The sequence below is a fragment of the Hyphomonas neptunium ATCC 15444 genome, assembly GCF_000013025.1.
Lineage (GTDB): Bacteria > Pseudomonadota > Alphaproteobacteria > Caulobacterales > Hyphomonadaceae > Hyphomonas > Hyphomonas neptunia.
Genome location: NC_008358.1, coordinates 163747 through 613702 on the forward strand (window position 1 = coordinate 163747; position 449956 = coordinate 613702).

At 62.7% G+C, this 449956-nt stretch carries 440 protein-coding genes, 4 tRNA genes, 1 other RNA gene and 1 other annotated feature (2 of these 446 running past the window's edge); of the genes, 243 read left to right on the forward strand and 202 right to left on the reverse strand.

Annotated elements, in window-relative coordinates:
* Positions 1–15, forward strand: the 3' end of a protein-coding gene (locus tag HNE_RS00865; protein ID WP_011645208.1) for an iron-containing alcohol dehydrogenase. It extends 1119 nt beyond the left edge of the window; 15 of the gene's 1134 nt are visible here — the last part of the coding sequence; its start codon lies beyond the left edge, outside the window; its stop codon occupies positions 13–15.
* Between the two features lie 9 nt (positions 16–24).
* Complete coding sequence (locus tag HNE_RS00870) at positions 25–699, forward strand: DNA-3-methyladenine glycosylase I (protein ID WP_011645209.1); 675 nt, start codon at positions 25–27, stop codon at positions 697–699.
* A 6-nt stretch (positions 700–705) separates the two neighbouring features.
* On the opposite strand, the gene HNE_RS00875 is transcribed toward HNE_RS00870, so the two are convergent.
* Together HNE_RS00875 and HNE_RS00880 are read right to left on the reverse strand one after the other, a co-directional pair.
* On the reverse strand, positions 706–1764 hold the full coding sequence (locus HNE_RS00875) for a phytase (RefSeq protein ID WP_011645210.1): 1059 nt from the start codon (positions 1762–1764) through the stop codon (positions 706–708).
* Between the two features lie 81 nt (positions 1765–1845).
* Positions 1846–2724 (reverse strand): CHAD domain-containing protein, encoded by an 879-nt coding sequence (locus HNE_RS00880; protein WP_011645211.1) that lies wholly within the window; start codon positions 2722–2724, stop codon positions 1846–1848.
* 155 nt (positions 2725–2879) lie between these two features.
* Between HNE_RS00880 and HNE_RS17695 the strand changes: the two genes are divergently transcribed.
* On the forward strand, positions 2880–3302 hold the full coding sequence (locus HNE_RS17695; RefSeq protein WP_011645212.1) for a hypothetical protein: 423 nt from the start codon (positions 2880–2882) through the stop codon (positions 3300–3302).
* On the opposite strand, the gene HNE_RS00890 is transcribed toward HNE_RS17695, so the two are convergent.
* Complete coding sequence (locus tag HNE_RS00890) at positions 3299–3640, reverse strand: hypothetical protein (RefSeq protein ID WP_148205772.1); 342 nt, start codon at positions 3638–3640, stop codon at positions 3299–3301. The two genes, HNE_RS17695 and HNE_RS00890, sit on opposite strands and share 4 nt — an antisense overlap.
* A 255-nt stretch (positions 3641–3895) precedes the next feature.
* Here HNE_RS00890 and HNE_RS00895 point away from each other — a divergent pair, with 255 nt between their 5' ends.
* On the forward strand, positions 3896–5194 hold the full coding sequence (locus HNE_RS00895; protein ID WP_011645214.1) for a polyhydroxyalkanoate depolymerase: 1299 nt from the start codon (positions 3896–3898) through the stop codon (positions 5192–5194).
* Between the two features lie 6 nt (positions 5195–5200).
* Here HNE_RS00895 and HNE_RS00900 read toward each other — a convergent pair whose 3' ends face one another.
* Entirely contained in the window at positions 5201–6274 is a 1074-nt protein-coding gene (locus HNE_RS00900) for a PLP-dependent cysteine synthase family protein (RefSeq protein WP_011645215.1), read from the reverse strand.
* Between the two features lie 96 nt (positions 6275–6370).
* Here HNE_RS00900 and HNE_RS00905 point away from each other — a divergent pair, with 96 nt between their 5' ends.
* On the forward strand, positions 6371–6829 hold the full coding sequence (locus HNE_RS00905; RefSeq protein WP_035592324.1) for an Lrp/AsnC family transcriptional regulator: 459 nt from the start codon (positions 6371–6373) through the stop codon (positions 6827–6829).
* Here the strand turns inward: HNE_RS00905 and HNE_RS00910 are convergent.
* Complete coding sequence (locus HNE_RS00910; RefSeq protein ID WP_035592322.1) at positions 6826–7584, reverse strand: hypothetical protein; 759 nt, start codon at positions 7582–7584, stop codon at positions 6826–6828. The two genes, HNE_RS00905 and HNE_RS00910, sit on opposite strands and share 4 nt — an antisense overlap.
* 162 nt (positions 7585–7746) lie before the next feature.
* On the reverse strand, positions 7747–8556 hold the full coding sequence (locus HNE_RS00915) for a ZIP family metal transporter (protein ID WP_011645218.1): 810 nt from the start codon (positions 8554–8556) through the stop codon (positions 7747–7749).
* A gap of 191 nt (positions 8557–8747) precedes the next feature.
* Between HNE_RS00915 and HNE_RS00920 the strand changes: the two genes are divergently transcribed.
* From HNE_RS00920 to HNE_RS00940, 5 genes are read left to right on the forward strand one after another with little or no spacing between them, the layout of a single operon-like run.
* Positions 8748–9392, forward strand: a complete 645-nt coding sequence (locus tag HNE_RS00920; protein WP_011645219.1) for a ZrgA family zinc uptake protein — start codon at positions 8748–8750, stop codon at positions 9390–9392.
* 8 nt (positions 9393–9400) lie between these two features.
* Positions 9401–10096, forward strand: a complete 696-nt coding sequence (locus HNE_RS00925) for an ABC transporter ATP-binding protein (protein WP_011645220.1) — start codon at positions 9401–9403, stop codon at positions 10094–10096.
* Positions 10093–11361 (forward strand): ABC transporter permease, encoded by a 1269-nt coding sequence (locus HNE_RS00930; RefSeq protein WP_011645221.1) that lies wholly within the window; start codon positions 10093–10095, stop codon positions 11359–11361. The genes HNE_RS00925 and HNE_RS00930 overlap by 4 nt, the downstream gene beginning before the upstream one ends.
* A 48-nt stretch (positions 11362–11409) precedes the next feature.
* The gene (locus HNE_RS00935) at positions 11410–12135 is read left to right on the forward strand and encodes a DUF3299 domain-containing protein (RefSeq protein WP_011645222.1); all 726 of its coding nucleotides are present in this window, start codon (positions 11410–11412) and stop codon (positions 12133–12135) included.
* Positions 12135–12770 carry an HAD-IA family hydrolase gene (locus HNE_RS00940; protein ID WP_011645223.1) on the forward strand — a complete coding sequence of 212 codons (636 nt, stop codon included), beginning with the start codon at positions 12135–12137 and terminating at the stop codon, positions 12768–12770. The genes HNE_RS00935 and HNE_RS00940 overlap by 1 nt, the downstream gene beginning before the upstream one ends.
* Before the next feature lie 144 nt (positions 12771–12914).
* Here the strand turns inward: HNE_RS00940 and mscL are convergent, their stop codons facing one another.
* From mscL to aroA, 6 genes are all read right to left on the reverse strand, one after another.
* Positions 12915–13328 carry a large conductance mechanosensitive channel protein MscL gene (mscL, locus tag HNE_RS00945; RefSeq protein ID WP_011645224.1) on the reverse strand — a complete coding sequence of 138 codons (414 nt, stop codon included), beginning with the start codon at positions 13326–13328 and terminating at the stop codon, positions 12915–12917.
* 108 nt (positions 13329–13436) lie between these two features.
* Positions 13437–13736: an integration host factor subunit beta gene (locus tag HNE_RS00950; RefSeq protein WP_011645225.1), complete on the reverse strand. Its 300-nt coding sequence runs from the start codon at positions 13734–13736 to the stop codon at positions 13437–13439.
* 115 nt (positions 13737–13851) lie between these two features.
* Positions 13852–15831 carry a 30S ribosomal protein S1 gene (gene rpsA / locus HNE_RS00955; RefSeq protein WP_011645226.1) on the reverse strand — a complete coding sequence of 660 codons (1980 nt, stop codon included), beginning with the start codon at positions 15829–15831 and terminating at the stop codon, positions 13852–13854.
* A 141-nt stretch (positions 15832–15972) separates the two neighbouring features.
* The gene (cmk, locus tag HNE_RS00960; RefSeq protein ID WP_011645227.1) at positions 15973–16611 is read right to left on the reverse strand and encodes a (d)CMP kinase; all 639 of its coding nucleotides are present in this window, start codon (positions 16609–16611) and stop codon (positions 15973–15975) included.
* Positions 16612–16671: 60 nt separating this feature from the next.
* A complete protein-coding gene (locus tag HNE_RS00965) occupies positions 16672–17763 on the reverse strand; it encodes an NADH:flavin oxidoreductase (protein ID WP_011645228.1) in 1092 nt (363 codons plus the stop codon).
* A gap of 53 nt (positions 17764–17816) precedes the next feature.
* Complete coding sequence (gene aroA, locus HNE_RS00970) at positions 17817–19136, reverse strand: 3-phosphoshikimate 1-carboxyvinyltransferase (RefSeq protein ID WP_011645229.1); 1320 nt, start codon at positions 19134–19136, stop codon at positions 17817–17819.
* Positions 19137–19265: 129 nt separating this feature from the next.
* Here aroA and HNE_RS00975 point away from each other — a divergent pair, with 129 nt between their 5' ends.
* The 11 genes from HNE_RS00975 (at position 19266) to rpoN (ending at position 27661) form a co-directional block, all read left to right on the forward strand.
* Positions 19266–19784, forward strand: a complete 519-nt coding sequence (locus HNE_RS00975) for a TIGR02300 family protein (RefSeq protein ID WP_011645230.1) — start codon at positions 19266–19268, stop codon at positions 19782–19784.
* A gap of 54 nt (positions 19785–19838) precedes the next feature.
* Positions 19839–19914: transfer RNA gene (locus HNE_RS00980), tRNA-Ala, on the forward strand.
* 340 nt (positions 19915–20254) lie between these two features.
* Positions 20255–20494 (forward strand): DUF1150 family protein, encoded by a 240-nt coding sequence (locus HNE_RS00985; protein ID WP_011645231.1) that lies wholly within the window; start codon positions 20255–20257, stop codon positions 20492–20494.
* Between the two features lie 102 nt (positions 20495–20596).
* Complete coding sequence (locus HNE_RS00990) at positions 20597–21844, forward strand: parallel beta-helix domain-containing protein (protein ID WP_011645232.1); 1248 nt, start codon at positions 20597–20599, stop codon at positions 21842–21844.
* Between the two features lie 12 nt (positions 21845–21856).
* Complete coding sequence (locus HNE_RS00995; RefSeq protein ID WP_011645233.1) at positions 21857–22891, forward strand: SO2930 family diheme c-type cytochrome; 1035 nt, start codon at positions 21857–21859, stop codon at positions 22889–22891.
* Entirely contained in the window at positions 22888–23352 is a 465-nt protein-coding gene (locus HNE_RS01000) for a YaiI/YqxD family protein (RefSeq protein WP_011645234.1), read from the forward strand. Before HNE_RS00995 ends, HNE_RS01000 begins: the two co-directional genes overlap by 4 nt.
* A 46-nt stretch (positions 23353–23398) precedes the next feature.
* Entirely contained in the window at positions 23399–24013 is a 615-nt protein-coding gene (locus HNE_RS01005) for a ribonuclease D (protein WP_011645235.1), read from the forward strand.
* A 101-nt stretch (positions 24014–24114) separates the two neighbouring features.
* Positions 24115–24792 carry an LPS export ABC transporter periplasmic protein LptC gene (gene lptC / locus HNE_RS01010; protein WP_011645236.1) on the forward strand — a complete coding sequence of 226 codons (678 nt, stop codon included), beginning with the start codon at positions 24115–24117 and terminating at the stop codon, positions 24790–24792.
* Positions 24779–25315, forward strand: a complete 537-nt coding sequence (locus tag HNE_RS01015) for an LptA/OstA family protein (protein ID WP_011645237.1) — start codon at positions 24779–24781, stop codon at positions 25313–25315. The genes lptC and HNE_RS01015 overlap by 14 nt, the downstream gene beginning before the upstream one ends.
* 93 nt (positions 25316–25408) lie before the next feature.
* Positions 25409–26143, forward strand: a complete 735-nt coding sequence (gene lptB, locus HNE_RS01020; protein WP_011645238.1) for an LPS export ABC transporter ATP-binding protein — start codon at positions 25409–25411, stop codon at positions 26141–26143.
* 18 nt (positions 26144–26161) lie between these two features.
* Positions 26162–27661 carry an RNA polymerase factor sigma-54 gene (gene rpoN, locus HNE_RS01025; RefSeq protein WP_011645239.1) on the forward strand — a complete coding sequence of 500 codons (1500 nt, stop codon included), beginning with the start codon at positions 26162–26164 and terminating at the stop codon, positions 27659–27661.
* Between the two features lie 838 nt (positions 27662–28499).
* Here rpoN and HNE_RS01030 read toward each other — a convergent pair.
* From HNE_RS01030 to HNE_RS01055, 6 genes are all read right to left on the reverse strand, one after another.
* A complete protein-coding gene (locus HNE_RS01030) occupies positions 28500–29342 on the reverse strand; it encodes a ribokinase (protein ID WP_011645240.1) in 843 nt (280 codons plus the stop codon).
* Positions 29339–30271 (reverse strand): nucleoside hydrolase, encoded by a 933-nt coding sequence (locus HNE_RS01035; RefSeq protein ID WP_011645241.1) that lies wholly within the window; start codon positions 30269–30271, stop codon positions 29339–29341. The genes HNE_RS01030 and HNE_RS01035 overlap by 4 nt, the downstream gene beginning before the upstream one ends.
* Positions 30268–30738 carry a thioesterase family protein gene (locus HNE_RS17700; protein WP_233351966.1) on the reverse strand — a complete coding sequence of 157 codons (471 nt, stop codon included), beginning with the start codon at positions 30736–30738 and terminating at the stop codon, positions 30268–30270. Before HNE_RS17700 ends, HNE_RS01035 begins: the two co-directional genes overlap by 4 nt.
* Before the next feature lie 190 nt (positions 30739–30928).
* Entirely contained in the window at positions 30929–34057 is a 3129-nt protein-coding gene (locus HNE_RS01045) for an efflux RND transporter permease subunit (RefSeq protein ID WP_011645244.1), read from the reverse strand.
* 4 nt (positions 34058–34061) lie between these two features.
* Positions 34062–35207 carry an efflux RND transporter periplasmic adaptor subunit gene (locus HNE_RS01050; protein WP_011645245.1) on the reverse strand — a complete coding sequence of 382 codons (1146 nt, stop codon included), beginning with the start codon at positions 35205–35207 and terminating at the stop codon, positions 34062–34064.
* A gap of 9 nt (positions 35208–35216) precedes the next feature.
* Positions 35217–36656, reverse strand: a complete 1440-nt coding sequence (locus HNE_RS01055; protein WP_011645246.1) for an efflux transporter outer membrane subunit — start codon at positions 36654–36656, stop codon at positions 35217–35219.
* A gap of 280 nt (positions 36657–36936) precedes the next feature.
* On the opposite strand from HNE_RS01055, the gene HNE_RS01060 reads away from it, so the two are divergent.
* The 3 genes from HNE_RS01060 (at position 36937) to HNE_RS01070 (ending at position 43223) form a co-directional block, all read left to right on the forward strand.
* Entirely contained in the window at positions 36937–38793 is a 1857-nt protein-coding gene (locus HNE_RS01060) for a potassium/proton antiporter (protein ID WP_035590744.1), read from the forward strand.
* Positions 38794–39001: 208 nt separating this feature from the next.
* A complete protein-coding gene (locus HNE_RS01065; RefSeq protein WP_011645248.1) occupies positions 39002–41869 on the forward strand; it encodes a TonB-dependent receptor in 2868 nt (955 codons plus the stop codon).
* 79 nt (positions 41870–41948) lie between these two features.
* Positions 41949–43223, forward strand: a complete 1275-nt coding sequence (locus tag HNE_RS01070; RefSeq protein ID WP_035590746.1) for a metallophosphoesterase — start codon at positions 41949–41951, stop codon at positions 43221–43223.
* A gap of 69 nt (positions 43224–43292) precedes the next feature.
* Here the strand turns inward: HNE_RS01070 and HNE_RS01075 are convergent, their stop codons facing one another.
* Positions 43293–44063, reverse strand: a complete 771-nt coding sequence (locus HNE_RS01075) for an SDR family NAD(P)-dependent oxidoreductase (protein ID WP_011645250.1) — start codon at positions 44061–44063, stop codon at positions 43293–43295.
* Positions 44064–44296: 233 nt separating this feature from the next.
* Between HNE_RS01075 and HNE_RS01080 the strand changes: the two genes are divergently transcribed.
* The 5 genes from HNE_RS01080 (at position 44297) to HNE_RS01100 (ending at position 52854) form a co-directional block, all read left to right on the forward strand.
* Positions 44297–44872 carry an RNA polymerase sigma factor gene (locus tag HNE_RS01080; protein ID WP_160162593.1) on the forward strand — a complete coding sequence of 192 codons (576 nt, stop codon included), beginning with the start codon at positions 44297–44299 and terminating at the stop codon, positions 44870–44872.
* Positions 44873–44906: 34 nt separating this feature from the next.
* The gene (locus HNE_RS01085) at positions 44907–45941 is read left to right on the forward strand and encodes a FecR family protein (RefSeq protein ID WP_011645252.1); all 1035 of its coding nucleotides are present in this window, start codon (positions 44907–44909) and stop codon (positions 45939–45941) included.
* 298 nt (positions 45942–46239) lie between these two features.
* Complete coding sequence (locus HNE_RS01090) at positions 46240–49044, forward strand: TonB-dependent receptor (RefSeq protein ID WP_011645253.1); 2805 nt, start codon at positions 46240–46242, stop codon at positions 49042–49044.
* Positions 49045–49131: 87 nt separating this feature from the next.
* Positions 49132–51276 (forward strand): acylase, encoded by a 2145-nt coding sequence (locus HNE_RS01095; protein ID WP_011645254.1) that lies wholly within the window; start codon positions 49132–49134, stop codon positions 51274–51276.
* A 21-nt stretch (positions 51277–51297) separates the two neighbouring features.
* Positions 51298–52854 (forward strand): CRTAC1 family protein, encoded by a 1557-nt coding sequence (locus HNE_RS01100; RefSeq protein ID WP_011645255.1) that lies wholly within the window; start codon positions 51298–51300, stop codon positions 52852–52854.
* A 53-nt stretch (positions 52855–52907) separates the two neighbouring features.
* Here the strand turns inward: HNE_RS01100 and HNE_RS01105 are convergent, their stop codons facing one another.
* Entirely contained in the window at positions 52908–53279 is a 372-nt protein-coding gene (locus tag HNE_RS01105) for a hypothetical protein (RefSeq protein WP_011645256.1), read from the reverse strand.
* Positions 53280–53417: 138 nt separating this feature from the next.
* Positions 53418–53494 (reverse strand) — tRNA-Arg (locus tag HNE_RS01110).
* 137 nt (positions 53495–53631) lie between these two features.
* On the opposite strand from HNE_RS01110, the gene HNE_RS01115 reads away from it, so the two are divergent.
* The gene (locus tag HNE_RS01115) at positions 53632–54654 is read left to right on the forward strand and encodes a TraB/GumN family protein (protein WP_049754982.1); all 1023 of its coding nucleotides are present in this window, start codon (positions 53632–53634) and stop codon (positions 54652–54654) included.
* A 6-nt stretch (positions 54655–54660) separates the two neighbouring features.
* On the opposite strand, the gene HNE_RS01120 is transcribed toward HNE_RS01115, so the two are convergent.
* The 3 genes from HNE_RS01120 to HNE_RS01130 all read right to left on the reverse strand — a co-directional run bounded on the left by HNE_RS01120 (position 54661) and on the right by HNE_RS01130 (position 57079).
* Positions 54661–55473: an inositol monophosphatase family protein gene (locus tag HNE_RS01120; RefSeq protein ID WP_011645258.1), complete on the reverse strand. Its 813-nt coding sequence runs from the start codon at positions 55471–55473 to the stop codon at positions 54661–54663.
* 32 nt (positions 55474–55505) lie between these two features.
* Positions 55506–55904, reverse strand: a complete 399-nt coding sequence (locus HNE_RS01125; protein WP_011645259.1) for a helix-turn-helix domain-containing protein — start codon at positions 55902–55904, stop codon at positions 55506–55508.
* Positions 55905–56176: 272 nt separating this feature from the next.
* Positions 56177–57079 (reverse strand): N-formylglutamate amidohydrolase, encoded by a 903-nt coding sequence (locus HNE_RS01130; protein WP_148205775.1) that lies wholly within the window; start codon positions 57077–57079, stop codon positions 56177–56179.
* Between the two features lie 150 nt (positions 57080–57229).
* Here HNE_RS01130 and cpdR point away from each other — a divergent pair, with 150 nt between their 5' ends.
* A complete protein-coding gene (gene cpdR / locus HNE_RS01135; protein WP_011645261.1) occupies positions 57230–57589 on the forward strand; it encodes a cell cycle two-component system response regulator CpdR in 360 nt (119 codons plus the stop codon).
* A 1-nt stretch (position 57590) separates the two neighbouring features.
* Here cpdR and HNE_RS01140 read toward each other — a convergent pair whose 3' ends face one another.
* The gene (locus HNE_RS01140) at positions 57591–58823 is read right to left on the reverse strand and encodes a phytoene desaturase family protein (protein WP_011645262.1); all 1233 of its coding nucleotides are present in this window, start codon (positions 58821–58823) and stop codon (positions 57591–57593) included.
* Between the two features lie 86 nt (positions 58824–58909).
* On the opposite strand from HNE_RS01140, the gene HNE_RS01145 reads away from it, so the two are divergent.
* The 6 genes from HNE_RS01145 to HNE_RS01170 all read left to right on the forward strand — a co-directional run bounded on the left by HNE_RS01145 (position 58910) and on the right by HNE_RS01170 (position 64311).
* On the forward strand, positions 58910–59401 hold the full coding sequence (locus HNE_RS01145; RefSeq protein WP_011645263.1) for an RrF2 family transcriptional regulator: 492 nt from the start codon (positions 58910–58912) through the stop codon (positions 59399–59401).
* A gap of 98 nt (positions 59402–59499) precedes the next feature.
* Positions 59500–59574: transfer RNA gene (locus tag HNE_RS01150), tRNA-Val, on the forward strand.
* A 124-nt stretch (positions 59575–59698) separates the two neighbouring features.
* Positions 59699–60421 carry a carboxypeptidase-like regulatory domain-containing protein gene (locus HNE_RS01155; protein WP_011645264.1) on the forward strand — a complete coding sequence of 241 codons (723 nt, stop codon included), beginning with the start codon at positions 59699–59701 and terminating at the stop codon, positions 60419–60421.
* Positions 60422–60594: 173 nt separating this feature from the next.
* Entirely contained in the window at positions 60595–61794 is a 1200-nt protein-coding gene (locus HNE_RS01160) for a hypothetical protein (protein ID WP_011645265.1), read from the forward strand.
* Positions 61791–62741 carry a DUF6384 family protein gene (locus HNE_RS01165; RefSeq protein WP_011645266.1) on the forward strand — a complete coding sequence of 317 codons (951 nt, stop codon included), beginning with the start codon at positions 61791–61793 and terminating at the stop codon, positions 62739–62741. Before HNE_RS01160 ends, HNE_RS01165 begins: the two co-directional genes overlap by 4 nt.
* Before the next feature lie 4 nt (positions 62742–62745).
* On the forward strand, positions 62746–64311 hold the full coding sequence (locus HNE_RS01170; protein WP_011645267.1) for a hypothetical protein: 1566 nt from the start codon (positions 62746–62748) through the stop codon (positions 64309–64311).
* Positions 64312–64317: 6 nt separating this feature from the next.
* Here HNE_RS01170 and HNE_RS01175 read toward each other — a convergent pair whose 3' ends face one another.
* The 5 genes from HNE_RS01175 to fliL form a co-directional block, all read right to left on the reverse strand.
* The gene (locus HNE_RS01175; protein WP_011645268.1) at positions 64318–65538 is read right to left on the reverse strand and encodes an acyl-CoA dehydrogenase family protein; all 1221 of its coding nucleotides are present in this window, start codon (positions 65536–65538) and stop codon (positions 64318–64320) included.
* Entirely contained in the window at positions 65535–66458 is a 924-nt protein-coding gene (locus tag HNE_RS01180; protein ID WP_011645269.1) for an oxygenase MpaB family protein, read from the reverse strand. The genes HNE_RS01175 and HNE_RS01180 overlap by 4 nt, the downstream gene beginning before the upstream one ends.
* A gap of 144 nt (positions 66459–66602) precedes the next feature.
* The gene (locus HNE_RS17705) at positions 66603–67226 is read right to left on the reverse strand and encodes a MotE family protein (RefSeq protein ID WP_011645270.1); all 624 of its coding nucleotides are present in this window, start codon (positions 67224–67226) and stop codon (positions 66603–66605) included.
* A gap of 18 nt (positions 67227–67244) precedes the next feature.
* Positions 67245–67733: a hypothetical protein gene (locus tag HNE_RS01190; protein WP_011645271.1), complete on the reverse strand. Its 489-nt coding sequence runs from the start codon at positions 67731–67733 to the stop codon at positions 67245–67247.
* A gap of 4 nt (positions 67734–67737) precedes the next feature.
* Entirely contained in the window at positions 67738–68253 is a 516-nt protein-coding gene (gene fliL / locus HNE_RS01195) for a flagellar basal body-associated FliL family protein (protein WP_011645272.1), read from the reverse strand.
* 128 nt (positions 68254–68381) lie between these two features.
* Between fliL and fliF the strand changes: the two genes are divergently transcribed.
* From fliF to HNE_RS01220, 5 genes are read left to right on the forward strand one after another with little or no spacing between them, the layout of a single operon-like run.
* Complete coding sequence (gene fliF / locus HNE_RS01200; RefSeq protein WP_011645273.1) at positions 68382–69968, forward strand: flagellar basal-body MS-ring/collar protein FliF; 1587 nt, start codon at positions 68382–68384, stop codon at positions 69966–69968.
* Positions 69961–70572 (forward strand): hypothetical protein, encoded by a 612-nt coding sequence (locus HNE_RS01205; RefSeq protein ID WP_011645274.1) that lies wholly within the window; start codon positions 69961–69963, stop codon positions 70570–70572. Before fliF ends, HNE_RS01205 begins: the two co-directional genes overlap by 8 nt.
* A complete protein-coding gene (locus HNE_RS01210) occupies positions 70572–70892 on the forward strand; it encodes a FliM/FliN family flagellar motor switch protein (protein ID WP_148205776.1) in 321 nt (106 codons plus the stop codon). The genes HNE_RS01205 and HNE_RS01210 overlap by 1 nt, the downstream gene beginning before the upstream one ends.
* Complete coding sequence (locus HNE_RS01215; protein ID WP_011645276.1) at positions 70889–71647, forward strand: flagellar type III secretion system pore protein FliP; 759 nt, start codon at positions 70889–70891, stop codon at positions 71645–71647. Before HNE_RS01210 ends, HNE_RS01215 begins: the two co-directional genes overlap by 4 nt.
* Positions 71644–72738 (forward strand): FliG C-terminal domain-containing protein, encoded by a 1095-nt coding sequence (locus HNE_RS01220; protein WP_011645277.1) that lies wholly within the window; start codon positions 71644–71646, stop codon positions 72736–72738. Before HNE_RS01215 ends, HNE_RS01220 begins: the two co-directional genes overlap by 4 nt.
* A 71-nt stretch (positions 72739–72809) precedes the next feature.
* Here the strand turns inward: HNE_RS01220 and HNE_RS01225 are convergent, their stop codons facing one another.
* From HNE_RS01225 to HNE_RS01245, 5 genes are all read right to left on the reverse strand, one after another.
* Entirely contained in the window at positions 72810–73919 is a 1110-nt protein-coding gene (locus HNE_RS01225; protein WP_011645278.1) for a flagellar basal body P-ring protein FlgI, read from the reverse strand.
* A 4-nt stretch (positions 73920–73923) separates the two neighbouring features.
* Complete coding sequence (locus HNE_RS01230) at positions 73924–74901, reverse strand: flagellin (protein WP_011645279.1); 978 nt, start codon at positions 74899–74901, stop codon at positions 73924–73926.
* A gap of 5 nt (positions 74902–74906) precedes the next feature.
* Positions 74907–76358 (reverse strand): flagellar hook-associated protein FlgK, encoded by a 1452-nt coding sequence (gene flgK, locus HNE_RS01235; protein WP_011645280.1) that lies wholly within the window; start codon positions 76356–76358, stop codon positions 74907–74909.
* 26 nt (positions 76359–76384) lie between these two features.
* Positions 76385–77689: a flagellar hook protein FlgE gene (locus HNE_RS01240; RefSeq protein ID WP_011645281.1), complete on the reverse strand. Its 1305-nt coding sequence runs from the start codon at positions 77687–77689 to the stop codon at positions 76385–76387.
* Between the two features lie 118 nt (positions 77690–77807).
* On the reverse strand, positions 77808–78671 hold the full coding sequence (locus HNE_RS01245; protein ID WP_011645282.1) for a flagellar motor protein MotB: 864 nt from the start codon (positions 78669–78671) through the stop codon (positions 77808–77810).
* Between the two features lie 162 nt (positions 78672–78833).
* Between HNE_RS01245 and HNE_RS01250 the strand changes: the two genes are divergently transcribed.
* From HNE_RS01250 to HNE_RS01285, 8 genes are all read left to right on the forward strand, one after another.
* Positions 78834–79724, forward strand: a complete 891-nt coding sequence (locus HNE_RS01250; protein ID WP_035590751.1) for a FliM/FliN family flagellar motor switch protein — start codon at positions 78834–78836, stop codon at positions 79722–79724.
* Between the two features lie 70 nt (positions 79725–79794).
* Positions 79795–80661, forward strand: coding sequence for a flagellar motor stator protein MotA (motA, locus tag HNE_RS01255; protein ID WP_011645284.1), 867 nt, complete (start codon positions 79795–79797; stop codon positions 80659–80661).
* Entirely contained in the window at positions 80658–82421 is a 1764-nt protein-coding gene (locus tag HNE_RS01260) for a hypothetical protein (protein WP_011645285.1), read from the forward strand. Before motA ends, HNE_RS01260 begins: the two co-directional genes overlap by 4 nt.
* A complete protein-coding gene (locus tag HNE_RS01265; protein ID WP_011645286.1) occupies positions 82421–83137 on the forward strand; it encodes a flagellar hook-basal body complex protein in 717 nt (238 codons plus the stop codon). The genes HNE_RS01260 and HNE_RS01265 overlap by 1 nt, the downstream gene beginning before the upstream one ends.
* A gap of 28 nt (positions 83138–83165) precedes the next feature.
* Positions 83166–83951, forward strand: a complete 786-nt coding sequence (gene flgG / locus HNE_RS01270) for a flagellar basal-body rod protein FlgG (RefSeq protein WP_011645287.1) — start codon at positions 83166–83168, stop codon at positions 83949–83951.
* A gap of 4 nt (positions 83952–83955) precedes the next feature.
* On the forward strand, positions 83956–84363 hold the full coding sequence (flgA, locus tag HNE_RS01275; RefSeq protein ID WP_011645288.1) for a flagellar basal body P-ring formation chaperone FlgA: 408 nt from the start codon (positions 83956–83958) through the stop codon (positions 84361–84363).
* On the forward strand, positions 84360–85064 hold the full coding sequence (locus HNE_RS01280; protein WP_233351967.1) for a flagellar basal body L-ring protein FlgH: 705 nt from the start codon (positions 84360–84362) through the stop codon (positions 85062–85064). Before flgA ends, HNE_RS01280 begins: the two co-directional genes overlap by 4 nt.
* Before the next feature lie 9 nt (positions 85065–85073).
* Entirely contained in the window at positions 85074–85640 is a 567-nt protein-coding gene (locus HNE_RS01285; RefSeq protein ID WP_035590755.1) for a flagellar basal body-associated FliL family protein, read from the forward strand.
* A gap of 38 nt (positions 85641–85678) precedes the next feature.
* Here the strand turns inward: HNE_RS01285 and HNE_RS01290 are convergent, their stop codons facing one another.
* A complete protein-coding gene (locus HNE_RS01290; protein ID WP_011645291.1) occupies positions 85679–86329 on the reverse strand; it encodes a flagellar hook assembly protein FlgD in 651 nt (216 codons plus the stop codon).
* A 9-nt stretch (positions 86330–86338) separates the two neighbouring features.
* Positions 86339–87673, reverse strand: a complete 1335-nt coding sequence (locus HNE_RS01295; protein WP_011645292.1) for a flagellar hook-length control protein FliK — start codon at positions 87671–87673, stop codon at positions 86339–86341.
* 114 nt (positions 87674–87787) lie between these two features.
* Between HNE_RS01295 and HNE_RS01300 the strand changes: the two genes are divergently transcribed.
* The 6 genes from HNE_RS01300 to HNE_RS01325 all read left to right on the forward strand — a co-directional run bounded on the left by HNE_RS01300 (position 87788) and on the right by HNE_RS01325 (position 91661).
* Entirely contained in the window at positions 87788–88114 is a 327-nt protein-coding gene (locus HNE_RS01300) for a hypothetical protein (protein WP_011645293.1), read from the forward strand.
* Positions 88111–88494: a hypothetical protein gene (locus HNE_RS01305; RefSeq protein WP_011645294.1), complete on the forward strand. Its 384-nt coding sequence runs from the start codon at positions 88111–88113 to the stop codon at positions 88492–88494. The genes HNE_RS01300 and HNE_RS01305 overlap by 4 nt, the downstream gene beginning before the upstream one ends.
* Positions 88495–88640: 146 nt before the next feature.
* Complete coding sequence (locus tag HNE_RS19045) at positions 88641–89888, forward strand: flagellin (RefSeq protein ID WP_011645295.1); 1248 nt, start codon at positions 88641–88643, stop codon at positions 89886–89888.
* 111 nt (positions 89889–89999) lie between these two features.
* The gene (flaF, locus tag HNE_RS01315; protein WP_011645296.1) at positions 90000–90386 is read left to right on the forward strand and encodes a flagellar biosynthesis regulator FlaF; all 387 of its coding nucleotides are present in this window, start codon (positions 90000–90002) and stop codon (positions 90384–90386) included.
* On the forward strand, positions 90386–90811 hold the full coding sequence (flbT, locus tag HNE_RS01320; protein WP_011645297.1) for a flagellar biosynthesis repressor FlbT: 426 nt from the start codon (positions 90386–90388) through the stop codon (positions 90809–90811). Before flaF ends, flbT (HNE_RS01320) begins: the two co-directional genes overlap by 1 nt.
* A 1-nt stretch (position 90812) precedes the next feature.
* Positions 90813–91661, forward strand: coding sequence for a DUF1217 domain-containing protein (locus HNE_RS01325; protein WP_011645298.1), 849 nt, complete (start codon positions 90813–90815; stop codon positions 91659–91661).
* A gap of 6 nt (positions 91662–91667) precedes the next feature.
* Here HNE_RS01325 and HNE_RS01330 read toward each other — a convergent pair whose 3' ends face one another.
* On the reverse strand, positions 91668–93056 hold the full coding sequence (locus HNE_RS01330) for a FliI/YscN family ATPase (RefSeq protein ID WP_011645299.1): 1389 nt from the start codon (positions 93054–93056) through the stop codon (positions 91668–91670).
* A 96-nt stretch (positions 93057–93152) separates the two neighbouring features.
* Here HNE_RS01330 and HNE_RS01335 point away from each other — a divergent pair, with 96 nt between their 5' ends.
* The 8 genes from HNE_RS01335 to HNE_RS01370 are packed head-to-tail and all read left to right on the forward strand — an operon-like array spanning position 93153 to position 98765.
* Complete coding sequence (locus HNE_RS01335) at positions 93153–93512, forward strand: FlgB family protein (protein WP_035590758.1); 360 nt, start codon at positions 93153–93155, stop codon at positions 93510–93512.
* A 14-nt stretch (positions 93513–93526) separates the two neighbouring features.
* Positions 93527–93913, forward strand: coding sequence for a flagellar basal body rod C-terminal domain-containing protein (locus HNE_RS01340; RefSeq protein WP_011645301.1), 387 nt, complete (start codon positions 93527–93529; stop codon positions 93911–93913).
* 12 nt (positions 93914–93925) lie between these two features.
* On the forward strand, positions 93926–94225 hold the full coding sequence (locus tag HNE_RS01345; RefSeq protein ID WP_011645302.1) for a flagellar hook-basal body complex protein FliE: 300 nt from the start codon (positions 93926–93928) through the stop codon (positions 94223–94225).
* An 18-nt stretch (positions 94226–94243) separates the two neighbouring features.
* Positions 94244–94507 (forward strand): flagellar biosynthetic protein FliQ, encoded by a 264-nt coding sequence (locus HNE_RS01350; RefSeq protein ID WP_011645303.1) that lies wholly within the window; start codon positions 94244–94246, stop codon positions 94505–94507.
* A gap of 9 nt (positions 94508–94516) precedes the next feature.
* Positions 94517–96595 carry a flagellar biosynthesis protein FlhA gene (locus tag HNE_RS01355; protein ID WP_011645304.1) on the forward strand — a complete coding sequence of 693 codons (2079 nt, stop codon included), beginning with the start codon at positions 94517–94519 and terminating at the stop codon, positions 96593–96595.
* Positions 96595–97350 carry a flagellar biosynthetic protein FliR gene (locus tag HNE_RS01360; protein ID WP_035590761.1) on the forward strand — a complete coding sequence of 252 codons (756 nt, stop codon included), beginning with the start codon at positions 96595–96597 and terminating at the stop codon, positions 97348–97350. The genes HNE_RS01355 and HNE_RS01360 overlap by 1 nt, the downstream gene beginning before the upstream one ends.
* A 9-nt stretch (positions 97351–97359) precedes the next feature.
* Positions 97360–98433 (forward strand): EscU/YscU/HrcU family type III secretion system export apparatus switch protein, encoded by a 1074-nt coding sequence (locus HNE_RS01365; protein ID WP_011645306.1) that lies wholly within the window; start codon positions 97360–97362, stop codon positions 98431–98433.
* Entirely contained in the window at positions 98430–98765 is a 336-nt protein-coding gene (locus tag HNE_RS01370; RefSeq protein WP_011645307.1) for a hypothetical protein, read from the forward strand. Before HNE_RS01365 ends, HNE_RS01370 begins: the two co-directional genes overlap by 4 nt.
* 73 nt (positions 98766–98838) lie before the next feature.
* Here HNE_RS01370 and HNE_RS01375 read toward each other — a convergent pair whose 3' ends face one another.
* The gene (locus HNE_RS01375; protein ID WP_035590763.1) at positions 98839–99507 is read right to left on the reverse strand and encodes a hypothetical protein; all 669 of its coding nucleotides are present in this window, start codon (positions 99505–99507) and stop codon (positions 98839–98841) included.
* A gap of 204 nt (positions 99508–99711) precedes the next feature.
* Here HNE_RS01375 and HNE_RS01380 point away from each other — a divergent pair, with 204 nt between their 5' ends.
* The gene (locus HNE_RS01380; protein ID WP_011645309.1) at positions 99712–100884 is read left to right on the forward strand and encodes an acyl-CoA dehydrogenase family protein; all 1173 of its coding nucleotides are present in this window, start codon (positions 99712–99714) and stop codon (positions 100882–100884) included.
* A gap of 7 nt (positions 100885–100891) precedes the next feature.
* Here the strand turns inward: HNE_RS01380 and HNE_RS01385 are convergent, their stop codons facing one another.
* The 7 genes from HNE_RS01385 to HNE_RS01420 form a co-directional block, all read right to left on the reverse strand.
* Positions 100892–102667: an EAL domain-containing protein gene (locus HNE_RS01385; protein ID WP_011645310.1), complete on the reverse strand. Its 1776-nt coding sequence runs from the start codon at positions 102665–102667 to the stop codon at positions 100892–100894.
* The gene (locus HNE_RS01390) at positions 102664–103227 is read right to left on the reverse strand and encodes a GAF domain-containing protein (RefSeq protein WP_011645311.1); all 564 of its coding nucleotides are present in this window, start codon (positions 103225–103227) and stop codon (positions 102664–102666) included. Before HNE_RS01390 ends, HNE_RS01385 begins: the two co-directional genes overlap by 4 nt.
* A 474-nt stretch (positions 103228–103701) precedes the next feature.
* Positions 103702–104343 (reverse strand): RNA polymerase sigma factor, encoded by a 642-nt coding sequence (locus HNE_RS01400; protein ID WP_011645312.1) that lies wholly within the window; start codon positions 104341–104343, stop codon positions 103702–103704.
* Positions 104344–104765: 422 nt separating this feature from the next.
* The gene (locus HNE_RS18500) at positions 104766–105053 is read right to left on the reverse strand and encodes a hypothetical protein (RefSeq protein ID WP_148205777.1); all 288 of its coding nucleotides are present in this window, start codon (positions 105051–105053) and stop codon (positions 104766–104768) included.
* Between the two features lie 64 nt (positions 105054–105117).
* A complete protein-coding gene (locus tag HNE_RS01405) occupies positions 105118–105564 on the reverse strand; it encodes an AMP-binding protein (protein ID WP_035590767.1) in 447 nt (148 codons plus the stop codon).
* A 489-nt stretch (positions 105565–106053) separates the two neighbouring features.
* On the reverse strand, positions 106054–106353 hold the full coding sequence (locus HNE_RS19080; RefSeq protein WP_035590771.1) for an RNA polymerase sigma factor: 300 nt from the start codon (positions 106351–106353) through the stop codon (positions 106054–106056).
* Positions 106350–106859 (reverse strand): hypothetical protein, encoded by a 510-nt coding sequence (locus tag HNE_RS01420; protein WP_148205778.1) that lies wholly within the window; start codon positions 106857–106859, stop codon positions 106350–106352. The genes HNE_RS19080 and HNE_RS01420 overlap by 4 nt, the downstream gene beginning before the upstream one ends.
* A gap of 89 nt (positions 106860–106948) precedes the next feature.
* On the opposite strand from HNE_RS01420, the gene HNE_RS19085 reads away from it, so the two are divergent.
* Positions 106949–107224 carry a helix-turn-helix domain-containing protein gene (locus tag HNE_RS19085; protein WP_035590774.1) on the forward strand — a complete coding sequence of 92 codons (276 nt, stop codon included), beginning with the start codon at positions 106949–106951 and terminating at the stop codon, positions 107222–107224.
* A gap of 128 nt (positions 107225–107352) precedes the next feature.
* Here the strand turns inward: HNE_RS19085 and HNE_RS01430 are convergent, their stop codons facing one another.
* The 6 genes from HNE_RS01430 to HNE_RS01455 all read right to left on the reverse strand — a co-directional run bounded on the left by HNE_RS01430 (position 107353) and on the right by HNE_RS01455 (position 116348).
* The gene (locus HNE_RS01430) at positions 107353–109719 is read right to left on the reverse strand and encodes an AAA family ATPase (RefSeq protein WP_233351969.1); all 2367 of its coding nucleotides are present in this window, start codon (positions 109717–109719) and stop codon (positions 107353–107355) included.
* Positions 109691–111934 carry an AAA family ATPase gene (locus tag HNE_RS01435; protein WP_011645315.1) on the reverse strand — a complete coding sequence of 748 codons (2244 nt, stop codon included), beginning with the start codon at positions 111932–111934 and terminating at the stop codon, positions 109691–109693. Before HNE_RS01435 ends, HNE_RS01430 begins: the two co-directional genes overlap by 29 nt.
* A gap of 750 nt (positions 111935–112684) precedes the next feature.
* Positions 112685–113302 carry a hypothetical protein gene (locus tag HNE_RS17710; protein ID WP_049754985.1) on the reverse strand — a complete coding sequence of 206 codons (618 nt, stop codon included), beginning with the start codon at positions 113300–113302 and terminating at the stop codon, positions 112685–112687.
* Positions 113274–114428, reverse strand: a complete 1155-nt coding sequence (locus tag HNE_RS01445) for a helix-turn-helix domain-containing protein (protein ID WP_011645316.1) — start codon at positions 114426–114428, stop codon at positions 113274–113276. Before HNE_RS01445 ends, HNE_RS17710 begins: the two co-directional genes overlap by 29 nt.
* Complete coding sequence (locus tag HNE_RS17715) at positions 114425–115654, reverse strand: 7-cyano-7-deazaguanine synthase (protein ID WP_160162595.1); 1230 nt, start codon at positions 115652–115654, stop codon at positions 114425–114427. Before HNE_RS17715 ends, HNE_RS01445 begins: the two co-directional genes overlap by 4 nt.
* A gap of 133 nt (positions 115655–115787) precedes the next feature.
* Positions 115788–116348 (reverse strand): hypothetical protein, encoded by a 561-nt coding sequence (locus tag HNE_RS01455; protein WP_011645318.1) that lies wholly within the window; start codon positions 116346–116348, stop codon positions 115788–115790.
* A 421-nt stretch (positions 116349–116769) separates the two neighbouring features.
* On the opposite strand from HNE_RS01455, the gene HNE_RS01460 reads away from it, so the two are divergent.
* Genes HNE_RS01460 through HNE_RS01470 form a run of 3 tightly spaced genes read left to right on the forward strand, consistent with a single transcriptional unit; the run spans position 116770 to position 118826 of the window.
* Positions 116770–117795, forward strand: a complete 1026-nt coding sequence (locus HNE_RS01460; RefSeq protein ID WP_011645319.1) for a hypothetical protein — start codon at positions 116770–116772, stop codon at positions 117793–117795.
* A complete protein-coding gene (locus HNE_RS01465; RefSeq protein ID WP_011645320.1) occupies positions 117789–118541 on the forward strand; it encodes a hypothetical protein in 753 nt (250 codons plus the stop codon). The genes HNE_RS01460 and HNE_RS01465 overlap by 7 nt, the downstream gene beginning before the upstream one ends.
* Positions 118542–118550: 9 nt before the next feature.
* A complete protein-coding gene (locus tag HNE_RS01470; RefSeq protein WP_011645321.1) occupies positions 118551–118826 on the forward strand; it encodes a hypothetical protein in 276 nt (91 codons plus the stop codon).
* A gap of 10 nt (positions 118827–118836) precedes the next feature.
* On the opposite strand, the gene HNE_RS01475 is transcribed toward HNE_RS01470, so the two are convergent.
* Positions 118837–119898, reverse strand: coding sequence for a tyrosine-type recombinase/integrase (locus tag HNE_RS01475; RefSeq protein WP_011645322.1), 1062 nt, complete (start codon positions 119896–119898; stop codon positions 118837–118839).
* A gap of 110 nt (positions 119899–120008) precedes the next feature.
* Between HNE_RS01475 and dusA the strand changes: the two genes are divergently transcribed.
* The 3 genes from dusA (at position 120009) to HNE_RS01490 (ending at position 124405) form a co-directional block, all read left to right on the forward strand.
* On the forward strand, positions 120009–120995 hold the full coding sequence (gene dusA, locus HNE_RS01480) for a tRNA dihydrouridine(20/20a) synthase DusA (protein ID WP_011645323.1): 987 nt from the start codon (positions 120009–120011) through the stop codon (positions 120993–120995).
* A gap of 186 nt (positions 120996–121181) precedes the next feature.
* Complete coding sequence (locus HNE_RS01485; RefSeq protein WP_011645324.1) at positions 121182–122672, forward strand: ATP-binding protein; 1491 nt, start codon at positions 121182–121184, stop codon at positions 122670–122672.
* Positions 122669–124405: a muropeptide permease AmpG gene (locus HNE_RS01490; RefSeq protein WP_011645325.1), complete on the forward strand. Its 1737-nt coding sequence runs from the start codon at positions 122669–122671 to the stop codon at positions 124403–124405. The genes HNE_RS01485 and HNE_RS01490 overlap by 4 nt, the downstream gene beginning before the upstream one ends.
* An 18-nt stretch (positions 124406–124423) precedes the next feature.
* On the opposite strand, the gene HNE_RS01495 is transcribed toward HNE_RS01490, so the two are convergent.
* Positions 124424–126691 carry an NADP-dependent malic enzyme gene (locus HNE_RS01495; protein ID WP_011645326.1) on the reverse strand — a complete coding sequence of 756 codons (2268 nt, stop codon included), beginning with the start codon at positions 126689–126691 and terminating at the stop codon, positions 124424–124426.
* 148 nt (positions 126692–126839) lie between these two features.
* On the opposite strand from HNE_RS01495, the gene mutS reads away from it, so the two are divergent.
* Positions 126840–129512: a DNA mismatch repair protein MutS gene (mutS, locus tag HNE_RS01500; protein WP_011645327.1), complete on the forward strand. Its 2673-nt coding sequence runs from the start codon at positions 126840–126842 to the stop codon at positions 129510–129512.
* Here mutS and HNE_RS01505 read toward each other — a convergent pair.
* Positions 129509–130195 (reverse strand): VOC family protein, encoded by a 687-nt coding sequence (locus tag HNE_RS01505; RefSeq protein ID WP_011645328.1) that lies wholly within the window; start codon positions 130193–130195, stop codon positions 129509–129511. The two genes, mutS and HNE_RS01505, sit on opposite strands and share 4 nt — an antisense overlap.
* A 109-nt stretch (positions 130196–130304) precedes the next feature.
* On the opposite strand from HNE_RS01505, the gene HNE_RS01510 reads away from it, so the two are divergent.
* Complete coding sequence (locus HNE_RS01510; RefSeq protein WP_035590777.1) at positions 130305–131474, forward strand: alpha/beta hydrolase; 1170 nt, start codon at positions 130305–130307, stop codon at positions 131472–131474.
* 6 nt (positions 131475–131480) lie between these two features.
* On the opposite strand, the gene HNE_RS01515 is transcribed toward HNE_RS01510, so the two are convergent.
* The 3 genes from HNE_RS01515 to HNE_RS01525 form a co-directional block, all read right to left on the reverse strand.
* Positions 131481–131885: a hypothetical protein gene (locus tag HNE_RS01515; protein WP_011645330.1), complete on the reverse strand. Its 405-nt coding sequence runs from the start codon at positions 131883–131885 to the stop codon at positions 131481–131483.
* A 27-nt stretch (positions 131886–131912) separates the two neighbouring features.
* The gene (gshB, locus tag HNE_RS01520; protein ID WP_011645331.1) at positions 131913–132863 is read right to left on the reverse strand and encodes a glutathione synthase; all 951 of its coding nucleotides are present in this window, start codon (positions 132861–132863) and stop codon (positions 131913–131915) included.
* A gap of 67 nt (positions 132864–132930) precedes the next feature.
* Complete coding sequence (locus tag HNE_RS01525; protein ID WP_160162596.1) at positions 132931–133620, reverse strand: BON domain-containing protein; 690 nt, start codon at positions 133618–133620, stop codon at positions 132931–132933.
* Positions 133621–133661: 41 nt separating this feature from the next.
* Here HNE_RS01525 and HNE_RS19000 point away from each other — a divergent pair, with 41 nt between their 5' ends.
* From HNE_RS19000 to HNE_RS01540, 4 genes are all read left to right on the forward strand, one after another.
* Entirely contained in the window at positions 133662–133790 is a 129-nt protein-coding gene (locus HNE_RS19000; RefSeq protein ID WP_267878699.1) for a hypothetical protein, read from the forward strand.
* 97 nt (positions 133791–133887) lie between these two features.
* Entirely contained in the window at positions 133888–134241 is a 354-nt protein-coding gene (rsfS, locus tag HNE_RS01530; protein WP_049754987.1) for a ribosome silencing factor, read from the forward strand.
* A 4-nt stretch (positions 134242–134245) separates the two neighbouring features.
* On the forward strand, positions 134246–134710 hold the full coding sequence (rlmH, locus tag HNE_RS01535; RefSeq protein ID WP_011645334.1) for a 23S rRNA (pseudouridine(1915)-N(3))-methyltransferase RlmH: 465 nt from the start codon (positions 134246–134248) through the stop codon (positions 134708–134710).
* Between the two features lie 99 nt (positions 134711–134809).
* Positions 134810–136105 (forward strand): TAXI family TRAP transporter solute-binding subunit, encoded by a 1296-nt coding sequence (locus HNE_RS01540; protein ID WP_148205780.1) that lies wholly within the window; start codon positions 134810–134812, stop codon positions 136103–136105.
* Between the two features lie 17 nt (positions 136106–136122).
* Here the strand turns inward: HNE_RS01540 and HNE_RS01545 are convergent, their stop codons facing one another.
* On the reverse strand, positions 136123–136878 hold the full coding sequence (locus HNE_RS01545) for a LytTR family DNA-binding domain-containing protein (protein WP_049754988.1): 756 nt from the start codon (positions 136876–136878) through the stop codon (positions 136123–136125).
* A gap of 162 nt (positions 136879–137040) precedes the next feature.
* Here HNE_RS01545 and HNE_RS01550 point away from each other — a divergent pair, with 162 nt between their 5' ends.
* From HNE_RS01550 to odhB, 7 genes are all read left to right on the forward strand, one after another.
* Positions 137041–137604, forward strand: coding sequence for a DUF2306 domain-containing protein (locus tag HNE_RS01550; RefSeq protein WP_198022846.1), 564 nt, complete (start codon positions 137041–137043; stop codon positions 137602–137604).
* Positions 137605–137673: 69 nt separating this feature from the next.
* Entirely contained in the window at positions 137674–138900 is a 1227-nt protein-coding gene (locus HNE_RS01555; protein WP_011645338.1) for an alkaline phosphatase D family protein, read from the forward strand.
* 39 nt (positions 138901–138939) lie between these two features.
* Positions 138940–140184 carry an MFS transporter gene (locus HNE_RS01560; RefSeq protein WP_011645339.1) on the forward strand — a complete coding sequence of 415 codons (1245 nt, stop codon included), beginning with the start codon at positions 138940–138942 and terminating at the stop codon, positions 140182–140184.
* Between the two features lie 143 nt (positions 140185–140327).
* Positions 140328–141521, forward strand: coding sequence for an ADP-forming succinate--CoA ligase subunit beta (sucC, locus tag HNE_RS01565; RefSeq protein ID WP_011645340.1), 1194 nt, complete (start codon positions 140328–140330; stop codon positions 141519–141521).
* A gap of 4 nt (positions 141522–141525) precedes the next feature.
* Positions 141526–142428 (forward strand): succinate--CoA ligase subunit alpha, encoded by a 903-nt coding sequence (sucD, locus tag HNE_RS01570; RefSeq protein ID WP_011645341.1) that lies wholly within the window; start codon positions 141526–141528, stop codon positions 142426–142428.
* Positions 142429–142577: 149 nt separating this feature from the next.
* Entirely contained in the window at positions 142578–145586 is a 3009-nt protein-coding gene (locus tag HNE_RS01575) for a 2-oxoglutarate dehydrogenase E1 component (RefSeq protein ID WP_011645342.1), read from the forward strand.
* Positions 145587–145615: 29 nt separating this feature from the next.
* The gene (odhB, locus tag HNE_RS01580; RefSeq protein WP_011645343.1) at positions 145616–147166 is read left to right on the forward strand and encodes a 2-oxoglutarate dehydrogenase complex dihydrolipoyllysine-residue succinyltransferase; all 1551 of its coding nucleotides are present in this window, start codon (positions 145616–145618) and stop codon (positions 147164–147166) included.
* On the opposite strand, the gene HNE_RS01585 is transcribed toward odhB, so the two are convergent.
* The gene (locus HNE_RS01585; protein WP_011645344.1) at positions 147163–147876 is read right to left on the reverse strand and encodes a class I SAM-dependent methyltransferase; all 714 of its coding nucleotides are present in this window, start codon (positions 147874–147876) and stop codon (positions 147163–147165) included. The two genes, odhB and HNE_RS01585, sit on opposite strands and share 4 nt — an antisense overlap.
* A 158-nt stretch (positions 147877–148034) precedes the next feature.
* On the opposite strand from HNE_RS01585, the gene yghU reads away from it, so the two are divergent.
* The 3 genes from yghU to HNE_RS01600 all read left to right on the forward strand — a co-directional run bounded on the left by yghU (position 148035) and on the right by HNE_RS01600 (position 150324).
* A complete protein-coding gene (yghU, locus tag HNE_RS01590) occupies positions 148035–148907 on the forward strand; it encodes a glutathione-dependent disulfide-bond oxidoreductase (protein WP_011645345.1) in 873 nt (290 codons plus the stop codon).
* 3 nt (positions 148908–148910) lie between these two features.
* Positions 148911–149888 carry a hypothetical protein gene (locus HNE_RS01595; protein ID WP_011645346.1) on the forward strand — a complete coding sequence of 326 codons (978 nt, stop codon included), beginning with the start codon at positions 148911–148913 and terminating at the stop codon, positions 149886–149888.
* A 91-nt stretch (positions 149889–149979) separates the two neighbouring features.
* Positions 149980–150324: a chorismate mutase gene (locus HNE_RS01600; RefSeq protein WP_011645347.1), complete on the forward strand. Its 345-nt coding sequence runs from the start codon at positions 149980–149982 to the stop codon at positions 150322–150324.
* On the opposite strand, the gene HNE_RS01605 is transcribed toward HNE_RS01600, so the two are convergent.
* Entirely contained in the window at positions 150285–150671 is a 387-nt protein-coding gene (locus HNE_RS01605) for an Hpt domain-containing protein (protein WP_011645348.1), read from the reverse strand. The two genes, HNE_RS01600 and HNE_RS01605, sit on opposite strands and share 40 nt — an antisense overlap.
* Before the next feature lie 170 nt (positions 150672–150841).
* Here HNE_RS01605 and HNE_RS18655 point away from each other — a divergent pair, with 170 nt between their 5' ends.
* Both HNE_RS18655 and HNE_RS01610 read left to right on the forward strand, forming a co-directional pair.
* Positions 150842–150985, forward strand: coding sequence for a hypothetical protein (locus HNE_RS18655; RefSeq protein WP_011645349.1), 144 nt, complete (start codon positions 150842–150844; stop codon positions 150983–150985).
* Between the two features lie 82 nt (positions 150986–151067).
* The gene (locus HNE_RS01610) at positions 151068–153062 is read left to right on the forward strand and encodes a hypothetical protein (protein ID WP_011645350.1); all 1995 of its coding nucleotides are present in this window, start codon (positions 151068–151070) and stop codon (positions 153060–153062) included.
* Positions 153063–153071: 9 nt separating this feature from the next.
* Here HNE_RS01610 and gcvA read toward each other — a convergent pair whose 3' ends face one another.
* A complete protein-coding gene (gcvA, locus tag HNE_RS01615) occupies positions 153072–154004 on the reverse strand; it encodes a transcriptional regulator GcvA (RefSeq protein WP_011645351.1) in 933 nt (310 codons plus the stop codon).
* Between the two features lie 108 nt (positions 154005–154112).
* Between gcvA and cysG the strand changes: the two genes are divergently transcribed.
* The 6 genes from cysG to HNE_RS01645 are packed head-to-tail and all read left to right on the forward strand — an operon-like array spanning position 154113 to position 159386.
* The gene (cysG, locus tag HNE_RS01620; RefSeq protein WP_011645352.1) at positions 154113–155564 is read left to right on the forward strand and encodes a siroheme synthase CysG; all 1452 of its coding nucleotides are present in this window, start codon (positions 154113–154115) and stop codon (positions 155562–155564) included.
* Positions 155561–155884, forward strand: coding sequence for a DUF2849 domain-containing protein (locus HNE_RS01625; protein ID WP_011645353.1), 324 nt, complete (start codon positions 155561–155563; stop codon positions 155882–155884). Before cysG ends, HNE_RS01625 begins: the two co-directional genes overlap by 4 nt.
* Positions 155884–156507, forward strand: a complete 624-nt coding sequence (locus tag HNE_RS01630; RefSeq protein WP_011645354.1) for a glutathione S-transferase family protein — start codon at positions 155884–155886, stop codon at positions 156505–156507. Before HNE_RS01625 ends, HNE_RS01630 begins: the two co-directional genes overlap by 1 nt.
* Positions 156507–158165 carry a nitrite/sulfite reductase gene (locus tag HNE_RS01635; protein ID WP_011645355.1) on the forward strand — a complete coding sequence of 553 codons (1659 nt, stop codon included), beginning with the start codon at positions 156507–156509 and terminating at the stop codon, positions 158163–158165. Before HNE_RS01630 ends, HNE_RS01635 begins: the two co-directional genes overlap by 1 nt.
* Positions 158152–158634: a DUF934 domain-containing protein gene (locus HNE_RS01640; RefSeq protein WP_011645356.1), complete on the forward strand. Its 483-nt coding sequence runs from the start codon at positions 158152–158154 to the stop codon at positions 158632–158634. Before HNE_RS01635 ends, HNE_RS01640 begins: the two co-directional genes overlap by 14 nt.
* Before the next feature lie 17 nt (positions 158635–158651).
* Positions 158652–159386 (forward strand): phosphoadenylyl-sulfate reductase, encoded by a 735-nt coding sequence (locus HNE_RS01645; protein ID WP_011645357.1) that lies wholly within the window; start codon positions 158652–158654, stop codon positions 159384–159386.
* 106 nt (positions 159387–159492) lie between these two features.
* Here HNE_RS01645 and HNE_RS01650 read toward each other — a convergent pair whose 3' ends face one another.
* From HNE_RS01650 to HNE_RS01675, 6 genes are all read right to left on the reverse strand, one after another.
* Complete coding sequence (locus tag HNE_RS01650; RefSeq protein WP_011645358.1) at positions 159493–160302, reverse strand: TrmH family RNA methyltransferase; 810 nt, start codon at positions 160300–160302, stop codon at positions 159493–159495.
* Between the two features lie 30 nt (positions 160303–160332).
* Positions 160333–160665: an RcnB family protein gene (locus tag HNE_RS17720; RefSeq protein WP_011645359.1), complete on the reverse strand. Its 333-nt coding sequence runs from the start codon at positions 160663–160665 to the stop codon at positions 160333–160335.
* A gap of 79 nt (positions 160666–160744) precedes the next feature.
* Positions 160745–161641, reverse strand: a complete 897-nt coding sequence (gene rpoH, locus HNE_RS01660; RefSeq protein WP_011645360.1) for an RNA polymerase sigma factor RpoH — start codon at positions 161639–161641, stop codon at positions 160745–160747.
* A 391-nt stretch (positions 161642–162032) separates the two neighbouring features.
* The gene (gene zapE / locus HNE_RS01665) at positions 162033–163175 is read right to left on the reverse strand and encodes a cell division protein ZapE (protein WP_011645361.1); all 1143 of its coding nucleotides are present in this window, start codon (positions 163173–163175) and stop codon (positions 162033–162035) included.
* Between the two features lie 15 nt (positions 163176–163190).
* Entirely contained in the window at positions 163191–163805 is a 615-nt protein-coding gene (locus tag HNE_RS01670) for a rhomboid family intramembrane serine protease (RefSeq protein ID WP_011645362.1), read from the reverse strand.
* Between the two features lie 107 nt (positions 163806–163912).
* Entirely contained in the window at positions 163913–164353 is a 441-nt protein-coding gene (locus HNE_RS01675; protein WP_035590782.1) for a response regulator, read from the reverse strand.
* Positions 164354–164592: 239 nt separating this feature from the next.
* On the opposite strand from HNE_RS01675, the gene HNE_RS01680 reads away from it, so the two are divergent.
* The 3 genes from HNE_RS01680 to HNE_RS01690 all read left to right on the forward strand — a co-directional run bounded on the left by HNE_RS01680 (position 164593) and on the right by HNE_RS01690 (position 167531).
* Positions 164593–165498 carry a GNAT family N-acetyltransferase gene (locus HNE_RS01680; protein WP_011645365.1) on the forward strand — a complete coding sequence of 302 codons (906 nt, stop codon included), beginning with the start codon at positions 164593–164595 and terminating at the stop codon, positions 165496–165498.
* A gap of 71 nt (positions 165499–165569) precedes the next feature.
* Positions 165570–166061: a GNAT family N-acetyltransferase gene (locus tag HNE_RS01685; protein WP_011645366.1), complete on the forward strand. Its 492-nt coding sequence runs from the start codon at positions 165570–165572 to the stop codon at positions 166059–166061.
* A gap of 120 nt (positions 166062–166181) precedes the next feature.
* Positions 166182–167531, forward strand: coding sequence for an MFS transporter (locus HNE_RS01690; protein ID WP_011645367.1), 1350 nt, complete (start codon positions 166182–166184; stop codon positions 167529–167531).
* Positions 167532–167555: 24 nt separating this feature from the next.
* On the opposite strand, the gene HNE_RS01695 is transcribed toward HNE_RS01690, so the two are convergent.
* The 5 genes from HNE_RS01695 to HNE_RS01715 are packed head-to-tail and all read right to left on the reverse strand — an operon-like array spanning position 167556 to position 174748.
* On the reverse strand, positions 167556–169595 hold the full coding sequence (locus HNE_RS01695) for a hypothetical protein (protein ID WP_011645368.1): 2040 nt from the start codon (positions 169593–169595) through the stop codon (positions 167556–167558).
* A complete protein-coding gene (locus tag HNE_RS01700; RefSeq protein WP_011645369.1) occupies positions 169592–172468 on the reverse strand; it encodes a DUF4159 domain-containing protein in 2877 nt (958 codons plus the stop codon). The genes HNE_RS01695 and HNE_RS01700 overlap by 4 nt, the downstream gene beginning before the upstream one ends.
* Entirely contained in the window at positions 172465–173331 is an 867-nt protein-coding gene (locus HNE_RS01705; protein ID WP_011645370.1) for a DUF58 domain-containing protein, read from the reverse strand. Before HNE_RS01705 ends, HNE_RS01700 begins: the two co-directional genes overlap by 4 nt.
* Positions 173328–173717, reverse strand: a complete 390-nt coding sequence (locus HNE_RS01710) for a hypothetical protein (RefSeq protein WP_011645371.1) — start codon at positions 173715–173717, stop codon at positions 173328–173330. Before HNE_RS01710 ends, HNE_RS01705 begins: the two co-directional genes overlap by 4 nt.
* Positions 173714–174748 carry an AAA family ATPase gene (locus tag HNE_RS01715; protein WP_407637721.1) on the reverse strand — a complete coding sequence of 345 codons (1035 nt, stop codon included), beginning with the start codon at positions 174746–174748 and terminating at the stop codon, positions 173714–173716. The genes HNE_RS01710 and HNE_RS01715 overlap by 4 nt, the downstream gene beginning before the upstream one ends.
* Positions 174749–174787: 39 nt before the next feature.
* Between HNE_RS01715 and HNE_RS01720 the strand changes: the two genes are divergently transcribed.
* From HNE_RS01720 to HNE_RS01745, 6 genes are all read left to right on the forward strand, one after another.
* The gene (locus HNE_RS01720; protein WP_011645373.1) at positions 174788–175375 is read left to right on the forward strand and encodes a DUF1285 domain-containing protein; all 588 of its coding nucleotides are present in this window, start codon (positions 174788–174790) and stop codon (positions 175373–175375) included.
* 9 nt (positions 175376–175384) lie between these two features.
* Positions 175385–176008, forward strand: coding sequence for a CoA pyrophosphatase (locus tag HNE_RS01725; protein ID WP_011645374.1), 624 nt, complete (start codon positions 175385–175387; stop codon positions 176006–176008).
* Positions 176009–176092: 84 nt separating this feature from the next.
* A complete protein-coding gene (locus HNE_RS01730; RefSeq protein ID WP_011645375.1) occupies positions 176093–176443 on the forward strand; it encodes a DUF6111 family protein in 351 nt (116 codons plus the stop codon).
* Positions 176430–177635 (forward strand): CCA tRNA nucleotidyltransferase, encoded by a 1206-nt coding sequence (locus HNE_RS01735; protein WP_035590785.1) that lies wholly within the window; start codon positions 176430–176432, stop codon positions 177633–177635. The genes HNE_RS01730 and HNE_RS01735 overlap by 14 nt, the downstream gene beginning before the upstream one ends.
* 127 nt (positions 177636–177762) lie before the next feature.
* Complete coding sequence (locus HNE_RS01740) at positions 177763–177987, forward strand: AbrB/MazE/SpoVT family DNA-binding domain-containing protein (RefSeq protein ID WP_011645377.1); 225 nt, start codon at positions 177763–177765, stop codon at positions 177985–177987.
* Positions 177984–178370: a type II toxin-antitoxin system death-on-curing family toxin gene (locus tag HNE_RS01745; protein ID WP_011645378.1), complete on the forward strand. Its 387-nt coding sequence runs from the start codon at positions 177984–177986 to the stop codon at positions 178368–178370. The genes HNE_RS01740 and HNE_RS01745 overlap by 4 nt, the downstream gene beginning before the upstream one ends.
* A gap of 4 nt (positions 178371–178374) precedes the next feature.
* Here HNE_RS01745 and hemF read toward each other — a convergent pair whose 3' ends face one another.
* Positions 178375–179268, reverse strand: a complete 894-nt coding sequence (gene hemF, locus HNE_RS01750; RefSeq protein WP_011645379.1) for an oxygen-dependent coproporphyrinogen oxidase — start codon at positions 179266–179268, stop codon at positions 178375–178377.
* Positions 179269–179469: 201 nt separating this feature from the next.
* On the opposite strand from hemF, the gene petA reads away from it, so the two are divergent.
* The 7 genes from petA (at position 179470) to HNE_RS01785 (ending at position 185427) form a co-directional block, all read left to right on the forward strand.
* The gene (petA, locus tag HNE_RS01755; RefSeq protein WP_011645380.1) at positions 179470–180033 is read left to right on the forward strand and encodes a ubiquinol-cytochrome c reductase iron-sulfur subunit; all 564 of its coding nucleotides are present in this window, start codon (positions 179470–179472) and stop codon (positions 180031–180033) included.
* A 15-nt stretch (positions 180034–180048) separates the two neighbouring features.
* A complete protein-coding gene (locus HNE_RS01760; protein ID WP_011645381.1) occupies positions 180049–181509 on the forward strand; it encodes a cytochrome b in 1461 nt (486 codons plus the stop codon).
* A gap of 25 nt (positions 181510–181534) precedes the next feature.
* The gene (locus HNE_RS01765; protein ID WP_011645382.1) at positions 181535–182494 is read left to right on the forward strand and encodes a cytochrome c1; all 960 of its coding nucleotides are present in this window, start codon (positions 181535–181537) and stop codon (positions 182492–182494) included.
* Between the two features lie 15 nt (positions 182495–182509).
* Positions 182510–183028, forward strand: a complete 519-nt coding sequence (locus tag HNE_RS01770) for a GNAT family N-acetyltransferase (protein ID WP_011645383.1) — start codon at positions 182510–182512, stop codon at positions 183026–183028.
* Positions 183025–183903: an S-methyl-5'-thioadenosine phosphorylase gene (mtnP, locus tag HNE_RS01775; protein ID WP_011645384.1), complete on the forward strand. Its 879-nt coding sequence runs from the start codon at positions 183025–183027 to the stop codon at positions 183901–183903. Before HNE_RS01770 ends, mtnP begins: the two co-directional genes overlap by 4 nt.
* A gap of 71 nt (positions 183904–183974) precedes the next feature.
* A complete protein-coding gene (locus HNE_RS18660; RefSeq protein ID WP_011645385.1) occupies positions 183975–184973 on the forward strand; it encodes a hypothetical protein in 999 nt (332 codons plus the stop codon).
* Entirely contained in the window at positions 184942–185427 is a 486-nt protein-coding gene (locus HNE_RS01785; protein WP_160162597.1) for a YybH family protein, read from the forward strand. Before HNE_RS18660 ends, HNE_RS01785 begins: the two co-directional genes overlap by 32 nt.
* A gap of 81 nt (positions 185428–185508) precedes the next feature.
* Here HNE_RS01785 and HNE_RS01790 read toward each other — a convergent pair whose 3' ends face one another.
* From HNE_RS01790 to HNE_RS01800, 3 genes are all read right to left on the reverse strand, one after another.
* Positions 185509–186057, reverse strand: coding sequence for a fasciclin domain-containing protein (locus tag HNE_RS01790; protein WP_011645387.1), 549 nt, complete (start codon positions 186055–186057; stop codon positions 185509–185511).
* A gap of 126 nt (positions 186058–186183) precedes the next feature.
* Entirely contained in the window at positions 186184–186750 is a 567-nt protein-coding gene (locus HNE_RS01795) for a fasciclin domain-containing protein (RefSeq protein ID WP_049754989.1), read from the reverse strand.
* 215 nt (positions 186751–186965) lie between these two features.
* A complete protein-coding gene (locus tag HNE_RS01800; protein ID WP_011645389.1) occupies positions 186966–187499 on the reverse strand; it encodes a fasciclin domain-containing protein in 534 nt (177 codons plus the stop codon).
* Positions 187500–187714: 215 nt separating this feature from the next.
* Between HNE_RS01800 and HNE_RS01805 the strand changes: the two genes are divergently transcribed.
* Together HNE_RS01805 and HNE_RS01810 are read left to right on the forward strand one after the other, a co-directional pair.
* On the forward strand, positions 187715–188419 hold the full coding sequence (locus HNE_RS01805; RefSeq protein WP_035590788.1) for a molecular chaperone DjiA: 705 nt from the start codon (positions 187715–187717) through the stop codon (positions 188417–188419).
* A gap of 90 nt (positions 188420–188509) precedes the next feature.
* Positions 188510–188794, forward strand: coding sequence for a hypothetical protein (locus tag HNE_RS01810; RefSeq protein WP_011645391.1), 285 nt, complete (start codon positions 188510–188512; stop codon positions 188792–188794).
* 81 nt (positions 188795–188875) lie between these two features.
* Here the strand turns inward: HNE_RS01810 and HNE_RS01815 are convergent, their stop codons facing one another.
* Positions 188876–189814: a ribose-phosphate pyrophosphokinase gene (locus HNE_RS01815; protein WP_011645392.1), complete on the reverse strand. Its 939-nt coding sequence runs from the start codon at positions 189812–189814 to the stop codon at positions 188876–188878.
* 123 nt (positions 189815–189937) lie between these two features.
* Positions 189938–190702 carry a peptidoglycan editing factor PgeF gene (pgeF, locus tag HNE_RS01820; RefSeq protein WP_011645393.1) on the reverse strand — a complete coding sequence of 255 codons (765 nt, stop codon included), beginning with the start codon at positions 190700–190702 and terminating at the stop codon, positions 189938–189940.
* Positions 190703–190883: 181 nt separating this feature from the next.
* Between pgeF and typA the strand changes: the two genes are divergently transcribed.
* On the forward strand, positions 190884–192716 hold the full coding sequence (gene typA / locus HNE_RS01825; RefSeq protein ID WP_011645394.1) for a translational GTPase TypA: 1833 nt from the start codon (positions 190884–190886) through the stop codon (positions 192714–192716).
* A 26-nt stretch (positions 192717–192742) separates the two neighbouring features.
* On the opposite strand, the gene HNE_RS01830 is transcribed toward typA, so the two are convergent.
* Positions 192743–193117: an energy transducer TonB gene (locus HNE_RS01830; protein WP_011645395.1), complete on the reverse strand. Its 375-nt coding sequence runs from the start codon at positions 193115–193117 to the stop codon at positions 192743–192745.
* A gap of 166 nt (positions 193118–193283) precedes the next feature.
* On the opposite strand from HNE_RS01830, the gene HNE_RS01835 reads away from it, so the two are divergent.
* Positions 193284–193469: a hypothetical protein gene (locus HNE_RS01835; protein ID WP_011645396.1), complete on the forward strand. Its 186-nt coding sequence runs from the start codon at positions 193284–193286 to the stop codon at positions 193467–193469.
* A 70-nt stretch (positions 193470–193539) separates the two neighbouring features.
* Here HNE_RS01835 and HNE_RS01840 read toward each other — a convergent pair whose 3' ends face one another.
* Positions 193540–194736 carry a sel1 repeat family protein gene (locus HNE_RS01840; protein ID WP_011645397.1) on the reverse strand — a complete coding sequence of 399 codons (1197 nt, stop codon included), beginning with the start codon at positions 194734–194736 and terminating at the stop codon, positions 193540–193542.
* Between the two features lie 305 nt (positions 194737–195041).
* Positions 195042–195386, reverse strand: a complete 345-nt coding sequence (locus HNE_RS01845) for a UrcA family protein (RefSeq protein WP_011645398.1) — start codon at positions 195384–195386, stop codon at positions 195042–195044.
* Positions 195387–195958: 572 nt separating this feature from the next.
* Between HNE_RS01845 and HNE_RS01850 the strand changes: the two genes are divergently transcribed.
* Positions 195959–196636, forward strand: a complete 678-nt coding sequence (locus tag HNE_RS01850; protein ID WP_011645399.1) for a hypothetical protein — start codon at positions 195959–195961, stop codon at positions 196634–196636.
* Here HNE_RS01850 and recR read toward each other — a convergent pair.
* From recR to HNE_RS18665, 7 genes are all read right to left on the reverse strand, one after another.
* The gene (gene recR / locus HNE_RS01855) at positions 196633–197238 is read right to left on the reverse strand and encodes a recombination mediator RecR (RefSeq protein ID WP_011645400.1); all 606 of its coding nucleotides are present in this window, start codon (positions 197236–197238) and stop codon (positions 196633–196635) included. The genes HNE_RS01850 and recR overlap by 4 nt on opposite strands.
* 123 nt (positions 197239–197361) lie before the next feature.
* Positions 197362–197685 carry a YbaB/EbfC family nucleoid-associated protein gene (locus tag HNE_RS01860; RefSeq protein ID WP_011645401.1) on the reverse strand — a complete coding sequence of 108 codons (324 nt, stop codon included), beginning with the start codon at positions 197683–197685 and terminating at the stop codon, positions 197362–197364.
* Between the two features lie 16 nt (positions 197686–197701).
* Positions 197702–199438 (reverse strand): DNA polymerase III subunit gamma/tau, encoded by a 1737-nt coding sequence (locus HNE_RS01865; protein ID WP_011645402.1) that lies wholly within the window; start codon positions 199436–199438, stop codon positions 197702–197704.
* Between the two features lie 115 nt (positions 199439–199553).
* Complete coding sequence (locus tag HNE_RS01870) at positions 199554–200591, reverse strand: ribonucleotide-diphosphate reductase subunit beta (RefSeq protein ID WP_011645403.1); 1038 nt, start codon at positions 200589–200591, stop codon at positions 199554–199556.
* Positions 200592–200733: 142 nt separating this feature from the next.
* Positions 200734–202029: a macro domain-containing protein gene (locus HNE_RS17725; protein ID WP_011645404.1), complete on the reverse strand. Its 1296-nt coding sequence runs from the start codon at positions 202027–202029 to the stop codon at positions 200734–200736.
* 246 nt (positions 202030–202275) lie between these two features.
* Entirely contained in the window at positions 202276–203202 is a 927-nt protein-coding gene (locus tag HNE_RS01880) for a peptidylprolyl isomerase (RefSeq protein ID WP_011645405.1), read from the reverse strand.
* 276 nt (positions 203203–203478) lie between these two features.
* On the reverse strand, positions 203479–203637 hold the full coding sequence (locus tag HNE_RS18665) for a hypothetical protein (RefSeq protein WP_156950305.1): 159 nt from the start codon (positions 203635–203637) through the stop codon (positions 203479–203481).
* 165 nt (positions 203638–203802) lie between these two features.
* Here HNE_RS18665 and HNE_RS01885 point away from each other — a divergent pair, with 165 nt between their 5' ends.
* Positions 203803–206340, forward strand: a complete 2538-nt coding sequence (locus HNE_RS01885; protein ID WP_324602989.1) for a PKD domain-containing protein — start codon at positions 203803–203805, stop codon at positions 206338–206340.
* 73 nt (positions 206341–206413) lie between these two features.
* On the opposite strand, the gene HNE_RS01890 is transcribed toward HNE_RS01885, so the two are convergent.
* Together HNE_RS01890 and HNE_RS01895 are read right to left on the reverse strand one after the other, a co-directional pair.
* Entirely contained in the window at positions 206414–206707 is a 294-nt protein-coding gene (locus tag HNE_RS01890; RefSeq protein ID WP_049754992.1) for a TM2 domain-containing protein, read from the reverse strand.
* 175 nt (positions 206708–206882) lie between these two features.
* Positions 206883–207248: a PRC-barrel domain-containing protein gene (locus HNE_RS01895; RefSeq protein ID WP_011645408.1), complete on the reverse strand. Its 366-nt coding sequence runs from the start codon at positions 207246–207248 to the stop codon at positions 206883–206885.
* 151 nt (positions 207249–207399) lie between these two features.
* Between HNE_RS01895 and HNE_RS01900 the strand changes: the two genes are divergently transcribed.
* Positions 207400–208257, forward strand: a complete 858-nt coding sequence (locus HNE_RS01900; protein ID WP_011645409.1) for a 50S ribosomal protein L11 methyltransferase — start codon at positions 207400–207402, stop codon at positions 208255–208257.
* A 153-nt stretch (positions 208258–208410) separates the two neighbouring features.
* On the opposite strand, the gene HNE_RS01905 is transcribed toward HNE_RS01900, so the two are convergent.
* Positions 208411–208593, reverse strand: coding sequence for a hypothetical protein (locus tag HNE_RS01905; RefSeq protein ID WP_035590796.1), 183 nt, complete (start codon positions 208591–208593; stop codon positions 208411–208413).
* Between the two features lie 164 nt (positions 208594–208757).
* On the opposite strand from HNE_RS01905, the gene HNE_RS01910 reads away from it, so the two are divergent.
* Entirely contained in the window at positions 208758–210569 is a 1812-nt protein-coding gene (locus HNE_RS01910) for an aminopeptidase P family protein (protein ID WP_011645411.1), read from the forward strand.
* Between the two features lie 94 nt (positions 210570–210663).
* Complete coding sequence (locus tag HNE_RS01915; RefSeq protein ID WP_035590799.1) at positions 210664–211140, forward strand: hypothetical protein; 477 nt, start codon at positions 210664–210666, stop codon at positions 211138–211140.
* 83 nt (positions 211141–211223) lie between these two features.
* Here HNE_RS01915 and HNE_RS01920 read toward each other — a convergent pair whose 3' ends face one another.
* Positions 211224–212348, reverse strand: coding sequence for an alpha-L-fucosidase (locus HNE_RS01920; RefSeq protein WP_011645413.1), 1125 nt, complete (start codon positions 212346–212348; stop codon positions 211224–211226).
* A gap of 21 nt (positions 212349–212369) precedes the next feature.
* Positions 212370–213101, reverse strand: a complete 732-nt coding sequence (locus tag HNE_RS01925) for a DUF2459 domain-containing protein (RefSeq protein ID WP_011645414.1) — start codon at positions 213099–213101, stop codon at positions 212370–212372.
* A 131-nt stretch (positions 213102–213232) separates the two neighbouring features.
* Between HNE_RS01925 and HNE_RS01930 the strand changes: the two genes are divergently transcribed.
* Both HNE_RS01930 and ligA read left to right on the forward strand, forming a co-directional pair.
* Positions 213233–214918 (forward strand): DNA repair protein RecN, encoded by a 1686-nt coding sequence (locus HNE_RS01930; RefSeq protein ID WP_035590884.1) that lies wholly within the window; start codon positions 213233–213235, stop codon positions 214916–214918.
* A complete protein-coding gene (gene ligA / locus HNE_RS01935) occupies positions 214915–217020 on the forward strand; it encodes an NAD-dependent DNA ligase LigA (RefSeq protein WP_011645416.1) in 2106 nt (701 codons plus the stop codon). The genes HNE_RS01930 and ligA overlap by 4 nt, the downstream gene beginning before the upstream one ends.
* A 19-nt stretch (positions 217021–217039) precedes the next feature.
* On the opposite strand, the gene HNE_RS01940 is transcribed toward ligA, so the two are convergent.
* Positions 217040–217873 carry an outer membrane protein assembly factor BamD gene (locus HNE_RS01940; protein ID WP_011645417.1) on the reverse strand — a complete coding sequence of 278 codons (834 nt, stop codon included), beginning with the start codon at positions 217871–217873 and terminating at the stop codon, positions 217040–217042.
* Between the two features lie 223 nt (positions 217874–218096).
* Between HNE_RS01940 and HNE_RS01945 the strand changes: the two genes are divergently transcribed.
* Positions 218097–218528 (forward strand): helix-turn-helix domain-containing protein, encoded by a 432-nt coding sequence (locus tag HNE_RS01945; protein WP_011645418.1) that lies wholly within the window; start codon positions 218097–218099, stop codon positions 218526–218528.
* A gap of 19 nt (positions 218529–218547) precedes the next feature.
* On the opposite strand, the gene lpxC is transcribed toward HNE_RS01945, so the two are convergent.
* From lpxC to HNE_RS01970, 5 genes are all read right to left on the reverse strand, one after another.
* Positions 218548–219450 (reverse strand): UDP-3-O-acyl-N-acetylglucosamine deacetylase, encoded by a 903-nt coding sequence (gene lpxC / locus HNE_RS01950; protein WP_035590890.1) that lies wholly within the window; start codon positions 219448–219450, stop codon positions 218548–218550.
* A gap of 291 nt (positions 219451–219741) precedes the next feature.
* The gene (ftsZ, locus tag HNE_RS01955; RefSeq protein ID WP_011645420.1) at positions 219742–221226 is read right to left on the reverse strand and encodes a cell division protein FtsZ; all 1485 of its coding nucleotides are present in this window, start codon (positions 221224–221226) and stop codon (positions 219742–219744) included.
* A 123-nt stretch (positions 221227–221349) separates the two neighbouring features.
* Positions 221350–222645, reverse strand: coding sequence for a cell division protein FtsA (gene ftsA, locus HNE_RS01960; RefSeq protein ID WP_011645421.1), 1296 nt, complete (start codon positions 222643–222645; stop codon positions 221350–221352).
* A complete protein-coding gene (locus tag HNE_RS01965; protein ID WP_011645422.1) occupies positions 222645–223517 on the reverse strand; it encodes a cell division protein FtsQ/DivIB in 873 nt (290 codons plus the stop codon). The genes ftsA and HNE_RS01965 overlap by 1 nt, the downstream gene beginning before the upstream one ends.
* Positions 223505–224425, reverse strand: a complete 921-nt coding sequence (locus HNE_RS01970; protein WP_011645423.1) for a D-alanine--D-alanine ligase — start codon at positions 224423–224425, stop codon at positions 223505–223507. Before HNE_RS01970 ends, HNE_RS01965 begins: the two co-directional genes overlap by 13 nt.
* 276 nt (positions 224426–224701) lie before the next feature.
* Here HNE_RS01970 and HNE_RS01975 point away from each other — a divergent pair, with 276 nt between their 5' ends.
* The 3 genes from HNE_RS01975 (at position 224702) to HNE_RS01985 (ending at position 228034) form a co-directional block, all read left to right on the forward strand.
* Complete coding sequence (locus tag HNE_RS01975; RefSeq protein ID WP_011645424.1) at positions 224702–226744, forward strand: TonB-dependent receptor plug domain-containing protein; 2043 nt, start codon at positions 224702–224704, stop codon at positions 226742–226744.
* Positions 226745–226892: 148 nt separating this feature from the next.
* Positions 226893–227552, forward strand: a complete 660-nt coding sequence (locus tag HNE_RS01980; RefSeq protein WP_148205783.1) for a DUF5343 domain-containing protein — start codon at positions 226893–226895, stop codon at positions 227550–227552.
* Positions 227553–227560: 8 nt separating this feature from the next.
* Entirely contained in the window at positions 227561–228034 is a 474-nt protein-coding gene (locus HNE_RS01985) for a TIGR02391 family protein (protein WP_011645426.1), read from the forward strand.
* Positions 228035–228146: 112 nt separating this feature from the next.
* On the opposite strand, the gene murB is transcribed toward HNE_RS01985, so the two are convergent.
* Complete coding sequence (gene murB / locus HNE_RS01990) at positions 228147–229118, reverse strand: UDP-N-acetylmuramate dehydrogenase (RefSeq protein WP_011645427.1); 972 nt, start codon at positions 229116–229118, stop codon at positions 228147–228149.
* 84 nt (positions 229119–229202) lie between these two features.
* Positions 229203–229820: a hypothetical protein gene (locus HNE_RS01995; RefSeq protein WP_011645428.1), complete on the reverse strand. Its 618-nt coding sequence runs from the start codon at positions 229818–229820 to the stop codon at positions 229203–229205.
* Positions 229821–230073: 253 nt separating this feature from the next.
* Here HNE_RS01995 and HNE_RS02000 point away from each other — a divergent pair, with 253 nt between their 5' ends.
* A complete protein-coding gene (locus tag HNE_RS02000) occupies positions 230074–232521 on the forward strand; it encodes a sensor histidine kinase (protein ID WP_011645429.1) in 2448 nt (815 codons plus the stop codon).
* 197 nt (positions 232522–232718) lie between these two features.
* On the opposite strand, the gene HNE_RS02005 is transcribed toward HNE_RS02000, so the two are convergent.
* On the reverse strand, positions 232719–234032 hold the full coding sequence (locus tag HNE_RS02005) for a dicarboxylate/amino acid:cation symporter (RefSeq protein WP_011645430.1): 1314 nt from the start codon (positions 234030–234032) through the stop codon (positions 232719–232721).
* A 125-nt stretch (positions 234033–234157) separates the two neighbouring features.
* Between HNE_RS02005 and hrpB the strand changes: the two genes are divergently transcribed.
* Positions 234158–236596 (forward strand): ATP-dependent helicase HrpB, encoded by a 2439-nt coding sequence (gene hrpB, locus HNE_RS02010; protein ID WP_011645431.1) that lies wholly within the window; start codon positions 234158–234160, stop codon positions 236594–236596.
* A 21-nt stretch (positions 236597–236617) separates the two neighbouring features.
* Entirely contained in the window at positions 236618–238060 is a 1443-nt protein-coding gene (gene dacB / locus HNE_RS02015; protein WP_011645432.1) for a D-alanyl-D-alanine carboxypeptidase/D-alanyl-D-alanine endopeptidase, read from the forward strand.
* Between the two features lie 12 nt (positions 238061–238072).
* On the opposite strand, the gene HNE_RS02020 is transcribed toward dacB, so the two are convergent.
* The 9 genes from HNE_RS02020 to HNE_RS02060 form a co-directional block, all read right to left on the reverse strand.
* Positions 238073–238501, reverse strand: coding sequence for a hypothetical protein (locus tag HNE_RS02020; protein WP_011645433.1), 429 nt, complete (start codon positions 238499–238501; stop codon positions 238073–238075).
* Between the two features lie 169 nt (positions 238502–238670).
* On the reverse strand, positions 238671–240242 hold the full coding sequence (locus HNE_RS02025; protein ID WP_011645434.1) for an amidohydrolase family protein: 1572 nt from the start codon (positions 240240–240242) through the stop codon (positions 238671–238673).
* Between the two features lie 98 nt (positions 240243–240340).
* Positions 240341–241474, reverse strand: coding sequence for an AraC family transcriptional regulator (locus HNE_RS02030; RefSeq protein WP_011645435.1), 1134 nt, complete (start codon positions 241472–241474; stop codon positions 240341–240343).
* 112 nt (positions 241475–241586) lie between these two features.
* Positions 241587–242234: a pseudouridine synthase gene (locus tag HNE_RS02035; RefSeq protein ID WP_011645436.1), complete on the reverse strand. Its 648-nt coding sequence runs from the start codon at positions 242232–242234 to the stop codon at positions 241587–241589.
* Positions 242231–243655: a sensor histidine kinase gene (locus HNE_RS02040; RefSeq protein WP_011645437.1), complete on the reverse strand. Its 1425-nt coding sequence runs from the start codon at positions 243653–243655 to the stop codon at positions 242231–242233. Before HNE_RS02040 ends, HNE_RS02035 begins: the two co-directional genes overlap by 4 nt.
* 60 nt (positions 243656–243715) lie before the next feature.
* Positions 243716–245149 (reverse strand): dihydrolipoyl dehydrogenase family protein, encoded by a 1434-nt coding sequence (locus HNE_RS02045; RefSeq protein WP_011645438.1) that lies wholly within the window; start codon positions 245147–245149, stop codon positions 243716–243718.
* The gene (locus HNE_RS02050; RefSeq protein WP_011645439.1) at positions 245142–245894 is read right to left on the reverse strand and encodes a TVP38/TMEM64 family protein; all 753 of its coding nucleotides are present in this window, start codon (positions 245892–245894) and stop codon (positions 245142–245144) included. The genes HNE_RS02045 and HNE_RS02050 overlap by 8 nt, the downstream gene beginning before the upstream one ends.
* A 114-nt stretch (positions 245895–246008) precedes the next feature.
* The gene (locus tag HNE_RS02055) at positions 246009–246710 is read right to left on the reverse strand and encodes a DUF547 domain-containing protein (protein ID WP_148205784.1); all 702 of its coding nucleotides are present in this window, start codon (positions 246708–246710) and stop codon (positions 246009–246011) included.
* Between the two features lie 245 nt (positions 246711–246955).
* Complete coding sequence (locus tag HNE_RS02060) at positions 246956–248131, reverse strand: serine hydrolase domain-containing protein (RefSeq protein WP_011645441.1); 1176 nt, start codon at positions 248129–248131, stop codon at positions 246956–246958.
* A 193-nt stretch (positions 248132–248324) separates the two neighbouring features.
* On the opposite strand from HNE_RS02060, the gene rpmH reads away from it, so the two are divergent.
* From rpmH to HNE_RS02120, 12 genes are all read left to right on the forward strand, one after another.
* A complete protein-coding gene (rpmH, locus tag HNE_RS02065; protein WP_011645442.1) occupies positions 248325–248459 on the forward strand; it encodes a 50S ribosomal protein L34 in 135 nt (44 codons plus the stop codon).
* Between the two features lie 37 nt (positions 248460–248496).
* Positions 248497–248862 (forward strand): ribonuclease P protein component, encoded by a 366-nt coding sequence (gene rnpA / locus HNE_RS02070; protein WP_011645443.1) that lies wholly within the window; start codon positions 248497–248499, stop codon positions 248860–248862.
* A gap of 54 nt (positions 248863–248916) precedes the next feature.
* Positions 248917–250737, forward strand: coding sequence for a membrane protein insertase YidC (gene yidC / locus HNE_RS02075; RefSeq protein WP_011645444.1), 1821 nt, complete (start codon positions 248917–248919; stop codon positions 250735–250737).
* A gap of 3 nt (positions 250738–250740) precedes the next feature.
* The gene (gene yihA / locus HNE_RS02080; RefSeq protein ID WP_011645445.1) at positions 250741–251403 is read left to right on the forward strand and encodes a ribosome biogenesis GTP-binding protein YihA/YsxC; all 663 of its coding nucleotides are present in this window, start codon (positions 250741–250743) and stop codon (positions 251401–251403) included.
* Positions 251404–251439: 36 nt separating this feature from the next.
* The gene (locus HNE_RS02085; protein WP_011645446.1) at positions 251440–251901 is read left to right on the forward strand and encodes a GNAT family N-acetyltransferase; all 462 of its coding nucleotides are present in this window, start codon (positions 251440–251442) and stop codon (positions 251899–251901) included.
* 101 nt (positions 251902–252002) lie between these two features.
* Entirely contained in the window at positions 252003–252203 is a 201-nt protein-coding gene (locus HNE_RS02090) for a hypothetical protein (protein ID WP_035590804.1), read from the forward strand.
* Positions 252204–252265: 62 nt separating this feature from the next.
* Positions 252266–253159, forward strand: coding sequence for an acetylglutamate kinase (gene argB / locus HNE_RS02095; protein WP_011645448.1), 894 nt, complete (start codon positions 252266–252268; stop codon positions 253157–253159).
* Entirely contained in the window at positions 253134–254165 is a 1032-nt protein-coding gene (locus HNE_RS02100) for a DUF1036 domain-containing protein (RefSeq protein ID WP_011645449.1), read from the forward strand. The genes argB and HNE_RS02100 overlap by 26 nt, the downstream gene beginning before the upstream one ends.
* The gene (locus tag HNE_RS02105) at positions 254162–254905 is read left to right on the forward strand and encodes a pyrimidine 5'-nucleotidase (RefSeq protein WP_011645450.1); all 744 of its coding nucleotides are present in this window, start codon (positions 254162–254164) and stop codon (positions 254903–254905) included. The genes HNE_RS02100 and HNE_RS02105 overlap by 4 nt, the downstream gene beginning before the upstream one ends.
* 17 nt (positions 254906–254922) lie before the next feature.
* Complete coding sequence (gene dapD / locus HNE_RS02110; protein WP_011645451.1) at positions 254923–255750, forward strand: 2,3,4,5-tetrahydropyridine-2,6-dicarboxylate N-succinyltransferase; 828 nt, start codon at positions 254923–254925, stop codon at positions 255748–255750.
* 74 nt (positions 255751–255824) lie between these two features.
* Complete coding sequence (locus tag HNE_RS02115) at positions 255825–256052, forward strand: DUF4287 domain-containing protein (protein WP_011645452.1); 228 nt, start codon at positions 255825–255827, stop codon at positions 256050–256052.
* A gap of 189 nt (positions 256053–256241) precedes the next feature.
* A complete protein-coding gene (locus HNE_RS02120; protein WP_198022849.1) occupies positions 256242–257237 on the forward strand; it encodes an HWE histidine kinase domain-containing protein in 996 nt (331 codons plus the stop codon).
* Between the two features lie 25 nt (positions 257238–257262).
* On the opposite strand, the gene HNE_RS02125 is transcribed toward HNE_RS02120, so the two are convergent.
* The gene (locus tag HNE_RS02125) at positions 257263–258021 is read right to left on the reverse strand and encodes an alpha/beta fold hydrolase (RefSeq protein ID WP_011645454.1); all 759 of its coding nucleotides are present in this window, start codon (positions 258019–258021) and stop codon (positions 257263–257265) included.
* Positions 258022–258107: 86 nt separating this feature from the next.
* Here HNE_RS02125 and HNE_RS02130 point away from each other — a divergent pair, with 86 nt between their 5' ends.
* Both HNE_RS02130 and HNE_RS02135 read left to right on the forward strand, forming a co-directional pair.
* Positions 258108–259247: a glycosyltransferase family 4 protein gene (locus tag HNE_RS02130; protein ID WP_233351971.1), complete on the forward strand. Its 1140-nt coding sequence runs from the start codon at positions 258108–258110 to the stop codon at positions 259245–259247.
* A 4-nt stretch (positions 259248–259251) separates the two neighbouring features.
* On the forward strand, positions 259252–260289 hold the full coding sequence (locus HNE_RS02135) for a glycosyltransferase family 9 protein (RefSeq protein ID WP_233351972.1): 1038 nt from the start codon (positions 259252–259254) through the stop codon (positions 260287–260289).
* A 29-nt stretch (positions 260290–260318) separates the two neighbouring features.
* Here the strand turns inward: HNE_RS02135 and HNE_RS02140 are convergent, their stop codons facing one another.
* The gene (locus HNE_RS02140) at positions 260319–262835 is read right to left on the reverse strand and encodes a zinc-dependent metalloprotease (protein ID WP_011645457.1); all 2517 of its coding nucleotides are present in this window, start codon (positions 262833–262835) and stop codon (positions 260319–260321) included.
* 287 nt (positions 262836–263122) lie between these two features.
* Between HNE_RS02140 and infC the strand changes: the two genes are divergently transcribed.
* From infC to HNE_RS02195, 12 genes are all read left to right on the forward strand, one after another.
* On the forward strand, positions 263123–263665 hold the full coding sequence (gene infC, locus HNE_RS02145) for a translation initiation factor IF-3 (protein WP_011645458.1): 543 nt from the start codon (positions 263123–263125) through the stop codon (positions 263663–263665).
* Positions 263666–263826: 161 nt separating this feature from the next.
* Positions 263827–264828: a sensor histidine kinase gene (locus tag HNE_RS02150; protein WP_011645459.1), complete on the forward strand. Its 1002-nt coding sequence runs from the start codon at positions 263827–263829 to the stop codon at positions 264826–264828.
* A gap of 156 nt (positions 264829–264984) precedes the next feature.
* Entirely contained in the window at positions 264985–265185 is a 201-nt protein-coding gene (gene rpmI / locus HNE_RS02155) for a 50S ribosomal protein L35 (protein ID WP_011645460.1), read from the forward strand.
* Positions 265186–265243: 58 nt separating this feature from the next.
* A complete protein-coding gene (rplT, locus tag HNE_RS02160; RefSeq protein WP_011645461.1) occupies positions 265244–265606 on the forward strand; it encodes a 50S ribosomal protein L20 in 363 nt (120 codons plus the stop codon).
* A 21-nt stretch (positions 265607–265627) separates the two neighbouring features.
* Entirely contained in the window at positions 265628–265789 is a 162-nt protein-coding gene (locus tag HNE_RS18670; protein ID WP_011645462.1) for a hypothetical protein, read from the forward strand.
* A gap of 133 nt (positions 265790–265922) precedes the next feature.
* Positions 265923–266999: a phenylalanine--tRNA ligase subunit alpha gene (gene pheS, locus HNE_RS02165; protein ID WP_011645463.1), complete on the forward strand. Its 1077-nt coding sequence runs from the start codon at positions 265923–265925 to the stop codon at positions 266997–266999.
* Positions 266996–267475 carry an ASCH domain-containing protein gene (locus HNE_RS02170; protein WP_011645464.1) on the forward strand — a complete coding sequence of 160 codons (480 nt, stop codon included), beginning with the start codon at positions 266996–266998 and terminating at the stop codon, positions 267473–267475. The genes pheS and HNE_RS02170 overlap by 4 nt, the downstream gene beginning before the upstream one ends.
* Positions 267472–269865 carry a phenylalanine--tRNA ligase subunit beta gene (gene pheT / locus HNE_RS02175; protein WP_011645465.1) on the forward strand — a complete coding sequence of 798 codons (2394 nt, stop codon included), beginning with the start codon at positions 267472–267474 and terminating at the stop codon, positions 269863–269865. The genes HNE_RS02170 and pheT overlap by 4 nt, the downstream gene beginning before the upstream one ends.
* Before the next feature lie 24 nt (positions 269866–269889).
* Positions 269890–270711 (forward strand): potassium channel family protein, encoded by an 822-nt coding sequence (locus HNE_RS02180; RefSeq protein ID WP_011645466.1) that lies wholly within the window; start codon positions 269890–269892, stop codon positions 270709–270711.
* Positions 270704–271534 (forward strand): 4-hydroxy-tetrahydrodipicolinate reductase, encoded by an 831-nt coding sequence (gene dapB, locus HNE_RS02185; protein ID WP_011645467.1) that lies wholly within the window; start codon positions 270704–270706, stop codon positions 271532–271534. Before HNE_RS02180 ends, dapB begins: the two co-directional genes overlap by 8 nt.
* A 99-nt stretch (positions 271535–271633) precedes the next feature.
* Positions 271634–272038, forward strand: coding sequence for a PTS sugar transporter subunit IIA (locus HNE_RS02190; RefSeq protein WP_011645468.1), 405 nt, complete (start codon positions 271634–271636; stop codon positions 272036–272038).
* Positions 272038–272331 (forward strand): HPr family phosphocarrier protein, encoded by a 294-nt coding sequence (locus HNE_RS02195; protein WP_011645469.1) that lies wholly within the window; start codon positions 272038–272040, stop codon positions 272329–272331. Before HNE_RS02190 ends, HNE_RS02195 begins: the two co-directional genes overlap by 1 nt.
* Before the next feature lie 10 nt (positions 272332–272341).
* On the opposite strand, the gene HNE_RS02200 is transcribed toward HNE_RS02195, so the two are convergent.
* From HNE_RS02200 to HNE_RS02210, 3 genes are all read right to left on the reverse strand, one after another.
* Positions 272342–273901 carry a 2-isopropylmalate synthase gene (locus tag HNE_RS02200; protein ID WP_011645470.1) on the reverse strand — a complete coding sequence of 520 codons (1560 nt, stop codon included), beginning with the start codon at positions 273899–273901 and terminating at the stop codon, positions 272342–272344.
* A gap of 151 nt (positions 273902–274052) precedes the next feature.
* On the reverse strand, positions 274053–274802 hold the full coding sequence (locus HNE_RS02205) for a TVP38/TMEM64 family protein (RefSeq protein WP_011645471.1): 750 nt from the start codon (positions 274800–274802) through the stop codon (positions 274053–274055).
* Positions 274803–274855: 53 nt separating this feature from the next.
* Positions 274856–275824 carry an oxidoreductase gene (locus HNE_RS02210; protein ID WP_011645472.1) on the reverse strand — a complete coding sequence of 323 codons (969 nt, stop codon included), beginning with the start codon at positions 275822–275824 and terminating at the stop codon, positions 274856–274858.
* A gap of 146 nt (positions 275825–275970) precedes the next feature.
* Between HNE_RS02210 and HNE_RS02215 the strand changes: the two genes are divergently transcribed.
* Positions 275971–276576, forward strand: coding sequence for a tetratricopeptide repeat protein (locus HNE_RS02215; RefSeq protein ID WP_011645473.1), 606 nt, complete (start codon positions 275971–275973; stop codon positions 276574–276576).
* On the opposite strand, the gene HNE_RS02220 is transcribed toward HNE_RS02215, so the two are convergent.
* Positions 276573–277037: a bactofilin family protein gene (locus HNE_RS02220; RefSeq protein WP_011645474.1), complete on the reverse strand. Its 465-nt coding sequence runs from the start codon at positions 277035–277037 to the stop codon at positions 276573–276575. The two genes, HNE_RS02215 and HNE_RS02220, sit on opposite strands and share 4 nt — an antisense overlap.
* A gap of 115 nt (positions 277038–277152) precedes the next feature.
* Between HNE_RS02220 and HNE_RS02225 the strand changes: the two genes are divergently transcribed.
* On the forward strand, positions 277153–277800 hold the full coding sequence (locus tag HNE_RS02225) for a glycoside hydrolase family 25 protein (protein ID WP_233351974.1): 648 nt from the start codon (positions 277153–277155) through the stop codon (positions 277798–277800).
* A 7-nt stretch (positions 277801–277807) separates the two neighbouring features.
* Here HNE_RS02225 and HNE_RS02230 read toward each other — a convergent pair whose 3' ends face one another.
* The 7 genes from HNE_RS02230 to miaA all read right to left on the reverse strand — a co-directional run bounded on the left by HNE_RS02230 (position 277808) and on the right by miaA (position 284314).
* Positions 277808–278374 carry a GNAT family N-acetyltransferase gene (locus tag HNE_RS02230; protein ID WP_011645476.1) on the reverse strand — a complete coding sequence of 189 codons (567 nt, stop codon included), beginning with the start codon at positions 278372–278374 and terminating at the stop codon, positions 277808–277810.
* A gap of 14 nt (positions 278375–278388) precedes the next feature.
* Positions 278389–279408, reverse strand: coding sequence for a ketol-acid reductoisomerase (ilvC, locus tag HNE_RS02235; RefSeq protein ID WP_011645477.1), 1020 nt, complete (start codon positions 279406–279408; stop codon positions 278389–278391).
* Positions 279409–279458: 50 nt separating this feature from the next.
* Positions 279459–280085 carry a hypothetical protein gene (locus HNE_RS02240; protein WP_148205785.1) on the reverse strand — a complete coding sequence of 209 codons (627 nt, stop codon included), beginning with the start codon at positions 280083–280085 and terminating at the stop codon, positions 279459–279461.
* A complete protein-coding gene (gene ilvN, locus HNE_RS02245) occupies positions 280082–280648 on the reverse strand; it encodes an acetolactate synthase small subunit (protein ID WP_011645479.1) in 567 nt (188 codons plus the stop codon). The genes HNE_RS02240 and ilvN overlap by 4 nt, the downstream gene beginning before the upstream one ends.
* Positions 280645–281349 (reverse strand): hypothetical protein, encoded by a 705-nt coding sequence (locus HNE_RS02250; RefSeq protein ID WP_035590808.1) that lies wholly within the window; start codon positions 281347–281349, stop codon positions 280645–280647. The genes ilvN and HNE_RS02250 overlap by 4 nt, the downstream gene beginning before the upstream one ends.
* Positions 281350–281379: 30 nt before the next feature.
* Positions 281380–283176, reverse strand: coding sequence for an acetolactate synthase 3 large subunit (locus tag HNE_RS02255; RefSeq protein ID WP_049754995.1), 1797 nt, complete (start codon positions 283174–283176; stop codon positions 281380–281382).
* 187 nt (positions 283177–283363) lie between these two features.
* A complete protein-coding gene (miaA, locus tag HNE_RS02260; RefSeq protein ID WP_011645482.1) occupies positions 283364–284314 on the reverse strand; it encodes a tRNA (adenosine(37)-N6)-dimethylallyltransferase MiaA in 951 nt (316 codons plus the stop codon).
* Between the two features lie 80 nt (positions 284315–284394).
* On the opposite strand from miaA, the gene serB reads away from it, so the two are divergent.
* Positions 284395–285294 (forward strand): phosphoserine phosphatase SerB, encoded by a 900-nt coding sequence (serB, locus tag HNE_RS02265; RefSeq protein WP_011645483.1) that lies wholly within the window; start codon positions 284395–284397, stop codon positions 285292–285294.
* A 6-nt stretch (positions 285295–285300) separates the two neighbouring features.
* A complete protein-coding gene (locus HNE_RS02270) occupies positions 285301–285771 on the forward strand; it encodes an NUDIX domain-containing protein (protein WP_011645484.1) in 471 nt (156 codons plus the stop codon).
* On the opposite strand, the gene HNE_RS02275 is transcribed toward HNE_RS02270, so the two are convergent.
* The 4 genes from HNE_RS02275 to HNE_RS02290 form a co-directional block, all read right to left on the reverse strand.
* Positions 285759–286520 carry a L,D-transpeptidase family protein gene (locus HNE_RS02275; protein WP_011645485.1) on the reverse strand — a complete coding sequence of 254 codons (762 nt, stop codon included), beginning with the start codon at positions 286518–286520 and terminating at the stop codon, positions 285759–285761. The two genes, HNE_RS02270 and HNE_RS02275, sit on opposite strands and share 13 nt — an antisense overlap.
* A gap of 249 nt (positions 286521–286769) precedes the next feature.
* Complete coding sequence (pgsA, locus tag HNE_RS02280) at positions 286770–287423, reverse strand: CDP-diacylglycerol--glycerol-3-phosphate 3-phosphatidyltransferase (protein ID WP_011645486.1); 654 nt, start codon at positions 287421–287423, stop codon at positions 286770–286772.
* A gap of 45 nt (positions 287424–287468) precedes the next feature.
* Positions 287469–289004, reverse strand: a complete 1536-nt coding sequence (locus HNE_RS02285; RefSeq protein ID WP_035590810.1) for a TadE/TadG family type IV pilus assembly protein — start codon at positions 289002–289004, stop codon at positions 287469–287471.
* Between the two features lie 45 nt (positions 289005–289049).
* Positions 289050–290432: a TadE/TadG family type IV pilus assembly protein gene (locus HNE_RS02290; RefSeq protein WP_011645488.1), complete on the reverse strand. Its 1383-nt coding sequence runs from the start codon at positions 290430–290432 to the stop codon at positions 289050–289052.
* Between the two features lie 181 nt (positions 290433–290613).
* Here HNE_RS02290 and HNE_RS02295 point away from each other — a divergent pair, with 181 nt between their 5' ends.
* Entirely contained in the window at positions 290614–291408 is a 795-nt protein-coding gene (locus tag HNE_RS02295; RefSeq protein ID WP_011645489.1) for a thymidylate synthase, read from the forward strand.
* Positions 291409–291427: 19 nt separating this feature from the next.
* Here HNE_RS02295 and HNE_RS02300 read toward each other — a convergent pair whose 3' ends face one another.
* Positions 291428–291934, reverse strand: coding sequence for a hypothetical protein (locus HNE_RS02300; RefSeq protein ID WP_011645490.1), 507 nt, complete (start codon positions 291932–291934; stop codon positions 291428–291430).
* 162 nt (positions 291935–292096) lie between these two features.
* Between HNE_RS02300 and aqpZ the strand changes: the two genes are divergently transcribed.
* Complete coding sequence (gene aqpZ / locus HNE_RS02305) at positions 292097–292777, forward strand: aquaporin Z (RefSeq protein ID WP_011645491.1); 681 nt, start codon at positions 292097–292099, stop codon at positions 292775–292777.
* A 128-nt stretch (positions 292778–292905) separates the two neighbouring features.
* Here aqpZ and HNE_RS02310 read toward each other — a convergent pair whose 3' ends face one another.
* Positions 292906–293568 carry a VUT family protein gene (locus tag HNE_RS02310; protein ID WP_011645492.1) on the reverse strand — a complete coding sequence of 221 codons (663 nt, stop codon included), beginning with the start codon at positions 293566–293568 and terminating at the stop codon, positions 292906–292908.
* A 141-nt stretch (positions 293569–293709) separates the two neighbouring features.
* On the opposite strand from HNE_RS02310, the gene HNE_RS02315 reads away from it, so the two are divergent.
* Together HNE_RS02315 and HNE_RS02320 are read left to right on the forward strand one after the other, a co-directional pair.
* Entirely contained in the window at positions 293710–294240 is a 531-nt protein-coding gene (locus HNE_RS02315; RefSeq protein WP_011645493.1) for a dihydrofolate reductase, read from the forward strand.
* A 91-nt stretch (positions 294241–294331) separates the two neighbouring features.
* Positions 294332–295252, forward strand: a complete 921-nt coding sequence (locus tag HNE_RS02320) for an SMP-30/gluconolactonase/LRE family protein (RefSeq protein ID WP_011645494.1) — start codon at positions 294332–294334, stop codon at positions 295250–295252.
* A 48-nt stretch (positions 295253–295300) separates the two neighbouring features.
* Here the strand turns inward: HNE_RS02320 and HNE_RS02325 are convergent, their stop codons facing one another.
* The 4 genes from HNE_RS02325 to HNE_RS02335 all read right to left on the reverse strand — a co-directional run bounded on the left by HNE_RS02325 (position 295301) and on the right by HNE_RS02335 (position 298179).
* The gene (locus HNE_RS02325; RefSeq protein WP_011645495.1) at positions 295301–295738 is read right to left on the reverse strand and encodes a RidA family protein; all 438 of its coding nucleotides are present in this window, start codon (positions 295736–295738) and stop codon (positions 295301–295303) included.
* Positions 295739–295878: 140 nt separating this feature from the next.
* Positions 295879–296583: a hypothetical protein gene (locus tag HNE_RS02330; protein WP_011645496.1), complete on the reverse strand. Its 705-nt coding sequence runs from the start codon at positions 296581–296583 to the stop codon at positions 295879–295881.
* A gap of 61 nt (positions 296584–296644) precedes the next feature.
* Positions 296645–296779: a hypothetical protein gene (locus HNE_RS19005; protein WP_267878701.1), complete on the reverse strand. Its 135-nt coding sequence runs from the start codon at positions 296777–296779 to the stop codon at positions 296645–296647.
* A gap of 167 nt (positions 296780–296946) precedes the next feature.
* Positions 296947–298179, reverse strand: coding sequence for an Mrp/NBP35 family ATP-binding protein (locus HNE_RS02335; RefSeq protein WP_011645498.1), 1233 nt, complete (start codon positions 298177–298179; stop codon positions 296947–296949).
* A gap of 156 nt (positions 298180–298335) precedes the next feature.
* On the opposite strand from HNE_RS02335, the gene hflK reads away from it, so the two are divergent.
* The 7 genes from hflK (at position 298336) to HNE_RS02370 (ending at position 305213) form a co-directional block, all read left to right on the forward strand.
* Complete coding sequence (gene hflK / locus HNE_RS02340) at positions 298336–299502, forward strand: FtsH protease activity modulator HflK (protein ID WP_011645499.1); 1167 nt, start codon at positions 298336–298338, stop codon at positions 299500–299502.
* On the forward strand, positions 299502–300398 hold the full coding sequence (gene hflC / locus HNE_RS02345; protein ID WP_011645500.1) for a protease modulator HflC: 897 nt from the start codon (positions 299502–299504) through the stop codon (positions 300396–300398). Before hflK ends, hflC begins: the two co-directional genes overlap by 1 nt.
* Positions 300399–300416: 18 nt before the next feature.
* The gene (locus tag HNE_RS02350; RefSeq protein WP_011645501.1) at positions 300417–300617 is read left to right on the forward strand and encodes a DUF2065 domain-containing protein; all 201 of its coding nucleotides are present in this window, start codon (positions 300417–300419) and stop codon (positions 300615–300617) included.
* Positions 300618–300717: 100 nt separating this feature from the next.
* On the forward strand, positions 300718–302169 hold the full coding sequence (locus HNE_RS02355; protein WP_011645502.1) for a Do family serine endopeptidase: 1452 nt from the start codon (positions 300718–300720) through the stop codon (positions 302167–302169).
* 257 nt (positions 302170–302426) lie between these two features.
* Complete coding sequence (locus tag HNE_RS02360; RefSeq protein ID WP_011645503.1) at positions 302427–303416, forward strand: calcium/sodium antiporter; 990 nt, start codon at positions 302427–302429, stop codon at positions 303414–303416.
* Positions 303413–304165, forward strand: a complete 753-nt coding sequence (locus HNE_RS02365) for an SDR family oxidoreductase (RefSeq protein ID WP_011645504.1) — start codon at positions 303413–303415, stop codon at positions 304163–304165. The genes HNE_RS02360 and HNE_RS02365 overlap by 4 nt, the downstream gene beginning before the upstream one ends.
* Positions 304166–304175: 10 nt before the next feature.
* Positions 304176–305213, forward strand: coding sequence for a threonine aldolase family protein (locus HNE_RS02370; protein ID WP_011645505.1), 1038 nt, complete (start codon positions 304176–304178; stop codon positions 305211–305213).
* Here HNE_RS02370 and HNE_RS02375 read toward each other — a convergent pair.
* The 3 genes from HNE_RS02375 to rnpB form a co-directional block, all read right to left on the reverse strand.
* Positions 305210–306265, reverse strand: a complete 1056-nt coding sequence (locus HNE_RS02375) for an NAD(P)H-dependent flavin oxidoreductase (RefSeq protein WP_011645506.1) — start codon at positions 306263–306265, stop codon at positions 305210–305212. The two genes, HNE_RS02370 and HNE_RS02375, sit on opposite strands and share 4 nt — an antisense overlap.
* A gap of 45 nt (positions 306266–306310) precedes the next feature.
* A complete protein-coding gene (locus HNE_RS02380; RefSeq protein WP_011645507.1) occupies positions 306311–306928 on the reverse strand; it encodes a TetR/AcrR family transcriptional regulator in 618 nt (205 codons plus the stop codon).
* Positions 306929–307036: 108 nt separating this feature from the next.
* An RNA gene (gene rnpB, locus HNE_RS18275) (RNase P RNA component class A) lies at positions 307037–307412 on the reverse strand.
* Positions 307413–308482: 1070 nt separating this feature from the next.
* Here rnpB and HNE_RS02385 point away from each other — a divergent pair.
* On the forward strand, positions 308483–309358 hold the full coding sequence (locus tag HNE_RS02385; RefSeq protein ID WP_011645509.1) for a YihY/virulence factor BrkB family protein: 876 nt from the start codon (positions 308483–308485) through the stop codon (positions 309356–309358).
* Here HNE_RS02385 and HNE_RS02390 read toward each other — a convergent pair.
* From HNE_RS02390 to HNE_RS02405, 4 genes are all read right to left on the reverse strand, one after another.
* The gene (locus tag HNE_RS02390) at positions 309316–310050 is read right to left on the reverse strand and encodes an N-acetylmuramoyl-L-alanine amidase (RefSeq protein ID WP_011645510.1); all 735 of its coding nucleotides are present in this window, start codon (positions 310048–310050) and stop codon (positions 309316–309318) included. The two genes, HNE_RS02385 and HNE_RS02390, sit on opposite strands and share 43 nt — an antisense overlap.
* Positions 310050–310952, reverse strand: a complete 903-nt coding sequence (locus tag HNE_RS02395) for a DMT family transporter (protein WP_011645511.1) — start codon at positions 310950–310952, stop codon at positions 310050–310052. Before HNE_RS02395 ends, HNE_RS02390 begins: the two co-directional genes overlap by 1 nt.
* Positions 310953–311181: 229 nt before the next feature.
* On the reverse strand, positions 311182–312357 hold the full coding sequence (locus tag HNE_RS02400) for an IS481-like element ISHne2 family transposase (protein ID WP_011645512.1): 1176 nt from the start codon (positions 312355–312357) through the stop codon (positions 311182–311184).
* 158 nt (positions 312358–312515) lie between these two features.
* Positions 312516–313379, reverse strand: a complete 864-nt coding sequence (locus HNE_RS02405; RefSeq protein WP_011645513.1) for an MBL fold metallo-hydrolase — start codon at positions 313377–313379, stop codon at positions 312516–312518.
* 144 nt (positions 313380–313523) lie between these two features.
* On the opposite strand from HNE_RS02405, the gene HNE_RS02410 reads away from it, so the two are divergent.
* The 5 genes from HNE_RS02410 (at position 313524) to HNE_RS02430 (ending at position 317097) form a co-directional block, all read left to right on the forward strand.
* Positions 313524–314318: a sulfite exporter TauE/SafE family protein gene (locus tag HNE_RS02410; RefSeq protein WP_011645514.1), complete on the forward strand. Its 795-nt coding sequence runs from the start codon at positions 313524–313526 to the stop codon at positions 314316–314318.
* A 124-nt stretch (positions 314319–314442) separates the two neighbouring features.
* Positions 314443–315162, forward strand: a complete 720-nt coding sequence (locus HNE_RS02415; RefSeq protein WP_011645515.1) for a hypothetical protein — start codon at positions 314443–314445, stop codon at positions 315160–315162.
* Positions 315163–315227: 65 nt separating this feature from the next.
* Positions 315228–315788 (forward strand): class I SAM-dependent methyltransferase, encoded by a 561-nt coding sequence (locus HNE_RS02420; protein WP_233351975.1) that lies wholly within the window; start codon positions 315228–315230, stop codon positions 315786–315788.
* A gap of 52 nt (positions 315789–315840) precedes the next feature.
* A complete protein-coding gene (locus HNE_RS02425; RefSeq protein WP_148205786.1) occupies positions 315841–316629 on the forward strand; it encodes a heme-dependent oxidative N-demethylase subunit alpha family protein in 789 nt (262 codons plus the stop codon).
* Positions 316630–316659: 30 nt separating this feature from the next.
* The gene (locus HNE_RS02430; RefSeq protein ID WP_011645518.1) at positions 316660–317097 is read left to right on the forward strand and encodes an EVE domain-containing protein; all 438 of its coding nucleotides are present in this window, start codon (positions 316660–316662) and stop codon (positions 317095–317097) included.
* A 3-nt stretch (positions 317098–317100) separates the two neighbouring features.
* On the opposite strand, the gene HNE_RS02435 is transcribed toward HNE_RS02430, so the two are convergent.
* Both HNE_RS02435 and HNE_RS02440 read right to left on the reverse strand, forming a co-directional pair.
* Complete coding sequence (locus HNE_RS02435) at positions 317101–317841, reverse strand: class I SAM-dependent methyltransferase (RefSeq protein WP_011645519.1); 741 nt, start codon at positions 317839–317841, stop codon at positions 317101–317103.
* A gap of 82 nt (positions 317842–317923) precedes the next feature.
* Positions 317924–318454: a D-glycero-alpha-D-manno-heptose-1,7-bisphosphate 7-phosphatase gene (locus tag HNE_RS02440; RefSeq protein ID WP_011645520.1), complete on the reverse strand. Its 531-nt coding sequence runs from the start codon at positions 318452–318454 to the stop codon at positions 317924–317926.
* A 141-nt stretch (positions 318455–318595) separates the two neighbouring features.
* On the opposite strand from HNE_RS02440, the gene HNE_RS02445 reads away from it, so the two are divergent.
* Positions 318596–318865 carry a hypothetical protein gene (locus tag HNE_RS02445; protein WP_035592794.1) on the forward strand — a complete coding sequence of 90 codons (270 nt, stop codon included), beginning with the start codon at positions 318596–318598 and terminating at the stop codon, positions 318863–318865.
* Between the two features lie 174 nt (positions 318866–319039).
* Positions 319040–321217, forward strand: coding sequence for a putative bifunctional diguanylate cyclase/phosphodiesterase (locus HNE_RS02450; RefSeq protein ID WP_011645521.1), 2178 nt, complete (start codon positions 319040–319042; stop codon positions 321215–321217).
* Here the strand turns inward: HNE_RS02450 and HNE_RS02455 are convergent, their stop codons facing one another.
* Positions 321218–322471, reverse strand: coding sequence for a TCR/Tet family MFS transporter (locus tag HNE_RS02455; RefSeq protein ID WP_011645522.1), 1254 nt, complete (start codon positions 322469–322471; stop codon positions 321218–321220). It abuts the gene before it with no gap.
* Positions 322472–322628: 157 nt separating this feature from the next.
* On the opposite strand from HNE_RS02455, the gene HNE_RS02460 reads away from it, so the two are divergent.
* Complete coding sequence (locus HNE_RS02460; protein ID WP_233351977.1) at positions 322629–323009, forward strand: hypothetical protein; 381 nt, start codon at positions 322629–322631, stop codon at positions 323007–323009.
* 45 nt (positions 323010–323054) lie between these two features.
* Here the strand turns inward: HNE_RS02460 and HNE_RS02465 are convergent, their stop codons facing one another.
* Positions 323055–324236 carry a vWA domain-containing protein gene (locus HNE_RS02465; RefSeq protein ID WP_011645524.1) on the reverse strand — a complete coding sequence of 394 codons (1182 nt, stop codon included), beginning with the start codon at positions 324234–324236 and terminating at the stop codon, positions 323055–323057.
* A gap of 119 nt (positions 324237–324355) precedes the next feature.
* Between HNE_RS02465 and HNE_RS02470 the strand changes: the two genes are divergently transcribed.
* A complete protein-coding gene (locus HNE_RS02470; RefSeq protein ID WP_035590201.1) occupies positions 324356–325171 on the forward strand; it encodes a hypothetical protein in 816 nt (271 codons plus the stop codon).
* A 61-nt stretch (positions 325172–325232) separates the two neighbouring features.
* Positions 325233–325985, forward strand: a complete 753-nt coding sequence (locus HNE_RS02475; protein ID WP_011645526.1) for a DUF2270 domain-containing protein — start codon at positions 325233–325235, stop codon at positions 325983–325985.
* A 3-nt stretch (positions 325986–325988) separates the two neighbouring features.
* Here HNE_RS02475 and HNE_RS02480 read toward each other — a convergent pair whose 3' ends face one another.
* Together HNE_RS02480 and HNE_RS02485 are read right to left on the reverse strand one after the other, a co-directional pair.
* Positions 325989–326315 carry an antibiotic biosynthesis monooxygenase family protein gene (locus HNE_RS02480; RefSeq protein ID WP_011645527.1) on the reverse strand — a complete coding sequence of 109 codons (327 nt, stop codon included), beginning with the start codon at positions 326313–326315 and terminating at the stop codon, positions 325989–325991.
* A gap of 123 nt (positions 326316–326438) precedes the next feature.
* A complete protein-coding gene (locus tag HNE_RS02485) occupies positions 326439–327323 on the reverse strand; it encodes an AAA family ATPase (protein ID WP_011645528.1) in 885 nt (294 codons plus the stop codon).
* Between the two features lie 367 nt (positions 327324–327690).
* On the opposite strand from HNE_RS02485, the gene flbT (HNE_RS02490) reads away from it, so the two are divergent.
* Genes flbT (HNE_RS02490) through HNE_RS02500 form a run of 3 tightly spaced genes read left to right on the forward strand, consistent with a single transcriptional unit; the run spans position 327691 to position 329042 of the window.
* On the forward strand, positions 327691–328071 hold the full coding sequence (gene flbT, locus HNE_RS02490) for a flagellar biosynthesis repressor FlbT (protein WP_011645529.1): 381 nt from the start codon (positions 327691–327693) through the stop codon (positions 328069–328071).
* Positions 328071–328382, forward strand: a complete 312-nt coding sequence (locus tag HNE_RS02495; protein ID WP_011645530.1) for a hypothetical protein — start codon at positions 328071–328073, stop codon at positions 328380–328382. Before flbT (HNE_RS02490) ends, HNE_RS02495 begins: the two co-directional genes overlap by 1 nt.
* Positions 328383–328391: 9 nt before the next feature.
* The gene (locus HNE_RS02500) at positions 328392–329042 is read left to right on the forward strand and encodes a MarC family protein (RefSeq protein WP_011645531.1); all 651 of its coding nucleotides are present in this window, start codon (positions 328392–328394) and stop codon (positions 329040–329042) included.
* A 6-nt stretch (positions 329043–329048) separates the two neighbouring features.
* Here the strand turns inward: HNE_RS02500 and HNE_RS02505 are convergent, their stop codons facing one another.
* Positions 329049–330413 (reverse strand): hypothetical protein, encoded by a 1365-nt coding sequence (locus tag HNE_RS02505; RefSeq protein WP_148205787.1) that lies wholly within the window; start codon positions 330411–330413, stop codon positions 329049–329051.
* Between the two features lie 229 nt (positions 330414–330642).
* Here HNE_RS02505 and dksA point away from each other — a divergent pair, with 229 nt between their 5' ends.
* Positions 330643–331089 carry an RNA polymerase-binding protein DksA gene (gene dksA / locus HNE_RS02510; RefSeq protein ID WP_049754997.1) on the forward strand — a complete coding sequence of 149 codons (447 nt, stop codon included), beginning with the start codon at positions 330643–330645 and terminating at the stop codon, positions 331087–331089.
* A gap of 399 nt (positions 331090–331488) precedes the next feature.
* Positions 331489–332466 (forward strand): FliM/FliN family flagellar motor switch protein, encoded by a 978-nt coding sequence (locus HNE_RS02515; protein ID WP_011645534.1) that lies wholly within the window; start codon positions 331489–331491, stop codon positions 332464–332466.
* Here HNE_RS02515 and HNE_RS02520 read toward each other — a convergent pair.
* The gene (locus HNE_RS02520) at positions 332444–333112 is read right to left on the reverse strand and encodes a YceI family protein (protein WP_011645535.1); all 669 of its coding nucleotides are present in this window, start codon (positions 333110–333112) and stop codon (positions 332444–332446) included. The two genes, HNE_RS02515 and HNE_RS02520, sit on opposite strands and share 23 nt — an antisense overlap.
* On the reverse strand, positions 333085–334944 hold the full coding sequence (locus tag HNE_RS02525; RefSeq protein ID WP_011645536.1) for a DUF885 domain-containing protein: 1860 nt from the start codon (positions 334942–334944) through the stop codon (positions 333085–333087). The genes HNE_RS02520 and HNE_RS02525 overlap by 28 nt, the downstream gene beginning before the upstream one ends.
* A 192-nt stretch (positions 334945–335136) precedes the next feature.
* On the opposite strand from HNE_RS02525, the gene HNE_RS02530 reads away from it, so the two are divergent.
* A complete protein-coding gene (locus tag HNE_RS02530) occupies positions 335137–337740 on the forward strand; it encodes a response regulator (protein WP_011645537.1) in 2604 nt (867 codons plus the stop codon).
* A gap of 23 nt (positions 337741–337763) precedes the next feature.
* Here HNE_RS02530 and HNE_RS02535 read toward each other — a convergent pair whose 3' ends face one another.
* A complete protein-coding gene (locus tag HNE_RS02535) occupies positions 337764–338501 on the reverse strand; it encodes an alpha/beta fold hydrolase (protein ID WP_011645538.1) in 738 nt (245 codons plus the stop codon).
* Positions 338502–338505: 4 nt separating this feature from the next.
* Positions 338506–339402, reverse strand: a complete 897-nt coding sequence (locus tag HNE_RS02540; protein ID WP_011645539.1) for a 5'-nucleotidase, lipoprotein e(P4) family — start codon at positions 339400–339402, stop codon at positions 338506–338508.
* Positions 339403–339609: 207 nt separating this feature from the next.
* Here HNE_RS02540 and HNE_RS02545 point away from each other — a divergent pair, with 207 nt between their 5' ends.
* From HNE_RS02545 to tsaB, 15 genes are all read left to right on the forward strand, one after another.
* Positions 339610–340587: an NAD(P)H-dependent flavin oxidoreductase gene (locus tag HNE_RS02545; RefSeq protein ID WP_011645540.1), complete on the forward strand. Its 978-nt coding sequence runs from the start codon at positions 339610–339612 to the stop codon at positions 340585–340587.
* 130 nt (positions 340588–340717) lie between these two features.
* Positions 340718–342055, forward strand: coding sequence for a DNA recombination protein RmuC (rmuC, locus tag HNE_RS02550; RefSeq protein ID WP_011645541.1), 1338 nt, complete (start codon positions 340718–340720; stop codon positions 342053–342055).
* A 42-nt stretch (positions 342056–342097) separates the two neighbouring features.
* Entirely contained in the window at positions 342098–342628 is a 531-nt protein-coding gene (gene def / locus HNE_RS02555) for a peptide deformylase (RefSeq protein ID WP_011645542.1), read from the forward strand.
* Positions 342629–342680: 52 nt separating this feature from the next.
* Positions 342681–343640, forward strand: coding sequence for a methionyl-tRNA formyltransferase (fmt, locus tag HNE_RS02560; protein ID WP_011645543.1), 960 nt, complete (start codon positions 342681–342683; stop codon positions 343638–343640).
* Positions 343640–344128, forward strand: coding sequence for a GNAT family N-acetyltransferase (locus HNE_RS02565; RefSeq protein ID WP_011645544.1), 489 nt, complete (start codon positions 343640–343642; stop codon positions 344126–344128). The genes fmt and HNE_RS02565 overlap by 1 nt, the downstream gene beginning before the upstream one ends.
* Positions 344129–344172: 44 nt before the next feature.
* Positions 344173–344916, forward strand: a complete 744-nt coding sequence (gene truA, locus HNE_RS02570) for a tRNA pseudouridine(38-40) synthase TruA (protein WP_011645545.1) — start codon at positions 344173–344175, stop codon at positions 344914–344916.
* 72 nt (positions 344917–344988) lie between these two features.
* A complete protein-coding gene (locus HNE_RS02575; protein WP_011645546.1) occupies positions 344989–346224 on the forward strand; it encodes an acyl-CoA dehydrogenase family protein in 1236 nt (411 codons plus the stop codon).
* A 17-nt stretch (positions 346225–346241) separates the two neighbouring features.
* On the forward strand, positions 346242–346610 hold the full coding sequence (locus HNE_RS02580) for an EthD domain-containing protein (protein ID WP_011645547.1): 369 nt from the start codon (positions 346242–346244) through the stop codon (positions 346608–346610).
* A 48-nt stretch (positions 346611–346658) separates the two neighbouring features.
* Positions 346659–349502, forward strand: a complete 2844-nt coding sequence (locus tag HNE_RS02585; protein ID WP_011645548.1) for a [protein-PII] uridylyltransferase — start codon at positions 346659–346661, stop codon at positions 349500–349502.
* Positions 349503–349525: 23 nt separating this feature from the next.
* Complete coding sequence (gene murJ / locus HNE_RS02590) at positions 349526–351082, forward strand: murein biosynthesis integral membrane protein MurJ (RefSeq protein WP_011645549.1); 1557 nt, start codon at positions 349526–349528, stop codon at positions 351080–351082.
* Positions 351083–351107: 25 nt separating this feature from the next.
* Positions 351108–352142 carry a tryptophan--tRNA ligase gene (trpS, locus tag HNE_RS02595; protein WP_011645550.1) on the forward strand — a complete coding sequence of 345 codons (1035 nt, stop codon included), beginning with the start codon at positions 351108–351110 and terminating at the stop codon, positions 352140–352142.
* A 374-nt stretch (positions 352143–352516) separates the two neighbouring features.
* Positions 352517–353575: a hypothetical protein gene (locus HNE_RS02600; RefSeq protein ID WP_148205788.1), complete on the forward strand. Its 1059-nt coding sequence runs from the start codon at positions 352517–352519 to the stop codon at positions 353573–353575.
* A gap of 51 nt (positions 353576–353626) precedes the next feature.
* Complete coding sequence (locus HNE_RS19050) at positions 353627–354205, forward strand: NifU family protein (RefSeq protein ID WP_011645552.1); 579 nt, start codon at positions 353627–353629, stop codon at positions 354203–354205.
* 138 nt (positions 354206–354343) lie between these two features.
* The gene (locus HNE_RS02610; protein ID WP_011645553.1) at positions 354344–354943 is read left to right on the forward strand and encodes a malonic semialdehyde reductase; all 600 of its coding nucleotides are present in this window, start codon (positions 354344–354346) and stop codon (positions 354941–354943) included.
* A 9-nt stretch (positions 354944–354952) separates the two neighbouring features.
* Positions 354953–355597 (forward strand): tRNA (adenosine(37)-N6)-threonylcarbamoyltransferase complex dimerization subunit type 1 TsaB, encoded by a 645-nt coding sequence (gene tsaB / locus HNE_RS17730; RefSeq protein ID WP_011645554.1) that lies wholly within the window; start codon positions 354953–354955, stop codon positions 355595–355597.
* On the opposite strand, the gene HNE_RS02620 is transcribed toward tsaB, so the two are convergent.
* Complete coding sequence (locus HNE_RS02620) at positions 355594–356904, reverse strand: Hsp70 family protein (RefSeq protein ID WP_035590425.1); 1311 nt, start codon at positions 356902–356904, stop codon at positions 355594–355596. The two genes, tsaB and HNE_RS02620, sit on opposite strands and share 4 nt — an antisense overlap.
* Positions 356905–357017: 113 nt before the next feature.
* Between HNE_RS02620 and rimI the strand changes: the two genes are divergently transcribed.
* The 3 genes from rimI (at position 357018) to HNE_RS02635 (ending at position 358911) form a co-directional block, all read left to right on the forward strand.
* A complete protein-coding gene (gene rimI / locus HNE_RS02625) occupies positions 357018–357473 on the forward strand; it encodes a ribosomal protein S18-alanine N-acetyltransferase (RefSeq protein ID WP_011645556.1) in 456 nt (151 codons plus the stop codon).
* Between the two features lie 75 nt (positions 357474–357548).
* A complete protein-coding gene (locus HNE_RS02630) occupies positions 357549–358445 on the forward strand; it encodes a dienelactone hydrolase family protein (RefSeq protein WP_011645557.1) in 897 nt (298 codons plus the stop codon).
* 46 nt (positions 358446–358491) lie between these two features.
* Positions 358492–358911 carry a Fur family transcriptional regulator gene (locus HNE_RS02635; RefSeq protein WP_011645558.1) on the forward strand — a complete coding sequence of 140 codons (420 nt, stop codon included), beginning with the start codon at positions 358492–358494 and terminating at the stop codon, positions 358909–358911.
* Between the two features lie 92 nt (positions 358912–359003).
* Here HNE_RS02635 and HNE_RS02640 read toward each other — a convergent pair whose 3' ends face one another.
* Together HNE_RS02640 and HNE_RS02645 are read right to left on the reverse strand one after the other, a co-directional pair.
* Positions 359004–360164, reverse strand: coding sequence for a PQQ-dependent sugar dehydrogenase (locus HNE_RS02640; protein WP_011645559.1), 1161 nt, complete (start codon positions 360162–360164; stop codon positions 359004–359006).
* A 137-nt stretch (positions 360165–360301) separates the two neighbouring features.
* On the reverse strand, positions 360302–363286 hold the full coding sequence (locus tag HNE_RS02645) for a TonB-dependent receptor (RefSeq protein ID WP_011645560.1): 2985 nt from the start codon (positions 363284–363286) through the stop codon (positions 360302–360304).
* A 230-nt stretch (positions 363287–363516) separates the two neighbouring features.
* Here HNE_RS02645 and queC point away from each other — a divergent pair, with 230 nt between their 5' ends.
* The 4 genes from queC to HNE_RS17735 all read left to right on the forward strand — a co-directional run bounded on the left by queC (position 363517) and on the right by HNE_RS17735 (position 366787).
* Complete coding sequence (queC, locus tag HNE_RS02650; protein ID WP_011645561.1) at positions 363517–364236, forward strand: 7-cyano-7-deazaguanine synthase QueC; 720 nt, start codon at positions 363517–363519, stop codon at positions 364234–364236.
* A complete protein-coding gene (gene queE, locus HNE_RS02655) occupies positions 364233–364880 on the forward strand; it encodes a 7-carboxy-7-deazaguanine synthase (protein WP_011645562.1) in 648 nt (215 codons plus the stop codon). Before queC ends, queE begins: the two co-directional genes overlap by 4 nt.
* The gene (locus HNE_RS02660) at positions 364835–365275 is read left to right on the forward strand and encodes a 6-carboxytetrahydropterin synthase (RefSeq protein ID WP_011645563.1); all 441 of its coding nucleotides are present in this window, start codon (positions 364835–364837) and stop codon (positions 365273–365275) included. The genes queE and HNE_RS02660 overlap by 46 nt, the downstream gene beginning before the upstream one ends.
* Positions 365276–365359: 84 nt before the next feature.
* A complete protein-coding gene (locus HNE_RS17735) occupies positions 365360–366787 on the forward strand; it encodes a mechanosensitive ion channel family protein (RefSeq protein WP_160162600.1) in 1428 nt (475 codons plus the stop codon).
* Positions 366788–366845: 58 nt separating this feature from the next.
* On the opposite strand, the gene HNE_RS02670 is transcribed toward HNE_RS17735, so the two are convergent.
* Together HNE_RS02670 and HNE_RS02675 are read right to left on the reverse strand one after the other, a co-directional pair.
* Positions 366846–367331 (reverse strand): hypothetical protein, encoded by a 486-nt coding sequence (locus tag HNE_RS02670; RefSeq protein ID WP_233351980.1) that lies wholly within the window; start codon positions 367329–367331, stop codon positions 366846–366848.
* Positions 367332–367418: 87 nt separating this feature from the next.
* Positions 367419–368114, reverse strand: a complete 696-nt coding sequence (locus tag HNE_RS02675; RefSeq protein ID WP_011645566.1) for a pirin family protein — start codon at positions 368112–368114, stop codon at positions 367419–367421.
* A gap of 124 nt (positions 368115–368238) precedes the next feature.
* On the opposite strand from HNE_RS02675, the gene HNE_RS02680 reads away from it, so the two are divergent.
* Positions 368239–368997 (forward strand): hypothetical protein, encoded by a 759-nt coding sequence (locus HNE_RS02680; protein WP_011645567.1) that lies wholly within the window; start codon positions 368239–368241, stop codon positions 368995–368997.
* A 242-nt stretch (positions 368998–369239) separates the two neighbouring features.
* On the opposite strand, the gene HNE_RS02685 is transcribed toward HNE_RS02680, so the two are convergent.
* Together HNE_RS02685 and HNE_RS02695 are read right to left on the reverse strand one after the other, a co-directional pair.
* A protein-coding gene (locus tag HNE_RS02685; RefSeq protein WP_148205789.1) for an IS3 family transposase occupies positions 369240–370474 on the reverse strand; the annotation gives its coding sequence in 2 pieces (ribosomal slippage) (positions 369240–370180 and positions 370180–370474; 1236 coding nt in all).
* Positions 370071–370187, reverse strand: a sequence feature (AL1L pseudoknot). (Overlaps the previous gene by 117 nt.)
* Positions 370475–370486: 12 nt before the next feature.
* The gene (locus HNE_RS02695; RefSeq protein ID WP_198022814.1) at positions 370487–371176 is read right to left on the reverse strand and encodes an Abi family protein; all 690 of its coding nucleotides are present in this window, start codon (positions 371174–371176) and stop codon (positions 370487–370489) included.
* A gap of 404 nt (positions 371177–371580) precedes the next feature.
* On the opposite strand from HNE_RS02695, the gene recQ reads away from it, so the two are divergent.
* The 3 genes from recQ to HNE_RS02710 all read left to right on the forward strand — a co-directional run bounded on the left by recQ (position 371581) and on the right by HNE_RS02710 (position 375951).
* Entirely contained in the window at positions 371581–373428 is a 1848-nt protein-coding gene (recQ, locus tag HNE_RS02700) for a DNA helicase RecQ (protein WP_011645571.1), read from the forward strand.
* Between the two features lie 210 nt (positions 373429–373638).
* Positions 373639–374241 carry an ATP-dependent Clp protease proteolytic subunit gene (locus HNE_RS02705; protein ID WP_011645572.1) on the forward strand — a complete coding sequence of 201 codons (603 nt, stop codon included), beginning with the start codon at positions 373639–373641 and terminating at the stop codon, positions 374239–374241.
* A gap of 78 nt (positions 374242–374319) precedes the next feature.
* A complete protein-coding gene (locus HNE_RS02710; RefSeq protein WP_011645573.1) occupies positions 374320–375951 on the forward strand; it encodes an ATP-binding response regulator in 1632 nt (543 codons plus the stop codon).
* Between the two features lie 9 nt (positions 375952–375960).
* On the opposite strand, the gene HNE_RS02715 is transcribed toward HNE_RS02710, so the two are convergent.
* From HNE_RS02715 to HNE_RS02725, 3 genes are all read right to left on the reverse strand, one after another.
* On the reverse strand, positions 375961–378198 hold the full coding sequence (locus HNE_RS02715; protein WP_011645574.1) for a patatin-like phospholipase family protein: 2238 nt from the start codon (positions 378196–378198) through the stop codon (positions 375961–375963).
* A gap of 55 nt (positions 378199–378253) precedes the next feature.
* A tRNA-Met gene (locus HNE_RS02720) sits at positions 378254–378330 on the reverse strand.
* Positions 378331–378388: 58 nt separating this feature from the next.
* A complete protein-coding gene (locus tag HNE_RS02725) occupies positions 378389–379519 on the reverse strand; it encodes an NAD(P)/FAD-dependent oxidoreductase (RefSeq protein ID WP_011645575.1) in 1131 nt (376 codons plus the stop codon).
* 63 nt (positions 379520–379582) lie between these two features.
* On the opposite strand from HNE_RS02725, the gene HNE_RS02730 reads away from it, so the two are divergent.
* Entirely contained in the window at positions 379583–380332 is a 750-nt protein-coding gene (locus HNE_RS02730; protein ID WP_148205790.1) for a hypothetical protein, read from the forward strand.
* A 5-nt stretch (positions 380333–380337) separates the two neighbouring features.
* Here the strand turns inward: HNE_RS02730 and trxB are convergent, their stop codons facing one another.
* From trxB to HNE_RS18805, 3 genes are all read right to left on the reverse strand, one after another.
* Complete coding sequence (trxB, locus tag HNE_RS02735) at positions 380338–381309, reverse strand: thioredoxin-disulfide reductase (protein WP_011645577.1); 972 nt, start codon at positions 381307–381309, stop codon at positions 380338–380340.
* Between the two features lie 107 nt (positions 381310–381416).
* Complete coding sequence (locus tag HNE_RS02740; protein WP_233351981.1) at positions 381417–382268, reverse strand: cation diffusion facilitator family transporter; 852 nt, start codon at positions 382266–382268, stop codon at positions 381417–381419.
* Positions 382265–382453 carry a hypothetical protein gene (locus HNE_RS18805; protein ID WP_162467550.1) on the reverse strand — a complete coding sequence of 63 codons (189 nt, stop codon included), beginning with the start codon at positions 382451–382453 and terminating at the stop codon, positions 382265–382267. Before HNE_RS18805 ends, HNE_RS02740 begins: the two co-directional genes overlap by 4 nt.
* Before the next feature lie 200 nt (positions 382454–382653).
* On the opposite strand from HNE_RS18805, the gene HNE_RS17740 reads away from it, so the two are divergent.
* Entirely contained in the window at positions 382654–383379 is a 726-nt protein-coding gene (locus tag HNE_RS17740; RefSeq protein WP_049754998.1) for a VOC family protein, read from the forward strand.
* 417 nt (positions 383380–383796) lie between these two features.
* On the opposite strand, the gene HNE_RS02750 is transcribed toward HNE_RS17740, so the two are convergent.
* The 3 genes from HNE_RS02750 to HNE_RS02760 form a co-directional block, all read right to left on the reverse strand.
* The gene (locus HNE_RS02750; protein ID WP_011645580.1) at positions 383797–383979 is read right to left on the reverse strand and encodes a DUF3008 family protein; all 183 of its coding nucleotides are present in this window, start codon (positions 383977–383979) and stop codon (positions 383797–383799) included.
* Positions 383980–384112: 133 nt separating this feature from the next.
* Positions 384113–386557: a DNA topoisomerase (ATP-hydrolyzing) subunit B gene (gene gyrB / locus HNE_RS02755; RefSeq protein WP_011645581.1), complete on the reverse strand. Its 2445-nt coding sequence runs from the start codon at positions 386555–386557 to the stop codon at positions 384113–384115.
* Between the two features lie 174 nt (positions 386558–386731).
* Complete coding sequence (locus HNE_RS02760) at positions 386732–388858, reverse strand: DEAD/DEAH box helicase (protein ID WP_011645582.1); 2127 nt, start codon at positions 388856–388858, stop codon at positions 386732–386734.
* Between the two features lie 131 nt (positions 388859–388989).
* On the opposite strand from HNE_RS02760, the gene hemN reads away from it, so the two are divergent.
* A complete protein-coding gene (gene hemN, locus HNE_RS02765; protein WP_011645583.1) occupies positions 388990–390342 on the forward strand; it encodes an oxygen-independent coproporphyrinogen III oxidase in 1353 nt (450 codons plus the stop codon).
* On the opposite strand, the gene fghA is transcribed toward hemN, so the two are convergent.
* A complete protein-coding gene (fghA, locus tag HNE_RS02770) occupies positions 390339–391181 on the reverse strand; it encodes an S-formylglutathione hydrolase (protein ID WP_011645584.1) in 843 nt (280 codons plus the stop codon). The genes hemN and fghA overlap by 4 nt on opposite strands.
* A 147-nt stretch (positions 391182–391328) precedes the next feature.
* Here fghA and HNE_RS02775 point away from each other — a divergent pair, with 147 nt between their 5' ends.
* A complete protein-coding gene (locus HNE_RS02775) occupies positions 391329–392420 on the forward strand; it encodes a glutathione S-transferase N-terminal domain-containing protein (protein WP_035590194.1) in 1092 nt (363 codons plus the stop codon).
* Between the two features lie 9 nt (positions 392421–392429).
* Here the strand turns inward: HNE_RS02775 and HNE_RS02780 are convergent, their stop codons facing one another.
* The 10 genes from HNE_RS02780 to HNE_RS02825 form a co-directional block, all read right to left on the reverse strand.
* Positions 392430–392720, reverse strand: coding sequence for a hypothetical protein (locus HNE_RS02780; protein WP_011645586.1), 291 nt, complete (start codon positions 392718–392720; stop codon positions 392430–392432).
* A 22-nt stretch (positions 392721–392742) separates the two neighbouring features.
* Entirely contained in the window at positions 392743–393120 is a 378-nt protein-coding gene (locus HNE_RS02785) for a VOC family protein (protein WP_011645587.1), read from the reverse strand.
* A 31-nt stretch (positions 393121–393151) separates the two neighbouring features.
* The gene (locus tag HNE_RS02790; RefSeq protein WP_011645588.1) at positions 393152–393619 is read right to left on the reverse strand and encodes a GFA family protein; all 468 of its coding nucleotides are present in this window, start codon (positions 393617–393619) and stop codon (positions 393152–393154) included.
* Complete coding sequence (locus HNE_RS02795) at positions 393619–394725, reverse strand: S-(hydroxymethyl)glutathione dehydrogenase/class III alcohol dehydrogenase (protein WP_011645589.1); 1107 nt, start codon at positions 394723–394725, stop codon at positions 393619–393621. Before HNE_RS02795 ends, HNE_RS02790 begins: the two co-directional genes overlap by 1 nt.
* 68 nt (positions 394726–394793) lie before the next feature.
* Positions 394794–395906 (reverse strand): DNA replication/repair protein RecF, encoded by a 1113-nt coding sequence (recF, locus tag HNE_RS02800; RefSeq protein WP_011645590.1) that lies wholly within the window; start codon positions 395904–395906, stop codon positions 394794–394796.
* Positions 395907–395912: 6 nt separating this feature from the next.
* Entirely contained in the window at positions 395913–396308 is a 396-nt protein-coding gene (locus tag HNE_RS02805) for a putative quinol monooxygenase (RefSeq protein WP_035590192.1), read from the reverse strand.
* A gap of 3 nt (positions 396309–396311) precedes the next feature.
* Entirely contained in the window at positions 396312–397433 is a 1122-nt protein-coding gene (dnaN, locus tag HNE_RS02810; protein ID WP_011645592.1) for a DNA polymerase III subunit beta, read from the reverse strand.
* Positions 397434–397616: 183 nt separating this feature from the next.
* On the reverse strand, positions 397617–398990 hold the full coding sequence (locus HNE_RS02815) for a chromosomal replication initiator protein DnaA (protein ID WP_011645593.1): 1374 nt from the start codon (positions 398988–398990) through the stop codon (positions 397617–397619).
* 632 nt (positions 398991–399622) lie between these two features.
* A complete protein-coding gene (rpsT, locus tag HNE_RS02820; protein ID WP_011645594.1) occupies positions 399623–399886 on the reverse strand; it encodes a 30S ribosomal protein S20 in 264 nt (87 codons plus the stop codon).
* 117 nt (positions 399887–400003) lie between these two features.
* Positions 400004–400786: an enoyl-CoA hydratase-related protein gene (locus HNE_RS02825; RefSeq protein WP_011645595.1), complete on the reverse strand. Its 783-nt coding sequence runs from the start codon at positions 400784–400786 to the stop codon at positions 400004–400006.
* Positions 400787–401031: 245 nt separating this feature from the next.
* Between HNE_RS02825 and HNE_RS02830 the strand changes: the two genes are divergently transcribed.
* Both HNE_RS02830 and HNE_RS02835 read left to right on the forward strand, forming a co-directional pair.
* Positions 401032–402396: an ABC1 kinase family protein gene (locus HNE_RS02830; RefSeq protein WP_011645596.1), complete on the forward strand. Its 1365-nt coding sequence runs from the start codon at positions 401032–401034 to the stop codon at positions 402394–402396.
* The gene (locus HNE_RS02835; protein ID WP_011645597.1) at positions 402393–403085 is read left to right on the forward strand and encodes a phosphatase PAP2 family protein; all 693 of its coding nucleotides are present in this window, start codon (positions 402393–402395) and stop codon (positions 403083–403085) included. The genes HNE_RS02830 and HNE_RS02835 overlap by 4 nt, the downstream gene beginning before the upstream one ends.
* 7 nt (positions 403086–403092) lie before the next feature.
* On the opposite strand, the gene HNE_RS02840 is transcribed toward HNE_RS02835, so the two are convergent.
* Entirely contained in the window at positions 403093–404367 is a 1275-nt protein-coding gene (locus HNE_RS02840) for a cytochrome P450 (protein ID WP_011645598.1), read from the reverse strand.
* A gap of 108 nt (positions 404368–404475) precedes the next feature.
* Here HNE_RS02840 and HNE_RS02845 point away from each other — a divergent pair, with 108 nt between their 5' ends.
* Together HNE_RS02845 and HNE_RS02850 are read left to right on the forward strand one after the other, a co-directional pair.
* Positions 404476–405150 (forward strand): TetR/AcrR family transcriptional regulator, encoded by a 675-nt coding sequence (locus HNE_RS02845; protein ID WP_035590187.1) that lies wholly within the window; start codon positions 404476–404478, stop codon positions 405148–405150.
* The gene (locus tag HNE_RS02850; RefSeq protein ID WP_011645600.1) at positions 405147–405323 is read left to right on the forward strand and encodes a rubredoxin; all 177 of its coding nucleotides are present in this window, start codon (positions 405147–405149) and stop codon (positions 405321–405323) included. Before HNE_RS02845 ends, HNE_RS02850 begins: the two co-directional genes overlap by 4 nt.
* On the opposite strand, the gene HNE_RS02855 is transcribed toward HNE_RS02850, so the two are convergent.
* Complete coding sequence (locus HNE_RS02855; RefSeq protein ID WP_148205791.1) at positions 405320–406096, reverse strand: hypothetical protein; 777 nt, start codon at positions 406094–406096, stop codon at positions 405320–405322. The genes HNE_RS02850 and HNE_RS02855 overlap by 4 nt on opposite strands.
* An 82-nt stretch (positions 406097–406178) precedes the next feature.
* Here HNE_RS02855 and HNE_RS02860 point away from each other — a divergent pair, with 82 nt between their 5' ends.
* The gene (locus HNE_RS02860; RefSeq protein WP_011645602.1) at positions 406179–406649 is read left to right on the forward strand and encodes a PaaI family thioesterase; all 471 of its coding nucleotides are present in this window, start codon (positions 406179–406181) and stop codon (positions 406647–406649) included.
* Between the two features lie 26 nt (positions 406650–406675).
* On the opposite strand, the gene HNE_RS02865 is transcribed toward HNE_RS02860, so the two are convergent.
* The gene (locus tag HNE_RS02865) at positions 406676–407728 is read right to left on the reverse strand and encodes a TerC family protein (protein ID WP_011645603.1); all 1053 of its coding nucleotides are present in this window, start codon (positions 407726–407728) and stop codon (positions 406676–406678) included.
* A 149-nt stretch (positions 407729–407877) separates the two neighbouring features.
* Positions 407878–409170 carry a chromate efflux transporter gene (gene chrA / locus HNE_RS02870; protein WP_035590183.1) on the reverse strand — a complete coding sequence of 431 codons (1293 nt, stop codon included), beginning with the start codon at positions 409168–409170 and terminating at the stop codon, positions 407878–407880.
* 349 nt (positions 409171–409519) lie between these two features.
* Here chrA and hisS point away from each other — a divergent pair, with 349 nt between their 5' ends.
* The 6 genes from hisS (at position 409520) to HNE_RS02900 (ending at position 417990) form a co-directional block, all read left to right on the forward strand.
* Positions 409520–411013, forward strand: coding sequence for a histidine--tRNA ligase (gene hisS, locus HNE_RS02875; RefSeq protein ID WP_011645606.1), 1494 nt, complete (start codon positions 409520–409522; stop codon positions 411011–411013).
* Positions 411010–412131 carry an ATP phosphoribosyltransferase regulatory subunit gene (locus HNE_RS02880; RefSeq protein ID WP_011645607.1) on the forward strand — a complete coding sequence of 374 codons (1122 nt, stop codon included), beginning with the start codon at positions 411010–411012 and terminating at the stop codon, positions 412129–412131. Before hisS ends, HNE_RS02880 begins: the two co-directional genes overlap by 4 nt.
* Positions 412128–412838: an ATP phosphoribosyltransferase gene (gene hisG / locus HNE_RS02885; protein WP_011645608.1), complete on the forward strand. Its 711-nt coding sequence runs from the start codon at positions 412128–412130 to the stop codon at positions 412836–412838. Before HNE_RS02880 ends, hisG begins: the two co-directional genes overlap by 4 nt.
* A 407-nt stretch (positions 412839–413245) precedes the next feature.
* Positions 413246–414433 (forward strand): aspartate aminotransferase family protein, encoded by a 1188-nt coding sequence (locus tag HNE_RS02890; protein WP_011645609.1) that lies wholly within the window; start codon positions 413246–413248, stop codon positions 414431–414433.
* Positions 414434–414539: 106 nt separating this feature from the next.
* Complete coding sequence (locus tag HNE_RS02895; RefSeq protein WP_011645610.1) at positions 414540–415106, forward strand: AAA family ATPase; 567 nt, start codon at positions 414540–414542, stop codon at positions 415104–415106.
* A 253-nt stretch (positions 415107–415359) separates the two neighbouring features.
* Positions 415360–417990 carry an ATP-binding protein gene (locus HNE_RS02900; protein WP_011645611.1) on the forward strand — a complete coding sequence of 877 codons (2631 nt, stop codon included), beginning with the start codon at positions 415360–415362 and terminating at the stop codon, positions 417988–417990.
* On the opposite strand, the gene HNE_RS02905 is transcribed toward HNE_RS02900, so the two are convergent.
* Complete coding sequence (locus HNE_RS02905; RefSeq protein ID WP_160162601.1) at positions 417991–419067, reverse strand: lipase family protein; 1077 nt, start codon at positions 419065–419067, stop codon at positions 417991–417993.
* Between the two features lie 248 nt (positions 419068–419315).
* On the opposite strand from HNE_RS02905, the gene HNE_RS02910 reads away from it, so the two are divergent.
* The gene (locus HNE_RS02910) at positions 419316–420152 is read left to right on the forward strand and encodes a carbon-nitrogen hydrolase family protein (RefSeq protein ID WP_011645613.1); all 837 of its coding nucleotides are present in this window, start codon (positions 419316–419318) and stop codon (positions 420150–420152) included.
* 3 nt (positions 420153–420155) lie between these two features.
* On the opposite strand, the gene HNE_RS02915 is transcribed toward HNE_RS02910, so the two are convergent.
* From HNE_RS02915 to HNE_RS02925, 3 genes are all read right to left on the reverse strand, one after another.
* Positions 420156–421286 carry a carboxynorspermidine decarboxylase gene (locus tag HNE_RS02915; protein WP_011645614.1) on the reverse strand — a complete coding sequence of 377 codons (1131 nt, stop codon included), beginning with the start codon at positions 421284–421286 and terminating at the stop codon, positions 420156–420158.
* The gene (locus HNE_RS02920; RefSeq protein ID WP_148205792.1) at positions 421276–421470 is read right to left on the reverse strand and encodes a hypothetical protein; all 195 of its coding nucleotides are present in this window, start codon (positions 421468–421470) and stop codon (positions 421276–421278) included. The genes HNE_RS02915 and HNE_RS02920 overlap by 11 nt, the downstream gene beginning before the upstream one ends.
* Before the next feature lie 63 nt (positions 421471–421533).
* The gene (locus HNE_RS02925; protein ID WP_011645617.1) at positions 421534–422748 is read right to left on the reverse strand and encodes a saccharopine dehydrogenase family protein; all 1215 of its coding nucleotides are present in this window, start codon (positions 422746–422748) and stop codon (positions 421534–421536) included.
* 138 nt (positions 422749–422886) lie between these two features.
* Between HNE_RS02925 and HNE_RS02930 the strand changes: the two genes are divergently transcribed.
* Positions 422887–423207, forward strand: a complete 321-nt coding sequence (locus HNE_RS02930; protein WP_011645618.1) for an antibiotic biosynthesis monooxygenase family protein — start codon at positions 422887–422889, stop codon at positions 423205–423207.
* A 16-nt stretch (positions 423208–423223) separates the two neighbouring features.
* Here HNE_RS02930 and HNE_RS02935 read toward each other — a convergent pair whose 3' ends face one another.
* Positions 423224–423472, reverse strand: a complete 249-nt coding sequence (locus tag HNE_RS02935) for a hypothetical protein (protein WP_035590180.1) — start codon at positions 423470–423472, stop codon at positions 423224–423226.
* A gap of 465 nt (positions 423473–423937) precedes the next feature.
* On the opposite strand from HNE_RS02935, the gene HNE_RS02940 reads away from it, so the two are divergent.
* The 4 genes from HNE_RS02940 (at position 423938) to HNE_RS02955 (ending at position 427328) form a co-directional block, all read left to right on the forward strand.
* Complete coding sequence (locus HNE_RS02940; protein WP_011645620.1) at positions 423938–424192, forward strand: GlsB/YeaQ/YmgE family stress response membrane protein; 255 nt, start codon at positions 423938–423940, stop codon at positions 424190–424192.
* A 136-nt stretch (positions 424193–424328) separates the two neighbouring features.
* The gene (gene argF / locus HNE_RS02945) at positions 424329–425255 is read left to right on the forward strand and encodes an ornithine carbamoyltransferase (protein ID WP_011645621.1); all 927 of its coding nucleotides are present in this window, start codon (positions 424329–424331) and stop codon (positions 425253–425255) included.
* Between the two features lie 78 nt (positions 425256–425333).
* Positions 425334–426269 (forward strand): radical SAM protein, encoded by a 936-nt coding sequence (locus HNE_RS02950; RefSeq protein ID WP_011645622.1) that lies wholly within the window; start codon positions 425334–425336, stop codon positions 426267–426269.
* A 138-nt stretch (positions 426270–426407) separates the two neighbouring features.
* Positions 426408–427328, forward strand: coding sequence for an Hsp33 family molecular chaperone HslO (locus HNE_RS02955; protein ID WP_233351983.1), 921 nt, complete (start codon positions 426408–426410; stop codon positions 427326–427328).
* Between the two features lie 142 nt (positions 427329–427470).
* Here HNE_RS02955 and HNE_RS02960 read toward each other — a convergent pair whose 3' ends face one another.
* The 6 genes from HNE_RS02960 to HNE_RS17745 all read right to left on the reverse strand — a co-directional run bounded on the left by HNE_RS02960 (position 427471) and on the right by HNE_RS17745 (position 433065).
* Positions 427471–428373 carry an SDR family oxidoreductase gene (locus HNE_RS02960; protein ID WP_035590177.1) on the reverse strand — a complete coding sequence of 301 codons (903 nt, stop codon included), beginning with the start codon at positions 428371–428373 and terminating at the stop codon, positions 427471–427473.
* A gap of 82 nt (positions 428374–428455) precedes the next feature.
* The gene (locus HNE_RS18815) at positions 428456–428869 is read right to left on the reverse strand and encodes a hypothetical protein (RefSeq protein ID WP_011645625.1); all 414 of its coding nucleotides are present in this window, start codon (positions 428867–428869) and stop codon (positions 428456–428458) included.
* A 58-nt stretch (positions 428870–428927) separates the two neighbouring features.
* Positions 428928–429761, reverse strand: a complete 834-nt coding sequence (locus HNE_RS02970) for a mechanosensitive ion channel family protein (RefSeq protein ID WP_011645626.1) — start codon at positions 429759–429761, stop codon at positions 428928–428930.
* Between the two features lie 98 nt (positions 429762–429859).
* A complete protein-coding gene (locus HNE_RS02975) occupies positions 429860–431026 on the reverse strand; it encodes a mechanosensitive ion channel family protein (protein WP_011645627.1) in 1167 nt (388 codons plus the stop codon).
* The gene (locus HNE_RS02980; protein ID WP_011645628.1) at positions 431023–431781 is read right to left on the reverse strand and encodes a hypothetical protein; all 759 of its coding nucleotides are present in this window, start codon (positions 431779–431781) and stop codon (positions 431023–431025) included. Before HNE_RS02980 ends, HNE_RS02975 begins: the two co-directional genes overlap by 4 nt.
* 63 nt (positions 431782–431844) lie before the next feature.
* Positions 431845–433065: a S1 family peptidase gene (locus HNE_RS17745; protein WP_011645629.1), complete on the reverse strand. Its 1221-nt coding sequence runs from the start codon at positions 433063–433065 to the stop codon at positions 431845–431847.
* A gap of 169 nt (positions 433066–433234) precedes the next feature.
* Here HNE_RS17745 and HNE_RS02990 point away from each other — a divergent pair, with 169 nt between their 5' ends.
* Positions 433235–434719 carry a serine hydrolase domain-containing protein gene (locus HNE_RS02990; protein ID WP_011645630.1) on the forward strand — a complete coding sequence of 495 codons (1485 nt, stop codon included), beginning with the start codon at positions 433235–433237 and terminating at the stop codon, positions 434717–434719.
* Between the two features lie 56 nt (positions 434720–434775).
* Here HNE_RS02990 and HNE_RS02995 read toward each other — a convergent pair whose 3' ends face one another.
* A complete protein-coding gene (locus tag HNE_RS02995; RefSeq protein WP_035590174.1) occupies positions 434776–436629 on the reverse strand; it encodes a hypothetical protein in 1854 nt (617 codons plus the stop codon).
* Between the two features lie 85 nt (positions 436630–436714).
* A complete protein-coding gene (locus tag HNE_RS03000) occupies positions 436715–437392 on the reverse strand; it encodes a hypothetical protein (protein ID WP_011645632.1) in 678 nt (225 codons plus the stop codon).
* Between the two features lie 100 nt (positions 437393–437492).
* Here HNE_RS03000 and HNE_RS03005 point away from each other — a divergent pair, with 100 nt between their 5' ends.
* Positions 437493–440120 (forward strand): ligase-associated DNA damage response DEXH box helicase, encoded by a 2628-nt coding sequence (locus HNE_RS03005; protein WP_011645633.1) that lies wholly within the window; start codon positions 437493–437495, stop codon positions 440118–440120.
* Here HNE_RS03005 and HNE_RS03010 read toward each other — a convergent pair.
* On the reverse strand, positions 440117–441250 hold the full coding sequence (locus HNE_RS03010) for an acyltransferase family protein (protein WP_011645634.1): 1134 nt from the start codon (positions 441248–441250) through the stop codon (positions 440117–440119). The two genes, HNE_RS03005 and HNE_RS03010, sit on opposite strands and share 4 nt — an antisense overlap.
* Complete coding sequence (locus HNE_RS03015) at positions 441247–442272, reverse strand: sterol desaturase family protein (RefSeq protein WP_160162602.1); 1026 nt, start codon at positions 442270–442272, stop codon at positions 441247–441249. Before HNE_RS03015 ends, HNE_RS03010 begins: the two co-directional genes overlap by 4 nt.
* 220 nt (positions 442273–442492) lie before the next feature.
* On the opposite strand from HNE_RS03015, the gene HNE_RS03020 reads away from it, so the two are divergent.
* Both HNE_RS03020 and HNE_RS03025 read left to right on the forward strand, forming a co-directional pair.
* Positions 442493–443113 carry a phosphatase PAP2 family protein gene (locus tag HNE_RS03020; RefSeq protein ID WP_011645636.1) on the forward strand — a complete coding sequence of 207 codons (621 nt, stop codon included), beginning with the start codon at positions 442493–442495 and terminating at the stop codon, positions 443111–443113.
* Between the two features lie 81 nt (positions 443114–443194).
* Positions 443195–443911 carry a hypothetical protein gene (locus tag HNE_RS03025; protein ID WP_035590172.1) on the forward strand — a complete coding sequence of 239 codons (717 nt, stop codon included), beginning with the start codon at positions 443195–443197 and terminating at the stop codon, positions 443909–443911.
* A gap of 81 nt (positions 443912–443992) precedes the next feature.
* Here the strand turns inward: HNE_RS03025 and HNE_RS03030 are convergent, their stop codons facing one another.
* Positions 443993–444475 (reverse strand): hypothetical protein, encoded by a 483-nt coding sequence (locus HNE_RS03030; RefSeq protein WP_035590170.1) that lies wholly within the window; start codon positions 444473–444475, stop codon positions 443993–443995.
* Positions 444476–444616: 141 nt separating this feature from the next.
* Between HNE_RS03030 and pdeM the strand changes: the two genes are divergently transcribed.
* The 3 genes from pdeM (at position 444617) to HNE_RS03045 (ending at position 447394) form a co-directional block, all read left to right on the forward strand.
* Positions 444617–445351 carry a ligase-associated DNA damage response endonuclease PdeM gene (gene pdeM, locus HNE_RS03035; protein ID WP_049755001.1) on the forward strand — a complete coding sequence of 245 codons (735 nt, stop codon included), beginning with the start codon at positions 444617–444619 and terminating at the stop codon, positions 445349–445351.
* A 102-nt stretch (positions 445352–445453) separates the two neighbouring features.
* On the forward strand, positions 445454–446716 hold the full coding sequence (locus HNE_RS03040; protein WP_011645639.1) for a SulP family inorganic anion transporter: 1263 nt from the start codon (positions 445454–445456) through the stop codon (positions 446714–446716).
* Between the two features lie 60 nt (positions 446717–446776).
* A complete protein-coding gene (locus tag HNE_RS03045; RefSeq protein WP_011645640.1) occupies positions 446777–447394 on the forward strand; it encodes a S24 family peptidase in 618 nt (205 codons plus the stop codon).
* A 9-nt stretch (positions 447395–447403) separates the two neighbouring features.
* Here the strand turns inward: HNE_RS03045 and HNE_RS03050 are convergent, their stop codons facing one another.
* Positions 447404–447880, reverse strand: coding sequence for a hypothetical protein (locus HNE_RS03050; RefSeq protein ID WP_035590167.1), 477 nt, complete (start codon positions 447878–447880; stop codon positions 447404–447406).
* Positions 447881–448087: 207 nt separating this feature from the next.
* On the opposite strand from HNE_RS03050, the gene HNE_RS03055 reads away from it, so the two are divergent.
* Positions 448088–449572, forward strand: coding sequence for a pyridoxal phosphate-dependent decarboxylase family protein (locus tag HNE_RS03055; RefSeq protein ID WP_011645642.1), 1485 nt, complete (start codon positions 448088–448090; stop codon positions 449570–449572).
* Here HNE_RS03055 and HNE_RS03060 read toward each other — a convergent pair.
* A protein-coding gene (locus tag HNE_RS03060; RefSeq protein WP_011645643.1) for a M20 family peptidase crosses the window boundary here: on the reverse strand, positions 449553–449956 show its 3' end. 1090 nt of this gene lie beyond the right edge of the window; the window shows 404 of its 1494 coding nt (coding positions 1091–1494); the start codon falls outside the window, past its right edge; its stop codon occupies positions 449553–449555. The genes HNE_RS03055 and HNE_RS03060 overlap by 20 nt on opposite strands.

Sequence of the window (449956 nt, forward strand, 5' to 3'; positions counted from 1 at the left end):
ACCGCGCTCGGCTGAGGAAGAACCATGAAGCGCCGCTTCGCTCCCATACTCAAGATGGCCGCCAGCCATCATGGTGGGGAAGAGGCGGCGCTTGCAAAATCGGTGAACGCCCATTCGGTGAAGCGTCTCGAGAAAGTACCGGGAGACAGGCTGCTTTCTATCATGACCCGGTGTGTCTTCAATGCGGGCTTCAACTGGAAAGTCATCGAGGCTAAATGGGAAGGGTTCGAAACAGCCTTTGAGGGGTTTGACCCAGCCAAGCTTGCCTTTTTCGGCGACGAGATGATGGACCATCTTGTTACGGATGAACGCATTGTCCGCAATGGGCAGAAGATCAGAGCCACCCTTGAGAACGCAAAGTTTGTTGCGGAGTTCGAGAACAATCAGGGTGGTTTTGGTCGTTTTCTTGCCGGCTGGCCCGGTGAGGATCAGGCCGGACTTCTAGACGTCCTCAACAAGCGCGGCTCCCGGTTGGGCGGGGCAACGGGTCAATACTTCCTGCGCTTCGCAGGATGGGACGCCTGGATCGCATCGTCTCATGTGTGCGCGGCATTGGTGCGCGAAGGCGTGCTCGACAAACCCGTTGCCACAAGCAAACGTGATCTGGCGAGCCTTCAGTCGGCGATCAACGCTTACCATGACGACAGTGGGCTGCCTCGTGCCCAGATCAGCCGGTTGCTTGCGATGAGCGTTGGCTAACGGACCTTATTCGGCATTCAGCTCAGTAAGGCCAAGTGCCGCTTCAACATCCGCCCAGTTCACAATCTTGAAGTTCTGGTCCTGACCCGACCGCGGATTACCATCATCCTGCACAACAAGGACGCCGCGTGGAAAGCCGGGAAGCGCGCCCGAGAAAACATCAATACCATCCGTGTGGCTAACTTCGTCGATCCCTACGGTTTCATTGGCAATAATGGAGAAGCTGCCGCGCGGGGCATGCGGCGCCTGACGCTCATATACCACGAAGCGGTCGTCTTCCTGCGCGGACGCGACAACCCAGCCCGCACCATTGGCGCCTTTCCAGATGGAGACGCCTTCCACATCCGCAACAAGGCCATTGGGGCCATCAATGGTGTCGATCAGCGCGGGAGTGGGCGCGTCTTCTCTATAAGCAACCGTCCAAAGTCCACGGTTCTCTTCGCCTACGAACATCAGACCGTTTGCTTCATCAAACACGCACCCTTCAAGCTGGGTTTCAAGTTTGACAGTTTTCAGCAGGTCGCCGGCAACGCCCTCTGGGGCAGCGGACATCTCCCAGATCTGCAGAGTACCGTCCTTATAAGTCACACCCGCAAGATCGCGGCCATTCTCGCGGCCCTGGCAGATACCGTAAGGCTCTATCATGCCGGTCGGTATGTCGCCTGTATGGCTGACGGCCGCGGTTTGGCGGTCGATCATAAACACAGAAATGGCGTTCACCTGATCATTGCTGGCAATCGCGACATCGTATGAACGATCCGCTGACTGACGGACGTCTATATTGTTGACCAGACCGATCGGCAGGTTCTGCACTTCTGATCCATCCAGGGCATATACAACGAGGCCGACCTGTTTGTTCGTCCCGAGGATCAGGGACTTCTCGGGATCGGCCGGATGCAGCCAAACCGCTGGATCGTCAGCGGCGTCTCCCTGGGCACCGGCCGGGGTTGTTTCCACACTCGCCATCACGAATTGCTGACCGTCAATGATCGGAGCCGGCGCAGTGGCGCAGGCCGCAGCACTTAGGGTGAGGAGGGTTGCGAGCGTGGGCCGGAAGAAGGACATGATGGCTCCTGTAAGCAAGGAAAGGACGATTCGGCGCCTTCTTTATCGCTACTGCGTGACAGTATCGCGACGGCTCGAATCTCAGGCATCACTGAGTGACCAATATACGGCCCATCTGGCGATCAATGCCTTGGGTTTTTCGGCCGTCAGGAGGCCGGAAATGCGCTCAGCTTTCTTCAAGAGCCGTTTCTGGTCGCGAAGCGCGGCCCGCTTGACGTCTTTCAGAGCGTCCTTGTGCAGCGCGTCTGGCGGTAGCGCCTCCAGCGCCGCAATCAGCAGGCCACTGTCGCGCCAGTCGCCAAGGCATTCGGAAAGCCGGCTCGCCAGCTTGGCGTGTGCGTCCATGGCTTCCGGGCAGATCTGGCCGAGCAACAACGTTTGGTGCCAGTGAGACTTGGCGCTTTTCCGCCAATTGTGGGTCGCCTCTTCATCGCGTGTGCTGATTGCTGCAGCGAAGTCTTTGCGCAGCCTTTTATAGCTGCGCTGAACACCGGGACGGACGGCGTCGAAACCCTCTGAGGCAATGTTCCAAAAGGCAGCGCGTTTGGCCGCTGCACGGATGTCCCGCCCGAAGACCTTCAGCAGTTTTACCGACCCGGCTGCGCTGCCCGAAGCGGTTGGGTTGGCAACCAATGCAGCGTTCGTAGCCTCTCTTGTTTCCGCCGGGAGCTTCAGCCGCCCGAGGCTGTCGTGAATTGCGCCTGTGTCGCGGGCCGATGACAGGCTGCGGGCGCAATCCTTGAGGATTGTATTCTCTGCTTTGGCGGCGGGGAACACAGGCGCGACAAGCCGGATCACGGAGCGAATCCGCTTGGTGCTTTTGCGCACCTCATGAACCTGATTGGCGAGAGGGAGCTCTGAGTCGGCGAGAATGTCCGCTATGCGTGCAAATTCTTCGCCTGCGATCCTTCGGGTGCCGGCTTCAACGGTCTCACGGCCCGGTTTCAATCTGTAAGCCATCTTTGTTCGCCTGCTCTCCGTATACATCCGGTATCGGCCAAGCTGTCACATCCGGTGGCCTGCCGCCAACGTGATCGCGTTAGGGGCGAGTGGAGAGCTACAGGAAATTGTCAAAAATCTACATGTCATTCCTGCGAATCCCGCGATAAGGGAGCATGCTCCAGAACATCCAGATCCTATCCAATGGTATAGCCCTCATAACCTGCGCCATGGCGATCGGCGCGTCCTGGGTGGCTTCAATTGCATCACCCAATTGCAGCTTTGACAAACTGACCGGAGCGCGGGCGGATTCTCATGTCAGGGAACTGCTCTATCGCACCGCAACGCCAATCGCCGGATTGATGCTGACTTCGGGCGCGCTTTTTCTGGTGGCAACCAGTTGGGTGGCGGGCACTCTTGCGCTTATTTCGTCATTTGGGTTCTTCTCGACCCGCCTGATGCTCGCGCCCAAAGAAGGGAAAAACCCGCAAGGTGTGCGCACGCGCCGGAAAGAGCAGCGGGGCAGCTCGGTGATGTTATCTCTGATGTTCACGGTGGCGGCCGTTGCCGCCGCAGTGCTGGGGTTGTTCGGCCTTTAGGCCATAACCAGCCACAAGCAGCCCATCTCGTGCAGCTTCCGGAAGCTTTCGGAGGAGCGTTGCGCCGCTGATTTCGCAATCCGTCCCGCGGTCTTCCGGTTTACCGAAAGCATCATCACGCAGATTATCAGGCCTGCGCCTGCCATCCACCACCCAACGACCAGGGCAGCGATCACGCCAGCAAGGCAAACCAGATATGCCAGGGCGTCGAGAACGCGAAGACGGATGTGGAGCCATCGGCCAAATGGCTTAAGCAGTTCCGGGTTGCGGTGCAGCGTTTCGGCGTCAATGGCGAAGCGCGTGCCGGGCGTGTTCTCGAAAATCAGAGCCCGAGTCATGCGTCCTGCATCGTGCGGATTGGGCTGGCAGGTCAGAAACATCAGCATTGCTCCGGGCGGGTTTCTCCCCATGGGAGAATTGCTAACCGGAGGATATTAACTCTGTGCGGGTGAGGGCGCTGAAGTTTCAGGGGTTCTCAAGACTTTCGGTTAACCCTCAAGCTTCCCTGTGGCGTGCGCCCCGCTGGCGAAAACATTTGCCGGACCGATTATAGAGGGGTACGCTGCACTGCAACATAAAGGGTCTGAAAGACGATGCTCTATTCCCTTGTCGAACTGAACCGGGTTGCGATGGCGCCAATGCGGCTTGCCGCGCGCGCCGGGCTCGCCGCCCTGAATTCGCCGTTTAACCCGATGGGGCAGACCAGCTACGGCAAGTCGCTCGCGGCGATGGCGGACGTGTTCGAGAGCGCGACCCGCTATTACGGCAAACCCGAATGGCGGATCGGTTCGGTCCGTATAAACAGCATTGATGTGCCGGTAGAACCGCAGATCTCCTGGCGGTCACCCTGGTGTAGTCTGGTTCATTTCAAAAAAGACGCGGGTCGCCTTGCCGAAGCGCGCCGCAAGGGCGCAGCGCCGCTCCCGCGCATGCTGATTGTGGCGCCATTGTCGGGCCATTATGCAACGCTTCTGCGCGGAACCGTCGAGGGATTTCTCGAAACACACGATGTCTACATCACTGACTGGACGGACGCGCGTATGGCGCCGGTCTGGCTCGGCCGGTTCGATCTTGACGATTACATTGATCATATTCGCAAGGTGCTCACACATCTGGGCGGCGGTGTGCATGTGCTGGCCGTTTGCCAGCCCGGTCCGCCTGTGTTGGCGGCGATCGCGATGATGGCAGAAGATGATGATCCGGCGCGTCCGGCGACCATGACATTCATGGGCTCTCCGATTGATGCGCGCCGCTCGCCGACCATTCCAAACAAGCTGGCGGAAGAGCGCCCGTTTGAATGGTTCGAACAGAACATGATTTACACGGTGCCTGCGCCCTATCCGGGCATGCTGCGCCGCGTATACCCCGGATTTGTGCAGCTTTCCTCGTTCATGAACATGAACTGGGACCGGCATGTCGATGCCCACTGGAAGTTCTTCAACCACCTGGTTGGCGGCGACGGTGACAATGCCGGAAGACACCGCGAGTTCTATGATGAATATCTTTCCGTCCTTGATCTGACGGAGGAGTTTTATCTTCAGACCATTCAGCGGGTCTTCCAGGAGCACCATATCCCGCGGGGCATCTACAGCTACAGGGGCGCGCGGCTGGTGAAGCCGGAGGCAATTCGCGATGTAGCCCTGATGACCGTTGAGGGGGAAAAAGACGACATCTCCGGTATCGGCCAGACGCAAGCCGCGCACGATCTCTGTACGAATATTCCAGAAGATATGCGAACGGATTATATTCAGCCGGGCGTCGGCCACTACGGCGTCTTCAACGGCTCACGGTTCGAGACGGAAATTGCGCCGCGTGTGGCACAGTTCACCCGGCGCTTTACCGATCGTGAGAAGGAAGAAGCGGCTCACAGCGTGGCCGCGGCCCGCCGCTAAGCTGGTCTAGCCGCAGATCGTCGCCTCGAAGTCCAGCAACTCAATCTCTGGCGTGAGGTGGCCCTCCTTATGCGGCTCTTCGCATGCCAGTGCGCCGGAGAGATACTTCTTGTTATCGTCGCAGAAGACCGTCGCTACGCAAGCTGTGTCTCCCAGCCTCTCTGCGGCAATCAGCGCGCCGATCAGGTTGGCGCCTGAAGAAATGCCAACTCCCAGGCCGAGCTCACGAGCGAGCCTTTGCGCCATCCGGATGGCGTCCCCGTCTGAAACGGCAATAACCTCGTCGACTTGTTCCAGCTTTACGAGGGCCGGGATAAAGTCATCGGATATCCCCTGGATGCGATGTTGGCCCACCTTGTAGCCGGTCGACAAAGTGGGAGATTCCTGGGGCTCGAGGGGGTGAACCTTTACGTCCGGAAATGCCGATTTGAACGCACGTCCGACACCCATGACGGTGCCACCTGTTCCAACACCGGCTACAAAGGCATCCGGTCGGGCATCAAGCGTGGCCAGCTGATTGATCAGTTCACGTGCAGTGGTCTGGGCGTGCGCGGCGGAATTGTCGCCATTGGAAAACTGGCAGGGCAGAAATACATCCTTCCTGCTGGCAGCAAGGGTTTCGGTCGCGGCGATGGCGCCCAGAAATCCGCCCGCCTCTCTCGATAGAAGGTTCAGGTTCGCCCCAAGGCTGCGCAGAAGGTTCTTGCGTTCACCGCTCATCCAGTCTGGCATGAAAATCTCAACCGGATGGCCAAGCGCGCGGCCCAGCGCAGTGAGGGCAATACCGGCATTACCGCTGGTGGCTTCGGCAATCGTGTCTCCGGGCTGAAGGGCGCCCGAACGATAGGCGCACGCAAGGATCGAAAGCGCCATGCGATCCTTGATCGAGCCCGTCAGATTATAATGCTCCGCCTTTGCGTGGATAACACGCTCCCGGCCCCTGAAGCGTAACCGAATGGACAGCATCGGCGTGCGTCCGATGAGGGCAGAGAGCGCCTTCAGCCGCGCCTCCTGGCACTGGCGCGCCGAAGGGAGGGACGAAACGGCGGGCGGCGTTATAGCGGAAGCGGGCTGAGGCATACGAGTAATGTCTCACGCCATTTACGCAGTTTCATCTTAGAAAATTATCAAAAAGTACTATTGGAAGAGTATAATTTTCGGAATAAATATCTATTTATGGAAAACATTGATGATACGGATCGATTGATCCTTCGCGCACTGCAAGCGGACGGAAGCGCATCGCTCGAATCCATTTCGGCGGGCGCCAGCATTTCAGTGAACACCTGCTGGCGCCGGGTGAAGCGGCTGGAAGAGGCCGGGATTGTCTCTAAGCGAGTAGCTTTGATTGATCCGGAAAAGGTTGGCTTGGCCCAAACCGTCTTCGTTGCCATACGCACCCGAGATCATTCTGCCGCCTGGCTACAGCGCTTTTCGGCTGCAGTTAGCGCGGTCCCGGAAGTCATAGAGTTCTATCGGATGGCGGGCGACGTGGATTACCTGCTGAAAATTCAGGTGGGTAGCGTCGCTGACTATGACCGTGTTTACAAAGCGCTGATCGCGCGGGTCGACCTTGCCGATGTCAGCGCCACTTTTGCAATGGAGTGCCTGAAAAACACGACCGAACTACCGCTTTAGAAAGCAGGCGCGGGAGCGGGGAGCATAAGTTCCGGCATCAGGCAGCTGGCGAGGGGTTGGCCAGGGGTTGTTTTGGTCAGGCCTTCGGGCTCGCGCAGATAGCTACGCATCGCTTCACTCGCAACACGGTCAAAACTCTCGACTGCGGCGGGTTGAGCCGTTTCCTTGAGTATGCGGGCATCCTGGCAGGTTCTCTGCTCGAGAATCGTCAATGCGGCAGGCTCTCGCCCGGTTCGTAAGGCGCGCAGCGAGGCGCGCATGGGATCTGCGCGCAGAACCGCCGCAGCTGGCAGGCCGGGACCATCAGGCACCGCCAGCCAGAGAGCACGCACCCCTGCCTCGGGATCCTGTTGTGAGAAACTAACGGCCAGAATGACGCCGCCTCGGGATTTCCGGATGTCGAACTCCGACATGCCCTCCGCTGTCAGGGTCTCTAGCCATTCACTGATACCCAGATTGCGGACCTCCAGCGCCTCTCGCTGGTTGCCTGCCGCCAACAAGGCAACCGATTGATCAAGGCGCTGCGCCGGAGACAGCCGCGCACCCCGCGCAATGGCGCTGGCATAATGGGAAACAGCATCCGAAGCCTCTCCCGCGTCCAGCGCGCCGCGCGCGGCAATCAGGTGTGCTTCGCGCGCTTCGAACCTATCGGGACAATCGGAAATGAAGGTTTCAGCTGTGTTTTGCAGATACGCCGGTGTCGCTTCTTCGGTTGGCTGCAATATGGCTGTCTGGAAGCGCGAAACGTCGCTCAAGCCGCAACCTTCCTGCGCCATGGCGCCTAGGGGTGTAGCCAGGATAACCAGACATATCCCGGCCGATCTTATCCAACTTCCGAAGTTTACCATACCCAGCTCCCGCGTCCTGAAACGCTGTTTCAGGAGTAACGGTGCAAGGCGCGTGCCGGTTCCATAAACTCAGGGATGGATGCCCGAGGGGTCGTTCACTGGATGGAAATGCCCGTCATCCGCGCTGTGGCCGTGGTCTTCATGCCCATGACCATGGATTGGGAGGATCATCAGGATCAGGGCAATGAGGATGCCGCTCCCAAGGGCCGCAACCCCCCGGATTGGAGGCTCTTCCTTCAAGGGCTGCATCAGGGGGCCGGTGGCCACATAAATCAGGAGGCCGGCCGACAGCGCGTAAAGCGCGGCAACAATTTCCGGACCGAGACCGGTCAGGAAGAGACCGCTGACCAACGCGCCAAACGGGGTCGTCGCCCCGGCAGCGAGAAACGCCCAGAACAAGGCCTCCCGGACACGGAAGCCATGGCGGGCGAGGATAGCAAAGGCAATCACACCTTCGGCAAACTCATGCAGGATCAGTGAGGTGGACGCATAGACCCCGGATTCGAAGCTGGCGGCGAAGGTTACCGAGTAGATCACCCCATCAAGGAAAGAGTGCAGGCCAACTGCCAGGAGAGGCGTCAGTGCGCGTGCCCGGCCACCCGCCTTTTCCGGAAACAGGGCATTGATGCCGGACGTCAGCAGCAAGCCTCCAAAAAAACCTGTCAGCAGAAAGGCCGGTGCGCGCGCGCTCATCAGGATGGCTTCCGGCGCGATGTGCAGCAAGGTCAACGAGATCAGCATGCCCCCAGCGGCCAGCGAGAACAGCCCGGATTGGCGGGCGGTCCAATCGCTGCGGATCGCGACAGCTACGAGACCAGCCGACGTTACGAGGGCCGCGATCAGCCCGAACAGGATAGGCGCCTGAAGAGAAAGGGGCATTCGGCGGCGGATGTCCGTCTTGCTGCCGTCTTGAGGGGGCAGGGGTTGATGAAGGGCTGCGCCTTGTGCGCTCAGGCACCTTGCGAAAAGTGTTATAATGTTTCACTCTTGCGCTTGCCAGAAGTATTTTGCGGCACAGCTGGGTTTTCCCGGCATTCGTATGCCGCTTTCCCGTTACCAGGAGCTGACCCATGAGTTCATCCGCCCGCTTTCTGACCCCGCTGCTCACCGGAGCTGCAATTTCTGTTCTTGCCGCCTGCGGTCCGGGAGCGCCGCCGCCCGCCGAGACTGCGGCGGTCGAGACCGGAGAAGCACTGCCGGAAGACGGACCTTCTGGTGACGTTCAAACCCCGTCCGGTGATGACCATCCGGAAGGTGAGGCGGGCCACCACGAGGATGGAGAAGGCCATGATCATGAAGAAGAGCATGCTGGGGGCACAGCTCATGTTCACGGCATTGCGGATCTGGCCTTTGTCTTCGAAGGTGGGACGCTGACCGCCGACATGATGTCTCCGCTGGCCAATTTCGGGCTCTCAGAGGCCGACGGGGTGTTCACGGATGAAATCAAATCGGCGCTTCCGGGACTGATTACCGTGACGGGTGGCGATTGCACGCCAAACGCGCCGGTGGCGGAGATCGATACATCAAGCGGCCACACAGACGCGCATGTCGGGTTTTCCTGGACCTGCATCAATCCGGCCAATGTGTCCTCGGCCCGCTTTACCGGGTTTGCCGACTTTCCGGGTTTTGAAACGATCAATGCCGTCTTTGTTGGCGATACGGTTCAGAAAGCCGCAGAGCTGACGCCTTCCTCCCCAGAGCTTTCCCTGAAATAACGGCTGAGATGGCTGACCCGGTTATTGATATCGAAGGGCTGCGCTTTGCCTGGAAGAGCGGCCCGCAGGTGCTCGACATGGATACGTTTCGTGTCGATGCCGGAGAGCGCGTGTTCCTGCGGGGACCGTCGGGCTCTGGGAAATCCACGCTGCTCGGCCTGATCGCCGGCGTTCTTCAGCCCCAGGCGGGGCGCATCTGCGTGTTGGGCGAAGATATGAACGTGCTCAAAGCTGGCCGCCGCGACAGGCTGCGCGCTGACCGGATGGGCGTGATATTCCAGATGTTCAATCTGGTGCCGTATCTGTCGGTAACGGGAAACGTCCTGCTGCCGCTGCGCTTTTCCCCGGCGCGCCGGATGGCTGCCGGAAATGATCCGCAGGCGGAAGCCCGCAGGTTGTTGGCGCGGCTGGGTCTGGAAGATAAAGAGTTGCTGGAGCGCCGGGTATCAGACCTGTCTGTCGGGCAACAACAGCGCGTGGCGGCCGCGCGTGCCCTTATCGGCAGCCCGAGCCTCGTCATCGCCGACGAGCCGACTTCAGCCCTCGACGCCGACGCGCGGGACCGGTTCATCACCCTGCTCTCCGAAGAGGTAGAGCGGTCAGGCGCAACGCTTCTGTTCGTCAGTCATGACGCATCCCTCGCCGGATTGTTTACGCGCGCTGCCGATCTCACGGCAATAAACCGGGCAGGGGCGCCGGCATGACCGCCCTGTTTTCGCTGGCCTGGGCAAGCCTTCTGAACCGCAAGGGCTCAGTGATCCTTACGATTGTCGCCGTCGCGCTGTCGGTTGCGTTGTTTCTCGGCGTGGAGAAAGCCCGTAGCGGTGCGCGGGAAGGTTTTGAAAATACCATTTCCGGAACCGACCTGATCGTTGGGGCGCCGACCGGAACTGTGAACCTTCTTCTCTACTCTGTGTTCCGGATGGGGTCTGCGACAGCGGAAGTCTCCTGGCCAACCTATCGCCAGATTGCCGAACGCCCCGATGTGGCGTGGACCGTCCCGATTGCATTGGGCGACAGCCATCGCGGCTTTCGCGTGATGGGGACAGCCCCGGAATATTTTGCCCATTACAAGTATGGCGGCGGGCAGGCATTGGAGCTTGCCGAAGGCGCGGTCTTCGATGACCTGTTCGATGCCGTGATCGGCGCCGATGTTGCGCGCGATCTTGGGTACGCGCTGGATGCGCCATTGGTTCTGACCCACGGACTTGGCGCGGCGGATCTGGGCTCAGGCCATGAGAACCGGCCATTCCGCGTGTCGGGCATCCTCAAGCCCACGGGAACGCCTGTAGACCGCACCGTCCATGTCTCCCTCGAAGCGATCACGGCGATCCATGTCGGCTGGGAAACGGGGGCCAAGAACCCGCTTGCCGACTCGATCCCGACCGACATGATCAGGTCTTTTGATCTCACCCCCAAAACGGTCACAGCGATTTTCGTCGGGCTGGAGCGTAAGGGCACAATCCTGACAACGCGCCGCCAGATAAATACCAATCGCGGTGAGCCCCTCATGGCGATCATCCCCGGCGAGGCGCTGCGAGAGCTTTGGGGCGTGACCTCCATTGCCGAGCGCGCGCTGCTGGCCGTGTCCGGCTTTGTGATTGCCGTCGGCCTCGTCTCTATCCTCACATCGATCCTGACCAGCCTCAATGAGCGGCGTCGTGAAATGTCGATCCTGCGGGCAACGGGCGCGCGCCCTGGTCATATCTTTTCCCTGCTTGTGCTGGAGTCGGGCCTCATCGGCTTCATGGGCGCGTTGATTGGCATCGTCATTGTCCACAGCGCGTTTGCGGTGGTCGCGCCGCTGCTGCAGGCGCGGTACGGCGTGGCCTTTGGAACGGGCGGGCCGGGGTTGCTTGATCTCTACGTGCTTGGCGCCGTGACGCTTGCATCGCTTCTGATCGGCGCGGTTCCGGCAATTGCCGCCATGCGGCGGTCATTGGCCGATGGGCTCAGCGTCCGATTGTAACAGCATTGTGCTCTGGAACTGTGCGCGAGGGCGCCTTAAACAAGGGATATGAAAACGACATCCCTTCCGGGCTTTGCCCTCGCCAGCCTCGCCATTGGTCTTGCCGCTGCCTGTGGCGGCGCTTCAACAAACGGGACGGCAGAAGCCGCGCCTGCCAAGCCGGCAGAGGAAGCGCCTGCCAAGGCCAAGGCAGACGGTCCGAAAGTCGGGGACAAGATTGGTCAGAGCGCTGCCGAGCGTGCTGCAGCGCGTGCAGAGGCCGCCAAGAAGCGCGCGGCAGATCAGGCCCGCATCGATGCTGAACTGGCAGCCCGCGGCGTCGAGCGGATTGGCTGGGAAGACCTGATGCCGGAAGGGGAGGAAGAACGCCTCGCTCAGATGTATCAGGCACAGATGGCGATGCTTTATTCCGGCGCCGGTGTGGCCGAAGGTTCAGCGGCGGATACGGCCGTGCAGATCGGTACCTTCAACACTGTGAAGGAGCTCAACGGCAAGAAGATCCGCATCCCTGGCTATACCGTACCATTCGAGTATGGCGCCGATGCGCAGATCAAGGAATTCCTGCTCGTCCCGTATTTCGGCGCCTGTATCCACGCGCCGCCGCCACCGCCGAACCAGACCGTTTTCGTGATGTCTGACAAGGCAATCAAGATGCAGGACCTCGCGCAGGCCGTCTGGATTGAAGGCACCATCCATACCCAGACCCAAGAAAGCGATCTTGCGGACGCTGCCTATACGATCACGCTGACCGGGATCGAGGAATACACTTACTGATGCAGCATAATCTCGACCTGGATGCCGTGCAGGTCATTGCCTGGGATTTCGACGGTGTTCTCAATCGTAATATTGAGAAGGGCGTCTTCGCCTGGTCGCGCAATTTCGAACAGGATCTTGGGCTGCCGCTTCAATCCTTTTCCAGCTTTCTGTTTTCCGGTCGCTTTCAGAAGGCGATGGTGGGGCAGGCTTGCCTGGTCGAGTTGGTGACCGAATGGGCTGAATTGAATGATGCCCCCGGCCGCGCGCCCGAGATACTCGACTATTGGTTCAGACAGGACGCAATCCCCGACGACCGCACACTGGCGCTTTTCGAGCCCCTGAAGGCTCGCGGACTGCGACACGTGATGGCGACCAATAACGAAATTCACCGCACGGCTTTTATCGAAGACGCCATGGGGTTTGGCGGGCGGATGGAGCGCATTTTTGCGGCAGGGCGAATGGGCATCGCAAAACCCGATACCGCCTATTTCGCCCACATTGAAACAGAGCTTGGCGTGGCGCCTGAGGCGCTGCTGCTCGTCGATGACATGGAAGAGAATGTTGCGTCCGCCAGAACCCGCGGATGGCAGGCGTTCCATTTCGAGGAAGGCGCTCATGAGCTTCTGGAGCGGGCGCTCGGGCTTCAGCTGTAATTGATGCCCATTTCGGGCGAGCCCCGCTTAAAGCAAGAAGGGCGACCCGACAGGCCGCCCTTCCGCACTCTACGCGGTACTCTACTATCCACAAAGTAGCAGCGGACTGCTTAATACTTTGCGAACCCTGTGCCGCAGCTTTGCCTACTGGTTCTTGGCCAGAAGGTTGCGGATTTCTTCCAGAAGCACTTCCTGGCGCGGTGGGGCCGGAGGCGGCGCCGCTTCTTCCTTCTTCTTCAGCGTGTTCATGCCCTTGATCACGAAGAACAGGGCCAGCGCCATGATGACGAAGGAAATCACGGCATTGATGAACTTGCCATAGGCGATCACCGGGGCGCCGGCTTCCGTGGCGGCCACCAGGGAGACATACTCCGTGCCGTTCAACGAAATGAACAGATCGGCGAAATCTACCCCGCCCATCAGCATGCCCAGCGGCGGCATCATGATGTCGTTCACCAACGACGTTACGATCGTGCCGAAGGCGCCGCCGAGGATGAAGCCGACGGCGAGGTCGACAAGATTGCCCTTGAGGGCGAACTCTTTGAATTCTTTAAACATTATCTACCCCTTCCGATTGGCGGGATGCCGCCAGCGTATGCAACAGAAATCGCGGTGTTTGAGATCAGCGTCAAGGCGCTGCAACAAGGGCGCGAAAAGGGGAGAGGCCTATCTCGCCTCGGGATCGTTGCCGCCATTGACGCGGGCGCGCAGTTCCTTGCCCGCCTTGAAGAAGGGGACGGCTTTCGCCGGCACTTTCACAGGCTCGCCCGTGCGGGGATTACGGCCCTTGCGGGCATCCCGTTTGCGCACCGAGAATGCGCCGAAGCCGCGCAGTTCAACCCGGTCGCCGCGGGTAAGCGCGTCACCGATCTCGCCAAGGATGACGTTCACGACCTTTTCAACGTCTTCGTGACGCAGGTGCGCGTTTTCAGCCGCGAGCTTCTCTATGAGTTGGGACTTCAGCATCGCGTTGATAATAAACGCATTTGCGGCGGGAGCGCTAGGCCCCCGCCGCAAACATTTCGGGAAATTTAGGTTGCCGGTCCGCTTTCACGCAGACCGGCCCCCAATCGAACGGCCATCAGGCCAGTGAATCGGCCTGATCTTTCCAGCCATCGCGCTCGAAACGGCCCTGGATAGCCAGTTCCTCTTCGAGGTCTGCGATCTGCTCGTCGGAGAGCGCAGCGATCTGCCAGAAGTGGAAGACGCCGGCTTCGTTCAGCTTTTTCTCGAATGCCGGGCCGAGACCCTTGAGGGTCTTGAGGTCGTCAGCTTCGCCTTGCGGGGCGTCGAGACGGCCACGGTCGTCCAGCGAGTCGGTGTCAGCAGCGGCCTTTGGCTTGCCTTTCGACGATGCCAGGGCTGCGCCCAGGATGTCGCCAAGAGACGCGCCGGCATCTGCCGAACCATACTGTGCGACGGCTTCGGCTTCTTCTGCGATCTCAAGGGCCTTGATCGAGAGCGAAACGCGGCGTGTTGCGCGGTCCACCGTGATGATCTTGGCGTCGACCTTGTCACCGACTGCAAAGCGCTCTGGGCGTTGGTCTGCCCGGTCACGCGAAAGGTCGGAGCGGCGGATGAAGCTTTTCACAGCCGGAGTACCGAATTCGACTTCGATACCGCCGGAGGTGATTTCCGTCACGGTGCAGGTCACGGTCGCGCCGCGCTTGAGGCCACCGCCGCCACCACCAGCAGACTCGCCGCTGCTGCTGACTGCCGATTCAATCGGGTCACCGGAAAGCTGCTTGATGCCCAGCGAGATGCGCTCTTTGTCGACGTCGACATCAAGAACCTTCGCTTTGACACGGTCGCCCTTGGTGAAGGCTTCGATCGCCTGATCGCCGGATTTATCCCAGGCGATGTCGTTGATGTGCACCATACCGTCGAGATCCGGGCCAAGGCCAACGAACAGGCCGAACTCGGTGATCCCGCGGACTTCGCCTTCGATTTCCGTACCGACTGGATTTTCGGCAAGGAAAGCGCTCCATGGGTTGTCCATGGTCTGCTTGAGGCCGAGCGAGATGCGGCGCTTTTCGCTGTCCACGTCCAGCACTTCCACATCGACTTCCTGCGAGGTCGACAGAATCTTGCCGGGATGCACGTTTTTCTTGGTCCAGCTCATTTCGGAGACGTGGATCAGGCCTTCGACACCATCTTCCAGCTCCACGAAGGCGCCGTAATCGGTGATGTTGGTGACAGTGCCCTTGAGGCGCGCGCTGACCGGGTAGCGGGACGAAATGTTGTCCCACGGATCGGTGCCGAGCTGCTTCATGCCGAGCGAGATACGCTGGGTTTCCGGGTTGATCTTGATGATCTGAACTTCGACTTCCTGACCCACTTCGACCACCTGCGAGGGGTGGTTGATGCGCTTGTAGGACATGTCGGTAACGTGCAGCAGGCCATCGATGCCGCCGAGGTCAACGAACGCACCGTAATCGGTGATGTTCTTGACGATGCCCTTGCGGACGTCGCCTTCAGCCATGTCGGAGACGATCTCGGCACGCTGTTCGGCGCGGCTCTCTTCGAGGATCGCGCGGCGCGAGACAACGATGTTGCCGCGAACGCGGTCGAGCTTGAGGACAGCGAAAGGCTGCACTTCGCCCATGAGCGGACCGACGTCGCGCACGGGGCGGATGTCGACCTGGCTGCCGGGAAGGAAGGCATTGACGCCGCCGAGGTCGACGGTGAAGCCGCCTTTGACGCGGCCGGAGATGGCGCCTTTGACAGGCTCGCCTTTCGAGAAGGACTTCTCAAGCTTGATCCAGCGCTCTTCGCGGCGGGCCTTGTCGCGCGAGAGAACGGCTTCGCCCAGCGCGTTTTCGATCCGATCGAGGTAAACATCGATCAGGTCGCCAGGGGCGGGCTGCTTGTCTTCAAGCATGAATTCTTTGGTCGGGATGCGGCCTTCGGTCTTCAGGCCGATGTCGACGACGACGGCGTCGTTGTCGATGCGCAGGACGGTTGCCGGGATAACCTGGCCTTCCTGCATGGCAGATGCCGCAGCCGAGGACTCGAACATCGAGGCAAAATCGGCCGGGGAGGGGTTCATTTCGTTCGTCATGGGGTCTCCGGAGAGGGCCAAATGGTTCAAGGCAGGCCAGCACCATTGCCGCCTGCGCACATTCGACCCGTCATGTGGTCTTTCAGTATCTGAAGCGGGCACCGCCTGTTTGGATTGAGGCGTTCCCCTTGCAGGTGCCCCTCAGGCAGTCTTTCCCTTGGCAAGGGCAGCCTCAACAGCTGCCATCGCCCTTTCCACAGCCGCCTCTATAGTGAGATCAGTGGTATCGATCAAGATAGCATCGTCTGCCATCGCGGCCGGGGCATCCGTGCGCCCCTGATCACGTGCATCGCGGATTTTCAGCTGCTCAATCACCTGATCCAGCGTCACGTCCTCGCCATGCCCGATCAGCTCTTTCCAACGCCGCTCGCCGCGCTGGGGCACATCGGCATCCACCCACAGCTTCACGTCCGCGTCCGGGGCAATGACCGTGCCGATGTCGCGGCCATCCAGCAAGGCGCCGCCTTCGCGGGTCGCAAAGGCACGCTGCAGCTCGAACAGGGCCTGGCGCACGGAGGGGATGGCGGCAACAACGCTCGCGGCTTTGCCTGCTTCTGCTGAGCGCAGTTCATGCTCGATAAAGTCCGACAGATCGAGCATCCGGGCGATGTCAGACAGGGGCCCGGCCTCGTCCAAGGGAACGCCTTGTTTCATCGCGGCTACGCCTACGGCGCGGTAAAGCCGGCCGGTATCCATGTGGGGCAGGCCATAATGAGCCGCGAGGCGTTTCGCGATGGTGCCCTTGCCAGAAGCTGTCGTGCCGTCAATTGCGATGATCATGAGGCCGGGGAGTGATCCACCCCCCGCCTCAAGTCAAGTATGGCTCAAGTCAAGTATGGCTCAGGCCGTGGCCGCTTCTGCCACAAAGCCCTTCCAGGTCTTCATGTAATTCACGAACACCGGGCCAAGGCCCTCGGCCACCAGATGCGCTTCTGGAACAGGCAGGGCAATCGGCGTGAAACCCGCGTCTGTTTCGACCTTCTTCGGGAAGTCATGGTGCAGGATCGCGCCGCGCCCGATCACGACATAGTCGAGCCCGGCGTCCATGGCGCGCTGGCAGCTTTCGCCGGTGGTCAGCTTGCCGGCGGCGCCCAGGCGGCAATTGCCGCGCGGCAGGCCGGTGAACCACTCGACCAAGGGGCGGCCCTTGAAGCTCGGGTCTTCCGGTTCCTTGAACGTGTCCCACAGGGACATGTCGAGATAATCGATGTCCCCGCCCGTCATCAGGTCGCTGGAGAGGCGGCGGATTTCGCCGATGTCCATGCCGAAGCGTTCCGGTGAGAGGCGCACGCCGAGTGAGAAGTCTTTCCCGCATTCTGCCCGCACGCCCGCAATGATGTCGCGCAGCAGTCTGGTGCGGCCATCAAAGTCACCGCCATACTCGTCTTCGCGCTTGTTGATGTCCGCGCTGATGAACTGGCAGAGCAGGTATCCGTGTGCGCCGTGCAGCTCGACGCCGTGGAAGCCGGCCTTCTCGCTGCGCTTGGCTGCGGCGACGAAGTCGTCGGCCACCTGTTTGACTTCATCAAGCGTCATCGCCCGCGCGCCGGTTTCTTCGTCAGCAGAGGGGCACAGCGGCGCACGTCCGCTGATCAGTTCTCGGGGCGTGCGCATGCCCGCATGGTGAAGCTGCACGACCGAATGGGTGTCGTTGCTGTTCAGCGCCTTTGCCAGCCGCGTGAGGCCTGGGAGGTGCTTGTCATCAAACACGCCGAGCTGGCCGGGAAAGCCCTGGCCATCAGCTTGCACATGCGCCGCGCAGGTCATCGTCAAGCCAAAGCCGCCTTCGGCGCGCTTCGCCAGCCAGTGAAACTCGTCATCGCTGAGCGTGCCATCGGCATGGCTCTGCATGTTGGTGAGCGGCGCGAGCATGAAGCGGTTCTTCATGGCGGGGCCACGGGTGAGGGTCATTTGAGAATGAAGTGAGGTCATGCGCCAATCCTGTCGCGGGAATCGGGTTCGTCAATTTTTCCCTCGGGGCAGGGTCAGCTCCGAATATCCGCGCCCAGGGTCGCCATATGGCTCATGAACTCCGGATAGCTCGTGTCGATCATGGAGATGTCGTCGACGCTGACGGGCTTCTGCGCGGCTGTGCCCATCACCAGCGCGCTCATGGCGATGCGGTGGTCATGGCGGGTCTCGACGAGGCCGCCGCCCGGCACGCGGCCGCCACAGCCCTGCACGGTGAAGCCATCTTCGGTCTCTTCCACCTCCACGCCGTTGACGCGGAGCATCGCGACAACCGCGCCGATCCGGTCACTTTCCTTCACGCGCAATTCTTCGGCGCCGGTGACGCGGGTTTCCCCGGTCGCAAAGGCGGCCAGCACGGCCAGGATCGGGAATTCGTCGATCATGGAAGCAACCAGGCGTTCGGGTACATGGATGCCCTTGAGGCCGGCATAGCCCGAATGAATGTCGATCAGGCGCTCGCCGGCCGCTTCCCCGCGCTCGTCAGCGCCAAGGCTGGCGCCCATCAGGTCGGCCACATCATAGAAGCCGGAACGGGTGGGGTTGGACATGACGCCCTCCACCAGCACGTCGCCTTGCGGCGAGAGGAGCCCTGCGGCGATCAGGAAGGCGGCTGAAGACGGGTCGCCGGGGATCTCTGCATCCAGCCCGCGCAGGCGCTGGCCACCCTTCAGGGCGATCTCATGAACGCCGCCGGGTGCCATCCTGAACGAAAGTGTCGCGCCAAAGCCCTGCAACATCCGCTCGGTATGGTCGCGGGTGGCTTTGGCTTCGGCGACAACTGTTTCGCCCTCAGCATTAAGGCCGGCCAGCAGCACGGCCGATTTCACCTGCGCGCTCGCCTGGGGCGGGGCATAACGGATGGCCTTGAGACTTTTCGAGCCGGTGAGCGTGAAAGGCAGCTTGCCATCGGGGCCCGCTGTATCTTTGAGGCCCATCTGCCGCAGCGGGTTCAGCACGCGGTTCATCGGGCGCGAGCAGAGCGAGGCGTCTCCGGTCAGGGACGCTGTGAGGTCATATCCGGCCATGACGCCCATCAGCAGGCGCGAGCCGGTTCCGGAGTTTCCAAAGTCCAGCACGCCCTTGGGTGAGGAGAGCCCTTTGGCGCCGACCCCGGTTACGTCCCAGCTGCCCGGACCTGTACGGGTGACGGTTGCGCCCATCGCTTCCATGGCCTGTCCGGTGCGCAGAACATCGTCGCCTTCCAGCAGTCCGCTGAAGCGGCTTTCGCCCTCGGCGAGGCCACCAAAGATGAGCGCGCGGTGGCTGCAGGATTTGTCTCCGGGCGCGCGAATGGCGCCGGCGAGGCGTTTAACCGGGTGGCTGGTCCATACCATTGGGGAAAGGTCTCGTCGGGAAGGCGGGTTGCAGATGTCAATTGGGGCTTTGACAGCGCGGGGCGTTCATGGCAAGCGCGCCGCCAACTTCCAATCGGCTTTTTGCCCCAAGAGGAGCGCGCAAGCCCCATGTCCAAGGACAAGCTCGGAACCAAGCAGGTCTGTCCCTCCTGCGAGTCTCGATTTTACGATCTGAACAAACGCCCGGCCGTCTGCCCGAAGTGTGGCAACGAGTTCGATCCCGAAGATGAAGTGATCCGCACGACCATCACGAAAGTGAAGGCGAAAGCGGCCCGCGCAGCTGTGAAAGCGGCGGACGAAGACGAAGACGACAACGAGGAAGAGGAAGACGCCGTCATCCGGGATGACGACGAAGACGACGCTGTCGAAGCTGATGACGAAGTCGAAGAAGATGAAGAAGACGCCAAAGAACTGGGCGCAGAGGACGACGATATCGTTCTTGAAGGCGCCGATGACGAAGAAGAGGAAGGCAAAGTGCCTTCGGGCTTCTCCGAGGACGGCGTCGATGAGGACGATGATGATGATGTCATCATCGCAGATGACGACGAGGAAGAGTTCGAAATCGACGACGATGAAGACGGCGATGACGATCTTGAAATTGCCGACGACGAAGACGACGATCGGTGAAATAGGGGCTTGAAAGCGGCAGTGCGCTCGTCTAGTGCATCCGCTTCCCGGTCCGGGGCCATAGCTCAGTTGGGAGAGCGCTTGCATGGCATGCAAGAGGTCAGGGGTTCGACTCCCCTTGGCTCCACCAGGACCCCTCTTTTCCGGCACACGGAAACGTGAACGAAGAGGCCGCCCCCACAGGGCGGCCTTTTGTTTTTCGCCCCGCAAACCCAGACAGATCCCGGCAAATGCGGGCCACATCCGGACAAATCAGGACACCTCGGGACAAATCTGACCGTTTGGCGGGCAAGCTGGACACATTTCGGGCAACCGGCCGGATGGTAACGCTCCTTAAAGGCTTGCCGCTATGATGCCGCATCAAGGTGCTTGAACCGGCCACAATGCAGGCCCACCTTTCCTGCATGGCAAGGTGGCCAACGAGCCCTCTGCCAGCGACCCCCGGACGGGGCGCGGAAAGGAGTGGACTGATGACGACCGAAATCGAGACAGACCTGTTTGAGAAAGAAGCTCTCGTCTATATCCGCCAGATGGATGTCGGCGAGGTGAGCGGACTTCTCCCGCCCGACGCGCTTGCGGACATTGATGACCCTGATGACCTGTTCATGGTGTTTTCCGCTGACGGCCAGCGCCTCGCCATTGTGGAAGGGCGTGACGCGGCCTTTGCCGCCTGCCACGCCAACGACCTTAACCCGCTCAGCGTTCACTGACGCGGCATCAGACGGGCGCGGGCACCTAGCTCCGCGCCCGCTCTTGCTTTTCCCCGGATTGAAGTTGACACTCGCGTCATAACAATTCCGGGGAGGGAAGATATGTCCATTCGCCTGCGCGCCCTAGGCGCTGCCGTTTCTGTGCTGGCATTTGCCGCCTGTTCGCCATCCACAACCGAACCGCCGCCCCCCGCTGGCGAAGTGCCCGCGCCGCTTTCGGCCGAGGGCGATTTTGGCGCGACGCTTCAGGCGGCCCTGATCGCCGCCAAGCCGGGCGAGACGATCCTGTTGCCCGAAGGCGTTTTCCAGCTGACCGATGGCCTGTCTCTGGATGTCGATGGCGTAACATTGCGCGGGGCAGGGCAGGAGAAGACGATCCTCGACTTCACCGGCCAGGAAGGCGCGGGCGAAGGCCTGCTCGTAACCTCCGATGATGTGCTGCTGATGGACTTCGGCGTGCGCAACACCAAGGGCGATGGCATCAAGTCCAAAGGCGCCGATCAGATCATCTACCGCTATCTGACAGTTGAATGGACGGGTGGTCCGGACGAAGCCAATGGCGCCTACGGCGTTTATCCGGTGGAATCGAAAAATGTGCTGGTTGAGAATGTAACCGTGCGCGCGGCATCGGACGCCGGCATCTATGTTGGCCAGTCAGACAACATCATCGTGCGTAACTCCGTGGTCGAATATAACGTGGCGGGCATCGAGATCGAGAATTCGATGAATGCCGACGTCTATGGCAACATTGCCCGCAACAATACCGGGGGCATTCTGGTGTTTGACCTGCCAGACCTTCCGGTATCGGGCGGCAATTCCACCCGCATCTTCGACAATGAAATCATCGAGAACAACACTCGCAACTTTGCGCCGGCAGGCAATATCGTTGCCAGCGTGCCCTCGGGCACCGGGGTCATCGTGATGGCCAACCGGAATGTGCATGTGTTCGACAATAACTTTGACAACAACCGCTCGGCCCATGTGCTGATCATGTCGTATTCCGAGCCGTTCACGGACGAGACCTATAATCCACTGCCGCGTGATCTGGTGTTGCGGGACAATGATTACGGCGCGGGCGGAGACGACCCGCAGGGTGATCTTGCTCCGCTGGCGGCCGCGCTGGGCGGCCAGCTGCCCGCCATCGTGTGGGACGGGGTGGATCGCTGGGGCGAGGGCGAGCCGCAGGCTATGAACATTGCTGTCGAGGAGGCGTCCGAGGTTGGTTTCATCAGCTTTGGCCTCGGCAGGTATCCGATTGATCCGGCGGCCATGGCCCCTTCGCCGGAACGCCCGGTGGCCGTGGCAGCGGCCGAACCGGCAGCTGTGGTCCTGCCGCATGGCGACCGCTGAGGCAGGCCAGGCATGAAATGGCAGGGCTTCCTTGCGGCGCTTTTCCTGTTGGCGGGTTGTTCCGCCGGGGGGAAGGGCGCACGCGGACCAGACCTTGACGTCATCCTGGCGGCAGGCCCCGCGCCGGTGCTTTCCGATTACGGCTTGTTTTCGGATGTTGCCGGCGCGGTCCCTGCGCAAGGCGTTCTGCCGTATGAGCTGATCAATCCGCTGTTCACCGACCACGCCGCCAAGCACCGGCTTGTCTTCGTGCCTAAGGGAGCATCGGCCTCCTTTAACGCGGAAGATGTGTTCAGCTTTCCGGTCGGCACGGTCCTTGTGAAGACGTTTGCGTTTGCTCCGGACATGCGCGTCCCCGACGAAGGGGCATACCGCGTGGAGACGCGTCTTCTGATTCACAAGACTGAGGGCTGGGCGGCATATCCCTATGTCTGGAATGAAGATCAGACTGAGGCCGTTTATAGGCCTGCCGGAAAGCGGATCGACATCGAGACGGTGAGCCCGGCAGCAGAAACCCTGCAACTGCGCTACGCGGTGCCCAACCAGAACCAGTGCAAGACCTGCCATCAGGCGGGCGACGCCATTGAACCCATCGGGCCAAAGGCGCGCCACCTGGCGCATGAGGGGCAGCTCACTCGCTGGGTTGAGGCGGGCATTCTGGACGGCCTGCCCGAAGGCGTCGCCGGCGAACCCTATGCGTTCGATGTTTCCCAGCCGCTGGACGCGCGGGCGCGGGCCTGGCTCGATATCAACTGCGCGCATTGTCATAAGGCAGACGGGTCGGCGTCGAATTCCGGTCTCTGGCTGCCAGCCACCGAACAGACCGGGGCCCGGATTGGCCTCCTGAAACATCCTGTTGCCGCCGGGCGCGGGTCAGGCGGGTTGAAGCAGGTGATCGTACCAGGAGACCCGGACGCCTCGATCCTCCTCTACCGGATGGCCTCGACCGAGCCGGGCGTTGCGATGCCCGAACTGGGCCGCAGCGTGAGTGATCCCGAAAGCCTCGCCTTGATCCGCGAATGGATTGGCGCGATGGAGACGCCATGAGCGTACAAATCCTGGTCGATGGCGATGCGTGTCCGGTGAAGGACGAGATCTACATGGTGGCGCTGCGCCATCAGGTGCCGGTGAGCGTGGTGTCCAACTCATACTTCCGTATTCCGGAGCATCCGCTGATCTCCCGCAAGATCGTCAGTGACGGGTTTGACGCGGCCGATGACTGGATTGCGGAGCAGGCAAGCGCCGCCTCGATTGTCGTGACAGCGGATATTCCGCTGGCCGACCGTTGCCTGAAGGCCGGCGCGCGGGTGCTGGGGCCCTCCGGCAAGCCGTTTACAGACGACTCCATCGGCACGGCGCTGGCCACACGGTCGATCATGGCGGACCGGCGGGTCGGTGTTGCCGGTATCGGGGCAGGTGGGCCAGCCCCCTTCAGCAAGGCCGACCGCTCGCGCTTCCTGTCCGCGCTGGATGCGGCGATTGTGGCGGCCAAGCGAGCGGCGGGCTAGGCGCCTTTGACTTGTGCTTAATTCCGGTCGTGCTAAGGGCCGATCCATGAACCAGATCACCCTCCATAAGGGCGACCTTCCCGAAGGTCTGAGCCTTGGCCCCGTGATCGCCGTCGATACCGAGGCGATGGGCCTGAACGCCATGCGCGACAATCTCACGCTCGTGCAGGTTTCCTCCGGGGATGGCACAGCGCATCTCGTGCAGCTGACCCGCGACTATGACTGCCCCAATCTCAAGGCGCTGTTGACCGATCCCAAGGTGCTGAAGATTTTCCACTTCGCCCGGTTTGATGTGGTGATGATGAAGCGCTGGATGGGGATCACCTGCGCGCCGATCTGGTGCACCAAGATCGCCTCGCGCCTGGCGCGCACTTACACCGACCGGCACGGCCTGAAGGATGTGGCGCGCGAAGTGGCGGGCGTGGATATGTCCAAGGCGCAGCAGAGCTCTGACTGGGGCCAGGACAAGCTTACCGACGCCCAGATCCAGTATGCGGCCAGTGATGTACTGTATCTCCACCAGATCAAGGCGGGCCTGGAGGCCATGCTGGAGCGGGAAGGGCGCCTGGAACTTGCGCAGGCCTGCTTCGATTTCCTGCCGATCCGGGCCGATCTCGATCTGGCCGGCTGGCCGGACGAGGACATTTTTGCTCACAGTTGAGCAAAGCCTGTCCGATACCTGCCTTCTCGTGCTTTCGCAGGCGCAGCTTCACGGTTAAGACTGCTGGTTGATCGCAGTTTATCCGGATTCTCCCCGCCTCCATGGAAGCAGCCCGTCACAATGATCCGATTTCGCTCTGGGCGCCCCGGCGACAGCTGACGCTGGCGCAGGCGCGGCGGCGGTCGGAGCGGGTGAAGTATCTGCGCTACGCCCTGGTGGGGGCCGCAGCGGTCTCCATCGGGCTTTTTCTCGGTTACATTGTTCGCAGTGCCATTGGCCAGGAATCGCGCCCGCCTCCGGTGGATGACAGCCAGGCGGTCACGATGGTCAATCCACGCTTTACCGGGCGCGATGCGGCGGGCCAGATTTTCACGATTACGGCCGACACGGCCAAGCGCCGTCGGACCCGTGACGGGGCCGTTGACCTGACCGGGCCGATCCTGCGCGATTCCAAGGGCACCGAAGTTCAGGCGCCATCGGGCTTTTATGACCGGGATCTCGGAATTCTCGAGCTTTACGAGGATGTCCGGATTTCCGACGCGGCGGGTTATATGTTCAATTCGCAGGGCGCCCGCGTGCATGTCGCCGAGGACCGCGTCGAGGGGCTTTCGCCGCTTGAAGGGCAGGGGCCTCTTGGCGACATCAAGGCAGACTCGTATGAAATCCTTGATGGCGGCGACCGCATCGTCTTCAAGGGCAATGTCCAGACGGTGATCTATCCAAGCAATTCCGGGCAACCGGCAGGAACGCGTGAAGGTGATGAAGATGGCACTCCTTAAGGCAGCAGGCGCTGGTCTTGTCCTTGGCCTCCTGATGGGCGCGCCTGCCTTTGCGCAAATCTCGTCGGATGGCGGCCCGATCTATATCAATTCGGAACGCACCGAGAGCCTTGAGCGCGAGCGCAAGGTGTTGCTGGTGGGCAATGTCGACATCCGCCAGGGCACCGCGCGCCTGCGGGCGGACACGGTCACCATCCAGTTTGCCCCCCAGCAGGGCGAAACCGCCGCCCAGCCCGCCCAGGGCGTGGCGGGCAGTTTCGGGCAGGTGGAGAGCATCCTGGCCGAAGGCAACGTTTATTATGTGACACCGGAGCTGAAGGCGAAGGGCGACCGTGGCAATTATGAACTCGCCACCGACACGATCGTCATGACCGGCAATGTCGCCCTGATGCGCGACCGGGATGTGGCCGAGGGCCAGCGCCTCGTCATGGAGGTCACCAACCGCCGCACGCGGCTGGAAGGCGGCGGCGGGCGCACGCGGATGGTGATCGATCCGGAAGGCAAGTCTCAAGAGACTCCGTGAATTTCGACAGAATCCTGAAGCCGATCTTAAGCATGGTGGGGTAGGGTAAATCAGGGCGGCAATACCGCCTCGTGTAAAGGGAATGACCAGATCATGAGCGCACCGGCCGAAGGCCTCGTCGTCCACAACCTTGCCAAGGCTTTTGGCAAACGTCAGGTCGTGCGCGATGTTTCGCTCTCCCTTGCACGGGGAGAAGTTGTCGGCCTGCTTGGACCCAACGGGGCCGGCAAGACCACCTGTTTCTACATGATCATGGGGTTGATCGGTGCCGATTCCGGCTCGATTTCCATCGATGGCGAAGATGTCACGCGCCTGCCAATGTATCAGCGCGCCCGTCTGGGCGTGGGGTACCTGCCGCAGGAAGCCTCGATCTTCCGGGGGATGACTGTAGAGGAGAATGTGCTGGCGGTTGCCGAACTGGTCGAGAAAGACCGGGCGGCGCGCATGGCACAGGTCGATGGCCTGCTCAGCGAGTTGCATGTCGAACATCTGCGTAACCAGCCTGCCACCTCCCTTTCGGGCGGTGAACGGCGGCGCGTGGAGATCGCCCGCGCGCTCGCATCGCGTCCAAGCTTTATGCTACTGGACGAACCGTTCACCGGTATCGACCCGCTTGCCATCTCCGACATTTCCGAACTTGTCCGCTATCTGAAACAGCGCGGCCTGGGTGTTCTGATCACAGATCACCAGGTGCGCGAGACGCTTCAGATCGTCGACCGGGCCTATGTCATGTATGATGGGGAAGTTCTGTTTGCAGGCACGCCGGAAGACGTGCTGAAGAATGAGGACGTCCGCAGGGTCTATCTGGGTGAGCAGTTCGCCGCTTGATCTCAGGGGGCGCGGCTTATGGCCATGAAACAATCACTCGACATGCGCCAGGGCCAGTCCCTGGTAATGACGCCGCAGCTGCAGCAGGCGATCAAGCTTCTGCAGCTGTCGAACCAGGAACTGTCCGAATTCATCGAGGCTGAGCTTGAGCGCAATCCGCTGCTCGTGAAGGTCGAGGATGAGGGCGGGGCGTCGGGCACGGCCGAGGACGCCGACCCCAAGAAGCGCGAGCAGCTGACCCTCGACGACAATTCCGGCCTTGGCGAAGCGCGCGACCAGCTTGACGCGCCCGGTGAGGACGTCTTCGAGCCCGGCACAGGCTCTGATACCGGATCGGACGAGGCGCGCGGCCCCTCCGCCACCACTGACTGGTCAGGCGCGTCCGGGGGCGGTTCGTCCTCGGAGGAGTTTGACTATGCCGCCAATGTTTCCGGCGACATCACGCTGCACGAACATCTCCATACCCAGCTGAACTTTGCCGGCCTTTCGGCGGCTGACCGGTTGATCGCCGCCCGCCTGATCGACGAGATGGACGAGACCGGCTATCTGCGCGCGCCGCTGGACGATGTAGCCAAGGCGCTGGGCGCCGACATTGCCAATGTCGAGGCAGTCCTCGCCGTCTGCCAGGGCTTTGATCCGACCGGCGTGATGGCCCGCTCCGTGCCCGAATGCCTCGCGCTCCAGCTGAAGGATCGCGGCCGGCTTGATCCGGCCATGCAGGCGATGCTGGACAATCTGCATCTTGTGGCCCGCCACGACATGAAGGCGCTGATGGACGTGTGCGGTGTCGACAAGGCCGACATCCAGGACATGCTGCTGGAGCTGCGCCAGCTTTCGCCCAAGCCGGGGGCGGGTTTTTCCAGCGATACCACGGTTGCCGTGGCGCCGGATGTTTTCGTCCGTGAACTGCCCAATGGCATGTTTGCTGTGGAGCTCAACTCCGAGAACCTTCCGCGCGTGCTGATGGACAAGGCATATTATGCCGAGGTGACCGCTCTGCCGATGCGCGAGAAGGAGAAGGAATTCATCTCCGAATGCGCGGCGTCTGCCAGCTGGCTGGTCAAGTCTCTGGATCAGCGGGCGCGCACCATATTGAAGGTGGCGAGCGAGATTGTTCGCCAGCAGGACGGGTTTTACGCCCATGGCGTGGCGCACCTGCGCCCGCTGAACCTCAAACAGGTGGCTGATGCGATCGAGATGCATGAGTCCACCGTCAGCCGTGTGACGACCAACAAGTACATGGCCACGCCGCGCGGCCTGTTTGAGTTCAAATACTTCTTTTCGGCCTCCATTCCGGCCACCGGCGGCGGCGAGGCCCACTCGGCAGAAGCCGTCCGTCACCGGATCAAGCAGCTGATCGAGGACGAGGCACCTGAAGACGTGCTGTCGGACGACCAGATCGTGGACATCCTCACCGGTTTCGGCATCGAGATTGCCCGCCGCACGGTGGCAAAGTATCGCGAGAGCCTGAATATTCCCTCCAGCGTGCAACGCCGCCGCATGGGCCGGGCGGGGTAGGGTTTTTGTTTTTTGCTCGGCGGTGTTGCTGAGACCTTCGGTCTCAGCCCGCCTGCGCCTTCGCTTTGCTCGTGGGGGCATCAAGCCTTGAGTGTAGTAGAATCGGCGGTATCCGGACTGGCGGTTGCCATCCGGGGTCTGAGCAGTTCGGGTAGCTCCGCGAGGTGGAGCCTGTGCGCGGCGGGCGCCGCGGCGCCCTGAAAGGTGTTTCGTGTTGCGGTTTGGGCGCTATCGCCCGCCGCGCACTGCCGCCGGAGTTTCGGGCAGTAGGATTCGGGATGACTTCGGCGCTGCCAGGCCTTGACCACTTACCATCAACTCTCGTGACCTCTCAGATGAAAGGCGGGCCAGTGGGGATTCTCTACCGGCTTTTTGGTCCGGCTTGCCTGGATCAACGTCCCTGGAGAGAGGCTGGACCGTAAAACCCAGCCGCTCCCATCCTCCGGGGCGACCTCCTCACAAACCGAACGGTACCGGCGCGGCTCCTGTGAGGAGGATGCGCCTAATGTGACGGCGCGGGGGACCCCGGCGGATAAGTATTTCTTCTGCCGTGTCATCCCGGACGCCGCGCAGCGGTGATCCGGGACCCTCTCTCAGCTTGCGCGCACCCCCACGAAGGTCCCGGCTCTGCGGCCGCTGCGCGGCCTTGGCTGGGATGACACGGGGGGTAGGGGGAAGGGGGAGGCTGGGCTGGGATTTTATTTTGGAGGGGGCGGTGTGTGTTGGATAGCGCCGCGCTTATCCTCGTTGCCCGAGCCCTCACCTCCCATCGCTGCGCGATGGGCCCCTCCTCTCCCAGAGGGAGAGGGGTAAGTGATCTTAATCCCTGTGCGGATGATCAGGATTTCAGCAGCGCCTCGACTTCGGCGCGGCGGGGCAGGCTGGGTTGGGCGCCGGGTTTGGTGCAGGCGAGGGAGCCGGCGGTGACGGCGTAGGTGAGGGCGTCTTCGGGGGATTTGCCCTTGATGAGGCTGACCGTGAGGGCGGCGCTGAAGGTGTCGCCGGCGCCGGTCGTGTCGATGACCTTTACATCGGGGGGCGCGGCAGAGGCGATCATTTCGCCGTCTTTCCAGAGCTGGGCGCCGGCTGCGCCGAGGGAAATGGCGACGTAGCGGCCGGGGCCGTGCAGCGCGGGGCCATAGAAGGCGGCTTCGGTTTCATTGACGATGAGGAGGGAGGCGCGCGCGATCAGCGCTTCCGGGATTTTCATGGCCGGGGCGAGGTTCAGCGCGACAAAGCCGGTGGCGCGCTCGGCGGCGGCCAGCAGCGTGGCGGCAGGCACTTCGAGCACGCCCATCATATGTTCGATGGTGGCGCCTTCGACATCGCCCGGATCAAGCGCATCATTGGCGCCGGGACAGACGATGATCTGGTTTTCGCCTTCGGCGGAGACCGCAATCAGGGCGACGCCGGTTGTCTCTCCATTGATGTACTGCGTGGCCGAGAGGTCCACGCCGCCATGGCGCAGCAGCTTGAGCGCCTCTTCGGCCATGTCGTCATTGCCGACCGCCGCGACGAGGCGCACATCTGCGCCGAGGCGGCGGGCGGCGAGCGCCTGGTTGGCGCCCTTGCCGCCGGGATGGCGCGCGAGGCGGGCGCCGGTGACGGTTTCCCCCGCATGGGGGAGGGATTTTCCGCTGGCGACAAAATCGAGATTGACCGAGCCGACGACGGTGATCATGGCGCGATCCTCAATATGTCTTCGATCCGTGCAAAGAAGGCATCGGCATTCGCTTTTGTGACCCAGCGATGGGGGCCCGTCTTCATGGGGCGGACTTTCGTGCGGCCAAATTCCTTGCCGGGTCTTGTGGTGACCGTGACGCGGGCGTTGACCGTCTCGAACATTTCCGGGGCGAGCAGCCAGGCGATGGTGGAGGGATCATGCATCGGGACTTTGGTGCCGGGGCGGGCGCGGGTTTCGAGGTTGTTGGCGGCCGTCAGCAGCGAGGCCATCATCGCGGCGCGGGGGCCGGGGATCTGGGCGAGGCGATCGATGCGGGCCTGCGTCGCGCGGACCTGGTGGGTGGCGTCAAGGCTGAGGATGGTGGCGGGGAGGCCGGTTTCGAGCACGATGGCGGCCGCGTGGGGATCGGCGAAGATGTTGAACTCGGCGAAGGGGGTGATGTTGCCGCCTTCGGTATCGGCGCCGCCCATGATGACGATCTCGCGGATATGAGCGGCGATCTCCGGCGCCATGACGAGGGCGCAGGCGAGATTGGTCATCGGGCCGGTGACGACGAGGGTCATGCCCTTATGCGGGGCGGCTTTCAGCAGACGGATGAGGGCGTCGACGGCGTGGGATGGCTGGAGCGGGGCTTTTGGTTCGAACACGTCGATGCCGTAGATGCCGCTTTCGCCGTGGAAGTCCTCGGCCGTGACGGGCGGGCGCAGCATCGGGCGTGGGCAGCCGGCAAAGACGGGGATGTCGGGCCGGCCCATCAGCTCGCCCATCATGCGGGCATTGCGGCTGGTGAGGCGCAGGGGGACGTTGCCCGCCACGGTGGTAATTGCGCGGACATCAAAGCGGGGCGAGCCGAGCGCCATCATCAGCATGACGGCGTCGTCGATGCCGGGATCGCAATCGATGATGAGGGGCAGGGGGGCGGTCACGTGGCGGCGGATCTCAGATCTTCAAGGAGGGCCTGAACATGCGGCGCCAGCGGCGGGCTGTCCAGCGTGACGCCGAGCGCTTCCATCGCCATGTCTGCCGTTACGCGCAGCTTCTTGCGGCCGGTGAGGCGGGCGATCATCGTGCTTTCGGCATGGACGCGGCCGCCGGAGAGGAAGGTGTGCTGGAAGACGAGACGCGTATCTTCCCAGCCGATGAGGCGGGTGTGGACTTCGAATTTCTGCGGATAGCGCAGCATGCGCAGATAGGCGAAGGATTCGTACTGGATGACCGGCAGCCAGCCGCGCTTGCGGAAGGCCTTCAGGGCGCCGGTGCGGCCCATATAGTTCATGATCGCCAGATCGGTGAACGAGGAATAGCGCGAATTGGTCATGTGGCCCATCGGGTCCTGGTCGCCGAGCCAGACGGCGGAGCGGACGATGTGCAGGTCCATAAGACTCGTGTGCACGCGGCTGAAGAAAGCCGGCAGGAAGATTCGAAGGAACCGGAAGAAAAGGTTCATGGCAGACGCACTCTACGCAAGGCGATGTTCACAAGCCCCTAATGGCGCCGCGCGGCACATTCTGGACGGGCATGTCTATGCGAAGCCCGTGCCGGAAAGGCAAGGCGGGCGTGAGGCCGGGGCGGACAGGCGGTGTTTACTCTGCCGGATGCGGCGCGGGCGCGACTTGCGCGGTTTCTTCCTCGAGCCGGCGGGTGACATCCCCCGGTGAGCCGGTGCGGCGGGCCAGAAGGGTGTACGCCGTTGGCACAACGATCAGCGCGACGGTGACCGCGGCGAGCGAGCCAAAGAGGATCACCGCGCCGATGGCGATGCGGGTTTCGGCGCCCGCGCCGCTGGTGATGATCAGAGGCAGCGCGCCGGCCGCCGTGGTGAGGCCGGTCATCAGGATCGGGCGCAGACGGGCGAGGGCGGCTTCCTTGAGGGCGGTATCGAAATCCTTGCCCTCATCGCGGAGCTGGTTGGCAAATTCGACGATCAGGATGCCGTTCTTGGCCGCGATGCCGATCAGCATGATGAGGCCGATCTGGGTATAGATGTTGAGGGTCTGCCCGGTGAGCCAGAGGCCGAGGAGGCCGCCCGCCAGGGTGGCGGGCACCGACAGCATGATGACGAGCGGGTGTATCCAGCTTTCAAACTGCGCGGCGAGCACGAGGAAGACGATCAGCAGGCCGATCACGAAGACGAAGGCGATCGACGCCCCGGCGGAGCGGAATTCGAGGGACTGGCCCTTGAAGTCGATCGAGGCTTCGGTGGGCAGCACGTCGCGGGCGATGCGTTCCATGCCGTCGAGCGCGGTGCCCAGGGTCACGCCGGGGGCGAGGTCGGCATCGATGGTGATGGCGCGCACGCGGTTGTAGCGGTTGAGCGTCGGGCTGTCGGCGAAGGGCTGCAATGTGACGATGCTGGAGAGGGGGATCAGCTCACCCGACCGGGTGGAGCGGACATAGATGTTCTGCACATCGGTGGGGGTGTTCTGCTCGGAGCGGATACCTTCCAGGATGACATCATACTCTTCGCCATTGTCGATATAGGTGGTGACGCGGCGCGAGCCGAGCATGGTTTCCAGCGTCGAGCCAATTTCGGCGACGGTCACGCCGAGGTCGGCCGCGCGCTCGTAATTGATCTGGATACGGTATTGCGGCTGGGTTTCCTTGTAATCCCAGTCGATGTCGACGATGCCGGGATTGTCGGCTTCGAGGGCGGCAAGGAAATCATCCCGCCAGACGACGAGTTCTTCATAGGACGGTCCGCCGATGACGAACTGGACCGGCTTGCCGCCGCCGCCCGCAAGGCCCTGGCGCATCATCGCAAAGCCGCGGATGCCGGGCAGGTCAGAGAGCTTGCCGTTGATTTCGTTGATGATGTCGTCAGCCGGGCGGCGTTCGTCCCAGTCCGACAGAACGGCGACGACGTTGCCCTGATTGTAACCGCCACCCCAGCCGGGCGCGCGGATGAGCAGGCGGCTGATCTCGCCGGACTCTGTGTAAGGCATGAGGCGGCGCTCAATCTCGTCGAGATAGCGCTCCATATATTCAAACGAGGCGCCTTCCGGGCCACGGATCGACATGAAGAAGCCGCCACGATCCTCGCGGGGAGCGTATTCGCTGTCGAGGTCCTGGAAGATGAACCAGCTGCCGACCATGATGGCGAGGGTGGCCAGGGCGATGGCAAGGGGGCGCCGGACGAGGAAATCGAAGACATGGCCATAGCCGCCCCGGACCTTGTCGACCGTCTTGTCGATGCCCTGGATGAAGCCGGAGAGGGGGCCTGAGCGGGACTCGGCATGCGGCTTGAGGATTTTCGATGCCAGCATCGGTGACAGGGTAAGGGCGACGAAACTCGAGAAGGCAACGGCGGCGGCGATTGTCACGGCAAATTCCGTGAACAGACGGCCGGTATTACCCTCCATCAGCGTGATGGGGATGAACACGGCCATAAGGACCATGGTGGTCGCGATAACCGCGAAGCCTACCTGCCGGGCACCGTTGAAGGCGGCCACGAGGGGCGACTCGTGTTCTTCCTGCATGCGGCGGTGGATGTTTTCCAGCACGACGATGGCGTCGTCCACGAGCAGGCCGATGGCGAGCACGAGCGCGAGCAGGGTGAGAAGGTTCAGCGTGAAGCCGAGGGCATAGAGGACGATGAATGTGGCGATGACCGAAACAGGCACGGTGATGGCCGGGATGATGGTTGTGCGGAAGCTGCCAAGGAAAAGGAAGATGACCAGCGTCACCAGGACAACGGCGATGGCCAGGGTGGTCCAGACTTCGCGGATCGAGGCTTCGATAAAGACCGAGCTGTCGAAGGAGAGATAAAGTTGCATGCCCTCAGGCAGGGTGGTGTTGAGTTCTGCGGCGAGCGCCTTGGCCCCTTTGGCGACGTCAACGGTGTTGGCAGTCGACTGTTTGACGATGCCGAGACCAACCATGGGTTCGCCATTGCCGCGGAACATCGTCCGGTCGTCCACGGTGCCGCGTTCGACACGGGCGATGTCGCCAAGGCGGACGAGATAGCCTTCGCCTTCGGCAATCACGAGGCCGGCGAAGTCGTCTGCGTCCTGGAACGAGCGGTCTATCCGGAGCGTGTAGGCCACCGCGCCGGATTCAAGCGTGCCGGCAGGGGCCTCGACATTCTCGGCGCGCAGGGCGCGTTCGACATCGCCTGCCGTGAGGCCGCGGGCCGCCATGGCGCGCCGGTCGAGCCAGACGCGCATTGCGTAATCGCGCGAACCGCCGATCTGGATACGGGCAACGCCATCAATCGCCGAAAACCGGTCAACCAGGAACCGGTTGGCATAGTCCGTGAGTTCCGGTGTCGTCATCTCCTGACTGGCGAAGTTCAGCCAGAGAATGACATCATCATCGGCGTCGGCCTTTTCGACTTCCGGCGCGTCGGCCTCGGGGGGCAGGCGGTCGGCGACGCTGGAGACACGGTCGCGCACGTCATTGGCGGCCGCGTCGATGTCGCGGTTGACGTTGAACTCGATGGAAATGTCTGAGCTTCCATCGCGCGAGCGGGAGTTGATGAAGCGGACGCCGCCGATACCGGCAATGCGTTCTTCAATGATCTGGGTAATGCGCGTTTCGACCACGGAGGCCGAGGCACCGGGATAGTTCACACTGATCGACACCACGGGCGGGTCGATGTCGGGAAATTCACGCAGCGGCAGGCGCGAAAACGCCACCAGGCCGAACACGATCAGCAAAATCGACAGGACCGAAGCGAATACCGGGCGTTTTACCGATGTGTCCGACAGAAACATCGGCTCAATCCAGGTTCACGGCTGGGCCACCCACAGAACCACTTCGCGCGGCGGGTTGGGGCTGGAGAATGCCTTCATCCACGATCACGACGGGGGCGCCTTCGCGGACGCGCAGGGCGCCTTCCGTGATTACCATCTGGCCGGCAGTGAGCCCGGAAACCACTTCAACCCGGCCTTCATGGCGCAGGCCGGGTTCGATCTTCACGCGGCGGGCAACGGTTTGCGCGCCGTCTTTCTCTGCAATCCAGACAAAGGTTTCTGGGCCACGCGGCTGCAGCGCGACTTCGGGGACAGACATCGCCCGGCGCGGGGCCGCTTCCAGAGTGACCGACATATACATGCCGGCCTTGAGGATCGCCGACGGGTTCGGAACATTTGCGCGCACACGGACGGAGCGGGTGATGGGGTCGATGGCGTTGTCGATGGAATCCACAGTGCCGTTGAAAACCTGGCCGGGCAGGTCGTCGCTGGATGCCTGAATTTCGAGGCCGGGGCGAAGCACGCGCAGGAAAGTGGACGGCACGGCAAATTCAAGGCGCATGACGCTGTCATCGATCAGGGTGGCGACGACATCGCCGGGGCCGACGAGCGAACCGACGCTGACACGGCGAAAGCCGAGAACGCCGTCGAACGGGGCAACCAGAACGCGGTCGCGCTGGCGCGACTGAACGGCGCGCAGCTGGGCCGCAGCAGCGTTGACATTCCGGCGGGCCATGTCGAGTTCAGATGTCGAGACGGCGCCTTGCTTTGCCAGCGGTTCGACGCGGGCCAGATCCTGCTCGGCCTGGGCAAGGTCAGCTTCGGCGGACTCGACAAGGGCAACCTGCTCGCGCTGGGCCAGAGACAGGAGGGTCTTGCCCTTCTTCACGCGGTCCCCGTCATTGAAATAAACGGCCGTGACGCGGTCTGACGCGGTCAGGGTCAGGGCTGCCATCTCATTGGGTTCCAGTGTGCCGATTGCTTCGACACGGCTGGCGAAGACCTGTTCGCGGATAGGTTCGGCAAAAACGCTGCTGGGCGGGGGCGCGCGACCGGCGCCGGCCGGGCCGCCGCCACGCTGCTGGGTCAGGGCAGGGGCCGCAATCAGGATTGCGGCCACAAGCGCCACGCCGGCGGCTTTGAATATGTTAGGTCGGCTAAGCGTCAGCATCGGATTTTCCTATCCCGCCCGGTAGGCGGCGAGTTCTTCGTCGGTCCAGATACCGCCCAGGCTTCTGTAAGCGCGGACGGCGCGCCGGGCGGTTTCTGCCCGGTTGACCGCGAGGCGGTCTTCCGCGTCGAGCAGCGAGCGCTGCGCGTCGAGGACATTAAGGTAGCTATCGAGCCCTTCCCGGTATCTCAGGCGGGCAAGGTCGAGCGCCCGGCGGGCCGAAGCAAGGGCCGCTTCCAGATCAGCAGTACGGCGGTTTTCCGATGCCAGATCTGTCAGCGCTGTTTCAGCATCTGCCAAAGCATCGAGCACTGTTGACTGATAATTTGCGATGATCTGGCCGGTACGCGCATCGGTGGCGTCAATATTAGCATAGACGCCGCGCAGGTCGGGACCGGCCCAGGTGATGGCGGGGCCAAAGTCGAAGCCGAGGCTCTCATCGCTGACGGCTACCCCGGTATTGCGGACGAGGCCGAGAAGATTTGCATTCAGCGTAATGCGCGGGAAGAGGTCAGCGCGGGCCACTTCCCCGAGGGCGAGGGCGGCGCCTACCTGGGCTTCGGCTGCGCGAATGTCGGGCCGGCGGCGCAGGAGATCTTCCGGTGTGCCTGCTGTCATCGGGGCCTCAAGGGCCGGGATCAGGCCGGGCGAGGCCGTGAGCTGCTGGAGGAGGGCGTCTGCCGAGCTTGCCGGCGCTGCGGTCAGCGCCGCAAGGCGGCTGATGGCTGCTTCGCGGTCGGCTTCGTACACCGGGAGGCTGGCCAATGTGGTGCGGTAAAGGGTTTCGGCCTGCTCGATATCGAGCTGTGTGGCGCGGCCATTGTCAAAAAGGGTGCGGACGAGTTCGAGTCCTTCCACCTGGGTCTGCGCGTTGCGGCGGCCGACTTCGAGGCGCGCCTCGGCGCCGCGCAGGTTGATGTAGGCAAGGGCCGTTTCGGAGGCGAGCGTGACGGCAATATCCCGCCGCAGCTCGCGGGCGGTGGCTGCGTCATAGCGGGCCGCTTCCACCAGGGCGGCAATGCGGCCGAACGCGTCGAATTCCCAGCTGGCCGCCAGGGTGCCGGTTGCGCTGACATTCAGACGGTCGGCGGACGTGCCGGTGGGGCGGCCTGCCGTGATGCCCGCGCGGGTGGAGGCCGTGGGGCTGGCGCCCAGCAGGGCCAGGCGCAGGGCCGCTTCGGCCTCAGCCACCGAAAAGTCTGCCCCCCGCAGGGCGGGGGAGGCTTGAAGGGTTGTGTTAACCAGGCTGGCGAGGACGGGGTCGCTGAAGCCGGCCCACCATTCGGAGGAAACAGGATCGGAACTGGCGCCGGCCCGGAAGGCGTCTCCAACGGCAGGGGCGGCTTCAGCCACCGGCCGGTCCGGCACCGAGGCGCAGCCAGCGATCATCAACACGACCACCGCTCCGCCAGACAGGCGTGCGTACCGGGAGACCCATTTCTCAGACATCTTTTTCCGAACTAGACGAAGAACCTTACCGATCAAGTCAACGCAGTGCAGTTTGCAGTTAACCCGCCGTGCGCTTCCTTAAACGATTGAGATCAAAGATTCCGTCTAAGCATCTCTCACGTTTTCGTGATCTTTTTGCACATGCGAAAAGCAAAGCGTAACCCGGCAGCGGAATTTTCCCGTCGCCTCTGGCGCCTTGGCGCCATAGACCCTAGCTACGGGCCTGTCAGTCACATATCATTTTTTCTCCCACCGCGACAGAGACGAGGAGGTCCGGACACTGTTCGAGTCTGTAAATATCGCCATCCTGATCGGCTCGGCCCTTGTGGCCCTGGCTGCATTGACGAGCCTCGTATCACAGCGCTTTGGCGCGCCGTTGCTGCTCGTATTCCTCGGGATCGGCCTGTTGGCAGGCGAAGACGGACTTCTGGGCATCCAGTTTGACAGCGGCTCGGCCGCTTACTTCATCGGGTCACTGGCGCTGGCGATCATCCTGTTTGACAGCGGGTTCGAGACGCCGATGCGCAGCTATAAGGTGGCGGCAGCGCCGGCGCTGAGTCTGGCGACGTTCGGGGTGGTCCTGACAGCGGGTCTGACGGGTGTGGCGGCGCACTTCCTGTTCGGGGTTGGCTGGCTGGAGGCGTTCCTGCTGGGCTCGATCGTGGCGTCGACGGATGCGGCGGCGGTCTTCTTCCTGCTGAGGGCAGGGGGGATCAGGCTGAGGGAGAAGGTCGGCTCCACCCTGGAGATCGAGTCCGGGGCGAACGATCCGATGGCGATCTTTCTCACCATCCTGCTGATCGAGCTGATTGTGGCAGATGCGGGCACCGACGCGCTGTTCGGCTTTGAAGTGCTGATGACCTTCGTGCAGCAGATGGGCCTGGGCATCCTGTTTGGCATCGTCGGCGGCTTTGGAATCTCGTGGTTCCTGCACAAGCTCGTCAATGTCGATCCGGGGCTGTATCCGATTTCCGGTCTGGCAGCGGCGCTGGTTGTCTTCTCGGTCTGCGCGCTTCTGGGGGGCAGCGGGTTTCTGGCAGCCTATGTGGCCGGCGTGGTCGCGGGTAACCGGAAGGTCAAATTTGCTCATCGGCTCCGGCGGTTCCAGGTGGGGATGACCTGGCTTGCGCAGATCGGGATGTTTCTGGCGCTGGGCCTTCTGGCCACCCCGTCCGAGTTTCCGCGCATTCTCGTTCCGGCGCTCATATTGGCGGGCGTTCTTATCTTCGTGGCCCGGCCGCTGGCGGTATGGCTGTGCTTGCTGCCCTTCGATTTCAGGTCGCGGGAGACCCTGTTTACGGGCTGGGTTGGTTTGCGCGGGGCAGTTTCGATCCTGCTGGCGATCCTGCCAGGCCTGGCGGGCATCGAGAATGGCAGTTTCTATTTCAACGTCGTGTTCGTGATGGTGCTGGTGTCGCTGCTGGTGCAGGGCTGGACCATCCAGCCTGCGGCAAAGCTGCTGAAGATGAGCCTGCCCTCCGAGCAGGGGCTGGTGGACCGGGTGGAGCTGGAGCTGCGCGGGGCAACCGAGATGGAGCTCGTCGGTTACAAGATCCATCCCGACAGCGCGATTGCCAAGGGCGAGCGCGTGCCCCGCTGGGCGCGGCCGGTGATGGTGATCCGGGACGGGCTTTCCTATTCGGTCCACACGATCGGCCCGCTGCAGGCCAATGACCAGGTGTATCTCTTCGCCTCTGCCCGGCGTGTGCGCCTGCTGGACCAGATTTATGCCAGCCCCTGGGATGAAATGACGGTCGAATCCGACATCCAGTTTCGCGTCAAGGGCGCGACGAAGATGTCCGATCTGGTGCGCCAGTATGGGCTGGAAGGGATCGATACAAGCGACGCGGTCACGGCCAGCCAGTTCCTCGACCGGTCGTTCGATGGAAAGCCGGTGCTGGGAGACCGTGTCACAATCGGGGACGTGGACATTGTCGTTTGCGCGCTTGATGACGCCGGCGGCGTGGGCACGGTCGGCATTGTCATCGGCGAAGAGGACCCTGGCGCCGGTGCGCTGATGGCAGACCTTGTGCGCCGGGGCGGGGCGCGAATCGCGGGTCTTGTCCGCAGACCAAAGCCCATATCAGCCGGGCCGGCCGAGAGCGCGCCGGCAAAGGATATTGGCGACCAGGCGTGAGGGCCGGACTGTCAGATAACTGTCATGTTTGGTGTCCGTACGAACTAAGTATATTCTAAAAAAGATACATTATTTTGTATCTCCGTGGCTGTGTAGACACGGCCGCTGATCTATTTTGAGCCTGCAACAATAACTACGCAAAACTGTCGCAAGTCTGAGACACTCCCCTGTTACCCGCCGCTTCAAATTCCAGCGGAAGGGTTTCCCAATGTTCCAGTCCTCACTCTTTGGCCGCGGCCTGACGGCGCGCCTGCTCGCGTCGAGCATGCTTGCGACGGCCGTTGCCGTTCCCATGGCAAGCGCCGGCACAATTTCAGGTGAAGTTGCCGACTCCACCGGCACACGCACACTGCGCGGCGCCGAAGTGTCCCTGGTCGAACTGAACCAGAATGCCGAAGTCGGTCAGGACGGCTCCTACCGGTTTGTGAACGTGCCGGCAGGCACCTACACACTTCGTGTACGTTATCCGGGTGCGGAAGAACAATCGCGGGTGATCACGATTGCTGATGCCGACACGGCCACGGAATCCTTTACGCTGGCGCCGCGCGGAAGCGACGGCGACACTGCCGTCATGGAAACGGTCCTTGTGATCGGCCAGCAGGCGAACCTTTTGAGCTCGATTGCCCGCCAGCGCGCCTCCGACACGGTCGAGACCGTGCTGACCCGTGACGCTATTGGTCAGTTCCCGGACCAGAACGTTGCCGAAGCGCTGCGCCGCGCCCCCGGTATCAACGTTCTGAACGACCAGGGCGAAGGCCGCTTCGTATCGGTTCGCGGCCTCGACCCGAACCTCAACTCCGCCTCGATCAACGGCAACCGCGTTCTGGCAACCGGCGGCGATGAGCGCGCGGTCGCGCTGGATGTCATCCCGTCAGAATTGATCGAATCCATCGAGATCAAGAAGTCGCTGACCCCGGATATGGACGCCGACACGATCGGTGGATCGGTCGAGATCAACACGACCAGCGCTTTTGACCGGAAGAAAGACCTCTTCTCGATCTCTTATGAAGGATCGTACAATGATCTCAACGAGAAGACATCGCCGAAAGGCTCGGTCGACTTCATCAAGCTGATCGGCGACAATCTCGGCCTGTCGGGTGGTTTCAGCTATTATGATCGCGAGTTCTCGACCGACAACGTCGAAATGGATGGCTGGTCGGAGACCGATGATGGCCTCGTTTATGCCGAGGATGTCGAGTACCGGGACTATGACGTTCGCCGCGAGCGGTATGGCTTCACGCTCGGGCTCGATTTCCGGGCCAGCGATAATACGGATCTGTACGTCCGCGGTCTTTATTCGAAGTTTGACGATACCGAACTGCGCACCCGCCTCGTATTCGGCCTGGGCGAAGCAAGCTCCGGCACCGATACCTCGGCCTCGTTCGACTCTGCGGATGAAGAGATCACCGTTGAGCGCGACCTGAAGGACCGCCGCGAAATCCAGACCGTGCGGACCATCTCTGCCGGCGGCAAGACGATCACCGGTCCCTGGACGCTGACCTATGATGCGGCCTATTCCGAAGCCGACCAGACCGAAAACGGCTCGATTGACCCGATCATCTTCCGCCAGGATTTTGAAGGTGACGGCGCCCTGGGGCTGACATTTGATTATTCGGACATGAAGCTGCCGATGTTCAATGTCGATTTCGGCGCCGGCGGGTTTAATGATCCGACCGCCTACGAGTTCGATGCGCTTGAGCGCACGACGAGCGAAGACGCCAAGGACACCGAAGCCTCTTTCAAGTTTGACGTGGCCCGCGAATTTGCCCTGAACAATGGCACGTTTGAGGTCAAGTCCGGCGCAAAATTCCGTCAACGTGACAAGTCACTCGACTTCGAGTTTGACATTTTTGACGGCTATGACGGTGATCTGACGCTGGCAGACGTTGCCGGTTCTGCGACCTACGGGCTGGTCGACATTGGTGTTGTCCCGAGCCTGTCGCGCGTCCGTGCCCTGACGGTTCCGGCGAATATCGGCCCGTTCGAGCGCGACGCGCTGGAGTCCGAATTTGCGTCCACGGTCGAAAGCTATGAAGCCGATGAGGAAATCCTCGCCGGCTACCTGATGGGCAAGTACCAGACCGGGCCCCTGCGGGTAATCGGCGGCGTCCGCGTCGAGCAGACGAAGACCAATACCAGCGGCAGCCGGGCTGAGCTGATTGAAGAAGGCGGCGAATTTGGCGGCGTGACGCTCGAAGAAGACACGCTTTTCATCACGCCGGTTTCCTACAGCAACGACTATACGGATGTGCTGCCAAGCGTGAACGTTCGCTATGACGTGACCGACAAGATCGTTGCCCGTTTCGGCGCGTTCCAGTCGATCATCCGTCCGAGCTTCGGCAAGTTTGCACCGCGCTTCATCATCGAAGAGAATGATGAGGGTGAGCGGGAAGGCGAGTTCGGCAACCCCGAGCTTGATCCTTACCGCGCAACCAACTTCGATGCGACACTGGAATACTATTTCTCGCCTGAGGCGGTGATCCAGGGCGGTGTCTTCTACAAGAAGATTGACGATTACATCGTCGATGTCGTGTTTGATGATCCCGGTACGTTCAATGGCATCGACTATAACGAAGCGGTTATCCCGCTGAACGGAGAGTCGGCTGAAGTTCGCGGTATCGAGCTTTCCTACGGCCAGGCCTTCACCATGCTTCCCGCGCCCTTCGACGGCCTGATTGCGAACGTGAACTACACCTACACAGACACCGAAGCAGAAGTGCAGACCGAAGACGGCCTGCGCGCCATTCCGCTGCCGACATCCTCTGAGCACACCTACAATATCGTGATCGGCTATGACAAAGGCCCGGTGAGCCTGCGTCTTTCCGGCGCCGGCCGGTCGTCTTATCTTGATGAGCTGGGCAGCGACGCGGAGGGGGATCGTTATGTGGAGCCACACTTCCAGATAGATGCCTCTGCGAAGTATCGCTTCACCGAGAACTTCCAGGTGTTTGCCGAGCTCGTGAACCTGAACGACGCCACCTATACGGCTTATCAGACCGGACCTGGCCGCGACCGGCTTCTTCAGTATGAAGAATACAGCTGGACGGCGAAGTTCGGCTTCAAGGCCAACTTCTGATACCAGAGACAATGGCCCCGGCAGCGCGCCGGGGCCATTTGCTTTCCATGCGGGTGAATTGCCCGGCTTAACCGATGGGATGAAACATATGGTCAGAAACTTGCTGATGGCGCTTGCCGCGTTGAGCCTGACGGGCTGCGCGCATTCCGGGCCTGCCCATGCCGAGGGGCGCAGTGCCAGCTTCGCCGTTGTGGGCGATACCGGATATATCCCATCCTATGAGCGCCTTGATGAAGATGAGGTGCCCCACCGGACATTGAGTGACTATCTTGCGGCGCAGGCGGAAGACTGGCTGGAACGCAATCCCGATATGACGGGTTTCCGGCCGACGCCGTGGGTGTTTGAATCGGCGCTTGGCGGGTATACCGATGCGAGTGGCATGTATCCGGTGGCGTTTGCGGCCGATGAGGTCTGTCGCACGCTTGGATGTGATTTTGCCACGATGGTCGGCGACAATATCTATCCCGATGGCGCGACGCTGGGCGCGGACGGTATTTCCGATGCCCGCCGTTTTTACGACATGCTGGATCGCCCCTATGGCAAGCTGGGGGAGGGCGTCGAGGATTTCACGATCTATGCGATGATGGGCAATCATGACTGGCGTGTGTCGCGCGAGGCGACCGTCGCGCAGATGGCATATCTTCAGCAACATCCGAATTTCACGATGCCGGACTTTTTCTATCGCGCCGTGCCGGCCGGTATGGAGGGCTTCGTCGAGATATTCGTCATCGATACCGAAATGCTTCTGGCCAGCACCGAGGTTCACACCGACCATCTGGATACAGAAGGGCGCGAGATCCGCACCGGGGAAATGGAAACCTGGGACGATTTCGTCAAACCGGCGACCGAAGGCGAGAAGCAGATGGTGCAATGGCTGGAGGAGTCGCTCCGGGCGTCTGACGCGCACTGGAAGATTGTCATCGGCCATCATGCCGTCTGGTCGGGCGGGGGCAGCAAGTATGAGAAGGCCCATTCGCTGCGGGCGCTCTACATGAACTCAATCTGCAAATATGCGGACGCGTATGTATCCGGTGATGATCACATGATGGAAGTGTATACGGATGATTGCTGCAGTGAAGGCGTTTCGGGCGCGCCTGCGCTGCCGGCGCTGGTTTCGGGCGCGGGCTCGAAATATCGCCCCTTGCACCCGAAATTCATGGCAAATCAGCTGGCCGCCAATCCCGGACTCGCCAATCCGTTTTCCAGGGGCGCGCTCTGGGGCTTCATGCATGTCGGGCTTGATGAAGAGGCCATGACGGTAAGGGTGTATTCCACGCCGGAAGACATGTCCGGCCGGCCGGTTGAAGAAACAACGCTGACGTTCAAACGCCGGTCGCATTTGGCGGGCAACTGAATGGCCGCCTGAGCCGCGCGTGCTGGAAACGAGTTCCGGGGCGCGCGGTTCAGGCGCCTTTTCTTCCGGTCAGAAGTTCACGCGGTTGGAGACAGCGCCGTCAACGATGAGATTTGCCCCGGTCGTGTAGCTTGAGGCCGGGCTGGCGAGGAAGACGGCGGCATTGGCAATCTCCTGCGGTGTGGCGCAGCGGCCCGTGGGATTGCGCGCATTGGCCTGCTCAAAGAAGTCCGGCGCATTCGTCTTGACCGTGTGCCAGACGCCGCCCTCGAAGAACACCATGCCAGGAGAGACGACGTTGACGCGAATGCCGGCTTTGGCGTGCTGACGGGCGAGACCCTTGGCCATATGGATCAGCGCTGCCTTTATGGGGCCATAGGAGTCGCCCCGGTCTGCCTGCGCTGCGGAGATCGATGAAATAATGACGAAAGCGGCGTCGCCGTTGGTCGCGGCGGCCTTGCCGAGGAGGGGCTGGGCTGCCTCAAATGCGTTGACGGCGGCGAGCACGTCGAGCTGGAAGTTCTGCTCCCAGGCGGCGACGTCATTGCCCTGCGCCATGGCGCCGGCATTGGAGATTAGGATGTCCAGGCCGCCCAGCGTGCCGGCTGCATCGGCGATCCATTTCTTGAGGGCCGGGCCATCGGTGACATCCACGGATGCGCCGGTGGCATTTACGCCGAGTGCTTTGAGGTCTGCCACGGCGGCGGCAACCTGATCGGTATTGCGCGCGCAGACGGCGACATTTGTACCTTCTTTCGCGAGCGTGTCGGCGATCGCGCGCCCGATACCGCGTGTGCCGCCGAGGATGATGGCGTTCTTTCCCTTGAGACCCAGGTCCATGATGTTTCCTTCCCGGTTTATCTGGTGCGATCCTAAGAGGGAAAGGTGGTGGGGCCAATGGCCCGCAAGGCGATTTGCCCCCGCACGCTTGAGCGGGAATGCAGGCAATTGGATTACCGGTTGCCTCCTTAGTGCGCAGAAGGCAGGTTCAAAGGGTATATTTAGGGTGTTGCCTTGTGCCGGAAGGTAAGGGCCGCAACTTTCGGGACGGATTGAGCAGGGACGAGCTGGACGTGAGCGATACACCATTGAGATCCTTTCCCCTGGATCAGAGCGGGCCGCCTGGCCCGCCGATGGCCGGCCGGTCAAATACGCTGGCCTTTGAAGAACTTTACCGCAGCTATTGGAAAGACCTTTGCCGTCAGCTGCGCCGGGCATTCGGTTCGGGACCGCCGGAACCTGAAGATGTCGCGCAGGCCGCGTTTGCGCGCTTTGCCGAGCTGGGAGACCCCGAACAGGTACGCAATCCGCGCGCCCTGCTGCTGGTGACGGCGCGAAACATCATTCTTGACCACAAGCGCCGGAATGGACGCCACATGGCTTATGCGCGCACGATCCAGGCGGAGCTGATCAACGCTCCCCATAACGACATTTCGCCCGAGCGGGCCCTGATTGACATGGAGCGCCTGGAGATCGTGAAGCGTGCCATCGACACGTTGCCCCACAAGCAGAAAGTGGTGCTCAGTCTTCACAGGCATCACGGATATACCTACCAGCAGATTGTTGCGGAGACGGGCTGGTCGTATGGAGATGTCTACCGGCAGATGGAGGCGGCACTCGCTTCGCTTGCATCCGCGTTGAAACGTTAAACGAAGACAACCGGCCAGGATTGGGCAATCTGACGTGAAGCAGGACAACGGTAAGGGGGACCGGATCGACGCGGCAGCCCGCAGCTGGGCGGTGTATCTGCATTCGGGCGATGCAAAGCCCGACAAGATTGCGGAGTTTGACGCCTGGCTCGCGGCAGACGCGGCGCATGTCCATGCGTTCCGCCGTTACGAGAAGCTGATGAGCGATCTGGTGCTCATTCCGGAACTCGGTGAGGTAGGGCTTTTTGAGGGAACCCGCGCGGCGCCGGGTGTAATTGCGGCCAAGGTGCCCCGCCGGTCCAGCCAGCGGGTTGCTGCGTTCGTCATGATGATCGCTCTGGTTGGTGGCGGCATCACCGTCTTCGGCGCAGGGCGGACGTTTCAAGACGCGTCGCCCGCAATGGTGCCGGGTTATGAAACAACCATTGCGGAGATTCGGGATGTCCAGCTGGCCGATGGCAGCGTCGTGACCCTCGGCGCGCGCTCACGCATCGAGCCCACATTCACCGACAAAATGCGGATCGTGAAACTCTATGAGGGCGAGGCATTCTTCGACGTAGCGCCCGATCCGGCCCGGCCTTTCTATGTAGAGGCCGGAGATCGGCTGATCCGCGTGGTGGGCACACGGTTCGATGTGCGCCAAGGCCCGGAGACCGTCCGGATCGCTGTAGTTGAAGGCGTGGTCGAAGTTCTTCAGGCGGACAATCCCCGCAAGGCCGAGGCCGCGCGGGAAGGGATCGCGAAAGACGTATTGCGCGCGGGCGATGAAGTGGTGGCACGCATCGGGTCCGGCGAAAAAACCATCGGTGAGATAGAACCAGCCGAGGCCGCGCCCTGGCGCCGGGGCTGGCTGACTTACGAGAATGCCAGCCTGGGCGAGATTGTCGCCGATGCCAACAGATACAGCCCCCGACAGATTGTTTTTGAGGGGGAGGGCATCGCAGACCTGCGGATGACGGCGGCTTTCAGTGTCGAAAAAATCGATCAGTTCATTCTCGGCCTTGAGGTCACATATGATCTGTATGCAGATTATTCTGAGCCGGACCGGGTCCGTTTGAGCCGTCCCTAGATTTTCCGGGATGAGGGTGGCGCGGCGTGTGGCCAAACCCGGCAGCGCTCAAAAGTTGGATCAATGCTGCCCAATACATACGCATCCATGGGGGTAGGTGAGAAACAATCGACGCAGGATGTCATTTATTTTGGATAATTCGTGGCGCGCGCTCGTCCTCATTTATGTGGGCCGCTTCCAGGGCACCCACGCAGCGGGGAAGTCTGGCCGTTTCAACCAGGCAGTCACTTCGGGGTTACAAGTCATGCGCAAGACGCTTCATCCAATTCTCCGGGCAAGTCTCGCGGGGGCGGTCTCAATGACCGCGCTTCAGTTCGCGACGGGGTCTGCCCAGGTTATCGCCAGCTCGCCGGCGACCTTTGAAATCGAGTCCCAGTCCCTCGCCAAGGCGCTGGTGAAGTATTCAGAACAGTCTCACCTTGTCATCGTGGCGCCTGAGGAGCTTGTCGAAGGCAAGACTTCTGCGCGGGTGCAGGGCGTTCTGGCGCCGGAGCAGGCGCTCAACAGCCTTCTGTCCGGGACCGGGCTGACAGCGCAATCGCATAAGAATGGCGCGCTGACGCTGAAACGGACATGGGTTGAGGAGGGCCGGGGACCAGCGGGCCCTTTAGTGCTGGCTCAGGCGACAACAGCCGCGCCCCAGCCAGCTCCAGCCCCCGCGACTAGCCCGGCAGAAGAAGAGTCTCCCAGCATTCAGGAAACGGTTATCGTGACCGGTGTGCGCGGCGCGCCGCGCTCGGTGATCGACAGCCCGACGCCTATCGATGTGTTCTCGGCTGAAGACATCCAGCAGGGGAGCCCGACCGGGGTGTTTGAGTCCCTGCGGTATCTCGTTCCCTCCTTCAACCTGCCCACCCGTGCAGGCGGCGGCACAGCCACCGTGATCGCTACGGGCGGCTTACGCGGCCTGAACCCGGACCACACGCTGGTGCTCGTCAACGGCAAGCGCCGGCACAAGACCGCGCTCATCAACTCGGTCTCCTCGCTCTATAATGGTGCGGCGGGTGTCGACCTGAACATGATCCCGTCCTCGGCGATTGCGCGGATTGAAGTGCTGCGCGATGGCGCCGCGGCGCAGTATGGCTCTGACGCCATTGCCGGCGTGATCAACATCATTCTCAAAGATGCGCCCGAAGGCGGCGAGGCATCTGTCAGCTTCGGCGAGAATATGGACCGCTCCGACGGCGAATTCCTTACCGGCTCGGTCAACCAGGGCTACGCGATCGGGGACAGCGGGTTTGCGCATTTGTCCTACAGCTATATGGACCGGAATGCGTCCAACCGCGCAGTGCCGATTGCCGACTCTGTGAACCTCTATCCGCTGCTTCCCGACGGTTCGCGCGATCCGCGGGAGGCGAGCATAGACCGCCTTGTCACCACGAATTACGGGGCCTTCCCGCAGACGTCGCACACATTCGGGGCCACTCTCGGTTATGAAACCAAGGGCGTCGAACTCTACGCCTTCGGCACCTATGGCGCGCGCACGTCCGTGCTCGACTGGTCGTTCCGTGCCCCTAATAACCTTGCATCGCTGCCGGAAGTTTATCCCAACGGTTTCAGTCCGCGCCTGACCATCTATGAAGATGACCTTGAGGTTGCAGGGGGTATCCGCGGCAGCTTTGACGAATGGGGATGGGACCTCTCCAGCAACTTCGGCACCGACATCACCGATTGGGAAAACGACAATGGCCTGAATGCCAGCCTCGGGCCGGCGAGCCCGACGCATTTTGAAGTGGGCCGCCTGATTTCGTCCGAATGGGTCAACTCGTTTGATGCGACGCGGGCCTATGATCTGACCGATGCCGGTGAGCTGCAGGTGTCGTTTGGTTTCCAGCATCGCCTGGAGAAATACGAGATCGAGCAGGGCGACGAAGCCAGCTGGGCGGCGGGCAGCTATGTGCGTCCTCCCGGTCAGCCGTTTGAGGGGCAGGTGCAGACGCCGGGTTCCCAGGCAACGCCCGGCTTCCGTCCGGATGACGCAGGCTCTGTGGAGCGCAACAACCTGTCAGCCTATGGCGAGCTGGGCTGGAGCGCGACCGACAAGCTGTTCATTTCCGGCGCCGCGCGATTTGAAAGCTTTGATGATGATGCGGGCGAGGAGCTGATCTACAAGGTCAACGGGCGTTACGAGTTCACCGACTGGGTAGCGGCGCGGGCATCCTACAATACAGGCTTCCGTGCGCCGACACCGGCCCAGCAGGCCTATTCCTCCACCACCAGTCAGTTCCGCGATCTGGATGGCGATGGTGAGAATGAGCTGCTGCTCCTGAAAAACCTGCCGGTCGACTCGGCCGCAGCTATCGCTCTTGGGTCATCGCCGCTGGTTCCGGAAACATCCACGAATGCCAGCATCGGCCTCACCCTGACGCCGTTGAGCAACCTGGCTGTCACCATTGATGCCTACCGGATCGATGTGGATGACCGGATCGCAGTGACAACCACCTTCTCGCCGCTCGACAACCGTCTGTCGGCGGACGGCGTCACCACGATCGGTGACCAGATCCAGTCGATTCTGACAGCTAACGGGCTGCCCGCCGAGATCAGCGGCCAGTATTACACCAATGCCATCGATACACGCACGGAAGGTATCGATGTTGTGGCCACCTACACGATTCCGACTGACTCCCTCGGCGATTTCGCGGTCAAGGCCGGGTATAACAAGAACACAACCGAGATCACGGGCATCATCGATAATCCGGCGGCGCTTTCGGCCCTTGGGGATATCGAGATTTTTGACCGCAGCAAGCAGGGCGCGCTGACTGACTCCATACCGGACTCCAAGATCACGCTTGGTCTTGATTGGGTGTTTGGAAAGTTCTCTGCAAACGCCCGGACGACCCGATTTGGCACGTATACCGTTCTGAATGCGACCAATCCGTCCGCCGACTATGATGTCGATCCCGCCTGGATCACGGACATTGAGATTGGATATGAAATCAGTGAGGCGCTCAGTGTCTTCGCTGGCGCGAACAACGTGTTCAACGAGTACCCGCAGGAAATCAATCCTCCGGGCGCCACCAACGGCTCGAACATGTACAACACGTTTGCGCCATTTGGTTTCACGGGCGGATCATGGTTCGTGCGCGGTATATATAAGTGGTGATCTGACAGGGCTGGCCCGGTGGCGAGGTGCTTCCGGGCCAATCTTTTTACGACAGTCATGACAAGAATAAATGAGAGGATTTAAGGGATGAGACATATCAGGCTGTTTGCGGCGGCATTTCTTGTCGCGGCCCAGGTCGGGCTTGCGGCATGCGCCAGTGACGCAGGTATGGCGCTCGCGCCGCCCGAAGAGGCAGCGCCGCCGGCGGCGGAAGCCGAAATCCTTTGGGACACGTATGGCGTTCCCCACATTTATGGTCCGGATGCGGAATCAGTTTTCTATGGATATGGCTGGGCTCAGGTCGCCAGCCACGCCAACACGGTGCTCCGGCTCTATGGAGAAGCGCGTGGCAAGGGTGCCGAGTATTGGGGCGCGGAGTATGAAGAGACCACCAAATGGCTGGTCAAGAATGATGTGCCGGGCAGGGCTCAGCTTTGGTATGATGCCTACTCGCCAGAGTTCCGCGCCAAGCTTGATGCGTTTGCGGAGGGCATGAATGCCTATGCTGCGGCCAATCCCGAGGCCATTGATCCGGAGCTGCGCGTCGTGCTGCCCGTCAGCGGCGTGGATGTTGTCGCGCATGCGCACCGCCTGATGAATTTTGTCTATGTGGCGTCTCCCGGCCGCGTGGCAGGGGAGGGCGATCCGCCTGACCTCTCCGAACAGGGGTCGAATACATGGGCGATTTCCGGTTCGAAAACGGCATCCGGCAATACGATGCTGTTGCAGAACCCGCACCTGCCCTGGGGCACGGGCTATTTCATTTATTATGAGGCGCACCTCAACGGCCCGGACTTTGAAATCTATGGCGCCACACAGATCGGCCTGCCGGTGATCCGGTTTGCTTTCAATCAGCAGATGGGTATTTCCAACACCGTGAACGGCATGGTGGGCGCAACGACCTATGAGCTGACGCTGAAGGACAATGGCTACCTCTTTGACGGCGAAGTTTTGCCTTTTGATGTCCGTGAGACGTCCTACAAGCTGCGCCAGGATGACGGCACCCTGCTGGACGTGCCGGTGTCTGTGCGGTCGACCGTACACGGGCCCGTGTTTGAAAAGGCAGATGGCAAGACCATCGCGCTGCGGGTTGCAGGGCTCGATCGCGGTGGAATGCTGGAGCAGTATTTCGACATGGTCACGTCCGACAGCCATGAAGAATTCCAGTCTGCCATGAGCCGTCTGCAGGTGCCGACGTTCAATATTTCCTATGCCGACCGGGACGGGCATATCGAGTATATTTTCAATGGCATCGCGCCCAAACGCCCTTCAGGCGATATTGCCTTCTGGCAGGGGCTCGTGCCCGGAGACACGTCTGAATATCTGTGGACCGACATTCATTCGTTTGAAGATCTGCCGCGGGTAACAGATCCGGAAACCGGCTTCATTCAGAACTCCAATGACCCGCCTTGGGAGGCGACCTATCCGGTCGCTTACAAGCCTGAGGACTACCCAGCCTACTTTGCGCCGCGCACACCGCTTTCCATGCGGGCGCAGGAGTCGATCCGCATGATGACAGAAGCGGAAGACCTGACGCTGGACGAACTTGTAACGTTGAAGCTCTCCGCCAATGCGCTGATGGCAGACCGGGTGCTGCCCGATCTGCTGGCTGCGGCGGCGAGTGATCCAGATTCGGATATGCAGGCAGCGGTGAAAGTGCTGTCCGAATGGGATCGCACATTCTCCAGCGAAAATCGCGCCGGGGTCCTGTTTGAGGAATGGGGCAAGCTGTTTGCTGGCCCGCGCATGACCGGTCAGTCCGGATTTGCCGTGCCCTGGTCGGCAGATGATCCGATCAATACGCCCTCCGGCTTGAAAGATCCGGCGGCCTCTGTCGAGCTTCTTCGTCAGGCCATCGCCTCGACCAAGGAGAAGTATGGTCAGATCGATCCGGTCTATGGAGATGTGTCGCGCTTCATCCTTGAAGATGTGGATGTGCCGGGGCTCGGCGGATACGGGAACCTGGGCGCGTTCCATGTGATTACCTGGTCGGACCCGAATGCAGACGGCGTGCGCACGCCTAACCATGGCGAGACCTGGGTGGCGATGATCGAGTTTTCCACGCCGGTAAAGGCTTATGGCCTCATGAGCTATGGGAACTCCCGGCAGCCCGGCACGAGCCACTACAGCGATCAGCTCAACATGCTGTCAGAGGAAAAGTACCGCGAACTCTGGCTGCAACGCGAGCAGGTGGAAGCCAACCTGGCAGAGCGCACTCCGCTCAACCGATAGTCCCAATACGGATATACCGAGATGAAACACTATCTGAAATACTTGCCTGCGGTTCTGCCGCTTATAGCGGCAGCCTGCGCGGCGGCGCCGGAAACTCCGCAACTGGCGCCCGGCAACGCGCCGGTGGTGGATGTACCTGTGGCGCCGGAAGCGGCGGAGACGGTATCCCCGGCGCTGTCTTTTGTATCAGTCCAGCCCGAGCTTTTTGGTGTGGCCGGATCGCTCTCGAATGTGTGGGCGGACTTTGACCGGGATGGCCAGCTTGATCTGGCCGTGTCGCTGAAGGGCGGCGCTGTGCGGCTTTACAGGCAGGATGATGGGGTGTTCACAAGCGTGGGTGAGGCGCTGGGATTGCCTGTTTCGGGCCCGGAATTCCGGGGCTTGAGCTGGGGTGATTATGACGAGGACGGCTATCCTGACCTGCTCGCGGGCGCAACGTCTCCAGAAGAACTGAGCCGTGTTTTCCGGAACGATGCCGGGACGGGTTTTGTGGATGTGTCCGCAGAGCTTGGCCTTACCATTCCGGGCCGGTCAGCGCGCCAGACCAACTGGATCGACTATGACAATGATGGTGATCTGGATGTTTATTCGGCCAACCGTGCGGGTACGAACAAGCTGTTCGAAAACACCGGAGGTGTGTTTGCGGAAGTATTTGTGGGCGAGGGCCCAAGCGATGAGCGTCCAACGGTCGGAGCTTGCTGGTTCGATTATAATCTGGATGGGCGGCTTGATCTCTTCCTTGCCAACCAGTCCGGCGCTGAAGACGCCGTCTGGAAAAATGACATTTCCGGCTTCACCGATGTGGCTTCTGAAGCCGGTATAATCACTACCGGGCGCACGAAGCAGGAAGGCGGCGTTGGCTGCGCGGTCGGAGATTTCGACAATGATGGCCGGCTGGACATCTATTTCATCAATTATGGCGCCAACAAGCTCTACCGGAACACCGGCGAAGGCGGGTTCGAGGATGTCACCGAAGCCTCAGGAGTTGCAGACCCCGACCATGCGGTCGGCGGCGATTGGGGCGACTTCAACAATGACGGATTTCTCGACCTGTTCGTCGTGGGATATGAGGGGCCGTTCGGCGAGCAGGTACCTGTCAACTATCTGTACCTGAATGACGGGCAGGGGGGCTTCTCCAATATCCTGCCACTCGATCACCCGATCAATGCCGGCGATCATGGTGTGATATGGGTAGACTATGATCTTGATGGCGCGCTCGATCTTTCGCTGACGGATGGCTACGGACCGGAGGGCGGACATTTCGTGTTCCGGAACGAACTCGGTGCCGGGACGGGACTGAATGTCATGGTGCTGAATTCTGCGGGACTTCGCGTTGTTCCGGGTGCGGAAGTTCGCCTGTATGACGCGGCCGGCGACATTCTTGCGACCCGCCTGGTTCACACCGGAGGCGGCTATAACGCGCAGAGCGCTGTTCCCGTACATTTCGGCCTGAAGGACGCCGAGTCCGTGACTGTGGAGGTGACGTTTCTGACTGCGCAGGGACGCGTCACTCAGAAAGTGACAGGGGTCGATCCGGTAGAATGGGCAGGCAAGGCGCTGGTTGTTCAGCAAGAATAACCGGGGACGTGCGATCAATGCTCATGGCTTGGTGCTCCTCGCGGGCGCCAAGCTTATTTTTGATCTATTACGCCCGCGGGACATTTTCCTTCCGCAACAAGCCGTGCGCGATAGTCGCGCCCATGTTGTTCGCGCCAGGCATCGGCGTCGGCTTTGCCAGCCACGTTGAGGCGTTCGGCATACTCCGCTTCCATAGCGCGCCGCTCGGGGCCGGGGCCCGAATCCGCAAAGCAACGGCTAGAAATGGTATTTGATCCGCTTTCTCCGCCGGCAATATCGCCCGATAATTTATTCGCGATCACGCCTGTCGCTGTTTGACCCTGGGGCGTTGTGTCAACCGGCGCATATTGCGCAACGGCCGAACTGCAGGAGAGCATAAAGGCTAGCGGCAATGCATGCGCGAGCTTTCGGGAATATTCAGCCATGAACTTCTCCTGATCTACGCCCCATGAGCGCCCCACCTGCGATTTTAAGCAGGTCAGTGGTCGCAATATAGGTATCTGGGGATGAACATTCGCCAACAGGCGCGCCTGGCTCAGTCGAGTTTCCGGGCTTTGGGACCATGGTGCACCCAAGAGGATTTGAACCTCTGACCTTTGCCTTCGGAGGGCAACGCTCTATCCAGCTGAGCTATGGGTGCCGCGCAGGGGGTATTTATGCGAAGCTTGAGGGCGGCGCAACCGCGATTGCCTGATGCCGGGCATAGACGGGCTGGGGCGGCGCTCTCTATGGTGTCTTCAGCAATTGCATGACCTGCCCAGAAAGGCTCCGCTGACGATGAAGCTGCCCTTTGCCGATACTCTCCTGGCCAGCTGCGCCCTGATTTTTCTGGTGGGGTGCCAGCCGTCAAACATTGATGAGGCGCCCGCTGAGGCTAGCCCGGCTGTGGCAGGGGAGGCCTGCGATGCTGCGCGGCGGGCAGAGATGCGCACCGTTCGGCCGGGGCTTGAGGCAGCGGCGCTGGAAGCTGCGCGCGCCAGCCGTGGCGACGGGGCGCCCGCGCTCTGGACGCTGCGCGATGACGATACGACCATCAATTTTCTGGGAACGGTCCACCTTCTGCGCCCGGAACTTGAGTGGCAGACGCCAGAGATCGAGGCGGCAATCGCCGGCGCGGACACTGTGGTTTTCGAGGCAGATACAACGAGCCCTGAAGCCCAGCGCGAGTTGATGAAGTTCTACACGACCCAGGGGTTTTTTACCGATGGGACGCAGCTGACGAGCCTCCTCTCGGACGCTGAGACGGCGGAACTTGAAGGGGCGCTTGAAAGTGTGGGGCTTCCCATCGAGGCGTTACTGCCGCACCGGCCGTGGATGGCCGCGGTCAACATCTCCGTGAAGCAGATGCTGGATGAGGGGTTTGATCCCGAAGCCGGCGTGGAGCAGGTGATTGAGCGCGCTGCCGTGGCCCAGGGCGCTGACTTTGCGTATCTGGAAACGGTCCAGCAGCAGCTGGGCGGCTTGGCCGGCCTCAGCCATTGCGAGCAGGTCGACTTCCTGATGGCGACGGTGGACGGCATCGGGGAAGGCGCAGGCGCGCTGGACCTGCTGGTGGATGAGTGGGCTGACGGGGACGTGACCGGCCTCGGCCTGATGATGGCCAATCCGGAAATGCTGGGGTCTCAGCCGATCTATGATGTGATGATGACCGACCGGAACGAACGCTGGGTGCCGCAGATTACTGCCATGCTGGATCAGCCGGGCACGATCCTGATTGCCGTTGGCGCGGGCCACCTGGCCGGTGAAGACAGTGTCATCAAGATGCTGCGCGACGAGGGTTATACGGTCGAGGGGCCGTAAGGCCGCTCAGTCTGCCGCGCGGCGCAGGGCGAGCAGCGCCTGAGCGAGAATGCCCTGGCTGGCGGCGCAGACGATCTGCCCGCCGAGCGCTGGTGGTTCGCCTCGCCAGTTTGTAGCAAGGCCGCCCGCGCCACGAACAACAGGGATAAGCGCGGCCACATCCCAGGCCTTGAGGCCCGACTCGGCGACCAGATCCAGCGTGCCCCCGGCAATGCGGGCGTAGGCATAGGCATCAAGCCCGTAGCGGGCGATCCGCGCGGTGGCGCGCAGATGGTTCCATGCGCCCTGTTCGGGCGGGGTGAAGATGAAGGGATCGGTTGTCGCGATGGTGGCGGTGCGCAGGTCGGGATTGCCTGAAACTCTGATCGGGAACGTGCCCTCTGGAGTTTGCATCTCTGCGCCGCCGGGCCAGCCGAGATAGCGCTCGCCCACCACAGGCTGGTCGATAACGCCGATCACCGGAACGCCCTCGGGGTTCACGAGGGCAATGAGCGTGGTCCAGACAGGCAGGCCGGCGACGAAGGCGCGCGTGCCGTCGATTGGGTCAAAATACCAGCGCCAGCCGCTGGTTGAGGCGGTTTCCGGGAATTCCTCGCCCGTGACGCCGTCATCCGGGCGCTGCGTGGAAATGAGAGCGCGCATCGCCAGTTCGGCGGCGCGGTCTGCTTCAGTCACGGGGTCGAAGCCGGATTTTTCCGTGCCGGATTTATGATCGACGGCGTCCAGATTCCGGAAATGCGGGCGGATGGCGGCCCATGCGGCATCAGCGAGCCGGCGGGCGAGGGCGATGTCGTCTGCGATATTTCGGATAGAGGTCATGGGCGAGGCGATGCCCCGCCCATGAGATCAGGTCAAGCAGCGCCGGTGCTGGAAGTGTCCTGCTCCAGGGCTTTGGCAAGCTCCAGCAGGCGGCGGCGCGGGCGCTCGCTCAGGCGGTAGTACGCACGCACCAGCTCCAGGGTTTCCTTCTGGGAGAGGATGTCGCCTTCCATCTGTTCGGCGTCATTGGCCGCGTTTGGCACGGTGCCGGGCACAACCATGCCATCATAGAAGTACTGGACGGACACATTCATTGCCCGAGCCAGATCATACAGGCGCGAGGCGGTGATGCGGTTTGCGCCACACTCGTATTTCTGGATTTGCTGGAAGCGCACGCCCACCTGGGACGCCAGATCCTGCTGTGTCATGCCAAGCAGGCGGCGGCGGCGGCGCAGGCGCTTGCCAACGTGCAGGTCAGTTTCGTCAGCCATGATCCCTCTCCATTCTGGCGGGACCACCAATCAGTCCCAAAACAGGATATTCGCGCAGTTTCTACGCAAATGCCGTGCCGGGACGCCGAAACTGCCCGAACATTGGGCAGAAAAGAGGGGGTGGCAGGGGTGCGGCGAATAGGTTCTTGGTCGTTTGTGCATCGCAACATAATCTGACCTTGCACTTCGGTGCAGACGCCTCTGGCGTTTCCTCCCTTTGACTTTGGCCGCGCCTGAGGGCGCGGCCTTTTTTCTTTCCGGTCAGGGAGTTGCTATCGCTCGGTTAGCTCACGGATGGCGGCAATCATCTCGACGATGACGGCGTCCATGATCGGGCGAAGGGCCGAAAAGCCGCCAGCGCGGGTAATTGCCTGCTCGTCCATATAGAGGCCGCGATTGATTTCGATCTGAATGGCATGAATGCCGCGTTTCGGGCGGCCATAGCGCCGGGTGGTATATCCCCCGGCATAGGGTGCGTTGCGCGCCACAGTCAGCCCGTGATTGCGGAAAACCCGCTCCAGACGGTTTACCAAGCGGGCATCACTGCTTGATCCGAAGCGATCGCCCAGGACAATGTCGGTCAAATTGCGCCGGCCAGGCTGTACCGATGGCATCGAGTGGCAATCCACGAGCAATGCCCGGCCATGCCGGGTTCGCTGCGCGTCGAGCAGGCCCGATAGCTGGCCATGATAGACATCATGGATACCCGACAGGCGTCGTTCTCCCTCCGCCTTGTACAGGAGCCGGCTGTAAATCGCTTCGCCCCGCGCGCCGACCCTGGGCAAGCAGCCAAGACCTGCTTCAACGCGCGGCGTGGGCAGGGCGCAGGCCCGAGGTGGGCCGTCATGAAACATGGCGGGATCGAGTTCGTGGGGATCGCGGTTGAGGTCAACGACTGACCGCCCAAACCGCGCTGCGAGCAGGGTTCCGCCATGGTGAGGGGCGTTTGAAAACAGCTCGTCCACGAAGGCGTCTTCCGTTCTGCGGACATCCATCAAGGGGACGCAAAGCGCAGAGACCATTTCTTCAGGATAGTGGTTGCCCGAATGCGGACTTGCAAAAACGATCGGGGCGGCGTCAATTTGAGGCTCGGACAACAGGAAGGGGGCATCGAGCTCAGGCGGCTCGATGGGCGGTCCTTCATCAATCGTTAGGATGGGCGACGTATCGGGCATCTGCGCAATGGTTTGAAAATCGTTCGCAAGGTCAAGGCTTTTCAGTGTCGGCGTGTGGTGCCAGTCTTGCAAGCCTTCGTGTTCACCGCCGATTTACCATCGGTAGGCTTAATGTGTTAAATGTATGAATCACATCACAGGGGACCCTGCGTGACCAAAATCCTGCTCGCTGAAGATGATGATTCGATGCGCACCTTCCTGGCTTCGGCGCTGCGCAGGGCAGGGCACGATATTCAGGACTATGCGGACGGCGAAACAGCGCTCCAGGCGCTTGAACGTGAAGTGTTCGATCTGCTGCTCACCGACATCGTGATGCCGGGCCTCGACGGGATCGAGCTTGCGCGCCGTGGCGCGGAACTCGATCCGGCGATGAAGATCGTTTTCATCACCGGCTTTGCCGCCGTTGCCCTCTCCTCTGGCTCGCCGACACCGGCAGGCGCCAAGGTTCTCTCCAAGCCCTTCCACCTCCGCGAAATCGTGGAAGAGGTAGACAAGGTTATGGCAGCCTAACCTAACCCAGATATGAGAGCAGGTTGCGCGCCGCATTAGCAGCGCTGGCGGCGGCTGTATCAGACAACATGCCTTCCTCGCCCACCCAGTCACCGGCCAGGTAGACCCCTGGCATGTCAGGTATTGTAATATCCGGCCGCGGCACCGCGAGGGTCGGCAAGGCGTGAACGACCGGCATGGCAATCAAGCGCTGGCGACGCACAATGATCTCCCGCCAGCCTGGCACGGCTATATCTGCGAGGGCTTCAAGTTCGGTGATGGCATCGGCGCCCGGCGCCTCGTCTGGAGCGAGGTAACGCGCGAAATGGACCAGGACGCCGCCGGGTGGAGCAAGCCGCGCCGTTGCAGAGTGGATGGAAGCGTACAGGGGCTTGTCGATGCCGAGTACGAAATCATGCGCGTCTTGAGGGCGGTGGCTCAGGGCAAGATCCAGGGTATTCGCACGGCAGCTTCGCAGATTGGCATATCGGCCCGGCTGGCCCGTAAGTTGAGCGGCAGAGTCCGGCGCGCAGGCGAGAATGATGCCCTCGGCAGAGAGCGTCTCGCCGTTTGCCAGGGTCACGGCCCAAACCTCGCCGGATCGTTCCAGCCTTGTGACGGGTGAAGAGGCCCGGATGGTGGCGCCTGCGGCGGCGGCTTTTTCAAGAAGGCCGTCGACGAGACTCTGCCAGCCATCGTTGACATAAAGTGTGTCCGTGAGCGCCAGGCGAACCTGTGCAAGGCCCGCCGCAGCGGGAAGCTCCTGTTCGGCGTGTGCGTAGCTCGACAGGCGCAGCAATGCCGAAAGCGCCTCGCGCACATTCGGGCGCAGGCGCAGCGAATCAGCCCACTGCGCGAATGAGCCGGGTGGCGTCCCGGCAGTGCGTATCTGGTCCATCAACTTTGGAAAGCTTGCTTTGTCGGCCATGTCGAAAAGGCTGGTTCGCATCAGCGACGCTGCGCTGAAGGGAAGTGTATGCAGCTTCCCGCCGCGCAATGCTTTGCGGGTGATCTCGCGGGGCTCGCCCGCATAGGGGACACCAATCCGGTCCAGTGCTTGCCGGAAGCTGCCGGCCAGATAGAGCGCGTGAGGGCCCTGGTTCAGCGCGAAGCCACCCTCTCGCTTTGTCTGGGCGCGGCCGCCGAAGTGTGCGGTGGATTCAAGCAAGGTTACAGAGGTGCCGGCGGCGGCGAGATCATGTGCGGCAATCAGGCCGGCGAGACCTGCGCCAATGACAATTGCATGCGGGACCATGAAGGGTTTCCTTTATTCGGACATTATATATCCGATATATACCGGATGAGAAATATCCGCAATGATAATCGCAGGAGGATTCACCGATGAGGATGGGAGAAGGGGTAGAGTGGGCGGCCCATGCCTGCTTGCTGTTGTCGGCTCTGCCAGACGGAGCAGGCCTGCCAGCTGCGGCAATAGCGGCCTTTCATGACGTGCCGCCCGCTTATCTTGCCAAGCATATGCAGGCGCTGGCGCGGGCGGGGATTGTCACCTCAGCGCGCGGCGCTTCGGGCGGCTATCGCCTGGCTCGCGCGCCGGAAGAGATCAACCTGCTTCAGATTGCCGACGCGGTAGATGGTGGCGAGCCGGCCTTCCGCTGCACCGAAATTCGCCAGCGCGGCCCCTGCGCGGCAAAGGCGGAAGAGTGTATGAAGGCGTGCGGCATCGCGGCGGCGTTTTGGGCTGCCGAACGCATTTACAGGCAACATCTGGAGGGCGTGCGCCTTGCAGATATTCGCTCGGCACTGGTCCGAAAGCAGGATTCGGCCAACATGGAGCGTCTAAAAGCCTGGCTCGAAGCCCATGCCAACAATTGAGACCGCAGTGCCTGCGCGAAACCCCGCTTGACGCGCCAGCCCGGATTGTTCATTACGCCTCTTCTTCAGGCTTGGCCCGTACGGGGTCTTGGCCAAAAGGGCGGTTAGCTCAGCGGTAGAGCACTACGTTGACATCGTAGGGGTCACAAGTTCGAACCTTGTACCGCCCACCATTCCTGACGCTTTCTCCATTTCAAGCTCCGGCAGCGCTGATGGCGTGACGGGGGCTTTGCGTTTGTCTTGCCACGTGCGGACAAGGCGCTAACCTTGCGGTCAGGGAACCGTGAGGGGGGGTAGATGCCGCTGTTCGCAATGAAGTCTTCAGCGGCGATGATCGCCTGTCTGTGTCTCTCGGCCTGCATCACCCAGCGCGAGCATGTGTTGGCGCCGGACGCGTGGGGCATCGTGATCGACGCCCGGCAGGGCCAGCCCGTTCAAGGCGCGCAGGTTCGATATCCAGAAGTTGGGGCGCTGGCGCCGGTCATGACGGATACAGATGGCGGCTTCACGTTGCCGGGGCTCACCGACAAACGCACGATTGTCGCCCTCCCGATGGGCGGTGTTTACCGGAGCCTCACCGAGGTGCGTGTTTCCGCATCGGGACTGGCGGATGGGTATGCCAGCGCGGCCTTCATCAATGGGGGACGGCCTGCGAAGACCATCTACCGGGTTGTCGTGCTGATGTTTCCGGCCGACGCGGCAGAGACCCCGCTCCACGAACTGATGCGGGATTGTGTGGACGGACCCGAACAGGACCACGCGTTGCATCTTGCCGACTATGTTTCTGCGCTCGATCCAGAGAATCCGCCTGTCTGGTTTGATGAAGAAACACCCGAAGCCCTGCTGGAGCATCTCCATAATGCCCTGCCATCCTCCGGATTTATGGCTTGTGAGCGGATGAATGAAGCCTACGAGATGTTCAAGACGCAGACAGAGCCACTGGAGGCGATCCGAAGGGCGGCCTATATCGCTTCGCTGCCACCTCACCTGAGGCCCTTGCCAGAGCCGGCGCACAAGTGATGCAGGCCGCCGCTTACAGGGCTGAAACCTTTTAACGAAGGCATACTGATAGGGCGTCCGAGGCGGGATTCAATAATCGATATTTGCCGTTTTTCGATAAATACTTGTTGCGAAGACGGGCTGCTTTGCTACCTTTCCGGCAAGTCCGCAGTTCCGCGGGAAATATCGGAGGCATGAGCAAGATGGCCCAGGCGACAAGCCCCTCGGCACTTCAATATCTCGACAAGGCAATGGGCGGGCTGAAACAGCTCGGGCTGGTGCCGGACAGCTCAAAGAGCGGCGCGGCGCCGATTGTCGCGCTGCTGGAGCAAATCGCCGATCTTGAGCCGGAGAAGGTGGCAGCGATTGCCCGCACGCTGGATCAGGCGAGCCTGTTCAATGATGTGGTGCGCGAGCAGGTCGCGGGGATCACCGTCGGCGAGCGCTATGAAGGTATCACGACCGCCTTCAATTCGATCCGTGATGACGCCAAATCCCTTGTCGATCAGTATGCCGATGGCAAGATTTCGACGATGGAGCGCGCCTCGAATGTCTGGATGAAAATGACGCGGGGCGACATCGCCAGCCGCTTTGACAAGATCAAGGATCTCTATCTCGAGGTTCAGGATGAGTCAGCCAATCAGATCGACCGGGAGCGGAAGATCCTGGAGGCCTATCTCGATTTCCGCGGTGCAATGAAGCAGTCCGAAGTGCTCGCACTGGAAGTGCTCAAGGCGGCTGAGGCGGAACTCGACGCGGCCAAGGCACGCGTTGGGGAAGCCGTCTCGGCTCTTGGCGCCTATGCCGGAGAGGACCCTGCAGAGCGGGCGCGGCTGGAGCTGGCGCGGGACGAACAACTCCGCCTGCTGCAGGCCGAAGAGAAGCGGTATCAGGTTTCCAAGGACCTCTCCGACAACATCACCATCGGCTACAATACGTCTGAAGTGATCATGGCGCGTCTCGTCCAGACGACAAATGCCAAGGAGCGCGTCTATGCCCAGTCGGTCAGCTTTTTCTCGACCAACGAGATCGTGCTGACGGCGCTGACAGCAAGCTTCACCGGTATGCATGGTCTGCACGAGTCCACGCAGACGCTGGAAGCGATGAAGAAGGGTGTGGATCAGAGCCTGGAAGTGCTCGCCGACATTGGCGGGCAGGTTCAGGAGGCCGCCGTGCGGGCAGGTTATGGGCCAACTGTTTCTGCCGCATCGGTCAAGATGCTGGTGGAAAGTGTCGTCTCCTATCAGGAGCGTGCGCAGACGATCATCGCCGAAATGCGCAAGCTCTCGACTGAGAACTCCAAGGAAATCCGCGAAGCCGTGGAAGATGGCAAGCGCCGCCTGACCAAGCTGGTTGAGGAGGGCGCAACGCTCGCGCTGCTTCCCAAGCCGTGACATCGCCCGGCGCGCCAACAGCTCATGCCAGCAACAAGCTCGACGACATCCTCCTTGCGATGGATATCGTCGACACGCTGCGCCACCGCGAGCAGCTGGTGCTCAGCGAGCTTGATGCGGGCGCGCGGGAAGAGGCGCTGCTGGGGCGGTTGAAGGATATTTATGCGGCGCAGGGTATCGATGTGCCCGAACAGATCCTGAAGGAAGGGGTCAAGGCGCTTGAAGAACGGCGCTTCGTTTATGAACCGCCCAGGCCGTCGATCTCCGTCAGCCTGGCCAGAATTTATATAGCCCGCGGCCGATGGATGGCGCCGCTGATCCTGGCCGTCATCGCCATCGGATCGATCGCGGCAGCCTGGCATCTGGGCGTCGCCGTGCCCGAACGCGAACGGGCCGCAGCCGCACAGATCGAGCTTGCCCAAACGCTGCCGTCCGAGATCGGACGGCTGCATGGTGAGATTATAGCTCTCGCCCTTGAGGCGCCGACACGGTTGCAGGCAGACGCGCTGAAAGCGGAAGGGGAGCGTGCCATTGCAGCTGAAAACATTACCGCTGCGCGGGGCGCCCAGGCGGGGCTGGAACGGCTCCTGCGCGATCTGACGGCGGTTTACGATGTTCGGGTCGTGTATGGGCCTGGAGAGGCGCGTTCGGGCGTGTTCCGGATTCCCGAGGATGTCCCAGGCGGGCGGAACTATTATCTGATTGTGGAGGCCGTGGACCCGTCAGGCAAGCTGGTGGAGGTGCCCGTCACCAGCGAGGAAGACAGGCGCTCGGACCGGGTGACGCGCTGGGGCCAACGCGTCAGCGAGGCTGTCTTTCAGTCCGTCGCTGACGATAAGAGCGATGACCAGATCATTCAGAATTCCGTCATCGGACGGAAGGCGCAAGGCTATCTTTCACCCCAATACACAGTCGAAACGCCGGGCGGCGCGATTCTGGAGTGGTGAACCGATGAGCGGAAATTTCAACGGGCGCGACGCGCTGGCTGAACTCGACAGGCTGGTTGCCCGCACGCGACAATCGCTTGCCGAGGCCTTGTCTGCGGCAGATACCGGCGAAGCGCGCCAGACCGCCATCCAGCGAGAGCAGGCTGAGGCGTATGCTGCGCTCGCCGATCTACGTCTTGGTCTCATGAATGCCGGGGAGGCGGCAGAGACGTTTGGACGGATCGGCGTGACGGCTGGCGACATTGCCGAGCGGCACGCGGCTTTTGTCGAAACCGAACGCAGGGCCTTGGAGACTGCGGCCGCTGATGTACAGGCCAAGGAGGAGGCGCGCGCCGAGCTGGCTGCGGCCTATGATGCCGCTATTGCCGCATATGAAGCGCGCGTTTCGGAAGCGGAAGCCACCCTCCGGCAAGGTGCTGAATATGCAAACCTGACAGGGGCCGCCGAAGAAGCCCGCGCCATGACCTTGCGCGCCGCCCAGAAGCTGGAGATTGCGCGGGCTGACCGGGAAGAGAAGGGAAAGCCCTACCGGGATGACACGCTGTTCAGCTATCTGTGGAAGCGGAAGTTCCGCTCGCCGGAATACAAGGCGCCGCCGGTAATCCGCATGCTGGATGGCTGGGTGGCGAAGCTGTGCAGGTATGATCAGGCTTTCCTGAATTATCAGCGGCTGACCGAATTGCCCGAACGGATTGCCGAGCATGCCGCCTATATGGCGCGGCTCGCAGATGAGGCGGAAGCAAAGCTCGTCGAGGCAGAAGCGCGCGCCATGGAAGACGCCGGGACCGGTTTGCTGAAAACGGAGTCGGATCGGATCAAGGCGGCGATGGGCGCATGCGATCTGGAGATGGAAGCGGCCGAAGCGCGGCACCGGGAAATGGCGGAGCGTCACGAAGCGGCGTTGCGGCAAGAAGCAGGTCCGGCGGTCGAGGCGCGGCGACTATTGGAGACAGAGCTGCGTAAGGCCAGCTTTCCAGACCTTCGTCTGCTGGCCGCGGAGACGGCAGAGCTGGATGACGACCGGATTGTGGACAGGCTGGTGCGTCTGCGGACCGAGGAGATGTCATTGGAGCTGGAAGCCGGCCGGATGACGGCGCGTCCCGCAGCCCTGCGCGACGAGTTGGGGCGGGCCGAAGCGTTGCGCAGGCAGTTCAAGCAGGCGCGGTTTGATAGTCCTTATGCCGTTGTTTTCAAATCCGCTTTTGATGAAGTGGTCTCCGATCTGATGCGGGACAAGTTAGACGTGCGCGGCGCGTTGCAGCGCCTCAGCCGGTCGGTGCGGCGGGCGGAGGCCCCTTCGGAAGCCCATCCTGATTTCGGGGGACAGGGGCGTAGCCAGACGATTGGCCTTCCCGATGTGTTGGGGGGTATGATCGGCGGCGTCCTGGGCGAAGTTCTTGAGGAAGTGATCCGCGAAACCACGCGGGGCGGGGGTGGGTACGGGTCCGGGCCGATATTTCCGGGGCCGCCGAAACGGACATCCCGGCCATCGCGCAGCGGCGGCCGCTCCTTCCCTTCGGGCCGGGGAAGGAAGGGCGGTGGCGGGTTCAAGACGGGCGGGGGTTTCTGAGTAAAATCAGAGACCTAGCTGCCCCTTGGAAAGGATGCCGCGCTGGATTTCGTTGGAGCCGGCATAGATCGATCCGGCCCGGTCATTGAGGTACTTGGCCGAGGCGGTGACGGCACTTTCAGGCCCCACCACCGGGACATTCCGGGACAGATTGAGACACTCCGGGACAGGAACCGGCCCGCCGGGGGAGGTGTGCTGCGGCTGGAAGGGCGCGACATAGACACCGGCCAGTTCAATTGCCAGCTCGGTCAGGTGCTGGCTGAGCTCGGTGCCGCGGATTTTCATCATCGAGGCCTTGAGGCCGGGCGTGCCGCCTTTTGCGAGGTCTGCCATCTGTTGAAGTTCTGCTGCCTCGAGGGCCATGATCTCTGCCTCGGCGAGGGAGAGTTTGCGGGCAAAGCCAGCATCCAGCAGACCCTCTTCGGCGGCAGTGGCGCGGATGGCGCGCACGCGGGCGAGCAGGCGGGGGCCATAAGAGGATCCGCCACGCTCGAATTCGAGCAGGTATTTGGCGACCGTCCAGCCTTCATTGATCTTGCCGACCACATTCGCCTTGGGCACGCGCACATCGGTGAAGAAGACGGCATTCTGGATATGCTCGCCCGAGAGCATGATGATCGGGTCCACTTTGACGCCGGGCGCGGTCATGTCGATCAGGACGAAGGTGATGCCCTGTTGCAGCTTGCCGGAATTGTCGGTGCGCACGAGGCAGAACATCATGTTTGCTTCATGGGCGTGGGTGGTCCAGATTTTGGAGCCATTGCAGATGAAGGCATCGCCATCATCAACCGCTGACATGGTCAGCGCGGCGAGGTCTGAGCCGGCATGGGGCTCTGAATAGCCCTGGCACCAGAAATCCTCGCCTGAGAGAATGCGGGGCAGGTAGTAATCCTTCTGTTCCTTTGAGCCGTGGCCGATGAGGGCGGGGCCGCACATGCCGATGCCCATGGGTGAGAGCGGCGGGGCGCCCGCGCGGGCCATTTCAACATCAAAGATGTAGCGCTGCGCCGGGGTCCAGCCCGTGCCGCCATATTCGACGGGCCAGGAGGGGCAGGCCCAGCCCTGCTTCACCAGAATTTGCTGCCACTTCATGCCGATGGGCTTGGTCGAATAGACGCTGGTCATGCGCTTTGCGTAGGCGCGCAGGTCGTCGGTCAGGTGCGCGTCCAGAAAGGTGCGAACTTCCTGGCGGAAGGCTTCTTCTTCGCGGGTGAAGGAGAGGTTCATGCGGGGGCCTCCTTGGCCATGGATGCAGTGCGTGCGGCCTCAACAAGGCGGCGGCGTTGAGTTTCAGATTTCCAGACAAAGCTGCGTGGCAGGCCGATGCGCTCTGACGCCTGCGCCGGCGGGCCGTTCAGATCGGGTGTACGCTCGGCGATGGCAGCCATGCTTTTCACAGTCAGTCTACCAAGCGGCGAAAGATCGTATTCCGCGCCGAGTTTGAGGCGTTCGCGGACCTGTTTGGGAAGTATGTCGACGGCGGCATGGACAAGCGCGCTCTGCAGACCTTTGGGCACGCCCGGCGCGGCGCGCCCGGATTTCATGATGCCCAGAAACTCGGTGTTGATGGGGTGGGGTTCAAAGCGGGGCAGGAGGCGGGCCATCATGCAGTTGAAGTGTTCGACCGAGCGCAGTGGTTCCTGAACACCATAAAGACGCGCAACCGCTTCGCCTTCTGCAAAGAACCGGTTCATCTCGTCCTCGGTCAGGGGCCGGACAAAGCGGTGGTAGGCCATCAGGAACCCGTAAGCGGCCGTTGCACTGACCCAGTCGAGGAGTTCCGGATCGAGGGCGCGGTAGGATTCCCCGGAGGGCGTTTCGCCTTTCACGCGCGCATGCATGTTGGTGACGCCCTGGATGACGCGGCGGGCGGCACTGGCGGGGCCATAAGTGCCGACCATGGCGGCCGTGCCGGTGCGCTTGGAGCGGCCGATAGGATCTGTCTTGAAGACTGAATGATCCCACACGCCGGAGCGGATACGGGCATCGGCAAATTCCAGCAGAACGGCGCAGACGCCGCCGATTGCGAGCGCAACGGGGTTCTTGAAGACCTGCCAGGTGATGGAATCCGGCGCGATCAGAGCGGCTTCGCCGGGCGGTGTTGTGTAATCCACCTTCCAGCCGAGATAGGTTTTAGGGTCGCTCATGCTCTCCTCCCCAGGAGTTTGTGCCAACATATCTCAGGGCGCATTGCCTCAACAGACGCGACGTGGCGTCACCGCAGAGCTTAAGCGCGCTCTAGGCGGGAGATAGCTGTCACAAATGATAGGCAGGCGCGGCGCTTCTGCGCGTCAGTTTGCAGCCGAACCATCGGGGCGGACATCGTCATTCATCGTCGCAAGCCGGATGCTGACGAGATAGGCTTTTTCCGCTTCCATGTTTGCCAGGATAAGGCCGGCCTGATCGGACACCATCAGCCGGAGGAAGCCTGCGGCGAAGCCGGCATCCATCTGGTTGAAGATCTGCGCAGCCTGATCGGCCTTCATGGCGCTGTACATGCTGGCAAGGTGCGCAATATCCTCGTCCGAGCTTGCCTGCATCTGTTGCCAGCGCGATTCCAGCGTCTCCTGCAGAAGTTTCAGCTCGGCAGTCTGCTGTTCCAGCTGGTTTTCCCAGTCCTGAAGCTCAAGCTGCTTCTTCTTCACTTCGTCGCGTTCAGATTCAAACAGCCACTGATCTTCTTCCAGAAGGGAGGCCGATTCCGAGGAGAAGCATACCTGGGTGAGATTGCTGGAGCTGGCGACGGCCGGTTCGGGTTTGGGCGTGGTCTCGGTACTGGCAACCGCGCTGCTGATTTTTGCTTCGGTGGCGGGCGCCTGTTCGGCAAATGCCAGCGCGTCCGGGAGGAAGCGGGTTGCGCCACCGATCGTGAAGAGAACACCGAGTGTGAGGAGGACGTTTGAGCGGTTGTGCATGGGCATAACTCTTTTCGATCAGGCCGATTTTGCACGGGGAGGGGGGGCAGGAATGTCTGCCTGACTTGCTTCGGTAACAGCGCGCATCTGGCGCATCAGGGTTGTCATCTCAACGATGCGGGCGCGGGACTGGTCGAGAACATCGCGCATCATCACATTGAGCTCGGTCTGGGCGGCATGCACCTGGTTGGTTACGCCGGTCTGCGAGCGCTCCATGGTCATGATGGTGTCTTCCAGACGTTTGCACATCTTCTCGCCATCGCTGATGAGATGCGCGAGGCGTGTAGCCATGCTCTCTACGCGGGTGCGCGTGTCATGGGTTGCCTGGGACATGGCCGAAACCGAATTGGTCATCGCCGTGATTGTGGCGCCAAGCCCGTCTTTGGTGTCCTGGAGGGCTCGCAGACGTTTTGACAGCACGAAGCAGTATACGCAGGCCGCAAACGATACGAGGAAGATTGCCACGTCCGTCGGCTGAATGGTGTTGATGAGGGCGGAGATGTCCATGGCGCTACCTCAACAGGAATTCTGTAATCAGCACGCCGTTTGAAGCGGCGCTGCCAACGACGAGTTCGGAGCGGCGCGCCAGCTGTTCGCGCAGGTGCGGGTAGAAGCCGGGCTCTTCCAGATCCTTGAGTTCGATCGAGCGAAGGTAGTTGTTGAATGCATCGATCAGCATCGGCTCGGCCTGTTTGACCTTGGCCGCGTTGTCCTTGCCGGTGACGATTGAAATATTGAGCTTCAGATAGCGGTCGGCCGGCGCGCTGCCGATCGTGATGAGGATTTCCTTCATCTCGATATAGACCTGATCCTGCGCCAGGGGCGCTACCGCCGGCGCAGCCGTTTCCGAACCCGCTGGCGGACATGCCGCAGCAGGCGTTTGGGCAGGCGGAGTCAGGAAGTAGAACAAGCCGAAGGAGCTCGCCAAAGAGGCGGCAGCAACTATCAGCAGCCCGGCGATACCACCGCCGGACTTCTTCCCGGATTCTGTCTGTCCCGATTCGTTCGTGTCGGGTTTCTTAGCCATCTAGCCCCCATTGGATCTCGTGAGGCACGTTCCTAATGACTGATCCGGGGTAAAGATAACCTTAACGATTTCGCGCCAAATATTAATCATTACAGCTGACTCGTATGCAGCCTGGGGCGACCGCATTTATGAAATTTCTTGATACTCTCAAAGCCCTGCCTGTTTCGCGGCAGCTGATGCTGGCCGCCGCGGTGGCGGGCATGATTGCCGCAATGAGCTTCCTGGTTCAGGGGGCGACGCGTGATCCCATGACGTTGCTCTATTCCGGCCTTGAACCGGCCCATGCCGGCGACATCATCAAGGAGCTGGAACAGTCTGGAACTCCCTATGAAATCAAGGGCGAAGCGATCTTTGTGCCGCAGGGAAAGCGGGACGCGATCCGCTTCACACTGGCCCAGCAGGGGCTGCCGCGCCCGTCGGTGCAGGGCTATGAACTGCTGGACGAGGTGAACGGGTTTTCGGTTACGTCGGAAATGTATAACGCGGCCTATTGGCGGGCCAAGGAAGGCGAGCTGACGCGGACGATCCTGGCTATTCCCGGCGTGTCTTCGGCGCGGGTGCATATCGGCGCGAATCTGCGGTCTGGTTTCTCGCGGTCGCAGCCCAATCAGACCGCTTCGGTAACCCTGACGACCGCGCGTGACATGACGGCGGGCCAGGCAGAAGCCATCCAGTATATGGTGGCGCTGGCCGTTGCGGGCCTGCGCGCCGAGGATGTGGCCGTGATCGACCCGGTGAAGGGCATTCTGGCGGGGCCGAAAGCCAACCGGACCGAAGAACCCGCAGTGGCCGCCGCGACGCAGGCGAGCCTGCTGGAACAGAAAATCCTCAGCCTGCTGGAGCCGCGGGTTGGCGTGGGCAATGCGCGGGTTTCGGCGACCGTGGATGTCAGCCGGCAGCGGCAGGTCACCTCGGCAGTGACATTTGACCCCAATTCAAGGGTCATCCGTAACCGGACGACCAATGATTCCACCGGTGCAAGCGCCGGGGCAGGCGGGGGCATGACCGTCGCCAGCAACCTGCCACAAGGCGGCGAAGGCGGGGGCGGAAACACCTCCACCAACAAGAACTCGACCGAAACGGTCTCCTATGAAATCAATGAAACGCGCACCGAAGTCGAAACGCTTCCCGGTGAGGTTCAGCGGATCACCATTGCGGTGTTGCTGAATGAGCAGGCGCTGGGAATTGATCCGGCGGCGGCCGATGTGGCCACGCTGACCCAGCAGATGGCGGCGGATTTCGAACAGCTGATTGCTTCGGCGGCAGGGATTGATACCGCTCGGGGCGATACGATTTCGATTGAACTGATGCCGTTCCAGGCGGTGCCTGTCGATGATCTCATCGAAGTGCCGGGCATGGTTGAGCAGCTGATGGAGCGCTATTTCTGGTCCGGATTGCAGGCTTTGCTGTTGGGGCTGGTGGTGATCGTGCTGGGGGTCGGCGTTGTACGCCCGATGCTTGTGCAGAAATCGAAGGATGCTCTGTCTCCGGAGGATCTTGGGGCAGGGGCGGGCGCAGAGGGTGCCGGGCGGGCCGTTGCCAGCGGCGCCGATGTGGAAAGCGACCCGTTCGCCTATCTCAAGGATTATGCCACCGACCGGCAGGAAGAGACAGCCGCGCTGCTCCAGCAATGGCTTACGGAAGATCAGCAGTCGGGGCAGACCGATCAGATCGCCACGGCTTTTGACAATCGCAAGGTCGCCGTGAATGAGTGACGCCGTATTCTCCCACCTGCCACGGTTTGATGCGGTGACCGGGCCGCGGCCCGCTGATTGGCTTCGCGCGATGACGCGGGATGATCTGCAGGCGCCTTCGCGGCCTGAAGAGGCGGAAACGCCCGCGCCTGCGCCGGCGCAGGCCAAAGCTGAACCTGCCGTGGTGCGGCCCATTCCGCAGGAGACTGCTGCGCTGCAGGCGACGATCTCGAGCCTGGCAAAGGCGATGGAGCGGATTGATGCCGAATCCCGTCAGCAGACGGTGGAAACGGTGCAAGCGATCGCCGGTCAGCTTTTTCCCGAACTATCCCGGCGGTTTCTGGCTGAGGAAATTGGCCGGCACCTGCCGGGGCTTATTCCCGTTGCGGTGCCGGTTGTCGATATTCGCGCCGAGCCGGGGCTGGCAGCGCAGCTGGAGGAGATGATCAGCCGCACGCCCTCTCTGGAGGGGCGGTGCAACGTTATCGCGCAAGACGGGCAGGGGACTGGCCGCGCGGAAGTTTCCTGGCGCACTGGCGGGGTCAGTTTTGACTTCGAGAGTCTGTTGGACGCCTGCCTGAATGATCTTGGATCAACACATAAAAAGAATACGGAGTACAAATGATGGCTACCCCCGAAAAGGCGATGACGGAGTTCGACGGTCAGGACCGCCGCGATCCGTCAGGGCGCAATTCCTACCGCCGCTCGATCTACAGTGTACCGGTAACGGTTACGGTCTCGATTGGTCAGAAGCGTCTCAGCGTGCAGGAAATTCTGGAGCTTCAGCCTGATTCCGTGATCGCGCTGTCTTCAAAGGTGGACGATCCGGTGGATCTTTTCATTGATGACAAGCTGATCGCGAAGGGTGAGCTGGTTGAGACCGATGACGGCCAGATTGCCGTGAAGATCGTTGAAATCATTGAAAAGGCCATTGAGCCGGAATGATCAGGGCGGCAGCCTTCTATCGTATCCTGTTTCTGGCTGCTTTTGCCGCCTGCCTGGCCTTTTCCGGACACGCACAGGAGGCGCCCGCTGCGCTGGACGGGTTGCTGAACCCGTCCGGTGACGGACAGCTTTCAAGTTCGGTTGTCCAGCTGGTTCTGCTTGTTACGGTGCTGAGCCTGGTGCCCGGCATTGCGATGATGGTCACGTGTCTGCCATTTATGGTGATCGTGTTCTCTTTCATGCGCCAGGCGATCGGCGTTCAGCAGGCACCGCCCAACATGATGATCATGGCACTGGCCATGTTTCTGACCTTCTTCGTCATGGAGCCGGTTTTCATGTCAGCGTGGGAGAACGGCATCTCGCCCTATATGGACGGCGTGCTGGACGAGCAGCAAGCCTGGGCGCTTTCAACAGACCCCTTCCGTGCCTTCATGATGCAGCGGACCGACCCTGAAGCGCTTCTGACGCTTGGGGACGCGGTCAATCGGCCGGTTGTGGAAGGGGAGGACCCGGCTTTTTCCCTGCTGGCAACGGCCTTCATGCTGAGCGAGATCAAGCACGCATTCCAGATCGGCTTTGTGATCTTTTTACCCTTCATGGTGATTGATCTTGTCGTGGCCTCCGTCCTGATGGCGGTGGGTATGATGATGGTGCCGCCAACGGTTGTTTCCTTGCCCTTCAAGCTGGGGTTCTTCGTATTGGCCGATGGTTGGCTTAAGATCACCGAGGCGGTGCTCAGGGGTTACGCAACATGAGCACAGTTACGCGGCTTAACCGGCGCGCAGAAACGCCCGCTAACAAGTCAGAGACGGCCGGGCCGGCATTGACGCAGGCGCAGCGGGCGGCCGTCATCATTGCGCTGCTCGGTGACAGCGCCGCCAAACCGATTGTCAACAAACTTGACGATGTGGCTCTGGCGCGCGTGGCCTCGTCTCTGGAGACCGTGACGTATCTTTCCAGGGAAGACCTGATCGCTGTCGTCATCGATTTTCTCACGCAGTTGCGCAAGACATCCGGCGCGCTGCGGGGCGGGCGGTCACGCGCCCGCGAAGTCATCCAGGGGGTGGTCGATTCCAGCCGTATGAAGGCAATTTTCGGCGAAGAGGAGCCGGTGCTTCAAGCCGCCCAGATTGCCGAAACGGGTGACGTATGGACCCGCCTCAGCACGCGGGACGGGAAACTGGTTGCCGCTTACCTCAACCGCCTGACGCCCAACATCATTGCGCTGATCCTGCGCAAGCTTGACGCGTCCATTGCCTCCAACATCATCTGTCATCTGAAGGACGAAAAGCTCGGGCCCACACTCGGTCAGATGGTTGAGGCGCCCAAGCTCGATCCCGGCATCGATTCGGTGATTGAGCGAATGCTGGAAATGGAGTTCCTGAACGCGCCAGGCGAAGAGACCGGGGACGCCGGGGATGAGAGCCATCTTGAGATGATCGGGGAGGTTTTGAGCCTCATCCCGACCGACAAGCGGGAGAATCTCGTTGGCTTCCTGAAACAGCGTTATGAAGAAAAGCTTCCTCTGATCCAGAAGGGGCTGTTCACGGTTGAGGGGCTTCCCGATCTCTTGCCTCGCAACGCGGTGCCGGTGGTATTCAAGGAGCTCGACCAGCAGGTTGTCCTGCGGTTGCTTGCCTCGTTCCGCGGCGCCAATGATGCGGTTTCCGAATACCTGCTGGGGAACATCTCTTCCCGCATGGCAGATCAGTACCGGGAAGACCTCAAAGAGATCGGCGCCGTGGCGCCCAGCGAGGCAGAGACGATCCAGCGGGAGTTTCTGACGACGCTGATGGATATGCGCCGGCGCGGTGTGATCACGATTACGAAGGCTGGCGCGAAGTAGTGTCCTTGGTGACAGAACACAAAAAAGGCCGGACCCGTTAGGTCCGGCTTTTTGCTATTCAGCGCCAGCTTCTAGCGGATCACAAGGTCCGCATGAATGGCGCCTGCCGCTTTCATCGAGCGGATGATGTCGGCCATTTCCTGCGGTGACACGCCAAGGGCATTCAGGCCCGCAATCAGCTGAGAGAGGGTCACATTCGGGTCAAGCATGGCGATGTTGCTGTTGCCCGTCTGGGTGATGGTAATCTCCGAGCGCGGCAGAACCATGGATTCCCCGCGGGCGAAGGGATTGGGCTGAGAGGCAACGGGCGTCTCGCGCACCTTGATGGCGATATTGCCCTGCGCGATGGCGACCCTGGAAATCGTAACGTCTTCACCCAGAACAATGGTGCCGGACTTTTCATCAATGACGATCCGGGCAGGGGAGGCCACTTCAACGGAAAGGTTTTCGATGCTTGCCAGGAGGCGGGCCGGGGATTCGGAAATGCCGCGCAGGTCGAGCTCGATTGTGCCGGGGTCGCGCATTGAGGCCAGGGGAACCCCCAGCGCGGCGTTGATCGTGTCTTCGATCCGCGCCGCTGTGGTGAAGTCGGGAGACCGCAGGGCCAGCGATATGAGTTCATTGCGATTGAAGTCGTAATTCACTTCACGCTCGACCTTGGCGCCGTTGGGCACCGAGCCGGTTGTGGGAGAGCCCCTCGTTTCGCGGGCGCCCTGGGCTTTTACATCGATCCCGCTGACGATGATCGAGCCTTGCGCCACGGCGTAGATTTCATTGTCACCCGCTTTGAGCGGCGTGAGGATCAGCGTGCCGCCCTCAAGGCTCGTGGCGTCGCCAATGGAAGCGATGTTGACATCAATGCTGGACCCCTTGCGGGAGAAGGGGGGCAGGGAGGCTGTTACGAGGACCGCGGCGACATTCTTCGGCTTGATCTGTTCGCCCTGAACGTTGACGCCGAGCCGTTCCAGCAGGTGGGTCAGGGAATCTTCCGTGAACGGTGAATTTCGTACCGTGTCTCCGGTGCCGTTGAGGCCGACGACGATGCCGTAGCCGACAAGATCGTTCTCGCGGACCCCCTGAACATCCACCACATCCCGTATGCGTGCCTGGGCATCGGCGGGAAGGGAGAAGACCAGCGGGGCAAGAGCGAGGGCGGCAATCAGCCAGGGAGACCATTTCATCGGATTACCTCAGAAAATTCAGGAGGCTAAGGTTCGACAGGCGGGAAGTCAGCACATAGGCTGCTTCCAGACTTGCCTCGAGTTGTTTGAGTTCGGAGGCCGCGTCATACTGATCGCGTCCGACGATGTTGTTATGGACGCTGTTGAGGATGGTTTCCTCTGTGTCCAGCGCTTCCTTGGCCTTCGCGACGCGCTCCTGGATGATGCCGACATCGGCGCGCAAATTCACGAGCGCGGATGTTCCCGTGCCAATCCGTTCGGCGCTTTCGCGGACGATTTCCGGGAAGTCCGTGAGCAGGGTGAGATTGTCCGCGCTGCCGCTTATCGCCATGACGGCGAGGCCGGAAATAATCTCGACAATTGCCGGGTCTGTTGCCGTCACGCTGTCTTGGTCGCTGGTCAGCGATGTGCCGCCATATATGGAGGTCTGCCATCCCCCGGTGGGCGACTGGAAATAATCGTCGAGCTGAACTTCAAAATCTGCCGCATCGATTGCCGTGGAAGCAATCTGGCGAATGTCGGCGAGTAGCTGGTCGGTATTACTGAAGGGCTGCGTTGCGGTCTCATCGCCCGAGAAGAGGAAACGGTCGCCATGCCGGCTGTTGAGCGCCGAGAAAACGTCCGAGAGCGCCGCTTTTGCGTCTCGCGACACAAGGTCTTTTCCCGGAACGTCGCCGACGCCCAAGGCTGTGAGCATCTGCACCTCAAGACCTGAAATGCGCTCTTGTACGCCGGCAAGGCTTTGCTGCGTGAGATCCAGGCGGCCTTCACGAACACCCAGCAGGCCGCGCTGATGTTCTATATCCAACAGCGCCTTGTCACTTATCATCGCGTCGCCGATGCGGCCGCCAAGATGTTTGGTCAGGTCCGCATACTGGCCGGTGACCGACTCCTGAGAGACGATCGTTGCGCGCGCGCGCATGTCGGCAATATTCTGGCTGAAGGAGGCCGAAACGATGCTGTTGGGGGGGATGATGCGCATGAGTATCAGAGCTCCATCAGGATGCCGATCATGTCGCGGGCAACCTGGATCACCCGCGCATTGGCGGCATAGGCCTGCTCAATGAGCAGAAGAGATTCCATTTCCACATCGACATCAACGCCGGTCAGAGATTGTTCGGCTTCAACAAGTGTAACGTGCTGAGCCTGCGTGGAGGCGAGCACGGAGTCCTGGTAGACGCGCTTCTGTCCGACAACAGAGGAAAGCTGCGCGGCAAGATCACTGGCGGAAAAGGCGCCCTGGATTCCGTTTGCGTTGAGGGATTTCACCTGAGTGAAAGCGTCATAGATTGCCGAGAGCGTCGCCGAGTTGCCGGGCGGGCCGGAGGCGGTTGCGCCGAGACCGTCGCGAAGGCGCCAGATGTCGCCGCCCTGCGCCGGATCAACGGCGGCGTTAACGGAAATGCGCGAGGCAAGCCCGGACAGGCCTGCGGCGTCTGGGTCTACGAACAGGCCTTGCTCACCGGGGGTTTTGGTCGGGTCTATGGCGTCATCGGAGAGGCGGGTGATGATGTCGTTCGCAACCATGTCCAACTGGTCCATGAACGCGGGCACGTCCTGATCACGCAGCGTGAACAGGGCGCCGAACAATCCGCCGGAGACCGCGCCGAACGAGGTTGAGCCGGTTGTCAGGTCGATGCCGTCAACCGAAATGCCCGACAGGTCGCCGTTGGCCAGTGTCTGGCCGGACGTGAAGGCGGAGGAGGGGGTAAATTCGATCTGGCGCGCGGTGCTGCCATTGATCAGGTAAACCCCTTGCGTGGTGAGCACATCAATCGTTCCGGCATCGCGTTGCACGGTCTGGATCGGGAGAAACTCGGCGATGGTATCGAGAACCCGTTGGCGCTCGTCCATCAGGGTTGCGGCTTGCTCCGACGTGCGGTCGATGCTGGCGATACGCTTGTTGAGGTCCTGAACCTGTTTCAGGGCCGTATTGACCGTTTCAACCCCTTGCGCAATTTCGCTATCGGCTTCGGCGCGGGCCTGCGCGCCGTATTCAGACAAGCTGTTGAGTTCCCGCGCCACAGACTTTGCTGCATCAAGCAGCGCTGATCCGTTTGCGGTCGATTCCGGAGAGGTGACCGCTGCGGAGAGGGCGGTTTCGAAGTTCGAGAAACTGCGGAACAACCCACCGCCGGATGAGGTGTTGCCCACGCGTTGGGAGATTGTCTGCCAGGTTGAGGCGAGTACGGTTGCCTGCGCGACATCGCTGGTCAGCTCACGGCGCTGAGCCTTGATGGCATCGTCCCCGGCGCGGGCGACACCGTTCGCCATAACACCGGCCGTCTGGGACCCGTTGACGAGCTCGCCCACCACCAGCGAGCGCCGGACATAGCCCGGCGTGCTGGCGTTGGCGACGTTGGTCGCGACGATCTCGGCCTTCTGGCTGGTAACCTGAAGGCCGGACCGTGCTGCGAGGATGGCGGCTGAGATGCTCACTTAGGCAGGTCTCCCCGTCATCGCCGTCAGCGTTTCAGGTTCGTGGTTTCCTGGAGCATCTCGTCGACCGTCTGCACGATCTTGGCGTTCGAGGAATACGCGCGCTGGGTTTCGATCAGATCGGTCAGTTCCGACGCGATGTCCGTGGTCGATTCCATCAGCGAGTAGCCGGAAATGCCACCCACAGGGCCGCTGCCTGCGTCCCAGAGGTAGAGGTTTCCGCTCGAATTGGAGACCGAGTAGGCTTGGGAATCCAGCGCCCGGAGACCGTTCATGTTGGGCACGTCACCCACCGGGATCTGATAGAGTGTCCGCCGGAAGCCTTTGTCATAGATCGCCTGGAGGAAGCCCTGCTCGTCGATTTCGATCGATTGAAGGTCGCCGATCGGGGAGCCGTTTTTCGTCACGGCCGTCGGCGCAAAGGAGGCAGCCAGCTGAGTGATGCCAGCGCTGTCATTCGGCCGGCCAATGAAGACTTCCACGGGGCCATGATCGAGGGTGAGGGACACGCGGCCCGTTGCCGGATCGTAAGTTGCGCCGTTGGCCGCGGTTGCAGAGGCGATACGGCCACCTGCAGTGGGCGAATCGTTGAACGTAAGCGCCAGATCACCAACGGATGTCAGCGGATCGCCCGCGCTGTCGAAGATTTCGACATTCCATTCGTTGCTTGATCCCGCTGCGGGGACTGTCGGCGTGAACTGGAAGGTTACGGTCTGGGCGCGGCCAAGGTTGTCGAAATACTCAACCGGCAGCATGTAGGGATCGCCTGGTCCGCCGGCGGTCGTGGCGTCAGCAGGGATGTTGATGCCGAGATCGATGCTTGAGGTGGGGGTCGCATTGAATTGCGAGGTCGAGATGTTCACGGGCACCAGGTTTGCGCCGCTATTACGGCTGACATTGCCGACCCCGCCCGACGAGTCGGCAGCCCAGCCGAGAAGGAAGAGGCCGCTCTGCGTGCGCAGGTATCCATTTTCATCGGCAAAGAATGAGCCCGTAGGGGTGAGCATCATGTTCCGGTTGGAGGCAAGGTTTGTGGTGCCATCCAGGTCGGTCACCGGAAGGAGGCCGCGTCCTGAGATCGCAACATCGGTCGCGCTACCGGTACGAATCAGTGATCCGGTGGCAGCAATATCTTTGTACGTATCAACGCGGACGCCGCCGGCAGCATAGGCAGATGTTTTCTGCTGCAGCACCATGCTGGAGAAGTCCACGGCACTACGTTTGTAGCCATAGGTGCCGGAGTTTGCGATGTTGTCGGAAATGGTGGCGAGGCGTGTGCCATTGACACTCAGCCCCATAACCCCCGCGTTCAGGGAGGATGAGATGCTCATATCTGGTTGCTCCTGCGTCAGATAATAACGCAAATTGGAGGCAACTCGTAAATAAGCCGATAACTCTTGTTAGCCGAGTTTCTTAATCTTCCGGTAACCGGTTAATTCGGCGGCGGGCTTAATCCGTCAGTATGGTGATGGATATGCGACGGTTCTGGGCGGCCTGCGGGTCGTCTTTCACCAGCGGGTCGGTGTCGGCTTTGCCGGACACTTCCCGGATCCGGTCTGACGGAATATCGGCGCGCGACAGAAGGCGGCGGGCAGCGTTGGCCCGGTCTGCGGACAGATTCCAGTTGTCGTAGATGGCACCATTGCGGTAGCGGTGACTGTCGGTGTGGCCAACAATCTTGATATCATTGTCAAATTCGGCAAACGACTCGGCCACGACATCGATCAGTTGAACCATCGTTTCGGAAGGCTCGCTCCGCCCGAGAGGGAAGAGGGGGGTGCTTTCAGAATCCGTGATCTCCAGTACGATGCCTTCCGGAGACATCTTGATCATCAGATGCTCGGATAGCTGGCGGCTTTCAGCGCTGAGAGACTCCTTCAAACCTTGAAGCTCATCGGCGATTTGCTTTTCCTCTGCCTGTTTGGCCAGAGTGTCCACGTCTTCGGTCTGATCCTGGGCGTCTTTGGTCTTGCCGTCACCATAAGCTGGATTTTCGACGGTTTCCTTGCGGTTGGCGCCAGTACCCATCTTCGCATAGGTATCTTCAGAGAAGATCGAGGACCCGTTGAGGCCGTCTGAACCGCCACCGGATATGCGGCTGATCGGAATGGTCGGGTTAAAATAGTCGGCAATACCCTTGCGTTGCTCCTCAGTGGTCGCGTTGAGCAGCCACATAAGAAGAAAGAACGCCATCATGGCGGTCACAAAGTCAGCATAAGCGACCTTCCAGGCGCCGCCATGATGGCCGTCCGCCTTGTAGACCTTCTTACGCTTAATAATGGTCGGTCCCTGTACTGAGGAGTCCGTCGCCATTTCAACCACCAGTTCTGCTTCTGCTGGTAGGCTTTTACCATCGCATGCTCAATTAAGAGCGTAGGATGGCGGTAAGGATCGGCCCATTCCGCTAACCATTCCTCAACCAATTCGGCAGCACTAAGAGTCGTTGGAATCTTATTAATCCCGGAAGGCTGGGGTATGACATCGGTGCTCAGAAAAAAGATGGGGGCAGGCTCGGGGTTACCCCCGACGATACTGCGCTACCATGATTTCTGGGATGCGATTCATCGCTCAGTTACCAGCTGGGCCGCCCAATCTCTGGATGGCGGTGTCCCGCAGGAGCCGGAAATGCGCCGGGTTTACTCTGGGACAGCGGCGACCGAAGCGCTCGATCTCAGGACGACATTCTACTTCAACTCAAGAGTTTCTCCCGGCCTGTGTGCCATTGCGACCGATGGGGCAGGGGCGGCGCGTATTGTTGCAAAGCGTCTCAGCCAGGATTTCGAAAGCGCGAAGGAAGCGTCCGCGCTTTTCCTGAAATTGATGTTCGAGGCGCCGGCCGTTTCACTCTGGCGCGCCACGGCTGAGGCCCTGGAGGGCCATCAGGCAGACACGCTCGCTTCTCCGCTTTCCGACCCGATGCAGGCGGCTGGCAATTTCGAAACCGATAGCCGGTATCTTGTCATTGCCTATTCGGTCATGCCCGAAGCGCTTCAATGCCAGATCTGGCTGGTCTTTGATCTGGACTATCTGATGGGCTGCGCCCACGAGGCCGAACGGCGGGCCGCCGAGAACAAGCGCCCAAGCACATCGAGACAGCTTCGCGACAGCGTGATGAGCTCTTCGATAAGAGTCGAGGCGGTTCTTGACAAAATATCAATGACGATCGGCGAATGTTCGCGCCTGAAAGTAGGCGATCTCATTCCGCTGCCAGACACTGATCCCGGATCGGTTCGTCTGAATGCAGAGACCGTCAACGGACAAATAGAGATTGGGCAATGTGAAATGGGCGTGTGGAAGCGTCAGCGAGCGCTGAAGCTGAAACAACCCGTGCTCGAACCCTTCACGCAGGAAGTCGCGAAGATGTAGCAATGAAAGGTCACCCGCAGCCACCGCTATAAAAGAGTGGCGCGGTTTATAGGTACACGGAGATAGGCAGTTGAACGCGATACTTGGCCTGGTAGTTACCATGGTGATGGTCTTTGGCGGCTATATGCTCGCCGGAGGCAAGTTAGGTATTATCCTACATTCACTTCCCTTTGAGATGATGATGATTGGCGGGGCCGCAACCGGCGCGTTCCTCGCTTCAAACGATTTCGGCACGGTCAAACATACCGGGGGCGACGTTGCCGCTGCATTTACCGGGCCGAAGTGGAAGAAAAACGACTATCAGGATCTCCTGCTGCTCATGCATGAGCTGCTGCACATCCTGAAACAGAACCCGGTCGACATCGAACCGCACATTGAGGCGCCGAACGAGTCTTCGGTTTTCATGAAATATCCCCGTATCCTGAAGGATCACGAGGCGATTGAGATGATCTGCGACACGATCCGCTCAATGATCATGAACTTCGACAACGTCCACCAGGTCGAAGAACTGCTCGACAAACACCTTGAGAGCCTTCTCGAAGAGAAGCTGCATGGATCTCATGCGCTTCAGCAGATGGCTGACGCTTTGCCGGCCCTCGGGATCGTGGCGGCCGTTCTGGGTGTTATCAAAACCATGGCATCCATCGACAAACCACCTGAAGTGCTTGGCGGTATGATCGGCGGCGCGCTTGTCGGAACATTCCTTGGCGTGTTTCTGGCTTACGGCGTTGTCGGCCCGTTTGCGGCACGCGTGAAGACAATCCGGTCGGAAGAACATCTCTTCTATTCGATGATCGGGCAGGTGCTCGTCTCGAACCTGCACAAGAACCCGGTCAACATCTGTGTTGAGGTTGCCCGCCGTCAGGCGCCGGCGCGGGTCCGTCCGTCCTTTGATGAGGTCGAGCAAGCGGTTAGGGGGCTCAAGCAGGCAGCATGAGGCGTTACCTCTGGCTTCTCCTTTGTGGCGCGCTCCTGGCTCCGCCCGTCCTTGCCGCCAAACCGGAGGCAGAGACGGCGGGGCCAGACGCGCGAAAGCAGGAGCTGTCGACCGAGCTCAACCAGTTTGTTCGCGATGCCATCGATGAGGGCCTTCTCGCGCCATCAGGATCGGGCGCCGCTGCCGAACCGATGGAGCCGTCTGCCGAAGTAGAGACCGTGGAGCGCGGCGTGGATGCAGCGCCAACAGCACCGTCCGACGTCTGGGCGTTATCTGGCCCGATGGATTGCAATGCGCCTTACCCGCTCGACTTTTCAGAGTTCGAAGCCATCGCAAGCTATTCGGACATCCTGAACTACCGCACCCAGCTGATGGCGGACGGTGTTTCGGCGACAGACGACCCTCGGTTGGCGAAGGCATACATTGCGCTCGACATGGCGTCTGAGGCGGTGATGAATCTCAGCGATCCAACCAAGCCGAATGAGCAGGCGCTGTATCATGTTGCGCAATTGCTCGACGGCCGTATCCGTCCGGATCTGACGTACTTTCAGGCACTCGCGCAGTGCCATGAGAAGGCCGAGCTGTGGCTCGGGATCGCTCTGCTGATTGATGGGCAAGGTACCGGCGCAGCTTATATTGATAAGAGATTCAATGCCTTCCGCGAACTGCCATTGCAGTTGCGCACGAGTGTTACCGCAATCGCTGTTCCAGCTCTGGACCGCACTGATGGGCGGTTTCTGTCTCAGAAGATGCTGGCGTCCTTCGGCGAGGCGGAACTGCGCGATTCCGCTCAGCTCCAGTTTGCCAATGCCATCCTGGAAATGGGGCAGGGGAACACGCAGGCAGAGATCCTGATCCGCACTTTCCTTCTGCAAGGCCGGTTCCAGGAGGAAGCCCTCTTTGCACTGATAAGACATCACCGCGTCATCGATGCGCCCGTCAAAGCATTGCTGCTCGATGGCATGTTGTTCAAGATCGAACAGTCTCAGCGTGACGAAGATATTCGCGCGAGCATGAAGTTTGTGCTCGATGAGCTCAGCGCCGAGTCCCGCTATCTGACCATGATGGACATGGCCGGGCGCGACAACATGCAGAGCGAAGCGGCCCAAAGCGAAATCCGGATTTATTTCGTGACCGGCCTGCAGCGCGATCTAGCAAGTGACGACCCGCTTCACAATCTGGCAGCCATTGAAGCGCTGTCGATCGAGGCCGGTCTTCTCGATCATCATGAGCAGCGTAAAGCGCTCTATGAGGCCGCGACCCTGAAGGCGGTGCGTCTTGGTTTCGCATCACTCGCCGACGAGCTTTCCCGGAAAACGCAGCCTGGTGAGGCCGTTGCCGAACAGCGCGCGACCCTTGCTTATCGTCTCAAGGATTATCCTGCCGTTTTCCAGCTAGCCGACGCCAATCCGTCGAACATCCAGATCGGATTGGTGGCCGCCCTCAGCGCTATTGACGCGAATGACGCCGCGCAGCTTCAACTCTTCACCTCCCGCCTCAAGCTTGATGATGCGACGATCCTTGCACTGATTGAGCAGGACGCGGCCAGCCAGCGCTGGATCGTGCCCAACGCCGTCTATCAGGCAGCGGGGGCTATAACAGACGAGGCAAGTAAAGCACGGGCAGACCGTGTTCTTGGCTTGAAGCAGGCCGCAGCCAGCGGCGTGGCTGAACCATCACCGACCAGTATCGCCGGTGTTCCAGACCGCCTGATGACGACACGGATGGCACTGGATTCTCTCGAGGGAGGGAGCAACTGATGTCGAGCCCCATTTACACGACACTCGCCCGCCAGCAGGGCCTGATGCAGGAAATGCAGGTCGTCGCGAACAATCTCGCAAATTCCAGCACGACCGGCTACAAATCTGATCGGGCCATCTTCACGGAGTTCCTCGTCTCCACCGGAGACTCGCCGGATCAGTCGCTCTCGATGGGCGGTCTGGGCGGGCATGCCTTTCAGCTTGAGCAAGGTGGCCTGAACTTTACGGGTGGCCGGTTTGATCTGGCGATCCAGGGCGAAGGTTTCTTCATGGTGGAAACGCCGCAGGGCGAACGCCTCACACGCGCCGGGCATTTCCAGCTTTCAGGCGCAGGACAGCTTGTCGACATGCAAGGCAATCCGGTTCTCAGCGCGGGCGGAAATCCCATCACCATTCCCGACGATGCGACAGATGTGAGTTTTGGCGAGGACGGCACAATCTCCGGCAACGGACAGATCATTGATCAGGTTGGCATCATGCTCGCCGACGGCCAGCTTACCAGGGATTCCAACACCTATTTTGCTGCCGAAGGCGGCGTGGCGCCGACCCAGGACGCAAAACTGGTCCAGGGCGCGCTTGAACAATCGAATGTGTCACCGGTGCTGGAAGTGTCCCGGATGATTGAAGTGCAGCGCGCGTATGAGGCGGGTCAGGCACTTCTTGAAAAGGAGGACCAGCGCATCAGCCAGCTGATCACAGCTGTGCGGGAACGTTGAACCGTTTTACCAGGTGTAGGAGACGCCTATGAAGTCATTGCAGATTGCCGCGTCCGGTATGGCAGCCCAGCAAATGCGGGTGGAAGTCATCTCGAACAACATCGCCAACATGAGTACGACCGCTTATCGTCCGAGGACGGCCGAGTTTTCGGATCTCATGTACCAGCAATATCTGACGCCTGGGACGATTACGTCTCAGGTGGGCACGGTGGTTCCTTCGGGAATTCAGCTCGGATCAGGTGTGCGCCCCACAACCGTATCGATGGACCTCACACAGGGGACATTGCGCGAGACACAGGCCGAACTCGACATCGCCATCGATGGCAACGGGTTTCTGGAAGTAACGCTGCCTTCGGGCGAGCCCGCTTTCACCCGAGATGGCAAGCTCAGCCGCAGCCCGGATGGGGAGATCGTCACATCCGATGGCTTCCCGCTGGCAGACGGGATCGTCATTCCGGAAGATGCCCGGCGTATCTCGATCAGCAGGGACGGCGAAGTTGTCGCCTATTTTGACAATGAAACCGAAGGCCAGGCCATCGGCAGCATCTCTCTCGTCCGGTTCGTGAACGAGAAGGGTCTTGAGGCCATGGGCGACAACATGTTCCGCGAAACGGAAGCCTCCGGCCCCGCAAACCGGCTCATTCCGGGAACGGAAGGGATGGGCTTTCTTCGCCAAGGTTATATCGAGGACTCGGCTGTTGATGTCGTCAAGGAGATTGCCGACCTGATCGAAGCTCAGCGCGGCTATGAACTTAATTCCAAAGTGATCACGGCGTCCGATGAGATGCTCTCGGTCACCACGCGGTTGAGGTAGACCCATGAGCGTCTTGTTTGCCCTCGGTTTCACCGCGTTCGTCGCTCTTACGGATGCCTCTTCCATGATTGCTTCGGAAGTGATCCGGGCAGGGGATATCGTGACGCCGGTTAACGCGTCGGCGGAGACCGGCGACGTTGCCTCCATGGAGGAGCCCGTCATCGGACGAGAAGCCAAACGCACCATTTATGCCGGTCAACCGGTCACGATGGACAATACGCGCCCGGCGCGTCTCGTCACACGCAATCAGATTGTCACCGTGAAATACATTCACGGCGGCCTCGAAATCTCCACCACCGGCCGCGCCATGGGAGAAGCCTCTCTCAACGAGCCGGTTACCGTTCTGAACCTTGAGTCTCGTCAGATGGTTCAGGGAATTGTCCAGGAAAGCGGATGGGTCCTCGCACAATGAAAACCTTCTTCTCAATGCCCCTCGTCGCGCTCGCTGCTGCAGCGTGCGCCAGTTCTTCCCAGCCTGTGCCGGATTTCGATCCGCCTGTGCCTTATGCCGGTTACCCGGGCGCAGTGCCCGAGCCCGTCGATCCGAACATCCAGAACGCTTCGCTCTGGGAAACGGCGCCTACGGCGCTCCTCAGTATGCGGCGGGCCAAGGAGGTCGGTGACCTGCTGACCGTGGTGGTCGAGATGAACGACCAGGCAAGCCTTCAAAGCTCGCTCTCCCGCAACCGGGACTCCAGCGATGATATGAACGTCGAAGCGTTGTTCGGTCTTCCGGAATGGGCAAATGGTGTCCTTCCGGGCGGCGCCAGCCTGTCGCCGGGCGTCGATGTGTCCCGCAACTCCAGTCAGAACGGTTCAGGCGCTGTAAACCGCGCTGAAAAGGTAACCTTCACGCTCGCTGCGCGCGTTATCGGTGTGGAGCCAAACGGGAACCTGATTATTCACGGCTACCAGCAGACGCGGGTTAGCAATGAAGTCCGCTATCTGACGGTTTCAGGCGTTATCCGGGCGCAGGACATCACCCGCATGAACGCTGTGACCTATGACAAGATCGCAGATGCCAAGCTGGCCTATGTCAGCAATGGTGACGCGTCATCGGCCACCGACCGAAAAATCGGCACCAAGATTATTGACCGCGTAGTTCCGTTCTAGAGCCCTTCCATGATGAAAAACCTCGTCACTGCCCTCGTTGCCGTTATCTGCGTCGTTATAGGCGGCGTGGTTGGACACATGCTCCGCGGGGGCAGCGGTGAGGCATCCGCTGCCTCAAAAGTGGAAGGGGAGGCGCACGGAGAAAAGGAAGCCGGCGGCGACCATGCGCCAAAAGAGAAAGACAAAGACGCGCATGGCGGTGAAAAAAAGGCCAAGAAGGATGATCATGGCGCATCCAGCAGCAGCTCGGGGTCAGCCTATTTCAAGTTCAGCCGCGAATTTGTTGTGCCCATCATCCAGAATGAGCGCGTCGCAAGTCTTGTTATCCTCAATATCAATATTGAGTCCGACGCTGCCATGTCCGACAAGCTGTTCTCGCAGGAACCGGTGATCCGCGATGTCGTGATGACGACGCTCATCGAGATCAGCGGCGACGGCAAGACGTTCCAATCGATGACGAGCATCGAGAACTATGAAACGCTCCGTTCCCTGATCCTCGGCGCGCTTCAAAAGAAGTTTCCGGATATGGGGATCAAGAATATCCTGATCCTCGATATTGCCCGCCAGGATCTCTGATCTCCTCAGGGGTGGCGGGCAATCCTCGTTAGCCGGGATCAGAGCCTTCTGGCTTGGGCCAGATCAACCGTCAAACCAGATGCCGTGCCGAGGCGTAGTGTTCCGCCATCGCTGACAATGTCCGTCACCTTGGTGATGACGTTAGGGACTGCCGTGCCCTTGAAGCTATTGTCCTCGTAATAGTCGATCACAAACTCGTACATTTCATCTTTGGTCGCCGTTCCGCCATTCGTCAGCTGGCCATCCCAGCTGAAGACGGTTTCGTCAGCATCCAGGGTTTCTGTCCAGACAGCGTTGCCCTCTGAATCCTTGACGGTCAGCGTGCTCTTGGTGGCGCCTTCAGGCGCTTCATAAGAGAAAGTGGCCTCGCTGCCGGTATAGGGCATGAAGGAAGAGGCAAATGTTACGTCTTCGCCCAGCCACTGGCTGGCCATCAGCCCGTTCAGATCACCGATCATCGAGGCAATGCTGGAGAGTGCGGTGTTGGAGTTCACCAGCTGTTCAAGGCTTGAGAAGGTCGCAAGCTGTTCGACGAACTGCGTGGAGTCCATCGGAGACATCGGGTCCTGATTTCGCACCTGCGCGGTCAACAGTTTGATGAAGCTGTTATATTCGCTGCCGATACCTGTGCTGGTGGTCTGGGGAGTCGTCTGAGGGGTCGTGCCCGTATTATTGGTTACAGTGGTCATCAGTTACTCCTAAAGCCGGATGTCCAGCCGGCCATTTGAGGCGGTCTGGCGATTGGGTCCATTGTCGGCAGCGATCACAAGGCCGCCGCCCGTCAGGGCAGGGGTGTCAAATCGTGCGCCTGTCAGCTTGGCCTGCTGGCCCCAACCCTCATTCTGCTGAGGGTTTTGATGCTGGAAGCTCATATTCTGGCCGGAGAGGCCATTGCGTTCGAGCGCCTGCACGAGTTCGAAATGCATCTGGCGGAGCTGACGCATCGCTTCGGGGCTCTCCGCCGTGATGGTCACATGCTGAAGGCCCTGAGCATCGAACTTGAAATCAATGGAGACGCGGCCGAGTTCCGGTGGATCGAGCTGAACAACAACGCTGTCGTCCTTTCCGTCATGCGTCGCCCGCGCGACGATTTCCGGCAGCTGCGCCGGCGTTGCCATGAGGACGGCGTGGGTGGGTGTCAGCTGAGCGGCGGCGGGGTTAGCCGGCGCTTGGGGGCTGGCGCTTGTCTGGCCGATCGCGCCTGAAAGGGCCGGGGACGTGATCGTCGAGCCGGTCTGAGAATTGGTTCCGGTACCGCCGCTGTCGCTGTTGCTGGCCTCAAAGCTCATTGCGCCGATCGCAGGGACGGGTTCATCGGAAGCCGTGGCCAGCAGGTCTGCTGGCATGTCTGTCTGAGCCGCGGCCTCGGCCGCTGCATTGACCGCGCGCCGGGATGGCGCGGCGGGCTGGCCGGTATCAGGCAGAGGCATCTTGCCAGTGGGCTGGGCCCCGGCAGCTGTCGCGGCCAGGAGGGTTTCGGTCTTTGCCATACTCCCTGCCGGTGCAGCAACCGGCGGGCCCATGACCAAAGAAGCCTCGGCGCGTGGAACGGTCTTTTCGTCCTGCGGCGGCTCGGATTCGGCGGTCTCGTCGGGCGATAGCGCGGGAGGTTCAATGCCCGCGAGCGCCGTGTCTACCGGATCAGGAAAGGCTGGCTCTGTCTGCGTGGGCACATCTTCTGCGGTGGCGGCCGGATTATCCGGTGGAAGGTCTTCCCCGGTGCTTGCATCAAGTGCCGGGCGAAGATCGGGCGCCGGGATTTGCCCATCAATTTCTGGGGTGGCCGGCACGTCTTCCGCGGGAGCCACTTCCGGGGAGGGGGCGGCGGCCTGCAGCAGGTTCAGCGAGGCGAGTATTGTGCTGTCACTCGGGCCGAGCATGAGGTCCACGCTGGCTGCGGCTTCTGGCGCAACGCCAAAAAGGCTGCTGGCAAAATCCTTGCCGCGGCCCTCTCCCGCACCCTGGCGAGCTATCGCATCCTGCGGTGGACCGGCCTGAAAGGGCCAGAAGTCCACATCAACGGAGAAAGTCATCCTGCCTTCCACCTATGTCCTGTATTAACCTAACTACAACCAACCCCCGTAAAATATGCGTTAACTGCGATGGGGGCTGATGCTCCCCAGGCGGAATAAATTTCGGAGCGGACCATGATTTCATCCATTACGCCCGGCATATCAGTGCCTTCCGCAATTCCGGCCGGGGAAGGGAAGGGCGCTGGGGCTGCCGGCGAGGACCGCTCCGAGATCGGAAAGCGATTCGAACAAATGCTGTGGGCGGAGATGCTGAGCCATGCGGGGCTTGAAAAATCCCTCACGCTGGGTGGCGGGGAGGCGGCGTCAGCGTTTTCCAGATATGTGGTGGAATCGATTGCCGAGGATCTGGCCGAAACGCATCCGCTGGGCTTTGCGCGCCGGGTTGACGATGTTGCGGCGAGCCAGCCGGCCGCTCAAGCCGCCGTGAAAAGCGCTCCATGATCCCGGAAGAGAAAATTCAGTCGACCGCCCTGGACCTTGAAGACATCCTGATCGCGGAGAGGGAATTCCTCATGGCGGGCCGGGTAAGGGAAGCGGCAGAATTGAGCGGCGAAAAACTCGCAGCGCTTGAGGCGTTCGAAAATATTTTTGGCGCGCGAACACCCATTGCCGTGTCAGCGCCTACGCGGCAGCTTATTCTTGATGTCATTCAGCTGTCTGAGGAAAACGCGATTCTGCTGAATGCCGTCCGCAACGGCGTTCGCAGTCTGATTGCAAGATTCGAGGGGCCGGCGGGCGATGCATTTGTCGGATCCTATCGGCAGGGCGGAAGCCAGATCGCCTTTTCCAACGCCACAGGACAATATCTCAAAAGGGTGTGAGCCTATTAACCGTACATTTATTGCTCCGTCCTATGAGTGAGGTGTGGAACTACGAAAGTTCGGGGCTTCGGCTCCAACGTCAGGACGACGCGTTTCAACAAACAGCCGCAGTCAAAAATAGCGGCGACACAAGAATGGATAGATAGATGTCTAGCATCCTGACTAACAACAGCTCGATGGTTGCGCTCGAGACCCTGCGCAATATCAACCGTAACCTTGAAACCGTTCAGAGCGAAATCTCGACCGGCAAGAAAGTTTCCAACGCCAAGGACAACGCCGCTGTCTGGGCCGTCTCGACTGTGATGTCGAGCGATGTTGCAAGCTTCAAGGCGATCTCCGACTCTCTCAACCTGGGTTCGTCCACGGTTGGCGTCGCCCGTTCGGCGTCGGAAAAAGTTGTCACCACCCTGGAAGAGATCAAGACTCTGATCGTTCAGGCGCAAGGCGAGAACGTTGACCGCGCGAAGTATCAAACGGACATCGAAGAGAAGATCGGCCTGATCGAGGGTTATGTTTCGGCTGCCCAGTTCAACGGTCTCAACCTTCTGGATGGTTCGTCCACGGACGCTGTGAACGTTCTGGCGTCGCTTGACCGCGCCTCGAACGGCACCGTTTCGGCCTCTTATATCAGCGTTGATCGTCAGGACCTCTCGGTTTCCGGTGGCGGCTCCAACGCTGTGTTCGGTGCCACGGCTGACACGAGCACCACGATCATCGACAATGGTGGCACGAACGCTGGCACGGCTGAAACCGTTGCAAACGGCGCCACGCAAACGATCGCAATTGCTTCGGTTGGCGATGGCTACAGCTACCGCGTCACGCTTGACGACTCGGCCGGTGCCAACTCGCTCGGCACACGCAGCTTCGAATTTGTGGCTGACTCGGCCACCAGCTCGGAAGACGTTGCCGAAGCTCTGTCGACGCAGATCAGCAACTTCCTCTCGGCCACGGGTGACGACAACTACACCGTCTCCTTCAGCGGTTCGGACATCTCGATCACCAACCTTTCGGGCGATGATCTGGACATCACCGGTGCTGCAGCAGCCGACGGTACAGCTGGCGTTAACGCCGGCGGCCTGGGCGCGCTCGCCAGCATTGATGTCACGACCAATGCAGGGGCAACCTCCGCCCTGACGGCCATTGAAGGCCTGATGAACAAAGCGATCGACGCGGCCGCTGCTTTCGGTTCTTCGCAGAACCGCATCGCTGGCCAGTCTGAATTCGTTCAGACGCTGGTTGACTCTCTGACAACCGGTATCGGTGGCCTCACCGACACCGACATGGAAGCGGCTTCGGCAAAACTGCAGGCTCTGCAGGTTCAGCAACAGCTCGGCGTTCAGGCGCTGTCGATTGCGAACCAGGCGCCTCAGGCTCTGCTGTCGCTCTTCCGCTAACGGACCTTATAGCTCCAGGCGCTCTGGCGCCTGGAGCGCTGAATTAAACCGATTGCCCCGGACGTTTCGGCGTCCGGGTCAATTCATCAGATACCCAGGAGGGGATCGAACGTGCAGGCTTTGGCATATAAGGCCTATGGCCAGGTTACGCAGAGGACTGCGACCGGCCGGGCACTTGAATACGCAGTGTTCGAACAGATCACGCGGGATCTCCAAAGCGTACATGACGATGGCGGCGCCAATACGGGCGCCTGGGGCGATGCGATTTATCGCAATCTGCAGCTCTGGACCATCATCGCGACAGATCTTCTCAGCGCGGAAAACGCGCTTCCAGATGAGACCAAAGCGGGCCTCATCTCCCTTTCCGAATTTGTACGGCGCACCAGCATGAAGATCCTTTCCGGCACGGAAGGACTTGAAGACATCATTGAGGTGAACCGCACGATCATGGCCGGCCTGGATGGCTCGGCTGCATCAGTAGAGCAGGAGGTTATCTGATGTCTGGACTGGTACTCAAAATTGCGCCCGGCGAACGCTTCATCATCAATGGCGCGACGCTGGAAAATGGTGACAAGCCTGCCCGTATTCGTGTTGTCGAAGGCGATGCGCGCGTACTGCGTCTGCGCGATGCGATGCATCCCAAAGAGGTCAACACGCCGGTCAAGCGGGTCTATTATGCGATCCAGCTGCTGATCACCGGTGACCTGAAAGAGAACGACACGCTGCCTGCGCTTGATGAGGCCTGTATTCAGCTGCTCGACATCTTCAAGCCCGTTGATGCAGACCTCATTCCGACGCTGCGTTCGATGGTCAGCCGCGGAAACTATTATTCTGCCCTCTGCCATCTGCGCCAGATCCTTTCGATCGAAGAAGAACTCCTTGCGATGCGCGGGGCGACCCCTCCGGAAAGCAAGGTCGCCTGACATGGCCTTTCAGCCGGTCGTTCCTTTGTCAGGGATCGGAGGATGGAAATTCCTCCAGGCAACCTATGACAAGCAGCTGGAGAGTTACACGAACTCCCCGCAGGTCCGGAACGACCGGGACTATATGATCGAGAAGTTCGCCCAGCCCATTTCTGTGGAGGATTTTCTCAAGGACTCGCGGCTGGTCCGCGTAACCATGACCGCATTCGACCTCGCCGGCGAGGAATGGAAGAAAGGCTTTATCAAGAAGACGCTTGAAGAGGTCTCCGATCCTGAAAGCACCTTTCTCGCCCGACTCAACAACCCGAAATACACGGCGCTCGCAAATGCGCTGAAGCCGGTCAACGATACCATCTCGCTTGACGTGGATGACATTGCCGCGATGGCGGTCCGCTTTGAGTCAAACTCGTTCGAGATCGCGGTTGGCGATGTGGACGATTCCATGCGCCTCTCTCTGAACTACAAATCCGAAATAAACACGATTGTCGGCAGCGGCGCGAACGAGGATTCGATCGCGTATCGTCTGATGGCTGATATTCCGGCCTATACGGTCGTGAGATCGGCGCTCAATCTGCCGTCGGACATGTCAAACCTTCCTGTCGAGCGGCAGGCTGAAATGATCAAGGACGGCCTCAAAAAGGCGCTCGGCGTTTCCAAGCTGTCAGAAATCTCCTCGCCTGAAGCGGTCGACAAGATGATTGTCCGCTATCATGCCATGAAGTCGATCTCGGAAGGGGCGGCGGCCTATTCGCCTGCCTCTGCGGCGCTGATCCTTCTGGGTGGCGGTGACAGCAGCTATGGCTATGGCAGCGGCGCCAGCCAGAATCTCTTTCTCTCCAGCTTCCTCTGATCCAGCCTAGCTGCGCGGGCGCGGCGGCGGCCGGGTGACCGGCTGCCCGGCGGCAGGCTGGGGCGTCTCTGCCGGTGGCGCGCCGGGGGCAGGAAACGTTCCCGCATTCAGTATCTCCGACATGGCCGAGAAAGCCGCGTCGATACCCAGAGCATTCCGTGCCGAGACAAAGGCATCGAGCGCCGGGTAGAGCGCAATGGCGCGGTCTGCGTCCTTGTCCCGCCCAAACTCAAACAGGCTGGCGCGCAGCATCGGGGCCACTTCATCATAGAGGGCGATCATTCGGCGATAGTCGCGCAGCAGATCATTTTCCCAGTCGTTGGCCGCCGCCGGAAGGGCGCGGGAGACGCTTTTAAGAACATCAATGGCTGGATACCGGCCCCGTTCCGCGATGTTCCGGGAAAGGATGATGTGTCCATCCAGAATACCTCGGATCATGTCGGCAACAGGTTCTTCAAGGTCGGAGCCGGCCACCAGAACTGAAAAGATGCCCGTGATGTCGCCCTTTGCGCCCGTGCCGGGCCCCGCGCGCTCGGCGAGTTCGGCGATCACCCGCACGGTCGAGGGCGGGAAGGCGTTGAGGGCAGGGGTTTCCCCCGCCAGCAGCGCCACTTCTCGGTGGGCTTCGGCAAAGCGTGTGATGGAGTCGAAAAGGAAAAGGACGCTGTGGCCTTGATCGCGGAAATGCTCGGCCGTCGCCATGGCGCAATAGGCCGCGCGCTTCTTGGCGCCGGGCGACTCGCTCGCTGTGGCCGAGACCACAACCGTCTTGTGGCGGACGGTTTCAGGCAGGTTCACATTGACAAATTCGCCCACCTCGCGGGAACGCTCGCCGATCAGGGCGATCACCACCCGGTCGGCTTCAAGGCCCCCAGCGAGTGAGCCAAGGAAGGTAGATTTGCCGACGCCCGAGCCGGCAAACAGGCCGAGACGTTGTCCGCGACAGATCGGAAGCAGCGTATCGGTGACCATCCAGCCCGTGGCCAGGCGTGGCCCAAGCCGATGGCGCAAATGGGCTGGCAGGGCGGGCGCCCGCAATGCGCGGCTGACGCCTTTTGCCGTGAGACCGGCGCCGGCGGGCATTTCGGTGGCCACTTCGCCCCGATAGTTAATGATCTGGCCCAGCCAGTGATCGCCCGGTTCGATCCGGGCTTCCTGCTCGATGTGCACGACATCGCCGATCCGGATGATGTCACTGGGCGAATAAAGCAGCGCTGTGACGCTGTCGCCGGAGACGCTCAGTATCTCTCCATGGATCTTTTGGCCTTGTTTCTCGATGACAATTTCATTGCCCACCCCGGCAAGCTCGCTCACGCCGGCGATGCCGAGCATGCCTGCGGCAACGTCGGTGACGGTGCCCCAGAGGCGATAGAGCCTGTGTGACGGGGATGCCATGGATGCCTGCAAGTAAACAAACTCCGCATTTCTGTTAACCTGTTCTTTAGTTAATGCGAACATTTTCCCAAAGGGTTAACCTTGGTGAATTGTCCCATGATTTCTGATCTGCAGCTTTTTCAGGTTTACGGCGCGATGGCGCGGCACGCTGCTGAAAGCCAGAAGGTCAGCGCGACGAATGTGGCCAACGCCGACGCGCCAGGGTTCAAGGCTGGCGAGATAGAGAGCTTCGAAGCGTTCCTCTCCCGGACCATGCAGGCGGGCGGCGTGGACGACATGATGTCCGGCTTCAAGGTGGGCACATCCGGCGCACCGGCTGATCCGAATGGCAACAATGTCAGCCTGGAACGTGAAGTGTTCAATTCCGCCGAGGCGATGGGCCAGCACAATATGGCGCTCACCGTTTACTCAAAATCCATTGATCTCCTGCGCACCGCGCTGGGCAAGCCTCGCTGAAGGAGGGCTGAAGCATGAATCCCCTTAAGGCAACTCAGCAGCAGGCGGTCGCGGGCATGGAGCTCCAGTCCCGCCGCATGGGCGTGACAGCGGAGAATATCTCCAACGCCGATACGCCGGGATACAAGCGCAAGCTGTTGATGGTCGAGCAATCCCAGCTGAGCAGCGGGGAGCAGTTTATGGCGTCGCGGGTCCAGCTGGACGAGGCGGAAGCCAAGCGTGACTACAACCCCGAACACCCGATGGCGGATGGGGAAGGGTATGTGACCCTGTCGAACGTCTCCATCGTGACTGAAATGGCTGACATGCGGGAAGCCAACCGGTCGTATGAGGCCAATCTCAATTCCTTCCAGCAGGCGCGGTCGATGTACCGCTCCCTGCTGGATATTCTGCGCCGCTGAGGAGGGCAGTAGATGTCAACTCTTGGGTTCAATCCGTATACCGCGCTCAGCACCCCGCGCCCGACCGACACAGCCAAGCCGGCCGGTGATGCGCCGGAAGCGGCTGGCAGCAAGTTTGCCGAAACCATTTCCGACTTCCGCACGACGATGCAGGAGGCCGAACAGACGGCGATGCAGACGGCGGTTTCAGGCGCTGATCCTCATGCGATGGTCGAAGCGCTGACAAATGCTGAGCTTATGCTCGATGCCGTAGTGACGATCCGCGACAAGGTGGTGGAAGCTTATCAGGAACTGCTGCGGATGCCGGTCTGATCGCTGGCAGGGGGCGGAATGTCTGAGGGGGAGATCTTTGAGGTTTTGCGCGCCCATATATGGGGCGCTGCAATGATGGGTCTTCCGATCCTGGCGGTCACGCTGGTTGTCGGCTTTGTCATCGGCCTCATTCAGGCGCTCACCTCCATTCAGGAAATGACGCTTACTTTTATCCCGAAGATCCTTGCGGTCATCATCGTTTTCTTCCTTTCGCTCGGTTACATGACCAAGGTCATTCTCGACCTGTTCAATAACTGGGTTTTGCCGATCATAGCCGGGTAACGACCCCTCATGCCGATGCAGAGCCTTTTGAACTTCACCAAGCCGACGGCGCTTCTGGCCATCGGCCTTATGGCCATTATCCTTGTGATGGTGCTGCCTATGCCGGCCTGGGTGCTGGATGTCGGGCTGACCCTTTCCTTTGCGCTCTCGATCCTGATCTTCACCACCGTGATCTTCGTGGAGAAGCCGCTGGATTTCTCGTCCTTCCCGTCGATCCTTCTGGCCTCGCTTGTGCTGCGCCTGGCGCTGAACGTTTCCTCCACCAAGCTGATCATCGGGGAAGGGCATACCGGCACGGACGCTGCCGGCGGGGTGATCGAGGGCTTCGCCATGTTCATCATGGGCGGCAATCTCTTCGTCGGTCTTGTCGTGTTTGGCGTTCTGGTGATCGTGAACTTCATGGTCATCACGAAAGGCGCCGGCCGGATGGCCGAAGTCGGCGCGCGCTTCGCCCTGGACGCGATGCCGGGCAAGCAGCTCGCCATCGACTCTGATCTGGCGGTGGGCGCGATCACACATGAAGAAGCCAAGCTGCGCCGGCAGCGGGAACAGGAAGAAGCCGGTTTCCTCGGCTCGCTGGATGGTGCCTCGAAATTCGTGAAGGGCGACGCGATCGCCGGCCTTCTGATCACGGCGCTGAACCTGATTGCCGGGATTGGCTTTGGCGTGGTTGCGCACCAGCTGAGCGTGGTTGAAGCGCTGAACAATTATTCCATCCTGACGGTGGGAGACGGTCTCGTCTCCCAGATCCCGGCTGTGATCGTGTCTGTTGCCGCCGCGCTTCTTCTGTCCAAGGGCCGCGAAGAAGGCGCCATCGACCGGGCGCTCGGCCTTCAGCTCGCGGGCAATTCGACCGCGCTCTACATCGTGGCGGGTATTCTCGCCATCTTCGCGTTGCTGCCGGGCCTGCCGTTCCTTCCCTTCATTGCGGGCGCTGCGGGCTTTGCTGCCGTGGCTTACTTCACCAAGAAAGCTGCCGACGAGAAAGCCGCCTCAGAGGAGACCAAGCCCGAAGACGCGGCGCCCAAGGCGCCCAAGATCGGCGACTCGATCTATGCGGACGAAATCCATCTCGAAGTGGCGCCTGATCTCGTCAATATGGTGCTGGTCGGGGAGAACGGGTTTGAGAGCCGGATCGACAAGATCCGCCGTTATATCGCCGAAGAGTATGGGTTCGTGCTGCCGCCGATCCGTATGACGGACAACCCGACGCTGAAGAAGAATGAATACCGCATGCGGATTCAGGGCGTGCGGGTGGATTCCGGTATCCTGCGTCCGGGTCAGGTTCTGGCCCTGATCGAGGAGAACCAGCTGCCCCATCTGGCAGGCGAGAAAGTGCGCGAGCCGGTCTACAAGGCAGCCGCCCGCTGGCTGCCGTCGGCCAAGAAGCAGGAACTGGCTGCGGCCGCTGTGCCCGTGGTTGAGCCCATCGAAGTGCTTGCGACGCATATGCTAGAAGTCATCCAGTCAAACTTCTCGCTGGTCTTCACCCGGATGGTGATGATGGAGACGCTAGACGCACTGGCGGCGATTTCCGACGTTGACCGCGCCAGCGCCAACAAGCGCTTCCTAGATGAGTACATTCCTGGCAAGGTGACACCGGAGCTTCTGCTGTCCGTCCTGCGCATGCTGCTGACCGAGCGGGTTCCGATCCGCAATCTCTTCCTGATCATCGAGACCGTGGCCGAGGCCAAGCCGCAGGCATTGCCGCTTCCGCGGGTGATCGAACTGGTGCGTCAGCGTCTGGCATTCCAGATCGTAGACCGGCTGCAGGACGATCAGGGCCGCCTGCCGCTGATCCAGCTGTCGACCAGTTGGGAGCAGAAGTTCACCGAGTATGAAGTGACCAATGAAAGCGGCGGATCGGATATTGCTCTGCCGCCGGAAATATTCGGAGAGCTGATCAATTCGGTTCAGGCGAAACTCAATGAGACGGCCCAGAAGGGCATCATCGCGGCTGTGGCAACCTCGTCGCGCCGGCGGCGGTTCCTGCAGACCGTGCTGGCCAGCAAGGGCATCCGCAACGCTGTCGTCGCCTATGAAGAGATCAACTCCAAGAGCAAGCCCTACATCATCGGCGTGGCCTGATGGAACTGATCGCCCCATATCTGGGGCAGGCGAGCCCGTGGATGGTCATGTTCATGACCGTGATTGCCCGGCTCTCCTTTGTCGTCTTCATGATGCCGGGGATCGGGGATCAGGTGATCTCCTCACGCACCCGCCTGTTCGTACTGCTCGGCATGGCTGCCGCGATCGCTTCGACCGGGGTGGTGGCGGCGCCGTCCGCGCCGGGGATCGGCGACCTGGTTCTGCTGCTGGGCAGTGAGGTGGTGATCGGCTTCGGTCTGGGCGCGTTGCTGCGCCTGTCGGTCTGGATGCTGACGATTGCCGGAACGGTGATCGCCCAGTCGATTGGCCTGGCGCAGTTCCTGGGGGTTGCCCTGGAACATGAGGCGCAGACGGTAACGTCCAACATGCTGTCTCTGGCGGGTACGACGATCTTGCTGACCGCCAACTATCATGTGGCCGTCGTGGACGGATTGATGCGGCTGTACACCGAAATCCCCCTGGGCGAGGTGGGGCAGGTAAGCTGGCCGATGATCTTTGACAGCTTTTATTCGGCGATGGGCTTTGCCCTGATGCTGGCCTGGCCGTTTGTGGCGGCCAACCTGCTCTACAACATCTGTCTGGGCTTCATAAACAAGGCACTGCCATCGCTGATGGTGGCGTTTGTCGGCGCGCCCTTCATGGTGGGGGCGGGGGTGATGCTGCTGGCGATTTCGGTCTCCGGGATGCTGATCATCTGGAAAGACCGGGCGCTTCAGGTTATCGGTTGGCTGTGAGGTAGACGCATGGCCGAACAAGACCAGGACAGTGGTGAAAAGGAATTTGATGCCTCCGAGCAGCGGCTGCGGGATGCCCGCAAGGACGGCGATGTTCCCCAGTCCAAGGAAGCTAATGCGTTCGCGCTGATTCTGGGCATCCTGATTGCGGCGCTGATCCTTGATGCGGTGGTCGGCCCGAAACTGTTCGATGACTTCTCGCGGATACTTTATCATGGCGACGCCTTTGCTGCCGACATCTTCGAGGGCGATGGCGGGGCGACGTGGGCCTGGATTGCGACGACGCTGCTTGCGCTTTCGCCGCTGCTGCTGGTGATGGCGGCCCTCGTATTGGTGGCGCTGATCATCCAGCAGTCGATTGCCTTCTCCGCAAAGAAGATCATGCCGGACATGAAGAAGATCAATCCGGTCGACAATATCAAGAACAAGTATGGCACCAAGGGTCTCACCGACTTTCTCAAGGATACGGTGAAGATGCTGTTTGCCGCCGGGCTGGGCACGCTGTTCCTGATTCAGTTCACGCGGGACTATTATGGGTCGTCGTCTGTTGATACGGCGGATTTCTATCAGTTCACGTTCAATCAGACGCTTCGGCTGATCCTCTATTTCTTTGCCTTCCAGTTCGTACTGGCCGCGCTGGACCTGCCGCTGCAATGGCGCATTCATTCCCACAAGCTGCGGATGACGCGCGAGGACATGAAGAAGGAAATGAAGCAGAGCGAGGGCGACCCGCATATGCGCCAGCAGCGGCGTGAGAAGGCGACCAAGATTTCGCGCGGGCAGATGTTGCAGAATGTGAAGTCTGCCACCGTGGTGATGGTGAACCCGACCCACTATGCCGTGGCGTTGAAATGGGACCCTGACAGCAAGCTGGCGCCGGTATGCGTGGCCAAGGGCACTGATCATCTGGCGATGAAGATCCGGGAGCTGGCAATCGAGAACAATGTGCCGATCTACAGCGACCCGCCAGCCACGCGGTCTATCTACTCAATGGTCGAGGTCGACCAGGAGATCCAGGCTGAACACTTTGCCGCCGTGGCCGCCGCCATCCAGTTCGTCGACCGGCTGAGAGGCATGACATGAGCGCGCTGCCCCGGAAACAGGCCGCGCAGCTGAAGACGCTTGTGGGGATCAAGCGGCAGAAAGCCGAGCAGGAGATGTGGCTCCTTCAGCAGGATGTCCGCCGCATCGAGCAGGAGATTGTGCAGATCGGCGAGAACCTCAAAGCGCTCGACCAAACGGGCGACGACTTTGATGGCTCCAGCCTGGCGCGCCGGCACGGCGCGGTGGAGCGGATGATTGCCGAGCTTGGCGCCCGCAAGGCGGCGCTGGCGGCGCGGATGCAAGACCTGGAAGCGGCGCGCGAAGCACTCAAACGCGTGATGCACTCGCAAGACCGGATTGGTGATCTGTGAGGCCAGCGGTTTTGGCCGGAGCACGGGGGTCCGTGGCCGGTAAAACGTCAGATTTCAGCTATGCAGGCCCGTGTCAGGATGTGTTTGGGGCCGGCAGTAGCCGGGCGTGAACAGCCGGGGCGGCGCGGTAGCTTGTCAGCAGCCAGAGCGCGGCGGCCGGAATGAGGGATTTGAGGCCGCGCAGGCGCAGGCCTTTTGCGCGCAGGCGCGCCGCGAGCTTTGCGGCATGCGTCTGAGGATCGGAAAAGACGGCGCGCATCGCCTCCAGACGTGTCCGCAGGGCTTCGGCCGGATCGGCCATTGGAGCAGAGGCCGTGGGGCCGCGCGGCGGCGGGGCAGGGCGCGGGGGCGGCGCCTTTCGGATTGATGCCAGGGCGGAGGTATCGTGGCCATAGCGGGCAAAGCCATTGGCGAGCTGGGCAAGGCCGAGGGCGAAGCGCGCAGCCTTGCGGCGCGGGCGCGGCGGGGCCGCGCGGCGCGCAAGAAGGCCCGCTGGCAGGGTTGCCGGGCGCGCGGGCGTCGCCCGCATCAGGATCAGAAGACAGCGCAGGCCATGTTCGAGCGCGCCGATATGGCGGGCAAGGGCGCGCAGGGCGCCGGTCTTCAGCTTGCCGGGCGCCAGATGCTGGGCGCTCCAATGGGCAGCCATCAGCATAAGGAACAAGCCGCGCAGGAGCTTCCAGGCGCCGCGCGGGGCGCGGGCGGTCTTGGACTTTGCGAGGGGAACGCGGCTTTCGATCATGCGGCCAAGATTGAGCCCAGCCGATACTCCGGCGGATTCGAAAGCCGGGATCTGCCGTAACGGCAGGGCTGGACCCGTGGAGACGGGGCGTCTTTATCCCCCGAACTGTCTCCCAATCTGGCCGCGACAAAGCGCGAGGCTGCACGCTGCCCCCGGCGGTGTCATAGGAAACAGCAGGTTTATTGGTTTTAAGGAGCGCCCCACATGTCTTACCCCGATCAGGCTCTGGCGATCGAGATTGGCGAACGTGTCGAGAAATTCGTGCGCGAGGTGGTGGCAGGCTATGAGCGTGATCCGCGGCTGGAAGAACATGGGCCCTCGCCGGAGCTGGTGAAGGAGCTGCGCGAGAAGGCGCGGGCAGCGGGCGTGATGACGCCGCATATCCTGCCCGACCATACGCACCTCACCCAGCGGGGCACGGCGCATGTGCTGAAGAAGACGGGGCTGTCCCCCCTTGGGCCAGTCGCGTGCAATACCGGCGCGCCGGACGAGGGGAACATGTTCCTGCTGGGTAAAGTGGCCACCGACGCGCAGCGGGCGCGCTTTCTGGAGCCACTGGTTTCGGGCGAAGCGCGCTCGGCCTTCTTCATGACCGAGCCGGCCGGCGAGGATGGGGCAGGCTCTGACCCCTCGATGATGAAGACGACCGCGGTAAAGGACGGCGACCATTGGGTGATCAATGGCCGCAAGACCTTCATCACCGGCGCGGACGGCGCTTCGGTCGGCATCGTGATGGCCAAGGCGGAGGAGGGGGCGTGCATGTTCCTGGTGGACCTGCCCAGCCCGGCGATCCGCATCGAACGCCTGCTCGACACCATCGACAGCTCAATGCCCGGCGGCCATGCGCAGGTGATGATCGAAAATTTGCGTGTTCCGCAGGCGGACATGCTGGGCAAGCCCGGCGAGGGGTTCCGCTATGCGCAGATCCGGCTGGCGCCGGCGCGGCTTTCCCACTGCATGCGCTGGCACGGCGTGGCGACGCGGGCGCAGGAGATTGCGACGGACTATGCCTGCACGCGCAAGGCGTTCGGCAAGCTGCTGATCGATCATGAGGGCGTCGGCTTCATGCTGGCGGAAAACCAGATCGAGCTGAAGCAGGCCGAACTGATGATCGACTGGTGCGCCGACGCGCTGGACGCGGGCGAGAATGGGAATGTCGAAAGCTCGATGGCGAAAGTATCCGTTTCCGAAGCGCTGTTCCGGGTGGCCGACCGCTGCGTGCAGGTAATGGGCGGGATGGGCGTTTCGCGTGACACGATCGTGGAACAGCTGTTCCGCGAAGTGCGCGCGTTCCGGATTTATGACGGCCCGACCGAGGTGCACAAATGGTCGCTGGCCAAGAAGATCAAGTCAGCCCACCTCAAGCCGGGGCATTGAGGCGGCGTCAGGCGGCGCGGGACGTCTGACGGGTCAGGAGCAGGTCGAATTGCTGGGCGTCCACGGCGGGGCTGAAATGGAAGCCCTGCAGGAATTCGCAATTCATGCCTTCAAGATAGGTGGCCTGCGTCTCATCCTCGATGCCTTCGGCGATCAGTTCGGCGTTGAACAGTTTTGCCAGCTGGACGACCGAGAGCACGAGCTTCATGGCGCGCTCGTCATCCCCGATGTCGCCAATGATCGAGCGGTCAATCTTGATACGGTCGATGGGAAGGTCGAGCAGGGCGCGCAGGTTTGAATAGCCTGTGCCATAGTCGTCGAGCGCGATTTTCACGCCGCGATCCTTCAGGATACAGATGTTGGCGCGGGCGCGGTCGATGTCGTGAATGATGGCCGATTCCACGAGTTCAATGCAGACCTTTTCGGCCTGGACCCCGCACCGGCGGATAAGGCTGAGGATTTCGGCGGCATAGCCGGGACGCACGATTTCCAGGGAGGAAGCGTTGAAGGAGACAAAGCGCAGGCGGTTATCGGACAGCCAGTTTCTGACAGGCCCGCAGGCGCGGCGCACGATGCTCAGATCGAGCGCGGAGATGAGGCCGCACTCGGTTGCAATGGTGATGAATTCCTGAGCCGGGATGGGGCCAAGCTGGGGGTGGTTCCAGCGGGCGAGAACTTCGACGCCTTCGATCGCGCGCGTCTTTGCATTCACGATGGGCTGAAAGGCAGGCACGATCTGGTTGCGGGCAATGGCCTGGCGCAGGTCGCGCTCCAGTGTGTGGCGGCGATAGGTCCGCAGAGCGAGGCCGGCATCGAACAGCTTTACCTGTTCGCGGCCGAGATGCTTGGCCTCGATCAGGGCGGTATCGGCATTCAGCTTCAGGGATTCCAGATCATCCGCATCAAGACCATGGACCGAGAGGCCGACAGACCCCGAGACCTGGATGAGCTTGTCCCCGACGCGAACGGCGCGGAAGATGCGTTGCCGCATGAGGCTGATGTTTTCGACCAGTACATGGGGCGCGACCCTTGGGTGATCGAACAGGATGGCAAATTCATCTCCGCCCATCCGTGCCAGGCTGCGCACACCCGGCCAGGTGATCAGCCTTTTGGCGACGGATTTGAGCACCGTATCGCCGGCCTTGTGGCCGAAGCTGTCATTGATGAATTTGAAGCGGTCGAGATCGAGAAAGGCGAGGCAGAGGATCTTGTCCGGGGGGAGGGGTTCCTCGGCCACGGTTGCCAGATCAAGGTCGAACCCCATGCGGTTTCGCAGGCCTGTTGCCGGGTCAGTGCGGGCGGCTTTCGTGGCGGCGGTCTCAGCCTGCTCGACGAGTTCCAGGCGCTGCTCCAGCCAGCGGGTGCGTTCGGTATCGACCTTGCGGACATCCGCTATGGCCAGTTCATGGCGGCGCAGGGACGCCTTGGAGCCGGAAGATGCCACATCCGGCGCGTGAATAATGCTGATGATGATGCCGGCGATGAGGGTCTCACCCGAAGGCAGCCGGAGCGGCCGTCGGATGGTAAGCAGGACGGCGCCGGTGATCAGCGTTTCCTCGTCCAGACTGTCCTCGCCCGCAAGCACCTTGCGCTCGACCTCCCGTATACGGTCGATACAGACGGGATGAACCAGAAGGCTGTCCTTTTCGCCGACGAAGTTCATTTCTCCGGCGATCATTTCAAAGGCGCTGTTGCCATAGACCCAGCGATGCGATGCGTCTTTCGCGAATACCGGATAGGGCGACGCGTTGATGAACGCCTCAAACAGGGCGCGATCGGTCATGAGTAACGGCGGCTGGGAAAGGGCATATGGGTATGCTCCGGCGCCGGTCGGGACATATAAATCTCTTCGATCAGTTGGGATGCGGTGGTCGCAAATTGCCAGAGGCGGCTGCGGCCTTCAGTGTCCAGCGTGCGGGGAATGTCATCGAGCAGACAGAAGCTGCCGAGACGGTAGCGGCCCCCGACAACAAGGGGCGCGCCGGCATAGAAGCGGATATGTGGCGGATTGCGCACCATCGGATTGTCGCAGAACCTCGGATCGGCCAGCGCGTTTTCCACCACGAGCAGACGCAAACGCTGGATCGTATGATGGCAGAAGGCAATTGCGCGCGGCCCCTGAAAATCGATCAGGCCGGTGTTTGACTTGATCCACTGGCTGTCTGAATCGATCAGGGTGACCAGTGCCATCGGGACTTTGAAATAGTCCGCCGCTTCCCGTGTGATCGCATCAATCCGCGCATCGGGTGGAGTATCGAGGATGCCGAGCGTATGCAGGAAGTCGACACGCTCCCGCTCCACTTCCTGGGCTGCAAGGGGAAGGGCAGGTGAAGAGCGGGTCATGGCGGCGGCAACTTTACTGTTCGAAATCTGGAAGGGCGGGACGTGGCCGCCCGGTTAAAGGAACCTGGCACTCACGAGGTCGCCGCGCTGCCAGACTTTCTCGCAGGCGTGCTCGTCATCGCAGTTTGTGAACGGATTGAAGATGACAAGGGAAAAGGTATCGGGCACCGGGAAGGGAAAGGTTTGCCTCAGCTGCGCGCCCTTGGGGGAGAGTCTCTGCAACGAAATGGAGAATCGACGGTCATCCGCCCCGATGACGATCTTTCCTGATCTGGGGCCTGATCTGGGTACGGAGCCGGCTTGGGCCGGTCTTGCAGGGCGCGTTCGGGCAATCATGGAAAAATCCTCCCTTCGGACTACGCCGTTCCGGGAATTGCGTTCCATTATTTTTTGAGTGATTGCCGGCTGGCGAAATGGCGGGCCATCTGCACAGGGACGGCCGCGAAGGCGTCCGGTGGAGCCGGACGCCTCAGATCAGGCCGCTCTGGTGTGCCCGTTTGGCCATAAGGGCAGGTCGCTGCCGGAGTTCTGTGGCGGAATGTCCCCCACGACCGGGAGCGTTTCGATCTGCGAGGCGGTCAAAGGCAGGGAAGGCGGGAGGCTGGGCTGGTCCATCAGACCTGCAAGCGCTTCGCGCCCGCGGCTGACGCGGCTTTTGACGGTGCCCTCACTGCATCCCAGCAGGCAGGCGGCTTCTTCATAGCTGAAGCCGGCCGCAAGAACGGTGACGAGGGCTTCGCGCTGCTTTTCAGGCAGATGCCGCAGAGCGCTTTCCATCACGCGGAAATCAGAGGACCATTCCTGGCTGCCCGCTGTTACAAGGGCGTTCTCAGCATCATCAGGATCAAGCGATTCCGACCGCCATGCCTTGCGGTTATGACCGGTATGAAGATTACGGATGATCTTGAACAGCCAGGGCCGCATCGGCGCGCCCGGAATAAACCGGTTGCGAGCGCCCCAGGCGCGCAGACATGCGTCTTGCACAAGATCGTCTGCGAGGTCAGCGTTACGGCAGAGGCTGCGGGCGAACGCCCGCATTTGAGGTATCATGGCTTCCAGCTGGTCGATGAAGCTGGCGCTGGATTCCTGTCCGGTGGCGGGATCAGGGTCTGTCAAGGCAATGCTCCGATGCGATCAGGGCTGACCGCTGCATCTCCTGCTCTCTCAGCCTGCGGATTAAAACGCCGAAGCGCTCGGGAACCGGCTCGCTGAGTATCGCTTCGAAGTTCTGCCTGAATGTCTCAGCCGCGCATTCGCGCGGATAGGACATCGGTTCAGGAACTTCTGGTGTGTTACCGGGTAAAGAGATGAGGCGAGCAGCCACTGTTGGTTTTCCTATGAAATCCATCTTGTGCGCGGGCTTTGCCCGATCTTTTTTATATTTGCATTTTGCAACTTGAACGACAATCGGCCGCAATAGTTAATAACGCGTTGCCGATTCCTGGCCACGGCCAGTTTGCGCGAAATATTGTTCGCGATCATGGTGTTCTGAAGGAAAGTTTAAGTAAAAAATAGCCGGCGCAGGTTCGCCGCACCGGCTAAAAAGGTACAAGATAGATGGCATAGCAACAAGTGCTACGTCTTGTATTACGCGGAACTCGAAAACCGGTTCCAATTTTTTTCAGGAAGTGTCCCAAATTGTTGCATGCAGGCAGCGCCATGTCCGCAAACCCGGTGCGCTCCAGAAGTTCAAAATGATACGGCACAAAAGCGAGGCTCGTGCAGGCCCGCGCACTGAAAAGATCCCAGAAATCGTCCTCGGTTACGGAAGCGTCCGTCAGAACAATCCGTGCGCCTGCCGCCAGATGTGAATTGAGGACCGCCATTACATAATGAATAGAAGAAATTGAGGGTTGTGATCGCCCGATCTTCTGCGTGAATATCAAGGTATTAAAGGATCGCGCGGGCATTCGCGTCAAGGTTCTCATGGGAAAGCTTTACCAGTTTGGGGGCGCCGGTCGTTCCCGAAGTCGATAAAAGGACCGCCAATTCATCCGTAAATGCCGATGGAGGCGACTGGCCGCGTTGATCGAGCCTCCAATCTCCATCCCTGTAACTTACGAGCCAGTCCGGTTGGTAAATTGAAAGAATACGCCCATCGGAAATCGATTCGTCGTTCAGAAGGATGACGGGGTGGCCGGATCTCAGGCAAGCAAGGTAGGCAACAATTGCATCGACCCGGTTGCAGGCCTGAATTGCGACAAGCTGCCGGAATGCCGGAAGCTTATCAGAAAATCGATCACACAGGGTGGCGGGCTCGCGGTAGGTAACGCTGTGCTGGCCTTCTTCCAGGGCAACAGCGTTCCCAAACACCTCAAGTTCACGCCAAAAACCCATTAGAGCAGACCCTCGATAATATTGCCGCTTGCAGGTCAAAGCGTTTCGGCATGGATCAATCCCGAACGTCATTTCTGCGGCCGGCGATTTTCGTCATCAATCCTAAATGGGATTGGGTGTGCACAAACTGCGCCACAAGCGTCAAACAGCAATGACCGTCAAGGATGCTCGCGCTCAGCATCCTATGTGCGTCTGCCAATTGAGCGTATGAGAACAGATCAGCTAGAAAGCTGGGCAAATTTGCGTACATGACACGCTCGACGTCGTCCGCCATCATCTTGATAAGCAATAGAAAATGCCAACGAAACAAAACTATAGATTTTCTGTCGCGCCGATGATGGATGCTCAGAAATATTGTTTATAAACAAGCATTTATGTATATCCGTGAGCGGATGGTGTGCATGCTTCCGTATGCATGGTATTGCATCTAGGTGCAGAAATTTGAAAGCGCGTTTGTTGCATTTCGGCGGCGTCTTTGTTGCTCGCAACTCAATCTTGTCTTTTCGGTGGGCACTCTGCAGCTAGGCAGTCTTCTCTTTGCTTTCTAGCAAGCCCGATAACAAGTTCCGCGACCGCCCCTGCGATGTGCGTCTTCACTTCCGCCCGGGATAAGGAAAGCCGCTTTCCGATTTCGGCATAGCTCATGCGCTCAATCCTGTGCAGCAGAAGAACTTCGCGCCGGACAGGCTCCATGATCCAGATGACGGCCTCAACGTTCGCGACGCATGCTTCATCTATCCGTTCGTGGCCACGTTGCCAGGACCGTCTGAAGCGCGCGCGCCGCCTCATTTCTGCAGACTGCCGCTCGCTTCCATTAGCGAGCTCAGGTCATTCAGAGTGCTCTGGAGAAGGGCGTGGGCCTCAGTGTTCTCGTCAGGGAGGACCGAGGCCGTCGCGACACTCAGTTTCAGAGAAACGCCATAAAGGCTCGTTGCCTTGATATCCGGCAGCCGCGAAAGGATATCCTGCCGGGTGTTGAACAGGGCATCGACACTCTGGTCGATGGCGGCCATCTCCGCAGCTTCCGGCACGAGCTGGCGCTCTGCCTCGGAAAGCCTGAACCAGTTGTATTCGCGGCCAACGAAGCTTTCGAGTTTCTGCCATCGCAGTGTCAACGCGTCTTGCTTCGCGTTCAACCGCAGCCACTTCTGGCAGACTGGGATAACCGGATCGGCGGCACCCGGAATGCCCGCTGAAAGTGCCAGTGAGGCCGAACCGGCCATCAGCTCCCGGCGTGAAAGCCCGCATTGGGCGCAGGGGGCCGCATTCTCGTCGCCTGGGGAGCGTCGGGACATGGGTTTACCTTTATGGTAGAGATGAGTCGTTTGGTATCACGGACACTACACTCGTGATCGTTTTAAGTAAATATGATCTCAAAAAGAAAATGACAGATTTAACTGCTGCCCAGATTCGTGCTGCCCGTGCCCTGCTTGACTGGACTCAGCCGAAGCTGGCGGAAGCCGCAAAGCTCTCAGTGCCGACGGTGCGCCGAATGGAGAGCGAGCGTGGCCCAGCCTCCAGCACACCTGCCAATGTGGAAGCTGTTCGGCGCGCGTTGGAGGAGGCGGGGGTTATTTTTTTGGAATCGGGCGCAAGCAAGGCCGGTGGGGCAGGGGTTCGGCTAAAGCGGGGAAGCGGAAGCTATCCCTCTGACGAATAGGAAAGCGTCGAAGAGCCACCCGAAAAGGAAGAGCTGTTCCAACAAGTCTTCGTCAATTTCAGCTGGGATGCCCAAATAGGCACTACAGAAGTATGCCGGCCGAAAGCAATTTTCGGCAACTTTTATTTTCAATCGGTGGGAGGATGCTTTGCGGGCAGATTGAGCAGCGGCAAAAACAGATCTGCCAACTGTTGATCATCGAACTTGTCGGCAGTAGCCATTGCCGTGCCCGTAAACGTCGGCTCTTCAGCTGTTTCAGTTTCATCGACAATCGCGGCTATCCGATTGTTGACCGTTTTCACGGCTGACGTGAGCATTGCTTGTGACACCCCGCCAATCGCAGCCAGGTTTTCCAGCGTCTTTACACGATCCGCCAGAGTGTATTCCGAATCCGTTTCAGACGTCGCCCGTTCGTTTTCATCGAATTCCCTCAGTATCGCCGCTTTCGCTACTGCTATTACATCACCACTGAACTCGTAAGTCGCATCGGTTACGCAACGAGCGATAATCTCCAAGTCATCAAGCTCCATCCCGGATTGCAGGATCGAAATGACTCCTTGCTCCAGTGCGGTCAGCAGATCATCCAGATACGGAAATCCGTCGTAGAAACAGCGTAGATTTTGGATGAGTTCGACCAAATCACGGCCGTCGCGGTGTGAGCTGAAGCCATCAACGGGATTGCGGGCAAGAGCTAGCGCTAAGTCCGCGAAATCCCCCAATTCTGATGCTTCCCACCACTTCAGTAGCAGTTCGATACGATCGCAGTTGGAAAGGTCGGCTGCGCTAAACGAATGCGGATAGCGCGTTGATTTTTTCCAAGTCGGAATGTGAAGGAGGGCCGATGCCACGCAGTGAAACGCGCTCGCAAAGTTTGCGAGTTCTGCCTTCTCGGCGGAAAGACTGACGCCATGCTCCCAAACCAAGCGGGCCCACTTGCCTTGTCTTGAAGGTAAGGCGAACTCCCTAAGCATCACTATATCGTTCAGATACGCGGCCAGATAGTCTCTAACCGATGGATTCACAAATGAAACGGTTCCGCTCTCAATTTTTATGAAGCTTCCCTCCAGAATCCGCAGCGACTCTTCGAAGTCTTTGGCGTCGTGAGCATGCCCGAAGTGTGCGCAAAGATGCGGGTGGAGCGCCTGATAGGCAACGCGCAAATCAGCGATTTCCTCTCCGTACTGAGACCCGAAGAATATTGCGAACAAGAGGTGCCTGCACTTCTCCGGTATGTGCGTTCGGAAGGCGGTGTCCCAAAGCTGCGATGGGTTCGCCAAGGCAGCAAGAAAAGCGTCGGCGTAGCCCTCGGGCTGGATCGATGCCAAGTGCACCCCATCGGTCATCCATTCTATAACGCGAGGGTTATAGTTCGCATGATCCACAATCTTCGCGATCTTGCCGCTCCCAACGAGAGCCCTGATGTGTGCCGCCGGCGTGTCCGCCACTAGAAGGTGGTTGTAGAGGATGCGTGCCCTGATGCGCCTCGTGTAAACGCCAATATCCAAAATGTATTTGCTGATATTGAGCCTCTCATCGGCAAGATGCTCAGATACCCGCCGCGCCTCTTCAAAGATATACGCCCGGGTCGTTAGGATGAAACGAGCGTTTGGCGAATGCCGTATGCGCTTCATGAAGCGCGCCAAATCAGAATCTTTTGAAGCTAGTGCATTTCTGTCGAGGGCGATGGTCCCAAGGAAATCGTCAAAGTAAAAGATCTGCTTCTTTGCATCGACGATTGCTTCAAACCCATCCACAAGGCTTCTGATCGGCACAAGTTCCCAGTCTTCGCCCGCATATGCATAGGACAACATCTCGGCGAGCGTCGTTTTGCCTACGCCTGGCGGCCCCGATATGATTAGGACATGCTGTCCTTCCAACGTATCGCGAGCGGCTTTGAAGCTGGCGTTCGGGGCGTAGACGCGTACTTTCGCGGCAATCTCAGCATTGTTCATCGCTGTGAATGCGTGAGCCGCTGCACGGGTTACCCGTTCAAGGACGGCGGCACTGGACAGCCAAAGCTTGATATGGGCTTTCTCGACCTCTGGGAATTTGCGGAGGAGACCATTGATATCCTCTGCCGAGAAGATGTCATCTTGTGCGTGAAGTAAGGGACCTAAGATGGTCGCCAGTTGCGCCTTGTTCTTAGGCGAGAGTGATCGAGAAGTGGCCAGTAAGTATCTTGATGGTGCCAGTCGTTCGATCGAACCCCGCTCACGCTTCATTGCGGCGGTAAGTGCACTCGCCGGTGATCCTTCGTAATGCTTGGCTTGGAGTACTGTCTTGCTCAAGCCCTTGGCATGCCGGCCGTCCATACCACCGTCGGGGCCGGGTCCGAATGACTCAAATCGCATTCCAAATTCCGCTCCAAGAAGGTCTCGCGCAAGATCCTCGAAATCGGCCCATGCCAGATTTATGAAATTGTAGGTCATAGAAATGCCCGGCACGGGGGAGGCGAGATGATTGCTTTCATGAGGTTGCCGCGACCATTCCTGCATAGTGCTGAGGAGCAAGCGTTTTGATCATTTCCAAAAGGTAAGTGACGTTCTTCTGACTCTCCTGAACGAGTCCCGGCTCGAAGCCCTGGCCAGTGAAGTGAGAGTTGTCATTCGCGTATTTGTAAATGGCCGTCTTCTTGTTTTCATCGAAGTCGACCTGAGAAAGTTTCGAGTAAAGAGAGTTCTTCCCCGGAGCAAAAAAGTCGAGGAACGTCTCCAATACTTTGCGTGTAACATTGGGGATGTGATAACAATCAGCAATAGTGCCATCACCATTAAAGTTAGTGAGTGTCTTGAAGAGGAAGTGATATTCGGTTGGGTGATCGATCAGGGCCTGATCAAGAGGGCCCATTGTAGAATGGCGTCCAGTAGCGCCATTTCGGCAAACTAGCATGTACATCTTGTTCTTTTTCTTTGCCGCAGGATCGTGCTGCAACCAATTGATGACCAGCCGAAGAAACGAAAAATTGTGGGTCAGCAGGAATACCTGCTTTGCGTCTCGCACGGCGCTTTTTAGAAACGCGAAGGCCTGATAAACTGAACTAGAGTCGAGGCTGGAAACTGGGTCATCAATGACAACGACACCCTCGGCCAAATCGAAGTCCTGATCCTTCAGCTGAACGATGAAATAGATGAACGCAATGGCGGTTCTCTCGCCCTCACTGAGGCGCTTGGCGTCTTTACCATTTCTTTTCACGCGGTAGCCGAGGTCACTGGACTCGAAGGTAAGTTCATTTCGCCCGAGGAAGGTCTGCAGAAGCTTGGTGAGGTCTTCCCCTGCCTTGTGGGCACTCGAGATTTGCATCTTCTTTTCGTTTATTGCAGCTTCAAGCGTGGCAAGTGCGGCCATACCGGCGCCCTCATCTCCATCTTTATTCTGTGTAATGAGTGCCATTTCATCAACAATCTTCGCATCGAATATGGCTACTTGCGCCTTTATCCCGATGAGGTAATAGGCTTCGATGGCCTTCTTCGCGGCGTCCTTCGCGCCCGTGAACAGCTCGGTCTTTTTGTTGTGATTATCCAGCAGCGCTGAAACGGCAGAAAAGGCATTGGCAAGTCCGCCAAAGTCCAGTCGAATGTCGAACGGAATTGAAGCAGTTCGCGCGCCGAGCTTCTCGGCCAGCTTGGCTGTGATCTGGTCAAGCGCGGCGCTGGCCGCCATAACTTCAGTAGTCAGAGTTTCCTTGGCCTCGTCATACTGGTGTCTGAAGTCACCATAAAGTGCGAATTTGTCCGGCAGCGATGTGGATTGTAAGAACTTTTTCAATTGATCAATTTCGTCAATGGTGCGCTCTATTTCTGACTTCAGCGCCTGATCCTCGTTATTGAAGTGGGCTTCGAGCTTCCGCCAGCGGTCCGCAGGTAGATCCTGCTCGCAGAACTGGCAGGTTTGGCTTCCGAGCGCTTTGTGAAGCGCATGGCCCTGTTCGACCCACTTCGCGATCTCAGGGGAATCTTGCAGGCGCGCTATGGCGTCGCTGATGACGGTTCTTCCGCACAATGATGAGGCGGCCGATTCGATCGCCCTGGCAGCCTGATCGAAAGAGTGATCGTTCCCGCTAAACATCATGGTTTTCGTTAGTTCGGCTTCGATCCTGTCCATCGCTTCCTGACGTAAGGTAGCACGGTGGGCAGTAAGCTCCGTTTCAGTCGGCTCCTTACTGACGCCAAGGATCTTAAAAGCGGCTTCTGCGTTGTTCTTTCTGTAGCTGCGTTGGAGGGTGCCGCTTGTCGCCTCGCTGATCGTGGCTGCAACTGAGGTGAACAGTTTCCCTCGCGCTGTCTCATGTTGCGCTATGCGCGACTCAGCTTCGGCGATCAGGTCTTTCCGTGTCGCAAGCTCCCGCTCATTCTGTTTCAGTGCTTCGCTGAGCGCTTTGTTCTCCTCTCCAACTACAAGGATTGGTTTCAAATTTCCGTCGAGCTGGCCAATGTTCAGCTGCACGTAGTCGGCATTAAATACGCGCACCTTCCTTGCGGCCGCGGCACCATGCGTGAAATCGCCTGTCTCCGAGGATATCTTGAATTCTAAAGCAGGGTAATCTTCATGCAGCCCTGTCTTGAGACAGTCGAACAGTCGGGAGAGCGTTGTCTTGCCGGTCCCGTTCTCTCCATACACCACATTGAAGCGCTCGAACGCGGGTAGCCCGGCATCCCAAGAGAAGTCTGAGAATACCCCGAGGTTTCTTATCCTATTGACCTTAAGTAGCACTACCCCCTCCCGGGCAATCGCCCCACACTGACAAATCGGTCCCAACCTTCTGCGCCAATCATCCGCGATTGCAAGTAAGTCGGCAGTCGAGATGAGCCGCGAAGTGGATGTGCAATACAAGACGGATTGGGTTCTCTAAGGGCAGCATACTAGATTGCGCTGATAGCTACTTCTTATGTAAGCGTCCGGGCTGCCCGTTGGAGGAGGATGCCAAGTCCTCCGTGTGCACGAAATTTCTGCCGCTAAAACATCCATTCCTATTCGGCCGGCAATATCGCTGTAATAAGCCATCTGACAATGCGGGGCGGCATAGCGCCCGCGTCCAGCCATATGGTGAGGACCGGCGCCACAAACGGAGGCAAATCGGTGCAATGATCGGCAAGGGCTAGAGGGGCGAACCCGATAGGGCAAGTTAAAAGAGCTGGCGCCCGGCCTTGCCTTACGCCTTGTCTGCACAACAGTTTTTCAGCGCCATTTGCACCGTATCGAGACGCCGCATTTTACCCAATCTGTAGTATTTAATGCAGGTGCGGCTGGCGCCATATCCAAAAAGGGGAATTGCGCCTCCAGGCGCACTTCGGCAGTCGGCGTTGATGGATACGCAAGCGCCTGTATCCAGCCCGTGAAAATTCAAGTTTCTGGGCATGATAGAAATCTAGCAGTAGGGTTCGATTTAGCGACGAGTGCGGACTGAAGCTTTGTGCCCCGTTGATTGGCTTGCAATCGGTGTGGAGCGGCCCACGAACAGAGCTATCGACGCGTGCGGTAATACGCCCGCAACCCCGGTAGGCTGCGCGCTTCATCTTCTCCGAGCAGTGTCTCGACCCACGCGCCATACTCTACGGGAAATCGCATTCTGGCGGCACGCGCGGCGCTCAGTATGGCGGCGTGAAACCGCGTCTCGCCTAGAGCTTTCTGGACGCTTCTGCAGGCGAGAATGTCCAAAGTGCCCAGGACCCCCGCTTCAATTGGAACGCCATTTGCGATCCGACGCCCGCGCATTTCATCAATCACAACGCAGCATCGGCGCCTTGCGCCAAGCGCGATTGTCGCTGCCTCGCCGTCGTCTAGAGCATCCGACCCGGGGGCGCTGACCAAATCTAGCATGTGGGCCGTACCCTCTGCGTCGAGGTCGAATCGAGTAACCAAGCCGCGCGTTTCTAATGCCGAAACAATGCCTGTTGCGTCCGTTCCCGTGAACGGATCGCGCTTCACTTCTCTATAAACTTCCGAGGCAATAATGATCGGCCGAGCCAAAGCCAAGAGTACAGCTTCTGCCTCGCCTGTACCGAGAAGATTGATCAGTACGCTGGCGTCTATTGCAAGTTCGCGGTGCTCGTCAGTCAGCGTCGAGGGCGTCGAGGCCATTCTCTCCCTCCACGCCATAACTGTCAGCAATTTCGCGAAGCCGAACGCGGTCGACGCGGAGGAGCCGCGCGAGTTGGCCTTCCGTCAGCAGCTCTTTCTCAAAAGCTTCAGCAGCGAGGAGCCAGAGCCGAGGTGGTACCAGCTCCCTGGATTTCTGCTCACCGATAACCTCGCGAACAAGGTCTCCGCCAAACTTTCTGTCCTTCAAGCTGTGCCAAGTTCCGCGCTTGAGGAGCTTTAATCCCTCAAGGCGAAGGCACATTGCTTCTTCTGAAACATTCCAGCGATGTGCCATGAGAATGAGGTGGCGCGGTGTAAACTTGCCGCTGACCTCCTGATATTCCTGATACATCCTGCGGACGGCTTGAGCTGGCATCAAAAATGCCGCGGCAAAGGCATTGGCGTAGACCTCTTCGCGCGGATCCTCAGGCTCTCCTTCATAGACGATGTCGGGCTGGTTCCTCGTGCCGATAAAGTGCCCAAGTTCGTGCGCGCCCGTCATCGCGCGGCGCGTAGGGGGATGTTCTGAGTTGAAAAGAATACACGGCCCAATTTGAGAATCGTATGCGTAGAGTCCCGAGACTCCATAATCCAGCTTGTCTAGGAAGACCCGGATGCCAAACTCTTGCTCAAGAAGAGACACAATGTCCTGAATCGGAGCATAGCCAAGACCGTGGCGCATCCGCAATTCCATAGCGGCATCCTCAGCCTGATCGCGAACATCACCCGACATCAGTGGCCGCTCTGGCGGCAGAGGCGAGCGTCGCATCGGACCGACTAAGTTTTCAAGCTCGACTTCGGCTGCAGTGAGATCGTTCAAACGCGCCGCTGCCTCAAGCTTGGCTCCATCTTTCCCACGTAGCGAAGCACGAAAACGCGGTACAAAGTCGACGTGCACAGCCGTGCGCCTAAGGAGTTCAGCCACGCCGACATTGTAGGCGGCGGCGAGTGCTACGAGTTCTTCTGGCTGAGGGCGTCGCTGCCCTTTTTCAATCGCGACCAGCGTTGGGCGCGACAGGCCGATTATCTGAGCTGCTTGCTCCTGAGTCACATCCGCGCGCGTCCGTGCCCTCCGGAGCCGCTCGCCCAGCTCTTTGGGATCAACGGAACTTAAGCCTTGGGTCATGCCACGGCCCCGAGTGCTCGAAACAAGGAGGTAGGCGGGAAGGTGCTGAGTAGAGCGCTCCACTCCTCACGGTGTTTGGCCATCACATGGTGCATGCCGTGGAGTGTAGATTCCCGAGGCTCCCCAAGGGCTTCAGCTATTGCCGCCGCCTCTCGTAAGACCAGAGGAGATTCCGGACTGATCATTGCGAAGTCCCTCATCGCCAAAATGGCACTGATTGCCTGTTGGACTACGCTCTTCCCCGGCACAGGATGATCACGGGACGTCCATGGAGGTGACTGACCAAGATCCGGCCAAATGTATGGCTCTTGCGAAGATGAAACTAAGCCCGCCACTTGAAGCGACTGGCGGCGAAGTAGGCAATTTGCGCACACGCCGCAATGCTTCGCGACGCTGCCCTGTATTTTCCGTCGAGAACTGCGGCTGCAAGAAACTGTCACCTCCCAGCCCTCGCTGAGTTGCGCGATCTGAAGCGCCGCCAGAGTTTCCCCTTTTGTTGACCAAACGCGGGGGTGCACGAACCTGATCGGACTTTCAAAGATGCGACTTACGAACCGGCCCAAGGCGCTCGTAAAAATCGGGCTCATTCTCACATCAGGGTGTTCGTGGCCGATGACAGTCAGGGCTGGGCCAAACGTGCCTTGACCACTTTCGGGAACCACGATCTCAGCACCTTTCATTATCCCCGCTGCCGTCGCCGCCACTGCGCCGAATAGAAATCCACGTGAACGATAGCTTTGCTCAGGCAGCCTCACGCCAGCGCCCGGTAGCGAGATTGGCATCGAGACCCATCGCGTGGAGGCGGTGCGTGCATGGCTCACTTTCTTTTCAGTATCCCCGACACGCCCCGTAGAAACGCGAATAATATGCTGTCTGGGTTGCGCGTGTAGTCGTGCGACGGCGAATGAATCAAGGCCGTTGCTGTAGGGAATCACAACAGGGGGCGTGTCGGTCAAAGAAAGGCTCCCCTGACGATCTACCGGCAAGGGAGCGCGCCCCGGTCGAAACTCTAGATACCAGGAATCGCCCGTCAGCATTTCCAGAAGCGACTTCAATTCATCGCGCAGATCGGATGCGTCCCAAAAATCGAAATCCCGCACAGGTAAGGAGAGAAATAAATCGCGTTCCCAGCACTTCGAATGATGCCGCTTTCCTAGGCGATCAATGTAAGCGACCGCGCCAGCCAGCACGAGGAGATCTTCAGCACGAGCAGGAATGCTGCGCATTAAAAAAGTTCCAAGGGCTCTAGGCTCCAGTTTCAGATGTCTGCCCAGGACGCAAAGCGCGGAATGCTCCGGCGCGGCCTCTCCATCGGAGCAGACGTAAACGTGCGCGTCCGGGCGCTCAATGGCATAATCGCTAACCATCCAATGCCTCGTCCAGCTCAACACTGGGCCGTAAAGGCCCCTTTAGAGCGGGAGCTTGCTCCAAGATTCGTTGTGCAGTCACCGGAGGATCAATTGCGGCGAGTGCTGATCTCAGGGACGCGGCTGCGGCGCGTCCGTTCGCTCCGTTTTCGAAAGCATGTCGACTCAGTTCTCGCAGTTGCGCATTTCGCTTGTGATCGACCGTTAGGCTCAGGGCTTGCAGCACTATTTCCCGGGCGCTTGCAGCGCTTGGTATGGTGATCAAAATGGTCGAGTTCGCCAGAAGCTCACGCTCGAGCGCATTGTTGGAGCCTCCAAGATCTGACTGCTTTGGGAGTATCCGCATTCCCGGAAGCTGCCGCAGGGCATCCCCGACAGCGGCCTCAAGGCGACGAAGATAGCCGCCACTCAAACCTTGACGAAAATCGGTTTCAATGGCGCGCTTCGCCGCCTCTGGCGCATAACGCTTTCGCTCAGCTTCCCGCTCGCACATCTTGAAGACGACCTTCCAGCGGCGCGGCATCGGGAGTGATCTGTAGATGCCATCACGCATCGCGAACTCTCCTGTTCCGCAATTGTTCTAGCCGACGGAATTTACTTTGTAAATGTATTTTCTGAATATTGGTTTACAATGTTGAGGGCGCGTTCCGCAGGCCAATCTCATCATTATTTGATGAGAATAGAGGGCTTATTCTCTTCAAGGTTTGAATGAGCCCTCTCAAAGCCCGCGCTTGTCTATAAATATGAGGACAGGCGGGATCAGGATGTCATCAAATTTATGGACATAGCCTCACGCTCATCTCGGGTCCCGGGCCATGCGGACGATCGTGTCGGGGGAGAGGTGAGTGTAGCGCTTCAGCATCTTCCAGTCCTTATGGCCCGTGACGAGCGTAACGAATTCTCTCAGCGGTGAAATTGAGGAAAAAATATATAAAACAAGGCAATAACAAATTATTTGAATAATAACAGTATCAATGTTAGTGTTCAAAATCATGTTAAAGTCCTCGATCATCGAAGAGCCTTTTGTCGCTGCGCTCAGTACTTACCTGACGGGTACGCTTCACGTCGCTGTCAAACTGGAGGCATGGAAGAGCGAAGCGAGCCTGCCGCTCTTCATCAGCAAACGCTACCGGTTCTATCGGATATCAGTTGCCCGACAGGATTGCCTGGTCATGTGGGCCGGCGACGAGTCAATTCTGGGACCGGCCGATATCGTGAAGCATGTCGCTCGGGTATCCGAAACATTCGCGGGCGTAATCGTCTACGCTGCCGGGACAATGAACGCGACCCTGCGCAGCCGGCTGATTGCGCAGGGCGTCGCCTTCATCGTTCCTGGAAACCAGCTGTACATCCCCCAGTTGGCGATGGATCTGCGGGAGCATTTCCGGGCTCCACAGAAAAAGCGAGGCGAGCATCTGACGCCCGCTGCGCAGCTTGTGCTGTTCCAGCATATCCTGTCCTGTGAAGACGCGCCGGTAACTCCAACTCAACTGGCGGAGCCGCTTGGGTTCGCCCCGATGTCAATTGGACGAGCGTTCGACAAGCTCGCGCAAACAAATCTTGCAAAAGTCGAGCGCCGCGGCCGGGAGAAACTTCTCTGTTTCAACGCCGACCGTCGGACATTGCTGGATCTCAGCCGCACCTTGCTGCGGACGCCTGCGCGCGGCAAACATGGAGTCCGGTTCAAGAGAAGTGAGCCTGAGATGCTTCGGGCAGGGGAGGCGGCTCTTGCCGAACTCACTAACCTGTCGCCTCCTGAGAAACCTACCTATGCAATTCTCGCCACCGGTTGGCAGGCGTTTTTCCGTCAGCACGGCATCGAGGACGTCAACGAGATCGATGCCGCAGAGGCTTTCATCGAAACATGGCACTATGACCCCAGTATTTTTGGCAAGGACGGATGTGTGGATCCCCTGTCCCTGTACGCCCAGTTCTGGGACCACCCTGATGAGCGTGTCGCGCAGGCGGCCGAAGAAGTCCTGGAGCGTGTGCGATGGTAGTCGGGATTGATACGTTCAAAGCCTTCTTCGCTGATCACGGCGATCAGTATGCCTTGATAGGCGGTGCAGCGTGCGACTTGCTGTTTGCAGATGCGGGTCTGCAATTCCGCGCCACCAAGGATCTGGATATCATCATCTGTGTCGAGATCATCAACGCAGATTTCGCGAAGGCATTTGCCGACTTCCTCGCGAAGGGCAAGTACACCCAGTTCGCCATGCATGAGGGTGAGAAGAAATTCTATCGCTTCTCCAAGCCTGAAACAGAAGGCTTCCCGGCTATGATAGAACTATTTGCGCGGCCCGCAGCTGCGATCGACCTGCCGGACACGGATCGCTATGTGAGGTTGGCGGTCGAAGATGCTCTGGTAAGTTTGTCCGCTCTTTTGCTCGATGACAACTACTACGAACTCGTTAGGGAGGGACGGGAAGTAGTCGATGGCGTGTCGATTCTTGGCGCGGCACTACTGATACCCTTCAAGGCGCGGGCATGGCTTGACCTCACAGCCCGCAAGGCGGAGGGGGAGACGATCGACAGCAACAATATCAAGAAGCATCGAAACGACGTGTTCCGCCTTGCCCAGCTGCTTACACAGGAACCCGTTGCCCTTCCCGATACCGTCAAGGACGATCTCAAAAAATTCGCTGCCGCCATGCAAGACGAAGATGTCGATCCGGCCACGTTCAATGTTGAAAATATGACTAAGAATGATGCACTGGAAGCTGTGACAAAAGTATATGCACTCTGAGAAAGCCAGATGAGCTCGATCAAGCCTCTTGAGATGCAACTCATTGCCAGTGCGTTTGAACGCAAAGGTGGGGCCGGTTATGTGCTCGATTTTTCCAACAGAATCTTCGCTGAGTTTTTCGCCGGAGAGTTTGATGTCGACATCTACGAGTCGCGTTTTGCAATAGATGGCCACGGAAAGCTCAAACGCCTTAAAGCCTTCCTCAAGATGGCTGACGACGCTGAATCTGCGCTGGTGCTACGGGCTGTGGGCGTACAGGGAGCGCGGCTGTCTGAAACCTTGTGAGCGCGCTGCATCATATGATCTTCCTGTCTTTGGCCATCCGCACGATCGTGTCGGGGGAGAGGTGGGTGTAGCGCTTCAGCATCTTCCAGTCCTTATGGCCCGTGACGAGCGCAACCTGCTCGATCTGGAGACCGGCTTCGAAGAGGCGGCTGGTGCCCTCATGGCGCAGATCGTGGAAATGGAGGTCTTCAATCCCAAGTTCCACGCAGGCCCTCCGGAACGCGGTCCCGATTGAGCGGGGGTTATAAGGGAAGACGCGGCCCTTATTCGTCGTGCTCCGGCGTTGCGCCATCAGGATGTCCCAGGCGTCATAGCCCGTGAGATCTACGAGCGGGACGCGTTGGTCATTGCCATCCTTTTGCCGGGGGTCCTTTCGGTCACGGACAGTGACGGTCCGGCGGCGCTCGTCGACATCGGGCCATTCGATCGAGCATATCTCGGACTGACGCATGGCGGTTGCCACTGCAAAGGTGACAAGACGTGCCATCGGCGACTTCTGCCGGGAATTGCCTTCGAAGTAGGCGAGGAGTTGGTCGAGCTCTTCCTGTGTCGGGCGGCGGTCACGCTCCTGCGCCTTGCCGACGAGGCCGAGGCGTTTCAGGGCGACCCGTGCGAGGTCAACCTGGTCGGGGCTCACCGGCAGGCCGTGAACGGCGGACGCGTGCAGGAGCACGGTCTTGATATAGGAGATGTCGGCCGAGATCGTGGGTGGTCCTGCGCCTTCGGTGCGGCGATCACGCGCGAACTGGATGATCCGTTCACGGTCGAGCACTTCAAGCCGGACATGGCCGAGTTTGCCTTTGAGCTTGTCGAGGGAGTAGGTCTTCGACCGGCGCAGCGCCTTGCCGACCTCCAGCATGTCTGCGATGTGCAGGTCGATCAGCTGGGCGAACGTCGAGAGGTCATCCGGGATGTTCTTCGAGACGCTTTCGCCCCGGTCGACCCGCCGCTCCATCTTGAGCGCCCACTCTTCGGCGTCCTTCCGGCGAACGAAGCACTGGGAGACATAGCGCCCCTTGCGTCGCACCTGGGCCCGCCACTGCCCCTTCGGCATCCTGTAAATCGTCGACATTTGTGTGCGCTCCGTGTGCACAGAGGGGTTAAATCAGGTACAAACGTGTGCAAATTGGTGCACACAAACTGCACACGTTCTCTCTTTAGTCCCTTGATTGTACTCAAAAAATGTCTAAAAAACAAGACTATAGATTTTCTGTCGCTCCGATGATGGACTGGACTGACCGGCATTGCCGCGCGTTTCACCGCACTTTGACCAAGCGCGCGCTTTTGTGGACCGAGATGGTAACGGCCGATGCCGTGATCCATGGCGACCGTCAGCGGCTCATCGGTTTCAGCGATGTGGAGCATCCCCTCGTCCTGCAGCTGGGCGGGTCTGAGCCCGGCAAGCTGGCGGAGGCGGCGCGGATTGCCGAAGGGTACGGGTATGATGAGGTGAACCTCAATTGTGGCTGCCCGTCAGAGCGGGTCCAGTCGGGCGCCTTCGGGGCCTGCCTGATGGCCGAGCCTGACCTGGTCGCAGACTGCGTGGCCGCAATGCGGGCGGCGGTGTCCATCCCGGTAACGGTCAAGAACCGGATCGCGATTGATGACCTGCCGGCACGCGAGACGCTGTTCACCTTCATTGAAAAAGTTTCGGTGGCGGGGTGTTCTGTATTCACCGTGCATGCGCGCAAAGCCTGGTTGAAGGGGCTGAGCCCCAAGGAAAACCGGGAGGTTCCTCCGCTGGACTATGGGCTGGTGGCGGAACTCAAGACGGCGCGGCCGGATCTGACGATTATTCTTAATGGCGGCATCGCGACAATTGATCAGTGCCGGGATCATATCGGTGTGTTCGACGGCGTGATGCTTGGACGGGCGGCGTATCAGACACCGGGCCTTCTGGGGCAGGTGGATTCCGATCTGTTTGGGGAAGGGGCAATGATCGCGGCGGGAGACGCGGTGCGCGCCTATGAACCCTATATTGCGGCGCGCCTGGCCGAAGGCTCGAATCTGCATGCCATGACGCGGCATATGCTCGGACTTTTTGCTGGCCAGCCTGGCGCCCGCCAGTGGCGGCGTATTCTGTCGGAGCAGGGAGTAAAGAAAGGCGCGGGACTGGACGTGCTGCGCGCTGCGCTCGGCGCGGTTGAGAACCCTGCGATGGCGGGTTAACCGTGTTCTTTATTTGTTTGATTTCCCATGTTGCCTTTTCCAAGTTGGGAGAGAGGGCGCAGGGGATGGTCTGCCGGGTAGCAACCTTGGCTTTTGAGGGCGCACTTGCGCGATAGTCCATTATATCCTTGGGCCGGCGGGAGCAGTTAAGCCTCTTCTTAAGGCTTTCAGCTAGACTCTTGACCCATGACCCATGACCCCGAACGCCCCGATGGCGCAGAAACGCCCGAACAGACATTTCTCGCCACGGCGAGTCATGAAATACGCACGCCTCTGAACGGTATTCTCGGTACGGTTTCGCTGTTGCTGGAAACAGAGCTTTCGCCGGCTCAGCGCGAATATGCCGAGACGATCCGCCTGTCAGGCGGGCGCCTGTTGGACCTGCTCAATAACGTTCTCGATTATGCCCGGTTGGACGCCTCTGCCGTCGAAGTCGAGGCCGAGAATTTCTGCCCCGTCCGGCTGTGCGGGGAAGTAGTCGAACTTCTCAGTCCCCGCGCGCATGCGGCCGGGCTTGATCTGGCGGTACGTTCCCTGCCGTCGCCGATGCCGGGATTTCTGGGAGACGCCGGCCGTATAAGGCAGATCCTGTTCAATCTTGTCGGTAATGCGCTGAAGTTCACCCCGCGCGGCGCTGTCCTTATCGATGCTGAAGTCGTTACAGGCGGCCTCGCTTTTCATATTCGCGATACCGGGCCGGGCATTGCGCCCGATGACCAGGCGCGCCTGTTCGAAGCGTTTCGCCAGACTGGCGCCGGGGATGCTTACCGCGATGGCGGCGTTGGTCTCGGCCTAGCCATCGTCAAGCGTCTGACCGATCTGCTCGGCGGGCGGATTGATGTCGTCTCAGCGCTCGGGGAAGGGGCCTCATTCAGCGTGTTCCTGCCACTGCAGCAATCTGGCGCTCCGCCGGCGGACGCGGTGGCGTTCATAGGCGGCCGCGTCGGTCTCGCGGGGCTGCCGCCCGCAACGGCGCTCTCCCTCTCGGCCGGCCTCCAGGCTATGGGCGCGTCTGTCCTGCAGATGGATGTGGCGAGCGGACAGATACCTGACGGAATAGACGTCCTGCTGGTGGGGGCAGACCTGCCCGAGGGCGCGGTTGCGGCGATGGCGCGCCAGGCGACATCACTGGTTGTTCTGCGGCCCGAAGATCGGGGCGCCATTGCCCGGTTCCGGGCACTGGGCTGTGTCGGTTGGCTCGTCCGGCCGCTGCGTATGAGTTCGGTGGCCGAGCGTATCCAGCTAGCCCGCTCCGGTGGGGATGCCGCCGACGAGCAGGAACTGGCGGCGGGCGCGGGCCGCGTGCTGATTGCCGATGACAATCCCGTAAACGCGCTGATTGCGCGCCGCGCCTTGGAATCGGCCGGATTTACCGTAACAGTTGCCGCAACGGGCAGCGAAGCGCTTGAGGCTGCCGCCAGAATGGAGCCGAACCTTGTGCTGATGGATCTGCGAATGCCGGTCATGGACGGGTTTGAAGCGATGCGCCGGTTGCGGGCTGGCGGGTTTTCGCCGCCCATCATTGCAGTCTCGGCAGAGATCAATCCGGACATCGAACGCCGGGCACGCGCCGCAGGCGCAGACGGCGTCGCAGCAAAGCCGTTGGACGCCGAGGCCCTGCGCCGGCTGGCGCTGCGCTGGACCGGCCGGTCCGGCGCTGTGGCGGGCGCCGCATGACGGATACGGTTGGTGCGGCAGAGGCCAAAAAGACGCCGCGTTTCATCCGGGCGCTGCGTGCGCTGAACGACCGGCGCATGGCGGCGATGCTGCTGCTCTCTCTGGCCGCCGGTCTGCCCTTCGGGGCGGTGCTCGGCACACTGAATGCCTGGCTGACCGTTGAGGGCGTAACGCCCTCAACCATCGGCACCCTGTCCCTCATCACGCTCGGCTACGCCTTCAAATATCTTTGGTCACCGGCCTTTCAGGTTGCCCGCCATCCCAAGCCTTTCCTAGGCCCCCGGCGCACCTGGCTGATCTCGCTTCAGGTGCCGATTGCGATCCTGCTGCTCATCCTGCCCTTCTCCAATCCGGCCAGCCAGATTGGCCTCATTGCCCTCGTCGCGCTCGGCGTCGCGCTGCTTTCAGCCACCCATGATACGGTGCTCGATGCCTGGCGCATTGAGGTCGCGCGGAGCGAGGAAGACAAGGATCTGATGGCTGCGCTCTATCAGTTCGGCTATCGCGCTTCGACCTTCATCACCGGTTTCATGGCGTTGCTGCTGGCTGAATATATCGGCTGGCAGATGGTCTACGGGTTGATTGCACTGATGATGGTGCTGGCAATTTCCGGCACATTTATCGCGCCGGAGCCAGAGCTGTCAGGCAAGCCTGCCGAAGCGCGCGAAAGCTTTCAGGCGACCGTCCCCGAAAAACCCCTGCGCATCTTCACGATCGCTGTCGCCGCTGGCTGGGCGCTTGCCATCACGATGATCGGCTGGCACGTCTTTGCCTCGCTCACGCAGGTGCCCCCGCCCAGCGGAAGCGCCTTTGTGCGGGAGCAGGGGCCTGTCATTGTTATCCTGACGGTCATGGTGCCGGCCACGCTGGCTGCTTTCCTTTTGTGGCGCCACGGCCGCGTGCCGGGCATTGCCGTGCCCGACAAGGCAGGGGATAGCCGCGCGGTGCGTGCGGTGCATTCGCTGTTCCGGGCGATCTTCGATCCGCTGATGGAAATGATCGGCCGTTTGGGGTGGGGCGCGCTGCTCGTCCTCTTGCTGGCGCTCACCTACCGGTTTGCAGATGCCGTCTGGGGCGCGTTCGCCTACCCGTTTTATCTCGGTACCGACTATGGAGCGATCGGCCACACAATGGCGGATGTCGCGGTGGCCTCAAAATTCTTCGGCGTGCTGATGACCATGGCCGGCGCGGCCATCGGCGTTATCATTATCAGCCTGATCGGGCGCATGCCGGTTCTGGTGATCGGCGCCGTGCTGGCGGCGGCCACCAACCTTCTGTTTGCAGACCTTGCGCGCGGCGGCCTGGCCATCGATGCCTTCCTCGAATGGACGCGGCTGGCAGATCCGATCCGGATGTTTGCCGGCTGGGCAGCGGCCATCTCTCCGGAAGGGCAGGGCGCGGAGGCAGGTGCCCGCATGGCACGGCTGATGCTCGCCATCGGCGGGGAAAACCTGGCCGGCGGTTTTGCCAGCGTTGCGGTCGTCGCTTACCTCACATCGGTCGTGAACCCGCGCTTTGCCGCCGTGCAGTATGCGCTGCTCGGCTCGCTGACCATGCTGATCGGCACGCTCGGGCGGCCCTGGCTGGGCGAACTGATCGAACTGCACGGCTATTATACCGTGTTCATCGTCACTTTCTGGCTCGGCGGGGTTGCCGTGGTGCTCTCACTGCTGGAATGGGCGCGAATGGCCAGACAGAAAACCCCGGCCGCGCTGGACGCAGCCGGGGTGTGATCTTTCTGGCGGAAGGCCTTAGACGTTGTCGGTGTCGTAGGCTGCAATCGTGGCAAGGTCCACGATGTCGCCCACAGTGGCGCCGAGTGAAGAAATCTGCACCGGCTTTTCCAGGCCAAACAGCATCGGTCCGATGACGGTTGCCCGGCTCATCGCTTCCAACAGATTGGTCGCAATCGAGGCCGAATGGATCGCCGGCATGACCAACACGTTCGCCGGGCCGCTGAGGCGCGAGAACGGATACACCATCCGGTGGTTCGGGTTCATCGCCACATCAGCATTGATGTCGCCTTCATACTCGAAATCAATGTCCGTGCGCTGATCAAGGATCGCCACAGCTTCGCGCACCCGGTCGCCCCGCTCGCCCATCGGATTGCCGAAGGTGGAGTAGGACAGGAAAGCCACGCGCGGGGTGAAGCCAAGGGCGCGCACCGCGCGGGCCGCTTCCAGGGCGATGTTTGCCAGGGTCGGCCCGTCGGGCAGTTCATGTACGCTGGTATCGGCAATGAAGATCGTCTTGCCGAGATTGATCACCATCGACATGCCGATCAGGGCCTGGCCCGCAATCGGGTCGAGCACCAGCATCGCGTCTTTCAGGGCGGCGTCGTAATTGCGTGTGACGCCCGTGACCATGCCGTCCGCGTCGCCATTCTTAAGCATACAGCTGCCGAAGATGTTCCTGTCCTGATTCACCAGGCGCTGAACGTCGCGCTTGAGATAGCCGCGGCGCTGCAGGCGCTCATACAGGAAGTCGACATAGACCGGGTTCTTGTCGGAAAGGCGCGCATTGATGATATCGAGCGAGCCGAGCGGAATGCCCATCTGCTCCATCGCGCGCTCCACCTGGGCCTCGCGGCCAATCAGGATCGGATGGCCAAGGCCTTGGTTCTTGAAGCTGTAGGCGGCGCGCACGACGGCGGGTTCTTCACCTTCAGCAAACACGATGCGGCGCTGGGTCTCGCGGGCCCGTGCCTGCAAGCCTTGAAGGAAGGCGGCCGACGGGTCCGCCCGGCGGATCAGCGAGCGGCGGTAGTTGTCCATATCCGCAATCGGCTTGCGGGCCACGCCGGTATCCATGGCCGCCTGCGCGACAAAGGGTGGAACGAAGCTGATCAGGCGCGGGTCAAACGGACTTGGAATGATATATTCCCGGCCAAAGCTCGGCCGGGCGCCGTGATAGGCGGCGGCCACTTCATCGGGCACATCTTCGCGGGCAAGTTCGGCCAGCGCGCGGGCGCAGGCAACCTTCATTTCCTCATTGATACCGCGGGCGCGCACGTCGAGCGCGCCGCGGAAGATGTAAGGAAAGCCCAGAACATTGTTCACCTGGTTTGGATAGTCAGACCGGCCCGTGGCGATGATCGCATCGCTGCGGACCGATTTGATCTCTTCGGGGGTGATTTCCGGGTCCGGGTTTGCCATCGCAAAGATGATCGGGTTCTTGGCCATCGACTTGACCATCTCTTTGGTCACCGCGCCCTTGACCGAAAGTCCGAGGAACACGTCGGCCCCGTCCATCGCTTCTGTCAGCGTGCGCTTGGCCGTCTTGACAGCGAAGGCGGACTTGAACTGGTCCATCTTCTCGGTGCGGCCTTCATAGACCACGCCGGCGGTGTCGCAGATCAGGATATTCTCTGCCTTCACGCCCAGATGGCGGATGAGGCCAGCCACCGAGAGACCGGCAGCCCCGGCGCCCGAAATGGCGACCTTGGTGTCTTTCAATTGGCGCCCGGTGATGTGGCAGGCATTGATCAGGCCGGCAGCGGCGATGATCGCGGTGCCATGCTGGTCGTCATGGAAGACCGGAATGTCGAGTTCGTCGCGCAGGCGGCTCTCGATGATGAAGCAGGCAGGGGAGGAGATGTCCTCCAGATTGATGCCGCCCCAGGTCGCGCCGATATTGCGCACGGTGCGGATGAAGTCTTCGACATCGGTCGTGTCAACTTCCACATCGAAGCTGTCGATGTCCGCGAAGCGTTTGAAAAGAACCGACTTTCCTTCCATCACCGGCTTGGAGGCCATCGGCCCCAGATTGCCGAGCCCCAGGATGGCGGTGCCGTTGGAGATGACCGCCACAAGGTTGCCCTTGGAGGTATAGTCATACGCCTTGTCCGGGTTTTCCGCGATCGCCAGCACCGGGATAGCAACACCGGGGCTGTAGGCCAGCGACAGGTCGCGCTGCGTGCCCATGGGCTTTGTGGGCACCATGGAGATTTTCCCGGCGGTCGGGTGGGAGTGGAAATCAAGGGCTTCCTGATCGGTGAAGCTCGGACGCTGCGTGGTCATTTCGGGTTCGCTCGGACGGTTGTTTTTGTCATTGATGTCGCTCTTCGTCCCGTCTAGGCCGCGCCGAGGGCCGTGCCAACAGTGAAATGGGTGCGCAGGTGCCGCACTGCTTTGCGAATCTGCGCGGACCCGGCTAGCTTGCCGCCCCATGCCAGACACAGCCCGCCCTTCCGCCACCACAGAACCTACGCCCTTCATGGCGCAGTATCTGTCGATCAAAGCAGAGCATCCCGGCGCTCTGCTGTTCTTTCGCATGGGCGATTTCTACGAGCTGTTCTTCCAGGATGCCGTAGAGGCAGCCAGCATCCTCGACATTACCCTCACTTCCCGCGGCGAGCATGACGGCAAGCCCATTCCGATGGCAGGGGTGCCCTATCATGCAGCAGAGGGGTATCTCGCCCGCCTGATCAAAGGGGGGTGCCGCGTCGCTGTCTGCGAGCAGATGGAAACGCCCGCCGAGGCCAAGAAGCGCGGATCGAAGTCGATCGTCCAGCGCGGCGTGGTGCGGATCGTGACGCCCGGCACCCTCACCGAAGACGCGCTGCTGCCGGCCCGCCAAGGGCAGGCGCTCGCGGCCATCGCTTTTTCGGGTGCGGGGGAGGCGGCGCTCGCGGTCTGCGATGTCTCGACCGGCGCCTTTGATCTCACCGCCATTCCGGCCGCGCGCCTGGGCGAGGCGCTCCTCGCCTGGCCCCTCAGCGAACTGGTCATCTCAGCCGACGACGCAGACCGCCCCCTCATTCTTGAGGCGCGGGGCTTCCTCAGCGCCCCAATCACCGAGCGTCCCGGCCGCGCGGCCACCGCTAAATCCGGCGAAGCCCTGCTGAAGGAAGTCTTTGGGTTGGCCGCGCTCGATTCACTGGGCGATTTCAGCCGGGTCGAGTTCGCCGCCGCCGGATTGTTGCTTGATTATGTAAAGCTTACCCAGGCGGGCGCGCCGATCCGTCTGCGCGCGCCGCGCCGCCCCGATACCGGCGGCATCCTTTTGATCGATCCGGCAACCCGCGCCAGCCTGGAGATAGACCGCAGCATCAGCGGTGGCCGGGATGGCACACTGCTTGCGGTGATTGACCGGACAGTCACCGCGCCCGGTGCCCGCCTCCTGGCCGCGCGCCTGGCCCGTCCCTCGCGCAGCGTGTCGGAAATCACTTCACGCTATGATGCCGTATCCCATCTTCTGGGCGATGCGGGTCAGCTGGAAGATGTGCGTGTGCGGCTGAAATCCGCGCCTGACCTTGAGCGCGCAGTCATGCGCCTCAACCTTGGCCGGGGTGGCCCGCGCGACATGGCGGCGCTTTCCAAAGCGGTTTTGTCGGGCGCAGAAGCCGCCGGCGTGCTCGGGCGGGGGCTGCCCCCACGCCTTGCTGAGGTTGCCGAAACGCTCGGCCTATCCGGCGCGCCGTCCGTGCGCGCGTTCGCGGAAGATCTCGCCCGCGCGTTGACCGAAGCGCCTCCAATGCTTGCCCGCGATGGCGGGTTCATTGCGCAGGGGTGGGATGTCGCCCTTGACGAGGTCCGTGCGCTGAGGGATGGCAGCCGCCGCGTCATCGCAGAGCTTCAGGCAAAATATGCAGACCAGACCGGCATCAACGCCCTCAAGGTCAAGTTCAACAATGTGCTGGGCTATTTCATCGAAGTGCCCGCCGCCAAGGCAGACCCGATGCTGCGCGCGCCGCTCTCGGCCGACTTTATCCATCGCCAGACCATGGCCGGCGCCGTGCGGTTCTCCACGCACGAGCTCGCTGATCTTGCCGGCCGAATCGGGCGGGCAGAGGACGAAGCCAAAGCCCGCGAAATCGCCATCTTCGAAGCCTTCTGCGCAAAAGTGGAGGAGTTGACCGGGCCGCTGGCCGTAATCGCGGCCGCTTTGGCGGAGCTGGACGTCGCCGCAAGTCATGCCGTCTGGGCGGCAGAGACCGGCGCGGTGCGGCCTGCGCTTGATCCACGTCCGGTGTTTGAAGCCAAAGGCCTGCGCCACCCGGTCGTCGAAGCGGCGCTGCGCAAGGAAGGGAAGGGGTTTACCGCCAATGACCTTCATCTCGATGCGGAGGGAAATGAAGGCGCGCGTTTCCTCCTCGTCACCGGCCCGAACATGGCGGGTAAGTCTACTTATCTGCGCCAGTCAGCGCTGGCCGTGATCCTCGCTCAGGCAGGCGCCTTTGTTCCGGCCGCCTCGCTGCGGCTTGGTCTTTCTGACCGGGTCTTTTCCCGCGTCGGTGCGTCGGACGATCTGGCGCGCGGACGCTCCACATTCATGGTCGAGATGGTGGAGACCGCCGCCATCCTCAATCAGGCAACGCCGGAAAGCTTTGTGATCCTCGATGAAGTGGGTCGCGGCACAGCCACCTGGGATGGTCTCGCCATCGCTTGGGCGGCGGCCGAACATCTTCACGATACGAACAGATGTCGCGCCATCTTCGCCACTCACTATCATGAGTTGACCGACCTGGCTGCGCGGATGCCCGCCGCCTCAAACGCCTCGCTGAAAGCCCGCGAATGGAAGCAGGACCTGATCTTCCTGCACGAAGTCCAGCCCGGTCCGGCGGACCGCTCCTATGGCGTGCAGGTGGCAAAGCTGGCCGGTCTTCCCCGCGCGGCGGTAGCGCGCGCGGGGCAGATCCTCAAGAAACTGGAAGCCGGTCCCTCGGCCTCGGAAAACCTTCCGCTGTTCGCGATGGTGGCCGAAGATCCGGCCCCGGAGTTTTCGCCGGAGAGCTCTGCCGTGATTGAAGCGCTTGCCGCCGCTGATCCCGACAGCCTCACGCCGCGCGAAGCGCTCGATCTTGTTTACCGCCTGAAAGACCTGAGCCGAGGCGCCTAGCTCGCGATCTTGACCGGGGGCTCAAACTTCGCGGACTTGGTTATCGCCTCATCCGGCGCCGCCAGCATCGCTTTGTACATCGGCTCGGGATAGGCCTGATGCGGCTTGGCCGGATCATATGGCGGCTGGGCCACCCTGCCGCCTTCGCCAGCATACGCGTCCGGGCTCTTATAGCGTGCCAGATCTTCATCAGAAATGCCGAGGCGCGCAATCACGGCCGGATCAATCCAGGCTTCCGGATTGATTGCTTCATCCGAACACGCCACTTCCAGGGTCAGCTGGTCGGGGCCGGCAAAATAGATGGATTGGCACATCGCATGATCCAGCGGGCCAATCACGTTCACACCCTTCTTCCGGATGCGGTCACGGATGGCGAGCAATTCTTCGGGCGTATCCACGCGAAAGGCGAGATGCTGCATTGTTCCGGGGGCGGATGGCGCTGCGCCGGTTCCGGCATGGGTGACGCCAAGCTCGATCGGAATGTCCTTCACCTGTGGCAACTCAACAATCGAGAAATAGGAATGGTCATCCATGTGGAGAAAGGCATGAACCCCGCCGGGCACGCCGTGCATGTCGAAGATCGCTGAAAGCTTGCAGCCCAGAACATCTGAAAAGAACGCCACATGCTCGCGAATATCTGCCGCCATGATGGCTATGTGATGGATGCCGTTCACTTTGATCATCGATTTGTTCTCCCTCGGCCTTCCGGCCTTGTCCCTACGGCGCCGTTGCCCCGGCGCTCTGAAGGTATAATGTGCTGCAAGTCCAATTGGGGCAAGGAGGAACACGCGCGTGTCAAACCAGCAAAGACTGGTCCGCGAACCATATATCGTCCTGCATTCGGAAACTTCCGGCTTCAAGGATGTCTATGGCGGGGCAGGGGAAAAGGTCGTCGTCGAGTGCATGCGGATATTCCGCGAGGGTACATCGGCGCGCAGCGTCATCATCTTTTCCCACCCGATTGGCGGGGGCGCGTTCCTGCCGCTTGTGAGCGCGCTCGCCCATGCCGGCCACCACGTTATTTATTGCAACACGCGCTACCGGGGCAACGACACGGCGCTGATCATGGAAAAATGCATCGCCGATCTGGGCGCCTGCATCGCCCATGCGCGCACGCGCCTGGGGTATGACAAGGTCGTGCTCGGCGGCTGGTCGGGCGGGGGCTCGCTCTCGCTTTTCTATCAGGATCAGGCCGAGAAAACGACCATCACCGAAACCCCGGCAGGCGACCCCTATGACCTGACGAAGAAAGACCTTCCGCCCGCCGACGGTATCATGCTGCTGGCCGCTCATGTCAGCCGCGCCGTCACGCTGACAGAATGGATGGACCCGTCGATCCTGGATGAAACCCGTCCGTTTGACCGCGACGCCTCCCTCAACATCTACGATCCCGCCAATCCGGATCAGCCGCCCTATACGCCCGCTTTCGTTTCCCGCTTCCGCGCTGCCCAGCTGGACCGCAATCGCCGGATCACGTCCTGGGTGCGCGAAACGCTGGAAGACCTGCGCGCCAGGGGCGAACACAATATGGAACGCGCCTTCACGGTGCACGGCACGATGGCAAATGTCTGCTGGACCGATCCGGCGCAGGAGCTGTCAGACCGGCGCCCCTATACCTGCTATCTGGGCGACCCCCGCATTGCCAATGATGGCCCGGTGGGCCTTGCCCGTTTCACCACGCTGCGGTCCTGGCTGTCTCAATGGGGTTTTGACACCACCAACGCGGATGGCCTCGGCAATGCCGCGCGCATTTCCTGTCCGGTTCTGGTGATCAATAACACCGCCGACCTTGCCTGCACGCCGAGCCACGCAACGCGCCTCTACGAGGCGGTCTCTCATGACCGCAAAGCCTATCGCGACATCAAGGGTGCCGATCATTACTATATCGAGCGCCCGGACCTGTTGCCGGAGGCCGTCAGTGCTTGCAGGGAATGGATGGAAGCGGAAAGCTTCGCGGGCTGATGCCGGTCAGTCCGGAAGGCGTATGATCTCGTCTTCGTCGGATGCTTCAGCCGGCGCGTCCAGGGGCGTGGCAGGTTCTTCCAGTTCGTCGAGATTGATCCCGAGATCGAGGCTCTCGCCGAAATTGCCGCCGCCGAGGCCACCAGAGCCAAGCACGACGCCGCTTTGCTCAGAGCCGCCCAGGCCGCCTGAGCCGAGCAGACGCGGCGCGCCTTCCTGAGGGGCGCCGATATTCAGGTTCAGCGTGCCGCTCATTTCCGTTTCGGACGTTGCCGTGGAGGTGTCGACAGAGAGGGCGTCCCCTTCAGCGGCCGCAGGCGGCGCCGCTTCGGCGGTGGGTTTCACCGTGTCCGAGCAGGCAGCGCCGGTGGCAGCCAGGGAAAAGAGAAGCGCGACAGTCAGCGGTTTCATAATCATTCCCCGAAAATGGCGCACGGATCACGCCGCCGCAAGCTTTGCCTGCACAACGTCCCAGAATTTGGCAGCGGCATCAATGCCCGAGAGACGTTTAAGCGCCTGAACGCCGGTCGGTGAGGTTACATTGACCTCGGTAAGACGCCCGCCGATCACATCGATACCGGTCAGCGTCAGGCCCCGGCGGCGCAGCTCGGGTCCGATGGCCTCGCAGATGTTCTTGTCAGCCCCGGATAGCTCGGTGGCTTCGGCTGTCCCGCCCACGACCAGATTTGACCGGACCTGTCCGGCTTTGGGCCGCCGGTTGATCGCGCCGACAGGCTCGCCATCAATCAGGATGATGCGTTTGTCGCCTTCCGAGACGGCCGGCAGGAAAGCCTGCACCATCAGCGGCTCGGGCGAACGGGCAAAGAACAGCTCCAGCAGCGAGTCGAGATTGGAATCGTCATGCTTCAGCCGGAAAACACCTGCGCCGCCATGTCCGTGCAGCGGCTTGACGATGATGTCCCGGTATTCCTCGCGGAAGGCATCGATCACCTGCCGGTCGCGCGTCACCAGTGTCGGCGGCATGATCTCCGGAAACATCAGCGGGAAAATCTTCTCCGGGCTGGACCGCACCCCGGCCGGGTCATTCACCACCAGCGTCTGGTTGGTCACGCTTTCCAGGAGGTGGCAGGCGGTGATGTAGGCCATGTCGAAAGGCGGATCCTGGCGCATCAGCACCACGTCCACATCCCTGGCAATGTCCAGCCGCTGATGCGGGCCGAAGATACCCGGCGTCTCGCGCACCCGCTGAACCTTTGCCGGCCGCGCCCAGGCCGTCACCCGGCCTTCGCGGAAGGAAAGGTCGCCCGGGCCATAGACGAAAATGTCAGCGCCGCGCGCCTGCGCCACCTCGGCCAGAGCAAAGGATGTATCTCCGTCGATATTGACCCGCTCAAGCGGGTCCATCTGGATGGCAATGCGAAGCGTCACGCGTCAGTTCCTTCCGGCGTTCCCGGAAGAAAAGGCGGAGGGTATCTGCCCCCCGCCAGCTTCCGGCTTAATAGCTTACGCCGCGGAGTTCCGGCAGCGCCTGGCTGTCATATGACGTGTCAGGCTGCGATTGATAAGAGGGAGAAACGGGCATCTGCGTTGTCGGCGCGGCCGGGCGCTGGACTTCATCCATGACGCGCACATAGGAAACCACCTGTTTTACCCCGCCGACCACGCTGGCTTCTTCTGCCGCCTTGCGCAGTTCCTCGGCGTTGCGGGCAATCCCCATCAGATAAACAACACCGTTATAGGTCTCGACATTGTAGTTGATGCTTTTGACCGCGCTCGAGCCGATCAGGCGAGAGCGGACCCGTCCGCTGATCACTTCATCAGAGACATTGGCAAAGAAACCGCCCGGCTGTTCGATCTTGAGTTCGTTGGCGACATCCTGGGTATACATAGAGGTCCAGGCGACGCCTTCGGCGCGGGTGCGGTCTTCGGCCGAATAGACCCGGCCCGTCAGCAGCACGAGCCCGCCGGCGACCTCGACATCAACCTCACCGAAACGGCTGGAGCTTTCCGAGAGAAGGCGGCTTTTGACGTCGTTGGAGGCGGCCGTGTCATCGATGGTCTGGCCCATCGTCTGATCCTTTGAGGCAGCAAAGCCAGCGGCGCCCACCGCCCCAACTGCGGCCACGGCGCAATTTGTCAGAGGCAGAAGGGCAATCAGGGGGAGGAGGAGGAGAGGGGCACGCATAAGACGGGTTCCTGCATTCTGGATCGGCATTTTCCGATTACATGGCTGACAGATACGGCGATTTTCCGGCAATATATATTAAATTCCCTGTATCCCTGCTGAACAGACAGGTGCCCGCGCGGCTGCAAGGGAATGTGCTGATTCATGCCAGTGGGCTTTTTACTGGTTGAAATCGCCCTTACGTGATAGTTTCAGGTACCAATAGTTAAAGGAACCCACGTCCTGTCATCCGCCACTTCTCGGGCTCAGCCCCCCAAAAGCGTCACGATCGAAGAGATCAGATCGGTTGCCGATGCGCTCTGCATCGCTCTTGAAGACGACAAAGCTGAGGATCTCATCCTGATTGAGCTGCAGGGCAAATCCTCGCTCGCCGATTTCATGATCATCGCGTCAGGCCGCTCGGGCCGCCATGTGGCGGCGCTGGCCTCAAGCGTTGCGCAGGAAGTGAAAAAGATCACCGGACGCAGCCCGAGTGTGGAAGGCATGCCCAATGCCGATTGGGTGCTGATCGATGCAGGCGATGTGATCGTCCATCTGTTCCGCCCGGAAGTGCGTGAATTCTACAATCTGGAAAAGATCTGGGTTTCCGACAAATCGGCCCACCGCACCAGCGCGACCTGAGGCCGTGCGCCTCCAGATCCTTGCTGTCGGCCGTCTCAAGGACGGGCCGGAACGCGACCTCACCGATGATTATATCCGCCGCGCGTCCGCAATGGCGCGCGGTCTTGGTTTCAAGGGCCCTGAAGAAGCCGAGATTGCCAGTGGCGGCGGCATGGACGCCGAAGGCGCCCGGCTTCTCGCCCGCATTCCTGAAGGCGCCCGCATCATCCGCCTGGATGAAGGCGGGGAAAACCTCACTTCGGAAGCCTTTGCCTCCCGCCTCTCGCGCTGGCGCGATGATGGCGAGCGCGATACCTGCTTTCTGATCGGGGGCGCAGAAGGCTACGCGCCGGACGTGCGCGCCGCCGCGCCCCAGACGCTGGCCTTCGGTGTGCAGACATGGCCCCACCGGCTGGTGCGCGCCATGCTGGCCGAGCAGCTTTACCGGGCGATGACCATTCTGGCGGGCACGCCTTATCACAAGGCCTGAAGCTGGCGGTCTTTCGCCTCGGGCGGTTGCACTCGCGCATTTGCCGGTTCTAATGGCGCCTGCTGAAAATGGGGCGGCAGCATGAGCGGGACACTAAGAATGCCAGGCAGAGACTTCTGGAAAATCTATGGCCCGTTGATCGTTGTGGCGCTGATCGGCTTCATCTGGGCCTTGTCGGTGATGGACCCGGCGCCGCCCAGGTCGATCCGGTTTGCGGCCGGTTCTCCCGGCGGGGCCTATCACGCGTATGCGCAGCGGTATGAACGCCTGCTCGAGGAGCAGGGGATCGAGGTTGAGCTGGTCGACACAGCGGGCTCCATCGACAATCTCCGCCTGCTTGAGGCCGGCGAAGTCGATGTAGCCATCGTCCAGGGCGGGCTCGCCACGCAGGAGGACGCGGCCATCCTGCGCTCGGCGGGGGGCATATTTGAAGAGCCGTTCTGGGTGTTTGTGCGCGCCGATAATCCGGCTGAAAGTTTCGGGGATTTGCGGGAGGCGCGCCTGTCGATCGGCGTCGAGGGCTCGGGCACCCGCGCGCTCGCCCAGACCCTGCAGCAGCAGTATGGCGGCGTCTGGCCGGAGACTGCCCGCCAGGCCCTTGGCAGTACGGATTCCCAGGCCGCCCTGTTCGCGGGCGAGATTGATGCGGCCGCGTTCGCTGCGGCGCCCGGCGCCGCCTATATTCAGGCATTGATGCAATCAGATGAGGTGAGGCTGCTCCCGTTCGACCGCGCCGGCGCGCTGGCGCGGCGAGAAGAAGCGCTCTCCGCAGTCACCCTGATCCGGGGCGTTGTTGATGTCGGCGCTGATGTGCCGTCTCAGGATGTCCCGCTTGTGGCCGCCATCGCCCAGCTCACCGTCCATGGGGACATCCATCCCGCTATCGAAGCGCTGCTGCTCGATACTGCCGTTCTGATCCATTCAGAACCCAGCGTCTTCAGCGAAGGCGGTGAGTTTCCCAACATGTCCGACATCGACCTGCCGGTCAGCAAACAGGTCGCCCGCTATTATCAGGATGGCCCGTCCTTCCTCCGGCAGTACTTTCCGTTTGGCGTTGCCAATTTCCTCGACAGGGCCTGGGTTCTGCTTATTCCCTTGTTGACGCTTGCCATCCCATTGATCCGGGTGGCGCCGCCGATCTATCGCTGGCGGGTGCGCCGCAAGATCTATGTCTGGTACAAGGATCTGCGGGAGCTTGAAGCTCAGGGCCGCGCGCTGCCGGCGGGTGAGGCGCGCGCCGGGGTGGGCAAGCAGCTTGAGAAGCTGCAGATCGAGGTGGGAAAGCTGGACGTGCCTCTTTCCTATACCGATGACCTTTACCGCCTTCGCAGCCATGTCGAGTTTGTGAAGCAGCTCCTGCTTTCCGGCGCGCCGGTCACCGGCGTGACGATGTAAAGCTCGGGATCAGGCGGTCAGACGGCCAATCCAGCGGCCTTTACCGCGGGCAGGAACGTGCGCGAAACGGGCGCCTTCTTGCCGGACGCCAGAACCAGGCTCAGCTTTCCGTTTTGCCGGACGGTATCGCGCACGGCGCCTTTCGCCACCCACCAGGACCTGTGCACTTGCAGGCCATCGGCCTCGGCGAGCTCCCGCATCGCATCGGCCAGGCGCATCAGGATCAGCTCCTCGCCAAAGCTTGTATGGATGCGCAGATAATGATCCTCGGCGGAGACCGCGTAGAGCTCTGCGGTCCGGTATTTGACGGGCAGGCGGGAGAGGAAGGTTTCAGCCGGGCTGGCGCCTTCCACAGGCTCCGGCGGCGGCGCCAGGACAGATCGTTCCAGCATATAGCCGACCGCCGTCATCGCGGCCGCAATGACCCATACCAGACCGAGCAGGCGAGGCAGATAGGGAAGAGGTATGAAACGCCCATAAGCGAGCCGCTCAATTCCTATGATCGCCAGTGAAACAGCAAGGGTTGTTGTGAGGGACACGATGAACAGCATCGCCAGCAACGGAAATTCCGGCCGGTATCGGCGCAGTCCGGCGAGTGTCAGATCGGCGGTATAGCTGCCCAGAACGATCAGCCCGGTCCAGAACAGGTAGGTGATCCAGAGGGGCAGGTCGCCGGTCGCATTGTAGGGCCGAATGACCGTCAGAAACGCGCCGATCACGCAGAAGATGGCCAGTTCGCGGGCGCGGCGCTTCCAGTCGATGGCGATACGCAAACGAAAACCCCCTCGCATTTCGCGCTTCGTGAGCCGTTGTGACTGCATTTCACGAAGGATTCCAGTCCGGAGACGTAGGTGCTGTGGCGGGCGGCGAGCCCGGCGGCAGATTGGGGCCATCCAGCCTTCCATTCCCCGATTGTTTCCCAGGAGACCTTTCAGATGACCGCCAGTGCCGCCGCCCCCATCGTTCAAACCTCCACGCCCGCAGGGCGCCTGACGCGCCTGCGCCGCCAGCATCCCAACAAGATCGCCGCCGGGATTGCGCTCGGGGTCTATGCCGGGCTGAGCCATATGGCCCTGGCGAATGAAGGGCCCGTCCGCTTCCGGGTGGATCTGACCCCGCTACTGCAATCGCCGTTCGTCCTGCAGGCGCATGTGGCCGGCGCGCTGCTGACCTTTGCCATCGGCTGCGTCTTGCTCGCGGGCGTGAAGGGCCGGGCGATGCACCGCACGCTTGGCTATGTCTGGGTTGTCAGCATGGCGGTGACGGCGATCAGTTCCTTCTTTCTCCAGTCCATCAATCCGGGCAGCTTCAGCTTCATCCATGCGCTGTCGGCGTGGACGATGATTGTCCTTCCGATGGGGCTCGCGGCGGCCCGGCGGCGTAAGATTGCCGCGCACCGCAAACACATGACGGGTATGTTCATGGGCGGTATTCTGATTGCCGGATTGTTCAGCTTCCTTCCCGGCAGGCTGATGTGGCACCTGTTCTTTCAGGTTTGAGCCAATTGGTGCTTTAAACCTGTCACGAACGGCCGCTACAGTTCTCCTTCGGGTCAGCAGGAGGACAATATGAGACAGATCAGGACACTTTCGGTCATTCCGGTCATTCTGGCGCTCGCGTCATGTCAAACCCCGGCGCCGGAACCGATGACCAGCGCGCCCGCCGGCGAGATGACGCTGCTGCCCTCCGAACTGCTCTCACCGGCGAGCGCCGAGGCCGCGCTGGAGCTTTACTACCGCACCCTGCCGGAAGACTTCTTCCCGCGCGCGCCGAGAGGCGTATCCCTGCCGGGCGATCAGGACGTGCTCACCCGCATTCTCGTCGCCTCCTGCTTCAATGAAGAGACCGAAAACGCCACGGCCATGTCCACCATCGCCGCAGATGACGCTGACCTCTTCCTGATGATCGGGGACAATGTTTATGGCGACATGAACGGGCGCGCCTACGTCAACAATCAGGCCACGCTGGACGAATTGCGCGAAAGCTTCACCGAACTTGCCGCCCGCGAAGAGTTTCAGGCCGTCCGCGCAAAACATCCGATGATGGTGGCCTGGGACGATCATGATTACGGCGCCAATGATGCGGGCCGTGAGTTTCCCTTCCGCCGCCTGGCCGAGCGCATTCACGAGCGGTTCTGGGGCCTGGAGAATGAAGACGCCGGCGCATGGCCGGGCACGTATTACGCGCGCAGCTTCGGCCCCGAGGGTCAGCGCGTGCAGATCATCATGCTCGACACCCGTTTCTTCCGCTCGCCCCTGACGCCAACCGATGAATGGGGCAAGAAGGGAAAGGAACGCTACGTTCCGTCTGTATCGGAAGGGCAGGACATGCTGGGCAATGACCAGTGGACCTGGCTGGAGAACCAGCTGCAGGACCCGGCCGATCTGCGCCTGATCGTCTCCTCGATCCAGATCCTGCCAACCGATGGCCACGGCTTTGAGGCCTGGTCCCGCCTCCCCGCCGAGCAGGAGCGCCTCTACAGCCTGGTTGCGGAAACCGAAGCCGAAGGCGTGGTCTTCGTCTCCGGCGACCGGCACACGGCCTTCCTCTACAAGGACGACGCCGCGCTGCCCTATCCGGCGTATGAGCTGACCGCCTCTTCGATGAATGCGTCCTTTGCCGAAACAAGTTCGGAAATGGACCGGGCGCAGATCGGGGCCGGCTACGCGCCTCAGAATTTCGGCGCCATCGACATCGACTGGAATAGCGGAACGGTGCGTCTTGCCATCAAGAGCGACACCGGCGACACCGTGAGTGAAGTGGCAGTGCCGTTCCGGGGCTCTGCCGCGCAGTAATTCAGGCAGGGCGCATGAGACGCCCGCCAAGGCGAGGCGATGACTGACACACGCTCTGTTCTTGCGCTGATCCTGTCGGTCATGATCCTGCAGCTGGCAGGCGGGCTGACCGGCATCCTGACGCCGCTTGGTCTTGAGCGTCTCGGCGTCGATGCCTCCCTGATCGGCTTTGTCGCCGCCATGAACGCGGCCGGCTTCATGCTGGGCGCGTGGACCTCGCCGCGCGCGCTCGCGCTCGTCGGCAATATCCGCCTCTTTGCGGCCGGGGCCGGGGTCAGCGCCGCAGGCATCCTCTCCCTGTCGCTGATCCAGGAAGCGCCGTTCTGGGCGCTGATTCGCGTTTTGCAGGGCATCAGCTTTGCCTACATGTTCACCAGTATCGAAAGCTGGCTGGGCGAGGCGGTGCCCGCCCGGTCTCGCGGCAATGTGATGGGGGTCTACCATACCGCTGCCAAGCTCTCGCTGATCGTCGGGCCGTTCTTTCTGGCCGGGCTCTCCCCGCTCGACAGCCGCTCCTATGTCTGGGCCGGCGTCTTCCTCGCCCTCGCGCTGGTGCCCACCTGCCTCACCACCCTGAAAGAACCTCCACCGCCAGACCGCAAATCCATGCCGCTCAGCCAGCTGTTCACGCTGGCACCCGCCGCCGTGATCGGTGTGGTCGGGGCAGGGCTCGTGAACACCGGCACGCTGGCGCTTCTGCCGGTCTATTTCGAGAAATTCGAGCTGGCGGGCGGGGGCACAGCGGCCGCCGCCATTGCCATCGCCATTGCCTGGATCGGCGGGCTGATCGTGCAATGGCCAGCGGGCCGGATTTCTGATGCGATTGATCGCCGCCTGGTAATCGCCGGGCTGACGGCGGTATCGGGCGCCGCCGCCATCCTGATCGCCGTGTTCGGCAGCGTGATCGGAGAGGCCGGCGTTCTTGTGCTGATCGGAATCTGGGGAGCAGGGGCACTCTGTTTTTATGGCGTTTGCGTTTCCCACGCGATCGACCGCACCCCGCCGGGCCAGGTGCCGCAGGTGATGTCCGGGCTGTTATTTGTCTGGGCCGCTGGCTCGATCATAGGGCCCCTCATTTCCGGCGTTGCCATGCGGATGGCGGGCGCCGTGGGCCTCTTCGGCTTTGCGGGCGTGATGTTGGGGCTGCTCACGGTCTACATGATCGTGCGGGTTCGCCAGCGCGCCGCGGCGGAGTCTCCCCCCTCGGGCGAGCGCGGATCGATCCTCCCCAGCCCGCTGGCGAGTGTCGAAATCATGCCGCGTGACCCCACGGAAGGCGAGTAAAGCTAAGTATCCAACCTTGTACTCAGCCTGTTGCAGCATACCTTCAGGCGTGTATATAGCGGCCCCGTCAACGAGGAACGGAAACGGCACCGGCACCGGCAGGCATGCTGGCGGGCTGTAAGGCCGGACAGGGAAACCACTCCATGAACATCCATGAATATCAGGCCAAGGCGCTGCTCAAATCCTTCGGGGCGCCTGTGGCAGAAGGCGTGCCTGTGCTCTCGCTCGCCGATGTGCAGAAGGCAATCGACACCCTCCCAGGCCCGCTCTGGGTCGTGAAAAGCCAGATCCACGCAGGTGGCCGCGGCAAGGGCAAATTCATCGAAAAAGAAGCCGGTGAAAAAGGCGGCGTTCGCCTCGCCTTCAACAAGGAAGACGTGAAAAAGCACGCTGAAGCGATGCTGGGCAACCACCTCGTCACCGCGCAGACCTCTGCCGCCGGCAAACAGGTCAACCGCCTCTACATCGAAGACGGCGCCGACATCGAGAAAGAACTCTACCTCTCGATCCTCGTCGACCGCGCCACCTCGAACGTGGCCTTCGTGGTCTCCACCGAAGGCGGCATGGACATCGAAGCGGTCGCCCATGACACGCCCGAGAAGATCCTCACCGTTCAGATCGACCCGATGGCCGGCGTCACGCCCGCTGATGCGGCCAAGATCAACTCGGCCCTGAACCTTTCAGGTTCGGCCGCTGAAGACGGTCTCAAGCTCTACCCGATCCTCTACAAAGCCTTTGTCGAGAAAGACATGGCGATGCTGGAAGTGAACCCGTTGATCGTGATGAAGGACGGCCATCTGCGCGTCCTCGACGCGAAAGTGTCGTTCGACGGCAACGCGCTGTTCCGCCACCCTGACGTCGCCGCCCTCAAGGACGAGACCGAACAGGACGCCAAGGAACTCGAAGCGGCTGAATGGGACCTTGCTTACATCGCCCTCGACGGCACCATCGGCTGCATGGTCAACGGCGCAGGCCTTGCCATGGCAACCATGGACATCATCAAGCTCTATGGCGAAGAGCCAGCCAACTTCTGTGACGTTGGCGGCGGCGCCGGCAAGGAGAAGGTGGCAGCTGCCTTCAAGATCATCATGAAGGACCCTAACGTGAAGGGTATCCTCGTGAACATCTTCGGCGGCATCATGAAGTGCGATGTCATCGCCGAAGGCGTGATCGCAGCCGTGAAAGAAACCAATCTTGCCGTTCCGCTCGTTGTCCGCCTCGAAGGCACCAACGTCGACCTCGGCAAGAAGATCATCCGCGAGAGCGGCCTGAACGTCATTCCGGCCGACGATCTCGACGATGCAGCCCAGAAAATTGTTAAAGCGGTGCGGGGATAGTTCCATGTCCATTCTGATCGACAAGAACACGAAAGTCCTGACGCAAGGCATGACCGGTAACACCGGCTCGTTCCACACCAATCAGGCGCTGGCTTATTACGGCACCCAGATGGTGGGCGGCATTCACCCCAAGAAGGGTGGCGAGATGTGGAAGGCCGATAACGGCCAGGAACTCCCCATCTTTGCGTCTGTCGCCGAAGGCAAGGAAAAGACCGGCGCCACCGCGTCTGTGGTCTATGTTCCACCTGCTGGCGCAGCGGCTGCCATCGAGGAAGCAATCGATGCGGAAATCCCGCTGATCGTCTGCATCACCGAAGGCGTGCCGGTCATGGACATGGTTCGCGTCAAGGCGAAGCTGGCCAAGTCCAAATCGCGCCTCATCGGCCCGAACTGCCCCGGCATCATCACGGCCAACGCCTGCAAGATCGGCATCATGCCGGGCTCCATCTTCAAAAAGGGCTCGGTCGGTATCGTCTCGCGCTCGGGCACGCTGACCTATGAAGCCGTGTTCCAGACCACGAATGCGGGCCTCGGCCAGACCACCGCTGTCGGTATCGGCGGCGACCCGGTTAAGGGCACCGAATTCATCGACATCCTGGAAATGTTCCTGGCTGACGACGAAACCCAATCGATCATCATGATCGGCGAAATCGGCGGCTCTGCCGAAGAAGAAGCCGCTCAGTTCCTGATGGACGAAGCCAAAAAAGGCCGCAAGAAACCGATGGCAGGTTTCATTGCAGGCCGCACAGCGCCTCCTGGCCGGACGATGGGCCATGCTGGCGCGATCGTTTCCGGTGGCAAGGGGGATGCCGAGTCGAAGATTGCCGCCATGGAGGCCGCGGGCATCCGCGTCAGCCCCAGCCCGGCACGTCTCGGTACGACACTTGTCGAGGTGCTAAAGGGTTAGAAAGACCCTATAGTTGAGATAGGCGGCGCCCGCTCCCGGCGATTCGGGGGCGGGCGTTGCAACATAACCTGCTTCACGTAGGGGCAGGGGGTATCGTCCGTCCCTATATCAGTCGCCGGGGGCGGCAACTCTGGAAGGATGGACCTTAGATGGCCGACGATGGCAGCCCGGTGAATGGCCCCCGCAGCACGGGCAATGCGGCAATGCTGGATACTGCGTTTCTCTACGGGGCTTCTGCCCAGTGGCTGGAACAGATGCAGGCGGCTTACGCCAAGAACCCCAATTCTGTGCCCGAAAGCTGGCGCGCCTTCTTTGCCGAACTCGGCGATGAACCGGCTAGCGCCAAGCAGAATGCAGACGGCGCAAGCTGGAAGCGTAAAGACTGGCCCCGTCCGGCCTCAAGCGAGCAGATTGCCGCTTTTGACGGCGACTGGGCCCTGCTCGAACCCAAGATCGAGAAAAAGATAAAGTCGGGTGCCCCCGGCATTGCGGCGGAAGATCTTGGCCGCGCGGTCACCGATTCCATTCGCGCGCTGATGATGATCCGCGCTTACCGGATGCGCGGTCACCTGGCCGCCCAGCTCGACCCGCTCGGCCTCTCCGGCTTTGGCGACCAGCCCGAGCTTGATCCGGCCAGCTATGGCTTTGGCCCGGCGGACATGGACCGCAGCATCTATATCGACGGCTATCTCGGCCTCGATCGTGCCACGCCGGCGCAGATGCTGGACATCCTGCGCCGCACCTATTGCTCGACGCTCGGCATCGAGTTCATGCACATTTCTGATCCTGAAGAAAAATCCTGGCTTCAGGAGCGGATCGAAGGCCCCGACAAGGGCGTTGCCTTCACCCGCGAAGGCAAGATCGCAATCCTGCGCAAGCTGATCGAAGCTGAAGCCTTCGAACGCTTCCTCCACAAGCGCTACCCCGGCACGAAACGTTTCGGTCTGGATGGCGGCGAGGCGGCTGTTCCCGCGCTGGAACAGATCATCAAGCGCGGCGGCGCCCTCGGCGTGAACGAGATCATCGTCGGCATGCCCCACCGCGGCCGTCTCAACATGCTCGCGGCCGTCATGGGCAAGGGCTACGAAAAGATCTTCCACGAATTCCAGGGCGGCTCGACGCAAGGGGCCGGCGAATTCGGCTCGGGCGACGTGAAATACCACCTCGGCGCCTCGTCGGACCGTGAGTTTGACGGCAATGTCGTCCACCTCACCATGAACCCGAACCCGTCTCACCTTGAAGCGGTGAACCCGGTTGTGCTCGGCCGCACGCGCGCCAAGCAGTTCATGGAATCGCGCGAGACCGGCAAGCTCGACCGCTCCCATAAGATGCCGCTGCTTTTGCACGGGGACGCGGCCTTTGCGGGGCAGGGCGTCGTGGCGGAATGTTTCGCGCTGTCGGGCCTTCAGGGCTACCGCACAGGCGGAACCATCCACTTCATCGTCAACAACCAGATCGGCTTCACTACCAGCCCGATGTATTCGCGCTCCTCGCCGTATCCCTCGGATGTGGCGCTCATGGTGCAGGCGCCGATCTTCCATGTGAACGGCGATGACCCTGAAGCGGTTGTCTATGCCGCCAAGGTCGCCACCGAATACCGCCAGAAGTTTGCAAAAGATGTCGTCATCGACATGTTCTGCTACCGCCGCTTCGGCCACAATGAGGGCGATGATCCGACGATGACCCAGCCGGTCATGTACCGCGTCATCAAGGAACGTCCGTCTACGCGCGAAATCTATGCGCAGCGCCTCGTCGCCGAGGGCCTGCTGACGGCCGCTGAGGTCGAAACACAGGTGAAGGAGTTCGAGGACTTCCTCGACCGCGCCTTCGATGCGGGCAAGACACTGAAAACCAACAAGGCCGATTGGCTGGAAGGCCAATGGTCGGGCTTCGGCCTGCCGCTGGACGATGACCGGCGCGGCAAGACCGGCGTTTCCAAAACGCGTTTGAAGGAACTCGGTGACGCGATCACCGCCATTCCTGAAAACGTGGACGCGCACAAGACGGTGGAGCGCGTGCTCGCCCGCCGCCGCGAAAGCTACGAAACCGGCAAGGAAATCGACTGGGGCGGCGCAGAACATCTCGCCTTCGCCAGCCTTGTGGATGAAGGTTTCCCGGTGCGCCTCTCCGGCCAGGATTCCGGGCGCGGCACGTTCGTGCAGCGCCACAGCCATATCGTCGACCAGACGACCGGCGACCGGATCACGCTGCTCAACCAGATCCGCGAAGGCCAGGCGCCTTATGAAGTGATCGACTCGCTCCTCTCCGAGGAAGCCGTGCTCGGTTATGAATATGGCTACTCGCTGACCGATCCAAATACGCTCACCTGCTGGGAAGCCCAGTTCGGCGACTTCGCCAACGGCGCGCAGGTCTATTATGACCAGTTCATTTCCTCGGCCGAGCGTAAATGGCTGCGCATGTCGGGCCTCGTGATGCTTCTGCCGCATGGCTATGAAGGTCAGGGCCCGGAGCATTCCTCCGCCCGCCTTGAGCGCTTCCTGCAGATGTGCGCGGAAGACAACATGCAGGTGTGCAACCTGACGACGCCGGCAAACTATTTCCACGCCCTGCGCCGCCAGATCCATCGCGAGTTCCGCAAACCGTTGGTCATCATGACGCCCAAATCGCTGCTGCGCCACAAGCTGGCCACCTCGACACTGGACGACATGAACACCAAGTCGACCTTCCACCGCATCCTCTGGGACGACGCCGAAACGCCCGGCCGCGAAGGCAAGGTGAAGCTCGCCAAGGACAACAAGGTCCGCCGCGTCGTGCTGTGTTCGGGCAAGGTCTATTACGACCTCTTCGAAGCGCGCGAAGCCTCCGGCCAGGACGATGTTTACCTCCTGCGCGTCGAGCAGTTCTACCCGGTGCCACGCAAGTCGCTGATCACCGAGCTGAAGCGCTTCCCGCAGGCAGAGCTTGTCTGGTGCCAGGAAGAGCCCCGCAATATGGGCGGCTGGACCTTCATCCGTGACGAGATCGAATGGTGCGCGGCTCAGGCAGGCTACAAACAGCCGCGCCCGAAATATGCCGGCCGTCCGCCCTCGGCGGCGACCGCAACGGGCCTCCTGTCCAAGCACCAGGCCGAACAGGCCAACCTTCTCAAGACAGCCCTCTCGCCCGACCCGGTCGATGACCGGATCGTTTCTCCCTGATAATCCATAAGAAGAGACGGACACGACACATGACAGACATTGTTGTTCCCACACTCGGCGAAAGCGTTACCGAAGCCACCGTCGGCCAATGGCTGAAATCGGCCGGCGACGCGGTGAAGAAGGACGAAGTCCTCGTCGAACTTGAAACCGACAAGGTTTCCGTCGAGGTTTCGGCCTCTGAAGACGGCGTCCTGTCGGAAATCGTGGCCAAGGAAGGCGACACTGTGGACATCGGCGCGCTGCTCGGCCGCCTGAACGCCAATGGCGCGGCCAAGCCTGCACCCGCCAAGGAAGCCCCGAAGGCTGAAGCCAAGGCAGAGCCGAAAGCGGAACCCAAAGCGGCCGAAGCCAAGCCGGCGGCCTCGTCCGGCGGCGGTGCGTCCACGGACGTAAAAGTCCCCGTGATGGGCGAAAGCGTTGCCGAAGGCACGATCGCCAACTTCGCCAAGAAGGTCGGCGAGAGCGTCAAGAAAGACGAGACCATCGCCGAGATCGAAACCGACAAGGTGGCGCTGGAAGTTCCAGCCCCCGCAGACGGCGTGATCCTCGAATGGCTGGTCAAGGAAGGCGATTCCGTGACCCCCGGTTCCGTCATTGCACGGATTGGCGCCTCGGGCGCGGCCCCTGCAAAAGCTGCCGAAGCGCCCGCGAAAGCCGAAGCGCCCAAAGCCGCCGCCCAGCCAGCAGCCACCGGCGATCGCCCCGTTTCCCCATCGGTCCGCCGCATTTCCACCGAAGCCGGCGTCAGCGCGTCTGATATTCCCGGCACCGGCCGCGATGGCCGCGCCACCAAGGCGGATGCCTTGGCCTACGTCAACCAACCGAAAGCAAGCGCCTCGACCATGCCCGACACCGCCGCAAAACCACCGCGCGAAACCGGCCCCCGTGAAGAACGTGTACGGATGACGCGTCTGCGTCAGACCATCGCCCGCCGCCTGAAGGAAGCTCAGGACACGGCCGCGATGCTGACCACGTTCAACGATGTCGACATGTCGGCGATCATGGATCTGCGCAAGCAGCACCAGGACGCCTTCGTCGCCAAGCACGGCATCAAGCTCGGCTTCATGAGCTTCTTCGTGAAGGCGTGCGTCAACGCGCTGAAGGAAGTTCCTGCCGTCAACGCCGAGATCGATGGCCAGGACGTCATCTACAAGAACTATTATGACATCGGCGTGGCCGTCGGCACCGAGAAGGGCCTTGTTGTGCCCGTCGTGCGCGACGCAGACGATCTCTCGCTGGCCGGCATCGAGAAAGCCATCGCGGCGCTGGGCAAGAAAGCCCGTGACGGCGATCTCACCATCGGCGACATGCAGGGCGGCACCTTCACCATCTCGAACGGCGGCATCTATGGCTCGCTGATGTCGACCCCGATCCTCAATCCGCCGCAGTCCGGCGTGCTCGGTATGCACCGTATAGAGGACAAGCCGATCGTCCGTAACGGCCAGATCGTCATCAAGCCGATGATGTATCTTGCGCTGAGCTATGACCACCGCATCGTTGACGGCAAGGAAGCGGTTACCTTCCTCGTTCGTGTCAAGGAAGCGCTGGAAGATCCTGAGCGGATGCTGCTCGAAGTCTAACTCTGCTTCCGGGTGAACCATCCCCGGATCATCAGAGACTGAAAGAACGGAACGGGCTGATCGAAGCGGGCTGCTTTGATCAGCTCTTCCACTTTCTGGGGCGGGTGCGCGGCCACATCGCGCCCGAACATTTCCGGAAACGTCTTGCGGCCTTCTTCGGGCATTCCCGACAGCGCGTAAAAGCCGAGCCAGGCTTCCATCAGGTCCGGGAAGGTTGCCGCTGTCATGTCGGCCGCAATGTCGGCGTTCACGAACACTGCGCCCGGTTTCAGGCGCGCGGAAATCTCGTTGAAATAACGCTGGCGTTCGTCCGTATCCGTAATGAAATGCGACACCAGAAATGAAGTGGCCGCGTCAAACGGGGCAGGGGCGTTCAGGCTCTCCATATAGCCCACATGGAAGGTGCACCGATCTGTGACGCCCGCCGCGTCCGTCCGCCGGCGCGCCACCTTCAGCATCGCCTCTGACGGATCAAGCAGCGTGAACTGCCAGCCGGGAAATACGCTGGCGAGATAAAGCGCTTCAGCGCCCGTGCCCGCCCCGGCGCAGAGGATGCGCGCGTCCGCGGGCAGGCCGGCCATCACAATGCGCGTCACCAGATGCAGATTGTCCATGAAAGGCCGGCCCATCTGGAACTGGGTGTCATAGGCTTCCGCGCGCGCTTCATCGAAGGCGATCAGACTGGAGGAAGAGGCGCTGGAAACAGACATCAAGAAACTCCGATTGTTACGAGAAAGACTGCCCGGATAATTCAAGCAAGCGCTCTGCGCAAGGGTGGTTTTCCGGCCGGACGCTTTGCGCCTTGTAAAATGCGGTTTAAGTCAAACCTTAAGACGGCAAAATGGCTCTCACCTCGAAGGAAACGCTCATGTCAGATTCTGATTACATCCCGCCCAAGGTCTGGACCTGGAACAAGGATGCGGGCGGGCGCTTCGCCAACATCAACCGGCCCATTGCGGGCCCGACGCAGGAAAAAGCGCTGCCCGTCGGCAAGCATCCCCTGCAGCTCTATTCGCTGGGCACGCCCAACGGGGTCAAAGTCACGGTCATGCTGGAGGAGCTTCTGGCGCTGGGCTATTCGGGCGCAGAATATGATGCCTGGCTGATCAATATCGGGCAGGGGGATCAGTTCACCTCCGGCTTCGTCGACATCAACCCCAACTCGAAAATCCCCGCGCTGCTCGACCGGTCGGTCGATTCCGGCGTGCGCGTGTTCGAGTCCGGCGCCATCCTGATGTACCTCGCCGAGAAGTTCGGCGCCTTCCTGCCCAAATCCCAGCCCAAGCGCGCCGAAGCGCTCAGCTGGCTGTTCTGGCAGATGGGCTCGGCGCCTTTCCTCGGTGGCGGCTTTGGCCACTTCTACGCCTACGCCCCGGTGAAGATCCAATACGCCATCGACCGCTATGCGATGGAAACCAAGCGCCAGATGGACGTGCTCGACCGCCACCTCGCAATCCACGAATACATGGCCGGCGACGAATACACGATTGCCGACATGGCCATCTGGCCATGGTACGGCGCCCTCGCGCAGGGCGTCCTCTATGAGGCCGGCGAATTCCTGGAGGTCGATAGCTACAAGAACGTCCAGCGCTGGACGACGCAGATCGCCGACCGCCCCGCCGTCAAGCGTGGCCGGATGGTCAACCGCACTTTCGGCAAGCCCGAGAGCCAGCTTCTGGAGCGTCACGATGCCAGCGACTTCGACACGAAGACGCAGGACAAGCTTCAGCCAGGTAGCTGACGCGTGCTCGGGCTGTTCGGGAAAAAGAAAGCCGGGTTTGATCTCACCGAAGGCAACCGCCATGTGATGCCGGGCCTTGCCCTGCTCGAAGCGGGCGACGGGGAGGGGCTCGGCGCCCTCTATGCCGGCCTTGCGCCGGCTGACCGGCTGCATTTTGCCGATGGGCTGGGCCAGGTCTCGCAGATCGGCGCGCCGCTTCCGGACTTGACCAGCCATCCGTCGATGTATGCGCTGGCCGGCGGGCTCCACTATGTCTGGGCCCACCGGCTGCGCGGCTTTGCCACCGCTGACCGCACGAGTGACGATCAGGTGATGGACATGGCCGAGATGGCGGCGGTCTCTGAAGACCTGCTCGATGCCGCGGCCGAGACCACGCCCGGCGACAGCGCGCTTCACGGTTTCCGGTTTCGCGCGATGATGCTTACCGGCGCGCGGCCGGGCGAGTTTGAGGCCATCACCGGCGATCTGCGTGCCAGTGGCGAGGCCAATGTGCTCGCCGAGCTGGCGCGGATGAATTTCCTCGCGCCCAAATGGCATGGCAGTGTCGATGAGATGCACGCGGCCGCCGAAAGCGCGATGGCCGGCGCGCCCAATGCGTCATTCCTCGCTTTGAAAGCCCGGGCCTGGATCGAGGAGTGGCTCTACCAGACCGCCATGAACGACGATCCGGCCGAGATTGCCGCCTTTCGCGACAGGGTGAAGTCGGAAGCGTTAAAGGCAGAAGTGGCCGAACTGGACGACCGTTTCCGGCAGGAGTTCACACAAGGCCCCGAGCTGTCCTTTGCGGAGGCCGGCTTTGCCCACAATAATTTCGCCGTCCTGATGACGCTGTTCAAGGACAAGGTCCGCCTGAAGCCGCATCTCTCCGCCATTGGCAGCGCCGCCTTCCAGACGCCGTGGGGCTATATCGCCGGGCGCAATGTGCCCGGCATGATCGCGCGGCTGCGTGCCGATACCGGGCTGCCGAAGCTCAAGGGCTGAAAAGCCCTCTCGAGGCTGCGGCGCAGCGCCCCGTTCCCTTGCGGGACGGCCAATGCCCATATAGGGCAGGGCGAAAGAGCTGAGAGGCCGCATGACGACCTATACTTCCGACGCGCGCAAGCACACGTCTGACACCGCCGAGACGATGGCCGACGTGCGCTATGAGATCGACCGGATCGACCGGCTGCTGGTTGAGATCCTCGCCGAGCGGCAATCCTTCATGAATGCCGCCGCCCGCATCAAGGGCCCGCGCGCTGCCGTGCATGACCGCGCGCGGATCGAGGATGTCGTCGCCAAGGTGAAGGCCGAATGCCCCAAACACGGCCTGTCGCTGGCGATTGCCGAGCCTGTCTGGCGTGCCCTGATAGACCGGTGCATCGCCTATGAATTTGAAAGCTATGACGCGCTGCGCGTTCCCGGCGAGGCAAGCTCGTAAGCCGCGCGGGCAGCCGCTTCCAGCGTCTCGCCCAGCGCGTCCTTGACGTCTCCAAGCAGCACCGAGGCATGCGCCGGGCTGGGCGGGGCCTCTGACCGTCCGGCTTTTTCCGCCTTCTCGCAGGCGGCCGCCAGTTTCAGCGCGCCAATGCCGAGGCTTGCCCCCTTCAGCGTGTGCGCTGCGTCGGCCCATTGCCGGGCCTCGCTGCGCGGATCGAGCATCCGCGACCAGAGCTGCGCCTGTTCCCGGAAGATACCGAGCACTTCCAGCGACAATTCCGTATCGCCCCCGGTCATCGCGGACAGGTGATCAAGATCGAGAACGGGAAGGGGGCTGTCGGCGGGCATCGGGGGCTCCTGTAGGCGACCGGAAGCCTGCGGCGGTGCGGTTAGCACGGCGTTAACCGGCGGGCAGTGGAAAATTCTTTCAATCCGGCCAGATTGCCGGGACGGTCTGTTTCTGCTAAAGGGCAGCTTAAGGGACAAACCGGCCCTCGGGGCCTCTGGATTTTACGATCATGACCGAATTTCTGATTCTCGTCCGCAATCTGGTGCTGGCCGCAATCTTCGCTCTGATCGGGATGGAGTTTGCCCCGTCGAGCCCTGAATCGGCTCCCGATGAGCAGCGTGACGCATCGGTAACCCTCTCGAGCGTGGCCTGACTCGAAAAAACAGGGCACTAGCCCTCACCCCGCGTGCGAATCAGCACTCGCAGGAAACTGCAAGGCGCGTTATACACATCCCATGACGGAAGCCCCTTCTGCGCGCCGGTATGGCCGGGATGACCTCGTCCGGCACGAGGCCTCGCAGAATTTTGAAACAGCGCAACATGGCGGCGGCTGGATGGTCACTCTCGCTTTTGTATCGGCATTTCTCTGGCTCGCGGGCCTCGCAGCGGCCCTGATCGGTCTCGGCGGGATCGCGTTTCTCAGCCAGTATCATCCCGCCCTCCTCGTTGCCGTCGGCATCGCGGCGCTGATCCCCGCCCTCCTGATTGTCGCGGCCGGCTATATGGCGCGCGCCAGCCGCCGGTCTGCGGCTGCCAATGCGCTGGTGCTGGAAGCCGCTTCCCGTCTGATGTCCCCGGCCCGTGAAGCGGGCAGCGAAGGCATCACCTTTGCCGAGCAGATGAAACAGTCCGCTTCGGAAATCGACCATGCGATGGCCCACGCCCTCTCGGCCATGAAAGCCATGGCCGGCGAGATCGGCGACGAGCGGCTGCGCCTTGAGTCTGTCTCCTACGCCGCCGCGGATAACGCGCGCGATCTGGCCGAACGTCTGGGGGAGGAGCGTCACGCCCTCGAAACCCTCGCCCGCGATCTGCGCGCCCAGGTTACCGCGATGAGCGACGCCATCCCGCGCCAGGCTCAGCTGATGATTACCGCCGCCCGCACGGCCAGCGAAGAAGTGGGCCGGGCCGACGCCGCGCTGGAGCAGCGCCTGATCGCCATGCACGAAACCGGCGAAGAGCTCAGCCGGCGGATGGAATCTCTCGACGACCTCGCCCGCGACGCGTCCGGGCGCACCGAGGCGCTGACCTTCTCGATCAGCCGGGTGGAAGACAAACTCGAACACTCCCGCCGCACGGTGGACGCCGCCGTCCGTGCCAGCGAAGTGGCCGCCGCCGCTGCCGCCACCACAGGCGACGCGCTGAAGAACGCGGTCTCGTCTGCCATTGATGGCGCCCGCCAGGCCAATGCCGAAATCAACGCCTCCACCCGCGCCGCAGCCGAAGAAGCCGCGCGCTCGCTCGGCAGGCTGCGCGAAACCGGCGAGCAGGCCGCTTACGCCCTGCGCGCTGCCGGCCTCGCCGCCCGCCTTGAAAGCGAAGCGCTCGACCGTCTGGCCGGGCCTTACATGCCCGCAGGCTCGGCCGCAGCGTCTGCGCCCCTGACGCCGCCCGCCGCGCGCACGCCCATCTCCGCGCCCCAGCAGCCCCAGCCCTATCAGGCCCACACCGCCTCACCGGCCCAGCCTTACCAGAACGGCCACAGCCAGTCCCGGCCCTCCGCCTACGGAAATGGCGCGATGTCGCCGCCGGCATCTGCGCCAAAGCAGAGCCTGGACGACGACCTTTTCGAAGCCAGCGCCGAAGCGATGATCGCCGCTGCGCGTGGCCATGAGGATCATGACATCCTCGAAGACGGACCCGTCGTCCTCGGCCGTCCCACGCCGCCATCGCGTGAGCGCGAGCCCGATCATCCGCCTGCGGCCAGCCTGCGCCGCCGCCATGATGACAGCGCGCCGGAAACTCCGCGCCGCCGCGCCTCCGATTATGCCGCGCCCCAGCCCGAACCCCAGCCCCGCGCCACCAACGGGGCCAATGGCGCAAACGGCAGTGGCCCCGCGCCCTGGCGCGAGATCATCTCCGACATCAGCAAGGATCAGGCGCCGCCTCAGGCCGACCGCGAGTCCATTGCCGAAGCGGTGGTTGAGCGCCTTCAGAATTCCGGCATCCCGCTGTCCGATGCGCTCAAGCCCAAGGCCAAGCGCCGTATCGCCGAGGCTGCCCAGCGCGGCGAGAAGGATCGCCACGCGGCGACCATCGAGCAGGGCGGCAAGCAGTTTGACCGCGTCGTCCAGCGCCTGCGCGGCGATCCGCGCCTGATGGACATGGCCAAACAGTTCGTCCGCTTCGAGCGCGCCGATGCCCTGGCTGCGCTTGAGCAGACCCAGAGCACCAGCCGCAATGCCAGCCCGCGCCTTGCTGCTTTCCTGTTGCTGGACGCTGCCCTCTAGGCTGCGGGTCTAAACGCCGACCACTTCGCTGCTGGCCGCTTCGTCCTTGATCCATTTGATGAAGGCGCGCACTTCCGGCGAGAGGTGACGCCCCTTCGGCCAGACGAGCCAATAACCAAAATCAATCGGGATCGATCCATTGGCAAACGGCGCCACGAGGCGCCCGGCTTCCAGATCGGCAGCCGCAATCGCCTGCTTGGCCAGCGCGACACCCCGCCCGGCCGCGGCCGACTCGATGACCAGGATGCCCTGATTGAAGCGCGGCCCCCGGCTGCCCTCCACGCCGGTCACGCCATGTGCGCGCAGCCAGCTTGTCCAGTCCGGGCAGGAGGGGTCGTTTTCCGAGCTTTCATCATGCAGCAGCGTATGATGGCGCAGGTCTTCGGGCTTCAGGATGGCGTTCGGCCCTTCCAGCAGGCGCGGCGCGCAGACGGGCAGTACCGTCTCATCCATCAGCTTTTCCGATTTCAGCCCGTCATAATTGCCCCGCCCATAGCGGATGGCGATGTCGGCGTCCGCGGTGTTGAAATCGGTCAGCGACATGTCGGCCGAAATCCAGGCCTCGATGCCTTCATTCTGCTGCTGAAACCGCTCCAGGCGCGGCGCCAGCCATTTTGCGGCAAACGAGGGCGCTGACGAGATCATCACCCGCCCCTTGCGGGCAGGGGCCTGCATCACGCGGCCCGCCTCGGCGATCCGCTCAAACGCCTCGCGCACCAGCGGCAGGCTCGCCTGCGCGGCGTCGGTCAGCAGAACGGAACGCCCCGTACGCTTGAACAGCGGCGTCCCGGCAAAGTCCTCCAGCTGGCGGATCTGCTGCGAAATTGCGCCGGGTGTGACATTCAGCTCCTCGGCCGCCTGGGTGAACGACAGGCGGCGTGCAGCCGCCTCGAAGGCGCGCAGGGCGTTGAGCGGGGGCAGGCGATCGGAGGAGTCAGACATGGATAGTTTCTCTAAATGATCGCTGTAGGGGTTGCCCGTTGCGCCTGAGGCGTCAAGGAGGTTTTGTATATGCGTCCCTGTAGTGTCTCTAATAAGAAAGTTGCGCCCATGCGCCAGTTCCCGGCCTTCTTTAACCTCGAAGGTGCCCGGATCGTCGTCTTTGGCGGCGGTGAAGAGGCCGCGCGAAAGCTGCGCCTGTTTAACGATTCCGGCGCAGATGCCGTGCTTGTGGGCGGCTTTGAGGACGTGGCGCTCGCCGCAGAATTCGCCCGCCGCGCAGAGACCGTGGCACGGGCTGACATGGCCCGCGCGCTGGACGGCGCCCGCCTCGTCATTATCGCCGAAGAAGATGCAGGCCACCGCGCCCGCGCCCTCGCCGCCGTCCGCGCCCGCAACATTCCCGTCAATGTCGTCGATCAGCCCGAAGACTGCGATTTCACCGTCCCCTCCATTCTTGATCGCGGCGAGATTGTCGCCGCCATCGGCTCGGGCGGGGCTGCGCCTGTGCTCGCCAAATCCATCCGCGCCAAGCTCGAAGCCCTGCTGCCCCAGCGCGTCGGCGATCTCGCCGCGCTCGCCCGCTCGCTGCGCGGCTTTGTGGCCGAAGCAATTCCAGAGAAAACCGCCCGCCGCCGCTATTGGGAGCGCGCCTTTGCCGGCCCCGCCGCCGAGGCCGCCTATGCCGGAGACCTTGAGCGCGCCGAAGCCCTCCTGCGCCAGCAGGCCCGCCTCACCGGCCGCGCGCGCGGCGTGGTGCACATTGTCGGCGCTGGTCCCGGCGATCCGGAGCTTCTGACCCTCAAGGCCCTCCGCCTCATTCAGGAAGCGGACGTCGTCTATTACGACCGCCTCGTCAGCCCGGAGATCATCTCCCTCATCCGCCGCGATGCTACCCGCGTGCCGGTCGGCAAATCAAAGGGCGATCATTCCGTCCCGCAGACCGAAATCCATGCCCGCCTTGTCGCCTCGGCGCAGGAAGGCCTGCGCGTCGTGCGCCTCAAGGGCGGCGACCCGTTCATCTTCGGCCGGGGCGGGGAAGAGCTGGAAGCCGTCCGCGCTGAAGGCATCGAAGTTCACGTCGTGCCCGGCATTTCCTCGGCGCTCGGCTGCGCGGCCTCGGCCGGCGTCCCGCTCACCCACCGCGACCATGCCCAGACGCTCACCTTCGTCACCGGCCATGCCAAGGAAGGTGGCGTACCAGATCTTGACTGGCCCGCCCTCGCGCGCCCGGCCCAGACGGTCGTTGTCTTCATGGGCGTTGATACCGCGCCTGTCATCGCCGAGAAACTTGTCGCTGCGGGCCGCGCCCCGGAAACGCCCGTCGCCGTAATCGAGAATGGCACGCGCGCCGATGAACTGCGTGTCTTCGGCACGCTCGCCGAACTGCCCTTCCTCGTGGAAGAAGAAGGCATCCGCGGCCCCGCGCTCCTCATCATCGGTGAGGTTGCGGGCCTCCCCGCAGAGCAGGGCCGCATCGCCTCCATCGTCACTGAAGCGTCGGGTTTCGCCTGGTTTGGCGCCGATGCCCGCCGGCCAGATTTCAAGGAGTCCGCCGCATGACCTCCGTCCGCCCAAAGCTCAAGCCTGAAGTCCCCAAATCCGTCACCGCCTGGGAAACCGCCACCGGCCGCACCGTCTGGCTGAAGGCCGATGGATCGTGGACGGAAGATGTGACCCAGCTCGGCGTGTTCACCGGTGAAGATGCCGAAGAACGCCTCGCCGCCGCCGCCCGTCAGGAAGGTCGCGTGACAGATCCCTATTTCATGGAAGTCACCGCCGATGGCCAGATCACCGGCCGCGAGACGCTGCGCGAATCCCTGCGCGCGCACTTCTCCGAGGGCGGGTTAGACGGGGCAATGAGCGAGCAGGAAACGGCCTGATGTCTGCCTCACACTATGGCGGGTTTACGCTTTACGGAGACCCCGTCTCCGGCAACTGCCTCAAGCCCAGATGGACCGCTGACCTCCTCGGCATCCCCTACACATGGGTGGATGTGGACGTGGTGAAGGGCGAAACGCGCACGCCGCAATTTCTCGCCATGAACCCCGCCGGCCAGGTGCCCTTGGCGCGCTGGCCCGATGGCCGCACGCTGCCCCAGTCCAACGCCATCATGCTCTATCTCGCTGAAGGCTCAAGCCTTCTCCCAAGCGATGCCTTCGCCCGCGCCGAAGCGCTCAGCTGGCTCTTCTGGGAACAGTATTCCCATGAAACCGCCATCGCCGTGCGCCGTTTCCAGAAACACTATCTGAAGAAATCCGACACCGAGATCGACCCGGCGCTTCTGGTGCGCGGCAACAATGCCCTCGGCGTGATGGAGCAGCGCCTCACGGGCCGCGACTGGTTTGCCGGCGGCGCGCTCTCGGTCGCAGATATTGCCCTTGTCGCCTATACGCGCGTAGCGCATGAGGGCGGCTTCGATATTCGACTTTACCCGGCAGTCGCGCGCTGGGTTTCCCGCACTGAAGATGCGCTGGGCGTCCCCCATGCGCAGGAGTTTGTCTGATGTATCGTTATGACCAATTCGACGCCCGCATTGTTGCCGAGCGTGTCGCCCAGTTCCGGGGGCAGGTGGCCCGCCGCCTGTCCGGTGAGCTGCTGGAGGACGAGTTCAAGCCGCTGCGCCTGCAGAACGGCGTCTACCTCCAGCTCCACGCCTATATGCTGCGCATCGCCATCCCCTATGGCCAGCTCAGCCCCGTGCAGCTCCGCCGCCTGGCAGAAGTCGCGCGCGACTATGACCGCGGCTTTGGCCACTTCACCACCCGCCAGAACATCCAGTTCAACTGGGTCGCCCTGAAAGACATCCCGGACGTTCTGGAAAAGCTCGCCGAAGTCGAGATGCACGCCATCCAGACCTCGGGCAACTGTATCCGCAATACGACCACGGATCATTTCGCCGGCGCCGCGCAGGACGAAGTTTTCGATCCGCGTCCCTGGTGCGAGATCATCCGCCAGTGGTCCACTTTCCATCCCGAATTCGCGTTCCTGCCGCGCAAGTTCAAGATCGCGGTCACCGCCGCCGAGCATGACCGCGCCGCCATCCGCGTGCACGATGTCGGCCTCCACATCCGCCAGAAGGATGGCGTCACCGGTTTTGAAGTCTGGGTCGGCGGCGGGCAGGGGCGCACGCCCGTCATCGCCACGCTGGTCAATCCCTTCGTGCCCGAAAGCCAGATCCTCGATTATCTCGAAGCCATCATGCGCGTCTATAACCGCTATGGCCGGCGCGATAACAAATACAAAGCCCGCATCAAGATCCTCGTCACTGAGCTCGGTGATGCCGAATACATCCGCCAGGTCGAGGAAGAATTCGCCGCCCAGCGCGCGCATGAAAAGATCGACATGCCCGCAGACGAAATCGCGCGCATACACGCCTATTTCGCCCCGCCGCAACTGGCTGAAAAGCCCGCCGTCTCCCGGACGCTGGAATTGGCCACCGCCGCAGACCCCGCCTTTGCCCGCTGGGTACGGATCAATCTCCATCCTCATAAAGTGCCCGGCTACGCGTCCGTCACGGTCAGCCTGAAGCCGATCGGCATTGCGCCGGGCGACGCCACCGACACGCAGATGGAACTCGTCGCAGACCTCGCTGAAAAGTTCGGCCATGGCGACATCCGCGTCAGCCATGCGCAAAACCTGATCCTGCCGCATGTCGCCCTCGACGACCTGCCGGAAATCTACGCCGCCCTCCACGCCGCCGGCCTCTCGGCCGCAAATGAGAGCCGCATCACCGACATGATCGTCTGTCCGGGCCTGGACTATTGCAACCTCGCCAACGCCCGCTCGATCCCGGTTTCGCTGGAAGTGCAGAAACTCTTCGCCGACCCGGCATATGAGGAAGACATCGGCCGCCTGCACATCAACGTCTCGGGCTGCATCAATGCCTGCGGCCACCACCATGTCGGCCATATCGGCATCCTCGGCGTCGACAAGAAGGGCGAGGAATTCTACCAAATCCTGCTCGGCGGGCGCGCGGACGAGAAAGCCGCCCTCGGCAATATCGTCGGCCCCGGCCTGAAGGCAGAAGAGGTGCCCGGCGCCATTCACCGCGTCGTGGAATATTACCGCGCCCAGCGCACCTCAAAGGACGAAAAGTTCATCGACACGCTGGAACGCCTCGGCCACCAGCCCTTCCAGGAGGCGCTCTATGCCGCTGATTAAGAACGGCGCCGAGACCGCCAATGACTGGACCTTCGTGGCCGATGGCGCAGACTTGCCGGAAACCGGCAAGTTTTCGGTCACTCTGGGGCGCTTTCTCGCCCTTAAACAGGGCCAGGAAAACGGCCCGCTGCCCGATGGCGTGCGCCTTGCCCCGGCGGACAAGGCCGAAGATCTGGAGCCCTATCTCTCCGAGCTGTCCCTGATCGAGGTCGATTTCCCCCGCTACACAGACGGGCGCGGCTTCAGCCATGCCCAGCTGATCCGCCGCCGCTACGGCTATTCCGGCGAATTGCGGGCGGTCGGCCATGTCTTAAGGGATCAGATATTCTACATGCACCGTTCAGGGTTCGATGCTTACGAGACGGCCCGCGCTGGCCTATCTGAAGTACTGGAAGCATTGAGCGAATATAGCGTGGCCTATCAGCCCGCTGCCGATAGTTCTCTCCCCGCCTTCCGCAGACGTAGCTGACCCCAGGAAGACGGCCCATGGCCTTTGAAACCGACACATTCGAGGAGCCCAAAGACCGGCTCGCGCGCCTTAACGGAGAACTCCGGAATGCGTCCGCGCAGGAAATCCTCCGCGCCGCCATTTCCCGCGAATGGCCCGGCGGGCTCACCTATGTGTCCAGTTTCGGCGCCGAAAGCGTCGTCATGCTCGCCCTCATCGCTGAGGTCGATCCCTCCCTGCCAATCGTCTTCATCGACACCGGCATGCATTTCCCTCAGACGCTGGACTATAAAGACGAGGTCATCGAACGCCTCGGCCTCACCGGCGTGCGCAATATCACGCCCAGCGAGACTGAGCGCAAAGTGCTCGACCCCAAGAACATGCTCTGGAAAACCGATGCCGACGCCTGCTGCGCCCTGCGCAAGGTGCGCCCGCTGGAGCCGGCGCTGGAGGGCTTCGGCGCCTGGGTCACGGGCCGTAAACGCTTCCATGGCGGCGTCCGGATGAGCCTGCCGGTGTTTGAATTTGCCGATGGCCGCTACAAGGTGAACCCGCTCGCCAACTGGACGCAAGGCGACGTGGACGCCTATCTCGAAGAGAAAAACCTGCCCCGCCACCCGCTGGTCTCGCAAGGCTATCCTTCGATCGGCTGCTGGCCCTGCACCCAGCCTGCCGCAGACCCCAACGACCCCCGTTCGGGCCGCTGGGTCGGCCAGGAAAAGTCCGAATGCGGACTGCACGTCGAACGCAATGAACGGCCACGGGTTTTCTGATTATTGCTCGCGGCTGTTGCTGAGCCCTTCGGGCTCAGCGCCGCTGCGCCTTGCTTGTGGGGCGCTCCGCGTTTGAGCTCATCCTGAAGGATAGAGCAGGCTTGCGTCACCCCCGCGCCGCAAACACATGCGCCAGCGCAATCGCCGCCGCCGTGGCGACATTCACGCTGTCAAACCCTTCCGTCATCGCAATGCGCACAGGCCGCGCCCGCGCGATCATCTCCGCCGGCAGGCCCGGCCCTTCGGCCCCCATCAGCAGCGCCACCCGCTCCGGCACTTTCAGCGAGGGCAGGGGCGCGGCGTCGCTGCGCGGGGTCAGCGCCCACACCTCATGGCCTGCCGCCTCCGCCGCCGCAATCAGATCCGCCCCCGTGCCGCCCTGGCTGAAGGGCAGCCACAGCGCCGCCCCGGAAGAAACCCGGATCGCCTTGCGGTAAAGCGGATCGCAGGACGCCGCATCGAGCAGCACAGCGTCCGCCCCAAACGCTGCCGCATTGCGAAAACACGCCCCCACATTGTCATGGTTGGAAAGCTCCGACAGGATCAGCGCGGTTGAAGGGCCGTCCTTGGGCAGAACATTTTGAGGGGAAAGGGCAGCGCCCTTCCGCCCACACGCCAGCACGCCCCGGTGCATCGGAAATCCCGCCACTGCGTCCATCACGCCCTGCGCTGCCACATATACCGGCACGCCTTCGGGCACCTCTGACAAAATCCCCGCCAGCGGTGCCAGCCGCGTCTCGCACAGGAACAGGCTCTCCACCTCAAACCGGCTGCGCGCCAGCAGCGTCTCCAGCGTCACCTTGCCTTCGACGATGAAGCGTCCGCCATGGCCGCCCGTCAGATCGCGCTCGCGAATGGAGACATACGCCTCCACGCGCGGATCATTGGCGTCATGTATGGGAATAATCTCGGGCATGGCCTCCCATGCCCTGCCTTCGGCGCCGCATCAATCCAGCAGCACGCCAATCATCGCCTGCGCAATCAGCCCGCTGGCCACTTCGACAAGATAGGCATCCTCATCAACGCGCACCCACTGATACCCCGCCGGGGCAGGGCGCAGATCATAGCGGTCCCAGTCGGAAAAGCGCCCATCGCGGTATTCAGGCGGCAGGTGCTGGCCCTTGCCCCACATTTTCTTGGCATGGCCGGGCGGTATCTTGCCCTGTTTGGCCAGGCCCGGCGGCAGGTCATGCCCGCGATGATGCGGGGGATCGGCAAACGCAAACGTGCCCGCGCCCAGCGCGGCAGCCAAAACGGGAATAACGATCTTGAATGACATGGCCTTGGCCCTCCTACCTGTTCCAGACCAACGCCGGAGCAGGAGGGAGGTTCCAGGGGAAGGCGGCTAAGCCAAAGGATCAGGCCCCCATAGGGAGGCCCTGTTCCTTGGCCATGCGCTTCATCGCCTTCTGCAGCTTTTCAAACGCGCGCACTTCAATCTGCCGGATACGCTCGCGGCTGACATTATACTGCTCGGAAAGCTCTTCCAGCGTCTTGGGCTCGTCCACCAGGCGCCGCTCGGTCAGGATGTGGCGCTCACGCTCGGAAAGGTCTTCCATCGCCTGCGTCAGCAGGGTCATGCGTGCGTCAAGTTCCTGGCTGTTGGCGAAGGTTTCGGCTGTGCCCGGCTCGTCATCGGCCAGCCAGTCCTGCCATTCCATATCGCCATCGGTGCCCATCGGCACGTTCAGCGAGGCGTCCGAACCGCTCATGCGTCCGTTCATCGAATAAACTTCGGTCTCGGTCACATTCAGCTTCTCGGCGATCAGGCGGGCCTGTTCGGGTTTCAGGTCGCCTTCCTCCAGCGCCTGCATTTCGCCCTTCAGGCGGCGCAGGTTGAAGAACAGCTTCTTCTGGGCCGCCGTGGTGCCAAGTTTCACAAGGCTCCAGCTGCGCAGGATGTATTCCTGGATCGCGGCGCGAATCCACCACATCGCATAGGTCGCGAGGCGGAAGCCCTTGTCGGGGTCGAATTTCTTCACGGCCTGCATCAGGCCCACATTGCCCTCTGAGATAACCTCGGCCATCGGCAGGCCATAGCCGCGATAGCCCATCGCAATCTTCGCCACGAGGCGCAGGTGCGAGGTCACCATCTTCTCGGCCGCTTCGGTGTCTTCATGCTCGTGCCACCGGCGGGCCAGCATGAATTCCTCATTCTTCTCGAGCATCGGGAATTTGCGGATTTCGCTCAGATAGCGGCTCATGCCCTGTTCGGGGCTTAGCGCGACCGAGCTTTTTGCGTTCGCATTCGCCATGTTCAGTCCTCCTGTTCGGAACCGGCCCCCTCTTCGGGCGGCCTGCTCCTGTCTTTAGAGCTCACCTGGAGCTTAGCCCCGCTCAGCGGCAGCGTCGTCACCGGGCGTGCGCAATTCACTCATCGCGCAGATGCATAAATAGGAATTGAGGCAGGCGTGTGGAAGAGGGGCCGGCGCGGGTTTCCGGCCGGGTCACGTCTCTGTGTTGTTAAGGTCCGGTAACACCGATCGGGCCGGTCCCTGAAAAGGGATGTAAGCGCCCCGCCCAGGCGTGCAAGCCCATGACCCGCAGTGTCCCGAACTGTCCTGAAATGTCCCGATTCGTCCCAAACGTGTCCCGGCATGTCCGCCGATTGGCACCGGTTTGACCGCCCGGTGACCCAAATTGTCCTTAATTTTCAGACAGGTTGTCCAGATCGATCTCTTCGCGCGCCTGGGCGAGATAATCTTTCGACCGCATCTCGAAAAGCCGGCTCGCCGTCCGCTCGAACTCGAACGATCCATCGCCCTCGGGGTACAGCGCGCCGGGCTCTGCCGCCGCGCTGGCCACCAGCTTCACCTTGGCTTCGTAGAGCGCGTCGATCAGTCCGGTAAAGCGCATCGCCTCGTTCCGCTTGTCCGGCGAGAGCAGGGGAATGCCCTCCAGCATCACCGTATGAAACGTGCCGGCTATGGCCAGATAGTCGATCGGCCCCAGTGGCCGCGCGCACAGCTCCTCAAAGGTAAACCGCGCCACCCCGGCCGCTTCCCGGTTCACTTCCAGCTTGCGCCCCTTCACCGTCAGCAGGCAGTGCTGGGGCTCTGCCCCCAGCGTCAGCCGGTCCCAGGCCCGGTCCATCGCTGCAGCGCTCTCTGCCCCCAGCGGGGCATACCAGACCGGCGCCTCCACCAGCCGGTCGAGCCGGTAATCGCGCGCCGATACCAGCTCCAGAACCTCGCAGCGCTCTTTCAACTCCTTGATAAAGGGCAGGAAAAGCTGGCGGTTGATGCCGTCCTTGTAGAGCGCGTCCGGATGGCGGTTGGACGTGGCCACCACCGTCACGCCTCGCTGGAACAGCTGGTCAAACAGCCGCCCCAGGACCATCGCATCGGCAATCTGGGACACCTGAAACTCATCAAAGCACAGCAGCTTCGCCTCGGCCGCAATCTGCTTGGCCACCGGCGGGATCGGGTCATCCCCGGCAGATTTCACCCGCCAGTCCGAGCGCTTCTTTTCCTGATCGGTCATCTTCCGCCAGACATCGAGGCGCTCGTGCACCTGCGCCATGAACTCATGGAAGTGTACGCGGCGTTTGGGCTTTGTCGCCGCCTGCGCAAAGAACAGGTCCATCAGCATCGACTTGCCCCGGCCAACCCCGCCCCAGAGGTAAACCCCGCGCACCGGCTCAGGCTTTGAAAACCAGCCCGGCTTGGGCTGATTGGCGAGGCGCTCGGCCAGCCCGTCGAGCAGGTCGGCTGCTTCCAGCTGAACGGGATCAACCGTCAGCGCGCCGCTGGCCACCTTCGCCTCATACTTCGCGCGCACACCCGCCATTGCCCTGATCCTGCCTCAGCCGAACTTCTCGGCGATCTGCGCCATGAAGGAGGTCCACACCCGCGGTTCCACCAGCAGCGTCGTCACAACGCCCACCACTGCGCCACCCAGATGCGCCTCATGCCCGATAATCCGGTTGGCGCGCTGGGACAGCACATAGCTCAGCACCACAAAGCCCACGCCAAACACAATCCCCCACATCGGAATAATGAACAGAAACAGCAGCATGGAGAAGGGCGCGATCATGCAGAAGGCCAAAATGATGCCGGACAAGGCGCCCGACGCGCCTGCCGCTCGGTAATCCGGATTATCCCGGTTCCACCAATAGGCCCACACGCTGCCCCCGATCAGGGAGGCCAGATAGATGATCAGGAAGTTCACCCCGCCCAGCACATGCTCGATCACCGGCCCGAACATGTAGAGGCCATACATGTTGAGGAAGAGGTGGGGCCCGTTCACATGCAGGAAGCCCGAACTGATCAGCCGGTGCCACTCGCCCCGGTCTTTCATCGGGCCGACCCAGAGGATGTTCTGATTATTGAATGGCGCGCTGCGGAAGGCGATCAGGCTGGCAATCACATTCAGAATGATCAGCGACAGCGAGGCCGGGTAGGAAAAGATGTCAGCCATGGCGGGTTAGTCTTTCCCTGAGAATACAAAGCCGCCCGAAGCAGCTTCGGGCGGCTTAGCAAGGGGGAGCGGGGGGCGGCAAGCGCCCAAGCCCGTCATGGGCCATGTCAGGCGGCGCGAATCGCCGGGCGGGCGCCCGCAGCCGGCATCAGTTCCAGCAGGAAATCCTCGAAGGATTCAGGGCGCTGGATGAAGCGGTTGAAGTTCAGCCCGGCCTTGAAAACAGCCTGGGTGTGAATGTTCGCGCCGCAGCGGGCGGCAGAGGCCACCACATCGTCGCGTTCCGGGCGGGAGGAGGCAACCGCAATGCGGTGCTTGCCCATATTGGCAACCCGCGCGACAGCCATGTCCACATCATCGCCCGTTTCGGGCAGCTGAAGATCGACGATCACGAGATCAAAGCGCTCAAGGCGCAGGCGGCGCTCAGCGGCCAGCAGGCCTTCCGCCATAACAAGATCCACCGGAATACGCGCGCGCGCAGCCTTGTCGGCTGCATGCGCCAGCATCGTACGCACCGGCTCATGATCTTCGATCCAAAGCACCTTCATTAAACTCAACCCTTTGAAAGTTTTGAATGTGGCCGGGGAAAGAGGTGTTAAGCCGCTGCCCGTCTGAGTTCACAATGCCACGCGCATCTTGCGTCTTGGTAAAGCGAAACTTTCCGAAGTATTGAAATTGCGATGGATTTCAGGGTTTGCGCCAGAAAAGCGCGCTGGCTTCCTGTTTTCCGGCTCGCGCCCTATGCTCAGCAGCGAATCCATAGGGGCGTAAGGAAGCGCGCGATTTCATGACAGACGAGCCTGCAGCTCATCCCGTCCCGTCTCAGGCCTTATCGGCTTTCCTGCCCGATGAAGAGCGCCGCGACGCGCATATCGTGGACGTGCTGATCGAGGAGCGCTGCCCCCGCCTGCGCGCCAGCGCCGCCTGGCCGGTCGCCCGTCCGCTGCTTTACACGCTGCTCGGCTATGGCAAGGCCCGCCGCATGGCCGATGAACTCGTGCAACTCACGGGCCGGGAAAGCTTTGACCGGCTCTCGCGGCAGCTCGCCTTCAACATCTCCGTCGATGGGCTGGACCGCCTGCCAGAGACAGGCCGCTGCATTGTCGCCGCCAACCATCCAACAGGCCTGGCTGATGGGGTCGCCGTCTGGGATCTCCTGAAGCAGAAGCGGCAAGACATCATCTTCTTCGCCAATGCCGACGCCATCCGGGTTAACCCCCGTTTCGAGGATGTCATCATCCCGGTCGAATGGGTGGCAGAGAAGCGCTCCCCGGCCAAGACGCGCGAAACCCTCAAACGCGCCGCCGCCGCCTTCGCCGAAGAAAAATGCGTCGTCATCTTTCCCTCCGGTCGGCTTGCGCGAAGGGAAGGGGGCCAGATGGTAGAGAAAGACTGGTTCCCAACCGTAATAGGCCTTGCCCGCAAGCAGGCCGCCCCGATCATTCCGCTCAATCTCGATGCCCGCAACTCCGAGCTCTTTTACCTTTTGTCCAAGCTCTCCGGCGAGCTGCGCGACATCACCCTCTTCAATGAGCTCCTCAACAAGCGGGGTTCGAAATTCCGGATGACCTTCGGAGAAACGATCCCGGCGGGCGATCTCGCCGGGGACCCCGTAGCGCTCACCGAAGCACTCAAAAGCCACGTTGCCTACGCCCTTCTGGAAGACCGGGACGCCCGCTTCCGCCCGGTATAAACCGGGCCACGGCGCCGCGTTCACACACCCGCGCTTGCGGGGCGGCCAAATGCGCCCTACAGCGCCGCGCGATGATTGAAATTGTGCCGGAAAATCCAGAGCTGCATGCCGAAGCGATCGAAGCCCTCTTCGACGCCACCTTCGGCCCAGGCCACTTTGCCAAGACGGCAGAACGCCTGCGGGAGAACTCGCGGTCTCTGCCGGCGATCAACCGTGTCGCGCTCAATGACGGAAAAGTGATCGGCGTCTGCCGCGTCTGGCCGCTGGCCGTTGGCCCCTCCCGCAGCCCCGCATTGTTCTACGGTCCCGTCGCGGTCGACCCCGCTTATCGTGGCAATTTCCTCAGTCTTCAGATCACGCAGGCCGCGCTTGAGGCAGGCCGCGAAGCTGGCTGGCCCGCTGCGATTCTCATCGGCGCGCACAGCCTGTTCGGTAAGGTCGGCTTCACGGTCGCGCCCAAAGGCCGGCTGACTTTCCCCGGCCCGCAGGACGGCGCCCGCGTCATGGTGATGGACCTCGCCGGCGATGCCAGCCTGCTGGAAGGTCTCGTAACGGCAGCCTGATTTCCGGTTGCCCGCCCGCTAAGGCACTGACACTATTCTCCCAGCGCCCCTGACCCGCTCACATAAAACCCGCCCGGCTTATGAGGCGGGGAGAGCAGCTCACGCGCCTCGGGAGGAAGAATGGCCGACATCGTCACCGGCCAGGACGAGCCGGTACAGCCCAAGGCTGGCCTGCGCGAAGTTCTGGTATCGCTTCGCCAGCCAAAGGTCGCCATCGCGATGGTCTTCGGCATCGCCACCGGCATGCCGCCCGTCATGGTCGGGGTCACCCTCGGCTACTGGATGCGCGAAGAAGGCGTCGCCCTCACCGCCATCGGCTTCATGGGCTGGGTCGGCATCTTCATCGCCACCAAATTTCTCTGGGCCCCCTTTGTTGACTGGATCAGGCTGCCGATCATCGGCAAACGCCTCGGCCACCGCCGCTCCTGGATGCTCCTTGGACAGATTTTCGTCACGGTCGGCATTCTCGGCATGGCCTTCACCGGCCCTTCGGCGGGCCTGGCTGTCTTTGCCGGCTTTGCGATGCTCACCTCCTTTGCCGCCGCCACGCAGGATATTGCGGTCGATGCCTGGCGCATCGAAAGCGCATTGGATGAAGAACAGGATCTGATGGCCTCGGCCTATATCCTGGGCCTGCGCTCGGGCTATTTCTTCGGCAATGTGCCCATCCTGGCCGCGTCCGGCATTATCGGCTGGCAGGCGGCCTATGCCTTTGCTTCCCTCGGCGGCCTCGCCGGGCTGTCAGCTCTGTTGCTGGCGCGGGAGCCGCAAAAGCCGCGCGACTTTGCGCCTCTCACAGGGATAGGGTCTGTCGGCAGCGCGCTCATCCGCCCGCTGAAGGTCTTCTGGCAGGACCACGGCACCGGCCTCTTCATCTTCCTGCCGCTCGTCGCGCTGTTCTTCCTGCCCGACAGTCTAATCGTTCCCATGGTCGGTCCACTCTATATCGACCTTGGCTTCTCCACGGGAGAGATTGCCGGCATGCGCACCGTCATCGGCTTTCCCGCGACGCTGGGCGGCGTCGTCGCCGCCGGCCTCATCGGCATGCGCCTGGGCACGCTCACGGCCATGGCCATTGGCGTCACACTGGCGGGGCTTTCCAATCTCGGCTTCTGCATGCTCGCGCTCTCAGGTGGCTCAAAGCTCGTCTGGGCAGCCGTCACCGTGGTGGAAGGCTTCAGCGGCGGCCTCGCCATGGCGGCCATCGTCGCCTGGGCCAGCCGCCTCACAAACCCCATCGCAACCGCCGCGCAGTTTGCGTTACTCTCTTCGCTGATGTCATTTCTGGGCGGCTTCCTCGGCGGCTTCGCGGGGCTGGGTGTTGTCGCCCTGCAAGGTGTCACCGGATCGTCGATGGGCGGCTTTGCGGCCTACTTCTCCTTGAGCCCCTTCGCCATCATCCCGCCGCTTATCCTCATCTGGATGGTCCGCCAGCGGATGAAACGAATGGAAAACGCCGCCTTGCCCTGAGCCGGGAAGGGAAGGGCGCCCGCTTCAGCGTCCCTCGCGCCGCCAGGCCAGCAGCAGGAACAGCACCAGCAATCCCGCCGCCAGAATTCCCGGCAGCAAGCCCTGGCTGGTGGAGGAGCGCACCGCATAGGCCCCGCGCTCGCGCAGGCCCAGCCAGTTATTCCCCGCCGCATTGCTGCGCGGGCCAACCCGGCGCACATCGGGAATATCCGTGCCCGCCTCATTCAGCCGGAACACGCCCCCGCCCGTCGCCTCTGCCACAGGCGCAATCACGGCCGTGGTCGATTCCAGATTGGCATATTCCTTCGGGTTCTCCGGCCCGCTCAGCGCGATTGCCTCCAGCCCGCCAGAGCGCGCGCGATAAATGCCCAGCTCCTCGATGGGGGCCTCGGCGGTAAACGTTCCCGGCCCGGCGGGGCTCCAGTCCGGCGTCAGCAGATCGCCCTCCGGCGTCTGCACTTCCAGCGGCGGCGCCGCGTCCAGCAGCGTGCGCAGCTCGATCTTCGCCCGGCCCGCCTCGATGGTCAGCGCCAGGCGGCGCTCCTCCAGTTCGGGCTCTTTCATCATCCAGTGCACCACGCGCCGGATCAGTTCGGCAAATGGCCCGCCGCCATCATGCCCGCTCGCCCACAGCCAGATCTGGTCAGACATCAGCATGCCCACCCGGCCCTTGGACACGCGGTCCACGATCAGCAAAGGCCGCCCGTCCGGCCCGCTCATCAACACGTCGCCAGCAACGGCGTTGGCCTCCACATAGCGCATCCATCCGCCCCAGCTTTGCCCGTCCAGCGGCGCAGTCACGGCATGGCGTTTGCCCGGCCCGGTCAGCTCGGGCACGAACTCGCCGGTGCGGATCACGCCGGTCGGGGAGGCGGGCAACACAGATGCCAGCGGCGAGCGCGCAAGGCTCGCAGGCCCGGCAAACTGCTCGCCGGCCACAATCAGCAGCGCGCCGCCATCGGCCACATAGCGGGACATATTCGCCAGGTATCCCTGCGTGATAACGCCCTGGCGCTCATACTGGTCAAAGATGATGAGATCGAATTCGGTCAGCTTCTGCTCAAACAATTCCTCGGTCGGAAACTCGATCAGTGCCAGCTCATCAGGGCGCGCATAGTCCACCTTGAAAGGCGGGCGCAAAATAGTGAAGTGAACAAGGTCTACGGAAGGGTCGGATTTCAGAAGGTCGCGCCACACGCGCCCGGCCTGGTTGGGCTTGCCCGTCACCAGCAACACGCGCAGCCGGTCGCGCACACCGGCGATGGAGGTCGCCGCGCGGTTGTTGGCCAGCGTCAATTCTTCCGGCCCCGGCGGCGCTTCAATCACGATGATGTTCTCGCCGCGCCGCTCAATTTCGATGGGCACGGGCGTTTCCTTGCCCGCCTCCACGCGCACGCGCTCTGTCTCCCCGCCATTCAGCGAGATCTCCAGATCCATCGTGCCGCCGCGCGGGTCTTCGGCGCGCACCATCAGGGTTGCCGTCTCGCCCACAATGCCAAAGTTGGGCGCGTTGACGATCTCGATGCGCCGGTCGCCCAGATTCTCGTCGCCCGCCACAATCCCGTGCAGCGGCCCGATCAGCGACTCAATACGTTCCGGGTCGGGAAGATCATGCACCTGGCCATCGGTCACCATGATCGCTCCGGCAATCCGGTCGCGCGGCACATCCGCCATCAGGCCTTCCAGCGCGCCGTAAAGATAGGTGCCATCGTCGCCGGGGCTCGTCTCCAGCGTGCGCACTTCCAGCGTCGGGTCTTGCGCCAGCTTTGCTTTCAGCGCCTCATAGGCGGTCGCGGCGGCTTCGTCGCGCTCGCCAAACTGCATGCTCTCGGACTTGTCGAGGATCAGCGCCGCCACCGAGGGCAGGGGCTCGCGCTCCTCATGCACCAGCGTGGGATTGAGCAGCGCCGCGCTCACCACCAGCAGGCCCACGGCCCGCGTCAGCCAAGCCCGCCCGCGCAGGAAGAAATACGCCGTCCACGCCGCCAGCGTCAGCGCCGCCAACCCCCAGATCAGCGGCCAGCCGAGGAAAGGCTCAAGGCTCAGGCGCACCGCATCAATCATTGCGGCCCCCCATCGGGAATGCGCCCCGGCATCAGGGGTTCAGGCTCACCGGCATCGGGATCGCCCAGCCGCTCCAGCAGCGCCGGAATATGCACCTGGTCGTCCTTGTAGCTCCCGGTCAGCACATACATCACCAGATTGACGCCAAACCGCCGCGCGGTTTCGCGCTGCTGTGGACCTCCGTCTACGGAGTAAAGGTCGCGCCCGTCGGCGTCCACCGCCCAGGCCGAAATCCAGTCAGCGTCGCCAATGAACAGGCGCGAGACGCCGTCCCCCCGCGCTGTGCCCGGTTCCCCGGTCTGCTCGATCCAGAGCCGCCGCCCGGCAAAGCGTCCGGGGAAATCATCAATCAGGTAAAAGCTGCGCGACAGCACATGGTTTTCCGGCACGGGCTGAAGCTGCGGCGCGTCGAGCCCCGACAGCAGCGTCTCCAGCTTCGACACATCGGTCTGCGCCGCCGCGTCGCCGCCTGCGCGTGTATCAATCACCAGCGCCCCGCCCGCCCGCAGATAGGCGTTCAGCCGGCCAATCGCCGTCTCCGAAAGCGGCCCGGCATTTTCCGGCACCACGAAAAAGATCAGCGGGTAAAGTTCCAGCGCGTCGGTCTCAAGGTTCAGCGAATGGGGCTCAGCCGGCTCCACCGAGGTGCGCATGTTCAGAATATTGGAAAGCCCCTGAAGGCCCGCCCGCGCCCGCTCGTTCAGCGCCCGGTCGGCTGTCTCGATATAGCCAAAGCGCATCACCAGCGCCGCGTCGATTTGCTTCTGGCTCGCCTTGCCCTCGGGCAGGGGCACCACGCGGGTGGAGGGCGAAGGGATCGCGCGGTAGCTGCCATCGGGGCGCAGTTCATAGCCCTGTGCCTGGGCAGGCTCGCCCGGCATAAACGCAAAAGCGAGGATGAGCGCGCCCAGCGCACCTCCCGTTGTTTTGGCCGCTGTCTTGCCTGGCGCCTTGCTGCGTCGCCCCAGCCCGCGCAACCGTCCGGCCACGAACAAGGCGATGAAAAGGTCCAGCGCAAGCAGCCCCGCCGCCAGCGCCAGCATCGGCCCGGCGAGGCGCAGCGAGCGCGCCTCCGCGTCGCCCAGCAGGCGCGCAGACGCTGGCCATTGCGTCATCAGGCGCGGCTCGGCGCCCGCGCCAATGTTCAGCGCGCGGGAGCCTGATGGCCCCTGATACAGCCCCGGCGGGTGGGTTTCCGATGGCGCGATGTCTGCAAATTCTGCCGCCTTGATCGGCGCGGCGTTCTGGCTCGCCCGCTCCAGCCGGCCAAAGCCATCAAGGGAAAGCTGGGGCATGTATGTCCCGTCGCCATCTTCCACCGCTTCGCCGCGTCCCGCCGCAATCGCCCGGCGCAGCATCTGTTCGAATACGCCCGAATAGGCGAGGTCGCCCCAGTCCGGCCCGGCGGTGATGTGAAACAATACCAGCGTGCCATCGCCCCGGCTGTCGGCGCTCACCAGCGGAGAGCCATCGGTCAGCCGCGCCCAGGTTTTGCGCGCAAGGTCAGGCTCGGGCCGCGCCAGCACCTGCTGGCGTACACGCACATCCGGGGGTACCGGCAGGCCCGCAAAGGGCGAGTTTTCAGGGAAGGGGGCGAGCCCCTGCGGCTCCTCCCAGGCGAGCGCCCCGCCAATGGCGCGCGAAGACCTCCGCAGCATCACCGGCAACAGCTCATCGCCCTGCGCGGCCAGCCTTGGCCCGGCAAACCGGATCAGCGCCCCGCCATTCTCCACCCATTCTGTCAGCCGCTCGGTGTCGGCGGCCGGTATCTGTCCGACATCGGAAAGAATGATCGCGTCCGGGGCGGCTGCCACCAGCGTCTCGATGTCCCCGGTGGAGATCGACGCAAACGGCTCCAGCGCCTTGCGGATATAGTGCATGTCCGAAAGTAGGGGCTGGGCCTCGGCGCCCGCGTCCACAAGGCCCACGCGCCGCGTCCGCTCCGCCGAATCCCACAGCCACACCGTGCCCGCGCCCGGCCGTCCGGTCACATTGAACCGCGCAATCCGCGCCAGCGCGGCAGCCGGGATCGCAAACTGCGCCTCGGCTTCCCGCGCGCCGGCCTCAAACACCGCCTCGGCAGAGCCCAGCGCCGAGCCATCCTGCGTCAGCGCCGAAACAAAGGCGCGCGCCGTCCCGCCGGTATCCGCCCGCGCCAGCCGCACCGTCACCGCGTCGGTCTGCGCTGAAAGCCCGGTAATCACCGCTGGCCCCTCGGGCGGGGCGGCAAACACGGTCAGCGGCGCGCGCGCAGCAAGGGCCGCGGCAAAGGCCGCGCCGCCCTCGGTCTCCAGCCCGTCGCTGGCATAAAAGATACGCGCGGGCGCCAGCTTCGAGGCGTCCAGCCGCGCCAGCGCGTCCACCCGGTCCGTCGCCCAGGGCTGGGGATCAAGGCTGGAAAGCCGCCGCGCCATGTCCGCGCGCGACAATCGCTCGGCGGGGTCTGCGTTCAGCTGGCGCGGCGCGGTCAGCAGCAGATGCACCGCCCCGTCGCGGTCGCCCGCGTCCAGCGTCGCGCTCGCCGCATTGGTCAGCTCGCTCCAGCGCGGGGCAGAGGCCCAGCCATTGTCCATTACGATCAGCAGCGGCCCGCCGCCCGCCTCCGTCGTGCGCGCGCCCGGCGCCCAGACCGGCTGGGAAAGCCCCAGGATCGCGGCAATAACTGCCAGTGTACGGATCAGCCACACCCACCAGGGCGTACGCGCGGGCGTCTCTTCCACCGGCTCGGCGCCCTCCAGAAGGCGCAGCGAAGGTAGCTCCGCTTCCTTCGGCGCCGGCGGCGTCGCCCGCAGCACCCACCAGATCAGCGGCAACGCCAGCAGTGCAAACAGCGCCAGCGGCGCCCCCAGCAGGAAAGGCCCGATGGCTGTCACCGCGCCACCCCGAACCGTTCAATCTCCGCCTTCAGGCGCGCGGCGGCGGAAAGCGCCGGGCTCCCCGTCACATGCGTCACCAGCGCCCAGCCCATCCGCGCGGCAAGGCCCGAAAGCGCCTCGCGCTGCACTGTAAACCGGCGCATATATTCCTCGCGCATCGTCTCGGCCCGGCCCAGAATGCGTTCGTCGCCCGTGCCGGGGCGGGAGAGTTTCGTGCGTCCCTCAAACGGAAACGCAATCTCCACCGGCGCCGACACCGCCAGCAATATGCCTTCCGGGCAGCGCCCGGCGAGCGGCCCCAGCCGCGCTTGCCATTCAGCAGGCGGATCATAAAAGTCAGACGCTACCACCATCGTCGCGCTGGCGCGGGGCGGGGGCGGAAACTGCCCGCGCGTGCCGCGCAAAAGATCATCCAGCAGCCGGTCCACCGCCCGCTTGCCAAAGCTCGGATTGCGGCCAGAGCCCAGCGCGCCAATCCGCTCGCCGTCGCGCGACATCATGATCGCCATCGTCAGCATCAGGAGGGTCGCTTCCTCCGCCTTGGTGCGCAGATCGCCCGCGCCCTTCCAGCGAAAGCCCGGCGCGTCGTCTGCCCAGAACAGTACAGTGCGCGCCGTCTCCAGCTCGCTCTCGCGCACGAACAGCTCCGTGCCCTTGGCCGAGCGGCGCCAGTGAATACGCCCCGGCGCGTCTTCCTGCATGAAGCGGCGGTATTGCCAGAAGTTCTCGCCCGTCCCCGCGCGCCGCCGTCCCGCCGAGCCGATATGGGCTGCCTCAGAAGCTTCCGCCCTGAAGTTCAGCCCCGGCAATTGCCGGGCCAGGCTCTCGGCCTCTGCGCGAAGGTCGGCGGCAGGCGTCATTCAGTCAGCGGCGCCGCGCAAGCCTTGGCCGCTGAAATCCGCGCGTCTGCCTCTTCATCCGTGGTGTGATCGAATGTGTAGGCCTGCGTATCCTCAGCGAGGCCATAGTCCGCCGCCAGCGCGTCTCGCGCGGTCACGAGACCCGCCGCCTCCGCCTCATAGGCCCGCGTCTTGGCATTATAAGCGGCCATGGCTTCTGGCGAGGCAAAGCGGATCACCATCAGCTTCTCTTCCCGCGCGGCTGCGTGGCTGGAAGCATAAGCCGCGCTCTGCGCCATCACGCCGCCACACGCGGTAACGGCCGCGTCCGGGCTTGCCCCCGGCCAGCCCGCACAGGCGGACGCCAGAAGCGCAAAGGCGCCGGCTGCTACAAATCGAAGGCTCATGCCGATTTCCTCACAAGGTCATTGATCAGGTCACTGAGTTTCGGCGCGTCGCCCGTGGGGTCATACCGCATCGCCATCCGGTGCCCGAGGCACGGATCCGCCAGCGCCTCAATATCCTCCATCGACGGCGCCAGCCGCCCGCGCAGCAACGCCCGCGCGCGCGCCGCCAGCATCAGGGCCTGTCCCGCCCTTGGCGATGGCCCCCAATCCACCAGCCGTTTCACGCGTGCGTCCGAGGTCTGCTCGGGCCGCGCCTCGCGGATGAGGTTCAGGATCGTCGCCACGAGCTTCTCGCCCACGGGCATCTGGCGCACCAGCGCCTGGATCTTCAGCAGTTCGGCGGCGTTCAGCGCGGCTTTCACCGGCGCCTCGCCCCCGCGCGTCGTCTCGATCAGGATGCGCCGCTCGGTGTCGAGGTCGGGATAGGCCACGTCCACTTTCAAGAGGAACCGGTCCAGCTGGGCCTCGGGCAGGGGATAGGTGCCCTCCTGCTCGATCGGGTTCTGCGTCGCCAGAACATGGAACGGCGCGGGCAGATCATGGCGCACGCCCGTCACCGTCACATGCTTCTCCTGCATCGCCTGGAGCAGCGCAGACTGGGTGCGCGGCGAAGCCCGGTTGATCTCATCGGCCATCAGCAGCTGGGTGAACACCGGTCCCTTGAGAAACCGGAAACTCCGCTCTCCGGTCGGGCTTTCGTCCAGCACTTCAGAGCCGAGAATATCGGACGGCATCAGGTCAGGCGTAAACTGGATGCGCTGATTGGCGAGGCCCAGCGCCGTGCCCATCGCTTCGACCAGCCGCGTCTTGGCCAGGCCCGGCGCGCCGATCAGCAGCGCATGCCCGCCGGCCAGCACAGCGGCAAGCGACAGCTCCACCACCTTCTCCTGGCCAAACACGGCCTTGCCGATCTCGGCCTTCACCCGGGCGAGGGTTTCAGTGGCGGCTTCTGCGTCTGCTACGGGGTTTTCAGTGTTCACTGTGGTATCGGCCATGTGTTCAGGCGCCTCCGGCTTCACGTGTATGGCTATCAGCCCTATGTCTAAGGCGTCATTTTGGCGGAGAAAGATGTGACATCCAGTCCCGGCACAATTCTCAGCGTTGAGGAAACGCTTAAGGCCATCCTGCCGGAAGGCAAGTTTGGCGCTGAGTTACCGCCCGTTGAGAAATGGAATCCCGAAACCGTCAGGAATATCGGCATGGAAATCCGCGCCGATGGCAGCTGGTGGCATGAAGGCGGTGAAATCAAGCGGGACCGGCTGGTCAAACTCTTTGCCCGAATCCTGCGAAAAGATGCCGACGGGCAGACCTATCTTGTCACCCCTCATGAAAAAGTGATCGTCGCAGTCGAAGACGCGCCCTTCCTGGCGGGCCGTATGGATGTGCTGGGCACGCCCGGCCCGGATCAGGAAATCGGCTTTGTCACGACCGTGGGCGATGTCACCCTTGCCGGGCCAGACCGCCCCATCCGCGTGGAGACAGACGCCGAAACCGGCGAGCCCTCGCCCTATGTCCTGGTGCGCGGCCGGCTTGAAGCCAAACTCGCCCGGTCTGTCTTCTATGAACTGGTCGAACTGGCCGTTCCGGCGCCAAATGACAGCAATTTGCTCGGCGTGTGGAGCAAAGGGAGTTTCTTTCCGCTCGGACCTGTGGCTTGAGACCTGCCGATGGCCTGGCAAAACCTTGATGACTTTGTAGATCGCGTCACCGCGAAGCTCGACCCGCCCGCCGGGCAGGGGCGCCTCACCGAAATGGGCGACATGGATTTCCTCACGCCCGAGGAAGTCGCCATCATCCGCCCGGCCGCTGTTCTCTTCGGCGTTATCCCCCGCAAGGAAGGCCCCACCGCGCTGCTCACCCTGCGCCCCACCACAATGGCAGACCATGCCGGCCAGGTCGCGCTGCCCGGCGGCAAGGTGGACCCGATTGATCTGGATGAAGTCGCCGCTGCCCTGCGCGAAGCGCATGAAGAAGTCGGCGCGCATCCCGATGATGTCGATGTGCTGGGCAAGGCCTCGCCCTACATCACCGGCACGCGCTACCGCATCACGCCGGTCGTCGGCCTCCTTCCGGCAGACTTCATACCCATCCCGGAGCCCGGCGAAGTGGCCGCCATCTTCGAGACCCCGCTCGAGCTGTTGATGAACCCCAAAAGCTACACGACGGGCCAGGCCTTCTACAAAGGCGCCCACCGCGAATATTACGAAATGCCTTATAATGGCTTCCGCATCTGGGGCGTTACCGCCGGCATTATCCGCCGCCTCTACCAGACGCTCTACGAAAGCGATTGAGCCGCGCGGCGCCTTCAGGGTTTCTCAAACGCTTTCAGAGCCCTATGTAAGCTCTAGTGTTACAATGTGGGGAGAAGCACCGACATGGCCGGACGGCTGCTGTTTGAAGCCTTCGTGTTCTCGCTGCCGTTCCTCGTGTTCGGCATCTACCTGCTTGCGACCCGCTCGGCCGAAGACGCCGGCAAGCGCAGATGGCCGATCCAGATGTTGTTCATCATCGGCCTCGTCCTCGCAACGCTCGCCTGGTTCCTGCTGATCCTGCTGGAGCCGCGCGAACGCAACATGTGCGTCGAGCCGGCCCGCTACGAGAATGGCCAGCTGATCCCGGCGCGCAAATACCCCTGCGAGCGCCATCCTGAAGATGTCGGCATCCAGCGCGGCCTCACCAACCCGTCCGAGACCCCGGCTCAAACCCCCGCCGATGACCCGACCTGACCGCATAACGGCAGACTGGCTCACCGCGCCCGCTAGCCGGGCGGTCATGGCCGCGCTTGACGCGGCCCGCGCCGGCGCGTCCCGTTATGTCGGCGGATCGGTGCGCAACACCCTGCGCGGCCTGAAGGCTGAGGATGTCGACATCGCCACCCAGCTGCTCCCGCAGGAGACCGCCGCCGCGCTGGAAGCTGCCGGTATCCGCGTCATTCCCACAGGCATCGAGCACGGCACCGTCACCGCCTTCTACAAGGGCGTGCCCATCGAGATCACCACCCTGCGCCGGGATGTCGAAACCGATGGCCGCCGCGCCGTTGTCGCCTTCACCCAGGATTGGGCCGAAGACGCCGCCCGCCGCGACTTCCGCATGAACGCCATCTATGCCGGCGCGGAGGGGGAACTTTACGAAGTCATCCCCGGCTCCATCGACGACGCCATTGCTGGTCGCGTCATCTTCATCGGCGAGGGCGACCAGCGCCTGATCGAAGACTATCTGCGCATCCTGCGCTTCTACCGGTTCAACGCCTGGTATGGCGCGGGCATCGATGAAGACGGGCAGGGCGCCTGCGCCCGCCAGCGCGAAGGCCTCCGGAAGATTGCCGCGGAACGGATCTGGAAAGAGCTCAAACGCACGCTCGCCGCGCCCGATCCCGCGCCCGCCATGGCCGCGATGGAAGAGGCCGGCGTGCTCGAAATCCTCCTGCCGGGTGCCAGCGCCGCCCTGTTGCCCGGTCTGGCCGCGGTTGAAGCCGCCAATGGCCTGGCGCCTGATCCGATGCAGCGCCTCATGGCCCTTCTGCCCCGCCGTCAGCGCGACGTGACAGACGCGGCCAATGCCCTGCGCCTCTCCAATCAGGAAGCCGCCCGCCTGCAAGCCTGGGCCGACCCCGCGCTCGGCCATGTCCTCGCCCTCGGCCCGGCCCCCCGGCGCGAAGCCTGCTACCGCTTCACCCCCCAGGCCGTCCTCGACCGCGCCCTCATCGAAGCGGCCAGCGGCGGGGAGGGCAGCCTCACGCCGCTCTTGCAGGAGAAGGCCCACTGGATGCGCCCCGTCTTCCCCATCGGCGGACAGGACGCGCTCGCCGCCGGCCTCAAAGGCCCCGACATCGGCAAGCGGCTCTACACGCTGGAACAGGCCTGGATCGCGTCCGGCTTCCGCCTTTCACGGGAAGACCTGCTCTCGCGCCTGAAATGACGCCCGGCGTGTCCTGATTTGTCCTGACCTGTCCCGGCTTGTCCGTAAAATGACTGTCAGAGGTGCCCTTGGTTCCCAGACAGGCCGTCCCATGTTATAACAGATGTTATTCCCTCAGGAGGCCCCCATGACCAAGCTGAAAATCCGCAAGATCGGCAATTCCCTCGGTGTTGTGCTGCCCAAGGATGTCATTGATCAGCTCAAGGTGAAGGAAGGCGACACGCTCGACGTGCTGCCCACCGACGCCGGTGTCACCCTCTCGGTCTCCGACGAAGAGGTCGACAAGCTGATGCTGATGGCTGAGCGCATCATGGATGAAAACCGCGAGGTCCTGCGGGCCCTGGCAAAATGAGCGAGCCCGTCTGGCTGCCTCTGGAACTGCTCATCCGCCTGCACGACCGGCAGATCGAGCTGCATGGCGGGCTGCCCGGCACGCGCGATCCCGGGCTCCTCGAAAGCGCGGTCGCCCGGCCTCTGAACGCCTGGTCCTATGGCGAGACAGACCTCTTCACGCTCGCCTCGCTCTATGCGGGCGGCCTGATCAAGAACCATCCGTTCCTGGACGGCAACAAGCGTATCGGCTTCCTCGCCGCGCTCCTCTTTCTGGAGGCAAATGGCTGGAAAATGGCCGCCCCCATGGCAGAGCGCCTGGCCTTCACGCTTCAGCTTGCTGCAAGTGAAGTAAGTGAGGAGGGCTACGCCGCCTGGCTCCGCCGCTCCTGCGAAAAACTCTGATCTTTCAGGGCCATTTCACCACCGGCGGCATCGAAGAAAGAATGCTCTCGATGTTTCCGCCGGTCTTCAGGCCAAAGGTCGTGCCCCGGTCATAGAGCAGGTTATATTCCACATACCGCCCCCGCTGGATCAGCTGCGCCTCGCGCTCGGCCTCACTCCACGGCTCGATCATCCGGCGGCGTACAAGGCCCGGATATATATCGGCAAATTTCCGCCCCACTTCCTGAGTGAAGGCAAAATCGGCCTCCCAGTCGCCGGTATTGAACCGGTCATAGAAGATGCCGCCCGTGCCCCGCGGCTCGCTGCGATGGGGCAGGTGGAAATAGGTCTCGCAATGCTCTTTCATGTGCGCGTAATCGGCGCCGGGATGGGTATCGCAGGCCGCCTTCATCGCGGCGTGAAAATCCACCGTATCCACAAAGTCCTGATCGCGCTGATAGGCGAGCAGGGGGGTGAGGTCGCCGCCCCCGCCAAACCAGGCTTCACTGGTCACCAGCATGCGCGTGTTCATGTGCGCGGCGGGCACGCGCGGGTTCAAAGGATGCGCAATCAAGGAGATGCCACTGGCCCAGAACCGTCCGCCGGACTTGTCCGCGCCGGGTATCTGCGCCGCAAACGCTTCGGAAAACGTGCCGTGCACCTCTGAGAAGTGGACGCCCACCTTCTCGAACACCTTGCCGCGCATCAGGCCCATCCGGCCCCCGCCCAGGTCTTCGCTGCCATCGCCCCGGCGCCACGCCTTCAGATCGAATCGCCCGGCCTCGCCGCGATAGAGCGGTGGCACAGCCGCGTCTTCGATCGCCTCGAAGCGGCCAATGATCTCTTCCTGAAGGGCGCGGAACCAGGCGCTCGCCTGCGCCTTGCGGCCGGTAAAGCCGGCAGTCTCTGTATCGGTCATCATGCCCGACTGTTGCCTGTGGGCATTTGCCTCGCAAGTCCCCTGTTGTCACAGGGGCGGTTGCGCGGTAACGCCCTCATCCAACTGGGGGCTGGACGCGCAAGATTCTGCCGCGCCCCGCGCCCACTTGCCGCAATGTGCGGCCCGCGCAGCTTTAGTAAAGACAGCGGCTAACGCCACGCACCAGGGACGGATAGACACGTGACGACAGAGACCCACGCCGAGGCGGTCGATGAAGACCGCCGCAACTTTATTCACATCGCCACAGGCTCCGTCGCGCTCGGCGGCGCCGCCATGTTCGCCTGGACACTGGTAGACCAGTGGAATCCGGCCGCGGATACCCGCGCGGCATCGGCGCTGGACGTCGATGTTTCCAAGGTTCCGCTTGGCGGCGAGATCCGCATCCTGATCGGCGGCAAGCCGTTCTTCGTGCGCCACCGCACCCCGTCCGAAATCTCGGCGGCCGAATCGGTGAACGTTTCGATCCTGCCAGATCCTGAAACCGACGAAGCCCGTCTTCGCCCGAAAGCCGATGGCTCGCTGAACAAGGCGATTCTCGTCACCTCCGGTTCCTGCACCCACCTTGGCTGCGTCCCGGTCGGCCCGTCTCAGGGCAATACGGGTGATTATGGCGGCTGGTACTGCCCCTGCCACGGGTCGCACTACGACACGTCGGGCCGTATCCGCAAAGGTCCCGCCCCGTCGAACCTTCCCGTCCCCAACTATCGCTGGGTCTCTGACTCGGTCGTCAACATCTCCCTCTGAGAAGGACACCTTTAGATGAGCGGACATGACTCCAAATACACGCCCAACTCTGCCTTTGAGCGCTGGCTAGACACCCGCCTGCCGATCATTCGCTTTGCGAATGATACGATGATCACATTCCCGACGCCGAAAAACCTGAACTACTGGTACATTTTCGGCGGCGTTCTGGCCGTCTGTCTGGCCATCCAGATCATCACCGGCGTTATCCTGGCCATGCACTATGAAGCCAGCGTCGATGGCGCCTTTGCTTCGGTCGAGCGCATCATGCGCGACGTGCCCTATGGCTGGCTGCTGCGCTACGTCCACGCCAACGGCGCCTCGATGTTCTTCCTCGCCGTTTACCTCCACATGTTCCGCGGTCTCTATTACGGCTCCTACAAGGCGCCCCGCGAAGTGCTGTGGATCATCGGCTGCGTGATCTACCTCCTGATGATGGCCACGGCCTTCCTCGGCTACATGCTGCCCTGGGGCCAGATGTCCTATCACGGCTCGAACGTGATCACCGGCCTCTTTGGCGCCATTCCGCTGGTCGGCGAAAGCATCCAGACCTGGCTGATGGGTGGCCCTTCGATCGGTAACCAGACGCTCCAGCGCTTCTTCTCGCTGCACTATCTGTTGCCCTTCATGATCGCCGGCGCTGTCATCCTGCACATCTGGGCGCTGCACGTTCCGGGCAACACCAACCCGACCGGTGTTGAAGTGAAAGACATCGAGAAAGACACCGTGCCCTTCCACCCGTACTACACGGTGAAGGATGCCTTCGGCATCGTGCTCTTCCTGATCATGTTTGCCGTCTTCGTCTTCTATGCGCCCAACGTTCTGGGCCATGCCGACAACTACATCGAGGCGAACGCCCTGGTGACCCCGGCCCACATCGTGCCTGAATGGTATCTGCTGCCGTTCTACGCGATCCTGCGCGCCATCACCTTCGACCTTGGCCCCATCGATGCCAAACTCCTCGGCGTCATCTTCATGTTCGCCGCCATTGCAGTGCTCTTCCTGCTGCCCTGGCTCGACACGTCGAAGGTCAAGTCGATGCGCTACCGTCCGGTGGCCCGTCAGTTCTTCTTCGGCTTCCTGGTCGTCTGCTTCCTGCTTGGCTGGTGCGGCGCGGCCAATCCGGACGACGCGGTCATCCCGGCGCTGCAGGGCGATCCGAGCCTGGTGGTGAGCTACACGGTGGAGGGCGCCCCGGCGACCACCACCTACAAAGGCGGCGATGAAGCGTTTGAAGAAGCCCGCGCCTTCATGGCCAGCCTGCCGGCCGGTACCAACCCCAGCCTCTCGGCTGTTCCGGCGCCGACCTTCGCCTTCCGCCACCTGTCGCTGATTCTGACCTTCCTGTACTTCGGCTACTTCGTGGCCCTGTTCTTCATCGGCCTGACCGAGAAGCCGAAGGCACTGCCGGAATCGATCCATAAATCCGTGCTGAAGCGTAAGCCCAAGGAAACGGGCAATGCAGTGCCGGCTGAGTAAGATGCAAGCTGGGGAAAGAAAGAACATGAAAACCTTCCGCATCCTCGCTGCTGGCCTGATGGGCCTGGCCTTTGCAGGCCTCGCCCATGCTGCAGGCGGCTCGAAGCACCCGCACGGCCCCGAAGAAGGCTGGCCGTTTGAAGGCGTCACCGGTCAGTTTGACAAGGCGTCGGTCCAGCGTGGCTATCAGGTCTACAAGCAGGTCTGTTCCAGCTGCCACGGCATGAAGCTGATGAGCTACCGCAACCTCGGTGAGCCCGGCGGCCCGTTCTATGATCCGGCCTATCCCAACCCGAACGACAACCCGTTCGTGAAGGCATTGGCGGCCGAGAACGAAGTCATGAACGCCACGCCCAACGACACGGGCGAGTATGACTATCGCCCCGCCATGCCGGCGGACCGTTTCCGCGCGCCGTTCCCGAACGACGCGGCGGCCCGCGCGGCCAATGGCGGCGCCCTGCCGCCCGATCTCTCGGTGATGGTCAAGGCCCGCCACTATGGCGCGGACTATATCTTCGACCTGATGACCGGTTATCCCGACCCCACGCTGTTTGAAGACCGTGAAGTCCAGGAGAATGGCGAGACGCTTTACCAGAAAGTGCTCGACGTTTCGAAGTTCGAGAAGCTCGGCGACTACCGCCCCGAGCACACCTCCTACCTCGTCCAGCCGGCTGGCCAGTACTACAACCCCTATATGGCGGGCGACACCACGCCCAACTATGAGGGCGACCCGCGCCATGCTCCGCCCGGCGGCTTCCTCGCCATGGCCCCGCAACTGACGGACGGCCGCGTCGAGTATACCGACGGCACCGAGGCAACGGCTGAGCAGATGGCCTATGACGTGGCCCAGTTCCTGGCCTGGGCGTCCGAGCCCAAGCTGGAAGCGCGCAAGCGCACGGGCCTGGCCACCATGGCCTTCCTGCTGATCCTCACAACGCTGCTCTGGTTCTCCTACAAGCAGATCTGGCGCAAGGTTGAGCACTAGTCTCAGCCCCGCAGCATGAAACCTTCGATAGCCATCCGCAGGGCCACCCCTTCGGATGGCTTTCTCGTTGAGGGGCTGACGCGCCGCATCTGGACCGGCCGGGTCAGCGCCGAGTCCACCGTCTTCCGCGAAACGCCCGAAACCGTTGCGGCCCAGATCACGAAGGGCGGCGGCGTCATTCTGGAAATCGATGGCGCGCCTGCCGGCTCCGGCCGCTGGGTCGCCGTGCCCGGCCCGGCGGGGCAGGGGCGCTGGATGGAGGTCAAACGCATCGGCGTTCTCCCCGCCTTCACCGGCCGCGGCCATGGCGCGCTGATCCTGGACGCACTCGAACAGATGGGCCGGGAACAGGCCATGGCAGGCGCCCAGCTCGCCATCCGCGCCGACCAGCCCCGCCTGATCGACTTCTATGCCCGCCTTGGCTACGTCCTTGCCGAAGATGTCGAGCTGACAACCCATAACCCCCTCTCGCCCCCGCCCACCGGCATGCGAAAGTGGTTTATAGAACACCCAACACCAAAGGAGCGCGCATGAGCGGCTGGAAACTCGGGATCATCGGCGGCTCCGGCCTCTACGCGCTGGACGGTCTGGAAGACCGGCGCGAGCATACCGTTGAAACCCCTTGGGGGCCCCCGTCTGATGCCCTCGTCTCCGGCCGCATCGGCGAGGTCGAGCTTGTCTTCCTCCCCCGTCACGGCAAGGGCCACCGCCTCACGCCCACCGACGTGCCCTACCGCGCCAATATCGCCGCCCTGAAAATGGCCGGCGTCACCGATGTCCTCTCCATCTCCGCCTGCGGCTCGCTGCAGGAGCAGTATGCCCCCGGCGAGGTCGTCGCCGCTGACCAGTTCATCGACCGGACCGTCAGCCGCGAGAAAACCTTCTTCGGCGCCGGGCTCGTCGGCCATGTCTCGATGGCTGAGCCCGTCTGCGCCCGGCTCTCGGCCCTCGCGGCCAATGCGATGGAAGCGGTCGGCGGCAAGGTCCACCGCGGCGGAACCTATCTCGCGATGGAAGGCCCGCAATTCTCGTCGCTCGCCGAAAGCCGCCTCTACCGCCAATGGGGCTGCGATGTGATCGGCATGACCAACATGCCCGAAGCCAAGCTCGCCCGCGAGGCAGAGCTGCCCTACGCCACCCTCGCCATGGTCACCGATTATGACTGCTGGCGCGCCGACACGGACGCGGTCACGGTCACCAATGTGCTCGAAATCATGGCGCAGAACACCGCGCTTGCCCGCCGCGCCATCCTCCAGCTCGCCCACAGCCTGAACGGTACGCCGCGTACACTCTCGCCGCAGGGCATTGAAACCTGTCTGGATTTTGCCCTGATTACGGCGCCAGACCTACGCGATCCTGTCATGATTGATAAGCTGCGGGCGATTGCAGGGCGCGCGCTCGGCGTTTAGAAGTCGGTAACGTCTGGCGTTTGCCCGGCGCGGGCGGGCACGTTTCGGGTCCAGCCTGAGGGGGACTCAGAATGAGCGAAGCACAGTTTCATACCTTCCTGACCGGCGGCCTGGCCCTGCTGATCGCGCTGATGACGGTGGTCGCGTGGAATCTCTGGCGCATGCGCCAGGAGGCAACCGCCGGCGCGGCGTCGGCTCTGGAAGGCGTCGCACATGAGCTGCGGGTAAACCTGCAACGGATGATCAGCGAACTCTCCCAGGTTGCCCACCATCCCGGCATCGGCCCGGATGTCATCCTGCCGGTCCGCAGCCCCCAGCTCGACGGGGTCAACCGCTCCCTGATCAACACAAATCGCAACGGCATCGCCGTTCTGGGCAACACCTATCAGGAAATCGAAGCCCGCAAGCTCGGCCTGCGCGCGGTTCTGGCTCAGGGCAGGGCGCCGGAAACCGAGCTCGACGACGCGATGGACGCCGCCATCAACGGCATCGCCGCCCTCTATATCTGGGAAGTCCACAAGGGCGCGCTGCCTGCCGAGATCGGCCGGGTGCGCAGCTGGTCGGTGCGCGACTGGATGAAGGAAAAGAATTTCCGCGCCGAGGCCTTCCCCGGCCTGCATCTGCGCGATGAAGTGGTCGAGCGCCTGCGCCTTTACGGCCTGGAGCTGACCCCCCGTCCGCTGACCCATACGGCGTGGGAGTATTACTCCATGCAGTATGATCGCCACGCCGATGAGCAGGGGCCCCTGGGCCGCCGCCGCGTGAAGAAGGAAAAGCCCGAAGGCAAGGGCGGCTTCTTCGGTTTCGGCCGCAAGAAGGACGAAGAGGCCGAGGCCGGCGAAGAGGCTCAGCTGACGGACGCTGACGATTACGCGCAATACGAGGAAGACAACCGCTTCCCCGATGAGGCCGAGGCCTACGCGCCCGAAGTCGCCCCGGCAGACCCCGAGCCCGAAGAAGTCTATGACACAGAGGCCGGCGCGGACGAAGACTTTGATGAGACCGCCGATGAAGCCCTGGATGAGGAAGACGGCCCCCATGATGAAACAGACCCTCCGCGTACCAACTAGGTTGGCCGCTGCCGTCACCGGCGCCGCCTTTCTGTTCCTCGCCGCCTGCGCCACGTCCGGCGTCAGCCCGGCGGCCGAGACGGCCGAGGAAGCCGCCATCCTCAGCCTGCTCGAAGCCCAGGATGTCGCCTGGAATGACGGCGACATCGAAGGCTTCATGGCGGGCTACTGGAAGTCACCGGATCTGCGCTTTGCCTCGGGCGGCAACATCACCCGCGGCTGGGACCAGACGCTGGCGCGCTACAAGGCCCGCTACGGCACCGGCGCCGAAATGGGCACTCTGACGACCTCCGATCACGAGATCGACATCCTCTCGGCCGACGCCGCCATCGCCCATGGCAAATGGCAGCTCGACTGGCAGGGCAAACAGCCCTGGGGCCTCTACACTCTTATCCTGCGCAAGGTTGAGGGCGACTGGCTGATTGTGTCTGACACCACCACCGCCGCCGAATAACCCCCGTCACGCAAAGCGAAAGCCCCGCCTGGGTTTGACGCCAGACGGGGCCCACACACGGGGTACTCTCCAATATGCCCCTCACGGGGCCGGCAGGAGAACGGTATCGATGGCGTGGATCACGCCATTCGAAGCTTCAATATCGGGCAGGGTCACGGCGGCATTGTTGACGCGCACGCCCGAAATCGGGTCAGACGCATCAATCGCCAGCGGCCCGTTCAGCGTCTCCGCCGTCAGCTGCTGGCCGTCCAGATCCGCTGTCGTCAGCTTGGCGCCGGAAACCACATGCATCTTTACCAACGCCGCCAACTGGCTGCGATTGTCTGGCTGCATCAGGCGCTCCAGCGTGCCGGCGGGCATTTTTGCAAAGGCGGCATCGGTCGGCGCAAACACCGTGTACGGACCAGGGCCTTTCAGCTCATCGGCCAGCCCGGCCGCTTCGGCGGCAGACAGCAATGTGTTGAACGCGCCGGTATTGGCCGCGGCTTCGACCACATCGGTTTGGCCTTCGCCCTCTGCGCCGGTCCAGTACTGGGCAGGGTGGATCAGGTTTTGTGGGACAGGCCCGCCCGCCAGCGCAGGACCCGCCAGCAGCAGCGCGGCAAGGGCCGCAGGGATCAGCGTTTTCATGGCGTCCTCCTTTGAAGGTTTGGTATTCAGGCTTCGACGCCCGCTAACCCCATCAATGACAAGCGCGGCGGATGGTTCCCCGGCCTGTCCAAGGTTTAATGACGCGCTTGAAAGTCGGCCTACGGATTATCCTGCCGGCAGCAGCAGCGTATCGATCGCCAGGATCACGCCGTTGGACGCCCGAATATCCGGCCCGTCCACAGACACCGCATTCACCCACACGCCGGATGCCGGATCGGTGCCATCAATCGCCACCGGCCCGTTGAGCGTTTCGGCAGTAAACTGTTGCCCGCTCGCCTTTTCAGCCGTGATCACATCGCCGGCCACAACATGCATCTGCAGCAGGGCGATCAGCTGATCGCGGTTTTCCGGCTTCATCAGGGTTTCCATTGCCCCATCGGGCAGCTTGGCAAACGCGGCGTCGGTTGGCGCAAAGATCGTATAGGCGCCGGGCCCGCTGAGCGCTTCCTCCACGCCCGCTGCATTGATGGCAGACAGCAGCGTGGAAAATTTCCCGGCCTCCGAAGCCTTGGCCAGCAATGTGTCCGAAGGCTGGGCGGAAACAGCGGCAACGGCGCGCGCCTTTCCAAGACCGATACTGGCATTCATGCTTCCGGCGGCGTCAGATTCAGCCAGCGCGGGCAGGGCGATCATAAGGGCCGCAGAAGCGGCAGCAATCAGCGTCTTCATCATCAGTCCTCCGGCAGCCACCGTCGAGAATTCGTTTCTTTCAGGTTAAAAACGACCGCCACGAAGATTCGTTCCCGGTGTATTTTCAGATTCTCTCCTGAGGCGAATATTTTCCGCCCGTTACGCCAGTGCCTTGCAAAAAAAATGCCTGGGCATTGCGGCCCAGGCACAGGTTCAGATGGAGGGGAAGGCGTCAGGCCCAGTGTGTCAGGCCAGTGTCAGCTGGCGGGCAGCAACACCGTGTCGATCACATGGATGATGCCGTTGCTGGTCTTGATGTCGGCGGTCGTCACGGTCGCGCCATTCACGGTCACGCCATCGGTCCCGTCGATTGAAACCGTGCCATTCATCGTTTCGGCGTCCATCACCTTGCCGGCGAGATCCTTGGATTTCACCTTGCCGGAGATCACGTGCATTTTCAGGATACCGGCCAGGGCGTCCTTGTTTTCCGGCAGCAGCAGCGACTCAACCGTGCCTGCGGGCAGCTTGGCAAAGGCTTCATCGGTGGGCGCAAACACGGTCAGCGGGCCTTCGCCCTTCAGCGCGTCCACGAGGCCTGCCGCCTCGGCTGCTGCCAGCAGCGTAGTGAAGCTGCCAGCCGCCGCAGCGGTTTCAACGATGTCGGTGGTGGGCTTCTCATAGCCGGCCTTCTCGGCCTTCTCGCCTTTTTCATGCTTGCCGCCATGATGGTCAGCGGCGGCGGGCAGGGCGATCAGCAGCGCGGCGGCTGCCGCAGAAATAAACATCTTCATGGGTAAATCCTGTCTTCAAACGGGCGCTGGAAGGATGTCCAACTGGTATCGTGTACGGCGCGCGATAGAAAATGGGTCACTCCCTTTCCAATGTTTAATGATTTCAGGGCCGGAACCCCCATCAATCCTGCCCGTAGTGTCGATAACCTTCACGCGCTTGTCAGAAACCCTCTCTGTCCAAGCCGCGCGGATGCCTGCTATAAACAGAGTTGCTCATGAGCCTTTGGACAACACTCCTCGAAAGTGGCCGGCGCCTGTTCGACCATGGTCCTGACCCCGACCCCGCGCCGGGGCCTGACGCCTGCGCGCCCGATCCCAACGACATTGGCTTCACCGCCGCCGTGGTCGGTCTGGGCGCCAAGATGGCGATGGCCGATGGCCAGGTCACAGACCGGGAGATCATGGTTTTCGCCCGCGTCTTCCGCGCCCCGCCGGAAGAAGCTGAGAATGTCCGCCGGGTGTTCAATCTCGCCCGCCAGACGGTCAAAGGCTACGAATCCTATGCCCGCCGCATTGGCCGGCGCTACAGCCACCGCCCCTGCCTGCTGGAGGGTGTGCTCGATGGCCTGTTCCAGATTGCGGGCGCCGACGGGGTCATCACCCAGCCGGAACTCCAATATCTGCGCACCGTGTCAGACGCCTTCGGCTTCAGCGAGGCCACTTTCCGCCGCATCCGCGCCAGCCATCTGGGGCCCGACCGGGACGATCCCTATCACGTGCTCGGCGTCGCCCATGACGCTGAGTTTACCGACATCCGCTCCGCCTATCGCCGCCTGATGGCCGACCACCATCCAGACCGGATCGTGCAGATGGGCGCCCCGCGTGAATTTGAAGGCAGCGTCCATGCCAAGGCCGCGGCAATAACCGCCGCTTACGCTCAGATCCGGGCCGAGCGCGGCCTGCTCGTGCGCCAGGATTAACCGTCTTTGCCCCTGATGGCACACAGATTGCCTCACCTGCGTTGACGCTCCGCCATCATCGCGCCATTTTAAGGGGTGAAAGTGAAATCCATGGTACACACACGCGCCCCTTCCGACCCGGTTGCCAGCCTGATCTGCGCCCTGCGGGCAGGGGTGGCCCTGATGGCACAGCTGCTCGCCGGGCTGATGCTGATCCTGGTGGCGGGCCTCGTCGCCCTGGTCACGGCCATAGCCGGCCTGACCCTCGCGGCGGTTGCCATCACCATGCGCCTCTCCGCCTCGCGCCAGGCGCGCGGCGCGCGGCGCTCAACCGCCCCGGACGAGGCGATCACACTGGACGCCCGCCCCACCCCTCGCGGCTGGACGGTCGAGTAGCTTCCTAATCCAGAAGAAAACGTCACAAAAAAACCCGCGAGCCATCTCGCGGGTTTTTTGTTTTCGCGTGTTCGGGGCTGCCTAGCGGTCAAACAGCTTCGACACGCTCTCTTCATTGGCAATCCGGCGGATCGCTTCGCCCAGCAGGGGAGAGATCGGAAGCACGCGGATATTCTTCGATTTCAGCGCATGTTCAGACGGCTGGATCGTGTCGGTCATCACCAGCTCGTCGAGCACCGATTTCTCGATCCGCTCCACGGCTGAGCCCGACAGCACCCCATGCGTCACATAGGCTGAAACCGAACTTGCGCCATGCTCCTTCAGCGCGGCGGCGGCGTTCGCCAGCGTGCCGCCACTGTCGCACATATCGTCCAGCATGATGCAGCGCGCCCCGCGCACATCGCCGATAATGTTCATCACTTCCGATTTGCCCGCTTCCGGACGGCGCTTGTCGACAATCGCCAGGTCGGCATCATCCAGCCGCTTGGCCAGCGAGCGCGCCCGCACCACGCCGCCCACATCAGGCGAGACCACAATGATCTTTTCCTTGCCGTAACGCTCCTTGATGTCGTCCACCATCACAGGCCCGCCAAAGAGGTTATCGGTCGGAATGTCGAAAAAGCCCTGGATCTGCCCGGCATGCAGGTCGACCGTCAAAACCCGGTCAGCGCCTGCCGTCGAGATGAGATTTGCCACCAGCTTGGCCGAAATCGGCGTGCGGCCATCGGTTTTGCGGTCCTGCCTTGCATAGCCGAAATAGGGGATCACAGCGGTAATGCGCCGGGCCGAGGCGCGCCGCAGCGCGTCCATCATGATCAACAGCTGCATCAGATTATCGTTGGCCGGATAGGAGGTCGACTGAATGACGAACACATCCTCCCCGCGCACATTCTCATCAATCCGGACAAAGATTTCCTGGTCAGCGAAGGTTTTCACCTCCGAGCGGGTCAGCCGCATGTCGAGATAATCGGCAATGGCGTCAGACAGCGGCCGGTTTGCATTGCAGGAAATCAGCTTCATGGGGTCGCTCTCTTCTGGCCGGCCGGGTTCGCGACGCTTTTGTAACAGGCAGCCGCGAGTCGCAAGCCACAGGATTCTGGAATCCGCAGCAGATCAGGCCCCATCCGGCCAAATCGGCCCTTATCAGGCCAGCAGAACGATGCCTGCGGCATTCCGGCCATAATCAGGCTCGCCGCGCAGATTGCGGCGGCGGTTGGAGAAATAGGTCTCTTCCATCGCGCAGGTGTCATGCCCCAGATTGAAAACCGCGCCGGTGCCCGCCCGCTCCAGCTGCCGCGCGCAATAGCCGGGCAGGTCAAACTGAAACCGGTCGCCCTTGCCGGGAATGAACAGATCTTCGCTGCCCCCGTCCTGGCTGAGGAACGTCTCGCGGAATTCCGGCCCCACTTCGTAGCTCGCCTGCTGGATCGTCGGCCCGATCGCCGCGCGGATGCGCTCGCGTTTCGCGCCTAACCGCTCCATCGCCGCCAGCGTCTGCCCCAGAACGCCGCCAATCGCGCCCTTCCAGCCCGCATGCGCCGCGCCGATCACGCCCGCCTCTGGGTCCGCAAAAAGGACGGGCGTGCAGTCCGCAGACAGGATGCAGAGCCCGAGCTCCGGCCGGTCTGTCACCATCGCATCGGCCTTTGGCCGCTCGCTCCACGGCGCCGTCACCGTCACCACGTCCGGCGAATGTACCTGATAACAGGAGAGCAGCCATTTCGCCCCCAGCGCCCCGGCAATCCGCGCCCGGTTTTCCGCGATATTGCGCGGATCATCGCCCGATCCCTCGCCGGAATTGAGGCTCTCGTAAATCCCGCCGGAAACCCCGCCTTTGCGGCCGAAGTAACCATGGGATAGCCCGGAAACACCGGAGAGCAGGGGGGCGGTGGCAAATGGCGGATGCATGCCATCCGTGCTGCCGGGCGCGGCGCCGCCCGTCAAGACCCGTCGCGGCCCACGTCCCGGCGCGCCAAAACATGTCGCTCTGGCATAGTCAAATCGCCGCTTGTCTGCTACGTGCGCGCCAAACCCACCAGACAGCGCCCGTTTTTCCTCCCGAACGCCGCCCGCCGGAAAGCCTGACCCTATGACCACGCACCTCGAAAAGATGCGCAACATTGCCATCATCGCCCACGTTGACCATGGCAAGACCACGCTCGTTGACGAACTCCTGAAACAATCCGGAACCTTCCGCGCCAACGAAAAGACGGCCGAGCGGATGATGGACTCCAACGATCTGGAGAAAGAACGCGGCATCACCATCCTCGCCAAGACAACCTCGGTCGAGTGGAATGGCTACCGCATCAACATCGTCGACACCCCCGGCCACGCCGACTTCGGCGGTGAGGTGGAGCGTATTCTCGACATGGTGGACGGCGTGATCGTCCTCGTCGACTCGGCCGAAGGCCCCATGCCGCAGACCAAATTCGTGGTCTCCAAGGCCCTGAAGCTCGGCCTGCGCCCCATCGTGGCCATCAACAAGATCGACAAGGCCGAGCGCCGCGTGGACGAAGTGCTCAACGAAGTCTTCGATCTTTTCGCAAATCTCGACGCCACCGATGAGCAGCTCGATTTCCCCGTCCTCTACGGCTCGGGCAAGATGGGCTGGATGTCGACCCAGTATGAAGAAGTTCGCCCCAACATGGACGAACTCTTCCAGCTGGTCGTGGACCATGTGCCGACCCCAAAAGTGGCAGAGGGCCCGTTCCGGTTCCTCGCCACCACCATTTCGGCAGACCCTTTCCTCGGCCGCATCCTCACCGGCCGGATCCTCTCTGGCTCGATCAAGCCGAACCAGTCGATCAAGGTCCTCGCGCGCGATGGCCAGCTCGTCGAGCAGGGCCGCATCTCCAAAGTCCTCGCCTTCCGCGGCCTTGAGCGCGTGCCGGTCGATGAGGCCTCCGCCGGCGACATCGTCTCCCTGGCCGGCATGACCAAGGCCAACGTCGCCGACACCTTCTGCGATCCGTCGGTCACCGAGCCGCTCGCCGCCCAGCCGATCGACCCGCCTACCATCTCGATGACCTTCCGCGTCAACGACAGCCCGCTGGCCGGCACCGAAGGCACCAAAGTCACCTCGCGCCTCATCTGGGACCGTCTCCTGAAAGAAGCCGAAGGCAACGTCGCCCTGAAGGTAGACCGTGCCACCGACGCCGAAGCTTTCACCGTTTCCGGCCGGGGCGAGCTTCAGCTCTCCGTCCTTATCGAGACGATGCGCCGCGAAGGCTTCGAACTGGGCGTCGCCCGCCCGCAGGTCCTGATGCAGGAAGGCCCGAACGGCGAAAAGCTGGAGCCGATCGAGGAAGTCATCATCGATGTCGATGACGACCATTCCGGCATCGTCGTTCAGAAAATGAACGAGCGCAAAGCCGAGATGCTCGACATGCGCCCTTCCGGCGTTGGCCGCACGCGCCTTGTCTTCCACGCGCCCACGCGCGGCCTGATCGGCTATCAGGGCGAGCTGCTGTCGGATACCCGCGGCACCGCCATCATGAACCGCATCTTCCACGAATACCTGCCCCACAAAGGCAAGATCCAGGGCCGCCACACCGGCGTTCTGATCGCCATGGAGCAGGGAGAGGCCGTTGCCTTCGCGCTCTGGAACCTCGAAGACCGTGGCCCGATGATGATCCATCCCGGCGACAAGGTGTATGGCGGCATGATCGTGGGCGAACACAACCGCGACAACGATCTGGAAGTGAACGTCCTCAAGGGCAAGAAGCTCACCAACATGCGCGCGTCGGGTACGGATGAAGCCGTCCGCCTCACCCCGCCGCTGATGATGACGCTGGAAAAATCCCTGGCTTACATCGCCGATGACGAACTCGTGGAAGTCACGCCCAAGAATATCCGCCTGCGGAAAATCTGGCTCGACCCCAATGACCGCAAACGCCGCTCCAAACAAACCGCCGACGCTTAAGTCCGCGCCCGGCAGTTATCCCGGTTCTATCCCATCAGTTCATAACTGATGGGATAGCTGGCGCATTGCGCGCCCGCGGGCAGCTTGCGGGCCAGCGCCCGATCAAAGCGTGCGGTTTTCATTGCCGCCTCGGCAGACTCGGCAAAGGCTTTGTAGGTGCAGCGCGCGTCCAGATTGACCGGCGCGCCAGACGCGTCGACATCAAACCGCACCAGACAATCATCTTCATATCCGGCCTGTGCTTCAGTCGGCGGATAATCCGGCCGGGGATAGACAGCCGCTTCAACCGCGACAGGGCAGGCCATGGCAAGGGGTGGCGGCGGGGCGCCGCGCGCCGCGCATCCCGCCAGCGCCAGACCCGCAAGTAAAAGCCCCGCAAGTAAGAGACCCGTTCGTTTCATGTGATCTGCCTCCCTCAGGCGAGGTTAGCCAAAGCGAATGTGCTGTCAACCATAAGGCGTAACGCTGCGGGCGGAAAATCCGGGGCCAGCATCGGCCCCCCGCCGGGAACCTTCCCGCGCCCGGCGCGTTTAAGCTCCGAACACAATCTGTGTGTGGAGAGCCCCCATGTCGTCTTTTACGATTTATCTGATCGGTTTCCTGCTGTTTGTTGCAGGCCTTGCCTATGGCGCCTTCCTTCTGGGCGTAGCCCTCGTCTGGATCGGCGTCGGCGCCATCACGCTGATCGGCCTCGGCATGGTTCTGGGCGTCGGCAAGACCCGCCAGAAAGACCAGACCCCCACAAGCGAATAATCCCGCGGTCCATCCCGCTGACTTCCCGGACGCCACCCCCGCGGTGCTCCGGGATTTTTTTGGGCCGGCTTTATTCTTCCGGCGCAGAATCTTCAGAAGTAATCTCTTCAGAGATAGTCTCTTCCGCCAAACTCGCGCCCTCAGACGCCTCCGCCTCAACCGCTTCAGCCTCCACCGCCAGCGCATCCTCCGGCGCGGCCATCAGGCATCCCGCGTCCAGCCCCGCCTCGCACGCAATCGCATAAAGCCGCCCGGCGCCGTCAACATCCACCCGCCCGCCCACGCCATTGCGCCGCATGTCCGCCCCCTGAAGGCAGGCTTCGACAATGCCCGCCATGCACGTTTCGGAAAACAGGAACCGCGCCCGCGACATTTCCAGCGCGTCGGTATCCAGCCCGCTCCCGCTGCCGATCCCGGCGTCATACATCATCCAGCCCAGCTCATAGCAGCCCTTCACCGATCCTTCCGTACAGATCACAGAGAATATCCGCCGCGCGCGCACCCGGTCTTCGGCGCCCCCGGTGCCATCGCGCAACCAGGCAGCAAACATCTCGCACGCCTCCATCTCGCCCCGGCCGCACGCCTCGCCCATGGCCCGGCGCTCCTCCGCCAGCAGAAGGTCTTCTTCCGAAGGCGCCGCTGCCGGCTCTGCCGTCTCAGTTGAAAACAGCGCGTCTTCGCCTTCCGCTGCCGCCATCTCAGCCTCCGGCGTCACATCGCTCACCGGCGTCCCGAAATCGAGATCGGGCAGCGCCTCGCTGGCAAAGCCGGTAAAAGGGTCTTCCGCAGGCGGCGCAATCACGCCCACGATGACGGCTTCGTCTGCCGCCGCAGCTTGCCCTTCGGCAGGCGGGGGCAGGGGCGCGCCGGCATCCTCCGCAGGCAGATCACCTGCCGCGATGCCCGCGCGGTCACAGCCCTGCGCCGCGCCCAGCGCGCAGGCCCTGGTATAGGCCGCCAGCGCGCCCTCGCTGTCGGTCTCTCCGAAATCAGGAAATTCCAGCTCCCCGCCAAGGCGCAGACAGGCCGCCGCCTCGCCCAGGTCACAGGCCTGGCTGAACAGCGCCAGCGCGCCGGCCTCGCCCTCGGCCCCATATTGCTGCGCGCCCAGCGCTAAACAGGCTGCGCCATCATCGTCGGCGCAGGCGCCCGCCAGGTCTTCGCCGGTGCCAATGCCCACGCCAGGGCCCTGCGCCCACATTCCGGGCGCAAACCCACACATAGCCAGCAGGGCCAGAAAGCCCACAAGTCTGAAGTGTCGCGGCATAGGCTCCCCGCTTATCGGCCCGGCGCCATATTGTCGGGCTCGCCTGCGGGGTCAACTCTTGGTGCCCCGGCGCGTGCCCTGGCGCGGGCCGGACAAAGGGGCTGGAGTGAGGGGCCCCCCTTGGCCTGGATGACCCCTCCAACGCCAAAGACCGGGAGGAAACAATGGTCTGGCGTTGTTCCGGAAACAACAGGTGGCGGGGCGCGGCGCCGGGAAGCGCGCCGCAGACTCTCAAAGGCCGATTACGGGGCCGATTACAGGAACAGGCGCGAGCGCCCTGATCGGGGGATCAGGGCGCAAAACGTTCAGTTGGCGAGCGCGTAGTCCACGGCCGCAAGGCGCTGGAACTCAGGCGCAACGGCCTGGCCAGCATCGCTGACATCCGCATGGATCTGCTGTACAGCCGATTTCACCAGCGTATCGGCGCAGGTGGTGTCGACATACACGCTGCCGATGGCGGGCATGCGCTGCGAGCAGACTTTGCGGGCTTCCCGCTTCAGCTCGCTGACGAGGGTGGCAGCGCCGGCTTCGCTGGTCAGCGCGGCAGGGTCATAGTCCATCTTCAGGGTCACTTCTTTCAGCGACTCTGCGGCGGCAACAGGGGTGAGAACCATGGCAGCGGCCAGGATCATCGAAGTAGCTTTCAGCATTGATTTAGTCCTTCAGAGTTAGCGCCGGTCTCGCCGGCTGAAACTCCTCCCGCAACGCGTCCAGGGATTTTTCCTGCTCCGGTTCGGTCATCGCAGTCCCGGTGGACGGGGCTGCGCGCCGTGGCCTTGACCGGAGCGGCCTGGCTCATGCTGCAATGCAACAATTAGCGTGCGTCTGCGACAGCGCAATGACAGCCTTCCCCCCTCAGGCGAATTGCAGTCCTTCGCGCTGCAATTGCCACCCCCGCAGGCAAGACTGCCCAAGATTTGAACATAAGGAACACGAACCCACCCCGAATGGCGGGAAAGTCAGGCGAGTCCTGCGCCGCGCCAGCGCCGCAGGTCACCTCTGGCAAAAACTGTCCCAAAGTGTCCCGGACTGTCCTGGATCTGTCCCGCATGTGTCCGGGATTGTCCCGGCCGTGTCCGGCTTTGTCCGTCTGTGGCGCGCCGGGGAAGGGGGATAGGCGCCGGGTCTATCCCCGCGCCCCGCCGCTCGCGCGCCTTGTTTTCCTGAAACTCTTCCCCCGCCCCAATCCGCCGGGGACCCGGAAAACGGCATTCTAAGGGTCATGGCGCTCACCTGGACCACCCCCATCAACAGCCTGATCCGCTTTGCCCAGATGATGGCAGAGCGTCTGGCCATGGGGCTGGCCGAACGCCTCGGCATTGGCCGCTTCGGATACACCGTCTTCCTGCCCCGCGAGGAACACGCGAAGCTCGACGCCGAAATCAATTATATCGAATGCCTCACGCGCCGGGCGCTGTTCCTCATCGCTGCCACCTTCGGCGCGCTGCCGCCGCTGGACCCTCCCGCAAGCCCGGCGCCCCCTGCGGCCACCGGGGCAATGCCGCCGTCCTCACCCGCGCTACCGGGCGCGCGCCGCCCGCTGCGCTTTCGCCTCACCGAAACCGCCAGGGCCCGCACCCGCGAAACACGGCTTCATGAGCAACCTGCTGAGGCCGATGGAGCTACGTCCCCGCGAGAGGCGCCCACGCCCCGGACGGCCACGCTGCTGCCAGCCGCCCAGCTCGTGCGCCGCTATCAGGCGCTGGAAACCGTGTTTGAAAATCCCTGGCCCCATATCGAGCGCATGCGCCGCCTGATCTGGGAAAAGCCAGGCCGGCTATTGCCATCCAGCCCACAGGCAGACGCGCCCGGCGCGCATATCCCAAGAATAAACCGCCGCATCCTGCGCTTGCTGCAGGGGCAGGTCGAGCGCGCGGCGCAAAGGCTCGAGACCGGCTAAACGCCCCGCCGAGACCGCAAGGCCGCTGCCAGCGTGCCATCATCGAGATGATCCAGCTCACCGCCCACGGGAACCCCGTGCGCGAGCCGCGTCACATCCACGCCTTTTCCGGCCAGCAGGTCGGCCACATAATGCGCCGTGGTCTGACCATCCACTGTTGCATTGAGCGCCAGGATCACCTCGCGCACCCCGCCGGCGTCGACGCGGGCGACAAGGCTGGCAATGCCCAGATCTTCCGGCCCGATCCCGTCAATCGCCGACAGCGCGCCGCCCAGAACATGATAGCGCCCCCGGAACGAGCCGCCCCGTTCCAGCGCCCACAGGTCGGGCACATCTTCCACAACACAGATGATCCCGTCATCGCGCCCCGGCATCTGGCATACGGCGCAAGGCTGCACGGTATCGAAGTTGCCGCAGGTCGCGCATTTCTGGATCTTCGCGCCCGCTTCGGCCAGCGCCTCGGCCAGCGGTTTCAGCAGCGTGTCATTGCGCTTGAGCAGATGCAACGCCACCCGCCGCGCCGACCGCGGCCCAAGGCCCGGAAGCTTCGCGATCAGATCAATCAGGCGCAAAAGTTCAGGACCGGCAGAACGCTGTGACATGGGTTGGCCTTCTGCCTGAGTCTGAGGGGTATGTCATCCCGGCCCGGGCTTACTCCTCTCCCGCTCAGCGGGAGAGGAGGGGCCCATCGCAAAGCGATGGGAGGTGAGGGCCTTCCCTCTTCCCTAAAACGGCAGCTTGAACCCCGGCAGCATCCCGCCAAACCCGGCCGTGGCCGTCTTCATCGCGTCTTCCATCGCCTGGTCCAGCCGCTTGCGCGCGTCCGAATGGGCTGCCTTGATCAGGTCTTCCACGATCTCCGGATCGTCCCCCATCAGGCTTTTGTCGATGGTTACCGAGATCAGCTCGCCCTTGCCGCGCAGCTTCACGCGCACAAGGCCGGCCCCGGCAACGCCGTCGGCTTCGGTATTCTCGATTTTCTGCTGCACTTCCGCCATCTTGGCCTGCATGGCCTGGGCTTGCTGCATGATCTGGGCGAGGTCTTTCATGGTGATCGGGTCTCCGTCAGGCCGGCCGGCGGGTTTTCAAGGGTATAACGTTGCTGGTCACATCGCCCTCGCCGCCCTCCATTTCAAGCAGTTCAGGCGGATCTTCTACATCCAGGATGATGGCGCCGGGTATCAGGGCCAGCGCGGCTGCCACCCGTGGGTCCTGTTTGGCGCTCTCGATCCGCTCGGCCTTTTCTCGCCGCTCCCGCTCGCGCACCGACTCGGTATCGGTGTCGGCTTCCTCCACGCTCCAGTCGAGATCGCTATAGGTTTCCAGGAAGATTTTCAGCCGCCCCAACAGCCCCTGCGGCGCCCCCGGCGCCAGCGCGCAGGCAAGCTTTCCGGGTTCAAAATGCGAAGGCCGCACAAACCGCTCGGTATCCACCTGCAGCCCCACCTCGCGCGCGGCCACCATGATGGCGATCATGTCGGCAAAGCTCTCTATGCCGCCGGGCGCCTGCGGCGGTGCCTTAAGGGGCGGATTATCCTTTCCCGGCGGACGGGACCCCTCGGCTATCATCCGGGCCGCTTCTTCCGGCGACGGAAGGGTAGAGGCCGCCGCCAGCCGCAGGATCACCATGTTCAGCGCGGTTGCCGGGTCGGGCGCCACCTGAAGGTCGCCGTAGCCAGAGAGCAACAGCTGCCAGTTGCGCGCGGCCTGCGCGGGCGTCAGGCGCTGGGCCAGCGCTCTGGTGCGGTTTGCCCAGTCGGCCGGGCCGGCCTGCGTCCAGTCGTCGCCGGTTGCCTGCGCCACGGAAATATCGGCTGCAATATCAAGGATGTCCTTCAGGATCACTGCCGGATCAGCCCCGCCCGCCACCTGCTCGCGCACTTCGGCGAGCGCCCCTTTGGCGTCGCCGCCAACGGCTTTCTCCACCGCGTCCAGCAGCCGCGCCCGGTCGCCCAGTCCCAGCATCGCGCGCACTGCCGCGCCGCTGACTTCCTCGCCGTCCGTAGTCTGAACAATGCCCTGATCGAGCAGCGACAGCCCGTCGCGCACAGAGCCTTCGGCTGCCCGCGCAATCAGGGCGAGGGCTTCCTCGGAAACATTCGCCCCCTCGCTCTGCGCCACATTGCCAAGGTGGCGGGAAAGCTCGCCGCTATCGAGGCGTTTGAGATCAAACCGCTGGCAGCGCGAGAGAACCGTCACCGGCACCTTGCGGATCTCGGTCGTCGCAAAGATGAACTTCAGATGCGGCGGGGGTTCTTCCAGCGTCTTGAGCAGCGCGTTGAAGCTCGCATTCGACAGCATGTGAACTTCGTCGATGATATAGACCTTGTAGCGAGCGGACACCGGCCCGTAGCGCGCCGAATCCAGCAAGTCGCGCATATCGGCGACGCCGGTGCGGGAGGCGGCGTCGAGCTCCAGCACATCAGGATGCCGACTCGCCATGATCGCGTCGCAATGCTCGCCCGGCGGGTCGAGATGGATGGAGGGGCCAGCCGCCTTGCCCTTCTTGCCCTTCGCATCCGCCTTGGGCTCATAGTTCAGGCCGCGGGCCAGCAGGCGCGCCGTGGTCGTCTTGCCCACCCCGCGCACGCCCGTCAGCATGAAGCCATGGGCGATCCGGCCGGTTTCGAAGGCGTTGGACAGCGTGCGCACCATCGCTTCCTGGCCGATCAGGTCCTCAAAGCGGCGCGGGCGGTATTTCCGGGCCAGCACCTCATAGGTCTTGCCGGGCGCAGGCGCGTCCCCGCCCCCGAAAAGGGCGCCAGTGGCGTCATCGCCTGTGGAGGAATCGTCAGCGCTCATGGGTCCGCCCAATCATTAGCGGGGCAGGGCCCGAAGGGCAAAGGGCTTTAAACGGCAGCTCGTCTTAAGTGTCACAAACTCCTTCTCCCAAGGGAGAAGGAGTTTGGAAGCATGATCACTCCGCCGGAACAGTATCCGTGCCAGCGTTCTTGCGGGCGTCGAAGCGGCCCCAGACGCCATCGTCGCCGTGCCAGTCGCCCTTGGTGGCGCCCTTGGAATATTCGGTGGAGCGCTGCTCGAAGAAGTTGGCGTGCTCGACCCCGTTGAGGATTTCGGTCAGCCACGGGATCGGGTGTTTGGTCACGCCGTAGATCGGCTCGAGCTTGAGCTGGTTGAGGCGCCAGTCGGCGATGTAGCGGATGTAGTTCTTGATGTCGTCGGCCGTCATGCCTTCGACCGGGCCCATCTCGAAGGCCAGTTCGATGAACTTGTCTTCCAGCGCCACCACGGTGCGGCAACAGTCGCGGATACGCTCGCGCAGCTCATCCGTCATGACGCCGGTTTCGGCGCAGAAGGAATGGAACAGCTTGATCATGCCTTCGCAGTGGAGGCTCTCATCGCGGATCGACCAGGTGACGATCTGGCCCATGCCCTTCATCTTGTTGAAGCGCGGGAAGTTCATCAGCATCGCGAAGGAGGCAAACAGCTGCAGCCCTTCGGTGAAGGCGCCGAACACGGCCATCGAGACGGCGATGTCTTCATTCGTCTCGGTGCCGAACTGGCCGAGATAGTCGTGCTTTGCGGCCATCTCCTTGTATTCCATGAAGGCGGAGAATTCTGAATCCGGCATGCCGATGGTTTCCAGCAGCAGGGCATAGGCCGCCACATGGATCGTCTCCATATTGGAGAAGGAGGCGAGCATCATGGACACTTCCACCGGCTTAAACAGCGGCATGTAGTGTTCCATATAGTTGGCGCCGACTTCGACATCCGACTGGGTGAAGAAGCGGAAGATCTGGGTCAGCAGGTTGCGCTCGGCGTCCGAGAGCTTCACCGCCCAGTCTTTACAGTCTTCGCCGAGGGGTACTTCCTCGGGCATCCAGTGAACCTGTTGCTGCTTCTTCCAGAACTCATAGGCCCACGGATAGCGGAACGGCTTGTAGGCATTGCTCGGCGTCAGCAGGCCGGGGCGGTCAGTGCTTACATTTGCCATGGGTCGGGCTCCATCAAGTCAGGCGTCTGCGGGGCCAGCGAATCTGGCCTTCGGGACATTCAACACACCACATATAGTGCTTAAAATAGGTAAACGCCGCAAGATGTGCATATCATCGCAGCGGCGCAAACTCACAGGAAACCTAAGCCCGTCCGCCCCTGGGCACCGACACCGCGCGCAGGCCGAGACGATAGAGCGCGGCCTGGGCGAGTTCCAGGTCGGCCTGGGTGTGGCACAGGAAGACGGCGCGTTCGATCTTCGAGTCCGGCCAGTTGAGCAGGTATTGCTGGGCAGTCTGGATCAGGCCTTGCGCGCGCTCATGCGGGCTCTCCCCGCCGCTGCGCGTGCCGAAGAGGGGGATCAGCACGGATTTGAGCGCCTTTTTCGGGCTCATCTTTGCGCCGAACCGGTTGTTCTCCGCATCGATGGTCGCCAGCGCGTTGCCGACGCATTTGCGATAGGCCCCGATGAGGCGGTAGCCCCGGCCCGGCTCGCCCTGATAGGCGGCCGTGTGGACCAGAAGGCGGACCTTGTTGGTTTTGCGCAGCATGCCCGGCTCGGTGAGAAGGGCGGTGGCCGGCTCAACCCCGGTGCGCAGCTGGTGGCCACCGGCGCGCTGGGCCAGCAGGCGGGCGATCATGTCGTCGCGTACAAATCCGTGCCGGTCGCGCTTGGAGCCGAGATAGCGGATCGCCGCCGACACCGAGGCTTCATGGAAACGGCCAAATTCCATCCGGGTGTTTTCCGGGTTCACCCAGACATCAATGTCGTCAATGTCGGCGAGGTCTCCGGTCACCAGCTCGATCAGCTTGGAAGGCTTGGGGCCCTGCGGGCCGACCCGGTAGGAGATGTAGCGCCGGTCGGGAATGATGCGGCCGGGCAGGGAGACTTCCATGCCGGGCATCAGCGTGTGGACGAGGCTGTCCGTGCTCGGATTGTCCAGGCTGTTACGGACATGCGTGCGCAGCAAGGTGCGGCAGTCTTCGATCACCTGCTGGCGCGAGATGCCCCCGCGCGCTTCAAGTTCATAGTCGACCGCGCGCATGCCGGAGATGGAGAAAGGCGCCGTGGAGCGGGCATGGCGCAGGATAACCGTGCCCGCCCGTCGCGCCGTCTGGCGGATGCCGAGTTCGAAGAACACGTCGGGCGAGCCGAGGGTGACGTCCGCAATCACCACATCGGCCTCCAGCAGGTTCTCGATCATCTCCTTATGGATGAGGCCGGAACGGCTCACCCGGTCGGCGCGGATGATGTCGAGGTTCAGATCCTCGATGACCGGGCGGATGAGATCTTCAAACACCGCGTCAAAGTCTGGCGCCTGGCTGTCTTCATCGCTGGCCGGATAGGGCAGGATGACGAAACAGCGCCGCCCGGTCTGTGTCTTGCCTTCAAGCTCGGAGGGTCTCTCCGGGCCTTGTGTCTTTCCCTCGAACGCCATTCCCACGAAGCCCTGCCTCTTGCCGTCACTGCCGACGCCGCCCCCAGGCACACACGTTGCCCGCCCGGACTGGCGTGTCCGGGGCACCCTCAGTCAAACGAAACTATGAGCGGCAGAAGCTGGCAAGGCAGGATCGGGCCGGGTTTGCGGCCCGCGCGGAAGCGGCGGCGCTAGTGCGCTGTTTCGCGATGGATTCGAGGCAGATTATAATTGCGTAAGGTTGGCAAATGCCTGTTTCCGCGCCGCCTATTCGCCCACGCGGCGGGCAGGCACGGGAAGGGCGCAGATGTCCAGCACCTTGGGCGGGACATAGGCGAGCGCGGCGATGCCGGAATAGTCGCGCTTGGACTCCTTGAGGGCGTCCCATGTGGCAGAGGGCGTCTGCATCACATCATAGGCCGGGCGGTTCTCCACCGGAATATCGGCGGCCATGCGGGCAGAGCGGATCTGGTTTTCTGCGAGTTTCGAGCGGCGATACTGGCTGATCTGATGGGCGAGTTCGGTGTCTTCGCCAAACAGGGCGTTCATCTCTTCTTCTGTTGACGGATCAACGCGGGGCAGGCGGTGAATGAATTCCATGCCATCGATCACCCGCCCGAAAACGGTGTAGTTGCGGTCCAGATAGCGCCGGGGCTGGAGGGGGACGAAGATTTCGGTGGAGCCGCTTTCGGGGTTGTTGTCGCGGGCCATGCCGAGGGCGCCGGGGCAGTTGAGCAGCCATTCCCTGCCGCCCTCGCGGCCGACGGCAAAGCCGTCGCGGTGGCCCACTTCAGCGGCATAGAGATCGCCATTGCCCTGGGGCACAAAGCCGTCTGCGGGGATCTCGCGTTCGGCTTCGAAGGGCAGGGTGGGCCAGGCGGCAACGGACATCGGAAACTCCCGGCCAGCCTGGGCAACATGGCCTTCGACGACGCGGTAGAAATATTCCCCGTCATAGAAGCCTTCGCGCACCGCTTCGCGGATCTGCGCGGCATGCGCCGGGGCGGCTTCTGGGTAAAGCTCGATGGCGACGGTGCCGGTCTCCAGCGTGACAAGGACGAGATTTTCCGGGTCAACCGCGCGCCAATCCTGGACAGGCGGGGTCACCGCCGGGACAGTTTCGGACAATCCGGGCGGCGCGGCGGCGCTGGCAGCACAGACGAGGGCAGCGGCGAAAGACAGGGCGCGTTTCATGCCGGCAACTGTCTGCGAGGGCAGGGCGCGCGTCAATGCCGGCGGCCGGCGTAAACATCCCCGCTGCAATCACGGCGCGCAGATCGGCTTCGTTTCGCCTGCGGGGAGAGATTCCGAATTCCTTTATCCTCACAAGGCGTTGTGCCGGTGTGTTGCCGCACATTTAACGGTTGCGCTGAGGGCCTGTTTCCGCAATCTCTCGGTTATCATTGAGAGGGGTCTTGAACTGTGCGGGCTGGATTTACCGCAGCGATCGCTGCGCTTTTTGTATTGGTTTCAGCCTGCGGCGGCGGCGGTGGCAGCGGTGCACCGGCCGGGGATGGTGGACCCGGAAATGGCGGTGGCGGCAATGGCGGCCCGCCGCCAGCTGCCAACCAGCCCCCCTCTGCGGATGCCGGTGAAAACTTCTCCGGCAGCATCGATCCGGTCGGGCATGTCCTCAATGGCGAAGCGAGCCGCGATCCGGAAGGCGGGAGCCTTACCTTCGCCTGGTTTGTGCGGGACCAGCCGGAAGGCGCCAACGCTGCAATTCTGGAACCCGATCAGAGTATTGCGCGGCTGCGGGCGGAGGTGCCTGGCCGTTACCGCATAGAATTGAATGTGACCGATCCGCAGGGCGGCTCATCGGCCGACACTGTTGAACTCGTACTTTATAATGATGCGCCAGAGGCGGTTGCGGAGGCGTCCTCCATGATGCCGGCTATCGCCGATGAAGTCTTGCTGGACGCGACAGGGTCGAGCGATCCCAACGGGCATGCGTTGACCTATTCCTGGACCCTCACAGGCGCGCCTGCCTCTTCGGGGGTTCTGGCCTCTTATTCGGGCGCAGTTGTCCCGCTGCAATTCGACGTGGAGGGGGAATACCGGTTCCGTCTGACGGTAAGCGATGGATATGAGACGCAGTCTACGGATCTGGGACCCATTCTGGTTTCGCTCTTTTCGATGCGAACACTGAACACGCCCTTTGAACATGTTGCCATTCAGCCAGGCGGCGGAAAAGTCGTTACGGTTTCCGGACGCACACTTGCCGTGCGTGATCAAGGCGGTAACGAATTGGCGTTGATGTCCTTGCCATCGGCGGCCACGGGTATTGCGGTCTCTCCCAATGGCGAATTTGCGGCCGCCGCGCATGATGGGTCTCTGACCTTCATAGATCTCACGGCATTTGCCGTTCTTGCCACATATGACACGGCGTGGGCCATCGACGGCATGTTTATCGACAATGGCGGTGTAGCGCATCTGCTTCCCGGCGTTTCATACTGGGCGAACATACTGTCTATAAATTCTGTAAACGGAACAACTCAGGAATTCAGTGGCGGTTTTCTTTACTCTGGCACGCAAGTAAAAATACATCCATCAGGCGGCAAGGCATATTATGCGATGCAAGATGTTTCGCCCTCGGACATTGGCCGCATAAACATAGGCACAGGAAGTGCAAGCCTCGCCTATGACTCGCCTTATCATGGAGATCTTCCGTTCTGCGGAAAGCTCTGGATGTCCGCCGACGGTTCCCAGATACTTACCGGGTGCGGTGTGATTGTGCGGGCGACGGACGACCCCTCCACAGACATGACATATGTTGCGACACTGCCGGACATTCAAGTCGATTATCCTGATCAGCCAGGGCCAATCGTGGACGCGGTTCAGAGCCTCAATACCGGCCTTTGGTATGTGCTTTATCAAGCCAACGCCGACGTCGCCCGAGAGATCAGGATTTATGATCCCGTTATGGCGCGATTGCTGGATGTGATAGATTTGCCGGTCGCGCCTGGCCCCGGTGGTCAACAGCTCCTGGCCAAGGCCATCTGGACCAGCAGCGCGGACGACACCCTTCATGTGTTGGCGCAGGACGATGCGGGAGATCCGCAGGCGTACTATCTTTTGAGCACACGATCTGTTTCTCCCGGCGATTTGGATTATGCGCCGGTCGTGGCTCTGCAGAAATACTCCGCAGGCCGGACCGGTGAGGAAATCGTCCTTGATGCCAGTCGAAGCTACGATCCGGAGGGGCAGTCGCTGTCTTATGTATGGCGCCTTGTCTCCCAACCTGGGTTGAGCCCAGTTGCGCCTGCCGGAATGCGGTCACCTGTGTTGAGCTTCACCCCTGCGGAAAGTGGAACATATGTGTTCGATGTAACCGCGAGCGATGGCGAAAAATCCAGCCAGCCTAAAACGGCAACCGTTCATGTGGCCGCTCCTGCAGACCCGTTGGTCAACCGCCTGTCAGGGTTTGTAATCGATGCGGAGTATTCCAAATCACTGAATACTTTGGCTTACATACTTCAGGACCGGCCGGAACTGGTATTGCTCTCCATTGACGGGTTTGCCGAGCAGCGTGTTCCATTGCCGCGCGTGGCCGAAAGTATTGGCCTTGCGCCCGATGGGCGCTCATTGGCAGTATCTCACCCTGGACTGGTATCGCTGGTGGATCTGGAAACCGGCACCGTTGCCGACACACAGGAGCATTCCGGTGGTCAGGGAGATGTCGTGCTTGATGCGCGTAATCACGCGCATTTAGTCCAAATTCTTGGAAATGTTCGTACTCTTACATCAGTTGATTTTGCAAATGATGTAGTTCTCAGTTCCGTGGAGCCCTTTGGGCTGCCGCCGCTGCGCCTGCATCCCAATGGGCGTTGGGTCTACACGCCTGATGGTGGGCTCTCACCGGGCACCTTCCACAAATGGGATGTTTCCGGAATGCCGGCCGCCTTTATAAGGGCCGCCTGGGATCTGGGGCCGGTGTTCATTGGTGGAACCTTCTGGTTCAGCGAAGACGGCGAGAGCTTCCTGACCGTTGCGGGCGAGAGGTATGTTTCTTCTGATGATCCCGATACGGACATGAATCTGATCGACAACCTTCCGCCCGGTACAATCGCGAACGCGGCAGATCATTCCGTTGAAGCAGGCCTGTGGGCAATCGGATATACCACGGGCGCGCCGACCGGTTTCGTCGGCTACTTCCGGGATAGCGATTTGCAGGAGATGACCACCGTGTCTGTCGTTGGTCCGCCGACAGACAGCGCCGCGCGGGCAAGGGCCAGCTGGGTCTTCCTGTCAGAAGACGGGGAAACGACGGTTATTCTGTCGGAAGCAGATGTCAGTGAAGACATCTACTCTGTGCAGGTGGAAGGTCCGTGATCGGTTGACCTGAAAAAGCCCCGGAGCGTGGCTCCGGGGCTTTGGGCGCGGCTGCGGGAGGAGGACAGCGGCGTCAGTAAGCGTAGCGGCCGCGGCGGAGGGCGTCGGCGGCGTCGGCGCGGGCGGCGTCCATCTTCTGCTCGATGATCGGGGGGATGAGGAAGAGGTCCACCACCCACCAGACGAAGCCGATGAGGAAGAAGTAGCTGATGATCTGCAGCACGGCTGTAACCGGCTTGCCGAGATAGAAGCGGTGCGCAGAGAGCCAGCCCAGGAAGAACCAGAGGAGATAAGCGGCGCCGGCGCTTTTCTTTTCATTGGCGGCGCGCTGCTCGATCAGGATCATGTCTTGTGTGGTGTAGGCCATGGGGCGGCTCCTCTACGTCTTATCGATTATCATATAGGAACATTCGGGGCGGGTTCCAGAGATATTTATCGAAAAACGGTAATTATTTTGGGGTGCTCCTGGCGCATGGACCCTGGCGCATGGAAAAGGCGGTGGCCGAAGCCACCGCCCTCAATCCAGATCTTCTGGCCGGGGATCAGAGCCAGTAAGGCTGGACCTTGTAGTAAGAATAGGCGGCGTCGCGGGCTGCATGGCCGTCATTCTTGGTCAGCTCTTCGATCGAATGCGCAGGCGCTTTCTCGAGCTGGTCCTTGGTGAAAGGCACGACATAGCCGTCCTTGTCTTTGCTGTAGTCGAGGGTCGACCATGGGACGGGGTGATACTTTTCACCCATGCCGAGGAAGCCGCCGAAGCCGACAACGGCGTAAAGGATGGAGTTGTCCGTCTTGTCCAGCATCACGTCTTCGACCTTGCCGATCTTGTCGCCGGCGGTGTTGTAAACGGATGTGCCGATGGTGCGGCTGGCGGGAATTGCGGTGGTGTGGCCAGTGGTGGTGGGCATTGAAGCCTCCTTTGGTGTTGCTTGTACTGTAACAACGCCTTGGGCTCGCAGAGGTTGTGTTAAACTTTGTTAGGCCGTTCGGGCACTGAGTGCCGTATTGGTCTGCCAGACCGCTTCCCATTCGCGGGGCAGCCTGCTAAGCGCCGCGTCCATGTATCAGATCACGGCAAAAGGCCCGCGGGGGCCAGTAGAAACGGCATGGGACGCGCTGGCCTGGGTAGACCCTTCGCCCGCAGGCGCAGTCGATGCCAAGGAAGACGCGCGCGGCGCGTGGCGGCTCGACGCCTTCTGCGAGACGATGGAAGAGGCAGAAGAATGCGTCGCCATCATCGAGGAGGCCGCCCCGGAGCTGACGGCGCGGATCGAGGAGATTGTCGAACGCGACTGGGTGACCCTGTCGCTTGAAGGGCTGCCGCCGGTAAATGCCGGGCCGTTCGTTGTGGTGGGCAGTCATGCGCTGAAAGCTTCCTCGCCGGGGAAAATCTCTGTGCTGATCGAAGCGGGGCCGGCTTTCGGTACGGGCCATCATGGCACGACGCTGGGCTGCCTGCTGGCGCTGGCCGAGGCGCGGCGCCACCGCAAGCCTGGCCGGGTGTTGGATCTGGGAACTGGTTCGGGCGTGCTGGCGATTGCGGCTTTGAAAGTGGGCGCCGAGATGGCGGTGGGCACCGACATCGACCGGGACTCGGTGTTCGTGGCGCGCGACAATGCCCGGAAGAACCATGTCAGCCGCTTCTTCGTGCATCATGTGCGCGGGGCCAATAACCCGGCGATCCGGCAGGCGGGGCCGTATGATACGGTGTTTGCCAATATCCTGATGAAGCCGCTGATCGGCCTTGCCGGCGAGATTGAGCGGCTGTCGGCGCCGGGCGCGGTAATCATCCTGTCAGGCTTGCTGCACCATCAGGCCGAGCCCGTGCGCGCCGCGTTTGAAGGCCACGGCATGCTGTTCCAGAAGCGCATCAAGCGCGACGGATGGTCGAGCCTGGTGTTCCGGAAGAAAGACTGAGGTTTTCGGGAAGATTTACCCTCCGGCCCATCCCTTTGAGGGGATGGGCGAGGAGGGGATCGCACCGGCGCTTTGGGGGAGGGGACGCATCCGGGCGATCTCAGCTGCCTTTCCTGAGGGGGAGAGATGGAAAGGCAGTAGATGGGGGGCAGATCAGGCGCGCGCGGCGCGGCGATCCCAGCGTTCCTGGCGGCGAGCCAGGATGTTGAGGCGGACCAGAGCGTCGCGGGCAGTTTCCTGACCGGCGGTGCGTGCAGGCTGGGTGTCCATTGCCGGGCGCTGGACATTCTCGATCACCATATCGGCGGCGGGCGAGAGGTTAATTTCCGTTTTCATGTTAATACCTTGTTAATGCTTATTTTGCTGCGGCGCAGCAATGTCTGTGTGCGGCGTATATAGGGTGCGAGCTAAACAAAACAGTATGGAAAGTGACATTTTTCCATGCGCATTTGCATAGCTCGCTTGCTTCCCGGCGGCGTCAGATGGCGCTATGAAGGGGCATGAGACAGACATTTGACATCAAGGGCGGGCCGCAGGACGGCCGTACCCATCTTCCGCTTCTTCGCCGCCAGCTCGAGCGCCAGGGCCTTGATGGCCTCTACGTGCCCCATGACGACGAGTATCAGAACGAATACCTGCCCGACGCGAATGAGCGTCTGGCCTGGGCGACCGGTTTCACCGGCTCGTTTGGCTCGGCGTTTGTGTTCCTGGACACGGCGGTGCTGTTTGCCGACGGGCGCTATACGCTGCAGGCCGCCGACCAGACCGATCCGGCGCTGTTTGAGGTGGTGGGCATTCCCGATCCCGGTGCGTTCGGCTGGCTGGCCCAGCAGGCGCTCAAGGGCAAACGGGTGGGCTATGACGCGCGCCTGATGAGCCCGAATGATGTGGCCGCGCTGGCCGCGGCGGCGGCAAAGGCCGGGGCCGAGCTGGTGTCGGTTGAGGAAAACCCAATCGATGCGGCCTGGCAGGATCGCCCGCCCCAGCCGATGGCGAAGGTGGTGCCCCATGCGGTGAAGCATGCCGGCGTTGCCCATACCGACAAGCTGGAAGCGGTCGGCGCGCAGCTGGCGCGCGACGGGGCGGATGCTGCCGTCTTGACCTCGCCGGCCTCGCTGGCCTGGGCGTTCAATATCCGGGGCGGAGATGTGAGCTGTACGCCGCTGCCGCTGGGCCGGGCCATTCTCAATGCGGACGGTTCGGCAGAGCTGTTCATTGATGAGGAAAAGACCGACGCGGCGCTGCGCCGGCATCTGGGCAACAGGGTGACCCTCCGTCCTCTGAGCAAGCTGGACGAGGGGCTGAAAGGCCTGGCCGGCAAGACGGTGAGCCTTGACCCGGATGTGGCATCGTCCTGGTTTTTTGACGAGCTGAAGGCAGCCGGGGCACGGGTGCTGCGCCAGCGCGACCCCGTGGCGATCCCGCGCGCCTGCAAGAATGACGCGGAAATCAAGGGCACGACGGCGGCGCACGCACGCGACGGCATTGCGCTGACCCGGTTTCTCCACTGGCTGGATACGGCAGCCCAGAGCGGGGAGGTGACCGAGATCGAAGCGGTGATGAAGCTGGAAGCGTTCCGTGAGGAACTCGGCTCGATGACCGATCTGTCCTTCCCGTCAATCTCCGGCGCAGGGCCCCATGGCGCGCTGCCCCATTACCGTGTCTCGACCGCGTCTGACCGCAAGCTGGAGCGGGGCTCGCTGTTCCTGATCGATTCGGGCGGGCAGTATCTGGACGGGACAACGGACGTGACCCGGACGGTGCCGATCGGCGAGGCGACGGACGAAATGCGCGCCAACTATACCCGCGTGCTGAAGGGGCATATTGCGCTCGCCGCGGTGCGCTTTCCGCCCGGCACTACGGGCACGCATCTTGATGTGCTGGCGCGCCATGCCCTCTGGCAGGCCGGGCTGGACTATCAGCACGGCACCGGCCACGGCGTGGGCGTATATCTGGGCGTGCATGAAGGTCCCCACCGGATCGCCAAGCCGTGGAACGCGGTGCCGCTGATGCCGGGGATGATCGTGTCCAACGAGCCGGGCTTCTACAAGGCCGGCGAATACGGCATCCGGATCGAGAATCTGCAATATGTAACGCCTGCGGAGGATATTCTGGGCGGCGAGATTGCGATGCACGGCTTTGAATGCCTGACCTTTGCCCCGCTCGCGCGGGACCTGATCGACATCAAGATGCTCTCCAAAGACGAGCGCAAATGGGTGAACGATTACCACAAGCGCGTGATGAAGGTTCTTGGCCGCAAGCTCGACGGCGAGGTCAAGGAATGGCTGAAGGCGGCGTGTGCCCGAATTTGAGGCAGCGCCGCTTTTCTGGGCAGGGAAAGCCCCGTTCCATCTTCAGGCGGCGGAGGGGCCGGTCTAATCCTGAGTCTGCTTGAGGGAGGCAGACTTGGATATTCAAACATTGTTGACGCCGGTGACGGGACTTTTGCCCGCGGCCTGGAGTGAAGATACGCGCGTGCTGGTGGTCGAGCTCGGCGCGGGGGTGATCGTGTTCGCGCTGATGGTGCTGGCCGCGCGCCTGTTCGTAGGGGGGCGGCGGAAGCGGGCAGCCGTTGAGGCGGGGCATGCGCCGGCCGCTTCTGAGTTGACGGCTGCTGAACCGGCCGCCGAAGGCACGCCCTGCGCGCGCGGTCCTAACCTCGACCCGGAAGAGTGGGTTTCCGGCAATGTGATCCATCTCGACCGTTACCGGGCGGTCGGCTTTATCCGGTGCGACCGGGTGAAAAGCCCGGTGCGCTTTGCGATGCCTGATCTTCTGGAGGGGGCCGCGCGGGCGCCGCGTGTTGGGGAGAAGGTGCGCTTCAAGGGCCGCCATGGCGCCCGGCGACGTCCGGTGGCCGATGTGGTGGAGCGGGCCGGATAAGGGCAAGCCTTAAAAAAGACGCCTCCGATGATGTCATCGGAGGCGTTGTGAGGTCCAGGCTGAAGTCCGGGAGGACGCCGGGATCAGGATTTGAGGTGTTGCCCCAGCGCGCGCAGCGGCACTTTCTGGAGGTCCGGGATCGAGCCGTCGGCGAGCGGGCCGATATTGATCAGCAGGTTGCCGCGTTTCGAGGTGACGTGCTTATAGAGATCAATCACTTCCTCGCTCGACATATAGTCTTCCGGGATTTCCGCTGAGTTGTAGCCAAAGCCGAGGCCGAGCCCGCGGCAGGCTTCCCATTTATGTTCTTTGGGCACGACGCCCAGGCCAAACTCGACGCAGCGATAATCGGCAAAGGGGGCAGGGGTTTCTTCCTGCTGTCCGCCTGCGGAGCGTTCCTTCATCGTGTCGTTGAAGCCCTTGAGGGTGGCCGGATCGCGCAGGGCGTTGAAGAAGTCTTCCGATGCAAACCAGCGGTCGTTGGTAACGCCGTCGGGCACGGCTTTATAATAATAGTCGAGCAGGACGGGCACATCCGCAGCATTGGGCCAGCAGATGTCGTTCCAGAAGATCGATGGTTTGTAACGGTCTATCAGCTCCTTGGCCTGGGCGAGGGCGTATTGGCGGTAATCTTCCTCGGTCGGCACGGCGGCAAACATGTCGCCCATATTGGCGATGGGCGTGTCGCGGAAGGTCCAGTCGAGGCCGCCGGAATAATAGAGGCCGAAGCGCAGGCCACGGGCGCGCACGGCGTCTGCCAGCTCGCCGACAAAGTCACGCTCGCTGTGCCAGCCGGGGCGGTGGGGGTTTTCAATTTCGGTTGGCCAGAGGCAGTAGCCGTCATGGTGTTTGGTGACGAAGACGCAATGGGTGGCGCCGCACTCGACGAAGAAATCGGCCCATTCATTGGCGTCGAACTTCTGGGAGAGGGCGTCGAATTCCGGGCGGAATTCCGCATACGGCTTGTCGCCGTAAAGCTCTTTGTGGCGCTTGCGGGTTTCGCTGCCTTCGACCCGGACAGCGTTGTCATACCATTCCGAATAGGGGGTCATCACCGCGCTCATATAATAGTCGTCGCCGTGAAGCTCGTGGATGGCGCGGCCGCGCGGCGCCCAGGCGGGGATGGTGAACATGCCCCAGTGAATGAAGATGCCGAGCTGAGGCTTTGCAAACCATTCCGGACACGGGCGGCCATTGGGACCAATCATATTCTCTCCTCCCACATTATTCTATTCGACTAGTGTTACCTCCTCGGTACGCGTCTCCTCGGCCTTTCGCAAGGGTGACGTAACGTTCCATGCAAAGGGCGCGAAGAGGGAGCGGGGGAGGCCCGCCTTGCCCAGCGCCGCAGCGGTCCACTGATTGCAGGTGTTGAACATGCTGTAGCGCCCCGTCGCATGGACGAGGATTTCGCCCGGTACCGGTGTGGGGATAACGCTGAACTGGCCGTCGCTGTCGCGTTCGAAGGTGTCGCGGATATGGTCGATTATGGCGCCGCGCCCTTCATTATCGACCGGGATCGGCTCGCAGAACTCGTCTACCGACCCGCCATCGACCGGCACGATCCGCACGGCGGTGTCGTTCATGCCGGCCAGCGCGCTGAGCACGCGGCCGGCTGTCATGTCCTCAGGCTGGAGCACGCGGGTGAAAAAGACCGAGTCGCCCCAGCCAAACAGGACATAGGTGTTTGGCGGCAACCAGGCGGGCAACTCGTCTTTCAGCTCCTCCGACCAGTCGAACAGCGGATCATAAAGGGGGATCGCAATGTCGGTATGGAAGGGCGCCTGGCAGAGGTAGGTGGCGGGCGTGGCGGCGTCTGCGAGTTGCGGGCGCCCGCCAGACGCCAGTTTCTCCGAAAGCCAGGCAGCGCCGAGATACCAGAAGCACAGGATCAGCAGCGCCGCCAAAGTCAGCCCTGCCCATTTCAGGACCTTGATGATCTGCGCGTGCCCGAAAGTCACCCCGCCTCCTGATTGCGTCTCCCCTCGGGGCCTTGAGGCAGAGGATGGGGCCAAGCCGTGTTTCTGCGCAAGCCCATGATTCGGAATTGAATCCAGTTGTTCCTATTTTGTTCTCATGCTATGTGCCCCTTATGCTGCTCTCCATCTCTATCCGTGAATTCGTGCTTATCTCCCGGCTCGATCTTTCGCCGGGAGAAGGCTTCACCGCCCTGACCGGGGAAACCGGCGCAGGGAAATCGATCATTCTGGACGCGATTGCGCTGGCCCTGGGCGGGCCGGCAGATCGCGGCTTTATCCGTGTGGGCGCCGATCAGGCGAGCGTGGCGGCCGAGTTCGAGGCCGGGGCCGGGCATCCGGTGTGGGCGTTGCTGAAGGCGCACGGCGTGGGCGCGGAGGCGGGCGACACGCTGACCTTGAAGCGCGTGGTCCGCACGCAGGGCTCTGCGCGGGGATTTATCAATGACCAGCCCGTCAGCGCGGCGCTTCTGGCCGAAGCGGGCGACCTGCTGGTGGAAATCCATGGCCAGCATGCCGCTTCCAGCCTGATGCGGCCCTCGTCCCATCGCCGGCTGCTGGATCAGTTTGCGGGCAATGACGCGCTGCTGGCCGAATGCGCTGGCGCCTGGCAGGCGCTGGACGCGGCGCGGGCGGCGCGGGAAACCCTGAAAGCCGAGCAGGCCGCCGCGCGGGAAGCGCGCGAATGGCTGGAAGCGTCGGTGGAGGAGCTGGAGCGCCTGGCGCCGCAGGCGGGTGAGGCCGAAAGGCTGGCAGAGGAACGTATGCGGCTGATGCAGGCCGAACGCGTTCAGGAAGCGGTGTCGGAAGCTGAAGACGCGCTTGCCAAGGGCGGCTCGGAGGCGGCGCTCGGCAAGGCGGCGCGGGCGGCAGAGCGCATCTGCCGGCTACCGGGCTTTGACACCGGGGAGGGCACGCTGGCGCAAACGGCGCGGGCCGCAGCCGAAGCAATTGAGCGGGCGCTGATTGAAGTGCGCGAGGCAGAGCTTGCTGTGGCGCGGCTTTCGGCATTGCCCGAAGCGTCTGGCGATCTTGATGCGGTTGAGGCGCGCCTCTTTGCGCTGCGCGCGGCGGCGCGGAAATATGGCGGGGAGGCAGAGCTGCTGCCTGCTCGGCTCGAGGCCTTGCGCGCGCGGCTCAATCTGGCCGAAGCAGGCGACAGCGATCTGAAGAAGGCAGAAGCGGCCGAAAGCGCGGCGCGGGCGCGCTGGCATGGCGCGGCCCACCGGCTGAGCGAAGCGCGCCGGGGTGCGGCCGGGCGGCTGGAGAAGGCGATAGCGGCCGAGCTCAAACCCCTGAAGCTGGGCCGGGCCACGATCCGGGTGGCTTTTACGCCGCTGGGTGAGGCTGAAGCGGGCGCGGCCGGCGCAGAACGGGTGGAGTTTGAGGCCGAAACCAATCCGGGGGCGGGCTTTGGCCAATTGCGCAAGGTGGCCTCGGGCGGGGAGCTGGCGCGGGTGTCGCTGGCGCTGAAATGTGCGCTTGCCGAAGCCGGCAGCGCCGGCACGCTGATCTTTGACGAGGCCGATCAGGGCGTGGGCGGGGCGGTGGCGGCGGCGATTGGCGAGCGGTTTGAGCATCTGGCGCGGACCCGGCAGGTGTTTGCCGTCACCCACAGCCCGCAGGTGGCGGCGGCGGCGGATGGGCATTTGCTCGTGGAAAAGCGCGCCGAGGCTGGCGAGACCCATCTCACCTTGCTAGATGCGTGCGAGCGGCGGGAAGAGATTGCCCGCATGCTGTCCGGCGCCGAAGTCACCGATGAGGCGCGCGCTGCGGCAGGGAGGTTGATGGAGGATGCATGAGCGGGGACAAACCAGTCGAGGCGCTGAGCGAAGCGGAAGCGGCGGCAGAACTGGAGCGGCTCGCGCGGGCAATTGCGGACGCTGACGCGGCCTATTACCAGAATGATGCGCCCGAGCTGACCGACGCTGACTATGACGCGCTGCGCCAGCGCAACCTCGCCATCGAGGCGCGCTTTCCGGCGCTGAAGCGCGAGGATTCGCCGACCGACCGGGTGGGCGCCGAAGCCGGAGACGGCTTTGCCAAGGCGCGTCACAGCGCGCCGATGCTTTCGCTCGACAATGCGTTCACGGATGAAGACGTCGCAGACTTCGCGGTTCGCATCCGGCGGTTTCTGGGGCTGGCGCCGGAGGAAACGCTCGCCTTTACCGCAGAACCCAAGATCGACGGGCTGTCGCTGAGCCTGACCTATGAAAACGGAAAACTGATGCGCGCGGCAACGCGCGGCGATGGCCAGACCGGTGAGGACGTGACCGCGAACGCCCGCACGCTGGGCGACATTCCGGTGAAGCTGAAAGGCAAGGGCTGGCCGGAGCGGATCGAGGTGCGCGGCGAGGTCTATATGGCGAAATCTGCCTTTGCCGATCTCAACGCGCGCGAGGCAGAGGCCGGGCGGAAGGTGTTTGCCAATCCGCGCAATGCGGCCGCCGGGAGCCTGCGCCAGCTGGATGTCGAGATTACCAAATCGCGGCCTTTGCGCTTTTTCGCCTATGCCTGGGCGGCGGCGAGCGAGCCTTTTGCGCAGACCCAGTTTGAGGCTGTTAAGGCGTTTGCCGATTGGGGTTTTGTCACCAATTCCCGCATGATCCGTATCAAGACGGTAGAGGAAGTTCTCTCCTATTATCAGGAGATCGAGGCGGAACGGGCGAGCCTCGAATACGATATTGACGGGGTGGTCTATAAGGTCGACCGGCTGGACTGGCAGCAGCGGCTGGGCTTTGTCAGCCGCGCGCCGCGCTGGGCTATTGCGCACAAGTTTCCGGCCGAGAAGGCGGTCACAACGCTGCTGGGCATCGACATTCAGGTGGGGCGGACAGGGTCGCTGACGCCGGTGGCGCGGCTGGAGCCGGTGACGGTGGGCGGTGTCGTGGTCTCAAACGCCACACTGCATAATGAAGACGAAATCGCGCGCCTCGGCGTCAAGCCCGGAGACAAGGTTGAGATTCAGCGGGCGGGCGATGTCATCCCGCAGGTGCTCCGCGTGGTCGAGCCGGGGCAGGGTGCGCCCTGGGCGATGCCGGACACATGCCCGGTCTGTGGCTCGGCAGCTGTGCGCGAGATTGATGATGCCGGGCGCGCCGATGTGCGCCGGCGCTGCACGGGCGGGCTGATCTGCCCGGCCCAGGCGGTCGAGCGGCTCAAGCATTTCGTCTCGCGCAAGGCGCTCGATATTGACGGGCTTGGCGAGAAGCAAGTGCTGCTGTTCCATGAGAAAGGCGCGGTGAAAGCGCCCCAGGATATATTCCGCCTGAAGAAGAATATCGAGGCGGCCGGCCTGCCGCCGCTGGAGGAATGGGAGGGCTTTGGCGCGCAGTCTGCCAGGAAGCTTTACAGCGCGATTGATGCGCGCCGCAAAGTGCCCTTCGCGCGGTTTCTGAACGGCCTTGGCATCCGCTATGTCGGCCAGACGACCTCGGCCCAGTTTGCCCGCAGTTTCCTCAGCTGGCAGAGCTTCTGGGCGGCGGTGAAAGCGGCCGAAGAGGGCGGCATCGAGAGCGAGGCGTATAATGAGCTCATCGGCATTGACGGCATCGGCCAGGCCGCGGCCCGCTCGCTGATGGCGTTTGAGGGCGAGCCGCACAATCGCGAGATGCTGGCCGCGCTGCTGGAAGAGGTTGAGGTGGAGGACGAGATCCCCGCCGAGACCGGCAGCCCGGTGACGGGTAAGACGGTGGTGTTCACCGGCACGCTGGAGAAGATGACGCGCGACGAGGCCAAGGCACGGGCGAGCGCGCTGGGCGCGAAGGTTGCCGGCACGGTTTCGGCCAAGACAGATATTGTGATTGCCGGGCCGGGCGCAGGCTCAAAGCTCGTCAAGGCCGAGCAGCTCGGCCTCGCGGTGATGACGGAAGATGAATGGCTCGCCCTGATCGGGGAGACCTGAGGGGCAGGGGCCCGGCGGGTTATTTGCCGCCGGGGATCAGCCGCTGGAGGAAGGTCCGGCGCGTGGTTTCGTCAACCGCTTCGGGGTTCAGCCCTTCATTGGTCAGCAGCCGGTAGCTCATCTGATACCAGTCGCTGCCCGGATAGTTATGACCGAGCGTTGCCCCGGCCACGACGGCCTGATCGCGCAGGCCCAGCGTCAGATAGGCTTCGACGAGGCGGTGGAGGGCTTCCTCGGAGTGGGAGGTGGTCTGGTAATCGGTCACGACCTTGCGGAAGCGGTTGACCGCGGCGAGGGTCTGGTTCGAGCGCAGATACCAGCGGCCGACGGTCATTTCCTTACCGGCCAGCTGATCGTTGACCATGTCCAGCTTCACGCGCGCATCGCGGGCGTATTCGCTTTCAGGATAGCGGCGGATGACTTCAAGCAGCGCGTTACGCGCGCTTTCGGTTGTGGCCTGGTCGCGGCCAACATCGGTGATCTGGTCGAAATGGTTCAGCGCTATCAGATAGTAGGCGTATTCGGCTTCCGAGCCGCCCGGATGAAGCGAGAGATAGCGTTCTGCCCCGGTGATGGATGTGGTGTAGTCGCGCGAGCGATAGGAGGCATAGGCCGACATGACCATCGCGCGGCGGGCCCATTCGGAATAGGGGTGCTGGCGCTCGACTTCCTCGAAGAACAGTTTGGCGCGCGTATAATCGCGGCGATCGAGCCGGTCGGTCCCCTGATTGTAAAGCTGTTCGACGGGGCGCTCGACATAGGCGAGTTCCGGGTTCCGGCGCGTGGAGGAGCAGGCGGTGATGAGAAGGGCACCGGCCAGAATCACGAGGGGAAGGGGCGTCAGTTTCGGCATGCAGTGCGGCCTCGCGCTGTCAGAACAATTCGTCAGCTTGATTAGACCGGAATGTGCGCGGTTTCCAAGGCCGTTTGTCATCTTGGGCAACTGCGGCGGGGGCAGACAAGCCCTTGCCCTTTTGGAGGTGTGCTCTACGTCTGACGGGTGTAGGCTTCTTTGTTCCGCTACGGAAACGGGTGGAGGGGTATCCGGAAACCCGTTGGCACAGTCAGGTGATCCCATGAAACCGATCAAACTGAGCGACGCAAATCAGGTAGACCGTCAGGTCGGTGAGCGTATGCGCCGCCGGCGTATCCTGCTTGGTTTGACGCAGGATCAGGTCGCCGATGCGCTCGGCATTTCCTATCAACAGATCCAGAAATACGAGACCGGGGCAAACCGGATCAGCGCCGGGCGTCTGGCGCAGATTGCCGAAGTGCTCGAAGTTCTGCCCGGTTGGTTCTTTGGCGTGCCCGAAGCGGCCGACGCGCCGGGGAGTTCTTCGCGCGCGGTAATTGAGCTGGTCCGCAACTTTTCGCGCATCGAGGACGAGCGTGTGCGCACCCATCTCATGGCATTGATGCGGTCATTGTCGGGCAGTGGCGAGGGCGAGTCCGCGGAGCTGGAGGGCCAACGCCCGCAGGCCAATGGCGGCATCAGCGGCCAGGCCTGAACCGTTCAAGCGCTTGAAATCAAACGGCGGCGCGGATGTTTTCGGCCGCTTCTGCGGGCTTGCCGGCTTCTTCCCAGCACCAGGCAGAAGGATTGGCCAGCAGGGCGCGCACCAGCTTGTTGTTGATCGCGTGGCCGGGCTGGACGGCGTCATAGGCTCCGGCAATCGGCGCGCCGGCGAGCATCAAATCGCCCACAGCGTCGAGCATCTTGTGGCGGATGAACTCATCTTCCACGCGCAGGCCTTCAGGGTTCATGATGCCTTCGTCGCCGATCACCACAGCGTTTTCGAGCGAGCCGCCACGGGCAAGGCCCATGGAGCGCAGCATATCGACATCGCGGGCGAAGCCGAAGGTGCGGGCAAAGGCGAGATCGCGGGCAAAGCTGCCGGGGACGAGGCGCAGGGCCATCTGCTGAACGCCGATGGTCTGGTCGGTATATTCGATGCGGGCGCGCATGGTGAGGCTGTCATCGGCGACCGGTGAGAGCGAGGCGCGCTTGGGGCCGTCAATAACTTCAACCTTTTCAAGCACGCGGATGCGGCGGCGCAGGGCGCCCTGGGCCTTGAGGCCGGCGAGCATCATCAGCTCGTAGAAGACCGAAGAGGAGCCGTCCATGATGGGGACTTCCTGGGCGTCGATTTCAACGATGAGGTTGTCGATGCCGAGGCCCGCGATGGCGGCGAGCAGGTGTTCGACGACCGCGACAGAGACGCCATGTTCATTGGCGATAGTGGTGCCGAGCTGGGTGTCGCTGACGGTCTCGGCATGGGCGAGGACCGTGCCGGTGCCTTTGGGGACATCGGTGCGCAGGAACACAATCCCTGTGTTTACAGGGGCAGGGCGCAGGTTCAGGCGGGCGCGCACGCCGCTGTGCACGCCGACACCGGCGCAGCTTACGGCTTTCGCGAGAGTGTGTTGCATGTCGCCCATGAAACCAGACACCTGAATTGCGGCTGCACGGGGCGCAGCCTTCGGAGTCCATTTGGCAATGCTGGGGGAAAGCATCAAAACACGCGATATTGCGTGTTGTTACAATCCGGGACGCTGGAACGGGCTAGTGCATTGTAAAATATAGGGACATTCGTGTAACAAAGCGTGTCACCGCAGGGCCACACTGCGCCTGATTCCGGACAAACGCGGACAAATCAGGACAAAACGGGACACGCCCGGACGGGTGGGTCCGGGCGTGTCGGGTCTGTTCAGGCGGTCAGCTCAGTTATTGGCGGACCGGCGCAGGAAGGCGGGGATTTCCAGATCGGCATCGTCAAACGGGGCCGGTTTGGGGTGGTCCTCGGGCGATGTGACGATCTGCGAAGGCACGGCGGGCACGTCGCTGGTGTCGTTCTGGCCCTGCGGCGTCGGGCGGCGCCAGCCGAAGAGGTTGGCAAAGCCGGCGGACGGGGTTTCGCGCGCAGGACGGTCCGGGGCAGGCGCTTCCTTGCGGCCTGAGAAGACGCCGGGCATCGGAGCGTCGGCCTCGGGCTCATCGTCCGCCACAGCTTCGGCGTCTGCCATCACCGGCCTGGCGGCGGCAGGCTGAGGGCGCGTGATCACGACCGGGCGGTCTTCATCTTCGGCGTTGGCGGCGACGGGCACAGCGCTGTCGTCTTCGGCAACGGTTTCTTCAACCAGGGTTTCGAGCATTTCCTCGACACCGGCATCGGCCTCTATTGCGGCGGGGACTTCCTCGACCGGGGCGGCGACGGGCTGGCGCACGCTGCCGGTGGCGGGCTGGGCGGCGGGCAGGCGGCGTGCGGCTTCATCGAGACCGGCAGCCACCACGGAGACGCGGATACGGCCTTCCAGCTCTGTATCGAAGGCCGAGCCGATGATGATGTTGGCTTCAGGATCTGCCTCGCGGCGGATTTCGTTGGCGGCCTCGTCCAGCTCGAACAGGGTCATGTCATAGCCGCCGGTGATGTTGATCAGCACGCCTTTGGCGCCGCGGATCGTGACATCGTCGAGCAGGGGGTTGTCGATGGCGGCGCGAGCCGCGTCGAGGGCGCGGGTTTCGCCGGTGGCTTCGCCCATGCCCATCAGGGCGGTGCCCATGCCGGTCATGATGGCGCCGACGTCGGCGAAGTCGAGATTGATCAGGCCGGGCATGACGATGAGATCGGTGATGCCGCGCACGCCGTTATAGAGCACGTCATCGGCCATGCGGAAGGCGTCCGCAAAGGTGGTGCGGTCGTTGGCGATGCGGAAGAGGTTCTGGTTGGGCACGACGATCATCGTGTCGACATGGCTGCGGATGCGCGCGAGGCCTTCCTCGGCGAGCTTCATCCGGTGGGAGCCTTCAAAGCCGAACGGCTTGGTGACCACGGCGATGGTGAGGATGCCCATTTCCTGCGCGGCGCGTGCGATGACCGGCGCGGCGCCGGTGCCGGTGCCCCCGCCCATGCCCGCGGCGATGAACACCATATGGGCGCCTTCAAGATGGAGGCGGATTTCCTCGAGTGATTCTTCAGCGGCGCGGGCGCCAATTTCAGGACGCGCGCCAGCGCCGAGACCGCCAGTGGTCTCAAGGCCAAGCTGGAGCTGCATCTCGGCGCGCGAGCGGGCGAGGGCCTGCGCGTCGGTGTTGGCGACGACAAATTCGACGCCCTGGAGGTTTGCCTCGATCATGTTGTTGACGGCGTTGCCGCCGGCACCGCCTACGCCAAAAACGACGATTTTGGGTCTGAGTTCTTGGGTCATCGTGCGCCTGTTCTCACAATTTCGCGTCCCGCCGGGCCGTATGAGCCCCCACCATCGCGTGGGGGGGCTAAAAAACGCTTAAGTGAATGTGGATGGCGCGAGAAACTTTTCAGGGAAACTTCTTCAGAAATTTTCCTTCAGCCAGCGCAGCGCTGTATTCACCAAAGTGCCTGAACCGGCAGTATCCTCTGTTGATGCCACGCCAGCCCGCGCTGCATCTGCAAACCCCAACTCCGGATAGAGTATCAGGCCCGACGCTGTGGAGAAAGCCGGTGTTGCCAGTGCCTCGCCCAGAAATTCGGCAATCACCGGCCGGCCGAGGCGCACGGGCGCGCGCAGATAGCGGCTGGCGACTTCGCGGATGCCGGGAAGCTGGCTGGCCCCGCCGGTCAGCACGACGCGGTGGGGGAGGACCTTGCGCACATCGCTGGTTTCCAGAAGCTGAGCGACCAGTTCGAAGGTTTCCTCGATGCGCGGCGCAATGATGCGGGCAATCTCGCCGCGCTCGGTGCGGGTGGCATGCAGGCGGCCGTCATCCCCGAGGCGGGCGGCTTCGACCCGCTCGGCAAGGCCGGGGCCTTCAAGGTCTGCGGTGCCGAACATGGTTTTGATCCGCTCGGCGGCCGCAAAGGTGGTTCCCAGGCCCTGGGCAAGGTCTGCGGTGACATGCTGGCCACCGGCCGGCACGAGGCCGAGCCAGGCGGGCGCGCCATTGAGAAAGACCGAAACAGCGGTAATCCCGGCGCCCATGTCGATACAGATGGTGCCGTTCTCAAGCTCGTCCTCGATCAGCGTGCCAAGGCCCGAGGCGATGGAGGAGGGGACAAGTTTGGTGATGCCCAGATGCGCCCGGCCAACGCATTCGATCAGATTGCGGACGATGGATCTGGGCGCGGTGATTACCGCCATGCGGACATGCAGCGTGTTGGCGATCATGCCGACGGGCTGGCGCACGCGGCCGGCGGCGCGGTCAATCGTGTAGACGACGGGCCAGGCGGCCAGAACATCTGAATTCTTCTGCGGCACACGGGCAATGGCCTGGGCATGCAGGCGGCGCACATCGCGCCCCGTGACCGGGCGCCCACCGGGCTCGATCTGGGCCTCGACAAGGCAGGAGACAACTTGCGGGCCGCTGACGCCGAGGATGACTTCGCTGATCGGTTCGCCCGCTTCGCGTTCGGCGTCTTCCACGGCCACACGGATGGTGCGCTCCAGGCCGTCCATATCGGTAATGCCGCTGCCATTATAGCCGCGCGTCTGCTGGCGCCCGGCGCCGAGGATCTGAATGCGGCGCGGGCCGGAGCCATCCGGGCGACCGATGAGACAGGTGGTTTTCGAGCAGCCGATGTCGAGGGCGGCGACGGTGCCGGCGCGCTGGCTCTGAAGGCGGGCGAGGCGTTTTGCCGAGAGGTTTGCCATCAGGTGCGCTCACCGGCGGGGGCGAGGGGGGCGGCGAGTTTGGCTTCCTCGGAGACGCGCAGATAGACACGGCCGCGCGAGCGCAGGTCGATCATGTCGAGCGGGCGCTGGGTCAGCGCGGTGCGCACCTGCAGCTTGGCGAGGCGGTCCATTGCGGGCTCAAGCGCTTCATCTTCGGGCAGGCGAACCGTCACGCCACTGACGAAGCGCATGTCCCAGCGGCGTTCGCCGACGCGGGTGGCGACGGCGACGCGGTCGTTGATGTCGGGCGAAGCGGCCAGCGCGCGCGTCAGCTGGGGCGCTGCTTCAGGCGCGCCGAGACCGGCCAGGCGGAGGAGGTGGCCATGATCTTCAGACTTGGCATCGGGCAGGATGCGGCCGAGGCCATCGACCACTTTCCAGTCGCGTCCATCATGCCAGAGGGCGACGGGTTCAGCGGCCTCGGCGAGGATCACGACCTGGCCGGGCCAGAGGCGGTGTACACGGACGTTGAGGACGTTCTTGGTGGCTTCAACGCGGCGGCGGATGACATAGGGATCTGCGCGGAACATGTTCTCGCCCGGCTCGATCATCGCGGCGGCGCGCACTTCATCGGCGAGCGCCGGGTTCAATTCGAGGCCAATCACGGAGACCGAGCGCACATCGACGCCGGCAAGGCGGGCGGTGTCGTCCATGAAGCCGCCAAAGCGCGAGCCGATCTGCGACATCGACCCGCCCATCCAGGCAGCGGTGGCAACCAGAATGGCGATCAGCATCACGATGCCGAAAATCACCGAGGAAACGCGCACTTCCTCGCCGGTGGTCTCGTCAATGATGGTGGCGGGCGCGCGGCGGCGGCCGGGAACAGTCTGGTTACGCTCTATCTTTGGCATGAGGCGTCCTCGATCATCCAGGCGACGAGGTCTTCGAAACTCATGCCCATATGCGCGGCCTGCTCGGGCACGAGCGAGGTCGGCGTCATGCCGGGCTGGGTATTGGTTTCGAGGATCACGAGCCGGTCCTTCTGTTCGTCATAGCGGAAGTCCGAGCGTGTAGCGCCGCGACAGCCAAGCGCCCGGTGCGCGAGCAGCGCGGCGTCCATCGCCGCCTCCGTCACTTTCGCGGGCAAGTCTGCCGGGATCACATGCCTTGATCCACCAGCCGCGTATTTTGCATCAAAATCGTAATAGTCCCTTAAGGTCGTGATTTCCGTGACAGCCAGGGCCCGGTCGCCCAGCACGGCGACGGTCAGCTCGCGGCCGGGGATGTATTCTTCCGCCATCAGATAATCGCCATAGCGCCAGTTCGGGCCGGTCAGCTCGTGAGGCGGGCCGTTGGCGCCTTCGCGCACGATCAGCACGCCGAAGCTGGAGCCTTCGTTCACCGGCTTGACCACGTAAGGCGGGGGCAGGGCATGGGCGGCGGCGGCCTCTGCGCGGGTGACGCGCTTGTCAGCGGCAACATCGAGACCGGCGCTGCGATAGACGGCTTTGGATTTGAGCTTGTCCATGGCGAGGGCAGACGCGAGCACGCCGGAATGGGAGTAGGGCAGGCCCATCACTTCGAGCAGGCCCTGCACGCAGCCATCCTCGCCCCAGGGGCCATGAAGCCCGTTGAGCACCACATCGGGCTCGGCCTCTGCCAGCTGGCTCGCCAGTTCACGGGTCACGTCGATCTCGGTCACGTCATAGCCGGCCTTGCGGGCGGCGGCGGCCATCTGCTGGCCGGAAGACAGGGAGACCGGCCGTTCCGAAGACCAGCCGCCATAAATCACTGCTACCCGTTTCGTGTCCCGCTTCATGGGAAATCTCCTCCTGCCGGCCTACTGCCGCGTCTCGCATGCCTTGATGCCGTGTCGTGGTGAATACCGACTTAAGACGCAGGGGCGGGCGGCTGTCAGGCGGGGGCGGGGCGGTTTTGCGGCAGATTACCGAAATATCATGTGGGGCTTTGCAAGAAAGTGCTTGACTACATCCGTGGTCAATATTGATAAGCGGCAAACAGATACTGAAAAACGGTAATTTCGGGCGGCGGGAGGCTGTCTCGGGGGACCAGGCGAAAAACCGGAGATTGACCCATGCTGCTGAAGACCCTGCTTCTCGGAAGCCTTGCTGCGATTGCATTGACGGGGGCGGCGATTGCCGACGATACCAGTACGGACCGTTCCGTTTATGCGGCGGAGGACTTTGCCCAATATGGCCCGGTCAATGCGCTGGACATGGTGCGCCGCATTCCCGGCTTTGCGATCCAGAGCGATGACAGCGGCAATCGCGGCTTTGGCCAGGCGCGGGGGAATGTGCTGATCAACGGGCAGCGGGTGTCGGCCAAGGACAATGGCGCGCAGACGGCGCTGGGGCGGATCGCGGTGGCGCGCGTGGTGCGCATCGAGGTGCTGGACGGGACGCAGCTGGATATTCCGGGGCTGAGCGGCAAGGTGGTCAACGTCATCACCGACGGCGAGGGCACGACCGATGGCACCTGGCGCTACAAGATTCGCCTGCGGGAAAACCTGCCGCCCTCGCTGAATGAAGGCACGCTGACGCTGGCCGGGGCGAAAGGCGCGCTGAGCTGGAGCGTTGAGGCCGACAGCGCGCCCCAGCGGGCGGCAGACGCTGGCTGGCGGCTGATCGCGGACGGGCAGGGCGCCCTGCTGGAACAGCGCGAGGAGGACTACACCCGCGTGATCGACGACATTTCCCTCTCCGGGTCGCTCGGCTGGAAACCGGCGAGCGGGGTGATTGCCAATCTCAATGGCAAGATCGGCGTGTGGGAGATGGACGGCAAGCAGATTTCCAAGACCTATCCGCTGGGCGGGGCAGAGGGGCGGCGCCTGTTCCGCTTTGCCGAGGATGAGTGGAATGCCGAGCTGGGCGGGGACTATGAATTCGGCGCGGGGCCGGGCCGGCTGAAATTCATCGGCCTGGCGCGCCATGAGCACAGCCCCTTCGTGGACCGCTTCCTGATGGCGGGGCTCGATGGGTCTGGCCAGTATGCCTCCAATTTCGAGCAGACGGTGGACGAGGGCGAATACATTCTGCGCAGCGAATATGCCCTGCAAACGGGGCAGGGGCGCGACTGGCAGATTTCGGCTGAGGGCGCGTTCAACTTTCTGGAGGCCGAAACCGGCCTTGAGGAAGCCAATGGCGGCGGGCCGCTGGTGCCCGTGCCGCTGGACCTGGCCAACACCCGCGTGGAGGAGCGCCGCGGCGAGGTGATCCTCACCCATGGGCGCACGCTGACACCCAAGCTCAGCCTGCAGATTTCCGGCGGGATGGAATATTCCGAGCTCACACAATCGGGCGACGCGGAGAATGCGCGCGAATTTACCCGGCCCAAGGGCTTTGGCAGCCTTTCCTGGCAGCAGAGCGATACGCTGAAACTCGTCGGCAAGGTGGAGCGGCGGGTTGGCCAGCTCGACTTTTATGATTTTATCTCATCGGTGAACCTCGACCTTGGCAATGGCCAGTCCGGCAATGCCGAGATCGTGCCCAACCAGTCCTGGCGCTATTCGCTCGAAGCGCAGAAGGATTTCAAGGGCTGGGGCGCCTCCACCGTGCGCCTGATCTATGTCGATCTGGAAGACGTGGTCGACCAGGTGCCGATTGGCGAGGGCGCGGGGCCGGGCAATATTGCCAGCGCCACGGCCTATGCGGTGGAAACCGAATCGACGCTGAAGCTCGCCAAGCTCGGCTTCACCGGCGCGGAGATCACCGCCAAGGGCCGCTATTATGATACCGAGGCGGACGATCCGGTGACCGGCATCCGCCGCTCGATCAACGGCCATCTGATTTATGATTACAATATCGAGCTGCGCCAGGATGTTCCGAGTACGAACATCGCCTGGGGCGTGATCCTGGAGGGCTTCAAGCAGGAGCCTTATTACCAGCTGTCAGAGGCTGAACTTTCCGGCAACGAGCCGGCCTTCCTGATGGCCTATCTCGAACACAAGGACATCGCCGGCATGACCGGCACAATCGCCATCGGCAACCTCACCAACCAGAAAGACACCTACTGGCGCCGCATCTATGACGGCGACCGGAACGGGCCCCTGACGCGCACGGAGGAATATTCGCGGTCATTCGGGGGGATTGTGACGGTGGAATTGAAGGGGAAGTTTTGAGGGGGGTATTTGTGACAACTCACTTAGACCCTGCTAGTTTTCTATCAATTGTGAACGCAAGCGCTCCAATCAATGAAATAATTCCCCATTGAAAACAGTTCTTGCTCTCCCATCTATCTCACAATTCTAGTTTTGGTTGGGTGGGAAAGTGGCGAACCAATATCCTTACGTCTCTTCAGCAGGCTCTATTGGCCAAGCTTTGGAGCAGTTTCGTAAGAAACTGCCTCAGACTATAGATTCCGATACGTTGAAACAGTTGGAGCTAGCTCCAAACAATGAATCCTATTTGATCAATGTATTGAAGTTCATCGGGATCGTAGATGAAGCAGGCAAAGCTGACTCGAAGAAGTCAGAGATATTCTACGCAGACGATACGCAGTATATAGCAGGGTTATCAGAACTTATTGAAGCAGCCTACTCTTCATTGTTCGATCTACATGGGGCGGTCGCTTGGAACCTCGACAAGGGAAAGCTGACGAGTTTTTTCCGGCAGGCGGACAAGACTAGCGAAATTGTAGGAGGTAGGCAGACAAATACTTTTGTTGCTCTAGCGGTTGCCGCGAAAAAGAGGGATGGAGTGGAGGATAAAGGAACATCTAACGGAACTTCAAAACCCAAAAAGTCTCCCAAGCCAACTGTGGTAGCCAAGAAGACGACAGTTGCCGAGCAGACAACTGTCGAGTTGGCAAAACCGAATGGCTCCCCAGTGTCACTCAATGTCCGAATTGAAGTAGTTCTTCCTTCGAATTCTACTAAGGAAACTTACGACAATATATTTAAGAGCATTCGAGAGAACCTGATTGACTGAGCCGTACAATGGATCTCGACAAATTTGAAAAGTTGGTGCGGTCGGCCAAGCAGATTTCTTCTGGCGAAGAGCCCCGACAATCACATCCGTTTTTAGACCGGAGCGTCCATCAATCATTTCCTCCGAAAGTTAGGAAACTATTTGATGATGGTCATTGTGCCGAGGCTACATTTGAGGCCTGCAAGTTCTTCGATAGAAGAGTTGCGCAAGCTAGTGGTATATCTGAATCCGGATTTACCTTAATGATGAAGGCGTTCAGCGAGAAGAATACGATAATTAAAGCCACCTTGCTCCAAGGCGAATCTGGAGAGAACGAGCAGGTTGGAATTAAACATATCGCCGCTGGAATGATGTCTGCCATGCGTAATCCTAAAGGGCATGAGTATGATTTAATGGATTCGCCAGATGTTTGTCTGGATCAGCTTTCCATAATCTCTGCGCTTATGCGCCAAATTGAATCTGCTCACGGTGACATATTCTAATAAGAAGCAAGCGTAGGGTGGATTGAGTGGAGCGATACGCACCGTTTGGGATTGAGATGGCGGGTTACGCCTTCGGCTAACCCGCCCTACGGGATGGGTTGCTCTCCGCCCCCTAGACCCTCTGCACACGTCCCATGCGGCGGACTTCCCAGCGGAGTTCCACGCCTGAATTTTCCAGCACCCTTGCCCGGACCAGTTCGCCGAGGGCTTCGAGGTCGGCGGCGGTGGCGTCGCCCGTGTTGATCAGGAAGTTGCAATGCAGGGGCGAGACCTGCGCGCCGCCGACTTTCAGGCCGCGGCAGCCGGCGGCGTCGATCAGTTTCCAGGCGGAGCGCTGATCGGGCGTGCCCGGAGGGTCGGGATTAGCGAAGGTGGAGCCGGAGGTTTTTTCTTTTATGGGCTGGGTTTGCGCGCGGCGGGCCTGAAGGGCGGCGATGTCTGCGCTGATCGCTTCGGGGTCGCCAGCGCCGGTGCCTTCCAGGATGAGGCGGGTGACGATCAGGTCGTCTGGCAAATCGGTATGGCGATAGGAGAAGTGGGCCTCGGGCAGGGCGCCGGGCTTGCCGGGGCCGCGATAGGCGACGCGGCTGCCATCGCGGCGGAAGCCATGCAGGGCGACGAGGCGGTCGCGTAGCTCGCTGCCATAGCAGCCGGCATTGGTGCGGGTGGCCCCGCCCAGCGAGCCGGGAATGCCGGAGAGGAATTCGAGGCCCGTGATGCCGTTGGCGGCCGCCGCTTTGGCGACGGCAAGATCGAGCGCGCCGGCGCGGGCGGTGAGCGTGATGCCGTCAAGGGCTTCGATCTCGCCCCAGTATTTGCCCATCAGGCGGATGACGATACCGGGAATGCCGCCATCACGGACGATGAGGTTTGAGCCCACGCCCAGCGGGGTGACAGGGATGGCGGGGTCGAGCGCCTTGAGGAAGGCTTCGAGGTCTTCCTCATCGGCGGGCAGGAAGAGGGCGTCTGCCGGGCCGCCGACGCGGAACCAGGTATAAGGCGCAAGCTCCGCCCCGCGCAGCAGCTTGCCGCGCACGTCTGGCAAGGTGGGGAGCAGATCGGGAGAGGGGGATGTGGGGGTCATGGCTGCAACGGGTTTCCTGCAACCGCGCGCCCTGTCAAGCCAGCTGCCGGGCCAGCCACCGAGTCAGCCGCCGGGGGCAGGGCCTCAGCGCTGAGGCCCGCCGGGGGGCAGTTCGCCGCGGGCGAGACCGCCCTGGGCGAGGCGCCGGTCTTCCTTCTCGGGCTTTTCCGGGGCGGCGAGGCTGGCGATTGCGATGTCGCCCGCGCTGTCCTGATAGGTGGCGGCCAGCTGGAGGATCACCGTGTAGAATTCTTCATAGGTCACGATCCGGTCGAGATTGGGGTCGAAGCGGACGGGGTTGGCGAGGGTATCGTCGCGCACGGGCATGCCGGCGGCCCAGGCCTGCTGTTCCAGCGCGGTCAGCTCGCCATCGCCATTGGCATCGGCCAGCTGGTAGGCGGCGGTGATGCCGGTGCGCAGTTCTTCCTGGGAAATCACGCCGTCGCGGTTTGCGTCGAAGCTGACGATCAGCACGCCGCCGGGAACGAGGCGTTCCGCCTTACCGCCGGGCAGGGCCATCTTGTCAGGCTGGCCTGCGCCCTGGCCGGGCAGGCGCACGATGTCGTCGATGTCGGCCAGCTCGGCATCGGCCAGCTGTTCATTGGTGAGTTCGGCGGTTTTGGTTTCCGCGTCATCGCCGGACGCCCCTGCGGTAAACGGCAGGGCGAGGGACAGGGCAAGGCAGGCAATAAGAGTGCGCATGCGGGGTAAGCTCCTGAAGGGCAGGCCGGTTTAACCTAAGTAGGTGTGGCGTCTTTGCAACACCTATCTGCAGGCTGGGGAATGCCTACACCGGCCGATCTGAACGCAGCCTGACGGAAGCAGTATTAACCCCGCCTTAACGCTCGCAGCACCATTCATTAACCAGTATAAACCTTCGCGAGTCGCGGCGTCGTTGGCGCGCGGCCGGCAATGATCGGCGTATGGCGCGCCAAAATAGAGGCCCGGTAGCTCGATGACCGCTGAACAGATGCCCATTCTGATGGCTATTGGCACCGCGCTGCTGGCGCTTGGGGCGTTGCTCTGGGCGCTGCGGGTGTCGGATGGCGCGCGCGGGGCGGCCAAACGCTACCGCGAAGTGGCCGGGGACCGCGAAACCGAGAATGCCGGGCTTAAATCTGTGTTAGGTGCGCATCCGGGCGTTATCCTTGTCTGGCAGGGCGACGCGCTGGAGCTGGACGGGGACGAGATTACTCCGCCGGAGCTTTATGGTTCGCCGGTGGCGCTGGCGGGGCTTTTGAGTTTTACCGATGATGCGATCTCGCCGGACCCGGCGGTGCGCATCGTTGAGGGGCTCGCCGATCTGGAAGCGCGCGACTCGGCAGGGCAGGACACGACGCTGCGCATCCGCCTGCGGGAACTGCGCGAGAGCGGCCAGCCTTTCTCGCTGACGATCATCGGCACCTCGGGACGTTTCCTGGAAGCTGACGGGCGCACGGCGGGCGTGCGCGCGGTGGTCTGGATCAACGACACGACGATCAAGGGGCTGGAGGAAAGCTCGGCCCGCGGCAAGCTGGAAGAGGCGCGGCAGGTGATTGCGCGCGACCCGACGGCGTTCCTCGACATGCTGGGCAAGGCGCCGTTCCCGGCCTGGCGGGTTTCGGGCATGGGGCGCCTGCAATGGGCCAACCCTGCCTATATCGAAGCGGTTGATGGCGGCAATCTCGACCGCGTGCTGGAGCGTCAGCTGATGCTCGACCAGGCGGTCAGCGAGCAGGCGCGCAAGACGATCACCGACGGCGCCGAGCATGACGAGACCCGGCATATCGTGGTCAACAACCAGCGCCGGGCCATGCGCGTGCTGACCTTTGCCCTGTCGGGCGGGGCCGGGTGTATGGCGTTTGACGTGACCGAGCAGGAGAACTCCCGTGAGGAGCTCAACCGCCATGTGCGCGCCCATGACGAGACGCTGAACCATGTGGCCGACGCGGTGGCGATCTTCGGGCCGGACCGGAAGCTGAACTTCTACAACAAGGCGTTCCGCGACATGTGGGACCTGGAGGAGACCTTCCTCCTCGACCGGCCAAGCCATGGCCAGCTGCTGGACCGGCTGCGCGAGAAGAAAAAGCTCCCGGCCCGGATGAACTATGCCGAATGGCGCGCCGAGGAGATTTCCTATTATCTCGACATCGACGGGGTGAAGGAAGACAAGTGGTCGCTGCCCGATAACCGCACGCTTTCTGTCACACGCCAGCGCCACCCGATGGGCGGTTTGCTGGTCCTGTTCAAGGACATCACCGACCACCTTTCGCTGCAGACGCGCTTCAACGCGCTGATCAAGACGCAGTCTTCGACGCTGGACAATCTGCATGAGGCCGTTGCCGTGTTCGGATCGGACGGGCGGCTGCGCCTGCACAACCGGGCGTTCGAGCGGGTGTGGGATATTCCCGCCGACCGGCTGAAAGACCGCCCTGATTATGCCGATGTGATCAGCGGCTGCGTGCCGTTGTTTCATGACATGGACATCTGGGACGCGATCAAGGTGCACATCACTGACCCCACCGCGCGCCAGTCCACCACTGGTGAGATGCGCCGGTCTGACGGCTCGCTGCTGACCTATCTGACCCATCCGCTGCCGGATGGAAATACGATGATCGCCTTTGCCGATGTCACGGCCACGCGCCGGGTGGAATCGGCGCTGCGCGACCGGGCCGAAGCGTTCGAGGCGGCCGACCGGCTGAAGACCGAGTTTGTGCGCAATGTGAGCTATCAGCTGCGCTCGCCGCTCACCACGATCTTTGGCTATGCCGAACTGCTGGAGACCCAGCGCAATGGCCCGCTGACCGAGCGGCAGACAGACCACGTCCGCGCCATTCTTTCCGCGTCGGACCATCTCAACAAGCTGATCGAGAACATTCTGGATCTTGCGCTGATCGAGGCCGGGCGTCTCGATCTGGAGCTCAGCGAGCTGGATCTGGAAGAGGTGATCCATCAGAGCGTGGAACTGGTCGTGTCGAAGGCCGAAGACACCGAGGTTTCGGTGCGCGCCGACATTACCGGGCGGCTCGGCCAGATGCGGGGCGATGAGCGCCGGATCAAACAGGTATTGTTCAACCTCATCTCCAACTCGCTGCGCTTTACCGAGCCGGGCGGGGAGATTGTGGTGTCCGCACAGCGCATGGGCGACATGATTACCCTCAGTGTACGGGACAATGGATCGGGCCTTGAGGCCGACAAGCGCGCCACCAGCTTTGACAGCTTTGTCTCCGGTGACCAGCGCGGCGCGGGGCTCGGCCTGGCGCTCGTGAAACACTTCATCCATCTGCATGGCGGCACGGTGGGCATGAAATCGGTCGATGGCGGCGGGCTGGAGGTGACCTGCTGGTTGCCCTCGCAGGCGCCGGTTACCGCGTCGCTGCCCCCCAGCCAAAGCGCGTTCGAGCCCCAGCCCACGGCGCACTGATCCGGCATTTCCGGCCCAAAGAAAAAGCCCGGCCTCATCGTGAGGCCGGGCTTTTGCGTTGAGGGGCATTACGGGCGCCTTACTCTTTTAAGGGCAAAGGCGGCGCGGGTTTGCGAGGCTCGAGGCAATAGCGTCTGGCCTCGCCCCCTCATCCCTAACCCCTCCTTCTCCCCCTGGGGGAGAAGGGGTTTTGCGGGTCAGACCGGGTCTTTTGCCCGGAAGACGTCTTCGTCCAGGTCGCCTTCCCATTTGGCGACGGCTGTGCCGACAGCAAGGTCACCGGTGATGTTGGTCACTGTGCGCATCATGTCGAGGATACGGTCGAACGGGAACAGGACGGCGATGATCAGCACGATCTGTTCGGGGTTGGCGCCGACGATGCTGAGCGTGGTGGTGGCCAGCAGCAGGCTGACCGAGGGCACGCCCGCCGTGCCGATCGAGACCAGTGTCGCCATGAGAATGATGGTCAGATACATGCTCGGCTCCATCGGGATGCCAAGCGCCTGAACGGCAAAGAGGGCGATCAGCCCCTGGTAGAGCGCCGTGCCGTCCATGTTGATCGTGGCGCCCAGCGGCAGGACCGAGGAGGCAATCGGCTTGCCGATGCCGAGATTCTTGGTGGCGCAGGAAATCGTCATTGGCAGGGTGGCGTTGGAAGAGGAGGTCGAGAAGGCCACCATCTGCGCGTCAAACACGCCGCGCAGGAAGGGAAGGAGCGGCAGGCGCAGCACGCCCTTCACGATGAAGCCATAGGTGAACAGGATGTGCAGGATACAGGCGCTGTAATGGGCCAGCGTCATCTTGCCGAGTACGGTGAGCACGCTGAGCCCCCGGTCTCCCATCACCCAGGCCATCAGGGCCAGCACGCCCAGCGGCGCGGTTTCCATAACGATCAGGGTCAGCTTCATGATCGCTTCAGAGGCTGAGGCGAAGAGCTTTTCGACCGGCTTGCCCGCTTCCCCGGCCATCATGATGCCGATGCCCAGAAGGATGGCAAAGAAGATGATCTGCAACACATCGCCCCTGGCGAGGGCATCAATCGGATTTTTCGGGATGATCGAGAGCAGCGTATTCATCAGCTGCTCGCCCACCGTGCCGGGCGGCGCGTTGGCGGCGAGGCGCGAGCGGGTTTCTTCAATGTCTGTGGTCGAGGCGATGGACGTATCAAAGCCCGCGCCGGGTTGAACCAGCGTCCCCATCAGCAGGCCGAAGCAGATCGCGAAGACGGTGGTGATCATATACATCGCCATCGCGCGGCCGCCGAGGCTGCCGAGACGTTTGGGATCGCCCATTGCCAGCACGCCGGAAACCAGGGTGGTGAAGATCAGTGGCACAACCAGCATCTGGATCAGGCTGATGAAGGCGTCGCCGACCGGCTTGAACCAGGTGGTGACGAGTTCGCTGCCCCGCTCCGGGCCAAGGCCATAGCGGAAGGCCAGACCTATCAGCGTGCCCAGGACGAGGCCGAGCAGCACACGCTTCCACAGATCGATTGCAAACCAGGCCTTCATACGCCACTCCCAGCAGTTACCCTGAGGCAACGGTAGGGGGCAGGGCTGGAGAAGGCAACTGTCGGGGCTGCAGCGATTGCGCCAGCGCTTGCCATTGGGGCAGGGGCGGCCCTATCAGCAGGCAGATGACCCCTTCTGAGGCCCTTCCGATTGATGAGGCGATGCCGGAGATCCTCCGCGCATTGGCGGCAGGGCCGCGCCTTGTGCTGGCCGCTCCGCCGGGCGCGGGCAAGACAACGCGCGTGCCGCTCGCTCTGGCGGGGCTGCTGGGCGCGCCGGGCGTGATCGAGGGGCGCATCATCCTGCTGGAACCCCGACGGGTGGCCGCCCGCATGGCGGCCGAGCGGATGGCGTCCTCGCTGGGCGAGCGCGTCGGCCAGACCATCGGTCTCACCACCCGTGTGGACCGCAAAGTTTCCAGGGGCACCCGCATCGAGGTTATCACCGATGGCCTCTTCACCCGCCGTATCCTGGCCGATCAGGAACTGACCGGCATTGGCGCGGTGGTGTTTGACGAATTTCACGAACGGCGCCTGAACGCCGATCTCGGCCTGGCCCTCGCGCTGGAGGTGCAATCCATCCTGCGGGAAGACCTCCGCCTTCTGATCATGTCGGCCACGCTGGACACGGGCGCGGTCTCCCGCGCCATTGATGCCCCGGTGATCGAGAGCGAGGGGCGGATGTATCCGGTGGAGACACGCTATCTCGGCAAGTCCGACGACCGGATCGAGGACCGGATGCCCAAGGTGATCCGCCAGGCCCTGCGAGAGGAGCCGGGCTCTGTGCTGGCCTTCCTGCCGGGCGCGCGGGAGATCAACCGCACGGCCGAAGCGCTGACAGGGCTCGGGCCGGACATCCTCATCGCTCCGCTCTATGGCGCGCTTTCGCCGGGCGAACAGGACGCTGCCGTCTCGCCCGCCCCGCCGGGCAAGCGGAAGATCGTGCTGGCGACTGACATTGCCGAAAGCGCGCTGACGATTGAGGGGGTACGGATCGTTATCGATTCGGGCCTCTCGCGCGTGGCGGAGGAAGACCTGGGCGGGCTGGGCAGCCGGCTGACGACTGTGAGGGCCTCGCGGGCTTCGGCAGACCAGCGCCGGGGGCGGGCAGGGCGCACATCGCCGGGCGTCTGCTATCGCCTCTGGGATGAAGCCGCCACGCGCGGCCTGATGGCAGCGCCGACGCCGGAAATTCTGGTTACGGATCTTTCCGGCCTTGCTCTCACGCTGGCGGAATGGGGCGCGCCGGACGCTGGCGCGCTGACCTGGATGGACGCGCCACCTGCCGGAAAGCTGAAAGGCGCGCGCGCCGGGCTCATCGCGCTGGGCGCGCTGGACGCAGACGGGGTGCTGACCCCGCGCGGCAAGGAAATGGCGCGCCTGCCGCTGCCGCCGCGCCTTGCCGCGCTGGTGGCGTCGGCCCCCGGCGCGCCCGAGAAAGCCCTCGCCGCCGAGATTGCCGCTATGATGGGCGAGCGCGGCATGGGCGGGGACAGCAGTGATCTCACCCAGCGTCTCCAGCGTTTCCGCACCGATGGCAGCCCGCGCGCCCGCGCGCTGAAGCAGCAGGCCAAAAGCTGGGGCGGGGGAGAGACGCCGGGCGGCGATCTGGCAAAGCTGCTCGCCCGCGCCTGGCCTGACCAGGTGGCGCGGCGGCGGCCGGGCAGCGCGGGCAGCTATCTCATGGCTTCGGGGCGCGCGGCAGGTGTTCAGCCCTCTGACGGTTTGGCCAAGTCTGACTGGCTGGTCGTGGCTGATCTGGGCGGGGCGGCGAAGGAGCCCCGCATCCTGCTGGGCTTGCCTGTCACCGAGGCAGAGGCGCTCGCCAGCCAGAAGACCATAACCGAAGAACGGGCCGCGTTTGATCCGAAGACGGGCAAGTTCACCGCCCGGCGCGTCAAGGCGCTGGGCGCGATTGTCCTCTCCGAAGCGCCGCTGCCCAAGCCTTCGGCAGAGGCGGCAGCCACCGCAATGCTGGCAGCGATCGAGACGGATGGATTTGCAGCCATCGGCGCGGGTGATGTGATTGAGGAAACCCTCAGCCGTCTGCGTATTCTCGCCGAAGCCGGCCTGATCGAGGCGCCGGATATTTCGCCAGAAAGCCTCGTGTCGGGGGCGCCGGTCTGGCTGAAGCCCGCCCTGAAGCGGCGCGGGGCGCAGCTGCCCGAAGATCACGATGTGCGTGAAGCGCTGGTCCAGTCGCTCGATTGGCCGTTGCAAGAGGCGCTGCGCAATCATGCGCCGCTGAGCCTGGAGCTGCCCTCGGGTCAGAGCGCCAGGGTGGACTGGCTGGACCCGCGTGCGCCGCTGGTCTCAGCGCGGGCGCAGGCGTTCTATGGGCTGACCGAACACCCGAAGATTGCCGCGGGCCGCGTGCCGGTCACCGTTGAGCTGCTGTCGCCGGGCATGAAACCGGCGGCCACCACGCAAGACCTCGCGCGGTTCTGGGGGGCAGGCTATAAGGACATGGCCAAGGACATGCGCGGGCGCTATCCAAAGCATGACTGGCCGGACGACCCGGCAAATGCCCGCGCGCATGAGGGGCGCACCAAGAAACGCCTCTAGGCAGGAAAAGGACGGTGACGGATGATCAGGCCCCGCTTTCTCTCTGGCGCGCTCGCCGCTGTCGTCTTTGCGGTGTCGGCCTGTACCACCACACCTGCCGAGCCGCCCCCGCCAGCGCCCTTCGAGGCGATGCAGGTGGAGGGCGTGCGCTGGGGCGTTTCGGTCATGACGCTGGACGGGCGGGAGGTGTTTTCGCGCAGCGCTGAGGAGCGGTTCATTCCGGCCTCCAACACCAAGGTGTTCACATCGGCCGCCGCGTTTCACTATCTCACTGGCCTGGATACGCCAGACCCGGCCGGGGGCACGTCGCTCTGGCTGGAGCCGGGCGGGGAGGGCGAGGCGCCTGATCTTGTGCTGATGGGCGCTGGCGATCCGGGCCTCATGGATAGTGCCGATTGCGTGGATAATTGCCTGCATCAGCTCGCGGACGCTGTGGTCGCTGCCGGCATCACGCGCGTGGGAGATGTGATCGGGGACGACACCCTGCTGCCCGCCGCGCTCTGGGGGCAGGGGTGGAGCTGGAACAATTTCGTCTGGTATTATACTGCGCCCATCTCAGCTTTGACGGTGAATGAGAATACGCTCGGATTGACCGTCTCTCCGGGCGCAGCGCCGGGCGAGCCAGCGGTGCTCAGCTGGGCGCCGGGAGATGATCTCCTCCTGGTCGATAATAAAGTTATCACGGGACCGCCGGGCAGCTTGCAGACGCTGCGCATGGTGCGGGTGCCCGGCCTCGAGATGCTTCGGCTCACCGAATATATTCCGGCTGATGCCGCGCCGCGCATGTATGCGGTGGCGATGCACGATCCGGCGGAGACAGCGGCGCTGCGCTTTGTCCGTCTCCTGATAGAGCGCGGGGTAACCGTTGAGGGCCTGATGCGCGCGCGCCATGAGGCGGATGATAGTCCGGCCGAGCAGGTGCTGATCGCTCGTCTCACGCCGGCGCCGATCAAGGCAAGCATCGGCCGCATCCTCGTCAACAGCCAGAACCTGCATGCCGAGCTTTTGTTGCGCAAGATTGCGCTCGCGCGGGGGCAGCTTTCGCCTGAGGGCGGCCAGGAAGTGCTCACCGCGCTGGTGGCTGAAGCGGGGCTGACGCCGGTGGAAGCGGAGCTCTTCGATGGCTCGGGCCTCTCCACCTATAACCGGGTCACGCCGCGCGGTATGGCGCAGTTCCTGCGCTGGGCTGCCGGCCAGCCTTGGGGAGACGCCTGGCGCGCCATGCTGCCCGTGGGCGGGGCAGACGGCACGCTGGCGCGCCGCTTCAAGGGCACGTCTCTGGAGGGCAAGGTGTTCGCCAAGACCGGTTCGCTGCACGGCGTCAACGCGCTCTCCGGCTACATGACCGCGCGCAGCGGCCAGACGCTGGTGTTTGCCGTCTACGCCAATGACCGCCCGGCAGACGCCCCCTCGATCATCGCCGAGATGGACGCCAATCTGGTGCGCATCGCCGAAGCGAATTAGTCCGTAGGGCGATCAGTTCGGGCGGCGGGTCGTCTCGTCGTTCCAGTCCATGCCCATCGATTTCTTCATCCAGTCGGAGAAGGTGCCCGGCTTTTTCAGGGCATTGGCTTCCAGCGAGCCATAAGAGGCAAGTGTGCCCTCCTTGCCTTCCAGGCGCACGCCGCGAATGCGCTCGCCCACATGGGAAAAGTCATAGGATTGGGCCGGATCAAGGATCAGCATCACCTGCTCGCCGCCGCGTCCTTCAAGGTCGCGCCCGAAGACGAGGCCGTAGACCTTCTCGCGGCCCCAGAGCCCATGGCTGGCGGCCTGGCGCTTGCCATCGAGCAGCACTTCATCCCAAAGCAGGTTGCGCCGCCATTGCAGCACATGCATCCGCTCGCCCGAGACGATCTTGATATCAACTTCGTGCAGCGCAACGCGGACGAGTTCAGCATGCATGGGGTGGCTCCTCAAGTTCTTATCGTTTTTCAATATAAGAGCGGCACGCCCCCGTCAACACCTCGATTAGGCGTCTGAGCGCGGAGCTTGATTTTCCCTGATGTCTTTCGGCGATGTTGCAGGCATCGGCTTGCCGCCGGAAACCCTGAAGCGGAGATACCGGCAGACGCTATTGATAGAGCTCTAGGTCGAACTTCCGGCTTTCTGCGTTGGTCTCTCTGACGGCTTCCAGCATGGCGTCGAGCTGGGCGCGATCGAGAATGCGTCCGTTCAGGATAACCGTGTCGATGGATGTTGTGTTTTCAATATCGGTGAGCGGGTTTTCGTTCAGCAAAACCAGATCCGCCCGGCGCCCGGTTTCGATGATCCCGGCATTGTTCCTGATGATCTGCGCGGGCGCGGCCGTCGCCGCATAAATTGCCTGCGCCGGGGACATTCCCGCACGGCTCAGAGACTGCAATTCATCATGCAGGGAAAAACCCGGTATGGTCAGCCATGCATTTGCATCTGTTCCCGCAAGGACTGTGACGCCGCCTTCCACCATTGCCTTCAGCAGGATGTGGTGGGCTTCTTCGCGGGCATCCCAAAACGCCTTGTTCCGCGCAATTTCTTCGGGCGTATTGCCTGCGTAGGTATGAAATTTGTTTCGCGCGGGAAGCCAGCCTAATCCCAGCACTGAGTTGCCTTCGACGATACCGGGATTGGCATATTCCAGCGGCACCTCGGCAAGGGCGGCCTCCAGATCAAATACCTGTTTCTTGAAGCTCTCGGTCAGCCAGAGCGTGCTGTGCACAGCGACGTCATTTGCCACCAGATCGGAGATGATTTCGGCTTTCCGGCTTTCCACGAACTCGATAAACGCCTCACCTCCCTGACTACGGAAGCTGCCGAACTCCAGAAGCAGGCCTTTTACAATTTCCTCGATATGAGCAATTTCACGCAGCTTCGTTGTGCGCAGCTCACTCAGCGGCATTGCGTCAGGCAAATGCCCGGCACTTGGGACATCAAGTTCGTCTGCAACGTCCAGGATGGCACGATAGCTGTCCATGTCGAGGAACCCATAGAGCTTGATGCCGTCATAACCCTTCTGAATGAAGGACCGCGCGTCTTCAGCTGCCTGTTCTGAACTGGACGTAGAGTGCATGTTGAAGGCCAGCTCGGCAAACCAGATGGCAACAGGTCCGGAAAACCAGTCGGGTCCGGCAGAGGTCAAGCCGGTCGCAGATGCCATCGCCGTCGATGACACATAGAAGCGGGGCCCAATACGGCCGTTTTCTATCTCTCGCTTGAGCGCCAGGTCTGCGTCAGACCCGCCCATGCTGCGGATTTGCGTCACACCATTGGCCACATACAGCAGCAGATCATTGGGGCTGCGTTGCAGATGCACATGTGAATCGATGAGGCCGGGGATCAGGAATTTCCCCTCGCCGTCAATGACGAACATTCCGTCTGGAACCTCACCATCCGGCGCGACAGAAACAATCTCCCCGTTCTCCAGCAGCACAGTCCTGTTCGCCAGCATTTCTGTGCCGTCCGGCGACAGGACGCTGACATGGGTTATCGCGGTTGGTTTCGCTTCGGCCTGAAACGGCGCATGACCGGCAACGCCGGTTTGACCGCCATAGACCCGGTCAACGTCGCGGTTGATGAGAATGAACAGGACGGCCACCGCCAGCAGGATCAACACTGTGATCACGCCTCCGGCTCTCAAGCTCCACTTTCCGATCGTGCTGAAACGCATGGGGTCACCCTCTGTCTGATTGCTCTGATGCGCCTTTCAAGCGCGTCTCATCAGGATCAGCGTCCAGATTGATCGAATTGGACGTTTGGAAGGAGGTTTCAGCGGTTTTGCGGCGCCAATGCCTTTCGGTATTGGGTCGGGGTCTGGCCGGTGAACTGTTTGAAAATCGCGTTGAAGGTGCTCTTGGAAGAAAACCCGGCCTCCAGAGCAATATCGAGAACGGTCTGTTCCGTTTTTTCCTCAAGGCGTTCGCGCACAAATTCGACGCGATACCCGTTAATGAACTCGTAGAAGTTCTTGCCCGCATGCCGGTTGAGAACCTCTGACACATGATGCTTGCTCAAGCCGGTTGCGGCTGAAAGACGGGTCAATGTCAGCCCGCTATCAAGGTAAAGCCTGCCGCCCTCGACTTGCCGTTTGACTGTCTCGAACAGCGCCGCGCGAGTGGCCGGATCGAGCTCACCCTCCGGGGAGGAGATGTCTTCGCCGGAGTTTTCGGGGACAGGCCTGGACCGTTCTTCAGAGAGGTTTGGGATTGAGAAGAACTGGGGGTTGCGCCACTGCATGATCGCGATGGCGTAGACGAGCACGATCAAAAACAAGTTCGCGCTATCGGTGAAAACTCTCGGCGCAGATGCAGGTCCGGGCAGCGCCTTGAGAGACCAGACGATGAGGCTCAGCGCCTGTAATGTAAGCAGCCAGTTGAAGACCGATGGGTCGAAGTTTGCCAGATTGTCGCCCGCCTGTCGCCGGTAACGCCAGATAATCAGGCCGGTCCAGCCCGCATAGGCATAGGCCAGAGCAACGGGCACATATTCCGTGATTTGCAGGCGAAGACTGCCTGGCTCAGCCCCGGCAATCCAATGCGCCATTTCCTGTGGATCGGACAGCAGAACGTCAGCGATCAGAACGTAACAGAACAACCACGGGATCAGATGGAGAAGGTCACGCCGAACCAACGGCGTTTCGAGAATGGCGGTCCGGCAGTAAAGATACCCAAGCGGCCCCAATGCCACCGGGAAAAAGAACACAAGCCCGAGCGTCCTGGCAACGGCATCGTTGCCGGCATGGGTCAACAGGAATGGCATCAGGAAAACGAGCGCCACCAGGAAACAGATGACGCCCAGAATTCGGCTGGCCGTATTCATCCGCCCATCGGCGATCAAAAGTCCGGCGAGCAGGCAGCCCTGAAAACAGCCGATAACCGATATGTATTCCTGTAATGTAGACATCGGGACGATGTTCTACCCAAACTCTTTGAATGCGAAAGCTTTTCGCGCCACACATCCTTTCAAAATATGCTCTGCGCGCCGTTTGCCGGACGTATGAAAGCCATCCTCTCCTTCAGAAAGGGCAGGGCAGCTCAAAATCCATCCGTTCACCCGTTACGGGATGGGCAAAGGCGAGCCGCGCGGCATGCAGCGCGAGACGCGGGCGGGCGGTCAGGGCCTCGCCCGCCGCATAAAACTCGTCCCCGAGGATCGGATGGCCGATGGCGGCGAGATGCACGCGGAGTTGATGCGAGCGCCCGGTGAGCGGCGTGAGCTTCAGCCGGGTGTGGGCGCTCTGCGGGTTGAGGGTTTCATACAGTGTCCGGCTCGGCTTGCCGATCTCATGGTCGACCTTCTGCAAGGGGCGGTTCGGCCAGTCGGTGATCAGGGGCAGATCAATCTCGCCGCGGGCAGGCGCAGGCACTCCCCACACATCAGCGAGGTAGGATTTCTCCACCTCGCCCCGCTCGAAGAGGCCCGACAGCGCCCGCTGTATCTCCTTGCTGCGCGCCATCAGAAGAAGGCCGCTGGTGGCCATGTCCAGCCGGTGCACGGTCAGGGCATCGGGAAACTCTGCCTGCACGCGGGTTATCGCGCAGTCTGCCTTGTCCACGCCCCGTCCGGGTACGGAGAGGAGGCCGGAGGGTTTGTCGATCAGGATCAGATGGTCATCGCGGTAGATGTAGGACACCGGCCCGCGCGCCGGGGCATAATGGCTCATGCGCTCAGGCCCGGCAGGTCGAGCCGGAAGACGGTGCCCTCCGGGCCTGTGCGGGCCAGTGTGAGGCTGCCGCCGAGCGCCTGCGCCAGTTCATGCGCAATCACCAGGCCCAGCCCCGTGCCGCCCACGCGGCCAGAGCCGGAGAAGGGGCGAAAGAGGTTTTCCTGCGTCTTTTCGGGCACGCCGGGGCCGTTATCGGCAAACAGCAGCGCGCCGTCTTCAATCCGTATCCGGATTTCCGGGGCGGGCGTCTCCACCTGCCGCATCGCCTCAGCGGCGTTGCGGATGAGGTTGGCCGCAATCCGGTGCAGATGGTCGGCGTCTGAGCGGATCACCAGCGTTTCGGGCACGTCGATGTCGGTGGCCACGCCGTTCTCCACCAGCGCTTCTTCTGCGGCGCCTTGCAACACGCTGAGCAGGCGCACGGTCTGCATCACCGGCGCGCGCGGGGCGGCCTTGCCATAGTCGAGCGTGGCGGTGGCAAGCTCGATGGCGCGTTCCAAGGCGCGTTTGAGGCGCGGGGCGGCGCGCTGCACGCGCGGGTCTTCCGAGGCGGCAAGGCCATCGGAGACAAGCTGGGCCGAGGCCAGCGAGTTGCGCAGATCATGGTTGATCTTGGCCACGGCGCTGCCGAGCTCGGCAAGGTGGGCGCGCTGGCGGAAGGCATCGGCCACGGCCTCTTCCATTCCGGCGAGGGCATTCTGTGCACGGCCGATCTCGTCGCGCCGCTTTGTGGGCGAGAGGCGCCGGGTCCAGCTGCCGGGGTCCCGGCTGAACTGTTCCACGCTCACGGTCACCCGCCGCACGGGGCGCACCACAAACACGTCCAGCACCAGATAGATGACCGCCGCCGCCACCAGCGCAATGATCAGCGACAGGCCGGTTACGCGCCAGGCAAGGTCCACCATTGTCTGTTTCAGCGGCGCCTGGGGCACCACCACTTCGATCACCCGGCCGGCGTCAGACCCTTCGGCGATCACCACCAGCATCTGGCCTTCGGGCGCAAAATATTCGCTCAAGGCCGCCGCGCTCTGGCCCATCATGGTCGGCGCGCGCAAGTCCACGATCCTTGTGGGCGCTTCTTCCACCGGCATGGCCGGGGCGAGCAGCTGGAAGCGCATCTCGTCTTCCACCTCGGTGACGGCCAGCACTTCGGCCTTTTCCAGCAGGCTTTCGGACAGCTCCTCGGACACCTCCCGCATGGGGGCGGCTTCCAGGGCGAGCGCCGCAATCCGGGCGGCCTGCACCCGCTCGCTCAGCCACTGGGTGCGCGCATTGCTGGCCGAGGGTACGAAGATCAGCGCCTCTGTCAGCAGGATGGCGCCCAGCGTCAGCGCAAAGAGGCGCGCAGCCAGGCTCTCCGGCAGGCGCCGGAACCGGCGCTGCGGGGCAGGGGTGGGGGAAGGGCCAGGCTCACTCACGGGCGGAGACTTATGCCAAAACCGCCGCAAGGGAAACGGGCTCCCGAAGCTGAGCAATGCTCAGGGTATTTTTTGCAGAATGCCGACCAGTGTTCGGGCAGGGGCGCCAAACACGCTGGGTGTGAAATAGGCAGAAGCCGCCCGCTTCACCACTTCGGTGCGTGTGGGATAGGGCGAGATGAAATTCGTCAGCGCCGTCAGCTTCAGACCGTTGGACATCGCCAGGCCCACCATCTGGATAATGTCGCCTGCGCCTTCGCCGACGATCGAGGCGCCGACCAGCTTGCCTTTGTGGATTACGAGCTTGGCTTCGCCCAGCGTTTTGGCCTCCGCAATCGCGCGGTCATTGTCATGAAAAGGGAAGGCAGAGGTTTTAACTGCGTCGCCGAATTTTTCCCGCGCTTCGGCTTCGGTGAGGCCGACCTGCGCGACTTCCGGTGAGGTATAGGTCACCGCTGGCAGGGGCAGGCTTGAGGCTTTCGAGCCCTGCTTGAAAAACGCCCGGCGCACGAACACCGAGGAATGCCAGCCGGCCAGATGCGTAAACTGGCCATGGCCGGCAATATCGCCCAGCGCCCAGACGCGCGGATTGCTCTTTGAGCGGAGGGTGTCGCTGACGGTGACGCCTTTGTTGGTGAAGTCGACGCCGCCTTTTTCCAGGTCGAGGCCATCGGTCACCGCCTGGCGGCCTGTGGCGATCAGGATATGGCTGCCCGCGATCATAACGTCGCCCTCAGGCCCTTCGGCCTTGACGCTGATATTGCCCGGCCCGCCGGAAATACGCGTGGCCTTGTGCCCTTCCAGGATCGTCACGCCTTCGGCGCGCACCGCGTCAACGGCGATTTTTGCATGGGCGGCGTCAGAGCGGGGCAGCGCGCGGCCCATCTCCACAACGGTGACCTTGGAGCCGAGCCGGGAGAACGCCTGCGCCAGCTCCAGCCCTATGGGGCCACCGCCGAGGATGATCAGCTCATGGGGAAAGTCCGGCGCCGAGAAGATGGTCTCATTGGTGAAATAGGGCACGTCTTCCAGGCCCGGCACGGGCGGGATGATCGCCCGGCTGCCGGTGGAGATGATGATGCGCCGCGCCTTCACGCGCACGCTGTCAGAGACGAGCGTGTTCTTGTCCTCAAAGCGCGCGGCTTCGCGGATGACGGTGCAGCCAAGGCCCTCGAAGCGTTCCTGGCTGTCGATGGGGGCGATGGTCTCGATCGCGCCGCGCACATGCGCTTTCACCGCGTCCCAGTTCACCACCGCCGGGGGCAGGGAGATGCCATAGCGGACGGCCTCTTCGGGCACATGGGCAATCTTGGCGGCCGAGATCAGCGCCTTGGAGGGTACGCAGCCGAAATTCAGGCAGTCTCCGCCCATCTCATGTTTCTCGAAGAGGACCACCTTGAGGCCCAGCATCGCAGCGCCCGCTGCCGCAGAGAGGCCGGCGGAGCCTGCGCCGATCACGGCCAGATCAGCCTTCAGGGTACGGAGTTCAGACATTGGCAGGCGCCTTCTTGGGGAAAAGTTTCTTGTAGACTGCCGGGATCAGCGACACCACGCCGAGCGCAATGAAGGCAGGCAGGAAATTCGAGGCGAGCGAGCCGATGTCCGGCGTGCCGCCTTCCAGCAGGGTGCCTTTCACCGCCGCGCCGATCCAGGTGTAGGCCAGCGTGCCGGGGATGATACCGAGGAAGGTGGTGATCAGGTAATCGCGGTACTTCGCGCCCAGCAGGGCCGGCGCAATGTTCACCGCTGCAAACGGGAAGAGCGGGATGAGGCGCAGGGCAAACATGTAGGAGAAGGGACTTTCGGCAAAGCCTGCCTGCATCTTGCCGAGGAACGGCCCGGCCACATCGCGCAGCACCGCGCCGATGGATGTCTTGGACGCAAAGAACAGGATCGAGGCGCCGATGGTCGCCCCGATCACGGTCGCCGGCGTCCCCAGCGCCAGGCCGAAGAGAAACCCGCCCCCGATGGTCAGCGCGCTGCCTGGCACCATGAACGTCGTCGCCGCCGCATAGACGAGCACATAGGCGGCCAGCGCCAGGAGCAGGTTTTCGCGCACCATCGCGTCGAGCGCGACGGCATTGGCCGACAGCGACTCGAGCGTCAGATATTCGTGCCAGCCCTGCGAGAGGGCGAGGCCAAGTCCGGCGAGGATGATGTAAACCGGCCAGAGGCGGCGCCAGAGGGGCGCCGGGCGCTTGGGCGCGATGTCGTTCGCCGGGGGCGGAAGGTCGGTCACGTCTGGGGCTCTTTTCGTTGGAGGTTTGGTCTGCGCCGTTGGAGTTTTCTTGGTGTTTTTCGGCGCCTCGTTGGAGGAATCGTTGGAGTTTTTTGAGGGACTTATCCCTCATTTTCAGGGCGTTTGAATATCGTTGAGGGACCAGTCATAGCTGTCCCTTACGATCTTTGGATTGGCGCGGATGTCATCTGCGAGACTTGGGGCAGCATATTTCACAAGATGGGCAATGACCGCTTCTTTCGAGCCGCCGAAATCAGCCTGAAACCAGTCATATATGGATGAAACGGTGAGGCCTTTGGCCGTCACCGTCACCCCGCGCGGATGGTTCACATAGGCGCGCGCCGCCGCGTCGAGATCGGCTTCCAGTGTCGCCGCTTCCCAGGCTTTCCGGGGCAGGTTGGGGCAGCTGTAGGACGCGCAGTTGATGGCGTAATGGACCTCCGGCGTGCCCCATGTCTTGCGCAGGATCTTGTGCTCGATGGTGTCAAGGCTCACCTCCTGGCCACCCGCCCGCACCTTGATATCTTTCCACGGCCCGCCGATCAGGAACCCGTCCTTGATCGATTTTACGGGATATTTTTCAATGATGTAGCGAACGGTGACGGCGTTGTAGATGTTGGCCCAGGCGGCGAAGTTGGCATCGGTCCGGGCGGAAAGATCGGCCTGCGCAAAGCGGGCGATGTAGGCGTCCAGCGCGGCCCGGTCGGCCTTGCTGGCGGCAAAGGCGGCGTAATCGACGCGCGTGATCCCGTCGGGGGCGGCGATCACATATCTTTCCAGCAGGCGGGTCCAGTCGGCATGGACGGCTTGGGCCATTGCGGCGTCCTCTGATGAGTTTAGGGAAACGAGCGGCCGTGTGTCCGCTGTCTGGGCCGACGCCGCAAGAGGGCCGCCCGCGAGGGCAAAGCCAAGCAGACAGGCCCCGGCGGCAGTCCTGAATTTGGGTAATTTCATCGGCGTGCGGGCTGTGAGCGGTTTCAACATGAGCGGTCACATAGCCTGATTGCCGCTGAAAACCGCCTCACAGACCGGCGATCTCAGGTCAAAGCCGCGTGATCAGCCTAGTTGGCCGCCCCGGCGCTGCCGCCATCGATCTTCATCCAGTCATGCGGGGGCAGACCATAGGCCATGTCCATCACTTCCAGTTCGATGCCGACCGGCCGGCGGGCGCTGGAATTCCAGAGCGCAACAACGCCGGTATCGAGTTCGGGGTCAAACAGCATCAGCGACCGGTAGCCCTCCACGGCGCCCCGATGGCCAACGACCCGGTTGCCGGTGATGTCATACTTGTAGACCCGCCAGCCAAGGGCGTAGCGGGAATCCTGCATCCGGCTTTCGAACTGGTTTCGCAGGCGAGACTGTTCGCGCGGGGTATAGACCCTCGGCGTGTGCAGGACGGTCAGGGTGTCGGGCGTCAGAATATCCGGCGCCAGGCCCATCTGGGCGCGGGCAAACTGGGCAAGGTCGAGGATCGAGCCGTTGACCCCGCCGGCCGCCGGGACCCGGTAGTAGGGCTCCTTGACAGTCTGCTGGATGGGCAGGGCGGTGCCGCGCCGGGCTGTATAGGGCTTGGCCCACGAAGCCGAACTCATCAGCGCGGCCCGGCCGGTGCTGGCGGTGCTCATTCTCAAAGGTCGGAACAGGATGATCTCGGCCGCTGCGGCATAGGTGAGGCCCGTGGTCTGCTCGACGATTTCGCTCAGCGCATCAAAGGCGACATTCTGATAGGAGTGGCATTCGCGGATCGGGCAGACGACCTTGAGGGTGCCGAGGCGGCGGCGGATCTCGGCAGGGTCGGCGCCGTCTTCCAGCATGGTATCATAGGCATTGGACACCACGCCCACCTTGTGGGCCATCAGGTCTTCCAGAGTGGCCGTCTGTTCGCCGCCGCCCGGCAGGCGCAGGCTGGTCTTGAAGCTGGAGAGCGTGTCGGAAAGGGAAAACCGCCCCTCCATCGCCAGTTTGGTAACAAGGCTGGTCGCCACGCCCTTCGACAGGGAGGCCCAGCGGAAGACCGTATCGCGCGTCACCGGGCCTTCGCCCTCTGCGGTGACGCCATAGCCCCGCGCGAAGGTGATCTCGCCCCCTTCGATCACGGCAACGGCAAGGCCGACCATGTCGTCTTCCCGCGAAAGCTGGGTTAACCGCTGGTCCAGACGCTCATAGTCGATGCCCTGGGCAATGGCGGGGGCTGTCAGGGAGAAAAAGCCCAGCAAAAGCGCGAAAATCCGGGTCATTCAGCTCTCCACCTTGCCATTGATGCTTATCGGATAAGGCAGTGTGTGGCATGAAAGTGTAAAGGTGATTGCGGCAGTTGCGCTGTAATCGGCATGCGAGGGTGTGCCGAATTGCGCAGGCCCCGCTTGACCTGTCCGCGCCCGGCCTGTATTGGCCGCGGTTTCCAGAATTCAAAGCCGTCAGGGCCGTCCGATGAAACGCACATTCCAGCCGAGCAACCTCCGCCGCGCGCGCACCCATGGCTTCCGCGAGCGTATGTCCACGAAGAACGGCCGCAAGGTCCTGGCGCGCCGCCGCGCGAAGGGCCGCAAGACCCTGACGGCCTGACGAGCTCTCCCAACGCCGGATTCCCGGCGCTGAGGTAATGCCGCCCGATCTCACCCCCATGCCAGAAGTGCGCCGGCTCCGCCGCCGCCGCGAATTCACCTATGTTCGCGATGGCGTCACCGAGCGGCGCAAGACACTGGTTGTTCAGGCCCGCGCCCGCCCTGGCGAGGCGCCCGGCGAACATGTCGGGGAAGGTTACACCGCGACCAAGAAGGTTGGGGGCGCTGTCGAGCGCAACCGCGCCAAACGCCGCCTGCGTGAGGCTTCCCGCCGCCTGCTTGCCCAATATGGCCTGCCGGGATGGGATTATGTCTTCATCGCGCGCGAAGCGACACTTGATACCGGCTGGGCACGTTTGCTTGACGATATGGAAAGCGCGCTGATAAGCCTCGCGCGCACTTGACCCTAGCCCCGCGCCTGCCGGACCGGCACGCTCTCAGCCCCGCGGACACCCGACATGGAACCACAAGAACAACGCAACTTCCTGATCGCCATGGCAGCGATGATCGCGTTCGTTTTCCTGTACCAGTATTTCGTGATGGAGCCCGCCCAGAAGCGCTATGAGGCTGAACAGGCTGTGGCGGTTGCGGCGGAGCAGGCGGCTGTCACTGATACCGGTGTCGCCGAAATTCTGGGGCCGAAGTCACTTGAGGATGCCCTGGCCGAAGATGGCCGGGTGAAGTTTGACGCCAATGCCGTAGACGGCACGATCCGTCTGGCTGGCGCGCGCATTGATGATCTCAGCCTCAAACAATTTTACACCACGGTCGAGCGCGAAGCGGAAATCCGCCTGCTGCGCCCCGAGGCGACCGAAGGGGCCTATTTCGGCACCTATTACTGGGCGGACGGGAACGCGCTGGTTGCCGGGCGCAATTCGGTCTGGACGCAGGTAGGCGGCGACACGCTGACGACGGCCACGCCGGTCACCCTGCGCCTTGAAACCGAAGGCATGACCATCGACCGCGAAATCTCGATCGATGCCAACTACATGTTCTCCTTCCGCGACACGCTGACCAATACGTCCGGCGCCGCGCGCACGGTCCGCGCCATCGGCTCGTTCGAGCGTCATGGCGACTGGAAGCGCTTCCTCGAAATCACAGATCCCGCCTCCGCCACCAGCGGCGGCCCGGCCCATCTCGGCCTCATGGGCGTGGCTGATGGCGAGCTGCGCCTGCAGAAATACAAACCGCTGATGCAATCGAAGAAGATCAGCGGCGAATCGGGTGAGGGCACCTTTTTCTCGGACGAAGGCGGCTGGTGGGGGCTGACCGACATGTACTGGATGGGCGCTCTGGTGCCTGAACAGGCCCGCCCTTTCACGGCCAGCGTCAACCGCGCCAGCCTCGCGCGCGGCGGTCCGCTGGAAGTGCGCACCGAAGGCGCGGCCATCGAAGTGGCGCCCGGCGCCAGCGTAACCGTGGAGAACGGCCTGTTTGCCGGCGCCAAGCAGTTTGAAGTGCTTCAGGGCTATGAGAAATCCGGCTTGCCGCGCTTTGTCGACGCCATCGACTGGGGCTGGGCCTACTTCCTGACCAAGCCATTCTTCTACGTGCTGCATTGGCTCAACGGCTATCTCGGCTCGTTCGGCTGGTCGATCCTGGCATTCACGGTTCTGGTGAAACTCCCCCTCGTGCCGCTCTACAATGCGAGCTTCAAATCGATGGCCAAGCTGAAGAAGCTGCAGGAGCCGATGAAGCAGCTCAATGAGCGCTTTGCCGCTGACCCTCAGCGCAAGCAGCAGGAGCTGATGAAGCTCTACAAGGAGGAGGGGGCCAACCCCATCGGCGGCTGCCTGCCGATCCTCTTCACCATCCCGATCTTCTACGCGCTCTACAAGACGCTCTACGTCTCGCTGGAAATGCGCCATGCGCCGTTCGCTTACCTGAAGGACCTGTCCGCGCCCGATCCGACCGCCATCGGCAACCTCTTCGGCCTGATCCCGTTCTGGTCCGGCGCTGACGTGAAAAGCATCCCGATCATCGGCATCATCATCGGCATCGGCATCCTGCCGATCCTCTATGGCGCGACCATGGCGGCGCTTCAGTCGCTCTCCCCGCCGCCGCCTGACAAGATGCAGGCGCGCATCATCATGGCCATGCCGATCGTCTTCATGTTCGTCTTCGGCGGCTTTGCGGCGGGCCTCGTGATGTACTGGGTCTGGTCGAACGTGCTGACCTTCATCCAGCAATACATCATTATGCGCATGAACGGCGTGGAGACCGAGCTTGGCAAATTCGTTGCCACGCGGCTCGGGCTCAAGAAGGCGCAGGCGGAATAGATCTTGGACGCAGCAGCAGCCCCGGAATTTACCGAAGAAGCCCTGGAGGCTGGCCGGCTGCTGTTTGCGGGCAAGGCAGAGTTTGTGATGGGCGTTGTGAGCCTTTCGGGCCTGCCGCCGGCTGACCGGTCTGAAGTCTGCTTTGCCGGCCGCTCGAATGTCGGCAAGTCGAGCCTGATCAATGCGCTGACCGGCCGGGCAAAGCTCGCCCGGTCATCCGCCGAGCCGGGCCGGACGCGTGAGCTGAACTATTTCGACATTGGCGATGAGGGGAAGCTCTACCTCGTGGACCTTCCCGGCTTTGGCTATGCCAAGGTTTCCAAGACCCAGACAGCGGCCTGGACCAAGCTGATCAAATCCTATCTGCGCGGCCGGCCCAGCCTGCGCCGGGTGTTCCTGCTGGTCGACGCGCGCCGCGGCGATCTGATGGATACGGATGAAGAGGTCATGGACCTGATGGACGGCGCAGCCGTCACCTATCAGGTCGTCCTCACCAAGGTCGACAAGGTGCCCAAGGGCGAAGTCGAGAAGATTGTCGTCAAGATTGCCGACAAGCTGAAGAAACGCGGCGCAGCCCATCCGGTCGTGCGCATGACGTCGGCAGAGAAGGGGTTTGGTATTCCAGAACTCCGGGCAGAGATTGCAGCCCTCGCCATGCTCGGCTAGCGGTTTTGCCGGATTCCCTCCGGCAAGGCGCTTTGCATGACCATCGACATCCGCCCAGACGACCTCACCAGCCCCGAAATGGCAGAGCTGATCGCCGTTCACGCCCAGACCATGCTGGCGTCATCCCCGCCCGAGAGCTGCCACTTCCTGCCTATTGATGGCCTGCGCCAGCCCTCGGTCAGTGTCTGGTCGATGTGGGAGGACGGCGCGCTGATCGGCTGCGGCGCCCTGAAAGAGCTGGGCAATGGCGGGGGCGAGATCAAATCCATGCACACCCGCGCCCATCTTCGCGGCAGGGGCCTTGGCCGGTTGATGCTGGATCATATCCTGAGTGTGGCAAAGGCGCGCGGCTATACAGACCTCTGGCTTGAAACCGGATCGATGGACGCCTTCATTCCAGCCCGCCGCCTCTACGAATCCTACGGTTTCTCCTATAGCGGCCCGTTCGGGGAGTATGCTGAAGATCCAAACAGCGTCTTCATGCATTTGCATTTCTGACAGGCATCCTTCGCTTTTGCGTAGGGCCTGCTTCAACCTCGCTTGACGATTGATTCCGGATGAGTCTTAAGGGGCGGGTCCACGCGCAAAGGGGAGATTGCATGCTGGTTGTTCCGCTCGTGCTGATAGCTGTTTCGGTCGGGGTCCTGTTCTATCGGCGGACACAGATCGCCGGGCGTGAGCTTGAATTGCGCCGTATCCAGAGCGACCTGGCCGCGCTGGCGCGCCTCCGCCAGAATGGCACCGAGGGCGACCTGGTGGCGGTTCCGGCCAAAATCACGCCGCGGCGCGCCCGGCGCTGAACGGGATCGGCACGTAGATTAGCCGTTTCGTCTCGCCCAAAACCGGGTTAAGAGCCCGGCCCATGACGACCCAATCCGACGCCCAGTTCACCGCCCGCACCCTCTCAGAGGCTCTGCCCTATATCCAGCGCTATGCCGGCCAGACCATCGTTGTGAAATACGGTGGCCATGCCATGGGGGACGCCAGCCTCGCGCTGAGTTTTGCCCGCGATGTGGTGCTGCTGAAGGCCCTCGGCCTCAACCCGGTGATCGTGCATGGCGGCGGCCCGCAGATCGGCAAGCTGCTCGACAAGCTCGGCATCGTTTCCGAATTCAAGGATGGCCTGCGGGTGACCGATGAAGCGACGATGGAAGTCGTCGAGATGGTCCTCTCCGGCCCGATCAACAAATCCATCGTCCGCGCCATCAACCAGGCCGGTGGCAAGGCAGTCGGCCTGTCGGGCGCTGACGGCAATCTTCTGCGGGCGGAGAAAGCCACGCGCACGACGCGCGACCCCGACAGCCATATCGAACAGATCGTCGATCTCGGCTTTGTCGGCGAGCCCAGCGAAGTCGACATCAGCGTGCTCAATGCCCTGTTGCAGGCCGATGCCGCGCTGATCCCCGTTGTGGCGCCCGTCGGCGTCGGCGCCGATGGCGCGCGCTACAATGTGAACGCAGATACGGCCGCCGGCGCGCTGGCCGCCGCGCTGAAAGCCAGCCGCCTGATCCTGATGACGGACGTGGCCGGCGTGCTCGACAAGCAGAAACAGCTGATCCGCGAGATCCCCGCGTCGCAGGTCGAACTGCTGATCAAGGACGGCACAGCTGTCGGCGGTATGATACCGAAGCTTGAAACGGCGGCACAATCTGTAAATCATGGTGTTGGGGCGGCGGTTATTCTGGATGGGCGTGCGCCGCATGCCCTGCTCATGGAGCTGTTCACCGAACATGGCGCTGGAACGCTGGTTTCTTAGAATTGTAGTTTTGGCCATCGCCTCGCTGGCCGTCCTTCTGCTGCCCGCAGAGGCGCAGGAAGGCGAAGGCTGGAAGCTGTGCAATCGCACGAGCTTCGTGATCGAAGCGGCGGTCGGCCATCAGCAGGGCGCCGGCATCACGGTCGAAGGCTGGACGAAGCTTCACCCCGGCGCCTGCCGCATCGCGCTGCCAGGCCCGCTGAAAGCCGGTGTGCATTATCTTTATGGCCGCACCTCCACCGCTCACCTTGGCGGCGGGCGCGAATGGGGCGGGCGTCAGGAACTGTGCGTGGACCCGACCGGCGGCTTCTCGCTGGAAAGCCCACCAGACTGCGCCGCGATGGGGCTTGAGGCTCAGGGCTTCCGGCCCGTGGACATCACCAAGGATGGCAGCTGGACGAACCTCTTCACCGAGGTCGAGAACTATTCTGAAGACTCCGCCCGCAATGCCGGTCTTCAGCGCCTGCTGGACGAGGCCGGGGTGGTCTCGGGCAGTGTCGATGGCTATATCGGCCAGCGCACCCGCGCCGCGATTGCCGACTTTCTGAAGCTGCGCGGCCTGCCGGCCAATCTCTCTGATGCGGATCTGATCGACTATCTGGAACAGGCCGCCGAGGAACGGGGCCGCAATGTCGGCTTCACGCTCTGCAATCGCACCAAAAACCGCATCTGGAGCGCCATTTCCCGGCGCAGCCCGGAGGGCTGGGAAAGCCGGGGCTGGTGGCGCATCGAGGCGGGCGGCTGCGCCCGTGTGATCGACCGCCCGCTGCGCGGCTCGGAACATTTCGTCTATGCCGAGATGGAAGACGGCGCCCAGCTGCGCACACTCGCCAATGCCGATGAGGCCTTCTGCGTCGGGCGTTCGAAATTCGCCATTTCGGGCCGCGAAGACTGTGAGGATTCGGCCTACCGCACGGCCCTCTTCACCCGCACGCCTGCGCCGGTGGAGCGCAAGCTCGTCTACGAATTCTTCGCGCGCGACTTTACCGAAGTGGCCGGTCAATGACGGGGAAGGGCGGGGAAGGCGGCGCAGGCTTCGGCCATGTGCAGGACTGGGTGTTCGATCTCGACAACACGCTCTATCCGGCTGAGTGCGATCTCTTTGCCGAGATTGACACGCGGATGACCGATTTCGTCTCCCGCTATCTGCAGATGGAGCGCGGCGAGGCCCGCAAGCTGCAGAAATCCTACTACGCCCAATATGGCACCACGCTCTCAGGCATGATGCAGGTTCACAATCTCGATCCGGCAGACTTCCTCCACTATGTGCACGAGATCGATCTCTCCCCGCTGCCCGACCTGCCGGACCTGCGCACGGCCATCGCCGCGCTGCCCGGCCGCAAGTTCATCTACACCAATGGCTCGCGCCGCCATGCCGAGCGGGTGACCGAGAAGATGGGCCTTGCCCACCTTTTCCATGACAGCTTCGGCATTGTGGAGGCCGCCTACCGGCCCAAGCCGCATCTCGACGCCTACGAAACCTTCTGCCAGCTGCATCAGGTGAAACCGGAAGGCGCGATCTTCTTCGAGGATCTTGCCCGCAACCTGAAGCCCGCCAAATCCCTCGGCTTCACCACCGTGTTGGTCCACTCCGACAAAGACTGGAGCCACGAGCCCATTGAGGCCCGTCCCGCCGGGGCAGGGGACGCTTTCGGGGATGACGGCACCGGACACATCGATTATGTCACCGGCGACCTCGCCAGTTTCCTGAGCACGGCGGTGTCGAGCCTGACCGTAAAAGAATAAGACCGAAGAGAGATGCCATGACCGACGCCCTTGCCCGTGTAATCGATGCTGCCTGGGAGGGCCGTGACCTCCTCTCCACCTCGACCACCGGTGAAGTGCGCGACGCGGTCGACGCCGCCATCAGCCTGCTCGACAGCGGCGAAGCCCGCGTGGCCAGCAAGGAGGCCGATGGCAGCTGGACCGTGCATCAATGGCTGAAGAAAGCCGTGCTGCTCTCCTTCCGCCTCAATGCCAATGGCGTAATGGGCGGCTCGCCCGCCGGTGGCAACTGGTGGGACAAGGTGCCCTCCAAGTTTGAAGGCTGGGGCGAAAAGGAATTCCAGGAAGCCGGCTTCCGCGCCGTCCCGCCGGCAGCTGTGCGCCGCGGCGCCTTCGTGGCAAAGAATGCGGTCCTGATGCCGTCTTACGTGAATATCGGCGCCTATGTCGGCGAAGGCACGATGATCGACACCTGGGCCTCGGTCGGCTCTTGCGCGCAGGTCGGCGCCAACTGCCACATCTCAGCGGGCACCGGCATCGGCGGCGTGCTGGAACCGCTGCAGGCCAACCCCACGATCATCGAGGACAACTGCTTCATCGGTGCGCGCTCCGAAGTGGTTGAAGGTGTCGTCGTCGGCGAAGGCTCTGTCCTCGCCATGGGCGTGTTCATCACGCAGAGCACCAAGATCGTCTACCGCAGCACCGGCGAGATCATCTATGGCAAGGTCCCGCCATACTCCGTCGTCGTGCCCGGCACGCTGCCCGATCCCAAAGGCGGTCCCTCGCTCGCCTGCGCCGTGATCGTGAAAACGGTCGACGCGCAGACCCGCTCGAAAACCGGCGTCAACGAACTGCTCCGCGACTAGAGCGCCGCCTCCTCAGACATGATACAGCCCCGGCGTGCGCCGCCGGTGCATGTATTTTCCAGATGGAGGCTTTGATGGCCGACGAAATCAACGGCACTGAGCCCATTAAAGGGCCTGCCTCCTATTTTCCCGTGATCGAAAAGACGTATGGCAAGCCAATGAACCACTGGTTCACGCTGGTGGCTGCCCGCAAGGGCGCCAAACATGCCGACATCGTCAACTGGCTGAAGAAAGACCATGGCCTTGCCCATGGCCATGCCAACGCGATTGCCGCCCATACACGGGCCAACGCGCAAGGCTGATCCGACGCCGAAAGGGCGGGGGGAGGCAGCGCCGCCACCCCGCCAAAGTGGCTGAATTCAAAGGACTGTCTCGCGTGAGTTGCGTGAGGTCAACGGTTACACTACTCAATTGAGCCTTGGTTCTGGCAAGACGGTATCGTGCGTTCGCATTTGCAGTTGCTTCCAGCTTTTGTTGCATTGGACGGGCGCTTGTCGCGCCCCGTCATCGCCGCAACATATCTGGTCAGCGTGCTTGTCTTCGTCGTCGCGCTGATTTTGCGGATCTGGCTTGATCCGTATCTGCCGCAGGGCTTTCCCTTCCTGACATTCTTTCCCGCGGTACTGATCAGCGGCTTTGCCTTTGGCGTCCGCCAGGGCGCGATGGTGGCCGTCCTGTCAGCCTTTGCCTCCTGGTATTATTTCATACCGCCCGTCGGGGTCGACTTCTCGATGGGAACCCTGCTCGCAATGGGTCTCTACCTCTTCGTGGTCATCACCGAATTGACGCTCATCTCGCTGATGATGCGTGCTTACCGGGCCGAATCGGCGGCCCGAAACGAGACCGAACGCCTTGCCAGCCTGCAGGAAACAATGGCGCAGGAGCTGGACCATCGGCTGAAAAACATCTTCGCCACCATGAACGCGATCATCTCCCTGTCGCTGCGCGGCGTGTCCAGCCCCGAAGAACTGGCCTCCCGTCTCAAGGAGCGGGTCAGCGCGCTGGGCCGCTCAAACCTCCTGTTACGCGGGTTCCGGGACGGGGAAGAAGTTGCGCTCGACACGGTCATCGCCCAGGCACTTGAGCCCTTCTCGATTGTGGGCACGGCGCGCTTCAGCGGCGTTGGCCCACGCGTGCCGCTCGGTGGGCAGACGCTGGTGGTGCTGGGCCTCATTCTGCATGAGCTGGGCACCAACGCGGCCAAGTATGGCGCGCTCAGCGTGCCCACAGGCCGGATCACGCTAAGCTGGCACATGACGCCCGGCCTGGCGGATGAGGGCGAACAGCTCCGGATCGAATGGCGCGAAACCGGCGGCCCTGTGCCCGCGCCGCCCCCAACAGCCTCCAGAGGTTTTGGATCAACCCTCATGAGCCGGGTGATTACCAGCGTGGGCGGGCAAACGGAAATCGACTATCCGCCGGAAGGCGCCATTGTCCGCATGACCTTGCCCGCAGACATGCTCAACCAGATCACCCCCGCAGACTGAGTCTGCCAAGGCACGCCGCGCGATCTTACATGCCTGAGCGGCCCACCACTTCAGCACATGCCGCAATGAGCCGTGCCATATCCTGATCCCGCGACAGGCGATGGTCCCCGTCTTTGATCAGGGTAAGGACGGTATCGGATGAGGTCAGCCGCTCATTCAGTTCAAGTGCATGGGGCCAGGGCACGTCCGGGTCTTCCATGCCCTGAAGGATGCGGACCGGGCCGTCAAACTCTATCGGGCTGTCCAGGAGTTGCCAGTTGCGGCCATCCTCGATCAGCGCCTTGGTGACCGGATCAGGCGTGCCATAGTCTGACGGGCGCAGCGTTACGCCCTTTGTCATTACCTCGTCTTGCTGGTCGAGGCTGAGACCGGCCCACATCAACTTTTCGGTGAAGTCCGGCGCCGGCGCAATCAGCACCAGCCCCTTCACGCGCTGTGGCCGGGCCAGTGCCGCCAGCAGCGCAATCCACCCGCCCATGCTTGATCCCACAAGAATGACCGGGCCCTCGGAAAGGGTGTCAATTGCGGCCAGAGCGTCCTCTCGCCAGGTAGAAATCGTTCCGTCCTCGAAACGGCCATCTGATTCGCCATGCCCGGAATAATCAAACAAAACAGCGCCGTTCCCGGTCTCCCAGGCCCAGGATTTGACCGCCTGCGCCTTGCCCCCGCTCATGTCTGATCTGTAGCCGGATAACCAGATCAGGGTGGGGCCGCCATTTACAGGCGGTGTTTTGCGGAAAGCGAGCCGGCGGCCCTCGGGTGAGGTGAAATATTCCGTTGTCATATAGGTTGCCTTCCGTCATCTCTCTCGCCTGTCAAGCGAGTAGTCGAGGCCGCGTTTTGGGCGAACTTCCGGATATGAAAAACAGGGTGATCCTTCAAGTCGCGCCGGAGCTTTCCGCTGGCGGGGTTGAGCGCACCGTGCTGGAAGTGACCGAGGCAATTGTTGCTGCGGGCGGGCGGGCGCTGCTTGCGAGCCGAGGTGGAAGGCTGGAGGGCGAATTTGAACGCCTGGGCGGCGAACTCTTCCGTATGGACGCAAAAAGCCGCAACCCGCTGACCATCCGCCTGAATGAAGGCAAGCTGCGCCAGATCATCCGTGAAGAGAAGGTTGATCTCGTTCATGCCCGCTCCCGCGCGCCGGCCTGGAGCGCCTATGCCGCTTCCAGGGCAGAAGGCGTGCCTTTTGTCACCACCTATCACGGCGCCTATTCGGGCACGTCGGGCCTCAAGCGGGCTTATAATTCAGTGATGGCCAAGGGCGATCTCGTGATTGCCAATTCCAGCTGGATTGCCGGGCATATCCGCCAGGTGCACGAGACCCCGGCCGAGAAGATCATCACCATTCCGCGCGGCGTGGATCTGGAGGTGTTTGATCCCAAGGCGGTCCCGAAATCCCGCATCGATGTCGTTCGCGACAGCTGGAGCCTTCTGGGAGACAAGCGCCTGACACTGTTTCTGCCCGGCCGCCTCACGCAGTGGAAAGGGCAGGGCCTCGCCATAGACGCCTTCGCCTCGCTCGCGCCCGACGAGCGCGCCGGCATGGTGCTGGTCCTGGCGGGTGATCCGCAGGGGCGCGATCATTATGTCGAGGAACTTCAGAACAAGATCATCGCGCTCGATCTGGAAAATGCCGTCCGCATCGTCCCCCATATCTCTGACATGGCAGCGGCCTATCTGGCGGCAGACATCGTACTTGCCCCCTCGATCCGTCCCGAAGCGTTCGGCCGGGTGGCGGCTGAGGCGGCGGCGATGGAGCGCCCGGTGATCGTGTCCGACCATGGCGGCGGGCGCGAAACCGTCATCGAATACGAGACCGGCGCGCGGGTGACGCCGGGTGACGCCAAGGCTCTTTCTGGCGCCTTGCGGGCCATGATCGGGCTCGGTCCCACAGTGCGCGCGTCGATGGGCGCGGCGGGCCGGGCGCATGTCATCCGCCATTTCTCCAAGAGGGGGCTTCAGACGGCGACACTCACCGTCTATAAGCGCCTGTTGGAGAAGGGGAATTGATCACTTGTCGAGCGCGCGTGGAAACGCCGCCAGCCCGGTAAATCCGGGCGCCATGGCGAAAGAGGTGCTGGTTATCAAGCTCAGCGCGCTGGGGGATTTTGTCCTCGCGCTGGGGGCGATGCGCGCTGTGCGTGAGTTCCACCCCTCCGCCCGCATCACCCTTTTGACCACGCCGCCCTATGAGGAATTTGCCAAAACCTGCCCGTATTTCGACGTGGTGGAGACTGATGGCCGCCCGGAAGGGCTGAAAGCCACCAACGCGCTGCTCTCCCGTCTTCGGAAGGCCAGGTACGACATCATCTATGATTTCCAGACCAGCGGGCGCACCCGGAACTACTATTCAGTGCTCTCGCGCAGCGGTAAGGCGCCGCTCTGGTCGGGCCACCATGAGAAGGCGGCCTACTTCCACGACAATCCCGCCCGCGCCACCATGCACTCGATTGACCGGCTGGCAGAGCAGCTCGAAGTCGCGGGCCTCGCGCCGCAGGGGCGCTGGCTTGGCAAGGGCGGGCCATTTCCCGATCTCGGCTGGGTCCGTCCAAAGCTCGGCGACCCGCCGCGCCTCAGCCCGGCCTATTTCGGCATCCAGAAGCCCTACATGCTGCTGATCCCCGGCGCTTCGGAGCACCGCGAAGCCAAACGCTGGCCCATCGAGAATTATGCCGAGCTGGCCAAACGCATCGCCGATCTCGGCATCACGCCGGTGGTCATCGGCGGCAAGGCCGAAAGCGCCATCGCGCAGGAACTGATGAAGCGCGAGCCGCGCGTCAAAAGCCTCGTTACCCGGACAGACCTCTTCCAGATCGTGACGCTGGCGGAAACCGCCGTCTTCGTCGTCGGCAACGATACCGGGCCGATGCACATGGCCACGATAGCCGGCGCGCCCGGCATCGCCCTCTTCGCCCTCACCGAGAGCAACCCCGACCACTCCGCCCCCCGCGGCCCCAAAACCGTCATCGTCAACTCCGCCCCGACCCTCAAAGAGCTGTCAGTCGACGATGTCTGGCAATCCGTCCGCGCGCTGGGCATTGCGCCTGGCTGAGCGGCCTTATCCACGGGATAAGCCTGCGCCTACTCCGCCGGGCAGTGCCAGCAGTCTTCCATCTGCCCCATCGCGCCGGTCATGCTTCCGATGGGCGCGCCGGCGGGGGCAGGGGGCGCGGGGCGCAGGATAGAGGCGGGCAGGTCGTCGCCCGCCAGATGTTTGCCGATCATGTCCGCCAGGGCGCGCGAAGTGTCCTGATATGTCCCGATTTGTCCTGATTTTGTCTTCGCAAGGCGCGTTTGTAGCCCGGAAAGGTAGCCATCTGTCACGGCTTTGACGGAGGCTGACGCGGTCTCGTTGCGGGACAGGGAAATCAGCTCAGCCACAAACTGCGTCTGGACAATCTGGCCGAGCGCGGCCAGCCGCGGGCTTTTTTCTTCAACAAAAACAGCCGCTTCCAGTGTACCGATCACATCCTTCAGTGTCAGGGCCTCCGGGCTGCGCTGCGCATACGCCACCAGCCGGTTCGCGCGCGCCGGATCGAGCACCGCCGAAAGCGTCAAACCTGCAGCAATCTCTGCAGAAGCGGCCAGATCGAACACCGGCCCCGTCCGGTTGGGAAACAGCTCTTCGATCGTGCCGCCGCCCGCATAGCCGACATCGCCCGGCGTCAGGTAGTTCAGCGCCGCGTCGGAAAGGTCAAGCGCAGCAGGTTTCAGTGTCTTTACAAGGGCTTGCAGCGCCCGGCGCTGCTCAGTCGGAGCCACCGGAACGGCCGGCGCCTCGCCTTCTCCCCTCACCTGATACCGGAAGTTCAGTCCCCCGAGGCTCTTGGCGGCCGCCTCCACCTGATAGCGATGGTAAAGATAGATCGGCACGATCACAGCGTTCAGCTCAGACATTGGCCGCCCCTGCGCCAGCGCGCCGGGGCCAAAATTCGCCAGCGCTATCCGGCGGACTTCCATCACCTCATCAAGCGTCGCAATCGGGTCTGCGCCATTGTCCCAGACCGCGCCGAAGGGGTGTCCTGTGTCCTTGCTGCGGGCATGATCGTCCGAAACAAAGCGCAGGCCCGCCCCATAGGCTTCATCCACCAGCGCGTTGAGCGCGGGCAGGTTATCCCCGCCTTCGGGGAACTGGCCGTAAAGCCATTTCACCGTAAACACGTCCCAGGCGCCCAGGCCGGTGGCATAAGCATTTCTAAAGTCGAGCCCGCCGCCAGAGGCCGGGCGCACATAGGGCGCCGGGTAATCCATCACCGAGGCCCGGTCATTCGTGCTGGCGGCAAAATTGTGTGCAAACCCAAGGGTGTGGCCCACCTCATGGGCGGACAGCTGACGAATGCGCGCCAGCGACACCTCCACCGGATCATCGGCTGCGCCTGTGCCGGTCTTCGCGGCGCCCGCAAGCCCCTCAAAGATCATCCGGTCCTGGCGCACCCGCTGCGATCCGAGGATGACATTGGCCTTCAGGATCTCGCCCGTGCGCGGGTCCATCACGCTGCCGCCATAGGACCAGCCGCGCGTCTGGCGATGCACCCAGTTGATGACGTTGTAGCGCACGTCGAGCGGGTGGGCGCCTTCGGGGAGAACCTCCACCCGGTAAGCCTCCTCAAAGCCCGCCGCTTCAAAGCCCTGCGCCCACCAGGCGGCCCCTTCGATCAGCGCGTCGCGGATTTCCTCCGGCGCGCCATTGTCCACATAGAAGACGATCGGTTCCTTTACCGGGCCGGAGGCGGCGGCGGGGTTCACCCGCTCCAGCCGCATGCGCGGCGAGAAGCGCGAGACGAGCGGTGCGCCCAGCGGCGCGGAGAAGTCATGGAAGCCCATGCCGATGCTGGCCGTGCGCTGGTCAAACAGGCGCGGCGTGTAGGCGTCATCGGGCAGGCGCACGAAGGAATGGTGCAGCACCAGCGTCACCGCGCGCGCATCGGCGGCGGTGGCATAGGTCTGGGCATTCGGCTTGGACGTCTCGAAGGTCAGGAAGGCGTCAATCTCGGCATTGTCGGGGAAGGAGAGGGCGCTGGCAGGGTCGGGCATCGAGCGGTCTGCGGCCAGGCGATACTCGCCCGCGTCCTTGCCATGCTTCAGCGCGCTGGCAATGTCGGCTGCGTCCCGCGTCAGGAAGCCTGACAGGTCGATCAGCAGCGCGCCGTCTGCGCCGGTCGCCTCGATGCCTGTGGACCAGAGGAAGGCGTTGGCAAAGCTCTGCTGTACGGAGCGTTCCTCATCGCGCCGCCCCGATGTGGCGCGGTATTTCCAGTTCTCCGCCTCGGCGACGACCTTGTCCCCGATCTTGCGGAAGCGAAGGATGTCGCCCGAAGAAGCGTTGCCCCGGTCCAGGCCAATAGGGTTGGAGCCGAGCCCGGCCGTCAGCCCGGTGGAATAGATAAAGCGGACCGAGACGCCATCTGCGTCTGGCGGGGGCAGGGCGGCGAGCACCTTGCCGCTGGCAGGATCGACATAGAGGTTCAGAAATCCGGGCCGGGCTTCCAGTGTTTCGATGCGCGCCTCAAGCGAGGGCGGCGCTTCGGCCTTATCCTGCGCCAGGGCGGGGCCGGTGAGCAGCAGGCACAAGGCGGCGAGAAGTGCAGCAGGTTTCATGGCAAAGGCCCCCGGATCGCATCAGCATCTGGCGCGATTAAAGCCATCCAGCCGCCGAGAGCAACGAAGCAGACGCAAAGTTTTGCCATGGCGGGGGTGTTGGAGGCCCGGCAGCCTCCCTATTTGGGGGCAGCGATGGCGTGCCGCGCCATCTGAAAATCATTTCTGCGGCCCGGTCAGCATCCGCTTGACCTGACGCTGCGCCCCGATTAGGGCGCCACGCTTGCCGCAAGCGGCGAATACAGGCATATTCCCGCAACTTTCTGAGCAACCAAAGGAGATCTCCCATAGCTCGCAGACCTGAAGCCGATGCGCCGCCCAAGAAACAGGCTGGCCCCCGCATCAATGAAGAAATCCGCGCCGCCAAGGTGCTGCTGATTGACGAGAATGGCGAGAAGCAGGGTGTGATGCCCCTGGCCGCCGCGCTTGACGCGGCTCGAGAAGCATCGATGGACCTTGTTGAGGTCTCTGCCGGTCAGGAAACCCCGGTCGTCAAGATTCTCGATTACGGCAAGTTGCGCTTTGAAGAGCGCAAGAAGAAGGCTGCTGCCCGTAAGAAGCAGAAGTCTTCGGAGCTGAAAGAGATCAAGATCCGCCCCAATATCGACACCCACGACTATGAAGTGAAGGCGCGGGCGATCGCGCGTTTCTTTGAAGAGGGCGACAAGGTGAAGATCACCCTGCGCTTCCGTGGCCGTGAGATGGCGCACCAGCATCTGGGCATGGAACTGCTCGAGAAGGTGAAAAAGGATTTCGAGGAGACCGCAAAGGTCGAACTCGAACCCAAGCTCGAAGGCAAGCAGATGACCATGGTGCTCGCCCCGCGCTGAGGCGGAGTGTTCCCTCGATACAGAAAAAGCCCTCGCGCTGCGGGGGCTTTTTCATTTGGCCAGACCAATCGCAGCGCTCCGCCGATGGATCGTTTGAGGCGATTCAAAAAAACAGATTCTCCGGCGCAAACGTGCGAAGCTGGGTTTGAGGAGACTGATCCATGCAAACCATCCAGTTAGATCGGTCGATCTGGAGCGAAAAACATCTGCGCTTTGCCATTGAAGGCGCCGGGGTTGCGTTGTGGGCGTGGAATGTCGATACGGACGAACTCATCCTTGATGAGTGTGCCTACGACATGTGGGGTGTCCCCCGTGATACGCCGGTTAGGTTCGAGGATCTGTCGGCCCATATCCATCCTGCCGACCGCGACCGGGTTCGGGCTGCCTTCGCTGCCAGCCGGGCCGCTATCGGGCAGTATGAAATCGATTTCCGCATTCTGATCGGCGATGAGGTCCGCTGGGTCTCTGCGCGCGGTCAGGGCGAAGATGACGGCATGGTTGAGCGGACGATGTTCGGCATCTTCCTGAACGTCACCGGCCGCAAACAGGCTGAGGAAAGCAATGAGTTGCTTGCCGGCGAGATGAGCCACCGGGTCAAAAACCTTCTGGCCATTGCGTCTGGCCTCACATCCATCACATCCAGGTCCGCCTCTTCCACCGAAGACATGGCCAAGCAGCTGACTAACCGTCTTACGGCGCTGGGGCGCGCGCATGACCTGGTGCGCCCGCTACCCGGCCACGCCAAGACCGATGCGCTGCTGGGCGACCTCCTGTCCGTATTGCTGGCGCCTTACGATGACCTTGGCGCGTTCAGCGGGCGTATCCGTGTCTCCGTTCCGCGCATGGGCGTGGGCGCCGCGTCCGCGACCACGCTTTCGCTGGTTATCCATGAGCTGGCGACTAATTCGCTCAAATATGGCGCGCTCTCCTGCGATACCGGCACACTCGACGTGTCCTCGACCAGCCATGACGATGAAGTCGTCGTAGTCTGGACCGAAAGGGGTGGCCCGCCCGTCAAGACGCCCACAGGGCAGGGCGGTTTTGGCAGCAAGCTCATCAACCGGACCATGTCGATGCAGCTGGGCGGCACCCTCAGCTGCGACTGGGCTGAGGAGGGGGTCATTGTGACCCTGAAAATGAATAAGGAGAGCCTGGAGCGCTGAAAATCAGGGGCGTTGCCTTCACGCGCCCCCTTGATTCCTTGCGCTGGCTCCGCCATAAGCCGCCACTTCCGGACTTTGGGGCGACGGCATTGCCCCCTGTTCGTGTGTCCTGGGCCGCCAGATCTGGTGTGAGCTCTACAGATTAAGGAGACAAAGATGCCGAAGATGAAGACCAAGAAGGCCGCTGCAAAGCGCTTCAAAATCACAGCAACGGGCAAGCTCAAGCACGGCGTCGCTGGCAAGCGTCACCGCCTGATGAGCCACAACGCGAAATACATCCGCCAGAACCGCGGCACGTCCGTCGGCGCCAAGGCAGATGAAGCCCGCGTGAAAAAGTATCTGCCCTACGGCCTCTGAGGCTGGGTAGTCCCCGTATAACCCGTTGATTTTGAACACTTTCTGACAGGAGGCCACCATGCCCCGTTCCCGCGCCAAAGTTCCCGCCCACGCTCGCCACAAGAAGATCATCAAGCAGGCCAAGGGCTTCCGTGGCCGCCGCAAGAATACTTTCTCCAACGCCGCGGCTGCCGTCTGGAAAGCCGGCGAGTATGCGTATGTTGGCCGCAAGGTTAAGAAGCGCTCGTTCCGTTCGCTCTGGATTCAGCGCATCAATGCTGCTGTTCGTATCCATGATGAGAACCTGAACTATTCCACCTTCATCAACGGCCTGACCAAAGCCGGCATCGAAGTTGACCGTAAAGTGATGGCCGATCTCGCTGTGCGCGAGCCGGAAGCTTTCGGCGCGCTCGTCGCCCAGGCCAAAGCAGCGCTCGCTTAATCCGAACCGGAGAGACCTCAGATGTCTAAATCACCCAGCGCCGTTCTTGATGCCGGCAAAAAGCCCCGCGTAAAGCGCCGTAACGCCAAATGGACCGGTAACCTCGCGAAACGCGCGAAGATCCGGATTTTTGGCAACACGAAGCGCGCACGCCTTGCTCGCAAGAAGGCTGCGCGCGCCTGATCCGGCGCCCCGGCCTCGCCTCGTTTTTCTGAGACGCCCGTGGGTTCCGGCCTGCGGGCGTTTTGCTGATTGCCTCGCCCTTGCCCGAGCGACTAGAAAGCCGCGAAGGTCTGACCTGAAAGGGAAATTCCAAGTGTCCGACATAACCGCGATCGAACAAGAAGCGCTTGCCGCTATCGCTGCTGCCGCCGATCTTGCCGCGCTCGACGCCGTGCGCGTTGCCGAGCTTGGCAAGAAGGGGCGCGTGTCCGCCCTGATGGGCGCGCTCGGCAAGATGAGCCCGGACGAGCGCAAGGCGCAGGGGCCTCAGCTCAACGCCCTGAAGACCCGTGTGGACGATGCGATCCGCCTGCGTAAAGACGTGCTGGAGAATGCGGCGCTCGAGGCGCGCCTCGTGACCGAGCGCGTGGACCTGACGCTGCCGCCCGCTGCCGGCCCCGGCGAAGGCGCGCTCCACCCGGTCATGCAGGTGTTCGAGGAAATCGCCGCCATCTTCGGCGACATGGGGTTCACCGTGGCCGAAGGGCCGGACATCGAAGACGACTGGCACAATTTCACGGCGCTGAACTTCCCCATCGGTCACCCGGCGCGGGAAACCCACGACACCTTCTTCATGAAAGCGCTGGAAGGCGACACGCCCAAAGTGCTCCGCACCCATACCAGCCCGGTGCAGGTGCGCACGATGATGGAAGAAAAGCCGCCGATCCGCATTCTCGTGCCCGGCCGCGTCTACCGGAATGATTGGGACGCGACCCATACGCCGATGTTCCATCAGGTCGAAGGGCTCGTCATCGAGAAGGGCATCCATATGGGCCACCTGAAAGGCTGCCTCATTGATTTCGTGAAAGCGTTCTTCGAGGTGGACAATGTGGAATCCCGCTTCCGGCCGCATTTCTTTCCGTTCACGGAACCTTCGGCCGAGATGGATGTGAAATATTCCCGCAATGGCGACGCCATCGAGATCGGCGCGGGCGACCGCTGGATGGAAATCCTCGGCTGCGGCATGGTGCATCCCAATGTGCTGCGCAATTGCGGCATCGATCCGGCCGTGCATCAGGGCTTTGCCTTCGGCATGGGGGTCGATCGCCTCGCCATGCTGAAATACGGCATGCCGGACCTGCGCCCCTATTTCGAGGCAGACCCGCAATGGTCGCGCCATTACGGCTTCTCACCCTGGCTCACGCCGTCCGTTAGCGGAGGGTTGTCGTGACCCTGTCTCAGGAATGGGCAGATCTGAAGCAGTTTCGCTTCGGTGATAGTCCTGAATTGGCAGACCGTCTGGCCTCTCTTGTTGTGGCCGGCGTCAAGAAAGCTACCTGTTCGGCCGTGGCAAACGGGTTCGAGGCAGCTCTGGGCGAGCAGCAGGTTGTGCTCAGCGGCGAGGGACGCCCTGTCGCGGTCATCGAAACGCTGTCCCTGGATGTGCTGCCTTTTGAGAAAGTGACGCCGGCGCAGGCAGCGCAGGAGGGCGAGGGGGATCTCAGCTATCCCTACTGGCGAGATGCGCATGAAGCCTATTTCCAGCGCGAGGGCACCTACGCGCCGGATATGGACGTCATCTTTGAAACATTTCGCCTTGTCGCCATTCTCGATGACGACTTCGCCGAAGGGGCGGAAGGCGAAGTCAAAGCCGAGCGCGCAGAGGCGCATGCGGCAGGTTACACGGCTCTTGGAGCGGATACATGAAATTCTCCCTTTCCTGGCTGAACGATCACCTTGTTACCAAGGCATCGCTTCAGGACATTCTCGATCTGATGCTCAAGGCCGGCCTTGAGGTTGAAGAGGTGACTGACCCGCGCGAGAAACTTGCGCCGTTCACCGTCTGCAAGGTGATTGAGGCCAAGCCCCATCCGGATGCGGACAAATTGCGCGTCTGCACGGTAGAAACCATTGACGGCGTCAAGCAGATCGTCTGCGGCGCCCCCAATGCGCGCACCGGCATGACCGCGATCTATGCCCCGCTCGGCACCTTCATTCCGGGGCTCGATTTCGCGCTCGACAAGAAGCCCCGCGCCATTCGCGGGATTGAGAGCCATGGCATGATGTGCTCCTCGCGCGAGCTTGAGGTGGGTGAGGACCATGACGGCATTCTCGATCTTGATGACAGCCTGAAGGTCGGCACGCCCGCCGCCGAGGCACTTGGCCAGACCGACCCCGTGATCGACTTTGAAGTGACGCCTAACCGGCCCGACTGGCTGGGCGTGCAGGGTATTGCGCGCGACCTCGCTGCGGCCGGGGCAGGGCGTTTCCTGCGTAACGATCCCAAGAAGGTCAATGGCAGCTATGACTGCCCCATCGACATCAAGCTTGAGGCCACAGAGGCCTGTCCGATGTTTGCCGGGGCGCTGATCCGCGGCGTCACCAATGGTCCGTCACCGGACTGGATGCAGGCGCGCCTCAAGGCAGCCGGTCTCCAGCCCAAATCGCTGCTCGTTGATGTGACGAACTATATCTCTCTTGACCGCGCGCGCCCGCTGCACGTGTATGATGCAGCCAGGCTCTCCGGCGCCGTGGTTGCCCGGCTCGGCAGGAAGGGCGAGACGCTCGAGGCGCTCGATGGGAAGACCTATCCGATCACGGAAGACATGTGCGTCATCGCCGACAATTCCGGCGCGATCGGTCTGGGCGGCGTCATGGGCGGCGTTTCGACAGCTGTTTCGGCGGAGACCGTGGACGTCTTCATTGAATCTGCCTGGTTCGATCCGTTGCGCACCGCGCGCACGGGCCGCGCCACGGGCATCCATTCGGACGCCCGCTACCGGTTCGAGCGCGGCGTTGATCCGCACAGCTCAATCGATGGCCTCAACTTCGCGATTGCGCTGATCCTGGAATATGGCGGCGGTCAGGTCTCGAAGGCAAAGGTCGCCGGATCTATCCCGGCGCGAATGCAGAAGGTCACCTTCTACCCCGTTGATGTCGAGCGCCTCACGGGCCTCATCGTCAAGCCGGCGGAAATGAAGCGCATCCTCAAGGATCTCGAATTCGACATCGAGGATGCAGGTGATGCCTGGTATCTCCTGCCCCCCTCGCACCGGTTCGACATGGAACAGTCGGCTGACATCGTAGAAGAAATTGCCCGCCTGATCGGCTTTGACCAGTTGCCGACCACCTCCCTGCCGCTGCCTGAAGGCGGGCGCCGGGTGATCACGACGCCGCGTCAGGCGCGAGTGGCCATCTCGCGCCGTGTCATGGCGGCGCGCGGTTTCCTTGAAGCGGTCACCTGGAGCTTCATGGCGCGGGAACATGCCGACCTGTTCGGCAAGACCGAGGATGTGCTCGCCGTGGCAAACCCTGTCGCCAGCGAGTTGAACTACATGCGCCCCTCGGCATTGGGCAACCTTGCCCAGGCGGCCCAGCGCGCGCGCAATCGCGGTGAGCGCACCATCCGCCTCTTTGAAGCTGGCCCCATCTATCTCGGCGATGGCCCCAAAGATCAGCGTACTGTGATTGCCGGTCTCGTTCTGCCTGCGGCTGAGCGCCACTGGCAGGGCCGCGCTGCGCCTTATGACGCCTATGCCGCCAAGGCCGATCTCTTCGCGCTGCTTGCTGCGCTCGGCCAGCCGGGCGAGCGTTTCCAGGTCGCGGCGCCAACCCAGCCCCACTGGCATCCCGGCCAGGCCGCCAGCCTCAAGCTCGGCCCGAAGATGACCGTTGCCAATTTCGGCGCGCTGCATCCCGGCGTGCTCAAGACGCTGGATGTTGAGGGCCCGGTCTATGCGTTCGAGTTGAACCTCAACGCCCTGCCGGTGATGAAGGTGAAATCCACCAAGACCAAACCGGTTCTGGAACGTGCTGAGCTGACACCGATCCGCCGCGACCTCGCTTTTGTGGTCGATGCGGGCGTGGCCGCCGGAGATGTCGTCCGTCATGCTCAGTCTGCCGAGAAGCAGCTCATCGCAGCAATCGACGTGTTCGATGTGTATCAGGGCCAGGGCGTCGGCGAGGGGAAGAAGTCGGTGGCGATCGAAATCACGCTCCAGCCAAAAGAGGCCCTTAAGGACGAGCAGATCCAACAGGTAATCGAGCGTATCGTCGCTTCGGTCGCCAAGGGAACCGGCGGTGTGCTAAGAGGCTAACGGGAACAGCAAGGGACGGCTGGGATGGGACTGAAACGGCGGCTTTATGATGCGTTAGCGCCAGAGGCGCGCCGGTCTGGTCTCTCGATGACGAATGCGGCAATCGTCGGTCTCGTCATTCTCAGCTTTCTCTTCCTGGCGCTGGAAACCGAGCCGACGCTGCAGGCGGTTCCGGCCTGGCAGAAAACCTTCCATATTTTCAATGTCGGGGTCGTGATCATCTTCGCGCTGGAATATGCCGCGCGGGTGTGGTGCGCCGGTATTGATCCTGATTATCGCGGACTGCGCGGGCGCCTGCGTTACATAACGAAGTTCTATTCGATTGCAGACCTTCTGGCTTTCCTGCCGGAGCTTCTCCTGATGATGCTTGGTTCGGGATCAACGCTTCTGGTCCTGCGCGTCTTGCGTCTGGCGCGCCTGATAAAGATTGCCCGCTTCATTCCGGCCTTTGAGGCGCTGGGCGCAGCGGTGCGGCGGGCCAGCTCGCTGCTCCTGACATCGCTCGCCCTGGCAGTGACGCTGGTTTATGTCGCGGCGGTGCTTCTGTATTTCGTTGAAGGTGTGGGCGGCGTCCAGCAGGAAGCCTTTGCGTCCATTCCGCGCGCCATATGGTGGTCTGTGGCCACACTGACGACAGTGGGGTATGGCGATGTCTACCCGGTCACCCCGCTGGGCCGGTTTTGTGCTGGTCTCATCGCGATTGCCGGCATCGGCGTTGTGGCGCTGCCGGCGGGCGTGTTCGCCAGCGCCTTCTCCGACGAGCTGCGGGAGCGCGAGCTTTCCAGCCTGCGGAGCGAACTGGAACAGACGAAGGCGGATACCGCTGAGGAGACGTTGGATGAATAAACCGGAAAACCCCCTCAGTGTCGCCATCGCTGGTATCGCCGGGCGTATGGGGCGCCAGCTTGCGGCTGTTTCCATTGATCGCGGCGTCCGGATTACCGGCGCCACGGAAGTCGCGGCCGCCAACGCTTATGGCGAAGACATCGGCCTCCTTGCCGGCCGCCGGGCCATTGGCCTGCATCCTGTTGCTGACGCGGCCGGAGCTGCAGCGGGCGCAGGTGTGTGGATCGATTTCACACGGCCCGAAGCAACACTCGCCGCGTTAAAAGCGCTTGCCAGCACATCTGTGCGCGCAGCGATTATCGGCACCACAGGCTTTACCGCCGCTGAGGAAGATGCCATCGCGGCGGCGTCCTCCCGTTTTGCGATTGTGAAGGCGGGCAATTTCTCCATCGGGGTGAACCTGCTGGAGGCACTGACGCGTCTGGCGGCCAGCCGTCTGGGTACGGAGTGGGACATCGAAGTCCTCGAAACCCACCACCGCATGAAGGCGGATGCCCCTTCGGGCACGGCCCTGATGCTTGGTGCGGCGGCGGCAGAGGGCAGGGGCGCGCCGCTCAGCGACCTGCGGGCCGCGCCCTATGATGGCCCCGACGCGCAGCGCGAAACCGGCCAGATCGGCTTTTCCGTGCGCCGTGCCGGGGGGGTGATCGGCGAGCATGAGGTGACATTCGGCTCGGAAAAGGAGCTCATCCGGCTTTCCCATACGGCACTTGATCGCTCGGTCTTTGCCGAAGGCGCGCTGCATGCCGCTGCCTGGGCCGTGTCCCAGCCGCCGGGCCTTTACGATATGAACGATGTGTTGGGTCTCGGCCACACCGGCTGAGGAAAGCGCCGTCATATCAGCCGAATGCGCCTTGACGCGGCGCAGCATCGTGACAACGTGACGGTTGTTTAACGTTCAGGGTTGCATCCCAGTAGCGGAATGATCGGCATTGTAGTTGTCAGCCATGGAAGATTAGCCCACGAGCTCGTCGCAGCAGCGGAGCACGTTGTGGGCCGCCTTTGGCGTGCGCGCGCCGTCTCTATCGATTCTGACGATGACCTCGACCTCAAGCGTGAGCACATTCTGGCCGCTGTGAAAGCCTGCGATGCAGGTCGCGGCGTTATCGTACTGACCGACATGTTCGGCGGCACGCCTTCAAACCTCGTCCTGTCCATCCGCGGCAGTGTGCCGATGGAAATCGTCTCCGGCGCAAATCTGCCGATGCTGATCAAGCTGGCCGAAGTCCGTGAAGTGCTGAGCCTGGAAGAGGCGGCGATCGCTGCCGCAGAGGGCGGGCGCAAATATGTGACCATCGCGTCCGAACTGCTGGCCCGGCTGCCCTGATGTCGACGTCCGTTCCGGCAGCCTCTGCCCGTGTCACGATTGTCAATCGTAAGGGCCTGCATGCGCGGGCGTCGGCGAAGGTCGCCAAGCTTGCGGCCGAGTATGATGCCAAGGTCATCGTGCGCCATGAGGGCGAGCAGGCAGATGCCCGCTCGATCATGGATCTCCTGATGCTCGTTGCCCATACAGGCTGCGAGATCGAGCTTTCGGGCACCGGCACGCAGGCCGCAGAGGCGGTTGAAGCCATCGCCGCGCTGGTCGCCGATGGCTTCGGGGAACGTGACGGGGGCTGATCAGCCCGCTTCAGGCCGCCTTGCGCTTTGCCTTGCGCACTTCAAACTTGTTCAGCGCGTGCAGATAGGCCTTGGCGCTGGCCACCAGCGTGTCGGGATCGGATGACCGGCCCGTCGCCATGATGTCATCGCCATTCAGCCGCACAGACACAGTTGCCTGCGCGTCCGTACCGCCGGTCACGGCATGCACCTGGTAAAGCTCCAGAATGGCCTGATGCGGCACCAGCTGGCGAATGGCATTGAACACGGCGTCTACCGGGCCATTGCCGCGCGCGATGGAGTATTTCTCCTCGCCGTCAATCACCAGGTCGATTTCTGCCGTCTGCGGACCTTCCGTGCCTGCCACAACGCGCAGCCGCTTGAACGCGATCCGCTCGCCTTCTGCCGCCAGCTGCTCATCCACCAGCGCGATGATGTCGTCATCGAACACATGTTTCTTGCGGTCGGCCAGATCCTTGAAGCGCTTGAACGCGTCGTTCAGCGCGTCGCCCTCGATGAAATAGCCCATCGATTCCAGCTTGTCGCGGAAAGCGTTGCGCCCGGAGAGCTTGCCCATGACGAGCGAGGTTTTCGCCACGCCCACATCTTCGGGCTTCATGATCTCGTAGGTCTCGGAATTCTTCAGCATGCCATCCTGGTGGATGCCGCTTTCATGCGCGAAGGCATTCTTGCCAACGATGGCCTTGTTATACTGCACCGGGAAGCCCGTGATGCGGCTGACCATTGCCGAGGCGCGGGCGAGATAGCTGGTATCGATATGGGTTTCATAGGGCAGGGTGTCGCCGCGCACCTTCATCGCCATGACGATCTCTTCAAGCGCCGCATTACCCGCGCGCTCGCCTAGGCCGTTGATGGTGCACTCGATCTGGCGCACGCCATTGGCCATGCCGGCCAGCGAGTTGGCAACGGCAAGACCAAGATCGTTATGACAGTGCGCCGACCAGATCACCTTGTCCGAGTTCGGAATGTTTTCGATCAGTCGGCGGATCAGTGCGCCATATTCGTCGGGGTGGGAATAGCCCACCGTATCAGGCACGTTGATGGTGGTAGCGCCCGAAGCGATCGCGGTGTCGATGCATTTGCAGAGGAAATCGAATTCGGTGCGCGTCGCGTCTTCGGCGCTCCACTCCACATCATCGACCAGGTTGCGGGCCTGAGAGACCGAGCGGCCGACCGCTTCCAGCACAGCGTTCGGGCCCATCTTCAGCTTGTGCTTCATGTGCACGGGGCTGGTGGAAATGAAGGTGTGAATGCGCGGGCGGGCGGCCTTGCGCACAGCCTCGCCGCAGCGGTCAATGTCGTTCGGCGTCGAGCGGGAAAGTCCGCAGATCACGGCGCTCTTGGACTGGGCGGCAATTGCGCTGACGGCGGCAAAGTCACCTTCCGAGGCGGCGGGGAAGCCGGCTTCGATAATATCGACGCCCATGCTTTCGAGCAGGGTTGCCAGCTCAAGCTTCTCGTTCAGCGTCATCGAGGCGCCTGGCGATTGCTCGCCATCGCGCATCGTTGTGTCGAATATCAGGATACGGGGTTTGGTTGCGTCGTTCGCGGCGGTGTTCTTGGAGGTCATGGTTTTGCGTAGCTCAGCGGAGAGGAAGGAACAAAGCGGTTCTTGGTCTCATATCCCCTGGTCGCGCGTCCACCCTCAGACTTGGGTGTCCGTCCCCGGCCAGGGGCCGGTAAGCAGGAGGAGTAGGGGCAGAACTTTGCGCATGCCCACTCTAATCAACGGCTTGCGCGGTGCTGTCAACCGGGGAGCCTGAGCTGGCAGCAAGATTTTGCCCCGTCCGGGCTACCCGGCGCCTGAAATAGATATATCCGGCGGCGTAGACGGTCACCGCGGCCACGGCGGCAATGATCGCGATGACCAGATTGCCCTGCAGCGCGGCCAGAAGGCTGCGACCGGCAAAGGCGATCAGGGCGATCTTGGGGATGATGCCCAGCGCCAGCCCCAGCCAGAAATCGCGGAACGTCGCATTGCTGACGCCGAACGCCATATTCACCAGCAGGAACGGCCCGGTCGGCACGTTGCGAACGATCGCGCTGGTGACGAGCGCGTTGCGTCCGACAAAGCGGGAGAGCTTCTGCGCGCTTTTTCCGGCATAGCGCCGGAAGGCTTCCTCGCCAGCCGCCCGGCCAATCCAGAAGGTCAACGCTCCGGAAACCATGTTGGCGACCCAGGAATAGCCTGCGCCATACCACGGCCCGAACACGGCAATCGTCGCCGCGATCAGCGCAAATTGCGGAATGCCCATGAAGGCCGCGACGCAATAGACCGCGACAACGGCAACCAGCCCCCAGGGGCTTTCGGCGAGTGTTTCCATCCAGCCCGTCACCGTATCGGCGTTCGGCAGCAACCCCATCCGGCCAGCGGCGAACACGCCGGCAATGATGAGGATCAGCGCGATACCCAGAAGAATCGCGCGCCGCGGAGCCTGCCGGGCGGTGGTCGGGAGTTGCGTTTCGCTCATGGCGCTCTCGTGCGCTGAAAGCCGGGGTGCGTCAATCTGAACCCGTCAGACTCTCATGCATTCGCCAGGAATGTGTCGCTCATCGCCCACAGTTTCTCGGCGCGGGCATCATCGCTGATCCAGGCGCGGGCATGTTCCCAGCGTTTGCTGTCGGGCGTCGCGGCGCGGGCGATGTCACAGTCTTCACAATAAACGCCGCCTTTCCCGTTCAGCTTTGGCGCCGTTGCGGCCCACACGGTGGTGGAGGCGCCCTGTTCCGGCGTCTTGAACATCGCCTGGATCATCTCCGGGATCGTGCCGTCAGGACTTTTCCAGCCGAGCGCCACCATTTCCTCGTCGGGCAGATGGCGCTGAAGGTTCGTAAAGATGCCGCCGGGATGCACGGAGAAGGCGCGAATGCCATTGGCTTTTTCCCGCATGTCCACCCCCAGCGCGAACAGCGCATTGGCGGATTTGGACTGTCCGTAGGCTTCCCATTTGTCATAGGCGCGGGACGTATAGTTGGGATCGTCCCAGATCACATCGGAGCGGACATGTCCGGTGGAAGAGAGCGCTACCACGCGGGCGCCATTTGCGGCGCGCAACGCGGGCAGGAGACCCTGATACAGGGCAAGGTGACCCAGATGGTTGGTGCCGAACTGGGCTTCCCAGCCATCGCCAACGTGGGCGAGCGGACACGCCATGATCCCGGCATTGTTTATGAGCAGGTCCAGCTTCGGCGCCGCCGCAGAATAATCCTGCGCAAAGCGGCGCACACTGCCGAGATCGGCCAGGTCCATCGCGGCAACCGTAACGCCATTGATCCCGGTGAGCGCGTCTTTTGCCGCGTCCGGCCGGCGGGCTGGCACCGTCACCTTCGCGCCGGCGCCCGCCAGCGCGCGGACTGTCTCAAGGCCGATGCCCGAATATCCGCCGGTCACAATCGCGTGCTTGCCCGAGAGGCTGATCCCCTCAACAACCTCCCTCGCGGTGCTCTTTGCGTGAAAGCCTGAGCCGACAGGTACCTGATCATTAGCCGCCATCGTCATTTCTCCCATGTGTTTCTACGTATTGTCCCAATGCTAGCCCCCTCTCTATCTGGGGGATACTGCAATCTAATACCGGCTTTGCCCCAGCCTTGCCCAAATCTGCCGTTAGAACATCCCACAAGGAAAAGGAGACCTGACCCATGAAAAAGGTTCTCATGATGCTGAGCGCTGCCGGAATGGTGGCTGCGCTTGCCCTGCCGGTATACGCGCAAGGAATTGGGGGGCGCGTCGAGCGTACCCAGGCCGAACTCGCCATCGAAAAGGCGGAGGCTGACTTTGCCACGCTCAAGGTGGCCCGTGATGAGGCCAGAACCAAATGCGCTGCCCGCGAATATCAGGCCTGCTACGAGCTCGCCGAATTGCAGCGTAAAGGTCTCGGCGGTGTGCAAGATCTGTCTGCGGCGGCCGAAAATTACAAGAAAGGCTGCGATGCCAAGGATGCGCGCGGCTGTGCGGGCCTAGCCTATCTGACGGTACAGGGCCGCGGCGTCACAGCAAACCTCGCTGAGGGTCGCCGCCTCTACAAGGAATCCTGCGATATGGGCGAAGTCAGCGGCTGCGCGGCCTGGGGTAACATGGCCTATACCGGCACAGGCGGCCCCAAGGATGTCCAGGGCGGCACGCGCGCCCTGAATGAAGCCTGTTCAAAGGATTATGAATGGGCCTGCGAGCGTGTTCAAACGCTTGGCGCGTTCGATCCCGATGACAATTCCATGCAGCGTCTGCGCAACCTGCAGAACAACTAGACGGCTGTGCTGGCCGGCGGCTCACTCCGGGCCGGCGCCAGAATGGACAGGGTTTTCGCCCGCTCGGCATGGGCGGGCGAACGCTCGGGTGAGATCAGCAGATCACCGTCCACGCAGGCATTGCCCTCAACCTTCATGGACGGCGCGAAGATGGAGCCCTCAACGCGCGCGCCCGTCATCACATCAATCTTGCGCACCGCGACAATCTCGCCAATCAGCGAGCCCATGACCAGTATGTCGCCCGCGCGCGTCCGGCCTTTGATGGAGGCGCCGGTTTCCACGATCAGCGCGCCGTCGCAATGCACGTCTCCCACAACCTCTCCGCCGAGACGGAGCGATCCGGAAATCGTCAGATTACCGATGACACGGCAGCCGGCCGCGATAACATTCGCTTGGCTGGAAGGGGCCTTAGCGGATGGGGGCGCCGCTTGTGCCGGTTCCCTTGCCTTATCTGCTGCCATCCGCGTGTCTCCCAATATCCACCCGATGAAAAGGTGCCATCATGTCCAAGGTGATCCAGAACGGGACAGCCCCGCCCGGCAATAGCCGATGAAAGTCCGGGTGCGCCGTCTGTTCATGCTGACCACTCTGGTGCTGCTTGCATCCTGTGGGCCAAGTTCTGCGCCTGTCGAGGATGTTGATACGTTTTCGTTCGCGCCGGGCGCCGAAGGCCTCGATCTTTCCCACCATAATGGCGCCGTTGACTGGCCGCGCCTCTCCACCGCCGGTCTCTCCTTTGTGTATCTCAAGGCGACCGAAGGTGAGGGGCATGTCGATACCCGCTTTCAGGAGAACTGGCTGGGCGCCTGGCGCCATCACTGGCAGGCGGGCGCCTACCATTTCTATCTGCTGTGCCAGGACGGCCGCCGCCAGGCGGACAATTTCATTCGTCAGGTTGAAGTCCGCAGCGGCGCGCTGCCCCCGGCGGTCGATCTCGAACACGCGCACAACTGCGCCCCGCAGAACAGCCGCGGCGAGACATTGGCGGATCTGAAAGTGTTCCTCGCCGCGCTGGAGGCGGAATACGGCGCTGTGCCTGTCATCTACACAACCCCGGCCTTCCATGCCGAATGGCTTGCGGGGGAGGGGTTTGACGCCCACCCGCTCTGGGTCCGGTCGCTGGAAGGTCCGCCCCGCCTGCCATATGCGATCTGGCAGTATTCGATGAAAGGCCGCGTGCCGGGCGTCACCGGCAATGTCGATCTCAACCGGGCAGCAGAGTAAACCGCGCTCAGGCCAGCGTCTTGCCCATGCGCAACACCGGCACCTCCACACCATCGGCCGATGCGCCAATTGTGTGCTCGATCAGGCGATAGCCGCACGCTTCATAAAGCGGCACGCCCGCAAGCGTTGCGCCCATTTCCAGCTGCGTGAAGCCTTCTGCGGCGGCCGCGTCCTCACACAGCGAAAGGATCATCCGGCCAAGTCCGCGGCGTGTGAAGCCCGGATGGGTATACATTGCGCGAATGCGGGCAGCGTCCGTCCCCGGACGAAGCAGTGCGTCATTGCGCTGGGCAGCTGTGTGGTCGCCGCCATAGAGCGTCGCGCGCCGGCTCCATCCGCCCGAAGCGGCGAGTTGTCCGGTTTCAATGTCATGGATCAGGAAATAAGTGCCGTCCGCTATCAATGTGCGGTCCAGCCCCATGATGGAGCGCGATACGGCGATCTGCTCGGGACTGAGAAAGCCCTTCTGCAATTCGCCGATCGCCAGCTCCATCAGCAGGCTGATCTCCGCAGCGTCCTCTGGCGTCGCAATGCGATGCGAAAAATCTGAGCGCTGCGGAGACCTGTCAGTCATGGATGGCCAGGCCCCTAGTTGCGGCTCTTGTCCACGAGGCGGTCATTCTGCGCCCAGTGCATCATGCCGCGCAGCTTTTCGCCGACCTCTTCGATCGGGTGGCTGCTCATGCGCTGGCGCATGGCGTGGAAGCCCGGCGCGCCGGCCTGGTTTTCCAGAACCCAGTTGCGGGCAAAGGTCCCGTTCTGGATGTCTTCGAGAACCTTCTTCATTTCCTTCTTCGTCTCGGCGTTCACCAGGCGCGGCCCGGTGACATACTCGCCATACTCGGCGGTGTTGGAGATCGAATAGTTCATGTTGGCGATGCCGCCTTCATAGATCAGGTCAACGATCAGCTTGGTCTCGTGCAGGCACTCGAAATAGGCCATCTCTGGCGCGTAACCGGCTTCCACCAGCGTCTCATAACCCGCCTTGATCAGCTCGACGATCCCGCCGCAGAGAACAGCCTGCTCACCGAAGAGGTCGGTTTCCGTCTCTTCACGGAAGGATGTTTCGATGACGCCGGCGCGGGTGTTGCCGATGGCTTTCGAATAGGAAAGGGCAACCGCCTGGGCGCTGCCCGTGGCGTCCTGATGAATGGCGATCAGGCCCGGTAGGCCAAAGCCCATCTGGTACTGGTTGCGCAGCGTGTGGCCAGGGCCTTTGGGCGCCGACAGCGACACGTCAACATCCGCGCGCGGACGGATCAGGTTGTAGTGGATGTTGAAGCCGTGGCCGAACATCAGGTGCTGGCCCGCGCGCAGGTGGGGCTCGATCTCGTTGGCGTAAAGCACAGCCTGCTTTTCGTCCGGAACGAGGATCATCAGCACGTCGGCCCATTTGGCGGCGTCGGCGACAGACACAACTTCCAGGCCCGCTGCTTCGGCTTTCTTGCGCGAGGCGGAGCCTTCCTGAAGCGCAACCTTGATCTGCTTCACGCCGGAATCTTTCAGGTTCAGCGCATGGGCATGGCCCTGGCTGCCATAGCCGACCACGGCGACTTTCAGTTTCTGGATCAGCGAGATGTCCGCGTCTTTTTCGTAGTAGATTTTCATAGGCTTGCAAAAGCTCCGGTGGATGAAAGTTGAGGGAGGGGTTTGTCAGGTCAAACGGCGTCGCAGCTCCAGTCGCCACTGAAATTGGCGACCCCGATGACGAGATTGTTGAGAGCGGTGATGTCGTCCTGCGCCGCGGCAAGCCGCGAAAAATTGAGAACGCTGTCGCCGGTCTTGAGGCGGGTGATGATGTCATGGCTGTCCAGGATCAGCCGGATGCTGCGGGACCCGTCCGCATTAACGCTGACCACTTCGCGCGGGCCGTAGCTGCCAGGCGGATCGGCGGCAATATCGGCCGCCGCCAGTTTCACCTTCTCGGCAATGTCCAGCGGCAGCGCCGTGCGCAGACGGCAGACAGGCGCATTGCCTGCTGCCGCGCCGGGCACGGAGCGTGCTTCCAGCAGTTGGTAAGGGCCCTCTGCAATGACGTAATAGACATAGGCGAGGCCACTGGCCGATTCCGTATCGACAATTCTCAGCCATTCCTCGGAGGCGGCGCCAAACAGCTGCTCCCCCTCACCCGCAATCGCAGAGGCGCGGGCAATGTCGCAGTCGAGCCTTGCCTCATCATTCGTGGACGGAGCACAGGAGGGTGTTTGCGCCGCTGCCGCAAAGGGCAGGGCTGCCAGAGCCATGGCGGCCAGAACCAGCCAAAGGATCAGGCGAGGGACCATCATCCCTTCTCCTTGCCGCGCTTGATCGAGAGAACGCCTGTGCGGCTCACTTCAACCAGGCCCAGGGGGCGCATCAGATCGACAAACTGAGTCAGCTTGTCGGAGGCGCCGGTCACTTCAAAGATGAAGCTCTCATTTGTCGTGTCGATCACATGCGCCCGGAAAATCTCGCCGATCCGCAGCGCTTCGACCCGCTTCTCGCCCGTGCCTGCCACCTTCACCAACGCCAACTCGCGCTCAATGCCGCGCTTGGAATTGGTGATGTCGATTACCTCGGCCACCGGCACAATGCGCAGCAGCTGCGCCTCGATCTGCTCAAGAATGTGCGCCGTGCCCTGGGTAACAATCGTGATGCGCGACCGGTGCTGGCTGGCGTCCACTTCAGCGACCGTCAGCGAGTCGATATTATATCCGCGTCCGGAGAACAGCCCGACCACGCGCGCCAGAACGCCCGGCTCGTTATCGACGATGACGGCCAGCGTGCGGCGCTCAACTTCCTCATCCTCATGGGCCAGAAAATAGGCAGATTTCGGCGCTGGGCCGGGTGTGGCTGTGCCATCGCTCATTGGGGGCGCTCCGGTGTGGTGGTGTTACTTGCAAAACCCCGATCCAGGGAAACATTCGGCCGCCGTGTCAGCAGTTTACCGCGCAGCGCGCCAGCCTGTTCTTTCGCCTTCTGGCGGTTTTCTTTCGTCCGGTCATCATACCGCTCGACAATCTCGTCGAGCCGGCGCGGATCAAGATGCGCCTGAAGTTCAGACACCAGCAGGCGGCGGCAATCGTCAATGAAGGCGGCGCAATCGTCTGACGGCAATCCGCCTTCGCGGTTGAGGGATTCGATCTCGTGATAGGCGAACATCAGCACATCGAGGATCGGCGGGCGAGACCCGCGATAGGCGCCCTCCTTCTCGATGCCCTTGCCATCGGGATCGATGTTCGGAAAGAACATCCGCCCCCGGTCCACCAGGGTTGATAGCTGAATCAGCATGTTCGTCCGGGCAGCCAGGAAAGCAGCGTCATTGCCATGCAGGTGCCGGGTGCGGGCAAAGATCCCGCACCGCGCCAGCGTATCAATGGCTACGCCGCCCCATTCCAGGCTCGCCGCATCAATACTCTGGCGCAGGCGCTCGGTCTGCAACTTGCGCTGCTTGGCGGTTTCACCGCGCGAGACCAGCGCGCTGGCCAGCGCCACGATGGCCGAGAGAACACCGATAATAATCTCGGTATTGCCCTTCAGCCAGTCGAAGATACCTGCAGCGTCCATCATGCTTCCCGTATTCCGGCCCCGATCGGCGGCCTAGACCAGCCCCCGGCCAGCCTCTCCGATCTCGTTACCCGTTATCTCACCGAGAATCATCTGGTTGTGCGCTGATCCCGACGGAATCATCGGCAGGCAGTTTTCGGCGCGCTCCACACGGCAATCGAACAGGACCGGGCCAGGATGGTTCACCATCTCCAGGATCTTCCCGTCAAGCTCGGCCGGGTCATCACAGCGGATGCCATAAGCGCCCAGCGCGTCAGCCAGTTTGACGAAATCCGGCAGGCTTTCCGAATAGGAGTGGGAATAGCGCTCGCCATGCAGCAATTCCTGCCACTGGCGCACCATGCCCATCCATTCATTATTGAGAATGAACACCTTCACCGGCAGCTTGTGCTGAACCGCCGTGGAAAGTTCCTGCATCATCATCTGGATGGAGGCTTCCCCGGCAATGTCGATCACCAGCGCGTCGGGGTGGGCGGCCTGAACGCCCACGGCGGCGGGCAGGCCATAGCCCATCGTGCCCAGGCCACCGGAAGTCATCCAGCGGTTGGGCTCGTTGAAATGATAGAACTGGGCCGCCCACATCTGGTGCTGGCCCACTTCGGTCGTGATGTAGGCGTCATGATCCTTGGTCAGGGCATAGAGGCGCTCGACCGCATATTGCGGTTTGATCACGTCACTGGAGCCCTTGTAGGCAAAGCAGCGCCGCGCGCGCCAGGCGCCGATCTCTTCTTTCCAGGGCGCCAGATCCGGCAGCTGCGCCTTGCGGGCTTTCAGCTCCTTGAGGATGGCTTCCAGCGCCTGCGCGCAATCGGCCAGAACCGGAATATCCACCCGCACAATCTTGTTGATTGAGGAGGCATCAATGTCGATGTGCACCTTCTTCGAATTGGGCGAGAACGCGTCCACACGGCCCGTCACCCGGTCATCAAACCGCGCGCCGACACAGATCATCAGGTCACAGTCATGCATGGCGTTGTTGGCTTCAAAGCTGCCATGCATGCCCACCATGCCCAGCCAGTCAGCATGATTGGCGGGGAAGGCGCCCAGCCCCATCAACGTTGAGGTCACCGGAATGCCCGTCATCTCCTGCAACTCGCGCAGCAGCTTGGACGCGCGCGGCCCGGAATTGATCACGCCGCCGCCGGTATAGAAGATCGGCCGCCACGCCTTGGTCATCAGGTCGACGACAGCCTTGATTGCCTCGGGCGCCGGCTCAGTCTGGGGCACATAGGTCGGCTTCAGGATGCCGGCCTTGCCCACATAAGGCCCGGTGGCAAACTGGATGTCCTTGGGAATGTCGATCACGACCGGGCCGGGGCGGCCATTGGTGGCGATATAGAACGCCTCATGGATCGTGCGCGCCAGCTGGTTCACATCCGTAACGAGGTAATTGTGCTTGGCGCAGGTGCGCGTGATGCCGGTCGTATCGCACTCCTGAAAGGCGTCTGTCCCGATCAGATGCGTTGGCACCTGTCCGGTGAGGACGACCATCGGGATCGAATCCATCATCGCGTCGGTGATCGGGGTCACCATATTGGTCGCGCCGGGGCCGGAGGTGACCAGCGCCACGCCGCATTTCCCCGTCGAGCGCGCATAGCCTTCAGCCGCGTGCCCGGCGCCCTGTTCATGGCGCACCAGAATATGGCGGATCGCGTCCTGCCCGTAGAGCGCATCATAAATCGGTAGCACCGCGCCGCCCGGATACCCGAACATCACCGATACGCCTTGCTCCCGGAGGGCCTCTACGACGATCTGCGCGCCGGTCATCATGCGCGGGGTGGAGGTCTCTGCCGTGTTAGCGGCGGGCTTGGCCTTGGTCTGGGTGGTCATGGGCTTCAGCTTCCGGAAGGATGTTTTCTGCGTGGGGTTAAAAGAGCAAAGGGACCAAGAAAAAAGGGCTCCCGGAGGAAGCCCTTTTGTGCGCGCACCCGCAACTGCCTGGTCGAAGGGCAGCTACGGGCACTTAAGAATTACTACTTTATATGCGCGCACTTGGCGTTTCCTCAATCTTGGGAGTTCAGGCATAATCTTCCGTATCGGCTGTGTCAATCTCGCGATAGAGGGCAAAAATAACCCTCATGCGGTCGCTGACTTCCGGCGAGGGAATGCGGGGCCAGAAGGGAAATTGCCGGCCAATCCAGGTAAATTGCCTTTTGGCATAACGCCTTGACTCGCGCTTGGCGCTTTCGGCGGCTTCCTCGGCGCTGATCTCGCCGCGCACGAAGGCGGCAATCGAGGGCATGCCCAGAGCCTTCATGGCCGGAAGTTCGGGATCAAGATTGCGTGAAACCAGCGCCCGCGCCTCGGCCACCGCGCCCTGCATCAGCATCCCTTCAAACCGCCGGTCGATCTTCTTGTAGAGCGCCGCGCGGGGCGGGGTGAGGGCAAAGCCGACCCACTCGCCCTCTTTCAACACGGGTGGCTGGCGCTCATTCTGAAACTCGCTCAGCTGCCGCCCTGTCGCCAGCCACACCTCATAGGCACGGGCCAGCCTCTGCCGGTCGCCCGTGCCCAGCCGCTCGGCCAGTTCCGGATCATGCGGCGCGAGCCGCAGACGCAGGCCATCAGCGCCCTCGCTCTCGGAGATGGCTTTCACCTCGGCGCGAATGTCCTCGGGCACCGGCGGAATATCCGAAAGCCCCTGGGTCAGCGCCAGAAGGTAGAGCCCGGTGCCGCCGACAATCACCGCATGCTTGTTCTGCCGCTGCAGCCGTTTCAGTACGCTGCGCGCCGATTCCAGCCATTCTCCGGTCGAATACCGCCGCCCGGCATCGACATAGCCAAACAGGTGATGAGGCACGCCGGCCATCTCTTCTTCGGTCGGACGGGCAGAAATTACCTGCAGGTCGCTGTAAACCTGCATGGAATCGGCATTGATCACCTCGCCGCCAAGTTTGCGGGCCAGTTCTATGGCAAGGGCGGATTTTCCGCTGGCCGTCGGGCCATGTATCAGGATCGCAGGGTGCATCCCCTACAACTAAGGACTTGCGAGCCCTGAGGAAAGCCACCTAGAGACGGCCTGCTTCGAAGAGGGCCTTGAGAATGCACATGGATTGGGTCTTGGTTGCTGTCTCCAGCGCGGCAGATGCCCGCCTCGGCGAGCTGGCAAAAAATTCAGTCAGCGCCGTTGGTGGCACACCAAACGGCTGGTCCAGCCTCTCCGATACCGGCCCGCTTCAGGCCGGCGCCCTGCGCTTTTCAGCCGCCAGCGAGAGCCTCGGCGCCCTCCGCGCCGCGCTGGAAGCGGCTGGCCCCATCGATGCCGCCATCCTCCCCGCCGCCCGCTTCGGCAGGAAACGCCTTATCATCTCCGACATGGACTCCACCATCATCGGCCAGGAATGCATCGACGAAATCGCTGACGCGGTCGGCCTCAAAGCCAAAATCTCGGAAATCACCGAACGCGCCATGCGCGGCGAGTTGGATTTCGAGGCTGCCCTGACAGAACGCGTCGCCATGCTGAAGGGCCTGCCGCTGGACGCGCTCGCCCGCACGCTGGAAGAGCGCATCACGCTGAACCCCGGCGCCCGCACACTCATCGCCACAATGAAAGCCCACGGCGCCGCCACGCTGCTCGTCTCAGGCGGCTTCACCTATTTCACCTCCCGTGTTGCCGCCCTTGCAGGCTTTGAAAGCCATCAGGGCAACACGCTCATAGATGACGGCGCCGCGCTGACCGGCGAAGTCGGCCAGCCCATCCTCGGGCGCGTCGCCAAACGCACCGCGCTTCTGGAGGCTGCCGCCAGCCTTGGCGCCGCTGCGGAAGACGCGATCGCCATGGGCGACGGGGCGAATGATCTCGACATGATCCGCGCCTCCGGTCTCGGCGTTGCCTACAAGGCAAAGCCGGTGGTGGCTGCCGAGGCTGCCGGGTCCATCCGCCATACGGACTTGACGGCGGCCTTGTTCTTCCAAGGATACAAGGCGTCCGAATTTGTCCGGGGATGACCGGAAATGTCCAAACTCCGCACACGCCTGTTCCAGTCCTGGTTCCGCCTCAGCCGCCCGATGACCCTCGGCGTGCGCGCCGCGGTGGAGAATGAGGCGGGCCATGTCTTCATGGTGCGCCATACCTATGTGCGCGGCTGGTACATGCCCGGCGGCGGCGTCGAAAAGGGCGAGCCTGCAGTGGATGCGCTCGGCCGCGAACTGGTCGAGGAAGCCGGCGTGCGCCTCAATGCGGAGCCGCGCCTTATCAGTGTCTATTCAAACCACCACAATTTCCCCAACGATCATGTTCTTTTCTACCACGTTCCCTGGGGTAGCTGGGAGCCCGTGAAAGCCACATCCCTGGGCGAAATCGCCGAAACCGCATGGATCGATCCAAAGCTGCCGCCTGAAGGCATCAACACCGGCACGCGGATGCGCTTTGAGGAGCTTTACGGCGGCCTGCCTATCTCGCCCTACTGGGCTCACCGCACCTGATAGGCACCGTCGCGAACGCTCACGGTGGGCACTTCACCGCTCGCGGAGAATTTGTTCCAGGCCGGCTTCAGGCTCTCCCAGAAAGCAGCATGCGGGCTGGCTTCGCGCCCTGCCATAGCCTGCTGCGTCATGGGGAAGGGGAAGATGTGCACGTCCACCGCTTTCTGCCCGCCCTCAAACGCGGCCTGCATCAGCGTCCAGATTTCCTCGATCCCTTCATCCGTCATCGCAAAACACCCCACCGAGGCGCAGGATCCGTGCACCATCAGGAAGCTACCTGTGCGGTCATTGGCCCGGTCAAAGGCATTGGGATAGCCCAGATTGAACGAGAGGTGAAAACTTGAAGCCGGGTTCATCTGCCCGGCCGTCACCTTGTAAAAGCCCTCCGGCGCCTGATGGTCGCCCTCGCGTATTTTCGGGCCGAGGTCGCCTGAAACCGCGCAGACAGGCCAGGTCCGGAAGGGCTGAAACTTGCCCTCTGTATCCTGAACATAGGCCGTCAGCTCCGCGGGCTCTTTGGTAATCTGAAGGAATACGGGGCTGCCCAGTGCCAATCCCTTTTCCGCCAGCGCCGCTTTCAGCGGCTCCGCTTGCGCCGCATAGGCCGCGCGGGACCGCGCCGTTTCCGGAACAGTATCGGCATGGGCAAAGGCGAGCAGGGCCGGCAGGCACAGGAACGCCAGCATCGCGATCAGGATCGCAAAGATATTGGGCTGCGGTCGACGGCGATATTTCGGGCGTGGGCTCATGCGCCCAACTTCATCCCGAATGTGGCTGAAGCCGGGCGGCTTCTGGGAAGCGGCGGGATTTTTGGTTAAATGTCCGAAAGGCAGGCATTAAGGCGCCGTTAAGAATTGAGGCGCAATCTGGGCACATGCCGGGTTCACCCCTCCCGGCAGAATGACGACCCTGCAAATCGGCGGCCACGCTTCTCCCGCGCATAAGCCCGTCCATCGCCGTCAGCGCCGGTCTGCTTCCCCAGACCGGCGTTTTCGCGTTCAGCGTCGATGGCTTTGCACCGCCTTCACATATTGTCCGCCCGTCAGCAGGGACAGCCCCGCCGCCACCCAGAGCGCCAGCACCAGCGCGCCGGTTATCACCGCGCTCCAGTGCAATGCGCCGCCGCCGGATGGGGTTTCGGGCAAAGGCCACAGCGCGAGAGGCAGCATCAATCCGGTAATCGCCACCATTTCGGCGGCCGTTTTCCATTTCGCCAGTCTGGAAGGCGCAACAATCCCGGAGGCTTCCGGCCGGGTGCGCAGCCAGGTCATGAACACGTCCCGCGCCAGGATCAGCGCGGCAGGCACATAGATCAGCCAGGTCTTGAGTGCCAGCGAGAGCGCAATCAGCGCCGCCCCCACCAGCAGCTTGTCGGCGATCGGGTCCAGCCACACGCCAAACCGGCTTTCGGCCTTGAAGGCGCGCGCCGCCCAGCCATCGAGAAAATCCGTCAGCATGCCGGATATGAACGCCAGCAGCGCAAACTGGTGCCAGAGCTGCTGGAACGTTGTGTAACGCTGGCGCTCAAGGCCGGTCACCCCGGCATCGGCCAGCAGCGCCTCAATGCCCGTCGCCTTGAAGGCTGCAAACAGCACAAGCACCGCGAATACGCAGCGGGAAATTGTCAGGGCGTTGGGCAACCAGGAAAACATGTTTACCCGTCTGCCAGTGCCCGGCGGTGGCCGCAATGGCGGCGCTCACTCCTTCAGGCGAAGATCGGAAATTGAGCGGGCAATCGAGCGATACACCTCGATCAGCTCCTCCCCGCTGTCAGCGCTGAAGGCATGGGAGGGAGAAGTCGCGCAATATTCCAGGATGGTGCGCCCGTCGCCCGTGCGCTGAACACTCGAAGGCACCTGAAAGCCTACCGTATAAATCTGGATACGCCGGCTCGAAGCTTTCATCCCGTCGCACAGATCCATCGACTGTCGGAAGGAGTCCCGCGAAGCTGTCGGATGCTCGATATTGAAATCCCCGTCCGTCATAAGGATGACGGCCTTGGACGTCTGCGGCTGGCGATAGGGCAGGGGCTCGGACGCTTCGGGCCAGATGGCAGCCCATTCGGGCGATACCAGATACCAGCCCCAGGCGATGCCCAGATGGCCTGCGGTGCCACCTTCGGCGACCAGCGCGTTCACATGATCCTTCAGCACCGTCTTGTCTTCGGTCAGCGGCACCGGGCCAGACGGCATGCAGGTGCCGTGGCGGCCTTCATAGGCGCCCACACCATAACCCGTTGCGTTCTGATTTTCGACATTCTGCCAGCCATCATACTTGCTGGAGCTGCCGGCATAGAAACTCCAGCGCGGATTGCCCGCCCCGATCCAGGCTCCGCTGCCGGGCGCGGCGTCGGTTGCTGCCTGCGTTCCCGTGCGCTCATATACGCACGCGTCTGCCAGCCCCGTATCGTCAAAAAACCGGCGCTTGGTATCCCAGCTCCAGCTTGAATACTTACCGCAGTTCCAGCTCGAACAGGTGCCGCTCTGATAGTAGAAAAAGCGCTTGCCGCTGTCCTGGTCAATCATGCGTTTGGTATTGTGGCTGTTATACCGGCTCAGTGCCGTGGAATTTGATCCGTCGGCAGAGAGTGTCACCGTCTCGGTCACGGCGCCGATATAGGCGCCCGCATTCAGCGAATGATTATAGCTGGCAATCGCCAGGCGCACCGTTCCGTCCCGCTCCCGGCTGTCGGGCAGCAACTCGTCAACGGCTGCAACGGCCGCCGTTTTCAGCTGCGCCAGCCGGTTATAGCTGTTCATTGATCCGGACACGTCGAATATGAATGCAACGTCCAGCTTGCCCACCCCATAGGTCGAGGTGGACGCCACATTGAACTCAAGCTCATCATGCCCGATCAGGCTGGAAAGATAGGTCGGCTGGCGGCAGCGGACGGTTCCGAGAATGTCGAGATTGGTCTCGTCGAAGGTCACGGCCACCGGATCACAGTCCAGCCCGCCGCCCTGATCTGTGAACAGCGCCAGCGCATAGGTCTGCACGTCCAGCGTGGTTTCAGCGGCCGTGTTGCCCGCCTGCCGCCCCAGCGCGCCGGCCAGCACGGCCGAGTCGAGCGCTGCCTGCACCTTGGATTTCTGGCGCACCGTATTTTGCAGATCGATGGCGATGCCCGTCAGCGCCAGAATGCAGGGGATCACGAAGGCCGTAATCATCGCCACATTCCCGCCCTCGGCGCTTCGCAGCGCGGGAAGACGGGTAACTGGGCGGCAAAGGCGCATCATTGTCTCACTGCTCTCTAGGCAGAAGGGCTTTGCAAAATCCGGTCAGCGCGAAATCCGCAGATCGGAGATGGAGCGGGCGATGGACTTGTAGGCTTCGGTCAGCTCCTGACCATTGGTCGGCTTATAAGCAAAGGCGGGGTTGGAGGCGCAATAATTGAGAACGTCCTGTCCGTATCCGGCATCGAATCCGACGGTATAAATGACGACTTCCTTCTCCTTCATTTTGTCACAGATTGCCTCAGCCTGCGTGACAGAACTTGGATACGCATTGTTATGGCGGGTCTCATTATACTGACCGTCAGACATCATGATGACGACCTTGGTGGCATCAGGTTCGTCATAAGGCAAAGCCTTAGAGCCAGCCGGCCAGACGCTATTCCATTCCGGTGAGACCAGATACCAGCCCCACGCTTGACCAATGTGACCGGCTGTATTTCTGCGCGGTGTCATATCATCGATGAAGTCGTGCAGCTTGTTCCGGTTGTATGTAAGCGGAATAGGCGTATTGTCGTTGCACCATGGGTCGGTTTGGTGGTCGGTTGACCAACTGTCATTGTACGAATCAAATGTCGCAGATACGGGTGGCAGCCAGCGATTGTGACCAGGGCTGGCATCTGTGTACCGCTCGGCGCCTTCGCGTTCCCAAACACAAGTAGATTTAATAGTGTAGCTGCGATGATAGGGCCCGCGCCATTCATAGTTCCACTCGCGACACGTCCCATTATTTCGGTATCTGCGGCAAGTCGTTCTTTCACGGATATAGCCGTAAAAGGGCTCGGTTCGCTCTGGGTCTTGATTCGTCACGGCTTTGAAATACGGACCCGCATTGACCATCGTGTCGTACGATACCATTGCCAGGCGCACGTCTTCCGGGTCTCCGGCATATCCTTCAACCGGCAGCAGGGTATTGACGGCTTCGCGGGCGGCCACTTTCAGGTTCCCCATCCGGTTGTCGTTAGCCATCGAGCCCGACACGTCGAACACGAACGCAATTTCCAGCTTGCCGATGCCGTAGGTCGCGGCGGAGGAAACATTGAAATCGAGATGCCTGATCCCGGCAACCTTTGACAGCGTGGTATTCTGCGAGCATTCCACGTGCCCTTCAAGTTCTTCGGTCTCATCAATGTAGACAAGATCGATGTTGGTGCAGTTGAGCCCGCTATTGTTCGACTGGTTGAGGATGCCCTTGAAGTAGTCGTTGGCTTCCTTCAGCGAGTAGGCTCGGTCCTTGCCGTCCTGCATCGATTTTGTGGCAGCCAGAACGGCGCTGTCGACGGCCTGCTGGACCCGCGCCTTTTGCGTCGTCGTCACCTGGAAATCGATGGCAAAGCCGGCAATGCCGACAATCGGAATGATGGTCAGCGCCGCAATCATCGCGACATTGCCCGACTCGTTCCGGAAAAAATTCCTGTGGCCCGTTTTCATCTGACCTCAACCCCATCCATATTGCCGGGGCGGGAGAGTCAAAACTGCCCCCACATACCCAGCCAGTGGCGAGTTATGACAGATGTGGGTTTCTGCCCCGTAAGGCGCGTGCGATCAAATCTGCCCAGCCAGTTTGGAATCTGTTAACCTGAGCTCCGCGCGAATCGAGAGGCCCTGGCAAATGCAGCAATATCAGGCACTTCTGAGAGACATCCTGGAGAACGGCCACAAGCGGGGCGACCGCACGGGCGTCGGCACGATCGGCGTCTTCGGCCGCCAGATGCGGTTTGACCTCTCCGAAGGCTTCCCGATGGTGACCACCAAACGCCTCCACCTGCGCTCGATCATCGTCGAGCTGCTCTGGTTCCTGCGCGGTGACACCAACATCGCGTATCTGAAGGAAAATGGCGTCTCCATCTGGGATGAATGGGCCGATGAGAACGGCGACCTAGGCCCCGTCTATGGCAAGCAATGGCGCAGCTGGGCCACGCCGAATGGCGAAGCCATCGACCAGATCCAATGGGTGCTGAACGAAATCCGCACCAATCCCAATTCCCGCCGCCTGATCGTTTCGGCCTGGAACCCGGCGGACGTAAACGACATGGCCCTGCCGCCCTGCCACTGCCTGTTCCAGTTCAATGTCATGGACGGCAAGCTGAACTGCCAGCTTTACCAGCGCTCGGCAGACGTCTTCCTCGGCGTGCCCTTCAACATCGCCTCCTACGCGCTCCTCACAATGATGATGGCCCGCGCTACGGGGCTTCAGCCCGGCGAATTCGTCCACACCTTCGGCGACGCCCACCTCTATCTGAACCATCTCGAACAGGCAGAGCTCCAGCTCACCCGCGAGCCGCGCGATCTGCCCACCATCCATATGAACCCGGACAAGGCAGACCTCTTCGGATGGGAGTATGAGGATTTCCGCGTCGACGGATATGCCCCCCACCCTCACATCAAGGCGCCCGTCGCAGTCTGATGGGGCTGTCTGACGCGGCCTACTCGCTCAGCAGCTCGCAATGAATGAACCCGCCGGTTTCCACGGCCAGCGTCAGGGCCGCCTCGAACTCGGTGCAGTAAACCACCGGCCCGCCCTCCTGGCTGACAGCCGCGCTCACCTTTACGCGCGGATCGCCGGAAATTTCCCGCGCCACCTGCGCCGCATCAAACCGCCCGGCCAGGGTGATGGATTTGTTGCCCGCGCTGATTTCCCGGTCTTCATGCCCAAGATTTACCGGCGCGGCCCCAGCGCGCGGCTCGCCATAATAATCTGCCCCCACCGTCAGCGTCGCGCCTGCCGCGTCCAGCGCGCGGATAACCTCCGATGACACCGTAATGTCCAGCCGGAAGGGCAGGGCGGCGGGCCGCGCCTCGTAAACGCGCTTTGCCGTCTCCACCGCCGCCACCGGCGCGGAAACCCCGGCGCTTACGGCATCTGGCTCAGGGCTGTGCCCGCAGGCGGCCAGCAGGATCGCCGGGATGAGAAGGGCAGATAAGCGCGTCATGGGCGTAAACTCCTTGTCTTCCAGATAGTTGCGGCGTCCATCCTGTCTGGCAACCCTTTCCGGGCAGGCCAGAATCCTGCTTGCCGCAGATTGAAAAGCTCTGCATCCTGACAGTGGCTTGAGGCGGCAATAAGACCGCCTGGGCCCATCAAGGAGACATCCATGAAACCCCTGATCGCTGAACTTATCGGCACATTCGCCCTGGTCCTGTTTGGCTGTGGTTCTGCTGTCCTCGCCGGAGGCGAGGTTGGCCAGTTAGGTATCGCGTTCGCTTTCGGCCTGGCCATCGTCGCCATGGCCTATGGCATCGGCCCCATCTCGGGCTGCCACGTCAATCCGGCGGTCAGCTTCGGCGCCTTCATCGCCGGGCGTATGACGCTCAACTCCATGTTCCAGTACTGGATCGCCCAGTTCATCGGGGCCGTGCTCGGCGCCGCCGTCCTCTATCTCATCGCCTCAGGCAAGGCAGGCTATGACCTGGCCGCAAACGGGCTTGGCCAGAATGGCTGGGGCGCAGGGTATCTGGGCGAATACAGCCTCGTCTCGGCGCTGGTCTTCGAGATTGTCGCCACCTTCCTGTTCCTCGTCGTGATCCTGGGCGCCACCCAGAAATCCGCGCCCGGAATGGTCGCTGGCCTCGCCATCGGCCTCACGCTCGCGGTCATCCACATTGTCGGCATCCAGGTCACCGGCGTCTCGGTAAACCCCGCCCGCAGCTTCGGCCCCGCCGTCATCGTGGGCGGCGCGGCAATCTCCCAGCTCTGGCTGTTCTTCGTCGCCCCGCTTATCGGCGCAGCGCTCGCCGGCATCCTCTTCCGCCAGAAACTCCTGGAAACGGAATAGGCCTGTTGTCTATCGGCCTCGTCCTGAAAGGGACGGGGCCTCCAACCTCCCGGCTGCCACCCCCACAAGCAACGCGCAGGCGCAGGTGCCGCGAGCCTTGGCTCGCGAACAGCACCGAGCAATCTCAACTACGCCTCATGCGGCGAGATCAGCCCCTTATCCTCGCGCCGGCGGATCACATATGAAACGATCACCGCGCCCACCATCTTGCCGATCACGAACACGATCCAGTTGAGCGGGTGCAGTGAGTTGCCCGGCTCCATGCCCAGCTCCATCTGTTTGGCAAGGTCGGCGCCATAGAGAAACACGGTCGTATCCACCGGCGTTGCCAGCGCGCTGGAAATCAGGATGCGCGTTGAAAGCCGGTATTTCGTGAAGGTGTAGACCATCCAGTCCACCATCTCCGAGACGGCAAACGCAATCCCGCTGGCCAGCGCAATCACCGGCCAGGAATAGAAGAATGACCAGGCCACCGCGATCGCCATCAGGATCAGCACCTTGTGTCCCATCTCGCGCTGCACGAAGTCGCGGATCACGAACACCATGCCCGTCACCATCGTCATCGGGTGCAGCGCGATGCCGGGCGCATAGTCGCCGCCGGGCGCCACGATCTGCGCTTCGGGAATCACGCCGAACGACCAGTTGAGAAAAGGAATCAACGCCACATAGACAAACGCCCATATCCGTCCGTTCAGGAACCAGATCGCGCAGAATGTGAGCAACAATGCGCCCAGTGCCGGGCCAATCAGCTGAGGTTGCCCGTTGGTTAGGACCGACACGAGTTCAGACATTTATGAGCGTTCCCCCCGCTGTCCCATTTTAATGCAGTTGCCGCTGCGTTGCGTGCTTGCTTAAACCATGCCTGCGGAGCGAGGAAGCGCGCAAATGGGAACGCGCCAACCGGACAGATGTGAAAGATAATAACTAGAGCAATGTCCATTGAAGTGAAACTTTGCCTGATCGTTGCGCAGGCGCGCAACCGGATCATCGGCGCCGCTGGCGCGCTGCCCTGGCGGCTGAAGGACGATATGGCGTTCTTCAAGGCCACCACCATGGGCGCGCCCGTCATCATGGGCCGCAAGACCTGGGAAAGCTTCCCCAAACGCCCCCTCCCTGGCCGCGAGAATATCGTGCTCACCCGCGACTGGGATTATGACGCCGCCGAAGCGCGCGTTTACTCCAGCTTCCCCGCCGCCATGAACGCCGCCCGCGCCATCGCGGCCCGCGAAGGCAAGGACGAAGCCTTCGTCATCGGCGGCGCTGAAATCTACGCTCTCGCGCTGCCTTTCGCCGACCGGATCTACCTCACTGAGGTAGATGCCGAGATTGAAGGCGACACGCTTTTCCCCGAACTCGACCTGCGCCAGTGGCGCAGCGATGAAATCGCCACCCATCCGGCCGGGGAGGGCAACGACCATGCCTTCATCATCCGCCGGCTCGACCGCGCCGCCGCTCAGGTCTGATCCGGGCCGCTTCACGCGGGGGCAGTGATGGACACTGTCCCCGCTGCGGCCTTACCCTTCCGGGAAAGATCATTCTCGGGAGGAATAGAGTATGGATTTTGAAGTTGTCGGCTCCGGCCTCGGCTTTCCCGAAGGCCCCGTCGTCATGGAAGACGGCTCGGTCATCCTCGTCGAAATCCAGAAGGGCTGCATCTCGCGCCTCTGGAACGGCAAGCATGAAGTGATCGCCACGCCCGGCGGCGGCCCCAACGGCCTCGCCATCGGCCCGGACGGCGCGCTCTATTGCTGCAACAATGGCGGCTTTGAATATCACGAGGTCGGCGGCCTCACGATCCCCGGCAACTGCCCACCTGACTATTCCGGCGGCCGCATCGAGCGGATCGACCTCTCCACCGGCAAGGTTGACCGCCTGTATGAAGCCGTCGACGGCAACTCCCTGCGCGGCCCCAACGACATCGTGTTCGATAAGGAAGGCGGCTTCTACTTCACAGACCTCGGCAAGGGTTTCGCCCGTACCCGTGACCATGGCGGCGTCTATTACGCCAAGCCCGATGGCAGCCTGATCAAGGAAGTGGACTACCACCACATCTCCCCCAATGGCTGCGGCCTCTCGCCGGACGGGAAGACGCTTTACTTCGCTGACACGATGACCGCCCGTCTCTGGGGCTTCGCGCTCACCGGCCCCGGCGAATACACGCCCCACAAGCCCCCCTTCCTGCGCGGCCGCGTCGTTACGGGGCAGACGGAGCTTTGCTATTTCGATAGCCTCGCGGTCGCCGCCTCCGGAAACGTCTGTGTCGCAACCATCCTGAAGAATGGCGGCTATGGCGGCATCACCACCATCACGCCAGATGGCAAGTCCAGCTTCACCGAGCTGCCAGATCCCTTCGTCACCAACATCGCCTTCGGCGGGGCTGACATGAAAGACGCCTATATCTGCGCCTCGGGCACCGGCCAGCTGATCAAAACCCGCTGGGCCGAAGCCGGGTTGAAGCTGAACTACAACGCCTGACCCTTAAACGCCTCTCCCGCGTGCGGGAGAGGCGCAGGGTTGAGGGCCCTACCGCGCCGCAATACACTCCACCTCCACCAGCGCCCCGAACGGCAACGCAGATACCGCAATCGCCGTCCGCGCCGGCGGATCGGCCTCGAAATAATCCGCATACACCTCATTGACCGGGCCATACTGTTCAATGTCGGTCATGAAGATCGTGCATTTCAGCAAGTCGCCCATCGTGCCGCCGGCCTTTTCGATATTGCCTTTCACCGCGTCCATCGCTTGGCGCGCTGCCTCGCTCACATCCCCGGTCTCGCTGCGCCCGATCACCCCGGCCAGATACACCGTGTCGCCATAGCCGACGGCGGCGCTGTAAAGTGCATTGCCGGGCACCAGGACTGTCTTGCCCGCAGGCACAGCCGGGGGCGCGGCCTCTGGCGCGGTGACGCATCCGGTCAACAGCAGGGCGCCCAGCAGGGCGGAACAGAGTGTGGGGTTCATGGGCGGGCGCCTCCAATTGCAAATCACGCCGCAACCCTACCGCCTTATCCCCCGAAGGGGGAGGGGCAGGGGCGCGACGCCATCGGCAATTGACTGGCCAGCTTCATTCCTGAGCAGTCCTGCTCAGGCGCGCTGCGCCTTCAGGGCGCGACACATCCGGTGCCCATCTGGCGATACGGGCGGTCGCACTGCCATCCGTCGCCGGATGAATTGAGGTGGGCAAATTTCGGCACCGAAACCGCCTCGCACGTTTCACCGCGAACCCGGAATCCCCGCTCGCAGGTCCAGCCCGTGCCCGAGCCGCTATTGGTCAGATAGGCATTGTCGGGCAGGCGGATCGGGACGCATTTGCTGCCCGTCGCGCGAAAGCCCCGGTCGCAATCCCAGCCAGGCCCATAGCTTGAATTCGTCAGATAGCCATTCTCCGGCACCTTGATCGGCGCGCACAGATTGCCCGCGGCAACATAGCCCCGTTCGCACTGCCAGCGCGTGCCCGAACTCTCGAGAAAAGCGTTCGCCGGAACGGCAAGGGCCACGCAGCCCGCCCCCTCCAGCTTGTAGCCAAAGCTGCATTCCCATCCGCTGCCATAAGCGCCCCCGGAAAGGTAGGCATTGGGTGGCAGGGTAATGGCGTCGCATTGCTTGCCGGTTTCGCGGTAACCCGCGTCACAGCTCCAGCCATCGCCATATGCCCGCGCGCTGGAGTTTTCCGGCCCTGGCGAGGCGGCGGTCTGCGCGGCGGCAATGCCGGGCGCCAGCATCAGGCTGCCCGTGAAAAGTCCCGCAAAAAGCCCCGCAAAAAGCAAAGGCGCCCGGCGGCGCAGGGCGGCGGCAAAAAATGTCATGACTGTCTTTCAGCCCGCAGGCGGGCAGTGGGGGCGGCCGCAATTGGGCGCGGCAGAACCTTCAGAGCTTGGCGGGCGAAAGCGCGCTTTTCACGCGCCGGTCACCGGCCTGCGCCGAAAGGATCATGCGCGGGGGCGAAGGGGCAGCATATTTGCGCTTCACTTCACCAGCGGGAGAATTTTTCTGACGGGGCATAGGCGCATCCTTCTGCAAGCAGAAAGAATGTCCTGCTCTCCCAAAGTAAGCCCCCAGCCCAAAAATAGCAAGTATTTGAAAAATATATATTTTTTATCCAGAAATTCCGTGTGGAAACAGGGCGGGGTAGGGCGGTGCTCCAATACAACCCACCCTGCCTCTCTCCATCATTCCTCAAACACAATCTCCGGCGCCGGTTTCGTCACCAGCTCGTCCAGCGCAATCGCCACGCTGCGTGCAAGCTTCAGGAAAACATCCGCCGCCGGACCTTTCGTCAGCGCGGCCGGCGTACCTGCGTCGCCCGCCTCGCGGATGGCCTGCAACATCGGAATTTCCGCCAGCAGCGGCAGGCCCAGCGCCTTGGCCATTTTCGCCCCGCCGCCTTCGCCCATCAGGTAATGCCGGTTTCCGGCCGGGTCTTCAAACCAGCTCATCGTCTCGGCAATGCCGATCACCGGCACATGCGTCTTGGCAAACATCGCCGCCCCCCGGCGCACATCGGCGAGGGCCACTTCCTGCGGCGTCGTCACGATGATCGCCGCCGTCACCGGCACCTTCTGCGCAATGGCCAGCTGCGCGTCGCCCGTGCCCGGCGGGGTGTCGATGATGAGGAGGTCGAGCGGGTCTTCCTTCGTGCCCCATTCGGCATCGTTCAGCAGCTGGGTGATCGCCGACATGACAATCGGCCCGCGCCAGATCATCGGCGCATCGGGATCAGACAGGTATCCGATCGACAGCGTCTTCATCCCGTGCGCCTCAACGGGGATCAGCTTCTTGGCCGGGGAGGTGCCCGGCTCGGCATTCACCGTCCCGAGCATGGTCGGGATCGAGGGGCCATAGATGTCGGCGTCCAGCAGGCCCACCTTCATGCCCGCCTTGGCCATCGCGGCGGCCAGGTTCACCGCCACGGTCGACTTGCCAACCCCGCCCTTGGCGCTGGCCACGACCAGAATGCGCGCGATGCCCGGAATGGGCCGCATCGCAGTCGCGGGGGGCGGCGCGCCCTGGTTCATCGCTTCATCGGAAAGGCGCGCGCCCTTGGTCACGCGGCGCAGTCCGGCGGTGGGCGAAGGTGTCATCTGGATGTCCGGTTTTGTCCCGTTTTGTCCCGATGTGTCCGGATTTGTCCGGGAATGGGTATGGGAATGACCCGTTCCGGGCGCCTTTTCGGCGGTCAGAACGGTTGTTACCTTCTCGATGCCGGCCAAGCGCGATGCGGCGTTCTCCGCCTCTATCCTGCGGGCTTCGGCCCCGGCGGCGTCGCCGCTATCGGCGCGGATAACAAGGATCGCGCGGCCATCATCGCCCACGGTCACGGACTCCAGCCATTCAGGCGATCCCAGCGCGCTGCGCACGGCGGCGGCGAGCTTTTCCCTGGATTTCTGCCTTGATCCAAACATTAAGACTTCCTCGGCTAAGATAGGGGCTCAGGCGGCGTAAACAGGCCGTCCGGCCCGCCCGAATGCGTCATTTTTGCTGCGCCTGAAAGGCGATTTAGCGTGCACAGCGCATTAGACGCTCTATATAGGCGGGAAACGCAAATTTCAGGAGGGTGAATGCCCTGGGACGATAAGACAAAAGGCTCTGGCCCTTGGGGCGGAGGCGGCTCGGGCAACGGTGGCGGCGAGGGGGGCTCCCCGTGGAACCGTCCCGGCAAACCCGATGCCGGCAAGGAAAAAGACCAGCCTGCAGACCTTGAAGAGCAGATGCGCCGCATGCAGGAGCGCTTTCGTCAGCGCCGGGGCGGCGGTGGCGGACGCAAGGGCGGCGGCAGCGGTGGTGGTGGCGGCGGTCTCGGCCGCGGCGCTGGCCCGCTCGGTGTCCTTGTCATTGTTGGCGTCGCGCTTCTGGCCTGGCTCTCGACCAGCGTTGTCGTCGTTGACCCGACCCAGCAGGCAGCGGTCTTCCGGTTTGGCAAATGGCAGGCAAATTACGGCCCAGGCCTCCACTTCCACCTGCCCGCGCCGTTGGAAAACCACCGCCTTATCCAGGTGGAAACCCGCAACGAAACCCGCATCGGCGCGACGGAAGACGAAAGCCTGATGCTGACGCAGGACGAAAACATCGTCGACATCCATTTTTCGATCATCTGGAAAGTCGATACCCAGAACCCTGAGAACTACGTGCTCAATGTTCGCGATCCCGACAGCACGGTCGCCATGGTCGGCGAGTCCGTGATGCGTGAAGTGGTCGGCAAGACCCGCCTTCAGGACATCATCACCACCCAGCGTGACGAGGTCCAGTTGCAGGTGGTCGAGCAGACCCAGGCACTGCTCAACGAGTATCGCGCCGGCGTGCAGATTCTGCAGGTCCAGATCGGCAAGGCAGACCCGCCTCAGCCGGTCATCGAGGCGTTCAACGACGTTAACGTTGCCGAGCAGGACGCCGAAACCCTGACCAACCGTGCCACGCAGTTCGCCAACGAAATCGTTCCGCAGGCTCGCGGTACCGCTTCGCGCCTGCAACAGGAATCGGAAGCCTACCGCGACCAGATTGTGGCCGACGCAAACGGTGAAGCCGCCCGCTTTGACCAGATCTATGCGGAATACATCAAGGCGCCCCGCGTCACGCGGGAACGCATGTATCTTGAAACCATGGAACGTGTTCTGGAGCGGTCGGACAAATTGCTGATCGATCAGGATTCCGGCGCGGTGCCCTATCTGCCGATTGAACGAACGCGGCCCCAGCCCGCGGCTCCGGCGAGCAATGGAGGAGACCGCTAATGCGTGCTTTTGGTTGGCTCATTCTGATCCTGTCCATCGTTGGACTGATCATCGCTTCAAACGTATTCTTCATCGTCCGCCAGTCGGAACAGGCCATCGTGCTTGAAGTTGGCCGTCCGGTCAGCATCATCAACGCGCCGGGCACGGACCAGGCGGGTCTTCACATGAAGATCCCGGTCTATCAGCAGGTCGAAATTCTCGACAAACGCAACCTTGGCCTCGACATCGAAGGCATTCAGGTGATCGCATCCGACCAGCGCCGCCTGCAGGTCGACGCTTTCGTGCGGTGGCGGATCAGTGACCCACTGCGTTACTATCAGAGCTTCCGCACCGAGCGTGTCGCGACCCAGCAGATCAACACCGTTGCTGTCGCTGCCATCCGCGCCGTGCTGGGGGATGTGCCGGTTCCGGAAATCATCTCCGGCCAGCGCGTCGCTCTGATGGGAGAGATCCGCGATAATGTGAACACCGAACTCGCCAAGGCGGGTGTGGACATCATCGACGTGCGTATCCGCCAGGCAGACCTTCCGCAGGAAGTGACCGAAGGCGTTTACAACCGCATGCGGACGGCGCGTCTTCAGGAAGCTCAGCGTATCCGTTCGGAAGGGGAGGAGCGGGCCCGCCTGATCCGTGCCCAGGCCGAGCGTGAGAAAACGGTTCTTGAAGCTCAGGCCCGTGAAACGGCCCAGAAGGTTCGTGGTGAGGGGGATGCCCGTGCTACCGAGATCTATGCGGCGGCCTACGGCAAGGACTCTGAATTCTTCCGCTTCCAGCGCGCACTCGTAGCGTGTGAAAAGGCGATCCAGGAAGGTACGCAGATGGTTCTCAGCCCCGGCGCCATCGGCGTGTGCGACCAGTTCTTCGACAGCGCACGCGCTGCCGGCGGCCCTCGCTAACCGGGCGGTGAGCGCGCGATGAGCGCAATCACGCTCGCTCTGGCCGGTTTCGGCGTCTGGCTCCTGGTGGAGGGCGCGCTCTGCGCCATTGCCCCGGAATACATGCGCCGCATCGGCCAACTCCTGTCCAACATGCCAGCCCGCGATCTTGCGATCGGCGGGCTGGTGGTTGCGGCGGTCGGTGTTGGCCTCCTGATGCTTGCAGTTCGCACAGCCTGACGCTGTTGCAACTGACGGCCAAAGCGCCATAGTCAGACTTCAAGAAAACAGCGGGCGTGCTGGCGCCTGAGAAACGACCGTGAAGGGAGTCTTCTCCACAATGAACCGGACCGCCGTTGCGGTATTCGCCCTGATGGCATGTATGGCCCCCACAGCGCTCGCACAGGCGGGTGGAAGCCTGTCGCGTCCCGGAGCGCCGGTAGATGCGAAGACCGCGCCGCAAAGCTTCAGTGCGCTCTCCAAACGTCTCATGCCGGCCGTGGTGAACATCTCCACGTCACAGGTTGTGGCCAGCCGCCTGCCAACCTTTCCGGAAGGCTCGCCCGCAGAACGCTTCAACGAATACTTTGGCCGCAATGATGACGGCTTCCAGCGGCAGGGCTCGCTGGGTTCCGGCTTCGTCATCAGCGCCGACGGCTACATCGTCACCAACAATCACGTCATCGAAAAGGCTGACACGATCGAGGTCACCTTCTCCGATGGCCGCACGATGGACGCCAAGATTATCGGCCGCGACCGGGATTCCGACATTGCCGTCCTGAAAGTCACCGCGCGGGGCGCGCTGCCTTTTGTGGACCTTGCCGACAGCGACCGGGCAGAAGTCGGTGACTGGGTGATCGCGATCGGTAACCCGCTGGGCTTTGGCGGCTCGGTATCTGCCGGGATCATCTCGGCCACGGGCCGCGACCTCAACACTGGGCGGTCTGACAATTTCATCCAGACCGATGCGGCCATCAACCAGGGTAACTCCGGTGGTCCGCTGTTCAATCTGAATGGCCAGGTCGTTGGCGTGAACACGGCGATCATTTCCCAGTCGGGCGGGTCCATTGGCCTGGGCTTTTCGGTGCCTTCCAACACGGTGAAGCGCATCTCGGCGCAGCTCATCAAGGATGGCCGGGTGAACCGGCCCTGGCTGGGCGTAAATGTGCAGGATGCGGACGAGTCCCTGATCAAGGCCTATAAGGCCAAAGGTTCGGCGGGCACCATCGTGACCCGCGTGACGGATGCGAGCCCGGCAGCGAAAGCCAAGCTCGAAGTCGGCGATCTGATCCTCTCCATCGATGGGCGCGCCGTGGCGGGGGTGCGTGACATGACGCGCCAGCTTTCCGAAAAGCCCATCGGTAAGGCGATCACGCTGAGCATCGTCAGGGATGGCCGCGCGCGGGATGTCGCCGTCACGCTGGGCGAACTGCCCGATGAGGACGAACCCGCGACAGCGGCGCCATCCGAAGCCGTCGGCATGTCGAACGATCTGGGCGCAGACCTCGTGGCACTCGACGATGACGTTCGCCGCCGCTTCGGCGCGCCGCGGGATATGAACGGCGTGGCGGTTACGGGTGTCAGCACGCGCGGGCGGGCCTACAACAAGCTGCGCAAGGGCGATGTGATCGTGGAGGTGAACTTCCAGTCCGTCAGCGCCGTGGCCGATGTCATCAAGCGTCTTGATACCGCGATGCAGACGCCAAATCAGCCCATCCTGATCCGCGTCAAACGGCGGGGAGAGACGGGAGGCTGGTTCGACCAGTTCGTATCGGTCGACATCAAGAAGTAGGCGAATTCCCCAGCGTTTCCGGCGACTTGGGCGGATTACGCCGCGTCACATGCCTGTCAAACATTACGGAAAATATGCCGAATTGGCTCGCCAAGGGCGCCAACGCACGCTAAGGACTGCGGAAATTGACCTTTTGACGGGCTGAGGCAGATATGATCCATCCTTCCCTGATCGCGATCGCCGCTATTGTTGTTGTGTTCGGCATCCTGAATCTCATAGAGTTCAAGCGTCTGGACTAACCCCAAAGGGAGCAGGCGGTGCCCGATCCCATCCTGCTCATTTCCCTTTTTGGCGGTCTGCTTCTCATGGCGCTCGCCGGAGACCTGCTTGTGCGGGGCGCGCTTGGCTTAGGCCGGGCGATGGGTGTTTCGCCGCTCGTAGCGGGCATTTTCATCGTTGGATTCGGCACATCAGCGCCGGAGATGTTCATCTCCGCGAATGCCGCGCTCAATGGCAATCCCGGTCTCGCCATCGGCAACATTGTCGGCTCCAATATTGCCAATCTTCTGATGGTTGCAGCCATTCCTGCGCTGTTCTTTCCCTATCGCACCGGCGGTGCCGGGCAGGGGCGGGCGTTGTTCATGCTGCTGCTTGCGACGGCCATCTGGATCGGGATGACGGCCATCATGCCGCTCGACCCCATCATGGGCATCTGTTTCCTGCTGGTGCTGGTGGGGTATGCGGGCTTTTCCATCTTTGCGGCGCGTCATGACGAGATTGCCGGAAAGGGCGCCCATCAGGCCGATGCGGTGATGCTCAACCCTCCCGTCTGGCGGGCGATTTTCTATGTGCCGCTGGGCATTGCGGGCCTTCTCTATGCCTCACGCATGATCATCACGGGCGGTGAGGGTGTTGCGCGGGAACTGGGCGTTCCGGATGAGTGGATTGGCCTGACGATCCTGGCGCTGGGCACGTCGCTGCCGGAGATTGGCGCGGGGCTGGCGGCGGCGTTCCGCCAGCGGGGCGATGTGGTGGCGGGCAATATCCTTGGCTCCAACGTGTTCAATATTCTGGGCGCGGGCGGCATTGTGGCGCTGTTCGGACCGTTCGAGGTGGCGCCGCTGTTCCTGCAATACGACCATTGGGTCATGGGGATAACGGCGGTGCTGTTTGCGGGGCTGGTGATGCTGCGTGTGCGGATGGGCCGGCTTCTGGGCGTGTTACTGCTGCTGATTTATGCGGCGTATATCTATGGGCTGGTGACGGGTACAAACCTGATGGCACTGGCGCAGATGGCGGGCCTATGACCCCCAAAGGCGCGCTGGTGACGGGGGCAGGCGGACGCCTTGGCCGGGCCATGGCGCAGGCGCTGGGCGCCGATGGCTGGGCGGTGGCGGTGCATTACCGCGACTCTGCCGACGGCGCGGAGGAAACGGCGGCCCAAATCCGGGCCGCAGGCGGACAGGCCGACATCATCGGCTGTGACCTGTCAGACGAGGGACAACGGGGGACACTTCTGGGACAAACCAGGACACTTCTGGACACGCCCGTGACACTGCTGGTCAATTCCGCCTCCACCTTTACCGGCGACAGCACCCTTGGTCACACACGGGAGGATTGGGACCATCACTTCGAGCCCAACCTTCGCGCGCCGGTGCACCTGGCCCAGCAGCTGGCGGCAGACCTGCCGGAGGGAGAGCGCGGGCTTGTGGTCAATCTGATTGACCAGAAGGTGCTGAAGCTCAATCCGCTGTTCTTCACTTATACGCTCTCCAAGGCGGCGCTGTGGCAGGCGACGCGGATGCTGGCGCAGGGGCTGGCGCCGAATGTGCGCGTCAACGCCATCGCGCCGGGACCGACGCTGCCGAGCGTGCATCAGAGCCCGGAGCAGTTCGCGGCCGAGCAGGCGGCGACGCTGACCGGGGAGGGCAGCTCTCCCGACGAGATCGTCAACGCGCTGCGCTATCTGATTTCTGCCTCCAGCGTGACCGGCCAGATGATTGCGTCTGATGGCGGGCAGCATCTGATGTGGCAGACGCCGGACACCCAATTTTGAAGGAACTCCTATGAACTTCTCTTCCGACACGGCGGCGCCGGCGCATCCTTCCGTGCTGGAGGCCATGGGGCGGGCCAATGACGGGGCGGAGGCGAGCTATGGCGCCGACAGGATTACCGCGCGGCTGCGCGCGCGCCTCGCCGAGGTGTTCGAAACAGACGACTTTGACTTCTGGCTGACGGCATCGGGCACGGCGTCCAACGCGCTGGCGCTTTCCTGCTTCTGCCCGCCGACCCATTCGATCCTCTGCCACCATGAAGCGCATATCCAGATGGATGAGCGCGGGGCGGTGGAGTTTTTCACCGGCGGGGGGCGGCTGGCGCTGTTGCCGGGCACGGGCGCGAAGATCGATTATGATGTGTTTGCGGACTATCTGGGAAATGTGGACCCGAGCTTTGTGCATGGCACGCCGCCGGCGGTCCTCTCGCTGACGAACCTCACTGAATGCGGCATGGCTTATTCGCCCGATGAAGTGGCGCGGTTTGCGCGCCGCGCGAAGGGCGGAAAACTGGCCGTGCATATGGACGGGGCGCGGTTTGCCAATGCGCTGGTGCACACGGGCGCAAGCCCGGCGCAGATGAGCTGGCAGGCCGGCGTGGATGTGCTGACCCTGGGGTTGACGAAAACCGGCGCGGCGGGGTGCGAGATCATCCTCCTTTTTGGCGCGGCCAAGGCCAAGGGTGGGGAGCTGCGCGCGCGGGCCAAACGGTCCGGCCACATGCCGCCGAAGATGCGCTTCCTGGCGGCGCAGGCCGAGGCGATGCTGGAGGGCGGGTTGTGGCTGACGTTGGCCGCTCATGCCAATGCGATGGCCGCGCGCCTGGCCGGCGTGTTCACCGGGGCGGGCTATGAGCTTGCCTGGGATGTTCAGGGTAATGAGGTGTTTGCGCTGCTGGACCCGCGCGCGGTGCAGGATCTGCAGGAAGACAATGCGCGCTTCTATGCCGACTGGCCGGGCGGATCGAGCCGGTTTGTCTGCTCCTGGGCCACGACCGAGGCAGAGATTGCCGACCTGAAGGACACGCTGGTCCGGCCGCCGCGGATTTAGGGGCCAACCCGCGTCATTTCATCTGCGATCTGCGCCAGAAGGTCTGCGGCGGGGAGCGCCCGGTGAAGGGGCGCGCCCTGGCCAGCCCATTGGGCGCCGTAGCCGGTTTCACCTTTGGCCTTGGCTGCGGCGTTCAGCGCTTTGCCCGCGTCATAGGCGGCGGGATAGGCCGGGCGAGGGGCGGAGGCCTCAGCGCCCCAGGCGGTGAACCGGTTGGCGAGGCAGCGGGCCGGGCGGCCGGAGATCGCGGTGGTGACGACCGTGTGGTCCGCCCCCGGACTTTTGAGCGCTTGCCGGAAGGCTGCATCGGCGCTGCTTTCCGGGCAGGCGATAAAGGCTGTGCCGAGCTGGGCGGCGACGGCGCCCAGATCCAGGGCAGCCCGTACTCCGGCGCCGTCCATGATGCCGCCAGCGGCGATGACCGGCAGCGCGCAGCGCGCCACCAACAGTCGGGTAAGCGCCAGAGTACCGATCTGGTCATCGGGCACGCCGGGATCGAAGACACCGCGATGGCCGCCTGCTTCATAGCCCTGCGCGACAATGGCATCGACGCCGGCGGCTTCTGCCGCGCGGGCTTCTGCAAGATTGGTGGCGGTGGACAGCAAGACGCAGCCGGCCTCCTTCAGGGCCTTGATCCGGCCGGCATCGGGAAGCCCGAAATGAAAACTGACAACACGCGGCGCTTTTTCGACGAGCAGGGCGAGCATGGCGTCGTCATTTGCAAAGCTCCTGTAAATCGTTTCCAGCCGCTCTGGCGGCTCTGCGCCAAACTCACGGAAAAGGGGGCGCAGGGCCGCCAGCCATTCGGCTTCACGTTGCGCATCGCGCGCCGGGTCCTCATGGACGAATACATTCACATTGAAGGGGCGGCGCGTGAGCGCGGCTGTGGCGTCGATCAGTGTTCGCGCGCCCGGCGCGTCTGTTGCCCCCACGGCGATTGAGCCGAGGCCGCCTGCATTGGAAATGGCGGCGGCGAGCTGTGGCGTGGAAACGCCTGCCATCGGGGCCTGGATGATCGGGATCGAGAGGTCGAGGCGCTTCAGGAGATCCATGGTGAAGGCGGCTTTCTGGGGCAGGGCAGGTCAGGTGAGGTCAGCTCAAGGCGTCAGGGCCTTGCCGAGCCAGCCTTGCAGTGTGCTGATGACCTGGCCTGAGTCTATGGGGGCGGAGGTGGCGCCGCCGAGGAGTTCCTGATGCAGGCTCATGACGAGGAGCGGGGAGAGGGCGGCCAGCGCAGCGGCGCGCAGGGCGGTTTCGTCCTGCGGGGCGCCGGGGGTGGCGCGGAGTTTGTCTGAAACGGCGTTCAGGGCGGGCTCGAGCACCTTCTCGAGATAGGCCTGGCCGAGGGCTTCGTCGGCGAGGCCTTCGATCAGGCCGAAAGCGTGGGCACGGATGAACCCGCCGAGCCGCATGCCCGCTTCGGAGATGCGAAAATATTCCTCGAAAGCGGTGGCAGGGTTTGCCGAGGGCAGGGCGACGACAGCCCAGAGGGGGGCGCCCTTGCGGCCGATATTATCGAGGATTTCGAGGATGAGGCCGCGGCGGTCTCCGAAATAGTGGCGCAGGGTCGGCTCGGAGGCGTTCATCGCCTGGGCGAACTGGCGCAGCGACGGGCGGCGCAGGTCTGCGGAGAGGGCAAAGTCGGTCAGCGCGTCGAGCAGGGCGGCGCGTTTCACGTCAAAGTCGTGATTGCGCGCGCCGGCGGGTCTGGGCATCGGAAAACGTCTCCCTGCGCGGTCAGGCTCTGGCCGCGTGCATTTTCTACATCACACCGGAGACGATATAGGTCAACGCAAGCCCTGCGGGCTGCGTTGGGGGAAAATTAGACCAGATGGCCAATAAGCCGGGTTCTGTTCGTCCCTTGCGGGATCTGGCAGCCATTCCTCTGGGGCGTTCATTGCTGAACGCCTCGGCGCGACGCACCCGGGGCACGGGCGGCGGACAGCCCATATGTGCCCCCTACTTGGTCTTGCTCCGGGCGGGGTTTACCATGCCAGCCCTGTTGCCAGCGCTGCGGTGGGCTCTTACCCCACCCTTTCACCCTTACCCTCTGGCCGAAGCCTTCGGGCGGTTTCCTTTCTGTGGCACTTTCCCTCGGCTCACGCCGGGCGGCCGTTAGCCGTCGCCCTGTCCACCTGGAGCCCGGACTTTCCTCCAGTATGCAGTTACCCGCATACCAGCGGCTGCCCGGCCATCTGGTCTGGCGGGGGATATAGGGGAAGTGGGGGGGAAGCGCAAATGGGGGGTGTTTTCGCGCTTCGCGTGCCCCAAACGCAAGAAGGCACGACGCCCTTGCGGACTTCGTGCCTTCCCGTGTGTTTCGAATCGGTCTACCGAGACACTGTGCTAGCACTCGATTTCGGTCTTCGATCGACATCAGGCTCTGGAGAAAAATCCGTTCGAGCGGATTTCCTTTCATCACCCTCCGGACCCGGACGTTCGCCTTTTCAGGCGCACGCTTCCGTTTCCGTCGCCACGCGCACAACCGGGGGGTTGCCTGCACGCGGCTGACCGCCTGCGTTTGCCATTGCTGGCATTCACTTCTTGGTCACCGTTTACGGATCGCGCCCCGTTACGGCATATGGCCCCGTTTGGTGGGTCTAGCTCCCGCCTCCCGGCCACCGCCTGCTTTATCCCGTCATCTCCACCTGGTCCTTTGCGCGGCCGGTCTCCCGGCTTTGCTCCTGACCCGGTTTCGTCCGGGGGCGATGGACTTGTCCTCCGGCTCCGGTGGCGGGTTTGCTCCCGCCGGGAATTCCGTTGGCTTACCGAAACGATCTCACAAGGCCTCGCCTGAGTCGAGAGCCTGTCCAGATTTTTTCATGCTATGGGGGAGAAAATTCACAGGTTTTGTTACGCCTGTGGAATGACTGGAAGGCGCCTGTAAAAAAGGCAACAAAATCAACCGGACAAGGATCAATCCTGTCCGGGGTGGGTTTGGCCGGGAAGTCCTGCGGATGGGGCGCGAGCCCAAATCGTCCGGGGACGGTATATGATGGATCAGTAAATTGAATGCGGTGTCCCCGGCGTCCCGGCTCTACCCCATCCGCAGGATGGCAGCTTTTGGGGAGGCTATTCCCGCCGGCTGCCCGGTGATTGTCCGGCTGGTAAGACCGGACACGGGAAGAATGGCATGGGGCCGGCCCCAGCCGGATTGGGCGGTCTCTTTTCCTGTCTGCTGTGTAATGAATGCGGGCAGGCAGGGCGTGGATAAGGCCTGCGCGAATCCCTTGTTTTTTTCTTAGGCAGGCCGTGTCAGTACTGACGGGATGCTTGAGCGCTGGCGCCCCGATCTCATTGATCCTGCTATCCGGGCGGTGCGCCGGCTGGTGCGTCCGGATGTGCGGATCGTGACGGGCGGCATCGCGTTCTATGCGCTGTTTTCGATCTTCCCGCTGATCTATATGACGCTGACATTGCTGACGTTTTTCCTGCCGCCGGAACTGGCGCATCAGCTGGCCAAGCCCGTGACCAACTTCTTCAGCCAGAGCGTGGAGCCGCTGACTTTTGAGGAGGTGGACGCGATCCAGAAGATGACGCCGGCGGGGCTGAGTGTGCGGGCGTTTCTGGCGGCGATCCTGGTGCTGTTTACGGCCACGTCGGGCGCCAAGGCGCTGATTACCGGCATCAGGATGATTGCGGGCACGGCCGACCGGACGCGGTTTGCACGGTTTCAGGGCACGTCCCTGCTGCTGACGGCGACGCTGATCCTGGTAGTGTGGCTGCTGGGGGCGTTGCAGCTGATTGCGACGGTGGCGGTGCAGGAAGCGGGCGGGCTGGCGATGCGGTTTGCCAGCGAGATAGCGACGATTGTGGACTCGCTGTGGATCTCGAAGGGGATTGCGAGTTTCGGGGTGTTTTACCTGATCCTGCTGATGTCGCTGCGCGGGCATGTGCGGCGGGGCACGAAGGCGCTGGCGGCGGGCGCCGGGGCGGCGGCGGTGGCGTTTCTGGGCGTGACGTTCGTGTTCCAGCTCTACCTGCAATATTCGGTGATGGGCACGATCTATGGCGCGATTGCGTCGCTGATTTTCGGCTTTATCTGGCTGTCGGCGTCGGTGTCGTCATTGCTGCTGGGGGCGGCGCTGGCGACCGAGTGGGCTCATGCCTGGGGCGAGGACGAGCCGACGGGGCCTAACGCGTAGGCCTCGGCGATCTGGGCGAGGCGGCGCAGGGTGTCTGCATCTGCAAGGCCGGTAATGGCGGTGGGCATCCAGCGGCGCTGGAAGGCGCGCAGGGCGGCGGGGATGTCGGAGGTGTCGTAACCGATCTGGGCGAGATGGGCGTTGAGGCGCGATGCGTCGCCGCCTGACCAGACGCAGGCGCTGCCTGTCTCGACGGGGGGCCAGAGGCCGAGGCCGGCCTCTGCCAGGCGCTGCCAGGGGAAATGTTCGCCGGGGTCGATCTTGCGGGCGGGCGCAATATCCGAATGGGCGACGAGGCCGGTGGCCGGGATGTCGTGATGGGCCATGATCTCGCGGGCGAGCGCGATGACGGCGGTGATCTGCGCGTCGGGATAGGGCGGGAGCGCGCCGCCGGGGGCGGGGTAGTCATGGCCGCCATTGACGATCTCGATGCCGACAGAGCGGGAATTCAAATCCTCAAGGCTCTGCCATGTCGAGACACCGGCATGCCAGGCGCGGTCATTTTCAGCCACGAGGCGGGCGATGCGGCCGTCTTCCCAGACCATGTAATGGGCCGACACCTTCGCCTCTGGATCGCGCATGCGGGTGAGGGCGGCCTCGCCGCTTTCCATGCCCGTATAATGGAGCACGAGCAGGGTGACGGGGTGTTTGCGGTCGTCAAAGTTCGGGCTGGGGGTGTCTTCGATTTCCATCACGAGTCTCCGGCGCCGGCCTTCTTGCCGAGGGCCGCTTCAGGCATTTTCTCGTTCGGGCGGAGCGCGATGACAAGCACGCCCGACAGCGAAACGATGGCGCCGAGGATGAGGCGCGGGGTCAGCGGTTCGTTCAGCAGCGCAATGCCGAAGATGACGCCCCAGATGGGGGTCATCAGCGTGAGCGGGGAGAGGAGGGAGACGTCATACTTCTTGAGCAGCGTATAGAAGGCCGAATGGCCGAACACGGAGACACCGAGGATGGCGAAGGCACTGGCGGCCCAGACCATCCAGCCGCCATCGATGTAGGTGGCAAGCTGGTTTTCCTCGATGGCGAAGGAGAGCGCAAAGAGCGGCGCAAAGCTGAAAAGGCCGACCCAGGCCTGCATGCGCAGGCCGGAGATCTGCGGCATGCGTTTCATCACGATGCCGCCCGCCGAGCCGATGAAGGCGGAGGCGATGATGTAGAGCAGGCCGAAGGAGACCGAGAAGTTTGCCGGGTCCAGCGCGATGATGATGACACCCAGAAAGGCGAGCGTGATGCCGATAGCGCGGCGCCAGCGGATGACTTCTCCGAGGAACAGCATGCTCATCAGCGTGGAGAAGGGCACGCCGAGCTGGCCGGTGACAGCGGCAGCGGAAGCGTCTGCGTGTTGGAGACCGATGAAGAGGAGCGAGAAGTGGACGCTGCCGATCATGATCGAGACGAAGAACAGCGTGCGCAAATTGGGTGGGCGCGGGAAGAGGAAGGGCACGAGGCAGACCGCCACGCCGAGGAAACGCAGCGCGGCAAAGAAGATCGGCGGAATGGCCATGTCGGCCACGGCCCAGCGCGTGACGACAAGGTTCAGCCCCCAGACGAGGCAGACAGCGCAGAGCAGGATGAAGTCACGTATGGCCATGATGGGTTCGGGCCTATCAGGGTTTTGTGACAATGGGCAGGGGGCGCGCCGCGTCAGGGCGGCAGGGGAGCTATGCGGGGGTGGCACTGCTTGGCTTCCCCCCTCCGTCAGCCGGCTTCGCCGTCTGCCACCTCCCCCGCTTTGCAGGGGAGGATAAAGTCGCATCCGGCGAAGCTGTGCAACCGGGGACATAGGTAACATTTGAGACCGGGGAGATGGGTTACAGTTTTCATGGTATGTTCCGTGGTCTGCCAGGCTTGATGCGGTTCATGCGTTTTTTCGGGTCGATGTGTCCGAGGAGGATGGGGCCGAAGTAGACGTCGTATTGGTCTTCGCCGGTCCGGAAGAGGCCAACGCGCTCCCCGATCAGCACTTCGGAGATGAAGGGTTCCGCGCCGCGCCATCTAATGGTGCCGGCGTGCCTGACCGCGCGGGTTTCGGTGGCGCCAGGATAGTCCGGGGCGCGAAGCTTGCCGTCCCATACGCGCGGGCTTGGCACATAGACCGCCGCCGGGGGTTTCTGGCCGAGCGCCTCATGCGGACGCTCATGATTGTAGGATTTCCGGAACCGGACAAGGCGCGCGGCCTGCGCCCGAAGTGTGCGGGAGACCGGATCGGCCGCTTCGCGCTTCAGGGTCAGATGCAGACGCTCATGGCGCCCATTCTCCTGCGGCTTTCCAGGGGTGATCCGTTCCGGGAAGATGCCCATCTTCACAAAGTTGACCGCCAGACGGGACAGGCCCCCGGCCGCCACAGACCCGAAAGGCGGACCATTGTCTGACCGGATGGCGCGCGGCAGGCCGTGGTCCCGGAACGCCTTTGCCAGTACCGGCCAGACCGTATCATAGCCCGTGCGCGCGACAGGCTGGCAGACCAGAAGATACCGGCTCAGGGCGTCCGAGACCGTGAACGGCTCACAGCGTTGGCCATCGCCCGTACGCCACCAGCCCTTGAAGTCCATGCACCAGACATCGTTGGGGGCATGCGCCTGCGCAAAGGGCGTTGTCATCGGCGCCGCGCGCCGGCGAAACCGCCGCGGAGATACAAGCCCTTCGCGCTTGAGAATGTCACCGATCGTCGAAGCCGCTGGCCAGGCAACACCCGGATCATCCATCTCCAGACGCGCCTTCAACTTGCGCGGCCCCCAGGCAGGATGCGCCCGCCGGAGCGTCACCACACGGGACGCCAGCTCCGGTGGCGTGCCGCCCGCCGGGCAAAGCGGGGCTCGAGACACATCATAAAGCCCCGCTGGCCCCGCAGCCTTGTAACGCTCAATCCATTTGTAGGCCGTCTTGCGCGATATATCGAACCGCACAGACAGCCCTGTCACACTGTCCTCACCCTTCAGCCACGCCGCGATGAACTCAACACGCTCGTTCATCGGATCTGTCCGCCTCCAACCCATGACCATCTCCTCCAGATGGTCATCCTCGCAAATCTGTTACCCATGTCCCCGGTCTGTTTTGTTACCCATCTTACCGGATTGGACCAAGCCGTTATCCTCCCCTGCGAAGCGGGGGAGGTGGACGCGAAGCGGACGGAGGGGGGCCTTGCGGCAATACACTATTTGCCGAGGCGGTTTACCGGGAGGCGGAGGTAGGTCTGGCCGTCGGATTCTGGTGGGGGAAGGGTGCCGGCGCGGATGTTGACCTGCAGGGAGGGGAGGATCAGGCGCGGAGCGCCAAGGGTTTTGTCGCGGGTGGTGCGCATGGTGACGAAGTCTTCTTCCGAGACGCCGTCATGGACATGGACGTTGGCGGCGCGGTGCTGGGCGACGGTGGATTCCCAGGCATGCTTGTCGCGGCCTTCGGGGAGATAGTCATGGCCGGTGAAGATGCGGGTTTCGGGCGGCAGGGCGAGCAGCTTGCGGATTGAGCGGTAAAGCGCGTGGGCGTCGCCGCCGGGAAAGTCTGCCCGCGCGGTGCCATAGTCGGGCATGAAGACGGTATCGCCCACGAAGGCGGCGTCGCCGATCAGATAGGTGAGGCAGGCAGCGGTGTGGCCGGGTGTGTGCAGTACACGGATTGTTTCGTTGCCGAGCGGGAATTCATCGCCTTCATTGAAGAGGGCGTCGAACACGGTTTCGTCCGGCGTGTCGGAGGTGGGGCCGAACATCGGGCGGAAGATTTTCTGAACATCGGTGATGTGCGCGCCGATGCCGACCTTGGCGCCGGTTTTCTGGCGGACATAGTCAGCGGCCGAAAGGTGATCGGCATGGGCGTGGGTGTCGAGCGCCCAGCGGATTTTCAGGCCCTCAGCCTCTGCCGCGGCGAGCACCTTATCGGCCGATGCCGTGGAAAGGCGGGCGGGCGCGGGGTCGAAGTCCAGCACGGGGTCTATGATGACGGCGTCGCGGGTGGCCTTGTCCCAGACGAGATAGGTGACCGTGTTTGTTGCGGGGTCAAAAAACGGTTTGATCTCGGGCATGGGAATCTCCTCTGCGGAATCGTCAAATCTCAGGTCTGCTTCAAATATATGAGATATTGCTAATTTAGCAAGTTATCATATATTTCACGCTGGACACGCCGCGCAGACGCGTCAAGGTAATGCGGCCTGGGAGCAGGACATATCATGGAACTTGAGCCCCTTGTCATTCTCGCCGCGCTTCTCAGCGGGGCAGTCGTCGGATTGTTTCTGGGAACGTTTGGCGGCGGGGGTTCTGTGCTCGCCGCGCCATTGTTGATCTATGCCGTGGGCGTGAAAGATCCGCATATGGCGATTGGCACATCGGCGGCGGCCGTGGCGGCGATTGCGGCGGTGAGCCTGATCGGTCACTGGCGGGCAAAGCGGGTGAAATGGCCGTGTGCGGGCCTGTTTGCGCTGGCGGGCATTGCCGGATCGGTTGTGGGGTCGCAACTGGCGCTGCGCGTGGACGGCACGTGGCTGTTGCTGGCCTTTGCCGTGGCGATGGGAGCGATCGGGCTTTCGATGTTTCGCCGGCCCAAAGGGCTTGGTGATCCGGACGTGCATATCACGGCGGCCATCATGGCGCGGATTGTGCCGCTGGGGCTGCTGACCGGGCTGGCGGCGGGATTTTTCGGGATCGGCGGCGGCTTTCTGATCGTGCCCGGCCTGATGATGGCGACGGGCATGACATTGTCGAACGCAATGGCCTCCTCGCTCGTCTCGGTGGCGCTGTTTGGGGCGACGACCTCGGCGAACTATGCCTTTGCCGGGCATGTGGACTTGCCCCTCGCAGGCCTGCTGCTGGCGGGCGGCGCAGTGGGCGGGGTTGCCGGCGTGCAGGTGGCCAGGGCGCTCGCGGGGCGCACGGCGCTGGCGCGCAAGGGCTTTGCGGCGATGATTGTGGGGGTGGCGGGGTATGTCGGCTGGAACGCTCTGCTTGGAATTGCCGCAACCTCCTGATTTAGAGCGCGTTACCAATAGCAGCGGACCTGTCAAAGGTTGCTAAATCCGCCGCAAAGCGCTGATATGAAGATTAACGGGATTAACTTGGCACCGGCCTTTTGGCCGCGCAGGGAGATGTGAGATGGGCTTGATCTGGTGGATTATGCCATCGATTGCCGGGGTGATCGGGCTGCTTCTCCTGTTCGCAGGGTTCGGGAAGCTGGCCAACCTCAAGCCCTTTGCGGGGGTGACGCGGCTGGCCTTTGGCACGGCCTTTGTCGGCATTGCCGGGATGGTGGCGTTCATCGGGCTGAACATCCAGACCTATAAGCGCCTGACCTATGAGCGGCCCGTGGCGGTGGTGAAGTTTGCCTCTGTGCCGGGGCAGGCGGAGGCGTTTACGGCGGACGTTACATTCTCAGACGGCACGCATCTGTTGCAGGCGGACGGCACGCAGCCGGTATTCCGCGGGGACGAATGGCAGATTGGCGCGCGCGTGATCAAGTTCAAGCCGATGGCAAATATCCTGGGATATGACTCGATGTACCGGATTGAGCATATGCGCTCGACCAATGCGATGCAGTTTTCTTCCGAGGCGGTGACCGAAGGCAAGATTGACGGCATACGGATTGTCACCGAGGAGCCGGGCATTGATGTGTCGAAGCTCGCCGACACTTATGGGTCGCGGTTCGGCATTGATGCTGAATATGGCTCAGCCACCTATCAGCCGATGGGCGATGGATTTGAATACGAAGTCTCGATTACGCAGGACGCACTGATCGCGCGGCCGACCGAGGCGACGCGGACGCTGATCCAGTCGAATTCCTATCCGGGTTTCATTCCTTCAAAGCAGGCAGACTGATGAATCCCTGGGAACGCTACGTCGTACCAAATCTTGTTTCGTGCGCATGCTCGACAAAGCCGATCATGAAACAGCGGGCGAAGGTTGTGCCGAAGGCGGAAGGCGTTGTGCTGGAACTGGGCTGTGGATCGGGCACCAACTTTGCGATGTATGACGGGGCGAAGGTGGATCACCTTTATGCGCTGGAGCCGTCTCCGGGGATGGTCGTGAAAGCCAGGCGCACGGCAAGCGAGCTGGGCATCGGCAAGAGCATCGATTTTCTGGAGACCGGCGCGGAAGCCATTCCGCTGGCGAACAATTCGGTCGATACCGCCGTGATTACCTTTGTGCTGTGTACCATCCCTGACTGGAAATCTGCGCTGGCCGAGACGAAACGCGTGCTGAAACCTGGCGGCAAGATCCTCTTCACCGAGCATGGGCTGGCGCCCGACGAAGGCGTGGCCAAATGGCAGCGCCGGGTCGAGCCTGTGTGGAAGGCTTTGGCGGGTGGGTGTCACCTGACGCGCGATACGCAGGCGATGCTGCGCGAGGCGGGGTTTGAGCCGGAGGGCGCGGAGACGATGTACCTTCCGGGCACGCCGAAGATTGCCGGCTTTGTCAGCTGGGGCGCGGCGCGGCTCGCCTGACGCCGGCCTGACGATGCGCCGGCCGCCTTATCTTCCTTTTTTGAGTGGTCCCTTGAGCCTGGCGCCGGGGCTGAAGCCGATTGCGCCGGAGGCGTGGCTGAGTCCGGACACCGAGGCGCATGTGCTGGAGGAAAAGCGGGCGCTGATGCGAGCGCGGCGCGGCGAGGTTTATGGCGCGCGCGATGGCAGCGAGCTGGCGGCGTTGGAGGCAGCGGCGGCGGTGCATGGCGTGGCCGGGCCTGCGGTGGGCGATTGGCCGAGCGCGCTGGAGGGGGCGGCGAGCGCGGTTTCCGATGATCTCTGTGTGCTGATCAAAGATAGCGATGACCTTTGGCGGCTAGAGGCAGCGAGCCTGTGTGCGCCAACCTTCTGGCGGCTGGACGAGAAGCTGGGCGAGCCTCTGGGCGGACTGCATGGACCGGTGCCCGGCGCCAATCCGGGGCTGGTTTCGCGGATACACCGGATGTTTGACGCGCTGCGGCCGGGGCAGGTGCTGGAGCGGTTCAACTGGACGGTTCAGCCGGGAACGGAGCGGTTTACGCCGTCGCAGGCGGCATTCAAGGCGCTGGCCGGCGGGATGGATGAAGCGGGCGCCCTGGACGGGCTGTGGCTGCGGGTGGAGCGGCAGACGATTTCGAAGCTGGAAATTTCTGGCGCGGTGGTGTTCACGATCCGGGTGGCGATTGATCCGCTACGGGCCGCGCTTGATGGGCCGGGGCAGGCGGAGGCGTTTCGGGCGGCCTGGGAAGGGATTGATCCGGTGCTGGCAGACTATAAAGGCTGGCCGCATTATCAGCGGCTGGTTCACGCAGCGCTGGCGCAGGCGGGCGAGCGCCGTTAAGGCAGGACGACACTGAAGAAGGACAGCGGCATGCAATACTGGCTGATGAAATCTGAACCCGATGCCTGGAGCTGGGAGCAGCAGGTGAAGAAGGGCGAGGCGGGCGAGATCTGGTCGGGCGTGCGCAACTATACCGCGCGCAACCATATGCGTGAGATGAAGCTCGGCGACCGGGTATTCTTCTACCACTCCAATATCGGGCTGGAGATTGTCGGCGTGTGCGAGGTGTGTGAGCTGTCAAAGCCTGACCCGACCACGGACGATGCGCGCTGGGACTGCGTGACCATCCGCGCGCTGGCACCGATGCCTAAGCCGGTGACGCTGAAGGCGGCCAAGGAGAATCCGAAGCTGGCGGAGATGAGCCTGGTTTCCTCATTCCGGCTGTCGGTGCAGCCGGTGACGGCGGCGGAATGGAAAGAGGTCTGCCGCATGGGCGGCATGGACCCGAAGACGCTGAAGGCGGTTTAGGGCTCAGCTGCCAGTAGGCTTGCGGTAGAGCGAGATATGCATGCGGCTATTGGCGGTGAAAGCTGCGCGATCCCATGCGCCCCAGCGACTTTCTGGCTGGAGGCCAGCGAGGCGGGCCATCAGGTCAATCTCTGAGGGCCAGGCATAGCGCATCGGAAGGGGCGTCATGCGGATGCCGTCCGGCGTGAACCGGAGATACTGATATTCGACCAGCTGCTTCACTGGGTCATGGATCGCGGCTTCCAAGGTCAGCGAATTCCGGTCAAGATGCTTGGGTTTCAGGCTGCGATGGTCCCGGAACTGGGCGATGTCTGGCACGAATGCTTCGACTAGGAATGCGCTGCCGGGTTCCAGCATGTCGGCGGCATTCCGGAAACAGCGAAGCTGGGCTTCCTGACTCGTGAGGTTGAACAGTGTATTGAAAATCAAGAAAATGAAGCCGAACCGGCCCTCTGCCCTGACCTCAGACATATCGCCCATGGTTACCGGGATCGCCGTACCACCGGGTTTTTCGCGGAGCTTTGCTACCATTTCTAACGAGGCTTCTATGCCTGAAATATTGCAACCCCGCTGCGCCATGGGTAGGGCGACGCGCCCAGTGCCGATAGCGAGTTCGAGTGTGCGTTGACCAAGGGAAATGTCCGCTAACAGATCAACGGCCGCACCGGTTGTGCCGGGATTATGCAGGAGGTCGTAGTCCTCCGCATTCAGCGCTCCGAAGGTTTCGGGGCCGTATCCCTTCATGAGAGGGCGCTATCTGCGCAATGGTAGTGCATCCACGTTGGCTAGCATAGATTGCAGGGGGAGGCGAGCGCGAAGCGGAAGCTCAGCCCCTGTTGCCATCCTCGAAGCTCGCCAGCGTCCATTCGGCGAAGGTGGCGAGGTTCCCGCCGGTGAAGAGGAAGCCGGCCACGCTGGCGGCTTTGGCTGCTTCGATGTCGGCCTCCTTGTCGCCGATGAGGAAGCTGGCTTCGCGCTTCACCGGGAAGTCTGCCATCGCGCGCAGGAGCATGCCGGGCTTGGGTTTGCGGTCGAAGCTGTCCTTCCGGTAGCGGAGGTTTTCGCCGTCTTCGTGGAAGGGGCAGAAATAGATCCGGTCGATATGCGCGCCTTTTTCGGCGAGGCGCGCCTGCATCCAGTCATGCAGGGCGTGCATGTCGTCTTCGGTATAGTAGTTGCGGGCGATACCGGACTGGTTGGTGACGATGAAGACATACCAGCCACGCTGGTTGAAGGCGGCAATGGTTTCAGCCGCGCCTTCGATGAACTCGAAGTCTTCGATGCGGCTGACATAGCCCCGGTCGATATTGATGACGCCGTCTCTGTCCAGAAAGAGGGCGGGGCGATGTTTGTTCATGGGCTCTATGTGGCAGCTTCGCGGGAGGATGCAATCCTCTCCAGAGGCGCGAAAAGGATCGACAGTCAAGGGCTTCTGCGAAACACTTGCCCCTGTGACAGGCCAAAGAATGCCTGCGCGGCAAACCGGGAGGGAACAGACATGGAAGCATATATTCCGCTGATCGTGAGCGCGCTGGGCGGCACGATCCTGGGGCCGGTCCTGTCAAAACTGATGGGCGGCAGTGGCGCGATGGGCATCATTGGCGGCATTTTGGGCGGTATCGGCGCGCACTATGGCGCCGATGCTGCGGGCGCCGGGCAGATGCTCGGCAGCACGCCGATGATGATCCACATACAGAATTTTCTGGAGGGCGGTATTGGCGGCGGCATCCTGGGGTTGATCGCCGGAGCGGTTTCCAAGCAGCGCTGATCTGCAATGCCGGCACCACAAGAGAAAGAAAAGATGCCCTCAATTGAGCATCTGTACTTTCTCTCAGAAAAATAAATTGCTTTTTAAGGTAGAAATTCCTGTGGCGCCTGAACTAACAAGGCGGTAACCCTTGTGCGGCAAACAGGTTCCAGCAGAATGCTGGAGCCCTGTCTGATGACAACATATCATGGAAGTCTGTCCGTGCTGAGCGGGCATGAGGGCATCCATCCCGCCGGACGCGATGGATTGTTTGAGCACCATATCTGGCACCATGATCTTGGCCTCGTCTTTCTGGCGGCTCTCATCTGCCTTGCGGGCTCCTGGGTGACGTTGCAACTGTTCCGGCGCGCGGCCGGTGTTTCCGGAGCCCAGCGTGTGGGATGGCATATCCTGACGGCTGTGGCGGCCGGAGCGGCGATCTGGTGCACGCACTTTATTGCTATGCTCGGCTTTGATCCCGGTGTGCCTTTTTCGTTTGATCCTATACTGACCATTCTGTCCTTGATCGTTGCCATGATTGGTGCCGCGGCCGGTTTTTCATTCGCTACAGCGCGCATGAAGTTCGCGCCGCTCCTGGGGGGCGCAATCGTCGGGCTTGGAACAGCGGCGATGCACTACACAGGAATGATGGGTTATTCCGTGCAGGGTATTGTGACATGGAATATGCCGCTTCTGGCTCTTTCGATCATCTTCTCTGTTTTCCTGTCAGCGTCCGCCGTTCATTTGATGTTGCGCGCTGCCAATACGCGAAAGCAGATTATAGCCGCAGCGTTTCTTGTGGCTGCCATCGTGATGCTGCACTTCACGGGCATGGCCGCATCGCATTTCGAGCCCCTCGGCGTGGTTCTCGCTGAGCCTATGCAGGACGCTGTCAAGGCGTTGGCATTCGCGATCGCAGGAGTCGGGTTCCTGATCATCGGCGCCGGCGTGGCCAGCTATCTGATTGATGCACGTGTACGGAGCGAATCGTATGAACAGCTGCGCCATATGGCGGTGACTGACAGCCTTACAGGGCTTCCCAACCGGGTGAGTTTCACAGGGCGCCTGGATCATGAGATCGACACCGCAAAGGCGCGGGGGCTCAAAGTAGCCCTGATCGGCATCGACCTGGACCGCTTCAAGGAGATCAATGATCTACGGGGTCATGGAGCCGGCGATGATGTGCTGCGAACGCTTGCGGCACGCATGCGCGCGTTGCTGCGCGAAGGAGAATTTGTTGCCCGGCTGGGCGGAGACGAGTTTGCGGCCGTCAAGCGGATGCAAAATGGCGCAGACGTTTCAGACTTTCTCGTGCGTCTTGAAGCGGCCCTTTATGAGCCAATTGCGCTGGACGAATTCCATGTGACTCCCGGCGCGAGCCTGGGTGTGTCGATCTATCCTGATGACGCCACAGACAAGAACGCTCTGCTTGGAAATGCAGACCTCGCCATGTATCGCGCAAAGTCGACACCGGGCACAAATGTCGCCTTCTATGATCCTTCCATGGATGAGGTCGTCCGGAAGCGGAAAAATCTTGCCAACGATTTGCGGCAGGCATTTGACCGCGATGAGCTGGACCTGCATTTTCAGGTTCAGAAATCTGTTTCCACGGGAGACATCCGGGGTTACGAGGCTTTGGTTCGTTGGAAGCATCCGGAGCATGGAGATATATCTCCGGAAGTGTTCATTCCGATTGCGGAAGAGTATGGACTGATCCTGCAGCTTGGAGAGTGGGTGCTACGCAAGGCCTGCGCGAGAGCGGCGAGCTGGCTGCCGCCTTACAAGGTCGCGGTGAACGTTTCCCCCCTGCAATTCGCGCATGCCGATTTGCCCAAAGTGATCCTTGAAATACTGGTCGAGACTGGCCTTGCGGCCAATCGGCTGGAGATTGAGCTGACGGAAACCGCAATCTTTGCGGACAAGGAGCGCTCGCTTCATATGCTCCGCCAGATCAAAGGCATGGGCGTGACGATTGCGCTGGATGATTTTGGAACGGGCTATTCTTCGCTCGATACCCTGCGCGCATTTCCGTTCGACAAGATCAAGCTCGACAAGTCCTTTATCGACCATGTGGACTCCAACGAACAGACCGCCGCCATGGTACGGGCCGTGCTGGCATTGGGCCGCAGCTTGAAAATTCCGGTGCTCGCTGAGGGCATCGAGAATTCCGGGCAGCTGGCCATGTTGACCTTTGAGGGGTGCGATGAGGCGCAAGGCTTCCTGCTTGGCCGGCCGATGTCTATCGACCGGATTGTCAGCGCCGGACATCTCAGCCTGAAGCCCGTAATGTCGCAGACCGAACCTGTGGAAGATCGCCGGAAACCTATTGAAGACAACGTGCCCGAAAAGCCCGGTAAAGCGGCGGCGTCCTGATCAGGGCGCTGCGGCGGGCAGAACGTCTCGGTTGGCGGCGACCCCGCGCAGGAAGGGCAGAAACGCCAGCGCAGTGAGAATGGCCGCGAGCAGGAATGCTGCGCCGCCAAATTGCAAAGGCGCGTCTTCGCGGGAGAAGCTGAACAATGCACCGCTCATGATCAGGGGGCCGATGATCATGCCCAGCGCATTGAGGCTGGAGGCAGCGCCTTGCAGCTCGCCCTGCGCGTCAGGCGGAGTGAGGCTGGACATCAGGGCGTTGGCGGCGGGCATGGTGACGCCGCCGAGCGCGCTGAACGGGATGATGAGATAGGCAAAGAGCGGCTGGCCCGCAAAGGCAAAGCCGGTCATCGCGATGATGGTGACGCAATAGCCGAACATGATGGTGCGCACACTGCCGAGGCGTTTGAGGATAAAGCCCATGAGGCCCGCTTGGACGGTGGCGGCACCGACGCCCACGAGGCCGAGCGAGAGGCCGATCTGCATGGGCGACCAGTCATACCGGATCTCGCCATGCACCGACCAGGTGGCAGGGAAGACTGTGTGGGCGAGGAAGAAAATGCCGCTCGCGATGAGGAACCAGGAGACTTTGGGGAGCTTTGAGAAGTGGCGGGCGGCGCCGAGGGGGTTGGCGCGCTTAAGGTTCAGATTGCGGCGGCGCGCCTTGGGGAGGGATTCGGGCAGCACGAATACGCCGTAGAGGAAGTTGAGGAAGGCGAGGCCCACGGCGGCAAAGAAGGGTATGCGGGGGCCAAGCTCGCCGAGCAGGCCGCCGATCACCGGGCCGAAAATGAAGCCGAGGCCGAAGGAGGCGCCGATAAAGCCGAAGGCGCGGCCGCGTTCCTCCGGGGTCGTCGTATCGGCAATGTAGGCGTTGGCGGTTGAGTAGGTGGCGCCCGATATGCCCGCGAGCGCGCGGCCGAGGAAGAGTATCCAGATGTTGGGGGCCAGCGCCATCAGCAGAAAGTCGAGCCCCAGCATCGCCATCGAGACGAGCAGGACCGGGCGGCGGCCGAACTTGTCGGACAGGGCGCCGATCAGCGGGCCGAACAGGAACGTCATCACGGCATAGGTGGCCGCGAGACCGCCGATCCAGAGGGTGGCGCCGGAGGCGGGCACGTTGGCGAGATCCTGGATCAGCGTGGGCAGGACCGGGATGATCAGGCCAAAGGCGAGGTGATCGATGAAGACCGTCACCAGCACGAAGAAGAAAGCGTTTTTGCCGGGAAGGCGGGCGGGCGCGGTGTCGGTCATGCGCGGGACTGTCAGCAAGGCGCGGGCGGCGTCAAACGAAATTATTGACGCGGGCGGGGCAGGGCTGGCGGGGGCGCGAGAAAGCTGCGATTCTGGGCGGATCGCCAGGAAACTTCCGTATGCCTTGGGCGTTGTGAGATTGATGGAGGAGAATTCTATGACACGTCTGCGCTATTTGCCCCTGTTCGCGTTTGCCCTGTTGGCGGCCTGCGGCCCGGCCCCGGAGGAAGCGCCTGCGCCAATTTCTGAGGCGGCGCAGCCTGCTGTTCCGGAGGCCGAACCTGAGACGCCGGCTCCAGAGATGCCGGCAGAGGATATGGCAGACTCTGAGATGGCGGCGGAGCCTGGTACCTGCACCGATGAGCTGGGCGCAGAGGCAGCGCAGGTTCTGGTGGATCAATGCCTGGCGATTTCGCCGGCCACGCGCCCGCCCTGCAACGCGCAGAACAGCTGTGACATGATCCGCGGCGAAATCCGCCGGGGCTGCGGGTTTGGCGATGCGGCGGATAATCCGGAATTCTGTAGCGAGTACCAATAGCGGCAGCTTCCCCCGCCGATGGGATCGGCGGGGGAATATCGCTGCCTAGCGGCTGAGTTCCTTCATCGCCTCGTCGAGGCCGGCGAGGGTCAGCTCGAACATCCGGTCCGGGCCGATCAGTTCACGGATGAGCTTGATGGAGCCGGTATATTCCCAGGCGCCTTCCTTGGTCGGGTTCAGCCAGACGAAATTGGGGTAGCGCTCCACGAAGCGCTGTAGCCAGATACCGCCGGCTTCTTCGTTCCAGTGTTCGACCGAGCCACCCGCATAGGTGACTTCATAGGGGCTCATCGTGGCGTCGCCCACGACGATGACTTTGTAGTCGGACGGATATTTGTTGAGCACGTCCCAGGTGGGGATGCGGTTGTTCATGCGGCGGCGGTTGTCGCGCCAGAGGCCCTCATAGGGGCAGTTGTGGAAGTAGAAGTATTCGAGGTTCTTTATCTCGGCGCGGGCGGCAGAAAACAGCTCCTCCATGACGCGGATGTGCGGGTCCATCGAGCCGCCGACATCGAGCAGCAGGAGGACAGAGATCGTGTTGCGCTTTTCCGGGCGCATTTCGATGTCCAGATAGCCTTTGCGGGCGGTGTTGCGGATCGTGCCGTCAAGGTCCAGCTCGTCCGGCGCGCCCTTGCGGGCCCATTTGCGCAGGCGCTTCATGGCTACTTTGATATTTCGCGTGCCGAGTTCCAGCTTGTCGTCGTAATTCTTGAATTCGCGCTTGTCCCACACCTTCACGGCGCGGCGGTGGCGGGATTTGTCCTGGCCGATGCGCACGCCTTCGGGATTGTAGCCATTGGCGCCGAAGGGCGAGGTGCCGCCTGTGCCGATCATCTTGTTGCCGCCCTCGTGGCGCTTTTTCTGCTCCTCGAGGCGTTTTTTCAGCGTTTCCATGAGCTTTTCAAAGCCGCCCATGGCTTCGATTTCGGCCATCTCTTCCTTGGTGAGGAATTTCTCGCTCATCTTCTTGAGCCATTCCTCGGGCAGGTCCTGCACGTTGACGGCATCGCCCAGCGTGTCGAGCCCCTTGAAGACATGGCTGAAGACGCGGTCGAACTTGTCGATGTTGCGCTCGTCCTTCACCAGGGCGGCGCGGGAGAGGTAGTAGAAGTCCTCCACCTCCATATCGATGACCTGTTTGTCCATCGCCTCCATGAGCATCAGGTATTCCTTCAGCGTCACCGGGACTTTCGCCGCACGCAGCTCGTTGAAGAAATTCAGGAACATCGGCAGGGCCTTTCTGTTTCTCGAAACCAGAAGATAACCCTCATGGGGCCATCTGTCCAAGCTGACGCTGGGAAAAGTGTGGTCATTTGCGGTTCATCCGGGCCGGGTTAGGAAAAGACATGCTTCGGGTGGCTCTTTTCTCGTGTTTTCTGGCCGTTGGCGCGTGCGCTGCGACGGCGGCGCCGTCTGGCCCCGCACCTGCTCAGATGGCGCCTGCGCAGATGGTGCCGCAGGGTATGTCCTTTCAGGCCGATTGCGCCGGCCCGGCGGAAGCCAACTGCATGCTGGAAGCGGCGTGGCAGGCAGCATCCCTGTTGCCCGCTGACAAGCAGACGCGCCTGAAACCGGCATTTGCCGAGACGACCCGCGGTCTGAAGGACGAAATGCTCGCCTCCAAATGGCAGATGCGGCTCGGGAAAACGCCGGTCCGCGAGCCGGCGCCGGACTTCGCGCGGGAACAGGCAGAGGGCGCGATTGCGGCCTATGGCTGGGAAGGCTTTTTCCAGAAGGCGCGGCTGGGTGAAGCGCCGCTGAACATGGGCCGGCCAGAGATCATGGGGGCGGCGATTGAGCTGGCGCCAAACCCGATGGAGCGCCTGCGCCTGATCGACATGATGTTTTCCTTCGCAGGCGTGCCCAAGCCCGGCACGATCGGGCAATTCAGCCAGGATGATTTCGAGCGCGCTTCCTTCAGCCATGTGCTGGCCGAGCAGATGATGAAGGATTGCAAGCTGGATGAGTTTGACCGGGCACGGGACCGGACGGCCGCGCCGGAGTCCATCCGCTATGAGCTGTGGCGTGCCCGGATTACCGGCGGAGCCGGCAAGCTGGCGCCGCAGATACGCCAGGGCGATGGCTCGGACGATACGACCTTCGTGCGCCATGTGCTGGAAGGCTATGGGCCCATTCTGAAGCGGGGCTATTGCGCGGGCTGATTGCCGCGTTTGGAGCAGCGTGACTTTTCCCGGTCACATTCCTGAGGCATAGGGTCTGTGTATGGATACCATGGACGAAACCGAAGCCGACCACGAACTTCCCCCCGCTGAAGGCCTCTGCGGCCCTTCCGAGGTGACGGCGCTGTCGCACCTCTACCGCGCCGAAGTCTATCGTTCGACGGTCTGGCGGCAGCGTCTTGATCAGACAACGAACTGGGCCGTGATCTCTACCGGCATTGGCCTGTCGGTGGCATTTGCGAATGAGCGCGCCTCGCCCTTTCCGATCGTGCTGGTGGGCATGCTGTGCATCGTGTTCCTGATGCTGGAAGCGCGGCGCTACCGGTTTTTCTATGTCTGGCGGTTCCGGGCGCGGGTGATCGAGATTGCTTTCTATGTGCCGATCCTGCGCGGGGAAGGGACGAAGATCCGAATTGATCGGGGCACGGCGCTGTCGGACGACTATGAGAAGCCGCAATACCGGATTTCGATGCTGCGCTGTATCGGCCGGCGGCTGCGACGGAATTATGGCTGGATCTTCGCCATTCTCGGCGCGGCGTATTTTGCCAAGATTGCCATTCATCCGGTGGATGTGACCTCCTGGGAGCAGCTGTTCCGGCGGGCGCATATCGGGCCGATACCGGGCTGGGTCGCCATCACGGGCGGATGCCTGTTCCATGTCGGCTGGATATTCATGGCCTGGAAAACCTGGTGGGACGAGCGCACCGACAAGACCAAGATGGCCGATTTTCTCAAGAGCCGGGAAGACATGAACTATGTACGCGCCGCCAACGCGCATGATTCGGCGCTGGGCTGAGCGTTAGTCTTCTGCCCGGTCGAGCAGGTCGTCGGTCACTTCCATCGTGAAAACCGGATCATTTCCGGGCGGAGTTTCGCAGACGGCATCGGAGAATGCCGCGCGGGTTTCAGGCTCGTCATAGACCATTTTCTGGTCATACGCCTTGCGCCAGGTTTCCTCGTCGGGCCATTCGGCATAGCCGACGAAGCGGCCATCCCTGTCCTGATGCAGGCGCGAGCCATAGCTGCCATAGCGCTGGCGGATAAGCTCTGTGCCGCGCACCCAGGCCTTGCGGAACTGGTCTTCCTTGCCCGGATGAACACGCCACCAATAGACGGCAACGAACATGGGGTGCCTCCCTGACTGTTTGGCTTTCTTCCAGGACCAACGCGCGCGGCGATGAATTGATCCGCCAAAAGCAAAAAGCCGGAGCGAGGCCCCGGCTTTTCGATTGTTTTGAACGGGCTTGCCTCAGCCAGCCGGGCCGCGCCGGCCGCCGCCGGAATTTCCGCCGCCATCCTGACGACGGGAGAGAAAGGCGAGGCGTTCGAACAGGGCCACATCCTGCTCGTTTTTCAGCAGCGCGCCGTGCAGGGGCGGGGTGAGCGCTTCGGGATTTTTCTCGCGCATCGTTTCCAGGTCGATGTCCTCATTCATGAGGAGCTTGAGCCAATCAAGCAGCTCGGAGGTCGATGGCTTCTTCTTCACGCCGGGCAGTTCGCGCATGGCGTAGAAGGTGGAGAGCGCGTCGCCGACGAGCTTTTTCTTGATGCCGGGATAGTGGACATCAATGATCGAACGCATCGTCACTTCGTCCGGGAATTTGATGAAGTGGAAGAAGCAGCGGCGCAGGAACGCGTCGGGCAGTTCTTTTTCATTGTTGGACGTGATGATGACGATCGGGCGCTGGATCGCTTTCACCGTCTCGCCGGTTTCGTAGACGAAGAATTCCATCCGATCGAGTTCCTGCAGGAGGTCGTTCGGGAACTCGATGTCGGCCTTGTCGATTTCGTCAATCAGCAGGACAGGGCGCTTGCCGGCGGTGAACGCCTCCCAGAGCTTGCCCTTCTTGATGTAGTTCTTGACGTCCTTGGCGCGCTCTTCGCCCATCTGGCCATCGCGCAGGCGGGAAACGGCGTCGTATTCATAAAGGCCCTGATTTGCCTTTGTGGTGGACTTGATGTGCCATTCGATCAGCTCGGAGCCCAGCGCCTTGGCGACTTCGATGGCGAGAACGGTTTTGCCCGTGCCCGGCTCGCCCTTGATCAGCAGCGGCCGTTCCAGAGCGATGGCGGCGTTGACGGCCACACGCAGGTCATCTGTTGCGACATAATCCTTGGTGCCCTCAAAGCGCATACGCCTCGTCCCTTCAATCTGTTTGCTGGCTTTGCACAATAAGGCCGCGCGGGGCATGGGCAAGCGCTGACCTGAAGGAAACTGCTGCAGCGCGGCATCGAATTTCCTTAAGGGAAAGGCAAAGCTGTGGTAAAAGGAATATGCCATGCGCGCCGCCACAGAGGCTCAAGCTTCACGCTAAGCGTCGCGCCGGTTTCAGGTAGGCTGGCCGGTCCGGTTGGCCCGAAGAGGCCGGACAAGACCTTATGATCCAACTGCTCCCGGCTGACGGGCGCATGGCTCCCAACCTCCCGTAAACATTTGGAAAGCAAGCGTTAACGCCTTTGTGTGAATTTGACACAATCCGCACCATGGGGGCCGGACGCGTATGCCGTTAAAACTTTCTCTCAAGCCTGGCGAAACCTTCGTTGTGAATGGCGCTGTCGTTCGCAATGGCGACCGGCGCGGCGTGCTGTTGCTCGAAACCCAGGCGCGTATCCTGCGGGAAAAAGATATTCTGGCGCCGTCCGATGTGTCGACGCCGGTTGAGCGGGCCTACTTTGCCGTGATGCAGATGTACCTGCTCGGTGAGGTCGATGGGCCGCTCTACACGCAAACCGCCGAGGCTCTTGCCGGGCTGATCGCGGAAATGCCGGACGCCCGCGAGGATGTTCTGCAGATTTCTGCCGATGTGGTTGCCGGCGATCTCTACAAGGCGCTCAGCCGGTGCCGGAAGCTGATGCCGGCGCTGAGCTCGGAGGCCGCATGATGGCCGATGGCAACCAGATCCCGGCGCGCAGCCTGCGCGCTGAGGCAAATTCAAGCCTGGATGAGGCAATCCGCAAGCTGGAAGCGGGGGCAGGCGAGGACCTTGCCGTTGATCTTGGCAGCGGACGTATTGCCAGGGCGGACAGCCCGCGGGGCAATGAAGGCCTTCTCCAGCGTCTTCGCGGACACAAGATGCTGTTGGCGCTTGCTTCGGGAGGCGCTGATCTATCGCGGCTCAAGGGCATAACCCGCGAGCTTCAGGTGGCCCCGGCCGTGCGGGAGATACTTGACGCAGCGGCACGCAAAGCCTAGCGCCGCGCCATGTCGCCTGAACTGATCTCTCTTTTTACCGCTGCCTTTGTAACCTTCTTCGTGCTGATTGATGCGCCGGGGGTGGCGCCGATCTTTGCTACGCTGACGGCAAAGGGCTCACCGGCCTATCGCCGCAAGATGGCGTACAAGTCCGTCTTCGTGGCGACGATCATCATGCTGCTGTTCGCTTTCGGCGGCGCCTGGCTGCTCGATGCGATGCACATCTCCATCGATGCCTTCCGGGCGGCCGGCGGCGTTCTGCTGTTCCTGATCGCGCTCGACATGGTGTTCGAGAAGCGCACCGAGCGGCGGGAACAGCGCGCCGATGAAGTGCTCGAAGAACACCGGAATGATCCGGAGCCGGAAGACGTGTCGGTGTTCCCGATGGGCATTCCGATGATTGCCGGGCCTGGATCGATCGCCACGGCGATGTTTTACATGACGGAAGCGGAAAGCATTGCCCATCAGGGCGTCGTGCTTGCCGCGATCGGAGCTAACCTCCTGATCACGCTGATTATCTTTCTGCTGGCAACGCCGATCGTTCGCCTGATGGGCGCGAGCGTGGCCGGGGCGCTGACGCGGATTCTCGGGGTTATCCTGGCGGCGCTTTCGGCTCAGCTCATCCTCGATGGCATCCGCGGCGCGTTTAATATCGGCTGAGGCTTGTCAGGTGCCCTGCGGTTCGGCCCGCGGCTTTGGCAGCTTGATGTAGAGCCGGACGGTTGAGAGCATCACCCAGAACAGCAGCATGCCGGCAGCCGTCAGGCTCATGATTTCCAGCACGGTATTGCGGTTCCAGCTGATGCCGGCGTCGGCGATCTTCAGAGACTCCTTACCCCGCTCCCGAACCAGAACGATGAAGCGTTCGCCGCCCGCTTCGGCCAGCAGGCGCGCGCGCTGAAGATCCGTGCCGTCTTCAATTACCGCCAGGATCGTAAGCGCGCCGCCAGGGCTCGTCTGCGCGGCAAGGCGTTGAATCTGGTCGAGATCCCCTTCCAGAGGGCCAAGGCCGGACTGGTCGATGGAGGCTGCATAGGCGGTGCGCACCCGCTCGGCCCGCATTTCGGTGGTGGCCAGATCGCTGAAGGCCTCTTCGAGCGCCGGTTCCAGCGCTTCATCGGGCAGGGCGGCGTCAACGTGATCTTCGAGATAAGCAGAGAAGCTGGGTGTCAGGCGCTGGGACCGGCGGGCGGACTTCAGGATTGAGACAGACAAGGCAGCTGCATCTGACAGGCCGTCGCTGTAATCCTGCTGGACGAGCCCGAGGCCGGTCAGCTTGACGACCAGCTCATCGGAGCGATCTCCCTCGATCCAGTTCTGAGACATGTTGGAGAGGTCGGCATAATCGCCAAGTGTCTGGAAACGCCGCTCGTCTTCGCTGCGGACATTGGCCTGAAGGACGACAGGTTCCTCGACCGCAGCGGGATCGGCAGCGGCCTGGGCGGCGTCATCGGCTTCAGCGGTGGCAGTCTCATCCGGCACCGCTTCAGAGCTATCGGCCGGGGCGGCTTCTTCTGCGGTGATCGGAGCCTCCTCCAGTGGCGGCGCTATCTCCGGGCTGGCCGCGGGCGGATTGTAGCGTTCCGTTTCCATGATCCGGGCGGCGATCGTTTCAGGCAGCTTCTGCATAGCGGCGCGAATCAAGCGCTCGTCCGGGGTTCCGGTAACTTCGGCTTCTGCCCGCACACGGATCTGTTCGCCGAGCTCGCGGCCGAGAATCTGAGGGGCGGCCAGGAGATAGCCGCGCACGGCGGGCATGTTGCGTGCGTCCAGCTCGGCAATGATTCGGTCCTGCCAGTAGGGAAGCTTGCTGTCCTCGTCGCGCGGGCCGATTGTTGTCAGCTCATCCAACAACTTTTCGTGAGCATGCTGGAGCGCTTCGGCGGCACCTTCGCGGGAGGTGAGGTCCTGATCATAGGCATTTGCCACGGCGCGCGCGCCGATCACAGGCAGAAGGATGAGCAGGGAATTGAACATCACCGCCAGCATCCAGCCCGCTTTGCGGGATTGTACTTTCCGTTGGCGGGCCATTCCGACGATTTTACCCTTTTGGGCAGACTGTGGGGGAGGCTGCCCATAGAGCGTGCCAGGGGAAAAAAGATCAAGGGGTGGTGTGCAACTTGCACTGTGCAGAACGCCCATTGTGGGGCATGGAATTGCCTTAAGACAGGGTTTTGGCACGTTATTGTCGTAATTGTCTGATATTGCAGGATTTACTACCGCAGTCTCGGAGATTGCAGTGAATCGAGGTCCGCTCTATATGGCACGCAAACGAGAGAAGGAGTCTGCCTTGAGTATCGACCTCTCAGACGATTATCGCCCCTCGGAAGACGAAGAGTTCATGAATGAGCGGCAACTCGCCTATTTCAGGCGGCTGCTGGAAGCCTGGAAGGCCGACATCCTGGACGGCGCCAAGCAGACCATTCACAATCTTCAGGACGAGTCAGGCTCTCTCCCCGACATTGTCGACCGCGCCTCGGCCGAAAGCGACAAAGCCCTAGAGCTGCGCACACGGGACCGCCAGCGCAAGCTGATCTCGAAAATCGACTCCGCCCTGCGCCGTATTGATGACGGCTCTTACGGGTTTTGCGAAGCGACGGGCGAGCCGATCGGCCTGCGCCGCCTCGAAGCGCGCCCGACCGCAACGCTGAGCCTTGAGGCCCAGGAGCGCCACGAGCGCAAGGAGCGCACCCTGCGGGACGACTAGTCCGGTCTTTCTGACACAAAGCAGACAGCAAAAAGGCGGCTCTCCAGATCGGAGTGCCGCCTTTTTTCCAGTCATCTTCCCCACGCCTTTGGCGGATGTTGTTACGAGCTTCTTTGGCCGCACGAACATCATGCCCCAGAGTTCCGAATCACCGCTTACCAAGGACTGAGCAGAGGGTAAAAATTCGCAGACTTGAGTGAATCCTTCTGCCCCTTGCTGTTAATAATTGCGGCGCCTGCGAAGTTACTAACGCGCCGTTAACCTTTTCCGGGCGACTTAGGCAGCATGAGTATGTCCCCCGCCTCTTCCCTGAAGAGTGCATCCGCGCCGGAGCAGGCGGAGGATGATTGGGACGTTTCACCCAGGCTTCGGCGCCGCATCATGACGGAGGCCCCGCCCATGCGCGGACCCATCGAGCCCACCCGGCCCCGGACGGCCTCGCGCGGCGTGCTGACGGCAGCCGAAATCGAGATGCTGCTGCGTCCTGACCTTTCGGACATGGACGATCTGCCTGAAACGGAGCCCGAAGCGGTGCCTGCGCCGAAGCTGGTGCAGGAATTCACGCCCGCGCCGCCAGCCCAGGGCGAAGCCCGCGAAGAAGCGGCGCGCCGGATTTCCGCGCGGCTCTCACGGGCCATGCGCGAACATTGCGGGCTCGCGGCAGCCTTCAGCGTCAAGCGCGTGTCGCCGGCCAGCCTGGCTCAGGCGGTTTCTGCCCGCGACGAACCGGGGCAGGCGATTGTCTGCTGTTCCGGCGCCGATGGCGATGTGGCGGCGATGCTGGTCATCGGGGCAGGCCTTGCCCAGATCATGATCGAGACCGCCTGTGGCGGGCCGGTTCCCAATGGCCAGCCCAAGGCGCTGAGCCCGATTGACCTTGCCCTTGTCGAGGGGCTGACCCGCCCGCTGGCCCCCTTTATCGGCCGGGGCCTTGGCTTTGCCGGCGTTGAGACCGACCCGCTGTTTGCCGCCTCGATTGCCGCGCCCGGCGTTGCTTATGAAATTACCCTTTCGGTTCGGGCTGGCGGGGCAGACTGGCCCGCGCGCCTGCTTGTGCTGAAACCTTTTCTGGCTGAAGCCCCCGAGGCAGAGGCCGCGCCTACCAGAGGCGCGCATGCCTCCGGGGCGTTGACCGTTCTGATGACGGCCCGTGTTGCGCGGGTCGAGATGCCGATTTCCCGGCTGACGAGCTTGCGGCCAGGCGTGACCCTGCTGCTGGGCGTACCGGCCGATCAGCCTGTAGAGCTGCTTTCGGGCGGCCTGGACGGCGATGTTGCGGCAGAAGCGCAGATCGGGCGCAAGGGCAACCGCATGGCGCTGCGCATTTCCAAGCGCGGCCCGGCCCTGCGGGCGCTCAATCCGGCGATTGCCGGATAAACTCAGCCTCAATCTCTATCCGGACGGTCTCGGTCAACAGACCGGAGAACCGGTCGATACCGAAATCTGCCCGGTTGATTTCGCCCGTGGCGGAAAAGCCGATCACTTCGGCGCGGCGCAACGGATCATAAGCGCTGCCATTGAGCTGTGCGGTGAGGCTTACCGCGCGGGTTATGCCCTTGAGCGTGAGATCACCTGTTATCTGCGCGGCGGTGTCGCTGACCTGATTGATCGCCGTTGAGCGGAAGAGGGCCTGGGGATGCGCGCCGGCGTCAAACCAGTCCGGCCCCATCAATTCTTCTGCAAACTCAGGGTTGGCGATGTCCAGCGAGGTCATGTCGATAAGGGCTTCGATCCGCGCCTCATCAGGGGCCGCCGGGTCTCCGCTGAGGCTCGCCTCGAAACGGTGAAACCGGCCGATATAATCGGAATAGCCCAGATGATTGATCCGGAAGACGAGCGCGGCATGCTTGGTGTCCAGCGTAAAATCGCCCGGCGCGAGGCGGGTTGCCACCGGGTCGATTTTTGGCGCGAGAAGCGCGCTGGTCAGCGTGTTGCAGCCTGAAAGCACCATCATGGCGAGCGCGAGGGCCGCGCCCGCCTTCAGGTGCCGTCTGTTCAGACGGGTTTTGACTCGGCGATCCATGCGTCGACATTCTCCTCGAGGATAGCCAGCGGGACGGCCCCATCCTTGAGAACCACATCATGAAAATCGCGGATGTCAAAGGCCTCGCCAAGCTCTGCGCGCGCACGGTCGCGCAGTTCGACGATCTTCAGCATGCCGATCTTGTAGGCGGTCGCCTGGCCCGGCATCACGATATAGCGGTCGATGGCCTTGCGGCAGTCACCTTCCGGGTTGGGCGTATTGTCCATGAGATACTGGACGGCCTGTTCGCGCGTCCATTGTTTTGAGTGAATGCCGGTATCAACAACGAGACGTGCGGCGCGCCAGATCTCCATGGCAAGACGGCCAAAGTCCGAATACGGATCGGAATAATAACCGATTTCCTTGGGCAGAAGCTCGGTATAGAGGCCCCAGCCTTCGGAATAGGCCGTGTAGCCGCCGAATTTGCGGAAGCTGGGGATGCCGTCCAGCTCCTGGGCAATGGCGATCTGCATATGGTGGCCGGGAATGCCCTCATGGAAAGCAAGGGCTTCCAGCTGATAGGTCGGCATATCGGCCATGCGGTAAAGGTTGGCGTAGTAGACGCCTGGCCGGCTGCCATCGGGGGCTGGGCGGCTGTAGAACGCTTTGCCGGCGGATTTTTCGCGGAAGGGCTCAACGGCCTGCACAATCATGCCGGCCTTGGGAAAAGTGTGGAAGAGGCTGGGGAGGTCTCCTTCCATGCGCGCAATCGCTTCACGCGCTTCAGCGAGGTATTCCTCACGCCCTTCCGGTGTTTCCGGCTTGTAGAAGCGCGGATCAGTCCGCATGAACTGAAAGAAATCCTGCAGATCGCCCTCAAAGCCGACCTGTTCCATGATGATCTGCATTTCCCCATGGATGCGGGCGATTTCATCCAGGCCGATCTGATGGATTTCTTCGGCGGTAAGGTCTGTGGTCGTCATCGCCTTGAGGCGGGTTTCGTAATAGTCCGCCCCGTCGGGCAGCTTCCAGATGCCGTCATCGGCGGTGGCGTTGAGTTGCTGGCGGGTCAGTTCCTCAATGGCGCCGGTGTAGGCGGGGCCAACGGAGGATATGAGCGCTGCTTCGGCGCGCTGGATGAACGCTTCGGCGTCCGCTTCGGTCAGCGTGCCATTGGTGACAAGGGCGGCCGTCTTGCCGCGGAAATCTGACATCAGGGGGCTGTCTGCACTGCCATCGGCCGCGCCGGAGAAGGGGTGGCCGGTTATCAGGCCCTGCGCGTCTGTCAGGACATAATCATACACGAAGGACGGCGGCTGAATGCCCATTCCGGCAGACACCCTGGCGTTTTCGACATGCTGGCCGAGATAGGCGGGCAGGCCTTCAAGCCGCGCAATGTAGGCGTCGAGATCTGCTGCGCTGGTGGCCTTGTGCTGGTTGATGAGGAAAGCGGGGACTGCGGACTGGACGCCGAACATCTGGTTGAAGGTGTAGCTGTGGTGAGGGAACGCGGCGTCCGCCTCTGCGCGTTCAAGTTCATACACCGCCAACCGCCAGGAAAGCTGGGCCTGGCTGTCCAGCTTGTTGAAATCAAACGTGTCTTTCATTTCCTGAACACTGGCCTGTTGCAGGGCCAGCGTTTCAGCTTCGAACTCAGGGGAAGGGTCGGTCCATTCCCCGTACCGGTCGCGGCGGCCCAGCATGGTCAGGCGCATGGGGTCGCGGGCGAGGGCGGCTTCGAAGGTCTGCTCGAACCATGCGTTCAGCCGCTCGGATTCGGCAGCGATCACTTCGGCGGAATATTCCGGGACGCGCGGTTCGCGGTGAGCCGGCGTGCCACACGAGGCGATGAGAAGGGCGGCAGCGAGAAGCGCGATCGGACGAGATACCATGGTAAGCCGAATCCTGTTCAGTTGGGGAAGATTGCTCAGTCTGTATTAACGGCTTTTTCGGGTTCGTTAACCTTTGCCGTGCGAGAACTGGTAGTCTAGTGACGGCTTGGCATCGAGTTGCGTGATGCCAGCCTCGCATATGGCGTGGCCGTACCGGACGGTCTCGCGGGCCAAATGGAATGGCGGTAGACCATGAGTATTGATGCGGACACCCTAGAGCTGACACTCGCGGCGGCAAAGCCCGGCGAGGATGCTGATCCTGCCAAAGCAGGGGAACGCGAAGAAGGCCGGCGCGTCGATTTCCTGCAATTGGGCTTCTGGGCCTGTCTGCTGCTGTCCATCGCTGCGGCCAGCATTTCGCTGGCCTGGCCGAACGCATCGGGCGCGACGGGTTCCATCCTGCTGATCACCATGGCGTCGGGCGGGCTGGTTTTCCTGCTCTGGACCGTGCGGGGCGCTGGCCGGTTCATCGGCCTGTTCCCCGAAAAAGGCGCTGCAGCCCGCGTCGCCAATGCCACCGCGCCGCGCTTCCCCTGGATTGAAGCGCTGGACGAGGCTGTGCTGGTCACTGATCCGGGCGGCGCGCCTGTCGCTGCCAACGAAGCCTATTCCGATCTCACCCGGCTCGCCTTGATTGCGGGCACAGCAGAATCCGGCCCGGTGACCGTTGACCGCCTGTTCGGCGCCAATCCCGGCCTTGCCGCGCCCGTTTACCGCCTGTCGAAGTCAGCCAAGGCTGGCACGCAGCGCCGTGAAGTGCTGCCACCTCTGGCGCTTGGCCCGGAACAGGTGCCCGCCCAGTTTGAAGTTTCCGTCTCGCCGCTGCCCCGCGGCCGTGTCCTCTGGCGTATTCGCCGGATCGCCGGCCAGATCGAGGCGACCGGCGCGGCCGACCTCAAATCGCTGTATGTTGAAGACGCCCCCATGGGCTTCTTTGCCGCCAAGCCGGACGGCACCATCACCTATGCCAACTCCTGGCTGCGTGAACTGCTCGGCCTGCCCGAGACAGCCAAGAACATCCGCACCGACGACATCATGCGCCCCGAATTCGTGAAGATGCTCTCGCGCGACCGCAAATCCGGCGCGCCGGGCCGGGCTGATATTCAGCTCCGTGCGCGCGACGGGGTGGAGATTCCGGTTCAGGCAATCACCAGCTGGTCGGGCCGCGGGGCAGATGCTGCCGGCCGCACGATCGTGCTGGCAAGCCCCCAGGTGCTCAACGGCGGAGAGGAGCGCTTTGCGCTTCAGGCCGCTTCGCGCCCGCCGCGCCCGGATGGCGACCCGATGTTCGACGATGCGCCCTTCGGCGCTGTGCGTCTGGACGGGGACCGCGTTGATGGCGCTGTTATTCTTGATGCCAACCGTGCGCTGATGGAAATGACGGGCGGAAGGGCAACGCCGGGCAATCGCTTCTCGGACCTCTTTGTTTCGGATGAGGGCGAGGAAACACTCGCCACCCTTCTGGTCGACGCGATCGACAAGCCGGTGGCGCTGAAGACTGCCGGTGACGAAGCGCGGCATGTGAATGTGTTCGTGACACTGAACTCAACCGGCCGGCCTTCGGTGGCCTATATCATCGATATCACCGAGCAGCGCCTTCTGGAAACGCGCCTCGCCCATGGCGAGAAGATGCGCTCCATCGGCCAGCTGGCCGGCGTGGTGGCGCACGACTTCAACAACGTTCTGCAGGGCATCATCTTCAACTATGAAGAGCTGATGACGCGCCACCCTGTGGGTGATCCGTCCTATGAATACCTGCAATCGATTCACGAGTTTTCCTCGCGGGCCCGTGAGCTTGTCCGTATGCTGCTGGCCTATGCCCGCGCGCAGACCTTCAAGCGGGAAATCTTCAACGTCACGGACTTCCTGTCGGAATTCTCGATCCTGCTGCGTCAGGTGCTGGATGAACGGGTTGAGCTGGACGTGAAACACGGCCGCGACGTGCCCTGGATCAAGGCAGACAAGAACCAGCTGGAAACAGCGATCATCAACCTTGCCACAAACGCCCGCGACGCGATGATTTCGCAGCGCAATGGCGGCAAGCTGGTTATCCGGACGGCGCGCTCCACCGGCAAGGATGCCCATGCAATGGGCTTCAACTATGTCGAGGATGGCGAATATCTGCTGATCGAAGTTGAAGACAACGGCACCGGCATGCCGCGCGAACTGCTCGACAAGATCTTCCAGCCTTTCTTCACCACGAAAGAACAGGGCTCGGGAACCGGTCTCGGTCTCGCAACTGTCTATGGCATCATCAAACAGTCGGGCGGGTATGTCTGCCCGGTCTCGGCGGTGGGCAAGGGCACGACCTTCTATATCTACCTGCCTGCGCTCGCGGCAGAAGACATTCCTGAAGCCTCCGATATGGCCGAACAGGCCAAAGCTGTCGTCCGCCCGATGGACATGTCCGGGCGCGGACGTATTCTGCTTGTCGAGGATGAAGACGGTGTGCGCTCCATTGCGGCAACCCATCTGCGCCAGCGCGGCTATGAGGTGGAAGAGGCGTGCGACGGCGAGGAGGCCCTGGACATCCTCACTGACATGCCAGGCTCCTTCGATCTCATCATCTCGGATGTGGTTATGCCCGGTATGGACGGCCCCACGCTGATCCGGGAAGCCAAGGACAAGCTCGGCCATGCCCGTGTGATCTTCATCTCAGGCTATGCCGAGCGCGACCTTGCCCAGCAGCTGGACGACCGCGCGGTCTCTTTCTTGCCCAAGCCCTTCACGGTTCGACAGCTGTCGGAGCGGATCAAACAGGAACTGGCCGGCATCGGCGGCAAGGAAGCCGCGTGATGGAATGGTAGAGGCCGGCTTTCTCAGCCGGCCTTTTGCCATAGGGCTTTCAAAACCCCTGCAAAGTTTTCTGCGCGGTCATGGCAGGCCCAGTGGCCGGTTCCGCGTTCGACATGCAGCGCTGTTCCGTGACGTTTCGAGAAGCGCTCAGCTACGGGCAGTTCCACATAGGGGTCGTTCTCGCCCCAGAAAAGCTGGCCATGTTTGGGCAGGTTGGCGAGGTCCTCCACCCAATGCCCGCTGAAGCGCAGGCCGATGGCCGAGCGGTAAAGGCTGAGGATCGACTGGCGCATCTGCTTGTCGATATGGGGTACTTCCACTTCTGCCAGTTCGCGCGGCATGCCGCCCTGCACTAATCCCTCAATGAGGCGGGCCTTGTTGCGCATGTTCAACATCACGAACTCGCCCAGCAGCGGCGTGGCCCACATGCGCGCTGTTCTGTGGCCGGAATATTCCGGGTCAATGACCGCATTGGTCACGCACCAGCTTTTAACGAGGTCGGGCCGCAGGCTTGCCACGCGCAGAGTGAGGAGCGCGCCCCAGTCATGCCCCACGATGTGAACCTTGCCGCCAGCCGCTTCCATCTGGGTGATCAGCCAGCTGGCATATTCATCCTTGGTGCTGTGAAAGCCGGGCGGCTTGCCGGTGCCAAAGCCGGGAAGGGCTGGTGCGCGGTAGTCCTCGGGCTTCAGCCCCAGCGCCTTGACCAGAGGGTCCCAGAGAACCGGCGTATCGGGTACGCCGTGTACGAACAGGATCATGGGGCTATTCCTTCTGTGTGGGCGTCCAATAGGTTTCAGGCGGGAAAATCTCGTCCATCGTTCCGTCAATCGACGGGCCATAGAGCGGGTTTGGCAACAGGAACCAGCCCTTGCCCCACTTCGCATCAAAGCCCGGCGCCTGGGAAAGTTCCAGGCGCCCCGCCGGGCGCAGGGATTTATCGTTGAAGATGTCCGCGATGTCGCCCAGCTGATCGCCGACCAGCGCGATTACGCAGTAGTTTTCCGAAATCGCATAGCGCCGGCCATCCTTGGCCGAGCCGCCGGGCGTGTCGCCCTTCAGGAAAAGCGTTGATCCGTGCACGAAGTCGCCCAGACCCGCAGCGCGCAGGGTTTCGGTATTTCCCTCGGCGTTCACCGCTTCGCGGTTGGTGTTCACGATCACCTCCACGCCCGCTGCACGAATGCGCGCGAGGCCATCCAGCGCGCCGGGAATGGCAACGGCCTTGCCCGCGCCGGTGCGCTCCCAGTCGCTCCAGATGGCGGGGTCGAACGCCATGCCTTCCCGGCGGAAGGCGCCGGTAGAGCCGGTATTCCAGATCAGCGTTTCATCCGCGTCAAACACGGCGGCCAGGGGCCGGTCCCCGCAGGCAAGATATTCGGGAGCCTCAGCGGTGGCGCCCGGCGCGAGGATGACGCTGTTTTCAGGGCGTGCAGCGGCCTGCGCCTCGACATAGCCGGCGATCTCGTTCCAGGTCTGCACCATGATGATGCGGGCTTCTGCAGAGCCCAGAAGCCATTGCTCGCCGGGGGACGGAGACGCTTCGGCGGTCGATGTCTGATCGGGCGCCATGGCCACGGTTTCAGGTTGAGGCGCGGGAAGGGATGCGGTCTGGCAAGCGGCGAGCACCGCAAGCGAGAGGAGAGGGAGGGCGATTTTCATGAGAGCTCCATCTGTCGGCAGGGCTCTGGGGTAGAACTGTTTTGCGGCGCTCGCAATGCTGGTGGTAAAGGCGAGGGGCACACCCATGCGGCGCGCATACCCCCACAAAACCGCCTCTGCCCACAGTTTCCCCAATGACAGTCTTGCGGCGGGCGGCTGCGATGTTCAAGGATGGCACCAGCGAACAAGCCTTCTGGAGGACACCCCATGAAAACCCGCATCACAGAAATGCTCGGCATCAAGCACCCGATCGTGCAGGGCGGCATGCACTTTGTCGGATTTGCCGAAATGGCGGCGGCCGTTTCCAATGCGGGCGGCCTCGGCATCATCACCGCGCTGACCCAGCGCACGCCCGCTGATCTCGCAAACGAGATCGCGCGTTGCCGCGACATGACGGACAAACCAATCGGCGTGAACCTCACCTTCCTGCCCTCGGTCAATCAGCCCGATTATCCCGGCTATGTGAAAGCCATCATCGAAGGCGGCGTGAAGGTGGTCGAGACCGCCGGCAACAATCCGGTTCAGGTGCTTCCGGTCCTCAAGGACAATGGCATCAAGGTCGTCCACAAATGTACTGCCGTGCGCCACGCTCTGAAGGCCCAGAAAATCGGTTGTGATGCGGTCTCGGTTGATGGCTTCGAATGCGGCGGCCACCCCGGTGAAGATGATGTGCCAAACTTCATCCTTCTGCCGCGCGCGATGGACGAGCTTGAAATCCCCTTCATCGCTTCGGGTGGCATGGCCGATGGCCGCTCGCTGGTGGCCGCGATGGCGCTGGGCGCAGAAGGCATGAACATGGGCACGCGCTTCATTGCGACGAAAGAAGCCCCGGTGCATGAAAATGTGAAGCAGGCCCTTGTTGCCGCGTCTGAACTCGACACCCGCCTCGTCATGCGCCCGTTGCGCAATACCGAGCGTGTGCTGACCAATCCGGCGGTTGAACGTCTCCTGCAGAAGGAAAAGGAGCTCGGTTCCAACATCAAGTTCGAGGACATCATCGAGGAAGTCGCCGGCGTTTATCCCAAGATCATGCTCGACGGACAGATGGATGCGGGCGCCTGGTCCTGCGGCATGGTCGCGGGTCTCATCTATGACATCCCGACCTGTAAGGAACTGATCGACCGGATCATGGCCGAGGCCGAAGAGATCATCACCAAGCGGCTTGCCGGTTTCGTAAAGGGCTGAGCGCGCGCGTTAACCCTTGATTTTTGGGCTGTGAAATTCACCTGTGGCGCGGGCATCGCTCGCCTCACAGGTGTAGACAGCGCATATCCGTTCCGATTATGTTCCTTGAGGGTCATTTGAAGGACACTCGATGCCGCCTGTCGTCACGATCGGATCGCTCTCACTCGACATGATCCATGTTGGTCTGCTGCTGATCGCAGTGGGGCTGGGCATTTACCTTTGGCAAGCCCGTCAGGGCGGGGCGCTGGAGCGTCAGAGGCTGCTGGCGGAGCGGGACGGGGCGCAGGATGAAGTCGCCCGGCTGCGTCAGCGGGAGCAGACGCTGGATGCCGTGGCGCGCGACGCACAGCTGAAACTCGCCGCGGCCGAGGCGCGCAGCGCCGAAGATGAGCGCAAATTCGGCGAACTGGCGCAAGGCGTTCTGGCGCGCGCCAATACGATGTTTCTGGAACGTGCCGAAGAGACCTTCAAACGCCACAGGGAAGGGGCCCAGGGCGAACTGAAAGAGCTGATGAAGCCCATCGGCGAGAATTTCGAGACGTTCCGGCAGAAGGTCGAAGCGCTTGAGAAGGTGCGGATCGAAGACAAGTCGCTGCTGTCCGAACAGGTAAAGGCCATCGGCGAGAGCCTGCACCGCAATACGGCCGAAACCGGCAAACTGGTCAACGCGCTGACCGCGCCCAAGGGCGGCGGGCGCTGGGGCGAGATGACCCTTCGCAATGTCATGGAACAGGCCGGCCTTTCGGCCCATTGCGATTTCAGCGAGCAGGTGCATGACGACACCGAAGAAGGCCGCCAGCGCCCCGACGCCATCATCCGCCTGCCGGGTGACCGTCAGATCGTGATCGATTCCAAGGTCTCGCTCGCTTCTTATATGGCCGCCACCAATACCGACGATCCGGCAGAGCGCCTCGCCCATCTCAAGCAGCATGCCACCAGCGTGCAGCGGCACGTCACCACGCTGGCGTCCAAGGATTATCAGTCAAATCTGGGCAACCGTTTTGACTACATCGCGATGTTCATTCCAGGCGAGAACTTCTTTGCCGCTGCGCTGGAACAGGCGCCGGACCTGATCGAGAAGGCTATGAGCCGGTCGGTCATTGTCACCACGCCCACCACGCTGATTGCGCTGGCGCGCACGGTCGCCCATCTCTGGCGCCAGCATGAAATGAACGAAAATGCCCAGGCCGCCGCTGAGTTGGGTGCCGAACTCTATACGCGAATGGGCGTACTGCTCGGGCATACGGAAAAGCTCGGCAAGTCGATCAATTCCTCCGTGGATCATTATAACAGCCTGCTTGGCTCCCTCGATAAGCGGGTGCTGCCGACCCTGCGCAAGTTTGAGGACATGAAAATTGCCCCGCCCGGCAAGGTGCCGCCGGAGGCCAAACTCATCGAAGCGCGGGCAAATACGCCCGATACCGGCCAACTGCCGCTGGAGCCGCCCAGGAAGCTTCCCGCAGAGTGATCGCCCGTTGACGCTGGCGGATGGGGTGCATATCTGACGCTTATGGCTATACGCGAAATCCTCACCGTCCCCGATCCGCGCCTGAAACAGGTGTCCAAGCCCGTTGAGGGCGGGGTTACCGATGACATCCGCGCGCTCATGGATGACATGCTGGAGACCATGTATGACGCGCCCGGCATTGGCCTGGCCGCGATCCAGATCGGCGTGCCGCTGCGTGTGATCGTCATGGATCTGGCCCGCGAAGGCGAAGAGCCTGCGCCGCGCTATTTCGTGAACCCGGAAATCCTCGAAACCATTGAGGAAAAGAAGCCTTATGAAGAAGGCTGCCTTTCAGTTCCGGACATTTTCGACCAGGTGGAGCGCTCTGCCCGGTGCAGAATCCGTTATCTGGACTATGATGGCAAGCAAGTGGATGAGTGGGCAGAAGACCTCTATGCTGTCTGCATCCAGCACGAGATGGATCACCTCGAAGGCACATTGTTCATCGACTACCTCTCCCGCCTGAAGCGCGACCGCGCCATCGACAAGGTGAAGAAGGCCAAGATCCGCGCCATCCGCGAAGACGCCAACTGATCGGCCACTGCCGTCTCGACCCGCAGGCGGCGAGAGACTATGAGGCTGGCCTATGCCAGACCAAATAACCCCGCCTCTCCGCATTGCCTTCATGGGCAGCCCCGGCATCGCGCTTGGCGTGCTCGAAGCGCTGATCGCGGCCGGGCATGAGATCGCCTGCGTCTATTCCCAGCCGCCCCGGCCCTCCGGGCGCGGCCAGAAACTGACGCCAACGCCGGTGCATGCTTTTGCGCAGGCGCGTGGCCTCGAAGTGCGCACGCCAAAGTCCCTGAAAAAGCCCGAAGAGCAGGCGGCCTTTGCGGCGCTGAACCTCGATGCGGCAGTTGTGGTCGCCTATGGCCTGATCCTGCCGCAGGCGGTGCTGAACGCCCCGCGCCTCGGCTGCCTCAACATGCACGCCTCCATCCTGCCGCGCTGGCGGGGCGCCGCGCCGATCCAGCGCGCCATCATGGCGGGCGACACCGAAACGGGCGTGGACGCCATGATGATGGAAGCCGGCCTCGACACCGGCCCCGTCTTGGAATCCGTCCGCACACCCATCACACCACAGGACACCGCCGGCACCCTGCATGACCGCCTGGCCGCGCTCGCCGCCGAGCTGGCGCCGCGCGCGCTGGCGGGTCTGGCAGACGGCAGCCTGAAGCCTGTGCCCCAGACAGAAGAGGGCATGACCTACGCTCAGAAAATCAGCGCCGAAGATCAGCGTATCGACTGGACGAAACCGGCCGCTGAAGTCGATTGCCAGATACGCGGTCTCGCGCCTGCGTCGGGCGCATGGTGTGAAGCCGATCTGGGGCAGGGGCCGGTACGGCTCAAGGTTCTCTTCAGTGAGCTGACGGACCTCTGGAACCCGGCCCCTCCCGGCACGCTCATCGACGACCGCCTCGCCGTGGCCTGCGGCGATGGCCGCGCCGTGCGTCTGATGAGGCTTCAGAAGCCGGGCGGAAAGGCGCTGGAGGCGCGAGATTTCCTTGCCGGAAATCACCTTCCCGCAGGCAAGATCTTCAGCTGATGGACATCTGGATACGCCCGTTCCGCCCGGAATATCTTGACGCCATCGTGGCGGTGAACGATGCGGCTTTCGGTGGCCCGGATGAGGGCGCCATCACGCGCGCGCTGCATGCCGATGGCGACAGTGTTCTCTCCCTCGTCGCCAGCGGTAACATAGAGATTGTCGCGCACATCGAATTCTTCCGTATCTGGATTGATGGCGCGCCGGTGGGCGTGGGGCTCGGCCCGATGAGCGTGCTGCCCGAGCTACAGAACTCCGGCATTGGGGGGCGCCTCATCCGCCTTGGCCTCGCCGCGCTGGAAGGGGCGGGTGAAACCCTCGTCTTCGTGCTGGGGCATGACACGTATTATCCCAAATTCGGGTTCAGCGAAGCTGCGGCAAAGCCTTTCAGCGCGCCCTGGTCTGGCCCGCATTTCATGGCGCTGAGACTGGGGAAGGGCGGCCCGGAAACCGGCACACTCACCTATCCCAAAGCATTCGGCACCTGAAAGCCCGGTTGACCCGGCGCCCCGGCTTTGGCAGCGGACATCGCATGCCCCGTTACAGACTCCTCATCGAATATAATGGCGGGCCCTATCAGGGCTGGATGCGCTTGCCCGGCCTGCAGACCGTGCAGGGCGCGCTGGAGGCCGCCGCGGCCCAGCTCGATGGCGGGCCGGTGGAGGTCACCGGGGCCGGGCGCACCGATGCCGGCGTGCATGCCACGGGGCAGGTGGCGCATATGGATTTGCGCGTCGACCGGCCCAACAAGGTGGCTGACGCCATGAACTATCATCTGCGCCCCCATCCCATCGCTGTGTTGAAAGCCGACAGGGTGGAGGAGGATTTCCATGCCCGCTTTTCGGCCATCGCGCGTCACTACCGCTACATCGTCATCAATCGCCGGGCTCATCTGACGCATGATCAGGGCCTGGCCTGGCGCGTGCCCTCAAGGCTGGACGCAGACAAGATGCACGAGGCCGCGCAGTCTTTCGTGGGCACGCATGATTTCACGACCTTCCGGGACAGCGAGTGCCAGGCCCTCAGCCCGGTCAAGACGCTCACGCGGTTGGATGTAGCCCGTTATAACGACCGGATCGAGTTCACCTGCTCGGCGCCGAGTTTCATTCACCGTCAGGTCCGCTCCCTGGTCGGCAGCCTGGTGGAGGTCGGCCGTGGGCGCCATCCGGTGAAATGGGCGCGGGAAATTCTTGAGGCGGCAGACCGCACCCGCTGCGGGCCTGTGGCGCCGTCCGACGGATTGTTCCTGGAACGGGTAGATTACCCCGCGGGCTGACGCGACGACAAACTGTGCAGGCCCGGATTTCGCGGTTAGCCTCTCATCATAAAGAATGAGGAGGAGCGCCCGATGGCCATTGATTTCACGATTCCGGAAGATGCAAAGGAAGTGCGCGAGCGGGTCCGCCGCTGGGTGCAGGAGGAATGCGTTCCGGCAGAGCGCGAGATGTCTCGCGGGCGCCCCTATAAGGACGTGCTGGCAGACCTTCGTAAGAAAGCGCGCGCGCAGGGTCTCTGGCTGCCCTTCATTCCCAAGGAACATGGCGGCATGGGTCTCGGCCCGCTGGCCAATGCGTTGGTGCAGATGGAACTGGGCCACAGCCACCTGGGCGCTCTGTCGATGAATTCTCAGGGGCCGGACGATGCGACGATGCTGACGCTGTTGGCGCATGGCACGGACTTTCAGAAAGAAAAATATCTCAAGCCCATTCTGAATGGCGAAAAGCGCGTCTGCTATTCGATGACGGAAAAAGCCGCCGGCGCGGATGCAACCGGTATGCAGACCCGCGCTGAGAAAGACGGCAAGGGTAATTATGTCCTCAATGGCGAGAAATGGTTCTCCAGCGCCGCAACGGCAGCGGACATCGCCGTCGTGATGGCCAAGACCAATCCCGAAGCCCCGCGCCACCAGCAATACTCCACCTTCATCGTGGAGCTGCCCAATCCCGGCTACCAGATCATCCGCGATATTCCGACAATGGCGGTCCATGGCCCCCACTACGCCGAAATGGGCGGCGGACATGCCGAGGTGAAGATCGACAATCTGATCGTTTCCGAGAAAAACCTCCTGGGCGGCGAAGGCATGGGTTTTGCGATGGGCCAGCACCGGTTGGCTTATGGCCGCCTGCGTCACGGCATGCACAATGTGGCCATGGCCCAGCGCGCGCTTGATCTGGCTACGGAGTTTGTCACCAAGCGCTCGACCTTCGGCAAGGGCCTGGAAGATCGCCAGGGCGTCCAGTTCATGCTCGCCGAATGTGCCAGCCAGATCTACATCGCGCGCCTCATGCTGATGCATATCGCCTACAAGGCAGAGAACGGCATGGACATCCGCCAGGAAAACGGCATGGCCAAGGTGTTCCTTGCCAACATGGTCCACAAGGTGGTCGATACCGCGATCCAGCTGCATGGCGCGCTCGGCTACTCGCTCGATACGCCGCTGGCGGCCTGGTACACCCACATCCGTTCCCAGCGTCTCGTCGATGGGCCAGATGAGGTCCACAAGTGGATCACGGGCAAGAACGTCATCCGCGCGTTCAAGAAAGATGGCACCACGGCCGCTGCGGCCGGCGGCGACCTGCTCTAGGCCGGGAGGGGCAAGCGATGATCAAGCTGACATTCTGCCTTCGCCGCCTGCCTCACCTCAGCCGCGAGGAATTCCAGCGCTACTGGCGGGAAACCCATGCCCCGCTGGTAGCGGCGAGGGCCAAAACCCTCGGCATCGTCAAGTATGAACAGGTCCATGCCGGTTTTGACGAGATGAGCGCGGCCGCGCGCGCCTCTCGGGAGGCATCCGAGCCATATGACGGCATTGCCGAGATCTGGTTCGAGAGTGAGGAAGCCATGCGGGCCAATGGCCAGAACCCAGGCGTCGCGGACGCGGCGCGGGAGCTTCTGGAGGACGAGCGCAACTTCATTGATCTCGCCAATTCGCCCTTATGGTACAACAAGGTGCACACGATTGTGGGGTAAGCACAGGGCGATAGCCGAACCCGGCAAACCTGCTATGTTGCGCCCCGCATGACCTCTCCGAACAAACCGCCTCCGACCCTCGTTGCATCCGCCCGCCCCCCGGCCGCCCGCCGGCCGGGCAAATGGCGCATTGCCGACATCATTGACGGCCGCGCCCTGCGGGTGAAGCTGACAGCCGCCGCGCTGGACAATATCGGCAGCGATGCCGCCGCCCGAAAATCTGCGCTGAACCTGCTGCACGGCGCCATGTTCCGGGGCCGCCTGATCGCGCAGGAGCGACTGCAGCAGGGGGCGGACGGGCTGGATACGGCTCGCCTTCTGGCCGCGGTGCAGGATGAAGTCATCCACGCGCTGTATGATTTCACCGTCACGCACGTTCACCGCGCCTCAAACCCGACCGAGGCCGAACGCCTGGCGATCCTCGCCACCGGCGGTTATGGCCGCAGCGTGATGGCGCCGTCGTCCGATACAGACCTGCTCTTCCTGCGCGCCTATAAGGCCAGCCCGCATACAGAGAGTGTCATCGAATACATGCTCTATGCCCTCTGGGACATGGGGCTGAAAGTCGGCAATGCCTTCCGTACACCGCTTGATTGCGTCAAGCTGGCGGCGGAGGATGTTACCATCAAGACCAGCCTGCTGGACGCCCGGTTCATCTGCGGGGATGAAGTGCTGGCCAATGACATGATGGCGCTGTTCCAGAAGGATGCCGTCAAGGGCAAGGACGCCCAGTTCATTGCCGACAAGCTGGCCGAGCGCGATTCCCGGCACACACGGATGGGCGATGCGCGCTATGTCGTTGAGCCGAATGTGAAAGACGGCAAGGGCGGCCTGCGCGACCTGCAGACGCTCTACTGGATCGTCAAGCACATGTATGGCGGGCGCACGCTGGAAGATGTGATGCATGCTGGTCCGTTTACGGATCATGAGTATGCGACCTTCATTCGCGCTGCCCGGTTCCTCTGGACGGTGCGCTGCCACATGCATTTTGTCACCGGGCGCGCCGAAGACCGGCTGAGCTTTGACCTCCAGCCTGAGATCGCCTCCCGCATGGGGTACCGCGACCGGGAAGGGCAGCAGGGGGTGGAGCGCTTCATGAAGCGCTATTTCCTCGTGGCCAAGGATGTCGGCGGACTGACGCGTATTCTGGCCGCCAAGCTGGAAGCCGATCACAAGAAGAAACCCGAAGGCTTGCGCCGCTTCCTGCCTTCTCGCCCGCCCCAACCGCTGGCCGAAACAGGCTTCCTGATCGAGGCGGGCCGCATCAACATCACCGAAGACAAGGTGATGTCGGATGATCCGCTCAACATGATCCGCCTGTTCACCATCGCCCGGCGCGAACAGAAGGATATTCACCCCGCCGCGCTCACCGCGCTCACCCGGAAACTCCGGGGGCTGAATGAGGCAGCGCGGGAAACAGACAGCGCGCGCGAGCTCATCCTCGATGCCATCCTCGGCGGCAAGGAGCCTGGCCCGATCTTGCGCCGCATGAATGAAGCCGGTGTTCTCGGCCGCGCCATTCCCGAGTTCGGCTCCATCGTCGCCCAGACGCAGTTCAACATGTATCATCACTATACGGTGGATGAGCATACGCTGCGCGCGGTCGAAACGATCGCAGACCTCGAATATGGCCGGGGCGGCACGGCGCCGCTGGCCACAGAACTCTTCGGCCAGATTGAAAACCGCCGTGCGCTCTATCTGGCGATGCTTCTGCACGATACCGGCAAGGGCAAGGGCGACCAGCAGGAAGCCGGCATGCGCACCTCGCGCCGCGCCTGCGAGCGCCTCGGCATCCCGGACGAGGAAACCGATCTCGTCGTCTGGCTGGTCGGCCACCATCTGGAAATGAGTGAGACCGCCCAGAAGCGTGACATTGGCGACCCGCGCACCGTGGCGACCTTCGCGCGCCTTGTCGGCTCGCTGGAGCGGCTGCGTCTCCTCTACATTCTCACTGTTGCCGACATCAAAGCCGTTGGCCCCGCCGTGTGGAACGCGTGGAAGGGCCAGCTTCTGGCCGATCTCTATCACAACACTGCCGCCGCCCTGCGCGGCGGGCGTACCGATGAAGCCGCCGTACTCTCCGAACTGGAGCGCCGCGCCGAGATGCGCCGCGAAGCCCTCGTCGAGCGTATCGGCTCGGTGCCTTCGTTGCTGCTGGAACTCGAAACCGCCTACTGGACGGGCTTTGATCCCGACGACATCGCCTGGCATGCCGCGGCCCTTTCAAAAGGCGGCGAGGTGGTCACCTCTCGCATGGCGCCTGAAGGCGGGGCCGTTGCACTGCTGGTGTCGGGCAAGGACCGCACCGGTCTCTTCGCCGATCTCGCCGGAACGCTCGCGCGCCTCGGCGCCAATATTGTCGCCGCACAGGTTTTCACTTCCAAGGGCGGGCGCATCGTTGACGTGTTCATGCTGCAGGACGCCCGCGGCCTCCCTTATGGCGAGGGCGACGGGCCGCGCCTGGCAAAGCTGGAACAGGCCATCCTCGGCGCGCTGGGCGGCACAGTCCCCAGCGGCTCGGTCAAATCCCGCGCTGGCCGGCGTGAAGCTGCCTTCCTGGTTCAGCCCTCGGTGCAGATCCATGAAGAAGTCTCGATCGAGCATATGGTCATCGATGTCGCTGCGCGCGACCGGCCCGGCCTGCTGCATGAAGTGGCTGAAGTGCTCGCTGATATGAAGCTCTCGATCCATTCGGCGCATGTCGGCTCCTATGGGGAGCGGGTGTTCGATGCGTTCTATGTGAAACCCGGCAGCCCCTCAGGCAAGATTTCCAAAGCCCGCAAAGAAGCCCTCCGGGAACGTCTTTTCGCCGTACTTTTGCGGGAAGAACCAGAAGGCCCGCACACTCCGGCCCGCAAGCTCAAACGCTCGCGCGCCGTGGACAGCTTCTGAGAATTGGTTCAACCGGGGTATCCATGAGCCTCGCCCGCAACACTGCCGTTCAGGCCTCGCTGACCCTGGCGAGCCGCATCCTTGGCCTCGCGCGGGATGTGATCCTTGCCGCGAAGATCGGGGCAGGGCCCGTGGGCGACGCCTGGGCGACCGCCCAGCAATTCCCAAACCTCTTCCGGCGCATCTTTGCCGAGGGCGCCTTCGCTTCGGCCTTCGTGCCTTCTTATGCGCGCACGCTGGAAGCCGAAGGCCCCGAAGCGGCCCAGCAGGTGGCGCAGGACGCGTTGCGGGTCCTCTTTGCGATGACCGCCGCCCTCACCATCCTCGCCCAGATATTCATGCCCTGGGTGCTCCTGCTGATCCATGGCGGCCAGGCGGACGATCCGGAGCATTATAATCTCGCCGTGCTGCTCACGCGCATCACCATGCCCTACCTCACCTTCATGGCCATCGGCGCGCTGCTCTCGGGCGTGCTGAACTCGGCCGAGCGGTTCATCCTCTCAGCCGGCGCGCCAACGGTCCTCAATCTCTGCCTCATCCCGGCGGGCCTGCTTGGCACCACGCCGGTCATCACCACCCAGTATGCGGCGATTGCCTTCCTCATTGCCGGCTTCCTTCAGGCCGCGCTCCTCTGGTGGGGCGTCAGCCGCCAGAAAGTCCGCCTCTCGCTGCTGGGCTGGCCGCGCCTTACCCCGGCCGTGAAGAAGGTGCTGCTGCTGGCTGTGCCCGGCACGATTGCCGCCTCGGGCACCCAGATCAACATCATCGTCAGCCAGTCGCTCGCAAGTTTCGAGGTCAGCGCCAAAAGCTGGCTCTATGCGGCAGACCGGCTTTACCAGCTTCCCCTCGGCCTTGTCGGCGTCGCGGTGGGCGTCGCCATCCTCCCGCGCCTCAGCCGCGCGGCGCGGGCAGGGGACGGGGCAGCGGGCAGCCGTACGATGGATGAAGGCCTCGGCCTTGCCATGGCGCTGACCCTTCCGGCGGCCGCCTCCCTGATGGTTGCGCCAGTCTTTCTGATCGACGCCTTTTTCGTGCGCGGCGCCTTCCTGCCATCCGATGCTGTGGCCGCGGGCGCAGCCCTCTTTCACTTTGCCTGGGGCGTACCCGCCTTTGTGCTCATCAAGGTTCTGGCCCCGCCTTTCTTCGCGCGGGAAGACACCAAAACGCCGATGCGCTTTGCGCTCGTCTCGGTGGTCATCAATACGCTGCTCGGCGCGGGGCTGTTCTTCTGGCTCAAGCAATCGGGCCAGATGGGCTTTACTGGCCTCGCCATCGCCACCAGCACAGCCTCCTGGGTCAACGCGCTGCTGCTGGCGGCCACGCTGGCCCGCCGCGGCTGGTACACGCCGGGCCCGCGCGCTATTTCAGGCTTCGCCCGCGCTTTCCTGGCCACGTTGATCCTCTCTGTGGCCATCTGGGGCATGCTGTGGCAACTGCCCGCCATACAAGGCGCGCTGAGCGGCTCGAAGGAGCTGGCTGCCGCCGTCATCGTGCTGGCCGGGGGCTTTATCTATACCTTTGCTGCCTTCCTGACCGGCGCCGTCCGCCTCAGCGACATCCGGCAGGCTTTGCGGCGCTGATCAAACGCGCTAAAGGCGCCCCACCATGACTGACACACCCCCCGCCTATACAGGCCCGCAACGCGTTTTCTCCGGCGTCCAGCCGACCGGCAATCTTCACCTCGGGAATTATCTCGGGGCGCTGAAGAAATTCGCCGACCTGCAACGCGACGGCCATGACTGCATCTTCGCCGTCGTGGACCTTCACGCCATCACCATGCCCATGGAGAAGGGGGCCCTGATCTCGCACACCCGCCAGATCGCCGCCGCCTTCATCGCGGCCGGTGTTGACCCGTCCAAATCCATCATCTTTGCCCAGTCTTCGGTACTGGCGCATGTGGAGCTGGCCTGGATCTTCAACTGCGTCGCGCGGATGGGCTGGGTCGAGCGGATGACCCAGTTCAAGGACAAAGCCGGCAAGGACGCCGAGCGCGCCTCCGTGGGGCTCTTCACCTATCCGGTGCTCCAGGCCGCTGACATCCTCGCCTACAAGGCGACGCATGTGCCCGTGGGCGAAGACCAGAAACAGCATCTCGAACTCAGCCGCGACATCGCCGAGCGCTTCAACCGCGAATACGATGTGCCGGGCTTCTTCCCGCAGCCTGAACCCATGATCAAAGGCCCCGGTGCCCGGATCATGAGCCTCAAGGACGGCACGAAGAAAATGTCGAAATCCGACCCGTCGGACCTCTCGCGCATCAACCTGGTCGACGACGCCGATACCATCGCGAAGAAGATCAAGAAGGCCACCACCGATGCCGGCGTCATTCCGGGTACGGTCAAAGAACTTGAGGGCCGTCCCGAAGTCGAAAACCTCGTCGGCATTTATGCTGCCCTCTCCGGGCGCACTGCGGAAGACGTTCTGGCCGAATTTGAAGGCAAGGGTTTTGGCGCTTTCAAGCCCGCGCTGGCCGATGTCACGGTCGCCCATCTGGCGCCGATCACCGCGAAATTCCGCGACATCCTGGACGATCAGACGGGCCTGGACCGCGTCCTCGCAGACGGCGCCGCGCGCGCCAATGAGGTTGCTGCGCCGGTCATGGATGATGTCCGCCGGATCGTCGGCTTCTGGCGCGGCTGACCTTCAGCACCGCTTTCTGACGTCTTGAAAGGCAGCGCCGCCTTAAAAGCGCCCCACGCGCTGCGCATACTTTTCGGCTGTGTGGGGAATCACTCCATCCTCGTAAGGAGAATTCTTCTCGCGAGGGTGGCGCGATCAGATTTTGGGCGGCTTCGTAGGCGAATTTAGGTAGCGGGCCGGGACACCTGCTGCTGCTGGAATTGCAACAGCAGGCGGTAATTGGTGCTTGAATTAACCACATCGCTTTGCTTGCTGAAATTTCATGCGCAACTAGCCTGTTAATAACGGTTTAACAGCTTCATAAACGGCACAGGATGGACAAATCCACAGCACCCAGGAAGAAGCGGCGTAAAAGCATGGCAGCAGCGGCGGCAGTGAAACTCCCTCGGGCGTATGAGGAGCAGGAGCATGTGCCTGCCCCGGTAGACCCGACGCACTTCATCTCGCTCGACTATGCCGAGCCGAGTCCGATCATGATCGGGTTCCAGAAAGCATGGCGTTCGTTGAAACGTATGCTGAAGATCGGCGCCGTGCTCGCCCTGGTCGGCGCCTATCCGGCCGCCGTGGTTCTCTCCAGCCATATTAACGACAAGCCGATCGACATTCCCGCTGAACAAAGCTGGGCTGTGCCGGGCATTGCCGTCGCCATCCACAAGATTGCACGCGAGCTTGAAGGCGCCGGCTGGGCCAGCAACCGTCCGGTCTGGCATCCGCAGGCGCGTCTTACCGCGCTGCCCGCCTGGCAGTCCGGCACCGCCGAAGCGCTCTCCCAGCATATGCAGCTGATCTCCGAGCTGGCCCCCTATGAAGGCGCCCCGGACAGCGATCTCGCCGCAGCCGCCCGCCTGTTGACCGAAGTATCGGGCGAGCCGATGCGCCCCCGCCTGACAGCAGCTGCCGAAGCGCTCAACCGCTTTGATACGCGCGCCTCGCGCGGTCTCGCCATGCGCCCGATGCCGGAAGAAATCATGCCGCAGGAACTGGCATTGTTTGCCGGCTGGGCAGCGGAGGACCGCGCGGCGCTCTCCGACCAGATCAATGCCCTTCAGGAGGGCGGCGGCTGGCCTGCCAGCAAGGACGACATCACGGCGTTCTACCGCGCCAAGGCCCGCGCCCATGTCGCCCATGAGATGTTCGCCGCCAATGCGGACAAGGCCTATAACCTCTCCAACACGGCCATTCTGGTTGCCGCTGACCGGGCTGAAACGGCCTGGGGGCGCGCCGCCGAGATGAAGCCGATCCTCGTGTCCAACCAGTCGGATTCGGCCGTTCTCAATCCCAACCATCTGGCGAGCATGGCGTATTTCCTGCTGGAAGCCGAAGTGGCCTCGCGCCATCTGATTGAGTTGATGGCGCCGCCGGCCGCCGATGAGGTGATTGAGGAGACCTCCGTGGCGCAGACCGATGAGGCCGCTGAAGTAGCGCTCCCTTGATCTCGATGGCTGGGCGGGCCATGTCAGGGGCCAGACAGTAAAGGCCCCGCCATGTTTATCCAGACCGAAGCCACGCCCAATCCTGACACGATAAAATTCCTTCCCGGACAACCGGTTGTAGGGGATCGCGGCCCGTTTGACTTCCCTGACGCTGCCAGCGCCCGCACCAGCCTTCTGGCCCGCGCCCTGTTTCAGGTCGAAGGGGTTGAGCGCGTCTTCCTGGGCAGCGATTTTGTCAGCATTAACAAGGCGCAGGACAAAGACTGGCGGCATGTGAAGCCAATGGTGCTGGCTGCTATCATGGATCATTACATGTCCGGCCTGCCGGTCATCGAGGAAGGCACCTCCAGCGCCTCCAGCGGCGCCGATGAGACCGAATATGAAGGCGAAACGGCTGAAATCGTCAATGAGATCAAGGAATTGATCGAAACCCGCGTGCGGCCCGCCGTCGCGCAGGATGGCGGCGATATCACCTTCCACCGCTTCGACGCCGACACCGGCATCGTCCACCTCTCCATGCGCGGGGCCTGCGCGGGCTGTCCGTCCTCGACCATGACCCTGAAGCAGGGCATCGAGAACATGCTGCGCACCTATGTGCCAGAGGTGACCGCGGTAGAGGCAGCGCTTTAAAAGCCGCCGGAAAAACGCCAACAATAGCTCCAACTGCGCGGCCAAAAACTCTAACGGTTCTGCAGTCAAAAAATTCCGGCTCTGATCCCGGTGCCACCGCCGCGATCAAGAGCCGCCAGCAAGGAAGGAACTGCCTCCATGGCCCACCCGGTCAACGATCACGCGCTCGACATCATCTTCCGCGATGCCCGCAGCCAGAACGGCTATCTCGACCGGTCGGTGCCCGAAGTGCTCATCCGCGCGGTGTATGACCTCGCCAAGATGGGCCCGACCAGCGCCAACTGTTCGCCGGCGCGTTTCGTGTTCGTCACCACGCCGGAAGGGAAGGAGCGCCTCTTGCCCTTCATGAGCGCCGGCAACCGCGAGAAGACCGCCGCTGCGCCCTGGACTGTCATCATGGCGTTCGACATGCGCTTTGCCGACAAGATCCCCCAGCTGTTCCCGCACAATCCGGATGCAAAGCACTGGTTTGACAACAACACCGAAGAAACCGCCTTCCGGAACAGCACGCTGCAAGCGGCCTATCTGATGCTGGCGGCCCGCTCGCTGGGGCTCGATTGCGGCCCGATGAGCGGCTTTGATGTGGCTGGGGTGAACCGCGAATTCTTCGAGAGCCAGGAAGGCGAAGAGCAGCATTGGAAGGCCAACTTCATCTGCAATCTCGGCTATGGCGATAAGACCAAGATCATGGCCCGCTCCCCGCGTCTGGAATTTGACGAGGGCTGCCGCATCCTCTAACCGGCGCTGATGCTGATCCTTGCCCTGAACACTGCCTTCACCACGATGGAAGCCGCGCTGGTACGCGACGGCGAAATCCTGGCCGATGCGCGCGAGACACTGCCGCGCGGCCAGGAGAAGGCCCTGCCAGGATTTGTTGAGGCGCTGCTGAAGGAAGAGGGCGCGACGTTCGGCGATGTCGGCCGCTTCGCCGTCGTCACCGGACCGGGCAGCTTCACCGGCCTGCGCATTGGCGTCGCCTATGTGCGCGGCCTTGCCCTCGTAACCGGCGCCCCGGCCCTCGGCATCACCAGCCTTGAGGCGGCGATCCCTGCGGGCATGGAAGGGGCAAGCCTCGGCGCCTTGATGGCCCAGCGCCGCCCACCCGACCAGACCTGGTGGGTGCAGGGCATCAGCGAAGACAAAGGCATCGCCCCGGTGCGCGAAGTGGGCCTTGAGGCGCTCTCCGCCATGCTCCAGGGCTTTCACGCGCCGATCTTCATGGACGGCGCGGAAGCCCTCGGCGAGGCCGCCGCAAAGCTCGACATCCGCCCGATGCGGCCGAGCGCGGTCACCGCCGCCCTCAAGGCCGGGCGGTTTGATCCGGCAAACCATCCGCCCACGCCGGTCTATGCGCGCGAGCCGGACGCGACCCTGCCGGCGCCCAAACCCTAAGACGCCAATCCCTGAGCCGGACGCGCCAGCCAGGGCTCCAGATCATCCTGCTGCGCAATCAGCGCGAGGCCATGAGCAATGGACACGAACTGGTCGCCGGTCTCGACCTTGCCGGCGCCGAACTGGTCTTCAAAACTCTGACGCAGGGCAGGCACATAAGATGTGCCCCCGGTCAGGAACACCCGGTCAATCTGGTGCGCGCCAAGGCCGGCCCGCTCAAGCGCGGTGTCCACGGTCGCCTGAATCGCGGCCACATCACCCCCAATCCAGCCATCGAATTCGGCGCGCGTGATGTCCCGCTCAAAGTTCAGATCGCCCGCCGCCAGGCTGAAGCGGGCCGTATCTGTCTGCGAAAGCTGCGTCTTTACCTGCGCCACGGCGCGGTAAAGCAGATAGCTCGCATCTGCGTCCAGAAACGCGATGAAGGCCTCGATCAATTCCGGCGCATCCGACACGCGGAGCAGCTTGTGCAGATCGGCATAGTCGCGCGTGTGTCGCATGATCGAGAGCTGGTTCCATTGCGCAAACCGGCTATAGAGCGAGAGGGGAACGGGCAGGGTCTTCTCGCCGCTCTTGAAGGTGCTGCCCTTGCCGAAGAGGGGCGCCACCACATGATCGAGCAGGCGCTGGTCAAACGCGTCGCCCGCAATCCCGATGCCCGAATGGGAGAGCGCCTCCGCGCGCAGCCGGCCGCCACCCGGATCAAACCGGATGATCGAGAAGTCGCTCGTCCCCCCGCCAAAATCGGCGACCAGAATGGTCGCCTTCTCCTTCAGCCGCTGGGCAAAGAAGAACGCTGCTGCCACCGGCTCATAAACATGATGGATCGTCTCAAAGCCGAGCCGCGCCAGCGCCGTCTCATACCGTTCCTGCGCGAGGGCTTCATCGGCCTGCGCCCCGGCAAACTGTACCGGCCGGCCAATCACCGCCTGTTTCGGCCAGGGCGTGCCAGAGCGTTCTGACAACCGCCGCAGATACGCCGACAGCAGGTCTTCAAACCGCCAGGGCTTGTTGTGAATGAGGGTCGAGATGAAGAGGGGGCTCGCCGCAAACGTCTTGAATGACTGGATCAGCCGGCAATCCCCGCCCAGCTCCAGAAACTGGTCAATCGCCCAGGGGCCGATCTCCATCATCGCGCGCGCTTCATCCTCGTCGCGCCAGAAGCAGAGCACGGAGCGGCAGGCCGCAAAGGTGTCCTCGCCATGGCTGAAGGTCAGCGCCTGCGTCGTGCCATCCGGATTGGCCAGCGACGCAACGCTGTTCGTCGTGCCAAAATCGAGGCCGAGCGTGGAAGTCGCCTGGGTCATCATAATGTCTTGTCTTGGAGCGGGAGGCAGGCGATCTAGCAGGGACACGGCGGAGCAATCAACCCGGCTGACCGTTGCGACCTGTCTTTTACATTGCTGGCATTTGAGACCTGATGAACCAACTCCTTCGCCCACTGGCGCGCGCCGATGCCACTGCTGCGGCGGCGTTGCATGCGATGTGCTTCCCTGACCCCTGGAGCGTGAAGTCGTTTGAGGAAACGTTCGAGGATGAGGCCGTTCGCGCGCACGGCTTCTGGCTGGGCGAGCAGCTGGTATCCTTTGCAATGACAAAGGAAGTGGCGGGCGAGGCCGATCTGCTAACCATCGCAACCGACCCTGCGAGGCGTTTGCACGGCTATGCCGCTCAACTCATCGGTGCACTGATTGTCGAGCTGGAGGGCGCGGGCATCACCCGAATGACGCTGGAGGTGGCCGAAGACAATCGCGCCGCCCGCCAGCTCTATGTGCGCTTTGGCTTCACCGAAGATGGCCGCCGCCGCCGCTATTATGAGGCGGGCAGGGACACGCCGGTCGACGCTGTGCTGATGTCGCGCCATCTCGGCGTCTGAGGCGGGGCCGCTAAAAGGCTGGCCCATTCGGCCGTCCGGTCTATATTCGTGAGGATCAGGAACGGGAGAGCAGACATGGCCGACGGCGCGCAGGACAAGATTGAAATTCCGCAGGAAGTCTTCCGGCTTTATGACGCTTACTGCCACGGCGACCTTTCCCGCCGGGCTTTCTTCTCAAGGCTGAGCGCCTATGCCGGGGGCGGGATCACCGTCTCGATGCTCGCCGCCTGCGTGATGCCCGATTACAGCCAGGCCCAGACGGTGACCGGTGAGGCCGACCTGATCGAAGAAGAAATCACCTACGCGTCCCCCGATGGCGCCGGAACAATGGGCGGCTATCTGGTGCGCCCGGCGAATGCGACGGGGCCGCTGCCGGCCATTCTCGTGATCCACGAAAACCGGGGCCTCAACCCCTATATCCGCGATGTCACGCGCCGCGCCGCAAAGGCAGGCTATGTCGCCCTCGGGCCCGACGCGCTCTATCCGCTCGGCGGCTATCCCGGCAATGACGATGACGGGCGCACGCTGCAGGCAGAGCGCACGCGCGAGGCGATGTTTGCGGACTTCGTGGCGGGCGCCGAATTCCTGCGCGCGCATGAGGCGGTGGATGGCAATGTCGGCGTCACCGGCTTCTGCTTTGGCGGGGCAATGGCAAACCAGCTCGCCGTCAGCCTGCCCTGGCTGAAAGCTTCTGTGCCGTATTATGGCGGCTGGCCTGCGGCCGAAGAGGCAGCAAATCTTGCCGTGCCCCTCCAGATCCATCTGGCGAGCGATGATCCGCGCGTGAATGAAGGCTGGGTGCCCTATGAGGCGGCGCTGAAGGCTGCCGGTAAGGCCTACGAACTGCATTGGTATGATGGCACGCAGCATGGTTTCCACAATGATACCACGCCGCGTTTCAATCCCGAGGCAGCGGCGCTCGCCTGGTCCCGGACGCTGGATTTCTTCGGCAAGCACCTGCGCGGCAGCTGACAAGGTTGAACTGGACTTTCCCGCTGGGCGAGGGCATTTAGGGACCATGGACAGACTAGAAAAACTCTGCATTGAGAAGGGCCTCCGCATGACGGAGCCTCGGCGGATCATTGCCCGCGTGCTTTCGGTGGCCGATGACCATCCTGACGCCGAAGAACTGCACCGGCGCGCCAATTCGCTGGACGCCTCGATTTCGCTCGCCACGGTCTATCGGACGGTCAAACTGTTCGAGGACGCCGGCATCATCCAGGCGCATGACTTCCGTGATGGCCGCGCCCGGTATGAAGAAATGCCGGCCGAGCACCACGACCATCTGATCGACATCAAGACAGGGCAGGTGGTGGAGTTCCATTCCGAAGAGATCGAAAAGCTTCAGGAAGAAATCGCCCGCAAGCTTGGCTACCGGCTGGTCGATCACCGGCTGGAGCTTTACGGCGTGCCGCTCAACGAAAAAGACAAATCCTGACGTCAAGGCCGGGCGCCATCCAGGCGCCGCCAGAAAGCAAACGGCCCCGTCAGACTGACGGGGCCGTTTTCGTTTCGCGGAAAGGCGCGTGCTTAGAACTGCGGCACAACGCGGAAGATGCCGTCAAAATCCTTGTTGGCAACATAGAGATAGCCGTCCGGCGCCAGCGCCACATCGCGGATCGACATCTCGTCCTTCAGCAGGTTTTCCTTCCCCGCCACCTTGCCGTCTTCAAGGTCAATCCGCACAAGGACAAGTCCCGCCGGGCCGTTCATGCCGCCCGAGAAGAGGTCTCCCTCCCAGCCGGGATATTTGTCGCTGGTCACCATCGTCAGGCCGGCGGGCGCAATCGAGGGCACCCAATAGGTCTCTGGCTGGGCCATGCCCTCGGCTTCGGTTTCCTTCGTAATGACCGTGCCATCATAGTTCACGCCATAGGTGATCACCGGCCAGCCATAATTGACGCCGGGCTTCACGATATTGAGCTCATCCCCGCCGCGCGGCCCGTGCTCGGTCGCCCAGAGCGTATCGGTGGCCGCGTCAAAATAAAGCCCCTGAACATTGCGGTGTCCATAAGACCAGACTTCCGGCATGCCGTTGGCCCCGTCCGCAAACGGATTATCCGCCGGGATCGACCCGTCAGAATTGATCCGCACGATGGTGCCATGCGTGTTCTTGGGGTTCTGCGCGTCAGCCATGTATTTGAAGCCCTCGCCGAGGGAGACAAACAGCGTCCCGTCCCCGCCGAACACCAGCCGCGCGCCATAATGGTAGGCCGTGTCGCGGTCGTCCGCCTTGAAGATCTGCTCGGGGTTTTCCAGCGCCGTATTGTCCTCGCTCAGCCGGCCGCGGAACACGGCGGTGGAGTTGGCCGCGTCATCGCCCGTCGACAGCGCCACATAGACCATGCGGTTGCTTTCAAATGCCGGGTCCAGCGCCAGGCCCAGATAGCCCGCCTGTCCGGCGATGTACGCCTCGGGAAGTCCGGACACGGGCGCGGCCGTACCGCCAGCGGCGAAGAATTTGAGCCCGCCTTCCTTCTCCGTGAAGAGGAGCCCGCCATCAGGCAGGAACGCCATGCCCCAGGGCTGCTCGGCAGACGTCACCAGTTCCAGGCTGACGCCGGTAACCGCGCCAGGCGCGGCCGCTTCCGGCGCCGCCGGGGCGGGGGCCTCTCCGCAGGCGGACAGGATCAGAGCAAGCGGGCCCATGGCAAGCGGACCAAGGGCGGCGAGGCGGGAAAAGACGGACATACCGGCTCCTGTGAAGGGGGTGATCTGGCGGGCGATAAGAAATCGGATGGCGCAGAGATAGGCCGTTCCGGGCGCTGCGCCAATGAAAAAGGGGCAGCCCCGAAAGGCTGCCCCCAAGGTTTCAGGTCTATGCCTGATTACCAGGTCTTCGAGACGGCAACGCCGAAAGTGCGTGGCTCGGTCAGGAAGATGTTGGTGAAGAGGCCCGACGAGTCATCCGTCAGATAGGCGCCTGTGATGGCGGTCTCATCAGCGATGTTCTTGCCGAAGAGTTCAACGCGCACACCGTTGGTGTCGTTGTAGAACGCCAGCGATGCGTTGAGGTTATCCCAGGAAGAAAGCTGGTCGCGGTTGGTGTTGTAGACGCGGCTGAAGCTTTCAGACTGGTTGTAGTAGTCGACGCGGCCGGTCAGGCCCCAGTCGCCGAACGAACCTGGCAGCCAGGTGTATTCAACGCCGACGTTGATCGTCGTGTCCGGCGCGCCGGGCATGGAATTGCCGCCCAGGTTTTTCGCGTCGCCTGCGATCGGCTCCAGTGCGGAGGCCGTGCGGGTTGTGCCGGTTGCGTCGGTATAGGTGACCGTCACACCGCCAAGACCCAGAGCATTCTCGAAGGCTGTGCGTCCGCCAACAGCACCCAGATCACCGTTACAGATGTTGCGGGTGAGGCCGGCGAGGGCCGGGTTGCCCTGAATGGCGCCCAGCACAGTGGCATAGCCCTGAGCCGAGACCACACAGTTGGTGTAGTTCGTCGTGTTTTTCAGCGCGACGAGGTCCGAGCGGCCATTGACGCGATCGAGCACGTCGATCGAGTACACATCGTCGATCTCGGTGTCGAGAATGCCGATATTGGTGTTCAGGACCAGGGTCGAAACCGGGTTCCAGATCGACTCAAGCTCGAGACCCATGATGGTGGAGTCGATGTTGAAGTTGACCGAGGTCCGGTTGATGATCTGGGTGATCTGATACCCTTTATAATCGTAGTAGAAGCCGGTCGCGTTCATCTGGAGGGCGCCGCCCGCCAGAGTGTTCTTCGTACCGATTTCGTAGGAGTTGATGAACTCCGGCTCGAAGAACTGGTCGAATGCGCCTGGGTTGTCGGCCGGTTGCGGGGGGTTGATACCGCCGCCCTTATAGCCGCGCGAGTAGAACGCATAGAGCAGCGTGTCCTCGGTGAAGCTCAGGTCCGGACGCCAGTCGAGACCGGCCCGGCCGGTGACTTCTTCAAAGGCTACGTTGAACGAGCCGTCGCCGCCTTCATCTGCCGAAGCCAGAACGTCATCCGGCGTGCCGACGATGCCATCCGGGCCTGCGAACGTCACAGGCTTCGGCGTCAGCGGGCTGCCATTCTGACCAGTGCCTGGGCCATACGCGGCGCCAGGAACGAACAGGAAGGTCGGGATGTTATCCTGAGACTTCTCGTCCTTGGTGTAACGCAGGCCGAGGGTGGCCTTCAGGTTGTCGGAGATGTCGTAATAGCCTTCACCGAACACAGCCAGCGAGCTGAGTTCATAAGGTGAGAGCGAGCGGAAGTACTGACCGCCGAGACCCGAATAGTCGAGGTTCTCGATGGCAGGCTGGGTGCCTGCATCGTCGAGTGGCACAAGACCGCCGAAGATGGCGCCGCCAAGGGCGTTGTTCAGCTGCGTCAGGGCCGTCAGCGAGTTGGAGACAACCGTGTAGCCGTCTGTGGCCGTGGACGGATCAATGGCTTCCACGTCAACCTGGATCACACCGAGGTTGAAGTTGAACGGACCCTCAAAGTCAGACTGCAGACGAAGTTCGTGCGAAGTCTGCTCCGAGCTGCCACCGGCAACGTCAAACGTCCGGAAGAAGTTCGAGGCACCCAGCAGCGGATCGTTGACGACACCGCCGGGGAACAGCGCTTCATACACCGGCGTGAGGGCCGGGTTGAAGAGCGGCGCGCCCGAGGTGTTGAACGCAATGGTCGGAGACTGCTTGTTATAGTCCTCGATCGAGAGCGACTCGCTGGTGCTGTAGCTGCCCAGATAGGTCAGCAGCATGTTGTCGGTGACGTCGAATTCGAGCTTACCGGTGATCAGCTCCTGATCCGCATAGTATTGCGGGTCGAAGGCCGACTCGATTTCGCTCAGGTTCAGGTTCGCCGGTTGCGTGAAAGCGTCGCCGCTGAGCAGGCCGGCGAGCACGCCGAGACCGCCGCCAAGCGTACCAACCGAGTTGACCCGGCCGTCCATGGCATCAAGCGGTGCTTCGGCGCAGCCGAGCGATGTCACGGTCTGATCGACAAAGCCGATCGGAATGCCGGCATAGGACGTCTTCAGCGGATCTTTCTTACAGAGCTGCTTGCCGACGCGGAGACGGTCATCCTCTTCTTCGAAGTATTCATAGGAGAGCCAGCCGCGGATACGGTCGGTCGGCTCGGCCAGGATCGTTGCGCGGTAGCCATACAGTTCGCGGCCATCGACATCGCGGCCGGTCACGGTGTTGTCGACATAGCCGCTGCGCTCGAGATAGGAGCCGGCCAGACGCACGGCGACCTTGTCGCCGATCGGCACGTTCACCATGCCTTTGAGTTTGCGGCTGTCATAATTGGCCAGCGCGACCGAAGCGTTGCCTTGCCATTCTTCGAGAACCGGTTTCGCGGTGATGGCGTTGAACACGCCGCCCGTCGCGTTACGGCCATAGAGCGTACCCTGAGGGCCACGCAGCACCTCGATCCGCTCCATGTCGTAGAATTCGGCTTCGAACAGGCGGTTTGCCGTCAGAGGCACGTCGTTCTGGTGGATACCCACGCCGGCATCGCCCGACTGAGCAACCACGTCGACACCAATGCCGCGGATCTTGAAGTTGTAGCCGTTGAAGTTGCCCTTCGTGAACGACACGTTCGGGATCGACTTCACAAGGTCAGGGCCGCCAGCAAGCTGCAGCTTGTTCAGCGATTCTTCGTCGAACGCCGAAACGGCGATCGGAACGTCCTGAATCGACTGTTCGACCTTCTGGGTTGTAACGGTAACCGTGCCGAGGCGCCGGTCGTCGTCCGGTGTGGTGTCCTCCTGGGCATACGCCGTACCGATAAAGCTGAGGGCGAGGGCCGACGCCCCTGCCAACAAGACGTACTTCGAGTCTGTGTTTCGGCTCATTTCGATTTTTCCTCCCCTCGGGCCGATCATCCGGTCCCGATTACAATGATATGTAACGAGCCATCCTCTTTGGCGGGACAGCTTCGACTTCAACACAAGGCCAAGGCGCGTCCCCTGTCAATTGTCCTGCCCCTACGTGAGGTCGAAACTATTTGTGTCGGTGTCAAAAATGTGACGCCTTCCGCAACGTAGCCTTGGCCGGAACCGGCCGCGCTGATAGAGCGGCGCGCATGACACAGCCAATTTCCTCCGCGCTCGTCCTGTTTTCCGGGGGACAGGATTCGGCCACCTGCCTGGCCTGGGCCCTCGACCGGTTCGACCGGGTGGAGACGATCGGCTTCGATTATGGCCAGCGCCACGCCATCGAACTCGCCTGCCGGCCGAAAGTGCGCGCCGCGATTCGCCAGATGAGCCCTGTCTGGGCGGAAAAGCTGGGCGAGGATCACATGATCGATGCTGGCGTCCTCAAATCCCTCGGCGCCACCGCGATGACCCACGAGGTCGAGATCAGCATGACCGCCGCTGGCCTGCCCAACACGTTCGTGCCGGGAAGAAACCTTCTCTTCTTTACCCTGGCCGGCGCGCTTGCCGTGCGCCGGGGCATCGGCGTGCTGGTCGGCGGCATGTGCGAAACCGACTATTCGGGCTATCCTGACTGCCGCGCCGATACGCTCAAAGCCCAGGAGCAGACCCTCCGCCTTGGTCTCGACGCCGACATCCGCATCGATGCGCCCCTGATGTATCTCGACAAGGCCGCCACCTGGCAGCTCGCCCAGGAACTCGGCGGAGACGCGCTGGTTGCCCTGATCGGCGAAGAAACCCACACCTGTTATCTGGGCGAGCGCGGCGCGCGCCATGACTGGGGCTATGGCTGCGGCACCTGCCCGGCCTGCGAACTCAGGTCAAATGGCTGGCAGCGCTGGCAGGATGGCAAGGCGGCCGCCCCATGACCTATTCTGTCAAAGAGGCCTTCTATACCCTGCAGGGCGAAGGCGCCCATACCGGCCGCGCGGCGGTCTTCCTGCGCTTTGCCGGCTGCAACCTCTGGAGCGGGCTGGAGCGCGACCGGGAAAAGGCCGTCTGCCGCTTCTGCGACACCGATTTTGTCGGCACCAATGGGGAAGGGGGCGGCAAGTTCCGCGAGCCCGGCCTGCTCGCCGCCCATATAGAGTCCATCTGGCAGGCCAATGCATCTCCCGGCGGGCGCCCCTATGTCGTCTGCACGGGCGGAGAGCCGCTGATGCAGCTCGATGAACCCCTGATCGGCGCGCTGCATGAGGCCGGCTTTGAAATCGCCATTGAAACCAATGGCACGCTGCCCGCGCCCGCCTCGATTGACTGGATCTGCGTCAGCCCCAAGGCCAACGCCCCCCTCGCCCAGAAATCAGGCAATGAGTTAAAGCTCGTTTACCCTCAAACCGAGCCCGAGGCGCAACCAGAATGCTTTGAAACACTGGACTTTGAGCACTTTTTCCTCCAACCGAGGGACGATGGACCCAGCGTCAGCCATGTGGCGGCGGTGGCCAACTATTGCTTGAAGAATCCAAAATGGCGCCTGAGCTTGCAAACACACAAACTGACCGGGCTTCCTTGAAAGAGGGCCTGAAAGCAGAAGGTCAGATTTTCGAGATTTCGAAGGCGGTGTTCTTCGAGGCGGCCCATTTCATGGGCGGCAAGCCCGAAGGCCATCCCTACCGCTCCGTGCATGGCCACTCCTTCCGCCTGGAGGCGACCGTTGCCGGCATCGTCAAGCCCGGTGAGCAATGGGTGGAAGATTTCAGCCACCTGACCGCCACCCTTGAAGCGACCGCCGCCAAGCTAGATCACCGCCTCCTCAACGACATCGAGGGCCTCGAAGTCCCCACCCTCGAGCGCATCTGCCTCTGGGCCGCCGCCGACCTCGGCCAGCCCCTCCCTGGCCTCGCCCGCGTCGCCGTCGCCCGCCCCAGCCTGAATGAGCGCTGCGAACTGGTCCTCAAGCGCATCTGACGCGCACAGGCAGGGTTGCATGCATAGGCGAGCCCGATAAGGTTTCCCCTTGTCGATTCAATGCCTTTGAGGATTGCCGCAAGCATGAGCCTCGACCTGCTCCAGCCGGAAACTGCCGCTCCGCTGATCGCCGAACTTCAGGAGTCGGTCACCCGGCTGATCGAGGCGGCACGCGATGAGTTAAGCTCGCCCGACACACTCTGGCAGGTCGGCGCGCTGATCCTCGGCGCGGCGCTCGGCTACATCATCTCCCGCTTCCCCAAGACGATGCTGATGCAGGCGGCGGAAAAGCGCGGGCGGATCGATTTCGTCCTGCTCACCTACCATTCCCTCTCGCGCATCGTCTGGCCGGTCTTCACGCTCATCCTGCTGGCGGCCGCCACCGCCGCCTTCGAGGCTGTCGGCCTGGGCAACGCCACGCTGCACATCGCCACCAGCCTCCTCCTGGCCTGGATCGTCGTGCGCATCTTCACCGCCAGCATGCGGCGCGGCTTCTGGTCGAAAGCCATCGCCTATTTCGCCTGGGCGATCACCGCGCTCTACATCCTCGGCTGGCTGCGCCCGCTGACGGGCTGGCTGAACAGTGTCACCTTCGATTTCGGCGAGAGCGAAGTCTCCGTCCTGCGCATCCTGATCAGCCTCGCGCTGGCGGCGTTCGCCATCTGGCTCGGCCGGCTCATCGGCAATGTCGCCCAGTCCCAGCTGCGCGGTTCGCCGGAACTGCCTGCTTCGGTCGGCGGTCTTCTGGGCCAGAGCATCAAGATCGGCGTGATGATCGTCGCCGTCCTGATCGCGCTCAACTTCCTCGGCGTGAATGTCGCCGCGCTCACCTTCTTCTCAGGTGCGCTTGGTGTCGGCATCGGCTTTGGCTTGCAGTCGGTCTTCTCCAACTTCATCTCCGGCGTCATCATCCTGATGGAGAAGTCGCTGAAAGTCGGCGATTTCATCGAGCTTCAGTCCGGCCTCTCCGGCGTGGTGAAGGAGATCAACTTCCGCTCCACCGTCGTGATGACGAACGATAATGTCGACATCATCGTTCCCAACGAAGCCTTCATCAAAGCCCAGCTGATCAACTGGACGATGACCGAGGCGCGCCGGCGCATCCACGTCCCGTTTGGGGTGGCCTATGGCACGGATAAAGCGCTGGTCGAAAAGGCCGGCCTGGAAGCCGCCGCCAGCGTGCCCTGGACCTTCGACGATCGGGGCGAGCACACCCCGCAGGTCTGGCTCGTCAAGTTCGGCGACTTCCGCCTCGAATTCGAGCTGATTGTCTGGCTGACCGACGAAGCCGTGCTCCGTCCGCAGAAGGTCATGGCAGATTATGTGTGGGCGGTTCACTCGGCAATCGAGAAATACGAGATCCATATCCCGATGCCCCAGCGCGACCTGCATTTCAAATCGCCTGGAACACTCAGTGTTCGGATCGAAACGGGAGAGGCAGAGAAGCCCGCGCCGGACGCAGAAGACGCGCCTGAAAAAGCATCAGCAGAAGCATCAGAAACAAAAAGCTGATGCCGCTGCCGTCCGGGGGAAATGACGGCAGCGGCGGGACGGCCCGAGGGGTGCGGGCCTAGTCCAGGGCTTTTACAAATTTCCGCGCAAAGCGGTCCGAGGCGCGGCTGGCATCATGCCAGGTGGTCAGCCCCGCCTGGCGGATGTCGTTTTCATACCAGTCATATTCCAGCTCGCCCGCCGGCGCGCCGGAGGCGTCATACGCCACGGCTTTCATCTTCATGCCGCCGGTGCTGACAGAGCGGAACATGTCGAGGCCGGGCTCGTCGCTGCCCTGTTTGAAGGTCGGGCGGGAAGGGCGCGCATCCAGGATGGTGACATCAATGCGGGCAACATCCACACCGGCCTTTTCCAGCTCACGGGTCAGGTCGCGTTCAATACGCCCGCCCAGAACCTCGCCTTCCTTCATGCCGTAATCATCCTGAAGCTTCTCGGTAAACTCCGGCGAATAGGTCACCGCAATTTCAGCCGCTGCGGCAACCGGCGCAGCGGCGATAAGCAGCAGGGCAAGGGCAGTGGCTTTCATCTGAGCACTCCATGTCATTCGTTTTTCAGACCCCAGCAGGAAATCTGATCTGGTTTGCACCTTATCAGCTTCCTGCCGGAGCCTGAAGTCACGAGGGTGTGAGCGTCACACCGTATCAACCAGTACGAGCTCTGCCGAATTCACCCCTTCCAGGGTAATCGTCTCGCCGCCGGAAATCGCCGCGCCGTCGCGGGTCTTCAGCCGCTGGCCATTCAGCGTCACCTCGCCATCGGCTACAACCAGATACCCGTAGCGGCCTTTGGGAATGTCATAGGTCAGCGTTTCGCCTTCCTTCACCGTGGCGCCCAGAACCTTTGCGTCCTGGTTGATCGCCAGGGCGTCATTCTCTCCGGTGCCCGAGGCAAACACGGCCCATTGGCCAGACCGGTCGCCCTTGGGAAACTTCCGCGCGCCCCAGCTGGGTGTGCCACCGCGTGTGCGGGGAATGATCCACAGCTGGAACAGCTCGGTCACTTCGTCCTCGGCGTTCCATTCCGAATGCTGCACGCCAGAGCCCGCGCTCATCACCTGCACATCGCCCGCTTCGGTGCGGCCATGATTGCCCAGCGAGTCCTTGTGGGTGATGGCGCCCTTGCGAACGTAAGTGATGATTTCCATGGAGTCGTGCCCGTGCGGCGGAAAGCCGGTCCGTGGCTGGATTTCGTCATCATTCCACACGCGCAGCGCGCCATGGTTCACGCGGCTGGGGTCATGATAGCCGGAGAAGGAAAAGTGATAATGGGCGTTGAGCCAGTCATTGCGAAACCGGCCAAGCTTATCAAAGGGGCGGAGTTCGATCATGGGATGTCTCCTGTCCATGAGGGGTTGTTGTTGACCGGTATATGGGATCGGGCAGGGATGAGGGCAGGCAGTCATCCAAGATAGCATTCATGCGCGGGGTGCATGAATGAGGCGGAGGGAGCAGATGTCAGGCGATGGGGGCTATGAAGGCGAGAGCGTGCTGGCGCCGCCGGTAAACATCGGCGCGCCCGAAGACCTCGCGCCCCTCAAGGCGAAATTCGTCCACTATCCCGGCAGCCAACAGCTGATCCTCTGGCTGCCCCAGGATGGATATGCCGGATACAGCGTCCTGCGTATCCATGGTCCCGGTGGCAAGCCGATCGAAGACACCGCGCTCACCTCCCGCCTGAATGGCCGTGTGCAGATATTGATCGACACCTGGCCCTGGCCGCCCGGCCCTTACCATATCGAGATCACCCACAAGGAAGGCTGGCGCCACGAATTGTCGCTCGAAAAGCTGGAAGAGGGCATCGCCCCACCGCCGCCCGCACCGCCTGTAATCGAGGAAAGGTCTGGCCCCATCGTCTACCGCGACAGCGCCGGTAACATCCTTCCCGATCTTGATCTGGAACTGCGCGAGCGGGAATTTGCCCGCCTCGCCGCGCGCTTCGGCCGGCGCCTCGAATTTGAAGGCAATGCCCGCGCCGGCACGATCATCTATATCGAAGGCGACATCCGCCTGCGCTTCTATCACGAGATGTGCACCCACCCCGTCCACTTCAGCATCGACATTCCGCCACCGGAAAAATGGGAAGCTGCCACCGGCCGCCCGCTGGCCGAGCGGGAAGACATCCTCGAATTCCTCGCCGCAGAAACCCGCCGCCGTCAGGCCTCCCGCTGTAATTATGTGATCTATCCCAACCGGATCGATTTCGTGGATTGATCAGTTACTCGTTTTGTACAGAGCCCAGATCGGTCGTTGGCTCCAATCTTCTGGGAATCCCATCGCTTCCTGCTGGTCAGGAGCGCGAGATTCTACCAATGCCATTAGGCGTCTTGGAAATGTAGAGTCGGAACTTTGATGCACCACAAGGCGGGCAAGCAGCGCCAGAATGTTGTATATACGGTTGTCCGGTTGCGCTTGCTTGAACCGCGCCGGTAACCCCGGAGGCTGTTTGGTTGGAGTCATGCAGCGGTAGCGTTTTCCTTTAGGGCTGCAAAGTAATTGGCCTCGGCTTCTGCCGGAGGGATGTTTCCGATCGGCTCGAGCAGGCGGCGGTGATTGAACCAGTCGACCCACTCGAGCGTGGCGTATTCGACGGCGTCCATGGATTTCCAAGGGCCTTTCCGCCAGATGACTTCGGCCTTGTAGAGTCCATTGATCGTCTCGGCGAGGGCGTTGTCATAACTATCGCCGACACTGCCGACCGACGGCTCGAGGCCTGCCTCCGCCAGACGCTCCGTATACCGTATGCTGACATACTGGCTGCCACGATCCGAGTGATGAACAAGTCCGCTGCCGATGCCCGGCCGCCGGTCATGCAGGGCCTGCTCAAGAGCATCGAGTACAAAGCGCGCATGCGCTGTCCGGCTGACCCGCCAGCCGACAATGCGGCGGGCGAACACATCAATGACGAAGGCGACGTAGACAAATCCAGCCCAGGTCGAGACGTAGGTGAAATCGCTGACCCAGAGCCGGTTCGGCGCCGGAGCCTTGAAGTTGCGCTTCACATGGTCGAGCGGGCACGGCGCTACCTTGTCGCTGTAGGTCGTGCGATGCGGCTTGCCGCGGATAATGCCCTTCAGACCCATGGCCTTCATCAGGCGCCTGACGGTGCAGCGGGCCACGTCAAAGCCTTCCCGCTTCATCTGGTGCCAGACCTTGTTAGCGCCATAGACGGTGAAGTTCTCGTTGAAGACCCGAAGGATCTCCGGCTTCAGCGTCTCGTCCCGGCGGATGCGCGGCGGCCTGCGGTCGGGGCGCCGCCGCCGCGCATCCGCCTCATGAAAGGTTGATGGGGCAATCGGCAATACCCTGCAGATCGGCTCGACCCCATAAACATCGCGATGGTCGTCAATGAACGCGATCATGTCTTCGGTCGGCGGTCGAGCTCCGCCTGAGCAAAATACGCTGATGCCTTCCGGAGGATCTCGTTCGCCTGGCGAAGCTCCCGGTTCTCGCGTTCAAGCGCCTTGATCCGTTCGCGTTCCTCGGTGCTGGGCCCGGACCGCTTGCCCACGTCCCTCTCAGCCTGCGCCACCCAGCCGTGCAGTGTCTGCGGCACGCACACGATCTTGCCGGCAATCGAAACGATCGCTGCCCACTGCGACGGGTAATCCCCGCCATGCTCCATCACCATCCGAACCGCTCGATCACGCACCTCTGGCGAGTAATGAGGTCTCTGCTTCTTGTCTGTCATTGGGCCACTCTCTCAAAGAAAATGGCCTCCGGCAAACCCGGCACGGTTCAGCTGTCCATCCAATTCAATGAAGAGATCAGCCTTGAACCGTTTGATATTCGGAATGCGTTTGACTAATTGCCGATTCCAAAGCCGTCCGTGGTGTGCGCATATATTCCTTACGAAGGAAATGGCCTGAATTGCACCCGAAAGTGTTTCTCTTGTCGGCAAGCCAACATCCTTTGCAATTGCAGAGCCGATTTTCCGATCTTTTGTAAATGCGATCCATTTTGACAGCTCGGTAAACGTCATAAGTTCGGTTACCGCCCACAATGGAGGCATGCTTGGATCTGCATATCTGCCAGTATAGTGAGCGATGAATACCTCTCTACTCCGATCAATGCTCTCTTTGAGCTTTTGGAGGTATTGTTTGTGATCGTCACTCGATTCGAATAGCTCAGCTGACATATGCGCGTGCGATCCGCTTGCATGAGCTAAATGATATGTCCAACTGGTGCGGAGCGCTATTTCTACCCTTTCGATTGCCTCCATCACAAGCAGCCGCAGCTGCCGGTCGAAGGTATATATGTCTATGATGGTTTCAAACTCCGTGCCCGGTGCAAATTGTTTGCTTCGAGTTTGCGTGCCATTTGGCGCAACTTCATAGGGGAGCCAGTAAGCGCTGAGGCGGTAGTATCCCACAGTTACCAGCCAGCGTTTCACGAGTTCCTCGTCGCGGCAAACCATCCCTCTGTCTCGGAGGCGCGCTATTTGCTCGTCGATCGTGGTGGCCGGTTTGAAATACCGCATTAAAAAAGGGCCTACTCGAGCGGTTCGAGAAGGCCCTTGAAGAGGAACCCCTCGGTATTGAGCTTCCATGGAGAGGCCTGAGGGGTGTTGTTACAGGGCACATAAGCATGGAAATCCTAACTGTCAACTAACTACCCATGGGGGTTGGTGTGTCAATCCAATGTTGCCTGGGAGCATCTTCCTGGCTCTGTAGTGAAGGCTACGCATGAGGGTGAAAGCGGTTTGGTTCTTCGGTGTCTGCGCATCTGCAGTTGCCTTGCCTCATTTCTCTACCCACCCCTTGCCCTCCCGCGCGCATCTCCTCAGAACACGGGGGCATGTCCTCCGCCCCCACTCTTCCTGACGCCCGCGCGCTGCTGAAGCGCGTATACGGCTACGACGCGTTCCGCGGCCTGCAGGAAGATGTCATCCGGGATGTGCTCGAAGGCCGCGATGGCCTCGCCGTCCTGCCCACCGGCGGCGGCAAGTCGCTCTGCTACCAGATCCCCGCGCTGCTGCGCGATGGCATCGGCCTCGTCGTCTCGCCGCTGATCGCGCTGATGGCCGACCAGGTCGATGCGCTGAAACTCGCGGGCGTGCGCGCCGAACGCCTCGACAGCTCGATGGATTTCAATGCCCGCACCGCCGCCCTGGACGCGGCCGAGCGCGGCGAGATGGACCTGCTCTACGTCTCGCCTGAAGGCCTCGGCACAGCCCTCGCAGATCGCCTCGCCCGGATGAAGGTCTCTCTTATAGCGGTCGATGAAGCCCACTGCGTCAGCCAGTGGGGCCATGATTTCCGCCCGGATTACCGCGCCCTCGGCCGCCTCAAAGGTCTCTTCCCCGGCGTGCCGCGCCTGGCGGTTACGGCGACCGCCGACGCACGCACCCGCGACGACATCCTCACTCAGCTGAACCTCACAAACCCCGCCGTCCATGTCGCGAGCTTCGACCGGCCCAACCTCATCCTCTCGGCCGAGCCCAAGGAGAGCAACCGCACCGCCCGCGTCGTTCAGCTTGTCAAAGCCCGAACCGGAAACGGGGCAGGGGCCAGCGGCATCGTCTATGCCGCCACCCGCAACGCGGTCGAAGATCTGGCCGACGCGCTGGACAAGGCCGGCGTCCCCTCGCTCGCCTATCATGCCGGGCTCGACGCCCGTGTGCGCGCCGAACGCCAGCGGAGGTTCCTGCTGGAAGAAGGCCTGGTGATGTGCGCCACAGTTGCGTTCGGCATGGGCGTCGACAAGCCGGACGTCCGCTTCGTCATCCATGCCGATCCGCCCAAGACGCTGGAAGCCTACTGGCAGGAAGTCGGCCGTGGCGGGCGCGACGGGGAGCCTGCCGAGGGCGTCGCCCTGTTCGGCCCGGCAGACATGAACCGCTCCCTGCAATGGACCTATTCGAGCGATGCGCCCGATGAGGTCAAACGCGTCCAGCTCACCAAGACGCGCCAGCTGTTTGCCTTCCTCAATGGCGATGAATGCCGCCGGGGCGCCGTCCGGCGCTATTTCGGCGAGGAGAAAGTCGACCCATGCGGCGTCTGCGATGTCTGCCGCGGTGAAGTGGGCGAGCGCCATGACGCCACCCGCTACGCCCAGATGGCGGTCTCCGCCGTCCTGCGTTGCGGCCAGCGCATCGGGCGCGGCCGTCTCGTCCAGCACCTGCTCGGCGAAGCCAAGGACACCTTCGATACCGATCTCTCCACCCTCTCCACCTTCGGCATCGGCAAGGAACTTCCCAAACAGGGCTGGAACCGGGTGTTCGATGCGCTGATGTTCGAGGGCCTGATCGCCGAGGGCGGCGAAGCGATGCGTCCGGTCGTCATCGTGCCCGACGCCGACGCCGCCAAGGCCCTCTTCCGGGGAGACCGGACCGTCTCGCTGCGCGAAGACCTTACCGCCCCGCGCCGTCGCACCCGCACGAAAGGCGCCGCCCGCGCCGCCGTGCTGGCCGACCTCTCGGCCCGCGACCAGGCGGTGTTCGACGCGCTGCGTCTCTGGCGCACCGGTCTCGCCAAAGACCGGGGCGTGCCGCCCTATGTCATCTTCCATGACCGCACCCTTGCCGAGATCGCCCGCGAGCGGCCCGTGACGCCTGAAGCCCTGCGCGAGATCAGCGGTGTCGGGGAGAAGAAGGCGCAGGCTTATGCGGGGGATGTTGCGCGGGTCATTTCTGGCGCTGAGTGACCGTCAAAGGGTGACCGGACGTGTCCCTCTGCTGTCCCTGAAGTGTCCCGGTTTGTCCTGATCTGTCCCGTGGTGTCCCGGAACTGTCCCGATCTGTCCGGGTTTGTCAGGCGCCGCGCTGGGGAATAGTGAGGTGCGTGCCTTGACCCGGCGCCCCTGGCACCGCACCTATAAGGCCAGATTTAAAAAGAGATTCCTTCCGGAGCCTGCATGAACACCTTCCGCCTTGATGATGAAGACGAAAATGAATCGACCCCGGCTAACGGTCCAAATACCCTTGTAGAATCAGCGCTCTTCAAGTCGCGCACGATCCTGCTGACCGGCGGAATTGACTTCAAGCAGGCCCGCATGGTCTGCGAACGCCTGCTCGCCCTGTCGGCTGAGAGCGACGAGCCGATTCTGATGATCCTCTCTTCGCCCGGCGGCCACGTCGAAAGCGGCGACATGATCCACGACATGATCAAATTCGTCACCGCCCCGGTAAAAGTTCTCGGCTCCGGCTGGGTCGCTTCGGCCGGCGCGCTGATTTATGCGGCGGCCCAGAAGGAAAACCGCTATTCGCTGCCCAATACCCGCTACCTGCTGCATGAACCCCGCGGCGGCGTCGGCGGCCAGGCCACGGATGTCGAGATTCAGGCGCGCGAAATCATCAAGATGCGCGAACGCCTGAACCGCATCTTTGCCGAAGCAACCGGCAAGACTGTGGAGCAGATCAAGAAGGACACCGAGCGTGACTTCTGGATGGGCGCCCAGGAAGCGGTTGACTACGGTCTTGTCAGCAAGATCATTCGCAATCGCCGCGAAATCAGCTGACCGCAAACCGCTGGATGTTTGCACGAAGGTAACACTTGTTGGGGATGATCGGGCATTAACCATAATGCCCGGTCCCCCATGCCAGTACGTCTCCAGGAAATCACTCTGAATGTAGCGCCCGTGCCGTCAACGACGACCGGCGCGGCTGCCCTTTCCCTGTTCCTGTCCGATCCGGCCCTCTTCGCCCTGCCGGTTCGTATGCCCGTCACTGATGGCGGCGAGGCGCCCATCGCCCATGTCACCCGCGCCCGCCTCACCGAAGCGCTGGCCGGCCCCAACGGACGCGACATCTTTGCGGCGCGCCCGGTGCACCATCTCGTCACCCCCGCGCCGGTTATTGCCGAAGGCACCGTGTCGGTCGCGCTGATCGCCAAACAGGCTGCAGAGCAGGGCACCAGCGCGCTGACCGACGGCGTCATCGTGATGGAAGAGGGCGCCTATAAAGGCCTCGTCTCGCCCGCTGCATTGCTGAAGGCGCTGGCCGAAGAAAACACCGCCCGCGCTCGCAACCAACAGGCCAGCCAGCGCCGCATCGAAGAGATGAAGGCGCGCATGGTCTCCCTCGTCGAAGGGCGCTCCCGCTTTCTGGCGTTCATCGGTCATGAAATCCGCACGCCCCTGACCGGCATCCTCGGCGTTGCAGACCTGCTGAAGGATCAATCAGTAACCAACGAATCCCGGCGCCTCGCCGAAACCATCTCCAACAGCGGCCAGCATCTTGAGCGCCTGCTGAACGACCTGCTCGACCTTTCCCGGCTGGAGGCGGGCAAGCTGCCCGTTACCATGCAGCCATTCGAGCTGCGCCAGTTTGCGTCAGAAACCCGCGACCTCTGGCAACCCAAGCTCGACGCCAAGCGCGTCGGTCTGCGCATCGCAGTGGCCCGCAGCGCCGAGGCGCGGATCGAGAGCGATGCCGGACGTTTGCGTCAGATCCTGTTCAATCTTGTCTCCAACGCCGTGAAGTTCACCGATCGCGGCCATGTCACGGTTCAGATGTCGACCGTCCCGGCGGGCGAGGGGCTCTCGCTCGTGATGACCGTCGCCGATACCGGGCGCGGCATATCTGACGCCGACAAGGCACGCCTGTTTGAAGAGTTCGAGCAGGCAGACGAAACAACCGCCACCACGCATGGCGGCTCGGGGCTGGGCCTCAGCATCGCGCGTGCGCTGACCCGCCGGCTCGGCGGCGACATCATGCTGGCGGACAATGCGGGCGGCGGCTGCCTCTTCACGGTGACCGTGCCGGTGCAGAAGGCTGGCCCGCGCCTGGCGGTCGAGAACCCCGCGCCGGCGGGGGCAGGGCGCTTTGACCTGGGCGAAATCCTGGTCGCCGAAGACCATGATACGACGGCCTTTGTCATCCGTGAGGCACTGATTGCGGCCGGTTGGCGGGTCGAGTGCGTCCCGGACGCGACCATTGCCGCGCAGCGTCTGGCCGTGCGCCGCTATCAGGCAATCCTCAGCGACGTCCACATGCCGGGCGGGGGTGGAGAAGCGGTTCTGCGGGCCGCCCGCTTTGGGCCCGGCCACAACAGCGCCATTCCGATCCTTGCCTTGACGGCGGATGCCACGCCCGAGCGGCGGGAAGCGTGCGAGAAGCTGGGCTTCAATGGCCTCATTGAAAAGCCTGTCCGCCCGCGTGCGCTCGTGGCCGCGCTCGCCGATACCCTGCTCAACGCGCCCCGTGAAAAGCAGGCCAAAGCGATCTGACCGGCCGCCTCAGAACGAGCGGCCAATCACCAGATAAGCCGATTGCCGCCCCCCTTCCGACCTGCCGAAGGCAAGGTAAACCGGTCCAAGCGCGGTGTTGGCCCCGACATAGACACTGCCGCCAAAGCGCATGTCATCCAGCGAGAATTCATCCGGGTTCGACCAGACCTCGCCGGCCTCCAATGATCCGCCCACGAACAGGGGTATTCCGAACAGCGAGCCTTCGGTGTTGGTCAGCGAACGTCGGTAGATCAGGCGGCCGGCGACAAAGTTCTCGCCGGCAAGTTCGTCCAGACGGTACCCCGAAAGGCTGAACAGCCCGCCGATCCGGTAGAGCGTATCCAGAGGCGGCGCGCCGCTGAGCCGCACGCCGCCCGAGACCGAGGTGAGCAGGGTGTTGCGGCCCATCGTGAAGGCATGCAGCCCGGAGGCGGACAGTGTCTGATAGTCGGCATTGTCGCCAAGGCTTTCCAAGCCGTGCGTCCAGCGCGCCTTTGCGGTGAGCCCTGTTTGCGGAAAGAACGGGTTATCGAGCGTGTCGAGACCGGCAGAGGCAAAGATGCGGCCGGAATCGATGTCGACCTCTTCAACCGGCGCTGCCCCTTCATTCAGCTTGGCGCGCCCGGTGCCAAGCTCCGTGCCCACCCGCACCTCTGCAATGTTTCCAAACTGCCGGCCCGCATCAATGCCCAGAAGGCCATAGGTGAGATCATATCCGGCCGTCTTGAAACCGCGATTGGTATAGATGTTCACCGGCCGGTTCTCGACCTCGGCGCGGGCGACGGCAAACCAGCTCTGCTCAGGTTCAAGCAGCCGGAAATACTCAACACCAAACTCGTTGATGTCGCCAATGGTGGCGATCGCGCGCAGTTCAGAGCCATAGGCGTCCAGCGCCGGGCTGCGGTAATCCAGCGACACGGCCACATCGGATTCGGTGTTGAAATCGTTTTCCACGATCATGCCAAGACGGAGCCGCCCGACATTGCGGCGTGAATCTTCGGCGCGCACGATCAGGCCTGTCAGCCCGTCCTGCTCTGTCATCGTATAGTCGACACGTTCGAACGGGCCGAGCGCGTAGATCCGGTCGAGGGCTTCATTGATCTCGCTGGTATCTGCCGGCTTGCCCAGAACGCTCGACATACGTTCTTCCAGCAGGGACTGGTTGAGGCGTGAGGCGTTCTCGATACGGACGAAGGAGATAACCGGCGCGGGCGCATCGCCAATCCCGGCATAGCTGACCGGTTCGCGGCCCTGGGCGATGGGCGCGAACTTTTCCGCCTCGGCACGGATCGATGCCCGGCCAGCCTCGATCAGTTCCTTGCTGCGCGTGAAGGCGGCCGGGCTGATGCTGCCGGTATTCACCCGGACCAGGACATCCTGCGGAAGCATCGAAGCGATTTCGGCGCGTTCATTGGCAAGGATCAGCAGACTGACGGTCTGTGACAGCACATCGACCACCGAGCCGATCTGTTCCTGTTGGAGGAGTTCATTCGGCGTCCAGAGTGCAATGACGATGTCGGCGCCCATCTCCCGCGCAACGCTGACCGGGATGTTGGCCGCCAGGCCCCCATCCACCAGCAATTTGCCATCCAGATCGAAGGCAGGAAAGACGCCTGGAACCGACATCGAGGCCCGCATCGCCATGGGCAGTTCACCGGCGCTGATGACCACGGCTTCCCCGGTTGCGATGTCGGTGGCTACGGCGCGGAACGGAATGGTCAGGTCGTCAAAATTATCCACTTCCATCCGCGCGGGCGTGACCCGGCGCAGCTCTTTCATCAGCGCCTGATCTGAGATCGCGCCGGTCGGCAGGAGAAGCCCCGCGCCGGAAACGCCGAGGCTCGCAGTGCCCGGAAAGTCCACCTGCTGCTGCTTCTGCCGAAAGGTCAGCTTGTCGCGCTGGGGCGCGGGGTTGAACACGCCGCTCCAGTTGGCGCTGTTGACGACCTCCTCCAGCTCGGCGCTGCTGAGGCCGGAGGCATAGAGGCCGCCAATGACCGCGCCCATCGAGGTGCCCACCACGATGTCGGGCCGGATGCCCATGGCTTCCAACTCCTGGATCGCGCCGACATGCGAGAGACCGAGTGCCCCGCCGCCGGAGAGAACAAGGGCGACTTTTGGCCGGCCGGGTTGGCTTTCGGGGGCGTCCTGCGCGCTGGCAATGGCGGCAAATGTCAGCAGTGAAAGTACGGCCAGAGCCTGCATTGTGAGCCTGAGGGCGGGGGTCCGGGAGATGGTCTGCGTCATCAGGTGATCCTCTGGCCAGTTTCGCGGCGGCGCAAGAGGGATCGCTGGCTGGGCGTGGTGGTTCGGGAGAGACTTGAACTCTCGACCTCGCGATTATGAGTCGCGCGCTCTAACCAACTGAGCTACCGAACCTGAGCGCCGCATCAGCGAAGGCGCCTGATACACATTGGAGCCGGGGCGCGCAAGCACCCTATCCTGCAAGCTCTGCGACATGATCTGCGATCGAGAGTGATGAGGTCAGTCCAGGGCTTTCGATCCCCAGAAGGTTAATCAGGCCGGGGCTGCCATGGGTTTCGGGACCTTCTATCCGGAAATCGCCGGAAGGGGCGCCCTGGGGCACGATTTTGGGCCGGATTCCGGAATAATCGGGCATCAGCCGGTCAAGCGTCAGGCTGGGCCAATAGCGGCTGACTTCTTCATGGAAGATGGCCGCCCGGTCAGGGTTCACGCGGTAATCGAAGGGCGGCGCGGCGCCCTCGGGCAGCCATTCGGCGTCTGGCCCCACCTTGCCGCGGCCGCCCAGGTCGATGGTCAGGTGCAGGCCAAGGCTTGATGTAGTGGGCATGGGGTAGATCAGCCGGGAGAAGGGTGTGCGGCCGCTGATGCCGAAATAGCTGCCTTTGACGAAATGGGTTTCGGGCAGGTCCGCCACGTGCGGGCCTTCGATGCGGGCGGCGATCGCGGGCGCATAATGGCCTGCCGCATTGATCACCGTGCGCGCGCGGATGGTCGCCGGCGTGCTGCCGCCTGTTTCCAACCGGACGTGCCCGGCCTCGACCGCGCCAGACAGGACGGGCGTGTTAAAGGCGACAGAGCCACCCGCATCTTCCAGTTCTCCCTGCAGGGCGAGGAAATAGGCGTGGCTGTCGAAGATGCCGGAGACGGGCGAATGAATGGCGGCGGTCACTTCGGGGCTGAGGGCCGGTTCCATCGCGCGCGCTTCGCCGCCGTCGATGAGGCGAAGGTCTTCCACGCCGTTGGCCTGCGCCCGCTTGAGGATGCTGCCGAGGTCGCCGGCTTCTGCCGGGCCGATGGCCACCACCAGCTTGCCGCAGCGCTTCACGGTGACGCCGTGGGCATCGAGATAGCTGTAGAGCATCCGCCGGCCATTGACGCAGTGGCGGGCTTTCAGGCTGCCGGTGGCGTAGTAGAGCCCCGCATGGATGACCTCTGAGTTGCGCGAGGACGTGTGCGCGGCGATCAGTTCCTCGGCTTCCAGCACGATCACCTCACGGCCGGCGCGGGCGAGGGCGCGCCCGCAGGCGAGGCCGATTACGCCCGCCCCGATGATGACCACATCTGCCTCGAAACTGTCTGCCATTCTCATGCCGCTCGCGGGAAACCCAGATTGGGAGTAGTATCAACACTCATGCAGGGACGCAGCTTGATTCTGTTTGCTTTTGCCATGCTGGCAGCGATGCCGGCCGCGGCAGACTTTCGCGCCGCATCTGAAGCTTTCCGGGCGGGCCATTATGACCGGGCCTTTGCAGAAGCGGGCGGCGAGCAAACCGCCGAGTCCCATGCCTTCCGGGCCCGTACCCTGCTGGCCAAGGCAATGTGCGGAGACGAAGACCCGCCGCGCAGCCTGATTGATCAGGCGCTGAGTGAAGCGGAAATCGCGCTGTCGTTGGAGCCTGACCATCTGGAGGGCCGGCTGCAGAAGGCGATCTCGCTGTCCCTGATCCTGCGGCCGATGAGCATCAGCGAGGCCCGCAAGACCGGCTATGGCGAGCTTTCCCGGACATTGGCCGAAAGTGTGCTGGAAGATGCGCCGGGCAATTTCTATGCCCATGGCTTCCTGGCGGTCTGGCATGTGGAGGTGGAGCGCCGGGGCGGCATGATCGGCGCGGCTATCATGGGCGCGAGCCTGAAGGCGGCGCGCCGGCATTATGAGGAAGCTGTCCGTCTGGCGCCGGCTGATATTGGCCTGCGCTGGCAGTGGGCGCGGGCGCTGGCGGCGCTGGACGCGCGCAAACATCAGGCCGAGATCACGCTGGCCCTGGAGGCGGCGGTGGGCACGGCGCCGGCCACGGATCTTGATAAGGTCATGCAGGCGCGGGCCGCGCGCCTGCTGGAGGTTGTGGCGCGGGACAAGCCGCGAGACGTTGAACGCCTCGCTTTGGCAATGCTGTAAGGGACCTATTCGGCCGGAACAGCCGCTTCTACATGCGCTTCCTGTTCGGAGAGGAAGCGTTCGGCGTCCAGCGCCGCCATGCAGCCCATGCCGGCGGCCGTGACGGCCTGACGGTAGGTTTCGTCTGTCACGTCGCCGGCCGCGAACACGCCGGGAATGGCGGTGCGGGGCGAGCCGGGCTCGGTGATCAGATAGCCGCTTTCGCGCATTGGCAGCTTGCCGACGAACAGCTCGGTAGACGGGGCATGGCCAATGGCGACAAAGACGCCGTGGACGGGCAGTTCGCGGATGGCGCCGGTGGTGACATCCTTGATGCGGGCCGCCGTGACGCCGAGCGGGTTTTCATCGCCGACGACTTCTTCCAGCGCATGGTTCCAGATCACTTCGACCTTGGGGTTCTTGAACAGGCGGTCCTGCAGGATTTTCTCGGCGCGGAAATGGTCGCGGCGGTGGATGACGGTGACCTTGGAAGCAAAGTTCGTCAGGAACAGCGCCTCTTCAACGGCCGTGTTGCCCCCGCCGATGACGAGCACTTCCTTGCCGCGATAGAAGAAGCCATCGCAGGTGGCGCAGGCGGAAACGCCGAAGCCCTTGAACTTTTCTTCGCTGGGCAGATCGAGCCATTTGGCCTGCGCGCCGGTGGAGATGATGACAGAATCAGCCGTGTAGACTGTGCCGCTTTCGCCCACAGCCTTGAACGGGCGGGTTTCGAAATCGACCGAGGCGATGTGATCATTGGCGACCTTGGCGCCCATCTTCTCGGCATGTTCCTGCATCTTCACCATCAGTTCGGGCCCCTGGATGTGGGATTCGCCCGGCCAGTTCTCGACCTCAGTGGTGATGGTCAGCTGGCCGCCCGGCTGCATGCCGGTGACCACGAGCGTGTCGCGCAGGGCGCGGGCAGCGTAGACGGCGGCGGTCCAGCCGGCGGGGCCTGAGCCGATGATCAGGATTTCGGCGTGTTGTGTCTCGGCCATCGGGGCCTCCTTGAAGCGTCTGGCCCGGCAGTCTCAGCCGGTCGTCTGGCCCCATATGGGGCGTCTGGCCTGAGGGTTAAAGCGCCGGCGGGCCTGCTGCAAGGCAGCTATTCAGGCTGCGACATCACTTCGACGGTGGCATGGGACACTTTGAAGGCGCTGGCGAGGCGGGCTTTGACATCGCGGCGCAGGATTTCGGGATTGGTGCCGGGTTTTGCCGTGACTTCGAGGGTCACCAGGGGGCGCGATTCGGTCAACGACCAGGCATGCACATGGCTCACGCGCGCCACACCCGCGACATTCGCGGACAAATCCTGGACAATTTCGGACACCGACAGCTCGTTGGGGGCCCCCTCGAGCAGGATGTGGCCAGACTGGCGCATGATGCGGACACCGGCAAAGATCACCAGCCCGGCGACCAGAGCGGAGAGGATGGGATCGGCCGGGGTCCAGCCCGTCCAGAGGATGACACCCGCCGCGAGGATGGCGGCGACCGAGCCGAGGAGGTCTCCGGCAACATGCCAGAGGGCGCCGCGCATGTTGAGGTCTTCCCGGTCTCCGCCATGCAGGACGGCAAAGGCGGCGATGTTGACCAGCAATCCGCCGGCCGCAACCAGCAGCATCAGTCCCCCCATCACCTCGACCGGGGCGAGGAGACGGTGGACCGCTTCCCAGATGATCCAGAGGCCCAGAAGGATCAGGAGGACGCCATTGGTGAAGGCGGCGAGGATCTTCATCCGCGCGAAGCCGTAGGAGCGATGAGGATCTGCCGGACGCTCGGCGAGCTTGTAGCCGATCCAGGCGAGGATGAGCGAGCCGGCATCGGTGAACATGTGCGCGGCGTCTGCCAGGAGGGCGAGGGAGCCGGAGATCAGGCCGCCGGCGATCTCGGCCAGCATGAAACCGGCTGTCAGCGCGGCGGCGATGGCCACGCGGCGGCGCGAGTCGGCGCTGGTCATGTCGGCATGGTGTTCATGCGAATGACCGGCATGGCTGTGGTCATGGCCATGACTGTGCCCGTGAGCATGCATGTGGTCGTGGCCGTGATCGGGCCCATGGTCATGCGTGGCGGGATCGGCGGGGCAATCGAGGCCCGCGGTTTCATCCGGCCCATGGGCATGATCATGATCGCGGTCTGGATCATGGCTGTGGACGCTGGCAGCGCCAGGGCGGGGTGGTTTTGCTTCAGAATTGGTCATCTTGGAGGCAGGCGTGGCGCCTTCCGGCGGGGAAATCAATTCAGGCGTAATAGCATAACCTTGTTTACCTTGCGTCGTTGTTGCGGCGTTTGTTCTGCCCGTTAGGGTCTCCTCAAAAGAAAATACCTCCGGGGAGTACCAGACCATGACATTGCCGCGTCTCCGCCAATTGGTGATCGCCGCCCGAAACCTGAAGACCGCTGACCAGCTGGCCGAGCTTCTCGGGCTTGGCGAACCCTTCATTGACACCGGTGTCGAGGAGTTTGGCCTCGTCAACCGCGTGTTCCCCATCGGCGACCAGTTCCTCGAAGTTGTCGTGCCGACGAGCGACAAGGCGCCCGCCGCCCGCTTCATCGAGCGGGGCGGGGAGGGCGGCTATATGGCGATCTTCCAGGTGGAAGACCTGACCGCCGCGCGCACGCGGATCGACAGGCTGGGCGTTCGGCGCGTGTGGAATGTGGACCTTGAGGACATTGCCGCCAGCCACCTTCACCCCGCAGACGTGGGCGGGGCGATTGTGTCCATCGACGAGGCGCGCCCGGCGGCGAGCTGGCGCTGGGCTGGCCCCGGCTGGCAGAAGCGGGCCAAACCCGGCGCGCTGCGCGGGGCGATCCTGGCCGGGCCGGACCCCGAAGGCATGGCGGCGCACTGGGCCGATATTCTGGAAGTGCCCAAGGGGCGGCGCTACCTGCGCATCGCGGATGAGGCGGGCATTGAATTCCGCCAGGGGCCGGAAGAACGCCTGATCCAGTTCCAGATCGCCGTGAAGGAACCGCGGGTGATCCTGCAACGGGCGCGCGGCATGAACCTCTGCGTAGTCGACAAGGTGGTGAAGATCGCCGGCATGGGGCTGGAGCTGGAGGCGCTTTAGGGGCGGGCGCCTGCGCCGCGCGCAGCATTAGCGGCCGGACGCAGCGAAGGCTGGCCGGTGTGCGGGGCTGAATTCGGGATCTGTTTAAAGCTAGGAGGTGTCGGCGTGCGCGATGCGCGTGCTGGCCCCCCTTCGTCAGGGCGCAGTGCGCCCTGCCACGTCCCCCGCAAGTTCGGGGGCAGATTGGCTGCGCGTCATCTGTGCTGAAAATAGCCGGAAGCTATGACGACCAGACAGGATCGCTCCGGTGCGCCCGGCCGGGCGCAGGTGGTCTGTAGGCGGAAGGGCTGGGATCGCGGTCGCCGAGGAAGGCGAGGGAGACCCGGCCCGATGCACAACACCAAACCCCTCTCCTGCTGGAAGAGGAGAGGGCCATCGCAAAGCGATGGGAGGTGAAGGGCACTGCGCGTTCGCGGCCTAACCCTTCCGTTCCGGGATCTTATCATGTTTGGTGGAGGCCATCTCCTCAAGCTCTTTCTCGGACATGCTCTCATACATCTCAACCGAGGCGCCTTTGAGTTTCGATTTGGGCGTGTCGCCGCGCTTGGCCGACAGGGCCGCACCAGCAGCTTTCTGCTGGGCTTCAGACTGGGCTTTCATGGGTCTCGCTCCTTGCTGCGCTCGCGTCCTCCCACGGAGGATTTAACGCGCAAGGGCGGGGATGGTTGCGTTTGCAAGATTGCGAGAAGATCCCGGATCGGCCTTTGGCCGTCCGGGATGACACGGGGAAGGGCTAGACGTCGACTTCGGCTTCCAGCGCAAACTCTTCGATGAACTCCCGGCGGGGTTCGACCACGTCGCCCATCAGTTTGGTGAAGAGTTCGTCGGCTTCGTCGGCGTGCTCGACCTTGACCTGCAGGAGCGTGCGGGCGTTGGCGTCGAGGGTGGTTTCCCAGAGCTGGCTGGCGTTCATTTCGCCCAGACCCTTGTAGCGCTGGATTTTCAGGCCTTTGCGGCCTGATTCCAGTACCGCGCCGAGCAGTGTGGACGGTCCGTTGACGGAAATTTCGCCGCCTTTTTCATGGCGCAGGATCGATTGCTCCGCATAAAGCTCTTGCAGGCCGACGGCCCGATCGGAGAGGCGGATGGCGTCCTGACTGGCCATCAGGGCCGGGGGCAGGACGGCATTTTCATCCACGCCGCGCACGGTGCGCTGAAGCACAAGCGCGCCTTCCACGAAGCGGCCGACCCAGGTGTCTTCGCCTTCTTCGGCGAGGCGGTTGAGGCGGGCGGCGGTCGCGTCGGCCTCGTCCTGTCCGGCGCCGGGCTTCATCGCGCCGGTGAGGGCGGCGTGCTCGATCAGGTCAGCCGGCGCGCGCAGGGCGAGGCGGCGCAGGCTGGCGCGGAATTGCGCCGCCTGATGGACCTGCTCGCGCAGGTCCGCCCCGGCAATCTGGGTGCCATCGGCGAGGATCAGGGTTTCCCCGGTGGTGCCTTCCTCGATGAGGTAGGATTCCAGCTCTGCGTCGTCCTTCACATAGCGCTCAGACCGGCCGCGCGTGACTTTGTAGAGCGGGGGCTGGGCGATGTAGAGATAACCGTTTTCGATAATCTCCGGCATCTGACGATAGAAGAAGGTGAGCAGCAGGGTGCGGATGTGGGCGCCGTCAACGTCAGCATCTGTCATGATGATGATCTTGTGATAGCGCAGCTTGGCAATGTTGAACTCATCCCGGCCAATGCCGGCGCCGAGCGCCATGATCAGTGTACCGACCTGATCGGAGCCGAGCATCTTGTCAAAGCGCGCGCGCTCAACGTTGAGGATCTTGCCGCGCAGGGGGAGGATGGCCTGGTTGTCCCGGCTGCGGCCCTGTTTGGCAGAGCCACCGGCCGAGTCACCCTCGACGATGAAGATTTCGGATTTCGCCGGGTCTTTTTCCTGGCAGTCCGCGAGCTTCCCCGGAAGGGAGGTGATGTCGAGCGCCGATTTGCGGCGTGTCAGCTCGCGCGCCTTGCGGGCGGCTTCGCGGGCGGCAGCAGCCTCGACGACCTTCTCCATGATGATCTGGGCTTTCTTGGGGTTCTCTTCGAACCACTCGCCCAGCTTCTCGTTGATCAGGCTTTCGACAACCGGGCGCACCTCGGAGGAGACGAGCTTGTCTTTCGTCTGGGAGCTGAACTTCGGGTCGGGCACCTTGACCGAGAGCACGCAGGTCAGTCCTTCGCGGGCGTCATCGCCGGAAATCTCGACTTTCGATTTTTTCGCGGCGCCGGTTTCGTTGGCGTATTTGTTGATGATGCGCGTGAGCGCGCCGCGGAAGCCGGCAAGGTGGGTGCCGCCATCGCGCTGGGGGATGTTGTTGGTGAAGCAGAGGACGGATTCGTGATAGGTGTCGGTCCATTCCAGCGCGGCTTCGACGGTGATGCCGTCTTTCTCGCCGATGACATAGATGGGCTCTCCGATGAGGGAGGATTTCTGCCGGTCGATATGCTGGACGAAGGCTTTCACGCCGCCTTCATATTCCAGGATGATTTCGTAGGGCTCAGCCTCGCGCTCATCCCGGAAGATGATCTTTACACCGCTGTTGAGGAAGGCGAGCTCGCGCAGGCGATGCTCGAGCGTCTTGCGGTCATAGTCGGTCATCGTGAACGTTGACGTGGAGGCGAGGAAGCGCAGGGCGGTGCCGGTATAGGCCTTGCCGTTTTCGCGCTTCGGGGAAGGTCCGCGCGTGACGAGCGGAGCCTCGACGCGGCCACCCTCGACGAAGCGGACGAAATGTTCCTTGCCTTCGCGGTGGATGGTCAGCTCCAGCCAGTCAGACAGGGCGTTGACGACCGAGACGCCGACGCCGTGAAGGCCGCCGGAGACCTTGTAGGAGTTCTGGTCGAACTTACCGCCGGCGTGCAGCTGGGTCATGATGACCTCGGCCGCCGAGACGCCTTCGGAGGGGTGGAGGCCGACAGGGATGCCGCGGCCATTGTCGGTGACTTCGGCCGAGCCATCGGGGAAGAGGGTGACCGTCACATGGTCGGCATGGCCGGCGAGGGCTTCGTCGATGGAGTTGTCGACGACCTCGTAGATCATGTGGTGGAGGCCGGAGCCGTCATCGGTGTCGCCGATGTACATGCCGGGACGCTTGCGCACGGCATCAAGGCCCTTGAGGACCTTGATGGAGCCCGCGCCATACTCGCCTTCGCCGCCCTCTTCGGGGGCTTCGGGATTGATGTCTTCGGCCATGGGGAACTGCTTTCTCGATGATTCTTCGAAATTCCCCTTAAATATAGGGGATTTACGCTCCGCTGGGAACCGGAACGGCAATCATTTTACAGTGCCGCAAGGGCACAGAAAATGGCTTATGAATCAGCGAATTACCAGGGGTCTGAGGGGCGGCTGGGCCGCCCCGGCAACGGCTTACGCGCGCGGCTTCTTCAGGCCCTGGAAAGTCTTGGGTTTTACGCCCTTGCCACCAGCCGGTTTACCGCCGGTTTTCGGCTTGCCGGGGCCTTTGTTCGGGCCCTTTGAGGCGCCGCCGAAAGACTTGCCTTTGGAGCCGGTCCAGGGCGTTTTTGCGGGCCGGTCGCCGTCTTCGCGGGGGCGATCACTCCGGGGGGCGCTGCGCTTTTCATACGGTTTGCCGGCGGGGCGTTCGGAACGCTCTGGGCGTTCCGGGCGATCTGGACGCTCTGGGCGCGGGGGGCGCTCGGCGGGGTTCCAGTCGGGCTTGCGCTCGAAACTGCGTTCGGGACGGCTGGCGGCGGGGCGGTCCGGGCGGCGGTCACGCTCACGCGGGGGCGGGGCGCCGGGGTCTTCGCGCTCAGGAATACCCTCGAGCGGGAACGCCTGCAGGCTGCCTTCGAGGCGGCCATTGACGGCGTTCTCGAACAGGCGCTGGGCCCCTTCGGGGGTCAGCTCGACATGGGTGTTGCCGTTGTTGATGCGGATCTGGCCGATCTGGTCGCGGTCGATATCGCCGGCCTTGCAGAGCATCGGCAGCAGCCATTTGGGGTCAGCGTTTTTCTTGCGGCCGACATTGATGGCGATCCAGACGGCGCCGTCGAGGCTGGCGCGTTCGCGCTGGGGACGGGGCGCGCGCGGTTCCCGCGGTTCCCGCTCACCCCATTCGCGGGGTTCACGCGGGGCGCGTTCGGCGCGTTGCGGACGGTCCTGCCAGTCGCCGCGGTCACCGCGCTCTTCGCGGGGTTTGCGGGCAGGGGGACGGTCATCGACATCGCGCAGGTCTTCGGGCGCCGTGCGGCCGGCGCGGGCCTTGCGGATGAAGGCGGTAGCGATCTGTTCGGGCGTATGCTCGGCCATCAGGCGGGCGACGAGGTCTGCCTCTTTGTCTGCCATGGGGTTGGTCAGCGCGGTGTCTGCCAGGAGGCGGGTGTCGTCACGGTTGATGACTTCATCGGCCGAAGGCGGACGGCCCCAGCGAGCCTCGACCTTGGCATCCTGCAGGAGGCGCTCAACGCGGCGGCGGGCCTTGGGCGCAACGATCAGTGTACTGATGCCTTTGCGGCCGGCCCGGCCGGTGCGGCCTGACCGGTGGAGCAGGGTGGCCGGGTCCCGCGGCAGGTCTGCATGGATCACGAGATCGAGCTTGGGCAGATCGAGCCCGCGCGCCGCCACATCGGTGGCGATACAGACGCGCGCCCGGCCAGAGCGCAGCGAAGAGAGCGCATTGGCGCGCTCTTTCTGGCTGAACTCACCTGAAAGCGCGACAACGCTGAAACCGCGATTGCCGAGGCGGGCCACGAGATGGTTCACCGAGGCGCGGGTGGAGCAGAACACGATGGCGCTTTCGGTATCGGAATGGCGCACAATGTTGACGATGGCGTTTTCTTCGTCACCGGGCGCAACAACCAGCGCTTCATAAGCGATGTCGGCATGGGCCGTCGTGTCGCTGTCTGTGGTGATGCGCAGGCCGTTTTTCTGGTAGCGCGTCGCCAGCGCCGCGATGCCCTTCGGCACGGTCGCCGAGAACATCAGCGTGCGGCGTTCCTTGGGCGTATCTTCCAGGATCAGCTCAAGCTCTTCACGGAAGCCGAGGTCCAGCATCTCGTCGGCCTCGTCCAGCACCACGGCGCGGATGGCGGAGGTGTCGAAGGAGCCGCGATTGATATGGTCCACCAACCGGCCGGGCGTGCCGACAACGATATGGGCGCCGCGCTCAAGGGCCCGGCGCTCGTCGCGCATGTCCATGCCGCCGACGCAGGTGGCGATTTCAGCGTTCGTGTTGGCGTAGAGCCAGCGCAGCTCACGCGCGACCTGGAGGGCCAGCTCGCGCGTGGGCGCGATGATGAGGCCGAGCGGGGTGGCCGCGCGGATCAGGAAGGTATCTTCGCCGCCGAGCAGTTCGTTGGCGATGGCGAGGCCGAAGGCGACCGTTTTGCCCGAGCCGGTGCGCGCGGAGACCAGCAGGTCGCGCCCTTCCAGCTCTGGCGCCGTGGCAGCGGCCTGGACTTCGGTGAGGGTTTCGTAACCACGTTCGTGGATTGCCGCGCGGAGGGCGGCGGGCAGGGTTTCAGGCAGGTTCATGGGGGAGACTAGACTTTCAGGCGTCACAATCGGTGCCCAATGGCACGAAAACAGCGTTGCGGCTATGGCAGAGCGCCACATACGGGAGAATACTTACAGTGAACATCCTTAGGCAATGATAATCCGGCGCCATGAAAGACGCCTGGATCCCCTTCGCCGCCCGCGCGGTGCCCCGTTATACCAGTTATCCGACAGCGGCAGACTTCTCGCCTGAAACGGGAGAAGCCCAGCTGCGGGCGTGGATGGCCGCGGTAGCGCCCGGAGAGCCGGTTTCGGCCTATCTGCACATCCCGTTCTGCGAAAAGCTCTGCTGGTATTGCGGCTGTGCCACCAGCGTTCCCAATGGTTACCGGCGGGTGGGCGAGTATACAGACCTTCTGCTCAAGGAAATTTCCCTGAAAGCGGACGCGATGGGGCCGCATGGGGGGCTTGCCCATCTGCATTTCGGGGGCGGATCACCCAATATCCTCAGCCCGGCTGATTTTCTGGAGCTTGCCGATGCGATGCGGCGCAGCTTCGGCCTTCGGGAGGGCGCCGAGATAGCCGTGGAGCTGGACCCGCGCACGATGCAGGCCGGGCAGGTGGCCGCCTTTGCGCGGGCGGGCGTTAACCGGGCGAGCCTGGGCGTGCAGACACTGGCCGATGATGTGCAGCAAGCCATCAACCGGGTCCAGCCGCGTGAAATGGTGGTGGCGCTGATCGAGGACCTGCGCGGGGTGGGCATCGGCGCGATCAATATGGATCTGATGTATGGCCTGCCTTACCAGACAACACAGCATGTGGCGCAAGCCGCGCAGTTTGCCGCCGAGATGGGCGCCGCGCGGGTTTCAGTCTTCGGCTACGCGCATGTGCCCTGGTTTGCCAAGCATCAGCGCGCGATTAATGAAAACACCCTTGCCGGCATACGGGAGCGGTTCACCCAGGCGCGGGTGGCGGCGATGACGCTGGAGGCGGCGGGATATGTTGCCATCGGGCTGGATCACTATGCCCGCGCCGATGACGCACTGGCGATTGCCGCGCGCGCGGGGCGCCTGCGCCGGAATTTTCAAGGGTATACGGATGACCCCTGCGCGACCCTGATCGGCCTGGGGGCGACGGCCATATCGCAGTTCCGGGAAGGCTTCAGCCAGAATTGCAAGGACCGCAAAGCCTGGGCCGGGGCAATCCAGGCCGGACGGCTGCCGTCCGAGCGCGGCATTGCTCTGACGGCGGAAGATCGCCTGAGGGCGCATGCCATCGAAACACTGATGTGCCAGCTTGAAGTGGATGTGACGGCGGTTTGCGCGGCGATGGGCGTTGCCGATGACAGCCTTGATGACGCGCTGGAGAGCGCCCGCGCCCTGGAAGCGGTGGGGCTTTGCTACGTTTCCGGATCAGTGATCACCGTGCCCGAAGAGGCGCGCATAATGCTGCGCACGGTGGGGCAATGTTTTGATGCGCGCTCGCCCGCGCTCGCGCAGCAGCGCCACGCGAAGGCGGTCTAGGCTTTCAGCGCCTTGGCATGGTGGGCGATATGTTCGTCCATGAAGGTGGCGATGAAGTAATAGTCGTGGCCATAGCCTTCGCGCAGGCGGTAATCGAGGCGCTGGCCGTCTTTCTCGCATGCCTTGATGAAGATTTCCGGTTTCAGCTGGGGCTCGAGGAAATTGTCTGCCGTGCCGGTGTCGATGAGGAGAAGCGCTTTTGAGGGGCGCTCTTTCACCAGCTCTGTGGCGTCATACTGTTCCCAGGCAATGGAAGGCGCGCCGAGATAGGCGGTGAAGGCTTTCTCGCCCCAGGGCACGCGGGCCGGGGACGTGATCGGGGAGAAGGCCGAGCAGGATTTGTAAGTGTCCGGATGTTTCAGGTGCAGCGTCAGGGCGCCGTGGCCGCCCATCGAGTGGCCGAAGATGCCTTGCCTGCTCATGTCGGCTGCGGGGAAGTTTGCGGCGATGAGGTCGGGGAGTTCATCGGTGATGTATGGGTCCATCTTGTAGTTTTTGGCCCAGGGGTCCTGCGTGGCGGTGAGGTAGAAGCCTGCGCCCTGGCCGAGGTCATAGGCCTCGTCATTGGGCACGTCTTCGCCGCGGGGGGAGGTGTCGGGCGCGATGATCATCAGCCCATGGCGGGCGGCGTGTTCCTGAATGCCGCCTTTTTCCATCACATTGGCCCAGGTGCAGGTGAGGCCGGAGAGATACCAGAGCACGGGGACGGGGCCGTCCTTTGCCTGCGGGGGCACGTAGACGGCAAAGCGCATCGTGCAGCCAAGCAGCCCGCTTTCATGGTCGTGGACGGAGAGCGTGCCGCCAAAGGATTTCCAGGAAGAAACTTGCGTGAGGGTCATGGGGGCGCTCTCGAGGCTGGCTGCGTGAGGGGGAAGGGCCTTCTGGCCCTTTGGGGGCGGCCAAGTCAAGGAAGGCGCGCGCGAGGGGTTGCCGGGAGGGCTGGCGTTTGAAATGACGAGGGGAAGAAGAAAGTCGAAGGGACGCAGATGAGCGAGTACACGCTTTACGGGGCCGAGGTCAGCTATTTCACCGGCAAGGCGCGGGCCTATCTGCGCTGGCGCGGGGTGGCGTTTCAGGAACTGGCAGCGACGCAGGCGGTTTACCGCGATATCATCCTGCCCAATGTCGGCTGGCCGGTGATCCCCGTGATGGTGACACCGGAGGGGGATGTGGTGCAGGACAGCGCCGACATTATCGACGCTGTGGAGGCGCGCGAGAAACTTAGCCCCCCGGCCATTCCCGATACGCCGGTGCAGCGCTTTGTGGCACAGCTGCTCCATCTCTATGCGGATGAGTGGCTGACCCTGCCGGCGATGCATTACCGGTGGAGTTATAATGAGGACTGGGCGTATGGGCAGTTCGGCGCGTTGTCAGCCCCGCAGGCGAGCCCGCCGGAGCAATACGAGATCGGCAAGAAGAATGGCCAGCGCTTCAAGGGCGCGTTGCCGGTGCTGGGCGTGCACCCTGAAACCATTCCGGGTATCGAGAAATCCTATGAGGCGTTTCTGGATGAGTTTTCGGCGCATCTGGAGGCGCATCCCTTCCTGCTGGGCGGGCGGCCGTGTCTGGCGGACTTTGCGTTTATCGGGCCGCTCTATGCGCATCTTTACCGGGACCCATCGTCTGGCGAGATGATGAAGCGGCTGGCGCCGCGTGTGGCCGACTGGGTGGAACGGGCGCATGCCGGGGAGAAGGGCACGGGCGATCTGATGGCGGACGATGCCATTCCTGAAACGCTGGAGCCGATCCTGGCGCGGCAGATGCGCGAGCAGTTCCCGGCGCTGGTGGAGACGGTGGAGCTTTATGCGCGCTGGGCGGGCGAGGCAGCGCCGGGGGCGTTTGTGCCGCGCAGCCTTGGCGAAATCTGGGTGGAGATTGAAGACACGCGCGGCCCGGCGCAGGCGCGGACCTTTCCGCTCTACCGGATGCAAGCGGTGACGGATGCATATGACGCGATGGATGATGGCGCGAAGGCGCGGGCGGACGCGCTGCTGGAGCGTGTGCTGGGTGAGCCGCTGAAAACTTTCCGCCTGCCGAAGCGCCTTGTGCGGACGAATAGCCGGTTGGCGCTGGTCTGAGATCAGGCGTCAGCGGGGGCGGGGGAAGGAGACGGCGAAACCGTCTTCGATGTAGCCTTCGTCGGGCTGGTTATGCGGTGTGCCGTGCTGCATGAAGTATTCCAGCGCGGGCCAGCGCGCGGCGACTTTTTCTTTGAGGGCCGGTGTGAGGCCGTCTCGCATATGGGCGACGAGGGCCCTGGTCCATGGGGCGAGCGTGGTGATCTCGTTGCCGCTGCGCCGGGCTTCCTCGACGATCCAGACGATGGCTTCAGACTGGATGGAGGACAGGTCGGGAGTATCCGGGTCCGGGTAGGCCATGGCCGGATACTCCCTGCTGTCGTCAGCCGCGCATCATGGTGCAGATCTTGTTGCCGTCAGGGTCGCGCAGGTAAGCGAGGTAGAGTTTCATGCCGCCGCCTTCGCGCCAGCCTGGGGGATCTTCGATGGCGGTGCCGCCGGCTTCGACGCCGGCCTTGTGCCAGGCGTCTGCCTGCTCGGTGGAGGTGACGGCGAAGCCGATCGTGCCGCCATTGGCGTGGCAGGCGGGCGCGCCGTCGATCGGCGGGGTGACCAGGAACATGCTGCCATTGTGGATGTAGATCAGGCGGCCTTTGGGATCAGCAATGCCGGGCTTGCCGCCGAGCGCGCCGAACAGGGCGTCATAGAATTTCTGGGATTTGCCGATGTCGTTAGACCCGACCATTACGTGACTGAACATTTTGGTATTTCCTCCGTTTGTTGATCTTAGTTCAAAGTGCAGGTGGACGCGCGCCATGGTCGGCAAATGCCGCCATGGCCGGGCCATAGTCTTCCGGTGCGGGGAAGCCCTCATAGCTGAATTCTGCGCCGGTCTGAGCGTAGGGAAGGCGTTCGCGCGTCATCGTCTCGATGATGGGACGTACCCAGCTGGCGTCTTCCAGCATGCCCGGCCGAAAATTCACGAAAGGCATGCCGGGGAGCCGCGTGAACAGCCAGTTCTTGCAATGAGGGCAAAACATCTGCTGGTTCTCGGTATGCAGGCCGCCGATTTCCGGGGCGCCTTCTGTTACCTCGAAACCGTTTGCCGGCAGCAGGAGTGACAGCGAATACGGGCCGCTCGTCAGTTTCTGGCAGCCTGTGCAATGGCAGGCCATCGAGACCAAAGGCGGGGCCGTGATCTTCATTTTCACTTGTCCGCACAGGCAGGTGGCGGTCCAGGGGAGTTGCCATTCGTCCATCAGTACACAACCACGCTGCGGATCGACTTGCCCTCATGCATCAGGTCAAAAGCGTCGTTGATCTTGTCCAGCGTCATGACGTGGGTGATCATCGGGTCGATTTCGATTTTGCCGTTCATGTACCAGTCGACGATCTTGGGGACGTCCGTGCGGCCCTTGGCGCCGCCGAAGGCTGTGCCGCGCCAGTTGCGCCCGGTGACCAGCTGGAAGGGACGTGTGCTGATTTCCTTGCCTGATTCGGCCACGCCGATGACGACGCTGGTGCCCCAGCCGCGATGGCAGCATTCCAGCGCTTGGCGCATCACGGTGGTGTTGCCGGTGCAGTCGAACGAATAGTCTGCGCCCCCGCCGGTCAGCTCGACGATATGGGCGACGACATCGGAGACGTTTTTCGGGTTGACGAAATGCGTCATGCCGAATTTGCGGCCCCACTCTTCCTTGTCCGGATTGATGTCGACGCCGACGATCATGTCGGCGCCTGCCATGCGCGCGCCCTGGATGACGTTGAGGCCGATGCCGCCGAGACCGAAGACGACGACATTCTCGCCGACCTGAACCTTGGCCGTGTTGACGACCGCGCCAACGCCGGTGGTGACGCCGCAGCCGACATAGCAGGCTTTATCAAAGGGCGCGTCTTCGCGGATCTTGGCGACGGCGATTTCGGGCAGGACGGTGAAGTTCGAGAAGGTGGAGCAGCCCATATAGTGGAAGACGGTCTGGCCTTTATAGCTGAAGCGGCTGGTGCCGTCTGGCATCAGGCCCTTGCCCTGCGTGGCGCGAATGGCCGTACACAGATTGGTCTTGCCTGAGAGGCAGCTTTTGCACTGGCGGCATTCTGGCGTGTAGAGCGGGATAACGTGATCGCCGGGCTTCACGCTGGTCACGCCTGCGCCCACCTCGCGGACGATGCCGGCGCCTTCATGGCCCAGCACGCTGGGGAAGATGCCTTCGCTGTCAAGCCCGTCGAGCGTGTAGGCATCCGTGTGGCAGATGCCCGTCGCCATGATTTCGACCAGCACTTCACCGGCCTTGGGCCCTTCAAGGTCAAGCTCGACAATTTCGAGCGGCTTTTTGGCTTCAAAGGCAACGGCGGCGCGGGTCTTCATGGGGCAGGCTCCTAAATTCGAACCTTTACCTAGTCCGCTGCGCGGTCCCGGTCCACTCCCCGGCAGGTCTATTCAGCGAGGGTGGCAGACCCTTCATCCACGCGGATACGCTGGGCGCGGTCGCCGAAGGCTTCGAAGAGGAAGGCCTCTGTGCCGGTGAGCCAGGCCTGACCGCCCAGCACGGTGAGTTCGTCGAAGAGGGCGGCGCGCCGGTCGGGGTCGAGATGGGCGGCCGCTTCATCCAGCAGCAGAAGGGGCGAGGGGCCGGAGCCGCCTGCCGAGAGGGCGGTGGCCGAGGCGAGGACGAGGCCGATCAAGAGCGCTTTCTGCTGGCCGGTGGAGGCTTCGCCGGCGGGCGCGGCGGTGGGCCGGTGGATGACGGCGAGGTCTGTGCGGTGGGGGCCTGACAGGGTGCGGCCCGCGCCGATGTCTCGGCGGCGGCCGCTATGATAGGCGTCGACCAGCAGATCAAAGATCGTGCGGAAGTCTTCACCCTTGAGGGCGGCGGCTTCGGCCGCGCCTTCCAGGGTGAGGTCAGCTTTCGGGAAATGGCCTTCGGGGCGCGCGTCGATGGCGATCTGCAGAGCTTCCAGAACGATGGCGCGGTTGATGGCCATTTCGGTGCCCGCTTCGGCGAGGCGCGCCTCAATCGCATCGGCCCAGGCGGGGTCGACATGGCCGCGCTCAATCAGGGCGTTGCGCTCGGCGAGGGCCTTGTCATAGCGCGCCGCCGCTTTGCCATGTGCGGGGAGGTGGGCCATCACCAGCCTGTCGAAGAAGCGGCGCCGGTCAGACGCCCCGCCCCGGAATACCCCGTCCATCGCCGGGGTGAGCCAGACGATGCGGATGCGTTCGGCGAGGTCTCCGGGCGAAGCGGGCGCGCCATCGATGCGCACCGTGCGCTTGGCGGTTCCGGCGGTGTCCAGCGTGATGGAGATTTTCTGTTCGTCATCCAATGTGGCCGCTAGCGCCCAGCCGCCGGGGGCATCGCGCCGGGTCATCTCGGAGAGCTGCGCGCTGCGCAGGCCGCGGCCCGGCCCGAACTGGCTGACGGCTTCCAGGAGGTTTGTCTTGCCCGCGCCATTGGAGCCGTAAAGGCAGACGGGGCGCGCATCGAGGCGCAGCGTCAGGCCGGCATAGTTGCGGAAATCCGTCAGGCTGAGGCGGGTCAGGGCGGTCATGCCGTCTCAGTCGCCGGAATGAAGTCCGTGCCCGCCCTGTGGCTGTGTCTCGGCGATCTGCTCCATGCCCGCAATGATTGGCCGGGCTTTCTGGATGGCGGCCTGAACCTGGGGCAGGGCGAGGGAGGCCTTGTGGCTGTCAGCGTCGCTCCAGGCTTCGGTGACCCAGATGGTATTGGGCTCTGCCGGATCGCTCGCCACGATATAGCTGAGGCAGCCGGGCATATCGCGCAGGCCTTCCAGCAGGTAGCCGATGAGTTCATCGCGCTTGCCGTCTGCCGAAATGAATTTGCCGATCAGGCCGTACATGCCCGTCTCCCTGGTTTCTGCATGGCCGGGCAATCCGGCCAGCGCAGCTGTGGCGAGCGCGCCGCCGATGAAGATGCGGCGGCCCGTCTGCACGGCTTACACCCGCAGCGGCATCACGACAAACCGCGCGGAATCGTCTGACGGATCGAGCACGAGCGCGGGGGAGGCGGGGTCATTGAACATGAACTCCACTTCGGAGGATTCAATCTGGCCGGCGATGTCGAGCAGGTATTTGGCGTTGAAGCCGATTTCCATCGGCTCGGACTCATACTCGGCTTCGATCTCTTCATTGCCGGCGCCGGTCTCGGCATGGTTCACCGCCAGGGTGAGGCGGCCATTGGAAACGGAGAGCTTCACCGAGCGCGAGCGCTCTGCCGAGACCGTCGAGACGCGGTCAACCGCAGCCTCGAAGGCTTTGTTGTCGACGGTCATTTTCTTGTCGTTCCCTTTGGGGATGACGCGGGCATAATCGGGGAAGGAGCCATCGATCAGCTTGGAGGTCAGCACCGCGCGGCCGGCGCGCAGGATGATCTTGGTGTCGGAGACTTCGATCTCGACGTCTTCATCAAGGCCATCGAGCAGGCGGCGGGCTTCGCCGACCGTCTTGCGCGGCACGATCACGCCGGTGAGTTTCTCGGCGCCCTTGGGGGCTTTCAGCTCCGCCAGGGCGAGGCGGTGGCCATCGGTGGCGACGGTACGCAGCACGGCGGAGCCATCATCGGCCTTGGCGGCGTGCAGATAGATGCCGTTGAGATAGTAGCGGGTCTCTTCGGTGGAGATCGCAAAGCGGGTCTTGTCGATCAGGCGGGCGAAATCCTTCGCGGCGATCTTGAAGCTGACGGCGCCTTCATCGGGCGTCATGGTCTGGAAGTCAGCTGCCGGCAGGGTTGGCAGTTCGAACAGTGAGCGGCCGGCGGCGATCGTCAGGCGCTGGGACTCCGGGTTGAGCTCCAGCTCCACCTCAGCGCCGGAGGGCAGCTTGCGCACCACGTCAAACAGCGTGCCGGCCGGAGCCGTTACTGAGCCCGGGCGGGACACATTGGCGAGCGCAGAGTCCACGGCCTCGATGTCGAGGTCGGTTGCGGTGAGCTTCAGCGCGCCCTGGGTTGCCTCCAGCAAAACGTTGGAGAGAATTGGAATTGTCGTCCGGCGCTCGACAATGTTCTGAACATGGCTGAGGGCGTCCAGAAGGTCTCCGCGTTCGATCGTCAGTTTCATCGTCTCATCCGTTCATCCTGGGGCCGGCCAGGCCCCGCTTCGTCGTCATCGCCGGTTTGTGTCTGGAGTCTGTTCCGCAAGGCAAGCCGGGAATCAGCCCGCTCCGGGCAGGAGCGGGCTGATGAGCCTTAACGAAGTTGCAGGAAAAGCCAAGCGCCCGGCAGCCCGCGCGCTGAAAATGGCTCAGATTTGTCCGCTTTCCATCAGCTCAAGCACCACAGTCTGAACGCGGGCAATGTCTGCGGCCAGTTCCTGGTCCTTGCCGATGTCCCCATCCATGCGGCGATAGGCGTAAAGGACCGTTGTGTGGTCGCGTTTGCCAAAGGCCCGGCCGATCTGAGGGAAGGATTTCCGCGTCATCGTCCGGCAGAGATACATCGCAATCTGACGGGGGTAGACGAAGCCGCGCATCTTGCTCGGGCCTTCCAGATCGGTCTTGGCAATCGGGAACACTTTCAGCGTCGCCCGCTTGATTACATCGATCGAGGGCTCGCGCTGCTCGCCGGCATGACGGCGGACAATGCGGTCCAGCATTTCCATTGTTGGCGCCCGCTCACCGAAGCCTGCTTCGGTGTAGAGGCTCCACACCGCGCCGGTCAGCTCGCGGCCGGGGCCACGGATGCCGGAGTTGAGACGCTGCATCATCTCATCGGTCAGCACGAAGGCGGGATGATTTTCCGCGATGTGGCCGGCCAGGCGGATCAGGATTTCGCGGCGCATGCCGGCATCTGGCAGTTCCACCTCAACGGCAGTCGCGCCCTTGATCTCGCTGCGCATCCGCTGGCCGAAACCGGAGGCATCGCCTGGGGCAGAGTCGCCGACCAGAACAACCTGCCCGCCATTGGACGTGACTTCGCGGATGTTCTGATAGAGCTCGGTTTCCGTGCCGGGTTTGCCGGCGATGCGGTGCAGGTCGTCGATCAGCAGGATCGAGGCGGCCCGCAGACGCTTCTTCAGGTCGCTCGTGTCGCGTGCCTTCACACCGTCCAGATAGGCCGACATGAATTCCTCGGCGGTCAGGTAGACGATCCGGCGGGCAGTGTCCCGGCGGGCGGCTTCCAGACGGAGGGCCTGCATGAGGTGGGTCTTGCCGGTGCCGGGCGGGCCATAGATCAGCGTGGTGGCCGTGCCGGCAGGAAGGCCCGCGGCAATACGCTTTGCCAGCGTCACGGCGATTTCGTTCGACGGGCCGGTCACCAGCGTGTCGAAGGTCATTGCCGGGCCAGCGCCCGACGATGTGGCGGGTGCCTGCGGCTCGGCCGGAACCGGCGTCTCGGCAACAGCCCATGGGTCATCGACCAGATCGCGCAGGTCTGCCGGAGCATTCCGCCAACAGATCAATTTGAGGGCGCGTTCAGCCGGGTCAGCGGCTGCCCACAATTTCTCGATCACGCGCAGATGCTGGCTGCTGACGCGGTCAAAAGCCAGCGGATCGCGCGCGGCGACAATCATTTCGCCATTGTGTTCTGCGACAACGCGCAGGTCTGCGATCCAGCGCGTGAATTCAGATTCCGTGATCTTGTCCCGCAGGACATCGCGCACATCGTTCCAAATCATTTGGCCTGTCGTTTCAAAAGCGTCACTGCCTTGTGCCGCCTCCAATTCGAAAGGCGAGACAGTTGTTTCGTTTCGGTCCATCACCGAGCCCCGTTTCTAATTATGATCGCTCATTCCAGCCTTTACACGACACACCCGGCAGGCCCCCGCCTGAAACACAAAAAACTCTGTACCGGGACTAAATTGGCTGGTATGGAGAAAATATTCCGAGGGGATTTTTCTGGCAAGTACTAACTTTTTGAGACAGCCGCATTTCACGTGTTGACACCCCGGCGAGCGGAAAAAAACTGGCGGGAATTCATGTGACTGAGCGATTTCAGGTTTTTTGAAGTGATCGCCCGCTTACTTTTGTTCGCATCTGTTCTGTCAATACGGAATGCTGACTCAACCCTGTGGAATACATGATTATTGATCTTGATCTGGCAGGGGTGCAACATCGCCGGGCAGCCTTGGGGAAAGCGCGCAAAAATGCAGCCCTGAGCCTCTAGCGCAGGGGCTTTCAAATATCTACTTTAGGGTGAAAACAAGGCCGCGCACAAAAAAGCCCGGAAAGAAAAACCCGCCAGGCGCGTTACCGGGCGGGCCATCTTTTCAGCTGCCGCTCAAAGCCGGCAGCGGGCTTGGCGTTGACCTCAGGCCATTGCCTTGACGCGGGCCGAAAGGCGCGAAACCTTGCGGGAAGCCGTGTTCTTGTGGGTAACGCCTTTGGTCACCGACCGCATGATTTCAGGCTGCGCCGCTTTCAGGGCTTCCTGAGCAGCAGGCTTGTCACCAGATGCGATCGCTTCCTCTACCTTGCGAACATAGGTGCGCACGCGCGAGCGGCGGGCTTTGTTCACATCGGTGCGCGCAGCGATCTTGCGCACCATTTTCTTGGCTGAGCGGGTATTCGCCATAACAAACTCCTGGCGCCCGGCGGGATGTCCCTCGGGCAGAAGGCGCGGAGATACATAAACGGCTCTCGGGCGTCAACCGTCATCGTGACGGAAAAGCAGCCTTTTCGCCTGCGCCGGTCAGCGATCCCGGAAATGGGCCGAGCGCTTCTCCACATAGGCTTTCATGCCTTCTTTCTGATCGTCGGTGGCGAAAAGCGACTGGAACAGGCGGCGTTCGAACTGAATCCCCTGTGAAAGCGGGGTTTCGAAGGCGGCCTTGATCGCCTCTTTTGTCATCATCGCAGCAGCGCGGGGCATGGCGGCAATGGTGGCGGCCAGGGATTTGGCTTCGCTGAGCAGATCATCGGCCGGGACGATCCGGGCCACCAGGCCGCAGCGTTCAGCCTCCTCGGCCTCCATCATGCGCCCGGTGAGGCACAGCTCCATCGCCTTTGACTTGCCCACAGCGCGGGTCAGGCGCTGGGTGGCGCCGGCGCCCGGCATCACGCCGAGGCGGATTTCCGGCTGACCGAAGCGGGCATTGTCGGCGGCCAGGATGATGTCGCACATCATGGCCAGTTCACACCCGCCGCCGATGGCATAGCCGCCCACGGCCGCGATGATGGGCTTGCGGGCACGCGCCGCGCGCTCCCAGTTCCGGGTGATGAAATCCTCATAATAGGATTGCGGGAAGGTCTTTGACTGGATCTCGCGGACATCGGCGCCGCCGGAGAAGGCGCGCTTGGTCCCCGTCAGGATGATGCAGAGGATGGCGTCGTCCGCTTCAAACCGGTCGATTGCCTGGGTCAGCTCCGTCATCATTTCCTCGCTGAGGGCGTTGAGGCTCTCTGCGCGGTTCATCTGGATGAGCGCGTAACCATCTTCTGCGTTCACTTCGGTGATGAGGGTATTGTAGGCCATGACGGGTCCTTGAGGGGGGGCGGTCTCTGGCCGCCGGTGGGGTATGGGGTCGGGGTGGGCGCTGCGGGCTCGCGTCGTTCGGGCCCATCAGAGGGGCTGGCCGGGAATACGGGCATTAAGGGTGCAGGGCGGGGCCTCAGCAATTGTGGCGATCTCGGGGCGGCGTATACGCCTGCATGAACACTTTGTCACCCCGCCCGCCTGCAGCCTGTCCAAGGCGGCGGGGCAGGCCTATATCCTCCGGCATGAGCCAGCCCCCATCCGATACCTCCGATCCCGAACGCAACCGCCTCTCCGGGCGGATTGCCCGCACTGCCAAGGTGGGCGCCAATCTGTCGGGCGCGGGGCTGACCTTTGCGGCCCAGTCGCTGTTTGGCGGCGACAAGGGTGACGAGCGGATCGCCAGGGCGATGGCGGCCGCGCTGGGCAAGTCCAAAGGGCCGCTGATGAAGGTGGCGCAGATGGTCTCGACCGTGCCCGATCTGCTGCCGCCCGAATATGCTGCCGAGTTCGCCAAGCTGCAGGCCGAGGCCCCCGCAATGGGCTGGCCCTTCGTGAAGCGCCGGATGCGGGCGGAGCTGGGCGCGGACTGGGACGGCAAATTTGCAGACTTCGGCAAGGAAGCCAGCCACGCCGCCTCGCTTGGCCAGGTGCATGGCGCGACCCTGCACGACGGCCGCAAGGTTGCCTGCAAGCTGCAATACCCGGACATGGCAAGCGCGGTGGAGTCCGATATCGGCCAACTCCGGACACTTCTCGGCCTTTTCAAGCGCATGGATGGCTCGATTGATGCCGACGAGATGGTCGCCGAGATCACCGACCGTCTGCGCGAGGAACTCGATTACGAGCGCGAGGCCAAACATATGGCGCTCTACCGGGACATGCTCTCGGACAAGGCCTTCATCAAATGCCCTGAGCCGATAGCAGAGCTTTCGACCGCGCGGCTGATCACCATGACCTGGATGGAGGGCGAGCGGCTCGATGCGTTCGAGACCACGCCGCAGGAAACGCGCAACCGCATTGCCGAGATGCTGTTCTGGACCTGGTGGGCACCGATGAACTCCTATGCCGTGATCCATGGCGACCCGCATCTTGGCAATTATCAGGTGACCGGCGGCGGGGAAGGGATCAACCTGCTGGACTTCGGCTGTGTGCGCATCTTCCCCCCTGCCTTTGTGGCCGGCGTCGTCGATCTCTACCGGGCGATGTTGCACGATGATTTTGACGCGGCCTATGCCGCTTATGAGGCCTGGGGCTTCCAGAACCTGTCGCGGGAGCTGGTTGAAGTTCTGAACGTCTGGGCGCGCTTCATCTATGGCCCGATTATCGACGACCGGGTGCGCACGGTGGCCGATGGCGTGTCGGCCGGGGAGTATGGCCGCAAGGAAGCTTTCCGCGTGCGCCAGCTGCTGAAGGAAAAAGGCCCGGTGAAGATCCCGCGCGAGTTCGTGTTCATGGACCGCGCCGCCATTGGCCTGGGCGCGGCCTATCTGCGCCTTGGCGCGGAGCTCAATTTCCATGAGCTGTTCGAGCAAAGTCTGGAGGGCTTCTCCGTTGAGAAGGTGACGGCGCGCCAGGCTGAGGCACTTGGACGGGCAGGCCTTGCATGAAGCCCCCAGCCTGGATGCCGACACTCTCGATCGCCTCGATCCGCGAGGTTGGTCCTATAGCTGTTCTTGGGATTATTGCGCTCTGCCTTCTGGGCTTTGCCTGGCTGGCGGATGAAATCTCCGAGAACGACATCCATGCCTTCGACCATGCCGTGATGACCTGGCTCCATGCGCCCGGAGAGGCTTCCAAGCCACTTGGGCCCGATTGGCTGCTCAATTCCATGATCGATATTACCGCACTTGGTGGGTACACGATCCTGATATTGCTGACGCTTGGCGCTGCGCTCTACCGCATCGCACGAAAGGATTATGTGACCGCAGGCGTGGTGGTCGCTGCAATTGGCTCGGGCGCGCTGGTAACCAATCTTCTCAAACTTGGATTTGACCGGGCACGACCCGATTTCGTGGAACATCTCACGCATGCCGCCAGTTCAAGCTTTCCAAGCGGCCATGCGACCCAGGCGGCCATCGCCTTTCTAACGCTTGGCGCGCTTATGGCCCGAACCCAGGAAAACCGCCGGGTCAAAGCGCTGATCCTGGGCGGGGCGCTTTTCCTGACAATTCTTGTGGGCATAAGCCGCCTCTATCTTGGTGTGCATTGGCCGACCGACGTGCTGGCTGGCTGGTGCCTCGGCGCAGCATGGGCCGGTCTCTGGTGGCTCTTGCTGCGCCGGATTGCGGGGAACTGATTTGTAATCAGCTCATCTTGAAGCGGATCGGCACGGACTTTGGTCCGCTGACGAAGTTGGCCTGGGTGCGTTGGGGTTTGCCGGCCATCTCGATGGAATGGAGGCGGGGCAGCAGTTCTTCCCAGAGGACACGCATTTCCATCCGGGCGAGGTGCTGGCCGATGCAGACATGGGCGCCGTAGCCGAAGGCGACGTGCTTGTTGGGCGAGCGGTCAACCTTGAAGGTGAAAGGGTCGTCGAAGACGGCTTCGTCGCGGTTGCCCGACGGATAGGCCAGGAACAGCCAGTCGTTTTTGGCGATCTTCTGCCCGGCGACTTCGGTGTCGTCGGTGGCGGTGCGCATGAAGTGTTTCACCGGCGTTTCCCAACGGATGGATTCTTCCACCATCGAGGGGATCAGCGAGAGATCGTCTTTCACTTTCCGGAACTGGTCGGGATTTTCAGCCAGCGCCCACATCGCGCCCGCGGTGGTGTTGGACGTGGTGTCATGGCCGGCGGTTGCGGCGATGATGTAATAGCTCATCGCTTCGAGATGGCCGAGTGGTTGGCCGTAGACGGCGCCATTGGCGATGACGCTGGCAAGGTCTTCGCGCGGGTTCTGGCGGCGGTCTTCGGTCATGGCGTTGAAATAGGTCATGAAGTCGAAGATCGTTTCATTGATCATCTTCAGCGCGTCGTCGGTGGTGCCGACTTCCTTGCCGGCGCGGTTTACGTCCGGGTCCTGCGTGCCGAAAAGTTCCTGTGTCAGCTTCAGCATGCGCGGCTCGTCAATCGGCGGCACGCCGAGCACTTCCATGATCACGTGCAGCGGATAGAGGAAGGCGACATCGCGGGCGAAATCGCATTCGGTGCCTTTGGCGGCCATCTGGTCGATGAAGCCGCGCGCGATCTCGCGGACGCGGTCTTCCAGCTTGCGCAGGTTCTGCGGCATGAACCAGGCCTGGGTGAGGCGCCGGTACTGCATGTGGTCGGGATTATCCATCTGGACGAGGGAGCGCAGGATGTTGGGGGAGCCGCCCATCATCTCGCGCACGCGCTTGTCGCTCTCGATCGTTGTCAGCGTCGCGGAGCGGTCTTCGTTATGGAAGAGGTCGTTCTGGCGCTCGATGTTGAGGATGTCAGCATGGCGGGTGACCACCCAGAAGGGGTCAAAGCCTTCGACGGTGGCGACATCGAGCGGCGCATTGGCGCGCAGCCAGGTAAAGGCGTCGTCCACGCGTTTCCCGTCGGCATAGGCTTTCGGGTCGATCACTTCGCGGGCAATGTGTTCAGGTATGGCCATGGTTTTTCCTCCCGGTTCCGGATCGGCTGCGGGCGCGGCGCGCTTTCCGGTTTCCAGGGCGATACCACAAACTTGCTATGCAGCCAACAAACATGTTAAGAGGTGCGTATGTCTGACACAGGTTCGAATGCAGGCGCGATTTCCGCTGCGCCGCCGGGGCGGATGACGCAGGCCGAGCGGCGCGACCGGTCGGAGCGCGAATTGCTGGCAGCGGCGATCCGCGTTGTGGCAGGGCAGGGCGTGTCGGCCGCGACGTTCGACGCCATCGGCCGGGAGGCGGGCTTCTCGCGCGGGCTGGTGACGCAGCGGTTTGGGTCCAAGGACGGGCTGATCCGCGCGCTGATTACCCATCTTCATGAATGGCAGGCCGATGGGCTGGATGACGCGCAGGTGGCCGAGATGGACGGGCTGACGGCGCTGTGCGCCTTCGCCGAACTGCATTGCGAGACGATCCGCAGCTCGGTGGAGACCGACACCTATTTCATGCTGCTGGCCGCCGCCGTGGCTGACCGGCTGGAAACGCGCGAGGCGTTCCGGGAGTCCCACGAGATCGAGCGGGTGCTGATCCGCGGCTTTATCGAGCGGGGCCAGGCGAGCGGCGACATTCGCAAGGATGTCGATGCGGACGCTGAAGCGCTGCTGGCGGGGTGCTCGCTGCTGGGCATGCGGATGCAGGCGCTGGTTGATCCCGGATTTGACGCAGCGCCGGTGCGCGACGCGCTGGTGGCGTCGTTCAAGGCGCGTCTCGGGCTGTCTCCGGGAGAGGGGAAAAAGAAACAATGAGCGACGATTTCAAAACATGGCAGTGCCGCACCTGCGGGTATCTCTATGAAGAAAAGCTGGGCGATCCGGGTGAAGGTCTCGCGCCCGGTACGCGCTGGGCGGATATTCCCGACGACTGGATCTGCCCGCTCTGCGGCACGCCGAAATCCGATTTCGACATGGTCGAGATCTAGGGCGCAACCTGACGGCAGGCGCCCGTCGCGGTGTCGCAATCCATCCGGTCGAGGCTGACGAGATCGCCGAAGGGATTGATCGAGGCCGGATCGTCGGCTTTCAGCGTGAGGGCGTAGGCCGGGCCAATATTCCCGGCGCTGCGGAAGAAGGAAAGCTGCGTGCTGGCGCAGAGTTGGCGGGTTTCACCGGGCTGGAGCGCGGCGGATTTGAACGCGGGCGCGGTGGCGATCCATTTGCCGGCCGCGTCGTGCAGGGTGAGATAGTAGCGCAGCTTGCGGTTGGCGGTATTAGTGACCTGCGCGCACGCTTCCAGATGCGGGGTGCCGCCGCTGGCGGTCAGGCGCTGGGTAACGTCGCCGAGCGCGCCATCGGTGCGCCCGCCGGGATAGAGCATCGAGCCGAACCGGGAATTGACCGCCTTGTGATAGGCCGAGGCGGCGACCTTGCAGGCTGCATTGTGCGTCCTGGCCGAGCGGCCGGGATATTCGGCGTCGCAGGCATCGCGCATGTCAGTCAGGAAGTCTGCGTCACACCGGCCCTGGTCCAGCGCGCCGGAGCGGTAGCACGCGTCATGGAAGCGGCAGGCTTCGAGGAAGGGGCCGTCGGGCACGATATGGTCCAGCAGGTCGCGTCCGCCGCAGGCGTCGAGGTCCTGCTGGGCGCCGAGGATGGACGCGCTGACGAGAACATCATCGCGCATCCGGGGCTCTGCCATCGCTGCCGGGGCAACGAGGCCAAAGAAAACGACGAAAGCAGCCACCACGCGCGTCATGGAAAAATTGTTGGCCGAGCGTTGCGGCAATTTGAAGGCAGGTCTTGCAGAAGCCGCTTTCTCCGGTCTATGGCGCTTGCCCATGACCGATGACTTCAACCGCTATCAGACGACCGAGCTTCCCCCCGGCTATACCCAGCTTGCCTGGCATCGCGGCTTTGGCCGCCAGATCGGCCCGCTTTTCGAGAAGCGCGAAGACGGCGTACTGATGCGCGCCTTCCGGGTGGAAGAGTATCACACCAACGGCATGTCGAACGCCCATGGCGGCATGATGATGACCTTTGCCGACATGGCTTGGGGCGCAGCCGTTGAGAAGGACGACGACACCTGGTGGGTGACCGTGCGCCTGATGTGTGACTTTCTTTCGGGCGCATCCCTCGGCAGCTTTGTCGAGGGCAAGGGCGTGATCGTTGGCCGTCAGGACGACATCTTCACCGTCGAAGGGCGCATCTGGTCGGGCGACAAGCTGCTGATGCGCGGCACCGGTATTTTCAAGGTGATCCCGCGCCGGGAAGAGGGGAAACCCTTCGTCAGGACGCAAGCGAGCACCTGACAAAGGGTTTGCGCCTCGGGCAATCTTCAGACTTCGTGCGCAGGGCCTTTCCCGCTGGTTTTCCAGAGGGAGAACAGGATTGATCCACCCAGCAGCGCGATGGTCAGCATCAGCGACCAGTGCGCCTCAAGGTACGGCACGATGTGGAGTTCCTTGTAGAGCAGGAAGTTCCAGAAGATCTTGATGCCGATCAATACCAGCACGGCGGCCAGGCCATATTTGAGGTATTTGAACCGCTCCACCGCTGCTGACAGCATGAAATACATCGAGCGCAGGCCAAGAATGGCGAAGATGTTCGAGGTGTAGACGATGAACGGGTCGCGCGTGACGGCGAAGATTGCGGGCACCGAGTCGACCGCGAAGATGATGTCGACCGTTTCCACCATCAGCAGTGCCAGCAGAAGCGGCGTGGCATAGCGGGTCATCTTGCCGGTCAGCGGGTCTGGCTTGCGCACGACGAAATTGTGGTTGGTGATCTCGTCGGTGACGCGCAGGCGCTTCTTCAGGAATTTGAAGACCGGGTTGTTGTGAAGGTTAAGCTCGGGTTCGTCCTCATCGCCGCCGGAGAACAGCATCTTGCCGCCGGTGTAGAGCAGGAAAGCGGCGAAGATGAACAGCACCCAGGTGAATTCGTTGACGATGGCAGCGCCCAGCGAAATGAAGATGCCGCGGAAAATGATGGCGCCCAGGATGCCCCAGAACAGCACCCTGTGCTGATATTCGCGGGGCACGGCGAAGAAGGTGAACACCATGCCGATGACGAAGATGTTGTCGAAGGCCAGCGCCGTTTCCAGCAGATAGCCTGTCGCGAACTGGACGGCGGCCTGCTGGTTGAGGTTTGTGGGGTCGTTGTAGAATTGCGGGTCGGGCTGGTAGCCGAAATAGATATAGAAGCCGAACGCCACGGCGAGGGACGCAAAGCACGCCCACATGATGGCGCTTTTCTTGGCGGAGACGACCCCATCCTTCTTGTTGAGGAGGCCGAGATCGACCCAGAGCAGGACGCAGATAAGGCTGAGGAAGCTGAACCACAGCCACAAGGGCTGCGCCGCGTACTCGACGGTCAGGAAATCAGGCATTGGGGGAGTGCCACCTAGGGAGGCGCGCCGCGTCCGCGCAATTTCATGGGGTGTCCGACATCGCGCTTGCCGCCGCAAACGCCAGAGGGGCCCGGAACCATCTGAACTGGCGGCAAAATAGAGGAGCCGTTTGCCCCGTCAAGCGGCCGTCACCAGATGAGGCTGAGGAGACCGGCCAGTGCGCAGGCGATCACGACAAGGACGATGTTCGCCTTGAGGCGGATAAGGGCGATGGCGGCGACCGCTGCGATGGCGATGGCCAGCAGGTCTGGCGCGGCAAAGTCCGGCAGGGTCAGCGCTGCGCCCCAGGGCAGCTGCGTCTCGAAGGCGGCGTGAAAGAGCACGGCAAAGCCAAACACCACCGCCACCTTGGCAATGATGCCGAACACTGCGGCGGTCACCGCCGAAAGGATGCCGGCGGCAAGCCGGCTGCGGCGGAGCGCTTCGGAGAAGGGCGCCCCGGCAAAGATCCACACGAAAGAGGGCGCAAAGGTGCACCAGCTGGCCATGAGCGCGGCGGCTGCGGCCAGCGCGAGCCCGCCGCCGTCGCTCTGCCACCCCGCCATGAAGCCCACGAACTGGTTGACCAGCACCAGCGGCCCCGGCGTGGTTTCTGCCAGGCCGAGCCCGTCGATCATCTGCGGCGCGGTGAGCCAGCCTTCGGCCTCCACGGCCTCCTGCTGGAGATAGGCGAGCACCGTGTAAGCCCCGCCGAAAGTCAGCACGGCGAGCTTTGAGAAGAAGGCGCCCACGCGGGTGAGCACATGATCGGGGCCGAGCAGCAGGAAGGCGCTGACCAGCGGCGCCATCCAGACCGCGCCCCAGCCGAGGGCGGCGGTGAACGCCTTACGGGCGCTGGGCATTTTTTCGCGGAGGGTATCTGGCAGCGGCGGCGGGGGCGGCTTCGACAGGCTGCGCGCGAGGCCAATGGCGGCGGCAAAGCCGATCACCAGAGGAAAGGGTAGCTGGAACAGGAACAGCGCCAGAAAGGCCAGCGCTGCCAGCGCCACATCCTGCGGGCCTTTGAGCGCCCGGCGGCCGACCTTCACCAGAGCTTCCAGAATGAAACCGATCACGGCGGCTTTCACGCCATAGAATAGCGCGGCGACCCCCGGCAGCGTGCCCCAGGCGGCATAAAGCCAGGTGAGGCCGAACACGATCAGCGCGCCGGGCAGGACGAACAGCAGCCCGGCAACCACCCCGCCTGCCAGCCCGTTGAGGCGCCAGCCGGCATAGGTTGCCAGCTGCTGGGCCTCCGGGCCGGGAAGGAGCATGCAATAGTTAAGGGCGTGGAGATATTCTGCCTCGCTGATCCAGCGTTTCTCCTCCACGAAGATGCGGTGCATCAGGGCGATCTGCCCGGCGGGGCCGCCAAAGCCGAGGCAACCGACGCGGAAACTGGCCGAGGCAAGGTGTTTCAGGCTGGGCGCGGGGGTGGACATATCGCTCACCTCTGCCTCTTGGCCGATAAGTCCAGCCCGTTGCAAGGGGCAGGATAGCCCGGTCGCGGTTGACTTTGCCGCCCTGCCTGCGTATCGGCGCCTGCAATGAACACCGCGCTGCATCTCCACCACCATCACGCATGACGCGCCGAAGAGGCGCGAACCGGTCCGGCTGCGCCCTCTGACAAGTGTTCCTTCACCAGAACCGATCCAGATGAGGCAGGCCGCTCAAGGTCCGCGCCGCGCCAGCCTTTGTGCCGCCTTTCCAACCCGGCCGCCTGCGTTTATGCGGGGCCACAGATAGCCAAGCCGATAGCCAAATTGGCCGCAAACAGGATCTGAGACGACCATGAGCGACAAGGACAACCAGCCCCTCAGCGGCCCCCTTTCCGGCAAGGATCTCGCCCGGAAACCCCGCGGTTTTCCCGACAAGCGCGAGAGCCTGATCCACGCCCAGGCGCGGCTGGTGGAAACGGTGACCGGGGTTTACCGGCAATGGGGCTTTGAGGCGCTTGATACTGGCGCCTTTGAGTATGCCGACGCGCTCGGCAAGTTCCTGCCCGATGCCGACCGGCCCAATGCCGGTGTGTTCTCCATGCAGGATGATGACGCGCAGTGGATGGCGCTGCGCTATGATCTGACCGCGCCGCTCGCCCGCTTCGTGGCCGAGCAGGGGCAGGGCCTTGGCCGCCCCTTCCGCCGCTATGCCGCTGGCCCCGTCTGGCGCAACGAAAAGCCCGGCCCCGGGCGCTTCCGCGAATTCTGGCAGTGCGACGCCGATACCGTCGGCGCGCCCGGCTTTCACGCCGATGCCGAGATGATCGCGATGGGGGCGGAGGCTCTGCGCGCCATCGGCATGAAGCCCGGCGAGTTTGTGATCCGCGTCAACACGCGGCGCCTGCTCAACGGCGTGCTCGACGGCGTGGGCGCGACCGGGGCAGACATCCGCCTCGCGATCCTGCGCGCGCTCGACAAGCTCGACCGGCTGGGCGCTTCGGGCGTTGCTGACCTGCTGGGCGCAGGCCGCAAGGATGAGAGCGGCGACTTTACCAAGGGCGCTGGGCTCGGGCCGGAAGAGATCAAGCGCGTGCTCGCCTTTGCCGAAGCCGGCGCCGACACGCGCGCCATGACGCTGGCCAATCTCGCCAAGGCCACCGGCAGCACCGAGGAAGGCAAGGCCGGCCTCGGCGAGCTGGAAGCCATCGCGCTGGCCCTCGAAGCGCTCGGTGCGCCGGAGGATGACGTAAAGATCGACCCCTCCGTTGTCAGAGGTCTGGAATACTATACCGGCCCGGTGTTTGAGGCAGAGCTGCTGCGCGAAGTGACCGGGGAAGACGGCAAGACCTATCGCATCGGCTCCATCGGCGGGGGCGGGCGGTATGATGATCTCGTTGCGCGCTTTACCGGCGAGACCGTGCCTGCGACGGGCTTCTCCATCGGCATCTCGCGGCTCGCGGCGGCGCTGGCCATAATGGGGGAGGGCGGAAAGCTCGACGGCCCGGTCGTGGTGCTTAATCTGGACAAGGACAATCCGGGTGTTGCGCTCGGTCTCGCCGCAGAACTTCGCCGGGGCGGCATTCGCGCCGAAGCCTATATGGGCGCCTCGGGCATGCGTCCGCAGATGAAATACGCCGACCGGCGCAATTCGCCGGCGGTTGTCATTGTCGGCGGCGATGAGCTTGAAAAAGGCACGGTCACGATCAAGGATCTGGAAATCGGCGCCCAGAAGGCCAAGGCGATTTCCTCCAATGAGGAATACCGCGAGGCTCGCCCCGGCCAGATCGAAGTGCCCCGCGCGGGTATGATCGAAGCGGTGCGCGCAATTGTCGAGGCCCAGCGATGACCCATGACGCTTTGGTTGCCGTTGCCCGCGCTGTTTTCGAGGCGGCGGGCGGCACGCCGATTGATCCGGATTATGTTCTGCCAGCGGACATTCCGCTGGAGCTTTCAGGCGAAGCGGTTCGCGCGCGCCTCTGCGTGTTTCCCGATCATCGCGGCGCCGACATGGTTATGCGGCCCGACCTCACCCTGCCCGTGGCGCAGCGTGAAGCGGCGCGCCGCGAGGCGGGCGAGGCCAGCGCCAAAACGTACACCTACGCGGCCCGCGCCTTCCGCCAGCCGGTCGCGCCTGACGACCAGCTGGAGTTTACGCAGGTCGGTCTGGAGCGCTTTGGCTATGAGGCCGGGGCGGAGGCGGACGCAGAGCTTTTTGCGCTGATCCATCGCGCGGTGGAAGCGTGCGGCGTGCAGCCGTCCGGCGTCATCATGGGCGATCTGGCGATCTTTCCGGCCTTCATTGATGCGCTTGGATTGCCCGGCGTCACGGCTGATCTTCTGAAGCGGGCCTTCCGTCAGGAGGGCGGGGTGCGCGCCGTGCTCGATGCGGCGGCGCGCCCGCTGGAGCAGGAGGTTGCGGCGGTTCTGGACGCGGCCGATCCGGCCGGGGCGCTGGGTGAGTTGCTCCTTGCACGCAGTATTCCGCTGGCCGGCGGGCGCAGTCTGGCAGAAATCGTAGAAGGCCTTCAGGCCCGGCGCGCGGCCATTGAGGCAGGCGGGCTCAGCCAGCCGGCGCGCGCGGTGCTGATGGCCCTGCGCGAGGTCGATTGTCCGCTGGCGGAGGCGGCAGGCGCGCTTTCGGCGCTGGCGGAGGCGCATGAATTGCGCGGTGCGGGCGCGGCGATCGAGGCGCTGGGCGCGCGCGCGGACGCCGTTCTGGCCCGCGTTCCGGCCGCGGTCAGAACGGCCCGCTTCCGCACAGGTTTTGGCCGGCGGTTTACCTATTATGACGGCTTTGTTTTTGAAGTGCTTGCGCCGGGGCTGGAGCCGACCCAGCCTGTGGCGACGGGCGGGCGCTATGATGGCCTGATCGCGGGCCTTGCCAACCGGCGCGTCAGCGCAACCGGGGTCGGCGGTGTTGTGCGTCCCGACCGGATGGTGCGGGTACGGAAGGGTGTATCATGAGCCGTGTAACGATTGCCATTCCCTCCAAGGGGCGCCTGAAGGAGCAGACCGAAGCCTGGCTTGCCAGCATTGGCCACACCGTACGCCAGATTGGCGGCGAGCGGGGCTACACCGCAGAGATCGAAGGGCTGGACGCCGAAGTGCGTCTCCTGTCGGCCAGCGAGATCGCGCAGGGGCTCATCGAAGGCAGCCTGCATCTCGGTGTCACCGGCGAAGACCTTCTGCATGATCAGGCCCCGGATGGCCCGGCCGATTTTGAAGTGCTCAAACGCCTTGGCTTTGGCGGGGCAGATGTGGTCGTCGCCGTGCCTCAGGCATGGTTTGATGTCGACACGATGGCCGACCTTGAAGCGGCTGGCGCCGCCTTCCGCAAGGCCCATCACCGCCGCCTGCGCGTGGCGACGAAATACCTGCGCATCACCCGGCGCTTCTTTGCCCAGAAATCGGTGGGGGAATACCGCCTCGTCGAGAGCGCGGGGGCGACCGAAGCGGCGCCTGCGACCGGCACGGCGGACGTGATCGTCGATATTACGACCACCGGGGCCACCCTGCGGGCCAATGGTCTCAAAGTGCTCGATGACGGGGTGATCCTGCAAAGCGAGGCTTCGCTGACCCGGTCGGTGCGCGCGCCGTGGAGCGACGCGGCGGAGACTATCGTAGCCTCATTGCTGCGTCAGCCCCGCACAGAGGCAAAACGCCCTATTTGAATTTTTTTTGGACACATTCTTGACACATGCCCAAAATCGTTGCCGTATGGGTAGGCAAGTTTCTGGGAGGAAACGCTGCAAACGGTGGAGGGGCGTAGCGACCGGGGACGGAGCTACGCCTCTTTTTCATTTCAGGGTCTGTTTCAGATGTTCGGAAGAGAGAAGCCAGGACCCGCTTGCGGGATGGTTCAGGGAGAGTCGAGGGGCGTCGTCACCCCGCCGCTGATCCCGGCTTCACGAATAACAATATGCAGTTATCGATAAACGTCAATAGTTTTTATCGTTTTTCGATTAAATCCTTGTAATCCGGGAGCAATTGTTGACTCCCTCTGCGGTCCGCCCCATGCGTGGCGCCACAAAATCCGCAATCCCCTCCAGCCCCCCCGTGACATTCAGAGGAGTCTCAGATGGAAGATCCCCGCCAGCACATCCTTCCCGTTTACCGCCCGCCGGAGGAAGTGTTCGTGCAGGGCGAAGGCGTCTACCTCTTCACCGAGGACGGGCGACGCTATCTGGATTTCATCGCCGGCATCGCGGTTACCGCGCTCGGCCACGCCCATCCGGCGATGGTCGAAGCCCTGCGCGATCAGGCCGGCAAGCTCTGGCACACGTCCAACATGTTCCGCGTGAAGGGGCAGGAGGAGCTGGCCGACAAGATCTGCCGCGACAGCTTCGCAGACCGGGTGTTCTTCACCAATTCGGGCACCGAGGCGATCGAGTGCGCGATCAAGGCGGCGCGCAAGTATCACTGGGCGGCGGGCAATGCTGACCGGCTCGACATCATCACCTTTACCGGCGCCTTCCATGGCCGCTCCATCGGGGCGATCAATGCGGGCGGCAATCCGAAATACCTGGAAGGCTTCGGGCCGAAACTTCCCGGCTTCGTGCATCTGGAATGGGGCGACCATGACGCGCTCAAGGCAGCCGTCGCCGCTTCCACGGCCGCTGCCGTCCTGGTCGAGCCCGTGCAGGGCGAGGGCGGCGTTCGCGCCATGCCCGAGCAATGCCTCAAAGGCCTGCGCGACCTCTGCAACGAACACGGCGTCCTGCTGATCTATGATGAAGTCCAGTGCGGCATGGGCCGCACCGGCCAGCTCTGGGGCTATCAGTGGGCGGCTGGCGCTGATCCCGACATCCTCTGCGCCGCCAAGGGCATCGGCGGGGGCTTTCCGTTCGGCGCCTGTCTGATGACCGAAGCGGTCGGGGAACCGATGCAGCCGGGCAGCCATGGCTCGACCTATGGCGGCAATCCGCTGGCCATGGCGGTCGGAAATGTGGTCTGGGACATCATCTCCAGCGAGGAGTTCCTCGCCAATGTCCGCCGTGTTTCCGGAACGCTTCAGCAGGGCCTCAAAAGCCTCGCCGACAGCCACCCCGACAAGGTCGAGGGGGTTACCGGCAAAGGGTTGCTCACCGGGCTGCGCCTGAAAGCGGATCCGAAAAACCTGCAGGGCATCTGCCGCGATGGCGGGCTGTTGACGGGGGTCGCCGGGAACAATGTCCTGCGCCTCGCTCCGCCGCTCATCATTGATGACGCCCAGGTGCGGGACGCCATCGGCATGATTGACGCCGCGCTTACGGAATGGACGCCGTAAGCCGGGCCTCGCCGCCGCCGGATTTCGAAACGCTCAACGCATACGCCTGCCGCCTGAACAGGGGGCGGGCGGATGCTTTTGTCTTGCGCGCGGAACGGGACGGCACATGCAGGCTGAAAACTGTTTCATTGTAACCGGCGGCCCCGGCTCGGGGAAAACCACGCTGCTGACGCATCTTGGCGTGCAGGGACTGCATGTGATGCCCGAAGCAGGCCGGGCCATCATCCAGGCGCAGATGGCCATAGATGGCCCCGCCGTGCCGTGGGGCGACCGGGCGCTCTATGCCGAACTCATGCTGAGCTGGGAGCTGCGCGCCTATTCGGAAGCCGCCGCGCTGGCCGGGCCGGTTCTGTTTGACCGGGGCCTGCCGGACATTCTGGGGTATCTGGCGCTGGAAGGGCTGGCGACGCCCGCGCACCTGCGCCGGGCAGCAGAAGCCTGGCGTTACAACACGGACGTCTTCATTGCGCCGCCCTGGCGGGAGATATTCCATCAGGATCGCGAGCGCAGGCAGGAGTTCAGCACGGCAGAGCGCACGTATGAGGCGATGCGGCGGGTGTATTCCGGCCTTGGATACAGACTTATTGAACTGCCCCGCGCGCCGGTGGCCGAGCGCGCAGGCTTCGTTCAGGCCCAGATTCTGGCCCAGATACAGACGTTGAGGGGCGGCTGAGGATCGGTGATAGCCGCAAAAGAAAAAGGGACAGGCAGAGAGAGCGGCGCCTGTCCCTTCTATTGTGCACGTGCGGTCCCCCCACACTTGCAAGCGATGTTCTAGCGAATCTGAGAGGTGCTCGCGTCCGTGCTGACACCTAGTTTTTGCGGGGGCCTACCCATTTTTCAGCTTTTCTGCGCTGCGCCAGCCGTTAAGCTGACCTACCTTGCGGGCCGGGAAGAGGCCGGCAAGGCTTGGGGGAGCAGTTTGTGTGCTGATTGAGCGGGAACGGGAACTTGACCAGCTGACCGCGCTGATTGCCCTGGCCGGGCGGGGGCAGGGCACGGTCGCGCTGGTGTGCGGGGAAGCGGGCATTGGCAAGACATCGCTGATCCGCGGCCTGTTCGGCAGGGTGCCGCGCGGTTGGCGCGCCGCGACCGGTGGCTGCGACGCGCTTTATACGCCCCGGCCGCTCGGCCCGCTGCGGGATATGGCGGGCATATTGGGGCCGGAGGTGCGCGCCCTTCTGGAGAAGGGAGACCGCCAGCAGCTGTTTGCCGCCGTTCTGGACGCGATCAGCCGCGCCAACAGCCCCCTCCTGATGATCTGGGAGGACGTGCACTGGGCCGATCACGCCACGCTCGACCTGCTGCGCTATCTGGGGCGGCGCATTTCGTTTCTGCCGCTGCTGCTGGTGCTGACCTACCGGGATGATGAAATTGGCGAGCAGCATCCTCTGGCCCGCGTGCTGGACGAGTTGCCGGGACCGGCGCGCGAGCTTGTGCCGCTGCGGCGGCTGTCTCCCAAGGCGGTCAGCGCGCTGGCACGCAAGGCAAGCCTGCCGGGCGATTGGCTGTATCAGAAAACCGCCGGTAACCCCTTTCAGGTGACCGAGATGCTGGCCGCCGGGCAGGGCAGCGAGGAGACCCTGCCTGCCTCGATCCGGGAGGCGGTCACCGTCCGCCAGGGCCGGCTTGCCGGGGGCGCGCGCGAGCTTCTGGAGCTTATCAGTGTCATCCCTGCTGCGGTGCCTGCGGGGCTCGTCATGGAGCTGGGCGGCGAGGAAGCGGTCGCGGTGGCCGATGACCTGACCGCCAGCGGTATTCTTCAGGTATCGACGGCGGGCGACCTGCGGTTCCGGCACGAGATCGCGCGGGTCGCCACGTTGGAGCGGGTTCCTGCCAAGGTGCGCCGCGCCCATCATGCCCGCATTCTGGAGGCGCTGCGCGCACTTGGGCCCGACGCGCCGCTTGACCAGATGGTGCATCACGCGGCCGGGGCGCTCGATGGCGCGGCGGTTCTGGCCATCGCGCCGGAAGCGGCAGACCGCGCAGCCGCCAGCGGCGCGCACCGGGAAGCGGCGGGTCATCTGGGTACGGCGCTTCGCTTTGTGGAGGAGGCAGAGGCGGAAACCGCCGCCCTTCTGCATGAGCGCTGGGCGTATGAGAGCGCGCTGGCGGCGCGGATTGATGACGAGGTGCTCGATGCCCGCCGCCATGCGATCACGCTCTGGCGGGTGCTGGGGCGTCAGGACAAGGTGGGCGAGAATCTCCGCTGGCTCTCGCGTATGCACTGGTATCGCGGCGAAGCGCCCGAGGCGGCCCGGTTGTCGGATCAGGCGATCAGCGTTCTGGAAAGCATTCCGCCCTCGGCCGAGCAGGCGATGGCCTATTCGCTGCGCTCGCAGCTCCACATGCTGAATGACCAGATGGAGGCGGCGGTCTATTGGGGAGAGCGGGCGCTGGCGCTGGAGGCCGATTTTCCGCGGGCGGACCTGCGCGCCCATGCGCTCAACAATATCGGGACCGCGCTGGTCTTCCGGGGGCGCAGCGAAGGCGTCGCGATGCTGGAAGAAAGCCTGGAGATTTCGCTGGCCGGCAACCTGCATGAACATGCCGCGCGCGCCTATACCAACCTTGCCGAATATGCGGTGGAGTTCCGCCAGTTTGATCTGGCCGAGAAGACCATCGCCAACGGCATTGCCTTTGACATCGACCACGACCTGGACGCCTGGACCTTCTATCTTTCGGGCCGGCTTGCCCTGTTGCGGATGGAGCAGGGGCGCCTGAAAGATGCCGTGACGATGGCGCGCGCGGTGACCGAGCGCGAGAAGCTGACACTGGTTGTGCGCCTGCCGGCCTTGCTCGTTCAGGCGCGCGCCGCGATGCGTCTGGGCGCGCCGGAAGCCCCGCGCCTGATGGAGCAGGCCTACGCCGATGCGATGGCCACGGACGAGTTGCAGCATATCGTGCCCGCACGCCTCACCCTGATCGAGCATGCCTGGCTGTCAGGCAACCGGGCGCTGGCGGGCGAGCATCTCGATGCCCTTCTTGCCTTGGCCGATGGTGACCGCCACCCCTGGAACATCGGGGAGCGCGCCGTATGGGCCCGAAGGATGGGGCGGGAGATACCGCTTCTGGATATGGTCGCTCTGCCGGAGCCTCTGAGGCTTGAGCTTGCCGGAGAGATCGAGCCGGCTGCGCAGGCCTGGCGCGCGCTGGGTATGCCCTATGCCGCCGCGCTGGTCTGTGTGCAGAGTGATGATGTCGACCTGTTGAGCCAGGCGGTGCATGAGTTGCAGGCGATGGGCGCTGAGGCCGCCGCCGCCTATGCCCGCCGCCGTGCGTCAGAGCTTGGCGTCACACGCCGCCTTCCACGCCCGCGCCGAGGCACCTACAGCGCGGCGCGTGAACACCCTCTGGGGCTGACCCGCCGCGAACAGGATGTGCTGCGCCTCATCGTCAAGGGCTGTTCAAACCGCGAGATTTCCGAAGAACTCGGCCGCTCGCCGCGCACGGTGGAGCATCACGTCTCGGCCGTGCTTTCAAAACTCAACGCGCAGAACCGGATGGCCGTCATGCTGCGTGTGCAGAACGATCCGTGGCTGCTGGGTACCCCCTGATCATTTCGGGCAGATGATCGGCGCCGGTGTTCCGGCAAAGCGGGCCTGCGTCCATTTTATCAGCACCGGCACGGTGGGCGCGTCTGGCCCGGTGATGGACACATGGTCCAGCGCGTCAAAAACCTGATAGTCGATGGCCTCCCCTGCGGCGCAGCGGTCGCGGGCATATCCGGCCTGCACCTTGGCGCTGACGACATCGTCGCGCCGCCCCTGCAGGATCAGCACCGGCGCGCCGAAGGGCCGGGTGGGGATATTCTCCGCAAGCCGCTTGCGGAACCGGGTGCCGGTATCGCCGCCGCGGAAGATCGATCCGCCGGAAAACCGGTTAGCCAGAAGAACCGCCGCCGGGGCGCTTCGGCCAGAGAGGCAGCGTTTGGAAATCTCATTTGCCTGCCAGCGTGCGCCCGGCTGCACGATCCCTGAGAAATAAAGATCGGGATAGGTGTCGGCATAGGCCCGCGCCATGAAGGACGAAAACAGACGGCCTGCTGCGCCAGCCTCAAACTGCGCCACGATGGCGGGAATGTCCGCTGCCGGAGCAAGCGTGGCAATGCCGCGGATCTGTAGTTCCGGCGCGTAGCCCCGCGCCAGAATGGCGCTCCAGAGCGCGGCATGCCCGCCCTGGGAATACCCCCAGATGACGGTCTCCAGGGACAGTGTCAGTTCGGGAAGATCATGCGCGGCGCGCGCGGCGTCCAGCACCGAGCGCGCTTCCCCGTCGCCGATCAGATAGGGGTGGGGGCCGGCGGTCGTCAGCCCGGCATAGTCGGTGGCGACATAGACCCAACCTTCGTCCAGCAACGCAGAAAGGCCGGGCACATCAGCAAAGGGATCGGCCTGCAGGGAGGCGCCACAGCCGGGCGCTGTTCCAAGCGTGCCATGCGCCCAGGCTACCATCCGGCGGGGGCCGGGATCTGTTTCAAGGCCCTTCCACATGACAATAGCGCTCGCCGTGGCGGGCACGCCGCCGCTCAGCGTTGTTGTGTAAAGGATGCGGCGCGCACTGGCGCCTTCCGGCAGGCCGCGCTTGTAGGCCTGCGATTTTATCAGCTGCCCTGGCCGCGCGTCTTCGGTCACATCAGCCTTAAAGAATCTCCCCGGCGCTGCTGGATAAGACCACAGCCATGCGCCGATCATGATTAACAGGACAAGGAGTGTCAGTCCCCCGACGATATTCCGCGCGAGCTTCATCCAGCTGGGCATTGTCTGTTCCCCACTCACCTCCTGCAGGAGGTCTGGTAGAATCTAACAGAATCGGCGCAGCGCCGCCAGCGCCGCCTTTGGGGCGCTGGCCGAATGTGCCTGCGCGCGCTAGTCTGGCGCCCATGAAACTCACCGCCGCCTGTATCCAGATGCGCTCGGGCACCGAGCCTGAAGCAAACCTCGCCGCCGCCACCGCGCTCATCCGGCAGGCCGCCGGGCAAGGCGCGCGCTTCATCGCCACGCCCGAGATGACAAACCTGCTGGACATCCGCCCCGGCATGGCCCGCCCGAAAGTGCGCACAGAGGCGCAGGATGAAAGCCTGCCGGCGTTCCGCGCGCTTGCGTCAGAGCTCGGCATCACGCTGCTCATCGGCTCCCTGGCGATTGCGCTGGAAGGGGAGGACCGCTTCGCCAATCGCTCCTTCCTTATCGGGCCGGACGGCGGCGTCCTCGCCCGCTATGACAAGATCCATATGTTCGATGTCGAGGTTGGCGACGGCCAGAACTACCGGGAGTCCCGCGCTTACCGCCCCGGTGAAACCGCCGTGCTCGCCGCTGCGCCCTTCGGAAAGCTCGGCCTCACCATCTGCTATGATCTCCGCTTCCCGCATCTCCACCGCGCGCTCGCCAAGGCGGGCGCCGACATCCTCACTATCCCCGCCGCCTTCACGAAGGTCACCGGCGAGGCTCACTGGCATACGCTGGTGCGCGCCCGCGCCATCGAGACGGGATGTTTCGTGATTGCGCCCGCGCAGGCGGGTAAACACGAGGACGGGCGCGAGACCTTCGGCCATTCCCTCATCGTCTCGCCCTGGGGCGAGGTGCTGGCCGAAGGCAGCGCGACAGAGCCGGGCATCGTGATGGCGGAGATTGACCTCGCAGACGTCGCCAAGGCGCGCAGCCGTATTCCTGCGCTGGGCAATGAGCAGACCTTCAGCCTGAAGACGTTTGGCGGTTAGCCGTTAACGCCCCAGCCGCCGCCGGAACTCGCCATAGCCAAAGTCCGACACCTGCTCCACGCGCCCGTCTTCCCAGCGGATGACGAGATTGGCGAGCGGCGTTCCGTTAAAGGTGTTGGTCTTGACGAAGCTGTAATGCATCTGATCGGTGAAGATGATCGCGTCGCCCGGTTCCAGAGGCTTATCGAAGGAATAGTCCCCGATCACATCGCCCGTCATGCAGGTCTTGCCGCCAAACCGGTACGTGTGCGCAAGCTCGCCCGGCTGCCCTGCGCCGATGACATCGGGCCGGTAGGGGACTTCCAGAACATCCGGCATATGCGTCGAGGCAGACGCGTCGAGGATCGCCAGATCCATCTCGTTCCAGTGCAGCGCCAGAACGGTCGAATGCAGCTCGCCGGTATTGACCACCAGGCCCGCGCCCGGCTCCAGGACCACCTCAATGCCAAACCGCGCCTTGAACTTGTTGATGGCCCCGACCAACGCATCGACATCATAGCCCGGCTTGTTGAGGAAATGCCCGCCGCCGAAATTCACCGCCTTCACCTGTTCCAGATAAGGCGCGAAATGCTCCGACACGTATTCGATGAGGCCAACCGAGCCCTCCGCCATGCTCTCGCACAGCGCATGCACATGGAAAATATCCACGCCCGACCAGTTCACCTGCACCAGCTTTGACGGTACCTCGCCAAACCGGCTCGTCGGCGCGGTGGGATTATACAAATCCCCGCCCAGCGTCGCATTGGAATAGCCGGGGTTCACCCGCAGGCCGACATGGCATCCCGCATCGCGCGCAATGTCGCCAAACCGGCCCAGCTGCTCGGCCGAATTGAAATAGATGTGCTGTGCCACCTTCGTCAGACGGCGGACTTCATCTTCGGTGTAGGCGGGCGAATAGACATGCACTTCCTTGCCAAACTCCTCGGCGCCCATGATCGCTTCCTGCTCGCCGCTGGCCGTCGTGCCATCGAGATAATCGCGCATCAGGGGGAAGGCCGCCGGCATGGCGAAGGCCTTGGTCGCGAGCAACACCTTGCAACCGGCCTCCGCGCGCACACGCTGGGCCGTCTCCAGATTTTTCCGCAGGCGGGCAATATCGAGAACGAAGCAGGGGGTTTGAATCTCAGGTGTCATTCGTTTTTTCGCGCTTCATGAAATTGAGGAAGGTGAAAACCCAGGTCAGCAGAAATACCGATGCGAACTTGGCCAGAAAATCCGGCGCCGCCGCGATCATCTGGCCGATCGGTTCAAGCTCGTCTCCGATCACTATCCGGACCACAAGGATCACGACCGCCGCCAGTGCCGCGAAAGCGGCCATGAAGGCCAGTGCCGCCAGGCATGACTTCAGGAGAACGGGGGCGATCCTCGCGGGCTTCAAGGTTCAGGTCTTCACCTCAAACAGCAGATCCTGATCGCCCGGCGCGACATCCACAATCGTCGTCGGCAGGCCGCGCTGGGCTACGTCGTCGAGGAAGGGCTTGGCCGGGAATTCCTCGACATTAAACACGCCGGGGCCTTTCCAGATGCCCTTGAAGAACATCGCCGCGCCCGACACTGGCGGTACGCCGGTTGTGTAGGATACTGCCTGGGCGCCAACTTCCCTGTTGGTCTCGGCATGGTCGCAGACGTTGTATAGCATCTTGGCAATCTGCTTGCCATCCTTCTTGCCACGGATGATCACGCCGATCGACGTCTTGCCTGTATAGCCCTCGGCGAGTGAGGAGGGCGGGGGCAGCAGGTCGCGCAGGAACTCCATCGGAATGATGTCCATGCCCTTATGCTTGATCGGCTCCAGGCTGATCAGGCCAATGGATTTGAACACTTCAAGGTGCTTGATGTAGGCGTCGCCAAACGTCATCCAGAAGCGGATCTGTTTCAGCCCGCGGATGTTCTTCACAAGGCTTTCTTCTTCCTCATGATAGATGAGGTAGGAGGCGCGCGGGCCGACTTCGGGATAGTCCACCATCGTCTTGATGCTGAGCGCCGGGATTTCGATCCACTCGCCATTCTTCCAGTATTTGCCGTCCTGCGTCACTTCACGCAGGTTGATCTCCGGGTTGAAGTTCGTGGCAAAGGTCTTGCCGTGGTCGCCGGCATTGCAGTCCACGATGTCGATATATTCGATCTCGTCGAACAAATGCTCCTGCGCATAGGCGCACCAGACGTTCGAGACGCCGGGGTCAAACCCGCAGCCGAGAATGGCAGTGAGGCCCGCTGCCTTGAACCGCTCCTGATAGGCCCACTGCCAGGAATATTCGAACTTCGCCACTTCGCGTGGCTCATAGTTTGCGGTGTCGAGATAGCTCACCCCTGCCTCAAGGCAGGCATCCATGATCGGCAGGTCCTGATAGGGCAGGGCCATGTTGATCACGAGGTCGGGTTTCACCTTGTTGATGAGCGCCACAGTCGCGGCCACGTCATCGGCGTCCACCTGCGCAATCTCGATGGGGCTCACGCATTCCTTCGCGACCTTTTCGCAGCTCGCAATCCGGCGCGAGGCCAGCGTGATGTGCTTGAAGGTATCGCGGTCCATCGCGCATTTCTTGGCGACGACCGAACCGGCTGCGCCGGCGCCGATGATGAGAACTCTGTCCATATCTGGGCTAACTCCCGGAAAGGGTTGAAACTATGCGCCTCCCTTAGGGCAGTTTGAACCCCGGCGCTAGAAGGGGGACTAGATGGAGCGCAGCCTGTCATGCCACAATGACACGGCTGTGACGGGGAGAGAGGGGCCATGATCGCAAACACGCCAGAGGCGCCCTATTGGGCCGTCATCTTCACCGCGATTTTCTCGGGCCGGGAAGAAGCCGAATACGCCGAAACCGCCGAAGCGATGGTCACCCTTGCCCATACCATGCCCGGCTTCCTTGGGTATGAGTCCGCGCAAGGCGAGGGCGGCCTCGAAATCACCGTCTCTTATTGGGAGAGCGAAGACGCCATCCGCGCCTGGAAGCGAAACGCCGACCACCTGGCCGCCCAGAAGCGCGGCCGCGAAGCCTTCTATTCGGCTTACACGATCCGGGTGGCGATGGTGGAAAGAGCCTACGGGTTCTGAGCCAGCTTGCGGGCGCTCAAAGGCGCGCCATGGCCTCGAAGAATTCGTCGGCGGTCATCCAGGCGCCGGCCGTCTGGCCAGGGCTGATGGATAGCGCGATGCGGCGGGACTGGTTGGCAAACTGGACACGCAGAAACTGTTCAAACGCCAGCGTCAGGCCGGCGGGTGTGCGAGGGTCATCCCCGGCGGGCCGCCAGGCGAGGACGTCCTCAAGGAACGCCTCAACAAGGTCATCCCCGGCGTCGAGGTTGCCATTAAACAGCATCGCACACGCGCGAAGGCCCGGAAGACAGTAAATGGCGCAGTCTGCGATGGTCTCAAAATGACCCTTATCCCGCCTTAGTTCTCGCCACTTTAAATTGATTTCGGTTGAAATCCCGTGTCGGGGAGCATTCATGGCTAATCCTCCCATATCGATCGCAGGCCAAATGCCTTGATCTGCGCATATTGCGCCATATTACGCCTTTTTTCGCATTCATAGTGCATGATGGTTTCCCCATACTGAGACGCTCTGGAACGGCTCAGATAGGGGCTAGTTCCCGCGTTTTGCAGTTCTGAATTGAATTTTCTGTCAGTGCGCCCTGCGGGCCACACACCTATAGAGGGTGCTTTGCGCTTTCCCCGCTCACCGGATCAGGCGTATGGTTTCCCCAAGGGCAGTTTTTAAGAGCCGCCTGATAACGACGCAGGGGCTCACTCCGGGCCTCCGCGCATAGGAAGGATACCCAGAATGACCCTTGAAAGTATTCTGATTTTTCTGCTGATCGGCGCAGTCGCCGGCTGGCTTGCCGGCCTCATCGTCAAAGGCTTCGGCTTTGGCCTCGTTGGTAACATCGTCATCGGCATCATTGGTGCCTTCATTGCCGGCTTTCTGTTTCCGGCTCTGAATGTCAGCCTCGGTTCCGGTATTGTTGCCGCGATCATTCACGCCACGATCGGGGCAGTTATCCTGCTCCTGGTCGTCAGGGTCATAAAACGCGCCTGACGCGTCTCTGAACGGACTGACTGCCTGCCCGGCAATCCGGGCGGGCAGTTCTTCCCGCACCGCCTTAACCAACAAACACTGGCGATCCCCCCAAAAACGCGCTATGCGGCGCCCTTTCTTTTGCGGGGCCGCGCCCATGACGATCCGCCACTTCCTCGACATCTGGCCGCTTGAGAGCGCAGAGCTTCGTGCGATCCTCGATCAGGCACACGCCATGAAGAAGGCCCGTGCCGGCTGGCCGAAGGGCAAGATTGATGCGGGCGCGCCGCTCGATGGCCACACGCTGGCGATGATTTTCGAGAAATCCTCCACGCGCACCCGCTTCTCCTTCGACATGGCAATGCGCCAGCTCGGCGGCTCGTCGATCACGGCGACATCCAACGACATGCAGCTTGGCCGCGGTGAAACCGTGGAAGATACCGCCAAGGTGCTCTCGCGCTTTGTCGATGCCGTGATGATCCGCGCCAATGACCATGCCGATGTCGAGGCATTTGCCGACGCCGCCAGCGTCCCGGTCATCAACGGCCTCACGGACCGCTCCCACCCCTGCCAGATCATGGCAGACCTGATGACGCTGGAAGAACACGGCCTGACGCTCCGGGGCGCGCGCCTTGCCTGGGTTGGCGATGGCAATAATGTCTGCGCCAGCTTCATCCATGCCGCGCCCAAATTCGGCTTCTCGCTGGCGGTCGGCACACCCAAACGCTTTGCTCCGGATGAGGACGATCTGGAAATCGCCGCCGAGCTTCAGGGCCGGATCGACCTTTATGAGACCGCCGAGGAAGCCGTCGCCGGCGCCGATGTCGTCATCGCGGACACCTTTGTGTCGATGGGCGACGTGGACGCCGAACGCCGCCTCGAAATCCTCGACCCCTACGCGGTCACCGAGGAGCTGATGGAACTGGCCGCTGGCGGGGCAAAATTCCTGCACTGCCTCCCGGCTCACCGGGGCGAGGAAGTCGATGCCGAAGTGATCGACGGTCCGGCCAGCCTCGTCTTCGACGAAGCGGAAAACCGCCTCCACGCCCAGAAAGCCATCCTGCGCTGGTGTCTCGGTAAATAAATTTGGGACGTAAGCCCGGCCATCACTTTCCCGCGCGCCCCGCTTGGCGGGCAGGGGCACGCGCCTTAGGGTTCTCTCATGGCTGACACATTCCACCCGCCCGCAAAATTCTCCCACCCGGACGTCACCGCCAAGGGTGAGACCCGCGCCAGCGTCGGCTGGAGCGGCCTCAAGACCCTGTGGCTGAACACCGGCACGCTCTGCAATATCGAATGCGCCAACTGCTATATCGAGAGCAGCCCGAAGAATGACCGGCTGGTCTATCTCACCCTCGCAGACGTGTTGCCCTTCCTGGATGAGCTGACCGAGCAGGCCGAAATCGGCATTACGGGCGGCGAGCCCTTCATGTGCCCGGACATTCTCGCCATCATGGGCGCGGCGCTGGTGCGGGGTCACAGCCTGCTCGTGCTGACCAATGCCATGCGCCCGATGATGCGCCCGCGCGTTCAGGCCGGTCTCAAGGATCTGGCCGCCCGCTATGGCGCCCGCATGACGCTGCGGGTCTCCCTCGATTCCCATGATGCGGCCTTGAACGATGCCGAGCGCGGCGAGGGCGCCTTTGCCGAGGCGTGTACCGGGCTTGCCTGGCTGGCGCAGGCCGGCATTCCGGTGGCAATCGCCGGCCGCCAATCCCTGCACGAAAGCGAGGACGCCGCCCGCGAAGGCTACCGCGCCCTCATCGCCAGCCTCGGCCTCACCCTGAACGCCGATGACGCCAAACAGCTCGTCCTCTTTCCCGAGATGATCGCCCGCGATGATCCCCCGGAAATCACCACCGCCTGCTGGGGCATTCTGAACAAGGCGCCTGACTCCATCATGTGCTCCAGCCAGCGCATGGTCGTGCGCCGCAAGGGCGCCTCTGCCCCGCGCGTGCTGGCCTGCACGCTGCTGGTCGACGACCCCGCCTTCGACCTGGGCAACACCCTGGCCGAAGCCACCGCCGCGCCCGTCAAGCTCAACCACCCCTGGTGCGCCAGCTTCTGCGTCCTGGGCGGGGCGAGCTGTTCGGCCTGAGGATACCGGCAAAGCTGAGGCAAATCATGCCATTGCGGCCTCCCCCTTGTCCTTCGGCACCCTCGCTGCCACATGGGGCGCCTTGAGCTTCGCTCAGCCCGCTCCCACGCCCCCTGAAAGCCCGTAAGGGACATGCCCATGACCAAGCCCCCATTCCAGACCACCGATTTCACCGCCAGTTTCCAGATTCAGGACCGGCCGATCCGCGGCCGTGTCGTGCGTATGGGCGAAGAGAGCATCACGCCCATTCTGGCCCGGCACGATTATCCGGAAAACCTCGCCCGTATCCTGGGCGAGGCTGTCGCGCTGGCCGCGCTCGTCGGCTCGTCGCTGAAGTTTGAAGGCCGCATCCTCGTTCAGGCAGAAGGGGATGGCCCGGTGCGCATGCTGGTGGGCGAATACACCACCAGCGGCGGCGTGCGTGGCTATGCCCGCTATGATGAAGCCGGCTGGGCCAATATCGAGCGCCTCAACAAGGGCAAGCCGCCCCACATGCCCCAGCTGTTTGGCCCTTCCGGCCGGCTGGGCCTGATCATGGTGCACGATAACCCCGACATTCAGCCCTATCAGGGCATCGTGCCGCTCAACAAAGGCACGCTCGCCCAGTGCGCCGAGGATTACTACGCCATGTCCGAGCAGGTGCCCTCGCGCATCCGCCTCTGTGTTGAGCCAACCGGCAACGGAGAATGGACCTGTGGCGGGATGATGATCCAGCGCATCGCCGGGGATGAAAAGCGCGGCGACACCACCGAAGCCTGGCGCGAGGCCGAAGCCCTCTTCGGCACGCTGACGCAAGGCGAGCTGATCGACCCGGAGCTGCCGGTTACCGATCTGCTCTTCCGCCTGTTCCATGAACAGGGGGTGCGCCTGGAAGAAAGCCGCATCGTGGACGACCGTTGCACCTGCAATGAGGAACGCCTCCTGCAAACCCTGCGCGGGATGCCCGACGAGTCCCTGCGCGATCTGGTCGAGCCCGATGGCACCCTTGCCATCGATTGCCAGTTTTGCGGCCGCCACTATACGCTCCCCATCGAGAGCGTGACCGGCCCGGTCAACTGACACACAAGCTCTAAATAAAACGGGCGCGGGATGGTCAAACCGTCCCGCGCCCGTTGTCATTTTGTGTCCAGAACTGTCTGGAAGTGTCCTGATCTGTCCCGGTTTGTCCGGCCTGTGTCCGGTCAGTGTCCGGCTCGCGACCCTAGACGGTGCGCTTGGCGCGGTCCTTGGCGTTGGTTGCTTCGATGGCCTCGCGGGCCGCGACCCACTGCTCATCGCCCCAGGCCGTCAGCATGCTGAAATTGCCGCCCGAAGCGTTGTACATCGCGCCATCAATGGCAATCGTCTGGCCATTCACATATTCGGCCCCCGGCGCCATCAGGAAGGTGGCGAGGTTGACCAGCTCATGCATCTCGCCGACGCGGCCCATCGGATTGGTCACGCCGCGGTCCATCCGCTCGGCGCCCTCTGCGTCCGGCGACAGGCGCTTGGACATGCCTTCGGTCGGGAAAGGCCCCGGCGCAATCGCATTGAAGCGCAGGCCATGACGGCCCCACTCGATGGCGAGGGACTGGGTCATCACATTGACGCCCGCTTTCGACATGGCAGAGGGCACCACAAACGGCCCGCCATTCCACACCCAGGTCGTCAGGATCGAGCAGACATTGCCGCGCCGCTTTTCCGCAATCCAGCGCTTGCCGATGTCGTGCGTCATGTAGAACGTGCCGCGGAACACGATGTTGGAAATCGCGTCAAAGCCCCGGATCGTCAGGTCTTCCGTGCGCGAAATGAAGTTACCGGCCGCGTTGTTGATCAGGCCCGTCAGCGGGCCATGCTTCGACCAGATAGTATCGTTCATCTCGGTGATCGCTTCGGCCACGCGGATGTCGCAGGCATGGGGCACAACCTTGCCGCCATGCTTGGCCATCAGTTCCTTGGCGGTCTCTTCCAGCACGCCGCCCCGGCGGCCGCAGATGTGCACCTCGGCGCCCAGTTTCAGAAAGCCCTCGGCCATTTCCTTGCCCAGGCCCGTGCCGCCGCCGGTCACCAGAATCCGCTCATCCTTCATCAGGCCGTCGCGGAACATCAGTTTCGATATGTCCATTTTGCTTTCCTCCCTTGTGTCCTTAACAACTGTATAGGCGCCCTGATGCCCCCGCCAGCGGCGACGTCGCGGAAGCCGCCCGTCACTTACGCCAAGGCAGGCTCGCCAGCCGCCAGAGTGTCCAGACAGGTAATACGATCACCGCGCCGGCCAAGGCGGGCTGCCAGAAATTCGCGATGGCCCAGCCAAGCGCCGCAAACGCCTGGCGCAGCATCGCGCGCAGCGCTTCGACAAAGTTGAAGCTGGGCTCGCTGGCGTCAAAATTCGCCGCCATCAGGAAAAAGCCGACCACAATGCACAGCGCCAGCAGCTTCAGGCTGCCCCACAGGCCAATGCCGAACAGGCGTTTCAGCAGCGGCCTTTTGGCCGGAGCGGGGGGGCCGGCTTCGGGCAGGGGCGCAGGGCCGGGCGCGGGTTGAGGCGCCGGTTTGGGCGCCGGGCCAGCTGGCGGGCCAGGCTGCGGATCGGGGCGAGGGGCGTCAGGCGTGTCGGTCATGCAGACATCCTAATCCCCCCGCCCGTTTCCCGATAGGGCCGGGCCGTCAGAGACGGCCTTACTCGGCCGCCACCTTCTGCACGAATGTGCGGTGCGGATACGGAATGGAAATGCCTTCCCGGTCGAAGGCGGCCTTCACCTTGTGGGTAATGTCGAGGCGTACCGGCCAGTATTCATCCGACGCCACCCAGCTGCGCGAGGCGATATCCACCGAACTGTCGCCCAGATTGACCACCCGGACGAATGGCTCCGGGTCTCTCAGGATGCGGGGGTCTTCGTCGATCACGGCGCGGATGATGGCGATCGCCTTGTCCATGTCGTCATTGTAATCGATGCCGAAGGTCACATCCACGCGCCGCTGGTCAAAGCCGGAATAGTTCTTGATCACATCATCGATGGCCTGGCTGTTGGGTATGATCACCTTGATATTGTCCGGGGTCGCCAGAATGGTCTGGAAGAGGGAAATATCCTTCACCGTGCCGGCGACATCGGCTGCCTCGATATAGTCACCCAGCTTGTAGGGCCTGAACACCATGATCATCACGCCCGAGGCAATGTTGCCCAGCGCGCCCTGCATCGAAAGACCAATCGCCAGCGTCAGCGCGCCCAGCACCGCCACAAAGCTCGTCGCCTGCACGCCAAACACCTGAAGTGTCGCGATCGCAACCGCCGCAATAATCGCCCACTGAACCAGAGACGCAAAGAAGTTCGACAGCGTCACATCAATCTGCGGGTTACGGCTTGCCTGCTTGCGCACCAACCCGCTCAGCCAGCCGGCAATTCGCAGCCCGACAATCACCAGAACCAGGGCGCCGATCGCCCTCAATCCGAAGGGCAAAAGATAGGGGCCTAAAGTCTCCCAGATGGCCTGGGGGTTCATTGTCTCGTCCATGTCAGTCTCCTTTTGAGGTGAGCCTGCTGTCGTTGGTCAGCATACGGCATTTATGTGTGGCTGCGATCCTTTCCTTGTTGTTGCAGCATTGAATGTATTCAGCCGCTGGTATCGCGGCTCGGGGGTGGGGGAAGGTCTTTGGGCGCTTCGGCGCCGGCCTTTTCCGGCTTTTCCATCCGGTATTCGGTCGTCGTCGGGAAAGGGATCGTGATCCCCGAACTGTCGAAGTTCTGCTTGATGCTCTTTATCAGATCGGCGCGCACCTGGATCATGTCCAGGGTGGGCACCCAGGCGCGCAGGCGCAGCGTCACCGCCCAGTCGTCCAGCGACTGAACCCCCGCCCAGATCGGCATATAGCTGATGATCTTGGGGTGGGATTCGGCCGCATGGTTGAGAACTTCCAGTGCCTTGTCGATATCGTCGCCATAGGAAATGCCATACAGCATATCCAGCCGCCGGTAGGGCTGGATCGTATGGTTGATGAGGGGAGAGCCCCACACCTTGTCATTGGTCAGCGAGACAATCTTGTTATCGATCTGCTTCATCGTCGTGGTGAAGGGGGTGATGTTGGTCACCTCGCCTTCAAGATCGGCCAGCGTCACATAATCCCCGATCCGGAACGGCCGGAAAATCGCCAGCATCACGCCCGCCGCCACCGCTTTCAGCGTATCCTGCAGCGCCAGGCCGATGGCGAGGCCGGCTGCGCCCAGCACCGCCGCCAGCGAAGCGGCCGGAAAGCCCAGCTGGATCAGCGCCGTCACGATGGCGATGGCAAAGATCACATATTTGATCAGCGAGGCGGAGAACGCGATCAGCGTATCATCGGCGCCGGCGTGGGCATGGGCTTTCTCGCCAAACTTCCTCAGCGAGCGGGCAATCATGTTGGCGCCCATCAGCGCAAAGAAGAGGATCGCAACCGCCGCCAGTGCGCCGGGCCCGCGTGAATCCACCAGCGTTTCCCAGTCATATCCTGCCAGGCCAAGGGGCAGCGGCGAGAACAGGATCAGCGCAAACACCCGCGCCACGGAGGCTGTCAGATCCCAGGCCGAGCCATCGAAATCCTTGTCCTTGGGCGTTGCCAGTTTGCCGATGAAGCGGATGATATGCTTCACGCCCGTCGCCAGCAGCCAGATCAGCAATACCGAGGCTAGCACCAGGCTCCACTGTACCACATGCGGCCAGGCAGTCGCCGCCCAGGCCGGCCAGGTGGAGGTATCAATATTCAGCAGCGCCAACAGGCGCGAAGTCTCGCTCGGTATGCTCATGCCGCCCGTTTACCTGCCTTTGCGCCCCGCGTCAGCCTCAGGGTCAGCAGAAGAATAAGACAGCCAGCGGTAAAATGCCCGATCAGGTGCATGCCCGTCTCCAGCCAGTTGTGAAACGCGATGCCCAGCAGGCCCCACCCGGCGGCAACGAAATACCAGAGGCTGCCACTGATGCGGCTGGCAAAGATCCAGGCCAGCAGCGCTGCGGTGAGGATGGTTGACCAGAACATCGGCCAGGGGAAATCGGTTGGCTCCAGCCAGGTCAGGCTGCGCACGGTCAGGGGGATCGAGATCGCCGCCGCCACCGAAATCCACCCCGCCAGCAGGCCGCTGGCCGCGTCGCCCAGATAAACGCTCAGGCTGCGGGTGCCCCGCAACGCCTCTGCCTCGCGCGCCGCCCACCAGGCGCAGACAAGGATCGGTGCCAGCAACACAAAGTCCAGCGGCTGCGACCCGATCAGCTGCGCGCTCAGCATCCAGATGATGTTGCCCGCCCCGGCCAGCACCAGCGGCAGGCCCAGCGGCGCAGGCCATTGGTCTGGCCGCCACAGCCCGGCTACGCCCAGCGCGGTATAGGCGGCAAAGATCACGCCCCAGATCGAGAAGAAGGCCGGCAAGGGCTGCTCGGGCGCGGCGCTCCCCGCGGTTGCATCGCCAATGGGCGTGCCGATGCCAAAGGCAGGCGCCAGCGCCCCGGCCAGCGGCTGGGCGACGCCCAGCAGGAAAATCAGGAGCGGAAAAAGCCGATTATTCATAGGGGTAAAGGCCTGTCATGCTGCCAGACCATATAGCCCCGCAGGCGGCCGCGTCCACCTGTCTCAACGGCAGGCGGCGCCCTCATCTTCGCAGAGCGCCATCACCGACGTCATCCAGCCCGCATAGCCCTGAAGGTTGATATAGCGGCCATTATACTCGCCCTCGCAGAAATGCCCGGTCGTCCGGTTCTGTTCGACTACGGAGAGAATGCCCACCACGGTCTTGCTGCCATCGGCCTCGGTCACATAGAGCGGCCCGCCGCTGTCTCCGATACACGGCCCCGCGCCATTCTCGCTGGTCACGGTGATCGCCGCAGGCCCCGCGCTCAGGATCTTCAGGCGCGTCGTCAGCAGCTCGTTGGACAGCTCCCCGTCAAACCGGGTCAGCCCCCAGCCGGCCATTTCCGCTACCGGGTAGTTCGCCGGTGCCAGCGCCTGGGCCGTTGCGCCAAACCGCGCCACCGGCACATTGGCAAAGCCTGCCACCTGTTCCTCGCTCAGGCGCACCAGCGCAATGTCATTGGCATAGCCATTGTCCGTCCCCTGATAGCCGGCATGGCACACGGCATAGTCTGCCGAGGCGCGCTTGGCTTCCGGGCTGCGCAGATTGGCCGCTTCGCCGATCACGCGGATCTCGTCAAACGGCTCGTCAATGCAATGGGCGGCGGTCACAAACCAGTTGCGCGCCACGCGCACGGCCCCGCAATGCCCGCTCGCCACCACGCCCGTCGGCTCGGCCCGGCGCGGCTCGATCTTCACGATGCCGGGAAAGGCGCTGAGGCTGGCGGCCAGCGCATTGACCGCTTCGGTGCCCATCACCGGTTCTTCCAGCTCGGTTGCTCCGGCGGCCTTCGCCACGGTCGGGGTGGCCGGCGCGCCGCTTGGCAGGATGCACCGGCTGGCATTGACGATGCCAAGGGATGTCGCCAGCGCCGCGTCAGGGGGCAAGGCTGCGGTGTCCGCCGCCGGGGCAGGGGCGCTCTCGTCTTCCGGCATGGCCGTCGCGCCCGCAGCAGGCGTTTCCAGCGGGGCGGCGGGCGCTGGCGCTGCCACGGCTGTTTCTGCGGCGATCCGCGTGGTTTCGGCGCGCTCGGCTTCGATTTCTTCCGGCGTCGGTTGCAGGTCGGCCTCGGTATAACCGCCTACCGCATCACCGGCGGCGCTGCCTTTAGGTTCTGCCGAAAGCTCCGGCTCAACCGGGTTCAGCCCCGGCAGCCGCACCTGATCGCAGGCGGCAAGAATGAGGGCTAGGCCGGTCAAGGCCGCAAGATGGGTGCGTCGCATTCCAATGGTCCCCTTCTGAAAGCATCGCGCGCACTCATAAAGGGGCTGGCAGGCGGCGGGGTCAACCGCCCCCGCACCGCCGGGCGGTTCCGCGCTCAAAACTGCCGCGCCGGGGTTGCCCGTTGCGCGCGCCTGCCTACACTCCGCGCCAGCCTAGGAGATCCCGCTCATGCCCACCTTTCGTGCAGCCCTCGCGGCGCTGGTCCTGTCGATCCCTCTCGCCCTTCCGGCAACGGCCCAGGAAGGGGGAAATACCGAAGAGGTCCAGCGCGCCCTCGCTGCGGGCTGGAAAGCCACCTTCACCTGTTCCGGCCTCTTCGTAGCGGGGCAAACCCTGCAGGAGCTCGACCAGAACGAGCTGGCGGGCATTTATCCTGACTATGTCCGCGATTACGACCAGCTTCCGCCGGCCACGGTCAATCAGGCCCGCAAGATCGTCTCGGTCGATTATTCCCCGCTGATGCCCCCGCGCATGGCGGCTTACCGCCCCGGCTATGGCTGCACCCAGCTGCCCATCGGCGCGACCGAAAAAGCCATCGACTTTCTGCCGCGCTTTGCCGCCTGGCCGGAATTCAAGGGTCAGGACCGGGGCAGCGCCATCGGCTCCAACGTCAAGGTCGAGCTGCGCCTGGAGGAAGCCCAGCGCCTCGAAATGCCCGTCGCCTCCGCCTTCGATGAAATGACCTATGGCTCGGGCACCCGCACCAGCTCGGTCGTCATCGTCCGCGATGGCCAGGTTGTGGCCGAGCGGTATGCGCGCGGCGTCGAGCATGAAACGCCCCAGCGCACCTGGTCTGTAGCAAAATCCATCAGCGCCACGATCATCGGCGCCGCCCGCCGCCAGGGGCTGATCGACATTGACTATCCGGCGGTCATTTCCGCCTGGAACAAGGGCGCCGATCCGCGCCGCGAAATCACGATCCGCAACCTGCTGCACATGGCCAGCGGCCTCGACAGCGGCGAAAGCGGCTCGCGCACTGACCGGCTTTACTTTGGCGGCGGCCGCGTCGTCGATCAGGCCGCCGGAAATGTGCTGGAGGCCGAGCCCGGCTCCCGCTTCAAATACGCCAACAATGATACCGTCATCGCCATGCGGGCCTTGCGCGAAGCAATGGCCGACGATGCCCTTTATCACCGCTTCCCGTATGAGGCGGTGCTCCACAAGATCGGCGCCGTGCGCACCACGCTTGAGATCGACTGGAACGGCGACTTCATCTCCTCCAGCCAGGTCTGGGCCACCGGCCGGGATCTCGCCCGTATCGGCCAGCTCTATCTTCAGGACGGCATGTGGGGCACCGAACGCCTCCTGCCGGAAGACTGGGTGGAATTCGTCCGCACCCCGGCGCCCGCCCAGCCCGCAGATGCCCTGACGCAGGGCGCAGGCTATGGCGCGCAATTCTGGCTGATGAACAATGTCGCCGGCGTGCCGCCCGGCACGTTCTACGCGGCGGGTAATCGCGGGCAGTACATTGTCATCATGCCCACGCTGAACACGGTCGTCGTCCGCCAGGGCTTCGACACGATCGGCGGCGCCCGTTTCGACATTGACCGCTTCGTGCTGGATGTGTCCCGCGCCATCCAGGCCGCGGACCAGGACCGCGCTTCAGGCGATCTTGATCTGCGCCGCGCCGCTGAAGCGGAAAACGTCCGCTAGGCGGCGCCGCGCTCCGCCGTCTGACGATACCGGAATCCGGCGGCCGCTGATGGATGTCAGCGGCCGTCTGTCTTTGCGGGCGCGGGTGTATGCGTCACGGCAATCCCCAGCAGCTCCGCGAGTGCGCCGGGCGTCTGCGCGCTCATCCCGCCCGAATCGAGCCCGGTATCCTTGAACAGGCCGGGCTCGGGCGCTGCGCTCACTTCAAGGGTGCCGCCCCCGGTCAGGAACTGCGACAGCTTCCCCGCCCAGGCGGTGGCTTGGGGAAAGTCCTCGGTCATCGAGGCGCTGCCCATCATCACCAGGCCAGAGGCAAACATCCGCACGGTTTCGGGCGTGGCATTGGCAAAGTTTGCCGCCATCGGATCATCAATCGCGCCGGATTTGGCAATCTCGATGGTCAGCGCCGCCAGCGTATTCAGCCCGCCCATATCCGTCAGCCGGGTCGCGGCGTTTTTCAGCACCAGATGGTCTTCCAGCAGATCATCAATGTCCTTGGCGTCAAAGCTCTGCCCATCTTCCCCGAACATCGGCGCCAGCGCCGCATAGGAGGGCAGGGTCGCGTCGACCTTGGTGCTTCCGGCGAACAGGCCATCGGCCGTGCCGGTATTCTCCAGCTGCGCCGCGCCCGTTTCCGGGTTCCAGCGGAAGGTGAATGCGCCGTCCCCGGACAGCTTGTTGAGCCCCACCTTGTCCAGCATCGCGGCAATCTCCACCAGCGATGGCCCCTCGCTCGATTTTTGTGCCGCCTCCGGATCAATCGCAATGGCAAATTCCAGAAACGCGCCCATATCCATCGACACGTCTTCATGGCTGACCTGGATTTCCTCAGGCAGGAACCAGCTGAACTTGGTGGCGGTGAACGCCATCCTGCCGATCTCCATCACCGGCTTCCCACTCAGCGAGATTGATGTGTCTTCCAGCGTGTAGCTGCCAAGGTTCCACAGATCCCGCTCTGAAAAGGGCGGCATCTCGCCTCTCTCGCCCCATTCCAGCAGTTTCGAGAAATCCGCGCCCGTCCACGATCCAAATCCGCTGCTGCCAGACATCGCCAGCCCTTCGGGGATCACTTCGCCGGTCTCCGAAATGCCGGGCTCGAATATCCCTTCAAAGGTCACGCCCGTCTGGATCGCCCCGCCGATCTTGCCGCGATCATATCCATAGACCAGCTGGCGCGGATACTTCGACACCGCCGATCCCGACACTGCCGTGTCGCTCACGGTCTGCGTGTTCACCACATCCTGGAAGAACGCCGTGTCGAGCGACACACTGCGCGCAAAAGTCGACACAAGCCGCAGCGCCGCCACGCCGTCATCTTCGCCCTCCACGGCTTCATGCGTCCACGGGTGCAGCGTCAGCCCGCCCAGCACCAGCGTGCCCACCTCCATGGCCGAGGTCTCCGTCATTGCCGCCTGCGGATCGTCCAGCGCCGTGTTCACAGCATCGTTCACCGCCCCGGCATAATCGGTCAGGTCGAGCGATACGCCCTTCAGCTCGATCCGGTCAAAAATGCGCACCGTGTCCCCCAGCCGCTCGCCGCGCAGCCGCGCTGACAGGGCAGCTGTATCCAGGTTCCAGATCAGCGCTTCATCGGCGATGAGAAGGGGCCCGCCTTGCGCGCCCGGCAGGGTCAGCGTCACGCCGTCCAGCCGCTGTGCCCCGCTGGCGCGGTCAATGCCGTTGCCGGTAAAGGTCAGCGCCGCCGCGTCGCCAAACAGGGCTTGCAGCTGCGCAGGGTCAAAGCTCTGGGCGCCGCCGCGCGCGGCCGGCCGGGCCAGCGCCTGCGCAAACAGCGTCTCCACATCTCCCGCGCCCGCAACCGCCTCAGGGCGCGGCGCTTCAGACAGCGAGGGAAGCACAGGGGCCGCAGACAGCAGCGCGGACAGGGCAAACACCCTCAGGCCGGACATCAAATTCACTTCATTCTCCCAGGGGCTGTTTCAGGCGTTCAAGCCGCAAAAAACACGCCCCGCAAGGCCAGAATAAGGCAAGCGCTCACGGCGCTCCGTAGCCGGACTCTGGCGCCGCTTTCAGGTTTGACACCTTGCGCGTCTCATTCTGGCTGAACGGCTTCATCATCGCCGTGCCCGATACCTTCAGCGCAAACGTATCCACATGGCTGCGCCCGTCCGGCGCCGCTTTGCACGCCACCTTCATGCTGAACGCGTCCACCTTCGCCACCATCGCCGGCTTGAACGCCTTGGGCGCGGTCAGCTCATAGGAGAGCACATTGCCCGTCGTCTTATCCAGCGTCGCCGTGCCGGTCAGGTACTTCACAATGTCGCGCATCTCTTTTTCTTCGCCGGGCAGGGGCACGAAACTATAGGTCGCCGCGCGCGCCGTTTCCGAAATGCGTTTGGCGTCTTTGGGAATGCTGTCGGTAAAGCTGTTGCACCAGATGTCGCCCTTGGTTTCCTCTTTCAAGCGCTCGACTCGCTTGGCGGCGTCGCCCTCAAAGCTCGCCGGCGTCACCGCCACCACCCGCTCGCCCTCGGGCCGGGTCTGATCCACCTGAAACGTGAAGGGCTGTTCGCCATCATCAAACGCCATATCAAAAAGATAGGCGGGCCCCTCTTCAGAAACCGCCCGCGCCTTCTCCAGCAGCGCGTCTGCGCCTGCGGGCAGGGCGAGGCCCATCAGCAAAAGTCCGGTCAGAAGAGGGCGGCGGCGCATCGGCTCGCTCCTTGAAGTTGCAGCTTGCCGTCAACTTCATCCGTTCCGCAGCAAAATGAAAGAGCCAGACGCTCTGGCTTGCCCTAGTTTAATCTCTGCCATGCCCGATACCGCTCCGCCCCCGTTTCAGCTGCCGCCCGCCTTCGCGGCGTGGTTTGCCAGGCGCGGCTGGTCGCCCCGTCCGCACCAGCTTGCCCTGGCTGAAACCTCCCTCTCCGGGGGCAGCGCGCTCCTCATCGCCCCGACAGGCGGGGGCAAGACGCTCGCCGGCTTCCTCGGCAGCCTGATCGAGCTTGCGCAAAAGCCCCGCTCAAACTCCCATATCCCGAGCCTCCACACCCTCTACATCTCCCCCCTCAAAGCCCTCGCTGCCGACGTTCAGCGCAATGTCATGACGCCGGTGACCGAGATGGCCCTCCCCATCCGCATCGAAACCCGCACCGGCGACACCGCCACCCATGTCCGCCAGCGCCAGCGCAAGACCCCGCCGGACATCCTGCTGACGACGCCCGAACAGCTCGCCCTCCTGATCGCGTCCGACAATGCCGCAAACTTCTTCGCCGATCTCAAATGCGTCATCATCGACGAAATCCACGCCATCGCCCCGTCCAAACGCGGCGACCTGCTCTCCCTCGGCCTCGCAACGCTTGCCGAATGGTCCCCCACCTGCCGCTTCCTCGGCCTCTCCGCCACCGTACGAGACCCGGAGCAACTCGCCGGTTGGCTCGATGTGCGCAGCGCTCCTTCAACCCCTCTCCCCTCGGGGAGAGGGGCAGGGGTGAGGGGGCAGCCCAGCAGCGCATCGCCCGTGGCCACCTCTCACGCCCAACCCCTTCTCCCCGAACGGGCGAGGGGGCCAATACCCTCCGTCCACATCATTCAAACCCCGACCACCATAAACCCTGACATCGACATCCTCGTCTCCCGCCAGCGCATTCCCTGGTCCGGCCATTCAGGCCGCTTCGCCGTGCCCGAGGTCTATGAGGCCATCCGCGACGCGAAGATGACGCTCGTCTTCGTCAACACGCGCAGCCAGGCAGAGCTTCTCTTCCAGGAGCTCTGGGCCGCCAACGAAGACAACCTCCCCATCGCGCTCCATCATGGCTCGCTCGCCCGCGACCAGCGCGAGCGGGTCGAGGCCGCAATGGCTGCCGGTCTCCTCAAGGCCGTCGTCTGCACCTCCACCCTCGATCTCGGCATCGACTGGGGCGAGGTTGATCTCGTCATCCAGATGGGCGCGCCCAAAGGCGCCGCCCGCCTCATCCAGCGCATCGGCCGCTCCAACCACCGTATGGACGAAGCCAGCAAAGCCCTCCTTGTACCCACAAACCGATTCGAAGTCCTCGAATGCCGCGCCGCCCAGGCCGCCGTCGAAGCCGGAGAGATCGACGGAGACGGCCCCCGCGCCGGCGCGCTGGACATCCTCGCCCAGCACATCATGGGCCGCGCCTGCGGTGAAGGCTTCCATCTCCCCGCCCTCTACGATGAAATCCGCCGCGCCCAGCCCTACGCCGCCCTCGACTGGGAAACCTATGAACGCCTCGTCGATTTCGTCGCCACCGGCGGCTACGCCCTGAAAACCTATGACCGCTTCCACCGGATCGTGCGCCGCGCCGACGGCCTCTGGGTCGCCCGCACCCCCAGAGACAAACAGGCCCACCGCATGAATGTCGGCGCCATCGTCGAAGCGCCCATGCTGTCAGTCCGCCTCGCAAGCTTTGCGGGCGGCGCATCTCCCAATAGCGGGGGAGGGGAACAGCGCCGTGCCATAAGAGCAGGCAGAAAACTCGGCGAAATGGAAGAATACTTCCTCAGCCTCCTCACGCCCGGCGACACCTTCCTCTTCGCCGGCGAAATCCTCCGCCTGCTCACAATCGACGGTATGGACGCCCTCGTCACCCGCGCCCAGTCAGACAGCCCCGCCATCCCCACCTATAATGGCGGAAAATTTCCCCTCAGCACGTTCCTCGCAGACCGTGTCCGCCACATGATCCACAATCCCGAAGAATGGAAACACCTGCCAGACCCCGTGCGCGAATGGTTCGAAATCCAGGAGCTGCGTTCGGCCATTCCGCCGCCCGATCACCTCCTCGTCGAAACCTTCCCGCGCGCAGACCGTCATTACCTCGTCTCCTATCCCTTCGAGGGCCGCCTCGCTCACCAGACCCTCGGCATGCTCGTCACCCGCCGCCTCGAGCGGGCAGGGGCAAAGCCGGTCGGTTTCGTCGCCAGTGAATACGCGATGGCCGTCTGGGGTATGGAAGACATGCGCGGCCTCGATATGGCAGAGATTTTCCATCCCGAGATGCTGGGCGACGACCTTGAAGAATGGCTCGACGAAAGCGCCCTGATGAAGCGCACCTTTGCCCACTGCGCCCTCATCTCCGGCCTCATCCACCGGAATATGCCGGGCACGGAGAAAAACTCCCGTCAGGTCACCTTCTCGACAGACCTCATCTTCGATGTCCTGCGCAGCCACGAGCCCGGCCACATCCTCCTCCAGGCCACCCGCGCCGACGCCGCCACCGGCCTCCTCGATGTCCGCCGCCTCTCAGACATGCTCGCCCGCATCCACGGCCACATCGTCCACAAGCCGCTCGCCAAGATCAGCCCCTTCGCCGTCCCCGTCATGCTCGAGGTTGGCCGCGAACCTGTCTTCGGCGCATCCGCCATGGAAGCCATCCTCCGCGAAGCCGAAGAAGACCTCGTCCGCGACGCGATGGGCTAGGCGCGCGCCGCTTGCGTGCCTAGCCACCGCGCACCGATGCAGTCGAACACGCGCGCCACAATCTGCTTCCAGAAATCCAGACGCCGCTCGGAAACTTCCGCCAGCGCGAAACACGCGCCCAGCGTCACCGCGGCCAGCAACGTGGCATGAGCCGCATTGGTGCCGTCATAGCCCGGCAGGCCATGCAGGAAGGTCAGTATGGGATAATGGAAAAGGTAGATCGAGAAGGTGGCGCCCGCACACCAGCGGATAACCGATTCCGCCCGCGGTCCGATCCAGCCGGCACCCTTTGCCAGGCAGTGGACGCCCAGAAAATGCGCGGCCATCAGGTTGGCGATCACGAAATTCCAGAGGAACTCATCGGAAAATCCGAGGACGGATATGGGTGCCTGTTCCCCCAGCAGGAACCAGGTCTGTACCAGAAGCCGATCCGGCATCTGCAAAGCCAGCGCGAGCGCGTAGAAGCCCCAGGGCGCCAGCGCCAGAACCCATGCAGACAGCCGCGAAATACCGTCGCCCAGCCCGCGCGCCATGGCTTGCTGAAGCAGCACGCCAAGCCCCCAGCAGGGCGCCAGCAGCAGGATCGCCGGGCCGGCGACCAGAGCCATCAGTCCCAGGAGACCCCAGCGAACGATCCCGCGGCAGAACACCGCCACGCCAAACCCGGCATAATACCAGGCTTCATAGGCGACCGACCAGAACGGCCCGTTCGTGCCCACGCGCATGTAGTCGTTCCAGACATGCGTCGTGAACGTCACGGCCCGCAGGTATTGCTCCCCCATCTCGGCGCCATTGTACCACCAGCCCTCATAAGCGTGCGGGAGGAAGGCCGTGCCTGCCTGGTCCAGCAGGAAGGTAACGATCAGGGCAGGGAGGATCACCGAATAGAGCCGCGCCATCCGCGCCTGCGCATAGGCCGCCGCGCCGCGCGCGCGCGAAAAGGTCGTATGGGCAATCACAAAGCCGGAAAGCACAAAGAACACCACCACCGCGTCGCTGCCGAGGTTCAGCTCGCGTATCCACGCCAGGCTGCCTTGCGTGAAGCGTTCATACCCCATGTGCGAGGCCAGCACGACGAGGGCGGCCAGAAAGCGCAGCGCGTCGAGATAGAGAGAAAAGCCGCGCGTCATTCTGCCATCACCCCGCCGGAAGCTCCGCGCGCCCGCATTGCCTCGGCCGCTTCGGCAAACGGCACCATATAGGCGCTCGCCAGCGACGTATGCACCTGCGCCTCGCGCACCCCGCTTGCATCGGCCACGCCAAACACAAGCGTCTCGCGCCCTTCGGGAATATACAGTGTGCCGAACATCCAGTCCCACAGAGCGAAGATCTCGCCATAGTTGCGGTCATGATGCTCCGGTGCGCAGGAATGATGTATCTGATGCTGGGCCGGGCTGATGAATATTCGGTCTGCGGCCGGGCCGAAATCAATCCAGATATGAGAGTGCCGGAAATTGGCCCCAACCATGTTGAAGAAAACAGGCACCAGGCTCACGCCGAGTATCGTGTAAAAGTTCACGACCCCAAAGCCGGCGAAGATCAGGCCCAGCAATGGGCCAACGCAGGCCCCCCGGATGATCGCGCTGATCATGTCATAAACCGGATGTTTCCTGAAAACCGTCAGGGGCGTCAGATGTTCAGCGCTATGGTGCACCTTGTGAAAGGGCCAGAGGATCGGATGCTCATGGTGCAGCCTGTGGGTCCAGTAAACGGCAAAGTCAGAGGCGATCGTCACCAGGATCGTCATTGCAATGATCGTTGAAAGAGAAGGGGGCATCCCGGCATCTGAATGGATCAGCGGGGCGGCCAGCCCCGCAACGGTGGCGGCGATTGCGATTGTCAGGCCCTGTCCTGCTGCAATTGTCACCGGTGCAAGAAGACGGTTGGCGAAATACACCTTCACATCCACAAGCGATGACTGAGAAAAATAGATGTGCCGTGGAATGAGGAAATCAGCGAGGCCGGTCTTGCCTTCCGCGTGACCCTGCCGGCGGGCCATCACCCACGCGCCCGCGCCCAGAAGGAAAAAGGCCGCAAGCCCCGTCCAGTGCAGCCTGCTGCCCGCATCAAACGGCAACAGCCCCCACGCCCATCCGGCGAGGCGCTGCACTTCGTCCGGAATCCCTTCCGCGAGGCGCGCAATACCTTGCATGATCGTCGCCGGCCCCATCACTTTTGTACGTATATGCCGTATGCACCAGCCTAGGGTCCCAGCCTTAAGATGGCGTGAAAAGCGCGCGCTTCAGGCCCTGTTTTTTGCCCCCTGTGGAAGGCAAACCTTTCGAAATGTCCTATCCTGATACGTTCATGGCGCGAAACGCTGCTACACACGCTCGAAGCCTGTCCTTTCCAGCTCCAGGAGCCACGCCGCCATGCCCTATCGCCTTCCTCTCCTTCTCGCCCTGCTTGTTCTTGTGCCCGGCGCGGCCTCGCTCATGGCGGGCGGGCCGGTCGTAGGCGATGTGGTTGTGACGCGCACGCTGCAGGCCCTGCTGGGCGAAACGCCTGCCTGGGCCGGGCCGGTGACGGATATGGCCAAAGCGCCCTGGCTCTGGGCCAGTATGGTCCTGGCCGTTGGGCTTGCCTTCCTTTCTGCGGGCGGGCTGCGCGCGTTCAGCCCGCTCCTCGCCTATGGATTCGCCTGGGGCGCTGATCAGATATTCCGCTCACTGATCTATGTGTCCCGGCCAGATGCCGCGCTGGTCCATGTTGCCAGCGCCAGCAGCTCCAGCGGTTTGCCCTCCACCTTTGGTCTGGTTTTCGGCGCGCTGTTTGGCGTCGCTTTGTGGATGAAGAATGACAGCCTCCAGGCGCGCATCGCCCTTGCGGTTTGCTTCCTGTTGATGCTGGCAGGCGGCGCGGCGCGCATCGTCCTGGGCGGGCACTGGCTGAGCCAGATGCTGCCGTCCTTCGCGCTCGGCATTCTGCTTGCCGGTATCGCGGTGTGGGTGTTCGGCCGGATCGAGGCCTTATTCCCCGGAAAAGTGAGCTGAAAATTCTTCTGAATCAGCGGCGTAAAAAAATTTACGCCGTTCTTGTCCACCCCCTCCCGGTCCGTGCCTATACTCATCCCCATGAGCGAACTCCCTCCGCCCCCGGAAGATGAAACGAGCCCCGGCGCCCTGATCCGCCGCGCGTCCAGCCTCGCGCTCGGCCTCATCGTGCTGGCCCGCGCCGCGCTCGCAAGGTTTGACGACGCGTCCGTCCCGCGCCGTGCTGCCGGGCTTGTCCTGCGCAAGTTCATCCTGCCCGCGGAGGCCATCGTGCGCCGCGCCATCCTGGTGCTCGCCGCCACGCTGCCGCCCGTCCGCCCCGGCGCCCACGCCAAACCAAAAGGGCAGGGCAAGCCGCCCCCGCCGCCAAAATCAGGCGCCCCGCGCGCGCCCATCTTCTGCCTCACAGAGCCGCTGCCGCGCCCTGCCATCCGCGCCGCGAAGGCAGCGCCAAAAGTGGACGAAGGCCCGCGCATTTCCCTGCTGGACTGGTCCGCGCCCGCGCCAGCTCTCCCGCCGAAAATCCGTCCGAAGGCAGATGAAGCCGTCCACTGCGCCCGCCTTCTGCGCCGCCTCGCCGCGCTGGAGAACGCCTATGCCGACATCCTCGGCCAGGCCCGCCGCTATCTGCGACGCCGCGCCGCCGCCGCGCGCAGTGGCGCGCCCTCAAAAGCGCCCCTCTCTTTCAGCCGCATACCGGGCAACACCCGCCACCTGCTTCAAGAGTTCCGCTTCGTCCTCGAAGACATGAACCTCGCCGCCTCGGAAACCCTCGCCCCCGCGCCAAATTCCTCCTGAGCAACGATCGCTTCCCACTCTGTACATCCGGAAGGCACCCCGCCTCTCCGGCCACACATGCTGCGGCCCGCCTGGCGGGCTTTATTTGCCGGGGCCGAGAAGGGCGAGGGCCTCGGTCACATAAGGCTTGCAGTCTTCCGGCACGCCCAGGAAGGGCGCCTGATTGAAATAGATCCGGCGGCTGACCTGATATTCCAGCCCCTCCATGATCTGCCCTTTCACCTTCTCGGTCGGCCCCAGTTCCAGCGCGGCAAGATAGTCGCGCATCGCGCATTGCGGATAGGCTTCCGGCCAGTCGGCAACATAGAGCCCGCGCAGGAATCCTCGGCGTTGCAGTGCATCAGCCTTCTGCGTGTCCGTCACGTCTGGGCGCGCGAGCAGCTGGCCCAGCGCCTCATCGGCCTTCTCTACCGGCTTGGTCTTGAAATGGGCGGCATAGACAATCGGCGCAAATTCTTCGTCCGTCAGTTTCACTACCGGTTCGGCCGGGGGTGTCCCGGCCGGCGCCGAGGCGCAGGCGGTCATCAGCGCGGCCAGTCCTGCGGCTGCAATTGCTCTCATCATGGTGCCTCTCCCCAATGCCCGGCCCCAATGCCCGGATGTGCGGTGAAGGAAACCCTATCCCGCCCCCTGGCTCCATCCCCCGTTCCGGGGGTATGCGTCGCCCCGTTGACCGGCGCCCCGCTTCGCCCCAATCCTACCCCCATGACCGCTGCCCGCGCCCTCCCCAATGAAACGCTGCTCCACCTTGCCGGAGAGCTGCTGACGCCGACGCCCGAAGGCGCCCTCTGGTGGGCGGCGCGGCGGCTGCTTGTGGTGTCCGATCTCCACCTGGAGAAAGGCTCGAATTACGCCGCCGCTGGCCAGCTTCTCCCGCCATATGACACCGGCGCCACCCTCGCCCGCGTCGAGGCGCTGTGCGCCCGCCTGCAGCCGGAAACCATCCTCTCCCTCGGCGACAGTTTCCATGATCGTCAGTCGGAGTTTCGTCTCCCGCCGCCCTACGCAGACCGCATCCGTGCGCTCACCGCCGCCCATGACTGGGTCTGGATCGAAGGCAACCACGACCCCGATCCCCCGGCCCATCTCGGCGGGCGCGCCGCAAAGGTCCTGCGCCTTGACGGCCTCGTCTTCCGGCATGAGCCCGAAGGGGAAGCAGGCGAGATCGCGGGCCACCTTCACCCCGTCGCCAAGGTGGCCGGGCGCGGCCGCGCCGTGCGCCGGCGCTGCTTTGCGTCCGATGGCGCCCGCCTCGTGATGCCTGCCATGGGCGCCTTTGCCGGCGGCCTGAATATTCTGGATACGGCCTTTTCGTCGGTCTTCCCCGAAGGCTGCATGGCCTTCGCGATGGGGGAGGGGCGGGTATATTCCCTTCCGCGCCGCCATCTCATCCCCGATGTCCGCACGGGCGGGGCCAGCTCCGGCGGCTGGCGGCTCTAGCGCGGCGGCCTGCGTAGCCACGCCGCATGGCGCAGCGGTCCGGCATACTTTAGGGTTTCTTGAAGTACGGACGCCCGCAAACTCTCGCGCCCGCCAGCGATCGTGACCCCTAAACTCTTCACCACCCTGAAGACCTACACGCCGAAGCTCTTCGCGGCAGATGCCTTTGCCGGCGTCACCGTCGCCATGGTCGCCCTCCCGCTCAGCCTCGCCATCGCCATCGCCTCGGGCGCGGATCCCGGCATCGGCCTCATCACGGCGATCATCGGCGGCCTTCTCATCTCGCTCCTCGGCGGCAGCCGGGTACAGATCGGCGGGCCCACCGGGGCCTTCATCGTCGTGGTTTATGGCGTTATCGCCGCCCATGGCTTTGATGGCCTCGTCCTCGCCACGTTGATGGCGGGGCTTATCCTCCTCGCCGCCGGGTTCCTGAGGCTCGGAAACCTCATCCAGTTCATTCCCGAGGCCGTCGTCAACGGCTTCACCATCGGCATCGCCATCATTATCGCCACCAGCCAGATCAAGGATCTGCTCGGGCTTCAGGTTGATCATCTGCCGGCGGAATTCCTGGAAAAGCTCCCCGCCCTCTGGCAGGCAAGGGAGAGCTTCAGCCCCGCCGCCCTCGGCATTGGCCTTTCCACCATCCTCCTGATCATCCTCTTCCGCCGCCTCGCGCCCCGCTGGCCGGGCCTCATCGTTGCGGTCGGCATCACCTCGGCCACCGTCGCCTTCGCCCATCTCCCGGTCGAAACCATCGCCAGCCGTTTCGGAGACCTGCCCTCCAGCCTCCCCATGCCCACCTTCCCGGACGTGACGCTGGCCCGCCTGCAGGAACTGCTCCCCTCGGCCCTCATCATCGCCTTCCTCGCAGGCGTCGAATCGCTCCTCTCGGCGATGGTGGCAGACCGGATGACCGGCGGCCATCACCGCCCCAATGCGGAGCTCATCGCCCAGGGCGCGGCCAATCTCGGATCGGGTCTTTTCGGCGGTCTCCCGGCCACCGGCGCGATCGCGCGCACGGCAACGAACGTAAAGGCCGGCGGGCGCACGCCGGTGTCCGGAATTGTCCATGCTTTGACCCTGTTTGTCATCATGGTGTCCCTGTCTGACCTCGCCGGGCAGCTTGCCTTGCCCGCTTTGGCCGGGCTTTTGCTGCTGACGGCCTGGAATATGAGCGAGCCGGACAAGTGGCGGGACTACGCCCGTCTCCCCCTGGAAGACCGGCTGCTCCTGATCCTCACCCTCGTCCTCACAGTGGTCGCAGACCTCGCAATCGCCATCGGCGTGGGTGTTGGTCTCGGCCTCGCCCTGCGCCTGCGCCGCCGCAATATCCCCCCATCAGACTGGACACCGCCCAGCCGTTGACGATAGGCATAAATTCCTGCAATAGGAATAAATTCTATATTTTCAGACGGATGCGTGGCGATGCAGCACAAGGACATCTGGCGGGGGCTTGATCTCCTCGCCGCCCATCACGGCCTCACCGCCTCAGCCCTCGCCAAACGCGCGGGGCTCGACCCTACAAGTTTCAACCCGTCCAAACGCGAGGCCGCCGATGGCCGCCCCCGCTGGCCCAGCACAGAGAGCCTCGCCCGCGTGCTCGACGCCGTTGGCGCAGGCTTTGACGATTTCGCCGCCCTCGTCGAAGGCCGCCGGGGTGGCTCCGCCCCCCTCATCGGCTTTGCCCAGGCGGGCCAGGACGGGTTCTTTGATGATGCCGGTTTCCCCGTCGGCGCAGGCTGGGAGGAAGTCCGCTTCCCCGGCCTTGGCGCAGAGACGGTCTACGCCCTTGAAATCAGTGGCGATTCGATGGAGCCCGCTTATAGGGCCGGAGACCGCATCATCGTCGCCCCCGGCGCCGAAGTGAAACCGGGTGACCGCGTGGTTGCCAAAACTGTAGCAGGCGAAGTCATGGCCAAGGTGCTGGCCCGGAAGAATACAAGGCTGATCGAACTCGCCTCGCTCAATCCCGCTTATCCCGCCCGCGAGTTCAAACCCTCCGAAGTCGCCTGGCTCGCCCGCATCCTCTGGGCCAGCCAGTAAACCCTCCGCTCACTCCGCCTCAGCCGGAAATGCGTCCACGCAGGTTTTCAGGATCTCAATCCCGCTGCCCAGGCCGGGTACGGGAAAGCTGGCGCTCGCCTCATCGGAGGTGAGGCTAAAGGTGCCTTGCGCCCGGAACTGGTCGAGGATCGCATCCACCATCTCGTCCGGAAAGAACACGAACACCGCTTCGGGCCGGTCTGCGGCCTTGCGCAGCGCGATGGTGCCCCCGCGGCCGCTGGCATAGGCGATGCGCCCCTCGGCCCCGTCCGCCACAGCGGCAAACTGAGGCGCGGCGACAGTTATGAAATTCCGGTCGCTCATCAGCGTGATGTTCATCATCGGCGGGCCTTCGCCATACCACAGCATGCACGACCACTGGCCCGTCGGCGCCTGGCTCGGCACGTCGTTGACGCCCCAGGTCTCGGCTGAGGCGGGCAGGGAGGCGGCCAGCAGCGCAGCGGCGGCGAGGATGTGTCTGCGCATGGAATGATCCTTCAGGCAGAGAAACTGGCCAGCAGAATGCGTCAAACCGGGCACCCCGCCCACCCCCCAAACAGGGGCAAGGACGGGGGCCGCCTGGCTCACACGCCGCCATGCCCCGAGGGAATCGCACCCGTCAGCGCGCCCATGGATTGCGCGCATCCTCCGGGCGAGTCAGTAAGCAGCCAGAATTCAAAGGCTTGCCCTCCCATGACCGATCCCAAACCGCCCGTCCCCCAGCCAGGGCTCGACCCCCAGGATTGGGCAGCCTTCCGCCAGACGGCGCATGACCTGCTCGACGCCGCGATCGACAAGATGACCGCCAACCGCGAAGGCCGCGTCTGGACCCCGTTCCCGGCCGAGATGAAAGCCGCCTTTGCCCGGCCTCTCCCAAAGGAAGGGCAGGGAGAGGCAGACCTCGCCGCCCAGCTCGCCGCACTGCTGCCCTATGGGGTGGGCAACACTCATCCGCGCTTCTTCGGCTGGGTGCATGGCTCGGGCACGCCGCAGAACATGCTGGCCGAGATTGTCGCCAGCGCGATCAACGCGAACGCCGGCGGGCGCGATCACGGCGCCATCTATGTTGAGCGCCAGGTCATTGCCTGGTGCCGCGAGATGTTCGGCTTCCCCGAAACCGCCAGCGGCCTCCTCGTCTCGGGCACCTCGCTCGCCACCGTCATCGCCGTGAAAGCCGCGCGCGATGCGCGCCTCGAATTCCGCAGCCGCAAGGAAGGCATCTGCGGAGACCGTCTCGTGGGCTATGCCTCGGCCGAGGCCCATGCCTGCAACCCCCGCGCCTTCGACATTCTCGGCCTGGGTACAGATGCCCTGCGCCGTATCCCCGTGAACGACGCCTATGAGATGGACACGGCCGCCCTGCGCGCCGCCATCCAGGCAGACCGCGAAGCCGGCCTCACGCCTTTCCTGGTCATCGGCACAGCGGGCACCGTCAATACCGGCTCAACCGATCCGCTGGCGGAGCTTTCAGCCATTGCGAAAGAAGAAAACCTCTGGTTCCATGTCGACGGCGCCTTCGGGGCGCTCGCCCGCCTCTCGCCCGCCCATGCCGAACGCTTCAAGGCTATCGAGCAGGCTGATTCGGTCGCCTTCGATTTCCATAAATGGCTGCATGTGAACTATGATGCCGGCTGCGTCCTCATCCGCGATGGGGCCCACCATCGCCATGCCTTCTCGGACCGTCCGGATTATCTCAAGGGCGCCGAGCGCGGCATTGCGGCGGGCAATCCCTGGCCGGTGGAATATGGCCCGGAGCTGTCGCGCGGCTTCCGTGCCCTGAAGGTCTGGTCCCAGATCGCCGGTTTTGGCACGGCAAAGCTCGGAGAAGCCATCGCCCGCAACTGCGATCAGGCCGCCTATCTCTCCGCAAAGGTCGCCGCCGATACGCGCTTCGATCTCCTCGCCCCGGCAAAGCTCAACATCTGCTGCTTCCGCTACCGCGCCGACGGGCTGGACGAGGCCGCGCTGGACGCGCTGAACGAGGAAATCGTCATCCGCCTTCAGGAAAGCGGCATCGCCGCGCCATCAACCACCAAGCTGAAAGGCCGCGTTGCCATCCGCATAAACCTCACCAATCACCGCACGCAGCACAGCGATCTCGATCTTCTGCTCACGGAGATTGTAAAGCTGGGTGAAGATGGGGATGTCAGGGCGTCCCTCATTCCCCCGCGTCCATAGCCAGAATAATCTGCGCATAGCCTGTCGCCAGCCGTCCCATATTCTCCACGGCAAGGCGTTCATTGGTGCCGTGGAAACCGGTGAGGTCTTCGGGCGACATGATCGCCGGCGCAAAGCGGTAGACGTTGGGCGTGATCGCGCTGGCATAGCGCGCATCGGTTGCCCCCAGCACGAGGCCCGGCGCGGCCGGCGCGCCGCCGGCTGTCGCTTCCGCCACGCTGGCGAGCACGGCATAGGCAAGGTTGTCCGTCGGCGAAACAGGCGAGGCGCCAAGGCCGCGAATGCCCTGCTGGCCCACCTTTATCTCGATGCCGTCAATGTCGGCGGTCATCTCGCGCACGTGCTCCATGACGTCCTCTTCGGTATCATTGGGGTGTATACGGA

Bases quoted from the DNA above. Each gene is read 5' to 3' on its own strand.
- HNE_RS02725 (WP_011645575.1), bottom strand. From the start codon at position 379,519: ATGGCAGACAGTTTCGAGGCAGATGTGGTCATCATCGGGGCGGGCGTA.
- HNE_RS01350 (WP_011645303.1), top strand. From the start codon at position 94,244: ATGTCTGAGGGGGAGATCTTTGAGGTTTTGCGCGCCCATATATGGGGC.
- HNE_RS02620 (WP_035590425.1), bottom strand. From the start codon at position 356,904: ATGACCCAGGCGACTTCCACGCTCGGCCTCGATTTTGGCACGACGAAC.
- HNE_RS02415 (WP_011645515.1), top strand. From the start codon at position 314,443: ATGGGCTTGATCTGGTGGATTATGCCATCGATTGCCGGGGTGATCGGG.
- HNE_RS19000 (WP_267878699.1), top strand. From the start codon at position 133,662: ATGGCTGACAGATACGGCGATTTTCCGGCAATATATATTAAATTCCCT.
- HNE_RS02515 (WP_011645534.1), top strand. From the start codon at position 331,489: ATGCGCGGACCCATCGAGCCCACCCGGCCCCGGACGGCCTCGCGCGGC.
- HNE_RS02115 (WP_011645452.1), top strand. From the start codon at position 255,825: ATGGCCGACGAAATCAACGGCACTGAGCCCATTAAAGGGCCTGCCTCC.
- HNE_RS02830 (WP_011645596.1), top strand. From the start codon at position 401,032: ATGAGCCAGCCCCCATCCGATACCTCCGATCCCGAACGCAACCGCCTC.
- HNE_RS02405 (WP_011645513.1), bottom strand. From the start codon at position 313,379: ATGCCCGAGATCAAACCGTTTTTTGACCCCGCAACAAACACGGTCACC.
- HNE_RS02060 (WP_011645441.1), bottom strand. From the start codon at position 248,131: ATGACCCGGATTTTCGCGCTTTTGCTGGGCTTTTTCTCCCTGACAGCC.
- HNE_RS01635 (WP_011645355.1), top strand. From the start codon at position 156,507: ATGTATCGTTATGACCAATTCGACGCCCGCATTGTTGCCGAGCGTGTC.
- HNE_RS01245 (WP_011645282.1), bottom strand. From the start codon at position 78,671: ATGGCGACGGACTCCTCAGTACAGGGACCGACCATTATTAAGCGTAAG.
- zapE (WP_011645361.1), bottom strand. From the start codon at position 163,175: ATGGCGGGTGTGCGCGCGAAGTATGAGGCGAAGGTGGCCAGCGGCGCG.
- aqpZ (WP_011645491.1), top strand. From the start codon at position 292,097: ATGAAACCCCTGATCGCTGAACTTATCGGCACATTCGCCCTGGTCCTG.
- HNE_RS01910 (WP_011645411.1), top strand. From the start codon at position 208,758: ATGAGACAGACATTTGACATCAAGGGCGGGCCGCAGGACGGCCGTACC.
- HNE_RS01905 (WP_035590796.1), bottom strand. From the start codon at position 208,593: ATGAAAACGGAAATTAACCTCTCGCCCGCCGCCGATATGGTGATCGAG.
- HNE_RS02995 (WP_035590174.1), bottom strand. From the start codon at position 436,629: ATGTCCGGCCTGAGGGTGTTTGCCCTGTCCGCGCTGCTGTCTGCGGCC.
- HNE_RS01240 (WP_011645281.1), bottom strand. From the start codon at position 77,689: ATGAGCATCTCATCCTCCCTGAACGCGGGGGTTATGGGGCTGAGTGTC.
- HNE_RS02970 (WP_011645626.1), bottom strand. From the start codon at position 429,761: ATGGACGAGACAATGAACCCCCAGGCCATCTGGGAGACTTTAGGCCCC.
- HNE_RS02045 (WP_011645438.1), bottom strand. From the start codon at position 245,149: ATGTCTGAACTCCGTACCCTGAAGGCTGATCTGGCCGTGATCGGCGCA.
- HNE_RS03055 (WP_011645642.1), top strand. From the start codon at position 448,088: ATGACCGATCCCAAACCGCCCGTCCCCCAGCCAGGGCTCGACCCCCAG.
- cysG (WP_011645352.1), top strand. From the start codon at position 154,113: ATGCGCCAGTTCCCGGCCTTCTTTAACCTCGAAGGTGCCCGGATCGTC.
- pheT (WP_011645465.1), top strand. From the start codon at position 267,472: ATGAAATTCTCCCTTTCCTGGCTGAACGATCACCTTGTTACCAAGGCA.
- HNE_RS02775 (WP_035590194.1), top strand. From the start codon at position 391,329: ATGAGCGAGTACACGCTTTACGGGGCCGAGGTCAGCTATTTCACCGGC.
- HNE_RS02840 (WP_011645598.1), bottom strand. From the start codon at position 404,367: ATGGCCATACCTGAACACATTGCCCGCGAAGTGATCGACCCGAAAGCC.
- HNE_RS02430 (WP_011645518.1), top strand. From the start codon at position 316,660: ATGCAATACTGGCTGATGAAATCTGAACCCGATGCCTGGAGCTGGGAG.
- HNE_RS01455 (WP_011645318.1), bottom strand. From the start codon at position 116,348: ATGCGTGATGGCATCTACAGATCACTCCCGATGCCGCGCCGCTGGAAG.
- HNE_RS01895 (WP_011645408.1), bottom strand. From the start codon at position 207,248: ATGCCCACCACCACTGGCCACACCACCGCAATTCCCGCCAGCCGCACC.
- HNE_RS01220 (WP_011645277.1), top strand. From the start codon at position 71,644: ATGAGCACAGTTACGCGGCTTAACCGGCGCGCAGAAACGCCCGCTAAC.
- queE (WP_011645562.1), top strand. From the start codon at position 364,233: ATGACCTATTCTGTCAAAGAGGCCTTCTATACCCTGCAGGGCGAAGGC.
- HNE_RS02350 (WP_011645501.1), top strand. From the start codon at position 300,417: ATGAGCGCAATCACGCTCGCTCTGGCCGGTTTCGGCGTCTGGCTCCTG.
- HNE_RS02440 (WP_011645520.1), bottom strand. From the start codon at position 318,454: ATGAACAAACATCGCCCCGCCCTCTTTCTGGACAGAGACGGCGTCATC.
- HNE_RS02750 (WP_011645580.1), bottom strand. From the start codon at position 383,979: ATGAAAGCCCAGTCTGAAGCCCAGCAGAAAGCTGCTGGTGCGGCCCTG.
- HNE_RS01005 (WP_011645235.1), top strand. From the start codon at position 23,399: ATGAACCAGATCACCCTCCATAAGGGCGACCTTCCCGAAGGTCTGAGC.
- HNE_RS01650 (WP_011645358.1), bottom strand. From the start codon at position 160,302: ATGCCCGAGATTATTCCCATACATGACGCCAATGATCCGCGCGTGGAG.
- HNE_RS01745 (WP_011645378.1), top strand. From the start codon at position 177,984: ATGAGCGAGCCCGTCTGGCTGCCTCTGGAACTGCTCATCCGCCTGCAC.
- HNE_RS02610 (WP_011645553.1), top strand. From the start codon at position 354,344: ATGGCCCACCCGGTCAACGATCACGCGCTCGACATCATCTTCCGCGAT.
- HNE_RS01230 (WP_011645279.1), bottom strand. From the start codon at position 74,901: ATGCGCATCATCCCCCCCAACAGCATCGTTTCGGCCTCCTTCAGCCAG.
- HNE_RS00875 (WP_011645210.1), bottom strand. From the start codon at position 1,764: ATGTCCTTCTTCCGGCCCACGCTCGCAACCCTCCTCACCCTAAGTGCT.
- rmuC (WP_011645541.1), top strand. From the start codon at position 340,718: ATGCCGCCTGTCGTCACGATCGGATCGCTCTCACTCGACATGATCCAT.
- fmt (WP_011645543.1), top strand. From the start codon at position 342,681: ATGCCAGACCAAATAACCCCGCCTCTCCGCATTGCCTTCATGGGCAGC.
- HNE_RS02785 (WP_011645587.1), bottom strand. From the start codon at position 393,120: ATGTTCAGTCACGTAATGGTCGGGTCTAACGACATCGGCAAATCCCAG.
- HNE_RS01555 (WP_011645338.1), top strand. From the start codon at position 137,674: ATGAGACAGATCAGGACACTTTCGGTCATTCCGGTCATTCTGGCGCTC.
- HNE_RS01000 (WP_011645234.1), top strand. From the start codon at position 22,888: ATGAGCGTACAAATCCTGGTCGATGGCGATGCGTGTCCGGTGAAGGAC.
- HNE_RS00940 (WP_011645223.1), top strand. From the start codon at position 12,135: ATGCAGCATAATCTCGACCTGGATGCCGTGCAGGTCATTGCCTGGGAT.
- lptB (WP_011645238.1), top strand. From the start codon at position 25,409: ATGAGCGCACCGGCCGAAGGCCTCGTCGTCCACAACCTTGCCAAGGCT.
- HNE_RS02860 (WP_011645602.1), top strand. From the start codon at position 406,179: ATGACCGATGACTTCAACCGCTATCAGACGACCGAGCTTCCCCCCGGC.
- HNE_RS01840 (WP_011645397.1), bottom strand. From the start codon at position 194,736: ATGCCGCGACACTTCAGACTTGTGGGCTTTCTGGCCCTGCTGGCTATG.
- HNE_RS02815 (WP_011645593.1), bottom strand. From the start codon at position 398,990: ATGATTTGGAACGATGTGCGCGATGTCCTGCGGGACAAGATCACGGAA.
- HNE_RS01740 (WP_011645377.1), top strand. From the start codon at position 177,763: ATGACCAAGCTGAAAATCCGCAAGATCGGCAATTCCCTCGGTGTTGTG.
- HNE_RS01525 (WP_160162596.1), bottom strand. From the start codon at position 133,620: ATGCGTGCCCCTCTCCTCCTCCTCCCCCTGATTGCCCTTCTGCCTCTG.
- HNE_RS01920 (WP_011645413.1), bottom strand. From the start codon at position 212,348: ATGATTGGTCCCAATGGCCGCCCGTGTCCGGAATGGTTTGCAAAGCCT.
- odhB (WP_011645343.1), top strand. From the start codon at position 145,616: ATGACAGACATTGTTGTTCCCACACTCGGCGAAAGCGTTACCGAAGCC.
- HNE_RS02195 (WP_011645469.1), top strand. From the start codon at position 272,038: ATGTCGACGTCCGTTCCGGCAGCCTCTGCCCGTGTCACGATTGTCAAT.
- HNE_RS00900 (WP_011645215.1), bottom strand. From the start codon at position 6,274: ATGCCTCAGCCCGCTTCCGCTATAACGCCGCCCGCCGTTTCGTCCCTC.
- HNE_RS02400 (WP_011645512.1), bottom strand. From the start codon at position 312,357: ATGGGTTGGAGGCGGACAGATCCGATGAACGAGCGTGTTGAGTTCATC.
- HNE_RS02505 (WP_148205787.1), bottom strand. From the start codon at position 330,413: ATGGCCCGCCAACGGAAAGTACAATCCCGCAAAGCGGGCTGGATGCTG.
- HNE_RS01130 (WP_148205775.1), bottom strand. From the start codon at position 57,079: ATGCCCGATACGTCGCCCATCCTAACGATTGATGAAGGACCGCCCATC.
- HNE_RS01945 (WP_011645418.1), top strand. From the start codon at position 218,097: ATGAAACCGATCAAACTGAGCGACGCAAATCAGGTAGACCGTCAGGTC.
- HNE_RS02215 (WP_011645473.1), top strand. From the start codon at position 275,971: ATGAAAAAGGTTCTCATGATGCTGAGCGCTGCCGGAATGGTGGCTGCG.
- HNE_RS01735 (WP_035590785.1), top strand. From the start codon at position 176,430: ATGACCCGACCTGACCGCATAACGGCAGACTGGCTCACCGCGCCCGCT.
- HNE_RS02035 (WP_011645436.1), bottom strand. From the start codon at position 242,234: ATGAGCCATTATGCCCCGGCGCGCGGGCCGGTGTCCTACATCTACCGC.
- HNE_RS02105 (WP_011645450.1), top strand. From the start codon at position 254,162: ATGACGGGGAAGGGCGGGGAAGGCGGCGCAGGCTTCGGCCATGTGCAG.
- HNE_RS02795 (WP_011645589.1), bottom strand. From the start codon at position 394,725: ATGAAGACCCGCGCCGCCGTTGCCTTTGAAGCCAAAAAGCCGCTCGAA.
- HNE_RS01970 (WP_011645423.1), bottom strand. From the start codon at position 224,425: ATGAAGCGGGACACGAAACGGGTAGCAGTGATTTATGGCGGCTGGTCT.
- HNE_RS01900 (WP_011645409.1), top strand. From the start codon at position 207,400: ATGTATCAGATCACGGCAAAAGGCCCGCGGGGGCCAGTAGAAACGGCA.
- HNE_RS03030 (WP_035590170.1), bottom strand. From the start codon at position 444,475: ATGATGAGAGCAATTGCAGCCGCAGGACTGGCCGCGCTGATGACCGCC.
- rpmH (WP_011645442.1), top strand. From the start codon at position 248,325: ATGAAACGCACATTCCAGCCGAGCAACCTCCGCCGCGCGCGCACCCAT.
- HNE_RS02025 (WP_011645434.1), bottom strand. From the start codon at position 240,242: ATGCGTTTCAGCACGATCGGAAAGTGGAGCTTGAGAGCCGGAGGCGTG.
- HNE_RS01765 (WP_011645382.1), top strand. From the start codon at position 181,535: ATGAAAACCTTCCGCATCCTCGCTGCTGGCCTGATGGGCCTGGCCTTT.
- HNE_RS02880 (WP_011645607.1), top strand. From the start codon at position 411,010: ATGACCCATGACGCTTTGGTTGCCGTTGCCCGCGCTGTTTTCGAGGCG.
- HNE_RS01250 (WP_035590751.1), top strand. From the start codon at position 78,834: ATGACATCGGTGCTCAGAAAAAAGATGGGGGCAGGCTCGGGGTTACCC.
- HNE_RS02975 (WP_011645627.1), bottom strand. From the start codon at position 431,026: ATGAGCATACCGAGCGAGACTTCGCGCCTGTTGGCGCTGCTGAATATT.
- HNE_RS01600 (WP_011645347.1), top strand. From the start codon at position 149,980: ATGACGACCTATACTTCCGACGCGCGCAAGCACACGTCTGACACCGCC.
- HNE_RS01225 (WP_011645278.1), bottom strand. From the start codon at position 73,919: ATGAAATGGTCTCCCTGGCTGATTGCCGCCCTCGCTCTTGCCCCGCTG.
- murJ (WP_011645549.1), top strand. From the start codon at position 349,526: ATGAGCCTCGCCCGCAACACTGCCGTTCAGGCCTCGCTGACCCTGGCG.
- HNE_RS00880 (WP_011645211.1), bottom strand. From the start codon at position 2,724: ATGGCTTACAGATTGAAACCGGGCCGTGAGACCGTTGAAGCCGGCACC.
- HNE_RS02100 (WP_011645449.1), top strand. From the start codon at position 253,134: ATGGCGCTGGAACGCTGGTTTCTTAGAATTGTAGTTTTGGCCATCGCC.
- HNE_RS01375 (WP_035590763.1), bottom strand. From the start codon at position 99,507: ATGATCGAAAGCCGCGTTCCCCTCGCAAAGTCCAAGACCGCCCGCGCC.
- HNE_RS01430 (WP_233351969.1), bottom strand. From the start codon at position 109,719: ATGCAGGAATGGTCGCGGCAACCTCATGAAAGCAATCATCTCGCCTCC.
- HNE_RS01760 (WP_011645381.1), top strand. From the start codon at position 180,049: ATGAGCGGACATGACTCCAAATACACGCCCAACTCTGCCTTTGAGCGC.
- tsaB (WP_011645554.1), top strand. From the start codon at position 354,953: ATGCTGATCCTTGCCCTGAACACTGCCTTCACCACGATGGAAGCCGCG.
- HNE_RS02855 (WP_148205791.1), bottom strand. From the start codon at position 406,096: ATGACGCGCGTGGTGGCTGCTTTCGTCGTTTTCTTTGGCCTCGTTGCC.
- HNE_RS17740 (WP_049754998.1), top strand. From the start codon at position 382,654: ATGACATTGCCGCGTCTCCGCCAATTGGTGATCGCCGCCCGAAACCTG.
- HNE_RS01815 (WP_011645392.1), bottom strand. From the start codon at position 189,814: ATGAAGCTGATTTCCTGCAATGCAAACCGGCCGCTGTCTGACGCCATT.
- gcvA (WP_011645351.1), bottom strand. From the start codon at position 154,004: ATGTCTGACTCCTCCGATCGCCTGCCCCCGCTCAACGCCCTGCGCGCC.
- HNE_RS01985 (WP_011645426.1), top strand. From the start codon at position 227,561: ATGGATCTCGACAAATTTGAAAAGTTGGTGCGGTCGGCCAAGCAGATT.
- HNE_RS01460 (WP_011645319.1), top strand. From the start codon at position 116,770: ATGTTAGTGTTCAAAATCATGTTAAAGTCCTCGATCATCGAAGAGCCT.
- HNE_RS19085 (WP_035590774.1), top strand. From the start codon at position 106,949: ATGACAGATTTAACTGCTGCCCAGATTCGTGCTGCCCGTGCCCTGCTT.
- HNE_RS02020 (WP_011645433.1), bottom strand. From the start codon at position 238,501: ATGCATGCTGAACTCGTCCGCGTTGCGCTGCACGAAGTTGATATCAAG.
- HNE_RS02580 (WP_011645547.1), top strand. From the start codon at position 346,242: ATGATCAAGCTGACATTCTGCCTTCGCCGCCTGCCTCACCTCAGCCGC.
- HNE_RS02910 (WP_011645613.1), top strand. From the start codon at position 419,316: ATGAAACTCACCGCCGCCTGTATCCAGATGCGCTCGGGCACCGAGCCT.
- gyrB (WP_011645581.1), bottom strand. From the start codon at position 386,557: ATGGCCGAAGACATCAATCCCGAAGCCCCCGAAGAGGGCGGCGAAGGC.
- HNE_RS02960 (WP_035590177.1), bottom strand. From the start codon at position 428,373: ATGGACATATCGAAACTGATGTTCCGCGACGGCCTGATGAAGGATGAG.
- HNE_RS01205 (WP_011645274.1), top strand. From the start codon at position 69,961: ATGAGTGACGCCGTATTCTCCCACCTGCCACGGTTTGATGCGGTGACC.
- HNE_RS19005 (WP_267878701.1), bottom strand. From the start codon at position 296,779: ATGCCCCGTCAGAAAAATTCTCCCGCTGGTGAAGTGAAGCGCAAATAT.
- HNE_RS00925 (WP_011645220.1), top strand. From the start codon at position 9,401: ATGGCTGACCCGGTTATTGATATCGAAGGGCTGCGCTTTGCCTGGAAG.
- HNE_RS01575 (WP_011645342.1), top strand. From the start codon at position 142,578: ATGGCCGACGATGGCAGCCCGGTGAATGGCCCCCGCAGCACGGGCAAT.
- sucC (WP_011645340.1), top strand. From the start codon at position 140,328: ATGAACATCCATGAATATCAGGCCAAGGCGCTGCTCAAATCCTTCGGG.
- HNE_RS01690 (WP_011645367.1), top strand. From the start codon at position 166,182: ATGGCCGACATCGTCACCGGCCAGGACGAGCCGGTACAGCCCAAGGCT.
- HNE_RS01850 (WP_011645399.1), top strand. From the start codon at position 195,959: ATGGCGCTCACCTGGACCACCCCCATCAACAGCCTGATCCGCTTTGCC.
- fliL (WP_011645272.1), bottom strand. From the start codon at position 68,253: ATGGCTAAGAAACCCGACACGAACGAATCGGGACAGACAGAATCCGGG.
- rimI (WP_011645556.1), top strand. From the start codon at position 357,018: ATGAACCAACTCCTTCGCCCACTGGCGCGCGCCGATGCCACTGCTGCG.
- HNE_RS01515 (WP_011645330.1), bottom strand. From the start codon at position 131,885: ATGAAACCGCTGACTGTCGCGCTTCTCTTTTCCCTGGCTGCCACCGGC.
- HNE_RS17705 (WP_011645270.1), bottom strand. From the start codon at position 67,226: ATGCACAACCGCTCAAACGTCCTCCTCACACTCGGTGTTCTCTTCACG.
- HNE_RS00975 (WP_011645230.1), top strand. From the start codon at position 19,266: ATGTCCAAGGACAAGCTCGGAACCAAGCAGGTCTGTCCCTCCTGCGAG.
- HNE_RS03005 (WP_011645633.1), top strand. From the start codon at position 437,493: ATGCCCGATACCGCTCCGCCCCCGTTTCAGCTGCCGCCCGCCTTCGCG.
- HNE_RS01835 (WP_011645396.1), top strand. From the start codon at position 193,284: ATGTCGTCTTTTACGATTTATCTGATCGGTTTCCTGCTGTTTGTTGCA.
- ilvC (WP_011645477.1), bottom strand. From the start codon at position 279,408: ATGAAAATCTACTACGAAAAAGACGCGGACATCTCGCTGATCCAGAAA.
- HNE_RS01995 (WP_011645428.1), bottom strand. From the start codon at position 229,820: ATGCGCACTCTTATTGCCTGCCTTGCCCTGTCCCTCGCCCTGCCGTTT.
- HNE_RS01405 (WP_035590767.1), bottom strand. From the start codon at position 105,564: ATGGGTTTTTGGCGTGAACTTGAGGTGTTTGGGAACGCTGTTGCCCTG.
- HNE_RS02150 (WP_011645459.1), top strand. From the start codon at position 263,827: ATGCAAACCATCCAGTTAGATCGGTCGATCTGGAGCGAAAAACATCTG.
- HNE_RS02005 (WP_011645430.1), bottom strand. From the start codon at position 234,032: ATGAAGGCCTGGTTTGCAATCGATCTGTGGAAGCGTGTGCTGCTCGGC.
- ilvN (WP_011645479.1), bottom strand. From the start codon at position 280,648: ATGAGCGATGGCACAGCCACACCCGGCCCAGCGCCGAAATCTGCCTAT.
- HNE_RS02375 (WP_011645506.1), bottom strand. From the start codon at position 306,265: ATGGATCTCCTGAAGCGCCTCGACCTCTCGATCCCGATCATCCAGGCC.
- HNE_RS02780 (WP_011645586.1), bottom strand. From the start codon at position 392,720: ATGGCCTACCCGGACCCGGATACTCCCGACCTGTCCTCCATCCAGTCT.
- HNE_RS02575 (WP_011645546.1), top strand. From the start codon at position 344,989: ATGGCCATTGATTTCACGATTCCGGAAGATGCAAAGGAAGTGCGCGAG.
- HNE_RS02300 (WP_011645490.1), bottom strand. From the start codon at position 291,934: ATGACGCGCTTATCTGCCCTTCTCATCCCGGCGATCCTGCTGGCCGCC.
- HNE_RS02480 (WP_011645527.1), bottom strand. From the start codon at position 326,315: ATGTTCGTTGCCGTCTATTGGTGGCGTGTTCATCCGGGCAAGGAAGAC.
- rpoN (WP_011645239.1), top strand. From the start codon at position 26,162: ATGGCCATGAAACAATCACTCGACATGCGCCAGGGCCAGTCCCTGGTA.
- HNE_RS02055 (WP_148205784.1), bottom strand. From the start codon at position 246,710: ATGGCCCAAGCCGTCCATGCCGACTGGACCCGCCTGCTGGAAAGATAT.
- HNE_RS01380 (WP_011645309.1), top strand. From the start codon at position 99,712: ATGTCTTACCCCGATCAGGCTCTGGCGATCGAGATTGGCGAACGTGTC.
- HNE_RS01335 (WP_035590758.1), top strand. From the start codon at position 93,153: ATGATTTCTGATCTGCAGCTTTTTCAGGTTTACGGCGCGATGGCGCGG.
- HNE_RS01445 (WP_011645316.1), bottom strand. From the start codon at position 114,428: ATGACCCAAGGCTTAAGTTCCGTTGATCCCAAAGAGCTGGGCGAGCGG.
- HNE_RS01860 (WP_011645401.1), bottom strand. From the start codon at position 197,685: ATGAAAGACCTCGCCCAGATCATGCAGCAAGCCCAGGCCATGCAGGCC.
- HNE_RS01930 (WP_035590884.1), top strand. From the start codon at position 213,233: ATGCTGCTCTCCATCTCTATCCGTGAATTCGTGCTTATCTCCCGGCTC.
- flgG (WP_011645287.1), top strand. From the start codon at position 83,166: ATGAAGTCATTGCAGATTGCCGCGTCCGGTATGGCAGCCCAGCAAATG.
- HNE_RS01390 (WP_011645311.1), bottom strand. From the start codon at position 103,227: ATGACCCGCTCTTCACCTGCCCTTCCCCTTGCAGCCCAGGAAGTGGAG.
- fliF (WP_011645273.1), top strand. From the start codon at position 68,382: ATGAAATTTCTTGATACTCTCAAAGCCCTGCCTGTTTCGCGGCAGCTG.
- HNE_RS01300 (WP_011645293.1), top strand. From the start codon at position 87,788: ATGATTTCATCCATTACGCCCGGCATATCAGTGCCTTCCGCAATTCCG.
- HNE_RS02500 (WP_011645531.1), top strand. From the start codon at position 328,392: ATGTCGCCTGAACTGATCTCTCTTTTTACCGCTGCCTTTGTAACCTTC.
- HNE_RS01630 (WP_011645354.1), top strand. From the start codon at position 155,884: ATGTCTGCCTCACACTATGGCGGGTTTACGCTTTACGGAGACCCCGTC.
- typA (WP_011645394.1), top strand. From the start codon at position 190,884: ATGACCACGCACCTCGAAAAGATGCGCAACATTGCCATCATCGCCCAC.
- dacB (WP_011645432.1), top strand. From the start codon at position 236,618: ATGATCAGGCCCCGCTTTCTCTCTGGCGCGCTCGCCGCTGTCGTCTTT.
- HNE_RS01540 (WP_148205780.1), top strand. From the start codon at position 134,810: ATGCCAGGCAGAGACTTCTGGAAAATCTATGGCCCGTTGATCGTTGTG.
- HNE_RS01215 (WP_011645276.1), top strand. From the start codon at position 70,889: ATGATCAGGGCGGCAGCCTTCTATCGTATCCTGTTTCTGGCTGCTTTT.
- HNE_RS02705 (WP_011645572.1), top strand. From the start codon at position 373,639: ATGAACACCTTCCGCCTTGATGATGAAGACGAAAATGAATCGACCCCG.
- HNE_RS03045 (WP_011645640.1), top strand. From the start codon at position 446,777: ATGCAGCACAAGGACATCTGGCGGGGGCTTGATCTCCTCGCCGCCCAT.
- HNE_RS01890 (WP_049754992.1), bottom strand. From the start codon at position 206,707: ATGGCCTACACCACACAAGACATGATCCTGATCGAGCAGCGCGCCGCC.
- HNE_RS02940 (WP_011645620.1), top strand. From the start codon at position 423,938: ATGACCCTTGAAAGTATTCTGATTTTTCTGCTGATCGGCGCAGTCGCC.
- HNE_RS01210 (WP_148205776.1), top strand. From the start codon at position 70,572: ATGGCTACCCCCGAAAAGGCGATGACGGAGTTCGACGGTCAGGACCGC.
- HNE_RS02740 (WP_233351981.1), bottom strand. From the start codon at position 382,268: ATGACCAGCGCCGACTCGCGCCGCCGCGTGGCCATCGCCGCCGCGCTG.
- aroA (WP_011645229.1), bottom strand. From the start codon at position 19,136: ATGGTATGGACCAGCCACCCGGTTAAACGCCTCGCCGGCGCCATTCGC.
- HNE_RS02380 (WP_011645507.1), bottom strand. From the start codon at position 306,928: ATGCCCAGACCCGCCGGCGCGCGCAATCACGACTTTGACGTGAAACGC.
- HNE_RS02395 (WP_011645511.1), bottom strand. From the start codon at position 310,952: ATGGCCATACGTGACTTCATCCTGCTCTGCGCTGTCTGCCTCGTCTGG.
- HNE_RS02465 (WP_011645524.1), bottom strand. From the start codon at position 324,236: ATGTTCCTGAATTTCTTCAACGAGCTGCGTGCGGCGAAAGTCCCGGTG.
- yghU (WP_011645345.1), top strand. From the start codon at position 148,035: ATGTCAGATTCTGATTACATCCCGCCCAAGGTCTGGACCTGGAACAAG.
- trpS (WP_011645550.1), top strand. From the start codon at position 351,108: ATGACTGACACACCCCCCGCCTATACAGGCCCGCAACGCGTTTTCTCC.
- HNE_RS01280 (WP_233351967.1), top strand. From the start codon at position 84,360: ATGAAAACCTTCTTCTCAATGCCCCTCGTCGCGCTCGCTGCTGCAGCG.
- HNE_RS01770 (WP_011645383.1), top strand. From the start codon at position 182,510: ATGAAACCTTCGATAGCCATCCGCAGGGCCACCCCTTCGGATGGCTTT.
- HNE_RS02455 (WP_011645522.1), bottom strand. From the start codon at position 322,471: ATGACCGACACCGCGCCCGCCCGCCTTCCCGGCAAAAACGCTTTCTTC.
- HNE_RS01385 (WP_011645310.1), bottom strand. From the start codon at position 102,667: ATGACCGATCGCGCCCTGTTTGAGGCGTTCATCAACGCGTCGCCCTAT.
- HNE_RS02385 (WP_011645509.1), top strand. From the start codon at position 308,483: ATGCTTGAGCGCTGGCGCCCCGATCTCATTGATCCTGCTATCCGGGCG.
- HNE_RS17695 (WP_011645212.1), top strand. From the start codon at position 2,880: ATGCTCCAGAACATCCAGATCCTATCCAATGGTATAGCCCTCATAACC.
- trxB (WP_011645577.1), bottom strand. From the start codon at position 381,309: ATGGCCGAGACACAACACGCCGAAATCCTGATCATCGGCTCAGGCCCC.
- HNE_RS02635 (WP_011645558.1), top strand. From the start codon at position 358,492: ATGGACAGACTAGAAAAACTCTGCATTGAGAAGGGCCTCCGCATGACG.
- chrA (WP_035590183.1), bottom strand. From the start codon at position 409,170: ATGTCCACCCCCGCGCCCAGCCTGAAACACCTTGCCTCGGCCAGTTTC.
- HNE_RS02895 (WP_011645610.1), top strand. From the start codon at position 414,540: ATGCAGGCTGAAAACTGTTTCATTGTAACCGGCGGCCCCGGCTCGGGG.
- mutS (WP_011645327.1), top strand. From the start codon at position 126,840: ATGCCAGACACAGCCCGCCCTTCCGCCACCACAGAACCTACGCCCTTC.
- HNE_RS01485 (WP_011645324.1), top strand. From the start codon at position 121,182: ATGACCCATGACCCCGAACGCCCCGATGGCGCAGAAACGCCCGAACAG.
- HNE_RS17710 (WP_049754985.1), bottom strand. From the start codon at position 113,302: ATGGCCTCGACGCCCTCGACGCTGACTGACGAGCACCGCGAACTTGCA.
- HNE_RS01645 (WP_011645357.1), top strand. From the start codon at position 158,652: ATGGCCTTTGAAACCGACACATTCGAGGAGCCCAAAGACCGGCTCGCG.
- HNE_RS02275 (WP_011645485.1), bottom strand. From the start codon at position 286,520: ATGAGCCCACGCCCGAAATATCGCCGTCGACCGCAGCCCAATATCTTT.
- HNE_RS02565 (WP_011645544.1), top strand. From the start codon at position 343,640: ATGGACATCTGGATACGCCCGTTCCGCCCGGAATATCTTGACGCCATC.
- HNE_RS17720 (WP_011645359.1), bottom strand. From the start codon at position 160,665: ATGTCATTCAAGATCGTTATTCCCGTTTTGGCTGCCGCGCTGGGCGCG.
- HNE_RS02675 (WP_011645566.1), bottom strand. From the start codon at position 368,114: ATGATCGAACTCCGCCCCTTTGATAAGCTTGGCCGGTTTCGCAATGAC.
- HNE_RS01325 (WP_011645298.1), top strand. From the start codon at position 90,813: ATGGCCTTTCAGCCGGTCGTTCCTTTGTCAGGGATCGGAGGATGGAAA.
- recQ (WP_011645571.1), top strand. From the start codon at position 371,581: ATGTCCTCCGCCCCCACTCTTCCTGACGCCCGCGCGCTGCTGAAGCGC.
- HNE_RS02255 (WP_049754995.1), bottom strand. From the start codon at position 283,176: ATGACCACCCAGACCAAGGCCAAGCCCGCCGCTAACACGGCAGAGACC.
- HNE_RS01550 (WP_198022846.1), top strand. From the start codon at position 137,041: ATGACCGCCAGTGCCGCCGCCCCCATCGTTCAAACCTCCACGCCCGCA.
- HNE_RS01625 (WP_011645353.1), top strand. From the start codon at position 155,561: ATGACCTCCGTCCGCCCAAAGCTCAAGCCTGAAGTCCCCAAATCCGTC.
- HNE_RS01105 (WP_011645256.1), bottom strand. From the start codon at position 53,279: ATGGCTGAATATTCCCGAAAGCTCGCGCATGCATTGCCGCTAGCCTTT.
- HNE_RS00995 (WP_011645233.1), top strand. From the start codon at position 21,857: ATGAAATGGCAGGGCTTCCTTGCGGCGCTTTTCCTGTTGGCGGGTTGT.
- flbT (WP_011645529.1), top strand. From the start codon at position 327,691: ATGCCGTTAAAACTTTCTCTCAAGCCTGGCGAAACCTTCGTTGTGAAT.
- HNE_RS01865 (WP_011645402.1), bottom strand. From the start codon at position 199,438: ATGAGCGCTGACGATTCCTCCACAGGCGATGACGCCACTGGCGCCCTT.
- HNE_RS01845 (WP_011645398.1), bottom strand. From the start codon at position 195,386: ATGCTGAAAGCTACTTCGATGATCCTGGCCGCTGCCATGGTTCTCACC.
- HNE_RS03025 (WP_035590172.1), top strand. From the start codon at position 443,195: ATGAGCGAACTCCCTCCGCCCCCGGAAGATGAAACGAGCCCCGGCGCC.
- HNE_RS02335 (WP_011645498.1), bottom strand. From the start codon at position 298,179: ATGTTTGGATCAAGGCAGAAATCCAGGGAAAAGCTCGCCGCCGCCGTG.
- HNE_RS02790 (WP_011645588.1), bottom strand. From the start codon at position 393,619: ATGGACGAATGGCAACTCCCCTGGACCGCCACCTGCCTGTGCGGACAA.
- HNE_RS00950 (WP_011645225.1), bottom strand. From the start codon at position 13,736: ATGCTGAAGTCCCAACTCATAGAGAAGCTCGCGGCTGAAAACGCGCAC.
- HNE_RS01030 (WP_011645240.1), bottom strand. From the start codon at position 29,342: ATGATCACCGTCGTCGGCTCGGTCAATCTCGATTTTGTCGCCAGCGGA.
- HNE_RS02190 (WP_011645468.1), top strand. From the start codon at position 271,634: ATGATCGGCATTGTAGTTGTCAGCCATGGAAGATTAGCCCACGAGCTC.
- HNE_RS02250 (WP_035590808.1), bottom strand. From the start codon at position 281,349: ATGATGGACGCTGCAGGTATCTTCGACTGGCTGAAGGGCAATACCGAG.
- HNE_RS01125 (WP_011645259.1), bottom strand. From the start codon at position 55,904: ATGGCTGACGAAACTGACCTGCACGTTGGCAAGCGCCTGCGCCGCCGC.
- HNE_RS02435 (WP_011645519.1), bottom strand. From the start codon at position 317,841: ATGAAGGGATACGGCCCCGAAACCTTCGGAGCGCTGAATGCGGAGGAC.
- HNE_RS01120 (WP_011645258.1), bottom strand. From the start codon at position 55,473: ATGACCTCTATCCGAAATATCGCAGACGACATCGCCCTCGCCCGCCGG.
- HNE_RS01880 (WP_011645405.1), bottom strand. From the start codon at position 203,202: ATGAAACGCGCCCTGTCTTTCGCCGCTGCCCTCGTCTGTGCTGCCAGC.
- recF (WP_011645590.1), bottom strand. From the start codon at position 395,906: ATGACCGCCCTGACCCGCCTCAGCCTGACGGATTTCCGCAACTATGCC.
- HNE_RS02915 (WP_011645614.1), bottom strand. From the start codon at position 421,286: ATGACACCTGAGATTCAAACCCCCTGCTTCGTTCTCGATATTGCCCGC.
- HNE_RS01045 (WP_011645244.1), bottom strand. From the start codon at position 34,057: ATGTTTCTGTCGGACACATCGGTAAAACGCCCGGTATTCGCTTCGGTC.
- HNE_RS01790 (WP_011645387.1), bottom strand. From the start codon at position 186,057: ATGAAAACGCTGATCCCTGCGGCCCTTGCCGCGCTGCTGCTGGCGGGT.
- HNE_RS01940 (WP_011645417.1), bottom strand. From the start codon at position 217,873: ATGCCGAAACTGACGCCCCTTCCCCTCGTGATTCTGGCCGGTGCCCTT.
- HNE_RS01560 (WP_011645339.1), top strand. From the start codon at position 138,940: ATGACTGACACACGCTCTGTTCTTGCGCTGATCCTGTCGGTCATGATC.
- HNE_RS01475 (WP_011645322.1), bottom strand. From the start codon at position 119,898: ATGTCGACGATTTACAGGATGCCGAAGGGGCAGTGGCGGGCCCAGGTG.
- HNE_RS02865 (WP_011645603.1), bottom strand. From the start codon at position 407,728: ATGCCTGATTTCCTGACCGTCGAGTACGCGGCGCAGCCCTTGTGGCTG.
- HNE_RS01705 (WP_011645370.1), bottom strand. From the start codon at position 173,331: ATGACGCCTGCCGCCGACCTTCGCGCAGAGGCCGAGAGCCTGGCCCGG.
- HNE_RS01355 (WP_011645304.1), top strand. From the start codon at position 94,517: ATGCCGATGCAGAGCCTTTTGAACTTCACCAAGCCGACGGCGCTTCTG.
- HNE_RS01610 (WP_011645350.1), top strand. From the start codon at position 151,068: ATGACGGAAGCCCCTTCTGCGCGCCGGTATGGCCGGGATGACCTCGTC.
- HNE_RS01730 (WP_011645375.1), top strand. From the start codon at position 176,093: ATGGCCGGACGGCTGCTGTTTGAAGCCTTCGTGTTCTCGCTGCCGTTC.
- HNE_RS02715 (WP_011645574.1), bottom strand. From the start codon at position 378,198: ATGACGCAGACCATCTCCCGGACCCCCGCCCTCAGGCTCACAATGCAG.
- HNE_RS03015 (WP_160162602.1), bottom strand. From the start codon at position 442,272: ATGCAAGGTATTGCGCGCCTCGCGGAAGGGATTCCGGACGAAGTGCAG.
- HNE_RS02445 (WP_035592794.1), top strand. From the start codon at position 318,596: ATGGAAGCATATATTCCGCTGATCGTGAGCGCGCTGGGCGGCACGATC.
- HNE_RS02585 (WP_011645548.1), top strand. From the start codon at position 346,659: ATGACCTCTCCGAACAAACCGCCTCCGACCCTCGTTGCATCCGCCCGC.
- HNE_RS02470 (WP_035590201.1), top strand. From the start codon at position 324,356: ATGCTTCGGGTGGCTCTTTTCTCGTGTTTTCTGGCCGTTGGCGCGTGC.
- HNE_RS01505 (WP_011645328.1), bottom strand. From the start codon at position 130,195: ATGATCAAAGTGAACGGCATCCATCACATAGCCATCATGGCGGCAGAT.
- HNE_RS02390 (WP_011645510.1), bottom strand. From the start codon at position 310,050: ATGGAAATCGAAGACACCCCCAGCCCGAACTTTGACGACCGCAAACAC.
- HNE_RS02920 (WP_148205792.1), bottom strand. From the start codon at position 421,470: ATGGCCGCTTTCGCGGCACTGGCGGCGGTCGTGATCCTTGTGGTCCGG.
- HNE_RS01065 (WP_011645248.1), top strand. From the start codon at position 39,002: ATGTTCCAGTCCTCACTCTTTGGCCGCGGCCTGACGGCGCGCCTGCTC.
- HNE_RS01640 (WP_011645356.1), top strand. From the start codon at position 158,152: ATGCCGCTGATTAAGAACGGCGCCGAGACCGCCAATGACTGGACCTTC.
- HNE_RS02495 (WP_011645530.1), top strand. From the start codon at position 328,071: ATGGCCGATGGCAACCAGATCCCGGCGCGCAGCCTGCGCGCTGAGGCA.
- dusA (WP_011645323.1), top strand. From the start codon at position 120,009: ATGTCTAAAAAACAAGACTATAGATTTTCTGTCGCTCCGATGATGGAC.
- HNE_RS01965 (WP_011645422.1), bottom strand. From the start codon at position 223,517: ATGCCAAAGATAGAGCGTAACCAGACTGTTCCCGGCCGCCGCCGCGCG.
- fghA (WP_011645584.1), bottom strand. From the start codon at position 391,181: ATGACCCTCACGCAAGTTTCTTCCTGGAAATCCTTTGGCGGCACGCTC.
- HNE_RS01190 (WP_011645271.1), bottom strand. From the start codon at position 67,733: ATGGACATCTCCGCCCTCATCAACACCATTCAGCCGACGGACGTGGCA.
- HNE_RS02205 (WP_011645471.1), bottom strand. From the start codon at position 274,802: ATGAGCGAAACGCAACTCCCGACCACCGCCCGGCAGGCTCCGCGGCGC.
- lpxC (WP_035590890.1), bottom strand. From the start codon at position 219,450: ATGCAACACACTCTCGCGAAAGCCGTAAGCTGCGCCGGTGTCGGCGTG.
- HNE_RS02220 (WP_011645474.1), bottom strand. From the start codon at position 277,037: ATGGCAGCAGATAAGGCAAGGGAACCGGCACAAGCGGCGCCCCCATCC.
- HNE_RS02450 (WP_011645521.1), top strand. From the start codon at position 319,040: ATGACAACATATCATGGAAGTCTGTCCGTGCTGAGCGGGCATGAGGGC.
- HNE_RS01160 (WP_011645265.1), top strand. From the start codon at position 60,595: ATGAGCAAGATGGCCCAGGCGACAAGCCCCTCGGCACTTCAATATCTC.
- HNE_RS02990 (WP_011645630.1), top strand. From the start codon at position 433,235: ATGCCCACCTTTCGTGCAGCCCTCGCGGCGCTGGTCCTGTCGATCCCT.
- argF (WP_011645621.1), top strand. From the start codon at position 424,329: ATGACGATCCGCCACTTCCTCGACATCTGGCCGCTTGAGAGCGCAGAG.
- HNE_RS02125 (WP_011645454.1), bottom strand. From the start codon at position 258,021: ATGACAACGGAATATTTCACCTCACCCGAGGGCCGCCGGCTCGCTTTC.
- rpsT (WP_011645594.1), bottom strand. From the start codon at position 399,886: ATGGCGAATACCCGCTCAGCCAAGAAAATGGTGCGCAAGATCGCTGCG.
- HNE_RS00965 (WP_011645228.1), bottom strand. From the start codon at position 17,763: ATGACCTCACTTCATTCTCAAATGACCCTCACCCGTGGCCCCGCCATG.
- HNE_RS01370 (WP_011645307.1), top strand. From the start codon at position 98,430: ATGAGCGCGCTGCCCCGGAAACAGGCCGCGCAGCTGAAGACGCTTGTG.
- HNE_RS17715 (WP_160162595.1), bottom strand. From the start codon at position 115,654: ATGCGCAGCATTCCTGCTCGTGCTGAAGATCTCCTCGTGCTGGCTGGC.
- HNE_RS03010 (WP_011645634.1), bottom strand. From the start codon at position 441,250: ATGACGCGCGGCTTTTCTCTCTATCTCGACGCGCTGCGCTTTCTGGCC.
- pgeF (WP_011645393.1), bottom strand. From the start codon at position 190,702: ATGCATCCGCCATTTGCCACCGCCCCCCTGCTCTCCGGTGTTTCCGGG.
- HNE_RS03050 (WP_035590167.1), bottom strand. From the start codon at position 447,880: ATGCGCAGACACATCCTCGCCGCCGCTGCGCTGCTGGCCGCCTCCCTG.
- HNE_RS01140 (WP_011645262.1), bottom strand. From the start codon at position 58,823: ATGGTCCCGCATGCAATTGTCATTGGCGCAGGTCTCGCCGGCCTGATT.
- HNE_RS02525 (WP_011645536.1), bottom strand. From the start codon at position 334,944: ATGGTATCTCGTCCGATCGCGCTTCTCGCTGCCGCCCTTCTCATCGCC.
- dapB (WP_011645467.1), top strand. From the start codon at position 270,704: ATGAATAAACCGGAAAACCCCCTCAGTGTCGCCATCGCTGGTATCGCC.
- HNE_RS02530 (WP_011645537.1), top strand. From the start codon at position 335,137: ATGAGTATTGATGCGGACACCCTAGAGCTGACACTCGCGGCGGCAAAG.
- HNE_RS02545 (WP_011645540.1), top strand. From the start codon at position 339,610: ATGAAAACCCGCATCACAGAAATGCTCGGCATCAAGCACCCGATCGTG.
- HNE_RS02955 (WP_233351983.1), top strand. From the start codon at position 426,408: ATGACCAAGCCCCCATTCCAGACCACCGATTTCACCGCCAGTTTCCAG.
- HNE_RS01800 (WP_011645389.1), bottom strand. From the start codon at position 187,499: ATGAAGATGTTTATTTCTGCGGCAGCCGCCGCGCTGCTGATCGCCCTG.
- HNE_RS00935 (WP_011645222.1), top strand. From the start codon at position 11,410: ATGAAAACGACATCCCTTCCGGGCTTTGCCCTCGCCAGCCTCGCCATT.
- HNE_RS02355 (WP_011645502.1), top strand. From the start codon at position 300,718: ATGAACCGGACCGCCGTTGCGGTATTCGCCCTGATGGCATGTATGGCC.
- HNE_RS01015 (WP_011645237.1), top strand. From the start codon at position 24,779: ATGGCACTCCTTAAGGCAGCAGGCGCTGGTCTTGTCCTTGGCCTCCTG.
- HNE_RS02295 (WP_011645489.1), top strand. From the start codon at position 290,614: ATGCAGCAATATCAGGCACTTCTGAGAGACATCCTGGAGAACGGCCAC.
- HNE_RS02000 (WP_011645429.1), top strand. From the start codon at position 230,074: ATGACCGCTGAACAGATGCCCATTCTGATGGCTATTGGCACCGCGCTG.
- murB (WP_011645427.1), bottom strand. From the start codon at position 229,118: ATGACCCCCACATCCCCCTCTCCCGATCTGCTCCCCACCTTGCCAGAC.
- HNE_RS01330 (WP_011645299.1), bottom strand. From the start codon at position 93,056: ATGGCATCCCCGTCACACAGGCTCTATCGCCTCTGGGGCACCGTCACC.
- HNE_RS01420 (WP_148205778.1), bottom strand. From the start codon at position 106,859: ATGTCCCGACGCTCCCCAGGCGACGAGAATGCGGCCCCCTGCGCCCAA.
- flgA (WP_011645288.1), top strand. From the start codon at position 83,956: ATGAGCGTCTTGTTTGCCCTCGGTTTCACCGCGTTCGTCGCTCTTACG.
- serB (WP_011645483.1), top strand. From the start codon at position 284,395: ATGGATTGGGTCTTGGTTGCTGTCTCCAGCGCGGCAGATGCCCGCCTC.
- HNE_RS01345 (WP_011645302.1), top strand. From the start codon at position 93,926: ATGTCAACTCTTGGGTTCAATCCGTATACCGCGCTCAGCACCCCGCGC.
- hrpB (WP_011645431.1), top strand. From the start codon at position 234,158: ATGACCCCTTCTGAGGCCCTTCCGATTGATGAGGCGATGCCGGAGATC.
- HNE_RS01155 (WP_011645264.1), top strand. From the start codon at position 59,699: ATGCCGCTGTTCGCAATGAAGTCTTCAGCGGCGATGATCGCCTGTCTG.
- HNE_RS02330 (WP_011645496.1), bottom strand. From the start codon at position 296,583: ATGACATTTTTTGCCGCCGCCCTGCGCCGCCGGGCGCCTTTGCTTTTT.
- rpsA (WP_011645226.1), bottom strand. From the start codon at position 15,831: ATGACGAACGAAATGAACCCCTCCCCGGCCGATTTTGCCTCGATGTTC.
- HNE_RS01670 (WP_011645362.1), bottom strand. From the start codon at position 163,805: ATGGCTGACATCTTTTCCTACCCGGCCTCGCTGTCGCTGATCATTCTG.
- HNE_RS18655 (WP_011645349.1), top strand. From the start codon at position 150,842: ATGACCGAATTTCTGATTCTCGTCCGCAATCTGGTGCTGGCCGCAATC.
- HNE_RS01585 (WP_011645344.1), bottom strand. From the start codon at position 147,876: ATGTCTGTTTCCAGCGCCTCTTCCTCCAGTCTGATCGCCTTCGATGAA.
- HNE_RS01675 (WP_035590782.1), bottom strand. From the start codon at position 164,353: ATGAAGGTGCTTTGGATCGAAGATCATGAGCCGGTGCGTACGATGCTG.
- HNE_RS02485 (WP_011645528.1), bottom strand. From the start codon at position 327,323: ATGCGCTTTGAGGGCACCAAGGATTATGTCGCAACAGATGACCTGCGT.
- HNE_RS02460 (WP_233351977.1), top strand. From the start codon at position 322,629: ATGACACGTCTGCGCTATTTGCCCCTGTTCGCGTTTGCCCTGTTGGCG.
- mscL (WP_011645224.1), bottom strand. From the start codon at position 13,328: ATGTTTAAAGAATTCAAAGAGTTCGCCCTCAAGGGCAATCTTGTCGAC.
- HNE_RS01465 (WP_011645320.1), top strand. From the start codon at position 117,789: ATGGTAGTCGGGATTGATACGTTCAAAGCCTTCTTCGCTGATCACGGC.
- HNE_RS03000 (WP_011645632.1), bottom strand. From the start codon at position 437,392: ATGCGCCGCCGCCCTCTTCTGACCGGACTTTTGCTGATGGGCCTCGCC.
- rnpA (WP_011645443.1), top strand. From the start codon at position 248,497: ATGCCGCCCGATCTCACCCCCATGCCAGAAGTGCGCCGGCTCCGCCGC.
- HNE_RS02890 (WP_011645609.1), top strand. From the start codon at position 413,246: ATGGAAGATCCCCGCCAGCACATCCTTCCCGTTTACCGCCCGCCGGAG.
- HNE_RS02835 (WP_011645597.1), top strand. From the start codon at position 402,393: ATGAAGCCCCCAGCCTGGATGCCGACACTCTCGATCGCCTCGATCCGC.
- HNE_RS17735 (WP_160162600.1), top strand. From the start codon at position 365,360: ATGAGCCTCGACCTGCTCCAGCCGGAAACTGCCGCTCCGCTGATCGCC.
- rpoH (WP_011645360.1), bottom strand. From the start codon at position 161,641: ATGGCGAATGCGAACGCAAAAAGCTCGGTCGCGCTAAGCCCCGAACAG.
- HNE_RS01975 (WP_011645424.1), top strand. From the start codon at position 224,702: ATGCTGCTGAAGACCCTGCTTCTCGGAAGCCTTGCTGCGATTGCATTG.
- sucD (WP_011645341.1), top strand. From the start codon at position 141,526: ATGTCCATTCTGATCGACAAGAACACGAAAGTCCTGACGCAAGGCATG.
- ligA (WP_011645416.1), top strand. From the start codon at position 214,915: ATGAGCGGGGACAAACCAGTCGAGGCGCTGAGCGAAGCGGAAGCGGCG.
- HNE_RS02085 (WP_011645446.1), top strand. From the start codon at position 251,440: ATGACCATCGACATCCGCCCAGACGACCTCACCAGCCCCGAAATGGCA.
- HNE_RS02090 (WP_035590804.1), top strand. From the start codon at position 252,003: ATGCTGGTTGTTCCGCTCGTGCTGATAGCTGTTTCGGTCGGGGTCCTG.
- queC (WP_011645561.1), top strand. From the start codon at position 363,517: ATGACACAGCCAATTTCCTCCGCGCTCGTCCTGTTTTCCGGGGGACAG.
- HNE_RS01870 (WP_011645403.1), bottom strand. From the start codon at position 200,591: ATGGCAAATGTAAGCACTGACCGCCCCGGCCTGCTGACGCCGAGCAAT.
- HNE_RS01075 (WP_011645250.1), bottom strand. From the start codon at position 44,063: ATGGACCTGGGTCTCAAGGGAAAGAACGCCATCATCCTCGGCGGCACA.
- HNE_RS02935 (WP_035590180.1), bottom strand. From the start codon at position 423,472: ATGCTGTTTAATGGCAACCTCGACGCCGGGGATGACCTTGTTGAGGCG.
- HNE_RS02950 (WP_011645622.1), top strand. From the start codon at position 425,334: ATGGCTGACACATTCCACCCGCCCGCAAAATTCTCCCACCCGGACGTC.
- HNE_RS02030 (WP_011645435.1), bottom strand. From the start codon at position 241,474: ATGTCTACATTACAGGAATACATATCGGTTATCGGCTGTTTTCAGGGC.
- HNE_RS02180 (WP_011645466.1), top strand. From the start codon at position 269,890: ATGGGACTGAAACGGCGGCTTTATGATGCGTTAGCGCCAGAGGCGCGC.
- rplT (WP_011645461.1), top strand. From the start codon at position 265,244: ATGCCCCGTTCCCGCGCCAAAGTTCCCGCCCACGCTCGCCACAAGAAG.
- HNE_RS00905 (WP_035592324.1), top strand. From the start codon at position 6,371: ATGGAAAACATTGATGATACGGATCGATTGATCCTTCGCGCACTGCAA.
- HNE_RS01470 (WP_011645321.1), top strand. From the start codon at position 118,551: ATGAGCTCGATCAAGCCTCTTGAGATGCAACTCATTGCCAGTGCGTTT.
- HNE_RS02475 (WP_011645526.1), top strand. From the start codon at position 325,233: ATGGATACCATGGACGAAACCGAAGCCGACCACGAACTTCCCCCCGCT.
- hflK (WP_011645499.1), top strand. From the start codon at position 298,336: ATGCCCTGGGACGATAAGACAAAAGGCTCTGGCCCTTGGGGCGGAGGC.
- HNE_RS01180 (WP_011645269.1), bottom strand. From the start codon at position 66,458: ATGAGCGACCCTAAAACCTATCTCGGCTGGAAGGTGGATTACACAACA.
- HNE_RS18500 (WP_148205777.1), bottom strand. From the start codon at position 105,053: ATGGCGGTCCTCAATTCACATCTGGCGGCAGGCGCACGGATTGTTCTG.
- HNE_RS18815 (WP_011645625.1), bottom strand. From the start codon at position 428,869: ATGACCGACACGCCTGACGCCCCTCGCCCCGATCCGCAGCCTGGCCCG.
- flbT (WP_011645297.1), top strand. From the start codon at position 90,386: ATGTCTGGACTGGTACTCAAAATTGCGCCCGGCGAACGCTTCATCATC.
- HNE_RS01050 (WP_011645245.1), bottom strand. From the start codon at position 35,207: ATGCTGACGCTTAGCCGACCTAACATATTCAAAGCCGCCGGCGTGGCG.
- HNE_RS01360 (WP_035590761.1), top strand. From the start codon at position 96,595: ATGGAACTGATCGCCCCATATCTGGGGCAGGCGAGCCCGTGGATGGTC.
- HNE_RS01605 (WP_011645348.1), bottom strand. From the start codon at position 150,671: ATGCCCGCCGACAGCCCCCTTCCCGTTCTCGATCTTGATCACCTGTCC.
- HNE_RS02930 (WP_011645618.1), top strand. From the start codon at position 422,887: ATGATCGCAAACACGCCAGAGGCGCCCTATTGGGCCGTCATCTTCACC.
- HNE_RS01175 (WP_011645268.1), bottom strand. From the start codon at position 65,538: ATGAACCTCTCCTTCACCCGCGAAGAAGAAGCCTTCCGCCAGGAAGTT.
- HNE_RS18660 (WP_011645385.1), top strand. From the start codon at position 183,975: ATGAGCGAAGCACAGTTTCATACCTTCCTGACCGGCGGCCTGGCCCTG.
- HNE_RS02845 (WP_035590187.1), top strand. From the start codon at position 404,476: ATGTCTGACACAGGTTCGAATGCAGGCGCGATTTCCGCTGCGCCGCCG.
- HNE_RS02710 (WP_011645573.1), top strand. From the start codon at position 374,320: ATGCCAGTACGTCTCCAGGAAATCACTCTGAATGTAGCGCCCGTGCCG.
- HNE_RS01305 (WP_011645294.1), top strand. From the start codon at position 88,111: ATGATCCCGGAAGAGAAAATTCAGTCGACCGCCCTGGACCTTGAAGAC.
- HNE_RS19045 (WP_011645295.1), top strand. From the start codon at position 88,641: ATGTCTAGCATCCTGACTAACAACAGCTCGATGGTTGCGCTCGAGACC.
- HNE_RS02200 (WP_011645470.1), bottom strand. From the start codon at position 273,901: ATGACCTCCAAGAACACCGCCGCGAACGACGCAACCAAACCCCGTATC.
- hemF (WP_011645379.1), bottom strand. From the start codon at position 179,268: ATGACCGATACAGAGACTGCCGGCTTTACCGGCCGCAAGGCGCAGGCG.
- HNE_RS01340 (WP_011645301.1), top strand. From the start codon at position 93,527: ATGAATCCCCTTAAGGCAACTCAGCAGCAGGCGGTCGCGGGCATGGAG.
- HNE_RS17745 (WP_011645629.1), bottom strand. From the start codon at position 433,065: ATGCGACGCACCCATCTTGCGGCCTTGACCGGCCTAGCCCTCATTCTT.
- argB (WP_011645448.1), top strand. From the start codon at position 252,266: ATGACGACCCAATCCGACGCCCAGTTCACCGCCCGCACCCTCTCAGAG.
- HNE_RS02325 (WP_011645495.1), bottom strand. From the start codon at position 295,738: ATGAACCCCACACTCTGTTCCGCCCTGCTGGGCGCCCTGCTGTTGACC.
- HNE_RS02850 (WP_011645600.1), top strand. From the start codon at position 405,147: ATGAGCGACGATTTCAAAACATGGCAGTGCCGCACCTGCGGGTATCTC.
- HNE_RS02315 (WP_011645493.1), top strand. From the start codon at position 293,710: ATGTCCATTGAAGTGAAACTTTGCCTGATCGTTGCGCAGGCGCGCAAC.
- HNE_RS02270 (WP_011645484.1), top strand. From the start codon at position 285,301: ATGTCCAAACTCCGCACACGCCTGTTCCAGTCCTGGTTCCGCCTCAGC.
- HNE_RS19050 (WP_011645552.1), top strand. From the start codon at position 353,627: ATGTTTATCCAGACCGAAGCCACGCCCAATCCTGACACGATAAAATTC.
- HNE_RS02980 (WP_011645628.1), bottom strand. From the start codon at position 431,781: ATGAATAATCGGCTTTTTCCGCTCCTGATTTTCCTGCTGGGCGTCGCC.
- HNE_RS02290 (WP_011645488.1), bottom strand. From the start codon at position 290,432: ATGAAAACGGGCCACAGGAATTTTTTCCGGAACGAGTCGGGCAATGTC.
- hisG (WP_011645608.1), top strand. From the start codon at position 412,128: ATGAGCCGTGTAACGATTGCCATTCCCTCCAAGGGGCGCCTGAAGGAG.
- HNE_RS01680 (WP_011645365.1), top strand. From the start codon at position 164,593: ATGACAGACGAGCCTGCAGCTCATCCCGTCCCGTCTCAGGCCTTATCG.
- HNE_RS02645 (WP_011645560.1), bottom strand. From the start codon at position 363,286: ATGAGCCGAAACACAGACTCGAAGTACGTCTTGTTGGCAGGGGCGTCG.
- HNE_RS01290 (WP_011645291.1), bottom strand. From the start codon at position 86,329: ATGACCACTGTAACCAATAATACGGGCACGACCCCTCAGACGACTCCC.
- HNE_RS01055 (WP_011645246.1), bottom strand. From the start codon at position 36,656: ATGTCTGAGAAATGGGTCTCCCGGTACGCACGCCTGTCTGGCGGAGCG.
- HNE_RS02535 (WP_011645538.1), bottom strand. From the start codon at position 338,501: ATGATCCTGTTCGTACACGGCGTACCCGATACGCCGGTTCTCTGGGAC.
- HNE_RS01685 (WP_011645366.1), top strand. From the start codon at position 165,570: ATGATTGAAATTGTGCCGGAAAATCCAGAGCTGCATGCCGAAGCGATC.
- pdeM (WP_049755001.1), top strand. From the start codon at position 444,617: ATGACCGCTGCCCGCGCCCTCCCCAATGAAACGCTGCTCCACCTTGCC.
- HNE_RS02370 (WP_011645505.1), top strand. From the start codon at position 304,176: ATGAACTTCTCTTCCGACACGGCGGCGCCGGCGCATCCTTCCGTGCTG.
- HNE_RS02410 (WP_011645514.1), top strand. From the start codon at position 313,524: ATGGAACTTGAGCCCCTTGTCATTCTCGCCGCGCTTCTCAGCGGGGCA.
- HNE_RS19080 (WP_035590771.1), bottom strand. From the start codon at position 106,353: ATGAGGCGGCGCGCGCGCTTCAGACGGTCCTGGCAACGTGGCCACGAA.
- HNE_RS01170 (WP_011645267.1), top strand. From the start codon at position 62,746: ATGAGCGGAAATTTCAACGGGCGCGACGCGCTGGCTGAACTCGACAGG.
- HNE_RS01285 (WP_035590755.1), top strand. From the start codon at position 85,074: ATGATGAAAAACCTCGTCACTGCCCTCGTTGCCGTTATCTGCGTCGTT.
- HNE_RS02540 (WP_011645539.1), bottom strand. From the start codon at position 339,402: ATGAAAATCGCCCTCCCTCTCCTCTCGCTTGCGGTGCTCGCCGCTTGC.
- mtnP (WP_011645384.1), top strand. From the start codon at position 183,025: ATGAGCGGCTGGAAACTCGGGATCATCGGCGGCTCCGGCCTCTACGCG.
- HNE_RS02240 (WP_148205785.1), bottom strand. From the start codon at position 280,085: ATGATGGTCCCTCGCCTGATCCTTTGGCTGGTTCTGGCCGCCATGGCT.
- HNE_RS01115 (WP_049754982.1), top strand. From the start codon at position 53,632: ATGAAGCTGCCCTTTGCCGATACTCTCCTGGCCAGCTGCGCCCTGATT.
- HNE_RS01095 (WP_011645254.1), top strand. From the start codon at position 49,132: ATGAGACATATCAGGCTGTTTGCGGCGGCATTTCTTGTCGCGGCCCAG.
- HNE_RS02660 (WP_011645563.1), top strand. From the start codon at position 364,835: ATGGCGCCTGAGCTTGCAAACACACAAACTGACCGGGCTTCCTTGAAA.
- dapD (WP_011645451.1), top strand. From the start codon at position 254,923: ATGACCGACGCCCTTGCCCGTGTAATCGATGCTGCCTGGGAGGGCCGT.
- HNE_RS01295 (WP_011645292.1), bottom strand. From the start codon at position 87,673: ATGACTTTCTCCGTTGATGTGGACTTCTGGCCCTTTCAGGCCGGTCCA.
- def (WP_011645542.1), top strand. From the start codon at position 342,098: ATGGCTATACGCGAAATCCTCACCGTCCCCGATCCGCGCCTGAAACAG.
- lptC (WP_011645236.1), top strand. From the start codon at position 24,115: ATGGAAGCAGCCCGTCACAATGATCCGATTTCGCTCTGGGCGCCCCGG.
- HNE_RS01490 (WP_011645325.1), top strand. From the start codon at position 122,669: ATGACGGATACGGTTGGTGCGGCAGAGGCCAAAAAGACGCCGCGTTTC.
- HNE_RS01725 (WP_011645374.1), top strand. From the start codon at position 175,385: ATGGCCTGGCAAAACCTTGATGACTTTGTAGATCGCGTCACCGCGAAG.
- HNE_RS02760 (WP_011645582.1), bottom strand. From the start codon at position 388,858: ATGAACCTGCCTGAAACCCTGCCCGCCGCCCTCCGCGCGGCAATCCAC.
- HNE_RS01785 (WP_160162597.1), top strand. From the start codon at position 184,942: ATGATGAAACAGACCCTCCGCGTACCAACTAGGTTGGCCGCTGCCGTC.
- cmk (WP_011645227.1), bottom strand. From the start codon at position 16,611: ATGATCATCGCAATTGACGGCACGACAGCTTCTGGCAAGGGCACCATC.
- HNE_RS01495 (WP_011645326.1), bottom strand. From the start codon at position 126,691: ATGACCACGCAGCGTCCGAGCTTCACCGATCAGGAAGCCCTTGATTTC.
- HNE_RS01805 (WP_035590788.1), top strand. From the start codon at position 187,715: ATGAGCCTTTGGACAACACTCCTCGAAAGTGGCCGGCGCCTGTTCGAC.
- HNE_RS01070 (WP_035590746.1), top strand. From the start codon at position 41,949: ATGAAACATATGGTCAGAAACTTGCTGATGGCGCTTGCCGCGTTGAGC.
- HNE_RS02670 (WP_233351980.1), bottom strand. From the start codon at position 367,331: ATGACATGGAGTGCTCAGATGAAAGCCACTGCCCTTGCCCTGCTGCTT.
- truA (WP_011645545.1), top strand. From the start codon at position 344,173: ATGCCCCGTTACAGACTCCTCATCGAATATAATGGCGGGCCCTATCAG.
- HNE_RS00930 (WP_011645221.1), top strand. From the start codon at position 10,093: ATGACCGCCCTGTTTTCGCTGGCCTGGGCAAGCCTTCTGAACCGCAAG.
- HNE_RS17725 (WP_011645404.1), bottom strand. From the start codon at position 202,029: ATGGCGTTCGAGGGAAAGACACAAGGCCCGGAGAGACCCTCCGAGCTT.
- HNE_RS00985 (WP_011645231.1), top strand. From the start codon at position 20,255: ATGACGACCGAAATCGAGACAGACCTGTTTGAGAAAGAAGCTCTCGTC.
- hflC (WP_011645500.1), top strand. From the start codon at position 299,502: ATGCGTGCTTTTGGTTGGCTCATTCTGATCCTGTCCATCGTTGGACTG.
- HNE_RS03020 (WP_011645636.1), top strand. From the start codon at position 442,493: ATGCCCTATCGCCTTCCTCTCCTTCTCGCCCTGCTTGTTCTTGTGCCC.
- HNE_RS02140 (WP_011645457.1), bottom strand. From the start codon at position 262,835: ATGAAACCTGCTGCACTTCTCGCCGCCTTGTGCCTGCTGCTCACCGGC.
- dnaN (WP_011645592.1), bottom strand. From the start codon at position 397,433: ATGAAACTGACGATCGAACGCGGAGACCTTCTGGACGCCCTCAGCCAT.
- HNE_RS02925 (WP_011645617.1), bottom strand. From the start codon at position 422,748: ATGGACAGAGTTCTCATCATCGGCGCCGGCGCAGCCGGTTCGGTCGTC.
- HNE_RS01810 (WP_011645391.1), top strand. From the start codon at position 188,510: ATGGTACACACACGCGCCCCTTCCGACCCGGTTGCCAGCCTGATCTGC.
- recR (WP_011645400.1), bottom strand. From the start codon at position 197,238: ATGTCACAGCGTTCTGCCGGTCCTGAACTTTTGCGCCTGATTGATCTG.
- HNE_RS00915 (WP_011645218.1), bottom strand. From the start codon at position 8,556: ATGCCCCTTTCTCTTCAGGCGCCTATCCTGTTCGGGCTGATCGCGGCC.
- HNE_RS01710 (WP_011645371.1), bottom strand. From the start codon at position 173,717: ATGAGCCTTCGATTTGTAGCAGCCGGCGCCTTTGCGCTTCTGGCGTCC.
- HNE_RS01695 (WP_011645368.1), bottom strand. From the start codon at position 169,595: ATGATTGATGCGGTGCGCCTGAGCCTTGAGCCTTTCCTCGGCTGGCCG.
- HNE_RS00920 (WP_011645219.1), top strand. From the start codon at position 8,748: ATGAGTTCATCCGCCCGCTTTCTGACCCCGCTGCTCACCGGAGCTGCA.
- HNE_RS01260 (WP_011645285.1), top strand. From the start codon at position 80,658: ATGAGGCGTTACCTCTGGCTTCTCCTTTGTGGCGCGCTCCTGGCTCCG.
- HNE_RS01100 (WP_011645255.1), top strand. From the start codon at position 51,298: ATGAAACACTATCTGAAATACTTGCCTGCGGTTCTGCCGCTTATAGCG.
- hemN (WP_011645583.1), top strand. From the start codon at position 388,990: ATGAAAGACGCCTGGATCCCCTTCGCCGCCCGCGCGGTGCCCCGTTAT.
- HNE_RS00870 (WP_011645209.1), top strand. From the start codon at position 25: ATGAAGCGCCGCTTCGCTCCCATACTCAAGATGGCCGCCAGCCATCAT.
- HNE_RS18665 (WP_156950305.1), bottom strand. From the start codon at position 203,637: ATGCCCGACCGGATCGATGCTGCCGGAGAAGTTTTCACCGGCATCCGC.
- HNE_RS00895 (WP_011645214.1), top strand. From the start codon at position 3,896: ATGCTCTATTCCCTTGTCGAACTGAACCGGGTTGCGATGGCGCCAATG.
- HNE_RS01265 (WP_011645286.1), top strand. From the start codon at position 82,421: ATGTCGAGCCCCATTTACACGACACTCGCCCGCCAGCAGGGCCTGATG.
- ftsZ (WP_011645420.1), bottom strand. From the start codon at position 221,226: ATGACCCAAGAACTCAGACCCAAAATCGTCGTTTTTGGCGTAGGCGGT.
- ftsA (WP_011645421.1), bottom strand. From the start codon at position 222,645: ATGGCAAACCTCTCGGCAAAACGCCTCGCCCGCCTTCAGAGCCAGCGC.
- HNE_RS02230 (WP_011645476.1), bottom strand. From the start codon at position 278,374: ATGACTGACAGGTCTCCGCAGCGCTCAGATTTTTCGCATCGCATTGCG.
- HNE_RS00890 (WP_148205772.1), bottom strand. From the start codon at position 3,640: ATGACTCGGGCTCTGATTTTCGAGAACACGCCCGGCACGCGCTTCGCC.
- HNE_RS02365 (WP_011645504.1), top strand. From the start codon at position 303,413: ATGACCCCCAAAGGCGCGCTGGTGACGGGGGCAGGCGGACGCCTTGGC.
- yidC (WP_011645444.1), top strand. From the start codon at position 248,917: ATGGAACCACAAGAACAACGCAACTTCCTGATCGCCATGGCAGCGATG.
- HNE_RS02630 (WP_011645557.1), top strand. From the start codon at position 357,549: ATGGCCGACGGCGCGCAGGACAAGATTGAAATTCCGCAGGAAGTCTTC.
- HNE_RS01365 (WP_011645306.1), top strand. From the start codon at position 97,360: ATGGCCGAACAAGACCAGGACAGTGGTGAAAAGGAATTTGATGCCTCC.
- HNE_RS02285 (WP_035590810.1), bottom strand. From the start codon at position 289,004: ATGCGCCTTTGCCGCCCAGTTACCCGTCTTCCCGCGCTGCGAAGCGCC.
- HNE_RS01090 (WP_011645253.1), top strand. From the start codon at position 46,240: ATGACCGCGCTTCAGTTCGCGACGGGGTCTGCCCAGGTTATCGCCAGC.
- HNE_RS02310 (WP_011645492.1), bottom strand. From the start codon at position 293,568: ATGTCTGAACTCGTGTCGGTCCTAACCAACGGGCAACCTCAGCTGATT.
- dksA (WP_049754997.1), top strand. From the start codon at position 330,643: ATGGCACGCAAACGAGAGAAGGAGTCTGCCTTGAGTATCGACCTCTCA.
- HNE_RS02640 (WP_011645559.1), bottom strand. From the start codon at position 360,164: ATGTCCGTCTTTTCCCGCCTCGCCGCCCTTGGTCCGCTTGCCATGGGC.
- HNE_RS02225 (WP_233351974.1), top strand. From the start codon at position 277,153: ATGCTGACCACTCTGGTGCTGCTTGCATCCTGTGGGCCAAGTTCTGCG.
- HNE_RS02210 (WP_011645472.1), bottom strand. From the start codon at position 275,824: ATGGCGGCTAATGATCAGGTACCTGTCGGCTCAGGCTTTCACGCAAAG.
- pgsA (WP_011645486.1), bottom strand. From the start codon at position 287,423: ATGTTTTCCTGGTTGCCCAACGCCCTGACAATTTCCCGCTGCGTATTC.
- miaA (WP_011645482.1), bottom strand. From the start codon at position 284,314: ATGCACCCTGCGATCCTGATACATGGCCCGACGGCCAGCGGAAAATCC.
- HNE_RS02320 (WP_011645494.1), top strand. From the start codon at position 294,332: ATGGATTTTGAAGTTGTCGGCTCCGGCCTCGGCTTTCCCGAAGGCCCC.
- HNE_RS01795 (WP_049754989.1), bottom strand. From the start codon at position 186,750: ATGATGAAGACGCTGATTGCTGCCGCTTCTGCGGCCCTTATGATCGCC.
- HNE_RS01830 (WP_011645395.1), bottom strand. From the start codon at position 193,117: ATGAAACGAACGGGTCTCTTACTTGCGGGGCTTTTACTTGCGGGTCTG.
- HNE_RS18670 (WP_011645462.1), top strand. From the start codon at position 265,628: ATGTCTAAATCACCCAGCGCCGTTCTTGATGCCGGCAAAAAGCCCCGC.
- HNE_RS18805 (WP_162467550.1), bottom strand. From the start codon at position 382,453: ATGATCCAGACCGCGATCATGATCATGCCCATGGGCCGGATGAAACCG.
- hisS (WP_011645606.1), top strand. From the start codon at position 409,520: ATGAGCGACAAGGACAACCAGCCCCTCAGCGGCCCCCTTTCCGGCAAG.
- rpmI (WP_011645460.1), top strand. From the start codon at position 264,985: ATGCCGAAGATGAAGACCAAGAAGGCCGCTGCAAAGCGCTTCAAAATC.
- HNE_RS01145 (WP_011645263.1), top strand. From the start codon at position 58,910: ATGAGGATGGGAGAAGGGGTAGAGTGGGCGGCCCATGCCTGCTTGCTG.
- HNE_RS02520 (WP_011645535.1), bottom strand. From the start codon at position 333,112: ATGGATCGCCGAGTCAAAACCCGTCTGAACAGACGGCACCTGAAGGCG.
- HNE_RS02825 (WP_011645595.1), bottom strand. From the start codon at position 400,786: ATGGCCTACAATACCCTCATCACCGAAGTGAACGCAGAAGATGGTTAC.
- HNE_RS00990 (WP_011645232.1), top strand. From the start codon at position 20,597: ATGTCCATTCGCCTGCGCGCCCTAGGCGCTGCCGTTTCTGTGCTGGCA.
- HNE_RS02420 (WP_233351975.1), top strand. From the start codon at position 315,228: ATGAAACAGCGGGCGAAGGTTGTGCCGAAGGCGGAAGGCGTTGTGCTG.
- HNE_RS02680 (WP_011645567.1), top strand. From the start codon at position 368,239: ATGTCAGGCGATGGGGGCTATGAAGGCGAGAGCGTGCTGGCGCCGCCG.